Genomic DNA, 458,339 nt, shown 5'->3' on the forward strand with positions numbered 1-458,339 from the left:
AGGTCACCGCCGACACCGCCTTCAGCCGGGTGATGCGCGCCTGTGCGGCGGCACCTCGCCCCGGCCAGGACGGCACCTGGATCAGCCCCGACATGGTCGAGGCCTACAGCCAGTTGCACGACCTCGGTTTTGCCCACTCCTTCGAGGTCTGGGACCGGCAGACGCTGGTCGGCGGCATCTACGGGGTGGCGATCGGAACGATGTTCTTCGGCGAGAGCATGTTCAGTGGCGCCAGCGGCGGCTCCAAGATCGCCCTGGCCGCGCTGGCATCCACGCTTCACGGCTGGGGCTGGGCGCTGATCGATGCCCAGGTGGAGAATCCGCACCTGCTGCGGATGGGCGCCGAACACCTGCCGCGCGCGGCGTTTCTGGAGCACGTCCGCCACGCGGTGCGCCATGACGGCCGTGAAGGCCCGTGGACACAGGCGGTCGGACGCTTGCCGGCACGGCGTTTGGCCGGGGGTTAACACAAACTTTGCAAGCTGGGCCCGTCACGCGTAAAATACCGCGCCTTAGGCCCAGCGTGGCCGTTTTCTGAACCGCACAGGACTACATGTCGAAAGACGATTCCATCGAGTTCGAGGGCACCGTCAGCGAGACGCTGCCGAACACCACTTTCCGCGTTCGTCTGGAAAATGGGCACGAAATCATCGCCCACATCTCCGGCCGCATGCGCAAGAACTACATCCGCATCCTCACCGGTGACCGGGTCAAGGTTGAAATGACCCCGTACGACCTGACCAAGGGTCGTATCACCTACCGCATGAAGTAAGCGGTCGGCGCGCTGCGCCACTTCGACAAGGCCAGCCCTGGTTGCTGGCCTTTTGTCATGCCTGCAATCCGGCCCTGCCGGAGGTCATCGTGACCGAACTCACCGTGACGTCGGTCAGCCCTGCTTGCGGCAGATTCGCCCCTGCACGCATGGCGGCATCGTGAGACCCGATCCAGTCCGGATCGCCATCCCCCTGCCCCGCCATGAACATGCTCCCGCTGACTGCTCTGCTCGTCGCCGTTGCCGCGTCCGCCAGCGCACCGCCTGCGCGCGCCGCCGATACCCCCTCCACCACAAGCGACTGCGTCCAGCTGGGCAGCGACCAGCAGATCGTGCGCGCCGGCGTCTCGCGCAACATCCTGCTGCGCAATGGCCAGGACCACTATGTCGTGCACTTCCAGAACGACTGCTCCACTGCGGGCTATTCGCGGAAACTGAGCTTCTTTACGGAGGGCCAGCCGGGCCTGCTGTGCGACGCTGGCCGCAGCCAGCTGCGCACCGACTCCGACCATTGCAGGGTGGCGCAGATCGAGCCGATCGACGCGGCCACCTTCAACAAGAAGGCCCGCCAGCGCAGCCACTGACAGCGCATATGACAAGGGCGGCCGAAGCCGCCCTTGTCATGAAGGGTGTCACCGCTCAGGCGCAACCAGTGGCAGCACCCGTGGCTGCTTGTGTTGCCGCGCCAGCCAGAGATCGTAGTTGGATTGCAGTCCCATCCAGAAAGCCGCCGTACTGACCCCGGCCATTTCCAGGCGAATGGCCAGATCAGGACTGATGCCCGCCTTGCCGTTCAACACCCGCGACAATGCCACCCGCGACATTGCCAAGCGCTCGGCCGCTTCGGTCACCGAGAGATCCATCGGATCGAAGACCATTGCCTTGATCGTCTGCCCTGGATGTGGGTGGTGATGAATCATGCGCGGCCTCAGTGATAGTCCAGGTAGTCCAGCAGCTCCACGTCGCCACCGGTGAAACGGAAGGTGATCCGCCAATTCCCATTGACCCATACGGACCAATGCCCCTTCAGGTCGCCCCGCAGCTTGTGCAGGCGCAATCCAGGCATGGCGAGATCCCCGGGCGCCGAGGCCGCATCCAGGATCGACAGGATCATCAACACCCTGCTGGTGTGACTGTGCCGGATCCCACTGCCGATACCGGAACGGTAGAGCCGCTCGAGGCCCTTGTGGCGAAAGCCGATGATCATCACTGTATCCCGTATCGTTGCGCGATACAAATGAAGCAATGCCCCATCGCGCTCACGGAACAGCATCGATGCCCCCGCACCCATCCAGCAAGGCCGCAGGCGACAGGCCCAGAACAACAAGGGCGGCCGAAGCCGCCCTTGTCATTTCAGGTCCACCGGGCCAGGCCCGGCGTCAGCTCACTCCACGGTGACCGGCAGCAGGCGCTCCGGTTCGGCCTGGGTCTCGACCACCAGTTCGTCGTCGCGGACATCGATGTTCACCTTGCCGCCGTTGACCAGCTTGCCGAACAGCAGCTCGTCGGCCAGCGGACGCTTGATCTTGTCCTGGATCACGCGGGCCATCGGGCGCGCACCCATCAGCGGGTCGAAGCCGTGGTGGGCCAGCCAGTCACGCGCGGTCGGGGTGGCCGACAGGCTGACGTGCTTGTCCTGCAGCAGCATCTCCAGCTCGATCAGGAACTTGTCGACCACGCGCAGGATGTGCTCGAAGCCCAGCGCCTGGAACTGCACCACCGCGTCGAGGCGGTTGCGGAATTCCGGGGTGAAGCTGCGGCGGATGGTCTCCATCGCGTCGGTGGCGTGGTCCTGCTTGGTGAAGCCGATCGAGCGCCGCGAGGCCTGCGCCGCGCCGGCATTGGTGGTCATCACCAGCACCACGTTCTTGAAGTTGGCCTCACGACCGTTGGTATCGGTCAGCACGCCGCGGTCCATCACCTGCAACAGGATGTTGAAGATGTCCGGGTGCGCCTTCTCGATTTCGTCCAGCAGCAGCACGCAGTGCGGCGTCTTGACGATCTTCTCGGTCAGCAGGCCGCCCTGGTCGAAACCGACGTAGCCCGGAGGCGCACCGATCAGGCGGCTGATCGAATGCGGCTCCATGTACTCGGACATGTCGAAGCGGACCAGCTCGATGCCCAGCTGCAGCGCCAGCTGCTTGGTCACCTCGGTCTTGCCGACACCGGTCGGGCCGGCGAACAGGAAGTTGCCGATCGGCTTTTCCGGATTGCCCAGGCCGGAGCGTGCCAGCTTGATCGCCGAGGACAGTGTCTCGATGGCCGGGTCCTGGCCGAAGATCACCATCTTCAGGTTGCGCTCCAGGTGCTGCAGCACATCCTTGTCGGTGGCGCTGACCTGCTTGGCCGGGATGCGCGCCATTTTGGCGACGATCGCCTCCACTTCCTCGACGTCGATCAGCTCCTTGCGCTGGCCTTCCGGCAGCAGGCGCTGACGGGCACCCGCCTCGTCGATCACGTCGATGGCCTTGTCCGGCAGCAGGCGGTCGCCGATGTGCTTCACCGACAGGTCCACGGCCGCCTGCAGCGCTTCGTCGGAATAGGTCACGCCGTGGTGCAGTTCGTACTTGGACTTCAGCCCCTGCAGGATCTCGTAGGTCTCGCCAACGGTCGGCTCGACGATGTCGATCTTCTGGAAGCGGCGGGCCAGCGCCCGATCCTTCTCGAAGATTCCACGGTATTCCTGGAAGGTGGTCGAGCCGATGCAGCGCAGCTCACCGGAGGCCAGCTCCGGCTTGATCAGGTTGGAGGCATCCATGGTGCCGCCCGACGCCGAACCGGCACCGATGATGGTGTGGATCTCGTCGATGAACAGCACCGCATTGGGTACCTTCTTCAACGCGGTCAGCACGCTCTTCAGGCGCTTCTCGAAGTCGCCACGGTACTTGGTGCCAGCCACCAGCGCGCCCAGGTCGAGCGAATAGATCACCGCGTCGGCCAGCACGTCAGGCACCGAGCCCTCGACGATGCGGCGGGCCAGGCCCTCGGCAATCGCGGTCTTGCCCACGCCGGCCTCACCCACGTACAGCGGGTTGTTCTTGCGGCGGCGGCACAGGACCTGGATGGTGCGCTCGATCTCGTCGGCACGGCCGACCAGCGGGTCGATGCGACCGGCCCGGGCCTGTTCGTTGAGGTTGCTGGCGAACTCGGTCAGGGCATCGCCCTTCGGCTCACCCTCCCCACCCTCCATGCGGCTCTCGCCCTCGGAGGAAGAGGACGGCTGCTCGCCCTCCTCGCCCAGCTTGGCGATGCCGTGGGACAGGTAATTGACCACATCCAGACGGGTCACGTCCTGCTGGTTGAGGTAATAGACGGCGTGCGAGTCCTTTTCGCCGAAGATGGCGACCAGCACGTTGGCGCCGGTGACCTCCTTCTTGCCCGAGGACTGCACGTGGTACACGGCCCGCTGCAGCACGCGCTGGAAGCCCAGGGTCGGCTGGGTATCGCGGCCGTCATCTTCGGCCAGGCGGGACACGGAAGCCTCGATGGCCTGCTCCAGCTCCTGGCGCAGGCGTTCGGCGTCGGCACCACAGGCCTTCAGTACGGCCTGGGCGGACGGGTTGTCGAGCAGTGCCAACAGCAGGTGTTCGACCGTCATGAACTCATGCCGGGCCTCACGGGCGCGCTTGTAGCACTGGCCGATGGTGTGTTCGAGGTCTTTGCTGAACATGGATTACTCCGGCGGCAGATGGGGACAATATGCGGCCTGACTACGCGATTTCCATCACCCTAGCGGATTGCTGCGTTCAGATGGCGTTAGCAGTGCGAATCGCTTGATCTTCATTCACTCCAGGACAGCCCACCCAGCATGAGCGAACCCTACCTGAGCCGCTGGCGATTGCGGCGTGATGGCCCGGCCATCGAAACGCCCCGTGCCCAGCTCTGGCCGGTGCTGACCGCCGCCGGCGAACCGGCGATGCTGAAGGTCAGCAGCGAAACCGAAGAGCAGAACAGCCATCGCCTGCTGCGCTGGTGGGACGGTGACGGCGCCGCCCGCCTGATGGCCCACGAGGGACCGGCGATCCTGATCGAGCGTGCCGGCGGCGACTCGCTGCGGCAACGTTCGATCGACGGCGACGATGACGCCTGCACCACCCTCCTGTGCCAGGTCCTGCAGCGGCTGCACCGGCCACGGAGCGCGCCGCCAGACGACCTGGTCTGCCTGCGTAGATGGTTCGTCGACCTGCTGCAGCCAAGGGCGGCGCTGCCACCACTGCTGGAACAGTGCAGATCGCTGGCGGAAGGCCTGCTGCAGGACGAGCGCGAGATCCGGCCGCTGCACGGCGACCTGCATCACGACAACGTGCTGGATTTCGGCGCGCGTGGCTGGCTGGCGATCGACCCGAAGCGGCTGCTGGGCGACCGTGCGTTCGACTACACGACGATGTTCAGCAATCCGGACCTGTGCGGCCCCGGCATCCATGTGGCCACCCGGCCCGAGCGGTTTGCCGCCCGGCTGGAACAGGTGAGCACACTGGCCGGCCTGGAGCGCACGCGCCTGCTGCGCTGGATCGCGGCCAGCATGGCGCTGTCGGCAGTGTGGTTCAGGGATGACGGCGACCCGGCCGACGTGGACGAGGCGGTAGCGCGGATGGCGCTGGAGGCGCTGGCGGAGGCGTGAGCCAGCGTTCTGGTAGATGCCCACCTTGGTGGGCACGGCCGCCCGGGATCGATACAGGCCTCATGCCCTGGTAGGTGCCCACCTTGGTGGGCACACCCGGCCGGTGCCGATACGCCCGGGCAGAAAGCAGTCGAGCATGGCTCGACTCTACAGATTTCCGCTTGGAAGGTGCTCACCTTGGTGGGCACGCCCATCCGGGAACGATGCGCCCGGACGAAATTCGGCAGCCGCTCAGGCCTTTTCCATCGTGCACAGCAGCGGGTGCTGGTTCATCCGCGAGTACTCGTTGACCTGGGCGACCTTGGTCTCGGCCACTTCGCGGGTGAACACCCCGCAGACGCCGCGGCCGCGGGTATGGACGTGCAGCATCACCTGCGTGGCCTTGTCCAGGTCCATGCTGAAGAACTGCTGCAGCACATCCACCACGAAATCCATCGGGGTGTAGTCGTCGTTGAGCAGCATCACCTGGTAGAACGGCGGCGGCGCCACTTCCGGGCGCGCGGGCTCCACGGCAACGCCGTGCTCGTGCTGGGAATCGGGGGAGGACTCATGGGGCATCCACCCATTATAGAGGTAGCGCCGGGCCTGCGTCGGCCCGCCGCAGATTGGACGGCACGCACGCCCACCGTCACAATTGCACCTTCTTTCAACGTTGCTTCACAGGATCTTCATGAAAAGGACCCTTCTCCCCGCCCTGCTGATCGCCCTGACCGCTGCCGGCTCTGCCGCCGCCGCGACCAGCGCCGACAAGTCCGTGGCCCGCCACCTGGACAAGCTGGGCTACACCTACGAAGTCGACGAGGATGGCGACTACCGCATGGTCTTCGACGTCGAGGGTGACCGCACCCAGATGGTCTACGTGCGCTCGGCGGTGGAAGATTTCGGCAGCCACAACATCCGCGAGATCTGGTCGCCGGCCTACAGCGCCAAGACCAAGCAGTTCCCGGTGGCCGTAGCCAACCGCCTGCTCGAAGATTCGCAGGACGCCAAGATGGGCGGCTGGGTAAAGCAGGACACCACCGCCATGTTCGTGGTGAAGATCGACGCCGATGCCACTGCCGACCAGCTCAGCGACGCCATCGATGCGGCCATCCGCACCGCCGACGCGATGGAGCTGGAACTGACCAAGAAGGACGAGTTCTGAGTTGAACGCCACGCCGGACCCGCGCTGGGCACCGCACGCCACCGTCGCCACGGTGGTGGTCGACGGCGGCCGCGTGCTGCTGGTCGAGGAGACCATCGACGGCCGCCAGGTGCTGAACCAGCCGGCCGGCCACCTCGAGCCGGGCGAAAGCCTGGCCGAGGCGGCCCTGCGCGAGACCCGCGAGGAAACCGGCTGGACCGTGCAGCTGACCCATTTCATCGGCTGCTACCAGTGGACCGCCGGCGACGGCACTGCCTTCCTGCGCTTCTGCTACGCGGCGCGCCCGGTCTCGCATGACCCGGCGCAGCCGCTGGACACCGGCATCGACCGCGCGCTGTGGCTGACCCCGGCCGAGCTGCAGGCCGCCGGCGAGCGCCAGCGCAGCCCGCTGGTCTGGCAGGTGGTGGCTGATTACCTGGGTGGCCAGCGCCATCCGCTTTCGCTGGTCCGGGAGGTCGCATGAGCACTCCGCGTGTAATGGTGGGCGTCTCCGGTGGCGTCGATTCCTCGGTCGCCGCCTGGCGCCTGGTACAGCAGGGCGAGGCCGTGGCCGGCCTGTTCATGCAGAACTGGGCCGACGACGGCAGCGGTGACTGCCGCGCCGAGGATGATCGCCGCGATGCGGTGGCCGTCTGCGGCCTGCTGGGCATCCCGTTCCACTTCCGCGACTTCTCCAGCGAGTACTGGCAGGGCGTGTTCGAGCACTTCCTGGCCGAGTACGCGGCCGGCCGCACCCCGAACCCGGACGTGCTGTGCAACCGCGAAGTGAAGTTCAAGCACTTCCTGGATGCCGCCCGCGAGCTGGGCGCCGAGCGCATCGCCACCGGCCACTATGCGCGGGTTACCCAGCGCGGCCACCAGTGGCTGCTCTTGCGCGGCGCCGACCGCTCCAAGGACCAGAGCTACTTCCTGCACCAGCTGGGCCAGGAACAGCTGGCAGCCACCCTGTTCCCGATCGGCGACCTGGAAAAGAGCGACCTGCGCCGGATCGCGCGCGACGTCGGCCTGCCGACCCACGCCAAGAAGGATTCCACCGGCATCTGTTTCATCGGCGAGCGCGATTTCCGCGAGTTCCTCGGCCGCTACCTGCCGGCCAAGCCCGGCCAGATCCTCGACCCGGCCGACGGCAGCGTGATTGCCGAGCATCCGGGCGTGTTCTATTTCACTCTGGGCCAGCGCGAGGGCCTGAACATCGGCGGCGTGCGTGGCCGCCCGGCCGCGCCGTGGTACGTGGTCGGCAAGGACGTGGCCAGCAACGTGCTGTACGTGGACCAGGACCGCGACAGCCAATGGATGCTGTCCGAGCGCCTGCGTTCGGAAACCGCGCACTGGATCGCCGGCTCACCGCCGGCACGGCGCTTCGAATGCACCGCCCAGACCCGCTACCGCCAGCCCGACGAGCCGTGTACGGTCGAGGTGCTGGACGATGGCAGCGTGCTGGTCACCTTTGCGCGCCCGCAGCGCGCCGTTACCCCTGGTCAATCGCTGGTGCTGTATGACGGTGATGTGTGCCTGGGTGGCGCGGTGATCGCCGCCACCGATGCGCCGCTGGAACAGCGCCTGCGCACCACCCCTTCCCCTTTTGAGGTAATCGCTGCATGAGTTTCACTGTCGACGACCGCGTCCTGGCTTTGGCCGGCATTGCCCAGGCCCTGCAGCAAGTACGCCGCATCGCCGATACCGGCCATTCCGACGCCGCTGCCGTGCGCACCGCCGTGGACAGCGTGTTCCGCGTCGATGCGTCCTCGCCGCAGGAGGTGTTCGGTGACCGCCATGCACTGAAGGCTGGGCTGCGCCTGCTGCACAACTACTTCCGCAGCCAGGGCCAGGACCCGATCCTGCCCAAGCTGGCCCTGTCGGTGCTGCAGCTGGAGCGCCGCTTCGTGCAGGACGGGGCGACCGTGAACAAGGTCGCCTCGGGCATCGAGCGCGCCCAGCGCCAGGCCGTCGAGCTGGGCGACAGTGGCCACCCGGACGTACTGGCCAACCTGGGCGGCCTGTATGCCGACACCATCAGCCACCTGAAGCCGCGGGTGATGGTGCAGGGCAACCCGCACTACCTGGGCCAGGCCGGTGTGGTCGCCGAGATCCGCGCCCTACTGCTGGCCGCGGTGCGTTCGGCGGTGCTGTGGCGCCAGCTGGGCGGCAGCTACTGGGACTTCCTGTTCAGCCGCAAGGCGATGATCGAGGCCGTGGACCGCCAGCTGGCGTGAGGGCGTGGGGTCAGAGCCCTTTTCCGTGGAAAAGGGATCCGACCCCGTCGCTGCCTGCCCAAGGGGTCGAATCCCTTTCCGGCACGGGAAGGGCTCTGACCCCTAAGCCGCCAAGGCGCCGGAAAACCGGCGCATTCAGAATGCACTTCGAGGCACATCGACGTTAAAGAGAAAGGGGGTACGGCCGATACATCCTCCGTGCACCTCCCGAGAACGTCCATGTACTCACGCATTTTCATCCGTCTGGCCGCCCCCCTGGCTCTGACCCTGCTGCTCCCCTTCGCCATCGGTTTCGAATGGCCGGCCGCCCTGCGCTGGGCGATCCTGACCACGATGACGCTGAGCTGGCTCGGCTTTGCGTGGTGGACCACCCGCGCCCAGGCGCATCGCTCCCCGGAACATGCCCGTGTCCTGCGTGAGCAGGACCAGCTGCTGACCGAACTGCGCAGCTTCGTCGGCAACGAAATCGACGGCTCGCGCGGCGAAGTGGAACGCGCCCGTGACCTGATCCGCCAGGCAGTGTCCAGCCTGGGCGGCAGCTTCGATGCGATGAACCGCAAGTCGCGCCAGCAGAGCCAGGCCCTGTCGCGCATCGTCGACCGCGCCGGTGATGAGGGCAATGCCGGCCTCGACGTTGCCCGTTTCGCCCAGCACGCCAGCCACCGCATGGAGCAGCTGGTGGAAGCGCTGGAACAGGTCAGCGGCCAGAGCAGCACCACGGTGCAGCACATCGACCAGATGGCACAGCACCTGGATGGCATCTTCGCGCTGCTGGAAGACGTCAAGTCGATCGCCGACCAGACCAACCTGCTGGCACTGAACGCCGCCATCGAAGCCGCGCGTGCCGGTGAAGCCGGTCGTGGCTTCGCGGTGGTGGCCGACGAAGTGCGCAACCTGTCCGAGCGCTCGACCACCTTCAACGAGCAGATCCGCAAGCTGGCGCACAGCTCCAAGGACGCCATCGCCAAGGTGCGCGAGACGGTCTCGCACATGGCCTCGCGTGACATGGACCGCTCCCGCGAAGCGCGCCAGGAAGCAGCGGCGATGCTCGACAACGTGGCGCAGATCAACGCTTCGCTGGGCGACGGCATGCGTGAAGTGTCCGAGTGCGCCCGTTCGATCGATGGCAGCGTGGCCGAGGCCGTGCGCGCCCTGCAGTTCGAAGACATCGCCACCCAGGCGCTGGGTGGCGTGCACACCCACCTGGACCGCCTGACTGCGATCAACCGCGAAGCGGTGGCCCTGCAGGAACTGCTGCACCGCAATGGCGGCGTGTTCGACGAAGAGATCGCCACCGCCCTGCAGCGCACCGGCAGCCGCCTGCGCGAACTGCGCAGCGAATGGGAGCGCCCGCCGCACAAGCCGGTCGCCCAGCAGACCATGGGCGCTGGCACGGTCGAGCTGTTCTGATCCTGATGTCCGCTGCCGTTGCCGGCAGCCCACAAGGCCCCGGTTCGTCCGGGGCCTTTGCCTGTAGCCTGCCGTTGGATGCATCCTGTACGCGCACCATGACCCTGATCCGCGCCCTGCCCTCCCTCGCCGACACCGACCGCCCGCGCAACGCGAGCGTGCGTGAGCAGCTGCAGCAGCTGGAAGAGGTGGCACGCGAAGAGATCCGCGAGCTGCAGCAGCTGGCGGACGCGCGGCCTGGCCCGTTGCGGGCGGATGAGGCGCTGCTGGGATTGGCGTGGGACCTGGGGCTGGATGGCGAAGCCCTGAAGTAGATCCACGCCGCGCGTGGATGACGTTCACCGCCAGCCGTTCCACACCCATGGCATGATCCGCCCACGCCCCTTACGGCTGGACACGGAGTGTCATCGCATGAGCACCACGTTCATGACCTGGCTGGGATTTGCTGCGATGGTGCTCATCGCGGTCACCTTTACCTGGCGTCCCGCCTACGCCACCTTGCGGCCGCCCCGGCATCGACCTGTCGCGTTCCTGTTCGGCAGCCTGCTCTTCATGCTGATGGCCTTTCTGTGCGCCTGGATGGCAGCAGCTGCCATCAGCACCGGGCATGTCCATCTGAGCCATCACCGCGCCGGCACCATTGACGTATGGCGGGAGATCGAGCCGGCGACGTATTGGCTGATCATCGTGGCGGCGTATGTGTTCGGACTGCTGATCGCCAGCTATTCGATCGCAGGCATCGCATTGATGAACCGGTAGGTCCACGACTTGCGGGATGGCTTTATGGCTTTCATCTGCCGGCTCTCGCCGCAACATCCACGCATGGCGTGGATCTACTGGCCTGGCGTAATCGCTGTGGCATGATGCCCTGGACTCGCTCATGGAAGACCGATGGCCATCGCCCTGATCGCAGTGCTGTTGATCGAAACCGCCCTTCTGATGGCTTGGGTGGCCGGCTATTTCAGCTGGGGCATCACCCTGTTCAACGAACGCATCGCGGCATCACCGGCCATGCTGGCCCGGCTCTCGCTGGGCAGCCTGGAACGTGACCTGCCGCAGGACAAATGGCTGCGCCTGGCCTTCCATGCGCTGCCCGACGGCAGCATGGCATTCCGTGAGAGCTTTGCGCCGAGCTTCGGCCTGCGCTACTTCCCGGTGATGCGTGGACGCATCGTAATCAACGCGCGACGGCACGAGGTGCGGGTGATCGGCCTGTGCAGCTGGTTCGTGGCGATCTTGTCGCTGCTGCTGTTGCCGCTGGTGGCGATGCGCCCGATGGTGGCGCCCATGCTGCTCGTGCTGCCGTTGTTCCTGGCCAGCTATCTGGTCCAGAAGCGCCGCTATGCGGCCATCGTCGAGGCGCTGCGCATGCAGTTGAAGGCGGAGTTCCCGAGGTAGACCTACGCCATGCGGGGATGATCGCGCGTCCAGGCATCAGTGCCGACCAACGGTCGGCACCCACCAGAGTCGGCACGGTCAGTAGATCCACACCATGCGTGGATGATCGCGCGCGCAGGCATCAATGCCGACCAACGGTCGGCACCCACCAGAGTCGGCACGGTCAGTAGATCCACGCCATGCGTGGATGGTCGCGGGCGCAGGCATCAATGCCGACCAACGGTCGGCACTCACCAGAGCAGGTGTCTGCATCTGAAGTAGATCCACGCCATGCGTGGATGATCGCTGGGTGCCGGCACCCACCAGAGTCTGGTTGTCAGCGCACCAGCACCGCTTCGCCGCTGGCGTCGGTGTGCATCGGTGCCGGGCGCTGCTGACGCAACCATTGCGCCAGATCACGCGGGCTGAGCGGGCGCGAGTACAGGTAGCCCTGGATCTCGTCACAACCCTGGCGGCGCAGCATGTCTTCTTCCTGGTGCGTTTCCACGCCTTCGGCCACCACCTTCATGCCCAGCGCGTGGCCCAGATGCACGATGGCCTGGGTCACTTCGGCCGTGCCTGAGTCATGCAGCATGCCCTGCACGAAACTGCGGTCGATCTTCAGGCGCCCGACCGGGAAACGGTTGAGGTAATTGAGGTTGGAGAAGCCGGTACCGAAGTCATCCACCGCCAGCGGCACGCCGTGCCGCTCCAGCACGTCGAAGCAATGGCGCAGGATGTCGGTGTCACGGATCAGCGCCGACTCGGTCAGCTCCAGCTCCAGCCGCTGTGGCGGCCAGCCGTGGGCGTGGCAGATCTCGATCACGCGTTCGGCAAAGCCGCGATCGCGCAGCTGCACCGCCGACACATTCACCGCGATACGGTCGAAACGCAGTCCGGCGCGGTCCCACGCGGTCGCCTGGCGGCAGGCCTCGTTCAGTACCCAGTCGCCGACGCGGACGATCTCGCCGCACTTTTCGGCAATCGGTATGAACTCGGCCGGGCTGCAGTAGCCGATACCGGGCCGATGCCAGCGCAGCAGGGCTTCGATCGCCGGCGGTTCGCCCTGGTGCGCGTGCAGCAGCGGCTGGTAGGCCAGGCTGAACTCTTCACGCTCGATCGCACCGTGCAGCGCGTGCTCAAGCTCCAGCTTGCGCTGGATGCGGGCCAGTGCGTCCTGGCTGTAGTACTGGTAGGTGTTGCGCCCTGCTTCCTTGGCTGCGTACATCGCGGCGTCGGCGGCGCGCAGCAGTGAATCGAAATCGGTCTGCGCATCGCCCAGCATCGCGATGCCGACGCTGGCGCCGACCTTCAACGTAGTCTCGCCACGGCGCAGCGGCTCGGCCAGCGAGGCAATCAGCTTGCGGGCGACATGACCCGCATCTTCAGGCTCGGCCAGGTCGCGCAGCACGACGATGAACTCGTCGCCACTGAAGCGGCCGAACAGGTCGTTGTTGCGCAGGTTCTGGTGCAGGCGGGTGGCCGCGGCCTTCAGCAGCGCATCGCCGGTGGCGTGACCGAAGCTGTCGTTGATGGTCTTGAAGCCGTCCAGGTCGATGAACAGCATCGCCAGCGAGGTACCGCGGTCGCGCGCTTCCTCGATGGCTTCGGCGGTCTGTTCGCCGAGCAGCACACGATTGGGCAGGCCGGTCAGCAGGTCGTAGTGGGCCAGCAGCTCGATGCGCTCGTTGGCCTCGCGCTCGCGGGTGATGTCACGGAACAGCACCACGAAGCGCGGCGGCAGGCCATCACGACGATCCAGCTCGATCAGCACCTGCACCCAGACACGCAGGCCGGACTGGCGGTAGAAGCACAGGTCCAGCTGCTCGGGCAGGCCGCCGCCGGCGATGCGGACCAGCGCTGCTTCGAACGCATCGCGTGAGTCTTCGGTATACAGCGCCATCGCCTGATCGAGGGTGATCGGCTCCTTGCGCAGGCCGTGGATGCGATAGCACTCCTCGGTCCACTGCATGTGCCGGGTCTGTACCTCGATCTCGCAGCCGCCGATGCGGCCCAGCGCGGAAACGCGGTTGAGCAGCTCGGTGCGCCAGCGGATCAGCGCGTCGGTCTGGTGCTGCTCGGTGATGTTCTGCACCTGGCCGAGCAGGCGCTTGGGTTGCCCGTCCATGTCCAGCAGCGGCTGCATCCACAGGCGCAGATGCTGCGAAGGTTCATGGCCGCGGGTCAGCTCCAGCTCGAGATTGGCGGCCCGGCCGTCACGCCACAGACGCCGCCATGCCGCGCGCAGCGCACCTCGGGAACGCGGGTGCAGCTGCTTCAGCCAGCGTCGCTGGCCGGGCACGGCGCCCTGCTCCAGCGCCAGCAGCGAGCGCAGTTCCGGCGACCACCAGAAGTGGCCGCTGTTGGGGTCGAACGACCAGCTGCCCATGCTGGCGATGCGCTGGGCCTCGCTCAGGTGCAGCTGCTGTTCCTGCAGCAGCGATTCGAGCTGCTTCTGCTGCTCGATATCGGTATGTGTACCGACCATGCGCAATGGCTGGCCATCGGCGGTGCGCGCAACCACACGGCCGCGATCCAACACCCAACGCCACTGCCCGTCGGCCTGGCGGAAGCGGAACTGCGCGCTGTACTGATCGCTGCGCCCACGCAGGTGCTCGTCCAGGGCGGCACGCACCTGGGCGATGTCCTCGCTGTGCACCCGCGACAGCATTTCGGTGGCGGTCTCGTCGCCCAGCGCCGGCGTGCGCGCCACGCGGTCACTGGGGATGTCCCAGTCCCACAGGCTGTGGCCGGCGCTGTCCAGTGCCAGTTCCCAGCGCCCACCACCGTCGACCGGCACCGGCTCGGGAATGCTCAGGGTGAACGCCAGCAGATTGCCGGCGCCGTCGTGCACGGCGCGCAGGTGACCGTCGTAGTGTCCACGCGGGCCACCCGGCAGCGTGCAGGCCACGATGCCGCCATCGGCAGCCATCAGGCGCAGATCTTCCAGCATCGGCGCATAAGCGGCCACGGTGGCCGGCAGGCCATGCTCGCGCGCAGCCGGATTGGCCGCCAGCGGGCGCCCGGTACGGTCGACGATGACCAGCGCCGACGCAAGCGGGTGCTGCAGCAGGCTGGCGATGATCCCTTGGTCCACGCGATCTTGCTCCGGATGACACGCCCGTCAGCGGGGCACGCAGTGGTTAACGGCGCCTGCGGCGGATAATTGAGTGGTCACGGCACGCTGCGGGGTAAGATGACCGGCGCCCCTTTCACCCGCCCCGTCCATGCCCGCAGAACCGACCGGCAACGCCCCAGTTCCCGACCCGCGGATGGCGCAGGCGCTGAGCCGCGACCGGCGCCGGGTGGTGCTGAGCTACCTGGCAATGGCGCTGGCCTGGATGATCTCCACCGACAGCGTTGTGCAGGCGCTGGTGCCGGACCCGCAGCAGGCAGCCCTGTGGCAGGGCCTGAAGGGTTCGTTCTTCGCGCTGGCCAGCGCGGGCCTGCTCTATCTGCTGCTGCGCCCGCTGGCCGAACACGTGCTGCATACCCATGCGCGCCAGCAGGCCTCCGAGCTGCGCCTGCGGCAGATGTTCGAGGGCAACCCCGGCCCGATCCTGGTCTACGACCTGGACACGCTGGCGATCCTCGATGCCAACCCTGCCGCCTGCACCGCTTTTGGCTGGGACCGCGACGAGCTGCTGGAACAGACCATCGACGCCCTGTGGCCGCCGGGCCAGGACCAGGCACTGCAGACCAAGCTGGAGGCGATCCGCGAGGCGCCCGAGGAGCTGTGCATCCTCCGCGCGCAACTGCAGCTGCGTGATGGCTCGCTGCGGCAGATGGAACTGCGCTCCAACGCGATCAGCTACGACGGCCACAACGCCCGCCTGCTGATCGCCATCGACCGCACCGCCGAGGACCTGGCCCAGCTGCGCCGCGACCAGGCGCTGGCCCGGGTGGAGGAAGCCCATGAGCTGGCCCGCATCGGCGCCTGGGAGCTGGACCCGTCCACCGGGCTGGGCCGCTACTCCAACCAGGTCTATCGCCTGCTCGGCCGCCGCCCGCCCGAGGCCCGCCGTTGGCACCGCTTCGACGAGCTGCTGGTGCCGGCCGACCCGGCCACGGCCACCCAGACCGAACAGCTGCTGGCCGAACTGTGCTGCAGCGAGCCGGTACAGGTGGACGTGCTGCTGCCGCTGCTGTCGATGGACGGCCGGGCATTGATGGTGCACCTGCGGGCGGCCAGCGGTATCGATGAAGCCGGCCGCAGCCGCGTGCTGGGCACGCTGCAGGACGTGACCGAGCGCGAGCAGTCGCGGCGCCTGCTGCGCGAGCGCGAGGAACAGTTCCGCGAGCTGGTGCGGGTACTGCCCGACGGCGTGGTGATCCTCTCCGACGAACATGTGCTGTACGCCAACGCCTGGGCCGCCGGCCTGTTCGGCTACGGCAGCCACACCCTGCTGGGCGAGCCGCTGTCGGCACTGGTCGCTGCCGCCGACCTGCCACGGGTGCGCAGCCAGCTGCGCGCCGGCCAGCCCCACCTGGGGCCGGGCCACAGCAGCGTGGTGGCCATGCAGCGTGGCGACGGCCGCAGCTTCCATGCCGGCCTGGCGGTGGGCGAAGTGCGCTACGGCGGCCGCGACTGCAAGCTGCTGATCGTGCGCGACCTGAGCGATTCCGAACGCACCCGCAGCGCGCTGGAAACCAGCAACCGCGAACTGCAGGCGATGGCCGGACGGCTGTTCTCGCTGCAGGAGGACGAGCGTCGTGCGATCTCGCGCGACCTGCACGATGACATCGGCCAGGCCATCACCGCGATCAAGCTGTCGGCGCATGCGGCGCAGGATGAGGACGATCCGAAGCGCCGTGGCGAGGATCTGGCGCAGATCGTCAGCCTGGCCGACACCACCGTGGCCAAGCTGCGCGACATCTCCACCCTGCTGCGCCCCCCGCAGCTGGATGCACTGGGCCTGGAGGCGGCACTGAGCTGGCAGGCGCGGGTGCTGTTCCGCTCTTCGCCGGTGGAGCTGCTGGCCGAGATCGAGCCGCTGCCGCACCGCCCCGACAACAGCATCGAACAGGCCTGCTTCCGCATCGCGCAGGAAAGCCTGACCAACGCGCTGCGCCATGCGCGCGCCAGCCAGGTCCTGCTGCAGCTGCGCGACGTCGGCCAGCGCGGCCTGCACCTGCAGATCCGCGATGATGGCGAAGGCTTCGATCCCGATGGCCCGCGCGGCCTCGGCCTGATCGTGATGCGCGAGCGCGCGCAGAGCGTTGGTGGCCATGTGCGGATCGAGTCCGCGCACGGTGAAGGCACCCTGATCGACGTCCATCTCCCCTACCAGGCGGCCAGCATGGCCGCCGTCGATTCGCCGGAATACTGAGCCTATGTGGAATCCCAACCTGCCCCCGGTCAGCATCGATGATGCCCCCGACCGCCTTGGCGCCGGCAACCCCGAGCTGCAGGCGATGGTTGCCGAGGCAGCCTCCGGCGGCATCGCGCTGATGCTGATGCACGTGGACATCGACCACTTCGCATCGGTCAACGAGAACATGAGTGCCGAAGTGGGCGACCAGGCGCTGGTACTGGTGGCGCAGCGCCTGCAGTCCTACCTGCGCGGGCGCGGCAAGCTGTGGCGGCATGGCAGCGACGAATTCCTGATCGCGGTGCCGCGCACTGCCGATCTGCCGCTGCCGGAAGATTTCGCCGAAGAGATCCGCCAGCAGATGGAGCTGCCGCTGTCGGTGCTGCCGTACACGCTGTTCATGACCGGCAAGCTGGGCGTAAGCCTGTGCCCGGAGCATGCCAGCAGCACGTCGCGCCTGCTCGACCATGCCGAGGATGCGCTGTACCAGGCCGCCCGCGAAGGCGGCAATGCCGTGCGCATCCATGCGGTGGACACACCGCCGAGCGCACACAGCGAGAGCATCATCGCGCGCCAGATCGTCGATGCCATTCCCAATGGCGAGCTGAAGCTGCGCTACCAGCCGCTGGTGAGCGCCCGCGACGGCCACGTGGTCGGCATGGAAGCGCTGCTGCGCTGGCAGTCGCCGACCCTGGGCATGCTGGTACCGGAGCGCTTCATGCGTACTGCCGAGCGACTGGGCATCATCGTGCAGATCGGCACCTGGGTCCTGGAAGGCGCATTGAAGCAGGCGCGGTTGTGGCGCGACCAGGGCTTCGATGACTTCACCATCGCGGTGAACGTATCCACCCTGCAGTTGCTGCGGCCGAACTTCTTCGCCGAAGTGATGTCCCTGCTGCAGGCGGCGGGCGTACCTGCGCAGATGCTGACGCTGGAGATCAATGAGAGCGCGCTGACCAACAACGTCAATTTCGTCCATGAAACGCTGGCCAACCTGCGCAACGAAGGCATCAGCCTGAGCCTGGACAATTTCGGCACCGGCGATTCCAGCCTCAGCGCGCTGGTGCGCTACCCGGTGGACAAGCTGAAGATCGACCGCAGCTTCATCAAGAGCGCGCCGGCCGGCAATCGCGAGGCGGCCATCGCCCGCGCAATCATCGCCATGGGCCACCAGCTGGGCATGACTGTGATCGCCAACGGCGTGGAATCGCAGGCCCAGCTGGGCTTCCTGCGCCGCAACGACTGCGATGTGTTCCAGGGCTACCTGTTCGGCGAGCCGATGTCGGCCGATGCCGCCGGCATGACCCTGCGCCGCCGTTACCTGCGTCCGGAAGCCTTCGCCGAGACCCGCCCGGACCGTACGCTGCTGCTGCTGGACGATGAGGAAAACGTGCTGCGCTCGCTGGTGCGCCTGTTCCGCCGCGACGGCTACCGCATCCTGGCGGCCGGCAACGTACGCGATGCGTTCGATCTGCTGGCGATCAACGACGTGCAGGTGATCCTGTCCGACCAGCGCATGAGCGACATGAGCGGCACCGAGTTCCTGGGCCGGGTGAAGATGCTGTACCCGGATACGATCCGTCTGGTGCTGTCGGGCTATACCGATCTGAACACGGTGACCGACGCGATCAACCGCGGCGCGATCTATCGCTTCCTGACCAAGCCGTGGAACGACGACGAGCTGCGCAAGCACATCCACCAGGCGTTCCGCACCTACGAGGAACAGCGCCGCAGCAATGCCGGGCCGGCGCCGGTGGAAACCGGGGATGGTGGCGAGGATCGGCCGCTGCGGTGATGATCCCCTCCGGTAGAGCCGGCCGCTGGCCGGCTGCTCTGGGGCGTCGGGTTGGATGAGGTTGCCGGCCAGCGGCCGGCACTACCAGGTGCGGTCAGCGCGGCTGCTTCACCGGCAGCACCACGCGGAAGCGCGAGCCTACGCCGGGGGTGCTGTCCAGGTCGATGCGGCCGTGGTGCTTGTTGATGATGCTGTAGGAGATCGACAGGCCCAGGCCGGTGCCACTGCCCACCGGCTTGGTGGTGAAGAACGGGTCGAAGATGCGCTGGCGCAGTTCCGGCGAAATGCCGCCGCCGGTGTCTTCGAATTCAACCCACACGTGATCGCCATCGACGCCGGTGCGCACGGTGATCGTGCCGCGCTCGGCGATGGCATGGCCGGCGTTGAGCAGCAGATTCATGTAGACCTGGTTCAACTCCGACGGCAGGCACTCCACCAGCGGCAACTGGCCAAACTCGCGCACCAGGGTGACCTTGTACTTGAGCTCGTTCCAGATGATGTTGATGGTGGATTCCAGGCCCGCGTGCAGGTCGACCAGCTTCCACGATTCGTCGCGGCCGGAATACGAGAAGTCCTTCAGGTCACGCACGATGCGGGTGACACGCTCGATGCCTTCGCGCGATTCCGCCATCAGCTGCGGCAGGTCGCGGCTGATGAAATCGATGTCCAGGCGGTCACGGATGTCGTCGATTTCCGGAATCAGTGCCTTCGGGTCCGGCGCGCGCAGGGCGCGCTCATAGGCTTCGATCACGGTGAACAGGCTGCGCAGGTACTCCTGCAGGCTGCCCAGGTTGGAGTGCACGTAACCGATCGGGTTGTTGATCTCGTGCGCGACGCCGGCGGCCAGCTGGCCGATCGAGGCCATCTTCTCGGACTGCAGCAGCTTTTCCTGGGTGCCATTGAGGCGCAGGTAGGCCTGGCGCAGCTCGGCGTGGCGCTGCTGCAGTTCGCGCTCGTAGTCTTCCTGCCCTTCGATGTGGCGGAACAGCGCGAGAAAATGCCCTTCGCCGACCGGACCATGGTGGTACAGGTGGGCGATGACCACGCCCTCGCCCAGCGGCAGGCTGCCATTCCAGTGGCCGTGCTGGCGGGCCTGTTCCAGTGCATCGGGGGGCAGCAGTTCGCGCAGCCGCTGCGGCGGCGGCAATCCGCCGTCCTCGCCACTGGCCAGCAGATTCTGTGCGGCCGGATTGGCCAGGGCCACCTGCCCGTCATCGGTGAACAGCAGCAGGCCTTCGCGCAGGCGCTCAAGCAGGGCCTGCAGCACCGGCTGCGGCGGAAGGGGGGCGGTAACCAGGGCGTTGGCAGCGGACACGGCGACTCGGGGCGTTCGAACAGGCGCCCAATATACGCGGTCATGCAGCGGGCTTCAGCCCGCCGGGAGGTGTTGTGCGACCGCCGTCGCGTCAGGCGACGGCGAGTGGCCGGCCGATGCTGACCGTGTGCGACTGGCCCTTGGCATCGTAGGCCGAGGCGTCTTCGGTGCGGCCGAGCTGGCGCAGCGCCCAGTTCACCTCGCGGCGGCGGCGCGACAGCAGTACGCCGTTGGCGCGGTTGCGCTCGGCCAGTTCCTGCAGCTGTTCGCCCTCGCCCACCGGTGGCGCGCCTTCCAGCGCACGCAGCGCTTCCAGCTTGGCGCCTGTGGCCCGGATCAGGGCGTGCACGTCGTGCTCGACCAGGGCCTGGCGCTCAACGTCCAGGGCCTGGGCGAGACGCTGCAGCGGCTCGCTCATCGCCGCAGTCATCCGTGCAGCTGCTGGTCCAGATCGAGCATGCGCGATGCGATCGCGTCCGGATTGATCTTGTAGGTGCCGTTCTGCAGCGACTCGCGCACGGCCGCCACGCGCTGGGCGTCGATCGCCGGGGCGGTGGTCAGCTCACGCTCGATGGCCTGCAGATTGGTGGCCTCGCCGGTCAGGCGCAGGCTGTCGGCCGCCTCGACCGGGCGCGCCGCCGCATCGGTGCTGACACCGGGCTTGTTGGCCGGGGTCGTCACGCTGCGCAGTGCCTGGGGGACCTGCAGGTTGCCGTCGATTTTCTGGCTCATGGGGTGTCCTGGAGTTGCCGTTCACAAGGGATAACGGCCGCAGGGCCGTGATCTTTAGGGATATTTTGCGGTAATTCAACGCGCCACGATTACGTCACCTGCAGCGTCGACCGTGCCCTGCACGATCCGCCGCGAGGACAGGTTCTCGACCGAAACCCGTTCGTTCTCACCGGCATCACCCATCGCACGGCCGGCAATGCGGACCTCGACCGAGCCGCGACGCGACACCAGGGCCACATTGTCTCCTCGCTTGATGAGACGCTGAACCACCAGATCGTTGTTCGACAGCAGGGCTCCGGCCTGCAACGGACGGCGGGCGATGCGGCCGATCGCTGCATTGGGATCGGACAGCACCGCGCCGGCAATCCGGGCAGCGTCACGCTGGGCAGTGGTGATATCGGCGGCAGTGAGGGTTTCTCCAGTGCCGATTCCGCGGTTGAGCACCAGCACGGTCTGGTTGCGCCGCACCTTCACCGGCACGAACAGGCGCCAACCGCCCGCATCGGGGCAGCTGACCTCCACCGTGGTGGTGGCGGTGGGTTGCACCTGCAGCGCGCCGCCACATTTCGGCAGGCGCAGCGCATCGGCCACCTGCGCCTCGCCTTCACTGCCAGCCGGCAGTGTCGACAGCGCTGCTGTGCGGATGCTGGCGACCGGCTGCCAGTCCGCAGCGGTCGCCCACGGCGCGGCCACGGCGAGCACGATGGCGAGTAGGGATGTGACCCGGCGCATGGCGCCTCCTTCAATCGGCAAGACCTGGCCCTGGTGCGTGCAAGGGGTGTGCCAGATCGACGGGGTCGCCGTTTGTTGAGTCGAGCCATGCTCGACTGCTCTTGTCCGAACAGCCAGTCGAGCATGGCTCGACTCTACAAGAGCCTCGGTCAAGCATGGCTCGACGCTACAAAAGCGCTCAAGTTCCGCACCCACCACGCCGATACAGCAGCCATGTCCCATGACCTGCTCAACCGGATCGACCAGCGGACCCGACTGGCCGGCCACAATCGCCTGGCGCTGCTGCTGTTCCGTCTCGGCGGACGTCAGCTTTTTGGCGTCAATGTCTTCAAGGTGCAGGAAGTCCTGCGGCGCCCGGAGCTGTTCCAGGTGCCCGGCCTGCCCAGCCAGTTTTCCGGCGTGGCCGACGTGCGTGGCCGCTCGGTACCGGTGCTGGACCTCGGCCTGGCGATCGGTCACCCCGAGCGCGAGCCCGATGCGGATACCTCGCCGGGCTACCTGGTCGTCACCGAATTCAACCGCTCGATCCAGGGCTTCCTGGTCAGCGGCGTCGAACGCATCGTCAACATCGCGGTGGAAGACATCCACCCGCCGCCGGAACTGGGCGCCGAGTCGAGCTACCTGACCGCGGTGACCCGCTTCCAGGGTGAGCTGATCCAGGTGATCGACGTTGAGAGCGTGCTGGCCGATATCGCCCAGGTGCGCGGTGAAGCGGTACTCGACCCGGCGATGGCCATGCCCGCCGACGGCCCACAGCTGCAGGTGCTGGTGGTGGACGACTCGCGCGTGGCCCGCCAGCAGATCCGCAGCGTGCTGGACCAGCTGGGCGTGGGTGCCACCCTGCTTTCCGACGGCAAGCAGGCCCTGGACCACCTGCTGCAGGTCCACGCCTCGGGCGAGAACCCGGCCGAGCGCTATGCCATGGTCATCTCGGACATCGAGATGCCGGCCATGGATGGCTACACGCTGACGACGGAAATCCGGCGCCACCCGGGCCTGGCCGGCCTGTACGTGCTGCTGCACACCTCGCTGTCGGGCGTCTTCAACAACGCCATGGTCGAGCGCGTGGGTGCCAATGCCTTCGTCGCCAAGTACTCGCCGCACGAGCTGGCCGATTTCGTGCTGGACCGCCTGCGCAAGGTGGCGCTGGCGGCCTGACGGCCTCCTGATCCGGTAGTGCCGGCCGCTGGCCGGCAACCGCAGGCACAACGGGGAGCCGGCCAGCGGCCGGCACTACCCCCTCGGTTTTGGCACACCCCTTGCAGCTTCCCGGGCAACGTTCCCGTGGGAGTGCACCGTGCGCAACCTGATTACCGACTACCTGGGCGTCCACGCCCAGGCCATGCCGTTGCGCGAACAGCGGATGAAGCTGATCGCCAGCAACCTCGGCAATGCCGACACTCCCGGCTACAAGGCCCAGGACCTGGACTTCGATGCCGCCCTGCGCCACGCCCAGGGGCAGGATGCCAATGGCCTGATGGCCACCACCCATGAGCAGCACTACGAGATCAGTAGTGGCCTGAACCCGTTCCAGATCGCGCGCGAAGGCGTGCAGCCCAGCCTGGACGGCAACACCGTCGACCCCGATGCCGAGCGTGCCGCCTATGGCCGCGCCGCACTGGAATACCGCGCCTCGCTCAGCTTCGTCGAGAGCAAGGTGCGTTCCATGCTGACCGCGATCACGGGGCAATAAGCCATGAGCAACCTGCCGATCTTCGATATCGCCGGCTCCGCGCTGAAGGCGCAGTCGGTGCGCATGAGCACCATCGCCTCCAACCTCTCCAACGCCGACACCGTCGCCGGTTCCGCCGACGCCGTGTACAAGCCGCTGGAACCGATCTTCCAGGCGGTCACCAGCAAGAACGATCCGAACATCACCTCGGTGAAGGTGAAGGAGATCACCCAGAGCGAGGCTGCGCCGATCAAGCGCTACGAGCCGGGCCACCCGCTGGCCGACGCCGATGGCTACATCTACCAGCCCGACGTCGATCCGGTGGCGCAGATGGTCAACCTGATCTCGACCTCGCGCAATTACCAGGCCGGCGTGGAGATGTTGACCACCGCCAAGGAACTGGCCCTGGCCACCCTGACCATGGGCCGCTGAGGCCCGCAGCACCGGATACCGCCATGACCACCGCCGTCAACAACCAGACCAGCCAGGACGTCTATTCCGCGCTGGGCCTGAACGCCCCCAACAGCAACGCCACGAAAAAGAAGAACACGCTCGACCAGGCCGACTTCCTGCGCCTGATGACCGAGCAGCTGCAGCACCAGGATCCGCTGAAGCCGATGGACAACACGCAGATGGTCGCGCAGATGGCGCAGATGTCCACCGTGCAGGGCATCACCGATCTGAACAAGACGGTGAAGGGCTTCCAGGAATCGATGGCCAGCGACCAGGTGCTGCGTGGCGCGGCGCTGGTTGGCCACCAGGTGCTGGTGCCGTCGGAAAAGCTGGTGCTGGAGAAGGAAGGCAATGTCGAAGGCACGGTGGCCGCACCGTCGGCCGGCATCATCACTGTGGACATCACCGACGCCAACGGTGCCAAGGTCACCTCGCTGAGCGTGGAAGCCAAGGCCGCTGGCGAAACCGCCTTCCAGTGGGACGGCAAGGATGCCAACGGCAAGCGCATGGAGCCGGGCAAGTACTCCGTCGTCGCCAACCATGTCGACACCGCCGGCAAGAGCACCAAGCTGTCCACCTATGTACAGGCGCCGGTGGAGAGCGTGACCGTCGGTTCCGACGGCCTGTACCTGAACCTCAAGGGCCTGGGCACGGCCCCGATCGACTACGTGCTCCGCGTCAGCTGAGCCGCACATTCCGCATCAACCAGGAGCATCCCATGGGCTTCAATGTCTCGCTGTCCGGCATCAATGCCGCCAACACCGACCTGAGCGTCACCGCCAACAACGTCGCCAACGTCAACACCACCGGCTTCAAGCAGTCGCGCGCGGAGTTCGCCGACCTGTTCGCTTCGACCAGCTACGGCCTGTCGAAGAACCAGACCGGCTCGGGCGTGCGCGTTTCCAACGTCGCCCAGCAGTTCATCCAGGGCCACAACGAGCAGACCGGGCGCAGCCTGGACATGGCCATTTCCGGTGAAGGCTTCTTCACCATGAACATGAATGGTTCGCGCGTGTACTCGCGTGCCGGCAACTTCCAGACCGACTCGGCCGGTTACGTGGTCAATCCGCAGGGCGCACGCCTGCAGGTGTTCGCACCGAATGCCGATGGCACCAACTTCGATGCCGGCCGCCTGGTCGACCTGCAGCTGCTGACCACCGACAGCCCGCCGAAGCAGACCAGCGAAGTGAAGGTTGGCTTCACCCTGCCGGCCAACGCCAAGCAGCCGACGGTGGCGACCTTCGACCCGACCGATTCGAACAGCTACAACTACTCCAGCGGTGGCATCACCGTGTACGACTCGCTGGGCGTGAGCCACATCCAGGTCTCGTACTTCGTGAAGGGCGCCAACCCCAACGAATGGACCGTGCGCAACTATGTCGATGGCCAGCCGGCCGGCGCACCGACCCCGGTCACCTTCGACAACAGCGGCAAGCTGGTCGCACCCGCCAACGGCAAGGTCAGCCTCGGCACCTTCACCCCGACCACCGGTGCCGGCCAGTTGAACATGACGCTGGATATCAGCGGTTCGACCCAGTACGGCGAGAAGTTCGCGCTGCGCAACACCCAGCAGGACGGCTATGCCGCCGGCAAGCTCAATGAAGTGACCGTGTCCGAATCCGGCGTGGTCTACGCCCGCTATTCCAACGGCGACGACAAGCCGCTGGGCCAGGTCGCACTGACCACGTTCAACAACACGCAGGGCCTGGAATCGAAGGGCAACAACCTGTGGGTGGAGACCTTCGAATCGGGCACGCCGCGCACCGGCATGCCGGACACCTCCAACCTCGGCAAGATCCAGGCCGGCTCGCTGGAAGCGTCCACCGTCGATCTCACCGAGCAGCTGGTCAACATGATCACCGCGCAGCGCAACTTCCAGGCCAACGCGCAGATGATCACCACGCAGGACCAGATCACCCAGACCGTCATCAACATCCGTTGATGAGCTGCTGACCCTGTCACGGAACTCCCCGCATGGATAAAGCCCTTTACGTGGCGATGACCGGTGCCCGCGCCTCCCTGCAGGCGCAGGGAACGCTCAGCCACAACCTCGCCAACTCGGACACCCCTGGCTTCAAGGAAGCGCTGGCCAACACCGAAGCCTTCCCGATCAAGGGCCCGGGCTTTGCCTCGCGGGTGGATGCGCTGCACGTCGACGCCGGCTTCAACCGCCGGCCCGGCGCGCAGCACATCACCGGCAAGCCGCTGGATCTGGCGCTGCAGAGCGGCACCTGGCTGGCGGTGCAGTCCAGCGATGGCAGCGAAGCCTACACGCGCGGCGCGGCCTTGTCGGTGACCCCGAACGGTCAACTGGTGACTTCCGGCGGCCGCACGGTACTGGATGACAACAACAACCCGATCGCCATCCCGCCCTACCAGGCGATGGAGATCGGCGGCGACGGCACGATCTCGATCATCCCGCAGGGTGAAGGCCCGCAGACGATGGCGCAGATCGGCCGGATCAAGGTGGTGCAGGCGCCGGACGAGCGCCTCGAGCGCGGCCTGGATGGCCTGTTCCGCAACACCGACCCGCGCCAGCCGTTCGCCCCGGCGCAGGGCACCGCCGTGCACAGCGGCCAGCTGGAAGGCAGCAACGTCGATGCCGCCGGTGCACTGGTGCAGATGATCCAGCTGCAGCGCCAGTACGAAATGCAGGTGCAGGTGATCAAGCACGGCGACGACAACGCGCGCAGTGCCAACAGCCTGCTGCGCCTGGGCAGCTGACGGAATTCCGGCGCCGCCCTTGCATGGCGCTGGCACACCGCTTGCACACCCGATACCAAGGGCCGCATCGCGCGGCCGGCTTCACCCAGACAGGACACCGAAGATGAACCAGGCATTGTGGATCGCGAAAACCGGACTGGATGCGCAGCAGATGCGCATGTCGGTGGTTTCCAACAACCTCGCCAACACCAACACCACCGGCTTCAAGCAGGACCGTGCCAGCTTCGAGGACCTGCTGTACCAGCAGGTACGCCAGCCTGGCGGCTCTTCGTCGGCGCAGACCCAGCTGCCGACCGGCCTGCAGCTGGGTACCGGTGTGCGCGTGGTCGCCACCGCCAAGAATTTCGAACAGGGTGGCCAGCAGCAGACCGGCCGCGCGCTGGACGTGATGGTCAACGGCCGCGGCTTCTTCGAAGTGCAGATGCCGGATGGCAGCTCGGCCTATACCCGTGATGGCTCGTTCAAGATCAACCAGGACAGCGAGCTGGTCACCAATAGCGGCTACCCGGTGCAGCCGGGCATCCAGATTCCCGAGGGTGCGCAGTCGGTGACCATCGGCAGCGACGGCACCATCAGCGTAAAGATGGCCGACAACGCCGCCTCGGTGGAAGTGGGCGCGTTGACCCTGACCGACTTCGTCAATCCGGCCGGCCTGCAGGCACGCGGCGAGAACCTGTTCCTGGAAACCACGGCATCGGGCCCGGCGCAGAACGGCAACCCCGGCCTGAACGGTCTCGGCACCGTGGTGCAGGGCGCGCTGGAAGGCAGCAACGTCAATGTGGTCGAAGAGCTGGTGTCGATGATCGAAACCCAGCGCGCCTACGAAATGAATGCCAAGGCGATCTCCACCACCGACTCCATGCTCGGCTACCTCAACAACAAGATCTGACCGGCCCAACCGGAAACCCGCCATGTCGCCCCTTTCCAGATTCCTCCGCACTGCCCTCGCCTGCACCGTGGTCGCCCTGCTCGGTGGCTGCGTGATCGCCGGCGACGTGCGCCCCTACGCGGCGATGGCGCCGATCCAGCCGATCATGCCGCCGCAGGCCGCGCCGACCGCCGGTGCGATCTACGCCGCCGGCCCGACCCTGCAGCTGTACTCGGACCGCCGCGCACGCGATGTCGGCGACCTGCTGACCATCACCCTGCTGGAAAACACCACCGCGCAGACCAGTGCCAACACCGCCACCAACAAGGAATCCAACCTGAGCCTGGGCACCCCGTCCATTCTCGGCGCGCCGGTCACCTTGGGCGGCAAGGACATCCTCAGTGCCACGGCAGCGGGCAAGCGTGACTTCACTGGCAAGGGCAACAGCGCGCAGAGCAACCGCCTGCAGGGCAGCGTCACGGTCACGGTGATCCAGCGCCTGCCCAACGGCAACCTGGTGGTACAGGGGCAGAAGAACCTGCGGCTGAACCAGGGCGATGAACTGGTGCAGGTGCAGGGCATCGTGCGCCCCGGTGACATCAGCCAGGACAACACCATTCCTTCCAGCCGCGTGGCCGAAGCCCGCATCGTCTACGGCGGCCGCGGCCCGGTCGCGCAGTCCAACGCGATGGGCTGGCTGAGCCGCTTCTTCAACTCCGGCCTGACGCCGTTCTGAGTATGGCCATGAAAATCCTCCTTTCTTCTTCCTGGCAGCGCCGCGTGGCGTCGTTCCTCGCGCTGATGCTGCTGGCCGTGGCAGCACCGGCCAGCGCCGAGCGCATCAAGGACCTGGCCCAGGTCGGCGGCGTGCGTCGCAATGCCCTGGTGGGCTACGGCCTGGTGGTCGGCCTGGACGGCAGCGGCGACCGCACCAGCCAGGCACCCTTCACCGTGCAGAGCCTGAAGAACCTGCTCGGCGAGCTGGGCGTGAACGTGCCAGCGAACGTCAATCCGCAGCTGAAGAACGTGGCGGCCGTCGCGATCCATGCCGAACTGCCGCCGTTTGCCAAGCCGGGCCAGCCGATCGACATCACCGTGTCCTCGATCGGCAACGCGGTGTCGCTGCGTGGCGGTTCGCTGCTGATGGCCCCGCTGCGCGGCGCCGACGGCCAGATCTATGCCATCGCGCAGGGCAACCTGATCGTCGGTGGCTTTGGTGCGCAGGGCAAGGATGGCTCGCGCGTCTCGGTGAACGTGCCCAGCGTCGGCCGCATTCCCAATGGCGCCACGGTTGAACGTGCCCTGCCCGATCCGCTCGCCAATGGCGGCGACATCACCCTGAACCTGCACAACAACGATTTCACCACGGTTTCGCGCATGGTCGCCGCGCTCAACAACGCGTTCGGCGAAGGCGCTGCGCGTGCGGTTGACGGCGTGACCGTGGCGGTGACTGCGCCGACCGATCCGGGCGCACGCATCGGCCTGCTGGCGCGCATCGAGAACCTGGAGCTGACCCCGGGCAGCGCCCCGGCCAAGGTGGTGGTCAATTCGCGTACCGGCACCGTGGTCATCGGCCAGCAGGTGCGGGTCGGCCCGGCGGCGATCGCGCACGGCTCACTGACAGTGACGATCCAGGAAAACACCAATGTCAGCCAGCCCAATGCCCTGTCCGGCGGCCGCACCGTGGCCAGCCCGCAGTCGACCATCACCGCCACCAACGACGGCAGCCGCATGTTCAAGTTCAGCGGCGGCACCACCCTGGACGAGATCGTGCACGCGGTGAACGCCGTGGGCGCGGCACCGGGCGACCTGATCGCGATCCTGGAAGCCCTGAAGCAGGCCGGCGCATTGAGTGCCGAGCTCGAGGTGATCTGACATGCGCATCAACCCCGCATTCGACCTGCACCCGGCGCAACAGAACGACCCGGCCAAGATCGACAAGGTCGCGCGCCAGCTGGAAGGCCAGTTCGCACAGATGCTGGTCAAGAGCATGCGCGATGCCAGCTTCGGCGACTCGCTGTTTCCCGGCGAGAACAAGATGTTCCGCGACATGTACGACCAGAAGATTGCCGAGGCGATGACCCGCGGCAAGGGGCTGGGCCTGTCCGGCATGATCACCCGCCAGCTGTCCGGCCAGGCCGCGGAAGGCCCGGCGCTGGATACCCGCGTGGACCCGGCCAAGGCCAGCCGCGCCTACCAGCTCAACGCACCGGACAAGCCGGCGCCATCGCTGCCGCTGGAAGATGGCAGCCAGGCCGTGCGCATGCTGCAGCAGATGGCGGCCGGCGCACAGCACGGCGCACAGGCCGCGCTGGCACCGATGGAACAGGCACTGGACCTCATCGCCGGTCGCGAAAGCAGCAGCCTGCACCGCTCGCTGGGAACCGAAGATCCGTACATCGGCAACCTGCAGGGCGAGGACTGGTCCGCCAACAACGACCAGTGGTCGGCGACGGCCAGCAATCGCGGTACGGCCACGAGCCCGGCCGATGCGATGGCTACCCGCACCGCCGTGGCCCAGCTGGGCGCGCACACGCCGGAAGGTTTCGTCGCCAGCATCTGGCAGCACGCGCAGAGCGCGGCCAGGGAACTGGGCGTGGATGCCCGTGCGCTGGTCGCCCAGGCCGCATTGGAAACCGGTTGGGGCAAGCGCCACATCCGCCAGTCCGACGGCAGCACCTCGCACAACCTGTTCGGCATCAAGGCCACCGGCTGGAGCGGCCAGCGCGTTGAAGCCGGCACCCACGAATACGTGGATGGCGTGCGCCGCAACGAAACCGCCAGCTTCCGCGCCTACAGCTCGCCGGCCGAAAGCTTCGCCGACTACGTGCGCCTGCTGAAGACCAGCCCGCGCTACCAGCAGGCCCTGCAGGCCGGCACCGATGTGCAGGGCTTCGCCCGTGGCCTGCAGCGCGCCGGCTATGCCACCGACCCGCGCTATGCCGCCAAGATCGCCGCGATCGCCGGCGGCCCGACCATCGAGCGCGCCGTGGCCGCCGTGGCCGACGCCGGCTCGCGCCTTGGCCAGACCTTCGCCAGCACCGCAACCGCGGCGCTGGGTATCACTCGTCGTTGAGGAACACCATGTCCAGCGTACTTTCCACCGGTACCGGTGCCCTGCTCGCCTTCCAGCGTGCGTTGGCGACCACCAGCCACAACGTGGCCAACCTCAATACGCCCGGCTACAGCCGGCAGAAGGTCAACTTCGCCACCGCCGATCCACAGAACTACGGCTATGGCACGGTCGGCAACGGAACCCGCATCACCGACATCCGCCGCACGGCCGACCAGCTGGCGATCTCGCGCCTGCTCGACAGCAGCGGTGAACTGGCGCGCCTGAAGCAGCTTTCGGGCATGGCCGACCGCGTCAACGCGCTGGTTTCCGACCCGGCCACCAATGTGGCCGGCGTCTGGTCGAACTTCTTCGATTCGGTCAGCGGCCTGTCGTCCAACGCGGCCGGCACCGCCGATCGCCAGAACATGCTCGACGGCGGCAAGGCGTTGGCCAACCGCTTCGTGCAGCTCAATACGCACCTGAACAACCTCAACAGCGAGGTCAACAACGGCCTGCTGGCCGGTGCCACCGAGGTCAATCGCCTGGCGCAGGAAATCGCGCAGATCAACGGCGCCATCGGCACCAACATCGCCTCTGCCGCACCCGACCTGCTCGACCGCCGCGACCAGCTGATCACCCAGCTGATCGGCTACACCGGTGGCACGGCGGTGATCCAGGACGGCGGCATCATGAATGTCTACACCGCCGGCGGCAACGCGCTGGTGGTGGGTACCACGGCGACCAAGGTCACCACCGTGGCCGACCCGTACCAGCCCGAGCGCCTGCAGCTGGCGCTGGAGACCCAGGGCAACACCATCCGCTTGGACCCGAAGGCGGTCGGCGGCCAGATCGGTGGCCTGCTGGAGTTCCGCGACACCGTGCTGACCCCTGCCCAGGCCGAACTGGGCAAACTGGCGGTGGGCCTGGCCGAAACCTTCAACCAGGCGCACCACCAGGGCGTCGACCTGTATGGCCAGATGGGCGGGGACTTCTTCAACATCGGCAACCCGCGCGTCACCGGCAACAACAGCAATACCGGCACCGCCAGCCTCAGCGCGACCTACGGCGACCTGGGCAAGCTGGACGCGCAGAACGTGGTGCTGCAGTTCGATGGCACCAACTGGAAGGCCAGCCGCGCCGACACCGGCGCCAGCGTTCCGCTGACCGGAACTGGCACCGCCGCCGATCCGCTGGTGATCAACGGCGTCAAGCTGGTCGTGGGCGGTACGCCGGCTGCAAATGACCGCTTCCTGCTGCAGCCGACCGCCGGCGTGGCCGGCAGCATGGAAGTGGCGATCACCGATCCGTCGCGCATCGCCGCCGCTGCAGCGGTGAAGGGCGCCGCCGCCACCGCCAACACCGGTACTGGCAAGCTGAGCGGCGTCACCGTCACCGATTCGACCAACGCCAACCTGCGCAATCCGTCGGCGATCGTGTTCACCTCGGCCACCACCTACACCATCGACGGTGGCCCGCCGCAGACCTACACGCCCGGCCAGACCATCAGTGCCAACGGCTGGAGCTTCGTGCTGGACGGTGCACCGAAGGTGGGCGATACCTTCAACATCACCCCGACCCCGGCCGGTTCGTCGGACAACAGCAACGCCTCCAAGCTGGCCAAGGTGGAAAGCGCGAAGGCGTTCAACGCCGGAACGGTGACACTGAACGGTGCGCTGGGTGGCCTGACCACCCAGGTCGGCGCCGCCGCCCGCTCGGCCGAGTACTCGCTCGACGCGCAGCTGGTGATCAATGACAAGGCGCAGGAAGCGCGTGATGAAGTCTCCGGCGTCAACCTGGACGAGGAAGCCGCCGACATGCTGCGCCTGCAGCAGGCCTACCAGGCCGCCTCGCAGCTGATCTCCACCGCCGACAGCATGTTCCAGACCATCCTGGGAGCCGTCCGCCGATGAGCAGCCGCATCTCCACCAGCATGATGTTCAACCAGTCCGTGTCGCTGATGATGGCCAAGCAGGCCAAGCTCAGCCACCTGGAGCAGCAGATCGCCACCGGCAGCAAGATCGTCAGCGCCAAGGACGATCCGGTTGCCGCCGGCACTGCGGTCGGCCTTGACCGCAGCCTGGCCGCACTGGACCGCATGAAGCTCAACGCCGGCAACGTGCAGAACCGCCTGGGCGTGCAGGAAAACACCCTGGCGCAGGTCAACGACCTGATGGCACGCGTCAATGATCTGACCATCCAGGCCAGCAATCCAGCGCTGAGCGCGGCCGACAAGAAAACGCTGATCACCGAAGTCAACCAGATCCGCGATGGCCTGCTGTCGCTGGCCAACGCCGACGATGGCACCGGTCGCTACGTGTTCGGTGGTACCAACGACGGCGACCCGCCGTTTGCCAAGATCAACGGCAAGGTGGTCTACCGCGGCGACCAGACCCAGCGCCAGGTTGAAGTCGGCCCCGATACCTACGTGCGCGATGCCCTGCCCGGCAGCGAGATCTTCATGCGCATTCCCACCGGCGATGGCTTCGTTGACGGCAGCGCCGCGGCCGGCAACACCGGCAACGGTGTGCTGACCAACGTCACCCGCGACGGCAGCGACAGCTGGAACGGCCAGGGCTTCAGCGTCCGCTTCACCACCGGCAACCAGTACGAGGTGGTGGACGGTGCGGGCAACGTGACCGGCACCGGCACCTACAAGGCTGGCGACGATCTGGAAGTGAACGGTGTGCGCCTGCGCATCACGGGCGCACCGGCGGCGGGCGACAGCTTCAACGTACAGGCCGCCAGCAGCCGCGACATCTTCGCCACCATGGACAACCTGGTGGCAGCGCTGGGCGCCGACACCGGCACCACCGCGCAGATGACCGCGCAGCAGAACCAGCTGCAGAGTGCCTTGCGCGACGTGGCGCGTGCTTCCGAGCGGATGATCGATTCACGCGCTGCCGGTGGTGCGCAGTTGAAGGCATTGGACAACGCGGCCGACATGCGCGAGGCCAATGGCGTGACCCTGAAGACCACGTTGTCGCAGATGCGCGACCTGGATTATGCCGATGCGCTGAGCCAGTACCAGCTGCAGAGCACCGCGCTGCAGGCGGCACAGACGATCTTCTCGCAGATGCAGTCGATGTCGCTGTTCAACAAGCTGCGCTGACACCTCTCCCGCGTCACCCCTGAAAAGCCGCGATGCCCTGCATCGCGGCTTTTTCCGTTTGCGGGTTCTGCTACCGCTGCGCACGCCGTGCATGCCCCGGCGCTGGCGCCATCTGGCCGTCTCCGGCCGAATTTCCGTGATTGCCCATCAAGCCCGGCCGCACCCCGCCGATACCTTCATCAGCGCTGGTCAGGCCCCGCCCGACCGCCCCTTCCGGGGCCGCTTCCACCCTGGCAACCGGGCGGAAAACCCCGGAAAAACAGCTTCCAGCAACGAATTCTGGCTCCAGCGGAATTCACGGCTAAAGGTTGTTGACAAAGCGCCGTTATTCATTTGGCAACAGCGAAGCACACAGCCACACAAAAAAACAGGCGGCGCTTCGTTTCATTCACCAACGGGTTCCATATAAGAGGAGACGACCCCATGGCACAGGTAATCAACACCAATACGATGTCGCTCAACGCTCAGCGCAACCTGAGCACCAGCGGCAGCTCGCTCGCTACCACCATCCAGCGCCTCTCGTCCGGCCTGCGCATCAACAGCGCGAAGGACGACGCGGCCGGCCTGGCCATCAGCGAGCGCTTCACCACCCAGATCCGTGGTCTGGACGTGGCCATCCGCAACGCCAACGACGGCATCTCGCTGGCCCAGGTCGCCGAAGGTTCGCTGAACGAAGTCGGCAACAACCTGCAGCGTATCCGCGAACTGGGTGTGCAGGCGTCCAACGCCACCAACTCGGCCAGCGACCGCAAGGCCCTGCAGGCTGAAGTGACCCAGCTGGTCAGCGAGATCGACCGCGTCGCCAAGCAGGCCGACTTCAACGGCACCAAGCTGCTGGACGGCAGCTTCACCAGCCAGCTGTTCCAGGTGGGCGCCAACGCCGGCCAGGCCATTGCCATCAACAGCGTGGTCAACGCCAAGGCGGATTCGCTGGGCGCGGCCACCTTCGCCAACGGTTACACCGGCACCAGCCTGGCAGCGGCCGACAAGGCCACCGCCGACACCACCTACTCCGGCCTGCAGGTCTCGGTGACCCCGCCGGGCGGCACCGCCACCACGGTCACCATCAGCGACTTCACGGTGAAGGCCGGCGAGTCGATCACCTCGGCCACCGCGGCGGCGATCAACAACAAGCTGGGTGAAACCGGCGTGGTTGCCTCGGTCAATGCCGGCGTCATCAGCCTGGCCTCGGTCAAGGATGGCCAGACCTTCGCCCTGGGTGTCAGCGCGGCGACCCCGCCGGCCGGCGCCACCGCCGCGACCATCGCCGGCCTGGGCCTGACCGAGACCAGCACCAACGGCGGCACCCTGACCGGTGCAGCGGCCAGCTTCGTCAAAGACCTGAACGTCACCACCGCCGAAGGCGCACAGAAGGCGATGTCGATCGTCGACAAGGCCCTGGAATCGGTCAACAGCGTCCGCGCCGACCTCGGTGCGATCCAGAACCGCTTCACCTCGGTGGTGGCCAACCTGCAGACCTCCTCGGAGAACCTGTCCGCATCGCGCAGCCGCATCCGCGATACCGACTTCGCCAAGGAAACCGCCGAACTGACCCGCACCCAGATCCTGCAGCAGGCCGGTACGGCCATGCTGGCCCAGGCCAACCAGGTACCGCAGAACGTGCTCAGCCTGTTGCAGCGCTGACATGAGCCGCCCCCGGGGCACGTCGGGGGCGTCTAACCCAACTCACGTGCAACCGCTCAAGGACCTCTCCTCATGGCACAAGTCATCAACACCAATACGATGTCGTTGAATGCTCAGCGTAACCTGAGCACCAGCGGCAGCTCGCTGGCTACCACCATCCAGCGCCTGTCCTCCGGTTCGCGCATCAACAGCGCCAAGGACGACGCCGCCGGCCTGGCGATCTCCGAGCGTTTCGGCACGCAGATCCGCGGTACCGACGTCGCCATCCGCAATGCCAACGACGGTATCTCGCTGGCCCAGGTCGCCGAAGGTTCGCTGACCGAAATCGGCAACAACCTGCAGCGCGTCCGCGAGCTGTCGGTGCAGGCCTCCAACGCCACCAACTCGGCCAGCGACCGCAAGGCGCTGCAGGCCGAAGTGACCCAGCTGGTCTCGGAAATCGACCGCGTCGCCAAGCAGTCGGACTTCAACGGCACCAAGCTGCTGGACGGTTCGTTCTCCAGCCAGCTGTTCCAGGTCGGTGCCAACGCCGGCCAGGCCATCGCCATCGACAAGACCATCGATGCCAAGGCCAATGCCCTGGGCGGCGCCAAGTTCGACACCAACTCGCTGGCCCTGGCCGACCCGGGCACCAACGCTGACTTCAGCACCAGCGGCCTGCAGATCAATGGCGTTGCCATTGCCGATGTCTCGGTCAAGCAGGGCGCCGACGCCGCTGCCACCGGCAAGGCCTCGCGTGAAGCACTGGTGACCGCGATCAACGCCAAGATCGGCGAGACCGGCGTGTTCGCGGAAGTGAACGGCACCACCGGCGTGACCCTGACCTCGGTCAAGGACAGCGTCAACGCCGATGGCTCGTTCAAGGCCATCACCGCGACCCCGGGCACCTGGACCGGCGCCACCGCGCCGACCTTCACCGCCTCGACTGCCGCGCCGGCCGCCAAGTACGCCAGCGACCTGGACGTCAGCACCGTGAAGGGCGCCCAGCAGGCGATGGAAATCGTCGACAAGGCCCTGGGTGCGATCAACAGCACCCGCGCCGACCTCGGTGCGATCCAGAACCGCTTCACCTCGGTCGTGGCCAACCTGCAGACCTCGTCGGAAAACCTGTCGGCTTCGCGCAGCCGCATCAAGGACACCGACTTCGCCAAGGAAACCGCCGAACTGACCCGCACCCAGATCCTGCAGCAGGCCGGTACGGCCATGCTGGCCCAGGCCAACCAGGTGCCGCAGGGCGTGCTCAGCCTGCTGCGCTGATCCGCTCGCTGATCGACCTCCGGGCGCCGCATGACGCGGCGCCCGGATCCTGAAACACGTTCCACCTTCGCCAAAGGAAAAGCACCATGGCACAAGTCATCAACACCAATACGATGTCCCTGAATGCTCAGCGCAACCTGAGCACCAGCGGCAGCTCGCTGGCTACCACCATCCAGCGCCTGTCCTCCGGTTCGCGCATCAACAGCGCCAAGGACGACGCCGCCGGCCTGGCGATCTCCGAGCGTTTCGGCACGCAGATCCGCGGTACCGACGTCGCCATCCGCAATGCCAACGACGGTATCTCGCTGGCCCAGGTCGCCGAAGGTTCGCTGACCGAAATCGGCAACAACCTGCAGCGCGTCCGCGAGCTGTCGGTGCAGGCCTCCAACGCCACCAACTCGGCCAGCGACCGCAAGGCACTGCAGGCCGAAGTGACCCAGCTGGTCTCGGAAATCGACCGCGTCGCCAAGCAGTCGGACTTCAACGGCACCAAGCTGCTGGACGGCACCTTCTCCAGCCAGCTGTTCCAGGTCGGTGCCAACGCCGGCCAGGCCATCGCCATCGACAAGACCATCGATGCCAAGGCCGGCTCGCTGGGCACCTCGACCTTCGCCACTGGCGCAACTGCCGCCCTGGCTGCCAGCACCGACGGCGCCCGCTTCTCCGGCACCGTGATGGGCGTGGATATCGGCACGGTTGAAGTGAAGGCCGGCGCCACCACGGCCGATGCCTCCAAGGCCGTCGCCACCGCCATCAACGCCAAGATCGGCGAGGCCGGCATCTACGCCGAAGCCAATTCCGACGGCACCCTGAAGCTGAGCTCGGTGAAGGAAGGCAAGGCTGTCGCCGCTGCCGATATCGCCCTGATGCGCAGCGACTACGACGCGACCGCCAAGACCTGGGGCACCGCGGCGGCTGCGGGCGCCTACACCGCCGGCACCGATACCTCGGCCAACGTGCAGAAGCTGGACGTGAGCACCGTGCTCGGCGCCCAGCAGGCGCTGGAAGTGGTCGACAAGGCCCTGGGTGCGATCAACAGCACCCGCGCGGACCTCGGTGCGATCCAGAACCGCTTCACCTCGGTGGTGGCCAACCTGCAGACCTCGTCGGAAAACCTGTCGGCGTCGCGCAGCCGCATCAAGGACACCGACTTCGCCAAGGAAACCGCCGAACTGACCCGCACCCAGATCCTGCAGCAGGCCGGTACGGCCATGCTGGCCCAGGCCAACCAGGTGCCGCAGGGCGTGCTCAGCCTGCTGCGCTGATCCACGGCAAGAAGGCGCCGCTACCGTCGGGTCGAACCGACGGTAGCGGCAACCGGAAAGCCACGATGCACGAAGGCGCGGGCCATGCCCGGCCCGGGATCACTCCCGAACCGGCTTGGCATCGCCCGCTCCTGCGGACCTCTCTTTCAGCGCTGTACCTTTGACTGTACGTACCGGGCGGCTTCGTCTCCCCCCGATTGTCAGTAGCCTGATCCCTCCCCTGCATTGGGGGAGGGCTTTTTGCAGACTCCCGGCAGCCCGCGGTGAACCTACCCGCACCCTGCCCCAACCCTCCTGCAACCCGCGTGCCAGAAACCGCGCCAGGCCATTGGCACGGCACATGCATCAACGAAGTCCTCAAGACCCAGCGGCGCAGGCCGCTATTTTCGTTGACGACGGGCCACCGCACGGCGGCCAGGCCCGGATACCAGGAGAAACGACGTGGCAGACTTTGGATACGGTGGCATCGGCTCGGGACTGGATATTTCCAGCATCGTCAACCAGCTGGTCGCAGCTGACCGCAAGCCCGCCGACAATGCGCTGAACCTGCAGCAGTCCAAGGCCAAGATGCAGCTGTCGTCGATCGGCACCGTCACTGCGGCGTTCGACAAGCTCAAGACGGCATTGACCGCACTGAAGGCCACCACCGCCTTCGATACCCGTACCGTGACCGCCACCGGCAAGGCCGGCCCGACCAACGCCGACGACGTGCTGACCGCATCGGTGGCGCTGTACGACGTCGGCACGACCAAGGCAGCGGCCTCCAACGGCACCCACCTGGTGGAGGTGAAATCCCTCGCCACGGCGCACAAGCTGATTGCCGACACCTCGTTCCCCAAGACCGACACCTTCGGCGCCGGAACGTTGACGCTGACCGTTGGCGTTGGTGACAAGGCCAAGACCATGAACGTGGCGGTGGAGGACGGCGATACGCTGACCACCATCCGCAACAAGATCGACGCCGCCGGCCGCAAGGACGGCGTGCAGGCCACGCTGATCAGCTCCGGCGACAACCAGTACCTGTCGATCGCCCAGGAAAAGACCGGCGCCGCCAATGCGATCAAGCTGGAGTACAGCGGCAGCGACCCGAAGCTGGGTGCACTGGTCGGCAGTCTCAAGCAGAACACCCCGGCGGCCGATGCCGAGCTGACCATCGACGGCGTGACGGTTGTCAGTGCGAGCAACACCGTGGCGGACGCGGTGCCGGGCCTGACCCTGAACCTCAAGATTCCCGGCAAGAGCACGGTGGTGATCAGCACCGACACCGCCGCCGCGACCAAGGTCATGCAGGAGTTCGTGACCGCCTACAACGCGGCGATCGCAGCGATCAATACCGAAACCAAGTACGACGCCAAGACCAAGGAAGCCGCCACGCTGACCGGCGACGCGCAGATGCGTGGTGCCTCCAGCCAGTTGCGCTCGGTGATGTCGGGGGTGTTGAAGGCGCTTTCCGCCGATGGCCTGGACCCGAAGGTGCTGGGCCTGCAGACGCGCGGCTATCCCAACGCCGACGGCACCCTGGTGCTGGACACCACCAAGTTTGCCGCAGCACTGGCCAGCCAGCCCGAAAAGATCCGCTCGGCCATCACCGGCGATACCGGCGGTGCAGGCACGCTGTACACGATGGTCGACGGCTACGTCAGCACCACGGTCGGCAAGGAGGGCGCGTTCGTCGCCCGCACCAAGGGCCTGAACACCACGCTGGACAACATCGACAAGCGCCGCAAGGATCTCGACACGCGCATGAAGAGCGTGGAAGAGCGTTACAAGAAACAGTTCCTGGCGCTGGACAGCCTGATGGGCAAGTTGCAGCAGAGCAATACCGCGCTGCAGCAGCAGCTGGCACAGCTGAACCGCTGACGATGCGTGCGCGGCACTCAAGTTTGCCGTGCAACGCACCGATAACGGACGCAACAGCAATCATCGCCGCGCCGTCGGCACCGATCCCCACGATCACCCGACGGCACCCCGCGCAAGGAGAATCACGAATGTACGGTTCCAGCCGTCAATATGCCGAGCAGTACCGCCAGGTGGGAGTGACCAGTGCGGTCGCCGATGCCGATCCGCACAAGCTGGTGGCGATGCTGCTGGCCGGTGCGCTGGAGCGCGTGCGGCGCGCCCTGGCCAGCCTCGAGCGTGGCGACCAGGCCGGCAAGGGCAAGGCGATCGGCGAAGTCTGCGCGATCGTCGGCCACCTCAACGGCTCGCTGGACCATGAGGCTGGCGGCGAGATCGCCGGAAACCTGTCGGCGCTCTATGACTACGTGCTGCAGCGCCTGACCGAGGCCAACCTGCACAACGACCGTGCCGCGCTGGATGAATCGCTGCAGCTGCTGGGCGAGATCGACAGCGCCTGGAATGCGATCCCGCACGAACAGCGCCGCCCGGCCGCGGTGGCGCCATGAGCCTGCACGAACTGCATGCGCAGCTGGATGCCTTCGAGAAGGCCTTGGGCGAAGAATCCCTCGACCAGGCCGACAGCCTGCTCGACGGCCACGACAGCACCCTGCACGCCCTGCTCAGCCAGCCGCTGACCGCCGCCGACCACGCTCCGCTGACGGCCCTGTTTGAGCGCCAGCAGAATCTGCTCGGCCTGCTGCGCCAGCGCCGTGATGCCGTGGCCGCACTGATGAACGACGGCCAGCGCTCCCTTCGCGCGGCGCATGCCTACCTGCAGGCAGAATCGCTGGCATGACCTCGCTGCCGACCACCTCGCTGCACCACCCGGCCGAAAGCGAGCTGTTCGACGAGACGCTCAGCTGCGAACTGGCCCTGCCCGTCGAATTCCAGGCGGGCAGCGCGGCCGGCCGCACCAGCAGCGCCGAAGGCCTGCTGCGCAGCCTGGCGCTGGTCGAGGACAGCCGCGTCGACGAGCATGACGAACGCAACGAAGCCAGCCTGCAGCTGCAGCGCCTGGAAGCCAAGCTGGACCTGGCGATGGTGCTGCTCGGCCGGCTGGTGCGCCAGCAGGGCCAGGAGCTGACCCTGCGCCCGGTGCGCTGGTCGCGCCGTGGCATCCGCCTTCAGCTGGGCCCGCGCAGTGGTGCCACCCCCGGCCAGGCCGGCGTGGTGCGCCTGCAGCCCAGCGACTGGCTGCCCGACCACATCGACCTGCCGGTAGAAGTCATCGCCGAGGCGGCCGACGGCAGTGGCGGCCACTTCCTGTGGCTGCGCTTCCAGCGCCTGGGCGACGGCCTGGAGATGGCGATGGAGCGGCACCTGTTCCGCCTGCACCGCCGCCAGGTGGCCGAGGCGCGTCGCGCACGTTGAAACCCGCCACCCTGGCACTGCACGGCCGACCCTTGGCGCGCCCGTTCAGCTAAGTTAAGGTGGACTCCCCTACACGGATCCGTTGCGTGCCTGTGCGAGTTCTCATCGTCGACGATCACACCCTCGTCCGCGCCGGCCTGGCGCGGCTGCTGCAGGGGTTTGCCGACGTGCAGCTCGTCGCCGAGGCCAGCAACGCCGAGCAGGCCCTGCAGCTGGCCCTGCAGCACGCACCGGACGTGGTGCTGATGGACCTCTCGCTGCCCGGCCGCACCGGCCTGGAAGCACTCAGCGACATCCGCCTGCGCGCGCCCGGCACCCGGGTGGTGATGATGACCATGCACGACGACGCCGCGCACGTGCGCGACGCGCTGGATCGTGGCGCGGTCGGTTTCGTGGTGAAGGATGCGGCACCGCAGGAGCTGGAACTGGCGCTGCGCGCCGCGCACGCCGGCCAGGTGTTCCTGAGCCCACAGATCTCGGCCAAGATGCTGGCGCCCATGCTGGGCCGCGAAAAGCCCACCGGCATCGCCGCGCTGTCGCCGCGCCAGCGCGAGATCCTGCGCCGCATCGGCAAGGGCGAGAGCAACAAGGAAATCGCCGCCGATCTCGGCATCAGCGTCAAGACGGTGGAGACCCACCGCGCACGCATGATGGAGTCGCTGGGTTGCCGGCGCGCCAATGACCTGTTGCTGCTGGCCGCACGCCACCAGCACGAGCTGGAATGATTGTCTGCTGGTGGGGTCAGATCCCTTTCCTGCGGAAAGGGATCTGACCCTTGCCCAGCACTTCACGGGCGACGAAATCCCGTCACCCTGACAGGCCCTGACAGGAATCCGTACATGGCGCCCCGCGAACACGGTCGATTCGGCACCATGAATCAATGGCTTGGCGGCGACCTTCGTCAACATCCCGCGCCAATGTAGGGGAAACCCTTACATCCTGTAGGGATATCTACGAGAGCCCTCAGGAACCCCCTGATTCCGCGCCCGCCGGATCAAAAGCAAGATGCGTTCCACAAGGCGCCGGGGAGCGGTGCCGGGGAACCACGATGAAGGCTGCACTCTCGACCCAGCTGGGCCAACAACTTCACCTCACCCCGCAGTTGCTGCAGTCGATCCGGCTGCTGCAGCTCGATGGCCTGCACCTGGAACAGGAAATCCAGCGCCTGCTGGACTCCAACCCGCTGCTGGAGATCGAAGAGGCCGAAGCGCCCGCGGCCGAGGCCACCGAAGCGAGTGCCACCACCCTCGACACCGCCGCCTTCGACGAACTGCCCGAGTCGTCGATGTGGGACGTGGCGGGTGCCAACTGGCAGGACGGTGACGACGACCGCATGGCGCGCATCGCCGCCGGCGAGTCGACCGACCCGCAGCTGCGCGTGCTGCAGCGCCTGTCGCTGGACATGGACGACCGCCAGCTGGCGGTGGCCGCGTTCTGGCTGGACCACTGCGATGAAGCCGGCTACCTGCAGGCACCGCTGGACCAGCTGCAGCTTCTCGCCAGCGCCCAGTTCGACATTGCCGCCGACGGCGTGGAAGCCATCCGCCAGCAGCTGCTGCACGGCGAGCCTGCCGGCATGGCCGCGCAGGACCTGCGCGAAGGCCTGCAGGCCCAGCTGTGCAGCCTGCAGGGCGTGGTGCCGGCCCGCCACCTGGCGGCCCGCATTCTCGATGGTGCGCTCGACGCGCTGGCCGCCCACGACTATCCCGCCCTCGCCCGTCAGCACGACGCCGAGATCGACGACGTGCGCGAGGCGGTGCGCCTGATCCTCTCGCTGCAGCCGCGCCCCGGCGACAGCCTGCTGCCCGAACGCAACGCCGTGGTGGTGCCGGACGTGGTCGCCTGGCACGCCGATGGGCAATGGAAGGTCGCCCTGAACCCGGCCACCAGCCGCCGCGTCTCGATCAACAGCCAGTACGAACAGGCCCTGGCCGAAACCAGCGAAGCCGCCCCGGCGCTGCGCGAGATGCTGCAGGAAGCGCGCTGGTTCAGCCGCGGCCTGTCGATGCGCTACGACACCCTGCTGCGCACCGCACGGGTGATCGTCGAACGGCAGGCCGCCTTCCTGGTCCGTGGCGAAGAGGCCATGGCCCCGCTGACCCTGAAGGAAGTGGCCGAGGAAATCGGCATGCACGAGTCCACCGTCTCGCGCATCACCACCGGCAAGTTCCTGCAGACCCCGCGCGGCACATTCGAACTGAAGCACTTCTTCGCCGTGCGCCTCGAAGGCGCCAGCGTCTCCGGCCAGGCGGTGAAGGCCATGGTCCGCCGCCTGATCGACGCCGAACCGGCCGGCCGCCCGCTGGCCGACGAGGCCATTGCCGGCCTGCTGTCACGCCAAGGGGTGAACATTGCACGCCGAACCGTCGCAAAATACCGAGAACAACTGGATATCGCCCCGGCCCGCGAACGGCGCCGGCTCAGCGCCAGGCAACCCCAGCTGGCCCGGGTGGGCTGAAAAGGATGTTGGACATGAACAAGCTCACGGTCCTGCTGGTCGATGACCACGAGGGCTTCATCAACGCGGCGATGCGCCATTTCCGCAAGATCGACTGGCTGCAAATCGTCGGCAGTGCCGGCAACGGCCTGGAAGCGATCGAGCGCTCGGAAACGCTGCGCCCGCAGGTGGTGCTGATGGACCTGGCCATGCCGGAAATGGGTGGCCTGCAGGCCACCCGCCTGATCAAGTCGCAGGACGATGCACCGTACATCGTGATCGCCAGCCACTTCGACGACGCCGAGCACCGCGAACACGCGCTGCGTGCCGGCGCCGACAATTTTGTCAGCAAGCTGTCCTACATCCAGGAAGTCATGCCGATCCTGGAAGGCCTCAGGGAGGATCGATCGTGAGCGAATCGCGCATCCTTGTGCTGGACAACGACGCCGTGCGTGCAGAGCGCACCGTTGCCCTGCTGGAATTCATGGACTTCAACCCGCGCTGGGTTTCCGACGCGGCCGACTTCGACCTGGGCCGCCAGCGCCAGAATGACTGGATGGCGGTGATCGTCGGCAGCCTGGACGACACCGCTGCCAGCACGGCGCTGTACAACTGGCTGGGCGGCAGCAGCCTGCCGCCGCCGGTGCTGCTGGCCGATGGTGATGCCGCAGCGTTTGCCCAGCAGCACGGCCTGCACGAAGCCAACATCTGGCCGCTGGAAACGCCGCTGCGCCACGCGCAGATGGAGGCCCTGCTGCGCCGCGCCAGCCTCAAGCGCCTGGACGCCGAGCACCAGGCCGGCGCCGCGCAGGACCAGGGGCCAACCGGCAACGGCCCGGCGGTGACCGAGCTGCGCACCATGATCGAACAGGTGGCCGCGTTCGACACCACCGTGCTGGTGCTGGGCGAATCCGGTACCGGCAAGGAAGTGGTGTCGCGCGCCATCCACCAGCGCTCGCCGCGCCGCGATGGCCCGTTCGTGGCGATCAACTGCGGCGCCATTCCGGCCGACCTGCTGGAAAGCGAACTGTTCGGCCACGAGAAGGGTGCCTTCACTGGCGCACTGACCGCACGCAAGGGCCGGTTTGAAATGGCCGAGGGCGGCACCCTGCTGCTCGACGAAATCGGCGACATGAGCCTGCCGATGCAGGTGAAGCTGCTGCGCGTGCTGCAGGAACGCAGCTTCGAGCGCGTCGGTGGCAACCAGACCATCCGCTGCAATGTCCGCGTCGTGGCCGCGACCCATCGCGACCTGGAAACCCGCATCGCCGAGGGCAAGTTCCGCGAGGATCTGTTCTACCGCCTCAACGTGTTCCCGATCGACGTGCCCGCCCTGCGCGAGCGTCGCGAAGACCTGCCGGCGCTGGTGGAAACCATCGCCGCACAGCTAGCCCGCACCGGCCGTGGCGAAGTGCGCTTCACGCCCGAAGCGCTGCAGGCGCTGTCCAGCTACGAATGGCCGGGCAACGTGCGCGAGCTGACCAACCTGGTCGAGCGCCTGGCGGTGCTGCATCCGGGTGGCTCGGTGCGCGTACAGGACCTGCCGGCCCGCTATCGTGGCGATGCCGCGCTGGCCGTCCCGGCGCCGGCACCGGCGGCTCCGGTCGCCAGCGAAGAACGCCTGGACCTGCGCAGCTTCTCCTTCCATACCCCGGGCAGCGGCGGCCAGCCAGCGCTGGAGCACGGCATCGCGGTCAATCGCGCTGCAGCCCCGGCGGCACTGCCCGACGACGGCCTGGACCTGCGCAACCACATGGCCAACATCGAACTGGGCCTGATCAACGAAGCACTGGAGCGCACCCAGGGCGTGGTCGCCCACGCCGCCCAGCTGCTTGGCCTGCGCCGCACCACCCTGGTGGAAAAGCTGCGCAAGTACGGCATCGAACGCGAGCAGGCCGAACTGGCCGGCTGAAGCGTGCTACCAGCATGAAGGGGGCACGAACGCCTGGGCTTGCCCGGGCGTTGGTGTTTGTGGCACCCGGGGTCAGATCCTTTCCGCAGGAAAGGGATCTGACCCCCATTGCATTTGCAGGTTTTCCTAGAGACAACACGACCGCACTGCGGAGCATGGCAAGGACATCCCAACGAGGTCCCACCATGCATCACCTGATCCTGCTCGCCGCCCTGCTCTGCCCGGCCCTGGCCACCGCGGCCAACTGCACCCTGCCCGCCACGCTCGACCAACGCCAGTTCACCAACCTCAGCGACCCGCTGTACGCACCGGACAATCCCAACGCGGGCCGCATGGTGCAGCTCAGCTTTGCCGGCAACCAGTACGTGCTGGACATCCTCGGCACCAACCTGCGCATCGGCGGCAGCTACCGCTACCAGCGCCTGGCCCCGCATATCGGGGAAATCCAGATGACCGAAGCCCACCCGGCCGGCCCCGCCCGCTACACCCTGCTGCTGACCTGCCTGAGCGACCGCCAGGGCCACTTCATCTACACCCAGCACGACGGCCCCATCGCACCGCGCCAGCGCCAGAATTCCGGCCGCTGGACCCTGCAGCCGTAGGCCAGAAAACCGACGCCGGATAAATGGCGCCTTCAATGGGGTCAGAGCCCGTTGCACAGCAACGGGATCCGACCCCGTGCCGACCAACGGTCGGCACCCACCATCACCATCATCATCAGCAGCAGGTTCCAACAGATCGCGGCCAACTGTCGAAGGCGGGGTGGGTCCGGTTGCGGGGGCGTGAGCGCCATGGATGGCGCGACCGAGCCTACAGGGACGTATTCACGGCGCCCCCCGCAACCGGACCCACCCCGCCATCCCACGGATAGCCCGCCGTTGACGTTGACGTTGATTCGGCGGGTGCAGGGCGCAGCCCTGCCAGCACATCCACAACCCTCACTTCACTGAATCGAAAACCGGTTTCGGCACGGCACTTGCACCTGCTCCAGCAGACAACCCCATCCCCTGTTTCTGGAACCGTTGCAGATGTCCCACTCCGTCACTTCGATCCTTTCGCAGATCCGCTCCTATCAGACCCAGATGGGACAGCCGGCGCTCAACCCGCTGGGCGAAACGCCGCGCAGCAATGCCCTCCCGGGCACGGTGCTGGATGCGCCGCAGGTGCAGCCGGCCAGCTTCACCGAAACCCTGCGTGGTGCGATTGCCGGCGTCAACGATGCGCAACAGAAATCCGGCGCCCTCGCCAAGGCCTTCGAAATGGGCGACCCCAGCGCCGACCTGGCCAAGGTGATGGTCGCCTCGCAGCAGTCCCAGATCGCCTTCCGCGCCACCGTGGAAGTCCGCAACCGTCTCGTCCAGGCTTACCAGGACGTGATGAACATGCCGCTGTAAGGAACGTTGACGCATGGCACTGACGCTCTCCAAGGACAGCCTGAACGCCGAGAAGGCCGGGCAATGGTTCGACCGCCTGCAGAGTCTGCAGATCACCCGTCGGCTGGGCCTGATGGCGATGATCGCAGTGGCGGTGGCGGCAGGCCTGTCCGTGTTCTTCTGGTCGCAGAAGCCGGGCATGGTCCCGCTGTACACCGGCCTGGACCAGAAGGCGACCGCTGAAGCGACCGACCTGCTGCGCGCCGCGCAGATTCCGTTCGCGCTCGACCCCGCCACCGGTGGCATTACCGTGCCGGAAAAGAACCTGCACGATGCCCGCCTGAAGCTGGCCGGCTCCGGCCTGACCGACAGCGGCAAGCTCGGCTTCGAGCTGATGGAACGCGATCCGGGCTTCGGCGTCAGCCAGTTCGTGGAAAGCGCGCGCTACCAGCACGCGCTGGAAACCGAGCTGTCTCGCACCATCAACACGCTGCGCCCGGTGCGCGATTCGCGCGTGCACCTGGCCATTCCCAAGCCCAGCGCGTTCACCCGCCAGCGTGACGTGGCCAGCGCCTCGGTCACCCTGGAACTGCGTGGCGGCCAGCAGCTGGAACGCAGCCAGGTCGATGCCATCGTGCACATGGTCGCGGCCAGCATTCCGGACCTCGCCCCGGAACGGGTGACCGTGGTCGACCAGAGCGGGCGCATGCTCAGCATCACCGACCCGAACAGCGAGGCGGCGGTCAACGCGGCCCAGTTCGAGCAGGTGCGCCGCCAGGAAACCTCGTTCAACCAGCGCATCCGCGAACTGCTGGAACCGATGACCGGCCCCGGCCGCGTCAACCCGGAAGTGAGCGTGGACATGGATTTCTCGGTGACCGAGGAAGCCCGCGAGCTCTACAACGGTGAACCGCAGAAGCTGCGCAGCGAGCAGATGAGCGAGAACACCACCAGCACGCCGGGCCCGCAGGGCGTGCCGGGTGCGACCAGCAACAGCCCGCCGGGCCAGCAGGCCGCACCGGCCACCGCGCAGACCCCGACCGAAAGCAGCAAGAACGCGACCCGCAACTACGAGCTGGACCGCACCCTGCAGCACACCCGCCAGCCGGCCGGCCGCATCAAACGCGTGTCGGTGGCGGTGCTGGTGGACAACGTGCCGCGCGCCGGTGCCAACGGCAAGGTCGCACCGCAGCCGCTGTCGGCCGCCGAACTGACCCGCGTCGAGGCGCTGGTCAAGCAGGCCGTCGGCTTCAACGCCGAGCGTGGCGACACTGTGTCGGTGATGAATGCCCCGTTCGTGCGTGACACCACGCCGGTCGAAGGCCCGGCCTGGTGGGAACTGCCGTGGGTGCACGATGCCGGCCGCATGCTGCTTGGCGCGGTGGTGGTGCTGGCGCTGCTGTTCGGCGTGCTGCGCCCGGCGCTGCGCGCGATCACCGGCCAGGGCAAGAAGAGCGACGAACAGGCACTCGAGCCGCATACCGCGGACGTGCAGCTGGTCGATGACGATGGCATGCCGCTGCCGGCGCTGGGCGCCGACCGGGCCAGCCTGAGCGGGCCGGATGCGCTGGCCCTGCCGGTGGATTCATATGAGGAACGACTGCGGATGGCGCGTGAAGCCGTGAAGACCGACTCCAAGCGCGTGGCCCAGGTGGTCAAGGGTTGGGTGGCCAATGACTGAGGCACCACTGACCGGCGTGCAGCGCGCCGCCGTACTGCTGCTTTCGCTGGGTGAGCTGGATGCGGCCGAAGTGCTGCGCCATATGGAACCCAAGGAAGTGCAGAAAATCGGCATCGCCATGGCCACCATGACCGACATCACCCGCGAACAGGTGGAACGGGTGATGGACCAGTTCGGCCAGGAGCTGGGCTCGAAGACCTCGCTGGGCGTGGGCTCGGACGACTACATCCGCAACATGCTCGTGCAGGCGCTGGGCAGCGAGAAGGCCGGCAACCTGATCGACCGCATCCTGCTCGGCCGCAACACCACCGGCCTGGATGCACTGAAGTGGATGGACCCGCGCGCGGTGGCCGACCTGGTGCGCAACGAGCACCCGCAGATCATCGCCATCGTGATGGCACACCTGGAAACCGACCAGGCCGCCGACGCGCTGAAGCTGCTGCCGGACCGCACGCGCGTGGACGTGCTGCTGCGCATCGCCACCCTCGATGGCATTCCGCCGAACGCGCTCAATGAACTCAACGAGATCATGGAGCGCCAGTTCGCCGGCAACCAGAACCTGAAGTCGTCCAACATCGGCGGCGTGCAGTGCGCGGCCAACATCCTGAACTTCATGGACAGCGGCCAGGACCAGGCGATCCTGGGCGAGATCGCCCGTATCGATGCGCCGTTGAGCAACCGCATCCAGGACCTGATGTTCGTGTTCGACGACCTGGTCGACCTCGACGATCGCGAGATGCAGCTGGTGCTGCGCGAAGTGAGCGGCGAGCGCCTGGGCCTGGCCCTGCGCGGTGCCGACATCAAGGTGCGCGACAAGATCACCCGCAACATGTCGCAGCGCGCGGCCGAAATCCTGCTGGAAGACATGGAGGCCCGCGGCCCGGTGCGCCTGTCCGACGTGGAAGGCGCACAGCGCGAGATCCTGGCCATCGTCAAGCGCATGGCCGATGAAGGCACGGTCACCATCGGTGGCAGCGCGGAGGCCATGCTGTGAGCAACGTCGTGCGCTGGCTTGCCCCGGACCTGCTGGCCCAGCCCGAACCGGTGCTGGAGCAGGAGGATGCGTTCGAACTCACCGAGCCGGACCCGGAACACGAACCGGAGCCGCCGCTGCAGCTGCCCACCCTGGAAGAGATCCAGGCGATCCAGGACAGCGCCGAGAAGGAAGGGTTCGACCAGGGCCATGCCGACGGCTACGGCCAGGGCCAGGCCGAGGTGCGTCGCCTCGCCGCGCAGATCGAGGGCATCCTCGATAACTTCAGCCGGCCACTGGTGCGGCTGGAGAACGAAGTGGTCGGCGCACTCGGCGAACTCGCCGTGCGCATCGCCGGCGCGCTGGTCGGGCGCGCCTACGAAGCCGAGCCGGCATTGCTGGCACAGCTGGTCGGTGAAGCGATCGACGCGGTCGGCGGCAGCACCCGCGAGGTGGAAGTGCGGCTGCACCCGGATGACATCGCCGCCCTCGCCCCGCTGCTGAACCTGTCGCCGGCGCAGCGTCTGGTACCCGATACCAGCCTCAGCCGTGGCGACCTGCGCGTGCACGCTGAAGCGGTACGCATCGACGGCACCCTGGAAGCCCGCCTGCGCGGCGCGCTGGACGCGGTGATCCGCCAGACTGGAGCAGGCGCATGAGCCCGGAATCGCAAGCCGCGAAGCAACCGGCGCCAGCGGCCGACTGGGCCGTGGCCCGCAACCTGCGCCTCGCCAGCCGCCTGGACGGCCTGCGCGTGGACACCGCGCATGGTCGCGGCCTGATCCGCGAGGGCGTGCTGCGCCGCGCGGTCGGGCTCACCCTGGAAGCCGTCGGCTGCGAGGCGCCGCTGGGCGCCAGCTGCAAGGTGGAAGTGGTCGATGGTGGCTGGGTCGATGCCGAAGTGGTCGGCTTCGCCGGCGAGCGCACCTACCTGATGCCCAGCGCCGAACTGCACGGCCTGCTGCCCAACGCGCGGGTGGTACCGTCGGCGCGACGTGGTGGCGTCGAAGTGGGCGAAGGCCTGCTCGGCCGCGTCATCGACAGCGACGGCGTGCCGCTGGATGGCAAGGGCCCGATCCGCGCCGAAGGGCATGTCGGCATGGCCGGCGTCTCAATCAATCCGCTGGCGCGTGAACCGATCACCCAGCCACTGGACGTGGGCGTGCGCGCGATCAACGCGCTGCTGCCGATCGGCCGCGGCCAGCGTGTCGGCCTGTTCGCCGGTTCCGGCGTCGGCAAGTCGACGCTGCTGGGCATGATGACCCGCTACACCGCCGCCGACGTGATCGTGGTCGGCCTGATCGGTGAACGTGGCCGCGAAGTCCGCGATTTCGTCGAGACCACGCTGGGCGAGGAAGGCCTGCGCCGCGCCGTGGTGGTCGCCAGCCCCGCCGACCGGCCGCCGCTGGCGCGCCTGCACGGTGCCTACCGTGCCACCGCCATCGCCGAGTGGTTCCGCGACCAGGGCCTGAACGTGCTGCTGCTGATGGACTCGCTGACCCGCTTCGCCCAGGCGCAGCGCGAGATCGGCCTGTCGGTCGGCGAACCACCGACCACCCGCGGCTACCCGCCGTCGGTGTTCGCCAAGCTGCCGGCGCTGGTCGAACGCGCCGGCAACGGTGCCAAGGGCCGCGGCTCGATCACCGCGTTCTACACGGTGCTGACCGAAGGCGATGACCCGCAGGATCCGATCGCCGACGCTGCACGCGCGATCCTCGATGGCCACATCCTGCTCTCGCGCCGCGTGGCCGACAGCGGCCTGTACCCGGCCATCGATGTTGAATCGTCGGTCAGCCGCGTGGTCACGGAAATCGCCGACGAACCGTGGCGCCTGCGCATCCGCAAGTTGAAGCGACTGGTCTCGGCCTACTCGGCCAACCGTGACCTGATCGCGATCGGTGCCTACCAGCGTGGTAACGACGCGGCCACCGACGAAGCCCTGGAACGCTGGCCGGAAATCATGGAGTTCCTCGGCCAGGACGTTGCCAAGGCCGCAGATCTCCCGCACAGCCAGGCGGCGCTGCAGCGCCTGGTGGAACAAGAGAGTTAAGCCATGAACCAGTCCAAGCGCATCGATCCCCTGCTCAAGCGGGCCCAGGAACACGAGGACGCGGTCGCCCGCGACCTGGCCGAACGCCAGCGCGTGCTCGACACCCATCTATCGCGACTGGACGAACTGCGCCGCTATGCCGAGGAGTACGCCAACGCACAGATGGCGGCGACCAGCCCGGCGCAGCTGCTGAACCGCCGGGCCTTCCTTGATCGCCTGGACAGTGCGGTCGAACAGCAGCAGGCCACGGTCAACGGCAACCGCGAAAAGGTGGAGGCCGAGCGCGCCCGCCTGATCCTGGCCAGCCGTGACAAGGCGGTGCTGGAGCAGCTGGCCGCCAGCTACCGCGCGCAGGAAAAGGTGGTGACCGACCGCCGCGACCAGCGCGAGATGGACGACATTGGTGCGCGGCGCGCGCGCCTGGTGCAGGCCGAGGACCAGGACGGCGCCGAGCAGGGAGGCCGCTCGTGATGCCCGCCCCGCTCGCCAGCAGCGCCAACACGGCCACGCCCGCCACCAGCAACAGTGCCGCGCGCGCCTCGCGCAGCGAAGGCGGAAAGGACTTCAGCCAGCTGCTGCAGGGCGGTGCGCCCTCCGCGCCGGCGCCTTCCGGCAGCGCCACGACGCCGACGCAGACGCCCTCCACGCCTGGCCAGCCATCGACCGCCGACAGCAATGGCCAGGCACCGGGCGAACGCAGCGCGGACGCCGAAGCGGCAAGCGCTGAAACGCCGACGCTACCGCCTGTTGCCGTGATCCCGGCTGGACCCGGTACCGACAAGGACAAGCCCGCCGCGACCGAGGACGCCCCGTGGCCACCGCTCGGCCTGGCCGGCCTGGTGCTGGCGATGCCGACGCCTGCCGATCCGGCCGCCGCTCTGCCGGGCACCGCTGCACCATCACTGACCAGCGACGGTACGGCGCTGCCCACTACCGCCGCCGCGACTCCGACACTGCCTGCGGCCGCGCCGGCAGCGGCAACCGCAGCCCCGCTGGCGGCCGACAGCAAACCGACGGCGACCAGCGCTGACGACGCCACCGCACTGCCACTGCCGGAGACGATCCTGCCCGGCAAGCGCAGCGAGCGTGGCGAAGGCAGCGACGTGGCCGCCCTCGGCGACCGCGCCAGTGCGCCGCTGCTGCATGCACCGGCAGCCGCCGCCGTACAGGACCTGAAGGCCGCGCTGTCCACCGGCAATGCGATCTTCAATGGCGAACCCACGCCGAAGCCCGTGCTGGGTGACGATGGTTTCGATCAGGCCATCGGTGCGCGCCTGGGCTGGCTGGCCGACCAGAAGATCGGCCACGCCCACATCCGCCTGAGCCCGGACGACATGGGCCCGGTGGATGTCCGCCTGCAGTTGAACGGCGACAAGGTGCACGCCAGCTTCAGCAGCCCGCACGTGGACGTGCGCCAGGCACTGGAAAGCAGCCTGCCGCGCCTGCGCGAGCTGCTGGGCGAACAGGGCTTCCAGCTGGCTCATGCCGATGTTGGCCACCAGGCGCCCGGTGGTGACGGCAATGCGTCGGGCCAGGCCGGCGGCGGCAGCATGGCCGGTGACGGAGAACCGTCGCCGGGCGACGCCAGCGTGTCGTCCGCGCAGTTGATCCGCCAGCGCGGCTTGTTGGACGCGTACGCCTGACAGATGTGCCAACCAAGGTTGGCACCCACCAGAGCGGGACGCTCGGCACCCACCCGTAACACGTTGGTGGGTGCGGAGCTCGCTGCGCACGGCCCCACCGCCACCCCGACGGAATTCCGTCGCACCCCTCTGCCCCGCCTTCGGCACACCCCTTGCATATCCCGGTGAAGCAACCCTCAGGAGCTTCACCCCGTGGCCGCAGCCGCTGACAAAACCAAGAAGACCGCCGAGAAGGACAAGGCCGCCAAGCCGCGTAGTCCGATCCTGATCACCGCACTGGTGGCCGTACTGGCCGCCGCTGCCGCTGGTGGCGGCGTGTGGTTCTTCACCCAGTCCAAGCACGAAGAGAAGACCGCGCAGGCGCCCAAGAAGAGCGCCACCCCGGCCCCGGCACAGTACTTCGCGCTGGACCCGGCGTTCGTGGTCAACCTCAACGGCCCGGTGGACGGCCCGCGCTACCTGCAGCTGGAAGTGCAGCTGATGACCCGCGACCCGGCCGCGCTGGAAGCGATCAAGACCCATGCCCCGGCCATCCGCGCGCGCCTGCTGATGCTGTTCTCGCAGGTCAGCCCGGACCAGATCGCCGATGTCGCCGGCAAGCAGAAGCTGCAGGCCGATTCGCTGGCCGAGGTGCAGAAAGTGCTCAAGGCCGAGACCGGCAGCAACGGCGCCGACGACCTGCTGTTCACCAGCTTCGTGACCCAGTAAGGGCCCACCGATGAATGATCTGTTGTCCCAGGACGAGATCGATGCCCTGCTCCACGGCGTGGACAGTGGCGCGGTCGAGACCGATGCGGAACCCCCGTCAGGCGAAGCGCGTTCGTACGACTTCGCCAGCCAGGACCGCATCATCCGTGGTCGCATGCCGACCCTGGAAATGGTCCACGAGCGCTTCGCGCGCCTGTGGCGGATCGGCCTGTTCAACCTGATCCGCCGCTCGGCCGAGCTGTCGGTGCGCGGCATCGAGCTGATCAAGTTCAACGACTACATGCACTCGCTGTATGTACCGACCAACCTGAACCTGATCCGCTTCAAGCCACTGCGTGGCACCGGCCTGATCGTGTTCGAGCCGACCCTGGTGTTCGCCATCGTCGACAACTTCTTCGGCGGCGACGGGCGCTACCCCACCCGCATCGAAGGCCGCGAATTCACGGCCACCGAAATGCGGGTGATCCACCTGCTGCTGAAGCAGACCTTCGCCGACCTGCGCGAAGCGTGGGCACCGGTGATGGACGTCGACTTCGAGTACATCAACTCGGAGATCAACCCGCATTTCGCCAACATCGTGACGCCGCGCGAATACGTGGTGGTGTGCCGCCTGCACGTCGAGCTCGACGGTGGCGGCGGCGACATCCACGTCACCCTGCCGTACTCGATGCTGGAACCGATCCGCGAACTGCTCGACGCCGGCATCCAGAGCGACCGCAACGACCGCGACGAGAGCTGGGGCAAGACCCTGCGTGAACAGCTCAACATCGCCGAAGTCACCCTGTCCAGCGTACTGGCCAGCAAGCGCATGACCCTGCGCGACCTGACCCAGCTGAAGGTCGGCGACATCCTGCCGATCGACCTGAGCCCGCAGGTGCCGCTATGCGTGGAGAACATCCCGGTATTCACCGGCGAGTTCGGCATCGCCAACGGCATGAACGCCGTGAAGATCACCGCTACCCATCCGCCGGGCACCCGCCCGCGCGTACCCGTCATCCAGGAAGACCCGCAATGAACGAAATCGACGCCCTCGAACCGACCCCGGCCCAGTTCAGCAGCCTGCAGGCCGATGAGGCGAACGGTCCGGACCTGAACCTGGACGTGATCCTCGACGTGCCGGTGACCCTGTCGCTGGAAGTCGGTCGTGCCCGCCTGCCGATCCGCAACCTGCTGCAGCTCAACCAGGGTTCGGTGGTGGAACTGGAGCGCGGTGCCGGCGAATCGCTGGACGTGTTCGTCAACGGCACCCTGATCGCCCACGGCGAAGTGGTGGTGATCAATGACCGCTTCGGCGTGCGCCTGACCGACGTGGTCAGCCCGAGCGAGCGGATCCGGAGACTGCGTTGAGCCTGCTGGCCTCCACCCTGCTGGCGGTCGGCAAGACCGCCGCGCCGATCGGCCCGCATATCGGCCAGCACGCGGCCGCTGCACCCAGCCTGTTCGGTGCGGTGCTGGCGTTGCTGGCGGTGCTGGCGCTGGTGATCGGCCTGGGCTGGCTGCTCAAGCGCATGCCCGGCAGCGGCTTCCGCCCGGCCGAAGGCATGAAGCTGGTGGCCAGCCTCAGCGTCGGCGCCAAGGAGCGCGTGGTGGTGGTGGAGGTCAACGGCCAGCAACTGCTGCTGGGCGTCACCGCCGGCGGCATCAATACCCTGCATACCCTGCCCGAACCGCTGCCGCCGCCGGCACCGGTGCGCGTGCCGGACTTCAAGAACCTGCCGAATTTCGCCCAGCTGCTGCAGCAGCGGCTGCGCAAGGATCCCTGACATGCGTGTCACCCGTACCCGTCCTGCCACCCTGATGCCGTGGCTGCTGTTGCTTGCCCTGTGCCTGTTGCCGGCGCTGGCATTCGCCGCACCCGGCGCGCCGACCACCCCGCTGCCGGACATCAACGTCGGCAAGATCGGCGGTGCGCCGGTCAGCCTGCCGCTGCAGACCCTGCTGCTGATGACCGCGATCACCCTGATCCCGTCGATGCTGCTGGTGCTGACCTCGTTCACCCGCATCATCATCGTGCTGGGCCTGCTGCGCCAGGCACTGGGTACCGGCCAGACGCCGTCCAACCAGGTGCTGCTGGGCCTGGCCCTGTTCCTCACCGCGATGGTGATGATGCCGACCTGGGACAAGGCGTGGAGCACGGGCATGGCGCCCTATCTCAACGGTGACATCGACTTCCAGACCGCCTGGACATTGACCACGCAGCCGCTGCGCGGGTTCATGCTGGCGCAGATCCGCGAGACCGACCTGATGACCTTCGCCGGCATCGCCGGGCACGGCACCTACGCCAGCCCCGATGCGATCCCGTTCCCGGTGCTGGTTGCCTCGTTCGTCACCAGCGAACTGAAGACCGCTTTCGAGATCGGCTTCCTGATCTTCATCCCGTTCGTGATCATCGACCTGGTGGTGGCCAGCGTGCTGATGTCGATGGGCATGATGATGCTGTCGCCGATGCTGGTGTCGGCACCGTTCAAGATCCTGCTGTTCGTGCTGGTGGATGGCTGGGTGCTGACGGTCGGCACGTTGGCGGCCAGCTTCAACCCCGCCTGATATCCCCCGTAAAGCGCAGTCGAGCATGGCTCGACTCTACATACGCAGATGGAACCCGAATGTCTCCCGAACTTGCCTTGACCGAATTGCGTGGCGGCCTGATCACCGTGCTGTGGGTGGCTGGCCCGCTGCTGCTCACCGTGCTGGTGGTGGGCGTGGTGGTCGGTGTCGTGCAGGCCGCGACCCAGCTCAATGAACCGACCATCGCCTTCGTCGCCAAGGCGGCGGCGCTGACCGCGGTGCTGTTCGCGCTGGGCAGCCTGCTGATCGGCCACCTGGTTGAATTCACCACGCTGCTGTTCCAGCGCATTCCGCACCTGATCGGCTAGGACACGCGCTTCGATGGACGCCGCCACCCAGATGGCTGCCGACGGCCTTCAGGCCTTCGGCATGATCGGCACCGTGCTGTGGACCATGCTGCGCATCGGTGCGGTGGCCATGGCCATGCCCATGGTCGGTACCCGCGCGGTACCGTCGCGGGTGCGCGTAGTACTGGCCGGCACCCTGGCCATTGCACTGGCGCCGCTGCTGCCACCGGTACCGGACTGGACCGGCTTCGACGCTGCCACCGTACTGACCATCGCCCGCGAACTGGCCATCGGCGTATCCATCGGCTTCATGCTGCGGCTGGTGTTCGAAGCCGGCGCGATGGCCGGCGAACTGATCGCCCAGGGCACCGGCCTGGCCTTCGCGCAGATGAGCGATCCGCTGCGCGGTGGCACGTCGGGTGTGATCGGCCAGTGGTTCTACCTGCTGTTCGGCCTGCTGTTCTTCACCGCCAACGGCCACCTGGCATTGATCTCGCTGCTGGTGGACAGCTACCGCGCACTGCCGATCGGCGCCCCCTTGCCGGACCCGCACGCCTTCTTCAGCATCGCCCCGACCTTCCTGCTGACCGTGCTGCGTGGCGCACTGACGCTGGCCATTCCGCTGACCGTGGCGATGCTGGCAGTGAACCTGGCCTTCGGCGTGCTCGCCCGTGCCGCGCCGGCACTGAATCCGATCCAGCTGGGCCTGCCGGTCTCGCTGCTGCTGGGCCTGTTCCTGCTGGCCCTGCTGGCCGGGGAAATGGGGCCGCCGGTACAGCGCCTGTTCGACGCCGCCTTCCAGGCTGCGGACGCGGTCACACACTGACCCGATCATCACGTATTGCCGCTTGAAGTCCCCCCCGGTCTGCGCGTTAGAGTGAATGCGTGGCGTCCAGGGGGGACGCCGCACCTGGCCGGCGCGGTTCCGCGTCGGCCTGCCTCATGCATGCCCCACCGTGGTTTCCGTCGACAGGCAGGTCCGGGAGACTGACGAATGCTGGTAGGCACGTACAACCCGTGGCTGGTGGCGATCTCGCTGCTGGTCGCCGTGATGGCTTCATACACCGCGCTGGCGATGGCCGGGCGCACGGTGACCGCCCCGGGCAGGGGCGCGGCCTGGTGGTGGCGCCTGGGGGGCGGCTTCGCCATGGGCCTGGGCATCTGGTCGATGCACTTCATCGGCATGCTGGCCTTCGACCTGCCCATTCCATTGGGCTACGACCTTCCCATCACCCTGCTCTCGCTTGCGCTGGCCATCGCCTCATCGGTGTTCGCGCTGTGGCTGGTCTCGCTGCGCACCCTGCCCCACCCGCGGCTGGCCGGCGGCGCCCTGCTGATGGGCACCGGCATCGCCGGCATGCATTACGTCGGCATGGCGGCCATGCGCATGCAGCCGGGTATCGACTACGACCCGGGTTGGCTGCTGTTCTCGCTGATGGTGGCGGTGGCCGCCTCCTGGACTGCGCTGTACGTGGCGTTCCGCCTGCGCGCGCAGCGCACCCGCATCGGTGATCGCCTGGCGGCGGCGGGCCTGCTCGGCCTGGCCATCGTCGGCATGCACTACACCGGCATGGCCGCCGCGCGCTTCCCGGAAGGCAGCATCTGCGGTGCGGCGGTCGGCGATGGACTGCAGAACGAGTGGCTGGCAATGCTGGTGGTGGTGCTGACCGTGGCGATCCTGGCCGTGGTGCTGGTGGTCTCATGGCTGGACCAGCGCGTGGAGGCGCAACTGCTGCGGCTGCGCAATTCGATGCTGAGCACCTCGTTGACCGATGCCCAGCAGGAACTGACCCAGGCCGCGCTGCATGATCCGCTCACCCGCCTGCCCAACCGCCTGCTGCTGCAGCGGCGCATCGTGCAGGCGCTGGCCGAGGCCGAACAAGGCGGCAACCGCTTCGCGGTGATGTTCATGGACCTGGACGGCTTCAAGCAGGTCAATGATGCCTATGGCCATCAGGCCGGTGATGCGCTGCTGGTGGCGGTGGCCGAACGCACCCGCCAGCTGCTGCGCCCGCACGACCTGCTGGCACGGCTGGGCGGCGACGAGTTCGTGCTGGTGGTGCGCATCGAGCACGACGAGGACCTGCCGACCCTGGCCCGTCGCATCCTGCAGGCCGTGGGCAGCGGCCCATTGCTGCCGGACAACGAACTGCAGGTGACCGCCAGCATCGGCGTGGCGATCTGCCCGGACCACGCCGCCAGCGAGCGCCAGCTGATGGCCTTCGCCGATGCAGCGATGTACCAGGCCAAGGAATCCGGACGCAACGCCTTCGTGCTGTTCGCCGACTGGATGAACGACAGTGCCGAGCAGCAGTTCCGGCTGCTGGCCGACCTGCGCCGCGCCATCGGCAGCGAGCAGTTGTTCCTGCACTATCAACCGAAGATCCGCGTGGCCACGCAGAAGGTGGCCGGCGCCGAGGCGCTGATCCGCTGGCGCCATCCGGAACACGGCCTGATTCCCCCCGACCGCTTCATCCGCCTGGCCGAGCGCAGCGGTGCGATCAACGAGATCGGGCGCTGGGCGCTGGACCAGGCCTGCCAGCAGCTGCGGCGCTGGCACGACGCCGGGCACGACGGCTGGTCGATGTCGGTGAACCTGTCGCCGGTGCAGTTCAGCTCGCCGCACCTGCTGCACGATGTGCGCGAGGTGATCGAGCGCCATGGCATCCCCCCGCGCCACCTGGTGCTGGAGATCACCGAAAGCACGGTGATGCGCGACACCGACACCAGCCTTCGCCTGCTGCAGGCGCTGTCGGCGCTGGGCGTGGGCATCTCCATCGATGATTTCGGAACCGGCTATTCCAGCCTGCTGTACCTGAAGCGGCTGCCGGCCACCGAGATCAAGATCGACCATGCGTTCGTGCGCGACCTGGAACACAGCGCCGAGGACGTTGTGATCGTCTCGGCGATCGTGGCACTGGGCCATGCGCTCGACATGGACATCGTGGCCGAGGGCGTGGAGACCGCAGCCCAACGCGCCTACCTGGAGCGCCTGGGCTGCGACTTCCTGCAGGGCTACCTGCTCGGCCGCCCGGTCGACGCGGCGCGCTTCATGCAGCTGCACGACCTGCCCCGGCCGCGGGTGGAGCTGGCACAGAGCCCGCCGCCCAGCGACAACGCACCCCTGTAGCCGAGCCCGCGCCCGCCGGCCACGGCATAGCTACCGGTGCCTGCTCTGGTGGGTGCCAACCTTGGTTGGCACATGAATCCATCACGGAACACTTCTTGCACGCACCCCGGCATCCCCTGCCGCAGTGCCCGTGATGTCCGAGAACGAATCCGCCGGCGAAAAGACCGAACAACCTACCGAAAAACGCCTGCGCGATGCCCGTGAACAGGGCAACCTGCCGCGTTCGCGCGAACTTGGCACCGCCGCCGTGTTCGGCGCCGGCGTGCTGGCGGTGATGGCCATGAGCGGCTCGATCGGCCGTGGCGCCACGGCCTGGATGAAGCACGCGCTCAGCCCGGAACAGAGCCTGCGGCAGAACCCGAAGGAACTGTTCGGCCACTTCGGCGACCTGCTGCTGCAGTTCATGCTGGTGATCGCACCGCTGGTGCTGGTCTGCCTGCTGGCCAGCTTTGTCGCACCGCTGGTGATGGGTGGCCTGCGCTGGTCGCAGAAAGCCCTCCTGCCCGACATCAACCGCATGAACCCGATGAGCGGGCTCAAGCGCCTGTATGGCCCGGAAGCCATCGCCGAGTTCACCAAATCGCTGCTGCGCGTGGCCTTCGTCGGCGTGGCCGCTGGGCTTGTGGTGTGGACCGGCTTCGACACCCTGCGCGGGCTGATCCACCACCCGCTGGAGACCGCCATCACCGACGGCCTAGGCTTCACCCTGCGCCTGCTGCTGGCCACCGCCGGCGCGATGCTGGTGCTGGCTGCCATCGATGCCCCGTACCAGCGCTGGAACTGGATGCGCAAGCTGAAGATGACCCGTGAAGAGCTGCGCCGGGAGATGAAGGAAAGCGAGGGCAGCCCCGAGGTGAAGGGCCGCATCCGCCAGCTGCAGCAGCAGATGGCCAACCGCCGGATGATGGAAGCGGTGCCCACGGCCGACGTGGTGGTGGTCAACCCCACCCACTACGCGGTGGCCCTGAAGTACGAGGGCGGCGCCATGAACGCCCCCACCGTGGTCGCCCTGGGCGTGGACGAGACCGCCCTGCGCATCCGTGAAGTGGCCGACGGCAACAAGGTGGCGATCGTCTCCGCCCCGCCTTTGGCACGCGCCTTGTATCGGGAAGGCCAACTCGGAAAGGAAATCCCCGTGAGACTGTATTCGGCCGTCGCCCAGGTCCTGTCCTACGTCTACCAGCTGCGCGCCTGGCGCACTGGCCCGATGCCGGACGCCCCGCACATCCAGGTGGATGAATTCGGCAAGGGAGGCCGCCCGTGAGCGCCCAGCCCTCCGCCGGTTTCAACACCCGCCGCGCCCTGGAAATGATCCGCCAGGGCCTTGGCGCACCGCTGATCGTGCTGGCCCTGCTGGCCATGGTCGTAGTGCCGCTGGCCGCGCCGGTGCTCGATGCGCTGTTCACCTTCAACATCGCCATCTCGCTGATGGTGCTGCTGGCGGTGGTCTACGTGAAGCGCCCGCTGGACTTCACCATCTTCCCGATCGTGCTGCTGATCACCACCATGCTGCGGCTGGCGCTGAACGTGGCCTCCACCCGCGTGATCCTGCTGAACGGCCAGAACGGCCACGACGCCGCGGGCAAGGTCATCGCCGCCTTCGGCGAGTTCGTGATCGGCGGCAACTACGCGGTTGGCATCGTGGTGTTCGCCATCCTGACCATCATCAACTTCGTGGTCATCACCAAGGGCGCCGGCCGCGTCTCGGAAGTGACCGCACGCTTCATCCTCGACGCGATGCCCGGCAAGCAGATGGCGATCGACGCCGACCTCAACGCCGGTTTGCTGACGCGTGAAGAAGCCAAGCTGCGCCGCGAGGAGGTCCGCGAGGAAGCCGACTTCTACGGTGCGATGGACGGTGCCAGCAAGTTCATCCGCGGTGATGCAATCGCCGGCATCCTGATCCTGTTCATCAACATGCTCGGCGGCCTGGCCGTGGGCGTGCTGCAGCATGGCATGCCGTTCGGCGAAGCCGCTGCCACCTACACCCTGCTGTCGATCGGTGACGGCCTGGTGGCGCAGCTGCCGGCCCTGCTGGTCTCCAGTGCCGTGGCCATGCTGGTCACCCGCGCCTCGCGCTCGCAGGACATGGCCCAGGCCATGACCGGCCAGGTGTTCGGCCAGTACCGAGCGCTGGCGATCACCGCCGGCATCATCGGCGTGGTCGGCCTGGTGCCGGGCATGCCCAACGTCGCTTTCCTGACGCTGTCCGCGATCCTCGGCTTCATCGCCTGGAAGGTGTACCGCAAGGGCAAGGCCCCGGCTGCCGATGCGGCGGGCGCTGGCACCGATGCTGCCGCGCTCAACGCGCTCGGCCGCCCGGCCGCACCCGCACCGACCGCCGAACTGAGCTGGGACGAACTGCGCCCGGTCGATCCGCTGGGCCTGGAGGTCGGCTACCGGCTGATCCCACTGGTGGACAGCAACCAGGGCGGCGAACTGATGGCACGCATCAAGGGCGTGCGGCGCAAGCTGACCCAGGACGTCGGCTTCCTGATCCCGTCGGTGCACATCCGCGACAACCTGGAACTGCCGGCCAATGGCTACCGCGTGCTGGTGCACGGCGTGCCGGTGGCCACCGCCGAGATCCACCCCGACCGCGAGCTGGCGCTGGACCCGGGCAGCGCGCTCGGCGCGCTGGAAGGCATCGCCGGCAAGGACCCCGCGTTCGGCCTGGATGCCACCTGGATCCAGCCGCACCAGCGCGCCCAGGCCGAAACGCTGGGTTACACGGTGGTCGATCCGGCCACCGTGGTCGCCACCCATCTGTCGCACCTGATCCGCGAGCACGCGCCGGAACTGCTCGGCCACGAAGAAGTGCAGCACCTGCTGGCCAACCTGGCCAAGAGCGCGCCCAAGCTCGTCGAAGATCTGACGCCGAAGGCGCTGCCGCTGTCGGCGGTGGTGCGCGTGCTGCAGAACCTGCTGGTGGAGCGCATTCCGATCCGCCAGCTGCGCAAGATCGCCGAAGCGCTGGTCGAACATGCGCCCAGCAGCCAGGACCCGGCCGTGTTGACCGCCGCCGTGCGCACCGCGCTGGGCCGCTTCATCGTGCAGGAGATCGCCGGAATGTCGGCGGAGCTGCCGGTGTTCACCCTCAACCCGCAATTGGAACGTGTCTTGCAGGAGTCCACGCAGGGCAACGGCGCCGCGCTGGAACCCGGACTCGCTGAGCGACTGCACCAGAGCCTGGCCGAATGTGTCAGCAAGCAGGAAGCCCGCAACGAGCCCGCGGTCGTGCTGGTACCTGGCCCGGTGCGCGCCGCGCTGGCCCGCCTGGTCCGCCACAGCGTTCCGTCGCTGTCGGTCCTGGCCTACAGCGAGGTGCCGGAGGACAAGCGCCTGAAGCTGGTCGGAACGATCAGCTGACGCCGCCCTCCGATGCGCCAGAAAACAGACACCACTTTCGAACCAACGCAACAGACAGATACCAAGGGGAACCCGCACCGTGCAGACCACCGACCACCCGAGTTCTCCGACCGCCACCCCGCCGTCTTCGTCCCGTGACCACAGCATGAAAATCAAACGATTCGTCGCCGCCGACATGCGCTCGGCCATGAACCTGGTGCGCAAGGAACATGGTCCTGACGCCGTGATCCTGTCCAACCGCCGGATCGAGGAAGGCATCGAGATCGTCGCCGCCGCCAACTACGACGAGAGCGCCGTGCAGCGCGCACTGGAAGCCTCGCGCCGTGACGTCGCACCGCCGCCGGCCCCCAAGCCGCGCACCGCCGCCGACGCGGTGATCGCCGCCGTCACCCGCCGCCGCAGCAGCACCCCGGCGCCGGAACCGGTCGCCGCCACCACCTCGGCCGTCGCCGCCCTCGCCCGCGCCGCCGTCGGTGCCACCGGCCGCACCCTGGACAGCGCCGACGAGATCGTGCCGACCCGCGGCAGCACCGGCTTCGCCGCCACCCTGGCGCGTGCCGCCGTCAACGAACCGGCGCTGCCGGAACAGATCTTCGCCCCGTTCGCCGAAGCCATCGTCGCACCGACACCCGCCAGCGCCACGCCGGCCAACCGCGCCCGCTTCCAGATCGACCCGCCGCACGAGGCGCATCACGAAAGCGCGGCCCCGGCCGTGCAGCCGCCGCCGCTGCCGACCGCTGCCGTGACCGATGCACAGCCCGAGATCGCCGCCAGCGAACCGGCAGCAGTCGAAGCCGCTGTCGAGACCAGCCCGGCCCCCGTGCTGGCCCCGGCACCGACGCTGACCGTGGTCGCCCAGGACGACGCCGAGATCCGCCAGCTGCGCCAGGAAGTGGCCGGCATGCGCCAGGTGATCGAGCGCGAGATGAACCGCTTCACCGATGAGCGCCTGCGTGGCTGCCCGGTGCGCGCCACCGCGCTGGACCTGATGGACGAATACGGCTTCGACGCCGGCCTGGCCCGCGACGTGGCCATGCAGATCCCGCTGGAGACCGAGGCCCACCGCGGCCGCGGCCTGATGCTGGGGCTGATCTCGCGCAAGCTGCCGATCGCCCCGGTCGACCCGCTGGAAGAAGGTGGTGTGATCGCCCTGGTCGGCCCGACCGGCGCCGGCAAGACCACCACCATCGCCAAGCTGGCCTCGCGCTTCGCCGAGAAGCACGCACCGCGTGACGTCGCCCTGGTCACCACCGACACCACCCGCATCGGCGCCCGTGAGCAGCTGTATGGCTACGGCCGCCAGCTCGGCATCGCCGTGCACGAGGCCAACAGCGGCACCGACCTGGACCAGCTGCTGGAGCGCCTGAAGGACTACAAGCTGGTGCTGATCGACACCGCCGGCCTGGGCCCGCGCGACCGTGCCCTGGCCGCCCAGCTGCAGTGGCTGCGCGCTGCGCGCCAGGTCCGCACCCTGCTGGTGCTGCCGGCCAACACCAGCTTCGGCGACATGGACGAGGTGGTGCGCCGCTTCGGCGCGGCCAACCTGCAGGGCCTGGTGCTGAGCAAGCTGGACGAGACCGGCCGCTTCGGCAACGCCCTGTCGGTGGCCGTGGACCACGCCCTGCCGATCACCTGGGTGACCGATGGCCAGGACGTTCCGGAGGACCTGCACCGGGCCAGTGCAGCCAATCTTGTACTTCGCCTTGAAGATTTGCGCCGAGCGGCCGATATGCCCTGCAACCCGGAGTTGAACCATGCCGTCGCGTGAGTACGCCAAGCTGACCAAGACCTTCCCGCTGTCGGCCACCCGCAGCGAGCCGCTCGGCCCTGTGCGCACCATTGCCGTGACCGGCGGCAAGGGCGGCGTGGGCAAGACCAACGTGTCGGCCAACCTGGCCGTGGCGCTGGCCGGCATGGGCAAGCGCACGCTGCTGCTGGACGCCGACCTTGGCCTGGCCAACATCGACGTGATCCTGGGGCTGAACCCCACCTTTACGCTGGCCGACCTGGTTGCCGGCCGCTGTTCGCTGGACGACGTCATCGTCGAAGGCCCGAACGGCGTGCTGGTGGTCCCGGCCGCATCCGGCCGCCGGCACATGGCCGAGCTGGCCCCGGCCGAGCATGTCGGCCTGGTCAACGTGTTCTCCGAACTGGAACGCGAGCTGGACATCATGGTGGTCGATACCGCCGCCGGCATCACCGACGGCGTGCTGACCTTCTGCCAGGCCGCGCAGGACACCGTGGTGGTGGTCTGCGATGAGCCGGCTTCGATCACCGACGCCTACGCACTGATCAAGGTGCTGTCGCGCGAGCGCGGCGTGGACCGCATCCAGGTGGTGGCCAACATGGTGCGCGACCCGAACGAGGGCCGCGTGCTGTACGAGAAGCTGACCCGCGTCTGCGAAAAGTTCCTCGCCGATGTCTCGCTGAACTATCTGGGCTGCGTGCCGCAGGATGACTGGCTGCGCCTGTCGGTGCAGCGCCAGCAGCCGGTGGTGAAGGCCTATCCGTCCAGCCCTTCGGCGCTGGCGATCACCGAGATCGCGCGCCGCACCGCACGCTGGCAGGCACCGACCGAACCGCGTGGCGGTGTCGAGTTCTTCCTCGAACGCATTCTCAAGCAGCGCGGGGTGGCCGCATGAAAGGCGCAGCCCAGTACAGGGAAGTCCAGCGCTCGGCGGCCAACGAGGTCATCGCCCAGCACTCGGACCTGGTGCGGCGCATCGCCCACCACCTGGCCGCGCGCCTGCCGGCCAGCGTCGAAGTCGACGACCTGATCCAGGCCGGCATGATGGGCCTGATCGAAGCCTCGCGCAGCTACGACGCCGACCAGGGCGCGTCGTTCGAGACCTATGCCTCGATCCGCATCCGCGGCTCGATGATCGACGAGATCCGCCGTGGCGACTGGGTGCCGCGCTCGGTGCACCGCCGTGCACGTGATGCCGCCGCCACCATCCGCCGCCTGGAACAGAGCAGCGGTCGTGCTGCCAGCGCGACCGAAGTCGCCGCCGCGATGGAGATGCCGCTGCCCGAGTATCTGCGCTTGATGGAAGACGCCGCGCGTGGCCAGGTGCTGAGCCTGGAATCGCGCATCGAAGACCAGGGCGAGCTGGACACGGTCGCCCAGGGTGGCCCGACCCCGCAGCAGGTGCTGGAGCGCGGCGAATTCGGTCGCGAGCTGGGCAAGGCCATCGGCCACCTGCCCGAGCGCGAACAGCTGGTGCTCTCGCTCTACTACGAGCAGGAACTGAACCTGAAGGAGATCGGCGCGGTGCTCGGCGTGAGCGAGTCGCGGGTCTGCCAGATCCATGGTCAGGCCGTGCTGCGCCTGCGCGGCCGGCTGAAGATATTCGAGGCCGTCGACGCTGGCCTCGAAGAATGAACATCCCCGAGGCGGCTGCCCCCGGCCGCCCGGAATGAACAACAAAGGAACTCTGCTTTGAACAAGAACATGCGCATCCTGATCGTCGACGACTTCTCGACCATGCGTCGAATCGTCAAGAACCTGCTGGGCGATCTGGGCTTCACCAACACCGCCGAAGCCGAGGACGGGCATGCCGCACTGTCGCTGCTGCAGAGCCAGCCGTTCGACTTCGTGGTCACCGACTGGAACATGCCGGTGATGACCGGCATCGAGCTGCTCAAGGCGATCCGTGCCGACGCCAAGCTGAAGACCCTGCCGGTGCTGATGGTCACCGCCGAAGCCAAGCGCGAGCAGATCATCGAAGCGGCCCAGAACGGCGTGAACGGCTACATCATCAAGCCGTTCACCGCACAGACGCTGGAAGAGAAGCTGGGCAAGATCTTCGAACGCCTGGCGGCCAGCGCCTGATGGATACCACGGTCGACAAGAACGCCCTCGCCCTGCGCCTGCAGGAGGCCCTGGACGCACTGGAGTCCGGTGACGAAGCCGCGTGGCGGCAACGCATCGACGGACTGGTCGCGCTGCGCACGCAGCCGATGATGAGCGGCCTCTCGCGGCTGGCCCGCGAGCTGGGCCAGGCCCTGGGTGAACTGCCGACCGTGCCCAGCGAGGCCGGCGAACTGGACGATGCCTGCGCACGCCTGGACCACGTGGTGGCGATGACCGAACAGGCCACCCACCGTACCCTGGACCTGGCCGAGGAGTGCCGCAGCCTGACCGAACAGCTGCGCGCCGAAGGCCTGCAGCCGGGCCAGGACGCCCAGCTCGAGCGCATCCGCCACAACCTGACCGAGATCGCCCTGACCCAGAGCTACCAGGACCTGACCGGTCAGATCATCCGTCGCGTGGTCGGCATCGTCCGCCGCGTGCACGAAGGCTTCGGCGCACTCGGCCTGCCGCCGGAACAGCATCGCACCGACCCGGAACTGGCCGGGCCGGCACTGAAAGGACTGGACCGCCACGCGGTCTCGCAGAACGACGCCGACGACCTGTTGTCGGATCTGGGGCTGTAAGCATGAGCGCGGTATCCGACGACATCACTGCCGATTTCATCATCGAGGCACAGGAAATCCTGGATCGCCTCGGCGAACAGCTGGTGTCGCTGGAGCAGGCACCGCAGGACACCGAACAGCTCAACGCGGTGTTCCGGGGTTACCACACGCTCAAGGGCGGCGCCGGCTTCCTTGGCGTCACCGCCATGGTCGAGCTGTGCCACGCCGCTGAAGAAGCGTTGGGCGCCGCACGCGCCGGCCAGGCCGTGCTGCAGGCCCACCACTTCGACGCTGCCCAGCAATCGCTGGACTACCTGCAGTCAATGCTGGACGCCGTGTCTTCCGGCACCGAACCGGGTTATGCACCGCCGGACCTGATCGCCCAGTTCGATGTGCATGGCGGCGCCGCCGCGCCCGCCGCCGCTGCCGCCGCACCGGCGGCCGGTGCTGGCGACCTGATCACCGACGACGAATTCGAGGCCCTGCTCGACCAGCTGCACGGCGGCAACGCACCGACCGCGGTGGCGCCGGCAAAGAAGGCCGACGACGGACTGATCAGCGAAGACGAGTTCGAAGCCCTGCTCGACCAGCTGCACGGCGGCGCCGCACCCGGCGCCAAGGCCACAGCTGTGGTGGCACCGGCACCGATCGCTGCCCCGCGCCCGGCGGCCGCACCGGCACCGGCGGCCAAGCCGGCCGCCAAACCGCTGGCCGAAGCCGAACACACCGTGCGCGTGGACACCAAGCGCCTGGACGCGATCGTCAACCTGATCGGCGAACTGGTGCTGTCGCGCAATCGGCTCAAGACCCTGCGTGCGCGCCTGCGCGACGAGGAGCTGGACCGCGCCGTGTCCACCCTGGACATCGCCACCGCGCGCCTGCAGTCGGCGGTGATGCGCACCCGCATGCAGCCGGTGGGCAAGGTGTTCTCGCGCTTCCCCAAGGTCGCCCGCGACGTCGCCCGCTCGCTGAAGAAGGAAGTGGACCTGGAGCTGATCGGCGCCGAGACCGAGCTCGATCGCAACCTGGTCGAAGCGCTGGCCGACCCGCTGGTGCACCTGGTCCGCAACGCCATCGACCATGGCGTGGAAATGCCCGACCTGCGCGAAGCGCAGGGCAAGCCGCGGATCGGCCATGTGCGGCTGTCGGCACAGCAGGAAGGTGACTACGTCAGCATCGAGGTGCAGGACGATGGCGCCGGCATCGACCCGGAAAAGCTGCGCGCGAAGGCGCGCGAGAAGGGCTTGATCGATCCGGAGGCCGCCGCCCGCCTGAGCAGCGAGGAGTGCCTGCACCTGGTGTTCCTGCCCGGCTTCTCGACCAAGCAGCAGGTCACGGATATTTCCGGCCGGGGCGTTGGCATGGACGTGGTGCAGTCGCGCATCCGCGAACTGAGTGGCCAGATCCAGATCCAGTCGGAGCTGGGCCGCGGCAGCCGCTTCCTGATCCGCGTGCCGCTCACTCTGGCGATCCTGCCGACCCTGCTGGTGCAGGCCGGCGAGGACGTCTATGCGCTGCCGCTGGCGCGCGTGATGGAAGTGCTGCACGCACCGCGCACCTCGCTGGGCTGGTTCGATGGCCGCGCCGTGCTCGACCGCCGTTCGCACACGCTGCCACTGGTCGATCTGCGCCAGTGGCTGGATGTGACGCCCGCCGCGTCGACCCTGCTGACCATCGTGGTGCTGCAGGCCGGCGAAGCGCGCTTCGGCCTGGTCGTGGACCAGGTGCGCGGGCGCGAGGAAGTGGTCATCAAGCCACTGCCGAAAGCCCTGCGCGGCCTGCGCGGTTACGCCGGTGCAACCTTGATCGGCGATGGTCGCATGGCGCTGATCCTGGATGTGGACGGCCTGCGCAGCCCGCACGACTGACCCGCTTGCTGAACCCGTAAAACTGTGAAGTCGCACCAGTAGCCCGTACCGGTGTCTCAAGTCCCATTCATACAAGCCGATACCGGATCCATGGATAGACTCAGCCTCATTGGACTCTTTCTCGCCCTGGCCTCGCTGGTCGGCGGCAGCATCCTCAAGGGCGCCGGCCTGGCGTCCCTGTGGTCGCCTGCGGCGTTCGTGATCGTCATCGTCGGCACCGTGGCCGCGATCCTGCTGCATACGTCGCCGGCGGTGTTCAAGCATGCGTTCAAGATCGTGCGCTGGGTCGTGCGCCCGCCGCACAGCGACCGTCGCGAACTGATCCAGCAGATCGTCGAGTGGAGCAACATCGCCCGCCGCCAGGGCCTGCTGGGCCTGGAATCGCAGGTGGAAGCACAGCAGGACCCCTTCCTGCGCAAGGGCCTGCAGCTGCTGGTGGACGGTGTCGAGCCCGAATCGATGCGGCACATGCTGGAAATCGAACTGGGCAGCCAGGAACACCAGGACCAGGCCGGTGCCAAGGTGTTCGAGGCGATGGGCATCTATGCACCGACGCTCGGCATCATCGGTGCCGTGCTCGGCCTGATCGCGGTGATGAAGAATCTGGCCGACCCCAGCAAGCTCGGCCACGGCATCGCCGCTGCGTTCACCGCAACGATCTACGGCATCGCCTCGGCCAACCTGCTGTTCCTGCCGATCTCGGCCAAGCTCAAGAGTGTGATCTCGCACAACACGCGCGACCGCGAAATGGTCATCGAAGGCCTGATCTCGATCGCCCAGGGCGAGAACCCGCGCAACATCGAAACCAACCTCTCCGGCTTCCTGCACTGACATGGCCCGCCGCAAGCACCACGAAGAGCACGCCAACCACGAAGCATGGGCGATCCCCTATGCCGACCTGATGACGCTGCTGCTCGCCTTCTTCGTGGTGATGTACGCGATTTCCTCGGTCAACGAGGGCAAGTACCGGATCATGGCCGACGCCCTCACCGATGCCTTCGGTGGCGCACCGCGCACGATCAATCCGGTGCAGGTCGGCAACAAGCAGGTGCAGGGCGGCGGCTGGGACAGCCCGTCGGTGATCAAGTCCGGCACCAAGGTCGGCCCGTCCGCACCGGCGCCCTCGCACGACCCGACCCTGCTGCCGTCGATGGCCTCGCAGATGCGCATGCCGGTTTCGGTACACAACCAGGAACAGATCGCGCGCGCCGAGCGCCAGCTCAACACCATCGCCGACCGCCTCACCGCCGCGCTGGCGCCGCTGATCGACCGCGGCATGATCAGCGTGCGCCGCACCGAGCTGTGGATCGAAGTCGAGATCAACAGCGACATCCTGTTCCCGACCGGCTCGGCCGCGCTGGACGTGCACGCACGGCAGACCCTGGCCAGCCTGGCCGAGGTGCTGCGCGACGTACCCAACAGCGTGCGCGTGGAAGGCCACACCGACAACGTGCCGATCGCCACCGCCACCTTCCCGTCCAACTGGGAGCTGTCGGCCGGACGCGCCGCCAGCGTGGTGCACCTGTTCGCCGACCAGGGCGTGCAGCCGTCGCGCCTGGCGATGGTCGGCTACGGCCAGTTCCGCCCGCGCGAAGAGAATGACAGTGCGCAGGGCCGCAACCGCAACCGCCGGGTGATGGTCATCATCCTGGCCGACACATCGCACTCGGTGGATCCGCTGGGCCAGCGCCTGAACGCGGCCACCGGCGCCACCGACAGCACCGCCACCGAACAGGCCGCAGCAACGCCGGCCAGCGCCCCCACCTCCCCCATCGCACCGGTGACGTTGCCGCCGGTGCCGGCTGGCAGCCGCGTCGGCGCCGCCGTTCCCCCGGCAATGAAGGAGTAACCCGATGCGCATCTGGGCAGTCGCCAACCAGAAGGGCGGAGTCGGCAAGACCACCACCACCCTCGCCCTCGGCCGCGGGCTGGCCGCGCTCGGCCATCGCGTGCTGCTGATCGACCTTGATCCGCATGCCTCGCTCAGCCGCGCCTTCGGCGTGCCGGTGGATCCGCCGCCGGCCGGCGTGCTGGAACTGTTCGGCGCACCGCCCGCCGACCTTGCCAGCCTGTGCCATGCCAGCAACATCCACGGCCTGGACTACGTCTGCGCACAGTCGGCGCTGGCCACGCTGGAACGCCGCAGCGCCAACCAGCCCGGCCTCGGCCTGGCCCTGCAGAACGCGCTTGCGCGACACCAGGGCCAGCACGACTACATCCTGCTGGACTGCGCACCGACCCTCGGCCTGCTGATGATCAACGCCCTGGCTGCCGCCGATCGCCTGATCATTCCGACCCAGGCCGAGCCGCTGGCCCTGCACGGCCTGGATGGCATGGTCCGCACCGGTGAGATGGTCGAGCGTTCGCGTCGCCGGCCGCTGCCGATCTCGATCCTGCCGACCCTGTTCGACCGACGCACCCGCGCCGGCAACGAGTCGCTGCGCACCATGCAGGACCGCCATGGCAGCCGCGTGTGGGAAGACGCGATTCCGATCGACACCCGCATCAGCAACGCGGCGGGCCTGACCCTGCCGAGCGTCGGCGAGGACTACCCGGGCCGCGGCCTGGCCGCCTACCGGCGCGCCCTGAACTGGATCCTCGGCGAGGATGCCCGCGCCCTGGAGCAGGCCGCATGAACAGCACCGGCATCCTCGACGACTACCTGGACGAACTGCTGGGCGAGGCGATCGCGCCGGCCGCCGCTGCCGTGCCCGCGCCGATCAGCGCCGCCCCGGCCAAGGCGACCGAAGCCGCCGCCGAGCGCGAGCCGACCTGGGATGACCTGCCGGCCGAGGTGATCTACGAAACCGAACCCGAGACCGTTGCCGCTACCCCTGCCGTGGACAACGCCGCGCTGGAAGCCGCTTTCGATGCCGCCTCCGCGCCCGTCAGCGTGATCGATGCAGAACGCGAACCCACCTGGGACGATCTGCCGGCCGAAGTGATCTACGAAACGGACGCCGTCGTCGCGCCCCCGGCCGCGGATGAGGCTGCACTGGAGGCGGCCTTCGAGGCCGCCGCCGCACCGGCCAGCACCGCGACCACGGAACGCGAGCCGACCTGGGATGACCTGCCCGACGAAGTCATCCACGAAACCGCGCCGGCACCCGCTGCGGCTGCTGCGAACACCGGCCCGGAACCCACCTGGGACGATCTGCCGGACGAAGTGATCTACGAGACCGATCCGGCGGACAGCCATCGTCTCGCCCACACCGACAGCCCTGGCCTGCAGGCCGCCTTCGAGGCGGCCGCCGGTGGCGAAGACGTTCCCACGCCGCCGCCCGCCGTGGTCGCAGCGCCAGTGGCAGCACCGGCGGCACGTCCTGCACCGGCCCCGGCCGCACGCGCTGCCGCCACACCGCCGCCGCGCGTCGCCGTCGATGCACCCGCAGGCAACCGCCCCGGCACCTGGCAGGAGCTGCAGGCGCAGGCCCACCAACCGGCCCGCAGCCCGCACCCGCAGAACCGTCGTGCCGGCGAACGCACCTCGCGCTGGCTGCGCCTGCGCTGCGGCACCCAGGCCTATGCCCTGGAACTGCTGAAGGTCCAGGAGGTCGTGCTGCCGGTACCGCTGCTGCCGTTGCGCGGCACCGCTGCAGCCATGCTGGGCATCATGAACCTGCGCGGCCAGGTGGTCCCGGTGATGGACCTGGGCCTGCACCTGGGCGCGGCCGCCGCCGAGGACGACGCGCAGACCCGCATCGTGGTGCTGGAAGAAGACGGCGAGACCATCGGCCTGCGCGTGTCGGCAGTGGAAGATGTCGCCAACCTCACCGATTCGCAGATCGAGCCACCCGATACCGCGCGCATCTGCCAGATCTCCAACGACCTGTTCCGAGGCGTGGCCCGGGTCAGCCAGCGCCCGATGATCCTGCTCGACGCCACCCGGCTGTTGAGCTGAGCCGCAACGGAAAAAGGGGACGGAGGGGATTAAGTCGCAGCTGGCTCGGCGCTTAGCGTCGACGCGATGCCTGTCGGGGACGCAAGGAATTGATCCATTGGATCAACCCCTTACGTCCCCACTGCGCGGTCGCCGTTGCTACTGGCAATCGCAGAGCGGCGCGGCCGTTTGCGACCTAATCCCCTCCGTCCCCTTTTCAAGGGCGACCCGAAAAGCACCGCATCGACGCACCGCGTCGATTCTTCTAAAGAACCCCACCGGGGTGCCGTTATGGATCACGGAACCGTTTGTCCGGAGCAACGATGAGCACTGTCGAACTGGGTGGGGATCTCGGCATCGAGAGCACTACCGAGCTCAAGAACCGCCTCGCCCCCCTGGTGGAGCAGGCAGGCGAGCTGACCCTGGATGCCAGCCAGGTCGCCCGCATCCACACGGCCGCCGTACAGGTGCTGTGTGCGTTCGTGCAGGCCCGCCGCGAGGCAGGCCTGGGCACCGGCTTCCACGGTTGCACCGCAACCTTCCGTGACGCCGCGCGCCTGCTGGGCGTCACCCAGGCCCTGGGCCTGGACGTAACCCATGACAACCTGAAATCTGTGGAGAACGCTGCATGAGCGCACGTATCTTGGTGGTGGACGATTCGGCGTCGATGCGCCAGATGGTGTCCTTCGCCCTCACCTCGGCCGGTTTTGCCGTCGAAGAAGCTGAAGACGGCGCGGTCGCGCTCGGTCGCGCCAAGGGCCAGCGCTTCAATGCGGTGGTCACCGACGTCAACATGCCGAACATGGATGGCATCGCGCTGATCCGCGAGCTGCGCCAGCTGCCGGACTACAAGTTCACCCCGCTGCTGATGCTGACCACCGAATCGGCCGCCGACAAGAAGTCCGAAGGCAAGGCCGCCGGCGCTACCGGTTGGCTGGTCAAGCCGTTCAATCCCGAACAGCTGGTCGCCACCGTGCAGAAAGTGCTGGGCTGATCGCCCGGCACCGCTCCCCCTCTTCGCTTCCGGACCACCACTGCCATGAGCATGGACCTGCAACGCTTCCACGCCACCTTCTTCGAGGAGAGCCGCGAAGGCCTCGACGCGATGGAGGCTGGCCTGCTGGCCCTGGAATCGGGGCAGCAGGACGCGGAGATCATCAATTCGGTGTTCCGCGCTGCCCACTCGATCAAGGGCGGCGCCGGCACCTTCGGCTTCGACGCGATCGCCGGCCTGACCCACGTGCTGGAGACGCTGCTCGATGAGCTGCGCGCCGGCAAGCGGGCACTGGAAGGCCACGCCGTCGACGCCATGCTGTCCTCGGTGGACGTGCTGCGCGCCCTGCTGCGCGAAGCCGAACACGGTCAGGCCGCCGACCCCGCCGCAGTCGCTGCGGTAAAGGCGCGTCTGGAAGCGGTTCTTTCCGGCCAGGCCGCAGCGAATATCCCGGCGTCCGCCGCAGCCAAGGTGGACGATACGCCGGAAGCCTGGCAGATCGGCTTCACCCCGGCGCCGTCACTGTTCATGAGTGGCAACGACCCGCTGCGCATCATCCGCGAACTTGAACATCTGGGTTCGCTGCAGGTCGCCGCGCGCATGGACCGCCTGCCGGGCTTCGCCCAGCTTGATCCGCTCGAGGCCCACCTGGCGTGGGACCTGGGCCTGGTCGGCAAGGTGCCGCGCAGCAAGATCGAAGACACCTTCGCCTGGGTGCTGGACGACTGCGAACTGGACATCCGTCCGGCCGCGCCGCCGAGCCTGGCGACCCAGGCACCGGCCGCGGCCGCTCCCGCTCCGGCGGCAGCGGCGCCGTCGGCTCCCGCCGCGCCTGCCGCCAGCGGGGGTGCCAGCCAGGAAGCAGAAACCTCCATCCGCGTCAGCGTGGACAAGGTCGATGCGCTGATCAATCTGGTCGGCGAACTGGTCATCACCCAGGCCATGCTCAAGCAGGTCTCGCACGCGCTGGACCCGGTCCACGCCGAGAGCCTGTTCGCCGGCCTGGACCAGCTTGAACGCAACACCCGCGACCTGCAGGAAGCGGTGATCGGCGTGCGCATGCTGCCGGTCGATGCGGTGTTCCGCCGCTTCCCGCGCCTGGTCCGTGACCTGTCCAGCCGCCTCGGCAAGCAGGTGCGCCTGCGCACCGTCGGCGAAGGCACCGAACTGGACAAGGGCCTGATCGAAAAGATCGCCGATCCACTGGTGCACCTGGTGCGCAACTCGATCGACCACGGCCTGGAAATGCCCGACGTGCGTCGCGGTGCAGGCAAGGACGAAACCGGCACGATCACCCTGGCAGCCTCGCATCAGGGCGGCCACATCGTCATCGAAGTCAGCGACGACGGTCGCGGCCTGGACCGCACCAAGATCCTGGCGAAGGCCCACGAACGCGGCCTGGCCGTGCCGGACAACCCGACCGATTCGCAGGTCTGGGACCTGATCTTCCAGCCGGGCTTCTCCACTGCCGATGCGGTCACCGACCTGTCAGGACGTGGCGTCGGCATGGACGTGGTCCGCCGCAACATCCAGGCGCTGGGGGGCGAGGTGCAGATCGAAAGCAGCCTCGGCGCCGGTACCCGCACGCTGATCCGCCTGCCGCTGACCCTGGCCATCCTCGATGGCATGACCGTGGCGGTGGCCGGTGAAACCCTGATCCTGCCGCTGGCCTATGTGCTTGAGGCGTTGCAGCCGCAGGCCGAAGACATCCGCAGCATGGCCGGCGAAGGCCGCGTGCTGCGCGTGCGCGGCGAGTACCTGCCGATCCTGTCGCTGAGCGAGTACTACGGCTACGGCAACCGCGCACCCGGCAGCGAATCGCTGGTGGTGGTGGTCGAAGGCGATGGCCAGAAGATCGCACTGGAAGTGGACGAACTGGTCGGCCAGCAGCAGGTGGTGGTGAAGAACATCGAGAACAACTACCGCCGCATCGGCGGGGTGTCCGGTGCCACCATCCTCGGCGACGGCCGCGTCGCGCTGATCGTCGACATCGGCGGGCTGGTGCGTTCGCTGCGGATGCCGCAGGCCGCCTGATCCACGCAGCATGCGTGCACTGGACCGCCGCCCCTCGGGGCGGCGGTTTTTGTTTGCGTGCGCTCCAGCAATGTGTGGCTGGGGTCAGATCCGCGCCCGAACCCATTCCGTGATCTCCGTCGCCGCGCTGGTTTCGTTCGCAACCACGCCACGCAAGCGAAAGCCCCGCCACTGCAGCACTTTCGCGCCGTCCTCCCTACGCAGCCGAATGTGATCTGCGTCCATAAAGTCCGCCCGGAACGCGCCGTTATTCCGCAATGACGGCCGTCACCGAACCCCACCGGGCACCACCGTTCGCGATGCAACCACCCCAGCCGGCGCACCGCCGCCGGCACCCTGCCCACCTGGAGCACCCCGCATGAAGTGGTTCCAAGATCTGCCCATCGCCCGCAAGCTGGCCGTGGGGTTCACGCTCACCACGTTGATGACCCTGGTCCTCGGCGCCTTCGCCCTGCTGCGCCTGAGCGAAGCCAACAGCCAGCTCCGCGAAATGGCCGGCAACGATATTCCCTCGGTCCAGCACCTGGGCGAAGCGCGCTCGCAGCTGGGCGAGTTCCGTACCTACGAACTGGCCCTGCTGAGCATGCTCGACCAGCCGGAAAAGGTGGCCGACTACAACAAGCGCATGGACGACACCGCCAAGGCCGTGCATGACGAGCTGGCCGCGTACTCGGCGCTGCCGGCGCTGGACAAGGAGCGTGAACTCTATCGCGCCGCGAACGTGCAGCTGGAGCGCTACTTCGCCGCCAACAAAGCGATGCGCGAAGCCGTGGCCGCCGGTGATGGTGCCCTGGCGCAGCAGATCTCCGACGAACAGTCGCGCCCGGCGCGCCGGGATCTGTTCGCCGCGATGAAGACCCTCGGCACCCACATCGCCGGCCTCATGGACGGCAAGATCGCCGCCGCCAACGCCACCCACCGCACCAGCATGATCGCCATCGTCAGCTGCATCGTGCTGCTGTCGCTGGTGGCCGCCGCGCTGGCCACGGTCATCTCACGCGCCGTGACGGGTCCGCTGGGCAAGGCCGTGCACGCCATCCAGGCGGTGGCCCGTGGCGACCTGAGCGTCAGCACCCAGGCCACCAGCAAGGACGAAGCCGGAAGGATGCTGGCCGCCACCGCCGAGATGACCGCGATGCTGCGCCGCTTCAGCGAGCAGACCCAGCTGATGGCACAGATGCACGCGGGCCCGGACATCAGCCATCGCATTCCGGAGGATTTCCCGGGTGTCTATGGCCAGCTGGCCGGCGGCATCAACACGGTGATCTTCGAGCACCTGGACGCCATCCGCGATGCCATCGACGTGCTCAACCAGTACGCCATCGGCAACCTCGCCCCGGACGCCCGCCGCCTGCCGGGCAGCCGCGCGATCCTGCACGAATCGATGGATGCAGCCAAGGCCAGCCTGCTGGCGATCAACTCGCAGATCCAGCAGCTGGCCGCAGCGGCCGCAGCCGGCGACTTCAGCCAGCGCGGCGACGCACAGCGTTTCCAGCACGACTTCAAGCTGATGATCGAGCACCTCAACACCATGATGCAGGTGGCCGACGGCAACCTCGGCCAGCTCTCGCAGCTGCTGCAGTCGATCGCCGCCGGCGACCTGACTGCGCGCATGGAAGGCCAGTTCAACGGCGTGTTCGCACGCATGCGTGACGACGCCAACACCACCGTTGCACAGCTGACCCAGATCGTCGGCCAGATCCAGGCCAGCGCTTCCAGCATCACGCTGGCCGCCGGCGAGATCGCCTCCGGCAACAGCGACCTGTCGCGCCGTACCGAGCAGCAGGCCGCCAATCTGGAGGAAACCGCCGCTTCGATGGAGGAACTGACCTCCACCGTGCGCCAGAACGCCGAGCATGCCCGCCAGGCCAACCAGCTCGCCATCGGCGCGCATGGCGTCGCCTCGCAGGGCGGCGATGTGGTGGGCCAGGTGGTCACCACCATGTCGGCCATCGAAGCTTCGTCGAAGAAGATCGCCGAGATCATCTCGGTCATCGACGGCATCGCCTTCCAGACCAACATCCTGGCGCTGAACGCCGCGGTGGAAGCGGCGCGTGCCGGTGAACAGGGCCGCGGTTTCGCCGTGGTCGCCAGCGAAGTGCGCACCCTCGCCCAGCGTTCGGCCGCCGCCGCCAAGGAGATCAAGGGCCTGATCGACGACTCGGTCGGCAAGGTCGCCGAAGGCTCCAGCCTGGTCCACCAGGCCGGCAGTACCATGGGCGAGATCGTCGCCTCGGTGCAGCGCGTGACCGACATCATGGCCGAGATCTCTGCGGCCTCGCAGGAACAGTCGGCGGGCATCGAGCAGGTCAACCAGACCGTGGTGCAGATGGACGAAACCACCCAGCAGAACGCCGCGCTGGTGGAAGAAGCCACCGCTGCGGCACGTGCGATGGAAGACCAGGCGGTGCAGCTGGGTGAAGCCGTGGCCCGCTTCAGGCTGGCATCGCAGGGCACGACAGCCATTCCGGCACGCCCGCTGGCAGCACCGGTACCGCGCCAGGTCGCGGCCGCCGCACCTGCGGCAAAGCCGGCTCCCGCACGCCCGTTGCGCAGTTCGGCGGCGCAGCCGGCACTGGCCGCGGACGGCGACTGGCAGGAGTTCTGATGTATCCGGGGTCGGATCCCTTTTCTGCGGAAGAGGAATCCGACCCCACACGCATGGAAAGTGATGTAATTCTCACTTCATAATCCGGGGCAGAGGCCGATATCCCCATCGAGCCTCGCGCCAACGCGTGCTGGCGCCCGCCCCTGACCGTAGATTCCATGTCCGACGGCAACGACACTGCAGTGCATGATGTCCACGCGGCTGATGCCGCCGACGAACGTTTCCTGGTCCGCAACCCGCGCCAGCTGCGCCAGCTGCTGCGCTCGCTGATCGACCAGCGTTCGTTGATCAACGCCCATATCGACGGCCGCGACCGCTCGTTCCCGACCGCCCTGCTCGACCTCGACGAAGACGAGGACTTCCTGCTGCTCGATGGCAGCCCGCAGGAAGCCTCCAACCGTGCCGCCGAACAGGCCGACCACCTGCTGTGCTTTGCCCAGCTCGAACGCGTGCTGGTGCGCTTCCGCCTGCACGAACTGCAACGCGTGGACAACGACGGCCATGTGGCCTTCCGCGCCCCGTTGCCGGACGAACTGGTGCACCTGCAGCGCCGCGAACTGTACCGGCTGGAGACGCCGGTCACTGATTCGCCGCAGCTGCTGCTGCCGCCCGGCGAAGCGCGGGCAGAAGCGCTGTCGATGCGGGTGGTGGACATCAGCGGCGGCGGCCTGGCCGTGGTGGTGCCCAATGACTGCGCGGTGTTTGGCCTGCAGAAGCGCTATCCGGCGCAGTTGTCGCTGCCGGACGGCCCCGACCTGGATATCGAACTGGTGGTCTGCAACCTGCTGCCGCAGCGCCAGCCCAATGGCATCGAGGTCAAGCGCGTGGGCATGCGCTTTGAAAGCCTGCCACGCGGCGCCGACAGCGCCATCCAGCGCTACATCTTCCGCATCGACCGGCAGCGCAAGGCCCGCCGCAACGGCGAGCTCTGAGGCGGTCCGACCGGTAGTGCCGACCGCTGGCCGGCAACCCTGGAACGCATGCCGGGGTCAGATCCCTTTTCCCTGAAAAGGGATCTGACCCCATCCACGCACCCTCCCCGGTAGATCCACGCCATGCGTGGATGCCTTCCCCCGGCACCTAAAGTCCCCCCCGGCGGGGCCGATATCGAGCCTGACACCGGGACTTCCGGCAGAACCAGGACCCCTCGATGAACGACAAGACCAGCTCCGCCGCAAGCACCGGTGGCGAATTCCTCAGCTTCACCCTTGGTGACGAGCACTACGGCGTGGACATCCTCAAGGTGCAGGAAATCCGTGGCTACGACGCCGTCACCCGCGTGCCCGATGCCCCGGACTACATCAAGGGCGTCATCAACCTGCGCGGCACCATCGTCCCGGTCATCGACCTGCGCCTGAAGCTGCGCCTGGACAACGCCCGCTACGACGCCTTCACCGTGATGATCGTGCTGAACGTGGAAGACCGCGTGGTCGGCATCGTCGTCGACAGCGTCTCCGACGTGATCCCGCTGTCGGCCGAGCAGATCCGCCCGACCCCGGAATTCGGCGCCGCCGTCGATACCCGCTTCATCTCCGGCATCGGTACCCACGACGATCGCATGCTGATCCTGCTGGACATCGAGACCCTGCTCGACAGCGCCGACATGGGCCAGGCCAGCCTCGCCGAAGACGTCGCCGCCTGAGCAAACGGAACTGCTTCACGTTCCAGTCACAAAACCCTTCAGTTCCCTCCGGCGATGCCGATAGGGGGACAGAAGCCGGTCGCGCAGGAGCGCGCAGGACCGGCCCGACCGTTACCATCCCCGGAGATACCCCTCGATGAAGTCCCTGCTTGCGTTCGTTTCGGCCGCTGTCCTGGCCACCACCGCCGCCTCCGCTTTCGCCCAGTCGGCCGACATGATCCCGCCGGAAATGGCACCGCGTTCGGTCGGCAAGGACGGCATGGTCTGTGGCAAGGTCGAAAAGGCCCGCTACGCAGAAGGTTCCGAAGGTCAGCCGACCTTCCTGTACATGGGCGGCGCTTTCCCGCGCCACACCTTCTCGGCCCGCATCGCCGGTGAGAACCGCGGCAAGTTCTCCTTCCCGCTGGAAACCCTGGAAGGCAAGACCGTCTGCGTGATCGGCAAGATCCAGCGCGACGCTTCGCGTGCGGAAATCGAAGTCAGCTCGCCGTCGGCACTGAAGCTGGCCAACATCAAGTAATCCGCTGTTCGTCGAGCCACGCCGGACCTGGTGCCGGCGTGGTTCCTGCTGCAACCGGGCCCGATGCCCGGGCGCGTCTGCCTTAGGAGCCTGCAACGCCCATGCCGTGGATCAACAACCTGAAACTGATGCCGAAGCTGATGCTGACCTTCGGCGTCATCCTGCTGGTGATGCTGCTGCAGGGCATCGTCGCCTATCGTGGCCTGCATTCGCTGAACAACGTCACCACCGAGCTGGCCGGTTCGCGCATGGAGAGCATCCGCATGGCCGGCGAGATGCGCGGCATGCTGGGCGAATACCGCAATGCCGCCTACCAGCAGTTGATCCGCGCCAGCGACGACGTCAAGTCCGATGCGCGCAAGCAGGCTGTCGAGCTGCGCGAGAGCATGGACAAGTCGATCAAGGGCTATCCGGCACTGGTCGACAACCCGCAGCAGAAGAAGCTGTTCGACACCTTCGCCAAGGAATGGAAGGACGCCCTGGCCTCCTATGACAGCGTCACCGAGATGCTGGAACTGGACCTGCCGGACGACGCCATCGATACCTTCGTCGGCGAAACCCGCACCAAGCACCGCAAGGCCGCCTCGGCGCTGGAAGCGCTGATCGCCGAAGACAACCGCCTCGCCCGCGCCTCGCGCGAAGAGGCCGAATCCACCTACTCCGCCTCGGCCGTGCTGACCGTGATCGCCCTGCTGGGCGGCGCCGCACTCGGCCTGGTGCTGGTGTGGCTGTTTGCCCGCGCCCTGGTCGGCAGCGTGCGCGGCGCCGTCTCGGTTGCCAACGAAGTGGCCGGCGGCAAGCTCGATGGCCACATCGACGTCAGCCGCCAGGACGAAGTGGGCGAACTGATGCAGGCGATGCAGCGCATGCAGCGCGACCTGCGCGAGCGCACCGAAACCGACCAGGCCATCGCCCGCGAGAACCTGCGCATCCGTACCGCACTGGATTACAGCTCGACCGGCGTGTACCTGACCGACACCAGCAACACCATCGTCTACAGCAACCGCGCCCTGCAGCAGACCCTGAGCCAGTACCAGGACGACGTGCGACGCGACCTGCCGGACTTCGATGCGCAGGCCTCGCTGATCGGCAAGCCGGTCACCGTGCTTGAACACCGCGGCGAGATGGACCAGACCCTGCTGGGCAACCTGAAGGCACACGGCGTCGCCCGTCGCCCGATGCAGTACGGCGATGCCCAGTTCGCCCAGGTGGTCTCGACCATCCGCAATGAAGGCGGCGACACCGTCGGCTACGTGGTGGAATGGCGTGACCGCACCCAGGAAGCGCAGGTCGAAGCCGAAGTGGCCCGCGTGATCGCCCAGGCTGCGGCCGGCGACCTGTCCGGCCGCATCGACGCCAGCGACAAGGAAGGCTTCTTCCTGCAGTTGGCCCAGCAGATCAACGGCCTGCTGGACGCCAACGCCGGCAGCATCGAACAGATCTCCGGCCTGCTCGCCGCGCTGTCGCAGGGTGACCTGACCGTGCGCATGCACGGCGACTACCAGGGCGTGTTCGCCCGCATGCGCGACGATGCCAACGCCACCGCCGCGCAGCTGAGCGAGATCGTCACCCGCATCAAGCAGTCCAGCCGCGCGATCAGTTCGGCCGCCGGCGAGATCGCCTCCGGCAACAGCGACCTGTCGCGCCGCACCGAGCAGCAGGCCGCCAACCTGGAAGAAACCGCTGCCTCGATGGAGGAACTGACCTCCACCGTGCGCCAGAACGCCGAGCATGCCCGCCAGGCCAACCAGCTCGCCATCGGCGCGCATGGCGTCGCCTCGCAGGGCGGCGAGGTGGTCGGCCAGGTGGTCACCACCATGTCGGCCATCGAAGCCTCGTCGAAGAAGATCGCCGAGATCATCTCCGTCATCGACGGCATCGCCTTCCAGACCAACATCCTGGCGCTGAACGCCGCGGTGGAAGCCGCCCGTGCCGGTGAACAGGGCCGTGGCTTTGCCGTGGTCGCCAGTGAAGTGCGCACCCTCGCCCAGCGCTCGGCCGCCGCCGCCAAGGAGATCAAGGGCCTGATCGACGACTCCGTCGGCAAGGTCAACGACGGCTCGGCGCTGGTGCACAAGGCCGGCGCCACCATGGGCGAGATCGTGGCCTCGGTGCAGCGCGTGACCGACATCATGGCCGAGATTTCCGCCGCCTCGCAGGAACAGTCGGCCGGCATCGAGCAGGTCAACCAGACCGTGGTGCAGATGGACGAAACCACCCAGCAGAACGCCGCGCTGGTGGAAGAAGCCACCGCCGCCGCACGCGCAATGGAAGAACAGGCCGGTCACCTCAGCGAGGCCGTGTCGATCTTCGTGGTGGACGAAGCCGAGACCGTGGTTGCCCCGCGCATCGCCGCTGCCCCGGCCCCGCGTGCTGCCGCACCGGCCGCACCGGCCCCGGTCGCCCCGCCGGCCCGCCGCACCGCCGGTGGTCGCCCGATGGCCACCGAACTGGCCGACGGGGACTGGCAGGAGTTCTGATGCCTGCCTGACCTGACGTACGAGAACGCCCTGGCCCTGCGCCGGGGCGTTTTCGTTTACGGGGTATCTGGATATCCAGCCAACGGCGATGCCCCTCGGGGTGGGTCGGTTGAAAAGCTGGGCTGCTGAGGATTGGCCGGGAGGGTGGGCTGCGCAGGGGCCGCTGCAAGTACGTCCATGTAAGCTCGGTCGCCGCATCCATGCGGCTCACGCCCCTGCGCAATCCACCCTCCCGGCCACGGACACTTCCCGTGCGCACCCACCCCGGATTGAAGAAAGAAGAGCAAGAGCAACAGCCGCACCGCGTCCGGGGTCAGATCCGTTTTCCGCAGGAAAACGGATCTGACCCCTCTTTCCGCCTGGAAACACAACGCTCTTGCCGTCCGACACCGGAATATCGAATGGGCCGGGCCAGGGTGGGTTGGCGGGGGTGTCCGCGGCATGGATGCCGCGGCCAAGCCCCCAGGGACGGGTTTACGGCGTCCCCCGCCAACCCACCCTGGCCCGGCCCTCCTCGCAACCCGTGACCGCCGACCAAGCGCCGTTGCTGTTGCTGTTGCTCCAAAAGCCTGCCGCAGGCAGCGCCGCAGCCGCCGCTGCAAGGAAACCTGAATACGTTCGGACACCGCAGCTCAATCCCCCGCCCGCGCGGCCGATAACGGGGTTGTCACCGCTTGTCCCGCTGTGACCGGCACGGCGCCGCCCGCCCGCTTCGACCTGGTCCTGCTCGATGAATCTCCTGCATCGCTGGCAACACTACTTCAGCAATCTCTCCGTCCGGCGCAAGCTCAACCTGCTGACGCTGCTCATCGCGCTCGGCGTGATCGCGCTCTCGGTGATCGCCGCCCGCATGCAGTACCTGGACCTGACCGAGACCCGCAAGACCGCGCTGAAGACCCAGGTCGAACTGAGCTACGGCATCCTGCAGCACTACCACCGCCTGGCCGGTACCGGCGAGCTCAGCGAAGAGGCCGCCAAGAGCGCCGCGCTGCAGGCGCTGGAGGTCATGCGCGCCGAGAACGATACCTACTACTTCAACATCTACGACACCGGCTACCGCCTGCTGATGCACCCGTTCCGCAAGGACCTGGTCGGCAAGGACATGAAGGACTTCCGCACCGACGACGGCGTGCGGATCTACTACGACCAGGTCGAAGCGGCCCGCGCCGGCGGCGGCTTCGTCAACTACCGCTGGGCCAAGCCAGGCAGCAAGGGCGACGTCGAGAAGGTCGCCTATGCCGGCCTGTTCGCGCCCTGGAACTGGGTGGTCAGCAGCGGCGTCTACATGGACGACGTGCAGAAGCAGGCGCTGGTGTTCACTGCCATCATGGCCGTCTCCGGTGGCGTGCTGGTACTGATCGTGCTGGCCCTGAGCTGGATCATCGGCAACCGCATCGCCGTACCGCTGAAGCAGGCCACCGCCGTGGCCGAAGGCATCGCCGGCGGCAAGCTGGACAGCCACATCGGCCCGCAGCCGCATGACGAAACCGGCCGCCTGCTGGACGCCATGGCCGGCATGCAGCAGCAGCTGCATGCGGTCATCTCGGGCCAGCGCGAAATGGCGCGCCGCCACGACGGTGGCGAACTGAGCTACCGCATCGACGCCAGCGCCTTCCCCGGCGAGTACGGGTTGATGGTGCAGGAAACCAACGCCCTGGTCGGCGGCCACGTGCAGACCCTGCACGACGTGCTGGATGTCGTGCAGCAGTATGCCGTCGGCGATCTCAGCCGCGACATCGCGCGCTACCCGGGCGAGAAGGCCGCGATGACCACCACCGTCGACACGGTCAAGGCCAACCTCGGCCGCATCAACGCCGAGATCAAGCAGCTGGCCAGCGCCGCCGCGGCCGGCGACTTCAGCCGCCGTGGCGATGCGCAGCGCTTCGATCACGATTTCCGCCTGATGCTGGAAAACCTCAACGCGATGATGGCGGTCAGCGATGACAACCTCGGCAAGCTCTCGCAGCTGCTGTCGGCCATCGCCGAAGGTGACCTGACCGCACGCATGCACGGCGACTACCAGGGCGTATTCGCACGCATGCGCGACGATGCCAACACCACCGTCGCGCAGCTGACCCAGATCGTCGGCCAGATCCAGGCCAGCGCTTCCAGCATCACGCTGGCCGCCGGCGAGATCGCCTCCGGCAACAGCGACCTGTCGCGCCGTACCGAGCAGCAGGCCGCCAATCTGGAGGAAACCGCCGCTTCGATGGAGGAACTGACCTCCACCGTGCGCCAGAACGCCGAGCATGCCCGCCAGGCCAACCAGCTCGCCATCGGCGCGCATGGCGTCGCCTCGCAGGGCGGCGATGTGGTGGGCCAGGTGGTCACCACCATGTCGGCCATCGAAGCTTCGTCGAAGAAGATCGCCGAGATCATCTCGGTCATCGACGGCATCGCCTTCCAGACCAACATCCTGGCGCTGAACGCCGCGGTGGAAGCGGCGCGTGCCGGTGAACAGGGCCGCGGTTTCGCCGTGGTCGCCAGCGAAGTGCGCACCCTCGCCCAGCGTTCGGCCGCCGCCGCCAAGGAGATCAAGGGCCTGATCGACGACTCGGTCGGCAAGGTCGCCGAAGGCTCCAGCCTGGTCCACCAGGCCGGCAGTACCATGGGCGAGATCGTCGCCTCGGTGCAGCGCGTGACCGACATCATGGCCGAGATCTCTGCGGCCTCGCAGGAACAGTCGGCGGGCATCGAGCAGGTCAACCAGACCGTGGTGCAGATGGACGAAACCACCCAGCAGAACGCCGCGCTGGTGGAAGAAGCCACCGCTGCGGCACGTGCGATGGAAGAACAGGCCGGCCAGCTGGCCGACGCCGTGGCGATCTTCCGCCTCGACAACCAGGTGTCCGCCGCAGTGAAGGCCGTGGCCGCGCGTGTCGAGCCGGCCCGTGTCACCACCGTGGCACGCCCGCAGCCGACCAGCACGCCCGCTCCAGTCCGCCGCAGCAGCAACGCCAGCACCTTCGTCGCCAGCGACAGCGACTGGCAGGAATTCTGAGACCCACCCGCGGCGGCTGCGGCCGCCGCCTCTGCCGATGGACACGTCCCCCGTGCAAAGTCCTACTCCCATCGTTACCGGCCCGCGCGAATTCGAGTTCGCCGACCGTGATTTCCGCCGCGTCTGCGACCTGATCTACCAGCGCGTGGGCATTGCCCTCGCGCCAGCAAAGCGCGACATGGTCTATGGCCGCCTGTCGCGCCGCCTGCGCACGCTGGGCATGCGCAGCTTCCAGCAGTACCTGGACCATCTGGAGCAGGAAGACGGTGACGAGTGGCAGGCGTTCACCAACGCCCTGACCACCAACCTGACCTCCTTCTTCCGCGAACCGCACCACTTCGACAAGCTGCGCGAGGAGCTGCAGCAGCGCTCCAGCCGCACGCCGCTGCTGCTGTGGTCGTGCGCGGCATCCACCGGCGAAGAGCCCTACTCGATGGCGATCACTGCCTGCGAGGCCTTCGGCACGCTGAAGCCTCCGGTGCGCATCATCGCCACCGACGTCGACACCCAGGTGCTGGCCACCGCCGGCCGCGGCGTCTACAACATCGATCGCGTCACCAGCCTCGATCCAGACCTGCGCCGCCGCTACTTCCAGCGCGGCAGCGGCCCCAACGAAGGCCAGTGCCGCGTGTTGCCGGCGCTGCGCGAGCTGATCGAGTTCCGCCCGCTGAACCTGCTCGCCCCGCGCTACGACGTCGGCGGCCCGTTCGACGCGCTGTTCTGCCGCAACGTGATGATCTACTTCGACAAGCCGACCCAGCGCGCCATCCTCGGTCGCCTGGTGCAGCACCTGGCTGACGACGGCCTGCTGTATACCGGCCACTCGGAGAACTACCTGCACGCCGCCGACCTGATCCAGCCCTGCGGCCGCACCCTGTACCGCCGTGCGGCAAAGGCCGGCGCATGAATGCCTCGCTGCGTACCGACGATGTGATGCGCTACCAGGATGCGCGTTTCCAGACGATCGCCGCCAAGCTGCTGCCGACCCAGTACCTGGTGGTCGATGACACCACTGCGCTGACCACCACGCTGGGCTCCTGCGTGGCGGCCTGCCTGCGCGACCCGGTGCTGAAGATCGGCGGCATGAACCATTTCCTGCTGCCCGAGGGCAACGCCGGTGACGGCGCGCCTGCGCGCTATGGCAGCTATGCGATGGAACTGCTGATCAACGACATGCTCAAGCGCGGCGCACATCGCAAGCGCATCGAGGCCAAGGTGTTCGGTGGTGCCAACGTGCTGAAGGGCTTCACCAGCAATCCGGTCGGCACCCGCAACGCCGAATTCGTGCGCCAGTACCTGCAGGCCGAGCACATCCCGATCATTGCCGAGGACCTGTGCGGCATCCATCCGCGCAAGATCTGGTTCTTCGCCGATACCGGCCGCGTGGTGGTGCAGCGCCTACCGCATGCCCATGAGGCCGAAGTGGCCGCGACCGAATCGGCGGTGCGTGCGCGCCTGTCCAAGGCCCCGGTCACCGGCGGCGTGGAGCTGTTCGAATGACCCTGACCGGCAACGCCCCCTGCCGGGTCCTGATCGTCGACGACTCCGCCGTCGTGCGCCAGATGCTTACCGAGATCCTGTCCAGCGATCCGTCCATCGACGTGGTCGGCACCGCCGCCGACCCGCTGCTGGCGCGCGAGAAGATCAAGCGCCTGGCCCCGGACGTGATCACCCTGGACGTGGAAATGCCGCGCATGGACGGGCTGGCCTTCCTGGAAAACCTGATGCGCCTGCACCCGCTGCCGGTGGTGATGATCTCCTCGCTGACCGAACGCGGCGCCGACACCACGCTGCAGGCGCTGGCGTTGGGTGCGGTGGATTTCGTGTCCAAGCCAAAGCTGGACGTGGCGCGCGGCCTGCAGGCCTACGCCGACGAGATCATCGCCAAGGTCAAGATGGCGGCACGCTCGCGCGTCCGCCCGCTGGTGCGTGCCGCCGCACCGAAACTCCTGCTGGACGCCGCGCCTGCGATGCGCCCCGCCGCGCCGCAGTTCCGCACCACCGACCGCCTGATCGCGATCGGCTCGTCGGCCGGCGGCACCGAAGCGTTGCGCGTGGTGCTGGAAGGCATGCCGGCCGACGCGCCCGCCGTGGTGATGACCCAGCACCTGCCGGCCAGCTTCAGCAGTGCCTTCGCCGAGCGCCTGGACCGCCACTCGGCCATGGCCGTGCGCGAGGCCAGCGACGGCGAAGCCGTACTGCCCGGCCACGCCTACCTGCCGCCGGGCGGCAAGCACCTGCGGATCATCCGCGACGGTGCGCGCTGGCGCTGCCGTGTCGATGATGGTCCGGCAGTGAACCGGCACAAGCCAGCGGTCGACGTGCTGTTCCGCTCGGTCGCGCAGAACGCCGGCGGCAATGCCATCGGCGCCATCCTCACCGGCATGGGCGACGACGGCGCGCGTGGCCTGCTGGAGATGCGCCAAGCCGGCGCACCGACACTGGTGCAGGACGAGGCCACCAGCGTGGTCTGGGGCATGCCCGGTGCCGCGTTCAAGCTCGGCGCGGCCGAGGAACAGGTGCCGCTGGAACGGATTGCCGAGCGGCTGCTGGCATTGGCGCGCGGTTGATGGGACCTCTGTAGAGCCGAGCCCACGCTCGGCTCCGTATCCGGCTGGACACATCCAAGAGAAGTGAAATTCACTTGTTGGATCCGGCAGTACTATCGGCCATTCGTGCCTCAACGGGACTGCTTGCACACTCCCGTTCCCTCCCCTCCCCGCGTGTTGAAGCTCCCTCCCAGGAGCTTCCTCTTGCCCCTCCTCGCCCGTCACGATACGGGTGCCAGCTTTCCCGTAGTGCACGGGAGCAGTTACCTCTGCAACCGCGCCATGTGGGCAATGCAGATCCAGCCGCTATCACATCGAATGCTGAAAGCAGGCTTGATCCTGCCGCGGCCCAATCGCGCCAACCGAGATGCCCGCAAGGCCGAGGCCTTGGAGCACAGCTGCGGCCAGTCGTATAGTCAGACGTCGCAGCGCAATGGAACGCCGATGAACGATACGCCACAAAGCCTCGTGCCACCTGATCGCAAGGAAGGAGCATCGGGATGCAGCCAGCATGAAATGCGCAATCTGTCGCATTTGCCCCGAGATGCCCTTCATGGCACCGTCGTCTACGGCGTAATCCGCTATTCCGCTGTTCACCGAGCAAGGCGACCCCGTCGGCAGTTTCACGCGCAGAGAACCATGCTCCGTAGTAACGCTGTACCGACGCACACGCGTGTTACCTCCACCAGCGACATGGACCGCTCATGCTGAAACCCGTCCCCAGCCTTGCTCATGTTGCGTTGATCGCCTTGATCACACTGGCCGTTCCGGGCTGCAACAAGGAACGCTCGTTCCCGGTCTATCGCGAGAATCCTGCGCCCAAGGATGCGCTGCCGATTGTGATTCGGGTCCACGATGCACCCGTGGATGTCCCCGTTCCTTCGGTCTTCGTCACGTATGAGATAGACCCACTCTGTCTCCCTCCGGTCAACAATTGGGAGGGGGTGCAGTACGAGCCGAATCAGCATACGGTTGAGGTCCCAGCGCGACGCATCAGTTCTACAGAGTTCAGCAGCAACGTATTCAAGGACGGAATGGAAGTTGCTGACTACTACGACCGTGGGCCATGCACTTGGACGCCAGCCCTGATAAAGGCGTCTTTCACCTTCGTGGTAGGCGAACGCAGGATCAACGCGGCAACCTCGGCTCTGATCAAAGAGATCGAAGTTGAAGAAGGCTCAACTACGTATGTGGAAAAAGCCTTGACCCCCAGGATTTCTGAACAAACCCCAGAGTGGGCATGGACATTGTCCCGGACTTTGTTCGAAGGGCTCCCGCTGACCGATCGCCAAAACTACTTCCCAATAGAGATAGGACGAGGGATTGATGGAGAGGCCCCATGAACCCGATCGCAAGCGCCGCCATTTCGGACCACGTTTACAGGCCATTCCGCAAAGTCAATCCAAATGAGCCAGAGCGAGCCATCATCGCCGGGGTCGAGTACGAAATTCTCGCCCGCGGGGATTCCTCTACCGGATACCAAGGCGCCATCTACCTCAACCTGGAAACCAACGAAGTCATCGTCGCCCACCGCGGCACCGAATTTGATCGTCAGCCCATGCTGGATGGCGGCATCGATGCTGCGATGGTCACCGCCAGAGTCAACGCGCAACTCGGCGACGCCCTCGCGCTGACAAAGCAAGCCATCACATTGGCTGATGAAAGGGGATCCGGGTCTGTACACGTCACCGGCCACTCCCTCGGCGGCGCGCTCGCGCAGATCACTGCACACCACTACAACCTCCCCGGCGACGCATTCAATCCTTACGGTGCTGCCGGGCTGGCGTATCGCCTTCCTGAGGGCCAGCCGGCCAATGCGGCGCCCTTCACCAACCATGTGATGGCAGGCGACCTGGTCAGTGCGGGTGGCCCTCATTACGGCAAGGTCGAGATGTATGCGCTGCCCAGGGAACTGGAGGTTCTGCGCAACGCCGAGCAGGGCCAACGCATCGCCTCGCTCGGAACACTGGGGATGAAGAGTGGCCATGCCATGTCCGCCGCCGTGGCGGTCCAGCTGGGTGACTCCCACCGATTGGTTCATTTCCTTGATCGCATGACCGACAAGGGCCCGGTACAGTCTGTACTGGACAACCCCATGGCCCGGATCACAGACCCTGAAGACCTGCGTCGGATTGCCGACTACCGCAGTGATGTTCATCAGCTGCGCGCGGGAGCGACTGTGCTGGTCGGCGGTGGGCCTGGCCTGCTGCGCGACGGGGTCAATTACCTGCGCGGCATTGAGGAAGCCGGTGCATATGCCCGCCACGAAGCTGAAGCGGAGCACCGCACCCAGAATGCGCTCAAGCCTGGGGAGCAACTGATCCAGCATGCAACCGACAAGGGCTCGCCCTCTCTCCGCAATCCCGCTTTCTCTCCCAGGAATCCTTTGCAGGAGAGCATTGAATCAACCCTGGACAAGGCAGGCCTGGATCCCAGGAAGGAAGGCCATCCAGACCATGCGCTATACCAGCAGATTCGCGAGGGTGTATCCGCCATGGATGCCAGGCACGGGCGCAGCTTCGATGAAACCAGTGAGCGGATGACGGCCAGCCTGCTTGCGGCGGCCAGGAGCAGCGGCCTGGAACGCGTCGATCATGTGGTCCTGGGCAATCCACCCAGCGATGGCTCGGGCCCTCGCATGTTCGTTGTGCAGGGAGCGCTCGCCAATCCGGCACACCTGCGGTCGTCGGTCGCGATCAGCGAGGCAATCAGTACACCCGTAGAGCAGTCGCTCGCCAAGGCCGAACAGATATCGCAGGCACAGCAGGTTGCCCAGCAGGACCACACCCAGGAGCAGACCCGGACGGCGATGCGCATGGGCTAGGCCACCTGGCCCGGCGCACACAAAAAACCCCCGGCTTTCACCGGGGGTTCTTCGTTTCAACGGGATGCCGGCCAGCGGCCGGCACTACCCTCAGGCAGCGACCGTCTTGGCCACGTCCTGGTATTCCTCGATCTGGTCGAAGTTCATGTAGCGGTAGATCTCCGCGCCGCTGGCGGCGATCACGCCCACATCGGCCATGTACTCTTCCTTGGTCGGGATGCGGCCCAGACGCGAGCAGATCGCAGCCAGTTCGGCCGAACCCAGGTACACGTTGGTGTTGCGGCCCAGACGGTTCGGGAAGTTGCGGGTCGAGGTCGACATCGCGGTGGAGCCTTCGCGGATCTGCGCCTGGTTGCCCATGCACAGCGAGCAGCCCGGCATTTCCATGCGTGCACCGGTGGCGCCGAAGGTGCCGTACACGCCTTCCTTGGTCAGCTCCGAGGCATCCATCTTGGTCGGCGGGGCCACCCACAGGCGGGTCGGCAGGTCGCGCTTGCCTTCCAGCAGCTTCGCAGCGGCACGGAAGTGACCGATGTTGGTCATGCACGAACCGATGAACACTTCGTCGATCTTGGCGCCGGCGACTTCGGACAGGGTCTTCACGTCGTCCGGGTCGTTCGGGCAGGCCACGATCGGCTCGTGGATGTCGGCCAGGTCGATCTCGATGACGGCGGCGTACTCGGCGTCGGCATCCGGCTCCAGCAGCTCCGGGTTGGCCAGCCACGCTTCCATCTTCTCGATACGGCGCTGCAGCGAACGCGGATCCTGGTAACCCTCGGCAATCATCCACTTCAGCAGGGTGATGTTGCTGTTGAGGTACTCGATGATCGGCTCCTTGTTCAGGCGCACCGAGCAACCGGCCGCCGAACGCTCGGCCGAGGCGTCGGACAGTTCGAACGCCTGTTCGACCTTCAGTTCCGGCAGGCCTTCGATTTCCAGGATGCGGCCGGAGAAGATGTTCTTCTTGCCAGCCTTGGCCACGGTCAGCAGGCCCGACTTGATCGCGTACAGCGGGATCGCGTTGACCAGGTCACGCAGGGTCACGCCCGGCTGCATCTTGCCCTTGAAGCGCACCAGCACCGACTCCGGCATGTCCAGCGGCATCACGCCGGTGGCAGCGGCGAAGGCGACCAGGCCCGAACCGGCCGGGAACGAAATGCCCACCGGGAAACGGGTGTGCGAGTCACCGCCGGTACCGACGGTGTCCGGCAGCAGCATGCGGTTGAGCCAGCTGTGGATCACGCCGTCGCCCGGACGCAGCGAGACGCCGCCACGGGTGGAGATGAACTCCGGCAGGGTGTGGTGGGTCTTCACGTCCACCGGCTTCGGGTAGGCGGCGGTGTGGCAGAACGACTGCATCACCAGGTCGGCCGAGAAGCCCAGGCAGGCCAGGTCCTTCAGCTCGTCACGGGTCATCGGGCCGGTGGTGTCCTGCGAGCCGACCGAGGTCATCTTCGGTTCGCAGTAGGTGCCCGGGCGCATGCCCTGGCCTTCCGGCAGGCCACAGGCGCGGCCGACCATCTTCTGCGCCAGCGAGAAGCCCTTGCCGGTGTCGACCGGCTGCACCGGCAGGCGGAACAGGTCGGTCGGGGCCAGGCCCAGTGCTTCGCGCGCCTTGCCGGTCAGGCCACGGCCGATGATCAGCGGAATGCGGCCACCGGCACGCACTTCGTCGAACAGCACTTCGGACTTGACCTGGAACTCGGCGATCACTTCACCGTTCTTCAGTGCCTTGCCTTCGTACGGACGCAGCTCGACCACATCGCCGTGCTCCATCTTCGACACGTCCAGCTCGATCGGCAGTGCGCCGGCATCTTCCATGGTGTTGTAGAAGATCGGGGCGATCTTCGAACCCAGGCAGACGCCACCGGCGCGCTTGTTCGGGATGAACGGAATGTCATCACCGGTCCACCACAGCACGCTGTTGGTGGCCGACTTGCGCGAGGAACCGGTGCCGACCACGTCGCCGACGTAGGCAACCAGGTGACCCTTGTCCTTCAGCGAGAGGATCTGCTGGATCGGGCCGCGCTTGCCGTCTTCTTCCGGGGTGAACGGCGCGTCGTCGCGCTTGTTCTTCAGCATCGCCAGGGCGTGCATCGGGATGTCCGGGCGGGTGGTCGCGTCCGGCGCCGGCGACAGGTCGTCGGTGTTGGTTTCGCCCGGCACCTTGAACACGGTGACGGTCAGGCTCTGCGGCACTTCCGGGTTGCTGGTGAACCACTCGGCGTCGGCCCAGCTCTGCAGCACGGCCTGAGCGTTGGCGTTGCCCGCCTTGGCCTTTTCCTGCACATCGTGGAAGGCATCGAACACCAGCAGGGTCTTCTTCAGACCGTTGGCGGCAATGGTGCCAACGCTGGCGTCGTCCAGCAGCTGCACCAGCGGAGCGACGTTGTAGCCGCCGAGCATGGTGCCCAGCAGTTCGGTGGCGCGCTCACGGCTGATCAGCGGGTTCTGCTCGCTGCCCAGGGCGATCGCCGCCAGGTACGAGGCCTTGACCTTGGCTGCGTCATCGACGCCGGCCGGCACGCGGTGGGTCAGCAGGTCGAGCAGGAACTCGGCCTCGCCCTGCGGCGGGTTCTTCAGCAGTTCGATGACATCGGCCGTCTGCTGCGCGCTCAGCGGCAGCGGCGGGATGCCAAGCGCAGCGCGCTCGGCGACGTGGTGGCGGTAGGCTTCCAACATGACAACTCCCGGGTAATGCGTAGGTTGAAAAAAAGTGGGCTCAGGCTTGCGGCACGATCAGCTTCAGGCCCTTGAAGTAGTCGCGGTAAAACGTGTCGTTCCAGGTGATCAGGCCGTCGCACTGCAACAGTGCGTGGGCGCCGACCATGAATTCGTCCAGGCTGCGGCGACTGCCGCTGCGCTGGCGGTGGCGGCGGTGCATCTCGCCGGCGCGCAACGCCGACTTGGCTTCCATCGGGTTGAAGTGCACGCCCATTTCTTCCAGCGCTTCGAGCACCTCGGCGCCGCCGCGCAGCGATGCGCAGACCTCGGCCAGGGTCGCGCCGCAGACCACTACGCGGCCACCGACCAGGCTCTGCCGGAGGATGGCTTCCACGGCATCGGCCTGCGGACCATTGCTGAGCAGCTCGACCAGCACCGGTGAATCGACGGCGATCATCACGGCTTATTCCTCGTCACGCACCGCGCGTACCGCCGCGTCGGACGATTCGAAGCCGTCCAGCGCGAACTTGCCGCGCGCCCGTGAAATGGCATCGTCAACACTCTTGCGCAGGATGATGCGGCTGCCGTCCAGCTCGACCTTCAGCAGCGTGCCCTTGGTCAGGCCGAGGGCATCACGCACCGCCTTGGGCAGGGTGATCTGTCCGCGTTCTGCAACAGTGGCTTCCATCAGCAGGCCCTCCAGAGTATGCACAAATTATACATACTTCCCCGGGCATACTTCCACCCTGAACAGGACCGGAAACCCGCCAGCCCTTGCCTCGCAAAGGATCGGCCACAAACGTGACATACGCCATACACCTTCCCCTGTAGTCTGGAACCGATGCCGCAGGCCGGAACCCGGCCCGGATGAATCCATTCAGTCTGGGGTTCATACTGGGACCACCGGGGCCGCCAGGCCCGCGGCGACCGCAAGCAGGCCCGTCAACGCACGGGCCAGAGCAAGCCATCCGCAAGAAGGAGTTACCCCGCATGAGCGATTCGTTCTCCACCCGCAGCCAGCTGAACGTCGGCGGCAAGACCTACGACTACTTCAGCCTGCCCACGCTGGGCCAGCGCTTCGATATCTCCCACCTGCCCTACTCGATGAAGATCCTGCTGGAGAACCTGCTCCGGCACGAGGATGGCGGCATCACCGTCGGCAAGGACCACATCGAAGCCGTGGCCCGCTGGAACCCGGCAGCCGAGCCGGACACCGAGATCGCCTTCATGCCGGCGCGCGTGGTCCTGCAGGACTTCACCGGCGTGCCCTGCGTGGTCGACCTGGCCGCGATGCGCGACGCCGTGGTCAAGCTCGGCGGTTCGCCGGAGCAGATCAATCCGCAGATTCCCTCCGAACTGGTCATCGACCACTCGGTGCAGGTCGATGTGTTCGGCAAGCCGGACGCGCTGGACCTCAACGGCAAGATCGAATTCCAGCGCAACCAGGAACGTTACGGCTTCCTGCGCTGGGGCCAGAAGGCCTTCGACAACTTCAAGGTGGTGCCGCCGAACACCGGCATCGTCCACCAGGTGAACCTGGAGAACCTGGCCCGCGTGGTGATGACCGCGGACAAGGACGGCAAGGCCGTTGCCTACCCCGATACCGTGTTCGGTACCGACAGCCACACCACCATGATCAACGGCATCGGCGTGCTCGGCTGGGGCGTGGGTGGCATCGAAGCGGAGGCGGCCATGCTCGGCCAGCCGTCCTCGATGCTGATCCCGCAGGTGGTGGGCTTCAAGCTGACCGGCAAGCTGCCCGAGGGTGCCACCGCCACCGACCTGGTGCTGACCGTCACCCAGATGCTGCGCAAGCTGGGCGTGGTCGGCAAGTTCGTCGAGTTCTACGGTGACGGCCTGCAGCACCTGCCGCTGGCCGACCGTGCCACCATCGGCAACATGGCCCCGGAGTACGGCGCCACCTGCGGCATCTTCCCGATCGACGCCGAGTCGCTGAACTACCTGCGCCTGTCCGGCCGCAGCGAAGAGCAGATCGATCTGGTCGAAGCCTATGCCAAGGCACAGGGCCTGTGGCACGAACCGGGCAGCCCGCACGCCCAGTACAGCACCACGCTGGAACTGGACATGGGCACGGTGAAGCCGTCGCTGGCTGGCCCGAAGCGCCCGCAGGACCGCGTGCTGCTGGAAGACGTGCAGAAGAACTACCGCGAAGCGCTGGTCGGCATGACCGCCAACCGTGACAAGCGCAGCGACGACGTCTCCTCGTTCGTCAATGAAGGTGGCGGTGCCGCGGTCGGCAACGAGCAGCTGGCCAAGGGCTTTGCCGATATCGAGATCGAGAACCGCAAGGTGCGCCTGAAGGACGGCGCGGTGGTCATCGCTGCCATCACCTCGTGCACCAACACCTCCAACCCGGCGGTGATGATCGGCGCCGGCCTGCTGGCCCGCAACGCGGCCGCCAAGGGCCTGAACCGCCAGCCGTGGGTCAAGACCTCGCTCGGCCCGGGCTCGCGCGTGGTCACCGACTATCTGGAAAAGGCCGGCGTACTGAAGGAACTGGAGAAGATCGGCTTCTACGTTGTCGGCTACGGCTGCACCACCTGCATCGGCAACTCCGGCCCGCTGCCGACCGAAGTCAGCGCCGGCATCGCCACCGGCGACCTGGTCGTCACCTCGGTGCTGTCGGGCAACCGCAACTTCGAGGGCCGCGTGCACCCAGAAGTGAAGATGAACTACCTGGCCAGCCCGCCGCTGGTGGTGGCCTACGCCATCGCTGGCACCACCGACATCGACCTGACCACCCAGCCGCTGGGCACCGGCAGCGATGGCCAGCCGGTGTTCCTGCGCGACATCTGGCCGAGCAACAAGGAAATCGGCGATGTCATCGCGGCCACCATCGGCCCGGAGATGTTCAAGCAGAACTACGCCGACGTGTTCAAGGGTGATACCCGCTGGAACACCATCGCCTCGCCGGACGGCAACCTGTACGAGTGGAGCGATGCCTCCACCTACATCAAGAACCCGCCGTACTTCGATGGCATGACCATGCAGACCGGCAGCATCGACGACGTACACGGCGCACGCGTGATGGGCCTGTTCGGCGATTCGATCACCACCGACCACATCTCCCCGGCCGGCAACATCAAGAAGGACTCGCCGGCAGGCCGCTTCCTGCAGGAGCGCGGCGTGCAGCCGGCCGACTTCAACAGCTACGGCAGCCGCCGCGGCAACGATGACGTCATGGTCCGCGGCACCTTCGCCAACATCCGCATCAAGAACCTGATGTTCGGTGGCGAGGAAGGTGGCAACACCCTGTACTACCCGGCCGGCGGTGGCCAGCCGGAGAAACTGGCGATCTACGATGCGGCCATGAAGTACAAGGCCGACAAGGTGCCGCTGGTGGTGCTGGCTGGCAAGGAGTACGGCACCGGCTCGTCGCGTGACTGGGCGGCCAAGGGCACCCTGCTGCTGGGGGTGAAGGCCGTCATCGCCGAGAGCTTCGAGCGCATCCACCGCTCCAACCTGGTCGGCATGGGCGTGCTGCCGCTGCAGTTCCGCAACGGCGAGAACGCACAGAGCCTGGGCCTGGACGGTTCGGAAACGATCGACATCACCGGCCTGCAGGACGGTGCCAGCAAGCGTGCCACGGTCACCGCGACCAAAGCCGATGGCACGAAGAAGACCTTCGAGGTGTCGGTGATGCTGCTGACCCCGAAGGAAGTCGAGTACTTCCGCCACGGCGGCCTGCTGCAGTACGTGCTGCGCCAGCTGGCCAGCAAGTAACGCTTCACCTGTGGAGCCGGGCCTGCGCTCGGCACTGCGGGAAGAAGGGCCGGATCCTCGCGGATCCGGCCCTTCTCGTCTACACATGGGCCTGCTCGCATCAGGTCACACGTCGACCGTTCCGATCACGGTCGCACACCAAACAGGTGCCACGACGTCTTCACTGGAGGGCCACTGGCATCCAGCGACCAAAGACCTTCCTCCCACTCAAGATGCCCATCCGGCGCATCCTCGTTGAACACCGTCACCGACATCTCACCTGCAGGGTGCGGCGTTTCTTCTACGCGATAGCACACCGCACCGGTGTTTCCCTGGTAAACGTTTGAGAAGAATCCCGGCGGGCAGCGCACATCCAGTACCCGGTAACCGCTGTTCTCCTCACTGGCATAGACATTGGTGTGGATCGAATAGGTCACCAGCCCACCAGGATGTGATGCCAGTTGCAGGCTCAGTTCTGCCGTTTCACCCAGCGCGATCACTGGAAAGTTCGATTGCACCATCGCGTCCGGCACTGCATGGGCACTCATCGAAAGCGAGATCATCAACGCGCAGCTCAGGATTCGAGCCATTGTTCAACTCCGGAAAAGGATCGTTGAACGATGATTGCCGCGAACGGTGCTACGTGTCTTTCAGAGTGCTACGAAATTGAGTGTGGCCCGGCATCTCCAACTGGCCAGCAGGCAACGCTTCACCCTGGGTAGAGTCGACTACTGGTCGGCCACCCAACAAAAGGGCCGGATCCTCACGGATCCGGCCCTTCCTGTTTCTCCGCAGCCAGGCATGGCCTGGCTCTACTACGTCACCGACGGCATCGGGATAGATGCCAGGTGCCCGATCACCGGCGCGGCGCGTCCGGGTCGGTGCGCAGCGCCTTCAGCAGGCCCCACATGTAGAACGCCAGGGTGAAGGAGAACGGCAGGCCGCACAGCACCACCGCCGTCTGCATCGCGCTGAAGTTGCCGGCCAGCAGCAGGCCGACGCTGGCCACGGTGATGCCGGCCGCCCAGAACACGCGCAGCCAGATCGGCGCGTCATGGCCATCCTCCACGCCATCGTCAACGCGACGGGTGCACAGGTTGGCGATCATCAACGTGCCCGAGTCGACCGGGGTCAGGAACAACACGAAGCCGATCACCACTGCGGCGCCGGCCACGTAGGGCGCGGCGGGCAGGTACTCCAGCAGCTTGAACAGCGTCATCGCCGCATCGTGCTGGGCCACGTCACCCAGGATCGCCTGGCCGTGATTGAGCACCAGGTCGATGGCGGTGTTGCCGAAGATCGACAGCCACGCCAGGGTGAAGCCGAGCGGGATCAGCAGCACGCCCATGATCACTTCGCGGATGGTGCGGCCACGCGAGATGCGCGCCACGAAAAGACCGACGAACGGCGCCCAGGCGATCCACCAGGCCCAGTAGAACAGCGTCCACGAGCCCATCCACTCACGGCCCTTCGGGTCGTTGAGGTACATGTCGAAGCTCTTGCGCACGAACGCGCCGAGGTAATCGCCAGTGTTCTGGATCAGGCCGTCGAACAGGTGCAGGGTCGGGCCGGTGACCAGCACGAACAGCAGCAGGCCACACAACAGGCGCACATTGAGGTTGGACAGCCAGGCAATGCCCTTTTCCACACCGGCGACCACGCCGATGGTGGCCACCACCATCATCACCAGCACGATCGCCACCAGCACCTGCGGCGTATCCGGGATGTGGAACAGGTAGACCAGGCCGGACTGCACAACCAGCGCGCCGATGCCGAGGTTGGTCACCATCGAGATCAGCGTGGCCAGGATGCCGAAGCCATCCACCATGTCGCCGATGCGGCCGTGGATGCGCTCACCGAAGATCGGGTACAGCGCCGAGCGCAGCGCCAGCGGCAGGTCGCGGCGGTAGGCGAAGTAGCCCAGGGCCACGCCGACCAGCGCGTACAGCGCCCAGCCGTGCAGGCCCCAGTGCAGGAAGGTCAGCACCATCGCTTCGCGGCCGGCGGCCACGGTCCCGCCGGGCTGCCCGGGCGGATTGAGGAAGTGATCCAGCGGCTCGTAGGCGCCGTAGTACAGCAGCGCGATGCCGATGCCGGCCGAGAACAGCATCGAGACCCAGGCGACGTAGCCGAAGGCCGGTGATTCCTCGTTGTGGCCCAGGCGGATGCGGCCATACGGCGAGAACGCCAGCCACAGCACGAAGCCCAGGCACAGCACGATCAGCAGCATGTACCACCAGCCGAACGCGGCCGACACCTCGGCCTGCGCCCATTGCAGCCAGTGCTCGCTGCCTTCGGGATAGAGAACGGTGAGCAGCCCGAGGATGCCGATCGACACCGAGGAGCTGAAGAAGACAAAACGGTTCAAGCGCAGGGGCGAACGCTTGGGATGAGCCAGGGAAGACATGGGGTCGTCTCATCAAGTCCGAGGGAGCACATGGGCGGGGCCGGACCGGTAAACCGGGCCCATGGCGTGGGGCGCGAGCGCATCCTAGGGTTTATTGATTGAACGTTCAATCAATAAAAAGCATAATGGCCGGCAGCCCGATCCTTCGGGTCGCAATCCGTGGAGAGACAATGCCGAAGAAAGGCGTGGAACCGGTACGGCGCGAACAGCTGATCCGGGCCACTTTCCAGACCATCGACGAGATCGGCATGGCCGATGCGACCGTCGCCACCATCGCGAAGAAGGCAGGGCTGTCCAGCGGCATCGTCGCCCACTACTTCGGCGACAAGGACGGCCTGCTCAATGCTGCAATGCGGCAAATCCTGCGCGAGTTGAAGGACGCCGTTGCCCGCTACCGCGCCGAGGTCGGCGACGACCCGCGCGACCAATTGCGCGCCATCGTCGATGGCAACTTCGACGACAGCCAGATCAACGGCACCGCGATGCGCGTCTGGCTCACCTTCTGGGCCGCGAGCATGCACCAGCCGGAACTGGCCCGGCTGCAGCGCGCCAACGACCAGCGCCTGTTCTCCAACCTGTGCCACCAGTTCAACCGCCTGCTGCCCCACCCGCAGGCCCGCCTGGCCGCCCGCGGCCTGGCCGCGATGATCGACGGCCTGTGGCTGCGCGGCAGCCTCGTCGGCGGCCAGTTCAACGCCGAGAAGTCCCGGCGCATCGCTTACGGCTACATCGACTTCCAGTTGCAGGCTGTCGCGCTATAAGCGCTTCAGCACCCGCCCCCTTCCAAGGAGTACGCCCCATGACCACCCTGCCCGTCCAACAGCTCTACATCCATGGCCAGCGGGTCGATGCCACCAGCGGCAAGACCTTCAAATCCGTCAACCCGGCCACCGGTGAAGTGATCGCTGAAGTGCAGGTCGCCAGCCAGGCGGACGTCGAACGCGCCGTGCAGAGCGCGGCCGAAGGCCAGAAGGTGTGGGCTGCGATGACCGCCATGGAACGTTCGCGCATCCTGCGCCGCGCCGTCGAGATCCTGCGCGAGCGCAACGACGAACTGGCGCACCTGGAAACACTGGACACCGGCAAGGCACTGGCCGAAACCACCACCGTGGACATCGTCACCGGTGCCGACGTGGTCGAGTACTACGCCGGCCTGGCCACCGCCATCGAAGGCATCCAGCTGCCGCTGCGCGAATCGAGCTTCTTCTACACCCGCCGCGAGCCGCTGGGCGTGGTCGCCGGCATCGGCGCCTGGAACTACCCGATCCAGATCGCCATGTGGAAGTCGGCCCCGGCCCTCGCCGCCGGCAACGCGATGGTGTTCAAGCCGTCCGAAGTGACCCCGCTGACCGCGATCCGGCTGGCCGAGATCTACACCGAAGCCGGTGTGCCGGCCGGCGTGTTCAACGTCGTGCAGGGCCCGGGCCGCGAGATCGGCCAGTGGCTGACCGAGCACCCGGTGATCGAGAAGATCTCCTTCACCGGCGGCGTCGCCACCGGCAAGAAGGTGATGGCCAGCGCCGCGTCCTCGTCGCTGAAGGAAGTGACCATGGAGCTGGGCGGCAAGTCGCCGCTGGTGATCTGTGATGACGCCGACCTCGACCGCGCCGCCGACATCGCGGTGATGGCCAACTTCTTCAGCTCCGGCCAGGTCTGCACCAACGGCACCCGCGTGTTCGTGCCGCGCAGCATGCTGGCCGCGTTCGAAGCCGCCGTGGTCGAGCGCGTCAAGCGCATCCGCATCGGCGACCCGATGGCCGCCGAGACCAACTTCGGCCCGCTGACCAGCTTCCCGCACATGGAAAACGTGCTGCGCTACATCGAAAGCGGCAAGGCCGAAGGCGCCCGCCTGCTGACCGGCGGCGGCCGTGCCACCGAAGGCGCGCTGGCCAACGGCGCCTACGTGCTGCCGACCGTGTTCTCCGACTGCCGCGATGACATGACCATCGTCAAGGAAGAGATCTTCGGGCCGGTGATGAGCATCCTCGCCTACGACGACGAAGACGAAGTGGTGCGCCGCGCCAACGACACCACCTTCGGCCTCGCCGCCGGCGTGGTCAGCAAGGACGTCAGCCGCGCCCACCGCATCATCCACCGCCTGGAAGCCGGCATCTGCTGGATCAACACCTGGGGCGAATCGTCGGCCGAAATGCCGGTCGGCGGCTACAAGGAATCCGGCGTCGGCCGCGAGAACGGCATCTCCACCCTCGGCCACTACACCCGCATCAAGTCGGTGCAGGTCGAGCTGGGCGACTACGCCAGCGTGTTCTGACCGGCGCGCCGCGAGCACGCCCCATCGTCCGGCCACCGCGCCGATCCGACATCCCGCCGGGACGCCTGCATGCAGCGCGCCCCGGCCTGCAGGAGACACCCATGAGCACCCATAACGAGTACGACTACATCATCATCGGCGCCGGTTCGGCCGGCAACGTGCTGGCCACCCGCCTCACCGAAGATGCCGATGTCAGCGTGCTGCTGCTGGAAGCCGGTGGCCCGGACTACCGGCTCGACTTCCGTACCCAGATGCCGGCGGCACTGGCCTTCCCGCTGCAGGGCAAGCGCTACAACTGGGCGTACAAGACCGATCCCGAGCCCTTCATGAACAACCGCCGCATGGACTGCGGCCGCGGCAAGGGCCTGGGCGGCTCGTCGCTGATCAACGGCATGTGCTACATCCGCGGCAACGCGATGGACTATGACAACTGGGCCAGCATGCCCGGCCTGGAAGACTGGACCTACCTGGACTGCCTGCCGTACTTCCGCAAGGCGGAAACCCGCGACATCGGCCCCAATGACTACCACGGTGGCGAGGGCCCGCTGCGCGTGACCACGCCGAAGGCCGGCAACAACGAACTGTTCGCTGCGATGGTCGAAGCCGGCGTACAGGCCGGCTACCCGCGCACCGACGACCTCAACGGCTACCAGCAGGAAGGCTTCGGCCCGATGGACCGTACGGTGACCCCGAAGGGCCGTCGTTCCAGCACCGCCCGCGGCTACCTGGACCTGGCCAAGCCGCGCCCGAACCTGACCATCGTCACCCACGCGCTGACCGACCGCATCCTGTTCTCGGGCAAGCGTGCGGTGGGCGTGCAGTGGCTGCACAACGACCAGCCGCAGCGTGCCACTGCCCGCCGCGAAGTGCTGCTGTGCGGCGGCGCCATCGCCTCGCCGCAGATCCTGCAGCGCTCGGGCGTCGGCCCAGCCGACCTGCTGCGCAGCCTGGACATCGACCTGGTGCACCACCTGCCGGGCGTCGGCGCCAACCTGCAGGATCACCTCGAAATGTACCTGCAGTACGAGTGCAAGAAGCCGGTGTCGCTGGCACCGGCACTGAAGCTGTACAACCAGCCGGCCATCGGTGCCGAGTGGCTGTTCCTGGGCACCGGCATCGGCGCCAGCAACCAGTTCGAGGCCGGTGGCTTCATCCGCAGCGACGCCGAGTTCGACTGGCCGAACCTGCAGTACCACTTCCTGCCGGTGGCGATCAACTACAACGGCTCCAACCCGATCAAGGCGCACAGCTTCCAGATGCACGTCGGTTCCATGCGCTCGCCCAGCCGCGGCCGCATCCATGTGCGCTCGAAGGACCCGCGCGAACACCCGAGCATCCTGTTCAACTACATGTCGCACGACCAGGACTGGCGCGAGTTCCGTGCGGCGATCCGCATCACCCGCGAGATCTTCGCGCAGCCGGCACTGGCCCCGTACAGCGGCCGCGAGATCTCGCCGGGCAGCGCGCTGCAGACCGATGCGCAGATCGATGCGTTCGTGCGCGAGCACGCCGAGACCGCCTACCACCCGTCGTGCTCGAACAAGATGGGCCATGCCGATGACCCGATGGCCGTGGTCGACGGCCAGGGCCGCGTGCACGGGCTGGAAGGCCTGCGCATCGTCGATGCCTCGATCATGCCGCAGGTGGTGACCGGCAACCTCAACGCGCCGACCATCATGATGGCCGAGAAGCTGGCCGACGTGATCCGCGGCCGCACCCCGCTGGCCCGCAGCACCGCGCCGTACTACAAGGCCAACGGTGCACCGGTGCGCAAGCAGGGCTGACGCAGGTGGCCCGCTAGGCGCCACGGTAGTGCCGGCCACTGGCCGGCATCCACCGGAATCCCGATCGAGCGTAGATGCCGGCCAGCGGCCGGCACTACCAGGCAAAGAGGCCCTTCGGGGCCTCTTCGCGTTTTCCCTACGGCGGGGTATGCTGCAATGACCGGCCATTGTCGATACGCTCAGGGCCGGAACCTAATACATCACGATTCCTGGAGGGGGAATATGAGTCTGGATCGTCCCTGGCTGCAGAGCTATCCGAAAGGCGTTCCCGCCGAGATCGACGTCAACGAGTTCCATTCGGTAGCTTCGGTCTTCGACGCTTCCGTCGCGAAATTCCGCGACCGTCCCGCCTACTCCAGCTTCGGCAAGGTGCTCACCTATGGCGAGACCGACGCGCTGGTCGAACAGTTCGCGGCCTACCTGCTCGGTGAGCTCAAGCTCAAGAAGGGTGACCGCGTCGCCCTGATGATGCCCAACTGCCTGCAGTACCCGGTGGCCACCTTCGGCGTGCTGCGCGCCGGCCTGACCGTGGTCAACGTCAACCCGCTGTACACCGCCCGCGAGCTCAAGCACCAGCTGGTCGATGCCGGCGTGACCGCGCTGGTGGTGGTCGACAACTTCGGCGACACCGTCGAGCAGGTCATCGCCGATACACCGGTCAAGCATGTGATCACCACCGGGCTGGGCGACCTGCTCGGCGGCAAGGGCGTGATCGTCAACTTCGTGCTGAAGTACATCAAGAAGATGGTGCCCAACTACCATCTCAAGGGCGCGGTGCGCTTCCGCCAGGCGCTCAAGCTCGGCAGCCGCCACAGCCTGCCCAAGGTCGAGATCGACCACGACGACATTGCGTTCCTGCAGTACACCGGCGGCACCACCGGCGTGGCCAAGGGGGCGATGCTGACCAACCGCAACCTGATCGCCAACATGCAGCAGGCCTCGGCCTGGATCAGCGCGTCGGGCATCGAGATGGGCAAGGAGTGGATCATCACCGCCCTGCCGCTGTATCACATCTTCGCACTGACGGCGAACGGGCTGGTCTTCATGAAGTTCGGTGGCTGCAACCACCTGATCACCAACCCGCGCGACATGAAGGGCTTCGTCAAGGAGCTCAAGTCGGTGCGTTTCACCGCCATCACCGGCGTCAACACGCTGTTCAACGGCCTGCTCAACACCCCCGGTTTCGACACGGTCGACTTCTCCTCGCTGAAGGTCACCCTGGGCGGCGGCATGGCCGTGCAGCGCGCCGTGGCCGAGCGCTGGAAGAAGGTCACCGGCGTGACCCTGGTCGAGGCCTATGGCCTGACCGAGACCTCGCCGGCAGCCTGCATCAACCCGCTCACCCTGACCGAGTACAACGGCTCGATCGGCCTGCCGATCCCCTCCACCGATGCCTGCATCAAGGACGACAACAGCGCCATCCTGCCGCTGGGCGAGGTCGGCGAACTCTGCATCAAGGGCCCGCAGGTGATGAAGGGCTACTGGCAGCGCCCGGAGGAAACCGCCAAGACCATCGACGCCGACGGCTGGCTGCACACCGGCGACATGGCGAAGATGGACGAACAGGGCTTCTTCTACATCGTCGACCGCAAGAAGGACATGATCCTGGTGTCCGGCTTCAACGTGTACCCGAATGAAGTCGAGGACGTGATCGCGATGATGCCGGGCGTGCTGGAAGTGGCCGCGGTCGGCGTGCCGGATGAAAAGTCCGGCGAAGTGGTCAAGGTGGTCATCGTGAAGAAGGACCCGAACCTGACCGCCGAAATGGTCAAGGAGCATGCCCGGGCCAACCTGACCGGCTACAAGCACCCCAAAATCGTTGAATTCCGAAAGGAACTGCCGAAGACCAATGTCGGCAAGATCCTCCGTCGCGAACTCCGCGATACGCCCGCCCAGTAAGGGTTTTCGGCAATCTGGACAGTGCAGGGCCCGGGGCGGAAACGTCCCGGGCCCTTTCGCATGCGACGCCCCTGAGGCGGTGTAGCATCGCCGCGTGTGTGGACCGTTCGGCCCGCCGGCCACCCACCTGACACTGCGGGCCGCATGCCGAGGACCCTTCCATGAGTACCATCGAAAAGCTGCCCTCAAGCGGCTCGCCTTTTGCCACCATCCGTACCGAAGACAGTGCCGACGGCACTGCCCACTGGCTGTTCATGCATGCCGATGCCGCCACCGGCATCCGTCCCTGCTGCCGCAAGGACATGCTCGACGAGATGTGGAGCTACATGGCGGCCATCACCCGCAGCCCCGCCGAGCGCCACAGCGGCACCCTGCGGCATTTCGTGCTGGCCTCCGACGCCGTCGCCTACAACCTGGGCGGTGACCTGGACCTGTTCACCCGCCTGATCCGCGAAGGCAACCGCGACCTCCTGTTGAACTACGCCCAGCGCTGCGTGGAGGGCGTGCACCACCTGCATACCGGGTTCGGCGGCGATGTCCGTTCGATCGCCCTGATCCAGGGCGACGCCCTCGGCGGTGGCCTGGAAATGGCCCTCGCCTGCCACACCATCGTCGCCGAGGAAGGCAGCGGCCTCGGCCTGCCCGAAGTTCTGTTCGGCCTGTTCCCGGGCATGGGCGCCTACTCCTTCCTGTGCCGCCGGGTGTCACCGCACCTGGCCGAGAAGATCATTCTCGACGGCCGGGTCTACAGCGCCGAGGAGATGCATGCGATGGGCGTGGTCGACGTGCTGGTGAAGAAAGGCGATGGCCGGGCGGCCGTTGAAGAACTGATCCGCCAGCAGCAGCGCACCCCACAGTCCTACCTGGCAATGAACGCCGCACGCAGCATTGCCCAGCCTGTCAGCTATGACGAACTGCTGGAGATCACCAAGGTATGGGTCGATTCCGCCCTGGCCCTCGGCGACCGCTCGCTGCGCACCATGGATCGCTTGATCAAGGCCCAGACCCGTCGCGCCAGTCTCGACGCGGCCTGATTCATCCCTCCCCCAGGATGGGTTCAAGCCCGGTTGGCCACCGGGCTTTTTTTGGGGCCCCACCATCGATCAGCGCGCTTCACCATCATCAGCAGCACCGCGCAGGCGGCGTTCGGCCCGTGCCTCCAGCGCACGCCGGCCTTCCTTGATCGCGTCCTGCAGGATGTCCAGGCGCGGACGCCATTCGGTCTTGAGCTGCCAGTCGGCCATCCGCATCAGCTCGCCGGCACGGTTGGACGCGCGCATCAGGCCAAGGTTGCTGGCCACGCCCTTGATCGCGTGGGCCTGTTCGCGGAACACATCCCAGTGCGCAGCCTCGCCGGCCTGCTCGGCCTTGCCCATGCAGCTCGCCACATCCTCCAGGCACTGGCGGATGAACTCGCGCTCGAAGCCCTCGCCCATGCCCAGCGAGGCCAGTTCGTCCAGCACACTGCTGTCGAGCACCCCGTCCTGCAGCGCCGCCGGCCGTACCACCGGCGCGGCCATGGTCTTCAACTGGGCGTTGTTGGCGATCTCGGCCAGGGTATCGAGCAGGCGTACCGCCACCACGGGCTTGGCCAGGAAGGCATGCGCACCGGCCTGGGTACAGCGCTGGATCGCCTCGGGCGTGACATCGGCGCTGAGCACCAGCACCGGTGTGCGCGGACCGCCGCCGGCCTGCATGACCCGCAGCTCCTTGAGCATGTCCAGCCCGCTCATGCCTGGCATGTGCAGATCGACGATGACCGCGTCGAACTCGCTGTCGGCCAGCGCATCCAGCACCGCCTCACCGCCGTCCACGCACAGCACGCGGTGTCCGGCCTTCTGCAGCAGGCGCTGCAGGACCATGCGGTTGGCCTCATGGTCGTCGGCCACCAGGATCTGCATGCTGCGCACGCGGGCGCGATGGCGCAGGAACGGATCGGCAAAGGCGATCACGTTACCGCCCGGCCCGACGTCTTCGTCGCCGGTCAGGCTCGGCACCGCACCCGGCACCAGCGGCTGCGGCGGCGCGAACGGCAGCTCTACCCAGAAGTGGCTGCCGCGCGGCGGGTTTTCCAGATAGCCGATGTCACCGTCCATGGCTTCGACCAGGCCCTTGGCGATGGTCGTGCCCAGGCCGGTGCCCTCATGGCGGCGCGCCATGCTGACGTCAGCCTGCTCGAAGGCATCGAACAGCCGCGCGCGCATGGCCGGCGCCACGCCGATGCCGGTATCGAGGATGTCGAAGCGCAACCGCACTGCGCCATTGGTATCCGCATGGACGACGCCGACACGGATCTCGACCCGGCCGTGGTCGGTGAACTTGACTGCATTGCCGGCCAGGTTCAACAGGATCTGCCGCAGATGCCCGACATCGCCGCGCACCCGTGGCGGCACACCGTCGGCGACCTTCACCCGGTAGTCCAGTCGCTTGGCCTTGGCCTGCGGCAGCAGGATCAGCCCGATCGCCTGGATCACATCGGTCACGGCGAAGTCTTCGGCCACCACGCGCAGCTTGCCGGCTTCGATGGCCGAGATGTCCAGCACTTCCTCCACCAGCGCCAGCAGGCTGCGCGATGATGCCTGGATGGTGTTGAGGCACTCGCGCTGCTCGTCGTCCAGGCGCGTGGTCGCCAGCACTTCGGTCATGCCGTTGAGACCGTTCAACGGCGTTCGGAACTCGTGGCTCATGTTGGCCAGGAAACGACTCTTGGCCTCGCTGGCGCGGCGCGCCTCGGCCATCGCTTCGGTCAACTGCCGCAGCAGCGTCGAGAAGTACAGCGGCACCGCGGCCAGGCCGAGCCAGAGGCCGATGGCCAGGCGGAAATTCTGCTGCCAGTACGGGGTCAGCAGCACGGTGCAACCGAAGCTCACCATCGCCATGGCCACCGCCACGTACAGATAGTGGTTGCCAAAGCGCATGCCGTTGCCGACCGTCACCCACATCACCACGATGTAGACCCAGGACAGCGGCTCGCCCATCTGCACCATGCCGGCAGCGATCAGGCCGTAGTCGGCCAGCATGCCCAGCACGCGGCGTGGATCGGAACGCGCGGGCCGCCACAGCAGCCAACCGAACAGCAGCAGCGACAGGCTCAGGCCGGTCAGCACGATCGCCAGCACGCCCACGTACTGCGTGTGCGGCAGATCGTGGCGTGGCGCCGGCAACAGCACGTAGGCCAGGATCAGGCTGATCAGGACAATGCGGACGATCTGCTGGCCGTGCTCACTGTCCTGGCGCTGGGACAGGCGCAGCCGCAGCTGCGACAACAGCCGTTTCACGCGCCCAGCCCCGGGCGCGCGGACGCCATCGAATGCTCGGCGCAGATCTGGTCCAGCTGCTCGCGGCCGCGCAGCAGCGCGTCCACGCATCGGGGGTCGAACAGGCGGCCACGCTGGGCGTAGAGATAAGCCAGGGTGGCTTCCATGGTCCATGCTTCCTTGTACGGACGGGGTGATATCAGGGCGTCGAAGACATCGGCGACGGCCACGATGCGCGCTTCCAGCGGAATCGCATCGCCGACCAGCCCATCGGGATAGCCACTGCCGTCGTAGCGCTCATGATGACGCAGTGCGATCAACGCGCCAACCTGGATGAAGCGATTCTGGCTACCACTCAGCAGTTCATGGCCAATACGCGGGTGCCGGCGCATGATCGCCAGCTCCTCCTCGTTGAGCTTGCCCTGCTTGAGCAGCACCGCATCGGGGATGGCGATCTTGCCCATGTCGTGCAGCGGCGCGGCCATCTCGATCAGGCGCACTTCCTCTTCGGGCAGCCCGAGCTGGTCGGCGATCAGGCCGGCCACGCGCGCCATGCGTTCCAGGTAGGCGCTGGTACCGGCATCACGGAACTCGATCGCACGCGCCAGCCGCGACAGCGTTTCGCGCTCCCGCTCTTCGACTTCATGCATGCTGGCCAGCAGCCGCTGTTCCAGCGACAACGCCCGCTGCTTCACGTTCTCGGTCTGCTGCCTCAGCTGCAACAGGTTGTAGCAGCGCGCACGCAGTTCGCGCGGGCGGATCGGCTTGACCAGGAAGTCGATGACACCCGCTTCCAGCGCGGCCTGCCGGATCGGCTCGTCGCCGACCACGGTGATCAGGATGACCGGAATGTCGCGGTGCTTCGGCAGGCGACGGAAACGACGGGCGAATTCCAGCCCGTCCATCTCCGGCATGCGGTAATCGAGCAGCAGCAGGTCGACCGGATGCGCTTCGCACCACGCCAATGCGGTCAGCGGATCGCCGAAGTCATACACGCTCAGTTCCGGCGCGATGTCCTCGATGACGTGACGCAGCATCGTCCGGGCGGAAGTCTGGTCGTCAACAATGACGATGTTCAACGCGTACTCTGCCTGGTTTTTCGACCATGCTGGATCATCAGCAGGCGAGGATACTCTGCCGCTGCGAACGCTCGCACCCTGCATCGGCCTGACTCCCGTGTCATGCGTCCCGGTTCATGATCGTCATCACATTGTGAAGCGGGCTCTCCACACTGTGCACTCCCCTTGGCGCAGATCAAGCCACAACAGGCGTCAAGGTAGTGCAATAACGATACGCCGAGTGCGGGAGGCGTCAATCGCGCCGTCTCGTTTCGGGACGGCGCGCACAATCAGGAGTCAAAAAGACGACTTACTGCTCCGGACGCATGTAAGGGAACAGCAGCACGTCACGGATCGAGCTGCTGCCGGTCAGCAGCATCACCAGGCGATCGACGCCGATGCCCAGGCCGCCGGTCGGGGCCATGCCGTACTCCAGCGCACGGATGTAGTCGGCGTCGTAATGCATGGCCTCGTCGTCCCCCCCCTCCTTCGCGGCCACCTGGGCCTGGAAGCGCTGGGCCTGGTCTTCCGGATCGTTCAGCTCGGAGAAGCCATTGGCCAGCTCCTTGCCATTGACGAACAGCTCGAAACGGTCGGTGTAGCCCGGATCGTTGTCGTTGGCACGGGCCAGCGGCGAGACTTCCACCGGGTGGTCGGTGATGAAGGTCGGCTGGATCAGGGTGTGCTCGACGGTTGCTTCGAAGATCTCCAGCAGCAGCTTGCCCCAGCCGTAGGACGGCTTGACGCGGATCTTCAGGCGCTCGCAATGGCGCAGCAGGGCCTCGCGGTCGGTGCAGTCGGCGGCCGAGATTTCCGGGTTGTGGTGGCGGACCGCCTCGTCCATGCGCCAGCGGCGGAACGCCGGGCCCAGGTCGATCTTCGCGCCATCCCACTCCACCTCGGTGCCACCGTTGACGGTCGTGGCCACGTCACGGATCACGCCTTCGGTAAGGTCCATGATCTCGTTGTACGTGGCATAGGCCTCGTACAGCTCCATCATGGTGAATTCCGGGTTGTGACGGGTGCTGACGCCCTCATTGCGGAAGTTGCGGTTGATCTCGTAGACGCGCTCCAGGCCACCCACGGTCAGGCGCTTGAGGTACAGCTCCGGCGCCACGCGCAGGTACAGGTCCAGGTCCAGCGCATTGTGGTGGGTGGTGAACGGCTTGGCCGCCGCGCCGCCGGGGATGTAATGCATCATCGGCGTCTCGACTTCCAGGAAGTCGCGGTTGTCGAGCCACGCGCGCATGGCGCGGATGATCTTCGAGCGCTTGATGAACACCGCGCGCGACTCCGGGGTCACGATCAGGTCGACGTAACGCTGGCGGTAACGCTGCTCGACGTCGGCCAGGCCGTGCCACTTGTCCGGCAGCGGGCGCAGCGACTTGGTCAGCAGGCGGATCGATTCAGCCTTGACCGACAGCTCGCCGGTCTTGGTACGGGTCAGGCCGCCTTCGACGGCGATGATGTCGCCCACGTCCCAGCCCTTGAAGGCAGTGTAGGCATCGCCCAGCACCGCGCCCTGCAGGAACAGCTGGATGCGGCCGGACTCGTCCTGGATCTGCGCGAAGCTGGCCTTGCCCATGATGCGCTTGGCCATCAGGCGGCCCGCCATCTTCACCTGGCGGCCGTTGCCTTCCAGGGCCTCGGCGGTCCACTGTTCGGCATCGGCGAATTCTTCCTGCAGGCGGCCGGCGAAGTCCTCACGACGGAAGTCGTTCGGGTACGCGATGCCCTGCCCACGCAGCGCTTTGAGTTTCTCACGGCGCTCGGCGATCAACTTGTTTTCGTCGACGGGGGGGGTATCGGTAGCTTCGCTCATGGATCTGCGGGAATCGTGTAGTGAGGGGGGATGCTGCGCCCGGCACAGCCGGTTGCCCAGCATACCAAAACCGCCCTGCCCCGGCCCCGACCCGCCGCCCGGTAGCAGCCTGGGGTCAGATCCCTTTTGCGAGGCAAAAGGGATCTGACCCCATCCGGGACCCTGCCTGGACCCTGGATAGCTACCTGTTTCCAGGGAACGCCTGCCGCAACTCGTCCACCAGCACCCGCTGGTTCTCCGAGTAATCAATCGGCACCGACACCAGATGCACCCCGCCCTCGTTGAAGGCCGCTTCCAGGGTCGGGATGAACTGCTCGATGGCCGTCACCTCGTGGCCCTTGCAGCCATAGGCCTCGGCGTACTTAACGAAATCGGGGTTGCTGAAGGTCATGCCGTAGTCGGTGAAACCATCCACCGCCTGCTTCCAGCGGATCATGCCGTAGGCACCGTCGTTGAGGATCAGCACCACCAGGTTCAGGCCCAGCCGGCGGGCCGTCTCCAGCTCTTGGCTGTTCATCATGAAACCACCGTCTCCGCACACCGCCAGCACCCGCCGCTGCGGATACAGGATCGAGGCCATGATCGCCGACGGCAGGCCCGCGCCCATCGTCGCCAGCGCATTGTCCAGCAGCAGCGTGTTGGCCACCTGGGTGCGGTAGTTGCGCGCGAACCAGATCTTGTACATGCCGTTGTCCAGCGCCACGATGCCATCCGGCGGCATCACCTGGCGCACGTCGTGCACCAGCCGCTGCGGGGTGAATCCCGCCTCTTCGGCACGGTCGGCCAGGTGCTCGAGGATGGTCGCGCGCAGCGGCAGCAGCGCAGCGGCGTTCGGCACCGCACCCTCGATGCGGTCGGCCAGCTGGGTCAGCGAACGACCGATATCGCCGATCACCTCCACCTGCGGGAAATACACCTGCTCCACCGCCGCCTGCGAGTAGCCGATATGGATCACGGTCGGCCCACCCGGGCGCATCACGAACGGCGGCTTCTCGGTGACCTCGTGGCCGATGGTCACGATCACGTCGGCCTGGTCGATCGCCATGTGCACGTAGTCGCGCTCGGTCAGCGCCGCGGTGCCCATGTACAGGCCCGAACCACCAGCCACCGCACCCTTGCCCATCTGCGTGGTGAAGAACGGGATGCCGGCGCGCAGCACGAACGCGGACAGCGCGTCGCTGGACTGCGGCCGCGAGGCCGCCGACGCGATCATCAGCAACGGCCGCTTGGCATTGCGGATGATCTCAGCCGCCCGATCCAGCGCCTCCGGGCTGGCAATGGGACGGTCCACCGCGTGCGGCGGAATCAGCGCCACGCCCTCGACCTCATCGGCGGCGATGTCCTCGGGCAGCTCCAGCAGCACCGGGCCCGGGCGCTCTTCCTGGGCGACACGGAACGCCTCGCGGACGATGGTCGGAATCGTACGCGCCGAGACGATCTGCCGCGCCTGCTTGGTCAACGGCTTCATCGTGCCGACGATGTCGACGATCTGGAAACGCGCCTGCTTGCTGGCGACGATGCCCTTCTGGCCAGTGATCATGATCACCGGCCACGCACCCAGCAGCGCATACGCCGCGCCGGTGGTGAAGTTGAGCGCACCCGGGCCGAGCGTGGCCAGGCACACGCCCGGCTTGCCGGTCAGGCGGCCATAGGTGGCCGCCATGAACACCGCTGCCTGCTCGTGGCGGGTGATGACCAGCTCGATGCTGGAATGGCGCAGCGACTCGACCACGTCGAGGTTTTCTTCGCCGGGAATACCGAAAATGCGCTCGACGCCTTCGTTCTCAAGCGCGGCGACGAGCAGGTCTGAACCCTTGGACATTGGAATGCCGTCCTTTTCGCTGGACTGATGGTGGATCGTTGCAGGAAGGATGAGAGCCGCGCGTCAACGCTTGTCGAACCACACGGTCTGCGCGTTGACGAATTCACGGATGCCGAAGTGCGAGAGCTCGCGACCGAAGCCGCTCTTCTTCACGCCGCCGATCGGCACGCGTGGGTCCGAGGCGGAGAAGCCGTTGACGAACACGCCGCCGGTCTGCAACCGGCGCGCCAGCTGCATGGCCCGCGCGCGGTCGCCGGTCCACAGGTTGCCGCTGAGGCCGAATTCGCTCTGGTTGGCCAGCTCCACCGCATGGTCGGCGTCGCGGGCCCGGCTGATCGAGGCCACCGGCCCGAAGGTCTCGGTATCGAAGGCCTGCATGCCCGGCTCCACGCCGGCCAGCACGGTGGGTGCATAGAACGCACCCGGGCGATCCAACTGGTGGCCACCGACCAGCAGCTGCGCACCGGCCTCCACCGAAGCGCGTACCTGCGCGTCGAGCTGTTCCAGCAGGTCCTGGCGCGCCATCGGGCCGATACGGTTGTCCGCTTCACGACCATCGCCGATGGTCAGCGCCTGCACCTTCTGGCAGAACTGTGCCACGAAGCGGTCGTACACCGCGTCTTCAACGATGATGCGCTTGCCCGCGATGCAGACCTGCCCGGTGTTCTGGAAGCGCGAGGCCACCGCCGCATCGACGGCCGCATCAAGGTCGGCGTCGGCCAGCACGATGAACGGATCCGAGCCGCCCAGTTCCAGCACCACCTTCTTCAGCGCCTGCCCGGCCTGGGCGGCAATGCTGCGGCCGGCGGCCACGCTGCCGGTCAGGGTGACGGCGGCGATGCGGTCATCGGCGATCGCGCGACTGGTGCCCTCGCGGCTGATGTTGGCGGCGATGAAGGTGCCTTCCGGCAGGCCTGCGTCGCGCCAGGCGGTATCAAGCAGCTGCGCGGTACCGACGATGTTCTCGGCCGGCTTCAGCAGGAAGCCGTTGCCGCCCATCAGGATCGGTACCGCCGCGCGCATCACCTGCCAGTACGGGAAGTTCCACGGCATGATGCCCAGCACCACGCCCAGCGGCAGGTAGGACACGTAAGCCTTGTCGTCGGGCACCTGGGTCGGTTCGTCGCGCAGGAACTGCGCGCCGTGGTCGGCGTACCAGTCGCACAGCACGGCGCACTTCTCGATCTCGGCCAGCGATTCGGCCTGCACCTTGCCCATCTCGGCGGTGGCCAGTGCAGCCAGCTTCTCGCGGTCACGGCGCAGTACGCCCGCCATCGCCCGCAATACCTGCGCTCGTTGTTCGAGGCTGCTGGCACTCCAGGCAGCGAAGCCAGCCTGGCCGCGATCGAGGATTGCATCCAGCTCGGCATCGGTGGCGAAGGGATGGCTGGCGATCTGCAGGCCGGTGGCCGGATCGCGGGAAATGGCGGTGGTGGGGGCAGCGGACATGCAGGTCTCCTGGTGTCTCGACAACGGGCGGCGGCCCGTCTCCTGCACAGGAATGTGGACCCGATGGGCGGGCACAACAAGGCGTCTGCTTATCCTGTGACCTGCACTTACCTGCCTGAATGGGGGCTCTTGGCAGGGCTGCGCCCTGCACCCGCAGAGGCAACGGCAACAGCCGAAGCAACAGCAACAGCCGGCTATCCGTGGGATGGCGGGGTGGGTCCGGTTGCGGGAGACGCCGTAAACCCATCCATGGGGGCTTGGCCGCGGCATCCATGCCGCGGACACTCCCGCAACCGGACCCACCCCGCCTTCGACAGTTTTCCGCGATCTGTCGGAAATGCTCTTGGGGTCAGATCCGTTTTCCATAGGAAAACGGATCTGACCCCGGAATTTCTTTCGATATCGGACAGATGTGTCGACCAAGGTCGACACCTACCAACAACCGCGCGAAATCTGTCAGAGGCGGGGCGGTGTGGGTTGGCAGGACCGTTGGCGCCATGGATGGCGCCATCGAGCCCCCATGGGTGAGGGCGGTTTGTTTGCGAAGCACTGCTTCGCAAGCGCCCGAACGCACAGCCGCCAGCGACTGGGCCGGTCTGGGGGTTTACGGCGTGTCCTGCCAACCCACACCGCCCCGCCATCCCGCAGGAAGCCAGCATTTGGAGTTGCCGTTGCCGGCCAGCGGCCGGCACTACCGCAGGTGCAGGGCTGCAAGCCCTGCCGAACAACCCCCTACCTACGCGGCAGGTAGGTCACCAGGGAAAGGTCGTGCCGGCTCTCCGGCACCAGCGCCACGTACTGCAGGTCCAGCAACCCGCGCGTGGGATGGTTCAGCTTCTTCGCACCTTCATCGAACCGACGCACGTCGTGCTCCGGCCACCACTGGCGGAACTCCTCGCTGTGCGTCGCGATGTCCTCGACCAGTGCCAGGAACGGGGCCTTGTCCGGCGCCTGCGCCATCGCCGCACGGAAGCCCGCCAGCAGGCCGCGGGTCATTTCTTCCCAGTTGAGGATCAGCGTGCGGTACGGCGGGTACAGGAACATCAGCCGCAGCGTGTTGCGCTCATGCGGCGCCAGCTGGCTGTAGTCCACGAACAGATCGGCAATGGCCGGGTTCCAGGCCAGGATGTCGAAGCGGGTGTTGCGCACGTAGGCCGGGATCGGCTGCATCGCGTCCACCAGCTGGCGCAGGCCGTCGGTCACGCTCTCGTCCGGTGATTCCAGTGGCACACCGTAGCCGGACAACGCGAACGCGTAGGCGCGTTCGTCGTCGCTCATGCGCAGCACCTGTGCCAGCCGCTCCAGCACCTCGGGCGAGGCGCGCACTTCGCGACCCTGCTCGATCCAGGTGTACCAGCTGACGCTGACGCCGATCGCCAGCGCGACTTCCTCGCGCTTCAGGCCCGGGGTGCGCCGGCGCCCGGCCGGGAGGCCGAGCGTGGCGGGGTCGACACGGGCGCGGCAGGCCTTGAGGAAGCCGCCGAGTTCCTTGCGTTCACTTTCGCTGCGCATCATCGCCACCGCCGTATCCGTTGTAGCGTCGAGCCATGCTCGACGCATCTGCCACCGCGCGAACAGCAGCCGAGCATGGCTATGCCCGGTCGTCCTGACCGGCACCCTGCGGGCCGTCGCGAGCGACGTTGGCAGCGGCTCCTGCCGCTGCCTTCGGCTCTACAAAAACCGGTTCAACCACCCTCGGCGTTACGCACGAGGGCGATGCTATCCGCGCAGGCGCGTCGATCAGGCATCGACGCGCTTGGAGCCCACGGCCAGGCCGGCCTTCAGGCTGGCCTCGACGAACTCGTCCAGGTCGCCGTCGAGCACCTTCTGCGTGTCCGAACGTTCGATGCCGGTGCGCAGGTCCTTGATACGGCTCTGGTCCAGCACGTAATTGCGGATCTGGCTGCCCCAGCCGATGTCGGACTTGGTGGCTTCCACCGCGTCCTTTTCGGCGTTGCGCTTCTGGATCTCCAGCTCGTACAGCTTGGCGGCCAGCATCTTCATCGCGTTGTCGCGGTTCTGGTGCTGGCTGCGGCCGGTCTGGCAGGCCACGACGATGTTGGTCGGGATGTGGGTGATACGCACCGCCGACTCGGTCTTGTTGACGTGCTGGCCACCGGCACCGGACGAACGGTACACGTCGGTACGCAGGTCGGCCGGGTTGATGGTGATGTCGATGTTGTCATCGATTTCCGGCGACACGAACACCGAGGTGAAGCTGGTGTGGCGGCGGTTGTCCGAGTCGAACGGCGACTTGCGCACCAGGCGGTGCACGCCGGTCTCGGTCTTCAGCCAGCCATAGGCATAGTCGCCTTCCACGCGCAGCGTGGCCGACTTGATGCCGGCGACGTCGCCACCGGACACTTCCATCAGCTCGGTCTTCCAACCGCGCGATTCGCACCAGCGCAGGTACATGCGCAGCAGGATCTCGGCCCAGTCCTGGGCTTCGGTGCCGCCGGCACCGGCCTGGATGTCGACGAACGCGGCCGCATTGTCCATCTCGCCGGAGAACATGCGCTGGAACTCCAGCTTCTCCACGTGGGCCTGGTGCTTGTCGAGGTCGGCGACCACCGCCAGGGCGGTGTCCTCGTCCTGCTCGGACTCGGCCAGCTCCAGCAGTTCGGTGGCGTCGTTCAGGCCATCGAGCACCGAGGCGATGCCGCCCACGGTCTTTTCCAGGCTGGAACGCTCGCGGCCCAGGTTCTGGGCGTATTCGGCATTGTTCCAGACGTCGGGGCTTTCCAGCTCCCGCGTTACTTCTTCAAGACGCTCTTTCTTGGCGTCGTAGTCAAAGATACCCCCGAAGCGACAGCACGCGATCGGTCAGATCGGTGATGCGCTGGCGGACAGGATTCAGTTCGATCATGTCGGCGGTTATGCATTCAAAAGATGACTGGTAATGATACCGCAGGCCGCGGGTGCCCGGAATGAGGGCTTCACCCTGCCCCCAGCGCCTGCCGCAGCAGCGGCAGCTGGCGCCGGCTGCAGGGAACTTTGGCCCCGTCGGCCATGTGCAGCAGGGCCTCGCCGCCGTCCAGCGGCTCGATCGAGCGCAACTGGCCCCGATGGATCAGCCAGCTGCGGTGCGGGCGCAGGAACACCCCCGGGTCCAGCCGCTGCTCCAGTACCGCCATGGTGATCCGCAGCGGGTAGTCGTGGCCGCGTACCCGCAGGTTCACGTAGTTCCCCGCGGCCTGGGCGTACTCCACGTCCGCAGTGGCGACCAGGAACTCCTTGCCCAGCTTGCGCACCAGGAAGTGCTGGGGGCGCTCGACCGGCTCCACCGGCGGGCCGACGTCGGGCTCGGCCAGCAGGCTCGCCTCACCCTGCCGGCGCCGGCCGAACCAGCTGGCAAAGTGCTCCAGTGCCACGAACATCGCAAACGTGCGTACATCCTTCAGGTATTCGTACGCAAAACGCTCCAGCCAGCCGGCATCGTCCTGGTACCGATAGCCAAGCGCTCCATAGGCCAGGTGCCGCAGCAGCATCATCCCCACCACGTGCAGCAGCGACCAGCCGACGCTGGCCAGCAGATACAGCGGCAACCGCTGCTTCCAGGTATCGGCATGCAGCGGCCAGCGCTCGCAGCCCCACCAGAGCAGCGGCAGGGTCAACAGGATCAGGCCGAGGCTGCTGAACTCCCAGATCATCGGTTCCCACAGGCCGAGATCGGCGCCGCGGCGTCCGGCATCCATCACTTCGACCAGCGCATTGGTCACCGCTGAAGCGGACAGGATGGCCGCCCATACCAGCAGGCGGGCTGACGTGCGCCAGCGCGGTGGTCGGCCCTGGGTCATTGCTGCATCCATGTCGTTGCGGTGCTCCAGCCTGCCTCAAGGGACCGAGGGTAGCGGCTCCATTGGTCCCATCACCCCCGCCATTGGTCACTGCGCGGGTTCCGGCGGCCCCTTGGCGGTCGCTGCACGGACCGGGCGGCGTCACCTTGGCTCGACTCTCCGGCACACCATCCCATGACCCGACGCCACGACATCGACGCCCTGCGCGTGTTCGCCTTCGCCCTGCTGATCCTCTACCACACCGCCATGGCCTATGTGGACGATTGGGGCTTCCACCTCAAGAGCGTGCACACGGCCGAATGGCTGCAGTGGCCGATGGTGTTCGTCAATCGCTGGCGGATGTCACTGCTGTTCCTGATCTCGGGCATCGCCATCGCACTGATGCGACCCGAAGGCAGGTTGCTGCGCTTCGCCGGCCTGCGTACCTGGAAGCTGCTGTTGCCCCTGCTGTTCGGCATGTTCGTGATCGTACCCATCCAGCCGTACTGCGAAGGCGTGGCCAATGGCCATGTGGCGCCCGGATTCGGCCACTTCCTGCTGCGCTACTGGCAGGTGCGGCCGTGGCCGGAAGGCAGCTTCGCCGGCTGGCAGTACGGCATCACCTGGAACCACCTGTGGTACCTGGCCTATCTGTGGAACTACACCCTGGCGCTGGCCCTGCTGATGCCATTGCTGGGAACAACAGGGGTGCGCAGCGCGATGGCACGCGTTGCAGCCTCACCCACGCTGCTGATCGGCATTCCGTTCGCCCTGCTGCTGGCCTGGGTGGTCTGGCTGGAACCGATCTATCCGTCCACCAATGCCCTGCTCGGCGACTGGTACCAGCACGCGAAGTACGCCACGGTATTCCTGGCCGGCTACCTGCTGGGTCGCGAGCCACTGTTCTGGGAACGGGTGGTTGCTCTGCGCCGCACCACGCTGTGGCTGGCGTTGGCCGCGGTCGGCTGGTATCTGGGGTTGCGCATCCTCGGCCAGGTCCTGCCGGCTGACTCCTCGTTGCGGCAATGGCCCGACCCGTTCTGGGACCTGCAGGTCCGGACCAGCCAGTCGCTGTACGTGTGGACCGCGCTGCTGACCATCCTGGGCTGGGGCAAGGTCTTCCTCGACCGCCCGTTCGGCTGGCTGCCGTACTGCACCGAGGCGATCTATCCCTGGTACATGCTGCACCAGAGCTTGATCATCGTGCTGCTGTTCTGGCTCAAGCCGCTGCAACTGGGGACGTGGGCCGAGCCGGCCCTGCTGCTCGGCGGCACCGTCGCCGGCTGCCTGCTGATCCACGAGCTGCTGATCCGTCGCGTGCGCTGGCTGCGGCCCCTGTTCGGCCTGCGTGCCAATCCACCTGCGGCGCCGATCGCACGCGCCGCGACAGCACAGTTGTAGAGCCGAGCATGGGCTCGGCTCTACATCAACGCAGTCGAGCAAGCTCGACCCTGCACCGGCGTCCGCCCGGTCATTTCACCTCGAACTCGCCCACCAGCACGGTTTCGGCGCGATCCTTCAGCCGCATCGTCACCATCTGGTCCTTCTGCTTGGCCGTGCCCCAATGGGTGGTCAGGCGCAGCATCAAGGTCGTCGCACCGGTCACCAGCTGCTGGCGGCTGCCGAAATAGTTCGCCTCCACCTTGTACTTGCCCGGCTTGGCATTGCGCAGCGAGAACTGCTCGGGACCATAGCCGCCGGTGAAGTCCTGCGACATCCGCCCGCCCTGGTAGGTCTGGCGGTTGCCGTAGTAGGCGCGCTCGCCGTTCGGGTCGGTCACCCACAGGTCCATGTCGCTGTTGTCGGCATCCCACGACAACACCACGCGCAGGTCCAGCGGCATCGCCTGCAGCAGGCGCGGGTCGATGCTGCGGGTGTCCAGGCGCGGCGTACTGCGCGCCACCAGGTTGGTCAGCTCATCCAATGCGATCAGGGCGATACCATCGAAACGACTGTCCCACGGCCGCACCACCACCTGGTACAGCGGCGCCAGTGCCTGCTGCGGCTTGCCCGCCGCTGCCAGTGCCAGGCCCAGGTCGCGGAAGCTCTGCGGCTCTTCCTGGCCCATCGCCAGCACCTGCTCGAATACCGGCACCGCCATTGCCGGTGCATCGGCCTGCATCAGCCGGTAGCCGAGCACGCGCAGCAGGTGGCGGTTGTCCAGGTCCATCTCGGCCAGGTTCGACAGCACACGCAGTGCCAGGTCGCGCTGCCCCTGCTCCAGCAGCAGGTCGGCCACGTCGAGGAAGAACGCACTGCTGTCGGCGTGGGCATCGCGCTCGGCCAGGTAGCGGTCATACAGTTGCGACGACGGGCCCAGGCGCAGGCGCCGGGCGATGGCCGAGTCCGGCTGCCAGGCCGCCAGCTGGATGCCAAGCTGGCCGTCGTTGGCGGCAGCAGATGCGTCGGCGAACCCACCGGTGACCGCGATCGCATCCAGCGCCTTGTTCGATGCCGGTGCTGAGCGGCGCGCGCGTGCGCTGCTGGCGTCCATGCGCTGCTCGGACGCCGCCGCCATCGGTGACGGCGCAGACGGCGGAGCGGGCGCAGGGGCTGCCAGCATCGCCACGGGTGCGGATTCGGCTGCGGAGTCTGCGGATGCAACTTCCAGCGCCATTTCCTTGGCCTGCGGCGGCGCACCCTTCGGCCAGCTGCGGGTCCACCACTGCTGGCGCTCCTTCCAGCGTGCGGCCACTTCATCCAGGCGCTGGCGATCAGCAGCGGCGCGATCACTGACCTGCACTGCAAACCTGGCGTCGTACTCGGCGCGCAGCGTGCCGGACGGACGGATCGCATAGCGCAGGTAGTCCTCCAACGTCTCCAGCACGATCAGCGAGGTATCCGGCCCGACCAGGCCGAACTGCTGCGACAGGCGCTGCATCGCCTCGCGGTTGCCACGGCGGTCGGCGGCCAGCTGCTGCAGGCGCGCCTGTGCCCACAAACCGGCCAGCAGTTCTCCGTCGTCGCTCTTCTGCGTGGAGGGCAACGCCTGCCATTCGCCGCCAGCCACGCGTACCCGCATCGGCACACCGTCGGCCGCCAGTCGTGCATGCAGCCACAGCCAGCCTTGGGCTTCACTGCGACGATCGATCACCACGTCCTGCACGCCGCGCCCCGCATCGACCTGCACATCCAACGGCGACGACAGCAGCTCGCGCGCGGCCGAATCGATATCCTTGCCCAGCGCGACGAAGCGGCCGCCATGCGCTTCACTCCAGCCACGCAGTCGCACGGCATCGGTGCGCGCACCGGCGCTGCTGACCGCAAACAGGCGTTGATCCGGTGCCATCGCCGGCAGCTGTTCCGACCCATAGGTCAGCAGGCCATCGCTGACCAGCAGGTACTCCTTCACGCCTGACTGCGGCTGCCACTGCGCCAGCGCGCTGGCACCGTCCGGGCGCACCGCCTGCAGTGCTGCGCGCAGCTCACTCCAGTTACCGGCGCGGATGCGGAATCGGCGCACCGGTTCGGCGCGATCACGCAGCACGGTCAAGGCCACGGTGCCGTCACCCATCGCAGCGAAGTAGCGATCCAGCAGCGCGAACTCGCGCGTGCGATCGCGCTGCCCCGCCGAACCAGAGCCATCCCACAGCAGGCCGATCTCGCTGGGCAACGTGCGGGGCGTGCTGCTGGCCGCCACCGGCAGCTGCGCCAGCAGGTAGTGCCCATCCTGCCAGGGCGCCACCTGGACCTGCGCCTGACGTGCTGCGGGCAGGCGCCACTGCAGCTGCGTCGGCAGCTGCGCGCCCTTGCCCTGCCAGTGCAGCTGGCCCGCAGTGATGCGGAACGGCGCCATGCCCGCGGTGGACGCGCCCGGCGCCTGCAGCTTCAATTCAACCGAAGCCGCACCGGCGGCAAACTGCAGCGGAAGCGTCCACTGCCAGCCTTGGCCGGCGAAGGCCAACGGCTCACGAATCACCAGCTGCACGCGCCGACTGCCACCGGCCGGCAGCGGGTAGATGCGCAGCCGGAACTGGTTGCCGGCGGTCTGTTCCAGCAGGCCCGGGTCGACGCCGCGGCGAGCGATCTCCTCGAACACCTGGCGGCCGCGGTCCTTGGGCACCGGCACGGCGTCACGCAGTTCACCGTTGATGTCCAGCGCGAAGCCCGTGATCTGCTGGCCATCGGCCAGCGGGAACTGCAGCTCGCCCTCCAGCACGCGCCGGTTCGGGTTGTGGAATTCGAGGGTGATCCGGGTCTGGGCGATGCCGGCCTGGACCTCGCCTTCGATGCGGGCCCGCTGCAACTGCACCCGCTGTTCGGCGGCGGGTGCGATCAGCAACGGGGTGGCGGCTTGCGGCCGGGCAATGCGTGGCGACTGGGCGCCGGCGGGCCAGATTGCGAGGGCAAGCATCAACACGCTGCAGCAACGGGCGAAGACCATGACAGGGCTCCAGTGGGATCGTGGACCTTTGAACGCACGAGCAGCCGGAATGGGGTTGAACACCGCGCAGCTTTTCATCGCCCCCACCAGCAGGCACCATGCCCCACTTTCCCCCCGTGCAAGGATGCCGATGCGATCCCTCCTCCCCGCCGCCCTGCTGGCCCTGGCCTGCCCATTGAGCGCCAGTGCCGCTACCCCGGCCAAGAGCCTGTATTTCCAGCACCACGACTGGATCGTAGCCTGCGACAACACCCTGACCTGCCGCGCCGCTGGTTATGCCCCCGATGATGGCAGCACCCTGAGTGTGCTGCTCACCCGCAAGGGCGGCCCGGGCCAGGCCATCCAGGGGCGCCTGTCGCTGCAGCCGGAAGAAGGCCAGCCCCAGCCCAGGGGCGCACTGCATCTGCGCATCCAGCAGCAGGATCTGGGCGTTCTGGCACCTGCAAAGGGCGAAGGCACGCACAGCCTGAATGCCGCGCAGACCAGCGCACTGCTGTCCGCGCTGGTGCGCGACGGTGGAGTCAGCGTGACCGATGGCGCCGGCCATCGCTGGCAGTTGTCGGACAAGGGGGCGGCAGCGGTGCTGCTGAAGATCGACGAGTACCAGGGCCGCCTCGGCACACCCGGCGCCGTGATGCGCAAGGGCAGCACGCCTGAATCCAGCGTCCCTGCCGCACTGCCGGTGCCGGTGGTGCGCAAGGCCGCTACCGTGGACTCGCACCCGGACGACCCGGCGTTTGCGCAATTGGCCGCCTCACCGGCCCTGCGTGCGGCGCTGCGTGCCACGCTGAAGGACGACAGCTGCGAAGGGCTGCTGGAGACCGACGCCGACGTTCCGCTCAGCAACTCCCCGCTCCAGATCCAACGCCTGGACGCACAGCATGTGCTGGTCAATGTGCAGTGCTGGCGCGCGGCCTACAACACCGGCGATGGCTACTGGGCCGCCCGCCCGCAGGCGCCGTACCAGGCGCAATGGGTAACCAGCGATGCGATCGATTACGCCGACGGCCAGATCATTGCCGCGCAGAAGGGCCGCGGCCTGGGTGACTGCATCACGCAGAACACCTGGACGTGGGACGGCACGCGCTTCGTCGCGACGTCGGAGGTAGCGGCCGGCCTGTGCCGAGGCGTGCCCGGTGGCACCTGGGAATTGCCGACGCTGGTAACCGAGATCCGCTGATCCCCGAAAAAGGGGACGGAGGGGATTAAGTCGTTTGTGCCTTGTTTGCCATTTGCGACTTAATCCCCTCCGTCCCCTTTCTTCATGCGGGGAGGCTGTGCTCGACGATCAGCTGGATGGCGCTGCCGCCGCGATAGTCGTCGCAGGCGAGCCGGTAGGCGAGATGCACGTGGCGACCGGGCGCGTTGCCGTGCCAGCCGCCGAAGTGGATCGCGTTGATCGTGCCGGGTACGCCGGGCAGGCGCAGCTCCAGCTTCAGGTGGCGCTCTTTCAACACACGCCAGTTGGCCACTTCGAAGTGGCCGTCGAACAGCGGCTCGGGGAAACCCTGGCCCCACGGCCCGGCCAAACGCAACGCATCGGCGTGGCGATGGTCGAGCTCGTCGGCGGCCAGTTCGCCGTCGCTGAGGACCTGCTGCTGCAGTGCCGCCGGGTCGAGCATTTCCAGCACCACGGCAACGAAGGCGGCCCTGAAGTCATCGACGTGATCGAGGCGCAGGCTGAGGCCGGCCGCCATGGCGTGGCCACCGAAGCGTTCGATCAGCCCCGGATGGCGCGCGTCGACCAGTGCCAGGGCGTCACGGATGTGCAGGCCGGGAATCGAGCGCGCCGAGCCACGCAACGTGTCGGCACCCGGTTCAGCCGGGGCGAAGGCGATCACCGGGCGATGCAGGCGATCCTTCATTTTCGACGCGACCAGGCCGACCACACCCGGGTGCCAGTCGGCATCGAACAGGCAGGCCGCCACCGGGCGCTGGCCGGCCATGTCCAGTACCACGCGGGTCAACGCCTGCTCGGCGTCGTCGGTCATCGATTGCTGCACGGCGCGCCGTTCCGAATTGATCTGCTCCAGCGTCTGCGCGATCTCGCGCGCCTGGCGCGGGTCTTCGGTCAGCAGCAGGGCAATGCCCAGCGCCATGTCTTCCAGCCGGCCCGCCGCGTTCAGGCGTGGACCGAGTGCGAAGCCGATATCGGTGGCGGTCAGTCGCGCGGCGTCACGGCCGCTGGCTTCGATCAGCGCACGCAGGCCGACACAGCCCTGCCCTGCGCGCAGACGGCGCAGGCCTGCGCTGACCAGCGCACGGTTGTTCGGGTCCAGCGCCACCAGGTCGGCAACGGTACCGACCGCCACCAGGTCCAGCAGCGCGGTCAGGTCCGGACCCTTGCCGTCGGCAAAGACGCCGGCTTCGCGCATCTGCCGGCGCAGCGCCATCAGCACGTAGAAGATCACGCCGACGCCGGCCAGCGACTTGCTGGGGAAAGCATCGCCGTCCAGATTGGGATCGACGATGACATCGGCCGGCGGCAATTGCGGACCGGGAAGATGATGATCGGTGACCAGCACCTGCCAGCCACGCGCCTTGGCCGCAGTCACGCCGGCATGGCAGGCAATACCGTGGTCGACCGTGACCAGCAGGTCCGGCTTCAACGCGGTCAGCTCTTCCACCAGCGACGGCGACAGGCCGTAGCCGTGCACCATGCGGTTCGGCACCGCGTGGAAGACATGCTGCGCCCCGAGCATGCGCAGGCCGCGCACGCCGACCGCGCAGGCGGTGGCACCATCGCAATCGAAATCGCCAACCACCAGGATGCGCTTGTCGTTGGCGATGGCCTCGACCAGCAGGCCCGCCGCATCGTCGATGCCAGTCAGCAGCTCGGGAGCGTGCAGATTGCCCAGTTTCGGCTGCGCCAGCTCCGGCGTGCCCGCACCCCGGCTGGCATAGAGACGCGCCAGCAGCGGCAGCGTGCCCTCCGGCCAGCTGCCGGGCGCGACCGCATCGCGGCGGCGGATCGTCGGCGTATCAGGGGACGGCTGCACAGCATCGGCGGCAAGGGACATCGGCATCGCCGGTTACGAAAGACAGAGGGATGATACCGCGCGCGGGAGAGGCTGTCGGGATTGCGGCCGGCACCTGCGGTAGTGCCGGCCGCTGGCCGGCAACCCCGGCAAACATCGAGGTCAGAGCCGTTCTCCGATGGAAAACGGATCCGCCCCCGCTCGGCCGAGGCCCCGCTCAGTCGTGAAGCTGGCGCGGCTTCTTCCAGAACTGCCAGCGCTGGCCACGGTCCAGCTGGAACTGCAGGCCATCCTCGAAATCCAGCACCAGCCGCTGCAGCTCGCCGCGCTTCAACGCGGCCAGCAGCGGGCGGATCGCATCATTGCCGAGCTGCTGCAAAGAGCGCAGCTGGCGCAGGTCGACCAGCGCATCCACCGCCTGCTCGCCATCCACGGCTACGCCAGCCGCCAGAGCCAGGCCCTGCAGCAGCGCGTCGCGGCTGCGCACCTGTGCGTGCGGCGTGCTGACCGACACCGGCATCACGCCACCGCCCCAGAACCACAGCGAATTGATCGGCTGCTGTCCCTGCGCGGCGCGCTGCTGGTTCCAGGAATGGTTGTGCAGCAGCACCTGCGCTTCGGTCATCAGCGCCCGCCAGCGACGGCCGCCCTCGCCTTCCGGCAGATGCGAGAACAGGTCATCGCCCAGCACCTCGTCCGGACTGTCGAAATCCGGCAGGGCCAGGTCGATCGGAAGCCGCAGGTACCAGCGCGAAGGGTCCGGTGCGTCGAGCACGAATCCGGCATCGGCGAACAACGGCTGCAGCACCGGCAGCAACGCCAGGCTGTCGGCCAGGGTCGGCCGCAGCGTTTCGCCGTAGGCCATCATCCGCGCGCCGTGCATGTCCGGCACCATGCAGGCCGGATCGGCGCGCAGCCAGCTGGCGCCGGCGGCATCGCCGACGTCGCGCTGGCGGGTCAACGCGGCCACCGGCCAGTGCGGCGCGGCGACCGTGAAATGGCGCGTCAGCTGCGCGCGCTCGCCCGGCGCGACCTGCACCGTCGTGGCGCGGCCGAGCGCACGCGCCACATCGTCCGGCAGCGCAGCCGCGGCAAAGCGGCTGCGCGCCGGCAACAGCAGGGTCGCCGTTGCCACTGGGTCAGTCCACGTAGCTGACGCTGACGATCTCGTACTCGCGCTGGCCGGCCGGGGCGTCGATCACGATCGAATCGCCTTCCAGCTTGCCGATCATCGCGCGCGCCACTGGCGAGGAGATGGCGATCAGGCCCAGCTTGATGTCCGCTTCCAGGTCACCGACGATCTGGTACTTCTTCTCTTCGTCGGTTTCCACGTCGGCCAGCGTCACGCTGGCGCCGAACACCACCTTGGAGCCGGCGTTGAGCTTGCTCACATCGATGATCTCGGCGTGCGACAGCTCACCTTCCAGCTGCTTGATACGGCCTTCGATGAAGCCCTGTTCCTCGCGCGCGGCGTGGTACTCGGCGTTCTCCTTCAGGTCGCCATGCTCACGCGCCTCGGCGATCGCGGCGATCACCTTCGGGCGCTTGACCGACTTCAGGTGATCCAGTTCGTCGCGCAGCTTCTGCGCGCCCTTCATCGTGATGGGGGCTCTCATGCATTCAACTCCTTGTGCAGCTCCTGCAGCGACCAGACGGGGCCGGTGCCGCGGAATTCCAGTGAATCCACCAGCGCCTTGGCGCCGGCAATGGTGGTCGAGTAGGTGACGCGATGCTGCAGCGCCTCGCGACGGATCGAGAACGAGTCGTTGATCGCCGAACGACCTTCGGTCGTGTTGACGATGTAGACGATCTCGCCGTTCTTGATCGAGTCGACGATGTGCGGACGGCCTTCGACCACCTTGTTGATGATCTCGCAGTCCATGCCGTGCTGCTGCAGCCATGCGGCGGTGCCACGGGTGGCGACCAGGCTGTAGCCACGCGCCAGCAGTGCCTTGGCCACCGGCAGCACGCGCTTCTTGTCCGGATCGCGGACCGAGACGAAGGCCTTGCCGACCGGCGGCGCCTTGATGCCACCGGCTTCCTGGGCACGCGCGAAGGCGGCGTTGAAGGTGCGGCCGACGCCCATCACCTCACCGGTGGAGCGCATCTCCGGCCCGAGGATCGGGTCGACGCCCTGGAACTTGGCGAACGGGAAGATCGCTTCCTTCACCGAGTAGTAGTCCGGCACGATTTCCTTGGTCGCGCCCTGCTCGGCCAGCGTCTTGCCGGCCATGCAGCGGGCGGCGATCTTGGCCAGCGGCATGCCGGTGGCCTTGGACACGAACGGCACGGTGCGCGAGGCACGCGGGTTCACTTCCAGCAGGTAGATGGTGTCTGCACCTTCATCGCTGGTCTGGATCGCGAACTGGGTGTTCATCAGGCCGACCACGTTCAGGGCCTTGGCCAGTTCCACCACCTGGCGGCGCAGCTCGGCCTGGGTTTCAGCCGACAGCGAGTACGGCGGCAGCGAGCAGGAGGAATCGCCCGAGTGCACGCCGGCTTCTTCGATGTGCTCCATCACGCCACCAATCAGGACGTTGCCATCCTTGTCGGCGATGATGTCGACGTCGCACTCCACGGCGTTATCGAGGAAGCGGTCCAGCAGCACCGGCGAATCGTTGGACACCTTCACCGCGTCGCGCACGTAGCGGGCCAGGTCGGCTTCGCCGTAGACGATCTCCATCGCACGGCCGCCCAACACGTAGCTCGGGCGCACCACCAGCGGGTAGCCGATCTCGCGGGCCAGCAGCAGGGCTTCCTGGTCGTTGCGGGCGATGCGGTTCGGCGGCTGCTTCAGGCCCAGCTTGTCGACCAGCTGCTGGAAGCGCTCGCGGTCTTCGGCCAGGTCGATGGAGTCCGGGCTGGTGCCGATCACCGGCACGCCGTTGGCTTCCAGCGCGCGCGCCAGCTTCAGCGGGGTCTGGCCGCCGTACTGCACGATCACGCCCTTCGGCTGTTCCAGTTCGACGATTTCCAGCACGTCTTCCAGGGTCAGCGGCTCGAAGTACAGGCGGTCGGAGGTGTCGTAGTCGGTCGACACGGTTTCCGGGTTGCAGTTGACCATGATGGTTTCATAGCCATCCTCGCGCAGCGCCAGCGCCGCGTGCACGCAGCAGTAGTCGAACTCGATGCCCTGGCCGATGCGGTTCGGGCCACCGCCCAGGATCATGATCTTGTCGCGGTTGCTCGGCGCGGCCTCGCACTCGTCCTCGTAGGTCGAGTACAGGTAGGCGGTACCGGTGGAGAATTCACCGGCACAGGAGTCCACGCGCTTGTAGACCGGGCGCACCTTGTGCGCACGACGCAGCGCGCGGATGGCGGCTTCGTTGGTGCCGGTCAGCTGCGCCAGGCGGGCGTCGGAGAAGCCAGCGCGCTTCAGCTTGCGCAGGCGGGCGGCGTCCAGTGCGTCGATGCCACCGGCAGCGACGTCAGCTTCGGCAGCGATGATTTCCTCGATCTGGTCCAGGAACCAGTGATCGATGAACGACAGCGCGTAGATCTCTTCCACGCTCATGCCGGCGCGGAACGCATCGGCGACGAAGAACAGGCGCTCCGGGCCTGGCGCCTTCAGCTCGCGACGCAGGGTCTGCAGGTCTTCTTCGTTGCTCAGGTCCAGGCCGGTCGGGTCGAAGCCGACCTTGCCGGTTTCCAGGCCACGCAGCGCCTTCTGCACCGACTCCTGGAAGGTACGGCCCATCGCCATCACCTCGCCCACCGACTTCATCTGGGTGGTCAGGCGGGCATCGGCGGCCGGGAACTTCTCGAAGGCGAAGCGCGGGATCTTGGTGACGACGTAGTCGATCGACGGCTCGAACGAGGCCGGGGTCAGGCCACCGGTGATTTCGTTCTTCAGTTCGTCCAGGGTGTAACCCACGGCCAGCTTGGCGGCGACCTTGGCGATCGGGAAGCCGGTGGCCTTGGAGGCCAGCGCCGACGAACGCGACACGCGCGGGTTCATCTCGATGACGACGACGCGGCCGGTCTTCGGGTTGATGCCGAACTGCACGTTCGAGCCACCGGTATCGACGCCGATCTTGCGCAGCACGGCGATGGAGGCGTCGCGCAGGCGCTGGTATTCCTTGTCGGTCAGGGTCTGCGCCGGCGCCACGGTGATCGAGTCACCGGTGTGCACGCCCATCGGGTCCAGGTTTTCGATCGAGCAGACGATGATGCAGTTGTCCGCGGTATCGCGGACCACTTCCATCTCGAACTCCTTCCAGCCCAGCACCGACTCTTCCACCAGCACTTCAGTGGTCGGCGACAGTTCCAGGCCGCGGCTGACGATCTCGACCAGCTCTTCGCGGTTGTAGGCGATGCCGCCACCGCTGCCGCCCAGGGTGAAGCTGGGGCGGATGATGGTCGGGTAGCCGACGCGGGTCTGGATTTCCAGCGCTTCGTCCAGGGTGTGGGCGACGGCGGCGGTCGGGCATTCCAGGCCGATCTCACCCATGGCGACGCGGAACAGCTCGCGATCTTCGGCCATGCGGATCGCTTCGCGCTTGGCGCCGATCAGTTCGACGTTGTACTTCTCCAGCACGCCGTGGTCGGCCAGGTCCAGCGCGCAGTTCAGCGCGGTCTGGCCACCCATGGTCGGCAGCAGCGCGTCGGGCTTTTCCTTGGCGATGATCTTCTCGACCGTCTGCCAGTTGATCGGCTCGATGTAGACGGCGTCGGCCATCTCCGGGTCGGTCATGATGGTGGCCGGGTTGCTGTTGACCAGCACCACGCGGTAACCCTCGTCACGCAGGGCCTTGCAAGCCTGGGCGCCAGAGTAGTCGAACTCGCAGGCCTGGCCGATGACGATCGGGCCAGCACCGATGATGAGGATGGTCTTGAGGTCAGTGCGCTTGGGCATTTTCTTCTCTAAGTCAGTACAGCGTGACAAGGGGGGTGATCGCACGCTGTCGATCAGGAATCTTGATCCGCAGCGCCGCGCCAGCGGCAGCAGCGATGCGGGGTTTACGGTCCATCGCGACGCCACCGGCGGGCCGGCGGCGTACTGATCACGCCTTGGCCTGCTCCATCAGCACCACGAAGCGGTCGAACAGCGGACCGACATCGGTCGGGCCGGGCGACGCTTCCGGGTGGCCCTGGAACGAGAACGCCGGCACGTCGGTGCGGGCCACGCCCTGGTTGGTGCCGTCGAACAGCGAGCGGTGGGTCACGCGCAGGGTCGCCGGCAGGGTCGCTTCATCGATCGCGAAGCCGTGGTTCTGCGAGGTGATCATCACCCGGCCGCTGTCCAGGTCCTGCACCGGGTGGTTGGCACCGTGGTGGCCGTGGCCCATCTTCATGGTCTGTGCGCCCGAGGCCAGGCCCAGCAGCTGGTGGCCCAGGCAGATGCCGAAGGTCGGGATCTTCACGTCGATGAAGGTCTTGATCGCGTCGATGGCGTAGTCGCACGGTTCCGGGTCACCCGGGCCGTTGGACAGGAACACGCCGTCCGGCTTCAGCGCCAGCACTTCGGCGGCCGGGGTCTGCGCCGGCACCACGGTCACTTCGCAGCCGCGCTCGGCCAGCATGCGCAGGATGTTGGTCTTCACGCCGAAATCGTAGGCCACGACCTTGAACTTCGCCGGCACGCTGACGAAGGCATTGGCATCCAGGTCCAGCTGGCCCTCGGTCCAGGTGTAGGTCTTCTCGATAGTGACGACCTTGGCCAGATCCATGCCCTTCAGCCCCGGGAACTTGCGGGCGGCTTCCAGTGCCTTTTCCACGTCGATGACACCGGCCATCAGCGCACCGTTCTGCGCGCCCTTCTCGCGCAGGATGCGGGTCAGCTTGCGGGTGTCGATGCCGGCGATGGCGACCACGCCACGCTGGATCAGCCAGTCCTGCAGCGACACCTGGCTGCGCCAGTTGCTGGGACGGCGCGGAACGTCGCGCACGATCAGGCCGGCCGACCACACCTTGGACGCTTCATTGTCCTGGTCGGTCATGCCGGTGTTACCGATATGCGGATAGGTCAGCGTGACCATCTGCCGGGCGTAGGACGGGTCGGTCAGCACTTCCTGGTAGCCGGTCATGGCGGTGTTGAACACCACCTCACCGACGGACAGGCCGGGCGCGCCTACGGATTCGCCCTCGAATACGGTGCCGTCTTCGAGGACGAGGATTGCGGCTTGGGTCACGGGAATCTCACTTTGGCTACCGAGGGGGCTGCCGAAGTCACGCCTGCGCTTCACGGAAATCCGGTTGCAAAAAAGCGCGGACGTACGGTCTGGGACCGGTCCGGCTTTCGTGATTCGGCGAGTGCGAATTGTAGCGCTGCCGGGGCGCTCGCGCCAGCGGTTATCGCGCATTGTGAACAGGCGATTGCGCATTCATTTCAATCCGGCGGCGTATGCGGGCCGGAGGCGGGGTCGGATCCTTTCCCGGATGTGAAAGGCTCTGACCCCAGGCGCCCTCGGACGGGGCCAGAGCCCTTTCCGCTGGAAAGGGATCCGACCCCAGGAATCAGCCCGCCTTACTGCAGCAGGTCCCGCACCCGATAGCTGCCCGGGGCTCGGCCCTGCAGCTGGCGGGCGGCGAACAGGGCGCCGCGGGCGAAGATGTCGCGGTTGGTGGCCCGGTGCACCAGCTCGATGCGCTCGCCCGGGCCGGTGAACTGCACCAGATGCTCGCCGACGATGTCGCCGGCACGCAGGCTGGCGTAATGCGGATCCGCCCCACCCCGCTGCGCGGCCGCACCCAGGGTCAGCGCGGTGCCCGACGGCGCGTCCTTCTTCTGCGTGTGGTGCGATTCGACGATGTCGCAGTCCCAGCCGGCCAGCGCCTGCGCCGCGCGCTCGACCAGCTCGTCCAGTACCGCCACCCCCAGGCTGAAGTTCGACGCCCAGACCAGCGGAATGGACGCCGCAGCGGCCTCCAACGCCTGCCGCTGCGCGCTGGAGATGCCGGTGGTGCCCGAGACCAGGCCCGCGCCGCGCTCCACGCACAGCGCCAGCATCGGGTCGAAGCCCTCCGGCAGGCTGAAGTCGATCGCCACGTCGAACACCGGCGCACCGGGCAGTTCGCTGGCCGCGAAGAACGGCACGCCGTCGACCACGCGCTGGGCCGGCGCACGGCCGGTAACCGCAGCCACGATCTGCAGGGTATCGGGATGTTCGGCGGCCAGCCGCAGCAGGGCCTGGCCCATGCGCCCGGAGGCACCGTGAATGAGCAATCGCAGGGGAGTCTGGTTCATGCCTGCAGGCTAGCGGCAGCACGCCTGCTCCGGCAAGCGCCATCACTGCTACGCTGCATGCCCTTTCATGCAATGGATGGCAGCCCCCTCATGCAGATCAGCGAACAGCTGGTGCTGGTCACCGGTGCCGGCCGCGGCCTTGGCCAGCACATCGCCCGCGCGTTCGCGGCGCAGGGCGCGCGCGTCATCGTCAATTATCACCGCAGCGAAGGCGCCGCACGTGCGCTGGCCGCCGAGCTGGGCGGCCAGGCGATCGCGCTGCCGGCCGACGTCACCGACCGCGGCCAGGTCGATGCGATGCTGCAGCAGGCGCTGGGGCACTTCGGCCAGGGCGTCACCACGGTGGTCAACAACGCGCTGGCCGCCTTCTCGTTCAATGGTGATGCCCGCGACGGCGCCGCCGATATCGGCTGGCCGGCGTTCCAGGCGCAGTTCGAGGGCAGCGTGCGTGGCGCGCTGAACACCGTACAGGCCGCCCTGCCCGGCATGCAGGCCCGTCGCTTCGGCCGGGTCATCAACATCGGCACCAACCTGTTCCAGAACCCGGTCGTGCCCTACCACGACTACACCGCCGCCAAGGCCGCGCTGCTGTCGCTGACCCGCACCCTGGCCGGCGACCTCGGCCCGCATGGCATCACCGTGAACATGCTGTCCGGTGGCCTGCTGCGCACTACCGATGCCAGCGCCGCCACGCCCGAAGCGGTGTTCGACTACATCGCCGCAAACACGCCACTGCGCAGCGTCACCACCCCGGCCGAGTTCGCCGACGCCGCGCTGTTCTTCGCCAGCCCGTGGTCACGCGCGGTGACCGGGCAGAACCTGGTGGTCGATGGCGGTCTGGTGCGGGACTGAGGCAATGCGCATTTCCGAGGTCAGCCGCCTGACCGGTGCCAGCGCCAAGGCCATCCGCCTGTACGAGGCGCGCGGACTGCTGCCACCGGTGCCACGACTGAACCGCTATCGCGACTACAGCGAACAGGATGTGGCCTGGGTGCAGTTGATCCGCCAGGCGTTGGCGCTGGGCATCACGCTGGCCGCAGTATCCCGCCTGCAGGGCCGCGACGGACGGCTCGACTGGCCTGCGGTGCTGGCCTTGCTGGGACAGCAACGCACGCGCATTGCCAGCGAACGCGCGCGGTTGGCGCAGGTCGAGCGCGCCCTGCAGCAGGTCAGCGACGAACTGCAGCAGTGGCTGCTCTCCGGCAGCCGTGACTGCGTGCTGGAACCCAGCGGCTGCACGACCCAGGCTTGACTCTGCCCCTGGGGCAGACCGCAGCCTCGCGCACTTTCCATTGCCCGAGGTTGCCGTGTCCCGTTCCATCCTGATCCTGCTCGGCCATCCCGACCGCGACAGCCTGTGCGGCGCGCTCGCCCAGCGCTATGCCACCGCCGCCGAGAACGCCGGCCACCGGGTACGCCTGATCGCTCTGGGCAACCTTGAATTCGACCCGGTGCTGCGCCACGGGTACCGCCAGATCCAGCCGCTGGAAGCGGATCTGCAGGACGCCGCCGACGCGATTGAAGCCTGCGATCACCTGGTCCTGGTCTACCCCACCTGGTGGGGTGCGATGCCGGCGCTGCTGAAGGGCTTCTTCGATCGCGTGCTGCTGCCGGGGTACGCCTTCCGCTACCGGCGCGATTCGGTGTGGTGGGACCGGTTGCTGGCTGGCCGCAGCGCGCGGGTGATCACCACGCTGGATACGCCGCCCTGGTATTACCGCTGGATCTACCGCGACCCGGGCATCACCCAGATCCGCGCCACCATCCTGGAATTCTGCGGCATCCGCCCGGTGCGGGTCAGCCGACTCGGTGCGGTACGCAGCAGTACCCCAGCACAACGCAGCAAGTGGCTGGCGTTGGCAGCAGAGCTGGGTTCACGCGCCAGGTAGATCCACGCCATGCGTGGATGAAATACGGGCCACGTTCCAGTGTCGCGTTTGCCAATTGACCGCCAGGCACTGCGCCTCAAGGCTGTGGGCCCCGCTTCCGGCCCAGGCAAAGCCCATGAAATCCTCGACCGTCTTCAGCAAGTGCGCCCGGAAGACCGGCTTTGCCGGCACGTCGACGACCCGCTACCGCTTGCTGGATGCCGCCCTGCTTGTCGTGAATCACCAACGCGCCAGCGAAAGCCGGGGCTTCTATGTGAATGCCGGGCTCTACTTTCCAGAGCTGCTCGAGTATCCCCTCGCGCCTGACGATCTTGAAACGGCTTTCAGGTACCGCTCCAGCATCCCCACGCCCCATGTCGACTGGCGGATCGAAGAAACGCCGGGCCTGCGCCGGGCGTTCATCCAGCAGGACCTTGACGACCTGTTGGAGGCCGGAAACCGTGACGGACTGAAAGGCCTGCTGCTTGATGCCCTGGCCGACGTGGCGGGCTTCGCGGCAGCCCATGGAAACCGCGAATCGGTGCGGCGACTGAATCAGGACGGAAACTTCCGCGCGCTCATCCGTAGAGAGGTCTGAACCCTGGAAAGCGTGCGAACCAAGGTTCGCACCCACCGGGCGAGAGTTCGTCCCCACAGGGCAAAGGCCCGCACCCACCGGGCGAAAGTTCGCACCCACCGGGCGGCTGCAGTCGAGCTTGGCTCGACGCTACTTCTTGGTCGGCCCGCAGCTGTCGCAACCGCCACAGGCACCACCACCGCCCGTTGCCGGCGGCGCGATCTTCCGCCCCAGCGCCTGCAGCCAGGCAGCGCGGCCCGGCTTCAGCAGGGCCAGCGCCAGTGCCCCGCGCAGCGTGCGCACGGTGCCCGGGAACTGCTTCTTCAGCACCACCCAGGCACTGACCAGCACGGCCACCGCGATGATCAGGTACTGCAGCAGCAGTCCACGGTCCATCAGCCGCCTCCCAGCGCCTTGGTCACCTGGTAGGTGATCAGCGCAGCCACGTAAGCCGCAGCAAACAGGTAGAACGCCGAGAAGGCCATCGTCTTCCACGAATTGGTCTCGCGCTTGATGGTGGCCAGCGTCGAGATGCACATCGGGGCGTAGATGTACCAGACCAGCAGCGACAGCGCGGTGGCCAGCGACCAGCCGTCGCTGATCAGCGGAGTCAGCGCCTGGCTGGCAGCATCGTCATCGGCCGCCGACAGCGCGTACACGGTCGCCAGCGAGGACACCGCCACTTCGCGCGCAGCCAGGCCCGGAATCAGTGCAATGCAGATCTGCCAGTTGAAGCCCAGCGGCGCGAAGAACACCGCCATCGCATGACCGATCTGGCCGGCGAAGCTGTAGTCGATCGCCGGCATCGTGGCGCCAGCCGGTGCCGCCGGGAACGACAGCAGTACCCACAACAGGATGGTCAGCGCCAGGATGATGCCGCCAACGCGCTTGAGGAAGATCATGCCGCGCTCGTACAGGCCGACCGCCAGGTCGCGCACATGTGGCAGGCGGTACGACGGCAGCTCCAGCATCAGCGGGTGCTCGCTCTTGTCGCGACGCCACTTCTTCATGATCCACGACATCGCCAGCGCACTGAGAATGCCCGCCGCGTACAGGCCGAACAGCACCAGTCCCTGCTGATTGAACACGCCCCACACCGTCTTCTGCGGAATGAACGCGCCGATCAGCAGCGCATACACCGGCAGCCGCGCCGAACAGGTCATCAGCGGCGCCACCAGGATCGTGGCCAGGCGGTCACGCGGGTCCTGGATGCTGCGCGTGGACATGATGCCCGGCACCGCGCAGGCGAAGCTGGACAGCAGCGGGATGAACGAGCGACCGGACAGGCCGGCGGCGGCCATCATGCGGTCGAGCAGGAACGCCGCACGCGGCAGGTAGCCGGATTCCTCCAGCACCAGGATGAAGAAGAACAGGATCAGGATCTGCGGCAGGAACACCACCACGCCACCGACGCCGGCGATGATGCCGTCGGTCAGCAGGCTGGCCAGCGGGCCCTCCGGCAGCACGCTGCCGACGAAGGCGCCGAGCCAGGCGAAACCGGCCTCGATGGCGTCCATCAGCGGCGTCGCCCAGGCGTACACCGCTTGGAAGATCAGGAACATCACCACGGCCAGGCTGACCAGGCCGAACACCGGGTGCAGCAGCCAGCGGTCCAGCGCGTCGTCGATCTTCGCGGTCCGCGCCGGCATCCGCACGGCGACCGACAGGATCTGGCGCACCTTGGCATGGTAATCGATGCCACCCTCCGGGCCCGGTACCGGCGCATCCAGGTGCGGCACCATGGCGTCGAGGCGCTCGACCAGGGCCTTGGCGCCCTGCTTGCGCACCGCCACGGTTTCAACCACCGGCACGCCCAGCTCCCGCTCCAGCGCGGCCACGTCCACCTGGATGCCGCGGCGCTGGGCCGCATCGACCATGTTCAGGGCCACCACCATCGGCTTGCCCAGTTCGCGCAGTTCCAGCGCGAAACGCAGGTGCAGGCGCAGGTTGGTGGCATCGATCACGCACAGCAGCACGTCCGGCGCGGCTTCGCCCGGGTAGAAGCCCCGGCACAGGTCACGGGTGATCGCCTCGTCCAGGCTGGCAGGCTGCAGGCTGTAGGCGCCCGGCAGGTCAAGCACGGCGAATTCACGGCCGGACGGCGCGCGCAGGCGGCCTTCCTTGCGCTCGACGGTGACGCCGGTGTAATTGGCGACCTTCTGGCGGCTGCCGGTCAGCTGGTTGAACAGCGCGGTCTTGCCACTGTTGGGGTTACCGACCAGCGCGATGCGCAGGGGGGCGGTGGCGGTGGTAGCGGTCATGCACGTCGTTCCTGGCTGGCGGCGTCGACCACGACGCGCTTGGCTTCACTGATCCGCAGCGCGAACCGGGTGAACCCGACCTGCACCAGCAGCGGCTCGCCGCCCACCGGGCCCTTGGCCACCAGGCGCACTTCCTCGCCCTTCACGAAACCCAGCTCGCGCAGGCGACGGGCAATGGCATCGTTGGCATGCAGGTCCTGCACGGACTCGACCACGGCCGAGGTGTGCAGCGGCAGTTCGGACAGCGTCATCTAGCGTGTTCTCTGCTGGATGTAAATGGTTCTCGATTCTAACATTCCCGCGTCGCGTCATGGCCCATGACCAATGGCCCGCTATGATCCATACAGGTATGGAGTGACCCTGGAATCCCATGAACGATGCTTTGCAGATCGAGCGCCGTGGCGCCGTCCTCACCCTCTGGCTGAACCGGCCGGAGCTGCACAACGCCTTTGACGCCAGCCTGATCGCCCGGCTGACCGCCGCACTGGAAGCCGCCGGCCGCGATGATTCGGTCCGGGCCGTGGTGGTCGCCGGCCACGGCGCCTCCTTCTCGGCCGGTGCCGACATGCAGTGGATGCGCGGCATGGCCGCCGCCAGCGAGGCCGACAACCGCGAGGACTCGCTGGCCCTGGCGCGGCTGATGCGCACCCTGGACGAGCTGCCCAAGCCGACCCTGGCCCGGGTCCACGGCGCGGCCTTCGGTGGCGGCGTCGGCCTGGTTGCCTGCTGCGACATCGCCATCGCCAGCACCTCGGCCCGCTTCGGCCTGACCGAAAGCCGCCTCGGCCTGCTGCCGGCGGTAATCTCGCCCTACGTGATCGAGGCCATCGGCCCGCGCCAGGCGCGGCGCTGGTTCGCCACCGGTGAGCACTTCGACGCCGATACCGCACTGCGCATCGGCCTGGTCCACCAGCTGGTCGAGCCCGAGCGCCTGGACGAGGCGCTGGAGCGGCAGCTGGCCCTGCTCGACAAGGCCGGCCCGATCGCCTCGTCCACCGCCAAGCAGCTGGTCCGGCAGGTCCGCGACAGCCATGACCGCGACGCGCTGGATCGGGATAATGCCGCCCTGATCGCGCGCCTGCGGGTGTCCGCCGAGGGCCAGGAAGGCCTGGGCGCCTTCCTCGACAAGCGCGCGCCCCACTGGGTCACGGAAGCCTGAACATGCTCGATCATCTTGGTTTGACCAGCGCCGACCTGGCGCGCAGCAAGACCTTCTTCCTGCAGGCACTGGCGCCGCTGCAGATCGGCGTGGTGATGGAAGTGACCGCCGAACAGACCGGCGCGCACGACCACATCGGCTTCGGCAGCGACGGCAAGCCGTTCTTCTGGCTCGGTAATGGCGGCACCGCCAGCCACGGCGTGCACGTGGCCTTCGCCTGCGCCAGCCGCGACCAGGTGGACGCCTTCCATGCTGCCGCCCTCGCCGCCGGCGGCCGCGACAACGGCGCGCCGGGCCTGCGCCCGTGGTACCACCCCGACTACTACGGCGCCTTCGTGCTCGACCCGGACGGCAACAACATCGAGGCGGTCTGCCATCGCCCGGTCAGCGAGGTGGCCGCATGAGCGACTACGTCCGCATCGTCGAGGTCGGCCCGCGTGACGGCCTGCAGAACGAAAAGCAGTCGGTGTCCACCGCCGACAAGATCGAACTGATCAACCGCCTGTCGGCCACCGGCCTGCGCAGCATCGAGGCGACCAGCTTCGTCAGCCCGAAGTGGATCCCGCAGTTGGCCGACGCCGCCGAGGTCTACGCCAGCATCCAGCGCCGGCCCGGCATCCACTACCCGGTGCTGGTGCCGAACGAACAGGGCTACGACCGCGCCCGTGCGGTGGGCGTGGAAGAAGTGGCGGTGTTCACTGCAGCCTCCGAGGCGTTCAACCGTACCAACACCAATGCCGGCATCGACGAATCGCTGGCCCGGTTCGAGCCGATCCTGCGCCGCGCCGCCGCCGATGGCGTGCGCGTGCGCGGATATGTCTCCACCGTGCTCGGCTGCCCCTACCAGGGCGAGGTGCCACTGGCCGACGTGGTGCGGGTGGCGCGTGCCCTGCACCAGATGGGCTGTTACGAAATCTCGCTGGGCGACACCATCGGCGTCGGCACCCCGCGCAAGGCACGGGCGATGCTGCAGGCGGTTGCCGCCGAGATTCCAATGGCGGCACTGGCCGTGCACTTCCACGACACCTACGGCCAGGCCATCGCCAACATCGCCACCTGCCTGGAAGAAGGCGTGCGCGTGGTCGACAGCGCGGTGTCCGGTGCCGGTGGCTGCCCCTACGCCAAGGGCGCCAGCGGCAACGTCGCCAGCGAGGATGTGGTCTACCTGCTGCAGGGCCTGGGCCTGGACAGCGGCGTGGACCTGCCGGCACTGGCCGAGACCGGCCGCTGGCTGGCCGGCCTGCTCGGCCGCGCCACCGCCAGCCGCACCGGGCAGGCGCTGGCCGCCGCCGGCTGACCGTTGCACTGCGCCGCCCTGCAAAGGCGGCGCAGTGCACAACAGCGGCGGTCGCGGCTTCCGTTAGAATCGGCGGTTCTCGAACCTGCAGGACCGTTCAATGCAGCTGTCTTCCGTACGTGCCGTGATCACTGGCGGCGTTTCCGGCCTCGGCCTGGCCGTGGCCCAGCACCTCGTCGCCCAGGGCGGCAAGGTGGCCCTGTTCGACCTCAACGACGACAAGGGCGCCTCCGCCGTTGCCGATCTGGGTACCGACAAGGCCCGCTATTTCAACGTCAACGTCAGCGATGAAGCGGCCGTCTCGGCAGCCATCGACCAGGCCCACGATTTCCTCGGCGGCCTGAACGTGGCGATGAACTGCGCCGGCATCCTCGGCGCCGGCCGCGTGCTGGGCAAGGAAGGCCCGATGCCGCTGGCCGGCTTCCAGGGCACGGTGATGGTCAACCTGGTCGGCAGCTTCAACGTGGCCAAGGCCGCGGCCAACCGCATGCAGCACAACGAAGCCGGCACCGACGGCGAGCGCGGCGTGATCATCAACACCGCCAGCATCGCAGCCTATGAAGGCCAGATCGGCCAGGCCGCCTATGCAGCCAGCAAGGGCGGCGTGGTGTCGATGACGCTGCCGATGGCGCGCGAACTGTCGCGCTTCGGCATCCGCGTCAACACCATCGCCCCGGGCGTGTTCTGGACGCCGATGGTGGATGGCATGCCCGAGGCGGTGCAGCAGTCGCTGGCCGCGTCGATCCCGTTCCCGTCGCGCCTGGGCAAGCCGGAAGACTTCGCCAGCCTGGTCGGCTTCATCCTCGGCAACACCTACCTCAACGGCGAGACCATCCGCCTGGACGGCGCTACCCGCCTCGCTCCGAAGTGATTCCCCCCGGGCGCCGGGACGGCGCCCTCCCCCAACGACCTAGATCACCATGAAAGCCAACGACATCAAGAAGGGCAACGTCGTCGAGTACAACAACGGCGTGTACCAGATCCGCGACATCGAGCGCAGCTCGCCGCAGGGTCGCGGCGGCAACGTCCGCTTCCGCTTCATCATGTACAGCGTGCCGGGCGGCAACAAGCTCGATGCCAGCTTCGATGCCGACGACAACCTGGTCGAGGTCGAACTGCTGCGCCGCCAGTCCACCTATTCGTACAAGGATGGCGATGCGTTCGTGTTCCTCGATGACGAGGACTACACCCCGTACACCCTGGACGCGGACGTGATCGGCGACGACGCCGGCTACATCACCGACGGCCTGACCGGCATCTACGTGCAGGTGATCGACGAGCAGCCGGTGGCGATCCAGCTGCCGGCCTCGGTGGTGCTGGAAGTGATCGAGACGCCGCCGGAACTGAAAGGCGGCACCGCCACCAAGCGCCCGAAGCCGGCCAAGCTCAACACCGGCATCGAGATCATGGTGCCGGAGTACATCGTCAACGGCGAACGCGTGTTGGTGAACACCGCCACCGGCGAATTCGCTGGCCGTGCCGACTAAGCGCCTTGCGCTGATCGGCTGCCTGTCCCTGCTTGCGGCGTGCTCGCCGCAGGCAGCGGACAACGCTGCCGACGCCACGCCGGCCGAACCGGCCGTGACGGCCCCACCTGCGGTGGAGGCACCGGCCGCCGTCGAGGCCACCGCCGAAGCGGAGCCCGCTACCGACCTGACCTCGGGCGATGAGGACCTGGACAAGGCACGTGCAGCCGCAGGCTGTCCGGTCCCAGGCGATGTGTACGACGTCGACGACGTGCGCATCTACTGCGCGATGCCGGCCGACGTGCAGGCCTTCCTCGCGCGCGAGAACACCTGCCAGCATTTCGCCGGCGAAGAGCCGTACGACGACGAGCGTCGCCGCGAACTGGAAGAGGCCAGCGCGAAGTACTGCGAGGGCCGCGAGAAGATCTTCACCGATCTGGTCGCGCGTCATCGCGGTGACTGCGCTGTCCGCGCAGCGCTGATCGGAATCAACACACGCTATGACCTGGACTTCGATCTCAACCTGAAGCCCTGCGGGGGCTGACCCCTCGATGATGTAGAGCCGAGCATGGGCTCGGCTCTACAGAACAGATGCCTTACGGCTGCTTCGCGCCGAAGTTGCCGCAGCCGTGATACTGGCGGGTGCCGATGGTCAGGTTCACCTTGGCATCGAATGCCTCGCCACTCATGTCGTCCTGGCACGTGGTGCGCTGGAAGCTGAGCTTCACGTCGGTACCGTCGGACGCCTTGCCACTCCAACCGTCAGCACCTTCGGTGGGCTTGGCCACATCGAAGCGGCGCTCGCCATAATCGACTTCCACCTGCAGGCCCGGCGTGTCGCCATCTACGACCGCGAGCCACCCCGGTTCGTTGCCGGTGGCGCGGAACGCGGCATTGCCAGCACTGCCATCGCCTTCAGTGGCTTCGACCGCATGGCACTCACGATCGGCTTCGCCCTTCAGGCTCAACAGGCCGTCATCGCTGCCCTTGGTCCAGAAGCTGTTGCCCTTGCCATCGCCGTATTTGGCGCCTGACGCCGCACGCTCGGAGCTCATGGCGAAAGTGCGTTCGCCGATCACCACCGTGGCCGCATCCTCGCCATTGAAGGTCGCGCGCACGCTCAGATCACCACACTGGTACGTGGTCTCGCTGCCGGCACCGGTGCCGGCGGCCGGTTCGGGCGCGGCCGGCGGCGCGGCATCATTGCCGCTCGCGGCGGGCGGCTGTGCCGGCTGGCACGCGGCCAGGACCAACCCGAGGGAGGCTGCCAACAGACTGGGAACTACACGCATGGCTCGACTCCTTGTCGACACTACAGAGATCTTCGACCCTATCACCTGCCGGTGAGCGGGGCCTGAAAGCGGCCTGACCGCGCTCACGCGGCCAGCACCGCCATCGACAACAACTGCGCACCGCTGCCGCCGGAACTACAGGTCCAGACCCGCAGCAGGCGCAGCTTCAGTTCATGCTCCCGGCCCTGCTGCCCCACGGACAATCGCACGTCGCTGGACAGCAACGCCAGACGGCCACACAGAAGCGTTTCCACCGCGTACGACTGCAGGCTGCGCACCTGCAGTCTCCCGGCCAGCCAGTCACCCAGCCATGGCAGATCGAGCATGCGCCCGCCCTGCCCGTCCATCATGAACAAGGCTGGCGATACCAGCGCGGTCAGCGCATCGTGATCATTCTCCAGCAGCGCCGCGCACAGGCGCTGCTCCAGCGCCAGCAATTGTCGCTCGTGCAGATCTTCAACGATGTCCCGTTCCATCCACGGATCCTTCCGGCATCGGCCGGCGCCTGCGCAGGCGCTGCGCGATCCACTGCCGCGCGCCCTGCACCACTACATAGAAGACCGGCACGAAGAACACCGCCAGCACGGTCGCACTGACCATGCCGCCAAACACGCCGGTTCCGATCGCCTGTTGTGTTTCCTTCGACGCACCCTGCGCCAGCATCAGCGGCACCACCCCCAGTGCGAACGCCAGCGAGGTCATCACGATCGGCCGCAGGCGCAGGCGCGCCGCCTCCAGTGCCGCCTCGACCAGTCCGCGCCCCTGCTGCTGCAGCTGCCGCGCGAACTCGACGATGAGGATCGCGTTCTTCGCCGACAGCCCGATCACGGTGATCATGCCGACCTTGAAGAACACGTCGTTGGGCATGCCGCGCAACAACACGGCGGCGACCGCGCCGAGCAGGCCCAACGGCACCACCAGCATCACCGCCAGCGGAATCGACCAGCTCTCGTACAGTGCCGCCAGCACCAGGAACACCACCAGCATCGACAGCAGCAGCAGCCACGGCGCCTGCGCCCCCGACTCACGCTCCTGCAGCGACTGGCTGGTCCACTGCAGGGCGAAGCCGGACGGCAGCTTTTCGGCCAACCGCTCCATCTCCGCCATGGCCTGGCCGGTCGACACGCCGGAGGCCGGGGCGCCGGACAGGTTCAGCGCCGGGAAGCCGAGATAGCGTTGCAGCTGCAACGGCGCCTCGGTCCAGTGCGGGGTCACCAGTTCGGAGAGCGCCACCATGCCACCCTCGCTGTTACGCACGTAAAGCTTCAGCACATCCTCCAGTTCCATGCGATGCGGCGCATCGGCCTGCAGGATCACCTGCTGCAACCGGCCCTTGTTGGGGAAATCATTGACGTACTGCGAGCCCATTGCCGCCGACAGCGTGCTGCTGATGTGTTCGAAGCCCACGCCCATCGCCTCGGCCTTGGCCCGGTCGATGTCCAGCCGCACGCTGGTGCCTGCAGGCAGGCCATCGGCATGCACCTCCGACAGCAGCGGGCTGGCCTCGGCCAGCTTCAGCAGCTGCTGCAGGGCCGCGCGCAGTTCGGCCTGGCTCTGCCCGGTACGCGCCTGCAGGGCGAGCGAGAACCCGGACGAACGGCCCAGGCTGTCGATCGCCGGGGGCATCACACTCATCACCTCGCCCTCGGCAATCGCGGCCATCGCCTTCTGCGCGGCCGCCACCTCGCCGGCCGCGGTGGCGCCTGCGCGCTCGCCCCAGTCCTTGAGCATGGTGTAGGTCAGCGCCGCGCTGGGGCCGGAACCGGAGAAGCTGTAGCCGAGGATCGACTGGTTGGAGCCGATGCCCGGGCGCGATGCCACATGCCGTTCGTAGGCTTCGACCACCGCCAGCGTGCGTTCGGCGGTGGCTTCTGCCGGCAGCTGGATCGAGGTCATGAAATAGCCCTGGTCCTCTTCCGGCAGGAATGCGCCCGGCAACCAGTGCAGGCCCAGCAGCAGCGCCGCCACCAGTGCGGCGAACACACCCATCACCCGCCCGCTCCGTTGCAGCACCGAGGCCACGCCACGCTGGTAGCGCCCGGTCATCTTCTCGAAGCTACGATTGAAGGCACCGAACAGCCCACCACGACCATGGTGGCCATGGGTGTTCGGGCGCAGCAGGGTCGCGCACAGCGCCGGCGTCAGGCTCAACGCCAGCAGCGCCGAGAACAGGATCGACACCGCCATCGCCACGGTGAACTGGCGGTAGATCGCGCCCACCGAGCCGCTGGCCAAGGCCATCGGAATGAACACCGCGGTCAGCACCAGGGTGATGCCAATCACCGCACCGGTCAGCTCGCGCATCGCCTTGATGGTGGCCTCGCGCGGCGGCAGGCCCTCCTCGGCCATGATCCGTTCCACGCCCTCGACCACCACGATCGCGTCGTCGACGATGATGCCGATTGCCAGCACCATGCCGAACATGGTCAGCACGTTGATCGAGAAGCCCAGCGCCAGCATTACCGCGAAGGTGCCGAGCAGCGCGATCGGTGCGACCAGCGCTGGAATCAGCGTGTAGCGCCAGTTCTGCAGGAACAGGTACATCACCGCGAACACCAGCAGCATCGCCTCCAGCAACGTCTGCACCACCTTCTGGATCGAGATCTTCACGAACGGTGCGGTGTCGAACGGGATGCTCGCCTCCACGCCGCGCGGCAACAGCGGCGCCAGTTCGGCCATGCGCTCACGGACCGCTGACGCCGTGCGCACCGCATTCGCGCCCGGGCGCAGCTGCACGCCGGCGGCGGTGGCCGGGTGGCCGTCCTCGCGGGTGCCCCAGGCATAGCTCTGCGCGCCCAGTTCAACGCGGGCGACATCACCCAGCACCACCCGCGAACCGTCGGCCCCGGCACGCAGTACGATCGCCGCGAACTGTTCCGGCGTGGACAACTGGCCGTCGGCGCTGAGCGGCACGGTGATGCGCTGGCCTGGAACACCCGGCGAATCACCGATGCGTCCGGGCGAGATCTCCAGGTTCTGCTGCTCGATGGCGGTCGCCACATCGCCCATGGTCAGGCCGTAGCCGGTCAACCGGGTCGGGTCCAGCCACACGCGCATCGCCTGCTCGGCACCGAACAACTGCACGCGGCCGACGCCATCGATGCGGCGCAGCTCTTCGATGATGTTGCGCGCCATGAAATCGCCCAGCGCCGCCTCGCTGACGCTGGCATCCGGCGAACGCAGGCCGACCAGCATCAGGAAGCCGGAATCGGCGGCCTCCACGAACAGGCCGTTCTGGCGCACGCTGCGCGGCAGGCGCGGCTCGATCGCCTTGATCCGGTTCTGCACGTCCACCTGCGCCAGCTCCGGATTGGTGCCGGGCTTGAAGGTGGCGGTGATCGAGGCTTCGCCGGAGGTGTCCACCGACGACTCGAAATACAGCAGATGCTTGACGCTGGACAGCTCGCGCTCGATCAGGCCGACCACCGCATCATTCAACGTCTGTGGGCTCGCACCCGGGTAGCTGGCATAGATGCTGACGCTGGGCGGCGCGACCGCCGGATAGCGCTCCACGGCCAAGCGCGGAATCGCCAGCACGCCGGCCAGGATGATGAAGATCGCCAGCACCCAGGCGAACACCGGGCGATCGATGAAGAAACGTGCCATGTTGGATTTTCCTGGAGGGGCTGGCCCGGGAAAGGCTCAGCCCTTGCTGCCGGCCTGCACCGCACCGGCGCTGGCGACCGGCTTCTGCCAGTCGCGCGCATCGACCACCACGCCTTCCTGCAGGCGCTCCTGGCCCTCGACCACCACCTTCTCGCCGGCCTTCAGGCCGGTGCGCACCAGCCACTGGCGATCGACACTGCCGTCCACCTCCAGCGTGCGGATCACCGCCTTGCCGTCGGCACCGATCACCCAGGCATAGGCCTGGCCACCGGCGCTGCGCAGCACCGCCTGCTGCGGCACGGTCAACGCACTGGCCGGGGCACCCCGCGGTACCCTCGCGCGCACATACATGCCAGGCAGCAGCTGGCGCTGCGGGTTGTCGACCAGGATGCGCAGGATCACATCACCGGTACGTGCATCGACGTTGATGCCGGAGAACAGCAGCTGGCCACGCTCGGGCAGCGGCTTGCCGGCGGCACCGATGATCGTCACCGGCAGTTCGCCACCACCGGCGGCACTGCGTTGCAGCGACTCCAGTTGCGCCGCCGGCTGGCGCACATCCACGTAGACCTGGTCGATCTGCTGCACTACGGCCATCGGCTCGGCATCGGCCACGCCGACCAGCGCACCTTCGGTCACCAATGCCTGATCGATACGGCCGGCAATCGGTGCGCTGACCGTCGCATAGCGCAGGTCGAGCTGGCGACGGGACAGGATCGCGCGCGCTTCATTCACCGCCGCACGGGCTTGTTCGTACTCGGCACTCGCGTCGTCGCGATGCTGCTGGCTGACCGCCTGCGCGGCGGCCAGGGCGTGCAGGCGCTGCGATTGCACGCGGCTGCGGCCCAACGCCGCCTCGCTGCGCTGCAGTGCGGCCAGCGCCGAATCGACGTCGGCCCGGAACGCTGCCGGGTCAATCTGGAACAGGGCCTGGCCGGCACTGACTTCCGCCCCCTGGTCGAACAGGCGTCGCTGCACGATGCCGCCCACCTGTGCGCGGATCTGCGCGGTGCGCACCGCAGCGACGCGGCCGGGCAGTTCGTCGTCACGCTGCACCACCTGCGGACCGACGCTGATCACGCTGACGCGCGGCGCCGCTTCGGGGGTGGCTTCGGGGGTGGAGCAGGCCGTCATGGCCAAGGCGAGGGCCGCGATCAACGCGACCGGAGTCCTGAAGGTTCTCATTGCTGTGCACAATGCCGCGCAGGCGGCGGATAGGTTCTGAAGCGCGCAGTCTGCGTGGTGATGATGGGGTTTCGATGGAGGAACTGTGGAGATACGATGGAGGCAAGCACCTTATGGCCCCGCCCCTGCATGCATGCCTCCCCTGCCCTCGCCGCCCTCGTCCTGATCGTCGAGGATGAGGCCGAGATCGCCGACATTCTCTGCGCCTACCTGGAACGCGAAGGACTGCGCACGCTGCGCGCCGCCGATGGCCATAGCGCATTGGACCTGCACCGCAGCGCCCGCCCCGACCTGGTCCTGCTCGATGTGCAGCTGCCGCGCCTGGACGGCTGGAGCGTGCTGACCCAGCTGCGCCAGCGCGGCGAGACACCGGTGATCATGCTGACCGCACTGGACCAGGACCTGGACAAGCTGACCGCGCTGCGGATGGGCGCTGATGACTACGTGGTCAAGCCGTTCAACCCGGCCGAGGTCGCTGCGCGCGTGCGCGCCGTGCTGCGGCGTACGCTGCGCGCCTCACGCGTGGACGCACCCACCGCGCTGCGCGTCGGCCCGCTGCTGATTGACTCGGCCACCCACGCCGTGCATGTAGAGGGCGAAGGCTACAGCCACGAAGTGCTGCTCACCCTCACCGAGTTCAAGCTGCTGCACTGCATGGCACTGGCGCCGACCCGCATCTTCAGCCGCAGCGAACTGATGCACGAATGTCTGCCGGAAAGCGAAGCACTGGAGCGCACCGTCGACAGCCATGTCAGCAAGCTGCGCCGCAAGCTGGATGAGGTGGGCATGGTCAACGTCCCAGCCAGCGTGCGTGGCGTCGGCTACCGGTTGATGGCCGACCGCTGATGGCCCCCCTGCGCCGCTCCGGGCTGAGCCGCCACATCATCGTTTCGATGTCGCTGATGGTGATCGGCGTCATCGTGATGATGATCCTGTCGTCGTGGCTGCTGTACGCGGTGCTGGTCGAGTTCTTCCCCGGCAGTGCCGAGGAGCCGGAAAGCTGGCTGCCGACCGGGCCGGAACTGGCATGGATGGTGGGCGTGATCCTGACCGGGCTGGCGCTGGCCATCGCCGCCTCGTTCCGCCTCGCCCACCGGATCCTGTCGCCGTTGAATTCGCTGGTGGACAGCGTGCGTGCGCTCGCGGGCGGCGACCTGGGTGCACGCGCCAGCGTCGAGGAAAATTCGCCGGGCGAAGTGGCGACCCTGGTCGAGGACTTCAATGCGATGGCGCGCCGCCTGCAGCACATGGAGAGCGAGCGCGCGATGTGGCACGCCGCCATCGCCCATGAGCTGCGCACGCCGGTGACGATCCTGCGCGGCCGCCTGCAGGGGCTGGCCGAGGGCGTGTTCCAGCCCGACGAATCCCAGTTCCGCAGCCTGCTGGCCCAGGTCGAAGGGCTGTCACGGCTGATCGAGGATCTGCGCGTCCTGAGCCTGTCCGACAATGCGCGGCTGGATGTACGCCGCGCGCGCACCGACGTGGTGGCCGAGGTGCACTCGGTGATGACCCTGGTCGACCCGCAGTTCCGCGCCGCCGGCTTCGTGCTGGAGCTGGAAACCAGCCGCGAGGAACACAACGCGCACTGCGACCCGACCCGCCTGCGCCAGGCGTTGCTGGCGCTGCTGGAAAACGCGCGTCGCTACGCCAGCCCGGGCAAGGTACGGATCGCCGTGCACGACACGCCCGGCCACGTGCAGGTCTCGATCGAAGACGAGGGCCCGGGCATCGACCCGGAACTGCACACGGATATCTTCACCCCGTTCATGCGTGCCGATGGCTCGCGTTCGCGCCAGGGCGGCGGCAGCGGGCTCGGCCTGGCGGTGGTCAAGGCCATTGCCGATGCACACGGTGGCCGCGTCTACTGCATCCCGGGCAGCGCCGGCGGCAGCCGCTTCGTCATCGAACTGCCGCGCCAGTAGTCGTACCGGCAGCCTGCGTACGCAGGTGTGCACCGAGTGCGGCCAGATTGGCGTCGATCGCATCCATTTCCTCGCGCTGGCGGATCGGCAGCTGCTGGCGCAGCTGCACGCGCAAAGCCTGCCACGCCGGGACCGCCTGCGCACTGGCAGTGGCCACGGCCTCGGACAACAGCGCCTGCTCGTCGCCCAGCGGCAATCCATAGCCGCCGTCCTGCAGCAGCGTCCCCGGGCGCAGCCACTGCCCGCTCTGCTCCAGCAAGCCCCGCAGGCTGCGCGTTTCAGCGCTGTCCGGCGCGGCCAGCAGCTGCCGCTTGAGCACATCGCGTGCGCGCAGCTCGGCGCGCCGCTGCGCGGCCTGTTCCAGCAGCAACAGGCCGGCACTGGCACGCAGGTCACCCTGCAGCAGCCACGGTGCCCGCCGCTGTGCAGGCAGCTTCAACCAGCCGCGCACATTACGAGCGGGCAAGGCCAGCTGGGCCGCGGCCACTGCGAACAACTGCTGGTAGTGGTCGCGCGCCGAAGCGAAGTAGTAGCCCTGCGCCTGCGCCGCATTGCGGTCCGCCAGCACCCCCTCGTCGAGCACGCCCAGCCGCACCAGTCGCCGCTTCAAGCCACGCGGGCTCAGCTGGGCCAATCCGGCCTCGCCCAGGCGCGGCACCCCGGCCTGCAGCAGCTTCGCGGTTTCCACCGCGCAGTTGTTGCTGACGAAGTAATAGCGCCCGTCATAGCTCCAGTGCACCTGTGCGGTACGCTCGAGCAGGCTGGCGATTTCGCCGCGGTCCAGCTGCAGCGGCAGCGACTGCAGCCCGCGCAGCTCGACCTTGGTGTACTCGTCCACCACCTGCTGCAGCGGCAGAACAAACAGCCGTGAGGGATAGCCGCCAGTCAGCCCGCGCCAGTTGGAAATCTGCACGTCACCTACGAAGGCGCGGAACGACAGTACGCGGTGGTACTCCAGGTCCAGGCGGCAATCCGGCCCAGGTGCACGCCCCGGTTTGCAGATCACCAGCCGCAACATGCTGTGGCCCCAGCGACTCATCGGCTGCGCACTGCCTTCGGCGAACAGGTAGTCCACCGCGTAGACGCGCGCCGGGTCGAGCTGCAGCAGCGATGCCGCGCCCTCCTCCGATTCGGCCTGCAGCAAGGGCAGCGTCGTGGAGCACTGCGGCTGTGGCAGCGACGGCGGTGTTCCGAAATGCGTCTGGTACCACTGCGCCAACGCCGGACGCCGGCACGCGAACTCGCCGTCGAGCACGAAATGCTCGGCGTTCACGGCCAGGTACTCGGCCGCGTTCGTCAGCTCATAGACATCCGGGCTGCGGTCATGGAAATCGTTGCCGCCACGGCCGAGGTGCCAGGGCTTGCGCTGCCAGCCCGCGAGATCAAGCCAACGCATGCTCTGCGACCAGCTCGCACCGCCACGGTCTGCAACGTGGGTCAGCTCGTGCACCAGCGCGCTGCGGCGCGCACGGCGGCTGCCGGGCATGCCGTCATCCAGCAGGTCGCGGCGCAACGTGATGCGGCCGCCGAACGCGCGGCCGTGCACCTTGGCGGGAAGGTCATCACTCCAGCGCACCTGCACCTGAGCCGGCAAAGCGCGCAGCAGGCCCTCCGGCAGCAGTGACTGCACGTCGGCGAGGGTCTGGCTGGCGAGCTGCTGCTGTGCAGGGTCGAGACCAGACGGGTCGAGCTGCAGGCGATCAGCTGCGTGCGCGACGTGGGCGATCAGCAGTAGAGCCACGCCATGCGTGGCTGCGTTCCACCGCCCAAACCACTGTAGAGCCGAGCCATGCTCGGCTGCTGTTGCGATCCGCGTGCGCTGGGCGTTCAGCCGAGCATGGCTCGGCTCTACAGAAAGCGATGACGCCGAAGTCATGCAGCCCGGATCAACGCGCCAGCAGCGCGCGGGCCAGTTCCAGGTCGCTCTTCTGCTGTGCGGCGGTGCTCTGCTCGCGCAGGTGGACCAGCGCCGCCTGCAGGCGGGCGCCACGGATCTGGCCGTCGCTGGCGACGAACGCAGCGGCATCGTCGCGCGCGGCCTGCACCACCTTGTCATCGCCCGAGCTGCTGCCCGAGGAACCGGAGGAGGCACCGGTCGCCGAACCGGCCGAGGTGCCAGCGAAGCTGGAAGCTAAGCCGGCCAGCGGCAGGGACAGCAGGGCAAGCAGCAGAAGCGGACGGGTCATCGGTTCGAAGCCGGTTGTGAGAATGCGTGGAGCGTAACGGGTACGTGAAGGATTTGCCCGGCTCAGGCGTCGAACAGCTTGCCGGGATTCAGCCGGGCTTGGGGATCGAACGCGCGTTTGACCGCCTTCATCAGCGCGATCTCAGCCGGGCTGCGGGTGCTGTCCAGGTAGCCCTTCTTGACCAGTCCGATGCCGTGCTCGGCCGAGATGCTGCCATCGAAGCGGGCCAGCACCTGCGCCAGCAGCTTGGTCACGTGCTCGCACTGCGCCAGGAAATCGGCGTCGCTGGTGTCGTCCGGCTTGAGCACGTTGATGTGCAGGTTGCCGTCGCCGATATGGCCGAACCAGACCACGTCGAAGTGCGGGTAGGCCTGCCCGATCAGTGCCTGGGTCTCGGCCAGGAACGCCGGCATCGCCGAGATCCGCACCGAGACGTCATTCTTGTAGGGCGTGTAGCGCGCCAGCGATTCGGTGATGCCTTCGCGCAGGCGCCACAGCTGCGCGGCCTGGGCATCGCTGGCGCTGATCACACCGTCGCTGACCCAGCCGTTGCCCATGCAGTCCTCGAAGGCCGCCATCGCCGCGGCTTCCTGTGCCTCGTCGTTGGCCGCGAACTCGGTGACCACGTAGTACGGATGCACCTCGTCGAACGGCGCCTGCGCGCCATGCGCCAGCACGTGCTCCAGCGCCCGGTCGGTGAAGAATTCGAAGGCCTGCAGCTGCAGGCGCGCGCGGAACGCGGCGAACACCTGCATCAGCACCTCGAAGCTGGGCACGGCCAGCAGCATCACATTGCTGGCCGGCGGCGGATCGGTCAGCTTCACCGTCGCCTCGACGATCACGCCCAGCGTGCCTTCCGAGCCGATCAGCAGCTGGCGGAAGTCATAGCCGCTGGAGTTCTTGATAAGGCCCTTGTTGAGTTCCAGCAGCTGGCCATCGGCCGTGACCACCTTCAGCCCGGCGATCCACTCGCGGGTGTTGCCGTAGCGGATCACGCGGATGCCACCGGCATTGGTAGCGATGTTGCCGCCGATCGTGCAGGACCCGCGCGCGGCGAAATCCACCGGGTAGATCAGGCCGTGGTCCAGCGCGGCGTTGTGCACGGCTTCCAGCGGCATGCCGGCCTGCACCACCAGGGTGCGATCGACCGCGTCGTAGGCCAGCGCCTTGTTCATCCGTTCCAGGCTGAGCACCAGCTCGCCGTTGGCGGCCACCGCGCCACCCGAGAGGCCGGTGCGGCCACCGGACGGCACCACGGCCACGCCCTCGCCTGCGCTCCAGCGCATCGCCGCCTGTACTTCCTCGACCGTGGCCGGCAGTGCGATCACCAGCGGCGCTGGCGTCCAGCGCCGGGTCCAGTCGCGCCCGTAATGCTCCAGGTCGGCCGGGTCGGTCTTCAGCTTCAGGCCGGGACAGGCCTGCTGCAGCGAGGCAATGCGGGAATCGGTCATGACGGTCCAGCGCGGTGCGTGAAGAACGGGCAAGCGTGCCAGCGGCACGCGCCAGCGTCCAGCCCCGCAGGCAGGCAGATAGCTACCGATGCAACCAATTGCGCACTGCACCATGGGCGTCGCGATCTGGCATAGTGATTGGCCCCTGTCCCACTGGCCGTGCTGCCCCATGTCGCCGAAGAAGACCTCGTTCCCGAAGCAGGATATCCGCGTGCTGTTGCTGGAGGGGGTCAGCCAGACCGCCGTGGAGGTGTTCAGCGCCGCCGGCTACAGCCAGATCGAAGCGCACACCAAGGCGCTGCCCGAGGACGAACTGAAGGCGCGCATCGCCGAGGCGCACATCGTCGGCATCCGTTCGCGCACCCAGCTCAGCGCCGAAGTGCTGGCCGAGGCCAAGCGCCTGATCGCGGTCGGCTGCTTCTGCATCGGCACCAACCAGGTCGACCTGGACGCGGCCGAACTGGCCGGCATCCCGGTGTTCAACGCGCCCTACTCCAATACCCGCAGCGTGGCCGAACTGGTGATCGCCGAGGCGATCATGCTGACCCGCGGCATCCCGCAGAAGAACGCCGAATGCCATCGCGGCGGCTGGTCGAAGTCGGCCAGCGGCAGCCATGAAGTGCGCGGCAAGACGCTGGGCATCATCGGTTACGGCCACATCGGCACCCAGGTCGGCGTACTGGCCGAATCGCTGGGCATGCAGGTGATCTTCCACGACGTGGAAACCAAGCTGGCACTGGGCAATGCCCGTGCAGCGGCCAGCCTGGACGACCTGCTGGCACGCGCCGACATCGTCACCCTGCACGTGCCGGAGACCCCGTCCACGCAATGGATGATCGGCAGCACCGAGCTGGCGAAGATGCGCAAGGGCGCGCACCTGATCAACGCCGCGCGCGGCACCGTGGTCGACATCGCCGCGCTGGATGCCGCGCTTGCCAGCGAGCACCTGGGTGGCGCCGCGCTGGACGTGTTCCCGGTCGAGCCGAAGGGCAACGGCGATATCTTCGAATCGCCACTGACCCGCCACGACAACGTGATCCTGACCCCGCACGTCGGCGGCAGCACGCTGGAAGCGCAGGACAACATCGGCGTTGAAGTGGCCGCCAAGCTGGTGCGCTACAGCGACAACGGCAGCACCCTGTCGGCGGTCAACTTCCCGGAAGTGACCCTGCCCGAGCATGCCGACAGCCTGCGCCTGCTGCACATCCACCAGAACGTGCCGGGCGTGCTGTCCAAGGTCAACGAGATCTTCTCGCGCCACAACGTCAACATCGACGGCCAGTTCCTGCGCACCGACCCGAAGGTGGGCTACGTGGTGATCGACATCACCGCCAGCGAGGAACAGGCCGCCGCCGTGCGCGACGAGCTGGCCGCGATTCCGGGCACGCTGCGCACGCGCATTCTGTACTGAAAAAAGGGGACGGAGGGGATTAAGTCGTTTGCGGCACATGCGCCATGAACGACTTAATCCCCTCCGTCCCCTTTTACCTCAACGTGCCAGCCAGCGGCGCGCCATGCGCTGCATGGATTCGTCAGATTCCGGATCGGCCGCGACTTCGGTCACCGGCCGCCAGGCCAGGTCGAGTGACTCCTCGCTGAGCACGAAGGCTTCGCCGCCCAGCGCGCGGATCACGAAACGCACGTCGTAGTGCCAGTGCCCCGGTACGTCCTTGCGCTCCGGAATCCAGTGTTTGTCCAGATCGAAGATGGCCGGGTCTTCCAGCACCAGGCCGCTCAGTCCCGATTCTTCTTCGGCCTCCTTCAGCGCGACCTGGGCCAGGTCGCGGTCGCCGTCGGCGTGGCCGCCCAGCTGCAGCCAGCGCTGCAGCTTGCGGTGGTGGGTCAGCAGCAGGCGCTGGCCATCGGCACTGACCAGCCAGCAGCTGGCGGTGAAGTGGCCAGCCAGGCGCTCGCGGCGGAACGGATCTTCCGGATCGTCCAACAATGTGCCGAATTCGGCAGCCAGTGCGTCGTGGGCGGGCTCGCGGCGGGCATAGTCCCGCAGCAGGCCACGCAGGCGATCGTCAAGCACGGCAAGGGTTTCGGCGGTCTGGCTCATGAATGGGCGGCGTTTGGAAAAATACTGCTCATTATCGCCGTTCATTGTTGCGATTGCGCTTGTGCGTTGGCTTCAGCTTTGGCTAAGGTACAGCGGGCCGTTCGCGCGGCCTTCACCATTCCAGGGTTGCCGGCAACGTATCGGCGGCCCACCCAATCCGATCACTAGGAAGTACTGCATGCTGAAAGCTCTGTTGAGGGTCAAGCCGGTTGAACCGGCCGGGCACGTCGATGCTGGCGAACCCATCGAAGGCAGCCTGGACGGCGAAGCCACGTTGAAACGGACCCTCACGGCTAAACACCTCATCCTGCTTGGCGTGGGTGCGGTGATCGGCGCAGGCATCTTCGTGCTGACCGGCCAGGCCGCGGCCAACCACGCCGGCCCGGCAGTAATGCTGTCGTTCGTGATCGCCGGCTTCGCCTGCGCCCTGGCGGGCCTGTGCTACGCCGAGTTCGCGGCGATGATGCCGGTCTCCGGCAGCGCCTACTCCTACTCCTACGCCACCCTGGGCGAGGGCATGGCCTGGTTCATCGGCTGGTGCCTGGTGCTGGAATACCTGTTCGCCTCGGCCTCGGTCGCGGTGGGCTGGTCGGCGTACCTGATCAGCTTCATCACCACCACCCTGCACATGCCGTTCCCGGATGCCCTCAGCGCGGCCCCGATTGCCTGGACCGGCAGCGAGTTCGTCTCCTCCGGCAAGCTGTTCAACCTGCCGGCGGTGCTGATCGTGGCGGCGGTGTCCGGCCTGCTGTACGTGGGCGTGACCCAGTCGGCCTTCGTCAACGCGATCATCGTGGCGATCAAGGTCACCGTCATCTGCCTGTTCATCGGTATCGGCGCGGCCCACATCGACCCGGCCAACTGGCAGCCGTTCATCCCGGAAAATACCGGCGTGCCGGGTGAGTTCGGCTGGAGCGGCGTGTTCCGCGCGGCCACCATCGTGTTCTTCGCCTACATCGGCTTCGATGCGGTCTCCACCGCCGCCGGCGAGACCAAGGATCCGCAGCGCAACATGCCGATCGGCCTGCTCGGCTCGCTGGCCGTGTGCACCATTGTCTACATCATCGTCTGTGCCGTGCTGACCGGCATGATGCCGTACCACCTGCTGGGCACCGACAAGCCGGTGGCCACCGCGCTGGAACCCTACCCGACCCTGTCGTGGCTGAAGACCCTGGTCGAGATCGGCGCCATCGCCGGCCTGTCCTCGGTGGTGCTGGTGATGATGATGGGCCAGACCCGCATCGCCTACACCATCTCCCGCGACGGCCTGCTGCCGAAATTCTTCGGCAAGGTCCACGCCCGCTTCCGCACCCCGTACGTCGCCACCATCGTGGTCGGCGTGATCGCCGCCGCACTGGCCGGCCTGGTGCCGCTGAACGTGCTGGGCGAACTGGTCTCGATGGGCACCCTGCTGGCCTTCGCCACGGTCTGCATCGGCGTGCTGGTGCTGCGCTATACCAAGCCGGACATCCACCGCCCGTTCCGCGTGCCGGCGGTGTGGATCATCTGCCCGCTCGGCGCAGCCACCTGCCTGTTCCTGTTCTGGCAGGCGTTCGTGGTGCACTGGCACCTGTTCGTCGGCTGGACGCTGCTTGGCCTGCTGATCTACCTGGGCTACGGCATCCGCAACAGCAAGCTGGCCAAGTCGCCCTGATCCGCCTACGGGCCGGCCTCGCGCCGGCCCGTCCGTTTTCCCCGCGCGCCGGTCATGGCGCGCTTCGACAAGACCACCACACATGTTCAAGCAACTGTGGGCCACCAAGCACCCGCATGCCGCCCATGAAGACGCCAACGGCCTGAGCCTGCGCCGCCACCTCGGCCCCTGGGGGCTGACCGCCCTCGGCATCGGCGCGGTGATCGGCGGCGGCATCTTCGTCATCACCGGCCAGGCCGCCGCCAACCACGCCGGCCCGGCGATCATGCTGTCCTTCGTGCTGGCCGCCATCTGCTGCGCCTTCTGCGCGCTGGCCTACGCCGAATTCGCCTCGATGGTGCCGGTTTCCGGCAGTGCCTACACCTATACCTACGCCACCTTCGGCGAGCTCTCCGCCTGGTTCATCGGCTGGATGCTGGTGCTCGAGTACGGCGTCTCCGCCTCGGCGGTCGCGGTCAGCTGGACCGGCTATTTCCTCAGCCTGCTCAGCCAGTTCGACATCCATCTACCGGCGGCGCTGGTCAGCGCGCCACTCGACGCGCAGCTGCGCCCGACCGGCGCGATCGCCAACCTGCCGGCCGCCGCGCTGGTACTGCTGCTGACCTGGCTGTGCTACGTCGGCATCAGCAAGTCCTCGGCGATGAACATGGCGATGGTGGTGCTGAAGACCGGCCTGATCGTGCTCGTCATCGTGGTCGGCTGGAAGTACGTGGACACCAGCAACTGGACTCCGTTCATTCCGGCCAATGAAGGCCCGGGCAAGTACGGCATGGAAGGCGTGCTGCGTGGCGCGGCGATGGTGTTCTTCGCCTACATCGGCTTCGAGGCGGTGTCGGTGGCGGCGCAGGAGTCGAAGAACCCGCAGCGCGACATGCCGTTCGGCATGATGCTGTCGCTGGTGATCTGCACCGTGCTGTACATCGCGATGGCCGCAGTGATGACCGGCCTGGTGCCGTTCCAGCTGCTGGGCACCGATGAGCCGGTGGTGACTGCCGTGGCGGCGCATCCGCAGCTGGGCTGGCTGCGCTGGGTGGTCGAGGTCGGCGCGCTGGTCGGCCTGTCTTCGGTGGTGCTGGTGATGATCATCGGCCAGCCGCGCATCTTCATGATCATGGGGCGCGACGGCCTGCTGCCGCCGGTGTTCACCAAGATCCACCCGAAGTACCGCACCCCGCACATCAACACGGTGATCACCGGCATCGGCATCGCGCTGCTGGCGGCGCTGTTCCCGCTGGACATCCTCGGCGAGCTGACCTCGATGGGCACGCTGATCGCATTCGCAGCGGTGTGCGCGGGCGTGCTGATCCTGCGCCGCACCCAACCGGACCTGCCGCGTCCGTTCCGCATGCCGATGGCATGGCTGATCTGCAGCCTGGGCGTACTGAGTTGCCTTGCCCTGCTGTCGGCGATGACGATGCACAACTGGATGCTGATGGGCGTGTGGACCTTCGTCGGCTTCGTGATCTATTTCTGCTACGGGTTCCGGCACAGCCGTCTGCGGGGTCAGTAGGTTTTTTTTGTATTGCAGGGCCTGCGACCCTGCACCCGCTGGAGCCGGAGCAACGGCAACAGCTGGGTTGAGGGTTTGGCGGGGAGGCATGGGTTCGCGGGGGACGCCGTGAATCCATCCCTGGAGGCTTGGCCGCGGCTTGCTCGCGTGCGCTGTCCTGCGCACACGGCAAGACCGGGGTTGGGCCTCCTGCCCAACCCGCCCGAGGCATGCCTCGGGCCCATGCCGCGGACACCCCCGCGAACCCATGCCTCCCCACCCCTGACACTCTCCCGGCGCGTCCGGTAAATCCACGCCATGCGCGGATGAATTGCGTCTGGGAGATGAATTCCCTGTTGAGCCGAGCCATGCTCGGCTCCGAGCAAGCGCAGCGCCGCGACCCGCTTTTCGCGTTTCCTTCTTCACTCCGTGGCTGGCGCGCACGGAACCTGTCCGTGGCCGGTTGGGTGGGCTGCGCAGGGGTGTCCGCGGCATGGATGCCGCGGCCAAGCCCCCAGGGACGGGTTCACGGCGTCCCCTGCGCAGCCCACCCAACCGGCCAACCCACGGAATCTGCTTCTGACGCCAGCCACGAGGGGCTCAGCCGTTGGCCGAATCCAGTAAAATCCCCGGCATGACCACCCCCACCTTCCCCTACGACACCGCGCGCCTGAGCGAACTGGCCCAGCTGCTGATCGACAACGTCCGCGAACTGGCCCATGCCGGCTGGACCCCGGCCACCAGCAGCAACTTCTCCCACCGCCTGGACGACCGCCACGCCGCGATCACCGTCTCCGGCAAGGACAAGGGCCGCCTGATCGAGGATGACATCATGGTGGTGGACTTCGAGGGCCTGGCCGTCGGCCGCCCGCTGCGCCCGTCCGCCGAGACACTGCTGCACACCCAGCTGTATCGCCGCTTCCCGGAGATCGGCTGCGTGCTGCACACCCATTCGCCGGTGCAGACCGTCGCCTCGCGCCTGTACGCGCCGCAGGGCCACATCCGCCTGGAAGGCTACGAGCTGCTGAAGGCCTTCGCCGGCAACAGCACCCACGAGATGGCCATCGACGTGCCGGTGTTCGCCAACACCCAGGACATGAACGTGCTTTCGAAGCAGGTCGATGACCTGCTCGACCGGCAGAACCTGTGGGGCTACCTGATCGACGGCCACGGCCTGTATGCCTGGGGCCGCGACATGGCCGAGGCACGCCGCCACCTGGAAGCGTTCGAGTTCCTGTTCCACTGCGAGCTGGAACTGCGCAAGCTGCGCGGCTGACCCCCCACGCAGGTGCAGATGCCGATCCGGAATCTGCACCTCGTGCCCACCCTGCTACCCTGTCTTCCCCCCGAGACGTTCAAGCTGCCGCCATGAGCCGACTGCGCATCTACGACGACACCCGCCCCGAATCGCCGCTGCTGGACACCCAGGACGGCGCGGTCATCGCTGCCGAGCTGCAGAAGATCGGCGTCACCTTCGAGCGTTGGCAGGCCACCGCACCGGTCGCACCGGGCGCCAGCCAGGATGAAGTGTTCGCCGCTTACCGCGCCGACATCGACCGCCTGGTTGCCGAGCGCGGCTTCAAGAGCGTGGACGTGGCCTCGATCGCCCCGGACAACCCGAACCGCGCCGAGCTGCGCAGGAAGTTTCTCGACGAACACTTCCACAAGGAAGACGAGGTGCGCTTCTTCGTCGCAGGTTCCGGCCTGTTCACCCTGCACGTGGGTGACAAGGTCTATGAGATCGAGTGCGTGAAGGACGACCTGATCGCCGTGCCCGATGGCACCACCCATTGGTTCGACATGGGCGACGAGCCCAGCTTCGTGGCGATCCGCTTCTTCGCCGAACCGGATGGCTGGGTCGGTCACTTCACCGGCACCGACATCGCGCAGAAGTTCCCCCGTTACGTACCCACCCAGGCGTCCTGATCCATGCAGCCCCGCGTCATCCTGACCGACATCGAAGGCACCACCAGCAGCATCTCGTTCGTCAAGAACGTGCTGTTCCCTTATGCGCGCAAGGCGTTGCCCGCGTTCGTCGCCGAGCATGGCCAGCAGCCGGAGGTCCGCCGCTGGCTGGATGCGGTGGCCACCGAGATCGGTGGCGCCTGCCAGGACAGCCTGGTGGCCGAGACGCTGCAGGGCTGGATCGACCAGGACCGCAAGCACACCGCACTGAAGGCGCTGCAGGGGCTGATCTGGGACGAAGGCTACCGCCGTGGCGACTACACCGCGCACTTCTACCCGGAAGTGGCGCCGGTACTGAGCGGCTGGCACGCCTCCGGCCTGCCGCTGTACGTGTACTCCTCCGGCTCGGTGCCGGCGCAGAAGCTGTTCTTCGGCTTCAGCGATGCCGGTGACCTCAGCCCGCTGGTGTCCGGCTGGTTCGATACCGAGATCGGTGGCAAGCGTGAGGCCGACAGCTACCGCCGCATCGTACAGGCCATCGGCGTACCGGCCGGCGAGATCCTGTTCCTGTCGGATGTGGTGGAAGAACTGGATGCTGCCCGCGAAGCCGGCCTGCAGACCCGGCTGATTGATCGCCTGGATGACTACCCGCTGCCGCGCACCGGCCACGCCGCCAACGGCCACGAACGGGTCGAGAATTTCCAGCAGATCCAGCTGTAAGCAAGAAAAAGGGGACGGAGGGGATTAAGTCGTTTGTGGCACACATGGGCCACAAACGACTTAATCCCCTCCGTCTCCTTTTTTGCTCAACGGTCGTTGAGAGTCTTCATCTTCAGCGCTTCGCGCAGGGTAACCAGATCCACCGGGCCGCGTACCGCGATATCGCGCGTTTCACCCGGTAGCAGGTCCAGCAGGTTGTCTTCGACCTGCACATCCAGCGCGCCGAAATCGATCCACGTCGCGCGCACATACGCCGCGCTTTCCAGCCGCAGGCGATAGTGGTCACCTTCGATGGACAGCGTGGCCTTCAGCGTCTGTCGCGGCAATACCTGGTCCTTGGCCTCGACGAAGTCAATCACCTGGCGCGCACTGACCTTGCCATCCTGCAGCAGTTCGAACACCGCCACGGTGCGCTTCGGGTCGGCACCGGCCAACAAGTCGGCATCGCGGAAATCACCGATCGAGGTCACACCCGACGCCGCCAGCGTCACCGCTTCCTCACGACGGCGCAGCACCTTCCCTTCCACGTCCATCACCCGCAGCCGCCAGCGTGCATCCAGTGCGGCACCGTCGTTGATCAGGCGCACCCGCGTGCTCCCCTCGTCGCGCAGCGCGGCCACAGTCAGTGGCGCGAAGAAGCGCCGCGCGGCGAAGTGCAGCGCCTTCCAGCGGCCGAAGTAGTCCACGCTGGACCACGAGGCGCCCGGCCAGACATCGTTGAGCTGCCAGTACAGCGAGCCCATCGTGTACGGCCGCGAGGCGCGATGATGCAGCGCCGCCAGCGCGATGCCATCGGCCTGCATCACCTGGCTGAGGTAGACGAAGTCCTCGAAGTCCTTCGGCGTGCCGTAGCCCAGTTCGATGTAGTGCAGCAGCCGGCTGTTGCCCTCGCCGGCCATGAACTTCTGGTGCGCGCGGATCACCGGGCTGTCGATGCGCTGCTCGGCGCGGGTGGCGATCTGGTCCACCGTCGCCACCGACGGCCACGCCTGCAGCCCATACTCGGACATGAAGCGCGGGGTCTCGCGCAGGTAGGCCTGCACCGGCAACGCCGGATTGCCCCAGACCTGCCAGTAGTGCTTGTCGCCACGCGTTGAATCGTTGGCGTTCTCGTCAAGGTCGTTGCTGGGCGAGCTGGACCAGTACGGTACGCCCAGCCCTTCCTCGCCCACCACCTGGCGCAGGTCGTTGCCGAACAGGTCGACGTAGCCCTCCCAGACCTTCGCCGCAAATGCCGGGTCGGCCGCCTTCAGGTCGCGGCCGTGGCCCCAGTCCTTCCAGGCGGTTTCTTCCTCGTTGTTGCCACACCACAGCACGATGCTGGGGTGATGGCGCAGCCGGCGCACGTTGTCGCGTGCTTCGGCCACCACGCTTGCCCGGAAGGCCGGATCGTAGCCCGGCTGCATGCCGCCGCCGAACATGAAGTCCTGCCAGACCAGCAGGCCCAGCTCATCGGCGATGTCGAAGAACGCATCGTCCTCGTAGTAGCCGCCGCCCCAGTTGCGCAGCATGTTCATGTTGGCGTCGCGCGCGGCGGTCAGCACCTGGCGCAGGCGTGCGGCATCGACGCGTGCGGGGAAGGCATCGAACGGAATGACGTTGGCGCCCTTGGCGAAGATCTCCACGCCGTTGATGACGAAGGCAAAGCCCTGCCCGCCCTTGCGGTCTTCCTCGCGGCGCAGTTCGACCGTGCGCAGGCCAATGCGCTGCTCGCGCGCCAGTGCTGCATCGGCGCCATCATCCAGGCGAGCCCGCACGGTATAGCGATCCTGCGTACCATGGCCCACCGGCCACCAGCGCCGCGGCGTGGCCAGCTCAACCGGCAACTCAATCGTGTTCTGGCCGGGCTTCAGCAACACCGTGCGTTGCACCTGGGCCACGTTGCGGCCTTCCGGATCACGTACATCCACATTCACCAAGGCCGAACCCGCAGCAGCACCCTGCTCGACCTGCAGCAGCACCGCCAGCTTCGCCTGCTCTGCACTCAATGCATCGGTTCGCACGGCAAGATCGGTCAAACGGTGCGCGTCCCAGGCCTGCAGGTCGACCCCGCGCCAGACCCCGGCGGTGACATAACGCGGGCCCCAGTCCCAGCCGAAGTGGTAGGCCGGCTTGCGCGCGAAGTTGCCGACCATCGCGTCCTTCGGCTCATCGCCATACGGCGACGGGTAATTGCCAGCGATCTTGTGCGGCATTGCCTGCACACCCGGCAGCAGGGTGCGGATCGGCGAACGGAACACGATCTGCAGTTCATTGCCCCTGGCACGCAACCGCCCGTCCACGCGTGCACGCCAGGTACGGTGTGCATTGTCCGCACGCAGCAGCGGCTTGCCGTTGAGGCTGACCTCGGCATAGGTATCCAGCCCGTCGAAGCGCAGCTCGGCATTCGGCTTGGCCAGCGTCGTGGCGTCCACGTCGAAGCGGGCGCGGTATTCCCAGTCAGCCAGGCCGATCCACTGCAGCTCGGCCTCGGGTGCACCGACATACGGATCACGAATCAATTCGTGAGCGAGCAGGTCGGTGTGCACGCTGCCCGGCACCTTCGCCGCACGCCATTGCTGAAGACCCGGATGCGCAGCGCCCTGCGCGTCACCCGGCAGCATGCGGAACTCCCACTGTGCCTGCAGAGGCGCTGCAGTTGCCGGGAAGGCGGAGGCTGCGACCAGCAGCAGGAACAGACGGACAACGAGGAAAAGGCGATGCACGTGATGCTCCTGTTTTTCCGCCGGGCTCGGCCCGGCGCTACCGATTCCGATTCATCATGCGTACGGCGACACGCGCCTCAACGCACCACGTTCAACACTTCGTAGCACGCGCCCATGGTGTGATAATCCACCTTGCCGGCCGGGCTCTTCTCGTCGCTGTACTTGCGGTTGTCGGCATCGAGGATGCGGAACCAGGCGCCGTACTGGTGGTCGACGAAGTGCTCCCACGAATACGCCCAGATGCGCTCGTACCACTGCCAGTAGCGGTCGTCGCCGGTGCGCTTGGCCATCAGCGCGGCGGTCGCCAGCGTTTCGGCCTGCACCCAGAAGTACTTGTCGTCGTCGCAGACGAAGCTGTCGCCGCCGATCGGGGCGCCGTCCATGCCGGGCTGCCGGCGCGATTCCGGTGCGAAGCCGTAGTACAGGCCGCCCCGGGCGTCGTCCCAGCTGCGCGCCACGGCCACGTCGAACAGGTGCTGCGCGGTCGGCACCAGCCAGTCGGCCTGCACGTGGCGATCAAGGATCAGCAGCAGCTTGGCCCACTCGGTCTGGTGGCCAGGCTGGAAACCCCACGGGCGGAACAGATGCTTGGGATCGTCCAGGTTGTAGTCCCAGTCGATCTCCCAGTTGGAATCGTAATGTTCCCAGACCAGGCCACCGGCCTTGGCGGCCTGGCGGCGCGTCATGTTGTCGGCCAGCTGCAGCGCGCGCTCGACATAGCGCTGCTCGCCACTGGCCTCAAACGCGGCCAGCATCGCCTCGCACATGTGCATATTGGCGTTCTGGCCGCGGTAGCCGGTGAAGTTCCACTGGCCGTCGGCTTCGTCCTTGTACAGGCCATGCTGCGGCTCCCAGAAGCGCGCTTCCAGCAGCTGCCAGGTCTCGTCCATCCAGTCGCGCGCCTGCTCGACACCGGCCTTCAATGCGCAGCTGTAGGCCAGCAGCACGAAGGCCACGCCGTAGCAGTGGTTCATGTCGTCCTCGACCTTGCCGTCGCGCAGGGTCCAGGCGTAGCCGCCGGTGGCCGGGTTGCGGTGCACCTCGCGCAGGTAGCGCACGCCGTGCTCGACGGCCTCGCGGTACTCGGCGTTGCCGAATTCGCGGTAGGCCATCGCATAGTTGAAGACGAAGCGGGTGCTGCTCACCAGGTGGCGGTGGCCGGCATCGTAGATGCTGCCGTCATCGCGGAAGTAGTGGAAAAAGCCGCCGTCCGGATCGATGCAGCGCGGGTGGTAGAACGCCATCGTATCGGCGATATGCGCGCGCAGGAACGCGGGCGAACGGAAATCGGGCGAGGTGCTCATGCGGTAATGTCCTGTGCCTGCAGCAGCTGCTGCACTTCATCAAGCGAGGGCATCGCGGCGAACGCGCCCTTGCGGGTAACGGCCAGCGCACCCACGGCGGCACCGAAGCGCAGCGTGGCGGTGATCGCCTCCGGGTCCTGGCAGAACGCAGCGAAACCAGCGCCCGCCCCACCCCGCTCCAGCAGGCCGACCAGCACGCCACCGACGAAGGCATCGCCGGCGGCCGTGGTATCGACCGTGGCCACGCGGAAACTGGTCACCGTGCCGTGGTTGTCGCGGGTGTACCAGTGCAGCGTGGCCGCGCCATCGGTGACGATCACCCAGCGCGCCTGCGCGGCCAGCAGGCGCCGCAGCACCGCCGCCTCGCCATCGGCGCCCATCGGCGCGGCCAGGTAATCCAGTTCCTCGCGCGACAGCTTGACCAGGTCGGCGCGCTCCAGCGCCTGCCACAGGCGCGGCGTCGGATCGACGTCGGCGGGCCACAGTGCCGGGCGCAGATTCAGATCGAGGCTGACCACCGCACCGGCCGCGCGCGCACGATCCATGCCGGCGAAGGTCGCCTCGGCGATGGCCGGCTCGGTCAGGCTGTTGGAACAGACGTGGAAGCACTGCGCGCTGTCGAGGCACTCCGCCTGGAAGTCACTGTCACGGAACAGCAGGTCAGCCGCCGGCGGGCGGTAGAAACTGAAGCTGCGCTCGCCACTGGCATCCAGCGCGACGAAGGCCAGCGCAGTCTTGGCCGCGTCGGTGCGCACGATGTAATCCGTGCCCACGCCGTGCTCGACCAGACTGTCGGCCAGGAAGTCACCGAACATGTCGCGGCCAAGCATGCCGACGAACTGGGTCTTCGCACCCAGCCGCGCAGCCGCCACCGCGACGTTGGCCGGCGCACCGCCGGCGTACTGCAGGAACGCGCGCGGGGTGTCGGCCGAGGCCGGCGGCTGCGCTAGTAGATCGATCAAAATTTCGCCGAAGCAAACGATGGCACCCATTCCGGACTCAGCCTCCCTGCGTTGCGGAGGCCGGCGTACGCGCGCCGACCAGTCCGTAGAAAATGATGTAGCCGTAGCACAGCAACGGCAGGATGAAGCTGGCCTGCACACCGATGTGGTCGGCCAGCACGCCCTGCAGGTACGGCACCACGGCACCGCCGACGATGGCCATGATCAGCAGGCTGGAGCCCTTGTTGGTCAGCGGGCCCAGGCGCTCGATGCTCAGCGCGAAGATGGTCGGGAACATGATCGAGTTGAACAGGCCGATGGCCACCACCGAGTACAGCGCGACGTTGCCGGAGCTCAGCATGGTCGTGACCAGCAGCCCCACGTTGACCAGCGCGAAGATCGCCAGCAGGCGGCTGGGCGAGAAGCGCGCCAGCAGCGCCGAGCCGGCGAAGCGGCCGATCATCGCCATCGTCCAGTAGGCCGACACGTAATGCGTGGCCTGCTGTTCGCTGAAGCCGCCGATGTTCGGCATCGACAGGTAGTTGACCAGGAAGCTGCCGATCGACACTTCGGCGCCGACATAGAAGAAGATGCCCAGCACGCCCAGCAGCAGGTGGCGCTTGCGCAGCGCATCCAGGTAGCTGTGGTGGTGGCCCTGGTCGGCCTGCTCGGTGGCATCACTCAGCGCCGGCAGGCGGAACAGGAACACGAACAGCGCCAGCAGCACCAGCGCCACCGCCAGGCCCACGTACGGGCCCTGCACGGCCTGCGCCTCGGCGGCGCGGTAGGCCAGCTGCTCGGCGGCCGGCAGCGCCGCGATGTCATCGGCACTCTTGACCGTGTTGGACAGGATCAGCATGCCGCCGAAGATCGGCGCGATGGCCGTGCCCAGCGAGTTCAGCGCCTGCGCCAGGGTCAGGCGGCTGGAACTGGTCTGCTCCGGGCCCAGCAGCGCGACGTAGGGGTTCGCAGCGACCTGCAGCACGGTAATGCCCGTGGCCAGCACGAACAATGCGCCGAGGAAGGCGCCATACACGCGCAGCTCGGCCGCCGGCCAGAAGCCCAGCGCACCGATGCCGGCGATCACCAGGCCGGCCACGATGCCCTTCTTGTAGCCCAGCGCCGCCACCAGCCGACCCGCCGGCAGCGACATCAGGAAATAGGTGCCGAAGAAGGTGAACTGCACCAGCATCGCCTTGGCGTAGTTCAGCTCGAACACCGCCTTCAGGTGCGGGATCAGGATGTCATTGAGGCAGGTCAGGAAGCCCCACATGAAGAAGATCGTGGTGACGACAGCCAGCGCCTTGCCGTTGGTGACGGCGGGTGCGTTGCCCGAAGAACCCGATGGACGGGGCGTTGCGGAGATCGGCATGCGGAACGCGCCTCGATGCGCGGAAGGTCGTTGTTGCGTGGAAGGGGTGTATGGAAGGAATCAGTTCGGTCGTGCGGCACTGCTTTCGCGGATGCGCAGCTGCACCGGCGCGACCGTGCGCCGTGGCGGCGCGTCCGGTTCATCCAGTCGTTGCAGCAGCAGCGCGGCAGCTTGCCGGCCCCGCTCGCGCGGGTCGGCAGTGAGCGTGGTCAACGGCGGCACCGCGACCGACGCCTCGGAAATGTCATCGAAACCGGTAACGGCGAAGTCGCCACCCGGGCGGATGCCACGCGAGTTCAAGCCCAGCATCAGGCCCAGCGCGACGGTGTCGTTGTAGCAGACCGCCGCACTCGGACGATGGCCATCGGCAAACAGCTCATCGGTGCGCGCCGCGGCTTCCAGGCGGTTCGGTGCCGACTCGATCATCCAGCCCGGCGGCAGCGACAGACCCGCCTCGGCCAGCGCCTGCTGGAACCCGGCACGGCGTTGGTGGCACGAACTGGACGCGGCGTGGCCACCGAAGAAGGCGATCTGGCGATGACCACGCTCGATCAGGTGACGCGTGGCCAGATAGGCGCCGTGCTGATTGTCCAGGGTCAGGAAGTCCCAGTCGGCCCCTTCCAGTTCACGGTTGAACAGCAGCACGTTGGCATTGGCGCCCAGCGCCTGCCGCAGCAGCGCGGTGTCACTGCCCTCGGCCGGCGACAGGATCAGGCCGGCGGGCGTGTGCTCCATCAACGTGGACAGCACCGCCTGCTGTCGCTCCGGCGATTCGCCGGTGCTGCCGAGCAGGGTCACGTAACCGCGTCCGCCCAGCGCCTCGTCCACGCCGGACGCGAATTCGGCGAAGAACGGGTTGGACAGATCGTTGATCACCAGCGCGATGCTCGACGAGGTCCGCCGGCGCAGGTTGGCCGCCGCGCGGTTGTAGACATAGCGCTGGCGACGCAGCTCGGCCTCGACCTTGGCGCGGGTATCGACGTTGACCAGCGGGCTGCCGCGCAGCACCAGCGACACGGTTGCCCGTGACACGCCGATCGCTCGCGCGATGTCGGTCACCGTCACCGCCTTGCCGGCGCGCTTGCTGGGACTGCTGCCGTTGTCGTTCATCGTCTTCCCGGACTCCGCTGGATGCTCAAGCCTAATGGATCAGGGCCCCGTCGTGCCGTGCCGTTCGCTGGGTCACCGCGAACGGCACAGTCCGGCTCAGCGCAGCTGGCTGCCCGGTGCCGCGCACCAGGACACCGGCAGGTCCTTCACCGCCGTACCCCAGCCCTGCTCCGGCGCCTTCGCGTCGAGCGCGAACTGCAGGCGCGGGCCCTGCTGCAGCTGGTTCCAGTCCAGCCACACCGGCGCATGCGCCTGGCCATCGACCTTCACGCCCTGCACGTACTGCAGGCGGCGGCCATCGGCGCCCGGCGCGTCGATGCGCAGCGTGCGGCCATTGCCCAGGTCCACTTCCACCTTGCTGAAGCGCGGCGTATGCAGCAGGAACTGGCCGCTGCCCGGCACCGCCGGATACACGCCGATGGCGCTGAACAGGTACCAGGCCGACATCGTGCCGAGGTCATCATTGCCGGTCACGCCGTTCGGCGCATTGGTGAACAACTGCTGCGCGGCACGCACCACCGCTGCGGTCTTCCACGGCTGGCCGATCAGCGTGTACAGCCACGGCGAGTGCAGGTCCGGCTCGTTGTTCGGGTTGTAGCGGAACTGGTTGTAGTAGCTGTACGGCCCGACCACCCACTCCTTGCGGGCGGCATTGAGCGGATCGGCCTGCAGCGCGTCCATCGCGAAGAACGCATCGAGGCGGCGACCGGCCTGCTCGCGGCCATCCATCGCTTCGATCAGGCCCGGCACGTCCTGCTGCGCCAGCCACTGGTACTGCCACGCCGTACCCTCATGGAAACCATGGTGCGAGCGTGGGCTGTAGTGGCCATCGGCCGGCGTGTACCACTGGCCGTCCTCGGTACGCGGGCGCGGGAAACCGGTGAAGCCAGTCTCTGCGTCGCGCACCTGCGGGTCCCACACCTTGCGCCAGTTGCGGCCGCGCTCACGCAGCGTCGCCGCGTCCTGCGCGTGGCCCAGGCCGTCGGCCATCTGCGAAAGCGCACAGTCGGCCAGCGCATACTCCAGCGTCGCCGAACCACCGTGATGCGGATCAACGTCCATGCCCTTGGAGGGGAACGCACGGTCGTAGACCACGTAGCCCTTGTCCAGGTAGGTCGGGTTGCCGGAACGGCCGGCCATCCGCGAGTTCAGCGGCGGCGTGCCGAACGCATTGCGGCGCAGCGCATCCCACGCCTGCGATTCACGGCCCTTGAGCGCACCGAAGCGCCACAGGTCGACCATGAACGGCGTGACCGGATCGCCGGTCATGATGTTGGTCTCGAAGTTGGCATAGCCCCAGCGCGGCAGCCAACCGCCCTGCTCGTCGATTGCCAACAGCGTGCGGCCGATGTCACGCGCCACGTCCGGGCGGGTCAGCGCCAGCCACTGGTTCTGCGCGCGATAGGTATCCCACAGCGAGAAGTACTCGTAATAGGTCCAGCCATCGGCGCGGTGGATGCCATCGTCGTAGCCACGGTAGCGGCCATCGGCGTCGTTACCGGTCATCGGCTGCAGCAGCGCGTGGTAGACCGCGCTGTAGAACACGGTGCGGTCATCAGCACTGCCACCCTGCACGCGCACCCGGCCCAGCTGCTCGCGCCAGGACTGCTGCGACAACGCGCGCATGCGGTCGAAACCGAGCAGCGCCCCACCCTGCATGCCGTCAGAGCGCAGGTTGGTGCGCGCACCTTCGGCATCCACATGCGAGATCGCGCTGACCGCCGTCACCGACTGGCCCTTGGCCAGGTCGAAGCTGAGCCAGGCACCGTTCGGCTTCTGCTCGCCTTCCATGCTGTGGCGCGCCCCCGGCAGGCCACCGCCCTCGCCCCAGGTGCCATGCGCCTTGAACGGACGGTCGAACTCGATGCGGAACCAGGTGGTGTACTGATGGCCGCCACAGAAGCTCTTGGTAACCAGCTTGCCTTCGACCACGCGGTCGCCGACCACATCAACCACGCTGCCGATCACCGAGTGGCGCTCGTTGGCCTGGCCGACATTGACCAGCACGTGGCCATCGCCACTGCGCTGGCTGAAGGTATAGCGCTCGGCCGCGGCACGGGTGCGCGCGGTGGCCTCGGCATCGATCCCGCCGTAGCTGGTCAGCCGCACCTTGTAATAGCCGGCCTGGCCGACCTCGCCGTCGTGGGTGTAGGCCGCGGCGTAGGCCTTGTGGTCGAACTGCTTGGCGTTGCCGGTATCGAAATCGCCGCCCGGACCGATCGAGCCCGTGACCGGCAGCACCGACACCTGGCCGCCCTGTTCCCAGCAGCCGGCACCGGAGATGAAGGAGTGGCCGAAGCCGCGGATCTTGTCGTCGTCGTAGCGCCAGCCCGAATAGTGGCTGCCGATCGGGCTGACCTGGATCAGGCCGAACGGCGCCGACGCGCCCGGGAACGTATTGCCGTCGTCCTTGCTGCCGATGAAGGTATTGACCTCACGCTCCAGCGCAGCCGGTGCGGCCTGCAGCAGCATCGGCATCGCCGACAGCGCGAGCAGGCAGGCCAGGCGCGCGAGCGGGCGCGAAGACAATGGGACGGCGGGAGCGAACGGCACTGGACGCATGTCGGGTTCCTGTAGTCGATGACGCGGAGGCAGGCGGCCGGGGCCATCCGGCACCGTTCCGCTGAGCCCCGCCTCGACTGGCAGAGAGCTCCCCCTGGAATGACGCCCGACCCACCAGACCGTGAATTTAGATCGATTCAAGTAGAGCATGCAGGTTCAGCCGAATGCATTCTGCGGCGCAGCATGAGGGGGGGTGTTCGGCAGGGCGGCGCCCTGCACCTGCTTCGAGCTGGAGCAACAGCAACAGCAAAAACCGGCTATCCGTGGGATGGCGGGGCGGGTCCGGTTGCGGGGGACGCCGTAAATACGTCCATGTAGGCTCGGTCGCCGCATCCATGCGGCTCACGCCCCCGCAACCGGACCCACCCCGCCTTCGACAGTTTCTCGCGATCTGCAGTTAGATCCACGCCATGCGTGGATGAATCTCTGTCGGATAACGAAATCAATCGGGGTCAGATCCGTTTTCCAACGGAAAACGGATCTGACCCCACGACCTCATGTCGTTCCAGGATCAATCCAACCGTCACCGGGAAACTGTCAAAGGTGGGGCGGTGTGGGCTGGCAGGACCGTTGGCGCCATGGATGGCGCCATCGAGCCCCCATGGAAGGGTTTACGGCGTGTCCTGCCAGCCCACACCGCCCCGCCAAACCAGCAGAAATCCAGAGCCGCTTTGGCTTTGGCTTTGGCTTTGGCTTTGGCTCTTGCCGGCCAGCGGCCGGCACTACCGCAGGTGCAGGGCGCAGCCCTGCCGACCCACCCTCCCCTGCGCACGAAAACGATTTCACTGATTTCAGCAAACCGTCATCCCTTCGCCACGCCAGTACCATATTGCGGAGCAGCATGCGCCCACGGGCGACCCATGCTAAAAATCGCCCGCCCATCGCTTAGATCGATCCAAGACGACGCTGCGATGGCCGGGAGTTGGGGGAGCAGCAACAGGACGTACCAGGCCACGTGCGCGGTGCTACTGCCACTGCATGGCGACAGCGACAAAGTCACTTCAAATTAGATCGATTCAAGTTGTCCGTGCCACGTCACCGGATCAATCCAGGAGAGAGGGAGAGATGGGAATGAAGCATTCAACACGTACGCACGGCCAGGACGCATTGTCACTGGCCATCGCGCTGGCCCTGGTCGCCGCCGTCATTCCGGCAGGCGCCGCCGCGCAGCAGGCCACCTCGACCGGCTCGCAGGAGGCCACCAACCTGGACAGCGTCCAGGTCACCGGCTACCGCTACGCCATCGAGAAGAGCCTGTCACAGAAGCGCGATGCCAACGCGGTGGTCGAAGTGATCACCGCCGAGGACGTCGGCAAATTCCCCGACAAGAACGTCGCCGACGCGCTGCAGCGCGTGCCCGGCGTGGTCATCACCCGCAGCGGTGGCGAAGGCAAGAGTGTCAGCGTGCGCGGCCTTGCGCCGGACCTGACCCTGACCCAGTTGAATGGCAACTACGTGGCCACGTCGGAAACCAACGACGAAGCCACCCGTTCGTTCAACTACACCCTGCTGCCGTCGAACATGCTGTCCAGCGCCGAGCTGTTCAAGTCGCCGGAAGCACGCATCGACGAAGGCGGTATCGGCGGCACGGTCATCCTGCACACCCGCCGTCCGCTGGACATGGAGGCCAATTCGGGCTTCGTCACGCTCGAGGGCACCTCCTCCGATACCCATCACGATATCGACCCGCAGGCGTCGGCGCTGTATTCGTGGCACAGCAAGGATGAGCGTTTCGGCGTACTGGTCGGCGTGACCCAGCAGAAGCGCACCACCCGCACCATGGAAGCCAGCACCGAGGACTACCAGTGGTACGGCGCCGGCAAGGCCCGCGATGCCTATGGCAACGTCCAGGCGCAGGATGGCATCCACTACTGGTGGGGCAAGTCCGGTTTCAACAACCAGACCGGCGGCAACTACAGCGATTTCTTCATGCCGACCTCGGTCAACTTCGCGGTCAAGGAAGAAAAGCGCGAGCGCAAGGGCGGCCAGCTGACCTTCCAGTTCAAGCCGGTCGACAACGTCACGATGACGGCCAACTACTTCCGCTTCGAGCTGCAGGGTGACTACACCCAGAACATGCTGAAGATTCCGGAATGGAGCATGGCGCGCTTCAACGGCGACGGAAACTGGGCGGGCGGCCGCCTGCTCAATGGCCTGGATTTCGACCCCAGCGGCAACACCGTCACCGGCGCCCAGTTCGAAAAGCTGGCTGGAAAGACCTACTACTGCAGCGAAGACCAGGCCAAGGCTGCCGGCCTCCAGCCCGGCGGCTGGGGCCCGGACGACTGCACCGTTCCGACGCCGCAGCTGACCGGTGGCTACAGCAAGGAAAAGGCGCTGTCGCAGACCGCTGACCTGACCATCGACTGGGACATCAGCCCGCTGTGGAAGGCCTCGTTCACCGGCGGCCGCACCTGGTCCGAAGGTGGTCCGTCGATGAACTTCCGGATGTCGGCCAAGCCGCGCCGCAAGGTCGGCAACGATTACCTGCCGGGCAATCTCTACAGCGCCTGGGACCTGACCGGCACGCCCTCGGCCACCTTCTCGCCCGACCTGCAGCAGCAGCTGATGAACGGCATCGCCGAAGTCGACACCGGCTCGACCGATTCGTCGTGGAAGCGCACCGAAGTCAAGCAGAACTACTTCCAGGCTGACGTCACCAAGCTGTTCGAATCGGGCTGGCTGGACTCGATCCAGTTCGGCGCCAAGTACCGCGATGGCAAGGTCCACCGCAATACCGGCAATACCTACTGGGTGTGCCCGGGCCGCGACCCGGCCGACTATGACAACAGCCGCTACCAGAGTGGCTGCGATCCGACTGCGGGCGACGCGCAGCCGGGCTTCTTCCTGTCCAATCCGATCAGCAACATCGCGGGCGGCTTCAACGCCAACGTGTTCCCGGGCATCAACTACCCGGCCTACATCGATTACCTGAACAAGACCTACGGCGGTTCGCACAACCGTACCGAGGAAGACTTCGTCTACAACGTCAACGAGAAGATCTACTCGGGCTACTTCCAGGCCAACTTCCGCACCGAGCGGGTGCGCGGCAACGTCGGCGTGCGCGTGGTGCGCACCAAGCAGTTCGCGCAGTCCTCCGACTCGATCGAGAAGTTCAACGACTACTTCCTGGACAACGCGTCCGGCGCGCCGATGGCGTGCACCGACCCCGCCGCTGCGGCCTACCCGACCTACAGCTGCGAGAGCGGCTTCGTGCGCCTGCCGCACGACCTGGCGCAGAGCAAGACGTACGACCTGATCGGCGTGAACCGTACCTACACCGACGTGCTGCCGAGCTTCAACATCGCCTGGGACATCACCGATACGCTGGTGCTGCGTGGTGCCGCATCGAAGGTGATCGCCCGCCCCGGTTACACCGACATCGCAGCGCCGGGCGCACTGAGCTACTACAGCGAAGAGTATGTCAATGATCGCCGCGTTGCCGGTGGCGCATCGACGGCAGGCTGGGTCGGCCAGGGCAGCAACAAGCAGCTGGAACCGTTCAAGGCCACCCAGTTCGACCTGGGCCTGGAATGGTACTTCCAGCCGGGCGCGGTCGCCGGTGTCAGCCTGTTCCGCAAGAACGTGGACAACTTCACCCTGCCGGTGGTGCGCGACACGCCGATGGTCATCGGTGGTGAAGCCGTGAACGTGCAGCGCTACGAAACCCAGGCCAACGGCCGCGATGGCGTGTCGCAGGGCGTCGAGCTGTATGGCCAGTACACCTTCGGTTTCGGCTTCGGTGTGCAGGCCAACTACACCTACAACGACACCAACCTGGCTTCCATTGTTCTGGACGGCCAGGAGATCGGCTCCTCGCCGCTGGTCGGCAGCGCCAAGAACCAGGCCAATGTCACGGTGTTCTACGAGAACGACAAGTTCCTCGCGCGCGCCTCGTTCAACCGTCGCGGCCAGGTGGTCGGTGGGCTCAACAATGGCCTCACCGTCTACACCGAGCCGTATGACCAGCTGGACCTGAACGTGGCCTACAACCTGACCCCGGACTGGACGCTGACCGCCTCGGTGATCAACGCCACCAAGTCCGAGCAGCGCGTGCACCTGGGCAATGACACCAAGGCTCGTCTCGTTTCCAACACCTACGCAGGCCGCCAGCTGTACTTCGGCGCGACCTGGAAGTTCTAAGCCCGTACCGGGTTGCCCGGGCCCGCCCCCGGCGCAACCCACGCCCCGCCCCGGCGGGGACGTTCCTCCACGGCAGCCGCGCTGGTACAGGTGGCTGCCGTTTTCATTGGTGCGTGTTCATTGATGCGCGCTCATTGGTGCATGTTCATTGGTGCGTTGTCATTCAGTCCAGCGCTTGACCCTGCCATCGTTGGAAGGTGCACACTGGTCCCATCCCAAGAGCATCGAAGGAGCTACAGATGGAATTCCATGTCGACGGCATGACCTGCGGCGGCTGCGCACGCAGCGTGACCCGCGCGATCCAGCAGATCGATCCGAACGCCAGCGTGGTGGCCGATCCGCCGACCGGCCTGGTCAAGGTGCAGACCACCGCCTCGCAGGAACAGGTGCTCGCCGCGGTGAACGATGCCGGTTTCCCGCCGCGCACGGGCTGATTCCCTGCCCTGCGTCCACAACCAAGCCCTCCCCGTGCGCTGTCACATGGCGGGCTTTTCAGTGCGTGCGATATCGATTCAATGCTTCTGCGCGCGCCGCCGCACCGCGCCGGTCTTCGCGGCAACGACCGGCACCGGAGCCTCATCGTCTTCGCCCAACCGCTCCAGGATCGGGCATTCCGGGCGCTCATCGCCCGCGCAGCAGCTGATCAGTGACTTCAACGTGTCGGCCATCTGCCGCATCTGTTCGATGCGCTGTTCCAGATCGGCGATGTGCTGTTCGGCCAGGTGCTTGACGTCGGCGCTGTGGCGCGAGGTGTCGTTCCACAGGCCCAGCAGATCGGTGATCTCGGCGACCTGGAAGCCGAGATCGCGCGCGCGACGGATGAAGCGCAGGCGGTGGATGTCCGCCTGCGAGTACGCCCGGTAGCCCGACTCGGTGCGATCGGCCGCGGGAATCAGGCCGATCTGTTCGTAGTAGCGGATCATCTTCGCCGACACGCTGGAGGCCTTGGCGGCTTCACCGATGTTCATGCGGTTCTCCTTCAATGGGTCGCGGCGGGGGCTTCCGCCATCGGCGGCTGGAAGCGGCGCAGGCGCAGCGCGTTGCCCAGCACGAACACGCTGGACAGCGCCATCGCACCGGCAGCGAATACCGGCGACAGCAGCACGCCCCAGGCCGGGTACAGCACGCCGGCCGCTACCGGAATCAACGCGGTGTTGTAGGCGAAGGCCCAGAACAGGTTCTGCCGGATGTTGCCCAGCGTTGCCTTCGACAGCGCGATGGCATTCGGCACGCCCTGCAGGTTGCCCGACATCAGCACCACATCGGCCGACTCCACCGCGATATCGGTGCCGGTACCAATGGCCAGGCCGACATCGGCCTCGGCCAGCGCCGGCGCATCGTTGATGCCATCGCCGACGAAGGCAACGTGGCCATGCGTGGCCTTCAGCCGGCGCACCGCTTCGACCTTGCCTTCCGGCAGCACCTCGGCCACGACTTCATCGATGCCGAGCTGGCGTGCGATCGCCTGCGCGGTGCCGGCATTGTCACCGGTGATCATCGCCACCTTCAGGCCCAGCTGATGCAGTGCGGCGATCGCCGCCGGCGTGCTCGGCTTGATCGGATCGGACACCGCGATGATCGCGGCCAGGCGTCCATCGATGGCCGCGTACATCGGCGATTTGCCCTGCGTGCCAAGTTCCGCCGCCAATGCTGCGAATGCAGTGATGTCCACGCCCAGATCGCGCATGAAGCGATCGGCACCGACCTCCACGCGTGCACCCTCGACACCGGCGCGCACGCCCATGCCGGTGACCGATTCGAAGTCGACCATGGCCGGCAACGCGATGCCCTGCCCGGTCGCCGCATCAACAATCGCGCGGGCGATGGGATGCTCCGAGCGCGACTCCACCGCGGCAACTGCCGCCAGCACCGCGTTGCGATCGAAGCCGGCAGCAATCTCCAGATCGGTCAGGCGCGGGCGCCCTTCGGTCAGCGTGCCGGTCTTGTCCACCGCCACCACCTGCGCGTCCTTCAACAACTGGAGCGCCTCGCCCTTGCGGAACAGCACACCCATCTCCGCGCCGCGACCGGTACCGACCATGATCGACGTCGGCGTGGCCAGGCCCATCGCGCATGGGCAGGCAATGATCAGCACCGCCACCGCATTGACCAGCGCAAAGCTCAGCGCCGGCGAAGGCCCGAAGATCAACCAGACGGCGAAGTTCGCCAATGCAGCAAGCATCACCGCCGGCACGAACCACAGGGTGACCTTGTCGACCACCGCCTGGATCGGCAGTTTCGAGCCCTGCGCCTGTTCGACCATGCGGATGATCTGCGCCAGCATGGTCTGCGCCCCCACCGCCGTCGCGCGCACCGTCAACGCGCCCTTCTGGTTGACCGTCCCGCCGACCACGCTGCTGCCCGGCTGCTTCTCCACCGGAATCGGCTCGCCGCTGATCATCGACTCATCGATGTAGCTGCGGCCTTCGACCACCTCGCCATCGACCGGCACGCGCTCGCCCGGGCGCACTTCCACCACGTCGCCGCTCAGCACGTCATTGACCGGAACATCAATGCTGCGGCCGTCACGGACCACGTGGGCAACCTTGGCCTGCAGGTTGACCAGGCGCTTGATCGCCTCGGAGGTGCGGCCCTTGGCCCGGGCTTCAAGGAAGCGGCCGAGCAGGATCAGCGCGACGATCACCGCCGCTGCTTCGTAGTAGACGTTCACCGTGCCCGCCGGCAACAGCCTCGGCAGGAAGGTCGCCACCACCGAGTAGCCAAATGCTGCAGCGGTACCCACTGCCACCAGCGAGTTCATGTCCGGTGCCAGCCGCAGCAGCGCCGGGAACCCCTTCTGGTAGAAACGGCGGCCGGGAATGGCCAGCACCAGCGCGGTCAGCACGAACTGCAGGTACCAGCTGGCCTGCATGCCGAGGGTGGACATCACCCATTCGTGCATGCCGGGAATCAGGTGCGAGCCCATCTCCAGCACGAACACCGGCAGTGCCAGCGCGGTAGCCACGATCAGGTCGCGCTTCAGCTCGGCGCGCTCGGCATCCTTTTTTTCCGCGGCCTCGTCATCGGACTGCACACCCGCCTCGATCACGCGCGCGTCATAGCCGACCTTGTCGATGGCGGCGACCAGCGCTGCAGCATCGGCCACGCCACGCACCGTGGCGCGCTCAGTGGCCAGGTTGACGCTGGCCTGGCTGACGCCTGGCACGGCCAACAGTGCACGTTCGACGCGGCCGACGCAGGAGGCGCAGGTCATGCCTTCCACCGCCAGCTCGATGGTGGCGGCGGGTACGTCGTAGCCCACCCGCTCCACCGCCTGGATCAGCGCGGCGCGATCGACCGGACCCGACGCACGGATGTCCGCCCGTTCGGTGGCCAGGTTGACCGAAACACTGCCCACGCCCTCGACCTTGGACAACGCCGCCTCGACACGGCCGACGCAGCTGGCGCAGGTCATGCCCTCGATGGGCAGGCTGATGGCGGAGGGAGTGGCGGGGATTGCAGCGGCGCGGGGCGTGTTCATGATCGGATTCCCGGGGATTCCTTCTGGATGCGGACAGGCTAAACCTTGCCATCGTGGGAAGGTCAAATCCAGCCTGTCCGCATTTCCTGAATGGGAACCCGGGTGCCCATGTCCACGCATGGCGTGGATCTACTGACGATGGGCAGTCTCGTTAGAAGGTGAACACGTACTCCAACGCGAACTCGCGGCCAACCGCGCCGAGCAGGCGGGTCGGGGCGAAGTCGTAGTCCAGCTTGTACGGGTCCTTGTGGTTCCAGCTGGCCGAATTGAACACGTTGTTGACGTAGACATTGACCTTGGCGTGCTCGGTCACCTGGTAGCCCACGTTGAAGTTCCAGGTGATGAACGGCCCGACGCGGCCGAAGTAACGCGAGGTCTGCTGGCCGGCGTTGGGGTTCGGGTTCACCGAACCATCCGGCAGCCGTGCCGGCTCCAGGCAATTCAGTGATGGGCTGTCACTGGGCACGTAGCCATCGGCGAACGGCAGGCAGCCACCGGGGTTGTCCAGGCGGTCGGTACCCCAGTGGTAGCGCACGCCCGGCACCGAACCAATGCGGTCGGCATAGACGTTGGCATTCCAGTTGCCGCGTTGCCAGGCCAGGCTTGCGCGCAGCTTGCTGCGCAGGTCGCGGTCGCGTCGTTCCGGGTTCGGGTCGGCGGCGTAGCGCTGTTCCTTGGTCGAGATCTGGTTGGTGTAGTTCACCCCCAGCTGGAAGCTGCCCCACTGCGCGGTCTCCAGCCGGTAGCGTGCGGTCAGGTCGATACCGCGCACTTCGCGGCTGGCCAGGTTGAACGGGCCGCGCTCGATCGACACCAGTCGACCGTTGCTGTCACGGTTCACGCGGGCCAGGATGCCGGCGCAGTACTCGCCGCCAGCCGGATTGGCCCACGGCGTGCCGTCCATGTTCTTGCCGGTCAGGCAGCCCGCTTCGCTGGCCAGCACCTCGTCGGCGCCGACGTCGACGATCATGTCTTCCAGCTTGATCGCCCAGTAGTCCGCGCTGACCGACAGGTTCGGCATCACGTCCCAGACGAAACCCACCGTCCACGAATCGCCGGTCTCCGAACGCAGCAACGGCGTGCCACGCCGGTTCACGTCGAACGTGTACCAGACATCGGTGTTGCCCACGCCACAGTTGTTGACCAGGTAGGCACCACTCTGGATGCAGCGCAGGCGGTCATAGGTCTGTACTTCCGAACTGCTCGGCTGGCCCAGCAGGTAGTGCATGTCCGGTGCATGGAAGCTGGTGGCATAGGAGCCACGCACCAGCAGCGACTCCACCGGGCGCCATTCCAGGCCGACGTTCCAGGTGGTTTCCTTCTGGCTGCCGATGTCCAGCGCTTCGCTGCTGTCGTCGGCCTTGTAATTGCCATAGCGGTCATAGCGCGCGGCCGCGGTGGCGATCACGCTCTCCAGCAGCGGGATCTTGAACTCGACGCCGGCCGAATAGCGGGTGCGCTCGCCGCCGCCACGATCGACGTTCTGCAGATCGAAGTCGATGCCGGCGCGCGGGTCGGGGCTGAGGTGATAGCCCTGCTGCGCGATCTCGGCCACGGCGGCGAACGAGATCGGGCCGGCCCAGCCCTGGAACAGCTCGCCGGTGACATCCGCCGACGCCTGGTTGACCCACGACGCCGCGCGGTTCTTCGCGACGGTGCCCATCTGCCAGTACTGGTCCGGCGTCAGCGGGTTCCACCAGCGCGATTCGTTCAACGCGTAGATCGCCTCGCCGTCGGCGGTCGTACCCAGGCGCGGACCGAGGAAGTAGTCGTACGACTTCTGCTTGTCGACCACGTTCTGCCGCTCTTCCACGCGGTAGTAGGAGCGCCCCACCGTGGCGCTCCAGTCAAAGCGGTCGGCCAGGCGCCCGCGTAGGCCGGCGCTCCAGTCCCAGGACAGTTCACGGTTGGTGTTGCGCAGCGTATCCAGGCCACCCACCTCGTTCGGGGTGAACTGGCGCACGCCCAGGATCGGCCGGTTGCGGTTGGCATCCCAGTAGTAGCCGTTGTCATCGTCGATCAGCGACACGCTGGGCGGATTGGTGCCCCAGATCGCTTCGGAGCGGTACACCGCCAGGTTGGTCCAGGCCTGCAGGTCGTTGCTGAAATCGAAGGTGGCATACAGGTTGCCGGATACGTTCTCGGCACCGCCGGTGAGCAGCCAGTTGGTGTAGTCGGCGCTCATGCCACACAGGCGGCCGGTGTTGGTGATGGTGTTGGCGGCGTAGTTGTAGACCAGTCGATCGGCGGTGTAGTACTCGCCGTTGAACTTCTCGCAGGTGCCGGCGGGCGGCGCCAGGCGCTGGCCGGTGGTCGGATCGATCAGTGCCAGGCCCGCGGTGGGACGGAAGCAGACCTTGCGCTGCTCCATGTTCCACGACGCGTACGGTGCATCATCGGCGTCGTCCATCTGCGGGCGGTCGCGACCGAACAACGGATCGCGCTTGGTGTACTGCAGCGCGTAGGTCACGCTCCAGTTGTCACCAGTCTTGCCGCCGGCCCAGGACAGGTCCCAGGTATCGCGCCCACCCTCGGTGGAGGTACCGCCACGCACGCGTACTTCATCACCGTCGTAGTTGGTTTTCAGGATGACGTTGACCACGCCAGCAATCGCATCGGAGCCATAGATGGCCGAGGCGCCACCGGTCAGCACCTCGATGCGCTCCACCGCCGCGGCCGGAATGTTGCCGTAGTTGGAGAAGTTGGTTTCGCCGCCATACGGCAGCGGGTAATCAGCCACACGACGGCCGTTGACCAGCAGCAGCGAACGGTTCGGGCCCATCCCGCGCAGGTTCAGGCCGCTGGCATTGGGCGTGTGCGAGCCCCACTGCGAGGCAGCTTCAACGGTGCCGGTGGCTTCGGTGAGGGTCTTCAGCGCGTCGTACACGCTGACAAAGCCTTCCTTCTGGATCTGCGCGGCGGTGATCACGTTGACCGGCGCCGGGCCTTCGACGCTGGCGCGCTTGATGCGCGAGCCGGTGACGGTGACCGCGTCGAGATCCTTGGTGGACGAACTGGTGGCTTCCTGCGCACTGGCCGCCAGCGGCAACAGGGCCAGGACCAGGGCCTGGGACAGCAGGTGACGACGCTTGCGGACGATCTGAGCCATGGGTGGTTGCTCTTCGAAAGTGTGGACGCACGGACGGGTGGTGGCGCGGCACTACGGCTGATCCGGGCACCTGGATCGGTTCAAGACCGTCCCAGCGCCCTCCCCTGTGGATCGATCCAAACTAAAGCACAGCTGAACCACGCCCGGCATGCGGCGGCGCAGCAACACCCGGCGGAATGCCGTTAACGGCCTTCGCCAGCCATGACAATCAAAGAGTTGCGTGATATCGCTGAGAGAACAGCGCACGAAGTGGTGACACGATTGCGACAAACGCGCGCGGAACGGTTTTGTCCGTGGCGGGCCGGCGTGCAGGGTCGGATCCCCTCGCAGAGGGGCTCTGACCCGGCTGCATCCAGATGGGGTCAGAGCCCTTCTGCGAAGGGATCCGACCCCGGGCTTGTGATCAGGCGTCCAGCGCCTGCCGCAGCGCGGCCACAGTGGCGGTGGCGGTCTGGCTCCAGTCCGGGTCCAACCCTCGCAAAGCCGGGTTCTGGAACTGCATGGCCGAGCGCCGCAGGCCCTTGGCCGACGCGTGCAGTTCGGTACAGCCGGTCTGCCGTGCGACGGTTGCGATGTTGCCCGGGGCCAGTCCGGCGCCCGCCATCACCGCGATACGCCCCGCCGCCTGGCTGACCAGGCCTGCCAGCACATCGGCACCGGCCTCGGCGCTGACCTGGCCACCCGAGGTCAGCACGCGCTGGCAACCCAGCCCGATCACCTGCTCCAGCGCCGCCGGCAGATCGCGGGCAGCGTCGAAGGCGCGATGGAAGGTCACCTGCAGCGGCCCGGCAGCCTGCACCAGTTCACGGCACAACGGCACGTCGATGCCGCCCTGCACATCCAGCGCACCGATCACCACGCCATCGCAGCCCAGCGCGCGGCACTGCGCGATGTCGCGCAGCATCAGTTCGGCTTCCAGCGCGTCGTAGTGGAAGTCGCCCGGGCGTGGCCGCACCAGCACGAACAGCGGAATCGACAGGCGTTCGCGGGCCATCGCGATGCTGGCGAAGGACGGCGTGGTGCCACCCTCGGCCAGGTTGTCGAACAGCTCGATGCGATCGGCGCCGCCAGCCTGTGCGGCCAGCGCCGAGGCCAGCGAGTTGCTGGCGATCTCCAGGGTCAGCCGCGTGCTCACGCCTGGGTGCTCGTGTAGATCGACGGCGAATCACGCAGGTCATCCTGGCGCTGCGCATCGCACACGGCGTAGACGAAGCCGCGATGCAGCGCGTAGGCGCCCACCTCGCCCTGCTTGTTCATGGCCAGGAAGCACACCTGCAGTGTCTTGCTCGCTTCGGGGCGCGTGCGCACCACGCGATCGATCGCTTCGCGGCAGGCCTGCGCCGGCGAGCGCCCCTGGCGCATCAGCTCGACCACCAGGAACGAGGCGGCGTTGCGGATCATCTCCTCGCCCACGCCCGAGGCAGTGGCCGCGCCGACGTCGTTGTCGACGTACAGGCCGGCACCGATGATCGGACTGTCGCCAACGCGACCGTGCAGTTTCCACGCCATGCCGCTGGTGGTGCAGGCACCGGCCAGATGGCCCTTGGCATCCAGTGCCAGCATGCCGATGGTGTCGTGGTTGTCGCTGTTGCCGGGAATACCGCGGCGCTCGGCGTTGATCTGCGGCTGGTACTTCTCGGTCTTCAGCCACTCGCGCCAGGCCGCTTCGGCCTGCGGCGTCAGCAGGTGCTTGCGCTCGAAGCCCTGCTGCACGGCGAACTGCTGCGCACCCTCGCCCACCAGCAGCACGTGCGGGCTGTTCTCCATCACTTTGCGGGCCACCGACACCGGATGCAGGATGTCGACCAGCGCGGCCACTGCACCACAACGGCCATCGCCGTCCATGATGCTCGCGTCCAGGCTCAGCACGCCGTCGCGATCCGGGTTGCCGCAATGGCCGACGGTGGGGTTGCACAGCTCGCTCTCGGCCCAGCGTGCACCCGCCTCCACCGCATCCAGCGCGCTGCCACCCTGTGCCAGCACCTTCCATGCGGCCTGGTTGGCCGGTACGCCGAAGTCCCAGGTGGAGACCACCCTGGCCCCACCCTGCGTGCGCGCCTGCACGCCCGGTAATGCCGCCATGCCTGCGGCCAGTGCACCGGCCTGCAGGAACTGCCTGCGATCCACCATCTTCCCCTCCCAGTCTGCAATGCACGGCCGGCCCGATGCCGGTCGAGCCGATCAGTCGTGCGTGGGCTGCCGTGCGGCGTGCCAGACCGCTGCACCGAGCACGCCCAGCTGGCCATGCTCGACGCGCCACACCGGCACCTGGCGCAGCACCTCGGTCAGCACGCCCTTGTTGAGGAAGCGCTCACGGAAGCGGCCATCGGCCAGGAAATCCTGCACATGCGCGGAAATGCCCCCGGCCAGGTACACCGAGCGAGCGCCGACGGCGATCGCTGCGTCGCCGGCCAGACTGCCCAGCCAGGCACAGAACACCTGCAGCGTTTCCACCGCCAGCGCGTCTTCGCCGCTACGTGCGGCACCGATCAGCGCCTCGGTGCTGGTCCACACCGGGGTGGCAGCGCGCAGCTCGCAGAGGCACGGGTACAGGTTCATCAGGCCACTACCGGACAGCACGCGCTCGTTGTCCACGTGCGCCCAGCGCTGCAGCAGCTTGCCCAGCACCTGCAGTTCCAGCGCGTTGCCGGCGCCGAGCGCGGCATGGCCGATCTCGCTGGCCAACACCGGACGCTCGCCATCGGCGAAGCGCAGCGCTGCGCCCAGGCCGGTACCGGCGCCCAACACCAGTGCCGGGAACGCCTGCGCCGGATCGGCGTCGCCGTTCAGTGGCACCAGGGTTTCCGGCTGCAGGTACGGGATGGCCAGCGCCACCGCTTCGAAATCGTTGATCAGCTGCAGCTCGTGCAGCCCGGACTGCGCGCGGGTGGCCGACAGCGAAACCGTCCACGGCAGGTTCGAGTTGATCAGCACATCGCCATCGAGCAGACCGGCGATGGCGACCACCGCGGTCTGCACCGGTTGGCCGAGGCCGGCGGTGAAATCGGCCAGGATCGCGGCCAGGCTGGGGTGCTCTGCGCAGGCATAGGTGCGATGGCTGCCCAGCAGCGGCGCCTGGCCGGGTTGGGTTTCTGCCAACGCGAGGCGGGCAAAGGTGCCGCCGACATCGGCGACGACCAGACGGCGCGGAAGACCGCCGCGGGCGGAGTCGGAGGAAACCGGGGACGCTGCTGCGATGGTCACGCTGGCCTGCTTGGATCGATTGAATCGCCCCGATTCTCAGGCATCGGGGCGGCTTTGCCTAGCGCGCCGATGGTTCAGGTTGGCCTACATGCCTTCCTGTTCGGCCACCTGCACCCCATCCACCAGCACGCGCAGGCGCTGCGGGCGGAAGCCGGCGAACAGCAGCGGCCGGGTGCGCTCGACCAGCACTTCGTGGCCGGCGATGTGGCGCAACCACGACTGTACCAGCGAGAACGAGAAGTGGGTGCCCGGATGCAACGGGTGCTGCACCCAGACCTTCTCGGTGGCGCTCTGCAGCAGCATCGCACCGGTGAACCAGTGGCGGCTGAGGGTCACCGGCGTGGTGCCGGCCATGAAGCGGATATCCATGCGGGGTCCTTTCGCTGGAGCGCTGGTGCGCGGGGTCAGGGCTGGGCAGTCTGCAGGCTGTAGCTGGTGGTGGCGGTGAACACTGCACCATCAGGCTGGGTGGAGCGTACTTCGACCTTGTGGCTGCCTGTTGCCAGGTCGGTCGGCAGCGCGCCCCGCCACAGGTGCGGCGACGCGGTGGCCTCCGGCGAACGGTCGTAGCCGCGCAGGCTGTTGGCCAGATCATCGGCCACGTTCTCCACCATCAGGCGCGGATCGGGCTGGCTGACCTGCTTCATCGGCTGCCAGGCGCCGCCATCGACGCGGTACTCGACTACGCTGGCGTCCTCACCCATGTAGACGTTGGCATAGACACCCCACGCCGGATAGGCCCCCTGCCGCAGTACCTTCGGCGCGTGCAGGCCGATCTGCTCGCTGGCCGGCTTGCCGGCCACGCGGTACTGCAGGCGATAGCTGCCGTTGCCGGCCACGTCGAGCAATGCATAGCCCTTCGGCGTGCCGTCGCTCATGGTGCTGTCCGGCACGCCAGCGGCGTTCTTGACGCCCGACCAGAACGCACCGCAGTTGGCACCGACGTTGTATTCGTGCAGCGGCTTGTCGCCGTTCCAACCCTCGGCCTTGCCGTGGTAGACGTGTTGCTGGGTGTGGCTGTGGCCGCTGAGCACCAGCACGTTGCGGAAGTCCTTCAGCAGATCGAACAGGCGCTGGCGATCGGCGTGGCGGAAAGTCTCGCGCCCCGGCGCGGCGTCGAACAGCGGGATGTGCATGCCCAGCACCAGCAGGCGGTCCTTGTGCAGGCCCTTCAAATAGCTGGCGAGGAAAGCGAACTGGTCTTCGCGCAGGCCACCAACGTACTTCGGCTTGGCCTTGGGGTCATACACCACGTCGTCCAGGAACACGAAACTGGCGCCACCCTCCTCCACCGCGTAGGTGTCCGGGCCGTAGATGTTGCGCCAGCTGTCCAGCGAATGCTCATCGCTGGCGGCATCGAAGTCGAGGTCGTGGTTGCCCGGCACGTGGAACCACGGCACGCCAAGCTGGGTAGTGACCTTGTTGATCTCCGGGTACAGGGCCAGGTCGTCGTTGACGATGTCGCCCAGGGTAGTGCCCATGCGCGCCTTGGTCTGGCCGACCAGCGGCGCCACGATCGACTGCTGGTAGTAGCCGATGTCCTTCAGGCTGGCGGTCTGCGAATCGGTGAACACCAGCATCTGGAAACCACGGCGGCTGTCATGGCGGTCCGCCTGCAGCGCGAAATCCCAGTTGCGGGTGATATCGCTGGTGGCGGCGATGCCACCGTACTTCAGCGCCGGCGAGCCGTTCGGGCGGTAGTGGCGCCAGAACGACGGAAGGCCGTCGGTCGCCTTCGGGAAGGCGTAGGCATCGGGCTTGATCACGAACACGGTCTGGCCGTCGCGCACCGGCAGACTGTAGCTGCCGTCGGCGGCGGTCTTGACGATGGTCTCGCCGTTGGAAACCTGCACCCCGGCCAGCCCCGGATCGGTCGCGCCGCGACCCGGCCTGCCGTCGCGCTCCAGATAGACCTTGCCGCTGACCACGGTGTCCGCGGCCCAGGCCGGCGAGGTCAGCAACAGGCAGCACAGCCAGGCGGCAGGCAGTTTCATGGGCGGTCCGGGAAAGAAGAAGACCCCCTATTGTAGAGCCGAGCCATGCTCGGCTGCATTGCAGAGGTGGGTGCGGACCGTTGGTCCGCACGCCTTCCTCAACGATGACGCTTTTCCAGCACCGCCCGCGCATCATCCAGCGACAGCCCGCGCGCGCGCAGCAGCACCAGCAGGTGGTACAGCAGGTCCGAAGCCTCGCCGAGCAGCGCCTCATCATCCTGCGCCACGGCGGCCAATGCGGTCTCCACGCCCTCCTCGCCCACCTTCTGCGCGATGCGGCGGATGCCGCCCTCGAACAGGCTGGTGGTGTAGCTGCCCGGCGGGCGCTGCGCCTCGCGCATCGCCACCAGCTGGCCCAGCCCGCCCAGGAAGTCCTTCGGCGCCTGGTCGAAACAGCTCTCGGCCCCGGTGTGGCAGGTTGGCCCTGCCGGGCGTGCCATCACCAGCAGCGTATCGGCATCGCAGTCGACACGGATCGACTGCACCACCAGCACGTTGCCGGACTGCTCGCCCTTGGTCCACAACCGCTGCTTGCTGCGGCTGAAGAAGGTCATGTGGCCGATGGCCAGCGTGGCGGCCAGCGATTCGGCGCTGACATAGCCCAGCATCAGCACCTGCAGGGTGTCGGCATCCTGCACCACCGCCGGCAGCAGGCCGTCGCCCTTGCCCCAGTCCAGCGCCTGCAGCGCATCCAGCGACGGCCTCACTTCAATAGACATCCCGCACCTCGATCTGCTGTCCGCGCAGGTAGCGCTTCAATTCCGGAATGGCGATCGCGCCGCTGTGGAACACGCTGGCCGCCAACGCGCCGTCGACGTCGGCCTGGTCGAAGGCCTCGGCGAAGTGTTCCATTGCACCGGCACCGCCCGAGGCGATCAGCGGCACCTGGCACAGGGCCCGCGCCTGCTGCAGCTGCACGACATCGTAGCCACGGCGCACGCCGTCGCTGTCCATGCAGTTCAGCACGATCTCGCCAGCGCCACGCCGTTGTGCTTCGACGATCCAGTCCAGGGTCCGCAGCGGTACCGCCTGGGTCTTGTCCGGGTCGCCACTGAAACGGCGCACGCGCCACTGCCCATCGGCCTCGCGCACCGAATCGACACCGACCACCACGCACTGCACGCCGAACTCATCTGCCAGCTCGGTGATCAGCTCCGGGCGGCCCAGCGCGGGCGAGTTGATCGACACCTTGTCGGCACCGGCGAACAGCACGCGGCGCGCGGTTTCCACGCTGTCGATGCCACCTGCCACGCAGAACGGAATATCGATCAGGCGTGCGATGCGCTCGATCCAGGCCACGTCCACCGAACGTGCCTCAGGGCTGGCGCCGATGTCATAGAACACCAGCTCGTCGGCACCCTGGTCGCGGTAGCGCTGCGCCAGCTCCGCGATGTCGCCCATATCGACGTGATCGCGGAAGCGCACGCCCTTGACCACGCGGCCATCGCGCACGTCCAGGCACGGAATGATGCGGCGGCTCAACATGCCAGCGCCTCGCTCAAGTCCATGCGCTGCTCCAGCAGGGCCTTGCCGAGGATGGCACCGCCGCAGCCGGCAGCACGCGCCTCGGCCACATCAGCCACGTCACGGATGCCACCGGAGGCCTGCACCGCCACGCCCGGCAGCAGCGCCGACAGGTGCTGGTAGAGGCTGATGTTCGGCCCGGCCAGCATGCCGTCGCGAGCGATGTCGGTGCACAACAGGTGGCGCATGCCGGCACGCGCATAACGCTGGGCCAGGTCATCCAGGGTCACGCCGGCATTCTCGGTCCAGCCGTGCACCGGCAGCTGCCATTGGCCCCGGGCATCCTGGCGGGCATCCAGCGCGATCGTGATGCGCTCGGCGCCGAACTCTTCCAGCCAGCCGACCACTTCGTCAGGGCGGCGTACTGCCAGCGAACCCACCACCACGCGGCCGGCGCCGGCATCGAGAATGCGCGCCACGTCGTCGCGGCCACGCACGCCACCGCCGGTCTGCACCTGCAGCGGGGACTGCGCACGAATGGATGCCAACAGCGGCGCCAGCGTGTAGCCACCGGCACGTGCGGCATCCAGGTCGACCAGATGCATCCACTGCGCACCCTGCGCGGCGAAGGCCTGTGCGCGCGGCAGCGGATCGTCGCCATACGAGGTTTCCTGCGCGTAGTCGCCCTGGCGCAGCCGCACCACGCGGCCGTCGCGGATATCCAGCGCGGGATAGACCATGAAACTCATGCAGCAGTGCCCTCGAGGAAGTTGCGCAGCATCAGCGAGCCGGTCTCGCCGGAGCGCTCGGGATGGAACTGTGCGCCGTAGTAGCGCCCCTGCTCCACCACGGCGGTGAACAGGCCACCGTGGTCGCAGGCAGCGACGGTGTGGGTATTGAGCGGCGCCGCATAGCTGTGCACGAAGTAGGCGCTGGCGCGCTCCGGCACGCCGCGCAGCAGCAGCGATTCGCGCAGCGGGAGCAGGCGGTTCCAGCCCATGTGCGGCACGCGGATGCCACAGGCCGGCACCAGCTTGCGCACGACGCCGGGAATCAAGCCCAGTGTCTCGACGCCGGCCTCCTCGGAGCGCTCGAACAGCAGCTGCATGCCCAGGCAGATGCCCATCAGCGGCACTTGCAGTCGTTGCAGCGGCTCCACCAGGCCCTGCGCGTGCAGGCGCTGCATGCCGGGACCGGCGGCGCCGACGCCAGGCAGGATCACCCGCTGCGCACCGACCAGACCGTCCGCTTCGCGCACCAGCCGCACCGTCGCACCCAGGCGCTCCAATGCGTAGCGCACCGAGCCCAGGTTGGCACCACCGGCATCGATCAGCGCGACGTCACTCACAACGCCCCCTTGGTACTCGGCAGTGCCGTGCCCTGCCGGGCCAATGCCGGGCGCAGCGCGCGTGCCAGAGCCTTGAAGCAGGCCTCGACCTTGTGGTGATCGTTGTCGCCCCGTACCTGCAGGTTGAGGTTCAAACCGCTGGCATCGCACAGCGAACGGAAGAAGTGCGGCACCAGCTCGGTCGGCATGTCACCCACGCGCTCGCGCTTGAACTCGCCCTCGAAGACGAAATAGGGGCGGCCGCTGAAGTCCAGCGCAGCGCTGGCCAGGGTCTCATCCATCGGCAGGGTGAAGCCGTAGCGGCCGATGCCGCGCTTGTCGCCCAGCGCCTCGCGCAGGGCCTGACCCAGCGCCAGCCCGGTGTCCTCGATGGTGTGGTGCTCGTCGATGTGCAGGTCGCCCTCGGCCTGGATGTCCAGCGCGAAGCCACCGTGCTTGCCGATCTGCTCCAGCATGTGGTCGAAGAACGGAAGGCCGGTGGAGATGCGTGCATCGCCCGCGCGATCCAGGTCCAGTTTGACGCGGATCTTCGTTTCCTTGGTGTTGCGCTGGACCACGGCAGTACGCGGCGCATCGGCCAGCGCATGGGCGATGCCCGGCCAGTCCCACTCGCCACCGAACTGTTCGGTGCGCAGCTGGAAGCCACGGATGTTGAGGTTGTCGGCGAACTGCAGGTCGGTGATGCGGTCGCCGACCATGCCCGAGCGCGCCCAGTCGATGCTGCGGTCCTGCAGGTAGGCAGTCATCAGGCCGATGCCCGGCTTGCGGGTGGGCGCGTTGTCCTGCGGCCAGCTGCAGTCGATCAGCACGTCACGGAAGGTGATGCCCTGGCTCTCGAAGATCTGCAGCATCAGGTCGTTGGGGCCATCGAAGCTGGCGCGCGGGTAGCTGTCGCTGCCGAGGCCATCCTGGTTGCTGACGATCACGAACTGGTAGCCGGCATCACGCAGCTTCAGCAGCGCCGGGATCACCTGCGGCACGAAGCGCAGCTTCTCGTAGGCGTCGATCTGGAAATCGGACGGCTCCTCGATGAGGGTGCCGTCGCGGTCGATGAACAGGATCGGGGTCATGCTGCGGCCCTCCGCGCCGACAGGGCCGCAAGCACGCGGTCATTCTCTTCGGGGCTGCCGATGCTGATTCGCAGCGCATCACCCAGCTGCGGCGCGGCGCGCTGGTCGCGCACCACCACGCCCGCAGCCAGCAGCGTATCGAACGCGGCCTGGGCATCGGCGAAGCGGACCAGCAGGTAGTTGCCGGACGAGCGGTACACGCGACGAACGCCAGGCAGGCCCGGCAGTGCCGCGAACAGGCGTTCGCGCTCGGCGATGACCGTGGCCACGCGCTCGGTGGTGCGTGCCAACGCGGCCGGCTGCAGTGCCTGCACAGCCAGTTCCGCGCACGGCGTCGGCACCGGGTACGGCGCCTGGCAGCGACGCAGCACGGCAATCAGCTCCGGGGCAGCGATCAGGGTGCCAACGCGGGCGGCCGCGAGCGCGTGCGCCTTCGACAGCGTGCGCAGCACCGCCAGGTTGGCGTGCGCGGCCAGCAGCGTGGTCGCCGACGGGCGCTGCGCGTACTCGACATAGGCCTCGTCCACCACCACCAGCGCTTGCCCGCGCAACGCAACCGCCACGCGTTCGATCTCGCCGAGGGCGATGTCACTGCCAGCCGGGTTTGACGGTGCGCACAGGAACACCAGCGTGACATTGCGTGCCTTGGCGGTGTCGATCACCGCATCCAGATCGGCGCGCAGGCCATCTTCGCTGTCCACCAGGGGCACCTCAATCAGTGCAGCCCCCTGCAGGCGCGCGCAGACCGCGTACATGCCGAACACCGGCGGCGTGACCAGCACGCCATCGCGACCCGGCACGCACAGCGCGCGCACCAGCAGATCGATGGCTTCGTCGCTGCCACGACCGATCAGCAGCTGCGACGGCGTCACGCCGTATAGCGCCGCCAGGCCCTCACGCAACGCCAACGGCTGCGGTTCCGGATAGCGCCGGCTGTTGCCCGCCACGTCAGCCGGATTGGCCCAGGCCGACTCGTTGGCGTTCAGCCAGACCTCGCCCTGCACCGCCGCGCTGCGCGCCGAACTGTAGCCGGCGAAGGCCTGCAGGTCCGGGCGCACCAGTGCGAGCACCTCATCGATAGCCGCGTTCATGCCGCCGCCTCCATCCGCAGGGCCACTGCACGCTCGTGCGCATCCAGGCCTTCGGCGCTGGCGATGATGCGCGCGCAGCCGCCGATTGCCGCCAATCCTGCAGCGCTGGCGCTCTGCACGCTGATCAGGTTCTGGAAGCTGGCCACGCTGACACCGCTGTAGGCACGCGCGGCACCGGCGGTGGGCAGTACGTGGTTGGTGCCGCTGCAATAGTCACCCAGTGCCTCGGGCGTGTAGTCGCCGAGGAACACCGAGCCGGCTGCCTGCACCTCGCCCAGCCACGCGCGCGGATCGCGCAGGGCCAGGATCAGGTGCTCGGGCGCGTAACGGTTGCTGATCGCGAACGCCTCGGCCAGCGAATCGACCTGGATCAGGCGCGACGCCGACAGCGCCTGGCGCGCGATCTGCTGGCGCGGCAGCAGGGCCACCTGGCGCTCCACCTCGGCTTCGACCGCCGCCAGCATCACGGCATCGTCGGTCAGCAGCAGCACCTGCGAATCCGGACCATGCTCGGCCTGCGACAGCAGGTCGGCGGCAACGAATGCCGGATTGGCGCCGGCATCGGCGATCACCAGTACTTCGGAGGGACCAGCCGGCATGTCGATGGCGGCGGCGCCATCCTGTGCGACCTGCTGCTTGGCTTCGGTGACGAAGCTGTTGCCGGGCCCGAACAGCTTGTCGCAGGCCGGAATGCTGGCCGTGCCATAGGCCATCGCGGCGATCGCCTGCGCGCCGCCCAGCTTGAACACGCGCTGCACACCGGTCAGGCGCGCGGCCACCAACACTGCCGGATCGGCGCTGCCGTCGGCGCGCGGCGGCGTGCACAGCACCACCTGCGGGCAACCGGCCAACTGCGCCGGAACGCCCAGCATCAATGCGGTGGACGGCAGCGGCGCGCTGCCGGCCGGCACGTACAGACCCACCCGGCCGATCGGGCGCAGCATGCGTTCGCAGACCACGCCCGGCGCGGTTTCAACTGCATAGCCTTTGCCCATGCCGGCGGCGTGGAAGCGCGCGATGCGCTCGGCGGCGTCCACCATCGCCAGGCGCAGTTCGGCAGGCACGGCCGCTTCAGCAGCGGCGAATTCGGCTTCGGAAACCTCAAACGAGGCCAGCTCGACACCATCGAAGCGCGCGGTGATCGCACGCAGCGCATCATCGCCCTGTGCACGCACCTGCGCGATCAGGGCGGCCACGGCATCGCGGGTCTGCTGCGCCACGGTCTGCACCGGGCGGGTCAATGCCGCGCTGCGCGCAGCCTCATCAAGTCGGGACCAGATCAGACGGTTCATGCCAGCGACCGCTCCACGCTCAGTACCACCAGGCCCTGCGCACCCGCGCGCTCGAGTTCCTCCATGCGCTGCCAGCTCAGCGGCCCAGGGCACATGGTCTGCAGGCGCAGCGCGCCGCCATCGGCCGGCAAGCGCACCAGCGGCTCGGCATCGGCCAGCAGCTGCGCCAGCGCATCGACGCGATCTTCGCTGGCACGGAACATCAGCAGCTTGCGGTCCTGGCGCTGCACCACGCCGTCGAGGCGGCGCAGCAGCATCGCGCGCAGCGATGCACGTGCGTCATCCGGCACGCGCACCGCGCCGGCCAGCACCGCCTCGCTGTCGAGCAGGTTGTGCACCGGGGTCAGCTGATTGGCACGCAGGGTGGCGCCGCTGGACACCAGATCGCAGATCAGGTCGGCGGTGCCCAGGCGCGGGGCGATTTCCACCGAACCGGACAGTTCGACCACCTGTGCGTCCACGCCCTGCTCGGCCAGCCACTGCTTGAGGATGGCCGGGTAGCTGGTGGCGATGCGGGTGCCGGCCAGCTGCGCCGGACCCTGCCACTGCCATTCCTCGGGCACCGCCAGCATCAGCCGGCACTGGCCGAAGCCCAGCCCGCGCAGCGCCTGGTAGGCGTCAGGCAGGCCGATCTGACGGCGTGCCGCAGCCTGTTCGTCCAGCTCGTTGCGGCCGACGATGCCGAGGTCGCAGACGCCGTCGGCGATCAGGCCGGGGATGTCGTCGTCGCGCACCAGCAGCAGGTCCACCGGCAGCGATTCGCCGTAGCAGAACAGCTTGTCGCGGCTCTCGCGCCAGCTCAGGCCGCAGGCGCTGAGCAGGTTGCGGGCGGGTTCGGCCAGCCGGCCACTCTTCTGGATGGCGATACGCAGCCGGTCTCGTGCCGGCGCTGCCTGGGTTGCACTCATGGGGGAAGTCTCGAGGTTCGGAACGGGGCGCGGATCAGCGCGAAGCAAGGCGGTCGATGGCGGCGGCATAGCCTCGATGGCCATGCTCGAGCGTGCGTGCCACCCGTCCGGTGGTGGTCACGCTGACGCCCGTGCGCTCGTGGATCTCGCGGTACGGCACGCCCTGCTGCAGCAGCGGCACCACCTTCCAGCGGTCAGCCATGGCTTCCAGCTCGGCCGGGGTGCACAGGTCACGCAGGAAGGCCTCGACCTGTTCCGGCTCGCGCAGGGCGGCAAAGGCTTGGGCCAGGGCTTCCAGGTCGGCCTTCGGGTCTTTGGCGGCAATCTCGGGGCGGGCTTTCACGGGGTCGTATCCATGCATCAATGTAATAGCGCGTTAGTACATTAGCGCATTCTTGCGCAGTGCGTCAAATCGAGGATTGAGGGGGCGGCAGGGCTGCTGACCTGCACCCGCCAAGAGCCAGAGCAAAAGCAAATGCTGATTTCCTGAGCGTTGGCGGGGAGGGTCCGGTGGCAGGGGACGCCGTAAACCCATCCGTGGGGGCTTGGTCGCGGCATCCATGCCGCTCACACCCCTGCCACCGAACCCTCCCCGCCTTCGACAGTTGGCCGCGATCTGCTGGATCTCGCTGGGAAAGTGATCGAGAACGGCTTTTGTAGAGTCGAGCCATGCTCGACTGCGCTTCGTCCGGAAACGCAAAAACGCCCACCAAAGGGCGGGCGTTCTGCTTTCAAATCAACGACCTGGCCCGTTTCAGGGCAGGCAACGCACCTCGGCCTGCAGCGCCCCGCGCCGCAGGCATTCGCCGAACAGGCTGCCCTGCCGGCTCGGCAGGGACTGGATGTTCTGCAACACCCCTCCGCCCGCCGGGCACTTCCGCAAAGCCAAGGCCTGCAGGTCAGCCTCAAGCTGCGCACGGTCGATCACGTGGCAGCGGTCAACCTGCAGCCGGTACCGTGCCGGGCCCATCCGGGCACTGCGCAGCACCGGGTCACTCTGGCAGCCCGCCAGCAGGAGCACGCCAAGCACCCCTGCGGCGGCCGGCTTCACACCATCGCCTTGGACTGCTCCAGCTCCACCAGCAGGGTGCTGGCCAGCTCGTCGCGCGACACTTCGAACTGCTGCTCGCGCAGCAGATCCTTCACCGCCACCACGCCGCGCGCCAGCTCGTCTTCACCGGCCAGCACCACGAAGCGGATGCCAGCCTTGGCCGCGTACTGGAACTGCTTGCCGATCTTCTTCGGCTCCATCTGCACTTCGGTGTTGATGCCACCGGCGCGCAGGCGGCGCGCGATGTCCAGCGACTGCGGCATGCCCTGCTCGTCCATCAGCGCCACCAGCGCCTGCACGCTGCTGGCTTCGATCCCGTCGATCAGGCCGGCTTCGCGCAGCTGCCAGAACAGGCGCGACAGGCCGATGGAGATACCCACACCCGGCAGCTTCGACTTGCTGTAGTGGCTGGCCAGGTCTTCGTAACGGCCGCCCGAGCAGATCGAGCCGATCTGCGGGTGGTCGGTCAGCGTGGTCTCGTAGACGGTGCCGGTGTAGTAGTCCAGGCCGCGGGCAATGGAGAAGTTCAGGCAGTACGCGGTTTCCGGCACACCCAGCGCCTGCACCAGCTGCAGCACTTCGCGCAGTTCGGCGACACCGGTACGCAGGATCTCCGAAGAACCGGCGTCGGCTTCCAGCGTGGCCAGCTGCGCCAGCGCATCGGCATGGCCCTGCGAACGCACGGCGACGAACGCCAGGATCTTCTCGACCTGTTCTGCCGGGATGTTGAAGCCCTCGCCCACCAGCGTCTCGCGCACATAATCGGCGCCGCGCTTGTCCAGCTTGTCCACTTCGCGCAGCACCGCCAGCTGGCGCTCGCCTTCGGCCACGCCCAGGCTCTCGAAGAAGCCGCGCATCAGCTTGCGGTTGTTCAGCTGGATGCTGAAGTCACCGATGCGCAGTTCCGAGAACACCGCATGGATGACCGCCAGCACTTCGGCGTCGTAACGCACGCTCAGGCTGTCCTTGCCGATCACGTCGATGTCGCACTGGTAGAACTCGCGGAAACGGCCGCGCTGGGCACGCTCGCCACGGTAGACGCGCTGCATCTGGTAACGGCGGAACGGGAAGGTCAGTTCGTGTTCGTGCTCGGCCACGTAGCGTGCCAGCGGCACGGTCAGGTCAAAGCGCAGCGCCATTTCCGGCAGCGAACGGTCGCCCGATTCGGCCGCGTTCGCCAGCGCGCCGGTGGACTGCACGAAGTACACCTGGCGCTCGGTCTCGCCGCCGGACTTGGTCAGCAGCACGTCGGACAGCTCGAACACCGGCGTCTCCACCGGCAGGAACCCGAAGCGCTCGTAGTTGCGGCGGATGACGTCCAGCATGCGCTGGAACGCAATCTGCTCGCGCGGCAGCAGTTCAAGGGTGCCGGGCGGGGTACGGGGCTTGATCACGGGCGGAACTCCTGCTGGAACGGGACGTGGGAGGGGGCGACATTCTAGCGCCCCCGCCTCGGGCAGGGTCGAACGGCCGCTTGAAGTATCATAAGGCCCTCCCCGCCCGCGATACGCCCCCCCCCGCAACATGTCACGGCCTTCCGGCGCTCCGCCCGCCACCAACGATCCCGCCTCGCCGTCCTGCACCACGCTGGACTGCCTGCACTGCTCGGTTCGCCACCTTGCGGTGTGCTCGGCGCTGTCGCCCGATGAAGTGCAGGCGCTGGAACAGGTCACCGTCTCGCAGCAGGTCGGCATGGGCAGCACGCTGGCCCGCACCGGCGAAGAGCGCGACCATGTCTATACATTGACTGCCGGCGCACTGCGCCTGGTGCGCACCCTGGCTGACGGCCGCCGCCAGATCAACGGCTTCGTGCTGCCCGGCGACTACCTGGGCCTGAGCGGCAGCGACCACCACCGCTACGACATCGAGGCCATCGCCGACAGCCGTGTATGCCGCGTCGCGCTGCCACAGATGAAGGCCCTGCGCAGTCGTTTCCCGCACCTGGAGCGCAAGCTGCTGCAGCGCGCCTGCCAGGAACTGGATGCCGCGCAGGACGCCGCGCTGGCGCTGGCACGCCTGCAGCCGGCCGAGAAGCTGGCTGATTTCCTGCTGCGCCTGGCCGCACGCGAGGCCAAGCTGGGCGGCGACGGCCTGCGCGTATCGCTGCCGATGGGCCGCGGCGATATCGCCGACCATCTGGGCCTGACCATGGAAACGGTCAGCCGCACCTTCACCAAGCTGCGCCAGCAAGGGCTGATCGCCCTGCCCCACCTGAACGTGGTGGAGATCCTCGACGAGGATGGGCTGCGCACGCTGGCCGGTGAAGGGTTGATCTGACCGCATCGCGGTCCGTGGGGTTGCCGGCCAGCGGCCGGCACTACCCGAATGCATTTCCCTGGTAGTGCCGGCCGCTGGCCGGCAACCGCGTCCCTCTCCGATCAGCGCAGCAGTACCTCACGCAGCGCCGCATAGTCAGCCGCCATCGGTTCGGCGTGCGCCGGCCGCTGCAGCAACGCATCCAGCGCAGGCGGCACCGCCACCGCTTCGCCGATCAGCGGCTCGACCACGGCCTCGAACTTGGCCGGATGCGCCGTGGCCACCACTGCCCAGTCGCCCTTGGCACCGCGCGCACGCAGGTCCTGCAGCACCTTCATCGCCGTCGCCGTATGCGGGCAGAACAGCTCGTCGCGGCTGGCATGCGCTGCCGCAATCGTCGCGCGGATGGTCACGTCATCCACCGCGAACGCACGGAACGCAGCACGCAGTTCCGCGTCGTCGCCGTGGTAGAGCCAGCGCAGTCGCTCGAAGTTGCTCGGCGCACCCACGTCCATTGCATTGGCCACCGTCGCCACACTGGCCTGCGGCTGGTAGTCGCCACCATTGAAGTACGCCGGCAGCACCGCATTGGCATTGGTGGCCAGCACGATCTGACCGATCGGCACACCCAGCGCGCGCGCCAGCACCGCTGCCATCGCATTGCCCAGGTTGCCGGTCGGCACCACCAGATTGAGCCGGCGACGATGCGCGGCGTAGTGGGTCAACGCTGCATGCGCGTAGTAGCTCATCTGCGGCAGCAGTCGGCCCAGGCTGATGCTGTTGGCCGAGCTCAACGGCACCTGCGCCTGCAGTTCGCGGTCAGCCAGCGCCTGCTTGACCATCGCCTGGCAATCGTCGAATGCGCCCGCCACACGCAGAGCCTGGATGTTGTCGCCGAAACAACCGAGCTGATGCGCTTGGCGCGGAGATACGCGGCCATCCGGATACAGCACCACCACGCGCACGCCCGGCTGGCGATGGAAGGCCGCCGCAACGGCGGCACCGGTATCGCCGGACGTGGCGACGACGATCGTCAGATCGCGGTCCTTGCCGGCCTGCAGCCGCGACAGCGTACCGGCCAGGAAGCGCGCGCCGATATCCTTGAACGCTGCGGTCGGCCCATGGAACAGCTCCAGCACGTGGTCACCGTCGCCGAGCGCACGCAGCGGCACCGGGAAGTCGAACGCTTCGCGGCAGATCGCCGGAAGCGCGGTCTCAAGTGCGTCGCCAGCAAAGAACGGTGCCAGCAGATCGGCGGCAGTATCGGCCAGGGTCGGCCCGGCCTGCAGTTCGCGGGCGGCCGGCAGAAGCGCGGGGACATACAGCCCGCCATCGGGTGCCAATCCGGCGGCGATTGCCGCGCTGAGGCCAACGGCTGGAGACTGGCCGCGGGTCGAAACAAATTGCATGGGTTCGGTATCCAGTAATGGGGAAGGATTCAGCACAGCCGGGCTCCCGGTGCATCCAGCGGCGATACCCAGGCGTCACTGTCGAAGCCGGCCGCAGCGAACGCTGCCTGCACCGGCGCCGCAGCGGCACGCGCCTGGTCGGCATCCTCGAACCAGGCGAACACGCTGGGTCCGGCACCTGAGATGCCCGCGCCCATTGCATGGGACGACAGCGCCGCATCACGGGCGGCTTCGAAGCCGGAAATCAATCCGGCCCGTCGCGGTTCGACCAGCACATCGCGCAGGCCCGCGCGTACCAGCGCCGCGTCACTGCGATGGCAGCCACTGAGCACCAGCGCGAGGTTCGCGCTCTGTGCCACGAACTCGCCCAGCGCATAGCTGCCCTGCAGGGCCTGGCGGGCACGGCGCGTTTCCAGCACCGCGTGCGGATGCACCAGCAGGCTGTGCCAGCTGGCAGGCACCGGGATCGGCAACAGGCGATCGGCCGTACACAACGCCAGGCCACCCAACAGCAGCGGGCCGACGTTGTCACCGTGGCGGCCGCCACTGGCCACCGCCTCGCCGTCCAGCGCATACGGGTACAGCGCCTCCCGCGGCAGCGGGACCTGCAGCAGCGCATTGGCGGCGACCAGCGCCGCGACACTCGACGCGGCCGATCCGCCCATGCCGGAACCGAACGGAATGCCCTTGTCGATCTCGACCGCGAAACCGAAATCCAGGCCCAGGCCTTCGCGCAGCGACATCAGCGCAGCCCCCGCGGTGTTGCCGGCGGCGTCCAGCGGCAGCGCGACGGCACTGCCACGGATCGCATCGATCCGCACCACCGGCTCATCGATGCGGCGCACGCTCACGGTATCGCCGATACCGGCAATGGCATGGCCGAGAATGTCGAAGCCCACTGCCACGTTGGCCACCGAGGCGGGCGCGAACGCACGTGCGATCACAGCCGCGCCCCTTCACCGGCGGCGACCCGCAGCAGGTCCGCGAACACACCCGCTGCCGTCACTTCCGGACCCGCACCCGGCCCCTGCACCACCAACGGGTTGTCGCAGTAGCGACGGGTGCGGAACTGCACCACGTTGTCGGTCAGCCGCAGGTTGGCGAAGGCATGATCGGCCGGCAGTTCCTGCAGGCCGACCGAGGCGCCATCGGCACCCAGCTGTGCCACATAGCGCAGCACCGCCCCCCGCGCCCGCGCGTCCTGCAGGCGTTGCAGCAGGCTGGCGTCGGACTCACCCAGCCGCGCCATGAAGTCATCCACGCCGCCCTCGCGCAGCAGCGCCGGCACCAGGCTTTCCACGTCCACCTGCTCAAGGCTGAGCACGTGGCCGGCTTCGCGGGCCAGGATCACCAGCTTGCGCGCCACGTCCACGCCCGAAAGATCATCGCGCGGGTCCGGCTCGGTGTAGCCCATCGACCGCGCCTGCGCGACCAGCTGCGAGAACGGCTGGCTGCCATCGAAGCGGTTGAACAGCCAGGCCAGCGTGCCCGAGAAGATGCCTTCGATGGCCAGCACCTCGTCACCGGTGTCGACCAGGTCACGCAGCGTGGTGATCACCGGCAGGCCCGCGCCAACGGTGGCCTCGTAGCGGAAACGCGCACCACTGGCCGCCGCAGCCGCGCGGATGCGCTGGTAGCGTGGCAGCGGCCCGGCGCCGGCCTGTTTGTTCGGGGTGACCACGTGGATGCCGGCTGCCAGCCAACCCTCATAGCGCTCGGCCACCTCGGCACTGCCACTGCAGTCGATCACCACCGCATGCGGCAGGTGCGCGGCCAGCAGGTGCTCGGTGAAGCGATCCAGATCGCTGGACTCGCCCGCTTGCTGAAGGGCATCGCGCCAGTCGGCATGCAGCCCATCCGCATCCAGGCGCATGCGCGAACGCGAGGCCAGTGCGCGCAGGCGCAGGTCGACATTGGCCTTGGCCAGCAGCTGCGGGCGCGCAGCCAGCAGCTGGTCCAGCAGCGCGGCACCGACGTTGCCCGGCCCGATCACACCCACCGCGAAGGTCTGCGGCGACAGCCAGAACCCAGCATGTGCAGCGCGCAGCGCGCGGGTGGCATCGGCACTGTCCACCGCCACCGAGATGTTGCGTTCGGACGAACCCTGCGCGATCGCCAGGATATTCACCTGAGCACGCCCCAGTGCCTCGAACAGGCGCGCCGCCACACCCGGTTGACCGGCCATGCCGTCACCCACCGCCGCCAGTACGCTGACGCCCTCGCTGACCTGCACGCGCTGCACCTGGCCCACCGACAACTCATGCGCGAACGCATGCAGCAGCGCCTCGCGGCCGCGCGCAGCTTCGGCGGCGCGTACCACGCAGCAGATCGAATGCTCCGACGAACCCTGCGAGATCATCACCACCGACACCTGCGCCTGGCGCAGGGCGGCGAATACGCGCTCTGCAGTGCCCGGCACGCCGATCAGACCGGTGCCTTCCAGGTTCAACAGGGCCAAGCCGGGGCTCAGGGTCAGGCCCTTCACCGGCCCTCGCGGCGAGCGCTCGGCACTGATGCGCGTACCCGGATGCGCCGGCTGGAACGTATTGCGGATGAAGATCGGCAGGCCGAGGCGGATCGCCGGCGACATCGTCTGCGGGTGCACCACCTTGGCGCCGAAGTAGGCCAGTTCACAGGCCTCGTCGTAGCTGAGCGATTCGAGCTGCACGGCTTCGGGCACCAGCCGCGGGTCGGCTGACAGCACGCCGTCGACGTCGGTCCAGATGTGCAGTTCATCGGCGTTGAACAGCGCGGCGAAGATCGCACCGGAGTAGTCGCTGCCGTTGCGGCCAAGCGTGGTGATGCGGTCATCGCGATCACGCGCGACGAAACCGGTGGCGACCAGGCGCGTCTGCGGATGCTGCAGCCGCCACTTGGCGAGGCGGTCGGCGCTGGCTTCCCAGTCGACATCGACGCCCAGTTCGCCATGCCCGACCACCAGCACCTCGCGCGCATCGAGCACCGCACAGTCTTCGCCCAGGGCCCGCAGGTGGGTACCGAGCAGTTGCGCGGAGAACACTTCGCCCAGGCCCTGCACGCGGTCCAGCACCTCGCGCGGCAGCTCGCCGATCACCGCCAGCGCCGCCAATACTTCAGCCAGCTGATCGAAGCGGGCGTCGATCCACTCGACGGTCTCGCCCACCTGTTCGCCCAGCAACGCCACGGCGGCGCCGCGATGGCGCGCGCGCAGCGCATGCCAGGCCTCGCGCCAGCCTTCATCGCCCTTGGCCGCCAGCTGCGCCAGTTCGATCAACGCGTCGGTGACCCCCTTCATCGCGGAGACAACAGTGACCTGCAGCGATTCGGGGCGGGCCAGCAGCAGGCCGGCAACATGGCGATAGCGTTCGGCATCGGCCACCGAGGTGCCGCCGAACTTGTGCACGACAGTGGACGGCGCAGCCAGATCGGCCGGGGCAACGGGATGGGCGGGGGCGTGGGAAGACATGCAGACCTCGGTAGGAGGCCCCGTCGCATGCAGGTGTCGAGTTTCCCCGCCACCTGGATGGTGCGGGGCCGTGGTTTTCGGGAGTTACACGAAGATGACGGGCCGCACCAGGGCAGTGGTGACGGTGGTGGTGGTAATGGTGGTGGTGGCGACCGGCGCAGTCGAACGGCCCGCGGTGGCGGGGGCGATCAGGCTGGCGTGGGCGGCATCAAGAACCATGACGCACAGAAAACACCGTGCGCCGGGCCGCTGTCAAGTGCTGCGATGCAAAAAATCGTTGCCGCGATCATCGGCCAACGTGCCGGCATTTGGTTGCATCTGAGACCAAGCGGCCATCAGTACGCTTGACGGCCGCATTCAGCCAGCATGTTCGGCGATCGCCCGTGGCGTGCGATGCGCATGCGCGCACAGCATCACGCCGGCCACCAGGAACACGATCGCCAGCGCTTCCAGCAGCGAGGGCCAGCGCTGCTGCCAGGCAAAGGCATACAGCAGCGCGAACAGCGTTTCGAACACGATCATCTGCCCGGTCAGGGTCAACGGCAGCAGGCGGCTGGCACGGTTCCAGAACGCGTTGCCGAGGATCGACGCCACCACAGCCACGCCCGCGCTGATCGCCCAGAAGCCCCCCCACTGTGCCGCCGTGTGGGCACCGCTGTGGCCGATGAAGGCCATCGGTACCAGCAGCAGGGCCAGGCCGCCGGTGGTGACGCCGGTCAGCAACGACCAGTCGTGGCTGGACAGGTCCGGCCGGCGAGCCAGCCAACGACTGTTGCCGATCGAGTACAGCGCCCACGAGAACAGCGCACCGAATGCACAGAGCAGGCCGATCAGGCGCTGCCGCCACGGTGTTGCGAGATGTTCGGACATCAGGGCTTCCCAGCCCACCAGCGCCACGCCGAGCACGCATAGGCCCAGCGCCGGCAGCAGCTGCTTCAGCGGCACCGCGCCCTGCTCGCGCACGCCGACCAGGGTGACCACCACCGGAATCAGGCCGACGATCAGCGATGCGGCCGCGCCACCGGCCCACTGCACGGCCGTGGCCAGCAGCAGGAAATACACCAGGTTGCCGGCCAGGCTCAGCCACAGCAGCCCGAACCATTCGGCACGGCCCAGCCGCGGCGCCAACCGCTTCCAGCGCGGCAGCAACAGAACGACAGCAATCAGGCCATAGACCAGGTAGCGACCGGCCGACAGTTGCAACGCATTGAACGACTGCAGCACGGCGGGCGCGAGAAAGACCACGCCCCACAGCGCGCCAGCGGCAACGCCATTGGCGATGCCCAGGGCCATCGGGTTGTTGCGCATTCGGGTTCTTCGGGAGGAGAGAACAGGCCGCGCAGTGTAAGCGCAGGACGCTGGACGCTCTTGACCGAGGCTACTGCCCTCCTGCCCATGTAGCGTCGAGCCATGCTCGACTGCATCTGCACCGGCCATCCCGCGAACGGCAGTCGAGCGTGGCTCGACGCTACAGTCCGGCGCTCCTGCGCCAGGCGGCCGGCGTCTGCCCGCACTCGCGACGCAGCGCGCGGGTCAGTGCACTCTGCTCGGAATAGCCTGCGGCCAGCGCGATATCGCTGATCGGCGCCGCACTGGTACGCAGCTGGTGCTTGGCCCAACGCAACCGGCTCGCACTGAGCCAGGCCTGCGGGCTCAGCCCGAACTCCCGCTGGAACAGCGCATGCAACCGGCTCTCGCTGACACCGACAAAGGCGGCCATGCGTGCTACCGGCCACGCCTGGCCCGGATCGACCTGCACCGCCGCGCACAGGCCCTGCATGCGCGCACCACTGCCCGCCGGTGCGAACACCTGGAGCAGCTGCGGCAGCAGGGGCGGCAACGGTTGGCCCTCACGCACCTGCGCCAGGCGCTGTCGCAGCGCCAGTGGCAGATGCAGCCAGCGCTGGCGGCACAGGTGCTGCTGGGTATCGTCATCGAGCACACCGGGCGCGCAATCGACAATCACGAAACCATTGGGACCATCGGCCATCTGGTCATGCGCTTCGCCGGCTGCAACGAACGCCCCCTGCAGCAGGTCCAGGCGCCCGCCGCGCCCCTCCAGCTCGAACTGCAATTCGCCCTGCAGCGGCAGCACCCACTGCGCATAGTCGTGGCGGTCCAGGCCGGTGGCCTGGCCGTAGTGCCGCAGGTGGAAGATCGCGCCCATGTGACGAGTGTGCGCGTGCTGACATTTCCCTGCAACGCAGCCCCGGCACCGGCCATGCTATGTTCCAGACGGTTCCAGACGCAGGGATGGCAGGATGAACAGCATGATCCGATTGCTTCCGCTGGCACTGGCCAGCGTCTCCCCCCTGGCCGCCCAGGCCCAGTCCACGCCACCGGCCGCCGAGCGCATTGCACCTGCACCGCACTGCCTGGATGCACGTGACATACGCCAGGTCGAGCAGGAGACGCCGACCGCCATCGCGGTCCGTGACGGCAAGGGCCAGGCCTACCGCATCGACTTCAGCGCAGCCTGCCCGGGCGTCAACGAAGCCAGCGCACTGCGGCTGGAGGCACCTTCAGGCTGGGCCTGCGGCCGCCCCAGCGAACAGGTGATGGTGGATGGCCGCCGCTGCGGCGTCGGCAGTGTCACCCCCATCGACAACCGGGAGTTCGCCAGCACCGCACGCCAGAGCAGCCGCCTGTACGCGGCCACCCTGCCGCGGGTGAACGTGACCGCCACGGGCAAGTCCAGCCGTGGCGGCAGCAGCCCGCGCCATACCTTCCAGGCCTCGCCTGCATTCTGCTTCGCCACCCGCCATGTGCGCAGCTGGAACGAGGATCCCCAGGGCGTAGTGGTGGAGACCAATCCGCGCCGCAATGGCGGCAACCGCTACTACCGCGTCGAACTTGCCGGCAGCTGCTCGATCCTGGCCGGGGCCACCTCGGTGGAATTCCAGTCCGGGTTCCAGAACGGCCTGATCTGTGGCAACCCGGGCGATCGCATCGTGGAGACGCCGTCCGGGATTCCCGGCGACATGCGCGCCAGCACGCCGCGCTTCGCCCGCCCGGGCTGCAGCGTGCTGGCGGTCTATCCGAAGGACGCGCCGGACCAGGCCTCGCGCTAGCCGTCGACGCCGAGGAACGCGAACGGTGCACTGGGTACGAAGTGGCCCAGTGCATCGCCCGCGAACGTGTTGCGCTGGTCCTTGCCAAGGTCGAGCTTGAGCACCTGGCCGCCGAAATCGACCTTGTTCAGATCGACCCAGAAGGTGTTGGGGGTCAGCGCCGATTCGAAGAAGTACAACCGTCGCTTGTGGTCGGCCACCGTGCGCCAGCGCGTCGATGAGATGTTCGGCTCGCCCGGCGTGGTGATGCCGTACGGCACCGACGCATTGCGGATCACGCTGAACACGCTGGCCAGCGCTTCCACCGGATCCTCGGCCTTGGGAATGGCGTTGATGTAGAACGACGCACGCGCGAAGCGGTCGGACGAGCGGTTGGTACCCGGCAGCATCACCGTGCCACCGATCTGCTGCCAGTAGCTGTTGAGTGCCAGCTGCTGCTCGAAGATCGGCGAGTTGGTCATCACCTGGTAGCGGCGGTCATGGTGGATCACCTGGCGACCGCCGATGTACTCGACGATGGCGCTGTCGCCGGTTGCGTCGGACAGCGACAGGTGCAGCGTTGCCTGGCGGTCCTCGCCCGGCACCTTGTCGGTGACGATCGAGTACGGCTCACGCTTCAGCGCCGCCACCGCCTCGTCCACGGTCGCGAAATTGTCCAGCACATACTGCGCCCACAGCGAGATCGCCAGGCCCGGCTTGTTGCCACGCTGCTGCGGATACTCCGATTCGACCAGCCACAGCAGGTTGGCCACCAGGCCTTTCTCGTTCATGCCATCGGTGGTCGATACGTCGTAGCCGGTGGCCACCACCGAACCATAGCGCGCCGTCCAGGCCAGCGACTTCGGCCCGGCCTGGCCGGTGCGCGCGATGCCGCGCGGCAGTACATAGAGGTTGGTCGCCACGTCGACCTTCCAGTCCATCGAGCGCGCGGTGATCACATCGCCGTTGTCGCCCAGGTACACCGCGCGCGTGCAGGCCAGCGCCGGTGCCACCGCAGCGGCCAGTGCGACCGCCAGCATTGCCCTGCCCGTCCACTTCATCCGTACCATGTCGTTGTGCTCCTTTCCCCGTGAACCCTGGATCTGACCGCACGCAGGGTGACACAGGGGTGAAGCCTCAGCGGACGACGCGATCGTGCAGCCAGAACCCCGCAAGCATCGCAGGCACGAACCACAGTGCTTCACGCGATGCGACTGCCAGCCCGGCGATGGCCGGTCCCGGGCAATAGCCCGCCCATCCCCAGCCGATACCGAACAGTGCGGCACCCAGCAGCAGGCGAACATCGACATCACGCACACTGGGCAGCTGGAAGCGCAGTGCGAACCACGGCTGCGCGCGGCGCAGCACCCAGCGCTGCCCGACCGCACTGACCAGCAGCGCCGAGCCCAGCACCCACATCAGGGTGGGATCGAAATCACCCGCGATGTCGAGGAAGCCGAGTACACGGCGCGCGTCGGTCATCCCCGAAAGCGCCAGCCCCGCGCCGAACAGCGCACCTGCCGCTGCCGCGGCCCCTGTCACGCGACTCATGCCAGGCCTCCGCCGTGGCGGATGAGGAAGGTGGTCAGCATCGCGCAGGCCATGAACACCAGCACCGCCAGCAGCGAGCGCTTCGAGCCGCGCGCCAGGCCACAGACGCCGTGGCCACTGGTACAGCCACTGCCCAAGCGGGTGCCGAAGCCCACCAGCAGGCCGGCGCCGATCAACTGCCAGGCAGGCAAGGCGTCGCGCAGCAGTACCCGCGGCGACGCGTCGGGCAGCGACTGCCACCACAGCACCAGGCCGGCCGCTGCAAGCAGGCCAGACAGGAAGGCCCAGCGCCATCCACGCTCGCCTTTCGCTGCGCGCAGGCTGCCTGCGGCGATCCCGCTGATACCGGCCACGCGGCCGAGGGTGGCGAGCAACAGCACCGCGGCGGCGCCGATCAGCGCCCCGCCAGCCACCGCAGTCCAAGGCAGGTTCATGCCCTGCCCTCATTCACGCCATTCATGGGATTGCCCTTTTATTTAGCTTTATCTAAATTAGACACTTCTAAACAAAAAGGTCAACCATGCCCAGCGCCCCGCTCGACAGCGCCGCGATGGCCGAGCACGCCGCACAGGCCGCTGCGCTGCTCAAGCGCCTGGCCCATCCTGCCCGCCTGCGCGTGCTGTGCCGCCTGGTCGAAGGCGAAGCACCGGTACCGGAACTGCAGGCGCTGACCGGATTGAGCGCATCCGCGCTGTCACAGCACCTGGCCGTGCTGCGCGAACTGGACATCGTGGCCACCCGGCGCGAAGCGCAGGCCATCCACTACCGCATGCAGGAAGGGCCCGCATTGGGCGTGCTGCAGGCGCTGCATGCCGCCTATTGCGGCGGCGGTATCTCGCGCTGACGCTCAGCCGGCGTGCAGCGCTGGCTGCACAACGTTGTCGAGCAGATCCACCGGCGTCGGCGCGGAGCGATCGCCCTGCAGGGCACGGGTAAAACCCGACCAGTCACTGGATGACAGCTGGCGCAACAGCGCCTCCTCCACCGGCAGCGCGCGCATCGACCAGTACGGAAACTGGCGCTGGCCCAGGCGGCCGCGCGCCAGTTCAATGATGTCGATATGGCTGCCGGCCTGCAGGATGCGTTCGTAGACCGAGTCGATGCCATCCGGCGGCCCTTCGATGTACTGCAGGAAACGCCCGCCATCGTGCAGCAGCACGCCGGTCACCCCGGCCATCTTGTTGAAGCGGGCCGCATCGTCGACCAGCGCCTGCAGCCGTTCAGCGGGAAGATCCGGCAGCGCCCGGCTGACATAGGCGATCGCACGCAGTGGCATGGTGCTTCCTTGGCAATATGTACCGCCACGGTAGCAGTTGCGGACGAGCCCGTCTCAGATCCACGCCACGCTTGCTGAAGAATTCAGCTTGCTGCGGTTCCCGGGCTTTCAGAGCGCCGTGGCAGCGTCGCCTCGAACACCACCTGCCCCGCCTCGTTGCGCGCGCCGATGCGGCCACCGTGGGCGCGGACGAACTGATCAACGATGTACAGGCCCAGCCCCAGGCCATTGCTGGGGTGGAAACTGGCCTTGAACGGCTCGAACAATCGCGGCAGCAGCGCGTCGTCGATCCGTCCGGCGTTGCTCACCCGCAGCAGCACGCTGCGCGGATCGCGCCCGTCCACCTCCACCCTCGCCTCGCTGCCGTGGGTGAGCGCATTGCCGACCAGGTTCGCGGCGACCTGGCCCAGCCGATCCAGATCACCCTGCAGGCGGGTATCGCCCTGCATGTCGAGATGGACCCGCGCGTGGCCGTGGGCGCTGCCCGCTTCGGCCACCACTGCACGCGTCACCTCCGCAAGATCGCAGGCACTGGCCTGCAGGCGCAGGCCGCCGCTGCGGATCCGCGAAAAGTCCAGCAGCTGCTCGACCATCCGCGCCATGCGCAGGGTGCTGGCTTCCAGGTACTTCAGGGTCTGCTGCGCACCGGCATTGTCCCCGGGAAGCTCCAGCGCCAGCTTGTCGGCACACAGCAGGATCGCCGACAGCGGCGTGCGCAGGTCGTGGGTAAGCACGGCCGCCATCGTCTCGTTGAGCTTGAGCGAACGCTCCAGCGCCTCGTTGCGTGCCTTCAGCAGCTGGCGCTGCTGGTAGAGCTCGATGAAGACGTTGACCTTGCTCAGGATCACCTGCGGGGCGACCGGCTTGTGCAGGAAATCGACCGCGCCGGTTTCGTAGCCCTTGAAGGCACGCACCGGGTCATCCGGCGAGGCGGTCAGGAAGATGATCGGCACATCGCGGCTGCGGTGCGAACCGCGCATCAGTTCGGCCAGGGTGAAGCCGTCGATCTCCGGCATGTGCACGTCCAGCAGTGCCAGCGCCACCTCGTGCTCCAGCAGCAGCTCCAGCGCCTGCGCGCCCGAGCCCGCCAGCAGCAGGTTCACGCCCTCGCGCTGCAGCAGCGCCTGCATGGCTACCAGGTTCTGCGGCACGTCATCGACGATCAGCAGGTTGACCGGGGTCTGCGACTGCGCAGGGTCCGGTGGCAGCAGGTTCATGCAAACAACTCCTTCAGGCGACGGCACATCAGTTCAAGGGGCAGCACGGCATCAGCGCCAGCGTGCTGCAGGGCGGAGGCCGGCATCATCGATGCCTCGGCCTCCTCGGGACATTGCAGCCAGGCGCGGCCGCCAGCGGCGCGCACGGCGGCCACCCCTTCGCTGCCGTCACTGCTGGCACCGGTCAGCAGCAGGGCCAGCACCTGCGCACCGAACACCGCCGCTGCCGACTCGAACAGCGGATCAATGGCCGGGCGCGAAAACAGCACCGGGGCGTCGACCGACAACGCCAGCGAACCGGCGTCTTCCACCAGCAGGTGATAGTCCGGTGGCGCGAAGGTCACCGTGCCACGCTGCAGCGGCTGCTTGTCCTCGGCCTCGCGCACCGGCAGCGCGCAGTACGGTGCCAGCACTTCGGCGATGCGACTGCTGCGGTCGCGTGGCAGGTGCAGCACGGCCAGCACCGGCGCGGGCAGCGCCGCCGGCAGCGCGCCGAGCACCGCCTGCAGGGCCGCGACCCCACCGGCAGAGGCGCCGATCACCAGCATGGCCGGGCGTGTCGGCAACGCCATCAGGCGACCTTCCGGTACAGGCGATGCTCGCGCGAGCAGACCTCGAACGCACCATGGTGGCGACCGAACTGCAGCGATTCCTTGCTGCCCAGGCCAAGGAAGCCGCGATGCACCAGTGCTTCGCGGAACAGGCCCACCGCGCGATCCTGCAGGTCGCGGTTGAAATAGATCAGCACGTTGCGGCACGACACCAGGTGCACTTCGGAGAACACGGTGTCGGTGGCCAGGCTGTGGTCGGCGAACACCACGTTGCGGCGCAGCTGGCGGTCGAACACCGCGCCATCGTAGGCCGTGGCGTAGTAGTCGGAGAGCGAAGCAGTGCCGCCCGCCGCCAGGTAGTTGCGGCTGAACTGGGCCATGCGGTCGATGCCATAGGCACCGGCTTCGGCGGTGGCCAGCGCTGCCGGATTGATGTCGGTGGCATAGACGATGCTGCGCTCGAGCAGGCCTTCCTCGTGCAGCAGGATCGCCAGCGACCACACTTCCTCGCCCGTACTGCAACCGGCTACCCACAGCTTCACCGAGGGATAGGTGCGCAGCACCGGCACCACCTGCTCGCGCAGCTCGCGGAAATAGGCCGGGTCACGGAACATCTCCGACACCTGCACGGTGAAGAACTGCATCGCCTGCGCGAACAGGTCCGGCTCGTGCAGCAGGCGGTGCTGCAGGTCGGCCAGCCGTTCGCACTCGTAGCGCTGCATGGCCTGGCGGATGCGCCGCCGCAGCGACGACACCGCGTAGCTGCGGAAGTCGTAGTGGTAGCGCTGGTACAGCGCTTCCAGCAGCACTTTCAACTCCAGGTCGAACAGGGCCTGCTCGTTCATTGCCGCGAGCACCAGACCCGGCACAGCGAGACCAGCTTGTCGACATCGATGGGCTTGGCGATGTAATCGTTGGCACCGGCCTGCAGGCAACGCTCACGGTCGTCCGGCATGGCCTTGGCGGTCAGCGCGATGATCGGCAGGTCCTGCAGGTGGCGCTGTGCGCGGATCTCGCGCATCGCGGCCAGCCCATCCTTCTCCGGCATCATGATGTCCATCAGCACCAGGTCGACCTCGCGTTCGGCCAGGCGATCCACCGCTTCCTGGCCATTGCGCGCGATCTCCAGCGTGACTCCCAGGGGTTCGAGCACGCTGGACAGTGCGAAGATGTTGCGTACATCGTCTTCGGCCAGCAGCACGGTGCGGCCATCGAGCACGGTGTCGCGGCGGCGAGCCTCGCGCAGCAGGCGCTGCTGGTCGCTCGGCAGGTTGGCCTCGACGCTGTGCAGGAACAGGGTCACTTCGTCCAGCAGGCGTTCGGGCGAACGCGCGCCCTTGATGATGATGCTCTTGGAATAGCGGCGCAGGCGCTGCTCTTCCTCGCGACCGAGCGCGCGACCGGTGTAGACGATCACCGGCGGGAAGCCGACGTCATCGTTGCTGGCCATGTGCTCGAGCAGGTCGTAGCCACTGCCATCGGGCAGCGACAGGTCCATCACCATGCAGTCGAAGGTAACCGTGCTGAGCTGTTCCAGCGCGCCGGCCAGGGTACCCACGGCGACGATCTGCAGCTGCTCGCGGCCCAGCAGCAGTTCCAGGTTGTGGCGCAACTCGCTGTCGTCCTCGACGATCAGCAGGCGCCGCATGTCGCGCTGGCTGGTCTGTTCCAGCTGCTCGATGGCCGTCACCAGGCGCTCGCGCGTGGTCGGCTTGATCGCGAAGCCGATCGCGCCCAGCTCGCGTGCGACCTGGCCGCGCTCCATCGCCGAAACCACGTGCACGGGGATGTGGCGGGTGTCCGGATTGCGCTTCAGGCGCTCCAGCACGCTCAGGCCGGACACATCGGGCAGGCCGATATCGAGCAGGATGCCGTTCGGGCGCAGCTCGCTGGCCAGTGCCAGCGCTTCTTCCGCCGTGCTGGCGACCACGCAGTCGAAGTCCAGCTCGTGGGCCAGCACCACCAGCGCTTCGGCGAAGGTAGCATCGTCTTCCACGGCCAGGATCAGCCGGCCTGCGCGCTGGCGCCGGCCACGGTCGTCGGCCACGCTGGCCGCAGCCGTGACCGCGCCGGACGCAATCACCGGCGCCGCGGGTGCGGGTACATGCACAGGCGCAACCGCTGGCGCCGCGACGGCAGCAGCGGGCGCCGCATCCGCTTCAAGCGCAGGTGCCCCCTGCAGCGGCAGCTCCAGGATGAAGCAGCTGCCACGGCCCGGCTCACTGTCGACCTGGATGGTGCCACCCATGCGCTCGGCCAGATCGCGCGAGATCGACAGGCCGAGGCCGGTGCCGCCGTAGCGACGGCGGGTGCTGCCGTCGGCCTGGCGGAAGGCCTCGAAGATCACCTGCAGCTGCTCGCGGGCAATGCCGATGCCGCTGTCGCAGACCTCGAAGCGGACACGGCCATTGCCCCCTGCACGGACCTGCAGGCTGACCTTGCCGTGTTCGGTGAACTTCAGTGCATTGGCCAGCAGGTTCTTCAGGATCTGCTGCAGGCGCTGGTTGTCGGCCACCAGCTGGCTTGGCGCCAGCGCATCGGCCTCGATCTGCAGGGCCAGGCCCTTCTGCCGCGCCATCGGCTCGAACGTCTCGCGCAGGCGCTGCAGCACGCTGTCCACCACCACGACTTCGTCGGCCAGCTCGACATGGCCGGCCTCGATGCGCGACAGGTCCAGGATGTCGTTGATCAACGCCAGCAGGTCGTTGTTGGACGACAGGATCGCGCGTGCGTACTTCACCTGTTCCGCAGTGAGCGTGCCGTCCTTGTTGTCGGCCAGCAGCTTGGCCAGGATCAACGAGCTGTTCAGCGGCGTGCGCAGCTCGTGCGACATGTTGGCCAGGAATTCGGACTTGTAGCGCGAGGTGGCCGCCAGCTCGTTGCTGTTGCGCACCAGCTGGCCCTGTGCCACCAGCAACGCCTGCTTCTGCGCTTCCAGTTCGTGGGTGCGCTCTTCCAGCTGCACGTTGCTCTGTTCCAGTTCGGCCTGCTGCTCCTCCAGGTGTCCCTGCGACTGCATCAGGCTGCGGCTCTGCTCCTCCAGCTCTTCATTGGCCACTCGCAGCTCTTCCTGCTGGGCCTGCAGTTCCTCACCCTGCCGCTGCGATTCCTCCAGCAGCACCACCAGTTGCGCACGCAGCAGCGAGGCGCGCAGCGCCATGCCGATGGTTTCAGCGCAGCGCTCCAGCAGCTCGTCATCGAGACTGCGCTGCTCGCCGATGCGCGCCCGGCCCAGTTCGATCACACCGACCACGGCGCCATCGCTGCTGATCGGTGCCAGGATGCGCTCGCGCACCGGCAGGCGCCCAAGGCTGGTCTGCAATTCAAGTACCGCGGCGTCATCGCCATACAGGTGGCGGATCCGCTCGTCGCGCGCCACCTGCCCGGCCAGTCCCTCCTGCAGGGCCAGCGACGCCGGAGTGCCAGAGGGCAGCGCCATGCCGCCGGTCAACTGCAGTCGCCCGCCCTCCAGGCGATAGACCGCCCCGACGTCGGCATCCAGCTGGCCGGCCAGACTTGCTGCCGACGCTTCGGCAATCTGCTCCGGCCCGAGGTCACCGCGCAGGCTCATCGCCACCGCGTTCTCGGCCTCCTGCAGCCAGAGCGCGCGCATCGCCTGGCGCCGGGCATGGATCGCGCGCGAGACGATCAGCGCGATCATCAGAAAGGCGCAGCCACCGATGGTGCGGTTGACGAACGAGAACGACGAATTGTTGCTGGCTGGCGCCACGTTGAAACCGATCACCAGCAGGATGCAGGCGATCAACGCGACCACGAACGGCGCGCGCGCACTGCGCTGGAACACCGTGACGCCCACGGCCAGGAAATAGGCCAGCCAGACCGCGTATCCCAGCGGTACCACCAGTTCCAGCGCGATGGTGAAAGCCAGCAGTACGGCAGAGGTCATCCAGATCCAGCGGTCACGCGTAGTCGCACCAGGACGCATGCAGGTCGGTTCCAGAAGACAAAGGGTGGGTGATGGTACTCCCTGTCGTATTCAGCCGCACAGGACAAATGGCACGTGCCGCGCCTGCACGCGCCCTTCACACTTCAATGCCTAGCTTCTCGTCCCTTCCTGGGGTAACGCTCATTTCAACGTGGACGCAGCCGCTTCTACGACGTCCGTGCTGACGGACCCTTCCCGGCAGCTGCGGCTGCTGATCGACAGCGTGCGCGACCATGCGCTGTACCTGCTCGATCCCGAAGGCGTAGTGTGCAGCTGGAACCCCGGCGCGCAGCGGATCAAGGGCTACGCCGCCGGCGAGGTCATCGGCACCCATTTTGGCCGTTTCTACCTGCCTGCCGAGCGCGAGTCGGGCGAACCGCAGCGCCTGCTGCGGCTGGCTGCACAACAGGGCCAGTACGCCAGTGAAGGCTGGCGGCTCCGTCGCGGCGGCTCGACATTCCGCGCCAGCATCGTCATCGAACCGGTGGTCGAGGACGGCGAGCTGCTCGGCTTCGTCAAGATCACCCGCGACATCACCGAACAGTGGCAGGCCCAGCGGCTGCTGCGCGATGCGCAGCGCGCCCTGCGCCACACCCAGCAGTTCGAGACCGTCGGCCGCCTCAGCCGCGGCCTGTCGCACGAGTTCAACAATCTGCTGACCACCATCGGCAATGCGCTGGACCTGCTGTCACTGCGTGTCGCCGGCGATGTACGCGCCTCTGAACTGCTGGAGGCTGCACAGACCGCCACCGAGCGAGGTGCGCTGCTGACCCGGCAGCTGCTGGCATTCAGTACCGGCCAGACCCTGATCCGCGAACCGGTGGACATCAACGCACTGCTGCAGCAATGGCTGCCGGACCTGCAGCGCGGCTGCCCCGCACATGTCGTGCTCGAGGCCAGCCTGGCACCCGGGCTGCCCCGGGTGAGCACCGATGCGATGCAGCTGCAGACCGCGCTGGCCAACCTGGTCGCCAATGCGGCGGAGGCCACGCTTGAAGGGGGCCGCATCCTGATCGGTACGGCCCTGGAGCATCGCCTCGACCCGGACGCGGACACCGCATTGCAACGCGGCTATGTCACCCTCAGCGTCTGCGACGAAGGCCATGGCATGGCGGCCGACATCGCCGAGCGCGCGACCGAACCCTTTTTCACCACCAAGGACGTCGGCAAGGGCAGCGGCCTGGGCCTGAGCCAGGTGTTCGGATTCACTACCCAGAGCGGCGGCTTCGTCGATGTGTCCACCACGCCCGGTGTCGGCACCACGGTCAGCCTGCTGCTACCCGCAACGGAGGACCCAGCCCATGACCGATGAACCGATCCGCGTATTGATGGTGGAGGACCAGAACGATCTGCGCGAGATGATCGGCCTGGCCCTCCGCGATTTCGGCATCGAGGTGGCCACCACCGCCGATGGCCACGAGGCGGCGGAACTGCTCAAGGGCGAAGCGCGCTTCGATGTGGTGTTCAGCGATATCAGCATGCCCAACGGCATGTCCGGCATCGAACTGAGCGAGCACGTCGCGCGCGAACAGCCGCAGGCACGCATGATCCTGTCCTCCGGCTATGCGCGCTCGCAGCTGCCGCCACTGCCGGAGCAGGTGGAGTTCCTGCCCAAGCCCTATCGCCTGCGCCAGCTGGTCGAGCTGTTGAAGCAGGACTGACGGCTCGCCGGGCATGGCCCCCCGCGCTGCCGTTCCTGTAGAGCCGAGCCTGCGCTCGGCTGCTCTCGTCAATAGCGCCCCACCAGGTTCAGGTACCAGCCGCGGTGGGTGTAGTCGAACTTCGTCAGGTCATCGCTGAAGTCGGTGAAGTTGTAGCCCACGCCGACGCGGAAATTGCGCCCGATATCGCGGTCGACACCGGCCAGCCACCCTTGCCTGCGACCGCCATCGCGCACATCCAGCAGGCGGTACTCCAGCAGGCCATGCCACTGGTAGTACAGGTCGTAGCGCAGCTGCCCCGCAGCAAAGTTCGTGGCCGAATCAAACCACGGTCCGCTGCCGCGCCCGTAGCGCACCTCGCCTTCGCGGCGTGCCAGCTTGCCGGCCACTTCCCAGCGCGGGTCGATGCGGTAGACGCCTTCCAGCGAAAGCACCTGGGTGCGCTGGTCGTAGTCCATGCCGTTGACCTGGCCCATGCTCGACAGGTCATACAGATAGCTGTAGCGGCCGAACAGCGCCCAGCGATCGTTGTCCCACGGACGGTAGGCGAAGCCCAGGTTGCCCTCGATGAAACGCGCGCCCGCCACCGGATTGATCGCATCATCGGTGTCGGCATAGTTGAAGCGCGCAGCAATACGCCAGCTGTCGTTGAGCCGATGGCTCAAGCGATTGGTACTTACCCACTGCGTGCGCCGCTCTGCGCCGGTATCGCGACGCCACTCCAGCTTGCTCTGCCACTCGGTGCCGGGCGAGGTGCGACCACCGGAAAGACTGACGGCCTTGCGGTCGACCTGGCCACTGCTGGCGTCGAGCTTGCCGTTGCTCAGCGTGAAGCCGGCATTCCAGCCCACCGCCGGATAGAAGTCCATGCCGAAGGTGTGCGCCAGCCCGGAGTCCTGCCCGGACTTGAGGAACTGACTTTCATTGAACACGTTGACCTGGTCGGACAGGCGCCAGCGTTGGCCCAGCGTCCACCCATCCTGCGCATTGGGGCTGAACAGCGGGTCGTACTCGCTGCGGTCGGTGGACTGGGTGAACGCACCATAGAAGCTGTGTTGCGGGGTCAGCCGGTACTCGGCGTTGACCTGTGCGGCACTGCCGCGATCGCCGTCACTGACTTCGGCGCCGATCGTGGACAGATTGGCGAAGGTCCAGGTGCCACCTGCCACCACCGCGTCATTGTCGGCATAGCGGCCATGGTCGTCATCCACCGTCAGCTGGCCTCCACCGTATACATCCAGCGAGGTTCCGATGCGATGGGTATAGCGTGCAGCAGCCAGTACACCTGCGACGTTGCTACCGCTGCCCCGGTCCTCCTGCACCCGACGCAGTTCAGCTGACAGGCGATCGTTCTCGCCGATCCGCCATTCGGCGGTGGCCTGCGCCTGGATCAGCGACTCCGCGCCCCGCCGTGCCTCACTGTAGCGGGCGTACACACTGAAATCGTCGGTCACATAACCGAGCAGATCGGCACCCTGCTCGCGCACGCGTTGGCCGGTGTCGAAACGCCCGACCGAATAGCCGCCATCCACCTGGCGCCACCAGGCACCGGCACTCCAGTCACGCCGGGTCCAGCCCAGCTCGCGCAGATTGACGCGGGCCTCGACGGCGGTCGCCTCGCCTTCGCGCGGGCCTTCAGGATTGAGGCGACTGAAACTGAGGCCGCCGTTGTCGGAGAAGAACACCGGAGCACTGGTGGCCTCGCTGCGGCTGTGTTCGACCTTCAGGTAGGTGCCTCGGCCGGCCTGCAGGGTCAGGTCCGCCCCCTTCAGCGAGTAGTCCTGGCCGGCGCGCTGCTCGTCCACATAGGTCGCACCCACCGCCACGTGATCACCGAACCAGTGCTTGCCACGCACGCCAGCGGTGATGTCGTCGCTGTCGAACCCGGTCGGCACCCATTCGTAGTCGACGATCAGGCGCTGCTCGTAACCGTCCAGTGGCACGTCGCGACTGATCCGGCGCAGGTTCTCGCGACTGAGCTGGGCCAGCGGCCGGGTCAACAGGATGCGCCCCTGCAATGCATCGATCTCATAGTCGGCGCCGCGCACCATCGGCACGCGCTGCTCGACGCGGCCGGTGGTACGGTCACGGATCTCCAGCACCACCTGGTCCGAGCCACTGAGGATGCTGGCATGGCGCAGGTAGTACAGGCTGCCGCCGGTACCGATGAACTCGCTGTGGCCGGGCGCGGTTTCGGCCTGCGAACCGAACAGGCGCAGCTCGCTGCGCGCATCGCCCCAGGCATTGGCACCACGGGATCGCCACGACAACGCCGCACCGTACAGCGAACGCACGTACTGTGCGTATTCGGTGCCGGTCAGGCCGGTGTTGTAGTTGCCCCACAGCGCCTGGTTCTTGTCCCAGTCCATGCGCAGGTAGAAGCGCCCCATGCTGTCGACATCACGCTGGGTCAGCGAGTCATCGCCATAGGTCGGGTAATACAGATCCGGGTCAAGACTGCGGAACAGGTCGCGCGGATCGGCGGTGGTGAAACCAGTAAACAGTTCGTCCAGCGGACGGTTCTGGGTGTCGGCCTGTGCGGTCAGCAGGTAGCGGCCACGGGTCTTGGCCTTCAGGTAGAAAGCCAGGCGGCCGTCACTGAGCACATCATCGTTGCGCCCCCCCCGGGCCAGGTCCTGCCCTGCCCCACTGGCCTTGTTCTGGTACACGGTGATATCGGCCAGGCCGACACCGAACAGGTACTGGCCACTGACATTCACCTCCAGCGTGCGCGCGATGGCCGGCGCATCCGGCCGTTCAACGCGCACGTCGAAGGCGTGGTGGCCGATCGGCATCAGGTACTCGGCGGCGAACTTGCGGTCCTGGTCCAGCGGATAGCTGTCGCCGTTGATCTTCAGCGCCGCGCCCAGCGGCAGATCGCGGCCACGCAGGCGCACGCGCGAACCGTACACCGGGATGTTCTGCTGGCGCAGGCCGTTGCTGTCGAACACCTGCTGCAGCAGCGACAACGACGCTGCCTGGTTGGCATCCACCGCGGTCCCGCGGCGGTCCTCCAGCGCGTCACGCAACTGCTGGTTGCCGCGCTCGAACTCCGCCGGGGTCACCAGCTGCATGGACTGCGCGGTGGTTTCATCGACATTGCCCTCCGCATCGAAAGCGCGCAGCACGTAGACCAGGCGGTCGCCGCGACGCAGCGGCGTCGACGCCGGCAGCGTGCCATCCCAGCTGCCCTGCGCGACCGCAGCCACCGGCAGCTCGAACTGCGCCAGTGGCGCAACCCGGTCGGTATCGCTGCCACGGTAGAGGCTCACCTCCAGGCGCTTGATGAAGGCGGTGTAGTTGCCACGCACGTAGAACTCGACCGGCCGCACGATCCGGCCTTCGTCGAAGGCGACCATGCCCGGCGCCGACACCGACAGCTCGGGCTGGCCCATCGCCGGGTCTTCGGTGGCCCAGATCGCGCCCCCTTCCGGCAGGCGGATCATGAACTCACCGCGGACCGTCGCCTTGCCGGGTTCATCGATCGCCAGACTGACCCGGCGATCCGGCTGCAGCACCTGCGACGACGACCGCGTCGAGGTGCCTTCGGTCACCGGCTCGTCGTAGCTGCGCGAACGCAGGCGGAACAGCAGTTCGCCTTCGGCGTTGCACTGGCTGCCATCGCAGCGGATCGGTGCCGGCTCGGCGACAGGCGGTGCGGCCTGGACGGCGCCGGCAAGCCCGAGCAGCATTGCCTGGTACAGGGCCGCACGCGGCAGGCAGGCCGCACGGCGGGCAGCGGTGTGATGCGCGCTCATCGGCGGGCCTCCTGTTGGCGGGCCGCCGCACGGGTGGCGGCGCTCTCCTCGTTGCGGACGCGCAGGCGCTGCTGCACGGCGGGGCTGAGCTGGCTGCGCAATGCCTCGAACACGGCATCGGCACGACGCAGGCCCAGCGCCTGGTTGTAGGCATGGCTGCCGCGCACATCGGTGTGCCCGACCAGGCTGACCTGGCCACCGCCCATCTTCTCCAGGCGCGCAGCGATCGCCGCCAGCAGCGGCTTGAATTCCTCGCGCACGACCGCCTTGTCGGTATCGAACAACACGTTGCCCAGCAGCGCGCCACCGGCATCAATACCGGCCAGCAGCGAATGCGGGTCCTGCACATCGGTACGCAGCTGCACGGTCAGGCCAGCGCGTGCACGCTCGGTCACCTCGGCCTGCAGGGCATCACGCACCACTGCGGCGCGGGCAAAGGCCAGCACCTCGCTTTCGCCATTGGCGGCGATCACCACGTCACCGCCCTGGTAGCGGTCCACCACTTCGGCCATCTTCACCAGCACCGGGCGATAGCTGGCGCGCAGCTCGCTGCTGCCCGGGGCAAACAGCACCTCGCCCAATGCCAGCTCCATGCGTTCGGCCGCTGCCTGCGGCGACGGCGGCAGGCGCACGCCGAAGCTGAAGCGCGTCGGCACACCCTGGGTCACCCGCCGCAACAGCGGATTTTCGGTGGTCAGCTCGGCACCGGCCGGTATCGTGGCCGGGTCCAGCTTGATGATGAAGTTGCGGCCCAGCCGCGCATCACCTCCGTGCACGTCGGCCAGGTGGTAGCGACCGAACGGATCGGTCTCCACCAGCAGGCCTTCCACCGTGGCCAGGCGTACCCCGGGAATGCCCTGCTCCTGGATGCCCTCGTTGCCGATCACATAGGCCACCTCGTAGCCGTCGGCCACGCGTGCGACCTCACGGCGCACGGTCGGCGTGGCGGCGGTCAGGCCCTTGCCGGCATCGCCACTGCGCTGCACCCGCGTGGCCCCCTGCGCATCCATCCGCAGGCGATGCCCCTGCGCGCTTTCCAGCACGAAGTCATCGCTGAAGGCCAGCTCGCGCAGGCGCTGGCGCAACACCACCTGGTGCGCTTCAGCGGAATCGGAGGTCGACGCACGTCCATGCACCACGCCGATCTGCACGCCGTGCAGCAGGGGCGCACTGGCATCGGCCAGCGGTTGCGGGCCATCGCCCCGATCCAGCGTGGTCGAGCCCGCCACATATGCAGAGGCCGCGAAACCGCCCTGCACGCGTACACCGGTCAGCTCGGCGCTGTCCTGCCAACCGTCACCATCGCGGTCATCGAACACGGTGCCGAACACCAGGCTGTCTTCCAGCAGCGGGTCGGCATCCATCGCCACTTCGGCAGTCGCCACGTTCGACAACGGGCTGCCGTCATCGGCCGTCGCCACCGCCTGGTTCACATGGTTGCCGGCGCGCACGCCGGCGCCCACCCGCAGCAGGTAGGTGATGGTGGCACTGCGGCCAACCGCGATATCCACCGCACCGATGCGCAGCGGCGACTCGCTGCTGGCCAGCGCGAACGCACCGTCATCGTCGGCCACGCGCATCGAGCCATCCACGTAACTGAAGCCCGGCGGCGGCGTATCGACCACCACGCCATCGCGCCAGTGACTGCCCCCCACGTTCTCCACCACCAGCTGGTAGCGCACCAGGTCGCCCACCTTCACCCGGCGCGGGCTGGCGGTCTTGGTGATGCGCAGCGAGAAGTCAGAGATCACCTTGTGGTGCGTTTCGCAGGTCGTGCACTCCGGTGGCGGCGAACCGTCCGGATACTGACCGCGCAGGCGGTTCAGCACCTGGGTACGCGCCTCCTGGTTGACGATCGCCTGGTAGACATACTCATGGCGGCCCACTGCGGTACCTGCCGGCACCGTGCATACGATGTCAGTGCCCTGCTGCATGCACCCGGCAGGCAGGCTTTCGATGCTCAGCCCTGCATCCGGTGTATCGACCAGCTGCAGCGGCTGCCGCAGGGCGGCGCGTTCAACGGTCGCCACCAGGGTGTAGCGCAGGCGGTCGCCCGGGCGCACGTCGGTGCCGCTGGCCGGGCCGGACTGCTTCTCCAGCACCACGCGCGGGTCGGCCAACGCATGTTCGGTGCTGCAGTCGCCGCTGCAGGTGGGCGTATCACCGCCTCTGCCGAGCACCGCATTGCGCACGCTGCCGGTGGCCTGTGCATTGACCCGCGCGCGATAGCCCAGCGTATAGGTGCCCGGCACGGTACCGGCCGGCAGCGTGCACACCAGCGGATTACTGCTGTTGCAGGTGAACGGACCGGGCTGGGTGATCGACTGCAGGTCCAGGCCGCGGCCCAGGGTGTCGGTCAGGGTCACCACATCCAGCGTCTGCGAATTGGCGACCGTCACCTCGACGGTGTAGTCCACCGCATCACCGATATCGATCGGCGCCGCCGTGCTGGATTGCTTGTGGTAGGTCACCACCGCCGACAGCACCGGCGTGGTGGTGCCGCAGTTGCTGGTACAGGTATTGGTGCCGGTGCCACTGCCCAGCACCGCGTTGCTGACACTGCCCTTGGCCTGTGCGTTCACCTTCGCGGTGTAATCCACCGTATAGGTGCCCGGCGCGGTACCGGCCGGCAAAGTACACACCAGCGGGTTGGCCGCATTGCAGCTGAAACCCTGGCTGGCAGTCACCGCGCCGAGGTCCAGGCCCGGGCCCATGGTATCGGTCAGCGTGAACACCGCGGTGGTGCGCGACCGACTGACCACGGCAGTCAGCGTGTAGGCGATGCTGTCACCCACTTTCACCGCACCGGCCGCGGCCGAGGTCTTCCGGTAGTCGATCTCGCTGCCGGCTACCGGCGTGGTGGTATCGCAGTTGGCCGTGCACGACGGATTGTCACCGCCACTGCCCAGCACCGCGTTGGTGACCTGGCCACTGGCCTGCGCGTTCACCACGGCGGTGTAGGACAGGCTGTAGCTGCCCGGCACGGTGCCGGCAGGCAAGGTGCACACCAGCGGGTTGGCGGCATTGCAGCTGTAGGCACCGGCGCTGGTCACCGCGCCGAAGTCCAGTCCGGCACCCAGGGTGTCGGTCAACGTCATCACGGCGGTGGTGCGCGAATTGGCCACCACCGTAGTCAGGGTATAGGTCAGTCGATCGCCCACGGAAACCGGACCGGTGCTGCTCACCGATTTGGCATAGCTCACCCCTGGCGTTGCGACCGGCGTGGTGGTATCGCAGTTCACGCTGCACGACGGGGTGTCGGTGCCGCTGCCGAGCACCGCATTGCGCACGCTGCCACTGGCCTGTGCGTTGACGGTGGCGCCATAGGTGAGGCTGTAGGTACCGGGCACGGTGCCCGCTGGCAGCGTGCAGACCAGCGGATTGGCGGCATTGCAGGTGAAGGCTCCCGCGCTGCTCACGCCCGCGAAGTCGAGGCCGTTGCCGAGGGTATCGGTGAGGGTGACCACGCCGGTGGTACGCGCACGGCTCACGGTTACGCTCAGTGTGTAGTCGATGCGGTCGCCGACCCGCACCGGGCCGCCGGTGGATGCCTGCTTGGCATACACCACCTGCGGCGCCGCCATCGGCGTCGTGGTATCGCAGCTGCCCACGCAGGACGGGTTGTCGGTGCCACTCGGCACCACCGCATTGCGCACCTGGCCGCTGGCCTGCGCATTGACGATGCCGGTATAGGAAAACGCATAGCTGCCCGGCACGGTGCCCGCCGGCAGCGTGCACACCAGCGGATTGCCCGGCGTGCAGGTGAAGCCACCCGCGTTGGTCACGCTGCCGAAATCCAGGCCGGTGCCCAGCGTATCGGTCAGCGTGGTCACCGCCCGGGTACGCGCATCGGCCACCACCACGGTAACGGTATAGGCGACGCTGTCGCCCACCGCGACCGGACCGGTCGTACTGCTTGCCTTGGATACCGAGATCTTCGGCGCCGCCACCGGCGTGGTGGTGGTGCAGGTGCTGCTGCAGGTCGGCGTATCGGTGCCGGTGCCAACCACGGTGTTGACCACCTGGCCGCTGGCCTGGGCGTTGACGGTAGCCGCATAGCTCAGGCTGTAGGTGCCCGGCACGGTGCCGGCCGGCAGCGTGCACACCAGCGGATTGGCGGCGTTGCAGGTGAACGAACCGGCGTTGCTGACACTGGCGAAATCCAGGCCGGTACCCAGCGTATCGGTCAGGGTCAGCACAGCGCGGGTATTGCCATCGGCCACGGTGACGTCGACGGTGTAGCTCACCGTGGCACCCACCGCGACCGGGCCAGCCGTATTGGAACGTTTGGCATAGCTGACGCGCGTCACCGGCACGGTCACGTCACTGCGCGTGCAGTGGTCGGCGTCGGTGCAGCTGCTGCCCGGCGTCGGCGGCGTGCCGTTGTTGAACGGATCGTGGCCGCCGCCCACGCTGGCGTGGTTGGTCAGCACGCCCGACGCCGAGGCGGTCACGGTGACCGGCAGCGTGAACACCGAGCTCGCGCCGGCACTGCCCGCCGCGGCCAGCACCTGGTTGCTGGTGCAGGTGATGTCCTGGCCGCTTGCCGTGCAGCTCCAGTTGCCGCTCACATGCGCGCCCGTCCAGTTCGGCACGATACCGGCCGGCAGCTGGTCGCGCACGATGATCGGGCCGGCGGGCACATTCGGTGGATTGCCGGTCGGCACATCGCTGGTGTTGCTCACCGTCAGCGTGTACTCGGTGCCGGCCTGGCCGTAGTTCCAGACACCCCCGGTGGCGTTGTTGCTCTTCACCACCTTCAGTGCGGGCGCGGTGATGGTGATGCGGTGATCTTCCACTTCGCCGTCGTCGGCCACGCCGGTCGGGTTCTGGATCTGCGTCGCGTTGGTGGCGTAGCGCAGCCGCACATAGCTGGTACCTGCGCTGACCGAAGTGGGCACGGTCCAAGCCAGATTGGCCTGGCCACCACTGCAGGCAGCGGTCGTGCTGCGTTCGCTGGCGTCGAACGTGCCATTGCGGTTGAAGTCGATCCAGCCCGCCACGCTGCCGTTGCCCACGCAGGCTACCGGCTGGTTGATCTGGGTACCGGCCTGCATCACCGTCAACCGGTAGCTGGTCGGCCACGCATCTTCTTCGCGGCTTCCCGCTTGCGGGAAGTTGTCATCGCCCAGTGCATCAGCGCTGTAGCTGCTTTTCTGCTCGGTATCCGGGCCCAGGCTGCCGAGGAAATCGGTCAGCGGCGGCGCCAGGCCACCCGGCGTATAGGCGGCGGTGTTGATGTTGAAGTTGCTGCTGCCCTGCGGAATACCGTCAGAGCGGAACTGCAGATCGTCCACCACGTGCATGGCGTCGCCGTAGCTCTGCGGTGCATCGCCGAAGTCGGCATACGGCACCAGCAGGCCGATGGCGATGGCGGTGGTGCCGCCGCCGCGCATCGAAAAGCCCATGTTCACTGCCAGGTTGCCTGGCGCATGCGCGGCGTTGTCAAAACTGAGGAAGGTAACCGCGGCCGTGTTGTCGTCGTTGCCCGGACCGAAGCGGATGACCTGGTTGCCGCCGCTGGTCGACTTGTTCACCAGGTAGGGAGTGCTGTTGGCCAGGTTCTTGCGGACCTCCACCACGTTCCACGTGCCCTGCGCGCTGGCTTCGACGAACTCGCCGCTGTTGTTGATCGACTCGGCGTCGGCCATCACCACGCCACGCAGGCGGTACGGCGCACCGCCCATGGTCGAGGTGCAGGTGATGCTGAAGCTGGACGTGCCGGCCGTGCGCGCGATGCCGGCGATCAGCTGGTTGGCGGTGCCGGTGCCACCGATGTTGTACAGGTCATCGAGGCTGTCGCCACGCCAGTTGCCCGGGCGATAGCTGCGCAGCACGTTGGTCTCGGCGGTATTCAACCGGCAGTCCACGCGCAGGTTCACCCCGGCAGCGATCGGCATGTCGATGGACGAGGTGGCACCGTCGTTGAGCACGATGTTGTCGACGCCATTCGCGCCGCCGCCCCAGGTCAGCCACAGCACCGTATTGCGGTAAGGGCTGCTGCCGCCGGTTGCATAGGCCGCCGCCGACGCCAGCGATGGCAGTGCCATCGCCAGCAGCATCAGCACGACGATCGCCATCCAGCGGCGAGGGTGCAGGTGCTGCAGGTTTTTTTCAGGATGAACGCATCCACCGCCCGCGCGAATGCGCGACGTCGTCGACTGCCACATGGTGATTTCCCCGGTCGGCCCGCACGGGGCCGCAGTTCGGTGGGTAACCTGGGACGAACTCATGCGCCTGGCGACACGCGCGAACGCGCGTTCTGCCGGCTCCATGGCCACTACAACCGTCCCTGTACCCCGTTGGTCAGGTGTAAAGTTCTACGATTACGATACCGCACTGCAACAATAGTGTGATGAACGTCTCATTTAATTTTGCAAAATCGAGCACGCTTTCACGACCACAGTTGTAGCAACCCGATGGCGGCACGCAGTGCACCATTCCGGCAGTACGAATGCCCTTTCCGGCAAGACGCCACGCAAATTCGGCGCACGTTGCAGTGCCCATCCATCACGACGCGATACGCGCCGCAGGCATCGCACTCAGGCCTTCATCGCCCCATGACGGAACGACGCCAGCAACGTTGATGCCGCCATCGCCGGTGCCAGCCGACCGCGCGCAAGTGACCAGGTAATGCCGTAGAAACAGGTCCAGTAGAAGTCCGCCAACCACACTGCACTGAATTCGACGTTGAACACGCCGGCGTGCTGGCCGCGCAGGAAAAACGCCTCGAAACGCTCGCCGATCGGCGCCCAGCGCTCGGGCAGCAGGTGCAGGTCGCCCTGCCGCTGCTGCTCTTCCATCATGCGCGCGAACAGCAGCGTCACCAGTTCCCAGTCCGCCAGCAGGGCGTGGGTCACCTGCTCCAGCACCTGCATCGCATCGGCATCCCCGTCGAACCACGTGGCTGCAGCTTCCAGGCGCTCGAAGCCTGCAGCAAACAACGCCTCGTCGATCGCTTCGCGGGTGGGTGCGAAGCGGTACAACGTGGCCCGGCTGATACCGGCGCCACTGGCCAGCTCGCTGAGTGTGCAGCGCGGATGGCTGACCAGGGTGGCAGCAAGGGCGTGGTGCAGGTCGCGGCGTGTACGTGCTGCGGCAGGTCGCATGGAGGGGCCTGGAGGCGGGGTCCACTCACGCTAGCATGAATCATCAATTAATAAACTGAATCACAAATGATTCATCCGAATCATGGATGCGCTACAACGAAGGCGCGTCCGGTGCACCCGGGTCGGTGCATGGCAGGAACGCGTCACAGGCATCGAAGGAGACAACGCCATGCTGCATCCGCTACGCGACATCGCTGTGCTGTTCGATGCCAGCGACACCGGGGACCGCGTACTGAACATCGCCGCCCATCTGGCGCAGGCCCAGCAGGCGCACCTGGTTGCGGTATCCACCGCCCAGCACCCCACCGACATCGCCAACGGTTTCGCCCGTGGCGCAGGCATCGCCGCCGCGCTCGACCACGAAGCACGCACCGACGCCGCCTGCACCGCGCAGCTCATGCAGAACCTGCGCGCAGCCTGCGAGCCACTGCAGATCAGCACCGAACTGCGCATCGTTTCGGACTATCTCGGTGGCGCCGATCTGGCCCTGCAATCGCTGTACTGCGACCTGATCATCGCCGGCTATCCGCACACGCCCGGCGCGCCCTCCGGCTGGCGTCCGCTGGGCACGCTGCGCCAGACCGGCGTGCCGATGCTGCTGGTGCCGCCGCACTGGCAAGGCGAACAGGTCGGCAGGCGCATCGTGGTGGCCTGGAATGCCAGCAAACAGGCCCGTCGCGCCGTAGCCGATGCCCTGCCGTTGCTGGCCCGCGCGCAGGCGGTGCACCTGCTGATGGTCGACACGCCCAAGGCCGAGGCCACGCCCGGTGCCGAGATGGCCCAGCACCTGGCCCGGCACGGTGTCGAGGTCGAGATCCAGGCGATCAGTTCCACACAGGGCGGTATTGCCGCAACCATCCGCCAGCATGTCCTCGATGCCGAGGCCGACCTGCTGGTGCTGGGCCCCTACAGTCGCAGCCGGGTGGTCGAGCGCGTGCTCGGCGGGGTTACCGAGGATCTGCTGTCCGAAGTTCCGGCACCGCTGTTCGTATCCCACTAGCACCGCCCTGCCCCGCACGGCGGTAGCCGGTCAGCGACTGCCCGGTGTGCCGCCGGAAGTAGCGGCACAGGTAGGACGCATCCTCGAAGCACAACCGCTCGGCGATGCGCCCGATCGGCAGCTCGCTGTAGCTCAGCAGCGCCTTGATCTCCAATACCACCTGGCGGTCGATCAACGCCTTGGGCGTTTCATCGAAGCACTCGCGGGTGAGCTGGGAAAGATAGAACGGCGTGATGCACAACGCGTCGGCGTAGGACTGCACGTCGCGCTGGCGGGTGCTGCGCTGGCCGACCAGCTCCCAGAAACTCCAGGCCAGGCGCTCGCGCCGGCTGACCGGCGCTGCCGCCACTTTCTGCACTGGCAGCAGCGTGGCGAACTTCAGGAAAAACGTCTGCAACAGGTTGCGCAGCATCACGTGCCGATAGCGGCCACCCGTGTGCTGCGCGTCCATCAGTTGCTGCAGCCAGCCCTGCAGCAGCGGCACCTCCAGCGGCGACGGCACGCAATGCGGATGCTCGTGCAGGAACTTGAACAGTGCGTTGGGCAGCACGTAGGCCACCTCCGACGCCAGCGCCTTCGGCATCAGGCAGACCACCGCCAGGAAGCCGCGCGATCGCTGCCGCAGCAGCGCCAGCGTGTCCTCGGCCAGCACCAGCACGTCGTGCCGCTGCACTGCCACCTCACGGAAGTTCAACGCGAAACGCGCACGCCCGGACACGCACACCAGAACCGCCAGATACGCGTGCCCGAATGACAGCGGAACGCCCTGCCCCTCGGCCAGCGTACTGACCTCCAGGCGCATCGATTCGTCCTGATCCAGAAGCTGGGGTATGCGGTCCATGGGCCGATCCGGCTGGATTCCGGGGCACAGCATACCCGCGCCAACGAGGCAGTTGTGAAAAGTACCGAAACCATCAAGGTCCCGCCCTGTGCCCTTCGCCCGGCGCGGCCTAGCCTGTGCGCTCTCTTCCTGCCCCTGAACGGCCATGCCCCTGCACACCGAACGCCTGATCCTGCGCCCCTGGCGCGACACCGACGCCGCCGACCTGTACGAATATGCCCGCGACCCACGCGTGGGCCCCATCGCCGGCTGGCCGGTACACACCAGCGTGGAGGAAAGTACCGACATCATCCGCACCGTCTTCAACCGGCCCGAAGTCTACGCACTGCAGAGCCGCGAGGACGGCCACGCCATCGGCTGTGTCGGCATCCTCATCGGTGCCGACAGCAACTTCGAGATCGGCGAGCGCGAAGGCGAGATCGCCTACTGGATCGGCGTGCCGTACTGGGGCCGCGGCCTGGTACCCGAAGCGGTGCGCGAAGTGATGCGGCATGCCTTCCTCGACCTGCACCTGGACGCACTGTGGTGCGGCTACTTCGCCGACAACCTGCAATCACTGAGCGCACAGAGCAAATGCGGTTTCCAGCATCACCATACCGAAGTGAACAAGTTCAACAGCTTCCTCGGCGACTACCGCACCGAGCACATCAGCCGCATCACCCTCGAGCAATGGCAGGCGCAACAGGCTGCCTCGCTGCGCGCGTGATCACGACTCAGCCGGCACGGTGCTGCATGAACAGCAGTTCCGGCGTCGAAGCGTCTTCCATCGGCTGGAAGCCAAGGTCGCGGTACAGGGTCACCGCCGTGACGTTGTCACGATAGACACGCAGGGTCAGCCGCTCCACCCCGGCCGACTGCAACGCCTGCGCCATCAGCGCCTGCATCAGGACACGTCCCAGTCCACGCCCGCGTGCCTGCGGCGAAACGATGATGCGGCCCAGGTGCAGCGTGCCGGAGGTCGTTGGCCAGTACTGGCCGAAACCAAGGCAGTGGCCATGCGCATCCAGCAGCACCCACCCCGGGCGCTGCTGCAGCTGCAGTGCCTGCGCGAATGCGTCCGGCGCGAGCGGATACGCCACGCCGGGACCGGCCCAGCGCTGGGTTGCGCTGGCCGAATCCAGCCACGCGCCGATGGCGGCGTAGTGCGGAGGCTGCACGGGGCGAAGGCACTCAGTCATGGCGTGCGCGCAAGGAAGGATGGCCGCCATGGTGCGCGATCTTCGCGGCCGAATCACGTTGCAGGGCAGCGCTTGAATTTTGTCCTAGGACAATAAACAATGCCGATCGTCCACGGTCGCCACACCTGGCGACCTCTCCTTTCCTTCTGCCCCCGGGGTTCGCCATGATCCACGGCCTCAGCGCCTTTCCTCTTACGCCGATGACCGAATCGAGCATCGACCTGCGCGCCTTCGCCGGGCTGGTCGAGCGCCTCGCAGCGGCCGGCGTGGACTCCATGGGCGTGCTCGGCTCCACCGGCAGCTACGCCTATCTGGAGAAGGCCGAGCGCATGCGCGTGCTGCGCGAAGCCCTGTCCCATTCGGGCGCCGTCCCGGTCATCGTTGGCATCGGTGCGCTACGCACCCGCGATGTGCTGGCTCTGGCAAAGGATGCCGAGGATGCCGGTGCGGCCGGGCTGCTGCTGGCACCCGTGTCCTACCAGCCATTGAAGGACCATGAGGTCTACACGCTCTTCGAATCGGTGTGCACGGCAGTGCGCACCCCGATCTGCGTCTACGACAATCCCGGCACCACCCACTTCCGATTCAGCGACGAACTGCATGGGCGGATCGCCGTCCTCCCCAACATCGCCTCGATCAAGCTTCCACGCCTGTCCGACGATCCTGCAGAAGCCGCAGCGCGCGTCGCCGCATTACGCGCCCTTCTTCCGGCGCACGTCACGCTGGGCATCAGCGGCGACGCTGCCGCCATACACGGGCTGACCGCCGGCTGCGATGGCTGGTATTCGGTGACCGGCGGGCTGTTCCCGGAGGCGGTGCAGCAGATCACCCGCGCGGCCGGCAACGGCGACATGGCGACGGCCCAGGCCATGTCGGCGAGGCTGGCGCCACTCTGGGCGCTGTACGACCGCTTCGGCGGCATCCGCGTCATGGCCTGCGCTGCGGCGCTGATGGGCCTGTGTGCCGAGGATTGCCTGCCACGGCCCTTGCTTGGGCTGCACGGTGAAGAGCGGGCGCGTGTGGCGGAGGTGCTGCGCGGCCTGGAGCTGCTGTAGCCGTCCTGGAGCGGGCAGCCTTTCACGTGGGAAACCCGCGAATGTCCCGGTGTCTTCTGAAACCCACCGGGTCTGAACTCTTCTGGTTCTACCTCGCTCTCCAGTTCAGTAGAGTGGACCCCGGCCAACCGGGCCCAGGTCTGGATGAGCGCAAGATTGCCAAGCAAAGTGTGGCCTGGAATGTCCCCACTTTGCGGCGCATTTGAACACGGCCCTTGATCACTGGTCCAAAGGAGGACGCATGGTGTCAATCCTGGGTGTTCTTGCACTTGGCGTGATGGTGCTATGCATCTGCCTCCCCTTCGCCGCGACGGCGATACAGCTGTTCCGCCTCGTCTGGTTCCTGACGGGCGAGAAGAAAGAACGCGGCAAGCGGCCGCGCTTTACCGGCCTGGTCCTGGCGATGCTTTTCAGCTCACTCGCTGCGACTGAAATCCTGCACATCGAGCCATTCCTGTCGTTGCGCTACCTCAATCCAGTGCCGCCCGAGCACAGGGATGCGTTCGTGATCGGCATGCTTGTGCTTGCGCTGGTGGCTTGGATATCGGGCGGATTGCTATGGAAGATTGCGCGCCGGCGGCCCGGAGACTGAGCTGATCTGCCTCCAGGCGCAGGCCATCTCCAGCTGTGCAGGCGCTTGTGCGCGAAAGATGGAGACTGTGCTGGCCTGTACGGCGCCCTCAATGTGTGCGCGGCGCCATGGCCAGGGGCGCATTCGGACGATGATTCGCGAGCCGGTTCACCCTCCAGCGCCCCAAGAGTTTGCAGGTTTGCGCGGCCGGGCAGAGTCATATCCGCCGACTACCGCCGGAGTTACCCAAGAAGAGATTGCCGTCGCCGCTGCCGAGGCAGCTGAATCAGCCAATATCTTTGCTAACTGTGCTGGTTGGTGGGACTTCATGGCCACCCACGAGCGAGAAGCCGGTCGACCAGCTTCTGCCGAGCAGTTCAAGAACCTGGGAAATGGCGCACAGACTGCAGCATTGTGGCTGCATGGTCAGGCATACGCGTTGACCGCGACCAAACCTGCTCGCTACAAGACTTGGTTACCCATGGTCGCGCCCCTACGGGAGGGTGCAGCTATCAGAGCCGCTGCCATGGCGGAGCATGGAAAAATCGACTTGGTGCGATCTGAATTGCAGCGCTGCGAAGCCTTGCTGGAGAGCCAGCAGCAGGCCATCGACAGTATCAGGAAGGATATTGTTCAACGAGAGCTGGATGCCTCGACCTCGGGTCACTAATCCCGGGCGACGACGACATAGATCGATGTGAGCAAAGTTGATTGTTTGGCGACTTGGAAGTCTGGCTGACTCAGTAGCCACATCAGCCACTTGCTGCATTGAATTCATTTCTGGAGCCACCACTCTGGAGCCCTTGAGGCACAACGGGGCTCGACGCAGTTTTCTGGAGGCACCGGAGTCGGATCGTATGGCGCAACTGCCGGCGTCCAGCCCTCATCCATGCCTTCATCGGGTCATCTCCTCAGGCTTGGTCTCGGCCGACGGGTTGCTCAGCTCAAGCGCCTCCTTGACCCAAGCCGTGGCGATGGCTGTTGCCTCGGCCAGGCGCCGGGCCTGTTGCTGCTGCTCAGGTGTCGGCAGCAGGCCTGGTGCCGGATCGAACGGTTCGCTCAGGGCGGTGTCGAGCAGCGGCGCTACAGCCACGCGCAGGCGCATCTCGGGGTAGAGCCTGGCCGCGAACCGGCGCTCGGCGTAGCACTTGCCCTGGGCGATGCTGGCCGCCCGAACGTCCTTGGTTTCCCACATCTTCCGAGCATTGAGGCGGACGCGTACGCCGCCATCTTTGGCAGCCGAGACGTTGACTATCTGCCGGCCGTTCCACCACAGCACCCACGTTTTGCCCAACTGGACCCAGCCAGCGGAAATCGGGGCAGTGCGGAAGCCTTGGTAGGTGGCGGAAATCATGCCCGGAAGGACACGACCGCCCGTTGCAGATCCTGCGAAGCGGCGGGCACATGCCTGAATCGGTCACATTTGGGAGCCTGTCACATCTCTCGCCTCGGTGGGACTTTACCTACACCGAACTGGCGGATTTTCCGATTGCATCTCTGGTGAGGGGTTGCCACCGTGCGCGGGCAGTGCAGCACTACCCTACTCATGGAGAGACGGAAGTGAACTCAATGCAAAACGATTGCAGGACTGCCCGCTCAACCCCTCGCCGCCTGATGTTGGGCATGTCATTTGCTCTGTTGTCAGCCGGCTTCGCCCAAAGCACGTTCGCCGGCCAATGGGTGCCGACGGGCCGCGTGCTTTGGGTGGATTCGGAAACCATCCAGCCTTACCCAGTGGCCTATACCAACTTCTGCCAGGGCGGCGTGGATGGACCAAGCGGTGTCTACCTGTACGGCGACTGGGGCTCGGAAGGGCTGGGCTCGTGCCCCACCGACGCATACACCGGTTTTCAAGAGATGAAGGGCTCTGGCGGCAACTGCAGGCCGGATCCCCAAGGCGTTGGTGGCGGCTATTCCTGCGAGGAGAACCACCACACTTTCAGCGGTCAGACCTACCAGGGCCCAATGCCGGCGACCTGCAGCTCGCCTGGTGTGTATGGCGTCAGCCACCTCTACCGTAGAGAGCTGGTGTACTTCGGCTCCGGTCATATGCCCGATGACTTCTACGACCGATTCTACGAAAGCTCCGCTGAGTACGTTTGCCAGTAATCGGCAACCGAATACCAAGTTCTCATGCGTTGGACTTGAAGCGCTTCTGATCCGCGCCTCATGACGAGCACGAACGTCCCCGCGCGAGCGGGGACACTACTTCATGTCGCCCCCGGGTTCTTTCTGCCCATTGCGGTAGCGGGCCTGGAGCCGTAGCCATGGTGGCGGCGATCTCTTCGCCGCTGCCTTCCAGCAATCTCCAACAGTTCTGACCGAGCAGATCGGCGAAGTCCAGGCCGGCGGCCCTGCCCGACCTGCTGGTGCAGGCGACGGGGTCAAGGACGATGCAACGTCGGCAGGGCTGGGTGGAAGTCTTGACCGCCTGAGGCGCACGTTCTGCGCCCATCCATGTGGTCATGGCCGAAGTGCCGTTGCGTCAAGTACAGATCCTGGCCGGGCACGCCGATTACGCCACAACCGAGAAATACTATGCCCACCTGACGCCAGAAGGCGACGACGGCGCAGTGGCGAAGCTGCGGTACTGATCCGCGCCGCTGGGACCACTGGGACCAAATCCTGTGGATATGCGGGAAACAGTGGGAAATGATCACCACTGAGTCTGCCTAAGTTGTTGATTCTGGTGACCCCGGCCCGATTCGAACGGGCGACCTTCCCCTTAGGAGGGGGACGCTCTATCCAGCTGAGCTACGGGGCCATGCAGCCGGGAAGTTTACAGGCAACGCGCCCTGCCCTCCAAGCATTCATGTCCGGCCCGGCTCCGCTGGCGCGTTGCACCATGGCCGGACAGGGCGCTCTGCTACCATCGGCGATTCAGTTCATCGCGTCCCCCACCTGCCCGCGATGGCGCCAAACAACGTAACGAAACACAGGAGTCTGCATGTCTTCCGAGCTGCTCAAGTCCCTTGGCCTGGACGCGATCAACGCTGGCACGTACCTGGGCAACGGGGAGTGGTCGAGCGCGACCAGCGGTGAGCTGATCACCCCGGTCAACCCGACCACCGGCGAGCCGATCGCGCAGGTCCGCGCGACCACCGAGGCCGAGTACGAGACCGTCGTCGCCCGCGCCCAGGAAGCCTTCAAGGCCTGGCGTACCACGCCGGCCCCGCGCCGCGGTGAAGCCGTGCGCCTGTGCGGCGAAGCACTGCGCAAGCACAAGGACGCCCTGGGTTCGCTGGTTGCCCTGGAAATGGGCAAGAGCAAGCCGGAAGGCGACGGCGAAGTGCAGGAGATGATCGACATCGCCGATTTCGCCGTTGGCCAGAGCCGCATGCTGTACGGCTACACCATGCATTCCGAGCGCCCCGGCCACCGCATGTACGAGCAGTACCACCCGCTGGGCCTGGTCGGCATCATCTCGGCCTTCAACTTCCCGGTCGCGGTGTGGAGCTGGAACTCGTTCCTGGCCGCCATCTGTGGCGACGTGTGCATCTGGAAGCCGTCCAACAAGACGCCGCTGACCGCCATCGCCTCGCTGAAGATCTGCAACGACGCCCTGCGCGAAGCCGGCTTCCCGGACATCTTCTTTCTGATCAACGATGCCGGCACCGCGCTGTCGGAAAAGATGGTCGATGATCGTCGCGTGCCGCTGATCAGCTTCACCGGCTCGACCCAGGTCGGCCGCACCGTCAACGAGAAGGTCGCCCGCCGTCTCGGCCGCTGCCTGCTGGAACTCGGCGGCAACAACGCCATCATCCTGGACGAAACCGCCGACCTGAAGCTGGCCGTGCCGGGTATCGTGTTCGGTGCCGTCGGCACCGCCGGCCAGCGCTGCACCACCACCCGCCGCCTGATCGTGCACCGCTCGATCTACGCCGACGTGCTGGCCACCCTGGTCAAGGCCTACAAGCAGGTGGAAGGCAAGATCGGCGACCCGACCGATGCCGCCAACCTGATGGGCCCGCTCAACAGCGACGGCGCCGTGCAGCAGTTCCTCGATGCGATCGCCCAGGCCAAGGCCGCCGGCGGCACCATCGAAACCGGTGGCACCCGCATCGACCGCGCCGGCAACTTCGTGCTGCCGGCGATCGTCTCCGGCCTGAAGAACAGCGACGCCGTGGTCCAGCACGAAACCTTCGCGCCGATCCTGTACGTGATGCCGTACGACAGCATCGACGAAGCCATCGACATGCAGAACGGCGTGCCGCAGGGCCTGTCGTCCTCGATCTTCACCCAGAACCTGAAGACCGCCGAGAAGTTCCTGTCGGCCGCCGGCAGCGACTGCGGCATCGCCAACATCAACATCGGCACGTCCGGTGCGGAGATCGGTGGTGCCTTCGGTGGCGAGAAGGACACCGGCGGTGGCCGCGAGTCCGGCTCGGATGCATGGAAGGTCTACATGCGCCGCCAGACCAACACCATCAACTATTCGGATTCGCTGCCGCTGGCCCAGGGCATCAAGTTCGACCTGTGATGGCAAGCGACGCGGACACGTCCATGGGTCAGAGCCCCGCAGGGGCTCCGACCCTCGATTTCACCGGCCGCCGCGTGCTGATCGCCGGCGGCAGCAAGGGCATTGGCCGTGAAATGGCGCTGGCGTTTGCCGGCGCCGGTGCGCAGGTCTCGGTCTGCGCGCGCGGCCACGCCGGTCTGGATGCCCTGCGCGCCGATGCACGGGCGCAGGGCTTCGAACTGCACGCGTTTTCCGCCGATCTGGCCGACCCCGGCCAGATCCAGGCCTGGCTGCAGGCCGCTGCCGACGCGCTCGGTGGCATCGACGTGCTGGTCAACAACGCCACCGGCTACGGCATGGCCGACGACGAGGACGGCTGGGCCGCCAGCCTGCAGGTCGACTTGATGGCCGCCGTACGCGCCTCGCGCCTGGCACTGCCGTGGCTGCGTGCCTCCAGCGACGCCTGCATCCTCAACCTGTCTTCGATTGCCGCGCAGCAGCCGCGTCCCGGTGGCGCGCCCTATGCCGCCGCCAAGGCCGCGCTTTCGCACTACACCACCTCGCAGGCGCTGGCGCTGGCCAAGGATCGGATCCGGGTCAATGCGATCGCGCCGGGCTCGATCGAGTTCGATGACGGCCTCTGGGACCGCCGCCGCACCGACGACCCCACGCTGTACCACGGCACCCTGGCGAAGATTCCGTTCGGCCGCTTCGGGCACCCGCGCGAGATCGCCGACGCCGCCCTGTTCCTGTGCTCGCCGCTGGCGCGCTGGGTCACCGGCAGCGTGCTCAACGTGGATGGCGGCCAGGTGTTGATGGGCTGACACCGGCACCCGGTAGCTGCCAACCTTGGTTGGCATGCCTTTCGTCGACCAAGGGCGACGCCTACCATCGTATCCGCCGGGCATGGGATTGCCGGGGCAGACGCACTATCATGTGCACACTGCCAAGGAGGACCCCGATGAGCGTGGCACCCCGACAGACAAGCGCCCTGGCCGTGGTCAGCCTGGTCATGGGCATCGCCAGCTGGACCGTCCTGCCCTTCGTGGCCAGCATCGTCGCCATCATCACCGGCCACATGGCCCGCGCCGAAATCCGCCGCCGCCCGCACGAACTGGAAGGCGATGGCCTGGCCGTCACCGGCCTGGTACTCGGCTGGGTGATGGTCGGCGCCGTGATCGCCGCCATCCTGGTCTTCATCCTGTTCTTCGGCGGCCTGGCCTGGCTGGCGGCGGTGTCGAACTGACGCCATGACCACTTCCGACAGCACCGAACGCTTCAGCAGCCGCGTCGCCGACTACGTCCGCTACCGCCCCGACTACCCACCCGCGCTGCTGGAATGGCTGCATGGCCCGATGGGTGTCAGCCAGCAGGCGCGTGTCGCCGACATCGGCGCCGGTACCGGTATTTCCAGCCGCCTGTTCCTGGCCAGCGGCCATCCCGTTGTCGCGGTTGAGCCCAATGCGGCCATGCGCGGCGCGGCCGAACAATGGCTGGCACCGCAGTACCCGCAGTTCCGTGCGGTGGACGGCCGCGCCGAGGCCACCACACTGGACGATGCCAGTGTCGATCTGGTCAGCGTCGCGCAGGCCTTCCACTGGTTCGACACCGTGGCGGTGCGCGCCGAGTGGCAGCGCATCCTGCGTCCCGGCGGCCAGGCCCTGATCTACTGGAATTCGCGCCTGCTCGATGCCAGCCCGTTCCTGATCGGCTACGAACAGCTGCTGCTGGACTACGGCACCGACTACTCCGCCGTGGCCGAGCGCTACCAGGACGACGCCACCATGCAGGCCTGGTTCGGCCCCGGCCTGCGCGGCATGGTGGAGTTGCCCAACGTGCAGCACCTGGACTTCGATGCCCTGCGCGGGCGCCTGCTGTCCTCCTCCTATGCCCCTCAATCCGGTCATCCGCGCCACGCGCCGATGATCGACGCTCTGCAGCACCTGTTCGCCGCCCACGCGGTCGACGGCCAGGTTGCGTTTGAATATCGAACCCGAGCCTTCCTCGGCACGCTGGACTGAACCGACGCATGTATTCGCTTGCCCGCCCCTTCCTGTTCTCGCTCGACGCCGAGCGCGCCCACGGCCTCGGCCTGTCCGCACTGGACCTGGCCTATCGCACCGGTACCACGCCGCTGCTGGCCGCACGCATCGCGCCGATGCCCAGCACGGTGTTCGGGCTGACGTTCCCCAACCCGGTCGGCCTGGCCGCCGGCCTGGACAAGAACGGCGAGCATATCGATGCATTGTTCGCGCTGGGCTTCGGCTTCGTTGAAATCGGCACCATCACCCCGCGCCCGCAGGCCGGCAATCCGCAGCCGCGCCTGTTCCGCCTGCCGGAACACAACGCGATCATCAACCGCATGGGCTTCAACAATGCGGGCGTGGACGCACTGGTGCGCAACGTCGAGCGCGCGCGCAACCGCCGCGGCCTGCTCGGCATCAACATCGGCAAGAACAAGGACACCCCGAACGAACAGGCCGTGGACGATTACATCGCCTGCCTGGACAAGGTGTACCCGCTGGCCGACTACATCACTGTCAACATCTCCTCGCCCAACACCGCCGGCCTGCGTGAACTGCAGGAAGAAACCGCGCTGCGCCAGCTGGTCAGCCAGCTGCGCGACCGCCAGGAAGATCTCGCGGCCCAGCACGGCCGCCGCGTGCCGATGCTGGTGAAGGTGGCGCCGGACCTCAGCGAACGCGACATCGATGCCGCCGCCCGCGTGCTGGGCGAACTGCAGGTGGACGGCGTGATCGCCACCAACACCACCATCGACCACAGCAAGGTGGCCGGCGACCCGCTGGCCAACGAGGCCGGTGGCCTGTCCGGTGCGCCGGTGCTGGAGCAGTCCACGCTGGTGCTGCGCCGCCTGCGTTCGCGCCTGCCCGAATCGGTGCCGCTGATCGGCGTCGGTGGCATCCTGTCCGGCGCCGATGCCGTGGCCAAGATGGCCGCAGGCGCGGCACTGGTGCAGTGCTACAGCGGCCTGATCTTCCGTGGCCCGGCGCTGGTTTCCGAATGCGTGGAGGCGATCCGTCGCCGCCGCGAAGCGCCCAGCCGCGGCGCGGTGGCGCCGCTGTGAGCGCGCCCATGGACACCATCGACGGCAACGCCCCGCTGCGCTGGACGCTTACCCGCAATGCGCCGCTGCAGGCACTGAACACCTTCCATGTGCAGGCCAGCGCCGCTCAGCTGCTGGAACTGCACGATCCCGCGCTGCTACCAGAGGTGCTCGCGCTGCCCGACGTTGCCAACGGCCCGCTGCTGGTGCTGGGTGCCGGCAGCAACGTGCTGATCGCCGAGGACCTGCCGGGCACCGTGCTGGTGTTCGGCAACCGTGACATCAGTTTCCTTGAACACCGCGCCGACCACGCGGTGGTCCGCGCCGGTGCGGGCGTGCCGTGGCACGGCCTGGTGATGTGGTCGCTGCAGGAAGGCCTGTCCGGCCTGGAAAACCTGGCCCTGATTCCCGGTACGGCCGGTGCCGCGCCGATCCAGAACATCGGCGCCTATGGCGCGCAGGTCGGCGAGTTCATCCAGGCGGTCGAAGCCTGGGACTGCCAGGAACAGGCCTGGGTGCGGCTGGACAACGAACAATGTGGTTTCGCCTACCGCGACAGCGTGTTCAAGCAGCAGCCCGATCGCTACCTGATCACCGCCATCGAACTGAAGCTGCCGCTGCTGCATGACCTGCGCATGGACTACGCCGGCATCCGCGAGGAACTTCAGGCGCAGGGCGTGGAGCTGCCCGGTGCGGTGGACGTGGCCAATGCGGTGATCGCAATCCGCCGCCGCAAGCTGCCCGACCCGGATGTACTGGGCAACGCCGGCAGTTTCTTCAAGAATCCGGTGCTGCCGCTGGAACAGGTCGACGTGCTGCTGCAGCACTTCCCCGACCTGCCCGTGTTCCCGGCCGAGCAGGACGACAAGCGCAAGGTCTCGGCAGCCTGGATGATCGAATCCTGCGGCTGGAAGGGCTTCCGCGACGGCGATGCCGGCGTGGCCCCCAGCCATGCACTGGTACTGGTCAACCACGGCAACGCCACCGGCGCTGAACTGCTGGCACTGGCGCGCCGCATCTCGGCCTCGGTGCTGGAAAAATTCGGCGTGCCGATCGAACCGGAGCCCCGCCTGCTCGGCGCACAGTGGTGAACAGCCCCGCCCTTTCCCCCAGCGCCACCCCGATGCGGGCGGCGCTGCTGATGCTCGGCAGCACGATGGCGTTCGGCCTGATGGCGGTGGCGATCCGCTATGCCACGCGCTACGTGCCAACCCAGGAAGTGGCGTTCTTCCGCAATGCCTTCGGCCTGCTGGCACTGCTGCCGATGCTGCTGCGGCCCGGCCGTGCGCCCTTGAAGACGCAGCAGCTGCCACGCTATCTCGTGCGCAGTGCGATCGGCCTGGGCTCGATGCTGTGCGCGTTCTGGGCGCTGGGCCATCTACCGTTGGCGCAGGCGGTTTCGCTCTCGTACTCCACGCCGCTGTTCGTCACCATTGCCGCCGTGCTGTGGCTGGGCGAAACCGTGCGCGTGCGCCGCTGGGCCGCGGTCGTGGTCGGCTTCATCGGCGTGCTGGTGATCGTGCGCCCCGGCACCGCCGGCTTCACCGCCGGCAGTCTGGTGGCCGTGGGTGCGGCCGTGCTCAGCTCGTTGGTGGCGATCCAGATCAAGCAGCTCACCCGCGTCGACAGTGCCGATACCGTGGTGCTCTATACCTACGTGTTCTGGGTGCCGCTGTCGCTGGTCCCGGCGTTGTTCGTCTGGGTCTGGCCGACCGGGTCGGCCTGGCTGTGGCTGCTGGCCACCGGCGTGCTCGGCACCATCGGCCAGCTGTTGTGGACCCGCGCGCTACGGCTGGGCGAAGTCTCCGCCCTGACTCCGATCAGCTTCCTGCAGCTGCCGCTGGTGACGCTGTTCGGCTGGCTGCTGTTCAACGAGAGCGTGGACCGCTGGACGATCATGGGTGCCGGCATCATCCTCGCCGCCAACGCCTACATCGCCCACCGCGAAGCCGTGCTGTCGCGCCGCGCCGCGAGCGCAGCCGCCTCGGCAGCGGCCAAGCCCGCCGAGTAGAGCCACGCCACGCGTGGATGATCCCTGCACCTGATCAACGATGGCGGCCCGAAGAGCCGCCGAGCGCAACTGTAGAGTCGAGCCATGCTCGACTCATCGCGCGCAGCGCGACGCTTCATCGATGGCAGGTGACGAGCATTTACAGCGCGCGATACACCCGCTCTGCCGCGTCGAACACATTGCCCGGTGCGAACTGTTCGCTGAGGAAATGCAGCGACTGCCGGCGCAGCTGCGGCGAACGATCCTCGCCATCGCTGCCCAGCAGGACCTGCTGGAACTCGATCAGGTCCTGCAGGATGCGCCAGTGCCGGTACCAGGCGATCCAGCGCGGGTCGCCATGGTCGCTGCCATAGCCCTCCTCGAAACCCAGCGGATTCTCGCGCCCCCAGCGCCCGCCCACCGCGGCACCGATGAACATCAGGTCGCGCTCGCGCGGTGCCAGCGACAGGCCATCCCAGTCGATCAGGTGCAGGCCGCCGTCGTTGCCCATCAGCAGATTGCCGGCATGCAGGTCGGTATGGCACAGGCGCAACGCCACCGGGACATCCTGCAACGCCGCGTGCAGCTGCACTGCCTGCGCATGCAGCGCCGCGATGCGCGCGTGCTGTTGGTCCCAGACGGAAACGAAGGCACGGCCCAGCCCATCCCTGGCGGCGGCCAGGCCCTCACCGGCCAACCATTGCCCGACCGTATCAAGCGCTGAGGTTTCCAACCGCAGGCTCGGCAGTGCCTCCTGCAGCGCCGGTGGCGGGCGCGCCTCGTGCAGGCGCCGCAGCACCTCGCCCATCCGTTGCCACTGCGTGCGACTCAGTGCGGCCTCAAAGCCGGACTGGCCTTCCACGTACGGGAACAGGGTGAACTGCAGGCCCCAGCGCTGCACCGACGCTCCACCGGTCAGGGCCGGCCAGGGCGCGACGATTTCCTCGATGCCCAGCGTGCCGCGCAGCCAATGCAGGGTGTCCCAGACGGCAGGGGCAACCTGGTAACTGCGGCATTTCAACCACCATTGCCCGCGCTGTGCATCGATGCGATACACGCTGGCGTTGGCATCGGCGCCAACCGGGCGTGGCACCACGGCGTTGGCGGTGATGCCATAGGACTGCTGAAGGACTTCGCCGAGATGCTGCGCCGAAGCGGATGACATGGATGCAAGCGGAAAGTATTACCTGCCACCACTATCGCAGATGCGCGGGCCGCGACACAGACATGTCCGTCACAACATCGTGCCTGCGCGACCAATGTGCTAGCCGGCAATGCGCCGCATCACCGCTTCCAGCGGCCCCCGCGCGAACCGCCAGGACCACAGCCACGCTGCGCCCGTGGCCAGCATCAGGAACAACAACGCCCACAACAGCACGGCCGGCAGCGAAGCACTGCCATCGAGCAGGCCCAGCCATTCCAGCGTCCCCATGCCCAGCAGGATGTGGCCGACGTACAGGGTCAGGGTCATGCGCCCTGCCGCAGTGAGCGGCTGCAGCCAGTCCCCCGGATACCGGCGGCTGACCCACAAGCACATGGCAATCGCGCTGCAGGCCGCGCCTGCGCCGGTCAGTACGTAGGCCGGTCCCGGCGGCATCGGCTGCGTTCCCAGCCACCCCTGCCAGGGTGTTCCCTGCGCAACGTGCTGCACACCCTGGCCCGCGCCGAGCAGCAGCACGCCCAGCAGCAACAACGCATGCTGCACCCGCGGCTGCGACAGCTGCAGGCGTGCCAGCAGCATGCCCAGCAGGAAGAAGCACATCCAGGGCAGCAGGGGATGGAAGCCGTTGAACAGCAGGTTGCGCACGGCACCCGGCCAGTGCCAGAGACCGGCGTATTCCAGCGTCTGCCAGTTCCAGCCCTGGCTGTAGTCCCACTGCAGCAGTGCCCAGAACGAACCGGCCGCGAGGCCGGCGATGCTGGCCAGCAACACCTGTGGCGACGCGCGCAACCACAGCACCGCCAGCGCGAAATACACCGCGTAGTAATGCAGGATGTCGGCCGGGAACAGGGTCAGATTGAGCAGGCCCAGCACAAGCAGGAACAGCGCGCGCCGCCAGGTCTGCAGGCTGGCCTGCATCCAGCCCGAGCGCTGCGTCGCCAGTACCAGGCCAAGTCCGGCCAGGGTGACGAAGGTCGCCGAGGCCTTGCCTTCCAGAAGATGGAAGAAGCCTGCCAACCCACCCGGGCGCTCGGCAGGCACGGCCATCGCCAGGCGGAAATTGACCAGCACCATGCCGGCCAGTGCCAGATACCGCGCCAGATCCAGGCCGTGCAGCCGCCGGTCATCGGCGCTCATGCACGTGATCCCAGCAGCCGTGCCAGCAGCTCGAGGTCCAGTGCGGCGTCCTCTACGCTGCCACCTTCACCCAGGCCCTGGCGCAGCGCATCGCTTTCGATGGCATCCAGCAACACCTGCGCCTGCAGTGCCGGGGCCAGCGCAGGGCGCCGCCGCTCGCGCCGCGCAATGCCCTGCAGCGCATCGCCCAGCACCTGTTGAAGCTGCCTGCGGTTGGCCGCGAAGGCCTCGGCCACGGCGCGGTTGCGTGCACTCTCGGCCAGCACCTCGACCGCGAGCGTTGCCCACTCCGGTTGCCGGCACAACGCGTGGAAGTCCTGCAGGAATGCCAGCACCTGCGCGCGCTCGCCGTCGGCCGCCGCCAGCCGCTGCAGCATCGGGGCCAGTTCCTCGCTTTCGGCCACGGCCACCGCAAGGATGATCGCCTCCTTGCCCGGGAAGTGGTTGTAGAGATTGCCCAGGCTGACACCGGCCGCCTGCGCGATGTCGCGCATGCTGGTCTGGTGGAACCCCTTGGCGAGGAAGCACTGCAGGGCCGCCTGCAGGATCAGGGTCACGCGCTGCTCATTGCGGTCGATTCGGCTCATGGCGCAGATAGTGAACGAACGTTCGTCCATTTTAAAGAATGAAGAGGTCCGCCGGCAGGGCAGCGTTCAGCCCCGCCCTACGCCGCCCTGCGCGGCTTCAGAAGAACTCGTCGAGCAGACGGTAGAACGCCAGCCGTCGTTCGTCGGCCACAACGCCATAGCGGCGGAACAGCGGTGCAACCCAGCGGGTGTCGCCGAAGTTGTCGACCAGGCTGCGCGCGGCCAACGCCAGATCCTGGTAGCGATCGGCCACGCCCAGCCGGCCACAATCGATGAAACCGCTGAAGCGGCCCTCGGCTGCGAGCAGGTTCGGCAGGCAGGCGTCGCCATGGCTGACCACCAGATCCTCGTGATCGGGCCGGGTGGCGCGCAGTTCGGCGAACACCTGCTGCGCGCTCTGCCCCAGGCGTTCGTCATCGAAGTCATCGGCGTCGACCAGGTCCGCCTCGACACGTGCCTGTGCGGCCTTCAGGCGCGAGGCCAGCCGCTGGTCGAACGGACAGCTCGCCACTGGCAGGGCATGCAGGCCCCGCAGCGCGTCGGCCAGCAGTTCCACCAGGTGGTGGGGCGCGGGCGTCGGCGACGAGGCCAGGTCGTGGCCGGGCAACGCACTCATCAGCAGCCAGCGGCGCCCCGCCTCCTCGGCGCTAGCGATCACCATCGGCGCCGGCTGGCCCTGCGCCTGCAGCCAGCGCAGGCGCGCTATCTCGTCGCCCAGCTCACTGAAGGCGTCGATCACTTCCGACTTCAGGAAGGCATCGGCCTGCCCAGGACGATGCACGCGGGCAACGTCCGCACGCGATACACCGATCGACTGCCGTTCAATGCGCGCGTCGGCCAGCGCTTCCTGCCAGGCGTGAGGCAGGGGCATGCCATCCATGCGCGCGTGGGTTGCTTCCATGCCGGGGAACGCCTGTTGCCGATGACTGCACGGATTCTCGCTCATCCGGCATGCCCCCCGTCAACAGCACCAATGATGGAGCTGTGCCTGGCGCGCTGAACATTCCCGTTACGGAACGGCATGCATGGATGGACGAACGGCCACGCGCCGTCCACATTGTCGCCGACTGCCACGGGCCCTGCTGCGTGCTGTCCAACGATGCGCTGGCGATGCTGGACGAGGCCGGACTGGCGGCGCAGCAGCTCCCCGCCGGCTACCCCGAATCGAAGGCGTCCGGCCTGCAGGTGGATCTGCCCCGGCACTGAGCGAGACCACTGTCATGGATGATGCGTTTGCCCCGATGATTGATGCCAGCTGGCGGCGCATCTGCGCGGGTGAGCGCATGCTGCAGGACAATCCCCTGTTGTACCTGGCCTGCAGCGATGATTTCGACGAGGGTGAGGACGGCATGCTGCTGCAACCGCTTGCTGGTCCTGCGCGCGCGGTGCTGCGCCCAGTCCTGGTCGAACGCCTGCAACTGCGCGCACGCGCGCATTGGACACTCGCACAGCTGCGGCAGCGGCTGATCGACGTCGGCCAGCGCACGCATGGCGCCGACCGCCTCTTCTATTTCCCTGCTGCAGAACTTGCGGCACTGGCCGAGCACCCTTCACCGCCCCACATCCGCCACCTCGCTCCAGCCGATGCTGCTGTGTTCAGTGCGTTCCAGGCCAGCGCCAGCAAGGAGGATCTCGATGCCGCCTGGGTCGAGCTCGACCACTGGCAGGTGTTCGGTGTCTTCGACGGCGAGCAGCTGGTCGCGGCCGGCAGCCTGTATCCGTGGAGCCTGGATCCGGCACTCGCCGACATGGGCGTGCTGACACTGCCCGAAGCCCGTGGCCGTGGTCATGCACGCCGGCTCGTGCAGACGATGGCCATATCCGCCCAGGCCTCCGGGTTGCAGCCGCAGTACCGATGCCAGCTCGACAACACGGCCTCCATCACCACTGCCGAACGCAGCGGCCTGCGCGCGTTCGGCGACTGGGACCTCATCCTGGCGGCCCACTGATGCCGCCACTGCACAACCAAGGAAGCAACATGAAATTGATGATCATCGGCGCCAGCAGGGGCCTGGGACGCGCGTTCGTGGAAGGCCTCTGTGCCTCGGGTGACACTGTGATTGGTGTCTCGCGCACCCGCCCGCGCGGCATCGCTTGCCCTGACGGCGTCACCCTGCAATGGATCGAAGCAGACCTGTCCCAGCCCACTGCGGCGGCCGACCACATCGCAACGCAGGCACCGGCCGATATCGATGTGCTGATCCACAACCTGGGTATCTGGGAAGACAAGGCCTTCAGCGACGAGTACGCCTTCCTCGATGAAAGCGATGCAGCACTCACGCAACTGGTCGACGTCAACATCACCGCGACCCTGGTCCTGCTGCAACGCCTGCTGCCCCGCGTACTGGGCGCAGCGCGCCCGCAGCTGGTGCTGACCGGTTCGACCTCGGCCCTGCCGCGCAGCGGCCGCCCGGAAGTGGCGTTCGGCGCCTCGAAGTTCGCCCTCAACGGCATCGCCGATGCGCTGCGCGAGGGCTTCCGCGATCGCCGGCTGGCGGTGACCAGCCTGCAGCTGGGCTACCTCAACACCGACGACGCCTTGTCGGTGCCGGTGGCCGAGGCCGCAGCGCGCGGCGACGGTGAGCTGGTGCCGGTCCATGATGTCGTGGCGATGGTGCGCGCACTGCTGCAGCTGTCGCCGTCCGGCTTCGTGCGCGAACTGGTACTGTCGGCCATTGCCGACCCGCGCTACTGACCCAGGTGGGCGACGCCGGGTAGCATCAGTGGCCGCGCGCGCGGCCGTGGTTTACCCTGCTCGTCACTGGCCGTCGGTCACAGGCGGGAACCTGCTATGGATGCGCTTTCACGGGTTTCGGCCCAGGTCCTGGACAGCGCCCTGCCCAGCCTGCCGCTGTATCTGCTGCAGGCCACGGCAGTGATCGGCATGATCGGCGTGCTGCTGATCGCCACCCGTCGCGCCGGGCACGCCATTGAAGGCCGTCGCCTGTATGTCGGCGTGGCGCTGGGCCTGATCTACCTGTTCAATTCCTGGTTCGTGGCCCGTTACACCCAGGGCGTGGTCAAGCTGCACCTCGGCTTCGACATCCTGCTGGTCAGTGGCCTGCTCGGCGGATGGCGTGGCGGCCTGGCCTGCCTGGCCGCCGCCCTGCTGGCCCGCTACCAGTTCGTCGGCACCCAGTTCTTCCTGCCTGCCAGCCTTGAGGCCGCGTTGCAGATGATGGCCGGCGTCTGGCTGCGCAGGCGCCTGCACCCACGCATGCTCAACGAGCTCTCGCCGCGCATGATCCTGCAGGCGTGGTCCGTGCGCATCGGGATGACCGCTCTGGGCCTGGCACTAGGTGTGGCGATCATTGGCGCCGACCAGCTGCCGGTGGCCGAACTGGCGATCCAGCGCCTGTTGGCACTGCCGGTCTCACTGCTGATGCTCGGCGCAGTGTTCGCGCTGGTCTACAACGATGCCCAGATCGATGCGCAGCGCCAGCGCGAACAGGCTTGGCTGCGCGTCGACCCGATCAGCGGCCTGCCCAACATGCGGGCGCTGGGCGAACGGCTGCAGCATTTCTGGCGCGACAACGACGGCCTCGGCAAGGCCTGCCTGGTGGTGGTCGAAATGGGCAACCAGCGCGACCTGCGCCTGCGCTACGGCCCGCTGCAGGACAACGGACTATGGCACCGCGATACGCCGGCGGAGGTCCACCGGTTGCTGCCATCGCTTCCAGTGGACGATGTGGAGGTCTACCAGTTCGGCGACGCCGCGCTGGCGATCCTGGTACGCGGCATGTCCTTGACCGAGCTGCGCATCCAGGCCCATATCACCGAACTGGCCTGCAATCTTGCCGACCGCGTCGGCCGCGACTGGCCGGGCTTCCGACCACTGTTCCGCTGCGCGGTGGTCGAGCTGAAACCACCGACCGCCACCGATGAAGGTCACCTGCCGTTCCGGGCGATCACGCTCGCACTGAGCGCGATCGAGTCGGGCGTGGTGTTCTTCGATGACCCGATCCAGCGCGACAGCGAGATCGATGCGCTGATCGAGGTCGCGCTCGAGCGCTGGCTGCAGCAGGGTGACGCCCCGCTGTGCTACCAGCCCAAGCATCGCCTGCACGATCGCCAGCTGGTTGGCGCCGAAGCACTGCTGCGCATGCGCGATGGCGAAGGCCGGCCGATTGCACCCATGCGGGTGATCTCACTGCTGCGCCGGCAGGGCCGGCTGGCAGACCTGGAATGGGCCACGCTGCAGTCGGCGGTGCACTTCCTGCAGCACTGCCGGCAGGACGGCGCGGCGCTGACCATCGCAGTCAATGTGTCAGCCGAATCCCTGCGCCTGCCCGACTTCGGCCTGCGCCTGCAGGAGCTGCTGCAGCTGCACGACATCCCCGGTGCGATGCTGCGGCTGGAAATCGTCGAGTGGACCGAGATCGTCGAGCGCGACGTGGTCGATGCCAACATCGCACAGCTGCTGGCAGCCGGGATCACCCTGTCGCTGGATGATTTCGGCGCGGGCTATTCGACCCTGATCCTGCTTTCGCAGCTGGCCATCGCCGAGGTCAAGATCGAGCAGGCGTTGATCGCCACACTGTCCGATGCCAAGTCGCAGTCGATCGTGCGCTTCATCGTCGAAGTCGCGCACCGCTGCGGTGCGATCGTGGTGGCCGAAGGCACTGAAACCCTGGCGCAGGAGCAGCAATTGCGCGCACTCGGGGTGGATGTCGGCCAGGGCTACCTGTACTCGGCAGCGCTACCGGCCGACGAGTTCCGTCGCTTCGCTGCCAGCTAGACGGCGTAGAACCCCAGGAACATCGCCACCGCCGATTCGGCCACGCGCGCGCGCTCCTGTTCGTTCAACGGTGGCTGCCCCATCGTCACCTGTGGCCAGAACGCGAAGCTCTTCACCAGCCCATGCAGCTGGTGGCCGGCGAATTCCGGATCGACCTTGCGCAGCCGGCCGTCGGCAATCGCGGCGCGGATCCAGGCGCTCTCGCCACTTTCCTTCTCGCCCATGCGGCAGACGATGGCCTGCGCCCGTTCCGGTGAGTGGATGATCTCGGCCATCGCGACCCGCGCCAGGTCGATGAAATTCCCGTCGCTGAGCAGGTCCAGCTTCTGGCCCAGCAACTGCAGCAGCTGCGCCTGCAACGGCTGGTCCGCGCGGTACGGCAGTGCGTCGCTGGCCACGCTGCGTTCCCACAGCTCCTCCAGGATCATCGAGAACAACGCTTCCTTGCTCGGGAAGTGGTTGTAGACGGTGCGTTTGGAGACCCCGGCCACCTCGGCGATGCGGTCCATGCTGGTCGCCTCGTAGCCCGATGCACGGAACTCCGCCACCGCTGCGCGCACGATGGCTTCGCGTTTGCGGTCGGTCAGGCGTTGCGGGGCACGGGACATGGCGGAAACCGGATAGCTGAACGGATGCCTCAATTTTACACCCAGCAGTGTACTTTTGAAAAACACGAAACTACACTGTGCAGTGTACCCAGCGGACGTCACCCATGAAGCGCCTGCTCCTTGTCCTTTTGCTTGGAATCCTCGCCGTGACCGCCTACACCTTCTGCAAGTCCTGGTCCCTCCCCGACTTCCCCGATTCGCCGCAGTACCGCGACGGCAAGTTCCGCAATGCCCTGCCCCGTCCGGCGATGGGCCTGCGCGACGGCGCGGAGATCTGGTGGACGTTCCTGTTCAACAAGCCCAAGGGCACCGTGCCCGCGCACCCGATTCCGGTGAAGCCGCTGGACCGCGCCACCCTGGATGCTGCGCCGGATCGCAGCCTGTTCCGGCTTGGGCACTCCACGATCCTGCTGAAGCTGCGCGGCCAGTACTGGCTGACCGACCCGGTGTTCTCCGAACGCGCCTCGCCGGTGCAATGGATGGGGCCGGCGCGCTTCCACGCACCGCCGATCAGCATCGACGACCTGCCGCCGATCGCCGGCGTGATCCTCTCGCACAACCACTACGATCATCTCGACCATGCCGCGGTGATGCAGCTGGCCGGCAAGACCGCGCGCTTCATCGCACCGCTGGGTGTGGGCGATCAGTTGATTGCGTGGGGCGTGGACGCCACCAAGGTGGAACAGCTGGACTGGTGGCAGTCCACCGAAGCCAGCGGCCTGCGCCTGACCGCCACCCCGGGGCAGCATTTCTCCGGCCGCGGGCTGGGCGACAGTGACCGCAGCCTGTGGGCGTCATGGGTGATCCAGGACGGCGACTTCCGCATCTTCTTCAGTGGCGACACCGGCTACTTCGATGGCTTCAAGGCCATCGGCGAGAAGTACGGCCCGTTCGACCTGACCATGATCGAAACCGGTGCCTACGATCCACGCTGGGCATTCGTGCACATGCAGCCCGAGCAGACCCTGCAGGCGCATCTGGACCTGCGCGGCAGGTGGCTGCTGCCGATCCACAACGGCACCTTCGACCTGGCCCTGCACGAATGGCAGCAGCCGTTCGAGCGCATCACCGCCCTGGCGGCCGCGAAGAATGTTCCGGTGGCCACGCCGATGATGGGCGAAGCGCTGGACATGCAGGCGCCGCAGGCGGGCACGCGCTGGTGGGAGACGGTGGAGCTTTAGTGGGGTGGTCGCCGATTCTTGCCGCCACTACGTCTTTGAGTGAAGCCTGCGCCCTTCCCGGTCCAGATTGAGCTGCAACGCGGCAGCGGCGAGTTCCGTCATTTCCACCGTGACTTTGTCGCTGCCACGCGCTCGCAGCCAACCGAGAATGTCGACGAGGTGCCAGATCGAGGTCGAGCCGTCATGCACTGGGGACGGAAACGACTGCGGGTTGGCCAGCATGAGCTTCCGCATGTTCTGACGCGACATTCCGACCAGGTCTGCTACGTCAGTGAGCCCCACCAGATCGGGGCTCACTTCAACCAGCTCGGCACCGGGCACGGCCCGCTGCACATCGTCCAACGCCGAACGCAGGGCAGCCGCTGCGTTTTCCGCTTCGCGGCAGAAAGCCAGGGCCAGCCTTCCCGGTAGCCCAAGGCCCACAAGCGCGTCGTCGCTGCCGCCTTCGGCCAGGCGCTGCTCGAGGACGCCGATTTCAATACCTGTGTCCGGCAAGCGGTACTTCAGGGTGAAGTTGAATTCCATGATTGACCCCTTCGCTTCTGACGACGCCTGATCTCATTGCTCACGACTGCAGTTCTCGACCACACGCCGCAAGGCCCTTGCATGATGGCTGCCGCTACGCGGTGTGCTCCAGATGCTCACGATGCAGAACTCCCCGCATCGGCAATCGGCGTCGTTGTAAGGGCAATACATCCGGCCCCACGCATGGCCGCCCGCCATACGGAGCCTCCACCCACGATCCTCCGCGAACTGCAACGCCGCTTCGATGTCCTTGTCTGGATGACGCGCTCGAGACATTCCTTGTTCTCCATATTCTGCACACGGCACACGCAGGTTGTCAAATGACAACCACCTAAAAAAACCAACCCCGATGTGACCCTAGCCGAACCGCGCTACACGTCCAGAGCCACATCCGTCAGCGCTTCCGCAACGGCAGCGCCAGCGTCCAGCGGCGCTGCAGTGCGTCATGTAACCGATTACATCCCTTGCTAGCGTAGCGCTCGCCCGATTCCGGTCGAACCTGCGAGGCTGTCCGTAATGACGTTGCGCGCCGAACGCTCCAAGGTCTCCCGCCCACCAGCCCCATGGCAAACTGCCGCCACCCTGGTGTTCGCCGTCCTGGCCTTCAGCGCACAGGCACAGACGCTCCCCCCACGCAGCCAATGGCAGGCCAGCGCCTCCTCGCAGCAGGTACCGGCGATGGCGATCAGCCACCTGATCGACGGCGACCCCAGGACCGTCACCGGCGGTGCCTTCAGTCCGGGCCACTGGTTCCAGATCGATCTGGGCGCACCGACGATGCTGGCGGGCGCACGGCTCACCTGGGATGTCTCCAATCCAGAGGGCTATTCACTGCAGACCTCGCTGGACGGCACGCAGTGGCAGACCGCGTACACCATGGCCGATTCGCTGGGCGACGTGGAAACGCTGTACTTCGCGCCACGCCAGGCGCGCTACCTGCGGCTGGCCAGCCCGCAGCGCACGTCCGACTGGGGCGTGTCGATCTTCGAGATGGAGCCGCTGGACAGCACGCTCAGCGCACGCATCAGCGGTGTCGATGCAACGCAGGCAGCGGCGCTCTGGCAAGGCGGTGGCACCGTCGCGGTTCCAGCCGGAAAAGGTGGATCCCATACGCTCGAGATCATGCTGCCTCGCGCCCAGTCCACAGCCGGTCTCGCGGTCGACTGGGCCGACGGCGGGCGCGGCGCCGCCCGCTTGCAGGCGCAGGACGCACAGGGCCGCTGGCAGGATCTCGCACACGATGCACAGGCGGCCAGCCATCGGCAGAGTTGGCTGGCCGCTGACACGGCAAAACCTCTACGTGCATTCCGCCTGAGCGTGGACGGCGCAGCCCCGCAGATCGCGCGCCTGCGCCTGCTTGGCCCGAAAGCCGTGATGACACCGATGAAGCGCTACCAGATCGCCGCCAGCGGCGCGCAGCGTGCGCTGTTTCCGGCGTCGCTGCAGATGCAGCAGACCTACTGGACCGCCGTTGGCGTGCACGCAGGGCGGCAGAAATCCATCTTCGACGAATACGGCAACCTGGAAGCGTTCAAGGGTGCGCCGCTGGTACAGCCGCTCTGGCGAAGCGCCGACGGGCGTGCTGCAGGTGCCGCCGGTCAGCCCGTACAGCACGCCCTGCGCGATGGCTGGAAGCCTATGCCTTCGGCCACCTGGTCGCCGCAGCCCGGGCTGGAGCTGCGCAGTGAGGTGTTCGCCATCGAGCGCGATGGCCAGCCGGTGACCTTCCTCCGCCATCGACTGCACAACACCGGCAGCACCCGGATCGACGGCACGCTCAGTCTGGTCGTGCGTCCGATGGAGATGAATCCGCCGTGGCAGAACGGCGGGCTGTCGCCGATCCGCGAGGTGCGCATCGACGGACAGGCCGTGCGCATCAATGGCCGCACGCTGCTGCACTCGCTCACGCCTGTGGCTGCGTCCGGCGTGGCGCCGTTCGGCAAGGATGGCACCACGGAAATCACCGCGAACATCGCTGCCGGCGAACTGCCTTCCTCGCAGCAGGCACGTGATGACCAAGGTCTTGCCGCCGCCGCGCTCAACTACCGCGTGTCGCTGGCGCCGGGAGCCCGCGATGCCATCGTGGTCGCGTTCCCGCTGGGCACCGCCGCCGCCGATGCCAATGGCCTGCTGCCCGAAGCGCCTGCGCTGGATCTGGCCACGCTGCCCCGTGATGCCAATGCGGCGTTCGAGACGCTGGCCACGCAAGCGTCCGCAGATTGGCAGGCGCGGCTGGGCCAGGTCGGCCTGCGCCTGCCCGATCCCTCGCTGGTCGACATGCTGCGCGCGCAGGCTGCCTACATGCTGATCAACCAGACCGGCTCCGCGATGCAGCCCGGCCCACGCAACTACAACCGCTCCTTCATCCGCGATGGCATGGCCACGTCGGCGGTGCTGCTGCGCATGGGTGAAGCGCACGTCGCGCGTGACTACCTGGCCTGGTACAGCGCGCACGGCGTGCATGCCAATGGCCTGGTTTCGCCGATCCTCAACGACGATGGCAGCGTCAACACCGGCTTCGGTTCGGACATCGAGTACGACAGCCAGGGCCAGTACGTGGCGCTGGTGGCCGATGTCGCCCGCCTCGATGGCGGGCCCGAGTCGGTGCGTGACTACCTGCCGAAAGTGAAAGCCGCACTGCGCTTCCTGCAGGAACTGCGCGAGCGCACGCTGGTGCCCGGTTACAAGGCCGACCAGCCGGCGCCGGAGCGATTCGCGGGCATTCTTGCGCCGTCGATCAGCCATGAAGGCTATCCGTCGCCCACCCACAGCTACTGGGATGACTACTGGGGCCTGAAGGGATGGCACGACGGAGCGTGGCTGGCCGAGTCGCTGGGTGACCACGAGACCGCCGCCTGGGCACGTCAGCAGTACAAAGCGCTGTACGACGCATTGCACGCCTCGATCCGCGCCACGATGGCGTGGAAGGGCATCGACTTCATCCCGTCCTCGGCGGATCTGGGCGATGGCGATCCCACGGGCGTGTCGATCGCACTGGACCCGACCGGCGCGCAGAGCGTGTTGCCGGCAGATGCGTTGCGGATCACCTTCGCCCGCTATCTGGAAGACGTGCGCAAGCGCAGCCAGCCCGGTGCGCTGTACGCCTACACGCCGTACGAGATCCGCAACGTGCTGAGCTATGTGCATCTTGGTCAGCCGGACGTGGCTGACGAGCTGTTGCAGGGCCTGCTTCACGACCGGCGCCCGCTTGAATGGCAGGTGCTGGCCGAAGTAGTGCATTCACGGCTGCGCTTCCCGCGCTACCTCGGCGACATGCCGCATACCTGGATCGGTGCCGAATACGGCCGCACGCTGTTCGGCATGCTGATGCGCGAGGACGATGACGCGCTGTCGCTGCTGCCGGGCACACCGCCCTCGTGGGTGGCGGGGGATGGCTTGGCGGTGGAGCGCCTGCCGACCGCGTATGGCACGTTGCAGATGCAGGCACGACAGCGCGACGGGCTGCTGACGGTGGCGCTTGGCGAGGGGCTGCACAGTGGAACGGCGGTGAAGGTCTGGTGGCCGGCGCGCACGATGCCGAAGACGGTGCGTGTGGATGGACGCAGCGTCTCCGACTTCGGTGCCGACGGCGTGCGCGTTGCGAAACCGTTCCGGACGTTGGAAGCCGTCTGGTAATGCAGCCGAGCATGGCTCGGCTCTACAGAAATCAGACTCTGCGAGTAGATCCACGCCATGCGTGGATGCTCTTGTAGAGTCGAGCCATGCTCGACGCATCGCACACCGTGCGAACTGCAGCCGAGCATGGCTCGGCCCTACAAAAGCGGCGGTAGCGCCGGGCCATGCCCGGCGTCAGAGCGTCGGTAAACCTGGCGGGTTGGTCTGCGATTGCGGCACGGCTTCCTCGGCCACGTTCCAGCGCGCCAATGCCTGCGCATAGGTGCCGCTGCCGATCTGGGTGTTCAGCGCCTGCGTCACCGCATCAGCCAGGCCGCTGCCCTTGCGCGTGGTCACCGAGATCGCTGCGGCGTTCGGCCAGCCTCCGGGGAACAGGCCCACACGCCGCACCTTGCCATCCCGCGCCGAATAGGCACCAGTAGCATTGGGCTCGAACGAGACATCGGCGCGGCCGGTGATCACCGCCAGCCGCCCAACCACGGCGTCATCAAAGTACTGATACTCCACCGGCTTCAATCCCGCCGCAATATTCTGCTGGTCCCACTGCCGCAGGATCTGGTCCTGGTTGGTGCTGGCACCGACCACCACCTTCAGTCCGGCCACGTCGGCCGGCGTTTCGATCTTCTGGATCGGCCCATCAGTGCGCGTGTAGATTCCCAGCAGATCGTAACGGTAGCTGGAGAAATCGAACTTCTTCTTGCGCTCCTCGGTAACCGTCACGTTCGACAGCACGGCATCGTACTTGCCTGATTCCAACCCCAACGGCCAGTCCGCCCACGCCACCGGCACGATCACCAGCTTCAGGCCCAACCCATCGGCAATCAGTCGCGCGATGTCCGGCTCGATGCCGACCACGTCCTTGCTGTCGGCGCCGTAGTCGGCCAACGGCAGCTGCCCCGGATGGGTGGCTACGGTGAACGTGCCGGGCGTGACGAAGCTGTAGCCGGCGGGAATCAATGCCTGCGCCTTCGGATCGAAGGTACCCTTCAGCACGGCGGTGTTCGCACCGGCCAGGCTGGTCGCGGCCACGGTGCTCGCGTCCGGTGCCTGACGCACGCGCGAATAGACGATGCCGGCGATACCGATGACCAGCACGCCCACGATCAAGAGGGTGCTGCGCGAGGGGCGACGCGGTGCTGCAGGGCTCATGGTGTTCCTTTCGCAGTTACAGGGTCTTGGCCAGGAAATCGGCGGTGCGTTGCTGGCGCGGACGTTCGAACAGCGCCTCGGGCGTGCCCTGCTCGATCACCCGCCCCTGGTCCATCATCACCACGTGGTCGGCCACGCGACGAGCGAAGCTCAGCTCATGGGTGACGATCACCAGCGTGGTGCCGGAGCTTGCCAGCTCCTCGATCACGCTGAGCACTTCGGCCACCAGCTCCGGATCCAGCGCCGAGGTCGGTTCATCGAACAACAGCACCTTTGGTTGCAGCGCCAGCGCGCGGGCAATCGCGATGCGCTGCTGCTGGCCGCCGGAAAGCTGGCGCGGGAAGGCATCGGCCTTGTCAGCCAGGCCGACCCGTTCCAGCAGTGTGCGCGCCTGCTGCTCGGCCTGCGCACGCGGCACGCCGCGCACTGCGATCGGCGCCTCGATGATGTTCTCCAGCGCGGTCAGGTGCGGGAACAGGTTGAAGCCTTGGAACACCATGCCCACCTCGGAACGACGGCGGCGGATCTCACGCTCGGGCAGCTCGTACAGGGTGTCACCGTCGCGGCGGTAGCCGATCAGCTGGCCGCCCACGGTCACGTAGCCGCTGTCGGCACGTTCCAGGTGGTTGACCAGCCGCAGCAGCGTGGACTTGCCGGCACCGGACGGGCCGATCAGCACCGTCACGCTGCCAGCGCGCAGGTCCAGGTTCACGTCTTCCAGTACAGGCTGGTCGCCGAACACCTTGCCTACGCCATGCAGCGACACCGATGCTCCCTCGCCCGCTTCAACCTGCGCGGCGATGCGCGGGCGATTGACCACGCGCGGTGCGGAATCACCGGTGGCGCGCGTCGGTGACGAGACACGCGATACCGAGCGCTCCCGCTGCAACTGCCCGCGCGCGAAGCGCTGCTCCACGCGTCGCAGCAGCAGCGACAGCACGGTCAGGATCACCAGGTACCAGACCGTGGCCACCATCAGCAGCGGCACCACTTCCAGGTTGCGCCGGTAGATCACCTGCACGGTGTAGAACAGCTCAGGCAGCGCCAGCACGTAGACCACCGAGGTGCTCTTGGCCAGGCCGATCACATCGTTGAACGCGGCCGGCAGGATCGAGCGCATCGCCTGCGGCAGGATGATGCGGCGCACCTGGCGGCCACGTGGCAGGCCAAGCGCCGCTGCGGCTTCGTACTGGCCATGGTCCACCGAGAGAATGCCACCGCGGATCACCTCGGCCGAGAACGCGGCCTGGTTCAAGGTGAGGCCCAGCACTGCGGCGGTGAACACGCCGATCAGCTGCGTGGTCGGGTACGAGAACAGGCTGATGCCGGTGAACGGCACGCCCAGCTCGATGGTGCTGTACAGGTAGCCCAGGTTGTTCAGCAGCAGCAACAACACCAACAGCGGGATCGAACGGAACAGCCACACATAGCCCCACGACACCGCCGACAGCAGTGGCGAGCCGGAGACGCGGGCCAACGCCAGCAGGGTACCCAGCGCGAAACCGAGGCCGGTACCGAGTGCGGTCAGCAGCAGCGTACGGCCCAGGCCTTCCAGCACCGGGCGTGCGAAGAACCACTCGGCGAACGTGCCCCAACCCCAGCGCGGGTTGCCCAGCACCGATTGCAGCCCGATCAGGATCAGCGCCAACGCCAGAAGGGTTCCGACCACCTGCAGTGGATGCCGGGCCGGCACGATCTTCAACGCCGGAGCTGGCGCCGGGCGTGCGGCAATGCCATCCAGCGCGGTCGAAGGCGTGCTCATGCGTGGGCTCCGTGCAGCACGGCCTGCGATGGCACAACGACCGGCGCCGATACGCTCAGGTGCTTCTCGAACGGCAGATGCGCGATGGTTTCCGGGTCGGCCTGCAGGTCGAACAGCGCGGTGTAGCCGTGGCTGAGGTACAGGCCGACCGCTTCAGGCTGGCGGAAGCCGGTCGTCAGGAACACCCGTCGATACCCCTGCCGCACCGCCTGGTCTTCCAGCTCCTGCAGCACGCGCCGCGCGATGCCCTGGCGGCGCAGCCCCGGCAGCGTCCAGATGCGCTTGAATTCGGCGGTATCCGGATCGCGGTGCGGCATGAAGGCACCGCCGGAGATCGCCACACCATCGCGCAGCAGCAGTACGAACGCCCCTACCGGGGCAGCAAAGGCCTGCGCCGGGTAGCGCTGCAGTTCCTCGCGGGCGCTGCCGCCGATGCGTCGGCGCACGTCGGCGTAGCGGCTGTCGTACTCCTGTTCCAGGCCGTCGAACAGAGGCCGCGCCAGCGGATCATCCACCGAGGTATAGAGGAAGCGTTCGTTGCTGCTCATGTCGCGTCCTTCACCAGATAGTCTTCGGCCAGCCGCGCCCACAGGCTGGCGGCGGGTGCGATGGCGGCGTCGTTGAACACATAGCGCGGGCTGTGCAACGGTGCGCTGTCGCCGTTGCCGACGAACACGAAACTGCCCGGCCGCGCCTGCAGCAGGAAGGCGAAGTCTTCGCTGGCCGTGCGTGGCGCGAACTCCGGTACCACCTGTTCACTGCCGAAGCCCTGTACGGCTACGTCGCGGATATAGGCAGTCTGCTGAGGATGGTTGATGACGCTGGGGAAGCCACGCGGAAACTCGATTTCGGCGCGTGCGCCGAACGCCGCAGCCGTCTGTTCGGCGATTTCAGTGACCCGGCGCCGCAGCGTGTCGCGCACTTCCGGCAGGTAGGCGCGCACGGTCAGCTTCAGCTCGACGACGTCCGGGATCACATTGGCGGCCTGCCCGCCGTGGATCGAACCGACGGTGACCACGCCCATCTGCCGCGGATCGACATTGCGCGACACCACGCTCTGCAGCGCGGTGACGATGTGCGCTGCCGCCAGGATCGGGTCGACGCTGCCCTGCGGCTCGGCACCGTGGCCGCCCTTGCCGATCACCTTCAGCCGCGCCCAGTCCACCGACGCCATCGCCGGGCCATCGACGAAGCCGAAGTGTCCCACTGGCACGCCCGGCCAGTTGTGCAGGCCATAGATCGCATCCACCGGGAAGCGCTCGAACAGGCCATCGGCGAGCATCTTCGAAGCGCCCGAACCGGTTTCCTCAGCGGGCTGGAACACCAGCTGCAGGGTGCCGTTGATGCGACCGTGATGGGCGAGGTAGTGCGCCGCAGACAGGAGGATGGCGGTGTGCCCATCGTGGCCGCAGGCATGCATCAACCCCTCGGTCTGGCTGGCGTACGCCAATCCGGAATCCTCGTGGATCGGCAGTGCATCGATGTCGGCGCGCAGGCCGAGGCGACGGCTGCCCTGCCCGCGCTGCAGCGTGCCGACCACGCCGGTGCCGCCGAGGCCGGTGGTCACCTCGTAGCCCCACTGCTGCAACAGCTCGGCCACGCGCGCGCTGGTGCGGTGTTCCTCGAAGGCCAGCTCCGGGTGCCGGTGCAGGTCATGGCGGATCGCGATGGCCGCCTCTGCGCGCGCCGCGATGTCGGGCAATATGCCCGTCGTCTGGGAATTCCGCTGGGCATGGCCCGGTGCTGTCGCGCTTTCTCCGCTCATCGCCTTACCCTGCCTTCCGCGCCGGCTCGGCGTCGGTCGAGTGGCGGCTGGCCTTGTACGGCAGGCCCAGATGCGCGCGCAGAGTCTGCCCTTCCAGCTCACGCTGGTGGTAGCCGCGCGCCTGCAGGATCGGCAGCACCTGGGTCACGAAATCGTCCAGGCCTTCGCGCTGTGCCGCGAAACCGAGGATGAAGCCGTCGCTGGCACCGGCATCGAACCACCGGATCAACTCGTCGGCCACATGCTCCGGCGTGCCGATGAAATTCGGTCGCGGGCTCACCGCTTCCAGTGCCACCTGGCGCAGGCTCAGGCCCTTCTCGCGTGCGTCCTGCTTGATGCGGTCGGTGGTGGAACGGAACGAGTTGCTGCCGATTCCGCCAAGCTCCGGGAAGGGCGCGTCCGGGTCGTACTGGCTGAAATCATGGTGGTCGAAGAAGCGGCCGAGATAGGCCAGCGCATCCTCCAGCGTGGCCAGCGCGGCGATTGCCTGGTACTTGGCTTCGGCCTCCTCGGCGGTACGGCCGACGATGGGGCCGATGCCCGGGAAGATCTTCACGTCGTTGCCGCTGCGGCCGTGCGCGATCGCCGAGTTCTTCACCTTCTGGGTGAACGCGCGGGTTTCTTCCAGCGACGGCGAATGGGTAAACACCGCATCGGCATACTTGCCGGCCAGCGCGATGCCATCGTCGGACGAACCGGCCTGGAAGATCACCGGCTGGCCCTGCGGCGAACGCTGGATGTTGAGCGGCCCTTCCACCTGGAAGAAGCGTCCCCTGTGGTCGAGGCGACGGAATTTTTCCGGCGCGAAGAACGTGCCACTGTCGCGCTCGCGCACGAACGCATCGTCATCCCAGGAATCCCACAGCCCCTGCACCACCTCCAGGTATTCGTCGGCGATCTGGTAGCGCAGCGCATGCTCGGGGTGGGGCCGGCCGTAATTGCGCCCCGACCCCTCCAGCGGCGACGTCACCACGTTCCAGCCGGCACGACCTCCGCTGAGCAGGTCCAGCGAAGCGAACTGGCGGGCCACGGTGAACGGGTCGCTGTAGGAGGTCGACAGCGTGCCAGCCAGGCCGATCTTCTTCGTCGCCGTGGCCAGCGCCGACAGCAGCGAGATCGGCTCGAAGCGATTGAGGAAGTGCGGGATCGACTTCTCGTTGATGTACAGGCCGTCGGCCACGAACCCAAAGGCGATGCCGTTGTCCTCGGCGGTACGCGCGATGTCGATGTAGAACTGCAGGTTGACGCTGGCGTCAGCCGGGTTGGACGGATGCTTCCAGGAATGCATGTGGCTGCCAGGGCCCTGCAGCATGATGCCGAACGGAATGTGGCGCGGGGTCGTGCTCATGGGAATCGCTCCTGCAGGTCAGGCCACCGCCGCGCGTGGCGCGGGCGACAGCAGTTCGAGGGATGTCAGGCGTGCGTCCAGGTCGGCCACCGGCGCGTCGAGAATGAACTCGCCCACGCCGAAGCGCCGATGCAGCGCATCCAGTTCGTCACGCACGAGTTGCGCATCACCGGACAACACGCTGGGGCGCGTTTCCTCGATGCGGAAGTCGGCCACGCCCACCTGGCGCGCGTACTCGGCAGCCGCCTCGGGGCTGGGCAGGTTCACCGTCTGCCCGGGGCCGAGGTGCAGCTTGTAGACGCGCAGCGCACCGATATGGCGCGCCGCGGCTTCGGCAGTCGGCGCGGCGAAGGCCACCGTGGCCAGCAGCGGCGGCTGCGTAGAAACGCTGCGGTAGGCATCGAACGCGGCCTCGATATGTTTCGGGTCACCATCGAAGTGCGCGGCGTAGACGAATCGCCAGCCGAGCCCGGCCGCCTGCTTTGCGCTCTGCGGGCTGGCACCGAGCAGGAAGCGCTCCGGTGCCTGCTGCGGAACCGGCCGTGCCAGCGCCTCGGTGTCCGCCCCGGACAGATAGCCTTCCAGGTCGCGCAGTTGCTGGTCGAAATCGGCGAACGCCGGGCGCCCGGCTGCCAGCGCCGCGGTCGAGGCCGGCAGGCCACCGGGGGCCTTGCCCACGCCCAGATCGACACGCCCCGGCGCCAGCGCCGACAGCAGGTTGAAGTTCTCCGCCACCTTGTACGGCGCGTAGTGGCGCAGCATCACCCCGCCACTGCCGATGCGGATGCGCCGGGTCTGCGCCAGTACCCACGCAGCCAGTACTTCCGGCGCCGGGCTGGCCAGCGTTGGTGCAGCGTGGTGCTCGGCAAACCAGTAGCGGTGGTAGCCCAGCTGCTCGGCGCGCTGCGCCAGCTGCAGGCTGTTGCGCAGCGCCTGCTCTGGCGAGGCACCCTCGGCCACTGGGCTCTTGTCCAGCACGCTGATCTGATAGCTCATGGTCACGTCCTCGCTCAGGGGTGGGCCACGGGAATGCCGAGCAAGCCATTCAACGCGGCCAGGATCGGCTCGGCACCGGAGATGTACTGGCGATCCTGGTGCGCGCCACTGGCCAGTTCGCTGCGCACGCCCTGCGGCAGCACCAGCTTCGGCAGCGACTGGTCCTGCTCGCCGATCTCGGCGATCACCTCCCGTCGCGGCCGTGCGAAGCCGATGCGGCGCACGTCCAGCTGCGCGTCCAGGCCATCGATGCTCGACAGCGCGCCCTCCAGCAGCAGGCTGTGCCGGCAGAAGAAGCGCTGACCGGGAATCTGGCCGTCCTCGAACTCACGGTCGAGCAGGAACAGGATGGGTTTGCTTGCTGCGTCGAAAGTCACTGGAGTCGTCCTCATCGGGGCCGGCAATGCGATGCCGCTTCGATATCGATGCTAGAGATGTCGGCGGCCGCGGCAGCGATGCCTGGCGACAATCGGCGGTCAGATCCGGCCATGCAGATGCGGCGTGGCCATAAGCAAAGCGCTGCCGGTTATGGCGTCAGGCGATGCGTCGCAGCGGCGCCGCCACGGCCAGCGCCTGCGTAGCCAGATGGCCGGCTGCGCGCTCGGTCGCCAGCGCGATGCGTGCCTGCAAGGCTGCACTGTTGATGTGCTCGCCCTCGAAGTCGGCGGGCGTGGCATACACCCCGATCGGCAGCGTGTGCGCCTGCAGGAAACTGAACAACGGTCGCAGCTGGTGGTCGATCACCAGCGCATGACGCTCGCTGCCACCGGTCGCTGCCAGCAGCACCGGCGTATCCACCAGCGCCTCCAGCCCGATGAAGTCGACCAAGTGCTTGAACAACCCAGGATACGAGCCACGATAGACCGGCGCGGCCACCACCAGCAGCTTCGCCGCCTCGATGGCCTGCAGTGCCTGCTCCACTGCCGGCCCCGCTTCGTCACGCGACAACGACTGGCCCAGTGAACGCGCGATCGGCGCCAGCTCCACCAGCTCCACGCTGGCGTGCACCCGCTGCTGCAGCGACGCCAGCAGATGCCGCACCAGCAACAACGTGCGCGACGTCGCCGAGCTGGTCGGTGACCCCACCAACGCAACCACCTTCAATGCAGAACACATGAACTGCTCCTCAATGATGCCGAACTACGTCCGGCCGCCTTTCGCTTCTGTAGAGTCGAGCCATGCTCGACTGCCTTTCGCTTCTGTAGAGTCGAGCCATGCTCGACTGCTCCAGATCAGAACCGGTAACTGACCCGACCAAACCAGTACGCACCCACATTGCTCAGCACATCGCCGCTGTCCCAGGTGGTCTCGATACTCGCCACATCGGTCGCACTGCGCGCGTACTCCGGCACCTTGCGCGTGCGCTTGTCGAACACGTTGTTGATGCCCAGCGCCGCGCTCCAGCCCGCACCCAGCTCCACGCCACCGGACAGGTTGGTCACCAGCACCGGCGGCTGCTTGTATTCCACGCCGTTGTTCAGCCGCTTGATCGGGCCGTAGTAGGTGAAGTCCAGGTTCGAGCGCCAGCGCCCGTTCTGCCAGCCCAATCCCGCCACCTGCGTATAGCTGGGCGTGCGGAAGCGCAGCGCGTACTCGCTGGATTTGGTCAGCAGGTTGATGTTCGGCAGGCCCTGCAGTGCCACCGGAATGTCGGCGACCTTCTGGATCGTGGTGCGGCCGACGTTGGCCGCGTAGCTCCAGCGCAGCTTGCCCCACGCGGTTTCCTGGTTCGCTTCCAGGGTCAGCTCCACACCGCGTGTACGGGTATTGCCCACGTTGGTGAAATAGCTGGCGTAGAACGCATCGCCCGGCAGGATGCTGATGCCCGCCGAACCCAGCAGCGCGTCGATCGTATTCTTCTGCGCCGCACTCAGCACCGTCCCGCTGTTGTCGGTGATGCGAGCCGGATCCTGCGCGTTGTAGCCGATCTGGCTGGACTGCCCCAGCTGGCCGCGAATGTCGATCTGGTACGCATCCACTGCCAGATGGAACGCCGGGCTCGGGTCCCAGGTCACGCCCAGGCTGTAGTTGGTGGCCTTCTCTGGCTTCAGCGGCGTTGCCCCCAGCGCGAGAGCCGCCGGCGAAGACACCTGCGCCACCAGCGTGGTCCCGCACGGGCAGCTGCCGGTGGCCTGGTAATACTGCGCGCCCAGGCTGGGCGCATGGAAGCCGTTGCTCACCGTGGCGCGCACACCCAGTGCGTCGGTGAAATCGAAGCGCGTGGTCAGGCGGCCGGTGGAAACGCTGCCGAAATCGGAATGGTCTTCCCAGCGCGCGGCAGCATCCAGGTACCAGCGCGAGGTGATGTTGGTGGCGGCACCCACGTACACCGCCTTGCTGTTGCGGGTCGCCTTCACCGCATCGGCGGTGGAATAGCCGACGAAGGCTGCAGCGCCGAAGCCGGTATACGACTCCCACTGCCCTGCACCGCGCTCGTACTGCTCGTGCTGATACTCGGCGCCCGCGCTCACCTCCAGCGGCGAGGCGAACGCCGCCACCTCGAAGCCACGCCGCAGGTCGAGGTTGGCGATGCCCTGCTGGTAGTCCAGCTTGCCGTCGTAGAAATCAGTGGGCGACCCGGGATACGGCAGCGAGTAGTTCACCGAGTTGCGGGTATAGGTGCGCACCGTGCTGCGGTTGCCGGTCAGGCTGGCGTCGTAGTCCCAACCCGCGATCTGGCCTTTTACCCCGGCCGTACCGGTGTACTGCTTCTCCTTGGTTTCCAGCACCGGCAGGAAGCCATCGGGAAACACGCTCAGTACGCCGGGGGCCCGGTAAGTGGTAAAGATCGTCGCGGGCAGGCGGAAATTCTGGATCGCCTGCGCGGTGCGGTCACTGGCCGTGGCGTTGGCGTAGAACTGCGCGCTCTCGCCCAGGCCATGGCCCACGTTCACCGCGAAGGCCTTCAACGCATACGACGGCGAGCTGAGGATGGTGTTGGCCTCGGCATTGCGGTTGGCCTCGGCCGGGTTCGGCGTGGCACCTGCAGGCAGTCGATTGTTCGGCCGCAGCGCCACCAGATTGCCGTTGCCGTCCACGGCCGGGTAGCTCAGGTAGCCATCGATGTAGCGGCGGGTGCGGATCGCATGGTGCTGGCGGGTGGTCTCACCGGACAGGTTGACGAAGCCATCCTCGCCCCACGGCAGGCCGACGTTGGCGCGCACGCTGGTACGCGAACCATCACCATCGATGCTCTGCCCGCTCTCCACCGACACATCACCACCGTGTGCCTGCGATTTCAGGATCACGTTGACCACGCCGGTGATCGCATCCGAACCGTAGATGGCCGAAGCGCCATCGCGCAGCACTTCCACATGGTCGATGGCCGAGACCGGAATCAACGCGAGGTCAGCCCAGGCATGGCCGGGGAAGCCGCCCCCATTGGCACCGCTCACATAGGCGCTGGCATTGCGGCGCTTGCCGTTGACCAGCACCAGCGTGTAGCCCGGCGACAGATTGCGCAGCTGGTAGCCGCGGATCAGGCTCTCCTGGTCGCTCTGGTAACCGCCGATCTGGCTCAGCGACGGCAGGCTGCGCTGCAGCGCTTCCAGCAGGTTGCCCTGCCCGGTAGCAGCGAGGTCCTCGGCGGAGATCACATCGATCGGCGTGGAACTGTTCTTCACCGTGCGCGTGCTGGTGCGTGAACCGGTCACCACCACCGCATCCAGCGTAGATGCAGCAACGTTGGCCGTCGCCGCGGTGGTGGCAGGATCCGCATCGGCTTCCGCGGCATGGCTGGGCGTCGCAGCGAGGGCGGCGGTGATCAGGACAGCGAGAGTACTCAGGGCTGGGGCGTAGGCGGCAGGCATGGGGGCTCGTGGGGGGGCCGGAAACACGCTTCCATTCAAGGGCCTGTTCACCCGCGACGACAGGCGCGATCGCGTCACCCAGCCGTAACATCCGGCCACCCACATGACCGCTGGTAATGACGTTAGGCGGCCTGCACCGGCGCACTGCTCTCTGTAGAGCCGAGCCATGCTCGGCTCAATGCCAGACGAAGCCCATTCAACTGAGCCACAAAGAGCAGCCGAGCATGGCTCGGCTCTACATGCTCCGCAGGCATCACCTCATGCCCGCGCACCACTCTGCGCCGCGCACCTCCACCCGTAGCATCAGGCCATGCCCAGCCCTCCCGCCGATCCCGCCGCGCCGCTCGTCGCCATCGTTGCCTGCCACGGCCAGGGGCTGTTCGAGTTCGGCTGTGCGGTGGGCCTGTTCGCGCCGATAAGGCCCGAGCTGGGCGTGGCCTGGTACCGCACCCAGCTGTGCGCAGGCGAGCCCGGCGCACTGCGTATGCTCGGCAACACCCAGGTGCAGCTGCCCTACGATCTCGGCACCGTTGATGACGCCGACGTCATCGTCATCCCCGGTTGGCGCGAACCCAGCGAACGTCCTCCGCAGGCCCTGCTCGATGCACTCATCCGTGCCCACGCACGTGGCGCACGCATCGCCTCGATCTGCTCCGGTGCCTTCGTGCTGGCCTGGGCCGGGCTGCTCGATGGCCGCCAGGCCACCACCCACTGGCGCCTCACCGAAGCGCTCGCGCGCGAGTTCCCGCGCATCGACGTGCGCGAGGATGTGCTGTATGTGGACACCGGCAGCATCATCACTTCGGCCGGCTCGGCCACCGGCATGGACATGATGCTGCACATGGTGCGCAAGGATTACGGTGCCCGCGTGGCCAACCTGGTGGCCGAGCGGCTGGTGCTGGCTCCGTGGCGTGATGCCGGGCGCAGCCAGCGTGTCAGCCGGGCCATTCCCCATGGCGAGCCCACGCGCCTGGCAAAGCTGATGGAATGGATGCGCCGCAACCTGCGCGAGCCACATTCGCTAGGCAGCCTCGCCGAGCAGGCCGCACTCAGCCAACGCACCCTGCAGCGGCAGTTCCTGGAAGCGACGGGCCTGTCACCGATCGACTGGCTGATCCGCGAGCGCGTAGCCCTCGCCCGTGAGCTGCTGGAAACCACCGACCGGCCGCTGCAATGGATCGCCGAGCAGGCCGGCTTTGGTTCGCAGGAGTCATTCCGTCGGCACTTCCGGGGTCAGGTCGATGCGAGCCCTACCGAGTACCGGAGCCAGCATCGCGGCGGTATTGGCGCGGATCGGCTGGTCGGCTGCTGATTCTGCGGTACGTCGTCCTGCGGGCCTGCATCGCTCACAACGGGGTGGTGCGCCGACGGATCCGCCAGCACTGCCCGGCAAACCCGATCACGAACACTGCCAGGCAGCCGAGCAAGGTCTGCAACACCACCGGCGCCATCGGCGCCGCCGCCAGCGGGTGTGCCACCGGCAACCGCGTCAGCGTTTCATTCATGCCGGGCACCAACGACAGCAGGAAGCTGAAGGACAGCGCAAAGGTCGACAGGTAAGCCGCCAGCCGTCCAAGGAAACGCAGCCGCGAAGCCAGAACACCGCCGAACGCGACCAGCAGCACGATCACGCCGAAGGCATGGCCTGGATTGAGCCCGCCTGTGCTGGAGACGGTGAACGAGGTCGCCACCGACAGCACCAGGCCAATCAGATAAACCTTGCCCGAGCGCGTGCCGGGATCGATTGCCCGGTGGCGGATGAAGCCGTACAGGCCCGCCAGGATCGGCACCAGGCTGATGGCGGTATGGATCGCTCCGAGAAGGGAAAGGGGATGTGCCATGGGAATCTCCACTGGTGAAATGAACCTACTAGTAGGTAGGCCTCAAGAACAAAAAGAAGGCCCGCAATGCCGCAGGCCAGTACACATCACCTCAGGCGGTCGCACTCACCCGCGCGATGGCCAGCCGGGCCAGCGTCGCGAACGTGGTCGCATCACCGAATCCGCGCGCAGCCAGCATGGCGCCGTGCACCGATGACATGAACGCCTTGGCCTCATCGGCCGCCGAACCCTGCAACTGCAGCTGGCCCGTGGCAGCACCCTTCTCCAGGGTCACCGCCAGCCAGCCGCTCAGGTCCTCGAAATGCCCGCGGACTTCATCGGCAATCTCCGCAGGAATCATCGGCGCCTCTGCCGCCAACATCGCGCAGATGCAGAACGAGGACGTGCCACCTGCGATGCAGCTGGACCAGTAATCCACATAGGCGTTGAGCTCCTGCAGCGGGTCATCCAGCTGCCGGTCCAGCAGCGCCAGGCCTTCGCGCGCCTCGGCTCGGTAAATTTCCACTACCGTGCGCACCAGGTCCGCCTTGCTGGGGAAATGATGGTGGATGCTGGCCTTGCTGATGTTCACCCGTGCCGACACGTCGGCATAGCTGAAACCGTTGTAACCACCGGCTTCCAGCAGCGAACGGGCGTGGGCCAGGATTTCCTGGGCCTTGGGCGAGAGCGACTCTTTCATGAGTCTTAACCTACTAGTAGGTAGACCTCCTGTCAACCACTCAGATTCCCTGGTAGTGCCGGCCGCTGGCCGGCATGTCGAGAACGCCGGGGAAACCCCGGCGGCCACTCAATGCGAAGACACGTACAGCGCATCCGCTGGCGGCGGTGGCAGCGCGAAACTGCGCCGCATCCGCGCCACCTCGGCCGCCGGCGGCAGGGCGAACAGGCGCTTGAACTCGCGGTTGAACTGGGACGGGCTGGCATACCCCACCGCCAGCGATGCAGCCTCTGCGGTCATCGCCTCCCGCAGCATCAGCAGCCGTGCCTGGTGCAGGCGAGTGGACTTCACGTACTGCATCGGCGACGTACCGGTAATCGCGCGGAAGTGGTCGTGGAAGGTCGCCACGCTCATGCCCGCCTCGGCCGCCAGCCGGCCCACGTCCAACGCAGTGGCAAACGAGGCGTGGATCGTACGCAGCACCCTGCCGATGCTGCCGAAGCGGCCGCGCATGGCCAGCGCCTCGCGCATCGCGCCACCCTGTGCCCCGGTCAGCACGCGGAAGTACACCTCACGCACCAGCGCCGGCCCGAGCACGGCAGCCTCCAACGGGTCAGCCAGTGCCTCCAGCAGGCGTAGCACCGTGGCCTGCATCGGCGCCTGCATCGGGCTGGACATCATGCTCTGTGCCGGGGCCTCCGATGTGCCCACCTGTTCCCCCAGTTCAATCAGCAGGTCTGCCGCCAACTGCAGATCCAGATGCAGGTAGATCGCCAGCAGCGGCGCCTCTGCAGAAGCATCGGTTTCCATCGTGAACGGCACCGGCACCGAAACTGCCAGATAGTGCTGCGCATCGTACTGGTAGACCTGCCCGCCCAGGTAGCCGCGCTTCACGCCCTGGCAGACGATCACGATGCCGGGGTCATACAGCACCGGCGTGCGTGCCAGAGGCCGGTCGGAGCGCAACAGCCGCACCCCCGGCAGCGGCGTGAGCGTATAGCCCTCCTCCACCGCCAAGGTCTGCAGCAGGCCGACCATGCGCGCCTGCATCTGCCGTTGCAGGGAATCGACCACTGGCACTCCAGAGGAATAGGCAAGAATGGTCGAATCCTAGGCCTGGGGTGATCGCCGTTCAAGCACTAACGTGCAAGCCCTGTCCACCATGAGCGCCTCCCCATGCCCCCGTCCCGCCTTCTCCTCATCACCGGCGTCAGCAGCGGCTTCGGCCGTGCCCTCGCCCAGCAGGCACTGCTGGCCGGCCATCGCGTAGTCGGCACCGTGCGCAACGAATCCGCCCGCCAGGCGTTCGAAACGCTGGCGCCCGGCCGCGCATTCGGCCGCCTGCTGGACGTCACCGATGCCGATGCCATCAATGCGCTCGTCACCGATATCGAAACCAACGTTGGCAGCATCGACGTGCTCGTCAACAACGCCGGCTACGGACACGAAGGCATCCTCGAAGAATCCACGCTCGCCGAGCTGCGGCACCAGTTCGAAGTGAACGTGTTCGGCCCGGCCGCGCTGATCAAGGCCGTGCTGCCGCACATGCGCGCGCGCCGCCGTGGCCACATCCTCAACATCACCTCCATGGGCGGTTTCATCACGATGCCCGGCATCGCCTGGTACTGCGGCAGCAAGTTCGCACTGGAAGGCATCAGCGAAGTGCTTGGCAAGGAAGTCGCGTCGTTTGGTATCCACGTCACCGCCGTCGCGCCGGGCTCCTTCCGCACCGACTGGGCGGGCCGCTCGATGGCGCGGGCACCGCGCAGCATTGAAGACTACGACGCGCTGTTCGATCCCATCCGCAGCGCGCGTGAGGCGAAGAGTGGCCACCAGCTCGGTGATCCGATGAAGGCTGCGCAGGCCATGCTGCAGGTCATCGACAGCGACGCGCCGCCCAGCCACCTGCTGCTGGGCAGTGATGCACTGCAGCTGGTACGGGCGAAGCTGGCGTCGATGGCCGGCAGCATCGATACCTGGGAACATCTGAGCCGTTCGACCGACGGCGCGGTTTGAGGCCCGGAGGCAGCCGATGCTTTCATCGGCTGCCTCCATTCCACCCGCTCAGTCCTCCTGCACCAGCTTGAACTCGCGCAGCAGGCCACCGATCTGGGTCTTGTCCAGCTTGTTCATCAGCAGGTTGCGCAGGAACGCTGGCCCAGGAATATCCAGCTCCTTGCCATCGCGCAGGCGACCGGTGGCGGCCAGCAGCGAGCGCACGTCGTAGGTGGAATTGAACACCTCCGGCACGCCGCGTTCGATCCCCAGCAGGGTGTACACCGCTTCCATCGGCGTGCGCACCGAATACTCGGTGGTGAAGATGCAGTCGCGCTGCTTCGATTCGGCAAACTGGCCGATGAAGGCGAAGTTCACCGCCCCCTCCGGCACCACGTCCGGGCGGTCACCGGCCTGGCGCGGCATGAAGAACGCGGTGATGTACGGCATCATCACCGGCACCGTCTTCGCACCGGTAGCAGCCAGTTCGTCGATTTCTTCCACCGGCACGCCCAGGTGATACAGCCACTCGCGGGTGATCTCCTCGCCGGTGCAGTCCTGCATCGGCTTCTTTACGTAATCGCCAGGCGTATCGACGAACAGCGAGTACACCCAGACCACGATCTGCTCCTTGGGCTGGTTCTTGAAATGAGGTTGGCGGTTCACGGTCCAGCTCATCAACCAGCGCGAATCGCGCACGCTGACGATGCCGCCGGTCACCACCTTGCCACTGAACGGGTCACGCTTGGCGATCTTCTGGATGTAGGCCGGGATGCGCGCATCCAGCGTGGTCACCGTCGCCGACTCCCACTTGGTCTGCGGAATGTGCGCACCGAACACATCCGGGCGCCCGAACGCGGGATCCCTGGCGGCGATGCGTCGCCACAGGTCCCAGGCAGGCGCCGGCCCCACATTCAATCGCGCAGCCGTGTGGTGATCGCCATTGTCCGAGTTCTCGGTCAACGAACCGATCGTCATGAACACAAGGTCATCCGCGCCCAGATCCACGCCACCGGCTACACCGTCACGCATCCAGTGGATGCGCGTGGCCTGCTTGCGGCCGGCCGCCAGATCGAAGTCGACGTCGGTCACCTCGGTGGCGTACTGGAACACCACGCCCTGGTCCTGCAACCACTTCACCAGCGGCAGCACCAGTGATTCGTACTGGTTGTACTTGGTGAACTTCAACGCCGAGAAATCCGGCAGGCCACCGATGTGGTGGATGAAGCGATGCAGGTACAGCTTCATCTCCAACGCCGAATGCCACTCCTCGAACGCGAACATGGTGCGCCAGTACAGCCAGAAGTTGCTGTCCAGGAAATCACGGCCCAGCACCTCGTCGATGCGCTTGTTCTCCATCTCCCGCCGGGTGGCCAGGAACAGCGCGATGATGTCCTTCTGCGCCTGCTCGGTCAGGGTGAACAGGCCGTCGGTGTGCGCATCCTCGCCGCGATTGATCGTGGCGCGCTGCAGGGAGTAGTTCGGGTCGTCCTTGTTCAACCAGTAGAACTCGTCCAGAACGCTGGCATCTTCAATCTCCAGCGACGGAATCGAGCGGAACAGATCCCACAGGCACTCGAAATGGTCTTCCATCTCGCGGCCACCGCGGATCACGAAGCCCTTTTCCGGCACCCTCAGGCCATCCAGCGCACCGCCGGGAATCTGCTGCTGCTCAAGGAGGGTGATGCGCTCACCGGCCATGCGGCCATCGCGCACCAGGAACGCGGCACCGGCCAGCGAGGCCAGGCCCGAACCGACAAACCATGCCCGCTTGCCATCGACACCGGCGGGCTTGCGCGGGCGCGCGAAGGCTTCGTAGTTACCACTGCTGTAGTACATGCGCTGCTCCTTCCTGGAGGGGGTCATCAGGAACCCGCAGTGGAATGACACAGCCATTCCATGCAGGTCATGGCCCTACTCTAGCGCCGAACCGATGTACCGTTTCCTGCACGCACGCTGCGACCGAATGACGCAGCCACTTCAGAGCTGTCGCCCCAGCAGCATGCCCGGCCAGCCATCCACGTTGAAAGGCGCGATGCGCGTATAGCCGCAGGACTCATAGAAGCGCACCAGATCACCGTTACCACCGCCGTAGCAGTCCACGCGCAGATGGTCGAGCCCGGCAGCGCGCGCCTGCTCATCGGCAAAGGCCATCAGGCGCCGGCCGATGCCACGCACGCGCACGTCACGCGATGCCACCAGTACCCGCACATATAGTTCCGGGCCGGTGGGCGCAGGCACATAGGGCATCGACTCGCCCAGCGCCAGGAATGCGCGCACCACGCCGTGCTCGTTCCGGGCAACCCATGCACCGGGCAGCGCGCAGGCTTCGGTCACCAGGGTGATCCGTCGCGGCGTCATCGACCACGGCTCACTGCCCCATTGCTGCAGGTTGCCGATCGACACGAACCATTCGATCACCTCATCGAACAGCGCCAGCACCGCGGGGGCATCGGCCTCGCTGGCACGGTGGATGTTCAAGATGTCCTTTCCTGTTCCCGTCATACGTTCCACGCCTGTCATGCCATGAACCCCAGTGGAGGATAGCCGCGATCGTCGGTCAACTCGATCAGTCCGGCGCCCCGCCGCAGCCACCTGTACCGGACTGAAGCAGTCGGAAGTCCACATGACTTCCAGCGCTGTTCACCCCAGAGGCCGCCACCGAATCTGCGGCGAACCACCCGCCAAGGATGCCCCATGAACCGCCGCCTGCCTTTCGTGATCGCGTTCACCCTCTCGGCATCGTGCGCGCTCGCCGCCACGCCACTCCGAGCGGCCGGGGTGCATCCAGACCGCACGTCATCGGCTGCCTGGGTCGCCCGCAGCAACCAGTACGCACAGATCCTGTTGGATGCGCAGGCGCCGTTCGGCCCCGAGGACATGTCGTTCATGGGCATCCCCGGCTACGACCGCCTCATCACCGACCTGCAACCGGGCTTCCCCGCGCGCTTCCGCGCCGCCAGCGCGAAGGCCCGCGACCAGCTGAAGGCACAGCGGGCCAACGAACAGGACCCGAACATCCGTCAGGACCTGGACATCATGATCCGCGCCGCCGACGAAGCCATCGCCAGCAGCCAGCTCAACGAGCAGCTGTCACTGCCGTGGCGCGATGCGCCGCAGATCATGTTCAACGGTCTCCGCACCCTGCTCTCCGATCAGGCCACGCCCGAGCGCCGCGCATTCGCGGTGCAACGCCTGCAGCGGTACCTGGGGCAGGACGGCACATCGCCGCCGTTCACCGAACTGGCCAAGGCCCGCTACACCGAACACGCGACTGATCGCCGCCTGCTTCGGCCCTCCAAGGCAGAGGTCGAACAGGCCCTGGGCAACATCAACACCTACATCACCGGCATCCGGGCCCTGTTCACCCGTTACCCGCAGCCTGGTGCCGAGGCCAGCCTGGCATTGATGGAAGCGCAGTTGAAGGACTACGCGCAATGGGTGCGTACGACGGTGCTGCCCGATGCGCGCGTGGACACCCGGCTGCCGCCCGCGCTGTATGCCAACCAGCTCCGGCAGATCGGCATCGACGTCGATCCGCAGCTGCTGGTGCAGCGCGCGCAGGTGGAGTTCATGGAAACACGCGCGGCCATGCAGCAGCTGGCGCCCAGTGTGGTCAAGGAACATGGATTGCAGGTCACCGATCCGCACGATCACGTCGCAGTGGTCCGCGCCCTGAAGAAGAATGCCATCCCCAACGAGCAGCTGGTCGCACGCTATCAGCAGGCCAGCGAAGTCATCGAACCCATCATCCGCACCCAGCGCATCGTCGACCTGCCACGCCGGCCGATGATCATCCGCCTTGGCACTCCGGCCGAATCAGCCGTGGTGCAGGCCCCGCATCTGCTGCCGGCCCCTCTGGTCGGCAACACCGGGCAGCAGGGGCAGTTTGTCCTGCCCCTCGCACTGGCCACCGCCGACGGCAACACGCTGCACTACGACGACTTCAACTTCGATGCTGCCCGCTGGACGATGTCCGCCCACGAGGGACGGCCAGGCCACGAGCTGCAGTTCACCGCGATGATCGAACGTGGTGTCTCGCTGGCGCGCACCCTGTTCGCGTTCAACTCCGTCAACATCGAAGGCTGGGCGTTGTACACCGAAGCAGAAATGGTTCCGCACGAACCGCTCGACGGCCAGTTCATCGCCCTGCAGTTCCGCCTGATGCGTGCAGCACGGGCCATGCTCGATCCGATGATCAACCTGGGCCAGATCGACCGTGCCGCCGCAGCACGTATCCTGCGCGACGACGTCGGCCTGTCCGAAGCGATGATCCAGCAGGAGCTGGATCGCTACACCTTCAATGCACCGGGCCAGGCTGGCGCGTACTTCTACGGCTACAGCCGCATCCTCGAACTGCGCATGGAAACCGAGATCGCACTGGGCCACCGGTTCGACCGCCTTGCATTCAACAACTTCCTCATCGACCAGGGCCTGCTGCCGCCGGACCTGCTGGCCAAGGCAGTACGCGAGCAGTTCGTGCCCAGGCAGAAGTAGCCCGCCCAGCCCGACTCCGGCTCTCCATGGCCGGATTTGACATGCAGGTATTTACCTGCATATAGTTCACTCAAGGGCGGCGCCTGCCTGCCCATCGCGAGGAACCTGCAATGGTGGATATCGCACACAGGGTCGGCATCAAGGCCCCCGCAAGCCAGGTGTACCAGGCCCTGGCCACCCCCGAAGGCGTGGCCTCCTGGTGGGCCGAAGACACCCATGGCGACCGCGAGGTCGGCGGCACGGTCAAGGCGCGTTTCACGAACAACGGCCAGGAGATCGGCGCCATGGAAATGAAGCTCGAACAGCTCATTCCTGGCCAGCTCGTGCTCTGGCAGTTCCTGGCCGGACCTGCCGAATGGATCGGCACCCACGTGCGCTTCGTGCTGAAGCAGGAAGGCGACTACTGCATCGTCCTGTTCACCCACGAGGGCTGGAAAGAGCGCGTCGAGTTCACCTCCCACTGCAGCACCAAATGGGCGGTATTCCTGATGAGCCTGAAGGCCCTGCTGGAGACCGGCAAGGGCCAGCCCAACCCACATGACGTCAGGATCGACAACTGGAATTGAAGACATCCCCATGGCGGTAGACCACGTGCGCGACGCAGACAAGGTGTTCAAGGCGCTGGCCGATCCCACGCGCCGGACGCTGCTGGACCTGCTCTGCGAGCACAACGGCCAGACCCTGGGCCAGCTGTGCGACCACCTGGACATGGCCCGGCAATCGGTCACCCAGCACCTGGGCCTGCTGGAAGACGCCAACCTGATCAGCACCGTGCGCCGTGGCCGCGAGAAGCTGCACTTCATCAACCCGGTGCCGCTGCATGAAGTCTACGAACGCTGGGTACGCAAGTTCGAGCAGCAGCGCCTGAGCCTGCTGCATGACCTGAAACGAGAACTGGAAGGAGAATGACGATGTCCGCAGAGTCCACCCGCTTCATCCACGTGATCTACATCGCTTCCACCCCGCAGAAGGTGTTCGAGGCCATCACCCGCCCCGAGATCGCCAGCCGTTACTGGGGCCACGAAAACGTCTCGGACTGGAAACCCGGCTCGCGCTGGCAGCATGTACGTGCCAACGAAACACGCTCGGTCGAACTGGTGGGAGAAGTGGTGGAAAGCACTCCACCCTCGCGGCTGGTCATCACCTGGGCCGCCGCCTCGCAGGCCGAGAACCCGGATGCCTACAGCCGCGTCACCTTCGACATCGTGCCCTACCAGGACATGGTGCGGCTGACGGTCACCCACGACGAACTGGAACCCGGCAGCGGCATGGATACCGGCATCCGCCAGGGTTGGCCGATCGTGCTGTCGAGCCTGAAGTCGCTGCTGGAGACGGGCAAGGGCTTGGATGTGTTTGCGAAGCCGAAGTGAGCCCCGGTGCAACTGGCGGCGGAGAGCAGCCCGCCGCCAGCACCCCCTGTCCGCTCAGTCACTCAGCCTGCGCGAACGCCCATAGCGCCCATCCACTTCCTGCTTGATCCAATCGGCCAACAGGCGCAGGTACCCGTCGGTGATCCGCGTCGATACCCGGTTGCCTTCGGCATCGGTGCGGAACTCCACCATGCCGTGGTCGGTGTCCGGGAACAGGTAGGTATCAATCGGCTGTCCCGACGCGCGCAGGCGTTCCAGGATGGTACGCGTGGCCGCAATCGGCGCGGCCCGGTCCTGCTCGGCCAGCACCCACAGCAACGGCACCTTCAGGCGGCGCAGCGCGGCCTCGGCGTCGTAGTCCCAGATCAGCTCCAGGTTGTCGAAGCGCGCGCGACCGATCCGGCGCAGGTCGGCGTCGCTCATGCGCAGCATGTCACCGCTGTATTCGCCGTTGATCGTCTTCGCCCACGGCGTGGCACCGATCTGCGTACGCACCCTGGCCAGCGCCTCGAAGCCTTCATTGAAATGCGTGCGCATCAACTGTGCGGTCGCATCTGAAAGCTGCCCGACCTGCGCCAACGCCGCCGCATCCAGCTGCATGCGCCGTGCCTCATCGAACAACTGCTCGCGGTCCTCCTCGATGGGCGACACCACCAGCCCGAAACCGATCGCCACGAAATCCGCCTGCGAGCGCGTCGCCGCCAGCGGCGCGATCCACCCGCCCTGGCTGCCACCGAAGTACCCGGCCCGGCCGAAACGCCCCGCTGCCAGTGCGCGTGCCTTCGTCAATGCCGCCGCCGCGTCATCAGCCAGCAGCTCGAAGTTCTGCGTGTACTCGCCTTCCGAATCACCGGTGCCACGCTTCTGGTAGGCGAACACCGAAATGCCCTGCGCCACCAGCATCCGCTGGTAGATCGCCGCCACCGCCATCGTGCGTTCCGAGCCGTGCACCAGCACCACCAGCGGCCGCGTCGGGTCGGGCGGGCCGGCCGGTTCGATCAACTGCCCCACCAGCGTGGTTCCGGCACTACTGAAGGTTGCATCGGTATCGCGGGTCTGCAGGCGCTGCCAGCGCTGCGTGGTTCCGGCGGGTGTCCTGAAGCTGACCACATCGCCGCTGCAGCTTACCGATGCGTTGGCATCGCCAGTGGCACCGCGTCGCCCGTCCAGCATCAGATAGCGCTGGCCCGTGGCCGGTGCCGCAGCGGGCGCGCCCAGCACCACGAGGTTGCCCTGCCCGTCACCGTAGGCACTGGCCGTGCACAGCTCCGCTGCCGTTGCCGGCAGGCCGCAGGACAACAGCACCGTCCACAACAACGAACGCCCCTTCCACCCTGCCATGTCCTTCCCCGCCACCATAGACCCGCGCAGTGCGGGGATCGCCGCAGCGTAGCGCGTTCATTCTCCAAGAGCATGCTGCAACTGCTCGCCGTCATAGCGCAGAGCGCGTCGCTGGACGCATGGATCACCGAGTGCAACCGCGGGCACAACGGCTGCTTCGTGGCCGACTGGGACGCCCTGCTGACACACCTGCCAGCGTCCGCCAGCGCCGGCTGAACGCCGCCCGCACGCTCACCCTCGCCAAACCCGGTTCCGACCCCGCTCCGACGCCCGCCACCACAGCATCGCCCACAGGCATCCCTGGCGACGTTCGATGAGTGCTTCAGACGCAGAGTCCCTGCACAGCAAAGTGGCGGCGGTCACCCTGGGTTTCTGGGTGATGAAGATCGCCGCCACCACCCTCGGCGAGACTGCGGGCGACCTGCTGTCGATGACGCTCAACCTGGGCTACGTGGCCAGCTCAGCCATCCTGCTGGCGATCTTCGCCGGCCTGTTGGCCCTGCAACTGTCGGCGCGGCGCTTCCACCCGGTGCTGTTCTGGTCGGTGGTGCTGGCCACCAGCACCGCCGGCACCACCATGTCGGACCTGATCGACCGCACGCTCGGCCTGGGCTACGCCACCGGCGCCAGCCTGCTGGCCGGCTGCCTGGCGCTGGTGCTGCTGGCTTGGCGGGTGTCGGAAAAGTCGATCTCGGTCAGCAACATCGCATCACGCCGCGCCGAAGGCTTCTACTGGACCGCCGTGCTGTTCTCCAACACGCTCGGCACCGCGCTGGGTGATTTCCTCGCGGACGATTCCGGGCTGGGCTTCACCGGCGGCGCACTGCTGATCGGCAGCCTCATCGCGCTCACCGCACTGGCCAGCCGCATCAAGGGCATCAACCGGGTCATCCTGTTCTGGATCGCCTTCGTGCTCACCCGCCCGTTCGGAGCCACCTTCGGCGACCTGCTCACCAAGCCGCTGGAAAAGGGCGGGCTGGGCTTCGGCACAGTCGGCTCGTCGCTGGTGCTTTTCACCATCCTGGCCACGCTGGTGGCGCTGCCGATGCTGCAGCGTAAGGCACAGCCAGCCAGCTAGCGCGCCGTCCAGCCCCCATCCACCGGCAGCGCCGTGCCGGTAATCTGTGCCGCTGCGTCCGACGCCAGGAACACCACCATCCCGCCCAGCTGATCGGGTGTCACAAACTGCAACGACGGCTGCTTCTCAGCCAGCAGCGCACGCGCGGCGGACTCCTGATCCGTGCCCTCGCGCTCGGCCAATGCGGTGATCTGCTGCTCGACCAGCGCCGTCCGCACCCAGCCCGGACAGATCGCATTGGCAGTGATGCCGCTGCCCGCATTCTCCAGCGCGGTCACCTTGGTGAACCCCACCACGCCATGTTTGGCCGCCACATAGGCCGACTTGTTCACCGAGCCCACCAACCCGTGCACCGACGCAATGTTGATGATGCGGCCGGCGCCCTGCTGCTTCATGTGGGGCAAGGCCGCCGCCGTTGCGTGGAACACCGCCGACAGATTCAGCGCCAGGATCGCATCCCACTTGTCGACCGGGAATTCCTCGATCGACGCGGTGTGCTGGATGCCCGCGTTGTTCACCAGGATGTCGATGCGGCCCATCGTCGCGACGGCATGCTCAATCATCCAGCGCACTGCCTCGCCACGGGAAAGATCGGCGCCGTCATGCGCCACGCGCACGCCGAACTCGGTTTCCAGTTTGGAACGGGTGCGTTCGATCTCCGCCGCATCGCCGAAGCCATTCAGCACGATGTCCGCGCCCTGCCGCGCCAGCGCGGTGGCGATGCCAAGGCCTATACCGCTGGTGGATCCGGTAACCACCGCGACCTTTCCACTGAACATGGGTGAGCTTCCATCGGGGTAGGCAGTGAGTGTAGCCGCTGTCGTGGCCCCGACTAATGGCCTTCGAATGCATGCTTCGCCGACAAGGGCTCTTCTACGCCCTTGCTATTCGCCAGATATCACGGGGCGAAATGTCGCTTACGCCCCACCGGCATGGGTAGAATTGGCCCAATTCTGTCGTATAAGGCCATGCCATGGAACACCCTCTTGTCGAGGTTCGGGGCGCTGCCCAGGCGCTCAGGGAATTTGCCGAAGCGCGTGATTGGGCACAGTTCCACTCCCCCAAGAACCTTGTCATGGCCCTCTCTGGCGAAGTTGGAGAGCTGAACGAGATATTCCAGTGGATGACCGAGGTCGACTCCTTCGAGGCAGCGTCCTCTGAAGCCACCGCCAAGGCCGTGCGTGATGAGATCGCCGATGTGGCTCTGTACCTCATCCGGTTGTCGGACGTGCTCGGCATCGATCTGAATGAAGCCGTCAGCAGCAAGCTGGCTATGAATGCCGTCAAGTACCCGGTCGACCTCTCACGGGGCGTCAGCACCAAGTACAACAAGCTGGCGCAGCCATGATCGTCTATCAGGCAGACAAGGACGCCTTCCTTCGCGACTGCAATAATGAGGAGATCGAGGAAGTCATCCTCGCCAGCTACAAGGCAGCGACGAGCACCCAGGTCAGCGATTCGGAGGTCAATTCCTGGCGTTCCTCACTGGGATACGTCGCTCGTGCGCTGAACCACCCCTCCATTCCTGGGGACATCGGCGTGGCTGTGGAGTTCATTCTTCCGCAATCGCGAAAGCGCATCGATGTTGTCCTGACCGGTCACGCCGCAGATGGGTCGCCTCACGTCATCATCGTAGAACTCAAGCAATGGTCGGCGATCAAGCCTTCCGCACGCGACGCCATGATCGAGCTACGCCCGGGAGACCTGCGCGTCCACCCCAGTTATCAGGCGTGGTCCTATGCTGCCTTCCTGGAAGGCTTCAACGAAGCCGTCTATGAAGGCAAGCTCCAGCTTCACCCCTGTGCCTATCTGCACAACTATATGCGGGACGGTGTGATCGACTCGCCGCACTACCAGCCTTACATCCAGCGTGCACCGCTCTTTCTGAAGGGCTCGTCCGACCTTGAGGGTCTACGCACGTTCATTAGTCAGTACACCAGCAAGGGTAACGGCCTGCCTGTGTTGGCCGATCTGGACAGCGGGCGCATTCGACCCTCCAAGGCACTCGCCGACGAAGTGTATCGGCTGCTGTCAGGAAATAGCGCGTTCACCTTGCTGGACGAGCAGAAGCATGTATTCGAAGCAGCCAAGGCGGCATGTGCTCAGGCCTGCGCAGACAGGAAACCCCGTGTCGTTATCGTTGAAGGCGGCCCAGGTACGGGCAAGTCTGTCGTCGCTGTGAATCTTCTGGCCACGCTACGCGATGGCCTGAACGTAAAGTACATCTCGAAGAATGCTGCACCGCGCGCGGTCTACAGCAATGCGCTTGGAAAATCGAAGGACAACGCGCGCCTGCACCATTTCTTTGGCGGTTCCGGGGCGTTCATTGATTCTCCTGAAAACGAATTCGACGCGCTGATTGTCAACGAAGCGCACCGGCTTACCGAGCAAGGCGGATTCTACGGGAACGAGGGCAAGAACCAGATCATGGAGCTGATCAACGCTGCCCTGTGCAGCGTATTCTTCATTGATGAAGACCAACGGGTGACGCTCAAGGATATCGGCACCAAGGAAGCCATCCGGGAATTTGCGATTGCCCGTGGCGCTACCGTAGAAGAATACGTTCTGTCGTCGCAGTTCCGCTGCGCAGGCTCGGACGGCTACCTGGCATGGCTGGATGACGTGCTGCAGATCCGCCCAACCGCAAACACCACACTGGACGGAATCAGTTACGACTTCCAGATATTCGACGACCCGTCCACGCTGCATGCCGCCATCGAATCAAAGAACGCCGACAACCGCGCGCGCGTCGTAGCCGGTTACTGCTGGCCTTGGAACAGTAAGAAGAACACCAAGGAGATGGACATTGTCATCGGCAGCTATCGGCGGCAATGGAACCTGGACAAGGACGGAAGCCTCTGGATCGTCTCCGCCGGCTCGATTGACCAGGTGGGATGCATTCACACCTGCCAAGGCCTGGAAGTCGACTACATTGGCGTCATCATCGGGCCGGACCTCATCATGGAGAACGGCGCCCTCAAAACCGTGCCGCGCGCGCGTGATCGGCACGACAAGACCATGAAGGGCTTCGTGAAGCTCTCAAAGTCCCATCCCGCCCATGCCGCCGAACTTGCAGACACCATCATCAAGAACACCTACCGCACCTTGATGACCCGAGGGATGAAGGGCTGCTACGTCTACGCGACCGATCCGCAGGTTGCCGCCTACTTCAGAGCCCGGCTGCGGTGACAGGCAGCCTTCGAGCACGCAGTTGAAGTGGAGGCCTAAGCGCCTCCACCTGACAGCTGACCATAGGTAGATCCACGCCACGCGTGGATCTACCTCAACGCCCATCACTTCCAATGATCCGGCCCCAGGAACGGCAGGCTCAACACAAACACCGGAACCGCCACCGGCACCAACGCTGCACCCAGCACCCTTCCGGCCGCCGTCCCAACCCCCGGCTTGTCCGTATCGTCCGGCCGGATCCGCTCAGCCCGCGCGGTAATCGACTGCGGCAGCTTCGCCTTCGCCGCCAGCGCCGCAGCGTCCGGTAACGTCACCCGCTCGCCATCACTCTCGAACAGCGCGCTGTAATAGCTGCCGCCCTGCCTGGAAAGGTTGCAGTCCGGGTTGGCCGCCAGCTCGTAACGGCTCCGGGCTTCAAGGATGTACGGCCGGCGGGTCAGCTCATCGATGGCCTTGGCTACCCGCGGGCTGATCTCCAGCCGCTCCAGCTTGAACTGCGCCGCTTGTTCCGGCGTCACCTGCTCCGGCCGCAGCAGCAGCGCGTAGCTGCCATGCACCTTGGTCCTGTCGGCCGGTACGCGCCAGTCCTCGCGGAAGTACAGCTGTGCGCAGACCACGGCTTCGCGCAGCGGGCTGTCCATCAGGGCGCGGTAATCACGGAACGGCGCCGCATCAAAGCGCATCGGTTCGTCATAGACCGGCAGCAGGTACAGCTTGCCGTCGTCGGCCACGAATGCGCTGGTGATCTCGCGATTGGAATGGTGGTAGTCCGGCCCACTGGCGCAGCCAGACAACAGGGCCAGGCACAGGATGGAGAGAATGAAGAGGATGGACGTTCGCATGTCGTATTGAAGGGCTTCCCTGGAAAACCGGCCGCGCCGGGAAGGACGAGGCCAGTCCGCCATGGTGCCACGGCGCGGCACGCGATGCCGTCCCGCCCTACTTCAACCGCTCCAGCAACCGCTGCCCCACCTCCAGTGCCGAAGCCGGGTTCTGCCCGGTAATCAGCTCGCGGTCCACCACCACATGCCCGGTCCACGGCGTGGTGTTGCTGCTGAACTTCGCCCCCGCCCGCTGCAGCGCGGTCTGCGGGTAGAACTTCATCTCACCGCCGCCCAGCAACGGCTTGGCCTGCTCTTCTTCCTGGTTGCTGATCACCGTCATCTGGTAGCCGCTGTAGATCCACTTCGGCGTGGCCGGCATTGCACCGGCTTCCAACTTCGCCACGAAACCACCCGCACCCGGCAGCGTGGACAGCAGCGCGATCGGCCCGTGGCAGACCAGCGCGGTGGTCTTGTTGCGCTGATGGAAGTCGGCCAGCAAGCGGCCCAGCGCCGGGCTCTTCAGCAGGTCCTGCATCGGCGCGTGGCCACCGGGGATATAGACCGCATCGAAACGCGCGTAGCCCTGCTGCTCGATGCGCGCCAGGCTGACCACCGGCGAGGCAGTCGGCGAAGTCAGCGCCAGTTTCTCCAGCAGGTCCTTGTGCAGTTTCAGCTGCGCCGCATCGTTGCCGAAGTACGCCGCCGTCACCGAGGACGCATCCACCGTCGGCGCCCGCCCCTGCGGCGTGGCGAAGGTCACCTCGTGGCCCGCGTCCAGCAGCAGCTTGACCGGCTGCATCAGCTCATTGAGATAGAAGCCGGTGGACAGCACCTTGCCGTCCTTCAGGTCCAGGTAGCTTTCGTCGGACAGCACCACCAGCACGTTGGCGGCATGCGCGCCGGTCGCGGCCAGGGTCAGGGCCAGCGCTGCGGCCAGCCGGGTCATCAGGTTCATGGGGAGCTCCTATCGGGGAATGGCGGCCACTTTATTCATCGCCCCAGCGGCGATAAATTGGCCCCATCGCAAAACATCTGTTCCCCGGAGAGCCAAATGAGCCGCAAGTTCGACTACCTGGGCGATGTGGAGGTGTTCCTGGCGGTGGTCGAGCACGGCTCGTTCACGGCCGGCGCGGTGGCGCTGTCCACCACGCCCTCGGTGCTGAGCCGCGCGGTTACCCGCCTGGAAGCGCGGCTGGGCCGACCGCTGCTGCAGCGGACCACGCGCCGCGTGGGCCTGACCGACGCCGGGCGGCTCTATCTGGAACAGGTGCGCACGGCCTTCGGCCTGCTGGACGACGCCGAGCGCGACGTACTGGCCCAGGACGGCGCGCTGGCCGGCCGCGTGCGCCTGAGCGTGCCCACCACCTATGGCCACTACCGGCTGCCGCCCGTGCTGGCGCGCTTTGCGCAGCAGTACCCGCAGGTGCAGGTGGAACTGAACATCACCAACCGCAACGTGGACCTGGTGGCCGAAGGCTTCGACCTGGCCATCCGGCTGGGCCAGCTGCCGGACAGCGGGCTGGTAGGGCGCAAGCTGGAAGATGCGCCTTTGGTGCTGGTGGCTTCGCCGGAGTACCTGCAGCGCCGGGGTACGCCGCAGACGCTGGACGACCTGCAGCAGCACCTGTGCCTGCCCTTCGTGATGCCGCGTACTGGGCGGTTGGCGCCGTGGATCTTCAGCGACGGCGGACGCGACGTCGACTGGCTGCCGCGCTCGTCCATCGAGACTTCCGACGATGTGCTGGGCGTGGTGTCGCTGGCCGAACAGGGCATCGGCATCTGCCAGAGCTATGAGTTCATCGTGCGCGAGCGGTTGCAGCGTGGGCAGCTTGTGGAAGTCCTGCCGCAGCTGCGGGGACGGTCGCGGCCGTTCTCGGTGATCTATGCGCCGCATCGGCGGCAGTCGGCGGCGGCGCGGGCGATGATTGAGTTGCTGGTGGGGAATGCGAGCACGGCTGAGGACGGCGCTGGTTGAGGCTGCGAGGTTCGCTGGCGTTGTCGGGATTGAACCTATTTTCGGGGTGTGCGGTCGGTCGGGCGCCGCGATCTGCCGAAGCGGACTAAGAACTGTTGCAAAGAAGGCCGTCGCGCTATTCGCTTGTGGCGTGGGCGATTGCGCCACTTCTATTCGCCATCAGCAGAGCAGCGGCGCGAATGCGTCTGCTGGCGTCGCGTGCTGCACGAATGGTGCGTGCAACAATAGTTCTTCGCTCTCGGATTACGCGATTCCTTCGCGAATTTCTATTGGCATTCGGAGCCGCTGCGTAAACACCATGGCACGCCACCGAAAACGGGTGGCTCGGGTCTGCAAACCCGAAGAAAGCGATGTCTGTAGTTTGCGCTTGCCCGTCGGCACCGTCCTTAACCGGTGCCGGCGGGCAAACCGTCGGCCTTTCTGGCGGGCGGTGCGTGGGGGCTTTCGGGCCCACCGGTTTATGACATCGCTTCTTCCGGTTTGCAGCCACGCATCGTCCGCCACCTCTTCACGGTGGCGCTGTTAAGCACAGCCACGGAAGCCGACGCCATGAACGAATCCGACACCTTCTCTTCGTACACCGTTGTTGAACCCATCAACGACGACACTCCCCTGCCCGATCTGAACTCCCTGCTAGGCATCCTCAAGCGCATGCGCGGCTGCGAGGGTGCAGACGGTCACCCTTGGCCGGAAACCGATGTGTCACCCGGCCGCCGAGTGAGCCTTGCCAGGACCGAGCGCGCATTGGTGGGGCTGCTAACGGTGCTGGAGGTGCTGCATTCGGCGGACCGCTGCCGGGTGGCAGCGGAGCCGGAGCGGCATCTGGATGAGGGGGTGGTGGATGGGTTGTTTCTGGCTTGCAGGGGGTTGGTTGAGCGGGCTTGTCAGGAGGTCAGGCCTGAGCAACTTTCATTGAATTAATTACTGCCCCTCATTTGAAGGTCCGTTTTGCGTGCTCAGGAAGAATGTAGACCCCTAGCAGAAGATGGTCTACGACGTCAAAAGCGAGGCCCAGTTCTTCAAGGGAGTGAGGCTTTGCCTCGTGTGCGGCTTCATTGCCAAGCGTGCGAACCTTATGAAGAATGTCCGCGCCATCCTGTGTCAAGACACCAAGGCTAACGAGCCCATTTACCTTGTGAAAGAGGTCTCCGCCCGGAGCCTCTTTATTCTTACAGATAGTTTCAACAATTGCCCGAACACCAATTCCACACAATACCGGCTGCTTGTCATTTAAAGCCTTAAGTGTTTCTTGGTATATTCGCTGAATTTTCTCAGGAAGAAGCTCGGAGTCCGAGAGAGGTTGGCGACCATCTGTTGGGCTTGGATATATATCTACGCGAGGCTGATACTCCCACTCATCCTCGCCGATTTGGACGAAATCTTGATCAGAACCTTCGGCTCTACGGAACGACAGCGTCTCGCAGCCAAGGCACCTGACGATTTGGTACTCAATTACCCAATCGATGCCAAAACCTACCGGCCCATAGGTTCCCTTCAGCGTCGCCTCTGTGACGACCTCGTGCTTTGTAATGCGGCGGCACTCTCGACACTGAGAATCAACCTTAACCCCTTGATGCTTATTGACCGTGAAATTGTTTGCCATAACGGCTGCGTCCTACATTGAACAATCCGGCGACGCGGACTTGGCTTGAATCAACATAAAAATACTATCAACTCCCTTAATCTGCTAAATCAGTCAGTTTTCAGAATGACTTCTTCCAAACCAACTCACAATGCGGGAGGGGAGCGAAAGCTGCCGACAAGACGTGATGAGTTGCCCAGGCCCACCCTTCACTAGCGCATCGATTCTAATACGAAGGTTTTTACGACGATTGAGTCCCAGCAAGCGCCCTAACAACATAGAAATAACCTTGTTAGCAAGGCAATCACATCCCAGCAGTAACACTAATCCCAAAGACTTCAGAGCGCACTAAATCTAACCTCCGTCTCACGAATTATCTCATTAAGCTCTCGCTCAATCATGGATTCGTCAATACCCAGTACTTTCCACAACGATCGGTAGACTGGCGTAACCAGAGCATCAGCATGGTCAAACAACTCAATCATTGAGATCAGGTCGACCAACATTGTCTTCCGTCCCGCCGGATGTGTAGCGTTCGCAGCATGTTCTCGGAAGAAGTGATGAATTAGTCGGTTGCGCTCTGATAGCGCCCTTTTCAGAACGAGGTCCATGCCATCTGGGATCGCTGTGAGCAAGTGAGTGGCCTTGAGAAGCTGGCCGAGCGTTCTGCTCTCAAAGTGACCGAACGCGGAATCAAAGTCGTGACAGGTTGCTCCCTCGATAGTTCTCAGTTGAAGCGCGACAGTCCAGTTGATGAAGCTAGATTCCAAGAGGTTGGCAGCAAATGCAGCGAGCCCAAAAAAAGCATATACCTCTTTCGGATCGTCGAAGTCTGGGATTGGGATCGTAGGCACAGCTTACTGCCTCCAAAGTCTTAGAATCCGGAGCGCGCGAAATAGCCAGATAGCCGATGACTCCAATCTGAGGCATCGACCACCTCAGTCGGCCATCTAACACCCGCAATATTTCGCGCTACATCAGGTGACCTTAGGCTACCATTTCCATGCCAGAGTTAAGTCGCGCCGTGCCACGGCCGCATAAGTGAATTGCTAAGGAACCGCGCTATCATTCAACCCTAGAAGGGCGCGGATCTCCTCATTATCCGGACGGTCTCGATGCAATAGCCAACGCACACCAAGATGCCCAAGCAAGACCGAGAATGCGCCTACGCAATTCAAAGCCAGGGAACTGGCCTGGAGCCTGGAGCCAGCAACATCATTGCCGTGAGCGTGCATAGACTGAAATCGATAGAAAACGTTGTACAAATCAAGTAATCCTGCTTGTCGTGCCATGGCCTCTACTGAAACTTGCTTTTGTCCACGCGCAGCACCACCATTAGTCAGGAATTCCGCAGTACAGTCATTTCCTTCCCTATCAACAATCTTTGCGATCCCAGTTCGCGCATTGGCCATGAAAATGGCCTTGATTTGCTCCGAAGAAAGCGCCAGAAGATGTCTAGCATTCTCAGATGATAGAGTCGCCCAATGCGTTTTGATCGATAGCTCAATTATGGATCGCCCCAGAATGTTCACCGCAAGATCGTTTGAACCCGTTGCTAGGCAAGCACATGACGACATTAGCTCACCCCCTCCCGTCAAGGCTTGACGGACAAAAGAATCCACATCAGGGAAAAGTGAATCATTCGCCTTCAATGATGCCGCCGCTGCCATCGCACCGGACCTTTGCATCAGATCACTGGCAATGCTATTGAGATCAGTCTCCATGCATCCCTGCCGTCAAAATAAACTGAGGCCGCAAATCGTTTTCATCTCCAATGACCACTACGCTCCTTGAGCAAGAGAACGCGGGAACTTCGGTTTCCCATGTCGGCGTAGACAAGAATAGCTTCGGAGACTTGGGCACGATTGTTTAAGATCAACTCGGCGATTTCAAAGGCACTTCTATTTACCACAACTTCGGTAGAGGCAAATGAGGTAAGAATTCTTCAAGAGGGATCCCGGAACCATCTTTACCGGAAAAGGATCACACCGACGCCCCCTCATAGTTCACGGCTATGGCAGAGCAAGAAAGCTTGAGAAGGTTGCGTCCAGATCACACCCGAGCCCGCCTTCATCAAAGAGGTGACTAAAGTTACATGTGGCTTCAAGCGCTTCTTTACTACATCGCAAGGTCTAGTCGGCGACTTCTTCCACCTGTATTCCATACCTTATATGACCCGCGACCCTTAGCAGATCGTCCTGGCGAATGCGCCCGCGCTTGGAGAGATGCGCATAAGCTCGCAACTTATTTCGGTATCCCTTGGTGAGTCGAATCTGCGGACCGTGAACAAGAACGCCATGGACCTTCAATCGACCTGGAAGCTGATTGAACTCAGTCTTTTCGGCCGACAATTCCCAGGGCGTGTCGGTCATTAGATCAGCCACTTCGGCACGCAGCCCCTCAGGAAACTCCTCGACGCCAGAGAACACAATGTCATCTGCGTATCGACTAAGGCGTGCGCCGAATCGTCGAGAAATATCAGAAAGTTTTTCGTCCACAGCTCTAAGTGCGATATTAGACATCACAGGACTGGTCGGAGCACCCTGGGCAAGAAAGCCTCGGTAGCAAGTGAGCCGAGCTAGCATTTCAGCGGACTCTGCGCCGAAACCGATTGATTCAAACGCCTCCGCCACCACATACGCAGGCGTCGACGGGAAGAAATTTGCAATGTCTACAGAGAAGGTCCAATGCGCCATTCTGTGAACCTTCGCCGCCTCCAGATGCGACCGTCCCGAGACGAACCCGAAAACGTGATCTGGTGCGGCATAGTGTCGCTGCATCAACACCGACAGCCATTTCTGAAGAATCTTAAGTGCGACTCTAGGAGCAACAATCTCCCTTTCTCCTCGCGCGCCTTTGGGAATTCGGAATATGCGATAGTGCTTATCTGGCCGATATTCAAATGACCAAAGCAATCCCGGATTAATTCCCAGCATCGTGGCCAAGACCTCCCGCGTACACACCGGAGGAAGGCCCAGTTCGGCAAGCCGCTTGACTTCTTCCTTGTCTACAACTGCGACCGAATCACCAAGCGCGGCAACAAGCTCCTCAACGCTAGAGAAGAGAAAGAACTGCGAGTCTTGAAGGAAGAGCGGGAGCCTCATATAGCAAAGCAATGCTTTCGTTGAGCGCCGTCGAATCGGACGGCGATTCGAAGGAGCGCCGGCTGATTCGACGGCACCCTTCTAACTACCGGGCCTGGGCAATTGGGCATGATACACACCCGCGCCTGAGGCTCCCGCCTGTATAGACTATCCATGCCGCTTGGCCAATGCAAGAAGGCGAGACAGGTCCGGGCTTTCGCGCCCCTTGACCGTGCCCAACCCTCTTAGCGTCAGAAGGGTTACCGCGTACAACCCAGATTTAAGGCGCACTACCTGCCCCGCCTTACGAAGCGCATCAAGTCGTCGCATCATCCAGTCATCTGATGGAACTACGAATCCAGCCACACGCAGTTTTGCAGCCAAGACTCCAGGACTCACTGGTGCCAATAGTCTCAACATCGTTAGACAGCGGGTCTTGCTCGGAAGATTCTCACCGGTGGTGGGCGTTATGTGCGCGAGCTCAAGCCCCAGCTCCCTGAGCAGGATACGCGCCTTCACCGAGACCTCGCCCAGCTCATCTTCGGTAAGCTGCCGCTTAGGAACGACCCAAACAAAGGCCTCTCGACCTTGCCTAGTCAAGAAGGAATTGCGAATAACAGTTCCGAATGAATGCAGCAGAGTGGCTCGCAAGCCCGCCTCCGCATCACGCATCATGGCGTCAGTGAGGACAAAGTCTATCTGCACCCCTACAGCGCGCAATTCTTCTTTAGCCACCTCGAGCTGAACATTGGATGGCTCCTGCCTTCCCCTTGAATCTCGCCGAATTTCCACGAAAACATGGAAAGAACTTCCATCCTCCGAATCGCGGATAGCAGATCCAGAGACGGGGATTCCAGCAGCAATTAGACGCCTCTCCAATTCTGCCTCGTTAAACATCAAGCTGTCTCCAAGCACCATGGATCTCGCCAAGCCATGCTTTCGCCTTCTCTGGCCATTGATGTGCCTCCGTAATTCCCACCTCGTTCAGCGTAAATCGCTCCCCATGAACAAAGCTAACCAGAATTTCAGGATGATAGTCCGCTACAACACGCGTGGCCGAACTCGCCCTCATTAGACATGCCAGCTCCTTAGCGGCCTTAACTGCTCGACGGCACTGCCTAGACAACTCCATATCACCAACCTTGTCAGCCTTTCTGCGACCTTTATCCAGAATCCTGCACACTTCCGACGTCAGCACCTGCGGCATTGATGCATGGGCCATTTTTCCCCATTCATCGCGCATCTCTGCTAGAACGGATCGGACTAGAAGGAAAGTCGCATAGTAGTAGCGATTGTAAGACGAGCGCCCAAACAGATCCCGCTCTGCAGGGTCCCGTCGCGCATTCGCTGTTACTTGGAGATGATGAGCGACTTGTTGCAACGTGCCGTCTCTAATAGGTCCTGCGATAGCAGAAGTAGAGACCAGCTTGAGTCGGGTTGCAATAGTGAAGTGAATCCCCCTACACACAATCATCACCAAACCTCACTCCACAACCCGCCTTGGCGCCGCCACGATTCGGCTGCTGACCCGCTGAATGTGCAACACCGTGTCGTTCCAAGCCGCCCTCTCCCCGCACGATCCGAATGGAAGGAATCTCAGCTGATTGCCCTGAAACACCATACAAGGAATGAGGCCTGCGCCGCACCCGAGCACCAAGCGCCTAAGCTAATGCGAGACGAAAGGAGTCGAGTGCCCTAACGAAAAAGGGCGCCTCTCGGCGCCCTCGTTCTTTCAACTCATTCCCACTCAATAGTCGCCGGCGGCTTCCCCGAGATGTCATAAACAACCCGCGACACCCCCCGCAACTCATTGATGATCCGGTTGCTCACCGTCCCCAGGAACTCATACGGCAGATGCGCCCAATGCGCGGTCATGAAGTCGATCGTCTCCACGGCACGCAGCGCAATCACCCACTCATAAGCGCGCGCATCACCCACCACGCCCACCGACTTCACCGGCAGGAACACGGCAAACGCCTGGCTGGTCTTGTCGTACAGGTCCGCCTTGCGCAGCTCATCAATGAAGATGGCATCGGCCTTGGCCAGCAGTTCGGCGTACTCGCGCTTAACTTCGCCCAGGATACGCACGCCCAGGCCCGGGCCCGGGAACGGATGGCGGTAGACCATGGTGCGCGGCAGGCCCAGCTCGACGCCCAGGCGGCGCACTTCGTCCTTGAACAGCTCGCGCAGCGGCTCCACCAGGCCCAGCTTCATGTGCTCCGGCAGGCCGCCCACGTTGTGGTGGCTCTTGATCACATGCGCCTTGCCGGTCTTGCTGCCGGCCGACTCGATCACGTCCGGGTAGATGGTGCCCTGCGCCAGCCACTTGGCGTTCTTCAGCTTGTTCGACTCTTCGTCGAAGATCTCAACGAACAGGTTGCCGATGATCTTGCGCTTGGCTTCCGGGTCGCTCACGCCATCCAGCGCAGCGAAGTAACGGTCGGCGGCGTTCACGCGCACCACCTTCACGCCCATGTGCTCGGCGAACATCGCCATCACCTGGTCGCCTTCCTGCCAGCGCAGCAGGCCGGTATCCACGAACACGCAGGTCAGCTTCTCACCGATGGCCTTGTGCAACAGCGCAGCCACCACGGACGAATCGACGCCGCCGGACAGGCCCAGGATCACTTCGTCATCGCCCACCTGCTCGCGCACGCGGGCGATCTGGTCGTCGATGATGTTGGCGGCGGTCCACAGGGTCTGGCAGCCGCACACGTCCACCACGAAGCGGCGCAGCAGCGCCTGGCCCTGCAGGGTGTGGGTCACTTCCGGGTGGAACTGCACGCCGTACCAGCGCTTTTCTTCGTTGGCCATGGCGGCCACCGGAATGCGGTCGGTGGTGGCGGTGATGGTGAAGCCCGGCGGCGCCACGGAGACGTGGTCGCCGTGGCTCATCCAGACATTCAGCTTCGGCTCGCCGCCGTGGTCGCTCAGGCCCTTGAACAGCGCATCCGGGTTGATCACGTTCACTTCGGCGTGGCCGAACTCGCGCTGGTCAGCGGCTTCGGTGGCACCACCCAGCTGCGCGGCCAGGGTCTGCATGCCGTAGCAGATGCCGAAGATCGGCAGGCCGCTGTCGAACACTTCCTGCGGCGCGGCCGGCGCACCCGGCAGCGTGGTCGATTCCGGGCCACCGGACAGGATGATGCCCTTGGCGCCGAACGCCGCGATCTCGGCCGGGTTGTGGTCCCACGCCCAGATTTCGCAGTAGACGCCCAGCTCGCGGATGCGGCGGGCGATCAGCTGCGTGTACTGCGCGCCGAAATCGAGGATGAGGATCTTGTCGTTATGGATGTTGGTCATGGTGCCGTTCCAGTGGTGTTTTTCGCAGCGCCCGGCGCTTCAAGGCTCTGCGTCAGCGTGGCGATGAACGCCTCGCGTTGTTGAATATGTGAGGGATCTTCCTCGTCCCAGCGCAGCATCAGCAGGCCATGCGGTGCGTTGGGGTTGGCGCGGTCAGCGCGCGGCAGTTCGGCGATTTCCTGCACTTCGGTGCCGGGCACGACGCGCCGTTGCAGCGCCGCCATCGAGAAGCCCGCATCCGCAGCGCCCCAGGACGCCCAGCGCACACTCATCCGTGCGGGCTCCAGCGCGCCAAGTACCGGCGTCAGCACCGGATCATCCGGCCCGTGCAGCAGCTCGGTAATGCATTGCAGGGTGACCTGCAGCGGGCGCTCGCCGGTGCCTTTCAGCAGCCAGCACTGCTCGCCTGCGGCCTGCACCTGCCAGCCCTTCGGCAGCGAGAACGCGTTCTGGCACGCCTGCACGTCCTGCAATTGCGAAACCGCCGCGCCCGGAGACCCGGAGCGCGGCGGCGGTTCGGACAACGAACAGCCTGCCATCAGCAGGCTGCCCGTAATCGCAAGAGCAGTTCGCAAGCGCATCAGGCGCGGTAGTTCGGCGGCTCTTTGGTGATGGTCACGTCGTGGACGTGGCTCTCACGCTGGCCGGCGCCGCTGATCTTCACGAACTTGGGCTTGCTGCGCATGTCTTCGATGGTGGCGCAGCCCACGTAGCCCATGGTGGCGCGCAGGCCGCCCATCAGCTGGTGGATGATGCCGCCCACCGGGCCGCGGTACGGCACGCGGCCTTCGATGCCTTCCGGCACCAGCTTGTCGGCGGTGGCGGCGTCCTGGAAGTAGCGGTCCTTCGACCCCTTCTCCATGGCAGCCAGCGAACCCATGCCGCGGTAGCTCTTGTACGAACGGCCCTGGTACAGCTCGGTCTCGCCCGGCGATTCCTCGGTACCGGCCAGCAGGCCGCCGACCATGATGGTCGAGGCACCGGCGGCCAGCGCCTTGCCGATGTCGCCCGAGTAGCGGATGCCACCGTCGGCGATCAGCGGGATGCGGTCCTGCAGGGCTTCCGCCACCAGATCGATCGCGGTGACCTGCGGCACGCCGACGCCGGCGACGACGCGGGTGGTGCAGATCGAGCCCGGGCCGATGCCGACCTTGACCGCGTCCGCGCCGCTGTCCAGCAGCGCCAGTGCGGCTTCGCCGGTGCAGATGTTGCCACCGATGACCTGCACGTGCGGGAAGTTCTTCTTGACCCAGCTGACGCGGTCCAGCACGCCCTGCGAGTGGCCGTGCGCGGTATCCACCACGATCACGTCCACGCCGGCGGCGACCAGCGCTTCCACGCGGCGATCGGTATCGCCACCCACGCCGACGGCCGCGCCGACCAGCAGGCGGGTCGACAGATCCTTGGCAGCGTTCGGGAAGTCGGTGTTCTTCTGGATGTCCTTGACGGTGATCAGGCCACGCAGTTCGAACGAATCATTGACCACCAGCACCTTCTCGATGCGGTTGCGGTGCAGCAGCTGCAGCACTTCGTCGGACGCGGCGCCTTCCTTGACCGTGATCAGGCGATCCTTCTTGGTCATGATGTGGCGGACCGGGTCGTCCAGCTCGGTCTCGAAGCGCATGTCGCGGTGGGTCACGATGCCGGCCAGCAGGCCGTCGCTGCCCACCACCGGCACGCCGGAGATGTTGTGCGCCTGGGTCAGGGCCAGCACGTCACGGATGGTGGTTTCCGGGCCTACGGTGATCGGGTCGCGGATGACACCGGCCTCGAACTTCTTGACCTTGGCCACTTCCGCGGCCTGCTGTTCCAGGCTGAGATTCTTGTGGATGATGCCCATGCCGCCGAGCTGGGCCATGGCGATGGCCAGGCGGGCTTCGGTGACGGTATCCATGGCTGCGGACAGGATCGGAAGCTTCAGCTTCAGGTCGCGAGTCAACCGCGTTTCGAGGTTGACGTCCTTGGGCAGGATGGTCGAATGGGCGGGGACGAGCGAGACGTCGTCGTAAGTGAGTGCTTCAGCCTGGATGCGCAGCATCGGCATACCCGAGATGTGGGGAAGCGCGACATTTTACCCCTTTTTCGCGCCGTGTGGCAGGGGGTAGATGCGACGCAGTGTCGCGCGGGCAGTGGTTGGTTCAGGGGAGCCTGCAACCTGCTCTCAGGGCCTGGAACCTGCCCTTGGTGGGTGCGGACCGTTGGTCCGCATTACCTTCATACACCTGCGCACCGGCATTGTGCCGACCAACGGTCGGCACCCACCAGCAGCACATCTCGCTGACCCAAGGGCCAGATCCAGCCGCTTTAGGTGGGTGCGGACCGTTGGTCCGCACTACCCTTCAGACACCTGTGCCCCAGCATTGTGCCGACCAACGGTCGGCACCCACCAGCAGCACATCTCGCGAGCAGACCCAAGGGCCAGATCCAGCCTCTTTAGGTGGGTGCGGACCGTTGGTCCGCACTCTCTCAGACACCAGTGCCCCAGCAGGAGCCCCACCCCTCTGGCATTGTGCCGACCAACGGTCGGCACCCACCAGCAGCACATCTCGCGAGCAGACCCAAGGGCCAGATCCAGCCGCTTTAGGTGGGTGCGGACCGTTGGTCCGCACTCTCTCAGACACCAGTGCCCCAGCAGGAGCCCCACCCCTCTGGCATTGTGCCGACCAACGGTCGGCACCCACCAGCAGCACATCTCGCGAGCAGACCCAAGGGCCAGATCCAGCCGCTTTAGGTGGGTGCGGACCGTTGGTCCGCACTAACCCTCAGACACCTGAGACCAGCCCCAGGTGAGGTCAGCTCAGCGCTTCCGCCGCTTCCAGGGTGTTCTGCATCAACGTGGCCACGGTCATCGGTCCCACGCCACCCGGCACCGGGGTGATCCAGCTGGCCCGCTGGGCAGCGGCCTCAAACCCAACATCGCCCACCAGGCGGCCGTCGTCCAACCGGTTGATACCCACGTCGATCACCACCGCGCCCGGCTTCACCCACTCGCCCGGCACGATGCCCGGGCGGCCCACCGCCACCACCAGGATGTCGGCGTTGCGCACGGCCTGTTCCAGCACGTCCTTGGGGGTGAATTTGTGGCAGCTGGTCACGGTGCAGCCGGCAATCAGCAGCTCCAGGCCCATCGGGCGACCGACGTGGTTGCTCACGCCCACGATGGTGGCGTTGCGGCCGCGCACCGGCTGGTCGGTGTGGCCCAGCAGCGTGGTGATGCCGCGCGGGGTGCACGGGCGCAGGCCGAACTCGCGCAGGGCCAGGTGGCCGACGTTTTCCGGGTGGAAGCCGTCCACATCCTTGCGCGGGTCGATGCGCTGGATCAGCCGGCGCGCGTCGGGGATGCCCGGCAGCGGCAGCTGGATCAGGATGCCGTTGATCTTCGGATCGGCGTTGAGCTGGTCGATCAGGTCGAGCAGCTCGGCTTCGGTGGTACCGGCCGGCAGATCGTAGTCATGCGCTTCGATGCCGACCTTCTCGGCGGCACGGCGCTTGTTGCGCACGTACACGGTCGAGGCCGGGTCGCCACCGACCAGCACCACGGCCAGGCCCGGGCGGCTGCCGCCGGCGGCCACGCGCGCGTCGACGCGCACCTTCAGGCTGTCGAGCAGGTCCTCGGCGATGCGGCGGCCATCAAGGATGCGGGCAGGAAGCTGGGGGGCGGAATCGGTCATCGGGAGCAGGCGTGGGGCGGCGGGGACGCTATTGTCCCTGATTCAGGCCCCCCTCGCCCACCGCTACGCGTCGACACCGCGCACCGGTAGTGCCGGCCGCTGGCCGACAACCTCGTGACGTCGGAACGTTTCCGTATCTGCCGGCCAGCGGCCGGCACTACCGGGGCTACTCTTCCTCCTCCGGCACATCCTGCGGGTTCAGCGTCTTGCTTGCCCGCTTCGGCGCGGTGAACGGCGTCGGCGTCGGTACGCCCTGCGGGCTGTTGCCGTAGATCATCCGCGCGCCCGCATTCAAGCCACCACCGGCAATCTCCAGCTCGAAGCGCTCGGCGTCGCGGCGGCGGATCTGCTCGGCAATCTCCACCGCGTCGTCCTCATCCGCACCCAGCTCCACCAGCGCGGCCTGACCAAACAACACCGCCGATTCAAACGTCTCGCGGATCTGGAAATCGACACCGGCATGGATCAGCCGCAGCGAATGCTCGCGATCGAACGAACGCACCATCAGCTTGGCCTGCGGGAACTCGTGCGCCACCAGCTCAACAATGCGGTCGGCGGCCTCGGCCTTGTCCACGCACACCGCAATCGCGCGCGCAGTGGCGGCACCCGAGGCATGCAGCACATCCAGGCGCGTGCCATCGCCGTAATAGATCTTGAAACCGAAGCGCGCGGCGCTCTGGATCATCTCCACATCGTTGTCGATGATGGTCACGTCCACGTCGCGCGCCAGCAGCGACTGGCTGGCGACCTGGCCGAAGCGGCCGAAGCCGATCAGCAGCACGCTGCCGGACAGGCCCTCGGCTTCGTCCACGCCGTCCATGTTCACCGTCGGCTTCGGCGCGATGCGCTTGTAGACCAGCACCACCAGCGGCGTCAGCGCCATCGACAGCACCACCACGGCGGTGAAGTTGGCATTGATCTCCAGGTTGATCACGCCGGCCGATGCGGCGGCGGAGAACAACACGAAGGCGAACTCGCCGCCCTGCGCCATCAGCACGCCACGGTCCAGCGCCTGCGCGTGGTCGCTGCCCATCACGCGCGCCACCACGTAGATGCACAGCGCCTTGGCCGCCATCAACGCCAGCACCAGGCCGAGGATCAGCTGCCAGTGCGCGGCCACCACGCTCAGGTCCAGCGCCATGCCCACGCTGAGGAAGAACAGGCCGAGCAGGATGCCGCGGAACGGTTCAATGTCCGCCTCGATCTGGTGGCGGAAGGTCGACTCGCTCAGCAGCACGCCGGCCAGGAACGCGCCCATCGCCATCGACAGGCCGGACAGCTGCATCAGCAGCGCCGCACCCAGCACCACCAGCAACGCGGCGGCGGTCATCACCTCACGTGCCTTCGATTCGGCCAGCAGGCGGAACAGCGGGTTGAGCAGGAAGCGGCCGACCAGTACCAGGCCGACGATGGCACCGACGCCGATCGCCACCGACAGCCAGCGCGAGCCTTCGCCATCGGCACTGCCCGCACTCGGCCCCATCCAGGCCACCAGCGCCAGCAACGGCACGATCAGCAGGTCTTCGAACAGCAGGATGGAGACGATCTTCTGCCCCGACGGCAGCGCGATGTCACCGCGCTCGGCCAGCAGCTGCATCACCACTGCGGTGGAGGTGAGCACGAAGCCGGTGGCGCCGATGAAGGCCACCTGCCACGGCAAGCCGAACAGCTTGGCGATGCTGGTCAGCACCAGCGCACAGGTGACGATCTGCAGGGTGCCCAGCCCGAAGATTTCCTTGCGCAGGCTCCACAGGTGCGACGGCCGCATTTCCAGGCCGATCACGAACAGGAACATCACCACGCCGAGCTCGGCGGTATGCAGGATCGCCTGCGGGTCGGAGAACCAGCCCAGCCCGAACGGTCCGATCGCCAGGCCAGCAGCGAAGTAGCCCAGCACCGAGCCCAGGCCGGCCCGGCGGAACAGGGGCACCATCACCACCGCCGCGCCCAGCAGGGCGACGACCTTGACCAGCTCGCTGGTCGCTGCTTCTACCGCCATGCGGTGTTTTCCCCAAGATCCAGAATCGGGTTCAACAATAGAGCAATGCCGATGACGGCAATAGCACGCATGTTGCGTCGGATTGTCTTGGATGTGGAACGATGCCGGGAGCGACCCCCAAGATCATCCTGAAACCATGCCTTGTAGAGTCGAGCCATGCTCGACTCCTTTTTGGCCTCATCGCGCAGAGCAGTCGAGCATGGCTCGACTCTACAGAGAGCCGCCCCGGCAAAACGCGGCGTAATCGATATACCCCGGGAACGGCACTCCCGGCGCGCACACCAGGCACTGCGGGTCCGGCCGGATGCCGGTCTCGCGGAAGCGCATGCCCAGCGCATCGAAGCGCAGCAGCCGCCCCACCAGCGGCTCACCAATACCCAGCAGCAGCTTCAGCACCTCGGTGGCCTGCAGCACACCGGCCAGGCCGGGCAGCACGCCCAGCACACCCGCCTCGGAGCAGTTCGGCGCGAATTCCGGCGGCGGCGGCTCGGGGAACAGGCAGCGGTAGCACGGCGCCACGCCGCGCTGGCGGCCGGCGTCAAACACGCTTACCTGGCCGTCAAAGCGCTCGATGGCGGCATACACCAGTGGCGTGGCGTGCTTGATGCAGGCGTCGTTGAGCAGGTAGCGCAGCGGGAAGTTGTCCGACCCATCCAGCACCACATCCACGCCCTCCAGCAACGCATCCACGTTCTCGGAGGTGACCCGCTCGGGCACGGCCTCAACCTCGATCGACGGGTTCAGCGCCAGCAGCCGCTCGCGCGCGGAATCAACCTTGAGCTGGCCGACGCTGGCTTCGGTATGCACGATCTGCCGGTGCAGGTTGCTACGCTCCACGCGGTCATGGTCGGCGAAGCGCAGATGCCCTACCCCAGCGGCGGCCAGATAGAAGCCGGCCGGTGCGCCCAGGCCACCTGCACCCAGCACCAGCACGCGTGATTGCTGCAGACGCCGCTGGCCGGCCTCGCCCACCTGCGGCAGCAGCAGATGGCGCGAATAGCGGTCGTAGAAGTCGCGGTCGGCAGCACTGGCCAGCGGCTGCACCAGCGGCAGCGACTGCTCGCGCCACGCCACGGTGCCGCCCGTCACGGAAGCGATGTGGGTGTAGCCGACCTCCAGCAGGAACTGCGCGGCGTCGGCCGAGCGCTTGCCGCTCTGGCAGATCAGCAGGATTTCCTGGTCGTGCCGCGGCAGATGCGCGGCCGGGTCGGCCTGCAGCTCGCCCTTGGCCACGCCGCGCGCGCCCTCGGCCATGCCGCCGGCCCGTTCATGCGCCTCGCGTACATCGATCAGCACGGCGCCATGGGCCTGGCGCTCGCGCGCCTGCGCAGGGGAAATCTCTTGGATGCTCATGGCCGCATTATCGCGCACGTGGCGTCGGCCCGCCTTGACCGATATCTGCAAACATGGGGTAGTGCCGGCCGCTGACCGGCATGGCCAAGAACGCGTCAGACGACGGGAGGTTGCCGGCCAGCGGCCGGCACTACCGGTGGGAGCGCGAACGAAAAAGGCGGCCCTGCGGCCGCCTTTTTCTGCATCACTTGCCCTTGACGTGCTTCATCAAGCGCCGCTTGGCCTTGACCTGCCGCTCGGTGAGGACGTTCTTCTTGCCCTCGTACGGGTTGGTACCCTCGCGGAAGATGAAGCTCACCGGCGTGCCGATCAGCTTGAAGCGCTTGCGGAAGAAGTTCTCCAGGTAGCGCTTGTACGATTCCTGCAGCTCCTTCAGGCGCGTGCCGTGCACGATGAAGGTCGGCGGGTTTGCCCCGGCCGGGTGCACGTAACGCAACTTGGAGACATGGCCGCGGATGGTCGGCGGCGGATTGGTCTCGTAAGCCACTTCCAGCGCCTTGTTCACTTCACTGGTTGTGAAGGTCTTGTTCGCCGATTCGTGCGCACGGTGCACCGCACGGAACAGCTCACGCAGGCCCGAGCCATGCTTGGCCGAGATGCGCACGGACTCGGCCCACGGCACGAAGCCCAGCTTCAGCGACAGCATGGTTTCGGCCTGCTCACGCTGGTACTCGGTCAGGCCATCCCACTTGTTGATGGCGATCACCAACGCGCGGCCGGCGTCGAGCACGGCACCGAGCACAGTGGCGTCCTGGTCGGTCACGCCTTCGGTGGCGTCGAGCATCAGCACGGCCACCTGGCACTGCTCGATCGACTGCATGGTCTTGACCACCGAGAACTTCTCGACGACCTCGTCCACGCGCGAACGACGACGCAGGCCGGCGGTATCGATCAGGCGGTATTCGCGGCCGTCACGCTCCAGGTCCACCGCGATCGAGTCGCGGGTGGTGCCCGGCACATCGGAGGCGATCATGCGCTCCTCGCCGAGGATGCGATTGACCAGGGTCGACTTGCCCACGTTCGGGCGGCCGACGAAGGCGATGCGGATGCGGTTCGGATCGTTGTCCAGCTCTTCGCCGCTGCCTTCTTCCGGCAGGCGCTGGATCACTTCGTCCAGCAGGTCGTCCAGGCCCTGGCGATGCGCGGCCGACACGGTCAGCATCTCGCCGAATCCGTAACGGGCGAACTCCGAACGCACGGTGTCCTCGTCGGTGCCGTCGATCTTGTTGATCAGCAGCAGCGTCGGGCGCGACAGCTTGCGCAGCCAGGCCAGGATCTCGTCGTCCATCGCCGAGGTACCCTCACGGGCATCGACCACGAACAGGATCAGGTCGGCTTCCGCCGCAGCGGCGCGGGCCTGGCGGGTGGTAGCCCCTGCCAGTCCCTCTTCCTCTTCCGCGATACCGCCGGTGTCGACGACGAGGAAATGATTGTCCTCGTCCAGGCGACAGACACCGTAGTTGCGGTCGCGGGTGACGCCGGGCTGGTCATGGACCAGCGCGTCACGGGTGCGCGTCAGCGCATTGAAAATAGTCGACTTGCCGACATTCGGCCGTCCAACCAGGGCGACCAAAGGCAGCATCGCGATTACTCCAATTTTTAATTTGCCAACCGGAAGGCGGTCAGCTTGCCATCAACGTTCTGCACCAGCAGCACCCCGTCTGCGACGATCGGCTGGGCCAACAGGGCGTCGCCGCCACTTTTTGCCCGTGCCGCCATTGCACCATCGGACGCCTGCAGCCAGTGCACGTATCCCTTGTAGTCGCCGACCACCACGTAGTCGCCGTGCAGCGCCGGGCCGGTCAGCGAACGACGGGCCAGCGCGGTCTGCGACCACATGGCAGCGCCGCTGGCCTTGTCCAGGCCGAACACGCCGCCCTTGTTGTCGGTGACGAACACATTGCCCGACGACACCGCCACGCCACCCGCACCGCCATGGTCGCGCGCCCACAGCGGGCGACCGGTCGGGCCTTCGATGGCCATGGTCTGGTTCTTGAAGCTGCTCACGTAGAGGGTGTTGCCCTCCAGCACCGGAGCGCCGTCAACGTCCGCCATGCGCTCCAGCTCGGTGCGGCCTTCGCCGTTGCCGAGGTTCTGTTCCCACAGGGTGCGGCCATCCTGCTGGGCCAGGGCTGCAACCGCGCCCTCGTCCTTGCCGATGAACAGCACGCCCGGGCCGGTCACCACCGGCGCGTTGCCGCGCACGGTCAGCGCCGGCAGTTCGCTCGGGTTGAACCACTTCTGGGTGCCATTGCCGGCATCGAAGCCGGTGACGCGGCCATCGTTGCTGCGCACGTAGACCATGCCCTGGGCAACGGCCGGCGCGGCGATGACTTCACCCGGAACACGGGCCCGCCACTTTTCGCTGCCATCGTTGATGTCCAGCGCGATGACCTGGCCGTCCAGCGTGCCGATCACGACCAGGTTCTCACCGACCCCCGGGCCACCGGACAGGCGCAGCTTGGCCTTCTTCTTTTCCTTCTTCGGCTCCCAGGTCCAGACCTTCTTGCCGGTCTGCAGGTCGATGGCGTGCACGCCACCGGTGATCGCCGCAGCGAACACGTGGCCGTTGGCCACCGCCGGGCCCTGGCGCACGCCAATGCGGCGCTCGCCCTTGCCGAGGTTGACCGACCAGGCCTTGCTGACCTTCAGGGTCGGCTCGAACTTGACCAGCTCAGCCGGTTCCTGTGCCTTCTTCGCGGCCGCGTCCTTGCCGGCGAACCAGCCCTTCATGGTGCTGCAGCCGGTCAGGGCCATGCCCATCAGGAGCACGGTGGCGACGCGGGTGATCATGACCTTCTGACTCATCAAACCGACTCCGCAGGGGCGGCGACGGTGCCGCCGGCGTCCATAACCTTGGTTTCCAGCAGGCGCCGCTGCGGCGCTGCCACGTCCAGCGTCTTCAGCGCCTTCTCGTACTGTGCACGGGCGTCATCGCGCTTGCCCTGCGCCATCAGCGCATCGCCATGGATTTCCAGGCTGCTGCTGTCGGTGGCGCTGCCCAGCAGCTTGATCGCCTCGTCGCTCTTGCCGGTGGCCACCAGCAGGCGGGCCACACGCTGGTCGACCACGCGCTGCAGGTCACCCTCGACCTTCACATTGCGCAGGGTGGCCAGTGCCTCTTCATTCTTGCCGGCGTCGACCTGGGCCTTGGCCAGCTGCAGCGCCGCGAGGTCGCCGTAGATGCTGGACGGGCCGGCTTCGAGCGCCTTGACCGCCTTGGCGGCGTCGTCAAGCTTGTTCTGCTGCAGGCCCTGCAGGGCCTTCTGGTACTCGACATTGGCCGAGGCCAGCTTGCCGCCCTGATCCTTCTGGTACCACTGCCAGCCGGCAATGGCACCGATGGCGATGACTACGCCACCGAGGATGCTGGCGCCATTCTTCCGCAGCCAGCTGCGGACGCGTTCACTTTGTTCGTGCTCGTCGAGCAGATCGTCGATCGCCATGCGTACTCTCGCCCCGCCCGTCGGGAGGGACCATTGGGATTAATCGAAGGTGGTGAAACCGCGCCTCAGTGCGAAACCGGGACTACGGAGCCTTCAGAGGATACCTGAAAGCGTGCCACGTTGGCTCGCTGGTAGGGGGTCAGATCGACGATAGCGCCGTTCTGCTGAACCTGGACCGCCGAGGCGTTGCCCAGGGTCACCCGGGTCACCTGGCCCGGCGTGAAGCTGCGGGTCTCGCCGGACTTGATCAGCGCCTTCTCGACGGTGCTGCCGTCCGGACCGCCGATGTCGACCCAGCTGTCGCCGCTGAACTGCATTTCCAGCGCGTTGCCGGCAGCCGCCGGGGCCGGCGCCGGGCGCGGCACCGGGGCCAGCGAGGCCACGTACGGGGTCGCCGCCGGCTTGCTGGCCGGGGCAGTGGTCGCTTCGGCCGGCGCGGCAGCCTCGGCCCCGGCCGCGGACGGGGTGACCGGCACGGCGGCCGGGATCACGTCCAGCGAGGCGGTGCTCGGCGACGGGGTCGCGCTGCCGTCGAAGTGGCCACGGGTGGCGAACCACACCGGCACCGCCAGCACGGCGGTGATGCCGACGTACAGCACGCGCCGGCCGAGGTTCTCGGCGATGCGGCGCGCACGCGGGGTATGGGTATGGCTGACCAGGGTGGGCGGAACCACCGGGCCGACCTGGGCCTGTTCCAGCAGCTGGCCCACGTCCACGTCGAGCAGGCGCGCGTAGCTGCGCAGCTGGCCGCGCACGAACACCGGCGCCCCCAGCTTCTGCCATTGTTCTTCTTCCAGCGACTTGACCACCTGGACCGGCATGCGCAGGCGCGAGCCGACATCTTCGAGGGTCAGTCCGGCCGCTTCGCGGGCCTGGCGCAGGCGGGTGCCGCAGCCGGCCGCAGTCTCGAGAGCGCTCACAGTCTGGTCATCAATCACAATGCATCAACCCTGGAGTTAGGAGCCCGCTTCCTGCGGAAATTCCTGTCGAATCCGCTGCAGATAACGATCAGATGCCGCCCGATCGCCCAGCCTCGCTTCGATTTGAGACGCAAGTTGTAACACGGAACGCGTTGCGGGTGCAGCCGCAATCCTACGTTCGGCGAAGGCCCGAGCCTCCATGTAGCGGCCCTGGCGGAAGCTCAGCTGGGCCATCGACTCCAGCGCGACCGGGTTGGCCGGCGCCGCGACGAGGGCCGCACGCAGGTCGCGTTCGGCCCGATCGAGCTGGCCCGCGTCCAGGGCGCAGCTGCCGGCATTGGCCTGCGCCTCGCCCGGAGTGGCATAGCCCGGCGCCTGCAGCGCCCGGTCGAACCAGGCCAGCGATTCGGCCGGCTGGCCCTGCTGGCACAGCCAGGCACCGTAGTTGTTGAGCACGTCTCCGCGCTGCGGCGCCAGCTCGGCGGCCTTGCGGAAATTCTCGCCCGCCTGGCGGGTGCGGCCACGACGGTCATCGATGCCGGCCTGCAGCACCAGCGCATCGGGAGCCTCGGGCGCCAGCTTCAGTGCTTCGCGCACCTTGCGCTCGGCGGCGTCGAGATTGCCGACCTGCATGTCGCGGGTCGCCAGGGTCAACAGGTCGCGCCAGCGCACTTCGCGCCGCACGCTTTCCGGGTCACCCACCGAATAGACCGGCGCCTGGCTCGGCCCGAGCTTGGCCTTGGGATGGGATTTGCAGCCGCCGACCGCAACGGCCAGCACGCCTGCGAGAAGCGCCAGCCAGAGGCGGTCAGGCCGCGGCATCGCTCCCCTTCCCCGCCTGCAGCGTCTTGTTGAACTCCGCCTGGCGGCGGGTGCGGTCCATCACCTGGCCCTTGAGCTGGCCACAGGCGGCGTCGATGTCGTCGCCACGGGTGCGACGGACCATGGTCAGCACGTTGCTGTCGAGCAGGATCTTCTGGAAGGCGCGGATGTGCGCTTCTTCCGAACGCTCGTAGCGGGTACCCGGGAACGGGTTGAACGGGATCAGGTTGACCTTGCCCGAATCCTTGGCCTGCACCGCGTTGTCGAACTGGCGCATCAGGCGGGCCAATTCGCGGGCATGCTCGGGCTTGTCGTTGATGCCCTTCATCAGGGTGTATTCGAAGGTGACCGATTCGCGGCGCTTGTTGGCGCGCAGGTAGCGTGCGCACGAGGCCATCAGCTCGGCGATCGGGTACTTCTTGTTGAGCGGCACCAGGGTCTCGCGCAGCGCATCGTTGGGCGCGTGCAGCGACACCGCCAGCGACACGTCGCTTTCGGCGGACAGGCGGTCGATCTGCGGCACCAGGCCGGAGGTCGACAGGGTCACGCGCTTGTTGGCCAGGCCGTAGCCCAGGTCGTCGCGCATCACGCTCATGGCGCGCACGACATTGTCGAAATTCATCAGCGGCTCGCCCATGCCCATCATCACCACGTTGGTGAGGCGGCGCATCTGGTGCGGCACGTTGCCCAAGTGGCGTGCGGCAACCCACACCTGGCCGATGATCTCGGCGGTGGTCAGGTTGCGGTTGAAGCCCTGGGTGGCGGTGGAGCAGAACGTGCAGTTCAGCCCGCAACCGACCTGCGAGGACACGCACAGCGTGCCGCGGGTCTTGTCCGGGATGTACACGGTCTCGATGGCGTTCTTGCCATCCACGCCCATCGCCAGCAGCCACTTGTGGGTGCCGTCGGCGGAGGGCTTGTCGAACACGATGTTGGGAACCAGCACCTCGGCATGGGCCTGCAGCTTGGCGCGCAGGACCTTGCCGAGGTCGGTCATTTCATCGAAGTCGGTGACGTAGCGATGGTGGATCCACTTCATCACCTGATGGGCACGGAACTTCTTCTCGCCGAGAACCTCGACGAAGAACTTCTCCAGGCCCGCGCGATCGAGGTCGAGCAGGTTCTGCTTGCCAGCCGTGGGTGCCGACTTCGGCAGCGGCTGGATGGCGGGGGACTGTACGACCTCGTTCACGGCATTACTCTCAGCGCGAAACGACTTCGGTGGCGGCGAAGAAGTAGGCGATTTCAATCGCGGCATTCTCGACCGAGTCCGAGCCGTGGGCGGCGTTGGCATCAATGGATTCGGCGAAGTCGGCGCGGATGGTGCCCGCAGCGGCTTCCTTCGGGTTGGTGGCGCCCAGCAGGTCGCGGTGGGCCAGGACGGCGTTCTCGCCTTCCAGGGCCTGGATCATCACCGGGCCGGAGATCATGAACTCGACCAGCGCGTTGAAGAACGGACGCTCGCGGTGCACGGCGTAGAAGCCTTCGGCTTCACGGCGCGACAGCTGCTTGTACTTGGCGGCCACGACCTTCAGGCCGGCCTTCTCGAAGCGGGCGTAGATTTCGCCGATGACGTTCTTGGCAACGGCGTCCGGCTTGATGATCGAAAGGGTGCGCTCCAGCGCCATGGGATGTCTCCAATGGAATCGGGCCGCTGATGGCCCGAAGGGTAACATGAAAAAAACCCGCGTCGGGACGCGGGCTTAGCCTGATAAACGTAGGCGAATTGTAAAAGATAAAGCGGCAGGGTGGTAGTGCCGGCCGCTGGCCGGCAACGCCGTTGCGGCCGGTGGTCAGATCCCCGCAGGGGCTCTGCCCCCTATTCCGGGCCCACCGTTGGGGTCGGAGCCCCGTTCGGGGATCCGACCCCGCCCCGCCCATTCACCCACCTGAGCGGATTCTGACCGCCGCAGGCATTTTTGCTGCACTGCAAAATGCCATACGCTACCGTCTGGTCCTAGTATCAAACAATCGTTTGATTAAGGCCCGCCCGCCGATGGCCAAACCCGCCCACTTCTCGACCAAGGACCGCATTCTCGGCGCGGCCGAGGAGCTGTTCGCACAGCACGGCTTCGCCGGCACGTCGCTGCGCCAGGTGACCAGCCAGGCCGACGTCAACATCGCTGCGGTCAACTACCACTTCGGCTCCAAGGAAAACCTGGTCAACGAGGTGTTCCGCCGCCGCATGGACGAGATGACCGGCGCCCGCCTGTCACAGCTCGAGCGCGCCCGCGCCGAACACCCCGGGCAGCTGCGCCCGGTGCTGGCCGCCTTCGTCGAGCCGGCCCTGGCGCTGGCCCAGGACCGCCAGAACGGCGGCGCCTTCGTGCGCGTGATCGCCCGCGCCTACGCCGAGAAGAACGACAACCTGCGCAAGTTCCTGTCCGATCACTACGGCCACGTGCTGCGCGCGTTCGGCAAGGCCATCGGCGAGTGCGTGCCCGACCTGAGCAAGGAAGAGCTGTACTGGCGCCTGGACTTCCTGGCCGGCTCGCTCACCTATGCCATGGCCGACTTCGGGCTGATCAAGCGTCCCGCCGGTGTCACCGAAGCGGCGCATCGTGCCCATGCCGCCCACGAACTGATCCATTTCGCCGAAGCCGGGTTCCGCGCCGCCGCTCGCGCCAGCGCCCTGCCCGCTTCCCTTTGATTCCACCCAGTAACTGCTGACCAACAAAGGCCCTACACCATGTCCAATTCCCTGCTAGTCCGCCGCGCCGCCGTGCTGGGTGCCGGCGTCATGGGTGCCCAGATCGCCGCCCACCTCACCAACGCTGGCGTCGACACCGTGCTGTTCGACCTGCCTGCGAAGGAAGGTCCGGCCGACGGCATCGTGCTGAAGGCGATCGCCAACCTGGGCAAGCTGAGCCCGGCACCGCTGGCCAGCAAGTCGCTGGCCGAAGCCATCACCCCGGCCAACTACGAGTCCGGCCTGGAGCAGCTGAGGGACTGCGACCTGATCATCGAGGCCATTGCCGAGCGCATGGACTGGAAGCAGGACCTGTACAAGAAGATCGCGCCGTTCGTGGCCGACCACGCCGTGCTGGCCTCCAACACCTCGGGCCTGGGCATCAACAAGCTGGCCGACGTGCTGCCCGAGCAGTTGCGCCATCGCTTCTGCGGCGTGCACTTCTTCAACCCGCCGCGCTACATGCACCTGGCCGAGCTGATCCCGGCCACCACCACCGACGCTGCGGTGCTGGAAGGCCTGGAAGAATTCCTGGTCACCACCCTGGGCAAGGGCGTGGTGTACGCCAAGGACACCCCGAACTTCATCGGCAACCGCATCGGCGTGTTCTCGATCCTGTCGACCATCCACCACACCCAGCAGTTCGGCCTGGGCTTCGATGAAGTGGACGGCCTGACCGGCCCGCTGGTCGGCCGCCCGAAGTCGGCCACCTACCGCACCTCCGACGTGGTCGGCCTGGACACCATGGCGCACGTCATCAAGACCATGGGCGACACCTTGCCGAATGATCCGTGGCATGAGTTCTTCAAGTCGCCGAAGTGGCTGGATGCGCTGATTTCCAAGGGCGCACTGGGCCAGAAGACCGGTGCCGGCATCTTCCGCAAGGTCGGCAAGGACATCGTGGTGCTGGACCTGGAGAAGCAGGACTACCGTCCGGCTGATCGCGCAGCCGCACCGGAAGTGGTCGAGATCCTGAAGATCAGGAACCCGGCCGAGAAGTTCGCCAAGCTGCGCGAGAGCCAGCACCCGCAGGCACAGTTCCTGTGGGCGACCTTCCGCGACCTGTTCCACTACAGCGCCTACCACCTGGCCGACATCGCCGAGACCGCGCGCGACGTCGACCTGGCCATCCGCTGGGGCTACGGCTGGTCGCTGGGCCCGTTCGAAACCTGGCAGGCCGCCGGCTGGAAGCAGGTCGCGCAGTGGATCGCCGATGACATCGTTGCCGGCAAGAGCATGAGCAACGCCCCGCTGCCGGACTGGGTGTTCGATGGCCGCGACGGCGTGCATGCCGCCGAAGGCAGCTACAGCCCGTCGCGCAACGCCAAGCTGCCGCGCTCGTCGCTGCCGGTGTACCAGCGCCAGCGTTTCCCGGATCCGCTGCTGGGCGAAAAGTTCGCACCGGGCGAGACCGTGTTCGAGAACGACGGCCTGCGCATGTGGCACGACGGTGATGGCATCGCCGTGGTCAGCTTCAAGACCAAGATGAACACCGTTTCCGACCAGGTGCTGGACGGCCTGCAGGAATGCGTCAGCCGCGCCGAGAAGGACTTCCAGGGCCTGGTGATCTGGCAGCAGAAGGAACCCTTCTCCGCCGGCGCCGACCTGGCCGGCGCGCTGGGCCTGCTGCAGGCCGGCAAGGTCGACCAGTTCGAAGAAATGGTTGCCAACTTCCAGCGCACCAGCCAGCGCATCAAATACTCGCTGGTGCCGGTGGTGGCTGCCGTGCGCGGCCTGGCCCTGGGTGGCGGCTGTGAGTTCCAGATGCACAGCGCCAAGACCGTGGCCTTCCTGGAAAGCTACATCGGCCTGGTCGAGGCTGGCGTCGGCCTGCTGCCGGCCGGTGGTGGCCTGAAGGAACTGGCCGTGCGCGCCTCGCAGGCCGCGGGCCCGGGCGGCGACGTGTTCGCCGAGCTGAAGAAGACCTTCGAGACCGTGGCGATGGCCAAGGTGTCCAACTCGGCGGTCAACGCCAAGGAACTGGGCCTGCTGCGCAGCACCGACAAGGTGGTGTTCAACAGCTACGAGGCGCTGCACATCGCCAAGGCCGAAGCGCGTGCGCTGGCCGAAGCGGGCTATCGTCCGCCGCTGCCGGCACGCCGCATCCAGGTCGCCGGTGACGTGGGTATCGCCACCTTCAAGATGATGCTGGTCAACATGCTGGAAGGCCGTTTCATCAGCCCGTACGACTACGAGATCGCCGAGCGCATCGCCACCGTGCTGTGCGGCGGCAAGGTCGACCGCGGCACCCTGGTCGACGAAGAGTGGCTGCTGACCCTGGAGCGCAAGCACTTCGTCGAACTGGCCCAGCAGGAAAAGACCCAGGCCCGCATCGCGCACATGCTGAAGACCGGCAAGCCGCTGCGTAACTGATTGATGGCGGGTGCCGGCCGTTGGTCGGCACTCCTCTGCCTCTGGTGGGTGCCGACCGTTGGTCGGCACTCCGGCTAAAAAATTCGAGAGATCACTGCAATGACCAAGCAAATCCAGGACGCCTACATCGTCGCCGCCACCCGTACCCCGGTCGGCAAGGCGCCCAAGGGCATGTTCCGCAACACCCGTCCCGATGACATGCTTGCGCACGTGCTGCGCAGCGTCGTCGCCCAGGCCCCGGGCGTGGACGTCAACCGCATCGATGACGCGATCATCGGCTGCGCCATGCCGGAAGCCGAGCAGGGCATGAACGTGGCACGCATCGGCGTGCTGTTGGCTGGCCTGCCGAACACCATCGCGGCGCAGACCGTGAACCGCTTCTGTTCCTCCGGCCTGCAGGCCGTGGCGCAGGCCGCCGACGCGATCCGCCTGGGCAACGCCGACCTGATGCTGGCCGGTGGCACCGAGTCGATGTCGATGGTGCCGATGATGGGCAACAAGATCGCCATGGCGCCGAGCGTGTTCGACAACGACCACGTCGCCATCGCCTACGGCATGGGCATCACCGCCGAGAAGGTGGCTGAAGAGTGGAAGGTCTCGCGCGAAGACCAGGACGCCTTCGCCCTGGCCTCGCACCAGAAGGCCATGGCCGCGATCCAGAACGGCGAGTTCAAGGACGAGATCAGCCCGTACGAGATCGTCTCGCACCTGCCGGACCTGGCCGACGGCCAGCGCATCATCACCCGCAACAAGATCGCCGACACCGACGAAGGCCCGCGCCCGGACTCCTCGGCCGAAGGCCTGGCCAAGCTGCGCCCGGTGTTCCGCAACGGCCAGTTCGGCGGCACCGTCACCGCCGGTAACTCGTCGCAGATGAGCGATGGCGCTGGCGCGGTGTTGCTGGCCTCGGAACAGGCGATCAAGGACTACGGCCTGACCCCGCTGGCCCGTTTCGTCAGCTTCTCGGTGGCCGGCGTGCGCCCGGAAGTGATGGGCATCGGCCCGATCGCCGCGATCCCGAAGGCACTGAAGCAGGCCGGCCTGACCCAGGACCAGCTGGACTGGATTGAACTGAACGAAGCGTTCGCCGCGCAGTCGCTGGCAGTGATCCGCGATTGCGGCCTGGACCCGAGCAAGGTCAACCCGCTGGGCGGCGCCATTGCCCTGGGCCACCCGTTGGGTGCCACCGGCGCGATCCGTACCGCGACCCTGCTGCACGGCCTGCGTCGTCGCCAGCAGAAGTACGGCATGGTGACGATGTGCATCGGCACCGGCATGGGCGCAGCGGGTATTTTCGAGGCGCTGTAAGGTTCAGAGCGTTGCCGGCTGGATGTCGGTCTGCTTGCAGGGCCCGGGTGGGTGAAACTGCCCGGGACACGCCGTGAACCCGTCCCTGGGGGCTTGGCAGCGGCATCCATGCCGCTGACAGTCCCGGGCAGCCTCACCCACCCGCGCCACCCGGCATTCCGCGCGGCGGAGGGATGAGCAAAGGCAGGGTCAAAAGCTGGGGTCAGAGCCCCTTGCTGCGCAAAGGGATCCGACCCCAACAAGCAAAAAAGGCAGCCATTGGCTGCCTTTTTTGCTTTTGCCTTTGCCCTTGATTCCGCCCTTCCCGTCCGCGCCCGCAGGAAACCTGGCAGGCGGGACGGGTAGGCCTTTGCAGGACCGTTGGCGCCATGGATGGCGCCATCGAGCCCCCAGGGATGGGTTTACGGCGTGTCCTGCAAAGGCCCGCCCGTCCCGCCCATCACGTACCAATCAAGGCGCAGCACGGAGCGCTTGATAAAACCCTTATTCCGCCAGCATCGCCGCCAGCTTCTCCCGCGCCGGACCGGCCAGCTTCGGGTTGTCCAGCGCGAAGCGGATCGTCGCCTCCACCAGACCCAGGTGCGTACCGCAGTCGAAGCGGGTGCCCTCGAAACGATAGGCATCGACTTCTTCAGTCTTCAGCAGCTCGGCAATCGCATCCGTCAGCTGGATCTCGCCACCGGCACCGGTCTGGGTCTGTTCCAGCAGCTCGAAGATCTTCGGGCTCAGCACGTAGCGGCCCACCACGGCCAGGTCGCTCGGCGCGTCCTCCGGCTTCGGCTTCTCGACGATCTGCGAAATGCGGCCCTTGCGGCCATCGAATGCCTCGGTGGCGACGATGCCGTAGCTGGCGGTCTTTTCGTGCGGCACGTCTTCGACCGCGATCACGCTGGCGCCACTGGCCTCGTTGAGATCGGCCATCTGCTTCAGCGCACCGGCACCACGGTTCCAGATCAGGTCGTCGGGAAGCAGCACGGCAAACGGCTCGTCGCCGATCACCGCCTTGGCACACAGCACCGCGTGCCCAAGGCCCAGCGCCTCGGCCTGGGTCACGAAGATCGCGCGCACGCCATTGGGCAGCACGTGGCGGATCAGCTCCAGCTGCTCCTGCTTACCGGCGCGCTCGAGCTTCTGCTCCAGCTCGTAGGCCTTGTCGAAATAGTCGGCGACGGCGTGCTTGTAGCGGTTGGTGATGAACACCAGCGTGTCGCAGCCGGCTTCGATGGCTTCATCCACTGCGTACTGGATCAGCGGCCGATCAATGATCGGCAGCATCTCCTTCGGCACAGTCTTGGTTGCTGGCAAAAAACGCGTCCCCAGCCCTGCCACCGGGAAAACTGCTTTGCGAATTCGCTTGCTCATTGGTGCCTGTTGGCCTCACGTGCCGGAAAAGGCACGACTTTAGCGGATGAAATGTAAGCATCCTGTTCGATTGGCGAGAATTCCGGCATCGTCGCAAACAGAATTTCCTGGATGCTGGCGGTGTCGTAGCTGGCAATCGCCTCGCGCAGGCGCGGAACGTTGCCCAGCACCATGTCGCGCGAGAACGTACGCACGCCGGCCTCGAGAATCTTCGGGTGCGCGGTCGAGCGGTAGTCTTCGTCCGAATAGAACAGCGTCTCGTGCAGCTTCTCGCCCGGACGCAGGCCGGTATAGATGATCTGGATGTCCTTGTACGGCTGCTTGCCGGTCAGGCGGATCATCTGTTCGGCCAGCACGCGGATCGGCACCGGCTCACCCATGTCCAGGGTGTAGATCGCACCATGCGACGCCGACGCGGCCGCCTGCAGGATCAGCTGGCAGGCCTCGGGAATGGTCATGAAGTAGCGGCTGACTTCCGGGTCGGTGACAGTGACCGGCCCGCCACGCAGGATCTGCTCGCGGAACAGCGGCACCACGCTGCCGGCCGACGCCAGCACATTACCGAAGCGCACCGTGACGAAACGGGTATGCGTGGACTTCTGGTCCAGGCTCTGGCAGATCATCTCGGCGTAGCGCTTGCTCGCACCCAGCGCATTGACCGGGTCGACCGCCTTGTCGGTGGAGATGAACACGAAATGCTCCACGCGCGCTTCCAGACAGGCGCGGGCGACATTCTCGGTCGCCAGGATGTTGTTGCGCACCGCTTCACGCAGCTGGCGTTCCAGCACCGGCACATGCTTGTAGGCGGCCGCATGGAAAGCGGTATCGACCGGGTGCAGTGACAGTGCGTGGCGAATTACCGCCGGGTCGCCACAGTCGCCCAGCACCGCCTCAATCTCGACATCTGGGAAGCTGCGACGCAGCTCGCCTTCGATGGTCAGCAACAGCAGTTCACTGATCTCCAGCAGGATGATGCGCCCCGCACCGTGCCGCGCGCACTGACGACACAGCTCCGAGCCGATCGAACCACCGGCGCCGGTGACCATCACGGTCCGCCCACCCAACCAGCCTCGGATCAGGTTCCAGTCCGGCATGATCGGCTTGCGGCCCAGCAGGTCTTCGATCGCAACTTCCTTCAGCTGACCCGGCAGCGACTGACCCTGCAGGATGTCACTGAGCTTGGGCACGGTACGGAACTGCACGCCGGTGCTTTCGCAGATCGCGACCACACGCTGCATACCTGCGGCATCCAGCGACGGCATGGCGATGACCAGCAGCTTGGCAGCGGTCTCGCGGACCACCGTCGGCGCGTCATCCAGGGTGCCGAGGATCGGCAGGCCCTGCAGCTTGGCACCACGCAGGTGCGGTGCATCGTCGAGCAGGCCGACCGGCTCGAAGTTGCCGGAACGGCGCAGGTCACGCACCAGGGTTTCGGCAGCCTGGCCGGCGCCGAGGATCAACACGCGGCGGGCGCTGGAATCGGACTGCAGCGCCTGGTAGTCCTTCCAGGCCCGGTACAGCAGGCGCGGCGCGCCCAGCAGTGCCGACAGCGCGAATGGATAGATCACCAGCACCGACATCGGTACGCCGTCGAAGCGCTTCCACATCAGCACCAGGACGATGGCCACCATGCCGATGAAGCTGGCCTTGAAGATGTTCAGCAGGTCGCTGACGCTGGCGAACCGCCACAGGCCGCGGTACAGGCCCACGCGCCAGAACACCAGGCCCTGCAGCAGCAGGACCAGGGTGGTATCGACGTTCCACAGGGGCAGCGCCGGGGCGTTGGGCAGGATCGAGTAGCGCCCTGCATGGAGCAACTGCCAGCATGCCCAGACCATGAAGAGGTCGTGGCAGACGATGGCCGAACGCGGCATCAGGCCGAGGATTCTGTCCCGCCAGGGTGAAGCCATAAGTCAGGTATTTCCTTGTCGGTGGCGCATTCCATTGCGCAGGAGGAGCCAGAGGACGCTCAACGCGATGAACCACGTGATCGCCACGGCAGCCTCCCACCTCGGCTGCAAATTGGAGCAGACATTGAACACTGTAATACTGAACAGGCCCAAAGCAAAGTACATCCCTGTCACCTGGGGGTGACTGGCTCCTGCCTGCACCGCGCGCTGGTAGACGTGCTGGGTATGGGGTTCCATCCAGCGTTGTCCGGAAATGATGCGCGCCAGCAGTGTGAAGCCGGCGTCCACGAGGAACGGCGAAACCGGTACCAGCAGCAGGATCCAGTTGATATCGGTGCGCACGCTGGCGAGCGCCAGCACGGCGGCGACCGCATACCCCAGCGCGCCACTTCCGACATCACCCATGAAGATCCGGGCCCGAGGGAAGTTGAACGGCAGGAATCCAAGGCAGGCCAGGCCCAGGGCCACGGCAGCCAGCGAGTACGGCCACGGCAGCACCGGTGCCAGCCCCAGCATCGCCACGACGGCCTGGCTGGCGGCAATGCCATTGATGCCGTCCATGAAATTCCAGATGTTGATCAGCGAGGCGGTGAACAGCAGCACCAGCGCCGCCAGCAGCCAGCTGCCACCATTCACCTTGACCAGGCCAGCCAGCAGCGCTGCGGCGATGAAATGCACCAGCAGGCGACGCATCGCCGGCAGGGGCTTGTGGTCGTCCCACCAGCCAATGCCGGCCACCAGCACCAGCCCAAGGCTGGCCACCAGCACCGTCGGCGTGCTTTCGGGCCATGCCCAGATGGCCACGCCGGCCGTCACCAGCAGGCTGATGACGATGGCGATGCCACCACCGCGCGGGGTGGCGACGCTATGGCTGCGGCGTTCGCCGGGCTGGTCCATCAACTGCTGGCGCAGCGCATAGCCGCGTGCAGCCCAGGTCAGCAGCGCACTCAGCAGGGCGAGCCCCAGCAGCGCGCCCATCACAAGCCAGGGCATGGATCACAGCACCGCGTAGTTCAGCAGCGGCTTGACCGTCCCCCACTCCTTGCAGCTCGGGCACTGCCAGTGGTGGGTACGCGCACCGAAGCCGCAGCGGGTGCAGCGATAGGCCGGGTTGCGCACCAGCAACTGGTCGGTGATGTGCTTGAGGTCATGCAGGGTGGCGGTGGAATCGGCTCCCTCGGCGAGGGTCAGGTCGATCAGCGCGGATTCGCCACGTACCGACGGGCGATCCTTGAGCTGGCGACCGAGGTAGGCACGGGCCGGCGCCACGCCTTCCTGCTCTTCCATCAGCCGGGTCAGCGCCAGTACCGGGGCGATGCCGCGGTAGTGCTCGGTCATCTCCGACAGGAACGCGCGTGCGCCCGCCAGATCGCCGACCTTGCGATAGTTCTGCATCAGCGCCGGCAGCAGTTCCGGCAGGTATTCGGGGTCGTTGCGCGCGGCACGCTCGAAGGCACGCACGGCGGCCTCCGGATTGCCCGCGTCGGTTTCCAGCCGGCCCTCGATGATGCCGGCGCGCACCGACATCGCGTCGGCCTGGTAGGCCCGGGCGATCGCCGCCCTCGCCTCTTCCAGCTTGCCGGCGCCACGGAAACGTTCGGCCAGTTCGCATTCGAACTGCCCGATCAGCTTGCCCATCGGCTCGCCGGTGACGTCCTCGAAACGGGTCGCGTTGTCGATCGCCTTTTCCCAGTCGCGCTCGGCCTGGTAGATGCCGATCAGGTGCTTGAGCGCCTGCGGTGCGCGCTGATCCAGCTGCGCCAGCTCGGTGAACACGGTCTCGGCGCGATCCAGCAGGCCGGACTTCATGTAGTCCTCGCCCAGGGCCAGCAGGGCCTGCACGCGCTGCGCGTCACTCAGGTCATGGCGATTGACCAGCCCCTGGTGCAAGCGGATGGCGCGGTCGACTTCACCACGGCGGCGGAACAGATGGCCCAGCGCGACCTGGGTCTCGAAGGTTTCCTTGTCCAGCTCGGCGATGTGCAGGAACAGCTCGATGGCCTTGTCCGGCTGCTCATTGAGCAGGTAGTTCAGGCCACGGAAATAGGTGCTCGACAGGCGGCTGACCTGGCTGTCACCGTGGCGTTGACCACCACGCCGTCCGATCACCCACCCGGCCAGGGCGGCCAGCGGAACGAACAGGAAGAACCAGAACCACTCGGTGACGAAATCCATCTTCGATCAACGTCCATCAAAAGATTGGGGGGAAGCAACCGGTGCCGGCGAGGCGACAGCGGACTTGTTGGCGCGGCGCAGCTGGCCATAGAGCGGAATGACCACGCTCACCAGCACCAGCCCGGCACCGACCACGACACCGACCAGCAGCGCGGCGATCAGGGCCACGCCCACCGAGGTGTGCAGTTGGGTAAACAGCAGGTTGATCGACATCGCGGTCATGTTGACCGCACCGATGATCAATCCAAGGATCAGCACCGCCAGCAGGACCAGCAGACGAAAAACCTTCATGCGACAGCTCCAGTGGCAGGAGTCCGTAGCTTATCCGACTCGCGGCTGGATTCGCACGCGGTGGCGCGACGGAAGGCTCAGGCCGGATCGGCGTCCAGCGGCAGCACACTGCTGACCCGCTCGCGCAGTTCCTTGCCCGGCTTGAAATGGGGGACATGCTTGCCCGGCAGGGCAACCGATTCGCCGGTCTTCGGGTTGCGACCCAGGCGCGGCGGACGATAGTGCAGCGAGAAGCTGCCAAAACCACGGATTTCGATGCGATCCCCGGCGGACAGCGATCCGCCCATCATTTCCAGCAACGACTTCACCGCCAGATCGACATCATCGGCCTTCAGGTGCGCCTGGCGGCGCGCAAGGATTTCGATCAGTTCGGATTTGGTCATTACCGGCTCACATCAGGGGCATCTCAGCCTGAAACGGCCCGGGCAATGCCCGGGCCGTCCAGGAAACAACGAACAGCGTAAGGCCGATTACTCGGACTTGTTGCCGTTCAGCTGTGCACGCAGCAGCGCGCCCAGCTGGGTGGTGCCGCTGGAAGCCGAAGAGGACTGGTATTCCTCCAGCACTTCGCGCATTTCCGCGTCGTCCTTGGCCTTGATCGACAGCTGCAGGGTACGGCCCTTGCGGTCCATGCCCACGAACTTGGCTTCGACCTTGTCGCCGACCTTCAGGTGCTGGGTGGCGTCGTCAACGCGCTCGTTGGCGATGTCGCGGGCCGAGACGTAACCTTCGATGCCGTCAGCCAGCTCGATGATCGCGCCCTTGGCGTCGACTTCCTTCACCACGCCTTCGACCTTGGAGCCCTTCGGATTGGCAGCCATGTACTGGCCGAACGGATCCTGCTCCAGCTGCTTCACGCCCAGGGAGATGCGCTCGCGCTCCGGATCGACAGCCAGGACGACGGCGTCCAGGGTATCGCCCTTCTTGAAGTTGCGAACGACGTCTTCGCCGGTGGTGTTCCAGCTGATGTCGGACAGGTGGACCAGGCCGTCGATGCCGCCGTCCAGGCCGATGAAGATGCCGAAGTCGGTGATCGACTTGATCTGGCCCGACACCTTGTCACCCTTCTTGTGGGTGGCAGCAAAGGTTTCCCACGGATTGGCGGCAACCTGCTTCATGCCCAGCGAGATACGGCGACGCTCTTCATCGACGTCCAGCACCATCACTTCGACTTCATCACCAACCTGGACAACCTTGGACGGGTTGACGTTCTTGTTGGTCCAATCCATCTCGGAGACGTGCACCAGGCCTTCGACGCCCGGCTCGATCTCAACGAACGCACCGTAATCGGTGACGTTGGAGACCTTGCCGAAGACGCGGCTGTTGGCCGGGTAACGACGGCCGATGTTGTCCCACGGATCCTCGCCCAGCTGCTTCAGGCCCAGCGAAACGCGGTTGCGCTCGCGGTCGAACTTCAGCACGCGGACGTCCAGCTCGTCGCCGACGTTCACGACTTCCGACGGGTGACGCACGCGCTTCCACGCCATGTCGGTGATGTGCAGCAGGCCGTCGATACCGCCCAGGTCCACGAACGCGCCGTAATCGGTCAGGTTCTTGACGACACCCTTCAGGATCGCGCCTTCCTGCAGCTTGTCCATCAGCTGCTCGCGCTCTTCCGAGTGCTCGCTTTCGACGACAGCGCGGCGCGAGACCACGACGTTGTTACGCTTGCGGTCCAGCTTGATGAGCTTGAACTCGAGTTCCTTGCCTTCCAGGTAGGCCGGATCGCGCACCGGGCGCACATCGACCAGGGAACCCGGCAGGAAGGCGCGGACATCCTTGATGTCCACGGTGAAACCACCCTTGACCTTGCCGCTGATGCGGCCGGTGATGGTTTCGTTCTTTTCCAACGCTTCTTCCAGCTCGTCCCACACCATCGCGCGCTTGGCCTTCTCGCGCGACAGGACGGTTTCGCCGAAGCCGTTCTCGATCGAGTCGAGGGCGACCTTGACGATGTCGCCTTCGGCGACGTCGATTTCGCCAGCGTCGTTACGGAACTGTTCGATCGGCACGATGCCTTCGGACTTCAGGCCAGCGTTGATCACCACGACGTCGCCGCGGACTTCAACAACGGTACCGCTGACGATGGCGCCCGGCTTCAGCTTGGCCAGGTTGGCCTGGCTGGCTTCAAACAGTTCGGCAAATGATTCGGTCATTAGATTTACTCTGTTGGACACATGGGTCGGTGGCGTCCCCTTCAGGGGAATGGCGACCGCCCGCCTGTTGGTCGACCCCGGAAACGCAGGTCGTGTGTAGTAGGAAAACCGCCACGCATCATTGCGCGACGGAGCTGGTACAGCACTGCTATGCGCGACCACCACCGATGCTGCTGGCAGTGCTCCCGCGCGAACGGATCAGGCAGCCGGAACCGGAAGCAGATCCATCACTCGGGCAACGACATCATCGATGCCGATGCCTGTGGTGTCGATGAGGACAGCATCGTCTGCCGGCTTCAGGGGCGCCACGGTACGCTGAGCATCACGGGCGTCGCGGGCCATGATCTCGCGCAGGAGTTCATCAAAGTTAACAGAAACCCCCTTGTCTTTCAACTGCTTATGCCGGCGCTCGGCGCGCTCCTCGGCACTGGCGGTCAGGAAGACCTTGTAGGAGGCGTCCGGGAAGATCACCGTACCCATGTCGCGGCCATCGGCAACCAGCCCCGGCAGCTCCCTGAATGCGCGCTGGCGCTCCTTCAGGGCAGCCCGGACCTCCGGAATGGCGGCAATGGCCGAGGCCAGCGCACCGGTGGTCTCCAGTCGCAGCTCGTCGGTGGCATCGGTGCCGTTGACCATGACCCGCATGGCATCGCCCTGCTCGACAAACTGAACGTGGGTGTCGAAGGTGCAGCGGACCAGCGCCGAGGCGTCGGAGGTATCGATGTCGGCCCAGCTTGCGGCCACGCCCACCGCCCGGTACAGCGCGCCCGAATCCAGGTAATGCCAGCCCATCCTGCGCGCGATGATGCGGCTGATGGTACCCTTGCCGGCCCCGGATGGGCCGTCGATGGTCAGGACGGGAGCGAGTGGATTCATGGGGGTCCCAGAGCGTGTGAAGAGGCCATTCTAGCCCCTGCCAGACGCCCCCGGCGGGATCTTTTGTGCAACCACTTGAAACCATGAGGAAAAGCCCGGTAGAATGGCGGGCTTGAACGAGCGTCAACTGCCGATTGTCTTTCGCATATCGCGGCCACGCTCCACCCGAACAACTACTGTTTACGCCGAGGTATGCCATGAAAGTCCTGTCCTCCCTGAAGTCGGCGAAGGCCCGTCACCGTGACTGCAAGGTCGTGCGTCGTCGTGGCAAGATCTTCGTCATCTGCAAGTCGAACCCGCGTTTCAAGGCGCGTCAGCGCTAAGCCTCACAGCCTTCCGGCTGCGGCTGGCCCTACGCGGGGCCGACCCGATGCAAGAAACCGCCTTCGGGCGGTTTTTTGTTTATGCGGCTTTTTCTTGCCGTTTTTGCTGTAATCGCCTTTCTTGACCACTGGGGAGTAGATCGAGATGAAGCGTTACCTGTCCGCCCTGGCCGTGATGGCCACCCTGGCCGCCGCCACACCGGCACTGGCCGATACCCTGCTCGTCGACCGTGCCCGCGAGAAGCCGGCCGGTGCCGTGCCCGTGCGCGGCCAGAGCATGCAGCAGGTGCAGGCGCAGTTCGGCGCGCCCAACGAGCAGCTGCAGCCGCGTGGCGGGCAGAAGCGGCAGTGGCCGACCATCAACCGCTGGGTGTACCCGCAGTTCACCGTCTACTTCGAGAAGCAGAAGGTGATCAACGTGGTGGCCAACCAGGCGGACCCGAACGAAATCGGCCCGAAACCGCCGATCCGTTGATCCCATTACCCGCCGTGGGCGGGCCTGTGTAGCGAGACCATGAACCAGACCCTTCGTTTTCCTGCCGAGTGGGAAGCCCAGAGCGGCGTCCTGATTGCCTGGCCCACCGCCGACACCGACTGGGCCGACCGCCTGGGCCAGGTGGAAGAGACCTACATCGCCCTGGTCGCGGCCATCACCCGCTTCCAGCCGGTGCTGATCTGCGTGGCCGACGACGACGTGGAGACCTATGCCGAGATGCGGCTGCGCTCCAACCGCATCGACATGGACAAGGTCCACTTCACCACGGCGGCCTACGACGATACCTGGCTGCGCGACTCCGGCCCGATCACCCTGCGCCGTGCCGACGGCGGTTTCCAGCTGCTGGATTTCCGCTTCACCGGCTGGGGCGGCAAGTTCGACGCCACGTTGGATGACCAGCTGGTGGGCGTGTTCGACCAGGCCGGCGTGTTCAACGACGCGCCGGTGCGCAGCATTCCGTTCGCGCTGGAAGGCGGCGGTATCGAAACCGATGGCGAAGGCACCCTGCTGACCACCTGGAAGTGCCTGCACGAGCGCCACCCGGACCGCGACCGTGCCAGCCTGAGCGCCGACCTGGCCGACTGGCTGCAGCAGGACCGCGTGCTGTGGCTGGACCATGGCTACCTGGAAGGCGACGACACCGACGCCCATATCGATACCCTCGCCCGCTTCGCCTCGGCTGACAGCATCGTCTACCAGGCCTGCGACGACGAGAGCGACTCGCACTACGCCGAACTGCAGGCGATGGGCAATGAGCTGGCCGCGCTGCGCACCAAGGACGGCCAGCCGTACCGCCTGTTCCCCCTGCCGTGGGCACAGCCGGTGATCGACGAAGGCCGTCGTCTGGCTGCCTCGTACGCCAACTACCTGATCGTCAACGGCGCGGTGCTGATGCCGGCCTATGGCGATCCGGCCGATGACCTGGCCCGCGACGTGCTGGCCCAGGCGCACCCGGGTCGCGAGATCGTGCAGGTGCCCTGCCGCTCGCTGATCTGGCAGAACGGCAGCCTGCACTGCATCACCATGCAGCTGCCGGCCGGGCTGTTGAAGGCCTGATGGATGCCGCCGGGCCCCGCCCGGCGCTCCCCCTGTAGAGTCGAGCCATGCTCGACTGGCTTTATGAGCCATGCTCGACTGGCTTTCCACGCGGCCTGACCGGAGAGCAGTCGAGCATGGCTCGACTCTACAAGGAGCGGGCCCATTCAGCGGCTGACACGCCGCAGCATCCCATCCGCGCTAACATGCAGGTTTTCCCCCGCAGGAACGCCCCGCATGAACTCGCGCAGCCCCCTTACCGTCGCCCTGATCCAGGAGCGCAACCACGGTGATGCCGCCGCCAACCTGGCGGTGATCGAAGCACGCGTGGCCGAGGCGGCTGCCCAGGGTGCCAAGCTGGTGCTGCTGCAGGAACTGCACAACGGCCCGTATTTCTGCCAGCACGAGTCGGTCGATGAGTTCGACCTGGCCGAGCCGATTCCGGGCCCGAGCACCGAGCGCCTGGGCGCGCTGGCGAAGAAGCATGGCGTGGTGCTGGTCGGCTCGCTGTTCGAGCGCCGCGCTGCCGGCCTGTACCACAACACCGCCGTGGTGTTCGAGAAGGACGGTACCCTGCTCGGCAAGTACCGCAAGATGCACATCCCGGATGATCCGGGCTTCTACGAGAAGTTCTACTTCACCCCGGGCGACATCGGCTTCAAGCCGATCGATACCTCGGTGGGCCGCCTTGGCGTGTTGGTGTGCTGGGACCAGTGGTACCCGGAAGCGGCACGCCTGATGGCGCTGGCCGGCGCCGAACTGCTGCTGTACCCGACCGCGATCGGCTGGGACCCGGACGATGTGCAGGACGAGAAGACCCGCCAGCGCGACGCCTGGGTGCTGAGCCACCGTGGCCACGCCGTGGCCAACGGCCTGCCGGTGCTGAGCTGCAACCGCGTCGGCCACGAGGCCTCGCCGCTGGGCGCGTCGGGCATCCAGTTCTGGGGCAACAGCCATGTGCTGGGCCCACAGGGCGAATTCCTGGCCGAGGCCGGCACTGACGCCACCGTGCTGCTGTGCGACGTCGACCTGCAGCGCAGCGAGCATGTGCGCCGCATCTGGCCGTTCCTGCGTGATCGCCGCATCGATGCATACGGCGACCTGCTCAAGCGCTACATCGACTGAGCCGGAGCCCGCGCATGGCCGTCCTCATCCGTGATGCCGGCCCTGCCGACATCAATGCGATCACCGCGATCTACGCGGTGGAAGTGACCGACTTCGTCAACACCTACGAGTACGACATCCCGGACGCGACCGAGATGCTGCGCCGCATGCGCGACATCGTCGATCGCGGCTTCCCCTACCTGGTCGCCGAGATCGACGGGCAGGTCGCCGGCTATGCCTACGCCAATACCTACCGCACCCGCGTCGCCTACCAATGGACCGTTGAGAACTCGGTCTACGTCGATGCCCGCTTCCAAGGCCAGGGCGTCGGCACTGGCCTGCTGCAGGCCTTGATCGATGCCTGCGTAGCACGTGGCTACCGGCAGATGGTGGCGGTGATCGGCGAACCGACCAACACCGCGTCGATCAAGCTGCACGAACGCTTCGGCTTCGAGCTGGTGGGCGTGTTCCGTGGCCTTGGCCGCAAGCACGGCCGCTGGCTGGATACCGTGCAGATGCAGCGCGCGCTCGGCGATGGCGCCGATACCGCACCTTCCAATGAATGAACCCATGACTGAAACCCTTCCCGAAACCGGCGACGACCTGTTCGCCGGCCAGCCGGTGCGCGTCGTCGAACGCGACGGCGTGCGTTACACCCTGCTGGGCACCGCCCACGTCTCACGCGCCAGCGTCGAGGCCGTTGAAAAGGCCATCGACAGCGGCCGCTTCGATGCGGTGGCCGTCGAGCTGGACCCGCAGCGACTGCAGGCGCTGAGCGACCCGGACACGCTGGCCAAGCTCGACCTGGTCGAGGTGATCCGCAAGGGACGCGTCGCCCTGTTCGCCGCCAACCTGGCCCTGTCCGCCTACCAGCGCCGCCTGGCCGAGCAGCTCGACATCGAGCCGGGTGCCGAACTGAAGCGTGCGGTAGAACTGGCGCGCGAGCGCAACCTGCCCGTGCACCTGATCGACCGCGAGGTCGGCCTGACCTTCCGCCGTGCCTCGCAGCGGCTGGGCTTCTTCGGCAAGTTGAAGCTGGTCGCCGGGCTTGGCGCCGGCCTGTTCTCGTCCGAGGAAGTGGGCGAGAACGAGATCGAGAAGCTCAAGCAGGGCGACATGCTGGAATCGAGCTTCGGCGAGTTCGCCAGCGAGAGCCCGGCACTGTACGAGACCATCATCGGCGAGCGTGACCGCTACATGGCCACGCGCCTGCGCGAAGAACACGATCCGCAGCAGCGTGAGGTGCTGGCGGTGGTCGGTGCCGGTCACCTGGCCGGGCTGGCCCGCTACCTGGAAACCGACACCGAGGCACCGGCGCCGCTGCGTGCCGAGCTGGAGGCGGTGCCGAAGAAGCGCAACATTCCGTGGTTCACGCTCGGCATCCTGGCGATCGTGGCGACCGGCATCGGCGTGGGCTTCTACCGCGGCGGCCTGGGCGTGGGCACCGAGCTGCTGGCGACCTGGGCGATGTACACCGGCGGCCTGGCGGGCCTGGGCTGCCTGCTGGCCGGCGGCCACCCGCTGAGCATCCTCACCGCGATCGCGGTAGCCCCGTTCAAGCCGTTCCGCCTGAGCATCCCGACCGGCGCGTTCTCGGCGCTGGTGGAAGCGCGGCTGCGCAAGCCAGCGTACGAGGACTTCCTGAAGCTGCGCGATGATGCGCAGAGCCTGAAAGGCTGGTATCGCAACCGTGTCACCCGCGTGGTGCTGACCTTCATGCTGACCAACCTGGGCAGCATGCTGGGCCTGTGGCTGACCACCTTCAAGGTCTGGGGCAAGGTCGCCGGGTAAGCCTTTCAACCGGCCACAGAATCTGTAGCGCCCGAGCCCATGCTCGGGCGATGCCGCGACGCGGCGACGCGGCGACGCGGCGAACAGCAGCCGAGCATGGCTCGGCTCTACAGAGGAAAACAGACGCGGCGATAAAAAAATGGGGGAGGCCGCCCCACTACGACCGGCCTCCCCCACACCACAACACGTTGTCGCGCATTACAGCCGGGCAGCGCCCGGCTCTACCATTTCCAGGCCGCGCGCACGGCGGATCAGCCGCGTCACGGCAGTGCGCAGGTCGTCAAGCACCGCGTAGATCGTCGGCAGGAACAGCAGGCTGACCACCGTCGAGAACGCCAGGCCGCCGGCGATCGCACGCGCCATCGGCGAATACTCCGGGCCATTGCCGAACATCTGCGTATCGGTCAGCGAGATCGGGATCATTGCCAGGATCGCTGTGCCCATGGTCATCATGATCGGCCGCAGGCGTTCGCGTGAGCCTTCCACCAGTGCCTGGGTGCGGCCCATGCCGCTGCGCCGCAGGTTGTTGATGTGCTCGATCATCACGATGCCGTTGTTCACCACCACGCCCATCAGCACGAGGATGCCGATGAAGGACATGATCCCGAACGACGTGCCGGTGATCCAGAACAGCCAGAACACGCCGAAGATCGAGAACAGCACGCCGCTCATGATCGCCGCCGGGAACAGCAGCGACTCGAACACCGCCGCCATCACCACGTAGATCATCACCAGCGCGATCAGCAGGTTGAACACCATCTGCTGCATGGCTTCGTCATCGTTGCCGTAGTCACCGCCGTCGAAGGTGAAACCATAGCCGGCCGGGAAATTCATCGGCTTGAGCACGGCTTCAATCGCCTTGCGCCCGTCCGGTGCGGTGATCTTCTCGGCCAGGTTGGCCTTGATGGTCAAGGTGGTCTGGCGGTTGGTGCGTCCGATCTGGGTGGCCGACGAACCGACGTCCACGGTGACCAGGCTCAGCAGCGGCACGCTGCGGCCATCGCCGGTGCGCACGCTGAAACCGGCCAGGTCTTCCGGGCTGCTCTGCTCGGCGCCAGCGAAGCGCACCCACACCGGCACTTCATTGTCACCGCGGCGGAACTCACGCATCGGTGCGCCGCGCAGCGCCAACCCGACGAAGCTGGCCACCTGCTCGGCGTTGAAGCCGAACGCTGCGGCACGCTCACGGTCTACGCGCACCTTCAGCTCGCCGCCCTTCTCGCCGTTGTCGATGCGCACATCGCGCAGTTCGGCACGCTGCGCCAGCAACGGCACCACTTCCTGGCCGATCTCCTGCAGCATCGAGCTGGAATCGCCCACCAGCTGCACCTGCACGCCCTGGTTGCTGCCGCCACCACCATCGCCGCCCTGGTTGCCGACGAAGTAATCGGTGCGGGCCGACTTCGGCAGGCCCTTGCGCAGTTCCTCCTGCAGCGACTTGATGTCCTTGGCGTACTTTTCGTCCAGGGTGACGACCGTGGAGCTGCCTTCCTGCTCGCTGTACCAGGAGTACACCTGCTTCACGTGCAGGCGTTCGCGGTTCTGGTCGATCCAGTTCTCCACCCGCGCTACTTCCTCGGACATCTGGCGGTAGGTGTAGGCACCCTTCCACATGTAGCCGATGAAGATGTCCTTGCCACCCTCGCCACCGAACATGTCGACCTTGGTCAGCTTCATCGGCACCAGGCTGACCAGCACCACCAGCAGGATGCCGAGCAGGCTCCAACCGCGGTGATGCAGCGACCAGTCCAGCAGCTGTGCGTAGCGCCGCTGCAGGCGCGCGATCAGGCCAGTCTGCGAGTGCACCAGCTTGGGCGTGGCCATGCGTGCGGACAGCATCGGGATCAGGCTGACCGCCACCAGCCACGAGGCCAGCAGCGAGACCGAGATGGTGATCGCGATCTGCGCCATGAAGATGCTGATGTTGTTGGTCTCGCCGAACAGGTTCGGCACGAACACGATGCAGTGGCACAGCGTACCGGCGCTGAGCGCGATGGCCACGTTGCGGGTGCCGATGATCGAGGCCAGCCGTGGTTGCCCCGGCATGCGCTCGCGCTCCTGGTAGATGCTCTCCACCACCACCACCGCATTGTCGACCAGCATGCCCACGGCGAGCAGCAGGCCCATCATGGTCAGGATGTTCAGTGTCACCCCGACGAAGTACATGAAGCCGAGGGTGATGGTGAAGCAGATCGGAATGGCCAGGGTCACCATCAGCGTCGACGGCCAATGGCGCAGGAAGAAGAACAGCACCGTGATCGACAGGATCAGGCCAACCGCACCGGCCTCGGCCAGCTCCAGCAGCGAGGACGTCACCGCCTTGCCCTGGTTGTCGATCACCTTGATCTGCACGTCGCGCATCGACGGCTGCGCGCGGATCGCCTCGACTTCGGCCAGCGCCGCACGCGAGACGTCCACCAGGTTGGCACTGCGCTCCTTGAAGATATCCAGGCCCACCGCCGGGTTGCCGTCCAGGCGGCGCCCGTAGTTCATCCGCGCCGGCTTCAGGCGGACATCGGCGATATCGCCCAGGCGCAGGCCCTTGGCGTTGATCACCAGGTCGCGCATCTCCTGCAGGTCGGTGATCTCGCCCACTGGCTGCACGCGGACGCGCTGGCCGTTGTCGTCGATCTGCCCGGCCGAGATCGAGAAGTTCAGCGTGCGCAGGCGCTCGCTCAGCTCGTTGATGCTCAACCCATGCGCGTTGAGCCGGTTCGGATCGATCGCGATCTCCACCTCGTTCGGCGGCGCGCCGGTGATATCGACACGGGCCACGCCGGGAATACGCTCGATGCGCCGCTTGAACTCACGGTCGAGCATGTCATAGGCGGTGGTCAGATCGGTGGTGCTGGCCAGGCGCACCTTCAGCACGGGCTGGTCACTGCTGGACCACTTGAACACGTTGTAGCGCTGCAGGTCGTCGGGCAGGTCGCTGCGGATCGCATCGATACGCTCGCGCGCGTCGGACGCGGCAATCGCAATGTCGCGGTCCCAGTCGCTGAACTCGATGTAGATCAGCGCCGCCTCGGAGGTGGCCGACGAGCGCATGCGCTTGATGCCGGTCATCGTCGCCAGCGATTCCTCGACCGGGCGGATGATGGTCCGTTCCACTTCTTCCGGGGTTGAGCCGGTGTACGGAATCTGCACGAACAGGAACGGCGCGGAGATGTCCGGCAGCGCCTCCAGCGGCAGCCGGAACGAAGCGATCAGGCCGATCACCACCAGCGACACGAAGCACATGATGGTGGTGACCGGGCGGCGGATGGAGAACTCGGCAACACTCATGCCGGTTCCTCCACACCTGCCGTGCCGCCCTCGTCGCCGTGCAGGCCCTCGCCGGCATGCTTGCGGCCACGTTCGCGGTAATACGCATCGCCACGACGGTCCATCAGGTCGTACACCACCGGGATCACCAGCAGCGTCAGCAGCGTCGACACCAGCAGGCCACCGATCACGGTGATCGCCATCGGCGCACGCACTTCGGCGCCCTCGCCCATCGCCACCGCCAGCGGCAGGAAGCCGAACAGCGTGCACAGGGTGGTCATGATGATCGGGCGCAGGCGCGAGCGCGCACCTTCCACCAGTGCCTCGTGCTTGGCCACGCCGGCTTCGCGCAGCTGGTTGACCTTGTCGATCAGAATGATCGCGTTCTTTGTCACCAGGCCGACCAGCAGGATCAGGCCGATGAACACCACCACCGAGATGGGCTTGCCGGTCAGCATCAGCGCCAGGATCGCGCCGACCAGCGCCAGCGGGATGGTGAACAGGATCACGAACGGGTGCAGCAGCGATTCGAACTGCGACGCCATCACCAGGTAGACCAGGAAGATCGCCAGGCCGAAGGCGAAGATCAGCGACTTCGCCGCCTGCGCCAGCTCCTCGCCCTGGCCGCCGATGTGCAGGCCGACGCCCGCGCCCAGCGGCTGCTCGGCCACCATCTGCTGCACTTCGCGCATGGCCGCGCCGAGGTCGATGTCGCGCAGGTTGGCCGACACCACCGCCACCCGGGTCTGGTCGGCGCGGTGGATCTCGCTGGGGCCAGTGGTGGCGACCACGTCGGCTACCGCGTCCAACGTGACCGGGCGGGTGCTGCCCGGGTTGACGATCAGCCGGCGGATGCTCTCCACGCTGGCGCGGTCGCCTTCCTGCGCACGCACCAGCACGTCGATCTTGCGGTCGCGGAAGCTGTAGCGGGTGGCGACGTCGCCGCGCACCTTCTTCACCACCACGTCGGCGATCTGGCGGGTGGTCAGGCCCAGCGCACCGGCACGCTCCTGGTCGAAGCGGATCTGGATTTCCGGGAAGCCCCCTTCCACCGTCGACTTCACGTCGGCGTAGTGGGCATTGCCGCGCAGCATCGCTGCCAGGCGCTGGCCGGCCACTTCCAGGGTGGCCATGTCCTGCCCGCGCAGCTCGATTTCCAGCGGCGTGGAGAAACTGAACAATGCCGGCCGCGCGAAGTCGACCTGGGCACCCGGGTGCTGGCTCATGGTACCGCGCAGGCGCTCGGTGATCGCCGCTTCCGTGTGCGCATTGCCGCCGCCTTCCATCACCACGGTCAGCTTGCCGATGTTCTCACCGCTTTCGGTCGGGCTGGCATCCAGCCGGGTGCCGCTGCCGCTTACGCCATACAGCGAGGCCACGCCTTCGCCCTTGCCGTGCGCCAACTGCAGCTCGCGTACCAGCGCATCGGTCTGCTTGAGCGGCGTGCCGGCCGGCAGCTTGACCGTCATTTCGAAACGGTCCTGCGCCAGCTGCGGGATCAGGTCCGCGCCAAGCATCGGCACCAGCGCCATCGTCGCCACGAAAATGATGGCGGCCACGCCCAGCACCTTGCCGGGATGCGCGAGCGCACTCGGCAGCAGGCGCAGGTAGCCTCGCTCGGCGCCGGCATAGGGCTTCATCGCCAGGTCGCTGGCCTTGCGCATCACCGAGCCGACCACCGCGACCACGCCGCGCCACAGGCGCACCACCAGCCAGGCCAGCGCATAGAAGCTCCAGCGCACGCTGGCGACTACGCCACGGCGGCCCAGCGCCACCGGCTTCTGCCAGCGCTTCTGCGGCTGCCACGCTGCGTTCGGCGCCTCTTCCGGGAACGCCAGCGGCGGCCGTCCCTTCAGCGAGCTCAGCATCGGGATCAGGGTCATCGACACCAGCAGCGAGATCGCAATGGCGATCGCCACGGTCAGCGCCTGGTCGCGGAACAACTGCCCGGCGATGCCGTCGACGAACACCAGCGGCAGGAATACCGCGATGGTGGTCAGCGTCGAGGCGACCACCGCCATGCTCACTTCACGAGTGCCGGCAATCGCCGCCTGCAGGATGCCCAGGCCACGCTCGCGGGCCTTGGCGATGCTCTCCAGCACCACGATCGAGTCATCCACCACCAGGCCGGTGGCCAATGCCAGCCCCCCCAGCGACATCACGTTCAAGCTCAGGCCGAGCTGGCCCATGAAGAAGAACGTGGCGATGATCGAGACCGGCAGCGACAGGCTGATCACGAACGTGCTCCAACCATCGCGCAGGAACAGGAAGATGATCAGGATCGCCAGCAGGCCGCCGATCACGGCATCCTTCTTGACGTCGGCGATGGCGTGCTCGATGAAGCGCGACTGGTCCTCGATGGTGGTCAGCTCGACGTCCGACGGGAACGTGCCCTTGATCTGCTCCAGGCGCTTGCGCAGCGCTTCGGCGGTGGACACGGTGTTGGCGTCGCCTTCCTTGTAGATGGCCAGCTCGACCGATTCCTTGCCGCCCAGGCGGATGATCGCTTCACGCTCCTTGTAGCCCTGGCGCACCGTGGCCACGTCCTTCAGGCGCACCGGCACGCCGTTGGCAACCACGCTGGAGCCACCACCGGACGATGCGCTCTGTGCCGCCGACGCCGCCGCGATGGCGGCCGCCGAACCGGTCGACGCGGCGATGTTGAACATCTGCTGCAGCGCCGAGTCCGCCGCGCTGCCATTGGCGGCCTGGGTGGTGACCAGCAGGTTGCGGATTTCCTCCAGGTCGGCGAACTGGTTGACGGTACGCACCAGGAAGCGCTGCGAGCCCTCCTCCAGGCGGCCGCCGGAGATATTGATGTTCTCGTCCTTCAGGCGCTTGATGACGGTGTCGATTGGCAGGTTCAGCTGGGCCAGCTTCTGCTGGTCGATGTCGACCTGGATCTCGTCCTCCAGGCCACCGCCCACCTTGACAGCTGCCACGCCGGTGACCGGCTCCAGCTTCTTCTTCAGGTCTTCATCGGCATAGCGGCGCAGGCCGGTCAGCTCGCGCACCGCATCGGCATCGCTGGTCGGCGCCGCCTTGTTCGACAGCACCAGGCGCATGATCGGCTCGGTGGACGGATTGAAGCGCAGCAGCACCGGGGCCTTGGCCTCCAGCGGCAGGTTCAGCGCTTCCATCTTGTCGCGCACCTCCAGGCTGGCCTGGTCCATGTTGGTGCCCCAGGCGAATTCCAGCACCACGTCGCTCTGGCCGGTGCGCGAAACCGACTTCAGCTTGCGCAGGTTCTTGACCACGCCAACCGCTTCTTCGACCGGCTGGGTGATCAGGGTTTCGATTTCAGTCGGCGCTGCACCGGTGTATTCGGTGCGCACGGTCAGCGTCGGATAGCTCAGGTCGGGCAGCAGGTTGACCTTGAGGTTGCCCAGCGCGATCAGGCCGAACAGCAGCAGTGTGACCGTGCACATGGCGATGGTCACGCGGCGGCGGGTGGCGAATTCCACCAGGCCGCCGCGCATGCCGGCGGCGGCGCCGTCGCTCGCCGGCGAGGCACCGTGGTCGTGGCCCGGGGCGGTCATTGCTTGCTCCCGGCCTTGTCTGCCGGCTTGGCGGCCGCAGCGACCGTCTTCGCCTTCGGGTCGGCAATCACCTGCACCGTGGTGCCGTCGCGCAGGGCGACCTTGCCGGCGGTGACCACCTGATCACCGGCCGCCAGGCCATCACGGATCTCCACCCACGGGCCCTCGGCGTAACCCAGCTTGACCGGAACGCGTGCGACCTTGCCTTCGCGCACGCGGAACACCGCCGGCTCACCGTCGTCGAGCAACGCCAGGCGCGGTACGACCAGCGCATCGGCACGCTGGTCGTAGTCGATGCGGATGCGACCGAACATGCCGGGCTGCAGCGCGTGTGCGGCGCCGTCGAAGGCGCTGACCACGCGAAACGTGCCGCTGCCCGAATCCACCACCGGCGCGATGCGATCAACGGTGCCGGTGAAGCTCTGACCCGGCAGTGCATCGGCCGCCAGCGTCACCGGCTGGCCGGCGCGCAGGGTGGCCAGCTCGCGCTCGGGCACGTTGAGGGTGGCTTCCAGCCGCGAGTTGTCGACGATGCGGAAGATCGGCGTGTTGATCTGCACGAAGTTGCCGGTCTTGATCGAGCGCGAAGCGATCACGCCGGAGATCGGCGCCACCACCGTGGTGTAGGACAGCTCCAGCGTGGCCAGGCGGTACTGCGCGCGGACGTTTTCCAAGTCGTAGCGCAGCTGGTCGACATCGGCGGCGCTGACCATCTGCTGGCCAACCAGCTTCTGTGCGCGCTGGTAGTTGTTTTCCAGCTTGCGCATCTGCGCTTCGCTCTGCGCAACGGCCAGGCGTGCGCGATCCGGGTCCAGCCGCACCAGCGGTTGGCCGGCGGTGACCCGCTGCCCTTCCTCGACCAGCACCGCCAGGGCTACGCCGGAAGTCTTGGCGACCACCTGCGACTCGGCGCGTGGCTCCAGCGCGGCGGTACCGGTGTAGCTGGCCGCGACGGCACGATGGCTGGCTACCGCCACTTCGACCGGGACGGCGTCGACCTTCTTCTCCTCCTTGGTCTCGGCAGCCTTCGCTTCGGAATTGGGCCCTGCGGCGCAACCGCCCAGCAGCAGGGAGGTGGAGATCAGCAGTGCGGCAGCGCAGATTCCGCTGCGACGGCCGGACAGGAAGGTTGGGTGCGACATCGTCAGGTCCCTGGAGGATGCGTGGACAGGTGTGGTAGCAAAGTAATGCACCACTTCACGGCAACACCATATCCCAAAGGTCATGGTGTCTTCACGCCGCTGGTCGGCCCACCCCCATTTCAGCTAGATGAAACCTGAGGCTATACTCGGGTCGTTCCGTACCCCACGCCGGAACGACCAGACCCGAATCCCCGGAAACGACACCATGCGCCCGCAGCCGCTCGCCGCTTGTCTCGCTCTGGCCGTCCTCCTGCCCCTTGGGGCCGCCGCACAGCCCGCTCCTGCTCCTGCCACACCCGCCCCGGCCCCGGCTCCCGCCGCTGCGCCGGCGCCCGTCGCACCCACCGGCAACTTCGACAATGGCCGCGTGCTGGCCTACACCTGCCAGGGCTGCCACGGCATCACCGGCTACAAGAACGCCTACCCCAGTTACCGGGTGCCGAAGATCGGCGGCCAGACCCAGCAGTACCTGGCCCAGGCCCTGACCGAGTACCGCCAGGGCAAGCGCCGGCATCCGACGATGCAGGCGCAGTCGATGAGTTTCAGCGAACAGGAGATCGCCGATCTCTCTGTTTACCTGTCCACCGTCAAGTAAGGCCCGCCCATGTCGAAAGCCGCGCATCCGATGCGTCACGCCATCGCCCTGTCCGTTGCCCTGCTGCTGGCGGCCTGTTCACAGTCGCAGGTGGAAAACAGCGAGAAGTCCGCCGCCGACCCGGGCCATGCCAGCGGCGAACACGGTTCTTCGTCCTCCGCCGGCCTGCCGGCAGGCCGCGAGGCCGCCGGTGAAGCCCGCGCCAAGGTGAAGGGCAAGGCCACCAACCAGAGCTGCATCGACTGCCATGGGGCCGACGGCAATGCGCCGATCGATCCGACCTATCCGAAACTGGGTGGCCAGTACGGTGACTACCTGGCGCATGCGCTGCAGGCCTACCGCGCCGGTGACCGCCAGCATGCGCTGATGACGCCGCAGGCAAAGGACCTGAGTGATCAGGACATTGCCGATCTGGCGGCGTATTTCGGCAGTCGGCCGAGCCAGCTGCGGGATCTGCACGGGGTCAAATGACCGCCGGCCCGGTGGGGGCGGACCGTTGGTTGGTGGGGGCGGACCGTTGGTCCGTACGGAGGCGTAACCGGCTTCGGTAGGTGCGGACCGTTGGTCCGCACAGATCCGGATATCCACGCACGGCGTGGTTCTACTGATTCTCCACCCGATCAATCGGCGCAACCACTGGCGCCGGTCAACGCTCAGCCTTCCAGCTCTTCCCAGCGCGCGTAAGCGGCATCCAGCTCGGCCTGCACCTTGGCCAGCTGCTGCGTGTGCGCCGTCACTTCGGCGCTGCTGCGGGTGTAGAACGACGGGTCGTTCATTGCCGAGGTCAGCCCTTCGACGTCGCCTTCCAGCTTCTCGATGGTCTTCGGCAGCTGCTCCAGCTCCCGCGCTTCCTTGTAGGCCAGCTTGCGCTTGGGCGCAGCAGGTGCCGCAGCAGCAGCCGGTGCGGCGGCGGCCGGCTTGGCTACCGGAGCCGCAGCAGGCGTCGCCACACTGGCCGCATAGCGCTGCCAGTCGCTGTAGCCACCGACGTACTCACCGATCACGCCGTCGCCTTCCATCACCAGCGTGGAGGTCACCACGTTGTCGATGAAGTCACGGTCGTGGCTGACCAGCAGCAGCGTGCCGGTGTACTCGCCCAGCAGCTCTTCCAGCAGCTCCAGGGTTTCCACGTCGAGGTCGTTGGTCGGTTCGTCCATCACCAGCAGGTTGGACGGCTGCGCGAACAGCTTGGCCAGCAGCAGGCGGTTGCGCTCGCCACCGGACAGGCGGGTGATCGGCGCACGCGCGCGCTCGGGGGTGAACATGAAGTCCTGCAGGTAGGCATGCACGTGCTTGCGCTTGCCGTTGAACTCGAGGAAATCACGGCCTTCGGCCACGTTCTCGATCGCGCTCCAGTCTTCACGCAGCACCGCGCGGTACTGGTCGAAATAGGCGATCTGCAGGTTGGTACCCGCATTGACCTCACCCTTGGCTGGCCGCAGTTCACCCAGCAACAGCTTCAGCAGCGTGGTCTTGCCGCTGCCGTTGGGGCCGATCAGGCCGATGCGGTCGCCACGCAGGATGGTGGTGGTGAAATCGCGGACCATGGTGCGCTCGCCGAAGGCGAACGAAATGTCCTTGACGTCGATGACCTTCTTGCCGGAGCTGACGCCCTGCGCGGCTTCCATCTTGACGTTGCCGCTGAGGTCGCGGCGCTGCGAACGTTCGGTGCGCATCGCCTTCAGGCGACGCACGCGGCCCTCGTCGCGGGTACGGCGGGCCTTGATGCCCTGGCGGATCCAGACTTCTTCCTGCGCCAGCAGCTTGTCGAAGCGGGCATTTTCCTGCGCCTGCGCGTTGAGGCGTTCCTCGCGGCGGCGCTCGTAGTTGGCCCAGTCGCCCGGCCAGCTGGTGACCTGGCCGCGGTCGATCTCGACGATGCGGGTGGCCAGTGCACGCAGGAAGCGGCGGTCATGGGTGACGAACACCACGCTGCCGCTCCAGCCCTTCAGGAACGCTTCGAGCCAGTCGATGGCCTCGATATCCAGGTGGTTGGTCGGTTCGTCCAGCAGCAGCACATCGGGGCTGGAGACCAGCGCACGGGCCAGCAGCACGCGGCGCTTCATGCCGCCGGACAAGCGGCCGAATTCGGCCTCGCCGTCCAGGTCGAGCTTGGTCAGGGTTTCGCTGACGCGCTGGTCCAGGCCCCAGCCGTTGGCGGCGTCGATCTTGGCCTGCACGTTGCCGAGGGCTTCGCCATCGAATACCTCGGCATGGCTGAGGTGATGGAATTCGGCCAGCCACTGGCCCAGCTCGCCAAGGCCATCGGCGACGACGTCGAACACCGAGCCGGCCGCGCCGTGCGGCACTTCCTGCTCCAGGCGGGTGACGCGCACGCCCTGCTGCACGCGGACTTCGCCGTCATCGGGCTTGTGGTCGCCGGACAGCAGCTTGAGCAGGGTGGATTTGCCGGCGCCGTTGCGGCCGATCAGGGCGATGCGTTCGCCCGGCTCGATCGACAGTTCGGCCTTTTCCAGCAACAACGGGCCGCCGACGCTGAAGTCGACGTTCTGTAGGGTAATCAGAGGCATCCGGATATTGTACGGGTTGGGGGCGTCGGCCGGGTTGCACCCGGCACCCGCGGTAGTGCCGGCCGCTGGCCGGCAACCTCAACGGCAACGTCAAAAGCTGGTTTCCTGTGGGATGGCGGGGTGGGTCCGGTTGCGGGGGCCGCTGCAAGTACGTCCATGTAAGCTCGGTCGCCGCATCCATGCGGCTCACGCTCCCGCAACCGGACCCATCCCGCCTTCGACAGATTTCTGCGATCTGTCGGAACGGCATTCTGCTCTGGTGGATGGCGACCTTGGTCGGCACGGTAGATCCACGCCATGCGTGGATGAGCGCTGCAAGACCTGTCGATCTGTCGGGGTCGGATCCCGTTGCTGCGCAACGGGCTCTGACCCCTTCGTGGAATTCGCGCAGTGTAAGACCGATCCCTGCTACTGCACCTCCCCCAACAACGCCTGCAACCCCGGCAGCCATTGCTTGCCGGGGTGGCGTACCAGCCACAGGGTGCGCTGCAGGTGCGGCAGCGGGGTCTCCAGCACGCGCAGGCGGCCGAGAGCCAGCGGCTCTTCCAGCGCATGACGCGAAAGGCAGGCCAGGCCGAGACCGGCGATGGCGGCCTGCTTGATCGCTTCGGTATTGCCCAGCTGCAGGGTCTGGGCAAAGCCGCGCAGGTGCGGCAGCAGCGCCTGCTCCACGGCTTCGCGGGTGCCTGAGCCGGGCTCGCGCAGCAGCCAGCGCGCGCGGCGCAGTTCGTCCAGCGACCAGCGCGCGGGGGCGTCGGCGGCGCCGACGATCACCAGCGGATCCTGCTGCCAGGCGGTCACCTGCAGCCCGCGCTCGTGGCACGGGCCTTCGATCAGGCCGGCGTCGACGTCCAGGCGCTGCACGGCGGCAACCACGCCGGCACTGTTGTCGATGCGCAGGTCGACTTCGGCCTGCGGCGCCTGCCGCAGCAGTTCGGCGATGCGCGGCGGCAACAGGTAGTTGCCGATGGTGGTACTGGCGGCCAGCACCAGCCGCAGCGGTGCACCCTGCGACGGGTCGCCGCCAGCGGCCAGCTGCCGCTCCAGGTCGGCGGCGTTGACCAGCAACGTGCGCGCCGGCTCCAGCAGCGCGCGGCCGTGCCCGTTCAGGGCCAGGCGACGGCCTATGCGGTCGAACAGCGGGGTGCCGAAGTGCGCCTCCAGCTCCTGCAGGGCGGCGCTGCTGGCCGACTGCGAGAGGGCGATGGCCTGGCCGGCGGCAGTAGTGCTGCCATGATCGGCGATGGCGACGAAGACCTGCAGCTGGCGCAAGGTCAGGCGCATGGCATTTACCCGCTTGATAGGTAGGTTTCACCCATATTATTCGTTTTACAGGTCAGCGACAGAAGCGCACGCTTGCCACATCACTCCAGCCCTGCCCTGCCATGAACGCCCCCGCTCTCTCCCCCTGGTCCCTGCCCGCCCTGCGCCAACGCTGGCAGCCGCGCCTGCCCGGCCTGCTGCTTGTGGGCCTGATCGCGGCGGCGTCGCTGTATCTGGCCGAGCTTCCCTGGCTTCAGGCGCACGGCCTGAGCGCGCTGACCGTGGCCATCGTCGCCGGCATCGTGGTCGGCAACACCCTCTACCCGCGGCTGGCGCCGAGCAGCGCGGCCGGCGTCGGCTTCTCCAAGCACTGGCTGCTGCGCGCCGGCATCGTGCTGTACGGCCTGCGCCTGACCTTCCAGGACATCGGCCATGTTGGCGTCACTGGCGTGCTGATGGACGTGCTGGTGGTCGCCAGCACCTTCGGGCTGGCCTGCTGGCTGGGCATGCGCGTGTTCAAGATGGAACGCGAGGCGGCGATGCTGATCGGTGCCGGCAGCGCGATCTGCGGTGCGGCAGCGGTGATGGCCGCCGAGCCGGTGGTGCGCGGCCGTGCTGCGCAGGTCACCGTCGCGGTCTCTACGGTAGTGGTGTTCGGCACGCTGGCGATGTTCCTGTACCCCGCCCTGTATGCGCTGGTGCAGTCGCACGGCTGGCTGGCGATGGACGCGCAGCAGTACGGCCTGTTCACCGGTGCGACGGTGCATGAAGTGGCACAGGTGGTGGCGGCCGGCCGCGCGGTCAACGAGGCGGCGGCCGATACCGCGGTGATCACCAAGATGGTGCGGGTGATGCTGCTGGCACCGTTCCTGGTCGCACTGTCGCTGTGGCTGGCGCGTGGCGGCAAGGCCAGCGCCGACGGCAGCAAGGCGCGCATCGTGGTGCCGTGGTTCGCGTTCGGTTTCGTGGCGGTGGCCGGGTTCAACTCGCTGCACCTGCTGCCGGCTGGCCTGCAGGCGGGGCTGGTGCAGCTGGATACCGTGCTGCTGGCGATGGCGATGGCCGCGCTGGGCCTGACCACCCACGTCTCGGCGCTGCGCCAGGCCGGGCTGAAGCCGCTGCTGCTGGCGCTGATCCTGTTCGCCTGGCTGCTGTTCGGTGGCCTGGCGATCCATCAGGGTGTGTTGGCCGTACTGGGCTGAGCAGGAGCGTGCCGACCAGGGTCGGCACCCACCAGTAGATCCACGCCATGCGTGGATGGCGGCTCCAATTGGTGGGGTCGGATCCCTTTCCTGCGGAAAGGGATCCGACCCCACCCCACTAGACGGGGGCGGCCGCGCGGACGGGTACAATGCGCCATGACTGACTTCTCGACCCTGCCGCTGAGCCCGGCCCTGCAGCCCGGCCTGGATGCCCTCGGCTACACCACCCTCACCCCCGTGCAGGCGCAGAGCCTGCCGGCCATCCTCGATGGCCGCGATGTGATCGCACAGGCGCCGACCGGCAGCGGCAAGACCGCCGCCTTCGGCCTGGGCCTGCTGCAGGCCATCGACCCCAGCCTGATCCGCGTGCAGGCGCTGGTGCTGTGCCCGACCCGCGAACTGGCCGACCAGGTCGGCAAGCAGATCCGCAAGCTGGCCACCGGCATTCCCAACCTGAAGTTGCTGCTGCTGGTTGGCGGCGTACCGCTGGGACCGCAACTGGCATCGCTGGAAGGCCACGATCCGCATGTGGTGGTCGGCACGCCCGGCCGCGTGCAGGAACTGGCACGCAAGCGTGCGCTGAACCTGGGCGCGGTGCGCACGCTGGTGCTGGATGAGGCCGACCGCATGCTCGACATGGGCTTCGAAGAGCCGATCCGCGAGATCGCCGGCCGCACCCACAAGGATCGCCAGAGCCTGCTGTTCTCCGCCACCTTCCCCGACAGCATCCGCGCCATGGCGCGTGACCTGCTGCGCGACGCAGTGGAAGTGACCGTGGAAGGCGCCGACCAGGCCCCGGCCATCCGCCACATGTTCTGCGAGGTGGAGCCGGCGCATCGCCAGAAGGCGCTTGCCGGCCTGCTGCTGAAGTACACGCCGGAATCGGCGGTGGTCTTCTGCAACACCCGCAAGGACGTGGACGAAGTGGCCAACTCGCTGCAGCAGTTCGGCTTCTCCGCACTGGCCCTGCATGGCGACATGGAACAGCGCGACCGCGAGGAAGTGCTGTTGTTGCTGGCCAACCGCAGCTGCAACGTGCTGGTGGCCAGCGACGTGGCCGCACGCGGCCTGGACGTGGAAGAGCTGGCAGCGGTAATCAACTACGAACTGCCGACCGACGTGGAGAGCTACCAGCACCGCGTGGGCCGTACCGGCCGTGCCGGTGCCAGCGGCCTGGCGATCAGCCTGGTGGCCGGCCGCGAGAAGACCCGCGCCGAAGCCATCGAAGCGCAGATGGGGCAGCCGCTGGACTGGCAGAAGACGCCGCTGGCGACCTCGCGCCCGGCCGAGCTGCCGCAGGCGGCGATGCGCACCCTGCGGATCGACGGCGGCAAGACCGACAAGCTGCGCCCGGGCGACATCCTCGGCGCACTGACCGGCGACGCTGGGCTGTCGAGCAAGTTCATCGGCAAGATCGCGATCTTCCCGACCCGCTCCTATGTGGCGATCGCGCGTGAGCAGGCCAACAAGGCCGTGGCCAAGCTGGAAGCCGGCAAGATCAAGGGCCGTCGTTTTCGCGTGCGGATGATGTGATTGAAGCAGCGTTGCCAACCACGGTTGGCAACGACCTGACCTGGTAGCGGCCAACCTTGGTTGGCCCGTCCATGGCGTCAGTCGCGAAAGGGCGATGCCAACCAAGGTTGGCAACTACCGGTTCGCAGATAACCGCCTGATCAGAACACCAGTTCGGTATGCAGCGGCAGCTCCGCTTCCCAGCGGGCGCGGCCGCCGAGGCCATCGAGCTCGACCAGCACGCCGGCACCGACCACCTCAACACCCAGGCGGCGCACCAGCGACAGCGCAGCGACCAGCGTGCCGCCGGTGGCCAGCACGTCATCGATGATCGCAACGCGGGCACCGGCCGGCAGCGCATCGGCGTGCACTTCGATGCAGTCGCTGCGGTATTCCAGCGTGTATTCCTCGCGCAGCACCTGGCCCGGCAGCTTGCCCGGCTTGCGCACCGGCACGAAGCCCACGCCCAGCTCCAGCGCCATCGCGGCACCGAGGATGAACCCACGCGATTCGATGCCGACCACTGCGTCCAGCTTCTGGTCGCGCCAACGGTCGGCCATCGCGGTGATCGCGCCGCGGAAGTCCTCGCCGTGGGCGAGCAGCGGCATGATGTCCTTGAACAGGATGCCGGGCTTGGGGAAGTCGGCGATGTCGCGCAGGCGGGAGGCCCACTGCGGAGCGACGATGGCGTCGGTCATGTCACATTGGCTATCTGATGGCGGCATAGGGTACCTGTTCCGGGCGCCGCCTGCCTGATGGGGGTGTTCGGCCGGGCTGCGCCCGGCGCCTGCAGAGGCTTCAAGCCAAGGCAACGGCAAGAGCAGGTTTCCTGAGGGATGGCGGGGTGGGTCCGGTTGCGGGGGACGCCGTAAATACATCCATGTAGGCTCGGTCGCCGCATCCATGCGGCTCACGCCCCCGCAACCGGACCCACCCCGCCTTCGACAGATTTCTGCGATCTGTCGCGAATCCACGCCATGCGTGGATGAATCTCAATCGAAATCGAATATTTCGAGAATTGAACGAAAAGCATCCACGCATGGCGTGGATCTACCATGTCGACCAAGGTCGACACCCACCCACAGCAGCGGGAATCTGTCGGAGGTGGGGCGGTGTCGGAGTGCGGGGTGTCAGCCGCATGGATGCGGCTGCCAAGCCTACAGGGACGTACTTGCGGCGTCCCCGCACTCCGACACCGCCCCGCCAAGCCAGGGAATCCAGCTTTTTGCTCTGGCCGTTGACCTGGCCTCTGCGGGTGCAGGGCGCAGCCCTGCCGAAACCCTCCCTCAGGAACTGCAGGACAGCATCGAGCAGCCGGCGCGGTTGTCGGCCCAGGCCGGGCGTTTGCCGGCGAAGTGCTCAAGCCCCGGGCGTTCGGTGTACGGGTCGCGCAGCACGTCCTGCAGCGCATGCACACCGCCAAGGTCACCCTGCTCGGCGCGGTCGATCGCCTCCTGGGCCAGCCAGTTGCGCAGCACGTACAGCGGATTGGCCGCTGCCATCTTCGCCAGGCGTTCGCTGACCGACAGCGGATCGCGGCGCAGGCGCGCCGCGTAATCCTGCAGCCAGTGCTGCAACGGTGCCTGCACTGCCTGTCGCCGCACCTCGTCGTAGTACACCGCGTCCAGTACGGTTGCGTCCGCTGCCGCCGGGTCGATGCGCATCAGTGCGCGCCAGGCCAGGGTCATGTCCATGGCGCCCTCCTGCATCAGCTGCTGCCAGCGCTGGTAGAGCTGCAGGTCGTCATCGTCGGCCGCGGCCAGGCCCAGCTTGGCTGCGGCATCGCGGCGCGTGCAGGCCACGAAGGTGGACTGGTACGCCGCCAGGCCCGCCTGCAGCGGTGCGACATCGGCAAACAATGGCGACAACGCCTGCGCCAATCGGCCCAGGTTCCAGTACGCCACCTGCGGCTGGGTGCCGAAGCGGTAGCGACGGCCCTGTGCGTCGGTGGTGTTCGGTGTCCAGTCCGGATCGAAGTCCTCGACCCAGCCATAGGGGCCGTAATCCAGTGTCAGGCCGAGCACGGACAGGTTGTCGGTGTTCATCACGCCATGCACGAAGCCGACGCGCATCCAGTGCGCGATCATCTCGGCGGTGCGCACCGCGACCTGCGCAAACCAGTCGCCGTACAGCGCCTCGCCCTGCCCCTCCAACCCGGGGAAGTCACGGGCGATGCAGGTGTCCACCAGCTGTTGCAGCAGAGCGGTCTCGCCACGCGAGGCCGGCAGCTCGAACGAACCGAAACGCAGGAACGACGGCGAGACCCGGCACACGATGGCACCGGGCTCGGCACGCGGGTGGCCGTCATAGAACATGTCGCGCACGACGTCCTCGCCGGTACCGACCAGCGACAACGCGCGGGTTGTTGGCACGCCCAGGTGGTGCATCGCTTCGCTGCACAGGAACTCGCGGATCGACGAGCGCAGCACCGCCCGCCCATCGGCGCCCCGCGAATATGGCGTGGGCCCGGCCCCCTTCAGCTGCAGCTCCCAGTGGCGGCCATCCGGCGCAACCAACTCGCCCAGCGAAATCGCACGCCCGTCGCCGAGCTGGCCGGCCCAGTGACCAAACTGATGGCCACCGTAGTTGGCTGCCCACGGCTGCATGCCGGCGTACAGCGCATTGCCACCGAATACCTGCGCGAAACCTTCGCTCTCGACGTCAGCGGCACCGAAACCCAGCAGCGTGGCCACCTCCGGTGCCCAGGCCAGCAGCGTGGGCGCCGTTACCGGGGTCGGCATCACCGGTGACCAGGCTGCGCCCAGCACGTCGCGCCGGCGCGGGCCGGATTCGGGGTCGCCCGGCAGGGTATGCAGCAGGCGGTTGTCGAAACGGGGGCTGTCGGTATCCATGGTGCTGAAGATGGGGGCGCCGGCCGCCCGCCTCAATTGCCGCTCAGTGCCTGCAGGTGACCGCCGTGGGCCTCGGCACGCTGGTAGGCCGGGCGCTCACCGATACGCTTGAGGAAGCCGCGCAGCGCCGGCTTGTCGTCGAGGCCACCGCCACGCGCGGCAGCGGCCTGGATCGGGAAGCTCATCTGGATGTCGGCCGCACTGAAACGCTCGCCGGCGAACCACGGGCTTTCGGCCAGACGGCGCTCCATCCACTCCAGGTGCAGCCGCCGCTGTGGACCGATGAAGCCGCGCTCGGCCTTGTCGGCGATGCTCCGCGCGATCGGGCGGGCAAAGAACGGCATCGGCGCGTTGCGGATGCGGCCCATCACCAGGGTCAGCAGCAACGGCGGCATGGCCGAGCCTTCGGCGTAGTGCAGCCAGTAACGGTAAGCGATGCGTTCGGCCCCGTCGGCCGGCATCGGTGACGGCGACAGCTGGCGTTGCGTGTCGTAACGGTCAGCGAGGTAGTCGAGGATCGCGCCGGACTCGGCCAGTACCAGCTCACCATCCTGCAGTACCGGCGACTTGCCGAGCGGATGCACGTTGCGCAGTTCCGGCGGCGCCAGCAGCGTCTTCGGATCGCGCGGATATCGGCGCAGTTCGTAATCCAACCCCAGCTCCTCCAGCATCCACAGCACGCGCAGCGAACGGGAGTTTTCCAGGTGGTGGACGATGCGCATGGGGGGTGATCCTTGGGGAGGCCCACATCGTACCGCGCGCAGTGCATGCCCTTTGTAGAGTCGAGCCATGCTCGACTGGCTTTGAGAACAGTCGAGCGTGGCTCGACTCTACAAAAAACGGCGGGCAATAAAAAACGCCGGAAGCTTTCGCTTCCGGCGTTCTGGCTACCCAACGGTAGCAGACGGATTAGACCGCCTGCACCTGGTCAGCCTGCATACCCTTCTGACCCTGGACGGCGATGAAGGTAACCTTCTGGCCTTCCTGCAGGGTCTTGAAGCCGGTGCCCTGGATCGCGCGGAAGTGCACGAACAGGTCCGGGCCGCTTTCCGGGGTGATGAAGCCGAAGCCCTTGGCGTCGTTGAACCACTTGACGGTGCCGGTCTGACGTTCAGACATTTTACTAACTCCTGAAACACATGTTGAAAAAAATCGCAGCCACCGGGTATCGGGGCCGAGACTGAGTTGCAGGCGTTGGTAAAGCGGATCGATGAGCGGATCGTGAGATCAACTGCACCAGGCCACGATTCACGGTGACCCTAGCAAACACAGTGGGTCGCACGATACGCGTGTTTTCTGCAAAAAGCGATAGTCCCGACGTTCATGGGAATACGTCACCCGCTAGGCGTGACAAGGGTTGGCAGCCTTTCGCGGCTAACTCCGAGTCCCCATTCAGGTTTTTCCTACCCTACACTGGGTAAATGACTGAAGCTGAAACCCCCGCTGAACACGCCTCCCCCCGTATCTGGGTGGATGCCGACGCCTGTCCCACCGTCATTCGCGACATCCTGTTCCGTGCAGCTGAACGGGTCGGGATCGAACTGACGCTGGTCGCCAACCAGTGGATCCGTACCCCGCCCTCGCGCTGGCTGCGCTCGATCCAGGTGCCGCAGGGGCTGGACGTGGCCGACAGCGCCATCGTCGAGCGGGTCGCCGCGGGCGACCTGGTGGTCACCCAGGACATCCCGCTGGCCGCGCTGGTGCTGGAGAAGGAGGCTGTCGCACTGAACCCGCGCGGCCAGTTGTACACACCGAACAACATGGCCGAGCGGCTGTCGATGCGCAATTTCATGGAGGAACTGCGCGGCGCCGGGGTCCAGACCGGCGGACCGCCGCCGCTGGGACCCCGCGACCGGCAGCTGTTCGCCGCCGAGCTGGACCGCTGGCTGGCGCGACGCCCGGCCCGCTGAACGCCTAGCCGCCCCCCGCCGGCAGGCTCAGGCTGCGGCTGCTGCTGAACACCCGTCGTTCGCCATTCAACGGGTCATCGAAGGCCAGGGCCCGCGCCAGCAGCTGCAGCGGCGCCTCGGCGACGTTCGGCGGACGTTGCCGAAGCTGCGGGTACAGGTCGTCACCGACGATCGGCGCCCCCAGCATGGCCATGTGCACGCGCAACTGATGCTTGCGGCCGGTCTCCGGCAGCAGCCGGTAGCGCCAGATCGGTCCTTCGGCCTCGATCAGCTCGATCCGGCTGCGCGCATTGGGCTCGCCATGCACTTCGGCCATGCGGAAGAACGGCTCGCCCGGCACCAGACGGCTGTCCCGCTGCAAGGGGAACTCCCGCCCGGGCAGCGCCGGTGCGAGGGCTTCATAGGTCTTTTCGATGCGCCGCTCACGGAACAGGCGCTGGTAGGCATCGCGCGACGCACGCTGGGTCGAGAACAGCACCAACCCGGCCGTCAGCCGATCCAGCCGGTGCAGCGGCACCAGATCGGCATTGCCGGTGCGGGCGACCAACCGTGCCAGCAGCGTCTCGCGCACATGCCCACCCGCGGGTGTCACCGGCAGGAAATGCGGCTTGTCGGCCACCAGCAGGTGCGCATCCAGATGGACGAGGGTTTCGGTGAAGGGGATCACCGGCTCGTCGGCCACCTCGCGGAAGTACTGGATGTCCAACCCGACCTGCCAGGGCATGCCCGGCGCGAGCGCCCTGCCCTGTGCGTCCAGCACACGACCGCGCGCGAAGCGATCCTGCCATTGCGCGCGCGCGATGCGCGGGAAACGTGCACACAGGCCATCCAGCAGGGTGGCCCAGGTGCCGGGCGGCAGCTGCAACCGGCTGGGCAAGCTCATGGCGTCCACTCCGGCCACGGAAAGACCACAAGAGTGCCACCGTTGACGGCATGCAGACAGCCCAGCCACGGACACCCCCGAAGCAAACCTCTATCATTGTCGTCTTTAGTCCACGGATCCCCCATGGCTCTTACCGCCACCATCCGCAAGGCCGAACTACAGATCAGCGACATGGATCGCGGCTACTACGCGACCCACAACCTGACCCTGGCCCAGCATCCGTCCGAGACCGACGAGCGCCTGATGGTGCGCCTGCTCGCCTTCGCGCTGAACGCCGGCGACCGCCTGGAGTTCGGCCGCGGCCTGAGCACCGATGACGAACCCGATCTGTGGGAACACGATTACACCGGCGACATCCTGCAGTGGATCGACCTGGGCCACCCGGACGAATCGCGCATCCGCAAGGCCAGCAACCGCAGCCGCCAGGTGCAGGTGGTCAACTATGGCGGCAACGCCTCTGAGATCTGGTGGGGCAAGCAGGGCAAGGGCCTGGCGCGCTTCGACAACCTCTCGGTGGTCGATCTGGACGGCGAATTCGTCGAGCGCTGGGGCCAGCAGATCCAGCGTGCCATGCGCTGGAGCGTGCTGATCCAGGACGACGAGGTGCAGCTGCTCAACGACCAGATCCAGCTCGACGTGATCCCGAACTGGCGCAAGCGCGCCAAGGCATGAGCACCATCCGTTGCGATGTGGTGGTCATTGGTGCCGGCGCGGCCGGGCTGATGACCGCGATCACCGCCGGCCAGCGTGGCCGCCAGGTGCAGGTGATCGACCATGCCAACAGGGTCGGCAAGAAGATCCTGATGTCCGGCGGTGGCCGCTGCAACTTCACCAACACCGGCACCACCCCGGCCAACTTCCTGTCGGCCAACCCGCACTTCTGCAAGTCGGCGCTGGCCCGCTACACGCCCTGGCACTTCATCGAGCTGGTGCACAAGCACGGCATCGCCTATCACGAAAAGGAACTGGGGCAGCTGTTCTGCGATGTCTCGTCCAAGCAGATCGTGAAGATGCTGGTGGACGAATGCCAGGCGGCGGGGGTGCAGATCCGTACCGACTGCAGCGTGCAGCGCATCGAGCACGGCAGCGATGGCTTCCGCGTGCACACTACGCAGGGCCTGTTCCATTGCGCCTCGCTGGTGGTTGCCACCGGCGGCCTGTCGATTCCCAGCATGGGTGCTACCGGCTTTGGTTATGAAGTGGCCCGCCAGTTCGGCCACGAGGTGTTGCCGACCCGCGCCGGGCTGGTGCCGCTGACCCTCAGCGGCAAGCACCAGGAACGGTTGGCCGACCTCAGCGGCGTCGCGCTGCCGATCGAGGCGCGCTGCAACGGCAGGAGCTTCCAGAACTTCATGCTGCTGACCCATCGTGGCGTAAGCGGCCCGGCCATCCTGCAGATTTCTTCGTTCTGGCAGCCCGGCGATGCGCTGGAGCTGGACCTGCTGCCCGGCCAGGATGCCGGCGAGTGGCTGCGCCAGATGAAGCGCGACCGCCCCGCCGCCGAGCTGCGCACCGTGTTGGGCGAGGTACTGCCGAAGCGGCTGGCGCAGCGCCTGTGCGAGCACTGGCTGCCCGACCGCCCCGTGCGCCAGCTGGACGAGCCGGTGCTGCGCCAGGCTGCGCAGCTGCTGGGCGCGTTCCCGCTGGTGGCCAGCGGCACCGAAGGCTACCGCACCGCCGAGGTCACCCTGGGCGGCGTGGACACCGCCGAAGTGTCATCCTCGACGATGGAATCCAAGCGCGTGCCCGGCCTGCACTTCGTTGGCGAGGTGCTGGACGTGACCGGCTGGCTGGGCGGCTACAACTTCCAATGGGCCTGGGCCAGCGGCCACGCAGCGGGCGGCGTGGTGTGAACCACTTCGCCGTTCGACGCGCGCAAGGGGTGCGCGCATGGACGGTTCGCCGCGCATCGTGTATCTAGATTCGCAGATTGGGGAGCAGTGCATGCAGAACGCGAACGACATCACCATCCGCCTGCTGATCGTCGATGACAGCGGCGAGAATGCCGAAGCCATCGTCAGCACCCTGCGCAACAGCGGCATCGCGGTACGCCCGTGGCGCCCACAGGATGCGGCCGAGCTGGCCCAGGTGCTGACCAGCCAGGCCATCGACCTGGTACTGGCCTCGCCTTCGCAGGGCATTCCACTGCAGCTGGCAGCCCAGCACATCGCCGCCAGCGGCAAGGACATCCCGCTGGTGCTGCTGGCCGAGCGCATCGACGAGGACGAGCTGGTGCAGGCCAGCAGCCATGGCATCCGCGCCCTCGCCCTGCGCCAGCGCCCCGAGCACCTGCTCGCCGTGGTCCGCGACCAGTGGGTGGACCTGCAGGCACGTCGCGGCCTGCGCCGGATCGAGGCGCAGATGCGCGAGACCGAGCGCCGCTGCGACGCGCTGATCGCCTCCTCGCGCGACCCCATCGCCTACGTGCATGAAGGCATGCACATCCGCGCCAACGACGCCTACCTGGAGATGTTCGGCTACGAGCATTTCGACGACATCGAAGGCATTTCGCTGCTGGACATGGTCGCCGCCCAGCACGTGGAGGGCTTCAAGCAGCTGCTGAAGGGCCTCAGCCGTGGCGAGGCGCCGCCGCCGCAGTACCAGCTCGACGCGCGCCACGAGGACGGCAGTGCCTTCCCGGCGACGATGGAGTTTGCCGCTGCCACCTACGAAGGCGAGTCCTGCCTGCAGGTGGTGCTCCGTCGCCGCATGGAATTCGATCCGGAGTTGGCACGCGAGGTCGAGGACCTGCGCCAGCGCGACCAGGTCACCGGCCTGCTCAATCGCCCGACCTTCATGCTGCAGCTGGAAAGCGCGGTGGCCCAGGCCGGGCGCAGCGAGGGCCAGTTCGGCCTGCTGCTGATCGAGCCGGACCACTACGCGCGCCTGCTGCCGGACATCGGCCTGGCGTCGGCCGACACCCTGATCGGCGCGCTCGCTGGCCTGCTGGCCGAGGTGGTCGGCGAGGACGCACAGCTGGCCCGCTTCGGCGAGCACAATTTCGCCGTGCTGCAGGCCGGGCCCTACGCACAGACCGTGACGCTGGCCGAGCGCATCCGCGAAGCCTACGCCGCGCACGTCTTCAGCATCGGCGCACGCTCGGCCACGGTGACGGTCAGCATCGGTGGCGTGCAGGTGGGCGAGAAGATCGCCAGCATCGGCCAGGTGCTGGCGCGCGCCAGCGAGTGCACCCAGGCCGCCGCGGAGCTGGGCAACACCTGCCGCATCTTCGACCCGGCTGCCGCCGACCGCGTCGAGGAAGAACGTGTGCAGCGCTGGGTTGCGCGCATCCGCGAGGCACTGGCCGGCGACGGCTTCCAGCTGCACTACCAGCCGGTGCTGAACCTGCAGGGCGAGCCGCTGGAGCTGTACGAGGCCTACCTGCGCCTGGAGAACAATGGCGAGCTGCTGAGCCCGACCGCGTTCCTGGGCATCGCCGAGGAATACGGCCTGCTGGCCGACATCAACCGCTGGGTGGTCTCGCAGGCCATCGCGGTGCTTGGCCAGCGCGCACGCGAAGGCAATGCCACCCAGGTGCTGGTGAAGGTGACGCCGGAGTCGTTCGACGATCCGCAGATGATCGCCACCCTGCGCCGCGAACTGCAGGCACAGGGCGTGCCCGGCGAACGGCTGTGGCTGCATGCGCCGGAGGCGAAGGTATTCACCCATCTGCGCAGTGCGCAGCAGTTCCTTGCCGAAGTCGCGCCGCTGGGCTGCCGCATCGGCCTGGAGCAGTTCGGTTCGGGGCTGGATTCGTTCCAGTTGCTGGCCCACTTCCAGCCGCAGTTCCTCAAGCTGGACCGAGGCTTCACCAGCGACCTGGCGGCCACCCGCGAGAACATCGACCGCATCAGCCAGATCACCGCGCGCGCACAGGAAGCGGGCATCCGCACCATTGCCGAGTTCGTCAGCGATGCCAACTCGATGACGCTGCTGTTCAGTGCCGGCGTGGATTACGTGCAGGGGGACTTCGTCGGCCCCGCGCTGCCGGAGATGGGCTTCGAGTTCGGGTGACCGAGGGTAGTGCCGGCCGCTGGCCGGCAGCCACTGGTACCCGGGGTTGCCGGCCAACGGCCAGCATTACCCAGCAAGCAAAAGGCCGGCATTCGCCGGCCTTTTCGTTGATCAGGTCATGTCAACCAGATGGTCGATCTTCACATCAGAATTGACGTCGGCCTCGTAGTCAACACCGTCCACGCCGAACCCGAACAGGCGCAGGAAGTCGGCCTTGTAGCCGGCCAGGTCGCTGATCTCGTACAGGTTCTCGTTGGTGACCTGCGGCCACAGCGCGACCACCTTGCCCTGCACGTCCGCAGCCATTTCCTTGTAATCGGCTCGCAGGCGGCCTTCGTCATCGACCAGCGCGACGGTATGGCCATCGCCATCGACCAGGTCGTGGCGCAGGCGATCGATCGCGACGCCGTCGGCCTTGCCGCCGTAGAGGATGTCGTACAGCACGTCGAGCTGTTCGATGCAGCCTTCGTGGGTGCCCTTTTCCTTCATCACCTTGAACAGCAGCGACAGGTACAGCGGCATGGTCGGAATGGCCGAGCTGGCCTGGGTGACCACCGCCTTCAGCACCGATACGCGCGCATCACCACCGATCTTGGCCAGTTTCTCGCGCAGGCCCAGCACCTTGGTATCCAGGTCCTTCTTGGCCGCACCGATCGAGCCATTCCAGTAGATCGCCTGGGTGATCTCTTCGCCCACGTAGGTGAAGGCAGTGGTGGTGCAGCCGTTGGCCAGCACGCCGGCATCGGCCAACGCATCGATCCACATCTGCCAGTCCTCGCCGCCCATCACCGCGACGGTGCCGGCGATTTCTTCCGGGGTCGCCGGCTGCAGATGGGTCTCGGTCAGCACTTCCTTGTCGGTATCCAGGCCACGCAGCGTGATCGGCTCGCCGATCGGCTTCAGCGTGGAGCTGATGATCTCGCCGGTCTTCGGGTGCTTGCGGCGGGGCGCTGCCAGACTGTAGACGACCTGGTCGACCTGGCCGAGATCGGCCTTGATCATTTCGATGGTCTTCGCCTTCACTTCATCGGAGAAGGCATCGCCGTTGATGCTCTTGGCGTACAGGCCGGCCTCGTCGGCGTACTTGTGGAACGCGGCCGAGTTGTACCAGCCCGCGGTACCCGGCTTGGTCTCGCTGCCCGGGCGTTCGAAGAAGATGCCGAGGGTGGCGGCGCCACTGCCAAAGGCAGCAGTGATGCGTGCGGCCAGGCCGTAGCCGGTAGAGGCACCGATCACCAGCACGCGCTTGGGACCGTTCTGGATCGGCGGGCGCGCGCGGATGTAGTCGATCTGCTGTTTGACCGCGGCCTCGCAGCCGGTCGGGTGGGTGGTGACGCAGATGAAGCCGCGGACGCGCGGTTTGATGACCATGGATACCTCGGGTTGGCAGATGCGGCGCACGGGGCGCTCAGCAGGAATACGGGCGCGCGCCTGCGCGCGCGAACCGCAGGATCGTAGTGCGCGGGGGAAGATTGCACAACCGACGCTGGCGTAGGGTGGTGTTTGTTTTGCAGGGTTGCACCCTGCACCTGCAGAGGCAACGTCAACGGCGGAAGCTGGGTTCCTGTGGGGTGGCGGGGTGGGTCCGGTTGCGGGGGACGCCGTGAATACGTCCCTGTAGGCTCGGTCGCGCCATCCATGGCGCTCACGCCCCCGCAACCGGACCCACCCCGCCTTCGACAGTTTTCCGCGATCTGGCGGAACGGCATTCTGCTCTGGTGGGTGCCGACCGTTGGTCGGCACGGGCTTGGATATCGATAACTGACAGAAAGATCGTGTCGACCAAGGTCGACACCTACCAACAGCCGCGTGAACCTGTCGAAGGTGGGGCGGTGTCGGAGTGCGGGGTGTCAGCCGCATGGATGCGGCTGCCAAGCCTACACGGACGTACTTGCGGCGTCCCCGCACTCCGACACCGCCCCGCCCCGCCCACCCACGGAATACACGCTGTTGCTGTTGCTGTTGCTGTTGCCGGCCAGCGGCCGGCGGCCGGCGGCCGGCGGCCGGCACTACCGCGGGTGCAGGGCTGCAAGCCCTGCCAACAAAAAAGTTCCGGTGTCAAGCGTTTTGTGAAAACAGCCTGATGGCCGGAAGTCTATATGGGGCGCGGGTTTAGCTCTACTTCGGGCCGCTTTGCGGGGCTGCGGCGTTGTGGGCTAGGAGCCACATAAGAGCGTCGCGGTAGAAAGCCGGAGCGTGCTGCATCGGGAACGATTGTCAGCAGACGGCGGCCGCGTTTCATCATAGCCCACAACGCCGCAGCCCTCCAGAACGAAGAACGCGCAGCCTTGGGCTGCGCATTCGAGGGATGGCCGCCTGCGGAAGTCGGCATCATCAGCTTGGCTTCTGCGGTGTGGCCTTGTTCGCATCCCCCTTCCTGAATCCCCGATCACCCGCCATGAAGGCTTCCAGCATGTGCGGAATCAGCACTGTGGCATCGACCGCTTCGCCGTAGGTCTGCGCGTGCAGCGCGGCGTAGCGGTCGAGATCGGTTTTCAGTCCGGCCGGGCAGGCAAAGGTCAGCTTCGTGGATTCCGTTTTCGGCAGCGGCCCGAGCCGCAGCTTGCGCGTCGTCATCGTGAAGTCCCCCTGTTGAAGAAAAGCGGCTGGTACGGCCGCAGCACCAGATCGCGGTTGACGATGATGCGAACCGGCAGGCCAGGCCGCTCGGTCAGCGTCGGCTGGATGTTCATGTTGCGCCGGGTCATCTCCTGGCCGACCTGATTGATGCTGTCTTGGGCGCTGTCGCGCCCGGCGATGACGACGCGGTTTCCGTCCTGCCGGTTCTCCGGTGCGGCCAGCTCGGCACCGATGCCCAGCAGCGTGGTCAGCGCCGCGCCGGCAAAGATGCGATCCCAATGCCAATCCACATCATCTTCCAGACCGGCATAGCCGGCCGGGTCGGTGCCGACCAGGTTGTCGAGCGTGAGCGAAGACGTGTCAGGCAGAATGATCCGGTTCCACACCACCTGCACGCGGCTCTGCCCGTAGCTGACCTGACTGTTGTATTTTCCCAGGATGCGCGAACCCTGCGGGATCAGCAGAAACTTGCCGGTGGCCGTGTCATAGACCGGCTCCGTCACCGTGGCGATCACGTCGCCCGGCAAGTCCGATTTGATGCCCGTCACCAAAGCGCCTGCGACCACCGTTCCGGCCATGACCTGATACGGCGACGCAGGAAGTTGCAGATTGCCGGAATTACGGGTTTCCGTGGTTCCGGCTTTCTGGAACGCCTCTTTCTGGTCTTGCCGGTTCTGCACGGCGGTCGGGTCGGCAGGCTGGGCCGCCGTCGAGGCAGGCCCGGCCGCCAGCGGGTCGAAGGCCGCATTGGCGGCGAATCCCGGCGCGGCGGCCACCTGCGTCTGCGCCACCGGCGCGGCCTGCGACCCTGAGCGGAAGAACACCGACGATGCCGCCGCCGCTTCGGCTTCCTTGCGCAGCGCATCGTTGGGGTCGTGGCCTGGGGCCGCGTAGGCGGCCGTCACCGGCTGCTGCGACTTCACGATGGCCGGGCCAAGATCGCCCGGCAGCGGCGGCCCCAGCTCTGGCACCGATGCTGGCAATGGCGGCGGCAGCTTCGAGTAGTCGGCCGGCAGCGCATCCAGCCCTTCGGACTTCGACACACGATCGACGTTGTAAAGCTCGGTCTGCTCGCCCGCCCCGCGCCGCTGCGGTTGCAGCGACCACATCAGCGCGCCGAGCACGGCGACCGACAGGCCACCGGCGAGGATGGCCAGCGTGCGCCGGTTCAGACGCGTGACCGGGCGCGGCTGGGCGCGCAGCGCCACCGCTTCCGGGGCTACCTTGCCCGCCTGTGGCGTGGCGAGGTCGGGGGTGTCGTCCTGGCTCATGGTCAGTTCCTCCGCGCCACGCCATCCGTGCGTTCGATACGCACCACGTCGCCGCCATCACCGCCGAGGCGCAGTTCGGCAGCGCCGAACAGCCGATCCACGATGTAGTACGGCGGACGGAAACGGTAGTTAACCAGTTGCCCGTCGCCCTGTGCGCCGATGACGAACAGCGGCGGTAGCTCGCCTTGCGCGATGCCGGGCGGGAACTGGATATAGACCTTCTCGCCGTCATCGAAGGCGCGCAGCGGCTTCCACGACGGATTGCTGCCTGACACGGAATAGCGGAAGCGGATCTTCTCCAGCGACAAGCCGGTATCGACCGGCGCGGCGGCGCTGGCCGCCTGCGCCTGGCGCTGCAAGGCCAGCATCCGGTCGCGCGGGTACTCCCAGGACACCGACGCCATCCAGGTCTTTTCCGTCGAGGTCAGCTCCAGCAGATAAGTACGGCGGCTGGTGGTGATGACCAGATTCGTCTTGAGGCCCGAGCGGATCGGTTTGACCAGCACGTTCACTCGCAGCTCGGCCCCGCTGCCGCTGGACGTGTCGCCCACGATCCAGCGCACGGTATCGCCGGCGGCCACCGTCACCAGTTCCTCGCCCGGCTGGAGCGCGATCACGGTCACGCGGCCCACGGCCGCATAGACCTGATACAGCGCGCCATCGGTGAAGGGCCACACCTGAATCGCGTTGACGTAGCCCTCGCGCGTGGGCGCGATACGCGCCTCGGCGTTTGCACGCGAGACGCGCACGGTTTCGTCGGCCGGTTCCGGCGTGGGCTTGGCGTCCTCGGCTTCGGGCAATGGCTTCAACTGCGCCGGCATCGGCAGCACCTCGGGCACGGCCACCACCTCCACCGGCGCAAGCGGCTCCGGCAGCGGCTGGGCCTGCACCGGCTCATCGAGCGAGATGGTCGGCGGCGGTTTGCCCTGCGTGGCGCAGCCCGTGAACAGAGCAGTAGATGCAAGCAGGATCACCGGCAAAGCGGATTTACGGAAAAGATCATTCATGGCTTGGCTCCTTCGGAAGAATCCAGTTCGCGGCTCCACGACAGGCCGTTGACGTAGATGCCCAGGGGGTTCTTGCGCAGGCGTTCTTCGGTGCGCGGCGGCTGAAGCACGATGGACACCACGGCCGTCCACCGCTCCAAGCCCGCCGCGGCACCGTTGACGTAGCGGCGTTCCGTCCAGCGCACGTTGAAAGACGTGTCGCTGGCGCGCACGACGCTGGTGATCTGCACCGTCACCGACTCCTTGCCGATGCGCGCGAACGGGTCGTTGACCCGTGCGTAGTCGTTGAGCACGGCTGCGCCCTTGTCGGTCGTGTAGTCGTAGGCGTCGAGCCAGTTCTGGCGGACGACGATGGGGTCGATGGACAACGAGCGCACCAGCGTCACGAAGCGCGCGATGTGGTGCGCGGTCTGCGCATCGTTGGGCCGGTACGGCGTGGCGGCTTCGCCCACGGCGCGTACCTGGCCCGCGTTGTCCACCTCCACGACGTAGGGCGTCACGATGGATTGCGCCGAGCGCCACACCAGGCCGCCGGCCATCAGCAGCGCAAGCGTCAGGCACCCGAACGCCATCAGGCGCCAGTTCTTGGCCTGCACACGCGGCGAGCCGATGCGCTCGTCCCACACCTGGCCGGCAGCTTGGTACGGCGTGGCAGGCTGCGGCGTGTCGGCATAGCGCACCTGCGGTTTCTTGAATCGCATGGTCAGTTCTCCTTATGAATCGGAATCGCGCAGGCTCGGCCCCTGGCCGGAGCCGCCGCCATCGCCACCACGCAGCGTGTGGGCGGTGGTGGTCGCGGCATGGGTGAGCTGCTGGCGGCGTTGCAGCCGCTTGGCCCAAGCGGGCTGCTCGGGGGGCTGTGCAGCGGCAGCGCCTGCGGGGGCTTCGGTGGTGGCAGCCTGGCCGGCTGACGCGCCAGCGTCGCCGTTCCAGCCCGCGCGGAACGGCGCAGCCATGCGCTGCCCGGCAGCGGAAGCGCGGGACGCGGCAGCGCGTCCGGCGGACTGCGCGCCAGTCTTGGCGACGTTGCCCAAGCCGGCCATCGCACCCTTGGCACCGCCGCCTGCTGCGGCGGAACCCGCCTGGAACGCCGACTTCGCGCTGCCAGCCGCCGACGTGGCGGCACGCGCGCCGCTGCCGGCCAGCTTGGCGGCGGCCGGGGCCATGCGGGCACCAGCGGCCACCGCACCGCCCACGCCCGTCGCGGCGGCACCGACAGCCACCGCCGTTCCGGCTGCGCCGATGGCCGCGCCTGCCATCGCGCCCGCGCCGAGCTGCGGCGCACCGGACACAAGGCCCGTGGCGATACCAGGGCCGAAGATCCCCAGCGCCAGCAAGGTGAGCGAGGCCAGCATGATGACCAGTGCGTGGTCGATCGATGGCTCATCGGGATGGATTTGGAACTGAGTGAACAGGCCCGAGCCGATACCGACGATCACGGCCAGCACCAACACCTTGACGCCGGAGGCCACCACGTTGCCCAAGACCTTTTCGGCCAGAAACGAGGTCTTGTTCCAAAGCGCGAACGGCACCAGCACGAAGCCCGCGAGCGTAGTCAACTTGAACTCGATGAGCGTGATGAAAAGCTGGATCGCCAGCACGAAGAAGCACAGCACCACGACCAGCCAGGCGAGGAACAGCACCAAGATGGCATCGAGGTTCAAGAACACCTCGGGAAATCCCATCATGTCGTCGAGCTGAAGGAAGATTGGCCCGCCCGCGTCAAGGCCGGTTTTCGCCAACCGGCCCGGCTGCAAGAAGTTCTCCATCGTGATGGCCGAGCCGGTGGCGGTGATGCCCAATCCCGCGAACGAGCGGAAGACGATGCTCGCCAGCCAGTTGAAGTTGTTGATGATGTAGGCGAAGGCGCCGACGTACAGCACCTTGCGCAGCAGCTTGGCAATCACGTCCTCGCCCTGGCCGGAGGCGTGGCTCATGGCCCAATACAGTCCGGCGATCGTCATGTCGATGACGATCAGCGTGGCCGTGAGGAACGCCACTTCGCCGCGCAGCAGCCCGAAACCCGAGTCGATGTAGGCGGCGAAGATGTTGAGGAACTGGTCAATGATGGTCACGTCATTCATGGCATGTCCTCCTCCGGTTCGGGTGGCATTGCGGGCGCCACGCCATCGGCCGGCTCCTCGAAGCTCGGCGGGATCGGCGGAAGGTCGGCCAAGGTTTGGTATTCATCCGGCCCAGCCTGGCCGGAGAAGAAGCGCCGCTGGAAGGCTTCGGCGGCGGCGCGGCAAGCGTCCTCGCCCGTGGCCTGTCGGTCGGCCGCGCATTGCGCGCGCAATGCCTTGAGCCGCACGGGATCGGCGGCCAGGGCATCGGCGAGGTCGTCGGCTGGCTGCTGGCCGCAGGCGGCCAGCAGCACGGCACCAAGGACGAGGACGCATCGCATGTCGGCCCCCGTCAGTCGCGGTAGAAATTGACGGACTGCGGCGTGTACGGCGTGCCATCGCCCATGAAACGTCGCCGCACCTCGCGGGCGCGCTCGGCGGCCGCCGCCTGCCGCGCCAGTTCCAGCGAGGCCGCACGATCCTGCGTGACCTGGAGCCGTTGAGACTGGATCGACTGCTTGGCCTGCAAGGCCAGCAACTGGTTCATGGCCTGCATTGCCTGCAACGCACCTTCGGCCGACTGGCTCTTGCCCACGAGGTCGGCCAGCACGCTTTCGTCTTCGCCCAGGTTCTGCGACACCTGAGCTTGCATCTGCATCGTGGTCTGCAAGCCGTTGAGCGTGTTTCGCCAACGCTCCTGCGCGTCGCGGTACATCTGGTCGCCGCTCACGGTGGCGGCGTATTGCTCGGGATACAGGCGCGCGAACTCCCGATCCAGATTCGTCACGTCGTAGGCCAAGCCTCGGGCCTGGGCGATCAGCCGCTCGGTCGTCGCCAGGTTGGCGCGCAACTGGTTCACCACACTGGACGGCAGGTTGGCCAGGTTGCGCGCCTGGTTCATCAACATCTGCGCTTCGTTCTGGAGCTGCTGGATCTGGTTGTTGATCTGCTCCAGCGTGCGGATCGCGGTTAACGTGTTCTGCACGAGGTTCGTGGGGTCGATCACGACCCATTGCGCATGGGCAGTGGCGGTGCAAAGAACGGCCGCAATGGCGGCGGCGACAAGTCGCTTCTTCATGACAGGCTCTCCTGTGGGTGGTCGGTGGTACGGAGGGAACCCGGCGCGAGACCGGGGAACGAGGGCAGCAGGTCGGCCGCCCAATCGAGGCCGCGATGGCGCAGCCAGGCGCCCGCGAAGCCGGGTATGCCGACGTCCAGCAGCACGCGGTCTATGTCGCGCTGGTCTTGCGGCGTGGAAGCGCCGGCGAAGGCCAGCGCCGCCGCCCCCAGGTCGAGGTCGAACAGGCGGTTGCCGAGGCGGGATTGGTAGTAGTAGTCGCGCTTGGGTTGCGCGGTGGCGACGATTTCGATCTGCCGCCTGTTGAGGCCGAAGCCCTCGTAGATCGTGCGAATCTGCGGCTCGGTGGCCTGCGGGTTGGGCAAGAAAATCCGACTCGCGCAACTCTCGATGATCGCGGGCGCGATGCTCGAATCCTTGATGTCCGCGAGCGACTGCGTGGCGAATATGACGCTGACGTTCTTCTTGCGCAGCGTCTTGAGCCACTGGCGGATGCGCGCGGCAAACACCGGGTCATCGAGGAACAGCCACGCTTCATCGAGGATCAGCAGCGTGGGAGCGCCATCAAAGCGTTCGTCGAAGCGCGCAAAGAGGTAATGCAGCACGGCCATGACGGCGGCCTTGCTGTGCATCAGCTCCTCCATCTCGAAGCACTGCACGTCGGCCATGCCCAGTCGGTCATGGTCGGCGTCCAGCAGCTTGCCGTGCGCGCCGCCCAGCACATAAGGCGCGAGCGCTTGGCGCAGCGCATTCGATTGCAGCAGCACGGACAGGCCGGTCATCGTGCGCTGTTCTACGGGCGCACCGGCCAGACTTCCCAGCGCCGACCAAATAGCGGCCTTTTCGTCGGGGCCGACTGCGACGCCTTCGTGCAGCAAGCGGCCCTCGATCCATTCGGCCGCCCAGGTGCGGTAGCTCTCGCGGTCGATGCGGGCGAGTGGCTGGAAGGCGATTTCGCCATCCGTGCCCAGGTCGTAGTGTTCGCCGCCCAGCCCGAGGATCGTGGCGCGCATTGAACGCCCCATGTCGAAGGCAAAGATGCGCGAGCCGCGATAGCGGCGGAATTGCATCGCCAGCGTGGCGAGCAAGACCGACTTGCCCATGCCGGTCGGCCCCGCGACCAACGTGTGGCCCACGTCGCCGATGTGCGTCACTAGCCGGAACGGCGTCGCGCCATCCGTGCGCGTGACGATCAGCGGAGGGCCGTCGAGGTGGTCGTTCTTCTCCGGCCCGGCCCATACCGCCGACACCGGCATCATGTGCGCCAGGTTCAGCGTCGAGACGATGGGCTGGCGCACGTTGGCGTAAGCATTGCCGGGGAGCGAGGACAGCCAGGCATCCACGGCATTGAGCGTTTCGGGGATGGTGACGAAGCCCCGCCCCTGGATGACGCGCTCCACCATGCGCAGCTTCTCGTCCGCCACAGCGGCGTCCTCGTCCATGACGGTGACGGTCGCCGTCAGGTAGCCGAACGCGACTTGATCGCTGCCCAGTTCCTGCAAGGCCGCATCCGCGTCCGCCGCCTTGTTGTTCGCGTCGGTATCGACCAGTGGGCTTTCCTGCTGGAAGATCGTTTCGCGCAGCAGCGCGATGACGTTCTTGCGCTTGGCGAACCACTGGCGGCGCAGGCGGGCGAGTTCCTTTTCTGCCTCGGCTTTGTCCAGGCAGAGAAAGCGCGTGCTCCAGCGGTACGCAAAACCGAGGCGGTTGAGGTCGTCCAGAATCCCCGGCCAGGTCGAGGTCGGAAAGCCCCGCACCGACACCACCCGCAGGTGCTGATCGCCCAGCATGGGCGCCAGGCCGCCGACCAGCGCGGAATCGGTCAGCAGCGCGTCGATGTGGAACGGCACTTCGGGCACGCCCACGCGATAGCGCCGCGTCGAGATGGTCGCGTGCAGGTAGGTCAGCGTCTGCGCGTCATCGAGCCAGTCAATTTCCGGCATCACGCCGTCGAGCAGGTCAAAGACGCGATCCGTTTCCGCAACGAAGGCTTGCAGCCGTTCGCGCCAGTCCACGCCATTCGTCGGCGTGTTCTCGTAAAGCATCTTGGCGGCGCGGGCGCGCGATTCCTCGGGCGGCAGGTACACCAGCGTCAGGTGATAGCCGCTCTCGAAGTGGTTGCCCGATTCCTCGAAGGTGGCCCGGCGTTCTTCCTCCACCAGCCACGAAAGCGGCTCGGGAAACTCCGAGTGTGGGTAGTCGGCCGCAGGTCGGCGCTCGGCCTCCACGAACAGCGCCCAGCCCGAACCCAGCCGGCGCAGCGCGTTGTTCAAGCGCGCCGACGTGGCGATCAGTTCGCCTTGCGTCGCGCTGTCGAGGTCAGGCCCGCGAAACCGGGCCGTGCGCTGGAAACTGCCGTCCTTGTTCAAGACGACACCTGGCGCAACCAGTCCGGCCCAGGGCAGCCAGTCGGCAAGCAAGGCCGGGCGCTGGCGGTATTCGGCGAGGTTCAGCATGGCGGCGTTCCCTCACACGTCCAGCAGCGGGCGGTGCTTGATGTGCCGGGCAAACACGGCCATGAACTGCGGATCGACGCGCGCACCCCATACCGCCAGCGAATGGCCGACGATCCAGAGCACGACGCCGGGAATCCACAGTTGCAGGCCCAGCCCGACAGCGGCAGCCAGCGTGCCGTTGGCGATCGCCACAGTGCGCGGTGCGCCTCCCAGCAAGATCGGCTCGGTCAGCGAGCGGTGCAACGGCACCTCGAACCCGGCTGCGAAGGTATCCGGGGCGCTCATACGACAGCCCCGCCCGAGAAGCTGAAGAACGACAGGAAGAACGAGGACGCGGCGAACGCGATGGACAGGCCGAACACGATCTGGATCAGCTTGCGAAAGCCGCCCGACGTATCGCCGAAGGCGAGCGCGAGGCCCGTGGCGATGATGATGATCACGGCGACGATGCGCGCCACCGGCCCTTGAATCGACTCCAAGATCGACTGCAAGGGGCCTTCCCAGGGCATCGAGGAACCGGCCGCCTGCGCGGTTCCGGCCAGGAACAGCAGCAGCGCGGCCAGCAGCAGCCCTTGTCCCGCAGGGCGGGCCAGGCTGCGCAGCCGTGCAAGGCGCAAAGCCGGATTTGCAGAAAAGCGGAAAGCAGGAATGGTCATCTGCGTCATGGCAGTTCTCCAGGTTGGTCAGGGGACGGGAAAGTCGCCGCAGCAGGTGCGGCATCGGGGATCGGCGGCAGCGCGGGAAACGGTGTCTCCATCGCGTCCGCCAGTTGGTAGCCCACGCCGTCAAAGCCGACGACGCGAGCGATGCTCTCAATGCGGCGCTTGCGCCCGCGCCCGGCGATGTGGATGACGACGTTGACCGCCTCGGCGATCAGCGCACGCGGCGGGTTCACCGCCACTTCGAGAATCAGTTGCTCCAGGCGCAGCAGCGCGCCGAGCGCGGAGCCGGCATGGATCGTGGCGATGCCGCCGGGGTGGCCCGTGCCCCACACCTTGACGAGATCCAGCGCCTCGGCGCCGCGCACCTCGCCGACGACGACGCGATCAGGCCGCAGGCGCATGGACGAGCGCACCAGCTCGGTCATGGACACCACGCCGGCGCGCGTGCGCAGCGGAACGTGGTCGCGAGCCGCGCATTGCAGCTCCACCGTGTCTTCGAGCACCAGCACGCGGTCGCCGGTGGCGGCAATTTCAGCGAGCAAGGCATTGGCGAGCGTGGTCTTGCCGCTGCTGGTGGCGCCGGCGATCAGCACGTTCTGGCGCTCGCGCACGGCCTGCACCAGAAAGCCCGCCTGCTCGGCGGTCATCATTCCGTCTTCGATGTAGCGCGACAGCGGAATCACGCCCACGGCGCGCTTGCGCAACGCGAAGGCCGGCCCCGGAGCGGCGGGCGGCAAGATGCCCTCGAAGCGTTCGCCCGTCTCGGGTAGTTCCGCCGACAAAAGCGGCTGGCCGCGATGGACTTCCGCGCCGACGTGGGCCGCGACCAGGCGGATGATTCGCTCGCCATCGGCCTCGGGCATCTCAACGCCCATCGGCGCACGACCCGAGGACAGGCGATCCACCCAAAGGGTGCGATCGGGGTTGAGCATGATTTCCACCACGTCCGGGTCTTCGAGCGCGGCGGCGATCAGCGGCCCCATCGCCGTGCGCAGCATCTGGATGCGGCGGTCGAGCGAGGCCGCAGCGGAAGAACGCGGCGCGGGCGGAAATTGCGGAGCGGCGCTCATGACGCACGCTCCCGAGCCTGAGCGGCTGCCGCTGCATCCTCCATCCGCATCGGGTCGGGATGCAGTTCCTCTACCACGTCGCGCACCAGGCTGCGCCCGCGCAGCAGGTGGCGGCCCAACTGTTCAACGAACTGCTCGAAGCGCGCTTTGCCCTGAGCGCGGGCAGCCTCTTGGTGCGCCTCGGGGACTGGCGTGCTGACCGTGAGGTAGTAGCGAATGAACAGCGCCAACGTCTCGATCTGGATGTTCTGGTCGCGCTCCAGCCGTTCGGACTGGCGCGACAGCCGATCCAGGCGCTTGGCGATGGCCGCCTCGCGCTGGTCGGCGGCATCGGGCGACAGCCACGATGCGAGCGCCGCCGCGACGATGGACGACTTGGAAACGCCCTTCTTGGCGGCCAGCTCGTCCAGGCGCTTGGCGTGCTCGGGCTGGATAAAGAGATTCAGGCGGTAATGGCTCATAGCTCGATTCCGTCGTTGGGGTCGAGGGAAGCCAGCCGGGCCGTGCGCTGCATGGCCGGATCGAACTGGCGAGGGAGAGGAAGCGGCAGGTCGTCGTCATCGAGTAGCCCTAGGTCGGCCGCGGGCGCGGCCAGCTCGGGGTCATAGGCGACGGTTTCAGAAAGCTCGGGCTGACGGCGTGGGCCGCCGTCATCAGCAGAGGCAGCGAAGCCTTCGGCGGCATCGGCTGCACGCACGGCGGGCACGGCAGGAATCGCCAGATCGCTCCAGTCGTCGGGCCGCGAGGGCGGCACGTCAGCACAGCCGGTATCCGCCAGGGCGGGCGGCGGCAGTACGCGCCGCTTGAAATTGGCGTCCGCGTAGTAGCGCAGCTTCTTCGCCTTGATCGGCGCCACGCTGGACACCATCACCACCGCCTCGTCGGGAGGTAGCTGCATCACCTCGCCGGGCGTCAGCAGCGGGCGTGCGGTTTCCTGGCGCGACACCATCAGGTGGCCCAGCCACGGCGCAAGCCGATGGCCGGCATAGTTGCGCTGCGCGCGCAGCTCGGTGGCCGTGCCCAGCGTCTCGGAGATGCGCTTGGCGGTACGCTCGTCGTTCGTGGCGAACGTCACCCGGACATGGCAGTTATCGAGGATGGAGTGGTTCTGCCCATACGCTTTGTCGATCTGGTTGAGCGACTGCGCGATGAGGAAGCTGCGGATGCCATAGCCCGCCATGAAGGCCAAGGCCGTCTCGAAGAAATCGAGCCTGCCGAGCGCAGGGAACTCGTCGAGCATCAGCAGCAGCTTGTGGCGGCGCTCGATGCCATCGGAGCCATCGAGCGATTCCGTGAGGCGTCGTCCAATCTGGTTGAGGATCAGGCGAATGAGCGGCTTCGTCCGCGAAATGTCCGAAGGAGGAACCACCAGATACAGGGACACCGGATGCTCGGCGGCGATCAGGTCAGCGATGCGCCAGTCGCAGCGCGAAGTGACTTCGGCCACCGTGGGATCGCGGTACAGGCCGAGGAACGACATGGCGGTGCTCAACACGCCGGAACGCTCGTTGTCCGACTTGTTAAGCACTTCGCGCGCAGCGGAAGCCACCACCGGATGCGGGCCATCGCCCAGGTGCGGCGTGGTCATCATCCGGTGCAAGGTCAGCTCGAACGGGCTGGCCGGGTCGGAGAGGAAATTGGCAACGCCACGCAGTGTCTTATCCTCGCCCGCGTAGAGCACATGCAGGATGGCCCCGACCAGCAGTGCGTGCGAGGTCTTCTCCCAATGGTTGCGTTTCTCCAGCGCGCCTTCGGGATCGACCAGAATGTCCGCTATGTTCTGCACGTCGCGCACTTCGTGCGCGCCGCGCCGTACCTCCAACAGCGGGTTGTAGGCCGCCGACTTCGCATCCGTGGGGTTGAACAGCAGGCAGTGCGAGAAGCGCGAGCGCCAGCCTGCGGTGATCTGCCAGTTCTCGCCCTTGATGTCGTGGATGACGGCGGACGCGGGCCAGGAAAGCAGCGTCGGCACCACCAGGCCGACACCTTTACCGCTGCGCGTGGGCGCAAAGGTCAAGACGTGTTCCGGGCCTTCATGCCGCAGGTACTGGCGATCATGCTGGCCGAGGAATACGCCGGCCGGCTGCGTGAGGCCCGCCTTGCGAATGTCTTCAGCGTTCGCCCAGCGTGCAGAGCCGTAGGTCGTGACTAGGCGCGATTGCCGCGAGCGCCATATCGACATGCCGATGGCAACGAGCACGGCCACAAGGCCGCTGCCGCCCGCGATGGCGCCGCCGGTATCAAAGATGCGGGGCGCGTAGGCGTCGAAGAAGAACCACCACTCGAACAGCTTCCACGGGTGGTAGATCGGCGTGCCAAGAAAATCGAACCAGGGCGAGCCAAGGCGTACTTGATAGCCAAGGGCGGCTGCTGTCCATTGTGTGGCGCCCCACACGCCGGCGATCACGATGCCGAATACCACGGCGATCTGACCGAACAGCACGTTCGTCCCTTGCATCTCCTAGCCTCCGATTTCTCCTGTGCGCGCTACGCTCAAAGACGGCACAACAACGTGCCGCTGGCGTCAGGATCGGTGGCGGGTCAATGCCGGTCAAAGACCGTTATCGGAACGGACGTGATGCAAAAGGCAATGTTTCAGGAATGGAAGGACACAGTAAAAACGCCGCAAGCGAGGGCGCATTGCGGCGTATCGAACAGATAATCGGATGATTCGTGGCTGGCAACCGACGATCAGAACTTGGGTGGGTTCTCCGGCGGTGTGTATGGCACCTTGCCGTCGCCATAGAACCGCTTTCGCGTGGCTTCTGCGACTCGGTTGCACAGTTCATCGCCCAGCTTTTCGCGCTCCAGCTTGCACTGTTGGCGGAGTGCCTTCAGCCGTTCGGGATTGGCAGCCAATGATTCCACTGTTTCAGTAGGAGAGGAAGACTGACCGCAAGCGGTCAGCAGCAGCATCAATGACGACGAAATGATGATTTTGATCGGCCTCATGATTGATTCCTCCAATGCGTGACACTTGAGAGTGGATGGCTAGGCATCGTCTATCCCTAGGGATGCCAGCCGCTCGATGAAGCGAGCCAACGCCTGCGACGGTTCCGCATCCCGACGCAGCAAATAAGTGGTCAACATGGGTGGACGCCCCGCTAGTGAACGGCCTACGACGCCTGGTTCACGACTGGAGGCGATGTGTGCAGACCCGGCAAGTCCCAAGGCTAGGCCTGCCGACACCAACGTCATCATCACGTCGAACGTGGCTACACGCTGCACGATTAATGGCTCTCTGTCCTGCCTACGCAGTACGCGGTCCACTTGTCGCGCATGGCCTTCACAGATTGCCGGATCGCCCAGGACAAGGGGATAGCGCAGAACTTCTTCCAGTGGAATTCTCTTATGGGCCAGCGCGGGATGGCGAGCGGGCACCGCCACCATCAGCTCATCTTCCCAGGACGGTTCAACAATAATACCGTCGCCCACTTCGTCGGCCATTGAGAAGCCCGCGTCATACAGGTCATCGTGCAAGCCCTTGAGCTGCTGGGCCAGAGACACCTCAAACAGTCGGATTTCTATCTCTGGATCTTCTTCGCGACAGCGTGCCAATAGGGCCGGCAAGCGGGACGGTGTAATGCCGTCGGACAAAGCAATACGCAACTGCCCGTGAAACCCGTTGGCCGCCGATTTCATGCTTTCTCGGGCTTGCTCCAAAGCGGCGAAGATACGCAATACATGCTCTTGGAATAACTTTCCCGCGCGGGTCAGCCGCGTGCTGCGACTGGTGCGAACGAACAATTGCACACCAAGATCCTCTTCCAGTTCCTTGATGGCACGCGAAAGCGGCGACTGTTCGATGTGTAGTTTCTCGGCAGCACGGGCAAAGTGAAGCTCCTCAGAAACGGCTAGGAAGCAACGTAGGTGACGCAATTCCATGAGAAATTTCCCTATATAGACTTGGAGTTGCCTTCTTCATGCGCATGTGACTAAAACCCCGTTGCTCATGAACAGCCAATGGACCAGCAGAAGGTCAGGGTGGATCGAGCAACTGATTCTTTTGCGCCGTACGATGTAGATTGACGCCCCCACCTGGCGCCAATGGGAGCATCGATCCGAAGCAGGCGCCCGCCTTGCAACCGCCTCCGACTACCGCAATAAGAGCGTTGGAATACTCGACGATCGCAGCAAATCGGTCGTCTTACTTCCAAACAACAGGCTGCGCAGCGGAGAGTGGCCGAACGCGCCCATGATGAGCATGTCGATGGCCTGTTCCTTTACTTCCGTGGCAATCACTGTTTCCGCGTCACCAGGTGCCAGTAATGACGTGACTTCAAAGCCGGCGGCCTCCAAGGTGGTCTTTGCCCAATCAAGCTGCTTTGGTGCATCCTGGCTTTCCTTGCCTGCCATCAGGAGGGTGATTGGCAGGCCACGAAACAACGGACTGCCGGCGACCATCTCCACTCCGCGCCGGGTGACGGTTCCACCATCGAAGGCGATCATCACGCGCTGCGGTTCGTGAAAGTCTTCGGTGACGGTCAGAATCGGTCTGTTCAAGGCACGCACGACACGTTCCACCTTGCGCCCTAGATCCCGTTGGGTTGTGTCTGCGGACTCTCCACGGCGACCCAACACCAACAGACGCACGCCTTCGGCCTGCTCGACCAAGGTTTCTTCCAATTCGCCGTGACGCTGGCGAACATCGACCAATGCGGCACCGGCAGCGACAGCACGCTCGCGCAGCCGGTTCAAAAAGATGCGGCCGTGCTCGCGGGCATTCCTCGACCGAGCCTCGTCTTCTTCCGATAGCTTGGTCAGCAGGTTTTCTTGAGCGTCGATGCCGATGGCTCCACTGCGATCTTCGCCTGAACCCTGTTCGGGATGGCGGTCGATGACATGCAGGAATTCCAGCGGCGCGTCCATGCGCCGTGCCGCCCATGCAGCGTAGTCGGCCACGTAGTCGGCAAAACGAGATTGATCCACGCAGGCCAAGACTTTGTTTTCGTTCTTCATGATCGTGTCTCCTGTCAGTGGCCCATCAGCATGTCGTCGGCACCGTCTTTGTCATGCACGGCGAACTTGTCCACCATCGTGGTGCTGGCCTCGTTCAGACCGATGACTTCCACCTCGGTGGCTTCGCGCCGGAACTTGATGACCACTTTGTCCAAGGCGCTGACGGCGGTGATGTCCCAGAAGTGGGCGCGGCTCACATCAATGCGCACCTTCTCGATGACTTCCTTGTAATCGAAGGCATTGACGAAGCGTTCTGCCGAAGCAAAGAACACCTGTCCTGTAACGGTGTAAGTGCGGGTTCGCCCCTCGTCCTCGGTGCGCGAGGTCACGCGGAGAATCTGGCCGACCTTGTGGGCGAAGAAGAAGCCCGAGAGCAACACGCCGACCAGCACGCCTTGCGCCAGGTCATGTGTGCCGACCGTCACGGCGACCGTCGCCAGCATGACGACGCTGGAGCTTTTGGGGTTCTTCCGCAGGTCGCGGATCGAGGCCCAATTGAAGGTGCCGATGGATACCATGATCATCACGGCGACCAATGCAGCCATTGGGATGCGGGAAACCCAATCGCCGATGAACACGACCATCAACAAGAGGAATACGCCAGCGGCCAGCGTGGAGAGGCGGCCTCGGCCCCCGGACTTCACGTTGATGACCGACTGGCCGATCATGGCGCAACCCGCCATGCCGCCCAGGAAGCCCGAGGCGATGTTGGCCACACCTTGGCCCACGCACTCGCGGTTCTTGTTGCTGTTGGAGTCGGTCAGGTCATCGACGATGGAAGCCGTCATCATGGATTCGAGCAGGCCGACGACCGCAAGGGTCGCCGACACCGGGAAGATGATCCCGAGGGTTTCCAGGTTCAGCGGCACATCGGGCAGCAGGAAGATCGGTAGGCTATCGGGCAACTGGCCCATGTCACCGACAGTCCGAATGTCGATGCCCAGGACAATGGCAACAATCGTCAGCACTACGATGGCAACCAAAGGCGAAGGCACCGCTTTGGTAACGTAGGGGAAAAGGTAGATGATCCCAAGGCCAGCCGCCGTCATGGCATAGACGTGCCAAGTGACGTTGGTCAACTCGGGCAGTTGCGCCATGAAGATCAGGATCGCCAGCGCGTTGACGAAGCCGGTGATGACCGAGCGCGAGACAAAGCGCATCAACGCGCCGAGCTTGAGCCAGCCGGCAATGATCTGAAGCACGCCAGTCAGCACCGTGGCAGCCAGCAGGTATTGCAGGCCGTGTTCCTTGACCAGCACTACCATAAGCAGCGCCATCGCGCCGGTGGCGGCCGAGATCATGCCGGGCCGCCCGCCTGTGAAGGCGATCACGGTGGCGATACAGAAAGAGGCATACAGGCCGACCTTGGGGTCAACGCCTGCAATGATCGAGAAGGCAATCGCTTCGGGGATTAGGGCCAGCGCGACGACGATGCCCGCTAGTAAGTCGTGCCGGACATTGGATAGCCAGTCCTGGCGCAAGGATTTCATCATTAGTCTATTCCGGGGCGTGCTCAAGCACAGGCTGGAACGGACGTAGGCGCGAATGCCTCTTTCCGATCCCGGAATAGAGAACAGCCCTAAGAATAAGGGCTGGCGAACCACGGCCAGTCGAACGTATAGCCTCGTGCGAGCGAAGATTGATTAAGAAAACGGCTCGCTGCGAGACTGATAGTTACACTGGTAATACTCCGAATTGACTGGTCGTAGGTTTAAGGGTTGCCTTGGGATTTTAACCGTTTTTTTGCGCAGCAGCAAGCTGCATCTGCACGGGCCTTCGACGCTTTCCTACGTCACCGGACCAGCAGAGTTGAGATTGTGGGCTGCTGAAGATTCAGTGGCCGATCAATCTGGCATTTTTCTCGGCCATCCGGCTATGCATGCTCAATCAGTGGTGAATCCTCGTTGCCTACCAAGGCTCCAAGATACGCTGCCGCCGTGCACCGTTGCGGCGAGCTGCTGTCCCAGCCGTTGCTCGATCACCGGCTTCCACGGCACCAGGCTGAAGCCCATGCCGTCATCGAGCATGGCGTAGCGCCCGCTGGCAAGCATGACGGAGCGCCTGTAGATGCCAGCCACGCGCTGCCCGTCGTTCACTGCGCGGTGCTCCAGTCCGGTTTCGGTGGCAATGTCCTTTGCGGCCTGCGCCAGTTCCCGGTTGCGCAGCGTGCCCAGCAGGTTGCGGGCCAGGATCACCCGCTGCCCGCGCCGCTCGGCCAGCCCCTGTTCTGCCAGGAAGTCGGCACGCTGCTGCATCGCCTGCTTGGCTTCGCTTCCAAAACCCAAGTCGCCCAGCCCCTTGCCGCCGCCGATCAACTGCTGGTCGAGCCAGGTGGCGCCGATCACGCGGGCCTGCCGCTCGATGGGCAGGTGCGATTTCAACTCTACGGCCACGCCGCCCAAACGCTGCGCGTCGTAGCGGCGGCCCTGCTCGGGCAGATCGCCTGGCACCTTCCATAGACCTTCGGTGACACGTTCCACGATGCCGGCTCGGCGCAGGGCTTCCAGACGGCGAACGTGGGCTGCCACGACCTCCCGCGCGTCACGGCCGGGCACGGCCTGACCCTGCGCGATGGCGAGGTGATGGTCGGTGCGGTACAAACCATCGTTCGCCAGCGCGGCAATGTTCTTGTCGGCCGCGCGCACGTCGGCCGATCCCTTCACTTCCACCACGGCGCCGGCCGAATAGTTCGCCAGTTCGTCGTGGGCGTTGAGCGCGACGTAGTGGGCCTTGCCGTCCACCCCGTCGATGACCAGATAACCTCGGTCGCGCAGCTCGTCGGCCAGCCCCTTCGCGGCTACGCGGCCGAGGATGGTTCGGCCATCGTCGCCCGGCTCGAAAACCGCCAGCTCGCGCGGCTGGCCGCTCATGGCCCGCTGCATGGTTCGGATAATGTCGCCACGCTCGCCCAGGGCGCGCAAGGTCTTCTCCGCGTCCGCATGGACGGCCCAGGTGCCGGGCTGTGTCTCGTCGGCCAAACCCAGGCGCTGCAAGCGTTGCAGGCGGCCGATCAGCAGCAGGCGCTGGCGTTGCAGCCGGGGTTCATTGAAGCGTTCGATCTGCACCCGGCCATCGTCGTCGGCCTCACGTTGCAGCGTGCGATCCAGGCTCGTCCACCGCTCCTGTTCCACCTCGCGCTGCAAGGTCTGCTGGATCTCCAGCTCGGTGCGCGGCCCCAGCCATTCGGTCGCCAGTTCGGCGGCACGATGGCGGAAGCCATCGGCGATGTAGTCGCCCGCGATGATGAGGTCTTTGCCTGTGTCGTCGCACCCGCGCACGACGATGTGCGTGTGCGGGTTGTCGGTGTTCCAGTGGTTGACGGCCACCCATTCCAGCCGCGTGCCTAGGTCGGCCTCCATGCGGCCCATCAGATGCCGCGTGTAGGTGCGCAGGTCTTCCAGCTCCGCGCCGTCCTCAGGCGAGAGGATGAAGCGGAAATGGTGCCGGTCGTCGGCGCAGCGTTCCTTGAAGGCGTCAAGGTCTGCGGCATCGGTGTGCGGCCCGTAGGCTTGGCCCGGCTCGCCGTCGCGGCCCACGCCGTCGCGCTCGATGTAGCGCAGGTGCTTGGCGAGCGACTGCGGGCTGGCCCGCTGGTGATTCACCAGCAGCGTTTTGATGGTCACGCGCCGGGACATGGGCGTCAGCTTCGCCCCGGCGAAGCGCGCTGCCGTGTGGCCGCGCCCGAGGCGCGAGCCGGGGCGTTGGCCGGTGCCACGCGCCGACGCCGGACGGCGCACCGTGGACTTGCCGCTGCTGGCCTTGCCCGCCTGCTTGAGCACCTTGGAAACGAAACTCTGCCCCTGGCCCTTGCCCCGGTTCTTCGGGGCGCTGGGACGCACCCGGAAATCGTCGTCGCTGCGGTCGCTCATGGCTTCGCTCCTTGAAAGCTGCGGCGTGCCCCGGCGTGCGAAGCACGCGGACATGCCTGCATTGGCGCGGGCCTCGCGCCACACGCGGCACGGCAGCGAAGCCGCTGCGTGCCGCGCCACCCCCACGTGCAGACTGGCTTTCGACGCGGCCCGGTGCCGCGTCCTTTTGTCTTGCCTTCCGCCTTTGCCCCTCGCTGTCGCTCCGGGCAGCGGCGGCCCGGCGGCGCTGCTGCGTGAGCAGCCAGCGCGCCGGCGAACGCGGCGACGGCCATAGGCCGGGCGCGTTCGAGGCAAGACGCCTGCACGGTGGACGGCTGCGCCGGAGGCAGCGCGAAGTGCGGTGCGACTGCACCCGCACTGCACGCGCGACGACACGGCGACGGCCAGCAGAACGACACGCCCGATGGCACGATGAGATGCACGGCGACGTGCAGCGAATCGGCGGCCATCATGGGCGGAACTCCAGCCAGACCGGATGCGCGACCCCGATCACGGCGGATGTGCTGACCGGCCCGAAATACCGGCTGTCGAACGACGCCGGGTTGGTCACACTCAAGAGGAACAGTTCGCCGGGTTCGAGACGGCGGCATTGCTGCCAGGATGGCAGCGACCGGCCCCAGCGGTCAGCAGGCAGCACGGCGGCCGAAGGCACGCCGTCGATGCGGACAATGCCGCCAGCGATGCACACTTCCTGCGGCGCGACGGCGCCCACGCGCTTCAGCAGCGGCACGCGCGCCGGCAGATAGCCGCGCTGCGCGGCCAGCGCAGCGGCATCTGGCGGCAGCGTGGTCAGGACGATGCTGTCCACGGACAAAGGACGTGGCAGCGAGTCGGTGCCGTGGCCCTGCGGATCGACGCGATACCAGCCGACCGCCACGCTGTCGGACGGGTTGTAGATCAGGCGCGGCAGCGGATGCACAAAGGACGCCCAGGCCAACGCAGCGAGGCCGCAGGCGGACAGGCCCGCCAGCACGATGCGAGCGCGCAGGCGCGAGCGAGGACGTGGGGCGGTGCCGGTAGTCGAAACGGCGTTCATGGCAGCGCGCTCCCGATGAGCCATGCGGCGTGCCGCTCGGCGGTGTATTCGGGCAGCGGCAGGCGCGCAGCGAGCCGGTTGGCGAGCGTGTGCCAGTACACGGGAGAGGCGCCAACAGGCGCGATGCCCAGCGCCTCGATGGCGTCGATGCGCTCCAGCACGGCGCGCACCTGATTTTCGCCCTCAGCGTGCAGCAGCAGGCGCGCGCCCGGCTGCACGCCGGTAATGCGCTGCGCCGCATCGAGCGGCGTGCAAGCCTGCATCACCATGAGCTGCCAGCGAATCGTGCCGTAGTCGTTGGCCTGCCAGCGGATGCGGCACAACATGGCGCCCGGCAGGAACACCGCGCAGCGCCGCCAGCGGTCGAGCTGGTGCGTGCGCGCAGGTTCGCCGAAGCGCAGGTAGAGTTTGAAGCGCGGTTCGATGTAGGCCAGTGCCACGCGCGTCAACGGCGCGCTGGCAGGCTGGCCGGAAGGTACTGCGAGCGCAGCCGTAGCCGCGCCAGCGGCAGGCGAAGCGGATGCGGTCATGGGGTGTTCTCCCTGCGATGCTCTGGAAACTCCCGCTCCAACAGGCCGCGCAGCAGGTCGGCCACGGTCACGCCTTGCGTGAAGGCAGACACCTTGATGCGCGCGCGCATGGCGGGCGTGATGTCGAGGGTCAGGCGGGCGGTGTAGAGGTCGCCCTTGCCCAGCGCATCGGCGTCGCCTTGGCGAATCCACGCCTCGGCGTGCGGATTCGCGGGCGGACGCGCGCCGATGCCGACGCGCTTTACCGTGCGTTTGCTGTTTGGTGGCGGCTTCGCTGTCATGTCGGCCACCGCAGCAGTTCGTCCACCAGGGCGGTGATTTCACGCGTGGCGGCGCTGTCCGGCGCCGTCTCGCGTGCCAGCCGGCCAGCGGCCACGCTGTCGGCGAACACGATGCGTTGATGCACTTCCGAGCGCAGCGCAGGAAGCGGTTGGTCGGCCAGCGCCTGGCGCGCTTCGCGCCCGATGACGGTGGTACTGATGCGCCGATTGATGACGAAGGCCGCACGCAACGCAGGCCGAAACACCTGCGCCTCGCGGATCAGCGCCACCATCTCGGCGCTGGCCCACAGGTCGTAGGGGCTGGGCTGCACGGGGATCAGCACGCGCTCGGCCGCCAGCAGCGCGGAGCGCGCCAGTGCCGCGATGCGTGGCGGGCCGTCGATGATGACGTGATCGGCTCGCCTGGCGAGTTCTGGCGCCTCTTGGTGCAGCGTTTCGCGTGCGAGGCCCACGGCGCTGAACAGCCTTGGCAAGCCTTGCTGGCTTCTGCGCTGTGTCCAGTCCAGCGATGAACCCTGCGGGTCGGCATCGAGCAGAACGACATGCTGGCCGCGCAACGCCAGCTCGCCGGCGATGTGCGTGGCGAGCGTGGTCTTGCCCACGCCGCCTTTCTGGTTGAGCAGAGCGACGATCATGACGCGGCCCTCCATGCTGGAAAGCCTTGCTTTGATCGGTCTGCAAAACCTGTCGGCTGCTGGCTGGTATTGCCTGCCGTTTGTGGCCGCGTGGTGGTTGTCCACCGCAGCGGCGTTTCCCTACTAAAAGTTAGAGAAATTAAGTTAGGGAAGTTAGAGGGCGCACAAACCCAATGCTGGCGTGGGTTTGCGGTCGATCGGCACGCCTGATAGCACGATAGTCCCACGCCTGATAGCACGATACCCCGCACGCCTGATAGCACGACACCATTCACAGGCTTTCCCGAAGTTATCCCCGTGCCGTCTGCGGCACGGGTCGGAACGTCAGCAACTCCATGCCGTTGTCGGGCATCCGCTCGATGCCCAGGACGTAGCCGGGCAGCGACTGTCGCGCGACCAGCGCGCGCAGGTCGCAGGCGAAGTCGTAGGGCTTGGCGGTGCTGCCGGATTTCTGGTGCAGGTAGCGGAAGTCGAACTGCCAGCCGTATGCCTGCTTGCCGCCGTGCTTGCGCACCAGCCGGTACAACCACCGCTCGATGCCGCCGGTCAGTCGGAAATACGCCGGGTCGATGGTCAGGACCAGGGCAGCGTCGAGCACGCCCGCATAGAACCAGTCCGGCAGGATCAGCTCGATGCCCAGCGGCGTGCCGCTGGCATCGGCCAGTTCCTTCCATTCGTTGATCCATGAGAAGCGATGCAGGCGCCGGCCTGTCGTCTCGCGGATGGACGTGGCCACCGTGGTCGATTGCAGGCGATCCAGCGCAGCCTTGAGGCGCTGGTAGTCGCGCAGCGACTTGCCGCGCCCGATGAAGCGCAGGATCTCGTAGGGCGTGGCGTGCATCAGCCGCGACGGCCGCAGGCCCGCGTCCTTCGCTTCCACGATCTGCGAGGCCGCCCAGATCAGCACGTCCGCATCCCAGATCGTGGCGATGCCGTGCTCCTGCGTGCCTTCCACGCGGATCGTCACGTTGCCCGCGCGGAAGTCGATGGGTTTGACCCGCTTGGACTTGCCGAGCGAGAAGAACGGATAGGCCATCAAATCCTGGCTGTCGCGCGGCGCCACGTCGCCGGGCAAGGCGCGGAACAGGTCGAGCTGTTCGCGCTCCTGCAACGGCCGCTGCCGGGACGGCAGCGCGGTGCTGGACATGGCGATGGCCTGCCGCGCGCCGCCGATCAGCGCGCACGGCTGTCGGCCGAGTGGTGCTCGGCGTATTCGGGGTCGGAAGTCGTCTCGAAACTGCGGTCGGTGGCCCAGGCATCGAGGTCGGCCACGGCGTACATGACGCGGCGGCCGAACTTGCGAAAGCGCGGGCCGCCGCCGATCACGCGCTGCTTTTCCAGCGTGCGCGGCGACAAGCGCAGGTACTCGGCGGCTTCGTCGTTGGTGAGATAGCGTTGGGGCTGCGCGGCAGCGGTCGAGACAGTGGCGGCAGGCCGCAAGGGAGCGGGACGCATGGTGTGAACCTCCATCGGTTGAAAGCGCCCGGCCACACAGCGCGACCGGATGGAGGCAGTCTCAAGAAGCGAGGGGTTTTAGATCAGGGCCGTTCTGCATCCACATCAAAACGACCCTTCTCAAGCGGCGGAAGCTGTGCTAATCGGCGGTAGCCACCACGCATCAGCGCATCGCTGCGATGCACCAGGCGGCGCACCTTGGAGCGCAGCCCGCCATCGCTGTACCAATCGGCTGCGGCATCTACGCCGAACAGTCCTTCCGCGACTTCACGCAAGGACGCGCCCGCGAGGGTCGCGTCGAGCGCCTGCAAGCTGTGCAGTTCCAGCAGCGCGGTAGGTGTCGGCCGGGGCTTGGCGGCCGCCAGTGCCGCTTGGAGCGAATGACCGCGCGCGGGTGCGGCAGCCTCGCCGCGGTGGGCATAGGCCACGGCCATGCCGTCTTCCAGGCCGGGGGCGAGCGCGAAGCGCAGGCAATGACCTGGGCTGCGCGCGATCAGCGCCAGCCCTTTGCCGTCATGCAACAGTTGCTTGTGGCCGGGGATGCGCCAGAACGCGAAGGTCGCCGCATCCTGTGGCGGATCGGCATCAGGGTAGAGCTGCACCAAGGCGGCATGGCCGGGCAGCCAAGCCGGATGCGCGTCGCGCGCATCGAGCGCCGGGTCTTCCAGCAGGCGCAAGCCCCAGCGATGCGCCATGTCTGGCCGGCGATGACGGCGAAGCCAGTCGAGCCGGTAGTCGGGATGCCTGCGCAAATACTCCCAAGCGAGCGCGAGCGCATCCAGCCAAAAGACATACAGGTATGCGGCAGTCGGATACCAATGCGCGAGGTGATGAGGATTGACCATGACGCCTCCTCCTGCGAACAGGACTCGCCGCCACGGAAGAACTACGCGCTACATCGCCATCGTCAGAGCGTCATGGGTTAAAAAGGCGGATGAGGTTGTCAAGACCGATTGGCTCCGATGCGTTGCGATATTCGTCTCAATGATGCGGCGGCAGCGCCCCGAACTTGGAGTGCTGCACAGGCCAGCCTGCCGCAGCCCGCGCTGGGCATCATGTCTATTTGGATCAGACTGGTGGGGCTACGCCGCAAGAATGCTGATTAAGACCTGCCCGGTATGACGTCAGACTGAAAAAGTCACAGTCGGCCGTATTCAGTCCGGGATCGCGCCGTCGCGCTCGGCCAGCCGGGTGTACTCCGACAGCGTGCGCGTGGGGTGGAAATAGCGGTCGCGCAGCACGGGCTGCTGGCGCGGCCCGACGATGCCGGCCAGCTCGGACAGCTTGACGGTTCCCTGCGCCGGCATCCCGATTCCCAGGTCGATGAGTCCCCAGGCGGTGTCACCATCGACCGGATCGAGTGCGGCCAGCAGCCAGGTCACATGCGCGTCCGGCGTGAACAGCCGCACCACGGGTACCGGGTCGATGGCCCGGCCAGCGGCGCGGGCCTCGCCGTTGGCGAGCAGTTGCGCGCGCTCCGGGACGGTGGCGAGTGGCTGGGGCATGGTCGGCAATCCCACAAATCCAATGATGCACGAACGCGGTTCCACGTCGAAGCGCAGAACCGCGAAACCGGATTTACGCCTTCGTGCGCAAGCACGGATGCGCTTGCGTGGCTTTGCTGGAACCCGCCGATGCGGATTTCCGTAAAGGCACAAAAACGTAGAACACCAAATGAACACTATAGATTGTAGCTCTATAGGGCGCAATAGGCTGTCATCTTGGTTTTTCGAGGGAAACCATAGGTGGCGGCTGGGAACTCATTGGCGAAGGCGTTGAAGACAGTCAGGAAGGCGCGTGGCTTGAGCCAGGAAGCCTTCTCTGACGTGTCCAGCCGTACCTATATGAGTACCCTGGAGCGCGACCTGAAAAGTCCGACCCTGCACAAGTTGACCGAGCTGTGCGAGGTGATGGAGATCCACCCGCTCACGCTGCTGACGCTTGCCTTTGCGGGCGACAGCCCACGCAAGGCCGACGAGCTGCTGGCGCAGGTGCGCCAGGAACTGGACCTCATTGCGCAGATTGACGTAGAAACCCATCAGAAGAAACGTTGAACAGGGTATTTGTTGGTGAACCTCCCGCTTGTAGATACGTTTTCCCCTCCCTATGAGGCTTGGGAAACGAGAAATGCCACGCTCGAAGAAATGCTGGCAGCAGGAAATCCCCATCTGCCTGTCAAAGTCAGACTGAAAGCAACTATCTCCAACGCCAATGAAGCGGCCAACTACATGGCGGCAGTCAGTGCTGACAATGGTCTTGGAAACTTCATCGACGATGCTTTGGATCGCAGCGCTGCATACAAGTCTTGGAGACAGGCGATGCCGTCCAAGACGCCAGACGAACTCTCACGGTATCAGAAACTCTACCCGCACTGCGATTTCAAGCAGGTTTCCGCAGAGATAGAAGCGGTCGGCGGCGTGCTCAGTGAAGGTCAATGCCTTTTCCACGCAGGACTATGGCCCGGCGGCAATGGCTTTGTTGCAGATCGTCCACTGTCCACTTCATTCTGCCCCCAGGTCGCCTTGCGCAACGCAGACCATAAGGGTAAAGGCTATGACGCAAATAGGATTGACCTGTTTGTTTTAAGAGCGATCAGCCCGAAGACCAAGGTCTTTGCTTACAGGCGGAAAGGGACCAATCTTGGCCACGAAAGCGAAGTCCTGTTCGCCGCAGGTGCGGAACTGTCGTTGAGATCGGAACTTCAGGTGAATACAAACTATCCGGCTGGGAAGTGGGGATTCCCCGACAAGCGAATATCGGTTTACGTTCTGACCGTCGATATTTCGTAGTCGGCGCTGGCCGACGAATTCTTGCGAGGCAAGCAAAGGCGACAGTGCTGCCAGGACAGCGCCCCGCCGCGATGGGCGGGGCGCTGCGGCGGTCACGCCGCCTTGGGCTTGCTGCGCGACCAGATCAGGTCGTGCGTGCCGTCCTCGTTCTCGATCAGGCGGGCATAGATCGTCGCCGGGAACGAAGGATCATCGAGGGATACGGACACGTAGGACCGCCCGGCCTCGCTGGTCTTCTTCCACGCCGCGCCGATGTCGTGGCCGGCCGCCTGCAGGCGGAAGTCGGGGGCGTTCTCGGTGTCGCCCTTGTCGTTGGGAACCAGCTTGACCTTGACGTTGAGCGTCAGGGTGCGAAGTGTGCCGGTGAAGCCGTCTTTGTCTGCGGTGAAGGTGCCGATGTTGGCCATGATGTTTCTCCTTTCGGTTGAACAAGGTTCGCGCCCATCGCGTCCTTGTTGTGATCCGGCCGGCGGGGGACGGGCTGGCTGCACCGCTTGCGGTCGCAACGCAGTGGAGAGCCGGGAGGCGAAAAGAATTTGCTGCGCGAGGAAGCCGCGTAGCGGCGGGGAAATTGTTTTCGCCGGACGGTTGCAGCCATAAGCCCGAGGCGCAGCCGCGCCCCCACCAGGATTCACAACGAGACAAGGACGCCTTGGGCCGAACCGCTCCGAAAGGAGATGGGGCCGACTCGGCATCCCTGCCCGAAGGCTTCTCCGGCTTGCCCACTGACGCGGGCCAGGTCAACCATCCGACGACAAGCGAGAACGCCCCCGCCGCACCTGGCGGCGCCGCTCTTGAGGCGTGGCGTGCAAGCTCCATAGCGATGCCGGGCGGGTTGTCCGTGAACCGTCCTTCGTGACGTGATGGGCAGGAACCACCAGCGTTGAGGACGGCACGCACCTGCACAACCTGCCGCAGCGAGCGCCAGCGTGTTCGCCGGCGCCCCGCCCATCGCGGCGGGGCGCTGGCCGGGCCGATCCGGCGCAGCCGGTTCGGCGGCATCGAGGGGCGCCAAGCATCGCGCGGCGGGGATAGCCCGCAGGGCTTTCCCCTGGAGGCAAGCGAAGCGCGCAGCGCCGCAGGCGCGAAGGCGTGAGGGATTGAAGCCGAATGGCCGTGACAGCGAAGTCGGCACGGGGCGCAGCCCGAAAGCCCGGCGGCGCTGTGCGCCGACACGCCTAGGCCGGTCATCCCGAAATCAACGACAAGCTACAGATGCGACTGGAGCCAGAACCACAGCCCCGCACCCACCACCAGCCACACAGCCACAATCAGCACTGCACCGAATCGGCTTCGGGGCTTGGCCCCTTCCACCCGCATCCATTCATCGGCTTGGATACGGCATTCCGCCAGCACCTCGGCCGGCAGCAGCTTCACGGTCAGCCAGATCAGGACAGGCAGCAGGATCATGTCATCCAGATAACCCAGCACGGGGATGAAATCGGGAATCAGGTCGATGGGACTCAAAGCATAGGCCACCACGAACAGCCCCAGGGCCTTGGCATACCACGGTGTCAGAGGATGCTTGCCCGCAAACCACAGCGTCACGCCATCGCGCTTGATACGCTTGGCCCAGGTCTTCAAGGTGATGCTGATGGTCATGGTGCAAAAGGATGCCATGCGCAGTAATGGCACTGCGCCCATCGCGGCCGCGATGCCGTCAACTCCGCCGCCTGAGCCACTGCGAAGGCGGCGGCGTTCTGACTCGGCTGCCCGCTTTGAACACCGGGCGCGGCCACTGCCGCGCCCGGATTTTTTCGTCCACCGCGCCCAGGGCGGAACGGCTTGGGTGCGGTGCTGGTCGGGTTATTTCTTCGTTTCGATGAGCCGCCATACAACGCAAAGCGCCCCGGTCATCGAGGCCGAGGCGCTTGCTGTCGGCGCGGGTCAAGCGGCCAGCGCCACAGTGGCTTCATCCGCCATTGCCTCGGCACCCTCCGGTGCGTCGTCCTGCTCCTGCGGTTCTGCCTGCGAGGCTTGCGGCGCTTCGGCCTTGAAGATGGCAGGCATCCAGCCCGTGCCATCGGCCAGCCGCTCGGCTTCGCTGGCAATGTCGGCCTTCTTCAACTTCGCCAGCCGGGCAACCTGCTCCGGTGCGTACTCGCCCACGGCTTGCAGGATCGCGGCCTTGGAAACGTGTTTGAAGTAGCCTGCTGCGGTCGGCTTCCACCATGCGGCCATGTCGAGGCGCACGGCCTGCGCCAGTTCCTCGCCGGGCCGGTGCACCGTGGCGCGAGGCGTCATCACGTCCACCGTGAAAGCCACGCACACGGCCAGCAACCGCACCAGCTCGTCTTGCGGCTTCGCCAGCAGCGCGGCGAACAGTTCGGCGCCGTCCTCCGGCAAGGCAACACCTGCCACCTGCTGCAGTTCGCACAGCGCCACGGCGGCAGGCGATTCCGGCCAGTCCGGGGCCATGCCCTCCAGCCGGTCTTGCACTTTAAGGCTCACGCCCAGCGGCAGGTCATGCCCATAGTGGCGCTCCTGCAAGACGGTCTGCACCATGCCATGCACCAGCGCGGCCAGCGCGACGTGCGGATGCCGCGCGACTTCGATTTGCAGCGCCGCCGTGCGGTGGGCGCTCAACCGCTGCGCCAGCCGGTCGGACAGGCTCGCGGCCTTGGGTGCGTCGTCGGCGTCCTCGTGCTCGTCGTTGGCGGCTTCGCCTTCGGTGCTGCCGAAACCGCGCCGCAGCTTGTCGAGCGTGCGCAGCGCCTTCGCCTCGGCTTCGCGCAGCAGGCCGCGATGAATGACGGCCTCGCCGTTGCGGTCGATGGTGATGATGGCACCTGCCACCTCGCGCACCTCGGGGGCGTAGCCTTGTAAGGCGTCCTCCGCGTCTTGCAGTTCCCCGACCGCCTGATCGCGCCGCTGTTCCAGCTTCTCGGCCTTGGCCTCGTCCTCGGCGCCGCAGGCTTCTTCCAGTTCGGCGTCGATCTTTTCGAGGCGGGATTCCAGCGAGGCGATGCGGCGGGCCTCGCGGGTGGTCGGCTCGCGGCGATGGCGCGGGGCGTTCTGGAAAGCCTGCCGTTCCTCGTAGGCCAGATGCGGCACGGCCTCCACCCATGCCCAGCCCTCGGCGCGCACATCCTCGGCCAGCGTTGCCAGCCGGTCGCGCACCAGCGTTTCCAGCACTGCGGTATCGGTGACGTAGGTTCCGGCATCGCCTTCGGCGAACAGGTCACGGCGGATGCCGCCGCCTGCCTGCCGGTAGGCGTCCAGCCCGACGAAGCGCACCAGCGCGTGCGCGGCGTCGATTTCGCGCTCGGTCAGGCGCTCGCGCAGCTTGGACGGGCTGCGCTGCCATTCCGGCGCACCATAGAACGCGGCTTCCTGCGCGGCGTGGTCGTCGGTGATGGTCAAGGCCATCAACTGTTCCAGCGTCACGCCACCGGCCCGGTAGTCGGCCATCAGGCGCGGCGAGACGTTCGCCAGCTTCAAGCGCCGCTGCACCACCAGCGGGGACACGCCGAAGTCGGCGGCAATGTCTTCGATGGGCCGGCCTTCCTTGACTAGCGCGGCGAAGGCCGCGAACTGGTCGGCGGGGTGCATGTTCTCGCGCTGCACGTTCTCCGCGAGGCTGACGGTGCGGGCGCTGGCATCGGCCACCAGCAGGCACGGCACTTCGTAGTCGGTGGGGATGCGCTTCTTCTTCGCCAGCAGCTTCAAGGCGGTCAGGCGGCGATCACCGGCCACCACCTCGTAAGCCTCGCCATCGGCGGAAAGGATGACGATCAGGTTTTGCAGCAGGCCGATGCGGGCAATGCTCGCGGCCAGTTCGGGGATGGACTGGCGCGGGGTCGTGCGGACGTTGCGCTTGGAGCGGCGCGGCAACAGTTGCGAAAGGGGAACCAAGATCAAGTTCTTGGTCGGGTCGGCCACTTCCAGCGGTGCAGCGGCTTCGATGGCGACGGCTTCGGTTTTGAGTACGGCGTTCATGGTGATTTCTCCTAGCGGTTGGGATGCAGCAGCGAGAGAAGCGGCAAGGGCTGCTGCCTGCCCCTGCAGCGTGGGGATTCAGGCTTTCAACTGGCGCAGGCCATCGGCCAGCAGCCACAGGGCGCGGTTCAGGCGCACGTTCTGGTCGATGCTCTGCACGGGCCGGGTGGTCTGGCGGCGGCCATTCGCGGCGCGGGCGGAAAGGCCGCCTTTGGTCAAGTTCTCCTGCGTGCGGTTGAACACGCTCCACAGGTCGCGGCGGTCGTCGTCATGGCGGCGTGGCATCAGGATTTGCGATTCCGTGATGGGCGCGGGCTTGTCCTCGTCGTACTTCAACGCCAGCGCAGCCCGGGCGAACACTTCCGATTCCCCGGCGTCCAGCGTGATCGCGCGCATCGCATCGCGCGATTCCTGCGCCCGGTCGAAGCCATGCAGGACTTCGTAAGCGCCTTCGATGACGTGCCCGGCCACGTCGCCCTTGTGCGGCACGCGCACGTCGGCCACGGTGTCGCCGCAGACAAGGCCATTGCTGCAAACGAAGCGGAACATCCCGGCCAGCATCTGATAGCTGCTGGTGCCGTCATGGGAGTTCAGCAGGATGATTTCGTTGGCCTCGCGGCCGTTGATCTGGCTGGCGTGGCGCAGCCGGATCATGTGCTTGGTGTAGTCGCGGCGGTCGTCGTGGCGCACGCGGGTCTGCGTCACCATGAAAGGCTCGAAGCCTTCCCCGCGCAGTTCTTGCAGCACGGTTGCGGTGGGGATGTAGCTGTACCGCTCGGAGCGGCTTTCGTGCGGGGCTTCCGCGAAGATGGAAGGCGCTACGGCGCGAATCTGGTCATCCGACAAGGGACGTTCCGAACGCAGCACCGGCGAACGGGAAGCGAAACGGGATGCGAGTTGCATGGTCTTTCTCCTGACAAAGAAGGGTTTGCTGTTCACACCGCACACCGGATTCCTAGATTCGGAAGCCCAGCCTTTCGGCTGTTCGGTGCGGTCGGCACGAGGAACCCGGTTGGCCCTGTTGCCACCGTCTTTCCTGAGTTCATCGCCCGCGACGGTCAGGAGCGCGCGAACGGGTGCCGTCAAGGAGGCAAGCGCAGGGTTGGTGCGGCCCGCAGGCGCAGCCGAGGACACGGCCCTGCGCGCCTTGACGGCACACGGGCGCGGGCTACAGTCGCGGACAAGGTGATGAAGTCAGGGGAGACGGCTGGACACGGCAACGGCCTTCCCCTTGCGCTGACTGCATGGCAAGCGAAGCGCGCAGGCCCGGATCTGGAAGCCGGGCCGGAGGCGTCAGGGATACGCAAGGCTGGCGAATGCCAGTCCCGTCAGGGATGAGCGGCCAGCGAACCTGGAGTAGCCCGGTCCGCAAAGCGGAGACGCGCAGCTTGGTTGAGCAGCTTGTTATGCTGATCCGAAGCAGCGAGCAGACACCTGTCTCACCAACCTGCAGGAAACTACTGGCATCACCATGTCGTCATCCCTCGATTCGGCCATCAGGACATCGGCCACCCGTATCAGCCACTACATCGAGGTGCACCGCGGCCATCCCGAGGTCAGCTTTCAGGAGCATGTCCGGCGGCGGTGCAAAGAAAGGGCTGCCCGTGTCAGCTCCCGCAAACTTGTCTACCTGGACACGCTTGCCTGGAAGTGCTTGGCGGACTACCGGCAGGGCAAGACCAACCTGACGCCAGCAATGAAGGAGTTCGGAGCGGCCATGGAGCGCACCGCACAAACGGGACGTTTCGCATTTCCGATCAGTGTTCCCACGTACTTCGAACTGGATTCGATGGTCCACCCGGCGACGCGGGAGTCACTGGAAAGCCTGGGCGTGTCCGAATTTTTGTGTAAACGGTTCGGACTTCAGTTGATAGAGATGCGGTCTCCGAATTCAATGGTAAAGCGGGTCAGCGCAGCTTTCCAATCCCGGATGGGCATGCTCCACTTCTGGCTGATGTTGCGCAGAGCCAGGTAAAACAGCTTGACCAGTGCCTCATCGCTGGGGAATGAGCCTCGGTTCTTGCTCAGCTTCCTCAGGCCCATGTTGACTGACTCAATGGCGTTGGTGGTGTAGATGACCTTGCGGATTTCTGCTGGGTAGTCAAAGAACGGTGTCAGCCGGCTCCAGTTTCTGCGCCAGGACTGACTAATGGGTGGGTACTCGGTATCCCAGCGCTGCTCAAACTCACAGAGCATTAGCTCAGCTTCCTGTACGGTAGCTGCTGTGTAGATGCGACGCAGGTCAGCCGCCACTTCTTTGCGGCGTTTCCATGAGACGTAGTTCAGGCTGTGGCGCACCATGTGCACGATGCACAACTGAACCACTGTCTTGGGAAACACAGCTTCAATAGCCTCAGGGAAGCCCTTGAGGCCATCGACGCAGGCAATGAAGATGTCCTGCACGCCCCGGTTGCGTAGCTCGGTAACCACCTGCAGCCAGAACTTGGCGCCCTCAGTCTGGGCCAGCCATAGGCCCAACACTTCCTTCTCCCCGCTCATGTTGATGCCAATGGCCAGATACACCGCCTTGACCCGCACTGCGCCCTCACGCACCTTCACATGGATGCAGTCCAGATAGACGATAGGGTAAATCGGCTCCAGCGGTCGAGCCTGCCAGGCTTTGACTTCATCAGCCACAGCATCGGTGACCGAAGAAATCAGGCTGGGCGAGACCTCGGTGCCGTACATCTCTTCAAGGTGTGCCTGTATCTCTCGTACCGTCATGCCACGGGCGTACAGCGAGATGATTTTGTCGTCAAACCCTGCCCAGCGGGTCTGGTGCTTGGGAATGAGCTGCGGCTCAAAGCTGCCGTGGCGGTCGCGGGGTACCTCGATGGGCAGTTCGCCGAAATCACCTTTGAGAGTCTTCTTGCTCTTGCCGTTGCGGGTATTGCCAACGGGGTTGGAAACTGCTTCGTTGCGTTCGTGGCCCAAGTGTTCGGTCAGCTCAGCCTCCAGAGCTCGCTCTACCAGTAGCTTGGTCAACTGCTTGAGCAGACCGTTCTCACCAAACAGGTCTTCGGGCTTCTTATAGTTGGCCAGCAGGCCAGACAGCAGTTCTTCGGGTACGTCGTGTTTCTTGGTGTTCATAGTGTTTACGGACAGGCCAGCTTGCGCCGGCTGTTGATTGGCCGTTTACACAAAATTCTGCACACCCTCGAAAGCCTGGTCGACGAGTTCTCCCAAGGGCTTTGCATCACCTCATTCCATGACCGCCTCGGCTCGGAACTGCAGCAGTTGCGGATGAACCGGCTGGATCAGGCCGAAGGCCTGGAGGGCTTCGTGTGCAGCCCCATCGAAATGATGGGGATACCGACGATTTCACTGCCTGATTTCGTCAAGTCGCATGTGGACCAGTCCACGTTCAACAAGGCGTTCTTCGACGCCTTGTCCGAACTCCCGTTCTCGGTCCAGATGCAAGTGGCCGCCAACGCGCCGGGCAAGAAGTGGGACAACTCACGAGGCATTGCCGACCTCAACGACGGCAAGGCCCAGCACCAGTCCGAGATCGTCAATCTCAATACCGGCATCTTCGTCGAGTTGAAGGGCGGCATTGAGGCGTGGTTCGTCAATGAAGGCGTGGCACCCGACTTCCAGCAGATCACTTTGTATGCGGCAAGCGCGATGTACCACTGGCAGCAAGAACCGTCATCGCGCGCCTTGCCGACCATGCGTATCCTCAGTGCGCTGTATGGCCTTATGCGATTCGACCCGAACCGCAAGTACAAGGATGGCGACCCCAACGACTTCCTTGTCGCCGCGTCCTCTCTCCCTGTTGCCCATGCGCTGTTCACGGACAGGAAGTTCGCAAACCTGCTGGCCGACAAGCGGATCGGACTGGACACGTTCCTGGACTGCACGGTGATCGCCGGCTTCGATGACATGGCGCGGTATCTCGAAGCGCAAACATAATGAGACAGGGGACCGAAGCCCCCGACGTCAGATCAGCCCGCGCTCGGCAAAGGATGCCGTACTCGCTCCCGCAACGATGACGTGATCCAGGGTGCGCACGTCCACCAGCGCCAGCGCATCCTTGAGCCGCTGGGTCAGCGCCCGATCGGCCGCACTGGGCTCTGGATCTCCGCTGGGATGGTTGTGCGACAGGATGACCGCCGCCGCATTGAACCGGAGCGCTTCCTTGACCACCTCGCGCGGATAGACCGATGCGCTGTCGATGGTGCCGCGAAACATCTCCGTGTACTCGACCAGCCGATGCCGGGTGTCCAGGAACAGCACCGCGAACACCTCGCACTCCAGCCCCGCCAGCTTGGGCTGCAGGTACGCCTTGACCGCAGCAGGCGAGGAGAAGGAAGCGCCCCGCTGCATCTTCTGGTCGATGACCTGGCGCGCGGCCTCCAGAATCTGATCGGCCGTCGCCGGCGCATAGTGTCCGTGGGTGTCACGCACCAGCACAGCGGTATCGATCGAGGAAAAAGATAGTTGCAACATGATCGTGCTCCGGTTGCTCGGGCGGAATTGCCCGGAACCGTCGGGAGCACGGAGGAGCGCAAGCAGTCAGGGGTCGAAGACGGCCGCAGGACGCCAGCGTGCAAGGCACGCGCCGCCCTTGACGGCGAGCACGCCGTGGTACGGTGAAGGAAACAGCAAGACCGCCCCCCACACTGCACACACCCGTCTTTGGGCAAGCGGAGCGCGCAGGCCCTCAAGGGTCGAAGGCGTTAGGGATCAAAGCCGAATGGCCACGACTCGCAGAGGCGTGGGGCGCAGCCCGCGAGCCCGACGGCGGAACGCTCCCGCGTATCGGTTACATGATGGCACAAATGGGCTACGATGTGGCTACACTTTTCTAGAGTCTGTGTCCATGGCAAGCAGTGATGTCGTTCGCGCCCGGATTGATAAAGAAATCAAGGAGGAAGCCAGCCATGTCTTATCCGGAATGGGGCTGTCGATTTCGGATGCGATTCGCATGCTGCTAACACGCATCGCGACCGATAAGGCCTTGCCTTTCGATCTGAATCGTGTCGCTTCTCCGCTGAAGCGCAAGACTCCATGAGTATGCGAAATATCTTTCAGGACTCGCAATGACAGAGCCAACGATCATTTGCCCAAACTGCAAGACCGAGATTCGGTTAACAGAGTCTCTTGCAGCTCCGCTTATCGCTGCGACGCGTCAGCAGTACGAACAGAAAATCGCACAAAAAGACTTGGATTTCGCCAAGCGCGAACAAAGCCTGCGGGAAAAGGAAAAACAGGTCGCCGAAGAAAAACGCGCTCTCGATGACCAAGTTGCAGATCAGGTTGCAGCACAACTAAAGACCGAGCGCGCACGAGTCATAGCCGATGAAGCCAAGAAAGCCAAGCTCGCGAGTGCGGCAGAGTTCGACGCGAAAGCACGTGAGCTAGTTGAGCTTCAGGAAGTATTGAAGTCACGTGATGAGAAGTTGGCCGAAGCCCAGAAGGCGCAGGCTGACCTGATCAAGAAGCAGCGTGAACTCGACGATGCTAAGCGCGAACTGGAATTGACTGTTGAGAAACGTGTTCAAGAGGGTTTAACAGAAGTGCGGGCCATGGCAGGGCGAGAGGCTGAAGATGGTTTGAAGCTCAAGGTGATGGAGAAAGATCAAACCATCGCGTCGATGCAGCAGAAGATCGAGGAATTGAAGCAAAAGGCAGAACAAGGCTCTCAGCAACTTCAGGGCGAAGTCCAGGAAATGGATCTTGAAAACCTGCTGCGCGCAAAATTTCCATTTGACTCTATCGAGCCTGTTGCAAAGGGAGAGTTCGGTGGTGACGTGCTGCAACGTGTGATCAGCCAAGCTGGACAACCAAGCGGCGAAATACTCTGGGAGTCAAAGCGAACCAAGAATTGGAGCGACGGCTGGCTCTCCAAGTTGCGCGATGATCAGCGAACTGCCAAAGCGGAGGTGTCGGTTCTCGTTAGTCAGGTATTGCCAAAAGGCATTGAAACTTTTGATGTTATTGATGGTGTTTGGGTAACCAGCCCGCGGGCGGTTCTGCCAGTAGCAACGATACTCCGCCACACTCTGCTTCAGGTGAGCATGGCTAGGCAGGTCAGCGAGGGGCAGCAAACCAAGACCGAAATGGTTTATCAGTACCTGACCGGACCGCGATTCCGTCATCGCGTGGAAGCGATCGTTGAAGCATTCTCCTCGATGCAGCAAGACTTGGATAAAGAACGAAAAGCCATCATGAAGCAATGGGCGAAGCGTGAAGAGCAGATCGAGCGTGTGATGGGCGCCACTGTTGGCATGTATGGGGATCTGCAAGGCATAGCAGGTAAGTCACTGCAGGAAATCGAAGGCCTGAGCCTGGTGGCTCTGCCCGGCCCAAATGATGAAGAACAGGGAAGCTGAAAACCGTGACTCAAAATTCAAATACGAATGATGCGCCAGTCCCATCACCTGCTGATGTTGTGCCTGCAAAAACACCGCCTTTGCCCGCCATACACGACGCAGCGCAGCAGGCCCGAAATCTTCGGCTGGTACTTCAAGACGACAAGCAGCGCATAGGTTGCTTCCTTGGGGCTGGCTGCCCTCTTGGCGTCTACGATGCCGAAGGAAAAAATAGCATCGTGCTGATTCCAGCGGTCGTGGAATTGACAAAACGTATTGCTGCTGGGCTGTTGTCGGCAGATGAAGCACCTGAAGCTACGTCGAAGTTCAAGAAGCATTGGGACGCATTGTGTGAAGAATGCAAACCAGCAGATGGCAAAGACCCTACCGTGGAAGACGTGCTGACGGAATTGCGTACTTTGGCGAATCGTCGAGGAAGTGCGGAAATTCTGGGGATGACGAAAAATGACTTGAGCGACCTTGACGAGAAAGTTTGCGCGTTAATCGCAACGGAAATACGGAAGCCATTGCCTGTGTATCGCAACGCGTACAACCGTTTTGCGTCTTGGATCGGTGGGGTATATCGAAGCTCACCTGCTGAAATATTTACTCCAAACTACGATGTTCTCTTTGAGCAGGCATTTGAGCAGCACCCGCTCCCGCACTTCGACGGATTTGTTGGTTCGCACAAGCCTTGGTTTGATTTGGCCTCGATCGAGCACGACGTTATCCCCTCCAGATGGACGAGGCTGTGGAAGCTTCACGGATCAATCAATTGGGAGAAAAGCGAAGAGATCGTAAATGGGGCGAAGGTAACCCGCGTCGTTCGCGTGACCCGTGAGGCAGAGGCGGGCAAGGTCATGATCTTTCCATCTCATCTCAAGTATGACCAAAGCCGTCGCATGCCGTACCTTGCGATGCTTGATCGACTAAGAGCCTTCTTTCATGGGAAGGATGCTCCTAGATTGGTGGTGTGTGGATATTCTTTTCTTGACGATCATTTGAATGAAGTCTTGCTTGATGGGTTGAGAGGGAATCGCAATGCCCAGTGCTTTGCGCTGATGTATTCCGGGCTTGGACAGCACTCTAGAGCTGTGGACTATGCAGTAAAGCAAAGCAATCTCACCGTTCTTGCTTGGGACGGAGCGGTCGTAGGAACACGAGTAGGCCGATATCGACCCGGAACCATTGGCGGAAATGAGCACACCCCTTGGCTCGTTGAAGAAGAGACCGAGGTTGGGGATGGTTCCAAAGAGCAACAACCGCGCAGCCGTTTGGGCGATTTCCACTACTTTGGCCTTTTTCTTGAACAGCTTTGTGGCGGGGGCACTCACGATGCACAACCAGCCGGGTAACCCAGACCCATCACGGCTCGGAACCGTTGAAGATGTCAACGGTTCGAGTGTGAGCGTAAAGCTCTCAGAGAGCACGCCTGGCGGCCTTCTTTTTGTTAACGGGGAGGCATACCGTGTCGGACAAGTTGGAGGATTCGTTCGTATTCCATCAGGATATGTCGATCTGTATGGAGTGATATCTCAGGTCGGAGCCGGAGCTGCACCCGGGCCGCCCGAGCTTGCACCTCAGCTCGGCAATCGGTGGCTCAGAGTTGAACTCGTTGGTCAGGGACGACGGGGAACAAAGTTCGAGCGGGGCATAGCGCAGTACCCCTCTATCGGCGACTCGGTTCACGTAGTCACTGAGTCAGATTTGAAGACGGTGTACGCACCGGGGGACGATGATGGATACGTCGCCGTAGGACGCGTAGCCAGCGCCGAATCGATCCGAGCATACTTGGATGTGAATCGACTTGTTACTCGTCACTCGGCTGTCGTTGGGAGCACTGGATCCGGAAAGTCCAATGCCGTTGCAAACCTATTGGGAGCAGTTTCTGACCAAGCACGATTCAAGTCTGCGCGCGTCGTACTGTTTGACCTTCACGGAGAGTACGCAAAGGCCTTTGGCGATCAAGCTAGGGTATTTAGAGTTGGAGCCGATGCGACCGCAGGTGAGCATGAGCTGCATGTTCCATTTTGGGCACTGACGGCCGAAGAATTCATTTCAATAACGATGGGATCGGTCTCAGGGACGCCTCTTACCTTGTTGCAAGAGAGACTCCTATCAAGCAAACGCGCGTCAAAGGCGGCGGGCGTTGCACATGGCCTGCCAGACACCACGGTCACGATCGACACCCCGCTGCCGTTTTCCGTTTACCAACTCTGGCACGACTTGTATTCGCTGCATTGCGCAACTCATAGTGTAAGCAAAAACCAGAATCAGACCGAGGCCACGCGATCATATATGGAAGATGGCGCACCGCCCGCCAAAGCTCTTGGCGACGGAGATCAACTTATTCGCCCGCGATTCCGCCCCATTACTACCGAAGCAGGCGCGGAAAAGGTATACGGAGGTTTGTATGGCGACATGCCTCGCGCGCACCTGGATGGATTGGAGAGCAAGCTTCGTGATCCTCGCATGCAATTTCTTTTCCGCCCCGGCCAGTGGGCGCCTGACAAGGACGGAACAACGGCCGCTGATCTTGACGCTTTGCTTGAGGCATGGATAGGCGCAGAAAAGCCTATCTCTGTTTTCGATTTATCAGGTATTCCTACCGCTGTTGTGGATGATTTGGTAGGGGCCGTGTTGCGTATTCTGTATGACGCAATCTTTTGGGGTAGAAATAAGCAAGAAGGCGGTAGAGAGCGGCCTCTTCTCGTCGTCCTTGAAGAGGCACATGTATACCTTGGCCCTCAGTCAAAGAATAGAGCTGCGATTGCAGCACGGCGCATAGCCAAAGAGGGCCGGAAATACGGCGTTGGCTTGATGCTAGTCAGTCAACGACCATCCGAAGTGGACACCACAATTCTTTCCCAATGCGGTACGGTTGTCGCCTTACGTTTAACCAACGATTCTGATCGATCCCAGGTAACTTCCTGCGCATCGGACAATCTCAAAGGGCTCTTTTCAATGCTTCCAGTTCTCCGAACTGGTGAAGCATTGATCGTGGGCGAAGCCGTCAATATGCCAATACGGGCAATCATTGACCGTCCACCTGAGGGCCGACGCCCGGAAAGTGACGATCCTATGGTCGTTGTGCCCAAGGGGGAAGGCGGCAAGCGTATAAGGTCTGGCGGATGGACAGAACCTGTCAAAGATGAAAATTACAAGCCTCTAGTCGAGGCGTGGCGCAAGCAAGATCCTAATGCTGGCAAAACACAGGCAGCGGATTCAGAAACCTGATTTTTAACCGAAGGAGACGACACTATGGAACGCACCTCAGTCACTTCAAGCAACATCAACTCCATTGGCTATGATGCCGACAGCCAGATACTGGAGATAGAGTTCAATAATGGAGCTGTTTACGAATACTCAGGGGTTCCTGAGGGCGAGCATACTGGGCTTATGAACGCGGACTCCAAAGGGACGTACTTCAATGCCAACATTAAGAATCGGTATCCCTTTTCGAAACACTGATGGCGGCCGCGGTTAGTAGATACCAATAGGCCTCAGACAATGGCCCGCAAGCCCTTGTCTGCAATGACGTTGAGCAGCTTGAGGGCAGGGCCGGCCGGGCGAGTCTCGCCTTGCTCCCATTTGCGCACCGTCGAGGCTGTGGTGTGCAGGTGAAGCGCGAACACCGGTTGGCTGAACTTCAAGGCTTCGCGCAGGCGTTTGATGTCTGCAGCACCGAACTCCCGCACCGGTGGCGGGCAGACCGCGTCGAACTTGCGCATCGTCACCTTGCTGATCGCGCCCACTTCGTGGAGCGCAGCTAGGTCGCCACGCAGCGATTCAATGATCTTGCTCACAATGCACCTCCACTAAAACACCCGACTGCAACGCCTTCGACAAGACTTCAGCAGACAGTTCCAAGAACACCTTGCCGGCGAATTGCAGCGCCTTCTTTTCGTCCTGCGTGATGTTCGCCTTGTCGTTCTTCGGGAAACCATGCAGGAACACATAGCGGCTGCCAATCCTGGCCGATACCAGCGTGCGATAGCCGCCACTCTTGCCACCGCCGACACGGGCTACCCGCTTCTTGTAGAGGGAGCCGCCCAAGTCCGCGTCGATCAGACCACTCTCCATCTCCTGAACCGCCTTGCACAAGGCGGCATCGGGCAGCTTCTCGCCCGACTGCCAGCGTGCAAAGTCCTTTCGCTTGAGGATGTCCGTCATTTCGACCTCCAAACTATACCCGAAACGGGCATACTTTTCCAGTCTCCGGTGTAGCACCTAGACGGAAGGGATGGTCCGCCCGATTGTCGTGACGCCAGCACGACAATCGGAGCCGACAGGGCGGGATGCCGGCCGCCCCGGTCACGCGGGCATCCTTGACCGAAATCAGCAGCGCATAGGCCGATCACGGCAGCGTGAAGACCTTGGCCAGCTCGGCGAGGCCGAATTTCCCAGACACTGTCTCGGAAATTGCGGAACGGGGATAGTCGGCCGGCAAGGCGGTGGGGGGGCGCCACCGAAAGCGTCTTCTTGCTCATGCCGTGGCCTCCGCAGGGCGCCGCGCGCCCGTGATGGCCTGGCGCCGGCTCGCCACCAGCTCGGCCGCATCGCGCACCGGCTTGTCCTCGGTGTGGACGTAGTGCATGAACATCGCCACGGTCTTGTGGCCCGTCAGCTTCATGCCCACTTTGGTCGGCACGCCCGAATTGGCAATGTCGGTCGTGGAGCGGTGGCGGATGCCGTGCGTGCCGACGTGCGGGACGCCGGCGGCCTTGAGCACCCGGCACCATCCGCCATAGTGCTCGCCAAAGGTCAGGTGCTTGGTCGGGTCGTTGGGCGACGGCAGGACATAGGGGCAGCCTTCACGGCGCGGTGCCGTCGAGAACAGCCGATAGGCTTCCGCGCTCATGGGCTTGGAGAGGCCGCCGGTCTTGCTGTCGGGCCAGACCACGCGCCGGTTCTCCAGATCGACCCAATCCCATTCGAGCATGCAGATTTCGGAGCGGCGGCCGGCGAACTCGAATTGCAGGCGAATCGCCAGCGGAATGACGTAGTTTTCCAGTCCTTCCGCCTCCAGCTTCTCCAACTGGCGGAAGATCAGCGCCAGCTCGTCGTCCACGATGAGCCGGGTTTCCTCGCCGGGCGGGTACATCGGGACGTGGCGGCACGGGTTCGTGCCGTCCGGGCGGTAGCCCCACACTTCGGCCAGGTTGAACATCTTGCGCAGCACGCCGAAGGCGTTGTTCGCCTCGGCCGGCTTGTAGGCCAGCTTCTCCATCAGCCCGGCAATGTCGGGCCGCTTCACGTCCTGCACCTTCTTGCGGCCGATCAGCGGGACGATGCAGCGGTCGATGACCGCCTGATAGCCGCGCTGCGTGCTGGGCTTGTTGCGCTTCTTGGAGTAGTCCTCCATGAACTTCTTGCACAGCGCTTCGACCGTGGGCGCCTTGCGCGCCTCGGCCTTGGCGCCGCCGGGGTCGCCGCCCCGGCGAACCTCCGCCAGCCAGTCCTGCGCCATGACGCGGGCCTGCTCCACGGTCAGTTCCCCGAACAGGCCCAGCGAAGGCTTGCGGGGCTGCCCGGAGTTCGTGCGGTACTGGAGCATGAACACCCGGCGGCCCTTCGGGGTAATCTTGCAGAGGAAACCCGGCACCACGGTATCCCGTAGTTCGATGTCCTTGGCCTGGGGTTGCGCCGACTCTACGGCGGTCTTGGTGAGCTTGATCTTCGCCATGATGACTCCTTGGAACGACCCGAATTCCAAGAGCCAGATAGGAGCGGCGCGAGGGAAAACCGGGTCAAGTTTCAGAAAGCACCGGCATATGATGGACGCGCGTAAGTTCTTGATAAACCTGCTGTATCGAGCTACGGCGCAGTCCAGCGAAGTACCGGGCTGGAGTCATCGTCAAACAAAAAACCCCGCTTGCGCGGGGTTTTCTGTGTGTTGCGTGCAGCGCGAACGCTTACGGGCGACGGGCCAAGGCCTCGACGTCCTTCGCCTTCGGCAGCAGGTCCTGCTTGCTTACGCGCAGGAAGCCGATCGTCAGCATCGGCACCGCCACCAGGATCGAGGACAGCACCACGATCACCGCACCGATCATGTGCGTCTCGGCCAGGCCTTCCATCGAGCTGCCACCGTACATGTACAGGGCAAGTGCCGACAGGAAGAACATCACCGCGGTAATCACCGTACGCGACAGCGTCTGGTTGATCGAACGGTTCAGCACTTCCATCGAGTCCACGCGCAGGCTGCGGAAGTTCTCGCGGACGCGGTCGAAGACCACGATCAGATCGTTGATCGCAAAGCCCATCACCGACAGCAGGCCGGCCAGCACGGTCAGGTCGAACTCACGGCCCAGCAGGGACACGTAAGCCACCGTCACGATCAGGTCGAACATCGCCACGATGCTGGCGGTGACCGCGAACTTCCATTCGAAGCGCACCGCGATGTAGATCAGGAAGCCGGCCAGCATGAAGATGGTGGCGTACAGGCCATTCATCGCCAGGTCCTTGCCGATCTGCGGACCCACGAACTCGTTGCGGAGCACGGTGGCCTGGTTATCGGCGGTGGACAGTGCTTTCACCACGGCGGCGGCGGTGGCCTTGTCCTCATGCGCGGCGTCGCCGGTACCGGCAGCGTGCTCACCATGCGGGGCCAGGCGGATCAGCAGGTCGGTGTTGCCACCGACGCTCTGCACCTGCGCGCCCTCAAAGCCGTTCTGCTCGAGCTTGGTGCGGACCTGCTCGACGTCCACGGCCTTGTCGAAGCGGGCCTCGATCAGGGTGCCGCCGGTGAAGTCCAGGGCGTAGTTGAAACCCTTGACGCCGATGATGGCGACCGAGGCCAGGAACACGATGACCGTGACGACCATCGCGACATGGCGCCAGCGCATGAAGTCGATCTTGGTGTCGTTCGGGAGGATGTGCAGCGGAAACAGTTTCATGTGCGTGTCGTCCCGTCAGATGGCCACGTTCTGGAGCTTCTTGCGGCGGCCGTAGATCAGCGTCGCCAGCGCACGCGACACGGTGATCGCGGTGAACATGGAGGCGAAAATACCGATGATCATGGTCAGCGCGAAGCCCTTCAGCGGACCGGTACCGAATGCGAACAGCGCCACACCGACGATCAGGCCGGTCAGGTTGGCGTCGAGGATGGTGCCCGAGGCACGCTCGTAACCGGTCACGATCGCGGTCTTGCCCGGCACGCCGGCACGCAGCTCTTCACGGATACGCTCGTTGATCAGCACGTTGGCGTCCACCGACAGGCCGACCGACAACGCCAGGCCGGCGAAGCCCGGCAGGGTCATGGTCGCGCCGAACAGCGACATCACCGCCACCACGATCAGCAGGTTGAACAGCATCGCGATCGAGGTGATCACACCGAACATGCGGTAGTAGACGCTGAAGAACACCAGGGTGAACAGGAACGCGAACACCACCGCGCGCATGCCGTTCTTGACGTTCTCGGCGCCCAGGCTCGGGCCGACCACGCGCTCTTCAACGAAGTCCATCGGCGCGGCCAGCGAGCCCGACTTCAGCAGCTTGGCCAGGTCTTCGGCTTCCTTCTTCTGCAGACCGGTGGTCTGGAAGTTCTTGCCGAACACGCCGTTGATGTTGGCCACCGAGATCACTTCCTCGTTGACCTTGAAGCCACGCACTTCCTGGCCGTCGACGACGGTCACGGTCGGCACACGCTCGGTGTAGACCACCGCCATCGGCTTGTTCACGTTGGCGCTGGTGAAGTCGAACATGCGCTGGCCACCGACGTTGTTCAGCGTCACGCTGACGGCCGGGGAGCCACTGTTCGAATCGGTCACCGCCTGCGCGCCGACCATCTGGTCACCGGTGACGATCACGCGCTTGTTCAGCAGGATCGGACCACCGCCGTCACGACGCTGATAGACCTTCGCTTCCGGCGGGATGCGGCCGGCGGTGATGGCGTCCTGTGCATTGCCTTCAACCACCGCACGGTATTCCAGGGTGGCGGTGGCGCCGATCATGCGCTTGGCTTCGGCAGTGTCCTGCACGCCCGGCAGCTGCACGACCACGCGGTCGGCACCCTGGCGCTGGATGATCGGCTCGGCCACGCCGAGCTGGTTCACGCGGTTGCGCAGGGTATTGATGTTCTGCTCGATGGCGCCATTGGAGATCTGCGCGATCTCGGTATCCGGCACGGTCACCGTGATGCGGTTGCCGCTGACGTCGTAGCCGAGGGTCGGCTGCGCCTTGACCAGGGCGGTACGCGCACGCTGCGCGGCGTCATCGCCGGCGGACGGGCTCAGGTTGGCCACGATGCTGTTGTCAGCGCGGCGTTCCACCGACTGGTAGGCGATGCGCGCGTCACGCAGGGTACTGCGCACGTCTTCGGTGTAGGCGTCCAGGCGCTTGTCGAGAGCGGCCTTCTGGTCGACCTGCAGCACGAAGTGCACGCCGCCCTGCAGGTCCAGGCCCAGCACCATCGGGCGACCGCCCAACTTGGCCAGCCAGTCCGGTACGGTCGAGGCCAGGTTCAGGGCCACGGTGTACTTCTCGCCGACGGTGTCACGCAGGGCGTCGCTGGCAGCGGACTGCGCCTTCAGGTCCGGCAGGCGGACGATCAGGCTCTCCCCTTCCTTCTCGACACCGATGGTGGTGATACCGGCCGTCTTCAGGTCGGCCAGCACACGGTCGCGCAGCGCATCGTCGATCTGGCCGCCACGGTTGGCGGTGATCTGGAGGGCCGGGTCCTTCTGGTAGATGTTGGGCAGCGCGTACAGCGCACTGAGCGCCAGTACGATCAGGATGACGACGTACTTCCAGCGTGGAAATTCGAGCATTGCTTGGGTCCCGCGCGGCGCCATCCCCGGCGCCGCGGTTGTGCTTCGGAAAGGGAGTGGCTTACTTGGCCGAATCCAGGGTGCCGGTCGGCAGCACGCTGCCGACAGCGCCCTTCTGCACGCGGATGCGCACGTTCTCGGCCACTTCGATGGTGATGAAGTTGTCGCCGATGTCGGTGACCTTGCCGGCGATGCCACCGTTGGTCAGCACTTCGTCGCCACGCTTGATCTTCTCCAGCATGGACTTGTGCTCCTTCTGCCGCTTCATCTGCGGGCGGATCATCAGGAAGTACATGATGGCGATCAGGATGATCGGGAACAGAAGCGTGGTCAGGCCCATGCCCTGCGGTTGGCCGCCGGCGGCCTGGGCGTGGGCGGCGGGAATCAGGAAGGCAAGCAGGTTCATCGTTGGTCCTTTGGTTGGGCGGCGCTCCGGCCCTTTCACGGGCACGGGGTGTCGACCGCGGATCTGGGTCAGCCTTGAAGTATGCCACGGCCCCGGGCGTTCGTCCTTGGGCCGTTTGGCAGGGGGCACTCGGGTTACAGGGGGGGGGCTACCGCCCCGCGTGCCGCGTAGAAAGACTCACGGAAGGCCAGGAAGGTTCCCGCCTCGATCGCCGCACGAATGTCGGCCATGAGCTTTTCGTAATAGAACAGGTTGTGCAGGGTGCCCAGCATCGGCGCCAGCATCTCGTTGCAGCGGTCCAGATGGCGCAGGTAGGAACGGGTATAACCGCCGGTGCAGGCCACGCAGCCGCAGCCCGGCTCGATCGGGTCCATGTCGCGCGCGTACTGGGAATTGCGGATGCGGACGGTGCCGAACGAGGTGAAATAGTGGCCGTTGCGGGCGTTGCGGGTGGGCATCACGCAGTCGAACATGTCCACGCCACGTGCGACACCCTCGACCAGATCTTCCGGCCGGCCCACACCCATCAGGTAGCGCGGACGGTCGCCCGGCAGTTCCGGGTCCAGGTGGTCGAGCATGGCGTTGCGCTCGTGCTCCGGCTCGCCCACGGCCAGGCCGCCGATGGCGTAGCCGTCAAAGCCGATCGCCTGCAGGGCCTCGGCCGAGCGGCTGCGCAGGTCGGTATGCACGCCGCCCTGGACGATGCCGAACAGGGCCGCGTCGTTGCCCAGCTCGTCATGCGCGTTGCGGCTGCGCTGGGCCCAGCGCAGGCTCAGCTCCATCGAACGGCGGGCGACATCCTCGGTGGCCGGGTACGGGGTGCACTCGTCGAAGATCATCACCACGTCCGAATCGAGCACCTTCTGGATCTTCATGCTCTCTTCCGGGCCCAGGAACACACGGGCGCCGTCGGTCGGCGAGGCGAAGGTCACGCCCTGCTCGGTGATCTTGCGGCGGTGGGCCAGCGAGAACACCTGGAAACCACCCGAATCGGTCAGGATCGGGCCATCCCAACGGCAGAAGCCGTGCAGGCCGCCGTGGTCGGCGATGATGTCCAGGCCCGGGCGCAGGTACAGGTGGAAGGTGTTGCCGAGGATGATCTCGGCGCCCAGCGCACGCACCTGGTCCGGCAGGATGCCCTTGACCGAGCCATAGGTTCCCACCGGCATGAAGGCCGGCGTTTCCACCGTGCCACGCGGGAAGGTCAGGCGGCCACGGCGGGCACGGCCGTCGCGGGTCTTGAGCTGGAACTGCAATCGGGACATGGAGCGGTCGTTCAGGCAAATAGTTGCCTATTGTCTCCCAAAACCGGGTCGGCCGCCCATTCAGGCCTGAACGAACCGGCAGTAGAGCCATGCCATGCGTGGCTTTCCTCCGATCCAGGTTCCGGCAAGTGCGCACCAACGGTGCGCACCCACCAGGCTGGCGGTGCGCACCCACCACAAGAAGAGGTCAGCGCCCTACCCCGCCTGCGGGAACAGCAGCATCGCGTCGCCGTAGCTGAAGAAGCGGTAGCGCTGTTCGATCGCGTGCTGGTAAGCCTCGAACACGCGCTCCTTGCCGGCAAACGCGGAGATCATCATCAGCAGCGTGCTTTCCGGCAGGTGGAAGTTGGTCACCATCGCGTCGACGCTGCGGATGCGGTAGCCGGGGGTGATGAAGATCTGCGTTTCACCCGCGAACGGCAGCAGTTCACCATCGCGCATCGCGCTTTCCAGCGCGCGCACCACGGTGGTGCCGACGCCGATCACCCGGCCGCCAGCGGCGCGCGTGCGCCGCACCTGCTGCACCAGTTCGGCACCGACGTTCAGCCACTCGCGGTGCATCACGTGGTCCTTCAGGTCATCGGCACGCACCGGCTGGAAGGTGCCCGCACCCACGTGCAGGGTGACGTGGCCGAAGTCCACGCCCTTCTCCTTCAGCGCGGCCAGCAACGGTTCGTCGAAATGCAGGCCGGCGGTCGGTGCCGCCACGGCGCCCACTTCGCGCGCGAACACGGTCTGGTACCGCTCGCGATCGTCCACGCCCGGCTCACGCTGGATGTACGGCGGCAGCGGCAGGCGGCCGGCGTGCAGCAGCCACTGCTCCAGCGACTCAGGCACGTGGAACTGCAGCACGTAGAACTCGCCGTCGCGACCCAGCACCTCGGCTTCACCACCGGCATCGAGCGCAATGCGGCTGCCGGCCTTCGGCGACTTGCTGGCGCCGACCTGGGCACGCGCCTGCTGGCCGCCGAGCAGGCGCTCGATCAGGATTTCCACACGGCCGCCGCTGGCCTTCTGCCCGAACAGGCGCGCCGGGATCACCCGGGTGTCGTTGAACACCAGCAGGTCGCCCGGCTGCAGCAGGGACGGCAGGTCGCGCACCTGCAGATCGGTGAAGGCTGCGGGTGCCGGCGGCACCAGCATCAAGCGGCTGGCGGAACGTTCGGCCAGGGGCGCCTGCGCGATCAATTCAGCCGGCAGGTCGTAATGGAAATCGGACTTCTTCAAGGCAGTGGGCGGCAACAGGTCGACAATGGCGCGCATTGTACGTCCAGCGTCTGCGAGCCGGCGCGCTTCGCGGCGAACGTCGCGCAAAATGCTGCTATGCAGCAGGTTTCTGCGGGGTTATCGCGCAAAAAAACAAGTGCTAGCATCGAGTCGGAAGTCCGCTGCACGAGCCTGCCCCCAAGCGCGCGTGATGACGCGCGTTTTGCTTTTGAAGGCCCGTGCGACCCATCGTTTCAGGAGATCTGCAATGAGCTTCATCGAACGCCTCGCCCCCCTGCGCAACCAGCCCGGCACCCGCCTCACCACCGGCCTGGACGACGCCACCCTGACCGCCCTGTCCGGCCACCACCCGCAGCTGATCGCCGCAGTGGATGCCGCCGCCGAGGAATTCGCGCGCGTACAGGCCGACCTGGGGCCGCTGCTGGCGCAGGACGAACAGGCGCAGATCGACGCGATGCAGGACGGCTTCGTCAATTTCTATGCCGATGATGCAGTGACCCCGTACGTGGCGCTGGCCGCGCGCGGCCCGTGGGTGGTCACCCTGAAGGGTGCGGTGCTGTACGACGCCGGCGGCTACGGCATGCTCGGCTTCGGGCACACCCCGGATGCCGTGCTGGAGGCAATGGCGCGCCCGCAGGTGATGGCCAACATCATGACCCCCAGCCTGTCGCAGCAGCGCTTCGTCACCGCCCTGCGCGCCGAGATCGGCCACCGCCGTGGCGGCTGCCCGTTCGCGCGCTTCATGTGCCTGAATTCCGGCTCCGAGGCGGTTGGCCTGGCCGCCCGCATCGCCGACGTCAACGCCAAGCTGCAGACCGACCCGGGCGCCCGCCACGCCGGCGCCACGATCAAGCGCGTGGTGGTCAAGGGCAGCTTCCATGGCCGTACCGACCGCCCTGCCCTGTATTCCGATTCCAGCCGCAAGAGCTACATGCAGCACCTGGCCAGCTACCGTGGCGAGGATTCGGTGATCACCGTGGCGCCGTACGATGAGGCCGGCCTGCGCAAGGTGTTCGAGGACGCCGCACGCAACCAGTGGTTCATCGAGGCGGTGTTCCTGGAACCGGTAATGGGCGAAGGCGACCCGGGCCGCTCGGTGCCGCCGGCGTTCTATGCCGTGGCCCGTGAGCTGACCCGTGCGCACGGCAGCCTGCTGCTGCTGGACTCGATCCAGGCTGGCCTGCGCGCGCATGGCGTGCTGTCGGTGGTCGATTACCCGGGCTTCGAAGGCCTGGACCCGCCGGACATGGAGACCTACTCCAAGGCGCTCAACGCCGCGCAGTACCCGCTGTCGGTGCTGGCGGTGACCGAGCATGCCGCGCAGCTGTACCGCAAGGGCATCTACGGCAACACCATGACCAGCAACCCGCGTGCGCTGGACGTGGCCTGCGCCACCCTGGCGCAGCTGACCCCGCAGGTGCGCGCCAACATCGCCGAACGCGGCGCCGAGGCGGTGCGCAAGCTGGAACAGCTCAAGAGCGAGCTGGGCGGCCTGATCACCAAGGTGCAGGGTACCGGCCTGCTGTTCTCGTGCGAGCTGGCCCCGCAGTTCAAGTGCTACGGCGCCAACTCCACCGAGGAATGGCTGCGCCAGCACGGCATCAACGTGATCCATGGCGGCGAGAACTCGCTGCGCTTCACCCCGCACTTCGGCATGGACAGCGACGAGCTGGACCTGCTGGTGGGCATGGTCGGCCGCGCCCTGCGTGAAGGCCCGCGCCGCGAGCAGGCTGCGGCGGCGTAAGCGCCCGCTTCGCTTCGGCGCTACAGAAGGGGCGATAATCCACCCGCACCCCGCCCGCAACCGCTGACCCGGTTGCCGGCGGGGCGTTTTCGTTTCCGCACCAAGAGACAAGCCCCCCATGAAGTCGATCTGCGTCTACTGTGGTTCCAACGCTGGCAGCAAGCCGGCCTACACTGAACGCGCCATTGCCCTGGGCGACCGCATCGCCCGCGACGGCCTGCGCCTGGTGTATGGCGGCGGCAACGTCGGCCTGATGGGAACCGTGGCCAATGCCGTGCTCGCCGCCGGCGGCGAGGTGACCGGCGTGATCCCGCGCCAGCTGGCCGACTGGGAAGTGGCCCACCGCGGTCTGACCGAACTGGAGATCGTCGGTTCGATGCATGAGCGCAAGTCGCGCATGTTCGACCTCGCCGATGGCTTCGTCGCCCTGCCCGGCGGCTTCGGCACCATGGAAGAGATCTTCGAGATGCTGACCTGGCGCCAGCTGGGCATCGGCAACAAGCCGTGCGCCTTCCTTGATGTGGAAGGCTTCTACGCCCCGCTGATCGGCATGATCGATCGGATGGTGGAAGAGCGCTTCCTGCATCCGGACCAGCGCCAGGACCTGTGGTACGGCTCGGACATCGAGGAAATGCTGGAGTGGATGCAGAACTACCAGCCGGCCCAGGCCTCGAAGTGGATCGACGAGAAGCGTCGCTCCGCCCTGCGCTGAGGCGACCCGGCGTGGTGGCTCAGGCCACCGCGCGCTCCCACGGTGCCGGGCGGCCCAGCAGGTAGCCCTGGCCGTAGTCGCAACCGAGTTCGCGCAGCGTCTGCCGCTGCGCCTCGGTCTCGATGCCTTCGCCGATTGTTTCAATGCCCAGGGTGCGTGCCAGTGACAGCACGCCTTCGACCAGCGCGCGCGTACTCTGCACTTCCGGCCCATGCAGGCCGGCGATGAAACTCTGGTCGATCTTCAACGTGCTGATCGGGAAACGGTGCAGGTAGGACAGCGCCGAGAAGCCGGTACCGAAATCGTCCAGCTGTACCTGGATGCCACGTTCGCGCAGGCCCTGCAGGATGCGCAGCGTGTGCGGGCCATCGTCCAGCAGCGCCACCTCGGTAATCTCCAGGCGCAGCCGGCGCGGATCGGCGCCGCATGCATCGAGCAGACCGAACAGGCGGCCACTGAACTCGGCCGAACGGAAATGGCGTGGCGATACGTTCACCGAGACATAACTGTGGCCGCCTTCGGCCAGTCCCGCGATGACCTGTTCGTAGATCAGCCAGTCGACCTGTTCGATCAGGCCGCTTTCCTCGCCCAGCTCCAGGAACGCCCCGGGCAGCAGCAGGCCACGGCGCTCGTGCTGCCAGCGCAGCAAGGCCTCATGCCCCACCACCTCGCCATCGGACAGGCGCACGATCGGCTGGTAGAACGGGACGAAGTCGCGGTTGTTGATCGCACGGCGCAGGTCGGCTTCCAGATCGAGGCTGCGCATGGCCTGCTCGCGCATGTCCTCGTCGAAGATCGCGCAGCGGTCATGGCCCTGCGCCTTGGCCCGGTACATCGCCGCGTCGGCGTCACGCAGCAGCTCCTCGCCGGTGCGGTAGCGCGGGTTCCACAAGGCGATGCCCAGGCTGCCGGAAGGGAACAGCTCGCGCCCGGCGATCCACATCGATTCCTGCAATGCCAGCAACAGCCGCTGGCCGAAATCCAGCGCCTGTGCCAGCCCCTGCGGACACTGCAGCAGCACCGCGAACTCATCGCCGCCCAGCCGCGCCACCACGTCCTCGGTGCCCGCCATCGATACGATGCGCTTGGCCACCTCCACCAGCATGCGGTCACCGGCGGCGTGGCCGATGCTGTCGTTGACCAGCTTGAAGCGGTCCAGATCGAGGAACAGCACGGCGAATACCGGCCCACCCTCGCGTTTGGCCAATGCCAGCGCATCCTGCAGGCGATCGAGCAGGTGCAGGCGGTTGGGCAGTCCGGTCAGCGCATCGTGCATGGCCTGATGGGTCAGGCGCTGCTCGGCACGCAGGCGCTCGCCGATCTGCCCGAGCAGCTTTTCATTGACCTCGGCCAGCTCGCGGGTGCGTTCCTCCACGCGCTTTTCCAGCTCTGCATGCGCCGAACGCAGCTGCGTCTGGTCGCGCTGGCGCGCCAGCCCGGTTCCGATGTTCTGTGCAACGAAGGTCAGCAGGCGCTGATCGTGCACGCTGAACGTGCTGTTCTCGCTGTAGCTCTGCACCACGATCGCGCCGACCACCTCGTCGTCGCGCAGCAGCGGCACGCCCAGCCAGCAATGCGAACGTGCGCCCGATTCGCGCACCTCGCCGCTGGCCAGCAGTGCGTCGATCTGTTGCCGCGAAGCCAGCAACGGGCGCCGGTTGCGCACGACATACTCGGTCAGGCCGCGGCTGAACGGGCGTGGCGCGCGGCTGGCGTTGTGTTCGTCCACCGAATAGACGAAGTCCAGGCCGTTGCCGGCCCCGTTCACCAGCGCGATATAGAAATTGCGCGCGTCAAGCAGGCGCCCGACCACGCCATGCACCTGCCCGTAGAACTGGGCCAGGCTGTCGGCCGACATCGCCATCTCGGCGATGTTGTACAGCGCGGTCTGCAGCTGCTCGGCGCGGCGGCGCTCGGCCACTTCATCCTGCAGGCTGCGATTGGCGCGCTGCAGCTCCAGCGTGCGCCGCTCCACCTGTTGTTCCAGCCGGACCTGCGCCTGGCGCCGGTCCATCGCGGTCTGCACATGCTGCGCGACAAAGCCCAGCAGCGCCCGCTCGGCCTCGCCATAGCGGGCCGCCAGCTCATAGCTCTGCACCACGATGGCGCCGCAGACCCGGCCATCGCGCAGCATCGGCACGCCGAGCCAGTCCAGGCTCTCCGGGCCACGCTGCGGGTCGTGCTCCTGCTCGACCACGCGCGCCAGCAGCTCGCGCGAGGGGCCACTGAGCGGCTTGCCGTGGCGCAGCAACGCCACGGTCAGGCTGCGCGGCATCTCGCCGGCATCATGGCTCTGCGACGGATCGGCGACGAAGTCGTCGACCTGGTCGGCGAAATACAGGAAGCGGATCTGGTCGCGGGCATCGTCGTATTCGACGATGTAGCAGTTTTCCGCGTACATCAGCGTGCCAAGCACGCCGTGCACGTGGCGCAGCATCTCCGACATTTCCAGGTCGGCGCCGGCCAGATCGGCGATCTGGAACAGCGCCTGCTGCAGCCGTTCAGCCTCTTCCAGCGCCTTGATCTGCCCGGCCTGGCGACCGCGCTGCAGCGCCAGCTCCATGGCCTGCCGGGCCAGCCCCCACCACGCCGCGGAAGGCACGGCACCTTCCACCGACAACTGCAGGCGGGCACCGTCGTATTCCCAGCCATGGCAACCGTCGCCGGCGCCCGGCGCAGCGACCGCCCCAGCCATCACGACAGCCGGCCAGCCGCCCTGGCCGCGGCCCAGCTGCGGGTCGTCCCAGCCAACGCGGACCACGGCGGATTCCGGCAGCAGCGCATGCAATGCGCGCACCAGCGCCGTGCTCAGCACGGCCTCGTGTGGTGGCTCTTCCGCCGGTTCAACGTGCGTGGACAAATGACAATCTCTTGGCGCCGTCTGTGCGTCGCCTCCCCTGAGCCGCCGAGCATAGCGCGCCACCCGGGGGGCAATGGAAGCCCGTAAACCCCGAATCGTGCGCCCGTACGTTTTTCCTGCTGTCCGTAGCCGCTTCAACGCCATGAACCTCGCCCTGCCCGCCCCCGTCACCGGCTATGCGCCACCGCCTGCAGGCCTTACCCTGTACGCCGTGGAAGCCAGCGCACTGCCAACCGATGAAGCCTTGATGCTGGCCTGGGCCGGTGGCGACCTGCGCGCGTTCGAAAGCCTGTATGCGCGCCATCGCAAGCGCCTGTTCGGCTTCCTGCTGCGGCAACTGCGCGACAACGCGCTGGCCGAGGAGATCTTCCAGGATGTCTGGCAGCGGGTGATCAGCGCCCGTGCCGGCTGGCAACCTGAAGCCGCATTCAGCACCTGGCTGTTCCGCATCGCCCACAACCGCCTGAACGACCATTGGCGCGCCGCCCGCCATCGCCCTGCCGCGCCGGCCGACGCTGACCTGCGCCTGGCCGCGATCGAGGACGGGCAGACCCCGGAAGCCGAGCTTTCCGAATTCGAACAACGTCGCCGCATCCAGCTGGCGATGGAGCAACTGCCGCCCGAGCAGCGCGAAGTGCTGCAGTTGCGGCTGGATCAGGAACTGAGCCTGGAGGAGATCGGCCAGATCACCGGCGTAGGCCGGGAAACCGTGAAGTCGCGGCTGCGCTATGCGATGGACAAGCTGCGTGCGGGATTGAACGCATGAACCGAGACGAACCGCTGACGCCGGAAGAACGCGAGCTGGCGCGCCTGCTCGGCCGCCGCGCCGAACAGGCCCCATCGGCCGCACTGGACGCGACCATCCTGGCCGCGGCGCGCGCAGCCGTGGACGCACCGGCTGCCGAGGCTGTCGCCTCGCCGGACGCGCCACGCACGCAGCGCACGCGCCCACGCTGGCCGGCGGTATTCGGCATCGCCGCCTCGATGGTGTTCGCCATAGGCATCGCCTGGCAGCTGCGCCCGGAACCGCCGCCGGTTCCGGCAGGCGAGGCCCAGGTGGCGGCAGCTCCAGTCGTGGCCGATGACACGGCCACGGCGCAGATGGCGGAACGCAGTGCCGCCAATGACAGCAATGCTGCAGACAGCGCCGCTGCGGCCGCAGAACCGGCTCCTGCCCCGGCAGCGCCTCCGGCCGCCCCGGTTGCTGCGCCGGCACCCGCCGCTGCCGCCCCGGCCGTCGCGCGCGCGCCGGTACCGGCGCCGGCCGAGGCTGCTGATGCGCCAGCGGCGACGGCACCATCGGCAGCTCGATCGAGGGTTGCAGAAGTGGCCGCCGACAGCTCCTTTGCCGCGCTGCCTCCCGCACCGGCACCGGCAGCGGCACCGCCCGCACCTCCCGCACCGGCTGCCTACTCGGCACCTGCACCGGCATTGGCGCCAGCCCCGGCAGGGGCGCTGAAAGCACGCACCGCCGAGGCGCCACTGGCCAACGCTGCCGATGCCGAACGGGCGCAGGTACTGGACCGGGTAGAGATCACCTCGATGAAGCGCCAGGCCCCGAGCCGCTCCGCACCCGGCGTCATGCGGCGCGGCGCCGACGCGGGGCTCAGTGCGGATGCCGTGCAGGCCGAAGTGGAGGCCGATGCACAGCTGCCGCGACGGCAGTGGCTGCAGAAGATCCGTGCGCGGCGCGACGACGGCCAGCGCGACCTGGCCCGCGCCAGCCTGGAGCGCTATGTACAGCAGTATCCGGAAGCGCGCCTGCCGCGCGACCTGCGCCCGCTGCTGGACGACTGAAGCGGACAGCGACCTCCGGCAACCCCGTAGAATGGCGGGGATGCCCGATACCCTCGCCCAGCCGGTCAGCCACACGCTGGAAGTCAAACACAGCCGTTTCATTGCCCATGCCGCGCCGATCGATGGCGCCGCGGCAGCATTGGCGTTCCTGCAGCAGGTGGCCGTAGCCGATGCGACCCACAACTGCTGGGCCTACCGGCACGGCCAGGACTACCGCTCCAGCGATGATGGCGAGCCCGCCGGCACCGCTGGGCGGCCGATCCTGGCCGCGATCGACGGCCAGGGCTTCGACCGGGTGATGGTGGTGGTCACGCGCTGGTTCGGCGGTATCAAGCTGGGCGCCGGCGGGCTGGTGCGCGCCTATGGCGGCGCTGCCGCCGAGTGCCTGCGCACCGCCCCGCGCTTGCCGCTGGTGGCGATGGCCCGGCTGCAGCTGCTGGCCGGCTTCGAGGATCTGGGCACCCTGCACGCCACCCTGCCCACCTTCAGCGCCGAAAAGCGCGATGAACAGTTCGATGCCAACGGGGTGTGCCTGCGGGTCGAATTGCCGGCCGATCAGGTCGATGCATTGAAAATCCGCCTGCGCGACGCCACCCGTGACCGTATCCGCATACAAGACGACGACCAGGATGACTGACAAGGACGACGCCCCCGCCTCGACCCCACCGCTGCGCCGCCTCGGCAGCCTGCGGACGTTGTGGCCGTTCGTGCGCCGCCACAGCGGGCTGTTCACCGCCTGGCTGCTGGCGCTGGCGGTGTCTTCGGCCGCCACGCTGAGCCTGCCCCCCGCCGTGAAGCAGATGATCGACCACGGCTTCACCAGCGGTGGCCAGATCAACCGTGCCTTCGCCCTGCTGATGCTGGTGGCGGTGGTGCTGGCACTGGCCACGGCCGCACGGTTCTTCTTCGTCTCTCTGCTGGGCGAAAAGGTCGTCGCCGACCTGCGCAGCCGCCTGTATGCACACCTGATCCAGCTCGGTGCCGGATTCCATGACCGCAGCCGCAGCGGCGAACTGGTCTCGCGCCTGACCGCTGACAGCGAACTGCTGCGCAGCGTGGTCGGCTCGACCATGTCGGTCGCCCTGCGCAGCAGCGTCACCGTGGTCGGCAGCCTGGCCATGCTGTTCGTCACCAGCCCGCGGCTGGCCGCATGGTCACTGCTCGGCATCCCGCTGGCGGTGCTGCCGATCATCATCGGTGCACGCAAGCTGCGCACGGTTGCACGCAGCAGCCAGGACCGCATCGCCGATGCCAACAGCCTGGCCAGCGAGACGCTGGGCGCCGTGCGCACGGTGCAGGCGCATGCACGCGAGCCCTATGAACGCGGGCGCTTCGACAAGGCACTGGGCGATGCGATCAGTGCCGCGCGCCGCCGCATCGGCGCGCAGTCACTGGTCACCGCCAGCGCTATCCTGCTGGTGTTTGGCGCCATCGTTGGCGTGCTGTGGCTGGGCGCGCACGATGTCATCGACGGACGCCTCAGTGCTGGCACGCTGGGCCAGTTCGTGCTGTACGCGCTGATCGGCGGCGGCTCGGTGGGCGCGCTGGCCGAAGTGTGGAACGAACTGCAGCGTGCAGCCGGTGGGATGGGCCGCATTGGCGAGCTGCTGCAGGAAGACATCGAGATCCGCGCGCCGGCGCAGCCGCACGCACTGCCGCAACCATTGCGCGGCGAAATCCAGTTCGACGACGTGGTGTTCCACTATCCGCAACGTCCGGGCCAGGCCGCGCTGGACCACTTCAACCTGCATGTGCGCCCGGGCGAGACCGTGGCCCTGGTGGGCGCGTCGGGCGCGGGCAAGAGCACGGTGCTGTCGATGCTGCTGCGATTCCACGATCCGGCCAGCGGCCGCATCTGCGTGGATGGCATCGACGTGCGCCAGGTCGATCCGGCCGAGCTGCGCGCGCAGCTGGCGCTGGTGCCGCAACAGCCGACGCTGTTCGCGGCCAGTGCGCGCGACAACATCCGCTACGGCCGCCTGCAGGCCAGTGACGCCGAGGTCGAAGCTGCCGCGCGTGCGGCCGAGGCCGATGGCTTCCTGCGTGCGTTGCCGCAGGGCTACGACAGTGAGCTGGGCGAACGCGGTGCGCGCCTGTCCGGTGGCCAGCAGCAGCGCGTGGCGATTGCCCGCGCGCTGCTGAAGGATGCGCCGATCCTGCTGCTGGACGAAGCCACCAGCGCGCTGGATGCGCAGAGCGAGCATGGCGTGCAGCAGGCGCTTGAGCGGCTGATGGCCGGCCGCACCACGCTGGTCATTGCCCACCGCTTGGCCACCGTGCTCAAGGCCGACCGCATCGTGGTGATGGACCAGGGCCGTATCGTCGCCGAAGGCACCCATGCCCAGCTTTTGGCCGAAGGCGGACTGTACGCTGAACTGGCACGACTGCAGTTCATCGATTGATGACGGCCGGCTAACATCGGCCGGACCAAGCTGGCCTCGCATCAGCCGCATCCGCTGAAGGAGGTACGTGATGTCGTTCCGTCAGTTCCCCGCAGTCGACAGCAATGGCGAAAGCCACATCATCATCGAGTTCAAGCCCGAGGCGAATGGCAGCGGGCATCACTCCGAAGCCACGCCGCGTTACGAGCTGGATGACGGGCGTCATCTGGTTCGCAACGGACGCGAGTTCACCACCAGTGGTGGTGAGCTGCGGTTGATGATCTAGCGCTGCCCCCCTGCCTGGTGGGGGCCCACCTTGGTGGGCACTGGCCGTATCGCCCCGCTCTGGTAGGTGTCGCCCTTGGTCGACACGCTTTTTGCCAAGGGCAGTCGAGCATGACTCGGCCCTACAAAAAGCGTGGTCAATTTTTGACCAACCATCTTGACAGCGTTGGCTGCCAAGGGCTGCGCGCGGTTATCCACATGTTTGCTCAGAATCCATCCACACCGCCTGTGGATGAATCTGGTCAGCCGAGCACCCGCCCGATGCCGCTGGCGTCCACCTCAGCGGCCGCCCGGGTGATCGCCGCCGGATCACTGCCGGCGATGAACCCGATTCGGAAATGCACTTCGCCGCCGGGCGTGCGCGAGGAATGGATTGATGCCAGGCTGATGCGATGCTGCTCGAACACGTTCAGCAGCTCACGCAGCGAGCCGGGCCGGTCTTCCGGCAGGTGCACCGACAGCGCGTTACGCTCGGTCAGGTCCGCCAGCAGATAACCCACGCGTTCGAACGTGTAGTTGCCGTCCGCCAGCGCCTGCTCGCCGAAGGCAATGCGATTGGCCGACAGCAGCTGCTCACGGAATGCACCACGTGCACCGTCGTCACCCTGCCCGACCTGCGCCTGCAGGGCCTGCAGCTGGCCCACCAGCCGCTCCAGCATCGGCGCCACGTAGGGGTTGCCGAACTGGATGTCTTCGTAGATCGCAGGATTGAGCGACAGGATGCGCGAGATGATCGCCGTATCCAGCTCGAACGACGCCGAACGGTACGGCATCATCGCGGCCAGATCGCCCAGCTGCGGCTGGTACTGGCGCAGCACGCCGGCCTGGGCCAGGTGGGTGGCATGCACCATCGCCTGCACCAGCGCCATCATCTGGTCGTGGTGCTGCGGGGTGGCCCGCACGCACTCGGCCTGCAGCGCCGTGCACAGCGTATCGACCCACGCCTGCCAGTGCTGCAGGCGCGCTTCGCAGACCACCATCACCCGGCCCTTCAGGGTCGGCGCCTTCGGCGGCGCCGTCATCGGGTGCAGGCCGACCACTTCCGCCTGCGACGCCAGCATGGCCTGCACCGGCGCCTCCTTTACCGAAGTCACATCCAGCCACAGCCGGCCCTGCTCGCGGCCGGCCGATTGCCGCACGTACTCGGCGATCAGCGCAGGCGTATGCCGGATCGGTGCCGAGAACACCAGTACATCGGCCTGCGCCAGCAGCTGTTCCGGCGTATGCGAGTCCGGATCGGCCGGATCGTGGCCGATCACCTGCAGCTGCATGTGCTGCTGGAAGAAGCGGGTCAGCCAGCGCCCGTAGGCGCCGGCACTGCCGATGATGCCGACCGTGCGCGGCGTGCGTGGGTCCAGGCCGCTCATGCCACGCGTTCGGCGCGGAAGCGCGTTCCTTCGGCCAGCGCCGCCGGCGCGGCGGCGATCACGTCGAACTCCTCGAAGCCGTTGTCCAGGGTCGCCTCCAGCGCCGCATGGGTGCCGGCAATCGCGCGCGAAATCGCCTGCTGCATCGATTCGCCGCGCAGCAGGAACGACACCACCAGCGACATCAGCACATCACCCGTACCGGCCACGTCCACCGGCAGCAGTGGCGAGGTCCAGCGCCAGGTCTCCTCGCGGCCGACCGCCAGGGTCACCAGTTCACCCGGGTTGCCGCCCACGCTATGTGCGATCACCCAGTGCGGGCCGCGGTCCAACAGCGTGCGCGCGGCGGCGATGGCATCGGCCTCGGCCAGCGCCGGCATGCCGGTCAGGCGGTTCAGTTCGAAAGCGTTCGGTGTCACCAGCCAGGCATGCGGCAGCAGGCGCTCGGCGAAGATCGCTTCCAGGCCCGGTTCGACGTAGGGGCCAGTGTGGGTGTCACCGATCACCGGGTCCAGGCAGTAGCGCAGCTGCGGGCAGGCCGGCAGGATGTCATCCAGCCAGTCGGCGAAGGCGGCGCCGTTGGCGGTGCTGCCGAAGTAACCGGACACCAGCATCTTCGCCCGCTGCGGCAGGCCGCGCTCGTGGGTGCCGAGCAGCAGGTCGGCGAACCAGTCGGCAGGCAGCACGCGGCCGCGGGTGGTGTCGTAGAACGGCGCGTTGCTGAGCAGCACGGTCGGGATTTCGGCGACGCGCACGCCGAGTGCACGCATCGGCGGCACGGCGGCGCTGTTGCCGGCATGGCCGTAGACGAGTTGCGACTGGACCGAGATGACATCGATCGGCGACGGGCCGTCGGGCCGCTGGCGGCGGCCGTGGACCAGGTGGTTATCAAGGGATTCGCTCATGACCGCATTCTACGCCCAAGGGGGTTTTCGGCAGGGCTCGCAGCCCTGCACCTGCAGAATCAACGTCAACGTCAAAAGCCAAAGCGGCCTTCCGTGAGTTGGCGGGACGGTGTGGGTGGGCAGGACACGCCGTAAACCCATCCATGGGGGCTCGATGGCGCCATCCATGGCGCCAACGGTCCTGCCCACCCACACCGCCCCACCTCTGACAGACTCCGGATGTCTGTTGGTAGGTGTCGACCTTGGTCGACACATCTTTCAGATATCGATATACAAAAATGGGGTCAGATCCGTTTTCCTTCGGAAAACGTATCTGACCCCCAAGAGCCGTTCCGACAGATCACGGAAAACTGTCGAAGGCGGGGTGGGTCCGGTTGAGGGGGCGTGAGCCGCATGGATGCGGCGACCGAGCTTACATGGACGTACTTGCAGCGCCCCCCTCAACCGGACCCACCCCGCCACTCCACAGATAGCCAGCTTTTGCCGTTGCCTTGGCTTCGGCAGGTGCAGGGCTGCAAGCCCTGCAAACCCAAACCCCTCAGTGAGCAGCAGGCCGCGACGGTGGCAGCCACGCCGCCACGATGCCGAGCAGCGGCAGGAACGCTGTCAGCTGGTAGACGTACTCGATGCTGGTCTTGTCCGCCAGCAGGCCCAGCACGGCCGCACCCAGCCCGCCCATGCCGAACGCGAAGCCGAAGAACAGGCCGGACACCATGCCGATGCGGTGCGGCATCATTTCCTGTGCATACACCACGATCGCCGAGAACGCCGAGGACAGCACGAAGCCGATCAGCACCGCCAGCACCGTGGTCCATAGCAGATCGGCGTGCGGCAGCATCAGCGCGAACGGGGCCACGCCGAGGATCGAGGTCCAGATGATCGGCTTGCGGCCGATGCGGTCACCCAGCGGGCCGCCGAGGAAGCCGCCAGCGGCAGACGCCACCAGGAACGCGAACAGGTGCAGCTGGGCCTGTGCCACCGGAATGCCGAAATGGTGGATCAGGTAGAAGGTGAAGTAGCTGCCGATGCTGGCCATGTAGAAGTACTTGCTGAAGATCAACACCAGCAGGATCGCCAGCACCTTGGCCACGGTGCGCGGCGGATGCCGCGGCACCCTTGCAGCGGTGCTGGCCGTGCGCGGCGTGCCCAGATGCAGCGCGTACCAGCGGCCGACATAGGTCAGCAGGCCGATGCCGATCAGCGCGGCGCCGGCAAACCACGATGCGGCGTGCTGGCCATACGGCACGATCACGGCGGCGGCAATCAGCGGGCCAAGCGCGGTGCCGAAATTGCCGCCGACCTGGAACACCGACTGCGCGAAGCCGTGACGGCCCCCCGAAGCCAGCCGCGCAATGCGCGAGGCCTCGGGATGGAAGATGGCCGAACCGATGCCGACCATTGCCGCCGCCATCAGCACCACCGCGTAGTTCGGCGCGAAGCCGAGCAGCAGCATGCCGCACAGGGTCGAGGCCATGCCGATCGGCAGCGAATACGGTGCCGGGCGACGGTCGGTGGCCATGCCGATCAACGGCTGGAAGATGGACGCGGTGAGCTGGTAGGTCAGCGTGATCAGGCCGATCTGGGTGAAGCTGAGGTTGAAGCCGCCCTTGATCACCGGATAGATGGCCAGGATCAGCGACTGCATCATGTCGTTGACGACATGCGAGGTGGAGATGGCGGCCAGCACGCCGGGAGCCACCGGGCGTGAGGTCGTTGCGGGAGAAGCCAGGGTCGACATGGACACAGTCAGGTTGGGGGCGAGCCACGCATGCTACGGTGGCCCCCCACTCCCTTCTGCCGCGTTCGGGTCATGGCATATCGCAAAAAGGACACACCCTGCCCGATCCGCGAGACCGCGCCGTGGAACGAAGTGCCGGTACATCGCCCGGTGACCAGCCGCGCCCGCCACTACCCGCCCGGCACCCACATCGCGCCACACCGGCATCGCCGTCACCAACTGGTCTTCGCCATGTCCGGTCTGATGGTGGTGCGCGCGGACGGCGGCCGCTGGGTCGTGCCCTCCACCCGCGCGATCTGGGTTCCGGCCGGCATGGCGCATGCGGTGGACTGCATCGCCGAAGTGCACATGCGCAGCCTGTACGTGGAACCGGACTTTGCACCGCAACTGCCGGATGGGGCGTTCGCAGTGCAGGTGGCGCCACTGCTGCGCGAACTGCTGCTGGCCGCCAGCCTGATCGAGTCCGCGCACGTGGACGACAGCCGCGACGGCCGCGTGGTGCGCCTGCTGCTGGACGAACTGCACCGCATGGACGTGCTGCCGCTGCACCTGCCCTCGCCCACCGACCCGCGCCTGCAGCGGATCTGCCAGCACATCCAGAAGCATCCCGGCGACGACGCCACGCTGCAGGACTGGGCGCAGGCGCTGCAGGTGGACGTGAAGACCATCCAGCGCCATTTCGCCAGCGAACTGGGCATGACCTTCGGGCAGTGGCGGCAGCAGGCGCGGCTTCTGGCCGCCCTGGAGCGACTGGCGGTCGGCGACAAGGTCATCGATGTGGCGCTGGCGATGGGCTACGACAGCCCGAGCGCGTTCACCAGCATGTTCAAGCGTCAGCTGGGGCAGACGCCGGCGGCATTCTTCCGCTGATTCCTTGAACGACATCCACGCATGGCGTGGATCTACTGCCGTATCCGGGTAGGACTTTTGCCATTCGGCCGGAAACCGCGCACGTCGTCGCGGTTCTGTCGGGCAGGTGCATGCTCCGATGGTCTCCCCGGAAAGGAGACCGCCATGAACAAGGCATGGATCGTCGCATCAGGATTCGCTGTTGCCGTAGTACTGGCGCTGGGCGCCGTCAGTCTGCCCACGCAGGCATCCGGCACACAGTTCAGCTTCTACTCGGACGAACAGAAGGACGGGTTCTACTTCATTCTTCAGATCCACGGTCGCAGCGATGACGGCTACGTTCATGCCACCTGGACGGGAAAGGCGGACAAGGCGCCGCCACGTAATCCCTACTACGTCGAAATGAACCGGGACCAGAAACGTTTCTACGTCCGTCCACGCAAGCGCGATGGCCAGCCCTGGTTCGAGCTGGACGTCGTAGGTGATCGCGGGACGTTGCTGTTCCAGGGCCGCCGCATTCACGGCACTGCCGACTGGGAAGTCTGGTAGCCGCCCGCAAGCGAAAACGCCGGGCAGAGCCCGGCGTCGTCGTTCAACACATGCGTCGATGGATCAGGACGTCATCCGATCCCAGAAGCCCTTCACGCCATCCATGAAGGTGGCCGACTTCGGCGAATGCTTGCGCGCTTCCTCACCGACGAAGGTGGCTTCGAACTGCTCCAGCAGCTTGCGCTGCTCGTTGGTGAGGTTGACCGGGGTCTCCACCACCACGCGGCAGTACAGGTCGCCCTCGCTGCGGCTGCGCACCGAGCGCACGCCCTTGCCACGCAGGCGGAACAGCTTGCCGGTCTGGGTCTCGGCCGGGATGCGGATTTCCGCTTCGCCGCCGAGGGTCGCCACGCGCACGGTGTCGCCCAGCGCCGCCTGCGAGATGCGGATCGGCACTTCGCAGTGCAGGTCGTCGCCATCGCGCTGGAAGATCGCATGCTCGCGCACGCGCACTTCCACGTACAGGTCACCCGGCGGCGTACCGGCCGGGCCGGCCTCGCCTTCGCCCTGCAGGCGGATGCGGTCGCCGGTATCAACACCCGCCGGCACCTTCACCGACAGCACCTTGTCTTCCTCGACACGGCCGTTGCCGTGGCAGGTCTTGCAGGGCTTGGCGATGATCTGGCCACGGCCGCCGCAGTTGTGGCAGGCCTGCTGCATGGCGAAGATGCCGCGCTGGATGCGCACCTGGCCACGGCCATGGCACACGTTGCAGGTCTCGACCTTGCCGTCTTCGGAGCCACTGCCATCGCAGTCGCCGCACTCGGCCAGGGTCGGGATCTCGATCCGGCGCTCGACGCCACGCACGGCCTCTTCCAGGTCCAGTTCCATCACGTAGCCGATGTCGGCGCCGCGACGGGCCTGGCGCGGACCACCGCCGCCACCGCCAAAGATGTTGCCGAAGATATCGCCGAAGATATCGTTCATGTCCGGGCCGCCCGGACCACCACCACCCATGCCGTGCTCGAACGCGGCGTGGCCGTGGCTGTCGTACATGCGGCGCTTGTTGCCGTCGGACAGCACTTCGTAGGCTTCCTTGCACTCCTTGAAGGAGGCTTCGGCCGCCGCATCACCCGGGTTGCGGTCCGGGTGGAACTTCATCGCGCAGCGACGGTAGGCCTTCTTCAGCTCGTCGTCGGTGGCGGTGCGGGCAACGCCCAGCACTTCGTAGTAATCGCGCTTGCTCATATCGTGAATCGGGTTCCGGAAAGTCGGGATTCGTCAAAGCGGAAGAGCGGAACCAGGTCCGCTCTTGCGTCGGGCGCCCCGACACGCCGGTGGGCGGTCAGGACCCTGATGCGACAACGGGACGCTGATGGCCAGCGTCCCGTGTCGGTCCGGATCAGGACTTCTTGTCGTCCTTGACTTCGGTGAACTCGGCGTCGACCACGTCGTCCTGCGCCTTGCCGGCGTTGCCGGCGTCGGCACCCGGGGCACCGCCCTGGTCGGCCGAAGCGGCGGCGAACAGCGACTGGCCGGCTTCTTCCAGTGCCTTCGACTTGGCTTCGATCTGTGCCTTGTCGTCACCCTTCATCGCGGTTTCCAGGTCGGCCAGCGCCGCCTCGACCTTGCCGATGACATCGCCGCCGACCTTGCTGCCGTGCTCGGTGATGGCGCTGCGGGTGCCGTGGATCAGGGCGTCGGCCTGGTTGCGGGCCTGCACCAGCTCCTGGAACTTCTTGTCTTCTTCGCGGTTGGCTTCCGCGTCGGCGACCATGCGCGCGATCTCTTCCTCGGACAGGCCCGAACCGGCCTTGATCTCGACCTTCTGTTCCTTGTTGGTCTTCTTGTCTTTGGCCGACACGTGCAGGATGCCGTTGGCGTCGATGTCGAAGGACACTTCCACCTGCGGCAGGCCACGCGGGGCCGGCTCGATGCCGGACAGGTCGAACTTGGCCAGCGACTTGTTGAAGCGGGCCTGTTCGCGCTCACCCTGCAGCACGTGCACGGTCACGGCCGACTGGTTGTCCTCGGCGGTGGAGAACACCTGCGAGGCCTTGGTCGGGATGGTGGTGTTCTTCTCAATGATCTTGGTGAACACGCCGCCCATGGTCTCGATGCCCAGCGACAGCGGGGTCACGTCCAGCAGCAGCACGTCCTTGACGTCGCCGCCCAGCACGCCGCCCTGGATCGCAGCACCCAGTGCCACGGCTTCGTCCGGGTTGACGTCCTTGCGCGGTTCCTTGCCGAAGAACTCGGTCACCGCCTGCTGCACCTTCGGCATGCGGGTCTGGCCACCGACCAGGATCACTTCGCTGATGTCGCTCGAACGCAGGCCGGCGTCGTTCAGCGCGACACGGCACGGCTCGATCGACTTCTTGATCAGGTCTTCCACCAGCGCTTCCAGCTTGGCACGGGTCAGCTTGATGTTCAGGTGCTTCGGACCCGAGGCGTCAGCGGTGACGTACGGCAGGTTCACTTCGGTCTGCTGGGCGCTGGACAGCTCGATCTTGGCGCGCTCGGCAGCATCCTTCAGGCGCTGCAGGGCCAGCGGATCCTTGCGCAGGTCGATGCCCTGGTCCTTGTTGAACTCTTCAACCAGGTACTCGATGACGCGGTTGTCGAAGTCTTCGCCGCCCAGGAAGGTGTCACCGTTGGTCGCCAGCACTTCGAACTGCTTCTCGCCGTCGACGTTGGCGATCTCGATCACCGAGACGTCGAAGGTGCCGCCGCCCAGGTCGTACACCACGATCTTGCGATCCTTGTTGTCGCCCTTGTCCAGGCCATAGGCCAGCGCGGCCGCGGTCGGCTCGTTGATGATGCGCTTGACGTCCAGGCCGGCAATGCGGCCGGCGTCCTTGGTCGCCTGGCGCTGGCTGTCGTTGAAGTAGGCCGGCACGGTGATGACCGCTTCGGTGACCTTCTCACCGAGGAAGTCCTCGGCGGTCTTCTTCATCTTCTCCAGCACCTTGGCCGAGATTTCCTGCGGGGCCATCTTCTTGCCATCGCTGGTCGACACCCAGGCATCGCCGTTGTCATGGGCCAGGATGCCGTACGGGACGTGGGCGATGTCCTTCTGCACTTCGGCGTCGGTGAACTTGCGGCCGATCAGGCGCTTCACCGCGTAGAAGGTGTTCTTCGGGTTGGTGACGGCCTGGCGCTTGGCCGAGGCGCCCACCAGGACTTCGCCGTCCTTGGTGTAGGCGACGATCGACGGGGTGGTGCGATCGCCTTCCGAATTCTCGATGACGCGGGCCTTGCCGCCGTCCATGATCGCCACGCACGAGTTGGTGGTGCCGAGGTCGATACCAATGATCTTGCCCATGGGGGAGACTCCTGAGGATGCTTGTTGGGGTCAGTCCGGCCGTTCGGCCGGTGGATGAATACGATGTGGGGGAGGCTCGTGGAACATTCAAGCCATCTCCCGAACGCTGTGTTCAGCGCCTGGAAAACCTTGCCGGGCATGGCCCGGCACGACCGGGACCGGGCATCGCCCGGCCCGATCGATCAGTCGGCGGCCACCACCACCAGCGCCGGCCGCAGCAGGCGCTCGTTGAGCAGGTAGCCCTTCTGGAACACGGTCACCACGGTGCCGGGAGCGGCGCCCGGGGCCGGCACCTGGCTGATCGCCTGGTGGTGCTCCGGGTTGAACGGCTGGCCGGTCGGGTCCAGCAGGACCAGGCCATTGTCGGCGGCAACCTTCAGCAGCTGCTTGTAGGTCAGCTCCAGGCCCTCGCGCAGCGGATGCGGGTCATCGCCGGCAGCCTTCAGGCCGGCATCCAGGCTGTCGAATACCGGCAGCAGCTCGCCCAGCAGCTTCTCGTTGGCGAACTTGCGGGCCTGCTCGATGTCACGGGCAACGCGCTTGCGCTGGTTCTCGAGGTCGGCGCGCTCACGCAGCGCATCGGCCTTGATCTGCTCGACTTCGGCGCGCAGGCGCTCCACTTCGTCGTTGACGCCGGCGGCGGCGGCCGCATCGGCGGCAGTCTGCTGGGATTCGATATCTGGATGTTCGTGGTTCATGTCTGGGTCCCTGGCGGTCAATCTCCGCCTCCACCCACCCTAGTGTGGGCGGGATGCTGCGTTTCAAGCGTCGGATGTTCCGGGAGTGCGCCCGGCCGGCGAAAAGGCCGCGCCAAGCACATCGGCAGTGGCCTGGACCAGCGGGATCATGCGGTCGTAGGCCATCCGCTTGGGGCCGATCACGCCCAGCACGCCCAGCACCTGGCCATTGGCGGTATAGGGGGCGGTGACCAGCGAGACCCCCTGTAACGGCATCATCCCGGTCTCTTCGCCAATGAAGATACGCACCCCCGGGGCCTGGATGGTGCGCTCCAGCAGCTGCAGGATCTCGCGCTTGCTGGAGAACAGCTCGAACAGCTCGCGCAGGCGCTCCAGGTCGGACAGGTCCTGCACCCCCATCAGGCGGGTCTGGCCGGCCACCAGCATGTCATCGGCCGCCGGCTGCAGGGCCTGCTCGGCCAGTTCGATGCTGTGCGCCAGCAGCTGCTCCAGCTCCGAGCGGGCATCGCGCAGCTCCAGCAGCAGGCGGGTGCGGATCTCGGCCATCGGCAGGCCGGCGAAATGCGCATTGAGGTAGTTGGCGACCTGTTCCAGCTGGCCCGGCGCGAACTCCTGGCGGGTCTCGATGACGCGGTTCTGCACCTCGTTGTCGGCGAACACCAGGATCGCCAGCACCCGGCGCCCGTCCAGCGCCACGAAATCGATCTGGCGGAAGGCGAACTGCTCGCGCCGCGGCGCGCTGACCACGCCGACGAAGTGGCTCATCGCCGACAGCAGCTCCGAGGCGCTGCCGAGCAGGGCCTGGGTGCTGCCGCCGCCGGCCAGCTCCTGGCGCAGGCGGGCCAGTTCGCCCTCGCCCGGCGGCTGCATCTGCAGCAGGCTGTCGACAAACACCCGGTAGCCATGCGCGGTCGGGATGCGCCCGGCCGAGGTGTGTGGCGAGGCCAGCAGCCCCAGGTCTTCCAGGTCACCCAGGATGTTGCGGATGGTGGCCGGGCTGACCTCCAGGCCAGCCACGCGCGCCAGCGTCTGCGAGCCGACCGGCTCACCGTCCTGGATGTAACGCGCGATCAGCGTGCGCAGCAGATGGCGCGCACGCGGGGCAAGCTGGTCGGGAGAACCGTGCATGGAATCAACCTGTGAGACACGGACACTAGATAATGGCGGCGGATCACCTTGGCAAGTCATTGGACCTCCCTCGCGCGCGTGCTAGCGTTGCGCGGCTGCTGACACCCCCTTACCCATGCTCAGACATCTTTCGATCAAGGATTTCGCCGTCGTCCGCGCCACCGAACTGGAGTTCGGGCCAGGCATGACCGTGGTTTCAGGCGAGACCGGCGCCGGCAAGTCGCTGATGGTCGACGCGCTGGGCTTCCTGTCCGGCCTGCGCGCCGATAGCGGCGTGGTCCGCCATGGCGCTGCGCGCGCCGAGCTTTCGGCCGAGTTCGCGCTGGACCAGCTGCAGGCCGCGCGCCAGTGGCTGGCCGACAACGAGCTGGACGACGAGGAACAGTGCCAGCTGCGCCGCGTGATCCGCGCCGATGGCGGCTCGCGGGCCTGGATCAATGGCCGGCCGGTGACCCTGGCACAGCTGGGCGACCTGGCCTCGCTGCTGGTGGAGATCCATGGCCAGCACGAGCAGCAGGCCCTGCTGGCACGCCCATCACAGCTGGCCCTGCTGGATGCCTATGCCGGCAACGAGGACGAGCGCCGCCAGGTGCGCCGCGCCGCTGCGGCCTGGCAGACCCTGGTCGATGAATCGCTGGCGCTGTCGCAACAGGGCGACGTCAGTGACCGGATCGGCTTCCTGGAACACCAGCTGCGCGAACTGGACCGCGAAGACCTGGAACCAGAGTCGATCGTCGCACTCGGTGCCAGCCACCGCCGCCAGGCCCATGCCAGCGCCCTGCTGAGCGCCTGCCAGGCGGCCAGCAACCAGCTCAATGGCGACGACGGCAGTTCCGCGCTGGACCTGCTGCAGCAGGTGCGCCACGAACTGTCGCGCCTGATCGAACACGACCCGCGCCTGGGCGAGGTGGACGGCCTGATCGAGAACGCCTCGATCCAGCTGCACGAAGCCCTTTCGCTGCTGGACCGTGTGCATGACGACCTCGACGCCGACCCGGAACAGTTCGAGGAGAACGAGCGCCGCCTCGGCCGCCTGCACGACCTGGCCCGCAAGCACCGCGTGCCGATGGACGAACTGGGCGCGCAGCGCGAGCGCATGCATGCCGAAGTGGAACAGCTGCGTGGTGCTGACGAACGCCTGCAGCGCCTGGCCGGCGAGATCGACAAGGCCGCTGCGGCCTGGCGCGTGCAGGCCGAGGTGCTGACCGCCAGCCGCCGCAGCGCCGCTGCCGAGCTGTCGGCCACCACCACCGGCATCATCGCCGAGCTGGGCATGGGTGGCGGCCAGTTCCTGATCGAGCTGGAACCGCAGGACGCCGGCAAGCCCGACCCGCAGGGTGCTGAGCGCGTGGAATTCCTGGTGGCGGCCAACGCCGGCCAGCCGCCACGCGCCCTGCGCAAGGTGGCCTCGGGCGGCGAACTGTCGCGCATCTCGCTGGCCATCGAAGTGGCCGCGCTGGACCTGGATGCAGTGCCGACCATGGTGTTCGACGAAGTCGACTCCGGCATCGGTGGCGCGGTGGCGGACATCGTCGGCCAGAAGCTGCGCGCCCTTGGCGAGAAGCGCCAGGTGCTGTGCGTGACCCACCTACCGCAGGTCGCCTCCAAGGGCCATGCCCATTACCGGGTCAGCAAGGCCCCGGTGGAAGGCATGACCCAGAGCGCAGTGGAAAAGCTGGACAGCAAGGCGCGCGAGGAAGAACTGGCGCGCATGCTCGGTGGCGTGGAAGTGAGCAAGGAAGCGCGCGCCGCCGCCCGCAAGCTGCTGCAGGTGTAACGCCTGTTCGCGGTTATCCACGCATGGCCTGGATCTACAACGCGCCCGGTAGTGCCGGCCGCTGGCCGGCAACCCGATGCGGGTCGGCGAAGATCGTGAGGTTGCCGGCCGCTGGCCGGCACTACCCCCGTGGCCGCGTCAGATCGACGTTCTCCACCAGGAAATCGAGGAAGGCGCGCACCCGCAGCGGCAGGTAGCCGCCCTGCCCCAGGAACACCGCGTGCACCTCTTCAAGGTCACCGGGATTGGCTTCCTCCAGCACCGGCAACAAGCGCCCGGCGGCAATATCCTGCTGCACCTGGAACGCGGCCAGCCGCGCCATGCCCAGCCCACCCAGCACCAGCTGGCGCAGCGCGTCGCCGTTGCTGGCGCGCGCATTGCCACTGGGCAGCAGCATGCGTTCGCGACCGTCCTGCAACAGCGGCCAGCCCTGCATCGCGCGCGCATGGCCGATATCCAGCCGGTTGTGCGACTGCAGCTCCTCGGCAGAGCGTGGCAGCCCGTGCCGTTGCGCGTAGGCCGGTGCAGCCACGATCATCATCCGCGTCGCACCCAGCCGCCGCGCCACCAGGCTCGAGCTCTTCAGCGGACCGGCCCGCACCGCCACGTCGGTGCGCTGCTCAAGCAGGTCGATCACCTCGTCGTTGAGGGTCAGGTCCACGCCCACCTGCGGGTTGCGTTCGAGGAACGCCGGCAGCAGCGGCAACAGGAAATGCTGGCCGAATGGCACGTTGGCGTTGACCCGCAACCGTCCGCGCGGCTCGGCATGGGCGCTGGCACAGCGCTCGGCCTCCTCCAGGTCGGCCAGCACGCGCAGGCCGCGCTCGTAGAACGCGCAGCCTTCCGGGGTCAGCTGCAGCTGGCGGGTGGACCGCTGCAGCAGGCGGGTGCCCAGCCGCTGTTCCAGCCGCGCCACCAGCTTGCTGACCGCCGAGGGCGTCATGTCCAGGGTGCGGGCCGCGGCGGAGAAGCCACCGGTCTCGATCACCCGCACGAACACTTCCAGTTCGCCGGATCGGTTGATGTCGGGTCGCGCCATGGTGATGAATCCAGTTCACAGATGATTATCCATGCGCAGTCTAGTTCACAGATCGACGGAGAATCACCATGGCCCTCCCTCCTCCCGGGATTGCCCGATGAACCGCTTCAGCCAGCTCACCGCGACCGCCTTGATCGCCCTGTCCAGCGCAGCCAGCGCCGCATCCGCCCCGCACTGGGTCGCCAGCTGGCAGGCCAGCCCGCAACCGGTCTGGGGCGCGGATTTCCTGTTCCCGACCCTGGTTCCGGCCACGCTGCAGGACCAGACCTTGCGCCAGACCGCGCGCATCAGCCTGGGCGGGCCTCGGCTGCGGGTGCGACTGAGCAATGCCTATGGCACCCAACCGCTGCGGATCGGGGCGGCGAGCGTGGCCGCCCAGGCGGGGGCCACACCTCAGGCGCTCAGTTTCGACGGCCAGCCCGGGGTGCTGATCGGCCCCGGCCAGGAACGGCTGAGCGATCCGCTGCCACTGGCCACGGAAAACCGCCAGGCGCTGCAGGTCAGCGTCTTTGTGCCGGGGCCGACGCCGGTGCAGACGTTCCATTGGGAAGGCCGCCAGACCAGCTGGATCGCCCCTGGCGACCAGAGCCGGGCCCAGTCCCTGAGCGCAGCCAGCAGCACCACCGCCCGCCTGTTCCTGACCGGTATCGAGGTCGAGGCCGGCGCCAGCGCGCGCAGCGTGGTGGTAATCGGCGATTCGATCACCGACGGCGCCACCGCCAGTCTCGACCAGGACCAGCGCTGGACCGACCATCTGGCCGCACGCCTGGCACCGCGGGGCGTGGCGGTGGTCAACGCCGGCATCTCCGGCGGCCGGCTGCTGCGCGACGGCATGGGCGAGTCGGTTCTGGCCCGCCTGCAGCGCGACGCACTGGATCAGCCCGGCGTGGACAGTGTGATCGTGCTGATCGGCATCAACGACATCAGCTGGCCCGGCACCGCGTTCGCCCGCAACCAGCCCCGGCCCACGCTGAACGAGCTGCAGGCGGGGTATCGCGCGTTGGCAGAACAGGCCCACCACCGAGGTGTGCGGATCGTGGGCGCTACCCTGCCACCGTTCGCTGGTGCCCTGCCCGGCACGCCGCTGGACGACTACTACCACCCGGACAAGGACGCCCTGCGACGGCAGCTCAATGCCTGGCTGCGCACGGACAGCCCGTTCGACGCGATGATCGACCTGGACGCCGCACTGCGCGACCCGGCCGATCCGTCACGGATGGCCGCCGCCTACGATTCCGGTGACCACCTGCACCCGGGCGATGCGGGTAACCGGGCCATGGCCGAGGCGGTGGATCTGGAGGTGTTGCTGAGGCCATCCACGCATGGCGTGGATCTACTGTGAACAACGAAAAACCCCGGGCAAGCCCGGGGTTTCGTCGCATCCAGCTGGCCGGAACGGCCTACTTGCGCTTCTTGCGCACGTACAGCACCAGCGAATGCTCTTCCAGCTCGTAGCCGTGGTCGGCCGCGATCTTGCGCTGCAGCTCCTCGATCTCGTGGCTTTCGAACTCGATGATCTTGCCGCTGTCCACGTCGACCATGTGGTCGTGGTGGCCGCCACGGTCCAGCTCGTAGACAGCCTGGCCGCCTTCGAAATTGTGCTTGAGCACGAGGCCGGCGGCCTCGAACTGGGTCAGCACCCGGTACACCGTGGCCAGGCCGATCTCGTCGCCGTGCTCCAGCAGCTGGCGGTAGATGTCTTCGGCGGTCATGTGGTGCTGGGCATTGCGCTGCTCGAGCAGCGCCAGGATCCGCATCCGCGGATGGGTCACCTTCAGGCCGACTTTACGCAGGTCGTGGGTTTCCATAGGTCTCCGTTCATTGGCGATTTAGCGCCAGCTGCCTCGGATTGGGTCGCGGTGGCACGCCGGGAGTGTATCATCGGTTTGATTTCCCCAACCGCCAGTCCCGATGCGCAATCTCCTGTTGGTCGCCGCCGTCGCCCTGTCCACCACCGGGTGCGGCATCATCTACAAGCAACCCATCTATCAGGGCAACCTGATCCGGGAAGATGCCGTGGCCAAGCTGCAGGTCGGGCAGAGCAAGCAGCAGGTCACCGCGCTGCTGGGCACCCCGTCCATTCCCGACCCGTTCCACGCCCAGCGCTGGGACTACACCTCCAGCCAGCGCGTGAACCGCCTCGGCCGTACCGAAGTGAAGAACTTCGTGGTGTTCTTCGAGAATGACGCCGTGACCCGTTGGGAAGGCGACTACTTCCCGGGCAACGACAAGGCCCTGGCCCAGCAGACCGTGCGCCAGTTCGGCCGCAACCTGCCGAAGGACAAGAAGAAGAAGGGCCGCTGAGGCCCCTGCCCGTCCGCAAGGACGGGTTGCCGGGATCAACCGCCGAGCGCGCGACGCCGGCGGTTGTCCTTGGGGTCGGCCAGCAGCGGGCGCAGCAGCTCGATGCGGTCCCCGTCCAGCAGCGCCTGCTGTGGACGTGCCAGCACGCCATGCACGGCGGCGGCCGGACAGTCGGCACTGCCTTCCAGCGCGGCGGCGGCAATGGCGTCGGCCACGGTTGCACCCTCTTCCAGCTGCAACCGGCGCGACAACACCCGCTGCGGCCAGGCCAGCACCACCTCGACCTCGATCATCGCTCAGCCCTCGTCGGCGACGCGGACGAAATCGTTGACCATGCGATCGGCCAGCCCCTGGAAGCCGATCGCCAGAGCCGGACCGAGCAGGCGTGAGCTGGGCTCGAACTCCAGGGTCAGGGTGACCTTGCAGGCATCCTCGGCCAGTGCATGGAATTCCCAGCGGCCGTGCAGCTGCTTGAACGGGCCATCGCGCAGCTGCATGTCGATGCTGTGCGGGCGCTGCAGGGTGTTCTCGGTCTGGAACCAGGTACTGAACGAGCCCAGGCCCAGGTCCAGGCGCGCCACCAGGCGGTCCTCGCCCTGCTCCAGGATCTGGGCAGCCGAGCACCAGCGGAAACGGCGCGGATAGGCCTGGACGTCATTGACCAGGTCGAACATGCGCGCGGCCGAATGTTCGACCAGGGCGCTGCGGCGGATAGTAGGCATGAATACAGGACGTTTCGGCAATCGACCGGGCGGGCCCGAATCGGAGACAATACGGAAATGAGCAAGAACAGCGGCAAGGATAAAGCAAAGAGCGCGACGGCCAACAAAACCATCGCGTTGAACAAGCGTGCCCGCCACGAGTACCACATCGAAGAGCGCTTCGAGGCCGGCCTGGCCCTGCAGGGCTGGGAGGTGAAGTCGATCCGCGCGGGCCGCGGCAACATCATCGACGCCTACGCCTATGTGAAGCACGGCGAGATCTTCCTGATCGGTGCGCAGATCACCCCGTTGATCCAGGCCTCCACCCACGTGGTGGCCAACGACCGGCGCGAGCGCAAGCTGCTGCTGCACCGGAGCGAGATCGACAAGCTGGTCGGCAAGGTCGAGCGCGATGGCTACACGATCGTGCCCACCGCGATGTACTGGAGCAAGAACAAGATCAAGCTCGAAGTCGCGCTAGCCAAGGGCAAGCAGACCCACGACAAGCGTGACGCTGCCAAGGACCGCGACTGGGCGATCGAGAAGCAGCGTGTGATGCGTCGCGGCAACCGCGACGCATGACCGCCCCCATCGGCGCCATGGTGACTGCCAGCGCCGATGAAACGCGCACGTTGTGTGCGCGCCTGTTGGCCTTCAACCGGGCCCACGGCGGCGATGCGTTCGATGAGATTCCAGTCCGGCTGGCCTGGCATGACCAGCACGGCGCGCTGCGCGGTGGCGTGCTGGCCGACGTCTGTGCCGGCTGGCTGCAGGTGCACGTGCTGTGGGTGGATCCAGAGCTGCGCGGGCAAGGCATCGGCCAGCGCCTGCTGGCGGAGGCAGAAACCGCCGCGCGCCACCATGGCGCCCGCAACGTGATGCTGGATACCTTCGACTGGCAGGCCGAAGCCTTCTACCTGCGGCAGGGCTACACCGTCTATGGGCGGCTGCCCGACTGTCCGCCCGGGCACGAGCGGATCTACCTGCGCAAGTCGTTGTCGGGCTCGTAGTCGCGTCGGCGCTGCAGCCGCCTGCCGGTCAGCCTGCCAACAGGCCCCGCCCGCGCATGCGTGGTGCCAGCGCCGCGTGCATCACGGCCAGGTGCATCACCACCGCCAGTTCCGGCGCATGACGGTCATCGCCCGCGCGCCACTGCTGCGCCATCCGGGCCGCGTCGGCCGGCAACAGGGCCAGCAGCTGGGCGTCATCCAGCGAATCGGCCGCGCCCTGCAACTGGCGCGCCAGCTGCCGTGACTGCCAGACATGCACACCGATGCTGAGACTGGCCAGCGACATCAGGACCACGGCCAGGCCATGTTCGAACCACTGCGACAGCACCTCCGGCCCCCACAGCAGGGCCGCCATCACCGCCAGCGCCGGCAGGCGCCAGCCCAGCCAGTGGGTGCGGTCGCGCTGCGGCCAATGCACCACCACCGCGCTGGCCACCAGGGCCGCCGCCGCCGTGGCCGGCAGCTCGGTCAACCAGGTGGCCGCCAGCAGCACGCCCAGCACGGCCCAGACCCAGCCGGGGGGCAACGCTCGCCGCTGGTAGTCGGCCCCGACGGGTCCGACCAGCTGTCGCAGGCTGCGTTGTTGGCTTGCCTCGGTCACCCACAGTCTCCGTGTCTGTCCTGGCTCGGATGGTGGTCTTCAGTGTGTCGCAAATTCGTGCCAATGAAGTTACCAATCCGCTATGACCGGCGCACTGCAACAGGTTGCACATTGACGGCCCGCGCGCAGGTCACGCCGAAGTCCCGATGCCATCGATCCTGCCTGGGCCCGTCACAGCACCCAACGCTATTCAACCTTGGCGTAAGCACACACCGATGCCGCCGCATCCAGCAGCGGGCCGACCTCCAGGCGTGGCGCGGGCCGTCCCGCCGGAAACGCAATGGCAAGTGCCTTCGCCGCACGATCCGCACGCGGCTGGATGTACCACGAGGACGCCGCCGACAGCGTCTCGCCACGCACCTGATGCTGGAACCGATACTGGCCCCAGTAGATGGCCAGCGGCTCCTCCAGGGCATTCAACGGATTGGGCAACGTCAATGCTTCCGGACATAGCGCAGCAAACGCCCCAGCCAACAGCTGCCGCTGCTTCAATGGTTGTCCCGCGGAAAGAAAATGGCTGTATTCATGCATCACGATCGGTGCCCAGTCTTCTTTGGCATCGAACGTCGAGAACAGGAAAATGTAACCGCCACGGAGCTTTGCCTGCGTCTGCGTGGCCTCCGGCCACCAGAGGAAACGAACCTGGAAGGTCGGGGGAGCATCCACCTTGAAGAAGGCTTTCATTTCATCCGCAAGCCTGCCCACTGGAGGCGACGTGAGCTGACGGGCAAGCGCGTCCTGCTGCTCGTGGAACGGTTGCGACGCCGTCAACAGGCGCCGTGCACGCGGCGCGAAGCGCGCGTAATACTGCCTCAGCAGCGCCTGATCGTCGGGAGTCTGGGCGGCGATCGCACTCTCAGTGGCGGCATCGAAAGAGGCGGTGCCGAGGAAATGCTGCGTGTACGGATCACCATTGCGGGTATCGGAGCCCGCGAACAGGCGATCAGCCGGCGTGCCCTTGGCCTCATCGTCCCGTGCCAATGGTGACGTACGCCGGCGGAATGCCGCGTAGCCGGCGAGCAGGACACGATCACGCTGATCCAGGCCAAAGCGCCGCTGCCATTCCTGCCGGTAGGCCGCAGAGGTATAGCCCGGCAGCCAATCCGGAAGGTTGTCGAGCAGGTTGAACAGGTCCAGCGAGGAGCTGTACGCCACCTCCACCGACGCACGCGAGGATTCTGCAGCCGCGACAGTCCCGGCCTGCAGGACCAGGGCCCCCAGGGCCACAACCCCCATCCATCGCAACCGCATCCTGCCGGAACTGATGAAAACGGCCATCGCGCAATCCTGGAGAGGCACCCGCGGATTCGAACATGTCGACCCAGGTACGGCAATGTGCCAGGTGGCCCGCCGCGCGGCCGGGAATGTACTGCTGCCTCTACGTGAAGCCCGAACGCGTGACTGTTCAGGAAGATTGCCGTACCATTCGCATCGTTGGGCAGGCCCTGCCCGTGGCGACACGGAATCGGCCCTGTACCTTGCAGCACTGTAGAAACCGGGGGTGCATTGGTTTCGACGGGGGTTGTGAAGTCGCCTGGCGCATGCCGAGGGGGTAGCTTTCCTCGTAAATCCAGCTGCAAAACTCTAGTTGCCAACGACGACAACTACGCTCTGGCCGCTTAAGGCCTAAGCCTCGAAACCGCTTGTGTCCATGCTCGCGGTGTAGAGTCACTATCATGGAATCGCGCTGGGTGGCTGCCTGTCAGTCCGGCACTAGAACACAACAGGCTGGTTCCCGGATGCGCTTTGCGCACCGTGCTGTTCGGGGACGAGATCCAACGGTGAGCTAAGCATGTAGTGCTGGGGATGGAGTGCCTTCGGACGGCGGTTCAATTCCGCCCACCTCCACCAACGAACGGTTCGTCAAGGACCGGAGAAGCCCGGAAACCCCCGCATCACAAGGGTTTCCGGGCTTTTTTATTGTCCGCAACAGACCGGGGCAATCCGTTTCAATCCATGAGACGGTGGGGGTATATCAAGGGGTATCCGACCGCACCCACTGAAGCGATACCCCTAATGCCTCTGACCGAGCAGGAGGCAATTGAACCCGCCGAGACTGCATAGACAGGGGTACTGCTGGGAGTATCGATCCCGGCCACCAGCATCAACCGCCAGGCCCATCAACAACTTACGCTCACATTGCGGTATGGCCCACCTCCACCATCTGTATGGCCTGTCGAGGCCGCAAGAAGCCGGATCTCCCGTCGACGGGGTTCCGGCATTTTTGTGCCTGCTCCTCGTGCAGGAAGCGTGGCGCATAATCAGGATGAAGCTCCCCCTCCATCGCTGCATTCCCCCGCCCTGCTACCGCCAGAAGGATCTGCAATGAAAACCGCCACAACCACGCTCGCCCTGTTCCTCGCTGTTTTCACCGCAGCCCCAATCGCACACGCTGCCACACCCGCCATCGCCCCACCCGGCACCGCCACGCTGGAAGCGCTGCTGGCCTGCAAGGCCGGCTCGAACTTCAGTGCCGCCGAGGCCATCGATGCACTTCAGGCCGCCGGCCTGGCCAAGAAACCGGGCGGCACCTTCGAGCCGGAGGACAAGCCGGTCGCGCTGTTTGGCGGCACGGTCACCAGTGCCGATGTAAACGTGGCCGAGGGCGAGAAGAGCCTCTTCGTGTACTTGAACGGCGTCGATTCCAAGCGCCTGGCCAAGGCCTGGTCGGTGACCGAGGTCAACGAGCATGCCAATACCGAAGAGCCGTCGTACGTGAAGCGCATCGACAAGCGCCACACCCTGCACGTGATCGCGGGCGACGACTACGAGGGCTATTCGGCAGCGGTGAAGTGCCAGATCAGCCGCTGATGGCGTAGCCGACGCTACAGCCAGCGCGGCACGCGATGACGGTACTGCGCGTACGCCTCGGGAAAGCGGGCCATCAGTGCCCGCTCTTCCGGCAGGATCTGCAGCCGGGTGATGTACACCAGGAACAGCGGCACCACCAGCAGCGCGATCAGGTTCTGCAGGTACACCATGGCACCAAACAGGACCAGCGCCTGCCCGAGATACATCGGGTTTCGCGTGCGGCGGTAGATTCCGCTGGTAACCAGCGCGCTCGACGCCGAAGGTCGCAGAGGATTGACGGTGGTACCGGCGCGCTGGAACGACAGCTTGGGCAGCAGATTGAGCACGATACCCAGCGTCATCATCACGCCTGCCAGCAGAACCGGCACCGGCACCCGAAGGTGGAAACCCGGCAGCAGCCAGCGTGCTGCAAAGCCCGCAGCGGCGCACAGCAGCATTAGCGCAGGCGGGGGAATGCGGGTTTCCAGCCAGGCCATCGCGATCACCGTGTCCCTTCCATTCACCGCAGTGTCACACGGGAATGGCTGAATCGCCCACGGCGGCCTGGCCCAAACCGACCGCCCGGTCTATTCCGCTTTGACAGGCCGGCCGCTAGAGTGGCGCCACCGCGCAGGAGGATCGTATGGCTACCACGGGCTTGGGCTTCATCGGCCGCACGACCCTCATCATCACCGTGCTGCTCACCCTGGGCGGCTGCGCGACGCTGCGCCAGTTCGGGCCGTCGGTGCAGGTTGCCTCGGTCACGCCCGGCCAGTACATCGCGCTCAAGCGCGGTGACATCCTCACCTCCGGCAAGCTCAGCGCGGCGACCACCGAGACCCTGCGGGTGGCCGGCCTCGACGAAGGCGTCTGTGCCAAGCCCGGCCTGCCCTGCATCGAGGCGATGGAAGGCAGCATCGTGGTGCGCGAGGAAGACAAGCGCTCCAGCCTGGCCGAGCTGTGGCTGCAGTATGCGATGACCCTGCCGGCGCCGAAGCGCGAGTACTCGGCATCCGGCCGCGCCAAGACCGCGATCACCGAGCTGGATGCCGACTTCCAGCCGCGGCTGGACGCCTGGATGCAGGTCGCGCGCCAGGCCTATGCCTATCTGTTCTTCACCGAACGCACCGCCAACCAGCGTGGTTTCGAAGACCGCCAGACCCAGGTGCGCGACTACTACAACCTGGCTGTGCAGGAAGCCTCGGTGCAGCTGTACAACGCGTATGCCACCGGCCGCGTGCACAGCCAGGCCAGCCATTTCCAGCTGGGCCGCTGGACCTTCGTGCTGGCCCCTTCAGGCGAAGCATCGCCGCTGGATACGCGTACCCCTACCGAGCTGGTACCGGCGGCCTCGCTGTCCTTCACCGGCACGCTGCGCAGCGTGCATCGCCGCGATGGCTTCGGTGCCGAGCTGGTGGCGGTGATGGACGACCCGGCCGGCAGCACGGCCACCCCGTCTGCGGCAACGACGCCCGCCACGCAGGCAGGCACCCCGCCCCCACAGAGCTGGAGCGAGATGCCCTCGCCTTCGATGACGGTGCTGCTGCGCTTCTCGGGCAAGAACCTGTGGGAAGTGCTGCATGACGACGAGCCGGAACTGGAGATCCACGATCCCTACCAGGTCTCGGAAGTGACCCTGCATGGCCAGCAGGTGCCGCTGGCGGCCAACTTCACTGCGGGCTATGCACTGTGGCTGGCACGCTCCAACTTCAGTCACCAGTCGCTGCGCTCGTTGTTTGGTGGCAAGGGCGGCATCGACACGCCGCATCTTTACATGATGCAGCCCTACGACCCGAACCGTCGCGTGCTGTTGATGATCCATGGCCTGGCCAGCAGTCCGGAGGCCTGGGTCAACGTGGCCAATGAACTGATGCGCGACGATGAGATCCGCCAGGACTTCCAGGTCTGGCAGTTCTATTACCCGACCAACATGCCCATCGCGATGAGCCACGATGCGATGCGCCACACGCTGGCCGAAGTGTTCAAGCACTTCGACCCCAGCGGCAAGGCGCAGGCCTCGCATGACATGGTGCTGGTCGGGCACAGCATGGGCGGGGTGATCGCGCGCTTGATGGTGTCCTCTTCCGGCGACCACCTGGTCGACACCCTGCTGGCCACCGCGCAGATGACGCCCGCCCAGCGCGAGCTGCTGCGCACCAAGGGCGCGCCGGTGCTGACCTTCCTGCCGGAACCGGAAGTATCGCGGGTGGTGTTCATCGCCACGCCGCATCGCGGCACCGACGTGGCCGGCACCCGCCTCGGCCGTTGGATTGGCCGCCTGGTACGGCTGCCGCTGACCGTGCTGGAAGACGTGACGACGCTGGCCAACGATGGCCAGATCGATCGCAACGATGGCAAGCACGGCTACCAGATGAACAGCATCCAGAATCTGGACAAGGACGATCCATTCGTCCGCGCCGTCGCCGACCTGCCGATGTCACCGAAGGTGCACTACCACTCGATCATCGCCCGCGCCAAGGCCGATGGCCCGCTGGAAAAGACCGACGACGGGCTGGTGCCCTACTGGAGCTCGCACCTGCCGCACGCGGATTCGGAGAAAGTGATCGTGTCCGGGCACAGCGTGCAGGAAGCTACGCCAGCCATCGTCGAGCTGCGGCGGATCCTGCATGAGGACATGCAGGAACACGGGCGAACGGGAAAGTAAGCCGCCGGCCCGGACAGATCAGGCACCTGCCGTGCGCCGCGAGAACGTACCGTGCAGCGCTGCGGGAATCGCGAAGCCCTCCATGCGCACCTCCGGCCGGTAGCCGGCGCTGGGGGTGAAACGGAATTCGCGCGCCAGCAGCCCGCACAGCAGTACCAGCTGCGCGTTGCCGACCGCCGATCCCACGCAGGAACGCGTGGGGAAGCCATAAGGCACATAGATACCAGCGGTGCGCTTGCGCCGCTCCGGCAGCCAGCGATCGGGATCGAACTGCAGCGGGTCATCCCAGTACTTCGCCGAGCGATGCTGGATGAACGAGCTCAGCTCGAACACCGTGCCCTCGGCGATGGCCTGCCCTTCCACCTGCAGATCGCAGGCGGCCACGCGACGGTTGTTGAAGGGCGTGGAATACAACCGCATCACTTCCTTCAGGAAGCGCATGGTGCAGGGAATCCTGGCCATCGGCAGCGCATGGATCTCCGCATCCGAGAGCGGTGCGAATTCCTCCTCGATGCGCTGGCGCCAGTGCGGATGCATCTGCATCGCCAGCAGCAGGCAGGCGGCCATCATGCCGGGCACGCCGGAAATGGCGATCAGCTGCACGGTGACCAGGTAGGTAACCTTGTCCAGGCCGATGCGCTCGCGCAGGCTCAGCAATGACTGCGCGTAGTCCAGCGGCACGCGCCCGTCGCGCACGCGTCGCTTCAGTTCGGCGGCGATCGCCCGCGATTCGCCGCGACCGATGAGGAAGTTGCGCAGCAGATGACGCCGATGGATGACCTGCTCGACCTGGGTGGTGTAGCGCAGATGCAGGGCGCGTTCGATGGCTGCGGTGCCGCGTGCGTCGAGCCCGTCGATCACCAGTGGCACCAGCGGATGCGCCATCACCTTCCACACGGCTGGCGTGGCATCCAGCTCGCGCCCGCACAGTGCGTCCAACGCCTGCCGCATGCGCGACTGCAGCGCCTCCAGGGTCTGCGCTCCGGTAAGCTCAGCACTGCAGGTGGCGATCAGGCTGCGTACTTCGGTCCAGCGAACGCGTTCGTGCCGGCGGAACAGGTCGGCCAGCGATTCGACCACGAACAGGTGCTCGGAATTCTCCTTGTCGACCTTGCCGGCCAGCTCCGGGCAGAACACCCCGATACCGCCGGTTTCCAGTTTCAGCACCGGTCCTTCGCGCTCCACGCGCGCAGCCAGGCGCTCGGCAGCAATGGCGCTGCCTTCATTCGACATCCCTTGCATGCAGTGCGTCTCCGGCAGGAAGGGACTCGAAAGACGAGTCCCTTCGTCTTGCTACCGCTCAATCGCGGGGTTGCCCCGCAGGATCAGAACTCGACCCAGAGCGGCCAGGTATTCCACACACTGCTCTTCTCGTTCGGATGGATATTCAGAGTGACGCGCAATGCTCGGGCGAATCTTTTCATTTTCATTCCTTTGCTTGCTGTGTGGTTATGCCGGGATTATCCCAGCACCGGCTAGATAACACGACATAATCCCGCTGTCCAACCGGGCCGGTGGCGCGATGCAACATCCGGGTGGTGGTCCATTGAGGGGAATCCCTCATCGCGCCTGCGCACGCGGCCTCCTATGCTGGGCTCACTTTCCCCCAACGGAGGTCCGCATGAACACGCAAGAGCCCAGCCGCCAGCCCAGCCCCGATCCGGCCGAGCGCGATGCCTTCTTCCCGTCGCCGTATTCGCTGTCGCAGTTCACCTCGCCCAAGAGCGACCTGTCCGGTGCCGACTATCCGGATGCACGCCGCGATGGCCGCTGGAAGGTGCTGATGATCGCCGCCGACGAGCGCTATCTGCCGACCGCCAATGGCCACCTGTTCTCCACCGGCAACCACCCGGTGGAAACCCTGCTGCCGATGTACCACCTGGACAAGGCCGGCTTCGATATCGACGTCGCGACGCTGTCCGGCAACGCCGTCAAGTTCGAATGGTGGGCCTTCCCGCGCGAGGACCACGAGATCGGCGCACTGTACGAACGCTACGAGGCGCGCTTCCGCCAGCCGTTGCAGCTGGACGAGGTGGTGGCTGGCCTGGGCACCGACTCGGACTATGCCGCCATCTTCATTCCGGGTGGCCATGGCGCGCTGATCGGCCTGCCCGAAAGCACGGCAGTGAAGGCCGCACTGCAATGGGCCATGGCCGGGCAGCGCCACATCATCACGCTCTGCCATGGCCCGGCGGCACTGCTGGCGGCGGGCGTCGATGAAGCCGAAGGTGGCTCGCTGTTCCGCGGCTACCGCATCTGTGCGTTCCCCGACGCGATGGACCGGCAGACACCTGAGATAGGCTACATGCCGGGGCAGTTGCGTTGGTTCTTCGGTGAACGCCTGGCCCAGCAGGGCGTGCAGATCGTCAACGAGGGCATTGATGGCAGCGTGCTGCAGGATCGCCTGCTGCTGACCGGCGACAGTCCGCTGGCCGGCAATGCGCTGGGCAAGCTGGCCGCGCGCACGCTGCTCGACGCGCTGGCCGGGCGCTGAGCCTATGCCTGCGCTGGTGCCCGCGCTGCTGGAACTGGAACAGGCGCGGTCGCTGGCCGCGGTGGGCGGCGTGCTGCGCGCCGCCGCCTCGCCACTGGGCTACGACCGGCTGCTGGTGTTCGCCACCGGAACCGGGCTGGAACGCGACGCGCAGCGCGTGTACTGGATCGAGGGTGACTGGTTCGGCGACGGCAGCGATACCGATCTCACCCGCTACCTGCACGCCTGCCCGGTCAACCGCCATGTGCTGGACAGCAATGCGCCGTTCTTCTGGAGCAAGCGCCAGGGCGTGCGCGGCGAACGCTACCTGGTGGTGACGCAGCCGCGCGGCGATGGCCTGCATGGGTTGCAGGTACCGGTGTTCGGCCCGACCGGCCTGGAAGGTGCGGTCAGCTTCGCCGGCACCTCGATTGATGCGTCGGCCAGCGCGCGCCTGCAGCTGGAAATGGTCGGCGCGTCAGCCTTCCGTGCGGCGCGGCGGTTTGCCGAAGCGCCGGCGGATGTTCCCGCAGGCGCGTTGAGCGCACGCGAACGCGAGGTGCTGCGCTGGGTCGCCGCTGGCCGGCGCCAGGCCGAAATCGCGGCCACGCTGGGGCTGTCTGCACGCACGGTGGAGAACCATCTGCGGCGAGCGCGGCAACGGCTCGGCGTGGCTACCACCGCGCAGGCGGTGCGCGCGGCAGCCCGCCGTGGCGAGATTGAAGACTGATCCAGGCACTGCAGTTGCCGTCACGCGCAGCGCGGCGTCAACGTACCGATGAAGTCGACCGGAATGGCAAAGCCTTCCAGCTGCATCCACGGTGTTGGCTCATCCTGTACCGTCAACTCGAAATCGCGGGTCACCAGCGCGCAGAACAGCAACAGCTGCGCATGGCCGACCGCACTGCCGATGCAGGCCCGCGAGGAAAAACCGAAGGGTACGTAGGCGCCCTTGTTGGCCTGGCGTCGCTCCGGCAACCAGCGATCAGGATCGAAGCTGTCCGGGTTCTGCCAGTACTCCGGCGAGTGATGCTGGAAGTAGGACGACAGCTCGTAGGCCCCACCCTTGCGGATGCACACGCCCTCGATATCGATATCGTGCGAAGCCGGACGGTGCAGGGCGAACAACCCCGGCCACAGCCGCAGGGTTTCCTTGACGAAACGCGACGTGCACGGCAGCGCCTTGATCGGCAGCGCATACAGCTGTTCCAGGCTCAGCGCCAAGGTTTCCTCGCGGATGCGCGCCTGCCAGTGCGGAAAACGGTGCATTGCATACAGCAGGCTGGCCGCAGTGATGCCCGGTAGGCCCGACATGCCGGCCAGCACCATCGATACCAGATAGGCCACGCGATCCACCCCGACCCGCTGCACCAGCGGCAGCAGGGATTGCAGGAAGTCCTCGCGCGGCACGGTCCCGCGTGCCCGACGGCGGATGTGCCGCGACACCGTGCGGGCCGCACGGCGGGAAAGATGGAAGTCGATGATCCGCCGCCAGAACGAGAAGTTCTGCAGCACGATGGCGTTGTATCGGGTCTTCTGCTCACCGATGAGCGCATCGACATCGGAACGGCTGAGGCCATCGATCAGCAGCGGCAACAGTGACTGCGAGATCGTCCACCAGCTCAGTTCGCTGAGGTCGTGCGGCCTGTCCGCGCGCTGGGCAAGGAAGCCGTGCATGCGCGTGTAGAGGTCGCGCATGTGGCCAGGACTGGCCAGCCGCCCGGCCTGCTCGCTCAGCAATGCCCGCACCTCGCGCCACGCAACCGGGTCCCTGCCGCTGCGTAGTCCGAGAAAATCAATCAGTGAATCCGGTACGGTGTGCTGGTCGGTATTGGCCTTGTCGATCCTGACCGCCAGGGCCGGATCAAAGATACCGACAACATCATTGTTGAAGCGCAGCACCGGCCCTTCACGACGCACGCGTTCGAGCAGGTCGTCGATGGAAACCACTTCCGCATCCGCTGCCCGCTCATCCATGCCCTGCCTCCAATGCCAGGGAAGATCATCGACCTTCCCTGGCGATGTCATCGAATGCGTGGAGTCCTTCCGGTCAGAAGATATTCCAGTAGCGATACTTGGAACGGATGCACTGCGTGGAATTGTCCGAACGCAGGTTCAGCGACACCTGCAGGGCGCGAATCAATCGTGTCATGGCACAGCTCCTTGTGGTTCCGTTGATGGTTGCTGCGGTGCCGGGTTCAATGGCCGGCAGCGCCGTTCTAGCACGCAGGCGCGCGCGGGCGGGTCAATGCGCCGTCAAGGCCCTGCTGAATACGCCGCGCCGACCGGCGGATACCGCCAGCGCACGCACAGCCATGAACAGGCAATCCGTGCGATGCTCCGTGAAACCGTTTTCATGGAATGGAGGAATTCCACGATGTTGTCGCGTCTCCGTCGCCCCGTACTGTGTGCCCTGCTGGCGCTTGCCCTGCCTGCGACCGGCGCCTGGGCCGCAGCCCCCGCGCCGTTGAAGGTAATGTCGTTCAATGTGCGCACCCCGGCCGATACCGAGCCCGGCAAGCGCTGGCCCGACCGTCGCGACGCGATGGTGAAGGTCATCCTCGATGCGCACCCGGCGGTGATCGGCACCCAGGAGCTGGTGCAGGAGCAGGCTGAGTACCTGTCCGCACACCTTCCCGGCTACCGCTGGTTCGGCGAGGGCCGCCGCGGCGGCAGCGGCGACGAACACATGGGCGTGTTCTACGACAGCACGGTGCTGGCGGTCGAGGAATCAGGCAACTTCTGGCTGTCCGATACACCCGATGTGCCCGGCAGCATCACCTGGGGCAACCTGTACCCGCGCATGGTCACCTGGGCGCTGTTCCGCCGCATCGACGACGGCCGCCGCTTCTATTTCATGGATACCCACCTGCCCTACCGCGACGAGGACGAACCACGTCGGGTGAAGGGTGCCGAGCTGATCGGCAAGCGCCTGGCCAGCCTGCCGGCCGACCTGCCGGTGGTGCTGACCGGTGACTTCAACAGCGAGCCCGGCGGTGACACCTACAAGGCATTCACCCGCGTCCTTCAGGACACCCGTACCCAGGTGAAAGCCCCGCAGGGCCCGCGACTGACCTTCCACGATTTCACCGGCAAGGCCAGCGTGCAGCTGGACTGGGTGCTGGTGCGCGGCTTCCGTGCGCGCAGCTTCCTGACCGATGACCGCCGCATCGACGGCGTGCTGCCATCGGACCACTTCCCGCTGGTGGTCGAACTGGACTGGCCGAAGCACTGACCCCGCACGGCAGCCGCAGCTACAGCGGCGGCTGCCGCGACAGCAGGCGATACAGCGCCTGGTGCTGATCGCGCGCCTGGCAGATGCGGGCGCCGATCGCCAGGAACACGGCGACGCCGATCAGGCCCAGCCCCAGCATCGAATCCTGCAGGCGCAGGAAGCCGACCGCAGCGGCCATCGTCGCCAGCACCAGCAGCACCACGACCGCCACCGACAACCCCGCGCCCGGTGGGCCCGGATCGCCGAACAACATCCGTTGGGTATCCCGCCTTCCGTCCGCCATCGCCTGTCCTCCCGTGTGTCTGACCCACTAGTTACACGGCGGGCCGGCATTTCGGCAGAGTCAGAAGCGTCACGACGAGGGCAATGTGCACGGCATGCACCGCCCTTCCCGCACCTCCCGCCCAGGCAGGGAGCAGGACACACCGCTGCCGCGGACCGTGAAAGCAGAAGGGGACGGAAGCCACTGCCTCCGTCCCCTGCGGTTACTGCACCTGCGCCACGCTCGGTTGCTGCGGGGATTGCCCCCAGCCGCCCAGCGCCTTATACACGCCGACCACGCTGACATTGACTTCGGACTCGGCCGCCGCCAACGCGTCATCGGCCGCCAGCTGCGTGCGCTGCGCATCCAGCAGGGTCAGGAAGTCTTCCGAGCCCTCGCGATAGCGGATCTGTGCCAGCGATTCGGCACGCCGTGCCGCCTGCGCCTGCTCGACCACGATCGCCAGCCGCGCCTGCTGCTTGGAATAGCGGGTCAGCGCGTTCTCGGTGTCTTCCAGGGCCAGCAGTACCGCCTGCTCGTACTGCGCGGCCACGCCTTCGGCTTCGGCCTTGCTGGCACGCAGGCGCGCGCGCACGGTGCCGAAGTCGAATGCGGCCCAGCTCAGCGACGGGGTCAGCGACCAGGCCTTGTTGTTGCCATTGACCAGGCCGCTGGCATCGCCACCCAGGAAACCAACGAAGCCGGACAGCGACAGCCGCGGGAACAGGTCCGCAGTGGCCACGCCCACGCGTGCGGTCGCGGCCGCCAGGCGACGCTCGGCCACGCGCACGTCGGCGCGCTGACGCAGCAGTTCGCGGGTATCGCCCAGCGGCAGTGCCTTGGCGAAGGCCGGCACGTCATGCGGCGCGAGCATGTCGGTCAGCACTTCCGGGCGCTGGCCGAGCAGCACGGCCAGTCGGTTGCGCGACTGCGCCTCGGCCACTTCCAGCAGCGGGATGTCGGCCTCGATCGCCTTCAGGCGGGCGCGGCTGCTCTGCACATCCAGCTCGCTGCCGGCGCCCAGCTCCCAGCGCGCCTCGGTCAGCTTCTGCGTATCGCGCAGGTTTTCCAGCGTGTGCTGGGCCACCGCGATGCGCTTCTGCGTGCCGCGCAGCTCGAAGTAGTTGCGTGCCACTTCGGCGGCGACCAGTACCTGCGCATCGGCCAGGTTGGCCTGCTCGGCACCGAGGTCGGCACGCGCGGCTTCAGCAGCACGGCGCTTGCGGCCGAACAGATCCAGCTCCCAGCCGGCGTCGAAGCCGAGCTGGTAGCTTTCACTGAACACCCGCTGCCCACCCAGCTGCGGATCGGGTTGCTTGCGGCGGTCGTAGCTGCCGCCGGCGGTGATGTGCGGTGCCTGGTCGAAGCGGCTTTCGACGAACACCGCGCGGGCCTGGCTGACGCGGGCCACGGCCACGCGCAGGTCCAGGTTGTCCGAGAGTGCGCCATGCACCAGCTGTTCCAGCACCGGATCATCGAACTGCGCCCACCAGCTGGCCACCGGCGAGACGGTGCTGAAGACCGGCTGCTGTGCGCTCTGCAGGACCACCGGTTCCTGCACCGGGGCCTTGTAGTTCGGGCCGACGCTGACACAGCCTGCCAGCACCAGGCTGGAGACGGCCATCGCCAACGTGCGGATCACCATGGCAGCACCTCGCCCAGGTAGGTGAAGCTGCCGTTCGGGCCTTCATGTCCGATCAGTGCCATCTGCACGCTGGAACGCGCGCCCTCGGCGATTTCGATTTCGCCGTGGCCGCCGTTCATGTCGGTTTTCACGTAGCCGGGATGCACGGTGTTGACCTTGATCTGCGAACTGCGCAGTTCGTGTGCCAGGGCCAGCGTCCAGCTGTTCACCGCTGCCTTGGAGGCGTTGTAGGCCGGGATCTTGAAATCGTAGATGCCCGATGCCGGATCGGCGTGCAGGGTCTGCGAACCGAGGATGCTGGAGACGTTGACGATGCGTCCGGCCTTGGCCTGCTGCAGCAGCGGCAGGAAAGCCTGGGTCACCGCGACCAGTGCATAGACGTTGGTGTCGAAGGTCCGGCGCCAGGTATCCAGCGACTGCTCCGACGGCAGCTGCGCCGGGTTTTCCAGCAGCACGCCGGCGTTGTTGACCAGGATGTCGAGACGGCCGTGGCGTTCGCGCACCTGCTGCACGGCGTCGGCGATGCTGGCGCCGTCGGTGACGTCCAGCTGCAGCGCTTCCACCGGCAGGCCCTCGGCCTGCAGTTTCAGCGCCTGCTCCACGGCGGTCTCGCGCTTGCGACCGGCCAGCAGCGTGTGCACGCCGGCCTGTGCCAGCTGACGCACGGTCTCGGCGCCGATACCGCGGGTGGCACCAGTGACCAGTGCGATCTTGTTCTGATGGGTGTTCATGGAGTCATGCCTTTGGAGGGGGAAATCCGACACCGGTTGGGGGACCGGTGCCGGTGGAGTTCCATGTCAGTGATGGATGGTCGGCTCGCCGTGCTGCACCAGCTGGCCGCCACCGTTGCGGGTGACGAACTTGCGCAGGGCCACGTAGAACACCGGGGTGAGGAACAGGCCGAACAGGGTCACGCCCAGCATGCCGGCGAACACGGTGATACCGGTCACCGAGCGCACCTCAGCGCCTGCACCGTGCGACAGCACCAGCGGCACGGTGCCGGCGATGAACGCGATGGAGGTCATCACGATCGGGCGCAGACGCAGGCGGCAGGCTTCCAGCGCGGCTTCAACGATGCCCTTGCCGCCCATCTCCAGCTCTCTGGCGAATTCGACGATCAGGATCGCGTTCTTGCACGCCAGGCCCATCAGCACCACCAGGCCGACCTGCACGAACACGTTGTTGTCGCCACCGGTCAGCCACACGCCGAACAGTGCGGACAGCAGGGTCATCGGCACGATCAGGATCACCGCCAGCGGCAGCGACCAGCTCTCGTACAGCGCAGCCAGCACCAGGAAGGCCAGCATGATCGCCACCGGGAACACGATGAAGGCCGCCTTGCCCTGGGTCGCCTGCTGGTAGCTCAGGTCGGTCCATTCGGTGGTCATGCCCACCGGCAGCACCTTGCCGGCGATCTCGGTCAGCTTGTTCATCGCCTCGGCCGACGACAGCACGCGCGGGTCGGCTTCACCGGCCAGGTCCGCTGCCGGATAGCCATTGAAGCGCAGCACCGGGTCCGGGCCGAAGGTCTGCTTGATGGTGACCATCGAGCCAATCGGCACCATCTCGCCGCGGTCGTTGCGGGTACGCAGCTTGCCGATGTCCTCGACCGTCTCGCGGAACGGACCATCGGCCTGGGCGATCACCTGCCAGGTACGGCCGAACTGGTTGAAGTCGTTGACGTAGGCCGAACCGAGGTAGGTCTGCAGGGTGTCGAACAGTTCGGTGAGCTGCACGCCCTGTGCCTTGGCCTTGACGCGGTCGACCTCGGCATCCAGCTGCGGCACGTTGGCCTGGTAGCTGGAAATCGGGAAGGCCATGCCCGGCGTCTGCGCAACGGTGCCCTGCATTGCCTGCACGGCATTCTGCAGCGCGCCATAGCCCAGGTTGCCGCGGTCCTCGATGAACATCTGGTAGCCGTTGCCGTTGCCCAGGCCGAGGATCGGCGGCGGCATCATCGCGAACGCGAAGCCCTCCTGCAGACCGGCGATCTTCTGGTTGATCTCGGCATTGATCTGCGCGGCGGTGCGGCCATGGCGCTCGGCGAACGGCTTGAGCGGAATGAACGCCACACCGGTGTTCGGCGTATTGGTGAACTGCAGCGCGTTCAAACCCGGGAACGAGATGGTGTGGGCCACACCGTCGGTTTCCTGGGCGATCTTGGCGACCTTGCGCAGCATTTCATCGGTACGCGCGATCGACGAACCTTCCGGCAGCTTCACACCGGCGATCAGGTACAGCTTGTCCTGGGTCGGGATGAAGCCCGGCGGCACCAGCTTGAAGATCACACCGGTACCGACCAGCAGGATCGCGTAGACCACGAACACCGCACCGCGACGGCCAAGGATGCGGGCCACGCCACGCTCGTACTTCTCCGAGCTGGACTTGAAGAAGCGGTTGAACGGACGGAACACCCAGCCGAACAGGCGGTCGATCAGACGGCTCGGGCCATCCTTCGGCGCACCGTGGGCCTTCAGCAGGCGCGCGGCCAGGGCCGGCGACAGGGTCAGCGAGTTGATCGCCGAGATCACCGTGGAGATGGCGATGGTGACCGCGAACTGCTTGTAGAACTGGCCGGTGACACCGGACAGGAAGGCCATCGGCACGAACACGGCACACAGCACCAGCGCGATCGCCACGATCGGGCCGGACACCTCACGCATGGCCTGGTGTGCCGCCGCGGTGGGCGACAGGCCTTCCTCGATGTTGCGCTCGACGTTCTCCACCACCACGATCGCGTCGTCGACCACGATGCCGATCGCCAGCACCAGGCCGAACAGGCTCAGCGTGTTGATCGAGAAGCCCAGCAGGTACAGCGCGGCGAAGGTACCCACCACCGACACCGGCACCGCGATCAGCGGAATGATCGAGGCACGCCAGGTCTGCAGGAACAGGATCACCACCAGCACCACCAGCGCGATGGCTTCCAGCAGCGTGGAGACCACGGCCTTGATCGAGTCGCGCACGAAGATGGTGGTGTCATACACCGCTTCGTACTTCACGTCGGCCGGCATGGTCTTCTGCATCTCGTCCATCGTCGAGATGACCTGGTCACGGATCTCCAGTGCATTGGCACCCGGCGACTGGAAGATACCGATACCAACCGCGTTCTTGCCGTCCAGCTGCGAGCGCAGGGTGTAGTCGCCGGCACCCAGTTCCAGGCGGGCCACGTCGGCCAGGCGCACGATCTCGCCATCGGTGCCGCTCTTGAGCACGATGTCGCCGAATTCCTTTTCGGTCTTCAGGCGGCCCTGGGCATTGATCAGGGTCAGGAACTGGCTGTTCGGCAACGGTTCGGCACCGAGCTGGCCGGCCGAAACCTGCACGTTCTGCTCACGCATCGCGCGCACCACGTCGCTGGCGGTCAGGCCGCGCGAAGCCACCTTGTCCGGGTCCAGCCAGGCGCGCATGGCGTAGTCGCCGCCACCGAAGATCTGCGCGTCACCCACGCCCGGAATGCGCGCCAGCGCATCCTTGACGTGCAGGCGCGCGTAGTTGCGCAGGTACAGGGTGTCGTACTTGCCTTGTGGCGAGGTCAGGTGCACCACCATCAGGAAGGTCGGTGACTGCTTCTGCGTGGTCACGCCCTGCCGGCGCACGTCCTCGGGCAGGCGCGCCTGCGCCTGCGCCACGCGGTTCTGCACCTTCACCGCCGCCGCGTCCGGGTCGGTGCCCGGGCGGAAGGTGACGGTCATCTGCAGCACGCCGTCCGAGCCGGCCACCGACTTCAGGTACATCATGCCTTCGACGCCGTTGATGGCCTCTTCAAGCGGGGTGGCGACGGTCTCGGCGATGACCTTGGGGTTGGCGCCCGGATACACCGTGCGCACGACCACCGACGGCGGCACCACTTCGGGGTACTCGCTGATCGGCAGGATCGGAATCGTGATCAGGCCTGCGGCGAAGATCACGATCGACAGCACCGCCGCGAAGATCGGCCTGTCGATGAAGAAACGGGAAAAGTCCATGGAGGAATTCCTGGGAAAGGCATTCGGCGGGCAACAGCCACCCTGCCCCTCGCCGAGATGACGAAGGCAGGGAAGGCTGCCGCTGGCGCCGGCAGCTAAGCGGGGACGCGGATCAGGAGACGGCGGATCAGTGGTTCAGTGCGGCGGTGGCATCGCGGCCCGGTGCCGGCGCAGCCTGCGGCTGCATTGCCACGGCCTTGGCCTGCACCGGCATGCCCGGCATGAAGACCTTCTGCACGCCGTCGATGATCACCTTGTCACCGGCGGCCAGGCCGTGCTCGACGATGCGCAGGCCTTCAGCGGTGCGGCCAAGCTGGATGTCGCGGCGCTGGGCCTTGCCATCCTTGTCGACCACGTACACGTACTTGCGGTCCTGGTCGGTCAACACGGCCTTGTCGTCGATCAGCAGGGCCTGGAACTGGCCGCTGCCGAGCAGCTGCACGCGGGCGAACAGGCCCGGGGTGAACTGGCGATCGGCGTTGTCCAGCAGCGCGCGGACGCGGATGGTGCCGGTGCTGCGCGCCACCTGGTTGTCGAGGAAGTCGACCTTGCCCGCATGCGGGTAGCCCTCTTCGCCCGACAGGCCGACCTTCACCGGCAGTTCGCTGTCACGCTCGCTCGGGCGCTCGCCCTTGCGTGCCATCTGTGCGTAGCGCAGGAAGGTGCTTTCGTCGGCATCGAAGTAGACGAACACGGTATCCAGCGAGACCAGCGTGGTCAGTACGCTGGCACTGTCGCCGGCGGTGACCAGGTTGCCAGCGGTGACCATCGCGCGGCCGGCGCGGCCGTCGATCGGTGCGCGCACCTTGGTGAACTCCAGGTTGAGGCGGGCCGCATCCAGCGCAGCCTGCGCCGCCTGCACGGCGGCACCGGACTGGTCGGCGGCAGCGCGACGCTGCTCGGCGGTCTCGGTGGAGATCGCCTGCTGCTCGGACAGCCGCTTGGCACGCTCGGACTCGCTGCGGGCCAGGGTGGCCTGGGTGCGGGCGCGCGCCAGCTCGGCGGCGGCACGATCGTATTCGGCCTGGTAGCTGCGCGCGTCGATGGTGAAGAGCACTTCGCCCTTCTTCACTTCCTGGCCTTCGACGTAGTTGACCTTGTCGATGTAGCCGGACACGCGCGGGCGCAGTTCAACGCTCTGTACCGCTTCGACGCGGCCGCTGAACTCGTCCCACTGGCTGACCTGCTTGACCAGCACCGGCGCGGCGCTGACCTGCGGCGGCGGCGGTGCACCGGCTTCTTCGGCATGGCCGCCGCTGCAGGCTGCAAGCACGGCCGCGGCGAGGATCGACACGCCGACCATCGCGATGCGATGGCCGAAACGATGTGGGGTGGTGTTGGGGGAAGTCATGGCATGCATCCGTACGGAGGGGTGGTACAGCTATATGAAAATGTGTTGCGAAAATCGGCGGCGCATACTGCGACCTCAACCATGGTCGAGGTCAAGCGACGCCTGCGGTGTCGCGCCAAAGCGGAGGAACTTCCAGGTGCAGCAGGCCGCGCGGCAGTTCGGCATCACTGCTGTCGCAACGGACGATGGCGCGGTTGTCGCGGCACCCATCGAGCAGGGAGACCACGCGCCGGCCGACCAGCAGCGAGCTGGGCCACTCGATGCAGGCGTTGGCCGCGTTGGCCGGGGTACACACCGGGCTGCAGACTTCCAGCATCTGCGCGCGCACGCCGATCGCCTGCGCTTCCTGGTGCACCACCTGCGCGTACATGCGCATCGCCGCGGCGGTGATCGAGCTTTCGCCGTAACCGGCCCATGGCTTGACCGCGGCCGGGCTGCCGATCATCACGTAGCGGCGCGCATGCACGTTGTCCTGCAGCAGCGGCAGCAGGTGGCGCACCGCGTGCACGTGCGGCATCAGGTCGGCCTGCAGCGCGCCGAGCAGCTCGTCGCCGTTGCGGTCGACCACGCGGCCGCGACGGTAGGGGCCGCCCATCGCGGCGATCACTGCAGCCAACGGACGCGGCCGCTGCGCGATGCGTTCGGCCAACGCCCGTGCCGAGCCGTCATCGCTGAGCGAACCCAGCACGGTTTCCAGGCCCGGCTCATCGGCGAACTGCTCATGCAGTGCCGCCAGCCGGCCCGGATCGCGCCCGACCACCAGCACCGGGCTGCCGGCCTCCAGCAGGGCGCCGACCACGCCCTGGCCCACGGCACCGGTGCCACCGAGGACCAGAACTTCGGGCGTCAGTATCCCATTCACGGGACATTTCCTCCCAAATCCGGGATAGTCCCAATTCGACGCAGTCGGTCGCCCTTGTGCGGGACCAAGCGGATGACGCCGCCACGCTGCTGACGCATGGGCGCGGTAAACTCACGAAAGTCCTTGTGTACCAAGGAACTCGGACGAGCTTCGACGGTCATCGCCAGGTCCAGGGCGTTCTGGCCGGCATGCCGGAAGCGGGCAAGAATGTTGCGCAGGCTCATGGCGAGGGGGCTCCATTTCACGAATGGCGCCACGATAGACCTCAAACCTTTACTTGATTAGTCCTGATTAAGGGGAATAATCATCCCGCTCCCGGTCCAATCGTTCTGTCACGATTGTCCCATCCCCGACGTCCAGGATCCCCGACCATGTCCCACGATCTCAACGAGACGCTGATCTTCGTCAAAGTGGTCGAGCAAGGCAGTTTCATTGCCGCTGCCAAATCGCTCGGCCTGCCCAAGACCACGGTCAGCCGCAAAGTGCAGGAGCTGGAAACGCGCCTGGGCGCGCGACTGCTGCACCGGACCACCCGCCGCCTCGGCCTGACCGAAGCCGGCTCGATCTACCACGAACATTGCCAGCGCATCGCGCGCGAGCTGGAAGAAGCCGAGAGCGCGGTGAGCCAGTTGCAGTCCGGCCCGCGCGGCTGGCTGCGCTTCACCGTGCCCTACTCGATCGGCATCACCTGGATCGCCCCGCTGCTGGGCCAGTTCCATGCGCAGTATCCAGAGATCCGCCTGGACATGCACATGGGCAACGAGAAGCTGGACCTGATCGCCGGTGAGGCGGATCTGGCGCTGCGTGTCGGTGCCCTGCCCGATTCCAACCTGGTCGCGCGCAAGCTCGGCAGCCTGCGCACGCAGGTGTTCGCCAGCCCGGCCTACATCGAGCGCTATGGCGAGCCGCTGCATCCGGAAGAGCTGCAGTTCCATCGCATCCTGGCGATGCGCAAGCCGTACCACACCGGTAATTCGCCACGCTTCACCTGGCAGCTGGGCGAGAACGGCGGCGAGCTGCGCGACTTCCCGGTCACCCCGCTGATGACGGCCAACGACATGTCCGCGTTGAATGGTGCACTGGTATGTGGCGAAGGCCTGCTGCTGACCGGTGATGTGATGGCCAAGCCGTTCGTCGAGTCGGGCATGGTACGCCGCGTGCTGGCCGGCTGGACCGGCCCGGAAGTGGACTTCAACGCCGTGTTCGCCGGTGGCCGCCTGGTCTCGCCGAAGGTGCGTGCGTTCGTCGATTTCCTGGTGGAAAAGCTCAACTTCGACGCCAACTACATGCTGGCGCAGTGCCCGGGTGCGAAGCTGGCGCAGCAGCAGAAGGAAAAGGAAGACGCCGCGCTGGAGAGCAGCGGCAAGCGCATCCTGGAGAAGGTCGCCGCTTCGGCGGCGTAACCGGATTTTGTAGAGTCGAGCCATGCTCGACTGCTGTTGGCGGAGTCGAGCATGGCTCGACTCTACAGGGGCTATCGGCGTGCCGAGCAACGCTCGGCACCTACAGAAAATGCCGCCTGCATGGGCGGCATTTTGGTTCCGGCTGCCTGGCTTCCGGTAGATGCCGACCTTCGTCGGCGCCGTTCGAAAAAGCCGCAACCGGAAGCGCTGTCGGCGTGCCGAGCAACGCTCGGCACCCACAAAAATGCCGCCTGCAAGGGCGGCATTTTCGTTCCGGCCGATGGCCGGACCGGCTCAAGCAGGAACGCGTAGCGTTACTGCTTGAGCGGAATCACGCGGATTTCGACGCGACGGTTCTTGGCACGGCCGGCATCGGTGCTGTTGTCGGCAATCGGATACGACTTGCCGGCGCCCAGCGTTTCGATGCGCACGCTCTGCACGCCCTGGCCGATCAGGTACTGCGCCACCGAGTCGGCACGTTCCTTCGACAGGCGGTTGTTGACCGCGTCGCTGCCGATGCTGTCGGTGTGGCCGACCACTTCGATCATGGTCTGGTTGTAGTCACGCAGGGTGCCTGCCACGCCGTTGAGCGAGCCGTAGAACTGCGGCTTCAGGGTCGACTTGCCGAAATCGAAGGTGATGCCATCCGGCAGGTTCAACATGATGTTGTCGCCCTGGCGCTGCACATCGATGCCGGTGTTGGCGGTGCGCTCGCGCAGTGCGCGTTCCTGGCGATCCTGGTACTGGCCGACGGCAGCGCCGCTGAGCGCGCCGATACCGGCACCGATCAGCGCGTGCTGACGACGCTCGGTAGCGCTGTCGCCGGTCAGCAGGCCGGCGGCCACACCAATCGCGGTGCCGATCAGCGCATTGCGGCCGGTGCGGTTCTGCTGCTCGGTCGGGTTGCCGTACTGGTCACTCTGCACGTAGGAGCCGCCGGTGGCGCAGGCCGACAGGACGGCCGCACTCATCAGGGCCAGTGCGACGTTGCGGGTGGTGTTGCGGATCATGTGGTTCTCCTTGGTTTCCGGTCGGGCCGGCGGCTTGCGGGCGCAGAGAGAATAAACAGCCCAATGCGATGTCGGGATGATGATGCGGCGCGGCGACAGGGCCGCGTTCAGCTAACTGACTGGATCGCTCAGCCCGCGCTTTACCCTGCCCCCGTCTGCCGGTAGGCGGCCAGCGCGGCGTCCCGACCGGCCGCCAGGTCCACCAACGGGGTGCGCGGATAGCCGGGGGCATGCACAGCCAGCAGCAGTGGATGCTGCCACGGCGCGAAGCGCGCCTTCACCGGCAGCGTGGCCAGTTCGGGCACCCAACGGCTGATGTAGCGGGCCTGCGGATCGAACTTTTCGGCCTGGGTCACCGGGTTGAACACGCGGAAATACGGCGCGGCATCGGCGCCGGTCCCGGCCACCCATTGCCAGCCCATCGTGTTGTTGGCCAGGTCGGCATCGACCAGGGTGTCCCAGAACCAGCGCGCGCCATGCAGCCAATGCGCGCGCAGGTGCTTGCACAGGTAGCTGGCCACGATCATCCGCACCCGGTTGTGCATGTAGCCGGTGTGCCACAGCTCGCGCAGGCCGGCATCGACGATCGGCACGCCGGTGTTGCCGCGTTGCCAGCCGTGCAGCTGAGCGTCACTGGGCGTTGCCCATGGGAAGCGATCGAAGCGCGGGTTGAGGTTGTCGGTCGGCGTCTTCGGGAAGTGATGCAGCAGGTGATAGGCGAAGTCGCGCCAGCCCAGTTGCCGCAGGTAACCGTCGATGTCGGCATCGGTGCCTGCATTGCGCAGCCCCTCCAGCGTATGGGCGATGCGCCACGGCGCGATCTCGCCGAAATGCAGGTGCGGCGACAGCCGCGAGGTCCCCACGCGATCCGGCAGGTCGCGCTGTTCGCGGTAGCCGCGCAATGCACCGTCCTCGAACACGGACAGTGCCTCCAGCGCACCGGCCTCGCCCGGCTGCCAGTGCTCCCAGAAGCCGGTATCCCAGCCCAGCGTAGGCGCTAGCCGCAGCTCATCCAGTGCGAGGCTGTCGACCGTGTGCGGCGTCAGTGCCTGCGGCGCGGCCTGCAGCGCCGGCAGGCGCCAATGACTGAGTACGTTGCGCCAGTACGGCGTGAACACCTTGTACGGCTGACCCTGCTGGTTCGCGATGCCCCAGGGCTCGAACAGCAGGCTGCCATTGCAGCTCTGCGCGTCGATGCCCTGCTCGCGCAGCGTGCGCTTGATGGTCGCGTCGCGTGGCTGGGTGGCCGGTTCGTACTTGCGGTTCCAGTACACCGCCTCGGCGCCGGACTGCTCGATCAGCAACTGCAGGATCGACAGGCTGTCACCGCTGCGCAGCACCAGCGACGAACCACGCGCGCGCAGGTCCGCATCCAATGCGCCCAGTGAACGGTGGCGCCACGCATCGGAGGCCGCACCGGGCACCCACTCGCCTTCCTCGTGCGGCGCATGGATGTAGACCGGCACCACGTCGTGGCCCGCATCCAGCGCGGCCTGCAGGGCCGGATTGTCCTGCAGCCGCAGATCACGGCGGAACCATACCAACGCTACCGACACATGCACCGCCTTCGTTGTGGAAGGCGCACATCATAGCCAGCGGCGGTGAAGGAGATGCGCGTGCCAGGCCATCCACGCATGGCGTGGATCTACTTTTCGAAGCGCTTCATCGCTTCACTGATCAGCGCACGCGCCTCAGCGGCGTTGCCCCAACCGTTGAGCTGCACCGGGTTGCGACCGGCCGGCAGGTCCTTGTAGACCCGGAAGAACGCCTCGATGCGCTGGCGCTCGACCTCCGGCAGATCCGCCAGGTCGCGGATGCGGGCGTAGGTCGGGTCGACCTTGTCGGTCGGCACGCCGATGATCTTCTCGTCGTGCTCGCCACCATCGATCATCTTCAGGTAACCGATCGGCCGGAAGCGCACGATCACGCCGGGATGCAGCGGCTCGCGGGTCAGCACCAGCGCATCCAGCGGATCGTTGTCACCGGCCAGGGTGCGCGGCATCGAGCCGTAGTTGGCCGGATAGGCCACCGGCATCGACTGGAAGCGATCCACGTGGACCAGGCCGTCTTCCTTGATCTCGTACTTGGTGAAGCTGCCGGCCGGAATCTCCACCGCCAGATTCACCTCCTGCGGGGCCTGCTTCGGCTGGGCGACCAGGAATGGATGCAGCACGGTATCGGCGGCCGTCACCGCACTGGCCAGCAACAGCAGCGCGGCACCGATGGCAGCGAGAGGAAGGATGCGTCGGAGCGTGGTCATTGGCATCTCGTCATTCCCAGCAGCGGTCGGCGCGACCCTTGGCGGTCTGCGCACGCGGGCAGCCGCGCGGTGCGATGCGGCCTTCGGTCAACTCCGTGCGTTGCTTTGCGCCCTTGGCATCGCGGCGCAGTTCGAAGGCGTCGTACAGACGCCCGGTCACGGTGCGCGCTTCGTAGCGCAGGTGCTGCGGATCGATGTTCAGCACCTGGAACAGCTGGGTGTCCTCGGCTACTGGATCCATCGTCTTCCGTGCCTCGTCGGAAAGGCGGTACTGCTTCGGCCCGGCCACGGTCACCACGTACTGCGGCGTAGCAGCCTGCCCTTCGCCACGACGGCCATAGGTGTGATCGTGGCCCTGCAGCACCAGATCGACGTTGTGGCGGCGCACCACCGGCAGCAGCACGTCACGCAGCGCGGCGTTCTCGCGCCCTTCGCGGGGCGAGTAGAACGGCTGGTGCAGCAGCACGATGGTCCATGGTTGCGGGTTGCCGGTCAGGACCTTATCCAGCCACTGTGCCTGCGCCTTGGCCGTGCCGAGGTCGAGTGCCGAGGTGCCATCGACCACGGCCACGCGCACGCCCTGTGCATCGAACCAGTAGCTGGTCTGCTGCGCGGCGGTGGCGCCATTGCCCGGCAGCGCGAAGGTCACTGGCCAGTGCCGGCCCAGCACGCGACGCTCCTGCGGGGTGTCCTCGAATTCCTCGAAGTACTCATGGTTGCCGATCGCCGGGGCCACCAGCGTTTCCTGCGCCAACCAGCCGGTGGCGGCAAACCACTCGCCCCATTCGCTGTCGTCCATGTTGTCGCCGCCGCTGACCAGATCACCGGCGAACAGGCTCATGCGCGCCTGCGGCGCAGCCTTCTGCGCGGCACGCACCACGCGGCTGACATGGCTGACGTTCTTGTTCTGGGTATCACCGAAGTACAGCAGGGTCAGCGGCTGGTCGGCCGCGGCCAGCGTCCGCAGCTGGTTCCAGGCGCTCCAGCTGCCATTGCCCTGCACGCGGTAGACGTACTGGGTGTCCGGCTGCAGGCCGCCAATGTCGGCACGATGGTGGTGCGACAGCCCGTTCTCGGTCTGCAGCGCACGCGTCGTCGCACGCACCTGGCGGATGCTCTCGATGGCCGGCGAATCTGCGGCCAGCGCGATCTCCAGCAGCGGTGCCTGCGCGCTGCCATCGGTACGCCAGGCCACGGCGAAACCGTGGCTGGGATCGGCCGCCGGCGAGGCGACGATGCGGTCCGGCACCGCCGTCGCTGCGTAATGCCGGCTGCCCGCCGGCACCTGGGTATTCGGTTCGGCCGCTGCGAACGACAGCGACGGCATTGCCAGCAGCAGGCCAAGCACCAGCGAACGCATCACGCACTGGCCGCTCATGCGCCACACTCCAGCGGCAGCGCGAGCTGCTTGGCGATGCTCTCCCAGTCGAACGCCACCACGCCCTGGTCGTCATGCACTGCATACAGCGCACCGTGCGGGAAGCGCGCGCTGGGCTGCTGCATCATCCAGATGCCATCGGTGTTGGCCACGGTGTTGCTCTGGAACGCGCCGACCGGCTTCAGCGTGTGCCGGTCGAACAGATGGAACACGCTGCGCTGCTTGCCCTGCTCGGTGGTGATCCACCAGCCATCCTTGCCACAGGTGCGCAGGGTCACGCCTTCGGCCTGTGCTTTGAACACGTCGCGGCCGAAGGTGGTGCCGGTGAAGCGGCCCGCCAGGGTGTAGACCTTGAACTCGCTGGCGTAGCTCTCGTCCTCTTCGGCAATCAACAGCCGGTCGTTCTCGGGGTCGCCCCAGATCGACTCGACCACGCGCAGCGCACCGGCTTCGGTGGTATCGCCGATGCTGGCCACCAGCTTCGCCTCGACCTTCGTGCCGTCGCGGGTCACGTGGTATTGGCGCACGCGCTTGTCCAGCTCGGCCAGCGGCGGCAGGATGTCACGCCCCTGCGCATCCTCGCCGTTGTCCCAGGAGTCGGTGACGTAGACGCTGTAGCCATCGGCACGGCGGTCGACCCACAGCCCGTACGGCTTGCGCAGGTCGTCCGCAGCGAACGTCGCCAGCGGCGCGAAGTCCGGCAGGCTCAGCACCTGCACGCGGTGATTGTCGCGCTCCACGATCCACAGCAGGTCGTCGGTCACCGCGATGCCGTTTGGGCGGTCGAACTGCCCCGGTGCGGTGCCGCTGCTGCCGACGTCACGCAGATGCTGCCCAGTGCTGCCGTCGTAGACCACCAGCTTGTCGGTGGCCTTGGCGGTAGCGATCAGCCACAGCGCGCCGTCCGGCGCGCGCCAGGCCGCCGGCGAGTCGATGTTGTCGGCCGGGGTCATCGGGGAAAGGAAGGCCTCGGCGATGGTGGTCACCACGCGCTCACCGCTGGCGGCCGGCGAGACCGCTCCCGCGACCGGATCGTTGCCGGTGGCCGGCGTGCAGCCGGCGACCAGCGTGGCCGCCAGCGCAGCGGCCAGGACAGTGACGCTACGCCCCATCACAGCGCCACCTTCAGGCCCAGCGCATAGGTGCGGCCGTACTCTTCCATCTGCAGGGTGCGCGAACGGGTGCCCTGGTACAGCTCCAGCGGCTTGTCCAGCAGGTTCTGCGCTTCGAAATACACGCTCACGCGCGGGGTGAACTTGTAGTCCAGCGAGAAATCGAGCTGGGTGTTGGGTGCCACATAGATGTCGAATGCGCGCCCCTTGCCGATGCTGTCCAGGTACTCGCTGCGGTACACCGCCGCCAGGCGCGTGCTTACACCGTATTTTTCATAGCCGATGTGCGCGCTGTAGACATGCTTGGAGGCACGCGGCAGGGTGAAGTCCTCGCCCTCCCGATCCTTGATGCCGGCGTCGAATTTGGTATCCAGCCAGGTGCCACTGGCACCGACCAGCAGGCCATCCAGGCCGTCCGGCAGGAAGGCCAGCTGCTGCTGCCAGTTGAATTCCGCGCCACGCACGGTGGCCTTGCGGCCATTGACCGGCTGGGTCACGTCGAAACCACCGTAGGCCGGATCATTGGTGCGCACGGTTTCCACGATGTAGCCATCGATCGACTTGTGGAACAGGCCCAGCGAAACGATGCCGCTGCTGCCGATGTACTTCTCCACCGACAGGTCGATGTTCTTCGACTCGTACGGATCGAGTTCCGGATTGCCCAGGCGCACTTCCTCGTCACCCCGGCTGTAACCCACGCGCGGCGAGACGTCGCCGAAGGACGGGCGCGATACGGTCTTGTTGGCCGAGGCGCGCAGCACCCAGTCGTCGGCCGCGTCGTAGCGCAGGTGCAGGCCCGGCAGCACGTTGGTGTAGCTGCTGTTGGCCACGCGCGGGGTGACGGTGAAACTGCGGCCGTTGGCGGCCACGTCCACCTGGTTGCCGACCGCCTTGAAGCGGGTGTTCTCCACGCGCACGCCGCCGATGATGCGCAGCGCGCCCACGTCCCAGGTACCCATGGCATAGCTGGCGAAGATGTCCTCGCTGGCCACGTAATCCTCTTCCAGCGACGTCATCGCATTGCCGCCGACGTCCTGCGGGCGGGCACTGTACTGGCTGCCGCTGGCGGCCCAGAACGCGCGCATCGCGGCCGAGTCCATGCCATCGCCCAGGTTGCCGTGGCGATGCTCCGGCGAGGAAGTGGTCCAGCTCGACAGCGCCACCTTCGGGCCGACACGCAGTTCGCGCTCATCCACATTCACGTCGCGGTCGCGCCAGCGGCCCAGCAGGCCGAACTTGATGCTGCTGCTGCCGCCGTCAAAGCGCACGTTGACCTGTGCGCTGTGTTCCTTGTCGTTCACCTGCTTGGGCGAGAGCACGAAGCGGTCGAACGCGTAGTTGCTGTTGTCCAGCCACTGCGGGTTGTCGAAACTGTAGCTGGGCAGGCGGCTGCTCTGGTCCAGGGTGCCATTGAAGGCCTTGCCGTTGAGCTTGAAGCGCGCCTCCATCTCGTCGTTCACGCGCTCTTCGGTACGGGTGTAGCCGATCCGATAATCGACCACGGCGTTGGTCAGCTTGTTCTCGCCACCGAGGCTGGCCGCGAAGGTGTTTTCCTTCTTGGTGCGGTAGCGCATGCGCTTGTCGATCGAATCCTTCGGCATGCCGTCCAGGCGGTACTGGTCGGTGCCGGTCTTGACCATCTTCGCGTCGTCGAAGTTGAAGATCACGCGCTGGCGGGTCTCCGCATCGTCGAACTGGCTGTACAGCGTGCGCAGGTAGTACTTGCTGTCTTCGTTGGGACGCCAGTCGAGGTTGAGGTTGGCACCGATGCGCTTGCGCTCGATCTCGTACTTGCGGTGCTGCAGGTTGATCGCAGTCACGTCACCGGGGGTGGCATCGTCCTCGCCGTCGTACTCCACTTCGGTGTTGTCCGACTCGAACTTCCGCTTCTGGTAGTTCACGCCCAGCGCCACGCCGAAGGTATCGTTGAACACCTCGCTGTAGTTGAAGGCGGCCTTGGGACTGGTCTCGCCGGACAGCTGCTGGTGGCTGCCCTCGATCTTGCCGCGCAGGCTGCGACCGTCACGGTCGAAGGCCGACGCCGATTCCACCAGCACGGCGCCACCGATGGCATCACCCGGCATGTCCGGGGTCGGTGACTTGACCACGCGCAGGCGCTCGGTGGAGTCGGATGGGATCACGTCCAACGGCGCGGCACGGCTGGAATCTTCCGGCGTGCCGATGGCGATGCCATCCACGCTGACGCTGTTGAGATTGGCATCCAGGCCACGAATGACCACGAAGCGGCCTTCGCCCTGGTCGCGGGTCACGCTGACACCCGGCAGGCGCTGCAGTGATTCGGCCACGTTCTTGTCCGGGTACTGGCCCAGGGCATCGGAGGACACCGCATCCTCGATGGCGTCGCTGCTGCGCTTGAGGTCGACTGCACGGATCTGCGATTCGAGCTGGGCACGCACTTCAATGCGATCCAGGTCGACCGCGTCGGCCGCCACGGCGCCGGTGGCGGCTACCGCCTGTTGCCCGGCTGCCTGCAGCGGTGCCGCGGCCCCCATCGCCAGGGTCAGGGTGATGGCAACGGCCAACGGAGTCTTGATATGCACTGGGAATCCCCATTCCTGTTAAGAATGGGTCTGCACGGTATGTCCGCAAGGTTGCATGGCCGTGACATGCATCTGCACATTTCATGTACGGCGGCTCGGGGCCCGGTTTGGGGTTCGACACGCCAATCCGGCAAAATGGCGTCCTCTCTCCTTTTCCCCTTCCCGACCATGAAGATCGTCGAAGTGCGCCACCCGCTGGTGCAGCACAAGATCGGCCTGATGCGCAATGCCGCGCTCAGCACCAAGGATTTCCGCGAACTGGCCAACGAGCTGGGTACGTTGCTGGCCTACGAGGCCACCGCCGACCTGGACACCGAGCCGCACACCCTGCCCGGCTGGGCCGGCCCGGTCACGGTGCAGCGCATTGCCGGCGCCAAGATCACCGTGGTGCCGATCCTGCGTGCCGGCCTGGGCATGCTCAGCGGCGTGCTGTCGCTGATCCCGGCAGCCCGCGTCAGCGTGGTCGGCCTGCAGCGCGATGAGGAAACCCTGCAGCCGGTGCCCTACTTCGAGCGCCTGACCGGCCGCCTGGAAGAGCGCGACGCGCTGATCCTGGACCCGATGCTGGCCACCGGCGGCACCCTGATCGCCACCATCGACATGCTCAAGCGTGCCGGCGCACGCCGCATCAAGGGCATCTTCCTGGTGGCCGCGCCGGAAGGCATCGAAGCGGTCAAGGCCGTGCACCCGGACGTGGAGATCTACACCGCGGCCATCGATGCCCAGCTCAACGACAAGGGTTACATCCTGCCGGGCCTGGGCGACGCCGGTGACCGCATCTTCGGTACCCGCGTCGGTTGAACCGGCGAGCCGGGGTCAGAGCCCTTTCACAGAAAGGGCTCTGACCCCATCCCGCATTCCGGCCTACAGCCCGGCTGCGAAGGTTTCCAGCTGGCCGATGACGGTGTTCCAGCCATCGAAGAAGCCCAGCTGCTCATGCTGGTCACGCAGGGCCTTGTCCGGGTGCATCACCCGCGCCGTGTAGCGGCAGCCCTGCCCCTCGTCCTCCATGGTGATGATGGCGGTGAAGCCCAGCCAGGGTGACTGCGGTCGCCAGCCTGCGCCCAGCATCGAGGTGAACACCAGGCGCTGCTGCGGCACGATCTCCAGGAAGCTGCCCGGATTGTCACTGCTGCCGCCATCCGGGCCCTGCATGAAGGTGTGGAAGGCCCCGCCGGGGCGCAGGTCGAATGCGCGCACCTCGGTGGTCCACGGCTTCGGGCACCACCATTGGCGCAGCAGTTCCGGATCGGTCCACGCCCGCCACAAGGCCGCACGCGGTGCGTTCAACACACGGCTGATGACCAGATCGGTATCGGGGTTGTTACCTGCGTCTACGGCCATGGGCCTGCTCCTGTCGGTGAAGGGTTTCGACGAAATCGACCATGCGGTCGGTGCGCGCTTCCCACACGGCACGCTGTTCGGCCAGCCACTGCTCGGCCTGGCCCAGCCGCGCCGGCACCAGTTCGCAGGTACGTATGCGCCCCTGCTTGTGGCTGCGCACCACGCCGCTGCGTTCCAGCACGGCCAGATGTTTCATCAGCGAGGGCAAGGCCATCTGGAAAGGCTCGGCCAGCACCGACACGGCACGCGGCCCCTGCCCCAGCGCGGCCACGATCGCGCAACGGGTCGGGTCGGCCAGTGCGTGGAAGACGTCCTGGATGGCGGGATCATACTTTCCCATATGGCTAAGTAATACGCCGATCTGAATGCCGACGCAAGCGGACGCGACCGAAGCGCGATTCTTCACGTGGCCTTGCGGGCCGGAAGCGAATGCTCCGCGCACCCGCCACCGCTTGGAGCACCCTGATGAAAGCCTCTTTCCTGCTGGCCGCCGCCCTGCTGGTCGGCCTGCCCCTGGCTGCCAACGCCACCACCCCGCAGCAGCAGCGCATGGCCGAATGCTCGGCCAAGAACAAGGGCTTGAAGGGTGATGCCTACAAGACTGCGCAGAGTTCCTGCCTCAGCGGCCACGCTGCCGACTCCAAGCCGGCCAATGCGCAGCAGGAACGCATGCGCAAGTGCAATGCCGACGCGGGCGCCAAGAAGCTGGCCGGTGATGCGCGCAAGACCTTCATGAGCAGCTGCCTGAAGGCGTCGTAGCGATCACATCCGGGTAGAACGCCATCCGCGCATGGCGTGGATCTACCCGCACACGAAGGCCGGGCATTGCCCGGCCTTTTCATTACCCCAGGGCGCGCGCCTTCAGCTCCCCCTGCTCGTGCAGGGTCACGAAACGCCCCTTGTCAT

At 66.5% G+C, this 458,339-nt stretch carries 413 protein-coding genes, 1 tRNA gene, 1 other RNA gene and 2 pseudogenes (2 of these 417 cut by a window edge); 194 read left to right on the top strand and 223 right to left on the bottom strand.

Annotation, left to right across the window (positions count from 1 at the left end):
- From aat to BKE09_RS00245, 3 genes are all read left to right on the top strand, one after another.
- On the top strand, positions 1–467 hold the 3' portion of the coding sequence (aat, locus tag BKE09_RS00235; protein ID WP_075676519.1) for a leucyl/phenylalanyl-tRNA--protein transferase. 274 nt of this gene lie to the left of the window's left edge; 467 of the gene's 741 nt are visible here — the last part of the coding sequence; its start codon lies beyond the left edge, outside the window; its stop codon occupies positions 465–467.
- Positions 468–553: 86 nt separating this feature from the next.
- A complete protein-coding gene (gene infA / locus BKE09_RS00240) occupies positions 554–772 on the top strand; it encodes a translation initiation factor IF-1 (protein WP_005409596.1) in 219 nt (72 codons plus the stop codon).
- Positions 773–975: 203 nt separating this feature from the next.
- Positions 976–1,356, top strand: a complete 381-nt coding sequence (locus tag BKE09_RS00245) for a hypothetical protein (protein WP_075674512.1) — start codon at positions 976–978, stop codon at positions 1,354–1,356.
- 48 nt (positions 1,357–1,404) lie between these two features.
- On the opposite strand, the gene BKE09_RS00250 is transcribed toward BKE09_RS00245, so the two are convergent.
- From BKE09_RS00250 to clpA, 3 genes are all read right to left on the bottom strand, one after another.
- A complete protein-coding gene (locus tag BKE09_RS00250) occupies positions 1,405–1,692 on the bottom strand; it encodes a HigA family addiction module antitoxin (RefSeq protein ID WP_014037147.1) in 288 nt (95 codons plus the stop codon).
- 8 nt (positions 1,693–1,700) lie between these two features.
- Positions 1,701–2,045, bottom strand: a complete 345-nt coding sequence (locus BKE09_RS00255; protein ID WP_240502858.1) for a type II toxin-antitoxin system RelE/ParE family toxin — start codon at positions 2,043–2,045, stop codon at positions 1,701–1,703.
- Between the two features lie 111 nt (positions 2,046–2,156).
- On the bottom strand, positions 2,157–4,442 hold the full coding sequence (gene clpA / locus BKE09_RS00260; protein WP_075674513.1) for an ATP-dependent Clp protease ATP-binding subunit ClpA: 2,286 nt from the start codon (positions 4,440–4,442) through the stop codon (positions 2,157–2,159).
- Positions 4,443–4,580: 138 nt separating this feature from the next.
- Here clpA and BKE09_RS00265 point away from each other — a divergent pair, with 138 nt between their 5' ends.
- A complete protein-coding gene (locus BKE09_RS00265; protein ID WP_075674514.1) occupies positions 4,581–5,393 on the top strand; it encodes an APH(6) family putative aminoglycoside O-phosphotransferase in 813 nt (270 codons plus the stop codon).
- A 231-nt stretch (positions 5,394–5,624) separates the two neighbouring features.
- On the opposite strand, the gene clpS is transcribed toward BKE09_RS00265, so the two are convergent.
- Positions 5,625–5,951, bottom strand: a complete 327-nt coding sequence (clpS, locus tag BKE09_RS00270) for an ATP-dependent Clp protease adapter ClpS (protein ID WP_005416477.1) — start codon at positions 5,949–5,951, stop codon at positions 5,625–5,627.
- Positions 5,952–6,063: 112 nt separating this feature from the next.
- Between clpS and BKE09_RS00275 the strand changes: the two genes are divergently transcribed.
- From BKE09_RS00275 to BKE09_RS00310, 8 genes are all read left to right on the top strand, one after another.
- Positions 6,064–6,537 carry a hypothetical protein gene (locus BKE09_RS00275; RefSeq protein ID WP_075674515.1) on the top strand — a complete coding sequence of 158 codons (474 nt, stop codon included), beginning with the start codon at positions 6,064–6,066 and terminating at the stop codon, positions 6,535–6,537.
- A 1-nt stretch (position 6,538) separates the two neighbouring features.
- Positions 6,539–7,000 carry an NUDIX hydrolase gene (locus BKE09_RS00280; protein WP_005409590.1) on the top strand — a complete coding sequence of 154 codons (462 nt, stop codon included), beginning with the start codon at positions 6,539–6,541 and terminating at the stop codon, positions 6,998–7,000.
- Complete coding sequence (gene mnmA / locus BKE09_RS00285) at positions 6,997–8,139, top strand: tRNA 2-thiouridine(34) synthase MnmA (RefSeq protein WP_014037142.1); 1,143 nt, start codon at positions 6,997–6,999, stop codon at positions 8,137–8,139. The genes BKE09_RS00280 and mnmA overlap by 4 nt, the downstream gene beginning before the upstream one ends.
- On the top strand, positions 8,136–8,750 hold the full coding sequence (gene hflD, locus BKE09_RS00290) for a high frequency lysogenization protein HflD (protein WP_032127363.1): 615 nt from the start codon (positions 8,136–8,138) through the stop codon (positions 8,748–8,750). The genes mnmA and hflD overlap by 4 nt, the downstream gene beginning before the upstream one ends.
- 219 nt (positions 8,751–8,969) lie before the next feature.
- The gene (locus BKE09_RS00295; RefSeq protein WP_049445390.1) at positions 8,970–10,160 is read left to right on the top strand and encodes a methyl-accepting chemotaxis protein; all 1,191 of its coding nucleotides are present in this window, start codon (positions 8,970–8,972) and stop codon (positions 10,158–10,160) included.
- Between the two features lie 98 nt (positions 10,161–10,258).
- On the top strand, positions 10,259–10,474 hold the full coding sequence (locus tag BKE09_RS00300) for a hypothetical protein (RefSeq protein ID WP_075674516.1): 216 nt from the start codon (positions 10,259–10,261) through the stop codon (positions 10,472–10,474).
- Positions 10,475–10,571: 97 nt separating this feature from the next.
- Complete coding sequence (locus BKE09_RS00305) at positions 10,572–10,919, top strand: hypothetical protein (RefSeq protein WP_075674517.1); 348 nt, start codon at positions 10,572–10,574, stop codon at positions 10,917–10,919.
- Between the two features lie 132 nt (positions 10,920–11,051).
- Positions 11,052–11,558 carry a hypothetical protein gene (locus BKE09_RS00310; protein WP_075674518.1) on the top strand — a complete coding sequence of 169 codons (507 nt, stop codon included), beginning with the start codon at positions 11,052–11,054 and terminating at the stop codon, positions 11,556–11,558.
- A 316-nt stretch (positions 11,559–11,874) separates the two neighbouring features.
- Here BKE09_RS00310 and BKE09_RS00315 read toward each other — a convergent pair whose 3' ends face one another.
- The gene (locus BKE09_RS00315; RefSeq protein ID WP_075674519.1) at positions 11,875–14,634 is read right to left on the bottom strand and encodes an EAL domain-containing protein; all 2,760 of its coding nucleotides are present in this window, start codon (positions 14,632–14,634) and stop codon (positions 11,875–11,877) included.
- 130 nt (positions 14,635–14,764) lie between these two features.
- On the opposite strand from BKE09_RS00315, the gene BKE09_RS00320 reads away from it, so the two are divergent.
- Together BKE09_RS00320 and BKE09_RS00325 are read left to right on the top strand one after the other, a co-directional pair.
- Positions 14,765–16,867, top strand: a complete 2,103-nt coding sequence (locus tag BKE09_RS00320; protein ID WP_075674520.1) for a PAS domain-containing sensor histidine kinase — start codon at positions 14,765–14,767, stop codon at positions 16,865–16,867.
- Between the two features lie 4 nt (positions 16,868–16,871).
- Positions 16,872–18,644 carry an EAL domain-containing protein gene (locus BKE09_RS00325; protein WP_049445408.1) on the top strand — a complete coding sequence of 591 codons (1,773 nt, stop codon included), beginning with the start codon at positions 16,872–16,874 and terminating at the stop codon, positions 18,642–18,644.
- 94 nt (positions 18,645–18,738) lie between these two features.
- Here the strand turns inward: BKE09_RS00325 and BKE09_RS00330 are convergent, their stop codons facing one another.
- From BKE09_RS00330 to flgA, 4 genes are all read right to left on the bottom strand, one after another.
- Positions 18,739–19,959, bottom strand: a complete 1,221-nt coding sequence (locus BKE09_RS00330; protein ID WP_014037133.1) for an ATP-binding protein — start codon at positions 19,957–19,959, stop codon at positions 18,739–18,741.
- Between the two features lie 91 nt (positions 19,960–20,050).
- Complete coding sequence (locus tag BKE09_RS00335; RefSeq protein WP_014037132.1) at positions 20,051–20,389, bottom strand: FlgN family protein; 339 nt, start codon at positions 20,387–20,389, stop codon at positions 20,051–20,053.
- On the bottom strand, positions 20,386–20,691 hold the full coding sequence (gene flgM, locus BKE09_RS00340) for a flagellar biosynthesis anti-sigma factor FlgM (protein WP_005409579.1): 306 nt from the start codon (positions 20,689–20,691) through the stop codon (positions 20,386–20,388). Before flgM ends, BKE09_RS00335 begins: the two co-directional genes overlap by 4 nt.
- A gap of 75 nt (positions 20,692–20,766) precedes the next feature.
- Positions 20,767–21,423 carry a flagellar basal body P-ring formation chaperone FlgA gene (flgA, locus tag BKE09_RS00345; RefSeq protein WP_075674521.1) on the bottom strand — a complete coding sequence of 219 codons (657 nt, stop codon included), beginning with the start codon at positions 21,421–21,423 and terminating at the stop codon, positions 20,767–20,769.
- A gap of 213 nt (positions 21,424–21,636) precedes the next feature.
- Between flgA and BKE09_RS00350 the strand changes: the two genes are divergently transcribed.
- From BKE09_RS00350 to BKE09_RS00670, 65 genes and pseudogenes are all read left to right on the top strand, one after another.
- The gene (locus BKE09_RS00350) at positions 21,637–22,581 is read left to right on the top strand and encodes a chemotaxis protein (RefSeq protein WP_014037130.1); all 945 of its coding nucleotides are present in this window, start codon (positions 21,637–21,639) and stop codon (positions 22,579–22,581) included.
- A gap of 139 nt (positions 22,582–22,720) precedes the next feature.
- A complete protein-coding gene (flgB, locus tag BKE09_RS00355; RefSeq protein ID WP_005409576.1) occupies positions 22,721–23,116 on the top strand; it encodes a flagellar basal body rod protein FlgB in 396 nt (131 codons plus the stop codon).
- Between the two features lie 3 nt (positions 23,117–23,119).
- Complete coding sequence (gene flgC / locus BKE09_RS00360) at positions 23,120–23,527, top strand: flagellar basal body rod protein FlgC (protein WP_075674522.1); 408 nt, start codon at positions 23,120–23,122, stop codon at positions 23,525–23,527.
- A gap of 23 nt (positions 23,528–23,550) precedes the next feature.
- Complete coding sequence (locus tag BKE09_RS00365) at positions 23,551–24,234, top strand: flagellar hook capping FlgD N-terminal domain-containing protein (protein ID WP_014037129.1); 684 nt, start codon at positions 23,551–23,553, stop codon at positions 24,232–24,234.
- Positions 24,235–24,266: 32 nt separating this feature from the next.
- Positions 24,267–25,490, top strand: coding sequence for a flagellar hook protein FlgE (gene flgE, locus BKE09_RS00370; protein ID WP_075674523.1), 1,224 nt, complete (start codon positions 24,267–24,269; stop codon positions 25,488–25,490).
- Positions 25,491–25,522: 32 nt separating this feature from the next.
- Positions 25,523–26,272: a flagellar basal body rod protein FlgF gene (locus BKE09_RS00375; protein WP_014037127.1), complete on the top strand. Its 750-nt coding sequence runs from the start codon at positions 25,523–25,525 to the stop codon at positions 26,270–26,272.
- A gap of 103 nt (positions 26,273–26,375) precedes the next feature.
- Positions 26,376–27,161: a flagellar basal-body rod protein FlgG gene (flgG, locus tag BKE09_RS00380; protein ID WP_005416457.1), complete on the top strand. Its 786-nt coding sequence runs from the start codon at positions 26,376–26,378 to the stop codon at positions 27,159–27,161.
- A gap of 22 nt (positions 27,162–27,183) precedes the next feature.
- Positions 27,184–27,876: a flagellar basal body L-ring protein FlgH gene (flgH, locus tag BKE09_RS00385; protein WP_075674524.1), complete on the top strand. Its 693-nt coding sequence runs from the start codon at positions 27,184–27,186 to the stop codon at positions 27,874–27,876.
- A gap of 2 nt (positions 27,877–27,878) precedes the next feature.
- Positions 27,879–29,015, top strand: coding sequence for a flagellar basal body P-ring protein FlgI (locus BKE09_RS00390; RefSeq protein ID WP_075674525.1), 1,137 nt, complete (start codon positions 27,879–27,881; stop codon positions 29,013–29,015).
- Position 29,016: 1 nt separating this feature from the next.
- On the top strand, positions 29,017–30,216 hold the full coding sequence (flgJ, locus tag BKE09_RS00395; RefSeq protein ID WP_075674526.1) for a flagellar assembly peptidoglycan hydrolase FlgJ: 1,200 nt from the start codon (positions 29,017–29,019) through the stop codon (positions 30,214–30,216).
- An 8-nt stretch (positions 30,217–30,224) separates the two neighbouring features.
- Positions 30,225–32,105, top strand: coding sequence for a flagellar hook-associated protein FlgK (gene flgK, locus BKE09_RS00400; protein WP_075674527.1), 1,881 nt, complete (start codon positions 30,225–30,227; stop codon positions 32,103–32,105).
- Positions 32,102–33,304 carry a flagellar hook-associated protein FlgL gene (gene flgL / locus BKE09_RS00405; RefSeq protein ID WP_075674528.1) on the top strand — a complete coding sequence of 401 codons (1,203 nt, stop codon included), beginning with the start codon at positions 32,102–32,104 and terminating at the stop codon, positions 33,302–33,304. Before flgK ends, flgL begins: the two co-directional genes overlap by 4 nt.
- 423 nt (positions 33,305–33,727) lie before the next feature.
- Positions 33,728–34,948, top strand: a complete 1,221-nt coding sequence (locus BKE09_RS00410; protein WP_049442737.1) for a flagellin — start codon at positions 33,728–33,730, stop codon at positions 34,946–34,948.
- 72 nt (positions 34,949–35,020) lie between these two features.
- Positions 35,021–36,205 carry a flagellin gene (locus tag BKE09_RS00415; RefSeq protein WP_014037120.1) on the top strand — a complete coding sequence of 395 codons (1,185 nt, stop codon included), beginning with the start codon at positions 35,021–35,023 and terminating at the stop codon, positions 36,203–36,205.
- An 86-nt stretch (positions 36,206–36,291) separates the two neighbouring features.
- On the top strand, positions 36,292–37,470 hold the full coding sequence (locus tag BKE09_RS00420) for a flagellin (RefSeq protein ID WP_075674529.1): 1,179 nt from the start codon (positions 36,292–36,294) through the stop codon (positions 37,468–37,470).
- Between the two features lie 441 nt (positions 37,471–37,911).
- Positions 37,912–39,330, top strand: a complete 1,419-nt coding sequence (gene fliD, locus BKE09_RS00425; protein ID WP_075674530.1) for a flagellar filament capping protein FliD — start codon at positions 37,912–37,914, stop codon at positions 39,328–39,330.
- Positions 39,331–39,458: 128 nt separating this feature from the next.
- A complete protein-coding gene (fliS, locus tag BKE09_RS00430) occupies positions 39,459–39,875 on the top strand; it encodes a flagellar export chaperone FliS (RefSeq protein ID WP_005416447.1) in 417 nt (138 codons plus the stop codon).
- Entirely contained in the window at positions 39,872–40,165 is a 294-nt protein-coding gene (locus tag BKE09_RS00435) for a hypothetical protein (RefSeq protein WP_010485909.1), read from the top strand. The genes fliS and BKE09_RS00435 overlap by 4 nt, the downstream gene beginning before the upstream one ends.
- Positions 40,162–40,740 carry a PilZ domain-containing protein gene (locus BKE09_RS00440; protein ID WP_075674531.1) on the top strand — a complete coding sequence of 193 codons (579 nt, stop codon included), beginning with the start codon at positions 40,162–40,164 and terminating at the stop codon, positions 40,738–40,740. Before BKE09_RS00435 ends, BKE09_RS00440 begins: the two co-directional genes overlap by 4 nt.
- Before the next feature lie 92 nt (positions 40,741–40,832).
- Complete coding sequence (locus BKE09_RS00445) at positions 40,833–41,465, top strand: response regulator transcription factor (RefSeq protein WP_005413261.1); 633 nt, start codon at positions 40,833–40,835, stop codon at positions 41,463–41,465.
- 323 nt (positions 41,466–41,788) lie between these two features.
- Positions 41,789–43,198 (top strand): RNA polymerase factor sigma-54, encoded by a 1,410-nt coding sequence (gene rpoN, locus BKE09_RS00450; RefSeq protein ID WP_075674532.1) that lies wholly within the window; start codon positions 41,789–41,791, stop codon positions 43,196–43,198.
- A 14-nt stretch (positions 43,199–43,212) separates the two neighbouring features.
- Positions 43,213–43,590 (top strand): response regulator transcription factor, encoded by a 378-nt coding sequence (locus BKE09_RS00455; RefSeq protein WP_010485922.1) that lies wholly within the window; start codon positions 43,213–43,215, stop codon positions 43,588–43,590.
- Entirely contained in the window at positions 43,587–45,089 is a 1,503-nt protein-coding gene (locus tag BKE09_RS00460) for a sigma-54 dependent transcriptional regulator (protein ID WP_075674533.1), read from the top strand. The genes BKE09_RS00455 and BKE09_RS00460 overlap by 4 nt, the downstream gene beginning before the upstream one ends.
- Before the next feature lie 185 nt (positions 45,090–45,274).
- Complete coding sequence (locus BKE09_RS00465) at positions 45,275–45,691, top strand: hypothetical protein (RefSeq protein ID WP_075674534.1); 417 nt, start codon at positions 45,275–45,277, stop codon at positions 45,689–45,691.
- A gap of 426 nt (positions 45,692–46,117) precedes the next feature.
- Complete coding sequence (gene fliE / locus BKE09_RS00470) at positions 46,118–46,483, top strand: flagellar hook-basal body complex protein FliE (protein WP_014037113.1); 366 nt, start codon at positions 46,118–46,120, stop codon at positions 46,481–46,483.
- Positions 46,484–46,496: 13 nt separating this feature from the next.
- On the top strand, positions 46,497–48,143 hold the full coding sequence (fliF, locus tag BKE09_RS00475) for a flagellar basal-body MS-ring/collar protein FliF (protein ID WP_075674535.1): 1,647 nt from the start codon (positions 46,497–46,499) through the stop codon (positions 48,141–48,143).
- A gap of 7 nt (positions 48,144–48,150) precedes the next feature.
- On the top strand, positions 48,151–49,137 hold the full coding sequence (fliG, locus tag BKE09_RS00480) for a flagellar motor switch protein FliG (protein WP_024958226.1): 987 nt from the start codon (positions 48,151–48,153) through the stop codon (positions 49,135–49,137).
- A 29-nt stretch (positions 49,138–49,166) separates the two neighbouring features.
- Positions 49,167–49,775, top strand: a complete 609-nt coding sequence (locus BKE09_RS00485) for a FliH/SctL family protein (protein ID WP_170871757.1) — start codon at positions 49,167–49,169, stop codon at positions 49,773–49,775.
- A complete protein-coding gene (locus tag BKE09_RS00490) occupies positions 49,772–51,166 on the top strand; it encodes a FliI/YscN family ATPase (RefSeq protein WP_075674537.1) in 1,395 nt (464 codons plus the stop codon). Before BKE09_RS00485 ends, BKE09_RS00490 begins: the two co-directional genes overlap by 4 nt.
- Before the next feature lie 3 nt (positions 51,167–51,169).
- On the top strand, positions 51,170–51,637 hold the full coding sequence (fliJ, locus tag BKE09_RS00495) for a flagellar export protein FliJ (protein ID WP_005416437.1): 468 nt from the start codon (positions 51,170–51,172) through the stop codon (positions 51,635–51,637).
- Positions 51,637–52,809: a flagellar hook-length control protein FliK gene (locus BKE09_RS00500; RefSeq protein ID WP_075674538.1), complete on the top strand. Its 1,173-nt coding sequence runs from the start codon at positions 51,637–51,639 to the stop codon at positions 52,807–52,809. The genes fliJ and BKE09_RS00500 overlap by 1 nt, the downstream gene beginning before the upstream one ends.
- Positions 52,810–53,001: 192 nt before the next feature.
- Positions 53,002–53,517, top strand: coding sequence for a flagellar basal body-associated FliL family protein (locus BKE09_RS00505; RefSeq protein WP_014037107.1), 516 nt, complete (start codon positions 53,002–53,004; stop codon positions 53,515–53,517).
- 10 nt (positions 53,518–53,527) lie between these two features.
- Complete coding sequence (gene fliM, locus BKE09_RS00510) at positions 53,528–54,532, top strand: flagellar motor switch protein FliM (protein ID WP_014037106.1); 1,005 nt, start codon at positions 53,528–53,530, stop codon at positions 54,530–54,532.
- Positions 54,529–54,864: a flagellar motor switch protein FliN gene (fliN, locus tag BKE09_RS00515; RefSeq protein ID WP_075674539.1), complete on the top strand. Its 336-nt coding sequence runs from the start codon at positions 54,529–54,531 to the stop codon at positions 54,862–54,864. The genes fliM and fliN overlap by 4 nt, the downstream gene beginning before the upstream one ends.
- A 20-nt stretch (positions 54,865–54,884) precedes the next feature.
- Positions 54,885–55,280: a flagellar biosynthetic protein FliO gene (fliO, locus tag BKE09_RS00520; protein ID WP_240502923.1), complete on the top strand. Its 396-nt coding sequence runs from the start codon at positions 54,885–54,887 to the stop codon at positions 55,278–55,280.
- Position 55,281: 1 nt separating this feature from the next.
- Positions 55,282–56,061, top strand: a complete 780-nt coding sequence (fliP, locus tag BKE09_RS00525; RefSeq protein ID WP_014037104.1) for a flagellar type III secretion system pore protein FliP — start codon at positions 55,282–55,284, stop codon at positions 56,059–56,061.
- Between the two features lie 59 nt (positions 56,062–56,120).
- Positions 56,121–56,390: a flagellar biosynthetic protein FliQ gene (locus BKE09_RS00530; protein ID WP_005413254.1), complete on the top strand. Its 270-nt coding sequence runs from the start codon at positions 56,121–56,123 to the stop codon at positions 56,388–56,390.
- Positions 56,391–56,403: 13 nt separating this feature from the next.
- Positions 56,404–57,195 (top strand): flagellar biosynthetic protein FliR, encoded by a 792-nt coding sequence (gene fliR / locus BKE09_RS00535; RefSeq protein ID WP_014037103.1) that lies wholly within the window; start codon positions 56,404–56,406, stop codon positions 57,193–57,195.
- Positions 57,196–57,363: 168 nt separating this feature from the next.
- Positions 57,364–59,499 carry a bifunctional diguanylate cyclase/phosphodiesterase gene (locus tag BKE09_RS00540; protein ID WP_075674540.1) on the top strand — a complete coding sequence of 712 codons (2,136 nt, stop codon included), beginning with the start codon at positions 57,364–57,366 and terminating at the stop codon, positions 59,497–59,499.
- Positions 59,500–59,632: 133 nt separating this feature from the next.
- Positions 59,633–60,763 carry a flagellar biosynthesis protein FlhB gene (flhB, locus tag BKE09_RS00545; RefSeq protein ID WP_014037101.1) on the top strand — a complete coding sequence of 377 codons (1,131 nt, stop codon included), beginning with the start codon at positions 59,633–59,635 and terminating at the stop codon, positions 60,761–60,763.
- 44 nt (positions 60,764–60,807) lie between these two features.
- The gene (flhA, locus tag BKE09_RS00550) at positions 60,808–62,868 is read left to right on the top strand and encodes a flagellar biosynthesis protein FlhA (RefSeq protein ID WP_170871758.1); all 2,061 of its coding nucleotides are present in this window, start codon (positions 60,808–60,810) and stop codon (positions 62,866–62,868) included.
- A 145-nt stretch (positions 62,869–63,013) separates the two neighbouring features.
- Entirely contained in the window at positions 63,014–64,636 is a 1,623-nt protein-coding gene (gene flhF / locus BKE09_RS00555; protein ID WP_075674542.1) for a flagellar biosynthesis protein FlhF, read from the top strand.
- Complete coding sequence (locus tag BKE09_RS00560) at positions 64,623–65,510, top strand: P-loop NTPase (RefSeq protein ID WP_005416424.1); 888 nt, start codon at positions 64,623–64,625, stop codon at positions 65,508–65,510. The genes flhF and BKE09_RS00560 overlap by 14 nt, the downstream gene beginning before the upstream one ends.
- Positions 65,507–66,250: an RNA polymerase sigma factor FliA gene (locus BKE09_RS00565; protein ID WP_075674543.1), complete on the top strand. Its 744-nt coding sequence runs from the start codon at positions 65,507–65,509 to the stop codon at positions 66,248–66,250. The genes BKE09_RS00560 and BKE09_RS00565 overlap by 4 nt, the downstream gene beginning before the upstream one ends.
- A 57-nt stretch (positions 66,251–66,307) precedes the next feature.
- Entirely contained in the window at positions 66,308–66,700 is a 393-nt protein-coding gene (cheY, locus tag BKE09_RS00570) for a chemotaxis response regulator CheY (RefSeq protein WP_005413247.1), read from the top strand.
- Positions 66,700–67,305, top strand: a complete 606-nt coding sequence (locus BKE09_RS00575; RefSeq protein WP_006442968.1) for a protein phosphatase CheZ — start codon at positions 66,700–66,702, stop codon at positions 67,303–67,305. Before cheY ends, BKE09_RS00575 begins: the two co-directional genes overlap by 1 nt.
- Before the next feature lie 2 nt (positions 67,306–67,307).
- On the top strand, positions 67,308–69,152 hold the full coding sequence (locus BKE09_RS00580; RefSeq protein ID WP_075674544.1) for a chemotaxis protein CheA: 1,845 nt from the start codon (positions 67,308–67,310) through the stop codon (positions 69,150–69,152).
- A 90-nt stretch (positions 69,153–69,242) separates the two neighbouring features.
- The gene (locus BKE09_RS00585) at positions 69,243–69,983 is read left to right on the top strand and encodes a flagellar motor protein (protein WP_014037096.1); all 741 of its coding nucleotides are present in this window, start codon (positions 69,243–69,245) and stop codon (positions 69,981–69,983) included.
- 1 nt (position 69,984) lies between these two features.
- Positions 69,985–70,830, top strand: a pseudogene (gene motD / locus BKE09_RS00590) (flagellar motor protein MotD); the annotation flags it as partial.
- A 175-nt stretch (positions 70,831–71,005) separates the two neighbouring features.
- Entirely contained in the window at positions 71,006–71,788 is a 783-nt protein-coding gene (locus BKE09_RS00595) for a ParA family protein (protein WP_014037094.1), read from the top strand.
- A complete protein-coding gene (locus BKE09_RS00600) occupies positions 71,785–73,053 on the top strand; it encodes a chemotaxis protein CheW (RefSeq protein WP_075674545.1) in 1,269 nt (422 codons plus the stop codon). Before BKE09_RS00595 ends, BKE09_RS00600 begins: the two co-directional genes overlap by 4 nt.
- Before the next feature lie 302 nt (positions 73,054–73,355).
- A complete protein-coding gene (locus BKE09_RS00605) occupies positions 73,356–73,664 on the top strand; it encodes an STAS domain-containing protein (protein ID WP_014647026.1) in 309 nt (102 codons plus the stop codon).
- A complete protein-coding gene (locus tag BKE09_RS00610) occupies positions 73,661–74,026 on the top strand; it encodes a response regulator (protein WP_005409521.1) in 366 nt (121 codons plus the stop codon). The genes BKE09_RS00605 and BKE09_RS00610 overlap by 4 nt, the downstream gene beginning before the upstream one ends.
- 45 nt (positions 74,027–74,071) lie before the next feature.
- Positions 74,072–76,060 (top strand): chemotaxis protein CheA, encoded by a 1,989-nt coding sequence (locus BKE09_RS00615; RefSeq protein ID WP_075674546.1) that lies wholly within the window; start codon positions 74,072–74,074, stop codon positions 76,058–76,060.
- A 358-nt stretch (positions 76,061–76,418) separates the two neighbouring features.
- A complete protein-coding gene (locus BKE09_RS00620; RefSeq protein ID WP_075674547.1) occupies positions 76,419–78,668 on the top strand; it encodes a methyl-accepting chemotaxis protein in 2,250 nt (749 codons plus the stop codon).
- Between the two features lie 158 nt (positions 78,669–78,826).
- Complete coding sequence (locus BKE09_RS00625; protein WP_014037089.1) at positions 78,827–79,600, top strand: flagellar brake protein; 774 nt, start codon at positions 78,827–78,829, stop codon at positions 79,598–79,600.
- A gap of 218 nt (positions 79,601–79,818) precedes the next feature.
- A complete protein-coding gene (locus BKE09_RS00630; RefSeq protein ID WP_075674548.1) occupies positions 79,819–80,310 on the top strand; it encodes a chemotaxis protein CheW in 492 nt (163 codons plus the stop codon).
- Positions 80,311–80,446: 136 nt separating this feature from the next.
- On the top strand, positions 80,447–80,830 hold the full coding sequence (locus BKE09_RS00635) for a hypothetical protein (protein WP_075674549.1): 384 nt from the start codon (positions 80,447–80,449) through the stop codon (positions 80,828–80,830).
- A 101-nt stretch (positions 80,831–80,931) separates the two neighbouring features.
- The gene (locus BKE09_RS00640; RefSeq protein ID WP_075674550.1) at positions 80,932–83,310 is read left to right on the top strand and encodes a methyl-accepting chemotaxis protein; all 2,379 of its coding nucleotides are present in this window, start codon (positions 80,932–80,934) and stop codon (positions 83,308–83,310) included.
- Between the two features lie 730 nt (positions 83,311–84,040).
- Positions 84,041–86,311 (top strand): methyl-accepting chemotaxis protein, encoded by a 2,271-nt coding sequence (locus tag BKE09_RS00645; RefSeq protein ID WP_075674551.1) that lies wholly within the window; start codon positions 84,041–84,043, stop codon positions 86,309–86,311.
- A gap of 37 nt (positions 86,312–86,348) precedes the next feature.
- The gene (locus BKE09_RS00650; RefSeq protein ID WP_014037084.1) at positions 86,349–87,218 is read left to right on the top strand and encodes a CheR family methyltransferase; all 870 of its coding nucleotides are present in this window, start codon (positions 86,349–86,351) and stop codon (positions 87,216–87,218) included.
- A complete protein-coding gene (gene cheD / locus BKE09_RS00655; RefSeq protein ID WP_014037083.1) occupies positions 87,215–87,811 on the top strand; it encodes a chemoreceptor glutamine deamidase CheD in 597 nt (198 codons plus the stop codon). The genes BKE09_RS00650 and cheD overlap by 4 nt, the downstream gene beginning before the upstream one ends.
- Positions 87,808–88,881 (top strand): chemotaxis response regulator protein-glutamate methylesterase, encoded by a 1,074-nt coding sequence (locus BKE09_RS00660; RefSeq protein ID WP_101765397.1) that lies wholly within the window; start codon positions 87,808–87,810, stop codon positions 88,879–88,881. The genes cheD and BKE09_RS00660 overlap by 4 nt, the downstream gene beginning before the upstream one ends.
- A 683-nt stretch (positions 88,882–89,564) precedes the next feature.
- Positions 89,565–90,203: a hypothetical protein gene (locus tag BKE09_RS00665; RefSeq protein WP_075674552.1), complete on the top strand. Its 639-nt coding sequence runs from the start codon at positions 89,565–89,567 to the stop codon at positions 90,201–90,203.
- Positions 90,200–91,684, top strand: coding sequence for an XVIPCD domain-containing protein (locus BKE09_RS00670; RefSeq protein ID WP_075674553.1), 1,485 nt, complete (start codon positions 90,200–90,202; stop codon positions 91,682–91,684). Before BKE09_RS00665 ends, BKE09_RS00670 begins: the two co-directional genes overlap by 4 nt.
- A 90-nt stretch (positions 91,685–91,774) precedes the next feature.
- Here the strand turns inward: BKE09_RS00670 and acnB are convergent, their stop codons facing one another.
- From acnB to BKE09_RS00685, 3 genes are read right to left on the bottom strand one after another with little or no spacing between them, the layout of a single operon-like run.
- A complete protein-coding gene (acnB, locus tag BKE09_RS00675; RefSeq protein WP_075674554.1) occupies positions 91,775–94,366 on the bottom strand; it encodes a bifunctional aconitate hydratase 2/2-methylisocitrate dehydratase in 2,592 nt (863 codons plus the stop codon).
- Between the two features lie 40 nt (positions 94,367–94,406).
- Positions 94,407–94,805: a type II toxin-antitoxin system VapC family toxin gene (locus BKE09_RS00680; RefSeq protein ID WP_008267153.1), complete on the bottom strand. Its 399-nt coding sequence runs from the start codon at positions 94,803–94,805 to the stop codon at positions 94,407–94,409.
- Positions 94,806–94,811: 6 nt separating this feature from the next.
- Positions 94,812–95,036 (bottom strand): AbrB/MazE/SpoVT family DNA-binding domain-containing protein, encoded by a 225-nt coding sequence (locus tag BKE09_RS00685; RefSeq protein ID WP_005409505.1) that lies wholly within the window; start codon positions 95,034–95,036, stop codon positions 94,812–94,814.
- 302 nt (positions 95,037–95,338) lie between these two features.
- Between BKE09_RS00685 and acnA the strand changes: the two genes are divergently transcribed.
- Positions 95,339–98,092 carry an aconitate hydratase AcnA gene (gene acnA, locus BKE09_RS00690; RefSeq protein ID WP_075674555.1) on the top strand — a complete coding sequence of 918 codons (2,754 nt, stop codon included), beginning with the start codon at positions 95,339–95,341 and terminating at the stop codon, positions 98,090–98,092.
- A 125-nt stretch (positions 98,093–98,217) separates the two neighbouring features.
- Here the strand turns inward: acnA and BKE09_RS00695 are convergent, their stop codons facing one another.
- Complete coding sequence (locus BKE09_RS00695; RefSeq protein ID WP_075674556.1) at positions 98,218–98,661, bottom strand: hypothetical protein; 444 nt, start codon at positions 98,659–98,661, stop codon at positions 98,218–98,220.
- A gap of 266 nt (positions 98,662–98,927) precedes the next feature.
- Entirely contained in the window at positions 98,928–100,478 is a 1,551-nt protein-coding gene (locus BKE09_RS00700) for a BCCT family transporter (RefSeq protein WP_014037077.1), read from the bottom strand.
- A gap of 170 nt (positions 100,479–100,648) precedes the next feature.
- On the opposite strand from BKE09_RS00700, the gene betI reads away from it, so the two are divergent.
- The 5 genes from betI (at position 100,649) to BKE09_RS00725 (ending at position 107,467) form a co-directional block, all read left to right on the top strand.
- Positions 100,649–101,239 (top strand): transcriptional regulator BetI, encoded by a 591-nt coding sequence (gene betI / locus BKE09_RS00705; RefSeq protein WP_014037076.1) that lies wholly within the window; start codon positions 100,649–100,651, stop codon positions 101,237–101,239.
- A 38-nt stretch (positions 101,240–101,277) separates the two neighbouring features.
- Positions 101,278–102,750, top strand: a complete 1,473-nt coding sequence (gene betB / locus BKE09_RS00710) for a betaine-aldehyde dehydrogenase (protein ID WP_075674557.1) — start codon at positions 101,278–101,280, stop codon at positions 102,748–102,750.
- A 101-nt stretch (positions 102,751–102,851) separates the two neighbouring features.
- The gene (betA, locus tag BKE09_RS00715; RefSeq protein WP_014037074.1) at positions 102,852–104,534 is read left to right on the top strand and encodes a choline dehydrogenase; all 1,683 of its coding nucleotides are present in this window, start codon (positions 102,852–102,854) and stop codon (positions 104,532–104,534) included.
- A 222-nt stretch (positions 104,535–104,756) separates the two neighbouring features.
- A complete protein-coding gene (locus tag BKE09_RS00720; protein ID WP_075674558.1) occupies positions 104,757–106,433 on the top strand; it encodes a long-chain fatty acid--CoA ligase in 1,677 nt (558 codons plus the stop codon).
- Between the two features lie 161 nt (positions 106,434–106,594).
- A complete protein-coding gene (locus tag BKE09_RS00725) occupies positions 106,595–107,467 on the top strand; it encodes a crotonase/enoyl-CoA hydratase family protein (RefSeq protein WP_075674559.1) in 873 nt (290 codons plus the stop codon).
- A 69-nt stretch (positions 107,468–107,536) separates the two neighbouring features.
- Here the strand turns inward: BKE09_RS00725 and BKE09_RS00730 are convergent, their stop codons facing one another.
- The 8 genes from BKE09_RS00730 to BKE09_RS00775 all read right to left on the bottom strand — a co-directional run bounded on the left by BKE09_RS00730 (position 107,537) and on the right by BKE09_RS00775 (position 119,638).
- Positions 107,537–109,711, bottom strand: coding sequence for a response regulator (locus BKE09_RS00730; RefSeq protein ID WP_075674560.1), 2,175 nt, complete (start codon positions 109,709–109,711; stop codon positions 107,537–107,539).
- Complete coding sequence (locus tag BKE09_RS00735) at positions 109,708–110,853, bottom strand: two-component system response regulator (protein WP_014037069.1); 1,146 nt, start codon at positions 110,851–110,853, stop codon at positions 109,708–109,710. The genes BKE09_RS00730 and BKE09_RS00735 overlap by 4 nt, the downstream gene beginning before the upstream one ends.
- A gap of 205 nt (positions 110,854–111,058) precedes the next feature.
- Complete coding sequence (lysS, locus tag BKE09_RS00740) at positions 111,059–112,570, bottom strand: lysine--tRNA ligase (protein ID WP_075674561.1); 1,512 nt, start codon at positions 112,568–112,570, stop codon at positions 111,059–111,061.
- A gap of 181 nt (positions 112,571–112,751) precedes the next feature.
- Positions 112,752–114,392 (bottom strand): acetolactate synthase large subunit, encoded by a 1,641-nt coding sequence (locus BKE09_RS00745; protein ID WP_075674562.1) that lies wholly within the window; start codon positions 114,390–114,392, stop codon positions 112,752–112,754.
- 63 nt (positions 114,393–114,455) lie between these two features.
- The gene (locus BKE09_RS00750; protein WP_075674563.1) at positions 114,456–115,841 is read right to left on the bottom strand and encodes an NAD-dependent succinate-semialdehyde dehydrogenase; all 1,386 of its coding nucleotides are present in this window, start codon (positions 115,839–115,841) and stop codon (positions 114,456–114,458) included.
- Positions 115,842–116,573: 732 nt separating this feature from the next.
- A complete protein-coding gene (locus BKE09_RS00760; protein WP_075674565.1) occupies positions 116,574–117,356 on the bottom strand; it encodes a helix-turn-helix transcriptional regulator in 783 nt (260 codons plus the stop codon).
- A 225-nt stretch (positions 117,357–117,581) separates the two neighbouring features.
- Positions 117,582–118,707, bottom strand: a protein-coding gene (prfB, locus tag BKE09_RS00765) for a peptide chain release factor 2 (RefSeq protein WP_014037064.1) whose coding sequence is annotated in 2 segments (ribosomal slippage) — positions 117,582–118,631 and positions 118,633–118,707 — 1,125 coding nt in all. Because the reading frame shifts where the segments join, the coding sequence is not laid out codon by codon here.
- Positions 118,708–118,777: 70 nt separating this feature from the next.
- Complete coding sequence (locus BKE09_RS00775; protein ID WP_075674566.1) at positions 118,778–119,638, bottom strand: LytTR family DNA-binding domain-containing protein; 861 nt, start codon at positions 119,636–119,638, stop codon at positions 118,778–118,780.
- Between the two features lie 174 nt (positions 119,639–119,812).
- Here BKE09_RS00775 and BKE09_RS00780 point away from each other — a divergent pair, with 174 nt between their 5' ends.
- Complete coding sequence (locus BKE09_RS00780) at positions 119,813–121,018, top strand: acyltransferase family protein (protein WP_075674567.1); 1,206 nt, start codon at positions 119,813–119,815, stop codon at positions 121,016–121,018.
- Between the two features lie 70 nt (positions 121,019–121,088).
- Here BKE09_RS00780 and BKE09_RS00785 read toward each other — a convergent pair whose 3' ends face one another.
- Positions 121,089–124,001: a VIT domain-containing protein gene (locus BKE09_RS00785; protein ID WP_075674568.1), complete on the bottom strand. Its 2,913-nt coding sequence runs from the start codon at positions 123,999–124,001 to the stop codon at positions 121,089–121,091.
- Between the two features lie 130 nt (positions 124,002–124,131).
- Here BKE09_RS00785 and BKE09_RS00790 point away from each other — a divergent pair, with 130 nt between their 5' ends.
- Positions 124,132–125,181 (top strand): DUF1176 domain-containing protein, encoded by a 1,050-nt coding sequence (locus BKE09_RS00790; protein WP_075674569.1) that lies wholly within the window; start codon positions 124,132–124,134, stop codon positions 125,179–125,181.
- 82 nt (positions 125,182–125,263) lie between these two features.
- Here BKE09_RS00790 and recJ read toward each other — a convergent pair whose 3' ends face one another.
- The 6 genes from recJ to dapB form a co-directional block, all read right to left on the bottom strand.
- Positions 125,264–127,021, bottom strand: coding sequence for a single-stranded-DNA-specific exonuclease RecJ (gene recJ / locus BKE09_RS00795; RefSeq protein ID WP_075674570.1), 1,758 nt, complete (start codon positions 127,019–127,021; stop codon positions 125,264–125,266).
- Between the two features lie 175 nt (positions 127,022–127,196).
- Positions 127,197–128,114 (bottom strand): hypothetical protein, encoded by a 918-nt coding sequence (locus BKE09_RS00800; RefSeq protein WP_021204549.1) that lies wholly within the window; start codon positions 128,112–128,114, stop codon positions 127,197–127,199.
- A gap of 4 nt (positions 128,115–128,118) precedes the next feature.
- Positions 128,119–128,583 carry a transcription elongation factor GreA gene (gene greA / locus BKE09_RS00805; protein ID WP_026347191.1) on the bottom strand — a complete coding sequence of 155 codons (465 nt, stop codon included), beginning with the start codon at positions 128,581–128,583 and terminating at the stop codon, positions 128,119–128,121.
- 8 nt (positions 128,584–128,591) lie between these two features.
- On the bottom strand, positions 128,592–131,834 hold the full coding sequence (carB, locus tag BKE09_RS00810) for a carbamoyl-phosphate synthase large subunit (RefSeq protein ID WP_075674571.1): 3,243 nt from the start codon (positions 131,832–131,834) through the stop codon (positions 128,592–128,594).
- A gap of 148 nt (positions 131,835–131,982) precedes the next feature.
- On the bottom strand, positions 131,983–133,110 hold the full coding sequence (gene carA, locus BKE09_RS00815; RefSeq protein ID WP_075674572.1) for a glutamine-hydrolyzing carbamoyl-phosphate synthase small subunit: 1,128 nt from the start codon (positions 133,108–133,110) through the stop codon (positions 131,983–131,985).
- Between the two features lie 335 nt (positions 133,111–133,445).
- Positions 133,446–134,165 carry a 4-hydroxy-tetrahydrodipicolinate reductase gene (gene dapB, locus BKE09_RS00820; protein ID WP_075674573.1) on the bottom strand — a complete coding sequence of 240 codons (720 nt, stop codon included), beginning with the start codon at positions 134,163–134,165 and terminating at the stop codon, positions 133,446–133,448.
- 72 nt (positions 134,166–134,237) lie between these two features.
- Between dapB and BKE09_RS00825 the strand changes: the two genes are divergently transcribed.
- From BKE09_RS00825 to BKE09_RS00840, 4 genes are all read left to right on the top strand, one after another.
- The gene (locus BKE09_RS00825) at positions 134,238–135,017 is read left to right on the top strand and encodes a 3-oxoacyl-ACP reductase (RefSeq protein ID WP_075674574.1); all 780 of its coding nucleotides are present in this window, start codon (positions 134,238–134,240) and stop codon (positions 135,015–135,017) included.
- Positions 135,018–135,021: 4 nt separating this feature from the next.
- Positions 135,022–135,417: a MerR family transcriptional regulator gene (locus BKE09_RS00830; protein WP_075674575.1), complete on the top strand. Its 396-nt coding sequence runs from the start codon at positions 135,022–135,024 to the stop codon at positions 135,415–135,417.
- A 55-nt stretch (positions 135,418–135,472) separates the two neighbouring features.
- Complete coding sequence (locus BKE09_RS00835) at positions 135,473–136,054, top strand: NAD(P)H-dependent oxidoreductase (RefSeq protein ID WP_075676527.1); 582 nt, start codon at positions 135,473–135,475, stop codon at positions 136,052–136,054.
- A gap of 115 nt (positions 136,055–136,169) precedes the next feature.
- Positions 136,170–136,631 (top strand): DUF4304 domain-containing protein, encoded by a 462-nt coding sequence (locus tag BKE09_RS00840; protein ID WP_049444848.1) that lies wholly within the window; start codon positions 136,170–136,172, stop codon positions 136,629–136,631.
- Between the two features lie 129 nt (positions 136,632–136,760).
- Here BKE09_RS00840 and BKE09_RS00845 read toward each other — a convergent pair whose 3' ends face one another.
- Genes BKE09_RS00845 through BKE09_RS00855 form a run of 3 tightly spaced genes read right to left on the bottom strand, consistent with a single transcriptional unit; the run spans position 136,761 to position 139,122 of the window.
- The gene (locus BKE09_RS00845) at positions 136,761–137,006 is read right to left on the bottom strand and encodes a DUF6587 family protein (protein WP_075674576.1); all 246 of its coding nucleotides are present in this window, start codon (positions 137,004–137,006) and stop codon (positions 136,761–136,763) included.
- A complete protein-coding gene (locus tag BKE09_RS00850; protein WP_075674577.1) occupies positions 137,006–138,871 on the bottom strand; it encodes a ferrous iron transporter B in 1,866 nt (621 codons plus the stop codon). The genes BKE09_RS00845 and BKE09_RS00850 overlap by 1 nt, the downstream gene beginning before the upstream one ends.
- Positions 138,868–139,122, bottom strand: coding sequence for a FeoA family protein (locus BKE09_RS00855; protein ID WP_005409473.1), 255 nt, complete (start codon positions 139,120–139,122; stop codon positions 138,868–138,870). Before BKE09_RS00855 ends, BKE09_RS00850 begins: the two co-directional genes overlap by 4 nt.
- Before the next feature lie 119 nt (positions 139,123–139,241).
- On the opposite strand from BKE09_RS00855, the gene BKE09_RS00860 reads away from it, so the two are divergent.
- From BKE09_RS00860 to BKE09_RS00885, 6 genes are all read left to right on the top strand, one after another.
- Positions 139,242–140,030, top strand: coding sequence for an enoyl-CoA hydratase/isomerase family protein (locus BKE09_RS00860; protein ID WP_014037048.1), 789 nt, complete (start codon positions 139,242–139,244; stop codon positions 140,028–140,030).
- 2 nt (positions 140,031–140,032) lie between these two features.
- The gene (locus BKE09_RS00865; RefSeq protein ID WP_075674578.1) at positions 140,033–140,434 is read left to right on the top strand and encodes a VOC family protein; all 402 of its coding nucleotides are present in this window, start codon (positions 140,033–140,035) and stop codon (positions 140,432–140,434) included.
- On the top strand, positions 140,431–141,327 hold the full coding sequence (locus BKE09_RS00870; protein WP_075674579.1) for a hydroxymethylglutaryl-CoA lyase: 897 nt from the start codon (positions 140,431–140,433) through the stop codon (positions 141,325–141,327). Before BKE09_RS00865 ends, BKE09_RS00870 begins: the two co-directional genes overlap by 4 nt.
- A 100-nt stretch (positions 141,328–141,427) precedes the next feature.
- Positions 141,428–142,198, top strand: coding sequence for an SDR family oxidoreductase (locus BKE09_RS00875; protein WP_075674580.1), 771 nt, complete (start codon positions 141,428–141,430; stop codon positions 142,196–142,198).
- Positions 142,199–142,247: 49 nt separating this feature from the next.
- On the top strand, positions 142,248–142,814 hold the full coding sequence (yeiP, locus tag BKE09_RS00880; RefSeq protein WP_005409468.1) for an elongation factor P-like protein YeiP: 567 nt from the start codon (positions 142,248–142,250) through the stop codon (positions 142,812–142,814).
- Positions 142,804–143,337 (top strand): hypothetical protein, encoded by a 534-nt coding sequence (locus BKE09_RS00885; RefSeq protein WP_075674581.1) that lies wholly within the window; start codon positions 142,804–142,806, stop codon positions 143,335–143,337. The genes yeiP and BKE09_RS00885 overlap by 11 nt, the downstream gene beginning before the upstream one ends.
- 52 nt (positions 143,338–143,389) lie before the next feature.
- Here the strand turns inward: BKE09_RS00885 and BKE09_RS00890 are convergent, their stop codons facing one another.
- From BKE09_RS00890 to BKE09_RS00905, 4 genes are all read right to left on the bottom strand, one after another.
- Positions 143,390–144,085: an MliC family protein gene (locus tag BKE09_RS00890; protein WP_075674582.1), complete on the bottom strand. Its 696-nt coding sequence runs from the start codon at positions 144,083–144,085 to the stop codon at positions 143,390–143,392.
- Positions 144,086–144,168: 83 nt separating this feature from the next.
- Complete coding sequence (locus BKE09_RS00895; RefSeq protein WP_075674583.1) at positions 144,169–144,561, bottom strand: nuclear transport factor 2 family protein; 393 nt, start codon at positions 144,559–144,561, stop codon at positions 144,169–144,171.
- Positions 144,542–147,691: a multidrug efflux RND transporter permease subunit gene (locus BKE09_RS00900; RefSeq protein WP_075674584.1), complete on the bottom strand. Its 3,150-nt coding sequence runs from the start codon at positions 147,689–147,691 to the stop codon at positions 144,542–144,544. The genes BKE09_RS00895 and BKE09_RS00900 overlap by 20 nt, the downstream gene beginning before the upstream one ends.
- 36 nt (positions 147,692–147,727) lie before the next feature.
- Positions 147,728–148,876 carry an efflux RND transporter periplasmic adaptor subunit gene (locus BKE09_RS00905; RefSeq protein ID WP_075674585.1) on the bottom strand — a complete coding sequence of 383 codons (1,149 nt, stop codon included), beginning with the start codon at positions 148,874–148,876 and terminating at the stop codon, positions 147,728–147,730.
- A 129-nt stretch (positions 148,877–149,005) separates the two neighbouring features.
- Between BKE09_RS00905 and BKE09_RS00910 the strand changes: the two genes are divergently transcribed.
- Together BKE09_RS00910 and BKE09_RS00915 are read left to right on the top strand one after the other, a co-directional pair.
- Entirely contained in the window at positions 149,006–149,722 is a 717-nt protein-coding gene (locus BKE09_RS00910) for a response regulator (RefSeq protein ID WP_170871718.1), read from the top strand.
- The gene (locus BKE09_RS00915) at positions 149,722–150,798 is read left to right on the top strand and encodes an ATP-binding protein (protein ID WP_075674586.1); all 1,077 of its coding nucleotides are present in this window, start codon (positions 149,722–149,724) and stop codon (positions 150,796–150,798) included. Before BKE09_RS00910 ends, BKE09_RS00915 begins: the two co-directional genes overlap by 1 nt.
- Here the strand turns inward: BKE09_RS00915 and BKE09_RS00920 are convergent.
- The 3 genes from BKE09_RS00920 to BKE09_RS00930 all read right to left on the bottom strand — a co-directional run bounded on the left by BKE09_RS00920 (position 150,776) and on the right by BKE09_RS00930 (position 154,435).
- Positions 150,776–152,539, bottom strand: a complete 1,764-nt coding sequence (locus tag BKE09_RS00920; RefSeq protein ID WP_075674587.1) for a DUF4105 domain-containing protein — start codon at positions 152,537–152,539, stop codon at positions 150,776–150,778. The genes BKE09_RS00915 and BKE09_RS00920 overlap by 23 nt on opposite strands.
- A 145-nt stretch (positions 152,540–152,684) precedes the next feature.
- Entirely contained in the window at positions 152,685–152,984 is a 300-nt protein-coding gene (locus tag BKE09_RS00925; RefSeq protein WP_075674588.1) for a DUF2388 domain-containing protein, read from the bottom strand.
- A gap of 62 nt (positions 152,985–153,046) precedes the next feature.
- A complete protein-coding gene (locus BKE09_RS00930) occupies positions 153,047–154,435 on the bottom strand; it encodes an FAD-binding oxidoreductase (RefSeq protein ID WP_075674589.1) in 1,389 nt (462 codons plus the stop codon).
- Positions 154,436–154,604: 169 nt separating this feature from the next.
- Between BKE09_RS00930 and serA the strand changes: the two genes are divergently transcribed.
- Complete coding sequence (gene serA, locus BKE09_RS00935) at positions 154,605–155,846, top strand: phosphoglycerate dehydrogenase (protein ID WP_049444818.1); 1,242 nt, start codon at positions 154,605–154,607, stop codon at positions 155,844–155,846.
- A 78-nt stretch (positions 155,847–155,924) separates the two neighbouring features.
- Here serA and BKE09_RS00940 read toward each other — a convergent pair whose 3' ends face one another.
- On the bottom strand, positions 155,925–156,539 hold the full coding sequence (locus tag BKE09_RS00940; protein WP_083663045.1) for an NUDIX hydrolase: 615 nt from the start codon (positions 156,537–156,539) through the stop codon (positions 155,925–155,927).
- Positions 156,540–156,672: 133 nt separating this feature from the next.
- Here BKE09_RS00940 and BKE09_RS00945 point away from each other — a divergent pair, with 133 nt between their 5' ends.
- From BKE09_RS00945 to mtnC, 5 genes are all read left to right on the top strand, one after another.
- The gene (locus tag BKE09_RS00945) at positions 156,673–158,148 is read left to right on the top strand and encodes an amino acid permease (protein WP_014037031.1); all 1,476 of its coding nucleotides are present in this window, start codon (positions 156,673–156,675) and stop codon (positions 158,146–158,148) included.
- Positions 158,149–158,230: 82 nt separating this feature from the next.
- A complete protein-coding gene (locus BKE09_RS00950) occupies positions 158,231–159,658 on the top strand; it encodes an amino acid permease (protein WP_075674591.1) in 1,428 nt (475 codons plus the stop codon).
- A 613-nt stretch (positions 159,659–160,271) separates the two neighbouring features.
- The gene (locus BKE09_RS00955) at positions 160,272–160,913 is read left to right on the top strand and encodes a methylthioribulose 1-phosphate dehydratase (RefSeq protein WP_075674592.1); all 642 of its coding nucleotides are present in this window, start codon (positions 160,272–160,274) and stop codon (positions 160,911–160,913) included.
- A 92-nt stretch (positions 160,914–161,005) separates the two neighbouring features.
- Positions 161,006–161,563 carry an acireductone dioxygenase gene (locus tag BKE09_RS00960; protein ID WP_075674593.1) on the top strand — a complete coding sequence of 186 codons (558 nt, stop codon included), beginning with the start codon at positions 161,006–161,008 and terminating at the stop codon, positions 161,561–161,563.
- A gap of 3 nt (positions 161,564–161,566) precedes the next feature.
- On the top strand, positions 161,567–162,262 hold the full coding sequence (mtnC, locus tag BKE09_RS00965; RefSeq protein WP_075674594.1) for an acireductone synthase: 696 nt from the start codon (positions 161,567–161,569) through the stop codon (positions 162,260–162,262).
- A gap of 86 nt (positions 162,263–162,348) precedes the next feature.
- Here the strand turns inward: mtnC and BKE09_RS00970 are convergent, their stop codons facing one another.
- The 6 genes from BKE09_RS00970 to BKE09_RS00995 form a co-directional block, all read right to left on the bottom strand.
- Positions 162,349–164,967 (bottom strand): glycoside hydrolase family 2 protein, encoded by a 2,619-nt coding sequence (locus BKE09_RS00970; protein WP_075674595.1) that lies wholly within the window; start codon positions 164,965–164,967, stop codon positions 162,349–162,351.
- A gap of 77 nt (positions 164,968–165,044) precedes the next feature.
- Entirely contained in the window at positions 165,045–166,271 is a 1,227-nt protein-coding gene (locus BKE09_RS00975; protein WP_075674596.1) for an AGE family epimerase/isomerase, read from the bottom strand.
- Positions 166,268–167,263 (bottom strand): carbohydrate kinase, encoded by a 996-nt coding sequence (locus BKE09_RS00980; protein ID WP_049444921.1) that lies wholly within the window; start codon positions 167,261–167,263, stop codon positions 166,268–166,270. The genes BKE09_RS00975 and BKE09_RS00980 overlap by 4 nt, the downstream gene beginning before the upstream one ends.
- 7 nt (positions 167,264–167,270) lie before the next feature.
- Positions 167,271–168,584, bottom strand: a complete 1,314-nt coding sequence (fucP, locus tag BKE09_RS00985; RefSeq protein ID WP_071228226.1) for an L-fucose:H+ symporter permease — start codon at positions 168,582–168,584, stop codon at positions 167,271–167,273.
- Positions 168,585–168,644: 60 nt separating this feature from the next.
- Positions 168,645–169,694, bottom strand: a complete 1,050-nt coding sequence (locus BKE09_RS00990; RefSeq protein ID WP_014037023.1) for a LacI family DNA-binding transcriptional regulator — start codon at positions 169,692–169,694, stop codon at positions 168,645–168,647.
- 96 nt (positions 169,695–169,790) lie between these two features.
- Positions 169,791–172,256, bottom strand: coding sequence for a GH92 family glycosyl hydrolase (locus BKE09_RS00995; protein WP_075674597.1), 2,466 nt, complete (start codon positions 172,254–172,256; stop codon positions 169,791–169,793).
- A 1,065-nt stretch (positions 172,257–173,321) separates the two neighbouring features.
- Between BKE09_RS00995 and BKE09_RS01000 the strand changes: the two genes are divergently transcribed.
- Both BKE09_RS01000 and BKE09_RS01005 read left to right on the top strand, forming a co-directional pair.
- Entirely contained in the window at positions 173,322–176,399 is a 3,078-nt protein-coding gene (locus BKE09_RS01000) for a TonB-dependent receptor (RefSeq protein ID WP_075674598.1), read from the top strand.
- Positions 176,400–176,638: 239 nt separating this feature from the next.
- Complete coding sequence (locus BKE09_RS01005; RefSeq protein ID WP_075674599.1) at positions 176,639–176,833, top strand: heavy-metal-associated domain-containing protein; 195 nt, start codon at positions 176,639–176,641, stop codon at positions 176,831–176,833.
- 78 nt (positions 176,834–176,911) lie between these two features.
- Here the strand turns inward: BKE09_RS01005 and cueR are convergent, their stop codons facing one another.
- From cueR to hisS, 19 genes are all read right to left on the bottom strand, one after another.
- A complete protein-coding gene (gene cueR, locus BKE09_RS01010; protein ID WP_014037019.1) occupies positions 176,912–177,367 on the bottom strand; it encodes a Cu(I)-responsive transcriptional regulator in 456 nt (151 codons plus the stop codon).
- A gap of 11 nt (positions 177,368–177,378) precedes the next feature.
- Positions 177,379–179,880, bottom strand: coding sequence for a heavy metal translocating P-type ATPase (locus BKE09_RS01015; protein WP_075674600.1), 2,502 nt, complete (start codon positions 179,878–179,880; stop codon positions 177,379–177,381).
- Positions 179,881–180,031: 151 nt separating this feature from the next.
- Positions 180,032–182,989 (bottom strand): TonB-dependent receptor, encoded by a 2,958-nt coding sequence (locus BKE09_RS01020; RefSeq protein ID WP_075674601.1) that lies wholly within the window; start codon positions 182,987–182,989, stop codon positions 180,032–180,034.
- A 403-nt stretch (positions 182,990–183,392) separates the two neighbouring features.
- Positions 183,393–184,124 (bottom strand): copper homeostasis protein CutC, encoded by a 732-nt coding sequence (locus BKE09_RS01025; protein WP_075674602.1) that lies wholly within the window; start codon positions 184,122–184,124, stop codon positions 183,393–183,395.
- The gene (locus BKE09_RS01030) at positions 184,121–185,119 is read right to left on the bottom strand and encodes a N(4)-(beta-N-acetylglucosaminyl)-L-asparaginase (RefSeq protein WP_075674603.1); all 999 of its coding nucleotides are present in this window, start codon (positions 185,117–185,119) and stop codon (positions 184,121–184,123) included. The genes BKE09_RS01025 and BKE09_RS01030 overlap by 4 nt, the downstream gene beginning before the upstream one ends.
- 51 nt (positions 185,120–185,170) lie before the next feature.
- Positions 185,171–186,193 (bottom strand): glucokinase, encoded by a 1,023-nt coding sequence (locus tag BKE09_RS01035; protein WP_075674604.1) that lies wholly within the window; start codon positions 186,191–186,193, stop codon positions 185,171–185,173.
- Between the two features lie 84 nt (positions 186,194–186,277).
- The gene (locus BKE09_RS01040) at positions 186,278–186,562 is read right to left on the bottom strand and encodes a hypothetical protein (protein WP_005409434.1); all 285 of its coding nucleotides are present in this window, start codon (positions 186,560–186,562) and stop codon (positions 186,278–186,280) included.
- 35 nt (positions 186,563–186,597) lie between these two features.
- Positions 186,598–188,187, bottom strand: a complete 1,590-nt coding sequence (locus BKE09_RS01045; protein ID WP_075674605.1) for a calcineurin-like phosphoesterase family protein — start codon at positions 188,185–188,187, stop codon at positions 186,598–186,600.
- Between the two features lie 98 nt (positions 188,188–188,285).
- A complete protein-coding gene (hisIE, locus tag BKE09_RS01050; RefSeq protein WP_075674606.1) occupies positions 188,286–188,906 on the bottom strand; it encodes a bifunctional phosphoribosyl-AMP cyclohydrolase/phosphoribosyl-ATP diphosphatase HisIE in 621 nt (206 codons plus the stop codon).
- Positions 188,896–189,672: an imidazole glycerol phosphate synthase subunit HisF gene (gene hisF, locus BKE09_RS01055; RefSeq protein WP_005409431.1), complete on the bottom strand. Its 777-nt coding sequence runs from the start codon at positions 189,670–189,672 to the stop codon at positions 188,896–188,898. The genes hisIE and hisF overlap by 11 nt, the downstream gene beginning before the upstream one ends.
- Entirely contained in the window at positions 189,666–190,400 is a 735-nt protein-coding gene (hisA, locus tag BKE09_RS01060; RefSeq protein WP_075674607.1) for a 1-(5-phosphoribosyl)-5-[(5-phosphoribosylamino)methylideneamino]imidazole-4-carboxamide isomerase, read from the bottom strand. Before hisA ends, hisF begins: the two co-directional genes overlap by 7 nt.
- Positions 190,397–190,999 (bottom strand): imidazole glycerol phosphate synthase subunit HisH, encoded by a 603-nt coding sequence (hisH, locus tag BKE09_RS01065; RefSeq protein ID WP_075674608.1) that lies wholly within the window; start codon positions 190,997–190,999, stop codon positions 190,397–190,399. The genes hisA and hisH overlap by 4 nt, the downstream gene beginning before the upstream one ends.
- On the bottom strand, positions 190,996–192,069 hold the full coding sequence (gene hisB, locus BKE09_RS01070) for a bifunctional histidinol-phosphatase/imidazoleglycerol-phosphate dehydratase HisB (RefSeq protein ID WP_075674609.1): 1,074 nt from the start codon (positions 192,067–192,069) through the stop codon (positions 190,996–190,998). Before hisB ends, hisH begins: the two co-directional genes overlap by 4 nt.
- Positions 192,066–193,160: a histidinol-phosphate transaminase gene (gene hisC / locus BKE09_RS01075; protein WP_075674610.1), complete on the bottom strand. Its 1,095-nt coding sequence runs from the start codon at positions 193,158–193,160 to the stop codon at positions 192,066–192,068. Before hisC ends, hisB begins: the two co-directional genes overlap by 4 nt.
- Positions 193,157–194,452, bottom strand: coding sequence for a histidinol dehydrogenase (gene hisD / locus BKE09_RS01080; protein ID WP_075674611.1), 1,296 nt, complete (start codon positions 194,450–194,452; stop codon positions 193,157–193,159). Before hisD ends, hisC begins: the two co-directional genes overlap by 4 nt.
- Positions 194,449–195,360, bottom strand: a complete 912-nt coding sequence (hisG, locus tag BKE09_RS01085) for an ATP phosphoribosyltransferase (RefSeq protein ID WP_075674612.1) — start codon at positions 195,358–195,360, stop codon at positions 194,449–194,451. Before hisG ends, hisD begins: the two co-directional genes overlap by 4 nt.
- Positions 195,361–195,394: 34 nt before the next feature.
- Positions 195,395–195,703, bottom strand: coding sequence for a YerC/YecD family TrpR-related protein (locus tag BKE09_RS01090; protein WP_088025802.1), 309 nt, complete (start codon positions 195,701–195,703; stop codon positions 195,395–195,397).
- 411 nt (positions 195,704–196,114) lie between these two features.
- Complete coding sequence (locus tag BKE09_RS01095; protein WP_075674613.1) at positions 196,115–196,411, bottom strand: hypothetical protein; 297 nt, start codon at positions 196,409–196,411, stop codon at positions 196,115–196,117.
- Positions 196,408–197,805, bottom strand: a complete 1,398-nt coding sequence (gene hisS, locus BKE09_RS01100) for a histidine--tRNA ligase (protein ID WP_014037003.1) — start codon at positions 197,803–197,805, stop codon at positions 196,408–196,410. The genes BKE09_RS01095 and hisS overlap by 4 nt, the downstream gene beginning before the upstream one ends.
- Before the next feature lie 130 nt (positions 197,806–197,935).
- On the opposite strand from hisS, the gene BKE09_RS01105 reads away from it, so the two are divergent.
- Positions 197,936–198,688, top strand: a complete 753-nt coding sequence (locus tag BKE09_RS01105) for a helix-turn-helix domain-containing protein (RefSeq protein WP_075674614.1) — start codon at positions 197,936–197,938, stop codon at positions 198,686–198,688.
- 101 nt (positions 198,689–198,789) lie between these two features.
- Here the strand turns inward: BKE09_RS01105 and thrC are convergent, their stop codons facing one another.
- The 6 genes from thrC to BKE09_RS01130 form a co-directional block, all read right to left on the bottom strand.
- The gene (gene thrC / locus BKE09_RS01110; RefSeq protein ID WP_075674615.1) at positions 198,790–200,076 is read right to left on the bottom strand and encodes a threonine synthase; all 1,287 of its coding nucleotides are present in this window, start codon (positions 200,074–200,076) and stop codon (positions 198,790–198,792) included.
- A gap of 29 nt (positions 200,077–200,105) precedes the next feature.
- Positions 200,106–201,020 (bottom strand): homoserine kinase, encoded by a 915-nt coding sequence (locus BKE09_RS01115; protein ID WP_075674616.1) that lies wholly within the window; start codon positions 201,018–201,020, stop codon positions 200,106–200,108.
- Positions 201,017–203,521, bottom strand: a complete 2,505-nt coding sequence (gene thrA / locus BKE09_RS01120) for a bifunctional aspartate kinase/homoserine dehydrogenase I (protein WP_075674617.1) — start codon at positions 203,519–203,521, stop codon at positions 201,017–201,019. The genes BKE09_RS01115 and thrA overlap by 4 nt, the downstream gene beginning before the upstream one ends.
- A gap of 84 nt (positions 203,522–203,605) precedes the next feature.
- Complete coding sequence (locus BKE09_RS23805; protein WP_276204714.1) at positions 203,606–203,740, bottom strand: hypothetical protein; 135 nt, start codon at positions 203,738–203,740, stop codon at positions 203,606–203,608.
- A 138-nt stretch (positions 203,741–203,878) separates the two neighbouring features.
- On the bottom strand, positions 203,879–204,829 hold the full coding sequence (locus tag BKE09_RS01125; protein WP_075674618.1) for a DMT family transporter: 951 nt from the start codon (positions 204,827–204,829) through the stop codon (positions 203,879–203,881).
- Between the two features lie 160 nt (positions 204,830–204,989).
- A complete protein-coding gene (locus tag BKE09_RS01130) occupies positions 204,990–205,688 on the bottom strand; it encodes an AraC family transcriptional regulator (protein ID WP_075674619.1) in 699 nt (232 codons plus the stop codon).
- Positions 205,689–205,791: 103 nt separating this feature from the next.
- Between BKE09_RS01130 and BKE09_RS01135 the strand changes: the two genes are divergently transcribed.
- Positions 205,792–206,592, top strand: coding sequence for a DUF6491 family protein (locus BKE09_RS01135; RefSeq protein WP_075674620.1), 801 nt, complete (start codon positions 205,792–205,794; stop codon positions 206,590–206,592).
- On the opposite strand, the gene BKE09_RS01140 is transcribed toward BKE09_RS01135, so the two are convergent.
- From BKE09_RS01140 to BKE09_RS01150, 3 genes are all read right to left on the bottom strand, one after another.
- On the bottom strand, positions 206,589–207,641 hold the full coding sequence (locus BKE09_RS01140; protein ID WP_014036995.1) for a linear amide C-N hydrolase: 1,053 nt from the start codon (positions 207,639–207,641) through the stop codon (positions 206,589–206,591). The two genes, BKE09_RS01135 and BKE09_RS01140, sit on opposite strands and share 4 nt — an antisense overlap.
- 67 nt (positions 207,642–207,708) lie before the next feature.
- On the bottom strand, positions 207,709–208,122 hold the full coding sequence (locus BKE09_RS01145; RefSeq protein ID WP_075674621.1) for a DUF6691 family protein: 414 nt from the start codon (positions 208,120–208,122) through the stop codon (positions 207,709–207,711).
- Positions 208,119–208,556, bottom strand: a complete 438-nt coding sequence (locus BKE09_RS01150; RefSeq protein WP_075674622.1) for a YeeE/YedE family protein — start codon at positions 208,554–208,556, stop codon at positions 208,119–208,121. Before BKE09_RS01150 ends, BKE09_RS01145 begins: the two co-directional genes overlap by 4 nt.
- 86 nt (positions 208,557–208,642) lie before the next feature.
- Here BKE09_RS01150 and BKE09_RS01155 point away from each other — a divergent pair, with 86 nt between their 5' ends.
- A complete protein-coding gene (locus BKE09_RS01155; RefSeq protein ID WP_075674623.1) occupies positions 208,643–208,966 on the top strand; it encodes a metalloregulator ArsR/SmtB family transcription factor in 324 nt (107 codons plus the stop codon).
- A 3-nt stretch (positions 208,967–208,969) separates the two neighbouring features.
- Here BKE09_RS01155 and BKE09_RS01160 read toward each other — a convergent pair whose 3' ends face one another.
- The 5 genes from BKE09_RS01160 to BKE09_RS01180 form a co-directional block, all read right to left on the bottom strand.
- On the bottom strand, positions 208,970–209,398 hold the full coding sequence (locus BKE09_RS01160; protein WP_075674624.1) for a BLUF domain-containing protein: 429 nt from the start codon (positions 209,396–209,398) through the stop codon (positions 208,970–208,972).
- Between the two features lie 83 nt (positions 209,399–209,481).
- A complete protein-coding gene (locus BKE09_RS01165; RefSeq protein WP_049445868.1) occupies positions 209,482–210,615 on the bottom strand; it encodes a hybrid sensor histidine kinase/response regulator in 1,134 nt (377 codons plus the stop codon).
- Positions 210,612–211,187: a chemotaxis protein CheB gene (locus BKE09_RS01170; protein WP_075674625.1), complete on the bottom strand. Its 576-nt coding sequence runs from the start codon at positions 211,185–211,187 to the stop codon at positions 210,612–210,614. Before BKE09_RS01170 ends, BKE09_RS01165 begins: the two co-directional genes overlap by 4 nt.
- Entirely contained in the window at positions 211,187–212,011 is an 825-nt protein-coding gene (locus BKE09_RS01175) for a CheR family methyltransferase (RefSeq protein WP_014036988.1), read from the bottom strand. The genes BKE09_RS01170 and BKE09_RS01175 overlap by 1 nt, the downstream gene beginning before the upstream one ends.
- Positions 212,008–215,112, bottom strand: coding sequence for a response regulator (locus tag BKE09_RS01180; protein WP_075674626.1), 3,105 nt, complete (start codon positions 215,110–215,112; stop codon positions 212,008–212,010). Before BKE09_RS01180 ends, BKE09_RS01175 begins: the two co-directional genes overlap by 4 nt.
- A 178-nt stretch (positions 215,113–215,290) precedes the next feature.
- Here BKE09_RS01180 and BKE09_RS01185 point away from each other — a divergent pair, with 178 nt between their 5' ends.
- Both BKE09_RS01185 and BKE09_RS01190 read left to right on the top strand, forming a co-directional pair.
- On the top strand, positions 215,291–216,424 hold the full coding sequence (locus tag BKE09_RS01185; protein WP_075674627.1) for a PAS domain-containing sensor histidine kinase: 1,134 nt from the start codon (positions 215,291–215,293) through the stop codon (positions 216,422–216,424).
- The gene (locus BKE09_RS01190) at positions 216,414–216,773 is read left to right on the top strand and encodes a response regulator (RefSeq protein ID WP_014036985.1); all 360 of its coding nucleotides are present in this window, start codon (positions 216,414–216,416) and stop codon (positions 216,771–216,773) included. Before BKE09_RS01185 ends, BKE09_RS01190 begins: the two co-directional genes overlap by 11 nt.
- Before the next feature lie 68 nt (positions 216,774–216,841).
- On the opposite strand, the gene BKE09_RS01195 is transcribed toward BKE09_RS01190, so the two are convergent.
- The 3 genes from BKE09_RS01195 to BKE09_RS01205 form a co-directional block, all read right to left on the bottom strand.
- The gene (locus BKE09_RS01195; RefSeq protein ID WP_075674628.1) at positions 216,842–220,531 is read right to left on the bottom strand and encodes a TonB-dependent receptor; all 3,690 of its coding nucleotides are present in this window, start codon (positions 220,529–220,531) and stop codon (positions 216,842–216,844) included.
- Positions 220,528–226,611, bottom strand: coding sequence for a CshA/CshB family fibrillar adhesin-related protein (locus tag BKE09_RS01200; RefSeq protein WP_075674629.1), 6,084 nt, complete (start codon positions 226,609–226,611; stop codon positions 220,528–220,530). The genes BKE09_RS01195 and BKE09_RS01200 overlap by 4 nt, the downstream gene beginning before the upstream one ends.
- Before the next feature lie 462 nt (positions 226,612–227,073).
- The gene (locus BKE09_RS01205) at positions 227,074–227,640 is read right to left on the bottom strand and encodes a transcriptional regulator (protein ID WP_075674630.1); all 567 of its coding nucleotides are present in this window, start codon (positions 227,638–227,640) and stop codon (positions 227,074–227,076) included.
- A 169-nt stretch (positions 227,641–227,809) separates the two neighbouring features.
- Here BKE09_RS01205 and BKE09_RS01210 point away from each other — a divergent pair, with 169 nt between their 5' ends.
- A complete protein-coding gene (locus tag BKE09_RS01210; RefSeq protein WP_075674631.1) occupies positions 227,810–228,640 on the top strand; it encodes a universal stress protein in 831 nt (276 codons plus the stop codon).
- Here the strand turns inward: BKE09_RS01210 and BKE09_RS01215 are convergent.
- On the bottom strand, positions 228,588–229,481 hold the full coding sequence (locus BKE09_RS01215; protein ID WP_075674632.1) for a helix-turn-helix domain-containing protein: 894 nt from the start codon (positions 229,479–229,481) through the stop codon (positions 228,588–228,590). The genes BKE09_RS01210 and BKE09_RS01215 overlap by 53 nt on opposite strands.
- A gap of 145 nt (positions 229,482–229,626) precedes the next feature.
- Between BKE09_RS01215 and BKE09_RS01220 the strand changes: the two genes are divergently transcribed.
- The gene (locus tag BKE09_RS01220; protein ID WP_075674633.1) at positions 229,627–230,187 is read left to right on the top strand and encodes a GNAT family N-acetyltransferase; all 561 of its coding nucleotides are present in this window, start codon (positions 229,627–229,629) and stop codon (positions 230,185–230,187) included.
- A 7-nt stretch (positions 230,188–230,194) separates the two neighbouring features.
- Here BKE09_RS01220 and BKE09_RS01225 read toward each other — a convergent pair whose 3' ends face one another.
- Complete coding sequence (locus tag BKE09_RS01225; protein WP_075674634.1) at positions 230,195–230,659, bottom strand: GNAT family N-acetyltransferase; 465 nt, start codon at positions 230,657–230,659, stop codon at positions 230,195–230,197.
- 164 nt (positions 230,660–230,823) lie between these two features.
- On the opposite strand from BKE09_RS01225, the gene BKE09_RS01230 reads away from it, so the two are divergent.
- The 3 genes from BKE09_RS01230 (at position 230,824) to BKE09_RS01240 (ending at position 232,955) form a co-directional block, all read left to right on the top strand.
- Positions 230,824–231,714, top strand: coding sequence for a dihydrodipicolinate synthase family protein (locus BKE09_RS01230; RefSeq protein WP_075674635.1), 891 nt, complete (start codon positions 230,824–230,826; stop codon positions 231,712–231,714).
- Positions 231,715–231,955: 241 nt separating this feature from the next.
- A complete protein-coding gene (locus BKE09_RS01235) occupies positions 231,956–232,306 on the top strand; it encodes a hypothetical protein (RefSeq protein ID WP_075674636.1) in 351 nt (116 codons plus the stop codon).
- 130 nt (positions 232,307–232,436) lie between these two features.
- Positions 232,437–232,955 (top strand): hypothetical protein, encoded by a 519-nt coding sequence (locus tag BKE09_RS01240; RefSeq protein ID WP_139319601.1) that lies wholly within the window; start codon positions 232,437–232,439, stop codon positions 232,953–232,955.
- Between the two features lie 225 nt (positions 232,956–233,180).
- Here BKE09_RS01240 and BKE09_RS01245 read toward each other — a convergent pair whose 3' ends face one another.
- A complete protein-coding gene (locus BKE09_RS01245) occupies positions 233,181–233,639 on the bottom strand; it encodes a hypothetical protein (RefSeq protein WP_075674638.1) in 459 nt (152 codons plus the stop codon).
- Positions 233,640–233,908: 269 nt separating this feature from the next.
- Here BKE09_RS01245 and BKE09_RS01250 point away from each other — a divergent pair, with 269 nt between their 5' ends.
- Both BKE09_RS01250 and BKE09_RS23810 read left to right on the top strand, forming a co-directional pair.
- Positions 233,909–234,394 (top strand): hypothetical protein, encoded by a 486-nt coding sequence (locus BKE09_RS01250; protein ID WP_240502862.1) that lies wholly within the window; start codon positions 233,909–233,911, stop codon positions 234,392–234,394.
- Between the two features lie 356 nt (positions 234,395–234,750).
- Complete coding sequence (locus BKE09_RS23810) at positions 234,751–234,879, top strand: hypothetical protein (protein WP_276204715.1); 129 nt, start codon at positions 234,751–234,753, stop codon at positions 234,877–234,879.
- 93 nt (positions 234,880–234,972) lie between these two features.
- On the opposite strand, the gene BKE09_RS01260 is transcribed toward BKE09_RS23810, so the two are convergent.
- Positions 234,973–235,049: transfer RNA gene (locus tag BKE09_RS01260), tRNA-Arg, on the bottom strand.
- 183 nt (positions 235,050–235,232) lie between these two features.
- Between BKE09_RS01260 and BKE09_RS01265 the strand changes: the two genes are divergently transcribed.
- The 7 genes from BKE09_RS01265 to BKE09_RS01295 all read left to right on the top strand — a co-directional run bounded on the left by BKE09_RS01265 (position 235,233) and on the right by BKE09_RS01295 (position 241,819).
- The gene (locus tag BKE09_RS01265; protein ID WP_075674640.1) at positions 235,233–236,765 is read left to right on the top strand and encodes an aldehyde dehydrogenase family protein; all 1,533 of its coding nucleotides are present in this window, start codon (positions 235,233–235,235) and stop codon (positions 236,763–236,765) included.
- Positions 236,765–237,568 carry an SDR family NAD(P)-dependent oxidoreductase gene (locus BKE09_RS01270; RefSeq protein WP_170871719.1) on the top strand — a complete coding sequence of 268 codons (804 nt, stop codon included), beginning with the start codon at positions 236,765–236,767 and terminating at the stop codon, positions 237,566–237,568. The genes BKE09_RS01265 and BKE09_RS01270 overlap by 1 nt, the downstream gene beginning before the upstream one ends.
- Positions 237,569–237,705: 137 nt before the next feature.
- The gene (locus BKE09_RS01275; protein WP_049445846.1) at positions 237,706–237,990 is read left to right on the top strand and encodes a DUF4190 domain-containing protein; all 285 of its coding nucleotides are present in this window, start codon (positions 237,706–237,708) and stop codon (positions 237,988–237,990) included.
- 4 nt (positions 237,991–237,994) lie between these two features.
- The gene (locus tag BKE09_RS01280) at positions 237,995–238,765 is read left to right on the top strand and encodes a class I SAM-dependent methyltransferase (protein WP_075674641.1); all 771 of its coding nucleotides are present in this window, start codon (positions 237,995–237,997) and stop codon (positions 238,763–238,765) included.
- Positions 238,766–238,773: 8 nt separating this feature from the next.
- Positions 238,774–239,829, top strand: coding sequence for a quinone-dependent dihydroorotate dehydrogenase (locus BKE09_RS01285; RefSeq protein ID WP_014036956.1), 1,056 nt, complete (start codon positions 238,774–238,776; stop codon positions 239,827–239,829).
- 8 nt (positions 239,830–239,837) lie between these two features.
- A complete protein-coding gene (murB, locus tag BKE09_RS01290) occupies positions 239,838–240,899 on the top strand; it encodes a UDP-N-acetylmuramate dehydrogenase (protein ID WP_075676531.1) in 1,062 nt (353 codons plus the stop codon).
- Positions 240,900–240,931: 32 nt separating this feature from the next.
- Positions 240,932–241,819 carry a DMT family transporter gene (locus BKE09_RS01295; protein ID WP_014036954.1) on the top strand — a complete coding sequence of 296 codons (888 nt, stop codon included), beginning with the start codon at positions 240,932–240,934 and terminating at the stop codon, positions 241,817–241,819.
- Positions 241,820–241,958: 139 nt separating this feature from the next.
- Here the strand turns inward: BKE09_RS01295 and BKE09_RS01300 are convergent, their stop codons facing one another.
- The 4 genes from BKE09_RS01300 to BKE09_RS01315 all read right to left on the bottom strand — a co-directional run bounded on the left by BKE09_RS01300 (position 241,959) and on the right by BKE09_RS01315 (position 245,585).
- Entirely contained in the window at positions 241,959–242,963 is a 1,005-nt protein-coding gene (locus BKE09_RS01300) for an aminoglycoside phosphotransferase family protein (RefSeq protein ID WP_075674642.1), read from the bottom strand.
- Positions 242,964–243,062: 99 nt separating this feature from the next.
- Positions 243,063–244,097, bottom strand: a complete 1,035-nt coding sequence (locus tag BKE09_RS01305; protein WP_075674643.1) for a heparan-alpha-glucosaminide N-acetyltransferase domain-containing protein — start codon at positions 244,095–244,097, stop codon at positions 243,063–243,065.
- Complete coding sequence (locus BKE09_RS01310; RefSeq protein WP_075676533.1) at positions 244,094–244,684, bottom strand: TetR/AcrR family transcriptional regulator; 591 nt, start codon at positions 244,682–244,684, stop codon at positions 244,094–244,096. The genes BKE09_RS01305 and BKE09_RS01310 overlap by 4 nt, the downstream gene beginning before the upstream one ends.
- 97 nt (positions 244,685–244,781) lie before the next feature.
- Positions 244,782–245,585, bottom strand: coding sequence for an APH(3')-II family aminoglycoside O-phosphotransferase (locus tag BKE09_RS01315; protein ID WP_075674644.1), 804 nt, complete (start codon positions 245,583–245,585; stop codon positions 244,782–244,784).
- A gap of 128 nt (positions 245,586–245,713) precedes the next feature.
- Between BKE09_RS01315 and BKE09_RS01320 the strand changes: the two genes are divergently transcribed.
- The 4 genes from BKE09_RS01320 to BKE09_RS01335 all read left to right on the top strand — a co-directional run bounded on the left by BKE09_RS01320 (position 245,714) and on the right by BKE09_RS01335 (position 249,422).
- Entirely contained in the window at positions 245,714–245,890 is a 177-nt protein-coding gene (locus tag BKE09_RS01320; protein WP_240502864.1) for a hypothetical protein, read from the top strand.
- Between the two features lie 14 nt (positions 245,891–245,904).
- Entirely contained in the window at positions 245,905–246,633 is a 729-nt protein-coding gene (locus BKE09_RS01325; RefSeq protein WP_075674645.1) for a GNAT family N-acetyltransferase, read from the top strand.
- A gap of 29 nt (positions 246,634–246,662) precedes the next feature.
- Positions 246,663–247,379 (top strand): SDR family NAD(P)-dependent oxidoreductase, encoded by a 717-nt coding sequence (locus tag BKE09_RS01330; protein WP_075674646.1) that lies wholly within the window; start codon positions 246,663–246,665, stop codon positions 247,377–247,379.
- Positions 247,380–247,475: 96 nt separating this feature from the next.
- The gene (locus tag BKE09_RS01335) at positions 247,476–249,422 is read left to right on the top strand and encodes an EAL domain-containing protein (protein ID WP_075674647.1); all 1,947 of its coding nucleotides are present in this window, start codon (positions 247,476–247,478) and stop codon (positions 249,420–249,422) included.
- On the opposite strand, the gene BKE09_RS01340 is transcribed toward BKE09_RS01335, so the two are convergent.
- Positions 249,419–250,030, bottom strand: a complete 612-nt coding sequence (locus BKE09_RS01340; RefSeq protein ID WP_075674648.1) for a TetR/AcrR family transcriptional regulator — start codon at positions 250,028–250,030, stop codon at positions 249,419–249,421. The genes BKE09_RS01335 and BKE09_RS01340 overlap by 4 nt on opposite strands.
- A gap of 104 nt (positions 250,031–250,134) precedes the next feature.
- Here BKE09_RS01340 and BKE09_RS01345 point away from each other — a divergent pair, with 104 nt between their 5' ends.
- On the top strand, positions 250,135–251,211 hold the full coding sequence (locus BKE09_RS01345) for an MBL fold metallo-hydrolase (RefSeq protein WP_075674649.1): 1,077 nt from the start codon (positions 250,135–250,137) through the stop codon (positions 251,209–251,211).
- 27 nt (positions 251,212–251,238) lie between these two features.
- Here BKE09_RS01345 and BKE09_RS01350 read toward each other — a convergent pair whose 3' ends face one another.
- Positions 251,239–251,736 (bottom strand): DNA-binding protein, encoded by a 498-nt coding sequence (locus tag BKE09_RS01350; RefSeq protein ID WP_075674650.1) that lies wholly within the window; start codon positions 251,734–251,736, stop codon positions 251,239–251,241.
- A 33-nt stretch (positions 251,737–251,769) separates the two neighbouring features.
- A complete protein-coding gene (locus BKE09_RS23815) occupies positions 251,770–252,012 on the bottom strand; it encodes a hypothetical protein (protein ID WP_075674651.1) in 243 nt (80 codons plus the stop codon).
- 240 nt (positions 252,013–252,252) lie between these two features.
- Here BKE09_RS23815 and BKE09_RS01360 point away from each other — a divergent pair, with 240 nt between their 5' ends.
- Positions 252,253–255,372 carry a discoidin domain-containing protein gene (locus tag BKE09_RS01360; RefSeq protein WP_075674652.1) on the top strand — a complete coding sequence of 1,040 codons (3,120 nt, stop codon included), beginning with the start codon at positions 252,253–252,255 and terminating at the stop codon, positions 255,370–255,372.
- Positions 255,373–255,546: 174 nt separating this feature from the next.
- Here BKE09_RS01360 and BKE09_RS01365 read toward each other — a convergent pair whose 3' ends face one another.
- From BKE09_RS01365 to BKE09_RS01405, 9 genes are all read right to left on the bottom strand, one after another.
- On the bottom strand, positions 255,547–256,521 hold the full coding sequence (locus tag BKE09_RS01365) for an ABC transporter substrate-binding protein (RefSeq protein ID WP_075674653.1): 975 nt from the start codon (positions 256,519–256,521) through the stop codon (positions 255,547–255,549).
- 16 nt (positions 256,522–256,537) lie between these two features.
- Entirely contained in the window at positions 256,538–258,283 is a 1,746-nt protein-coding gene (locus BKE09_RS23820) for an amino acid ABC transporter permease/ATP-binding protein (RefSeq protein WP_075674654.1), read from the bottom strand.
- Positions 258,280–258,831 (bottom strand): GNAT family N-acetyltransferase, encoded by a 552-nt coding sequence (locus BKE09_RS01375; RefSeq protein ID WP_075674655.1) that lies wholly within the window; start codon positions 258,829–258,831, stop codon positions 258,280–258,282. Before BKE09_RS01375 ends, BKE09_RS23820 begins: the two co-directional genes overlap by 4 nt.
- Positions 258,828–260,048: a M20 aminoacylase family protein gene (locus BKE09_RS01380; protein ID WP_083663046.1), complete on the bottom strand. Its 1,221-nt coding sequence runs from the start codon at positions 260,046–260,048 to the stop codon at positions 258,828–258,830. The genes BKE09_RS01375 and BKE09_RS01380 overlap by 4 nt, the downstream gene beginning before the upstream one ends.
- A gap of 4 nt (positions 260,049–260,052) precedes the next feature.
- The gene (locus tag BKE09_RS01385) at positions 260,053–261,396 is read right to left on the bottom strand and encodes an LLM class flavin-dependent oxidoreductase (protein ID WP_075674656.1); all 1,344 of its coding nucleotides are present in this window, start codon (positions 261,394–261,396) and stop codon (positions 260,053–260,055) included.
- 18 nt (positions 261,397–261,414) lie between these two features.
- Positions 261,415–262,392 (bottom strand): MsnO8 family LLM class oxidoreductase, encoded by a 978-nt coding sequence (locus BKE09_RS01390; RefSeq protein ID WP_075674657.1) that lies wholly within the window; start codon positions 262,390–262,392, stop codon positions 261,415–261,417.
- A gap of 14 nt (positions 262,393–262,406) precedes the next feature.
- A complete protein-coding gene (locus BKE09_RS01395) occupies positions 262,407–262,769 on the bottom strand; it encodes a DUF3088 family protein (protein ID WP_012510830.1) in 363 nt (120 codons plus the stop codon).
- Positions 262,770–262,926: 157 nt separating this feature from the next.
- Positions 262,927–263,508 carry an FMN reductase gene (msuE, locus tag BKE09_RS01400; RefSeq protein ID WP_075674658.1) on the bottom strand — a complete coding sequence of 194 codons (582 nt, stop codon included), beginning with the start codon at positions 263,506–263,508 and terminating at the stop codon, positions 262,927–262,929.
- Positions 263,509–263,624: 116 nt separating this feature from the next.
- Positions 263,625–266,201, bottom strand: a complete 2,577-nt coding sequence (locus BKE09_RS01405) for a TonB-dependent receptor (RefSeq protein ID WP_075674659.1) — start codon at positions 266,199–266,201, stop codon at positions 263,625–263,627.
- 310 nt (positions 266,202–266,511) lie between these two features.
- Between BKE09_RS01405 and ftrA the strand changes: the two genes are divergently transcribed.
- On the top strand, positions 266,512–267,513 hold the full coding sequence (gene ftrA, locus BKE09_RS01410) for a transcriptional regulator FtrA (protein WP_075674660.1): 1,002 nt from the start codon (positions 266,512–266,514) through the stop codon (positions 267,511–267,513).
- A gap of 34 nt (positions 267,514–267,547) precedes the next feature.
- Here the strand turns inward: ftrA and BKE09_RS01415 are convergent, their stop codons facing one another.
- The 3 genes from BKE09_RS01415 to BKE09_RS01425 form a co-directional block, all read right to left on the bottom strand.
- Positions 267,548–268,042 carry a hypothetical protein gene (locus BKE09_RS01415; RefSeq protein ID WP_075674661.1) on the bottom strand — a complete coding sequence of 165 codons (495 nt, stop codon included), beginning with the start codon at positions 268,040–268,042 and terminating at the stop codon, positions 267,548–267,550.
- 91 nt (positions 268,043–268,133) lie between these two features.
- Complete coding sequence (locus BKE09_RS01420; RefSeq protein WP_075674662.1) at positions 268,134–268,721, bottom strand: TetR/AcrR family transcriptional regulator; 588 nt, start codon at positions 268,719–268,721, stop codon at positions 268,134–268,136.
- A gap of 108 nt (positions 268,722–268,829) precedes the next feature.
- Positions 268,830–269,774: an AraC family transcriptional regulator gene (locus BKE09_RS01425; RefSeq protein ID WP_075674663.1), complete on the bottom strand. Its 945-nt coding sequence runs from the start codon at positions 269,772–269,774 to the stop codon at positions 268,830–268,832.
- A 102-nt stretch (positions 269,775–269,876) separates the two neighbouring features.
- Between BKE09_RS01425 and BKE09_RS01430 the strand changes: the two genes are divergently transcribed.
- Positions 269,877–270,716, top strand: coding sequence for an oxidoreductase (locus BKE09_RS01430; RefSeq protein WP_075674664.1), 840 nt, complete (start codon positions 269,877–269,879; stop codon positions 270,714–270,716).
- Between the two features lie 48 nt (positions 270,717–270,764).
- Here the strand turns inward: BKE09_RS01430 and BKE09_RS01435 are convergent, their stop codons facing one another.
- Together BKE09_RS01435 and BKE09_RS01440 are read right to left on the bottom strand one after the other, a co-directional pair.
- A complete protein-coding gene (locus BKE09_RS01435) occupies positions 270,765–272,534 on the bottom strand; it encodes an oleate hydratase (RefSeq protein WP_075674665.1) in 1,770 nt (589 codons plus the stop codon).
- Between the two features lie 141 nt (positions 272,535–272,675).
- Entirely contained in the window at positions 272,676–273,200 is a 525-nt protein-coding gene (locus BKE09_RS01440) for a GNAT family N-acetyltransferase (protein WP_075674666.1), read from the bottom strand.
- A 192-nt stretch (positions 273,201–273,392) separates the two neighbouring features.
- Between BKE09_RS01440 and BKE09_RS01445 the strand changes: the two genes are divergently transcribed.
- The 4 genes from BKE09_RS01445 (at position 273,393) to BKE09_RS01460 (ending at position 276,562) form a co-directional block, all read left to right on the top strand.
- Positions 273,393–275,192: a DUF885 domain-containing protein gene (locus BKE09_RS01445; protein WP_075674667.1), complete on the top strand. Its 1,800-nt coding sequence runs from the start codon at positions 273,393–273,395 to the stop codon at positions 275,190–275,192.
- 110 nt (positions 275,193–275,302) lie between these two features.
- The gene (locus BKE09_RS01450) at positions 275,303–275,758 is read left to right on the top strand and encodes an SRPBCC domain-containing protein (RefSeq protein ID WP_075674668.1); all 456 of its coding nucleotides are present in this window, start codon (positions 275,303–275,305) and stop codon (positions 275,756–275,758) included.
- A 10-nt stretch (positions 275,759–275,768) separates the two neighbouring features.
- Positions 275,769–276,101 carry a metalloregulator ArsR/SmtB family transcription factor gene (locus tag BKE09_RS01455; RefSeq protein ID WP_075674669.1) on the top strand — a complete coding sequence of 111 codons (333 nt, stop codon included), beginning with the start codon at positions 275,769–275,771 and terminating at the stop codon, positions 276,099–276,101.
- Between the two features lie 2 nt (positions 276,102–276,103).
- On the top strand, positions 276,104–276,562 hold the full coding sequence (locus BKE09_RS01460; RefSeq protein WP_075674670.1) for an SRPBCC family protein: 459 nt from the start codon (positions 276,104–276,106) through the stop codon (positions 276,560–276,562).
- A 54-nt stretch (positions 276,563–276,616) separates the two neighbouring features.
- Here the strand turns inward: BKE09_RS01460 and BKE09_RS01465 are convergent, their stop codons facing one another.
- The gene (locus BKE09_RS01465; RefSeq protein ID WP_075676537.1) at positions 276,617–277,903 is read right to left on the bottom strand and encodes an alpha/beta hydrolase; all 1,287 of its coding nucleotides are present in this window, start codon (positions 277,901–277,903) and stop codon (positions 276,617–276,619) included.
- Between the two features lie 72 nt (positions 277,904–277,975).
- Here BKE09_RS01465 and BKE09_RS23045 point away from each other — a divergent pair, with 72 nt between their 5' ends.
- Complete coding sequence (locus BKE09_RS23045; RefSeq protein WP_240502868.1) at positions 277,976–278,119, top strand: hypothetical protein; 144 nt, start codon at positions 277,976–277,978, stop codon at positions 278,117–278,119.
- 97 nt (positions 278,120–278,216) lie between these two features.
- Positions 278,217–278,981, top strand: coding sequence for a hypothetical protein (locus BKE09_RS01470; RefSeq protein WP_075674671.1), 765 nt, complete (start codon positions 278,217–278,219; stop codon positions 278,979–278,981).
- On the opposite strand, the gene BKE09_RS01475 is transcribed toward BKE09_RS01470, so the two are convergent.
- Positions 278,978–279,760, bottom strand: coding sequence for a 3-hydroxybutyrate dehydrogenase (locus tag BKE09_RS01475; RefSeq protein ID WP_075674672.1), 783 nt, complete (start codon positions 279,758–279,760; stop codon positions 278,978–278,980). The genes BKE09_RS01470 and BKE09_RS01475 overlap by 4 nt on opposite strands.
- Positions 279,761–279,954: 194 nt before the next feature.
- On the opposite strand from BKE09_RS01475, the gene BKE09_RS01480 reads away from it, so the two are divergent.
- The gene (locus BKE09_RS01480; RefSeq protein WP_075674673.1) at positions 279,955–280,329 is read left to right on the top strand and encodes a nucleotide pyrophosphohydrolase; all 375 of its coding nucleotides are present in this window, start codon (positions 279,955–279,957) and stop codon (positions 280,327–280,329) included.
- Positions 280,326–282,170 (top strand): DUF2075 domain-containing protein, encoded by a 1,845-nt coding sequence (locus BKE09_RS01485; protein WP_075674674.1) that lies wholly within the window; start codon positions 280,326–280,328, stop codon positions 282,168–282,170. Before BKE09_RS01480 ends, BKE09_RS01485 begins: the two co-directional genes overlap by 4 nt.
- 104 nt (positions 282,171–282,274) lie before the next feature.
- Here BKE09_RS01485 and BKE09_RS01490 read toward each other — a convergent pair whose 3' ends face one another.
- Both BKE09_RS01490 and BKE09_RS01495 read right to left on the bottom strand, forming a co-directional pair.
- Positions 282,275–283,012 carry a hypothetical protein gene (locus BKE09_RS01490; RefSeq protein ID WP_075674675.1) on the bottom strand — a complete coding sequence of 246 codons (738 nt, stop codon included), beginning with the start codon at positions 283,010–283,012 and terminating at the stop codon, positions 282,275–282,277.
- Between the two features lie 97 nt (positions 283,013–283,109).
- Entirely contained in the window at positions 283,110–283,949 is an 840-nt protein-coding gene (locus BKE09_RS01495; RefSeq protein ID WP_075674676.1) for a type 1 glutamine amidotransferase domain-containing protein, read from the bottom strand.
- Positions 283,950–284,045: 96 nt separating this feature from the next.
- On the opposite strand from BKE09_RS01495, the gene BKE09_RS01500 reads away from it, so the two are divergent.
- Entirely contained in the window at positions 284,046–284,969 is a 924-nt protein-coding gene (locus BKE09_RS01500; protein WP_075674677.1) for a LysR family transcriptional regulator, read from the top strand.
- Between the two features lie 549 nt (positions 284,970–285,518).
- Complete coding sequence (locus BKE09_RS01505; protein WP_075674678.1) at positions 285,519–285,890, top strand: hypothetical protein; 372 nt, start codon at positions 285,519–285,521, stop codon at positions 285,888–285,890.
- A gap of 10 nt (positions 285,891–285,900) precedes the next feature.
- Here the strand turns inward: BKE09_RS01505 and BKE09_RS01510 are convergent, their stop codons facing one another.
- The 20 genes from BKE09_RS01510 to ndk form a co-directional block, all read right to left on the bottom strand.
- On the bottom strand, positions 285,901–286,572 hold the full coding sequence (locus BKE09_RS01510) for a DUF4145 domain-containing protein (protein ID WP_075674679.1): 672 nt from the start codon (positions 286,570–286,572) through the stop codon (positions 285,901–285,903).
- A 317-nt stretch (positions 286,573–286,889) separates the two neighbouring features.
- A complete protein-coding gene (locus BKE09_RS01515) occupies positions 286,890–287,405 on the bottom strand; it encodes a hypothetical protein (protein WP_075674680.1) in 516 nt (171 codons plus the stop codon).
- 195 nt (positions 287,406–287,600) lie between these two features.
- Positions 287,601–288,275: a DUF5677 domain-containing protein gene (locus BKE09_RS23105; RefSeq protein WP_139319602.1), complete on the bottom strand. Its 675-nt coding sequence runs from the start codon at positions 288,273–288,275 to the stop codon at positions 287,601–287,603.
- A gap of 408 nt (positions 288,276–288,683) precedes the next feature.
- Positions 288,684–289,655, bottom strand: a complete 972-nt coding sequence (locus BKE09_RS01520) for a reverse transcriptase family protein (protein ID WP_075674681.1) — start codon at positions 289,653–289,655, stop codon at positions 288,684–288,686.
- Positions 289,656–289,802: 147 nt separating this feature from the next.
- Entirely contained in the window at positions 289,803–290,531 is a 729-nt protein-coding gene (locus BKE09_RS23110; protein ID WP_139319603.1) for a hypothetical protein, read from the bottom strand.
- Positions 290,524–290,877, bottom strand: coding sequence for a hypothetical protein (locus tag BKE09_RS23590; RefSeq protein WP_139319604.1), 354 nt, complete (start codon positions 290,875–290,877; stop codon positions 290,524–290,526). Before BKE09_RS23590 ends, BKE09_RS23110 begins: the two co-directional genes overlap by 8 nt.
- Before the next feature lie 494 nt (positions 290,878–291,371).
- Positions 291,372–292,937, bottom strand: coding sequence for a glutamine-hydrolyzing GMP synthase (guaA, locus tag BKE09_RS01525; protein ID WP_075674682.1), 1,566 nt, complete (start codon positions 292,935–292,937; stop codon positions 291,372–291,374).
- On the bottom strand, positions 292,934–293,410 hold the full coding sequence (locus BKE09_RS01530) for a hypothetical protein (RefSeq protein ID WP_075674683.1): 477 nt from the start codon (positions 293,408–293,410) through the stop codon (positions 292,934–292,936). The genes guaA and BKE09_RS01530 overlap by 4 nt, the downstream gene beginning before the upstream one ends.
- A gap of 107 nt (positions 293,411–293,517) precedes the next feature.
- On the bottom strand, positions 293,518–294,975 hold the full coding sequence (gene guaB, locus BKE09_RS01535; protein WP_075676539.1) for an IMP dehydrogenase: 1,458 nt from the start codon (positions 294,973–294,975) through the stop codon (positions 293,518–293,520).
- A gap of 754 nt (positions 294,976–295,729) precedes the next feature.
- The gene (gene folD, locus BKE09_RS01540; RefSeq protein ID WP_014036908.1) at positions 295,730–296,608 is read right to left on the bottom strand and encodes a bifunctional methylenetetrahydrofolate dehydrogenase/methenyltetrahydrofolate cyclohydrolase FolD; all 879 of its coding nucleotides are present in this window, start codon (positions 296,606–296,608) and stop codon (positions 295,730–295,732) included.
- Between the two features lie 166 nt (positions 296,609–296,774).
- A complete protein-coding gene (locus BKE09_RS01545) occupies positions 296,775–298,607 on the bottom strand; it encodes a monovalent cation:proton antiporter-2 (CPA2) family protein (protein ID WP_075674684.1) in 1,833 nt (610 codons plus the stop codon).
- On the bottom strand, positions 298,598–298,765 hold the full coding sequence (locus BKE09_RS23475) for a hypothetical protein (protein ID WP_170871720.1): 168 nt from the start codon (positions 298,763–298,765) through the stop codon (positions 298,598–298,600). The genes BKE09_RS01545 and BKE09_RS23475 overlap by 10 nt, the downstream gene beginning before the upstream one ends.
- Before the next feature lie 52 nt (positions 298,766–298,817).
- A complete protein-coding gene (moeB, locus tag BKE09_RS01550) occupies positions 298,818–299,960 on the bottom strand; it encodes a molybdopterin-synthase adenylyltransferase MoeB (protein WP_075674685.1) in 1,143 nt (380 codons plus the stop codon).
- 184 nt (positions 299,961–300,144) lie between these two features.
- Complete coding sequence (gene der, locus BKE09_RS01555) at positions 300,145–301,542, bottom strand: ribosome biogenesis GTPase Der (protein ID WP_014036905.1); 1,398 nt, start codon at positions 301,540–301,542, stop codon at positions 300,145–300,147.
- Positions 301,543–301,559: 17 nt separating this feature from the next.
- Positions 301,560–302,768, bottom strand: a complete 1,209-nt coding sequence (gene bamB / locus BKE09_RS01560) for an outer membrane protein assembly factor BamB (RefSeq protein ID WP_075674686.1) — start codon at positions 302,766–302,768, stop codon at positions 301,560–301,562.
- Entirely contained in the window at positions 302,768–303,406 is a 639-nt protein-coding gene (locus BKE09_RS01565) for a tetratricopeptide repeat protein (protein WP_032960761.1), read from the bottom strand. Before BKE09_RS01565 ends, bamB begins: the two co-directional genes overlap by 1 nt.
- A gap of 65 nt (positions 303,407–303,471) precedes the next feature.
- Complete coding sequence (locus BKE09_RS01570; RefSeq protein ID WP_014036902.1) at positions 303,472–304,344, bottom strand: RodZ domain-containing protein; 873 nt, start codon at positions 304,342–304,344, stop codon at positions 303,472–303,474.
- A gap of 18 nt (positions 304,345–304,362) precedes the next feature.
- On the bottom strand, positions 304,363–305,148 hold the full coding sequence (gene pilW / locus BKE09_RS01575; protein WP_075674687.1) for a type IV pilus biogenesis/stability protein PilW: 786 nt from the start codon (positions 305,146–305,148) through the stop codon (positions 304,363–304,365).
- Positions 305,135–306,340 (bottom strand): 23S rRNA (adenine(2503)-C(2))-methyltransferase RlmN, encoded by a 1,206-nt coding sequence (gene rlmN, locus BKE09_RS01580; RefSeq protein WP_005409296.1) that lies wholly within the window; start codon positions 306,338–306,340, stop codon positions 305,135–305,137. The genes pilW and rlmN overlap by 14 nt, the downstream gene beginning before the upstream one ends.
- A gap of 10 nt (positions 306,341–306,350) precedes the next feature.
- The gene (gene ndk, locus BKE09_RS01585; protein WP_008265389.1) at positions 306,351–306,776 is read right to left on the bottom strand and encodes a nucleoside-diphosphate kinase; all 426 of its coding nucleotides are present in this window, start codon (positions 306,774–306,776) and stop codon (positions 306,351–306,353) included.
- Between the two features lie 368 nt (positions 306,777–307,144).
- On the opposite strand from ndk, the gene BKE09_RS01590 reads away from it, so the two are divergent.
- The 3 genes from BKE09_RS01590 (at position 307,145) to BKE09_RS01600 (ending at position 311,518) form a co-directional block, all read left to right on the top strand.
- Positions 307,145–307,798: a TetR family transcriptional regulator gene (locus tag BKE09_RS01590; RefSeq protein WP_075674688.1), complete on the top strand. Its 654-nt coding sequence runs from the start codon at positions 307,145–307,147 to the stop codon at positions 307,796–307,798.
- Positions 307,799–307,837: 39 nt separating this feature from the next.
- A complete protein-coding gene (locus tag BKE09_RS01595; RefSeq protein ID WP_075674689.1) occupies positions 307,838–310,210 on the top strand; it encodes a 3-hydroxyacyl-CoA dehydrogenase/enoyl-CoA hydratase family protein in 2,373 nt (790 codons plus the stop codon).
- Positions 310,211–310,309: 99 nt separating this feature from the next.
- Positions 310,310–311,518: an acetyl-CoA C-acyltransferase gene (locus BKE09_RS01600; RefSeq protein WP_005409292.1), complete on the top strand. Its 1,209-nt coding sequence runs from the start codon at positions 310,310–310,312 to the stop codon at positions 311,516–311,518.
- Between the two features lie 483 nt (positions 311,519–312,001).
- Here the strand turns inward: BKE09_RS01600 and galU are convergent, their stop codons facing one another.
- From galU to cmk, 8 genes are all read right to left on the bottom strand, one after another.
- Complete coding sequence (galU, locus tag BKE09_RS01605; protein WP_032954121.1) at positions 312,002–312,880, bottom strand: UTP--glucose-1-phosphate uridylyltransferase GalU; 879 nt, start codon at positions 312,878–312,880, stop codon at positions 312,002–312,004.
- Positions 312,877–314,790 (bottom strand): nucleoside-diphosphate sugar epimerase/dehydratase, encoded by a 1,914-nt coding sequence (locus BKE09_RS01610; protein WP_075674690.1) that lies wholly within the window; start codon positions 314,788–314,790, stop codon positions 312,877–312,879. Before BKE09_RS01610 ends, galU begins: the two co-directional genes overlap by 4 nt.
- A 3-nt stretch (positions 314,791–314,793) precedes the next feature.
- Positions 314,794–315,783: a glycosyltransferase family 4 protein gene (locus BKE09_RS01615; protein WP_075674691.1), complete on the bottom strand. Its 990-nt coding sequence runs from the start codon at positions 315,781–315,783 to the stop codon at positions 314,794–314,796.
- A gap of 3 nt (positions 315,784–315,786) precedes the next feature.
- Complete coding sequence (lapB, locus tag BKE09_RS01620) at positions 315,787–316,965, bottom strand: lipopolysaccharide assembly protein LapB (RefSeq protein ID WP_005416232.1); 1,179 nt, start codon at positions 316,963–316,965, stop codon at positions 315,787–315,789.
- Positions 316,966–316,971: 6 nt separating this feature from the next.
- Entirely contained in the window at positions 316,972–317,256 is a 285-nt protein-coding gene (locus tag BKE09_RS01625; RefSeq protein ID WP_014036895.1) for a lipopolysaccharide assembly protein LapA domain-containing protein, read from the bottom strand.
- Between the two features lie 77 nt (positions 317,257–317,333).
- Complete coding sequence (locus BKE09_RS01630) at positions 317,334–317,639, bottom strand: integration host factor subunit beta (protein ID WP_005409286.1); 306 nt, start codon at positions 317,637–317,639, stop codon at positions 317,334–317,336.
- A gap of 87 nt (positions 317,640–317,726) precedes the next feature.
- Positions 317,727–319,412, bottom strand: coding sequence for a 30S ribosomal protein S1 (gene rpsA, locus BKE09_RS01635; protein WP_005416230.1), 1,686 nt, complete (start codon positions 319,410–319,412; stop codon positions 317,727–317,729).
- A gap of 198 nt (positions 319,413–319,610) precedes the next feature.
- Complete coding sequence (gene cmk, locus BKE09_RS01640; protein WP_075674692.1) at positions 319,611–320,288, bottom strand: (d)CMP kinase; 678 nt, start codon at positions 320,286–320,288, stop codon at positions 319,611–319,613.
- Between the two features lie 197 nt (positions 320,289–320,485).
- On the opposite strand from cmk, the gene ykgO reads away from it, so the two are divergent.
- The 6 genes from ykgO to BKE09_RS01670 all read left to right on the top strand — a co-directional run bounded on the left by ykgO (position 320,486) and on the right by BKE09_RS01670 (position 325,037).
- Positions 320,486–320,611, top strand: a complete 126-nt coding sequence (ykgO, locus tag BKE09_RS01645) for a type B 50S ribosomal protein L36 (RefSeq protein ID WP_005409283.1) — start codon at positions 320,486–320,488, stop codon at positions 320,609–320,611.
- 145 nt (positions 320,612–320,756) lie between these two features.
- Positions 320,757–321,086, top strand: coding sequence for a hypothetical protein (locus BKE09_RS01650; RefSeq protein ID WP_075674693.1), 330 nt, complete (start codon positions 320,757–320,759; stop codon positions 321,084–321,086).
- Between the two features lie 39 nt (positions 321,087–321,125).
- A complete protein-coding gene (locus tag BKE09_RS01655; protein ID WP_075674694.1) occupies positions 321,126–322,163 on the top strand; it encodes an agmatine deiminase family protein in 1,038 nt (345 codons plus the stop codon).
- Between the two features lie 216 nt (positions 322,164–322,379).
- Positions 322,380–323,267, top strand: a complete 888-nt coding sequence (locus BKE09_RS01660) for a carbon-nitrogen hydrolase (protein WP_005409280.1) — start codon at positions 322,380–322,382, stop codon at positions 323,265–323,267.
- A gap of 14 nt (positions 323,268–323,281) precedes the next feature.
- A complete protein-coding gene (locus BKE09_RS01665; RefSeq protein WP_075674695.1) occupies positions 323,282–323,812 on the top strand; it encodes a GNAT family N-acetyltransferase in 531 nt (176 codons plus the stop codon).
- A complete protein-coding gene (locus BKE09_RS01670) occupies positions 323,805–325,037 on the top strand; it encodes a TraB/GumN family protein (protein WP_049442794.1) in 1,233 nt (410 codons plus the stop codon). The genes BKE09_RS01665 and BKE09_RS01670 overlap by 8 nt, the downstream gene beginning before the upstream one ends.
- A gap of 198 nt (positions 325,038–325,235) precedes the next feature.
- Here the strand turns inward: BKE09_RS01670 and BKE09_RS01675 are convergent, their stop codons facing one another.
- The 3 genes and pseudogenes from BKE09_RS01675 to BKE09_RS01685 form a co-directional block, all read right to left on the bottom strand.
- A complete protein-coding gene (locus BKE09_RS01675; RefSeq protein WP_075674696.1) occupies positions 325,236–328,322 on the bottom strand; it encodes an efflux RND transporter permease subunit in 3,087 nt (1,028 codons plus the stop codon).
- A pseudogene (locus BKE09_RS01680) lies at positions 328,319–331,774 on the bottom strand (efflux RND transporter permease subunit); the annotation flags it as partial. The gene BKE09_RS01675 and the pseudogene BKE09_RS01680, both read right to left, overlap by 4 nt.
- Positions 331,775–331,836: 62 nt before the next feature.
- Entirely contained in the window at positions 331,837–332,982 is a 1,146-nt protein-coding gene (locus BKE09_RS01685; protein ID WP_014036886.1) for a MexH family multidrug efflux RND transporter periplasmic adaptor subunit, read from the bottom strand.
- Positions 332,983–333,187: 205 nt separating this feature from the next.
- Here BKE09_RS01685 and BKE09_RS01690 point away from each other — a divergent pair, with 205 nt between their 5' ends.
- Complete coding sequence (locus BKE09_RS01690; RefSeq protein WP_075674698.1) at positions 333,188–333,577, top strand: c-type cytochrome; 390 nt, start codon at positions 333,188–333,190, stop codon at positions 333,575–333,577.
- A 9-nt stretch (positions 333,578–333,586) separates the two neighbouring features.
- Positions 333,587–334,048, top strand: coding sequence for a cytochrome c (locus BKE09_RS01695; protein ID WP_005416218.1), 462 nt, complete (start codon positions 333,587–333,589; stop codon positions 334,046–334,048).
- A 182-nt stretch (positions 334,049–334,230) separates the two neighbouring features.
- Here the strand turns inward: BKE09_RS01695 and BKE09_RS01700 are convergent, their stop codons facing one another.
- Positions 334,231–336,108, bottom strand: a complete 1,878-nt coding sequence (locus BKE09_RS01700; protein ID WP_075674699.1) for an ATP-binding cassette domain-containing protein — start codon at positions 336,106–336,108, stop codon at positions 334,231–334,233.
- Between the two features lie 408 nt (positions 336,109–336,516).
- A complete protein-coding gene (locus tag BKE09_RS01705; protein WP_075674700.1) occupies positions 336,517–337,392 on the bottom strand; it encodes a LysR substrate-binding domain-containing protein in 876 nt (291 codons plus the stop codon).
- A 101-nt stretch (positions 337,393–337,493) separates the two neighbouring features.
- On the opposite strand from BKE09_RS01705, the gene BKE09_RS01710 reads away from it, so the two are divergent.
- The gene (locus BKE09_RS01710; protein WP_075674701.1) at positions 337,494–338,573 is read left to right on the top strand and encodes a YeiH family protein; all 1,080 of its coding nucleotides are present in this window, start codon (positions 337,494–337,496) and stop codon (positions 338,571–338,573) included.
- A 156-nt stretch (positions 338,574–338,729) separates the two neighbouring features.
- On the top strand, positions 338,730–340,106 hold the full coding sequence (gene dbpA, locus BKE09_RS01715) for an ATP-dependent RNA helicase DbpA (RefSeq protein WP_075674702.1): 1,377 nt from the start codon (positions 338,730–338,732) through the stop codon (positions 340,104–340,106).
- 140 nt (positions 340,107–340,246) lie between these two features.
- Here the strand turns inward: dbpA and BKE09_RS01720 are convergent, their stop codons facing one another.
- The 4 genes from BKE09_RS01720 to BKE09_RS01735 all read right to left on the bottom strand — a co-directional run bounded on the left by BKE09_RS01720 (position 340,247) and on the right by BKE09_RS01735 (position 344,056).
- Positions 340,247–340,783, bottom strand: a complete 537-nt coding sequence (locus BKE09_RS01720; RefSeq protein WP_014036878.1) for an adenine phosphoribosyltransferase — start codon at positions 340,781–340,783, stop codon at positions 340,247–340,249.
- A gap of 588 nt (positions 340,784–341,371) precedes the next feature.
- Positions 341,372–342,937, bottom strand: coding sequence for a YdiU family protein (locus BKE09_RS01725; RefSeq protein WP_075674703.1), 1,566 nt, complete (start codon positions 342,935–342,937; stop codon positions 341,372–341,374).
- Positions 342,938–342,969: 32 nt separating this feature from the next.
- A complete protein-coding gene (locus BKE09_RS01730) occupies positions 342,970–343,659 on the bottom strand; it encodes a glutathione S-transferase (RefSeq protein WP_049442804.1) in 690 nt (229 codons plus the stop codon).
- A gap of 187 nt (positions 343,660–343,846) precedes the next feature.
- The gene (locus tag BKE09_RS01735) at positions 343,847–344,056 is read right to left on the bottom strand and encodes a cold-shock protein (RefSeq protein ID WP_005416210.1); all 210 of its coding nucleotides are present in this window, start codon (positions 344,054–344,056) and stop codon (positions 343,847–343,849) included.
- A 302-nt stretch (positions 344,057–344,358) separates the two neighbouring features.
- Between BKE09_RS01735 and BKE09_RS01740 the strand changes: the two genes are divergently transcribed.
- On the top strand, positions 344,359–344,847 hold the full coding sequence (locus BKE09_RS01740; protein ID WP_075674704.1) for a YaiI/YqxD family protein: 489 nt from the start codon (positions 344,359–344,361) through the stop codon (positions 344,845–344,847).
- Positions 344,848–344,851: 4 nt separating this feature from the next.
- Here BKE09_RS01740 and BKE09_RS01745 read toward each other — a convergent pair whose 3' ends face one another.
- Positions 344,852–345,730, bottom strand: coding sequence for a pseudouridine synthase (locus BKE09_RS01745; RefSeq protein ID WP_075674705.1), 879 nt, complete (start codon positions 345,728–345,730; stop codon positions 344,852–344,854).
- A 123-nt stretch (positions 345,731–345,853) separates the two neighbouring features.
- On the opposite strand from BKE09_RS01745, the gene BKE09_RS01750 reads away from it, so the two are divergent.
- The 3 genes from BKE09_RS01750 (at position 345,854) to BKE09_RS01760 (ending at position 349,744) form a co-directional block, all read left to right on the top strand.
- On the top strand, positions 345,854–346,402 hold the full coding sequence (locus BKE09_RS01750) for a YaeQ family protein (protein WP_075674706.1): 549 nt from the start codon (positions 345,854–345,856) through the stop codon (positions 346,400–346,402).
- Positions 346,399–347,583: an NAD(P)/FAD-dependent oxidoreductase gene (locus BKE09_RS01755; RefSeq protein WP_075674707.1), complete on the top strand. Its 1,185-nt coding sequence runs from the start codon at positions 346,399–346,401 to the stop codon at positions 347,581–347,583. Before BKE09_RS01750 ends, BKE09_RS01755 begins: the two co-directional genes overlap by 4 nt.
- 91 nt (positions 347,584–347,674) lie before the next feature.
- Positions 347,675–349,744 carry an EAL domain-containing protein gene (locus BKE09_RS01760; protein ID WP_075676541.1) on the top strand — a complete coding sequence of 690 codons (2,070 nt, stop codon included), beginning with the start codon at positions 347,675–347,677 and terminating at the stop codon, positions 349,742–349,744.
- 111 nt (positions 349,745–349,855) lie between these two features.
- On the opposite strand, the gene fabV is transcribed toward BKE09_RS01760, so the two are convergent.
- The 23 genes from fabV to parA form a co-directional block, all read right to left on the bottom strand.
- Positions 349,856–351,115 carry an enoyl-ACP reductase FabV gene (gene fabV, locus BKE09_RS01765; RefSeq protein ID WP_075674708.1) on the bottom strand — a complete coding sequence of 420 codons (1,260 nt, stop codon included), beginning with the start codon at positions 351,113–351,115 and terminating at the stop codon, positions 349,856–349,858.
- Positions 351,116–352,078: 963 nt separating this feature from the next.
- Positions 352,079–352,321 carry a DUF2274 domain-containing protein gene (locus BKE09_RS01770; protein WP_033453480.1) on the bottom strand — a complete coding sequence of 81 codons (243 nt, stop codon included), beginning with the start codon at positions 352,319–352,321 and terminating at the stop codon, positions 352,079–352,081.
- Positions 352,318–353,595, bottom strand: coding sequence for a TrbI/VirB10 family protein (locus BKE09_RS01775; protein ID WP_033453483.1), 1,278 nt, complete (start codon positions 353,593–353,595; stop codon positions 352,318–352,320). The genes BKE09_RS01770 and BKE09_RS01775 overlap by 4 nt, the downstream gene beginning before the upstream one ends.
- A gap of 2 nt (positions 353,596–353,597) precedes the next feature.
- On the bottom strand, positions 353,598–354,602 hold the full coding sequence (gene trbG, locus BKE09_RS01780; protein WP_033453486.1) for a P-type conjugative transfer protein TrbG: 1,005 nt from the start codon (positions 354,600–354,602) through the stop codon (positions 353,598–353,600).
- Complete coding sequence (gene trbF / locus BKE09_RS01785; RefSeq protein WP_005304512.1) at positions 354,599–355,303, bottom strand: conjugal transfer protein TrbF; 705 nt, start codon at positions 355,301–355,303, stop codon at positions 354,599–354,601. Before trbF ends, trbG begins: the two co-directional genes overlap by 4 nt.
- 12 nt (positions 355,304–355,315) lie before the next feature.
- Positions 355,316–356,686, bottom strand: coding sequence for a P-type conjugative transfer protein TrbL (gene trbL, locus BKE09_RS01790; protein ID WP_033453491.1), 1,371 nt, complete (start codon positions 356,684–356,686; stop codon positions 355,316–355,318).
- Positions 356,683–357,006 carry a hypothetical protein gene (locus tag BKE09_RS01795; RefSeq protein WP_033453493.1) on the bottom strand — a complete coding sequence of 108 codons (324 nt, stop codon included), beginning with the start codon at positions 357,004–357,006 and terminating at the stop codon, positions 356,683–356,685. Before BKE09_RS01795 ends, trbL begins: the two co-directional genes overlap by 4 nt.
- Before the next feature lie 11 nt (positions 357,007–357,017).
- Positions 357,018–357,743 carry a P-type conjugative transfer protein TrbJ gene (gene trbJ / locus BKE09_RS01800; RefSeq protein ID WP_033453495.1) on the bottom strand — a complete coding sequence of 242 codons (726 nt, stop codon included), beginning with the start codon at positions 357,741–357,743 and terminating at the stop codon, positions 357,018–357,020.
- Entirely contained in the window at positions 357,740–360,199 is a 2,460-nt protein-coding gene (trbE, locus tag BKE09_RS01805; RefSeq protein ID WP_033453497.1) for a conjugal transfer protein TrbE, read from the bottom strand. Before trbE ends, trbJ begins: the two co-directional genes overlap by 4 nt.
- 12 nt (positions 360,200–360,211) lie before the next feature.
- Positions 360,212–360,484, bottom strand: coding sequence for a VirB3 family type IV secretion system protein (locus BKE09_RS01810; protein WP_033453500.1), 273 nt, complete (start codon positions 360,482–360,484; stop codon positions 360,212–360,214).
- Positions 360,481–360,864: a TrbC/VirB2 family protein gene (locus BKE09_RS01815; protein WP_033453502.1), complete on the bottom strand. Its 384-nt coding sequence runs from the start codon at positions 360,862–360,864 to the stop codon at positions 360,481–360,483. Before BKE09_RS01815 ends, BKE09_RS01810 begins: the two co-directional genes overlap by 4 nt.
- Positions 360,861–361,931: a P-type conjugative transfer ATPase TrbB gene (gene trbB / locus BKE09_RS01820; protein ID WP_033453504.1), complete on the bottom strand. Its 1,071-nt coding sequence runs from the start codon at positions 361,929–361,931 to the stop codon at positions 360,861–360,863. Before trbB ends, BKE09_RS01815 begins: the two co-directional genes overlap by 4 nt.
- The gene (locus BKE09_RS01825; protein WP_016448820.1) at positions 361,928–362,392 is read right to left on the bottom strand and encodes a ribbon-helix-helix protein, CopG family; all 465 of its coding nucleotides are present in this window, start codon (positions 362,390–362,392) and stop codon (positions 361,928–361,930) included. Before BKE09_RS01825 ends, trbB begins: the two co-directional genes overlap by 4 nt.
- Complete coding sequence (locus tag BKE09_RS01830) at positions 362,389–364,389, bottom strand: conjugal transfer protein TraG (RefSeq protein ID WP_033453506.1); 2,001 nt, start codon at positions 364,387–364,389, stop codon at positions 362,389–362,391. Before BKE09_RS01830 ends, BKE09_RS01825 begins: the two co-directional genes overlap by 4 nt.
- A 233-nt stretch (positions 364,390–364,622) precedes the next feature.
- The gene (locus BKE09_RS01835) at positions 364,623–364,874 is read right to left on the bottom strand and encodes an EexN family lipoprotein (protein WP_043550094.1); all 252 of its coding nucleotides are present in this window, start codon (positions 364,872–364,874) and stop codon (positions 364,623–364,625) included.
- Positions 364,875–364,922: 48 nt separating this feature from the next.
- Positions 364,923–365,816, bottom strand: coding sequence for a LysR substrate-binding domain-containing protein (locus BKE09_RS01840; protein ID WP_033453508.1), 894 nt, complete (start codon positions 365,814–365,816; stop codon positions 364,923–364,925).
- 210 nt (positions 365,817–366,026) lie between these two features.
- Positions 366,027–366,890, bottom strand: coding sequence for a universal stress protein (locus tag BKE09_RS01845; RefSeq protein WP_079390316.1), 864 nt, complete (start codon positions 366,888–366,890; stop codon positions 366,027–366,029).
- A 14-nt stretch (positions 366,891–366,904) separates the two neighbouring features.
- Positions 366,905–368,383: a SulP family inorganic anion transporter gene (locus tag BKE09_RS01850; protein WP_033453512.1), complete on the bottom strand. Its 1,479-nt coding sequence runs from the start codon at positions 368,381–368,383 to the stop codon at positions 366,905–366,907.
- Positions 368,384–368,773: 390 nt separating this feature from the next.
- On the bottom strand, positions 368,774–370,759 hold the full coding sequence (locus BKE09_RS01855) for a relaxase/mobilization nuclease and DUF3363 domain-containing protein (RefSeq protein WP_033453514.1): 1,986 nt from the start codon (positions 370,757–370,759) through the stop codon (positions 368,774–368,776).
- Between the two features lie 448 nt (positions 370,760–371,207).
- On the bottom strand, positions 371,208–371,795 hold the full coding sequence (locus BKE09_RS01865) for a S26 family signal peptidase (protein ID WP_043549468.1): 588 nt from the start codon (positions 371,793–371,795) through the stop codon (positions 371,208–371,210).
- Positions 371,792–372,325, bottom strand: coding sequence for a DUF2840 domain-containing protein (locus tag BKE09_RS01870; RefSeq protein WP_043549469.1), 534 nt, complete (start codon positions 372,323–372,325; stop codon positions 371,792–371,794). The genes BKE09_RS01865 and BKE09_RS01870 overlap by 4 nt, the downstream gene beginning before the upstream one ends.
- Positions 372,322–372,606 carry a hypothetical protein gene (locus BKE09_RS01875; RefSeq protein ID WP_009523273.1) on the bottom strand — a complete coding sequence of 95 codons (285 nt, stop codon included), beginning with the start codon at positions 372,604–372,606 and terminating at the stop codon, positions 372,322–372,324. Before BKE09_RS01875 ends, BKE09_RS01870 begins: the two co-directional genes overlap by 4 nt.
- Entirely contained in the window at positions 372,603–373,241 is a 639-nt protein-coding gene (parA, locus tag BKE09_RS01880) for a ParA family partition ATPase (protein WP_043549470.1), read from the bottom strand. The genes BKE09_RS01875 and parA overlap by 4 nt, the downstream gene beginning before the upstream one ends.
- Between parA and BKE09_RS23825 the strand changes: the two genes are divergently transcribed.
- Positions 373,240–373,368 carry a hypothetical protein gene (locus BKE09_RS23825; RefSeq protein ID WP_254916311.1) on the top strand — a complete coding sequence of 43 codons (129 nt, stop codon included), beginning with the start codon at positions 373,240–373,242 and terminating at the stop codon, positions 373,366–373,368. The genes parA and BKE09_RS23825 overlap by 2 nt on opposite strands.
- Before the next feature lie 162 nt (positions 373,369–373,530).
- On the opposite strand, the gene BKE09_RS01890 is transcribed toward BKE09_RS23825, so the two are convergent.
- The 4 genes from BKE09_RS01890 to BKE09_RS01905 all read right to left on the bottom strand — a co-directional run bounded on the left by BKE09_RS01890 (position 373,531) and on the right by BKE09_RS01905 (position 376,201).
- Positions 373,531–374,388, bottom strand: a complete 858-nt coding sequence (locus BKE09_RS01890) for a replication initiator protein A (RefSeq protein ID WP_043549471.1) — start codon at positions 374,386–374,388, stop codon at positions 373,531–373,533.
- A gap of 26 nt (positions 374,389–374,414) precedes the next feature.
- Positions 374,415–374,696, bottom strand: coding sequence for a helix-turn-helix domain-containing protein (locus BKE09_RS01895; RefSeq protein ID WP_043549472.1), 282 nt, complete (start codon positions 374,694–374,696; stop codon positions 374,415–374,417).
- 83 nt (positions 374,697–374,779) lie between these two features.
- A complete protein-coding gene (locus tag BKE09_RS01900; RefSeq protein WP_043549474.1) occupies positions 374,780–375,541 on the bottom strand; it encodes a DUF2285 domain-containing protein in 762 nt (253 codons plus the stop codon).
- Between the two features lie 309 nt (positions 375,542–375,850).
- On the bottom strand, positions 375,851–376,201 hold the full coding sequence (locus tag BKE09_RS01905) for a DUF2958 domain-containing protein (RefSeq protein WP_043549475.1): 351 nt from the start codon (positions 376,199–376,201) through the stop codon (positions 375,851–375,853).
- Between the two features lie 240 nt (positions 376,202–376,441).
- On the opposite strand from BKE09_RS01905, the gene BKE09_RS01910 reads away from it, so the two are divergent.
- Together BKE09_RS01910 and BKE09_RS23125 are read left to right on the top strand one after the other, a co-directional pair.
- Positions 376,442–376,750, top strand: coding sequence for a helix-turn-helix transcriptional regulator (locus BKE09_RS01910; protein WP_043549476.1), 309 nt, complete (start codon positions 376,442–376,444; stop codon positions 376,748–376,750).
- Positions 376,751–376,765: 15 nt separating this feature from the next.
- Positions 376,766–377,485, top strand: a complete 720-nt coding sequence (locus BKE09_RS23125; RefSeq protein WP_075676544.1) for a hypothetical protein — start codon at positions 376,766–376,768, stop codon at positions 377,483–377,485.
- A 92-nt stretch (positions 377,486–377,577) separates the two neighbouring features.
- On the opposite strand, the gene BKE09_RS01920 is transcribed toward BKE09_RS23125, so the two are convergent.
- From BKE09_RS01920 to BKE09_RS01950, 5 genes are all read right to left on the bottom strand, one after another.
- The gene (locus tag BKE09_RS01920; protein ID WP_043549477.1) at positions 377,578–377,892 is read right to left on the bottom strand and encodes a DUF736 domain-containing protein; all 315 of its coding nucleotides are present in this window, start codon (positions 377,890–377,892) and stop codon (positions 377,578–377,580) included.
- Positions 377,893–378,694: 802 nt separating this feature from the next.
- Positions 378,695–379,087 carry a YkvA family protein gene (locus tag BKE09_RS01930; RefSeq protein ID WP_043549479.1) on the bottom strand — a complete coding sequence of 131 codons (393 nt, stop codon included), beginning with the start codon at positions 379,085–379,087 and terminating at the stop codon, positions 378,695–378,697.
- Positions 379,088–379,372: 285 nt separating this feature from the next.
- The gene (locus BKE09_RS01935; RefSeq protein WP_075674711.1) at positions 379,373–381,424 is read right to left on the bottom strand and encodes a ParB/RepB/Spo0J family partition protein; all 2,052 of its coding nucleotides are present in this window, start codon (positions 381,422–381,424) and stop codon (positions 379,373–379,375) included.
- Between the two features lie 78 nt (positions 381,425–381,502).
- Positions 381,503–382,327: a DUF932 domain-containing protein gene (locus BKE09_RS01940; RefSeq protein WP_043549481.1), complete on the bottom strand. Its 825-nt coding sequence runs from the start codon at positions 382,325–382,327 to the stop codon at positions 381,503–381,505.
- Between the two features lie 960 nt (positions 382,328–383,287).
- Positions 383,288–384,514: an IS256 family transposase gene (locus BKE09_RS01950; protein ID WP_016452448.1), complete on the bottom strand. Its 1,227-nt coding sequence runs from the start codon at positions 384,512–384,514 to the stop codon at positions 383,288–383,290.
- Between the two features lie 21 nt (positions 384,515–384,535).
- Here BKE09_RS01950 and BKE09_RS01955 point away from each other — a divergent pair, with 21 nt between their 5' ends.
- On the top strand, positions 384,536–385,336 hold the full coding sequence (locus tag BKE09_RS01955; RefSeq protein WP_139319605.1) for a hypothetical protein: 801 nt from the start codon (positions 384,536–384,538) through the stop codon (positions 385,334–385,336).
- A gap of 27 nt (positions 385,337–385,363) precedes the next feature.
- Here the strand turns inward: BKE09_RS01955 and radC are convergent, their stop codons facing one another.
- Entirely contained in the window at positions 385,364–385,873 is a 510-nt protein-coding gene (gene radC, locus BKE09_RS01960) for a DNA repair protein RadC (RefSeq protein WP_043549483.1), read from the bottom strand.
- 373 nt (positions 385,874–386,246) lie between these two features.
- Here radC and BKE09_RS01965 point away from each other — a divergent pair, with 373 nt between their 5' ends.
- Genes BKE09_RS01965 through BKE09_RS01985 form a run of 5 tightly spaced genes read left to right on the top strand, consistent with a single transcriptional unit; the run spans position 386,247 to position 391,209 of the window.
- A complete protein-coding gene (locus tag BKE09_RS01965) occupies positions 386,247–386,438 on the top strand; it encodes a type II toxin-antitoxin system RelB/DinJ family antitoxin (protein ID WP_015476707.1) in 192 nt (63 codons plus the stop codon).
- Positions 386,439–386,466: 28 nt separating this feature from the next.
- Positions 386,467–387,759, top strand: a complete 1,293-nt coding sequence (locus tag BKE09_RS01970; RefSeq protein WP_075674712.1) for a DUF2130 domain-containing protein — start codon at positions 386,467–386,469, stop codon at positions 387,757–387,759.
- Positions 387,760–387,764: 5 nt separating this feature from the next.
- Positions 387,765–389,093: an SIR2 family protein gene (locus tag BKE09_RS01975; RefSeq protein WP_197565158.1), complete on the top strand. Its 1,329-nt coding sequence runs from the start codon at positions 387,765–387,767 to the stop codon at positions 389,091–389,093.
- The gene (locus BKE09_RS01980; RefSeq protein WP_075676548.1) at positions 389,074–390,975 is read left to right on the top strand and encodes an ATP-binding protein; all 1,902 of its coding nucleotides are present in this window, start codon (positions 389,074–389,076) and stop codon (positions 390,973–390,975) included. Before BKE09_RS01975 ends, BKE09_RS01980 begins: the two co-directional genes overlap by 20 nt.
- A gap of 24 nt (positions 390,976–390,999) precedes the next feature.
- Positions 391,000–391,209 carry a KTSC domain-containing protein gene (locus tag BKE09_RS01985; protein WP_043549493.1) on the top strand — a complete coding sequence of 70 codons (210 nt, stop codon included), beginning with the start codon at positions 391,000–391,002 and terminating at the stop codon, positions 391,207–391,209.
- A gap of 32 nt (positions 391,210–391,241) precedes the next feature.
- On the opposite strand, the gene BKE09_RS01990 is transcribed toward BKE09_RS01985, so the two are convergent.
- The 8 genes from BKE09_RS01990 to queA form a co-directional block, all read right to left on the bottom strand.
- A complete protein-coding gene (locus BKE09_RS01990; protein ID WP_043549496.1) occupies positions 391,242–391,544 on the bottom strand; it encodes a DNA-binding transcriptional regulator in 303 nt (100 codons plus the stop codon).
- On the bottom strand, positions 391,528–391,911 hold the full coding sequence (locus tag BKE09_RS01995) for a type II toxin-antitoxin system RelE/ParE family toxin (protein ID WP_043549497.1): 384 nt from the start codon (positions 391,909–391,911) through the stop codon (positions 391,528–391,530). The genes BKE09_RS01990 and BKE09_RS01995 overlap by 17 nt, the downstream gene beginning before the upstream one ends.
- A 313-nt stretch (positions 391,912–392,224) precedes the next feature.
- Entirely contained in the window at positions 392,225–393,424 is a 1,200-nt protein-coding gene (locus tag BKE09_RS02000; protein ID WP_028240170.1) for a site-specific integrase, read from the bottom strand.
- A 229-nt stretch (positions 393,425–393,653) separates the two neighbouring features.
- Entirely contained in the window at positions 393,654–394,634 is a 981-nt protein-coding gene (gene secF / locus BKE09_RS02005; RefSeq protein ID WP_014036869.1) for a protein translocase subunit SecF, read from the bottom strand.
- 15 nt (positions 394,635–394,649) lie between these two features.
- Positions 394,650–396,506, bottom strand: coding sequence for a protein translocase subunit SecD (gene secD, locus BKE09_RS02010; RefSeq protein WP_049442810.1), 1,857 nt, complete (start codon positions 396,504–396,506; stop codon positions 394,650–394,652).
- Positions 396,507–396,567: 61 nt separating this feature from the next.
- On the bottom strand, positions 396,568–396,912 hold the full coding sequence (gene yajC / locus BKE09_RS02015) for a preprotein translocase subunit YajC (RefSeq protein WP_014036867.1): 345 nt from the start codon (positions 396,910–396,912) through the stop codon (positions 396,568–396,570).
- A 134-nt stretch (positions 396,913–397,046) separates the two neighbouring features.
- Positions 397,047–398,177 carry a tRNA guanosine(34) transglycosylase Tgt gene (gene tgt / locus BKE09_RS02020; RefSeq protein ID WP_006434331.1) on the bottom strand — a complete coding sequence of 377 codons (1,131 nt, stop codon included), beginning with the start codon at positions 398,175–398,177 and terminating at the stop codon, positions 397,047–397,049.
- 195 nt (positions 398,178–398,372) lie between these two features.
- Complete coding sequence (queA, locus tag BKE09_RS02025) at positions 398,373–399,440, bottom strand: tRNA preQ1(34) S-adenosylmethionine ribosyltransferase-isomerase QueA (RefSeq protein ID WP_075674713.1); 1,068 nt, start codon at positions 399,438–399,440, stop codon at positions 398,373–398,375.
- 211 nt (positions 399,441–399,651) lie between these two features.
- Here queA and BKE09_RS02030 point away from each other — a divergent pair, with 211 nt between their 5' ends.
- Together BKE09_RS02030 and BKE09_RS02035 are read left to right on the top strand one after the other, a co-directional pair.
- Positions 399,652–401,148 (top strand): aminotransferase class III-fold pyridoxal phosphate-dependent enzyme, encoded by a 1,497-nt coding sequence (locus tag BKE09_RS02030; RefSeq protein WP_075674714.1) that lies wholly within the window; start codon positions 399,652–399,654, stop codon positions 401,146–401,148.
- A 118-nt stretch (positions 401,149–401,266) separates the two neighbouring features.
- Positions 401,267–401,860 (top strand): TIGR00730 family Rossman fold protein, encoded by a 594-nt coding sequence (locus BKE09_RS02035; RefSeq protein ID WP_014036864.1) that lies wholly within the window; start codon positions 401,267–401,269, stop codon positions 401,858–401,860.
- A 19-nt stretch (positions 401,861–401,879) separates the two neighbouring features.
- Here the strand turns inward: BKE09_RS02035 and BKE09_RS02040 are convergent, their stop codons facing one another.
- Entirely contained in the window at positions 401,880–404,720 is a 2,841-nt protein-coding gene (locus BKE09_RS02040; protein ID WP_075674715.1) for an EAL domain-containing protein, read from the bottom strand.
- A 247-nt stretch (positions 404,721–404,967) separates the two neighbouring features.
- Between BKE09_RS02040 and BKE09_RS02045 the strand changes: the two genes are divergently transcribed.
- The 5 genes from BKE09_RS02045 to BKE09_RS02065 all read left to right on the top strand — a co-directional run bounded on the left by BKE09_RS02045 (position 404,968) and on the right by BKE09_RS02065 (position 409,184).
- Complete coding sequence (locus BKE09_RS02045) at positions 404,968–405,486, top strand: RNA polymerase sigma factor (RefSeq protein ID WP_229298213.1); 519 nt, start codon at positions 404,968–404,970, stop codon at positions 405,484–405,486.
- Positions 405,483–406,517: a hypothetical protein gene (locus tag BKE09_RS02050; RefSeq protein WP_075674716.1), complete on the top strand. Its 1,035-nt coding sequence runs from the start codon at positions 405,483–405,485 to the stop codon at positions 406,515–406,517. The genes BKE09_RS02045 and BKE09_RS02050 overlap by 4 nt, the downstream gene beginning before the upstream one ends.
- A gap of 40 nt (positions 406,518–406,557) precedes the next feature.
- Positions 406,558–407,154: a YigZ family protein gene (locus tag BKE09_RS02055; RefSeq protein WP_075676550.1), complete on the top strand. Its 597-nt coding sequence runs from the start codon at positions 406,558–406,560 to the stop codon at positions 407,152–407,154.
- Positions 407,147–408,919 carry an ABC transporter transmembrane domain-containing protein gene (locus BKE09_RS02060; RefSeq protein ID WP_075674717.1) on the top strand — a complete coding sequence of 591 codons (1,773 nt, stop codon included), beginning with the start codon at positions 407,147–407,149 and terminating at the stop codon, positions 408,917–408,919. Before BKE09_RS02055 ends, BKE09_RS02060 begins: the two co-directional genes overlap by 8 nt.
- Positions 408,920–408,989: 70 nt before the next feature.
- Complete coding sequence (locus BKE09_RS02065) at positions 408,990–409,184, top strand: hypothetical protein (protein ID WP_049442817.1); 195 nt, start codon at positions 408,990–408,992, stop codon at positions 409,182–409,184.
- A gap of 241 nt (positions 409,185–409,425) precedes the next feature.
- On the opposite strand, the gene BKE09_RS02070 is transcribed toward BKE09_RS02065, so the two are convergent.
- The 3 genes from BKE09_RS02070 to BKE09_RS02080 all read right to left on the bottom strand — a co-directional run bounded on the left by BKE09_RS02070 (position 409,426) and on the right by BKE09_RS02080 (position 413,193).
- On the bottom strand, positions 409,426–410,550 hold the full coding sequence (locus tag BKE09_RS02070) for a prephenate dehydrogenase (RefSeq protein ID WP_075674718.1): 1,125 nt from the start codon (positions 410,548–410,550) through the stop codon (positions 409,426–409,428).
- Entirely contained in the window at positions 410,547–411,455 is a 909-nt protein-coding gene (gene pdxY / locus BKE09_RS02075) for a pyridoxal kinase (protein WP_075674719.1), read from the bottom strand. Before pdxY ends, BKE09_RS02070 begins: the two co-directional genes overlap by 4 nt.
- Positions 411,456–411,993: 538 nt before the next feature.
- A complete protein-coding gene (locus BKE09_RS02080) occupies positions 411,994–413,193 on the bottom strand; it encodes an MFS transporter (RefSeq protein WP_075674720.1) in 1,200 nt (399 codons plus the stop codon).
- 72 nt (positions 413,194–413,265) lie between these two features.
- Between BKE09_RS02080 and BKE09_RS02085 the strand changes: the two genes are divergently transcribed.
- Both BKE09_RS02085 and BKE09_RS02090 read left to right on the top strand, forming a co-directional pair.
- On the top strand, positions 413,266–414,063 hold the full coding sequence (locus BKE09_RS02085; RefSeq protein ID WP_075674721.1) for a helix-turn-helix transcriptional regulator: 798 nt from the start codon (positions 413,266–413,268) through the stop codon (positions 414,061–414,063).
- A 144-nt stretch (positions 414,064–414,207) separates the two neighbouring features.
- The gene (locus BKE09_RS02090) at positions 414,208–414,591 is read left to right on the top strand and encodes a hypothetical protein (protein ID WP_075674722.1); all 384 of its coding nucleotides are present in this window, start codon (positions 414,208–414,210) and stop codon (positions 414,589–414,591) included.
- A gap of 63 nt (positions 414,592–414,654) precedes the next feature.
- Here the strand turns inward: BKE09_RS02090 and dnaJ are convergent, their stop codons facing one another.
- From dnaJ to hrcA, 4 genes are all read right to left on the bottom strand, one after another.
- Entirely contained in the window at positions 414,655–415,779 is a 1,125-nt protein-coding gene (dnaJ, locus tag BKE09_RS02095) for a molecular chaperone DnaJ (protein WP_014036853.1), read from the bottom strand.
- 154 nt (positions 415,780–415,933) lie between these two features.
- Positions 415,934–417,856 (bottom strand): molecular chaperone DnaK, encoded by a 1,923-nt coding sequence (dnaK, locus tag BKE09_RS02100; RefSeq protein ID WP_057500812.1) that lies wholly within the window; start codon positions 417,854–417,856, stop codon positions 415,934–415,936.
- A 182-nt stretch (positions 417,857–418,038) separates the two neighbouring features.
- Entirely contained in the window at positions 418,039–418,554 is a 516-nt protein-coding gene (gene grpE, locus BKE09_RS02105) for a nucleotide exchange factor GrpE (protein WP_014036851.1), read from the bottom strand.
- 63 nt (positions 418,555–418,617) lie between these two features.
- Complete coding sequence (gene hrcA / locus BKE09_RS02110) at positions 418,618–419,682, bottom strand: heat-inducible transcriptional repressor HrcA (protein WP_008266321.1); 1,065 nt, start codon at positions 419,680–419,682, stop codon at positions 418,618–418,620.
- Positions 419,683–419,797: 115 nt separating this feature from the next.
- Between hrcA and recN the strand changes: the two genes are divergently transcribed.
- The gene (recN, locus tag BKE09_RS02115) at positions 419,798–421,459 is read left to right on the top strand and encodes a DNA repair protein RecN (RefSeq protein WP_075674723.1); all 1,662 of its coding nucleotides are present in this window, start codon (positions 419,798–419,800) and stop codon (positions 421,457–421,459) included.
- A gap of 121 nt (positions 421,460–421,580) precedes the next feature.
- On the opposite strand, the gene BKE09_RS02120 is transcribed toward recN, so the two are convergent.
- Positions 421,581–422,498, bottom strand: a complete 918-nt coding sequence (locus BKE09_RS02120; RefSeq protein ID WP_075674724.1) for a LysR family transcriptional regulator — start codon at positions 422,496–422,498, stop codon at positions 421,581–421,583.
- A 97-nt stretch (positions 422,499–422,595) separates the two neighbouring features.
- Between BKE09_RS02120 and BKE09_RS02125 the strand changes: the two genes are divergently transcribed.
- Positions 422,596–423,840 carry an SGNH/GDSL hydrolase family protein gene (locus BKE09_RS02125; protein WP_075674725.1) on the top strand — a complete coding sequence of 415 codons (1,245 nt, stop codon included), beginning with the start codon at positions 422,596–422,598 and terminating at the stop codon, positions 423,838–423,840.
- A gap of 58 nt (positions 423,841–423,898) precedes the next feature.
- Here BKE09_RS02125 and fur read toward each other — a convergent pair whose 3' ends face one another.
- Complete coding sequence (gene fur, locus BKE09_RS02130) at positions 423,899–424,306, bottom strand: ferric iron uptake transcriptional regulator (protein ID WP_005409235.1); 408 nt, start codon at positions 424,304–424,306, stop codon at positions 423,899–423,901.
- A gap of 103 nt (positions 424,307–424,409) precedes the next feature.
- Between fur and bamE the strand changes: the two genes are divergently transcribed.
- The gene (gene bamE / locus BKE09_RS02135; RefSeq protein WP_014036847.1) at positions 424,410–424,802 is read left to right on the top strand and encodes an outer membrane protein assembly factor BamE; all 393 of its coding nucleotides are present in this window, start codon (positions 424,410–424,412) and stop codon (positions 424,800–424,802) included.
- Positions 424,803–424,837: 35 nt separating this feature from the next.
- Here bamE and BKE09_RS02140 read toward each other — a convergent pair whose 3' ends face one another.
- Both BKE09_RS02140 and BKE09_RS02145 read right to left on the bottom strand, forming a co-directional pair.
- The gene (locus BKE09_RS02140; RefSeq protein ID WP_075674726.1) at positions 424,838–425,095 is read right to left on the bottom strand and encodes an RnfH family protein; all 258 of its coding nucleotides are present in this window, start codon (positions 425,093–425,095) and stop codon (positions 424,838–424,840) included.
- A gap of 3 nt (positions 425,096–425,098) precedes the next feature.
- Positions 425,099–425,524, bottom strand: a complete 426-nt coding sequence (locus BKE09_RS02145; protein ID WP_032959119.1) for a type II toxin-antitoxin system RatA family toxin — start codon at positions 425,522–425,524, stop codon at positions 425,099–425,101.
- A gap of 57 nt (positions 425,525–425,581) precedes the next feature.
- On the opposite strand from BKE09_RS02145, the gene smpB reads away from it, so the two are divergent.
- Positions 425,582–426,085, top strand: a complete 504-nt coding sequence (gene smpB, locus BKE09_RS02150) for an SsrA-binding protein SmpB (protein ID WP_005409231.1) — start codon at positions 425,582–425,584, stop codon at positions 426,083–426,085.
- Complete coding sequence (locus tag BKE09_RS02155) at positions 426,082–426,513, top strand: GNAT family N-acetyltransferase (RefSeq protein ID WP_075674727.1); 432 nt, start codon at positions 426,082–426,084, stop codon at positions 426,511–426,513. The genes smpB and BKE09_RS02155 overlap by 4 nt, the downstream gene beginning before the upstream one ends.
- Positions 426,514–426,541: 28 nt before the next feature.
- On the opposite strand, the gene BKE09_RS02160 is transcribed toward BKE09_RS02155, so the two are convergent.
- On the bottom strand, positions 426,542–427,114 hold the full coding sequence (locus BKE09_RS02160) for a hypothetical protein (protein WP_014036843.1): 573 nt from the start codon (positions 427,112–427,114) through the stop codon (positions 426,542–426,544).
- A 186-nt stretch (positions 427,115–427,300) separates the two neighbouring features.
- The gene (locus BKE09_RS02165; RefSeq protein WP_075674728.1) at positions 427,301–428,392 is read right to left on the bottom strand and encodes a hypothetical protein; all 1,092 of its coding nucleotides are present in this window, start codon (positions 428,390–428,392) and stop codon (positions 427,301–427,303) included.
- 219 nt (positions 428,393–428,611) lie between these two features.
- Between BKE09_RS02165 and ssrA the strand changes: the two genes are divergently transcribed.
- Together ssrA and BKE09_RS02180 are read left to right on the top strand one after the other, a co-directional pair.
- Positions 428,612–428,965, top strand: a transfer-messenger RNA (tmRNA) gene (ssrA, locus tag BKE09_RS02170).
- A gap of 474 nt (positions 428,966–429,439) precedes the next feature.
- A complete protein-coding gene (locus BKE09_RS02180) occupies positions 429,440–429,925 on the top strand; it encodes a hypothetical protein (protein ID WP_075674730.1) in 486 nt (161 codons plus the stop codon).
- Between the two features lie 14 nt (positions 429,926–429,939).
- On the opposite strand, the gene BKE09_RS02185 is transcribed toward BKE09_RS02180, so the two are convergent.
- Positions 429,940–430,401 carry an isoprenylcysteine carboxylmethyltransferase family protein gene (locus BKE09_RS02185; RefSeq protein WP_075676552.1) on the bottom strand — a complete coding sequence of 154 codons (462 nt, stop codon included), beginning with the start codon at positions 430,399–430,401 and terminating at the stop codon, positions 429,940–429,942.
- A gap of 146 nt (positions 430,402–430,547) precedes the next feature.
- On the opposite strand from BKE09_RS02185, the gene BKE09_RS02190 reads away from it, so the two are divergent.
- Complete coding sequence (locus tag BKE09_RS02190) at positions 430,548–432,569, top strand: alpha/beta fold hydrolase (RefSeq protein WP_075674731.1); 2,022 nt, start codon at positions 430,548–430,550, stop codon at positions 432,567–432,569.
- A gap of 18 nt (positions 432,570–432,587) precedes the next feature.
- Here the strand turns inward: BKE09_RS02190 and BKE09_RS02195 are convergent, their stop codons facing one another.
- On the bottom strand, positions 432,588–433,811 hold the full coding sequence (locus tag BKE09_RS02195; RefSeq protein WP_235434919.1) for a cytochrome P450: 1,224 nt from the start codon (positions 433,809–433,811) through the stop codon (positions 432,588–432,590).
- Between the two features lie 379 nt (positions 433,812–434,190).
- Between BKE09_RS02195 and hchA the strand changes: the two genes are divergently transcribed.
- On the top strand, positions 434,191–435,063 hold the full coding sequence (gene hchA / locus BKE09_RS02200; RefSeq protein WP_075674732.1) for a glyoxalase III HchA: 873 nt from the start codon (positions 434,191–434,193) through the stop codon (positions 435,061–435,063).
- 4 nt (positions 435,064–435,067) lie between these two features.
- Complete coding sequence (locus BKE09_RS02205) at positions 435,068–435,772, top strand: PA1136 family autoinducer-binding transcriptional regulator (RefSeq protein WP_075674733.1); 705 nt, start codon at positions 435,068–435,070, stop codon at positions 435,770–435,772.
- Positions 435,773–435,792: 20 nt separating this feature from the next.
- Here the strand turns inward: BKE09_RS02205 and BKE09_RS02210 are convergent, their stop codons facing one another.
- Positions 435,793–437,019 carry a cytochrome P450 gene (locus BKE09_RS02210; protein ID WP_075674734.1) on the bottom strand — a complete coding sequence of 409 codons (1,227 nt, stop codon included), beginning with the start codon at positions 437,017–437,019 and terminating at the stop codon, positions 435,793–435,795.
- A 400-nt stretch (positions 437,020–437,419) separates the two neighbouring features.
- Here BKE09_RS02210 and BKE09_RS02215 point away from each other — a divergent pair, with 400 nt between their 5' ends.
- Positions 437,420–438,277 carry an endonuclease/exonuclease/phosphatase family protein gene (locus BKE09_RS02215; protein WP_075674735.1) on the top strand — a complete coding sequence of 286 codons (858 nt, stop codon included), beginning with the start codon at positions 437,420–437,422 and terminating at the stop codon, positions 438,275–438,277.
- Between the two features lie 19 nt (positions 438,278–438,296).
- Here BKE09_RS02215 and BKE09_RS02220 read toward each other — a convergent pair whose 3' ends face one another.
- The 7 genes from BKE09_RS02220 to BKE09_RS02250 all read right to left on the bottom strand — a co-directional run bounded on the left by BKE09_RS02220 (position 438,297) and on the right by BKE09_RS02250 (position 446,589).
- Positions 438,297–438,560 (bottom strand): hypothetical protein, encoded by a 264-nt coding sequence (locus BKE09_RS02220; RefSeq protein ID WP_049414598.1) that lies wholly within the window; start codon positions 438,558–438,560, stop codon positions 438,297–438,299.
- Positions 438,561–438,762: 202 nt separating this feature from the next.
- Entirely contained in the window at positions 438,763–440,184 is a 1,422-nt protein-coding gene (locus BKE09_RS02225) for an efflux transporter outer membrane subunit (protein ID WP_014646790.1), read from the bottom strand.
- Positions 440,178–440,915 carry an SDR family oxidoreductase gene (locus BKE09_RS02230; protein ID WP_075674736.1) on the bottom strand — a complete coding sequence of 246 codons (738 nt, stop codon included), beginning with the start codon at positions 440,913–440,915 and terminating at the stop codon, positions 440,178–440,180. The genes BKE09_RS02225 and BKE09_RS02230 overlap by 7 nt, the downstream gene beginning before the upstream one ends.
- A gap of 66 nt (positions 440,916–440,981) precedes the next feature.
- Positions 440,982–444,152, bottom strand: coding sequence for a multidrug efflux RND transporter permease subunit (locus BKE09_RS02235; protein WP_014036828.1), 3,171 nt, complete (start codon positions 444,150–444,152; stop codon positions 440,982–440,984).
- A 127-nt stretch (positions 444,153–444,279) separates the two neighbouring features.
- Positions 444,280–445,503 carry an efflux RND transporter periplasmic adaptor subunit gene (locus BKE09_RS02240; RefSeq protein ID WP_014036827.1) on the bottom strand — a complete coding sequence of 408 codons (1,224 nt, stop codon included), beginning with the start codon at positions 445,501–445,503 and terminating at the stop codon, positions 444,280–444,282.
- 91 nt (positions 445,504–445,594) lie between these two features.
- Positions 445,595–446,365 carry an SDR family oxidoreductase gene (locus tag BKE09_RS02245; protein WP_014036826.1) on the bottom strand — a complete coding sequence of 257 codons (771 nt, stop codon included), beginning with the start codon at positions 446,363–446,365 and terminating at the stop codon, positions 445,595–445,597.
- Positions 446,362–446,589: a hypothetical protein gene (locus BKE09_RS02250; RefSeq protein ID WP_014036825.1), complete on the bottom strand. Its 228-nt coding sequence runs from the start codon at positions 446,587–446,589 to the stop codon at positions 446,362–446,364. The genes BKE09_RS02245 and BKE09_RS02250 overlap by 4 nt, the downstream gene beginning before the upstream one ends.
- A 147-nt stretch (positions 446,590–446,736) precedes the next feature.
- Here BKE09_RS02250 and BKE09_RS02255 point away from each other — a divergent pair, with 147 nt between their 5' ends.
- Positions 446,737–447,768 (top strand): LysR family transcriptional regulator, encoded by a 1,032-nt coding sequence (locus BKE09_RS02255; protein WP_005409107.1) that lies wholly within the window; start codon positions 446,737–446,739, stop codon positions 447,766–447,768.
- Between the two features lie 51 nt (positions 447,769–447,819).
- Positions 447,820–448,080, top strand: coding sequence for a hypothetical protein (locus BKE09_RS23135; protein WP_139319606.1), 261 nt, complete (start codon positions 447,820–447,822; stop codon positions 448,078–448,080).
- A gap of 2 nt (positions 448,081–448,082) precedes the next feature.
- On the opposite strand, the gene BKE09_RS02260 is transcribed toward BKE09_RS23135, so the two are convergent.
- From BKE09_RS02260 to BKE09_RS02285, 6 genes are all read right to left on the bottom strand, one after another.
- Positions 448,083–448,778 (bottom strand): OmpA family lipoprotein, encoded by a 696-nt coding sequence (locus tag BKE09_RS02260; RefSeq protein ID WP_010484399.1) that lies wholly within the window; start codon positions 448,776–448,778, stop codon positions 448,083–448,085.
- Between the two features lie 140 nt (positions 448,779–448,918).
- Entirely contained in the window at positions 448,919–450,334 is a 1,416-nt protein-coding gene (locus BKE09_RS02265) for a deoxyribodipyrimidine photo-lyase (RefSeq protein WP_075674737.1), read from the bottom strand.
- Positions 450,335–450,423: 89 nt separating this feature from the next.
- Positions 450,424–451,038: an inorganic diphosphatase gene (locus BKE09_RS02270; RefSeq protein ID WP_075674738.1), complete on the bottom strand. Its 615-nt coding sequence runs from the start codon at positions 451,036–451,038 to the stop codon at positions 450,424–450,426.
- Between the two features lie 10 nt (positions 451,039–451,048).
- Positions 451,049–452,398, bottom strand: coding sequence for a metallophosphoesterase family protein (locus BKE09_RS02275; RefSeq protein WP_240502927.1), 1,350 nt, complete (start codon positions 452,396–452,398; stop codon positions 451,049–451,051).
- Between the two features lie 14 nt (positions 452,399–452,412).
- A complete protein-coding gene (locus BKE09_RS02280) occupies positions 452,413–453,528 on the bottom strand; it encodes a phytase (protein WP_075674740.1) in 1,116 nt (371 codons plus the stop codon).
- Positions 453,528–456,089 carry a TonB-dependent receptor gene (locus BKE09_RS02285; protein ID WP_075674741.1) on the bottom strand — a complete coding sequence of 854 codons (2,562 nt, stop codon included), beginning with the start codon at positions 456,087–456,089 and terminating at the stop codon, positions 453,528–453,530. Before BKE09_RS02285 ends, BKE09_RS02280 begins: the two co-directional genes overlap by 1 nt.
- Before the next feature lie 168 nt (positions 456,090–456,257).
- On the opposite strand from BKE09_RS02285, the gene upp reads away from it, so the two are divergent.
- Positions 456,258–456,890, top strand: a complete 633-nt coding sequence (gene upp / locus BKE09_RS02290; protein WP_005409099.1) for a uracil phosphoribosyltransferase — start codon at positions 456,258–456,260, stop codon at positions 456,888–456,890.
- Positions 456,891–456,953: 63 nt separating this feature from the next.
- Here the strand turns inward: upp and BKE09_RS02295 are convergent, their stop codons facing one another.
- Both BKE09_RS02295 and BKE09_RS02300 read right to left on the bottom strand, forming a co-directional pair.
- The gene (locus tag BKE09_RS02295) at positions 456,954–457,433 is read right to left on the bottom strand and encodes an SRPBCC family protein (protein WP_014036819.1); all 480 of its coding nucleotides are present in this window, start codon (positions 457,431–457,433) and stop codon (positions 456,954–456,956) included.
- The gene (locus BKE09_RS02300) at positions 457,414–457,773 is read right to left on the bottom strand and encodes a metalloregulator ArsR/SmtB family transcription factor (protein ID WP_075674742.1); all 360 of its coding nucleotides are present in this window, start codon (positions 457,771–457,773) and stop codon (positions 457,414–457,416) included. Before BKE09_RS02300 ends, BKE09_RS02295 begins: the two co-directional genes overlap by 20 nt.
- Positions 457,774–457,898: 125 nt before the next feature.
- On the opposite strand from BKE09_RS02300, the gene BKE09_RS02305 reads away from it, so the two are divergent.
- Positions 457,899–458,192 carry a PsiF family protein gene (locus BKE09_RS02305; protein ID WP_049445544.1) on the top strand — a complete coding sequence of 98 codons (294 nt, stop codon included), beginning with the start codon at positions 457,899–457,901 and terminating at the stop codon, positions 458,190–458,192.
- An 82-nt stretch (positions 458,193–458,274) separates the two neighbouring features.
- On the opposite strand, the gene BKE09_RS02310 is transcribed toward BKE09_RS02305, so the two are convergent.
- On the bottom strand, positions 458,275–458,339 hold the 3' portion of the coding sequence (locus BKE09_RS02310) for an MBL fold metallo-hydrolase (RefSeq protein ID WP_075674743.1). It continues 823 nt past the right edge of the window; the window shows 65 of its 888 coding nt (coding positions 824–888); its start codon lies off the right edge, out of view; its stop codon occupies positions 458,275–458,277.

Source organism: Stenotrophomonas sp. TD3 (assembly GCF_001939825.1).
Lineage (GTDB): Bacteria > Pseudomonadota > Gammaproteobacteria > Xanthomonadales > Xanthomonadaceae > Stenotrophomonas.

Bases quoted from the DNA above. Each gene is read 5' to 3' on its own strand.
- BKE09_RS01005 (WP_075674599.1), top strand. From the start codon at position 176,639: ATGGAATTCCATGTCGACGGCATGACCTGCGGCGGCTGCGCACGCAGC.
- BKE09_RS00305 (WP_075674517.1), top strand. From the start codon at position 10,572: ATGAGCACCACGTTCATGACCTGGCTGGGATTTGCTGCGATGGTGCTC.
- BKE09_RS01735 (WP_005416210.1), bottom strand. From the start codon at position 344,056: ATGTCTGAACGTCAGACCGGCACCGTCAAGTGGTTCAACGACGCCAAG.
- BKE09_RS01275 (WP_049445846.1), top strand. From the start codon at position 237,706: ATGAGCGTGGCACCCCGACAGACAAGCGCCCTGGCCGTGGTCAGCCTG.
- BKE09_RS00455 (WP_010485922.1), top strand. From the start codon at position 43,213: ATGAACAAGCTCACGGTCCTGCTGGTCGATGACCACGAGGGCTTCATC.
- BKE09_RS00420 (WP_075674529.1), top strand. From the start codon at position 36,292: ATGGCACAAGTCATCAACACCAATACGATGTCCCTGAATGCTCAGCGC.
- BKE09_RS01390 (WP_075674657.1), bottom strand. From the start codon at position 262,392: ATGAGCTATCAGATCAGCGTGCTGGACAAGAGCCCAGTGGCCGAGGGT.
- BKE09_RS00670 (WP_075674553.1), top strand. From the start codon at position 90,200: ATGAACCCGATCGCAAGCGCCGCCATTTCGGACCACGTTTACAGGCCA.
- BKE09_RS01500 (WP_075674677.1), top strand. From the start codon at position 284,046: ATGAGCCGCAAGTTCGACTACCTGGGCGATGTGGAGGTGTTCCTGGCG.
- BKE09_RS01710 (WP_075674701.1), top strand. From the start codon at position 337,494: ATGAACGCCCCCGCTCTCTCCCCCTGGTCCCTGCCCGCCCTGCGCCAA.
- BKE09_RS01935 (WP_075674711.1), bottom strand. From the start codon at position 381,424: ATGAACGCCGTACTCAAAACCGAAGCCGTCGCCATCGAAGCCGCTGCA.
- BKE09_RS01445 (WP_075674667.1), top strand. From the start codon at position 273,393: ATGAACCGCCGCCTGCCTTTCGTGATCGCGTTCACCCTCTCGGCATCG.
- BKE09_RS00745 (WP_075674562.1), bottom strand. From the start codon at position 114,392: ATGTCCAAGGGTTCAGACCTGCTCGTCGCCGCGCTTGAGAACGAAGGC.
- BKE09_RS02205 (WP_075674733.1), top strand. From the start codon at position 435,068: ATGCCTGCGCTGGTGCCCGCGCTGCTGGAACTGGAACAGGCGCGGTCG.
- BKE09_RS00845 (WP_075674576.1), bottom strand. From the start codon at position 137,006: ATGGACCGTGGACTGCTGCTGCAGTACCTGATCATCGCGGTGGCCGTG.
- BKE09_RS01655 (WP_075674694.1), top strand. From the start codon at position 321,126: ATGAACCAGACCCTTCGTTTTCCTGCCGAGTGGGAAGCCCAGAGCGGC.
- BKE09_RS01895 (WP_043549472.1), bottom strand. From the start codon at position 374,696: ATGCGTCCCGCTCCCTTGCGGCCTGCCGCCACTGTCTCGACCGCTGCC.
- BKE09_RS01490 (WP_075674675.1), bottom strand. From the start codon at position 283,012: ATGCGAACGTCCATCCTCTTCATTCTCTCCATCCTGTGCCTGGCCCTG.
- BKE09_RS01630 (WP_005409286.1), bottom strand. From the start codon at position 317,639: ATGACCAAATCCGAACTGATCGAAATCCTTGCGCGCCGCCAGGCGCAC.
- BKE09_RS02090 (WP_075674722.1), top strand. From the start codon at position 414,208: ATGAACAAGGCATGGATCGTCGCATCAGGATTCGCTGTTGCCGTAGTA.
- BKE09_RS00780 (WP_075674567.1), top strand. From the start codon at position 119,813: ATGACCCGACGCCACGACATCGACGCCCTGCGCGTGTTCGCCTTCGCC.
- BKE09_RS01210 (WP_075674631.1), top strand. From the start codon at position 227,810: ATGCTGCATCCGCTACGCGACATCGCTGTGCTGTTCGATGCCAGCGAC.
- clpS (WP_005416477.1), bottom strand. From the start codon at position 5,951: ATGCCCCATGAGTCCTCCCCCGATTCCCAGCACGAGCACGGCGTTGCC.
- BKE09_RS01405 (WP_075674659.1), bottom strand. From the start codon at position 266,201: ATGCCTGCCGCCTACGCCCCAGCCCTGAGTACTCTCGCTGTCCTGATC.
- BKE09_RS01675 (WP_075674696.1), bottom strand. From the start codon at position 328,322: ATGAGTGTTGCCGAGTTCTCCATCCGCCGCCCGGTCACCACCATCATG.
- upp (WP_005409099.1), top strand. From the start codon at position 456,258: ATGAAGATCGTCGAAGTGCGCCACCCGCTGGTGCAGCACAAGATCGGC.
- BKE09_RS01130 (WP_075674619.1), bottom strand. From the start codon at position 205,688: ATGGGCGCGATCTTCCACCTGCGGCACTACGGCCAGGCCACCGGCCTG.
- BKE09_RS23045 (WP_240502868.1), top strand. From the start codon at position 277,976: ATGCTGCAACTGCTCGCCGTCATAGCGCAGAGCGCGTCGCTGGACGCA.
- BKE09_RS00245 (WP_075674512.1), top strand. From the start codon at position 976: ATGAACATGCTCCCGCTGACTGCTCTGCTCGTCGCCGTTGCCGCGTCC.
- BKE09_RS00275 (WP_075674515.1), top strand. From the start codon at position 6,064: ATGAAAAGGACCCTTCTCCCCGCCCTGCTGATCGCCCTGACCGCTGCC.
- BKE09_RS01750 (WP_075674706.1), top strand. From the start codon at position 345,854: ATGGCTCTTACCGCCACCATCCGCAAGGCCGAACTACAGATCAGCGAC.
- pilW (WP_075674687.1), bottom strand. From the start codon at position 305,148: ATGCCGCGGCCTGACCGCCTCTGGCTGGCGCTTCTCGCAGGCGTGCTG.
- BKE09_RS23810 (WP_276204715.1), top strand. From the start codon at position 234,751: ATGGCCGAAGTGCCGTTGCGTCAAGTACAGATCCTGGCCGGGCACGCC.
- BKE09_RS01865 (WP_043549468.1), bottom strand. From the start codon at position 371,795: ATGAACGCCGTTTCGACTACCGGCACCGCCCCACGTCCTCGCTCGCGC.
- BKE09_RS01295 (WP_014036954.1), top strand. From the start codon at position 240,932: ATGCGGGCGGCGCTGCTGATGCTCGGCAGCACGATGGCGTTCGGCCTG.
- BKE09_RS01565 (WP_032960761.1), bottom strand. From the start codon at position 303,406: ATGGCGATCGACGATCTGCTCGACGAGCACGAACAAAGTGAACGCGTC.
- flgC (WP_075674522.1), top strand. From the start codon at position 23,120: ATGAGCAACCTGCCGATCTTCGATATCGCCGGCTCCGCGCTGAAGGCG.
- BKE09_RS00390 (WP_075674525.1), top strand. From the start codon at position 27,879: ATGGCCATGAAAATCCTCCTTTCTTCTTCCTGGCAGCGCCGCGTGGCG.
- BKE09_RS00255 (WP_240502858.1), bottom strand. From the start codon at position 2,045: ATGCTGTTCCGTGAGCGCGATGGGGCATTGCTTCATTTGTATCGCGCA.
- infA (WP_005409596.1), top strand. From the start codon at position 554: ATGTCGAAAGACGATTCCATCGAGTTCGAGGGCACCGTCAGCGAGACG.
- BKE09_RS01165 (WP_049445868.1), bottom strand. From the start codon at position 210,615: ATGAACCTGCTGCCACCGGACCCTGCGCAGTCGCAGACCCCGGTCAAC.
- recJ (WP_075674570.1), bottom strand. From the start codon at position 127,021: ATGTCCCTTGCCGCCGATGCTGTGCAGCCGTCCCCTGATACGCCGACG.
- BKE09_RS01280 (WP_075674641.1), top strand. From the start codon at position 237,995: ATGACCACTTCCGACAGCACCGAACGCTTCAGCAGCCGCGTCGCCGAC.
- trbJ (WP_033453495.1), bottom strand. From the start codon at position 357,743: ATGAAGAAGCGACTTGTCGCCGCCGCCATTGCGGCCGTTCTTTGCACC.
- folD (WP_014036908.1), bottom strand. From the start codon at position 296,608: ATGACCGATTCCGCCCCCCAGCTTCCTGCCCGCATCCTTGATGGCCGC.
- BKE09_RS01155 (WP_075674623.1), top strand. From the start codon at position 208,643: ATGCCCAGCGCCCCGCTCGACAGCGCCGCGATGGCCGAGCACGCCGCA.
- BKE09_RS01795 (WP_033453493.1), bottom strand. From the start codon at position 357,006: ATGCGATGCGTCCTCGTCCTTGGTGCCGTGCTGCTGGCCGCCTGCGGC.
- yeiP (WP_005409468.1), top strand. From the start codon at position 142,248: ATGAAAGCCAACGACATCAAGAAGGGCAACGTCGTCGAGTACAACAAC.
- BKE09_RS01720 (WP_014036878.1), bottom strand. From the start codon at position 340,783: ATGACCGACGCCATCGTCGCTCCGCAGTGGGCCTCCCGCCTGCGCGAC.
- carB (WP_075674571.1), bottom strand. From the start codon at position 131,834: ATGCCCAAGCGCACTGACCTCAAGACCATCCTCATCATCGGTGCTGGC.
- murB (WP_075676531.1), top strand. From the start codon at position 239,838: ATGGACACCATCGACGGCAACGCCCCGCTGCGCTGGACGCTTACCCGC.
- BKE09_RS00640 (WP_075674550.1), top strand. From the start codon at position 80,932: ATGCCGTGGATCAACAACCTGAAACTGATGCCGAAGCTGATGCTGACC.
- BKE09_RS01685 (WP_014036886.1), bottom strand. From the start codon at position 332,982: ATGTCGCACCCAACCTTCCTGTCCGGCCGTCGCAGCGGAATCTGCGCT.
- BKE09_RS00615 (WP_075674546.1), top strand. From the start codon at position 74,072: ATGAGCATGGACCTGCAACGCTTCCACGCCACCTTCTTCGAGGAGAGC.
- bamE (WP_014036847.1), top strand. From the start codon at position 424,410: ATGCGCAATCTCCTGTTGGTCGCCGCCGTCGCCCTGTCCACCACCGGG.
- BKE09_RS01590 (WP_075674688.1), top strand. From the start codon at position 307,145: ATGGCCAAACCCGCCCACTTCTCGACCAAGGACCGCATTCTCGGCGCG.
- BKE09_RS02295 (WP_014036819.1), bottom strand. From the start codon at position 457,433: ATGGCCGTAGACGCAGGTAACAACCCCGATACCGATCTGGTCATCAGC.
- radC (WP_043549483.1), bottom strand. From the start codon at position 385,873: ATGTTGCAACTATCTTTTTCCTCGATCGATACCGCTGTGCTGGTGCGT.
- BKE09_RS01265 (WP_075674640.1), top strand. From the start codon at position 235,233: ATGTCTTCCGAGCTGCTCAAGTCCCTTGGCCTGGACGCGATCAACGCT.
- yajC (WP_014036867.1), bottom strand. From the start codon at position 396,912: ATGAACCTGCTTGCCTTCCTGATTCCCGCCGCCCACGCCCAGGCCGCC.
- BKE09_RS00410 (WP_049442737.1), top strand. From the start codon at position 33,728: ATGGCACAGGTAATCAACACCAATACGATGTCGCTCAACGCTCAGCGC.
- BKE09_RS00915 (WP_075674586.1), top strand. From the start codon at position 149,722: ATGGCCCCCCTGCGCCGCTCCGGGCTGAGCCGCCACATCATCGTTTCG.
- BKE09_RS00625 (WP_014037089.1), top strand. From the start codon at position 78,827: ATGTCCGACGGCAACGACACTGCAGTGCATGATGTCCACGCGGCTGAT.
- BKE09_RS00635 (WP_075674549.1), top strand. From the start codon at position 80,447: ATGAAGTCCCTGCTTGCGTTCGTTTCGGCCGCTGTCCTGGCCACCACC.
- BKE09_RS01460 (WP_075674670.1), top strand. From the start codon at position 276,104: ATGTCCGCAGAGTCCACCCGCTTCATCCACGTGATCTACATCGCTTCC.
- BKE09_RS02060 (WP_075674717.1), top strand. From the start codon at position 407,147: ATGACTGACAAGGACGACGCCCCCGCCTCGACCCCACCGCTGCGCCGC.
- lysS (WP_075674561.1), bottom strand. From the start codon at position 112,570: ATGAGCGAAGCTACCGATACCCCCCCCGTCGACGAAAACAAGTTGATC.
- BKE09_RS02035 (WP_014036864.1), top strand. From the start codon at position 401,267: ATGAAGTCGATCTGCGTCTACTGTGGTTCCAACGCTGGCAGCAAGCCG.
- BKE09_RS00760 (WP_075674565.1), bottom strand. From the start codon at position 117,356: ATGATGCGCAGCGAAAGTGAACGCAAGGAACTCGGCGGCTTCCTCAAG.
- BKE09_RS02000 (WP_028240170.1), bottom strand. From the start codon at position 393,424: ATGGCGAAGATCAAGCTCACCAAGACCGCCGTAGAGTCGGCGCAACCC.
- BKE09_RS01660 (WP_005409280.1), top strand. From the start codon at position 322,380: ATGAACTCGCGCAGCCCCCTTACCGTCGCCCTGATCCAGGAGCGCAAC.
- BKE09_RS02085 (WP_075674721.1), top strand. From the start codon at position 413,266: ATGGCATATCGCAAAAAGGACACACCCTGCCCGATCCGCGAGACCGCG.
- BKE09_RS01695 (WP_005416218.1), top strand. From the start codon at position 333,587: ATGTCGAAAGCCGCGCATCCGATGCGTCACGCCATCGCCCTGTCCGTT.
- der (WP_014036905.1), bottom strand. From the start codon at position 301,542: ATGCTGCCTTTGGTCGCCCTGGTTGGACGGCCGAATGTCGGCAAGTCG.
- BKE09_RS02185 (WP_075676552.1), bottom strand. From the start codon at position 430,401: ATGGCCTGGCTGGAAACCCGCATTCCCCCGCCTGCGCTAATGCTGCTG.
- hisD (WP_075674611.1), bottom strand. From the start codon at position 194,452: ATGAACCGTCTGATCTGGTCCCGACTTGATGAGGCTGCGCGCAGCGCG.
- BKE09_RS00265 (WP_075674514.1), top strand. From the start codon at position 4,581: ATGAGCGAACCCTACCTGAGCCGCTGGCGATTGCGGCGTGATGGCCCG.
- fliN (WP_075674539.1), top strand. From the start codon at position 54,529: ATGAACGAAATCGACGCCCTCGAACCGACCCCGGCCCAGTTCAGCAGC.
- trbL (WP_033453491.1), bottom strand. From the start codon at position 356,686: ATGAATGACGTGACCATCATTGACCAGTTCCTCAACATCTTCGCCGCC.
- BKE09_RS00250 (WP_014037147.1), bottom strand. From the start codon at position 1,692: ATGATTCATCACCACCCACATCCAGGGCAGACGATCAAGGCAATGGTC.
- BKE09_RS01240 (WP_139319601.1), top strand. From the start codon at position 232,437: ATGATTCGCGAGCCGGTTCACCCTCCAGCGCCCCAAGAGTTTGCAGGT.
- BKE09_RS01325 (WP_075674645.1), top strand. From the start codon at position 245,905: ATGGATGATGCGTTTGCCCCGATGATTGATGCCAGCTGGCGGCGCATC.
- BKE09_RS01380 (WP_083663046.1), bottom strand. From the start codon at position 260,048: ATGAGCGGAGAAAGCGCGACAGCACCGGGCCATGCCCAGCGGAATTCC.
- BKE09_RS01690 (WP_075674698.1), top strand. From the start codon at position 333,188: ATGCGCCCGCAGCCGCTCGCCGCTTGTCTCGCTCTGGCCGTCCTCCTG.
- BKE09_RS01030 (WP_075674603.1), bottom strand. From the start codon at position 185,119: ATGGTGGATCGCAGGCAGTTCCTGCAGGCCGGTGCACTGGCCGCAGGC.
- BKE09_RS01190 (WP_014036985.1), top strand. From the start codon at position 216,414: ATGACCGATGAACCGATCCGCGTATTGATGGTGGAGGACCAGAACGAT.
- fliE (WP_014037113.1), top strand. From the start codon at position 46,118: ATGTCCCACTCCGTCACTTCGATCCTTTCGCAGATCCGCTCCTATCAG.
- BKE09_RS01105 (WP_075674614.1), top strand. From the start codon at position 197,936: ATGTCACGGCCTTCCGGCGCTCCGCCCGCCACCAACGATCCCGCCTCG.
- BKE09_RS02255 (WP_005409107.1), top strand. From the start codon at position 446,737: ATGTCCCACGATCTCAACGAGACGCTGATCTTCGTCAAAGTGGTCGAG.
- rpoN (WP_075674532.1), top strand. From the start codon at position 41,789: ATGAAGGCTGCACTCTCGACCCAGCTGGGCCAACAACTTCACCTCACC.
- BKE09_RS01520 (WP_075674681.1), bottom strand. From the start codon at position 289,655: ATGAGGCTCCCGCTCTTCCTTCAAGACTCGCAGTTCTTTCTCTTCTCT.
- dapB (WP_075674573.1), bottom strand. From the start codon at position 134,165: ATGAACCAGACTCCCCTGCGATTGCTCATTCACGGTGCCTCCGGGCGC.
- BKE09_RS00465 (WP_075674534.1), top strand. From the start codon at position 45,275: ATGCATCACCTGATCCTGCTCGCCGCCCTGCTCTGCCCGGCCCTGGCC.
- BKE09_RS00875 (WP_075674580.1), top strand. From the start codon at position 141,428: ATGCAGCTGTCTTCCGTACGTGCCGTGATCACTGGCGGCGTTTCCGGC.
- BKE09_RS01950 (WP_016452448.1), bottom strand. From the start codon at position 384,514: ATGAACACCAAGAAACACGACGTACCCGAAGAACTGCTGTCTGGCCTG.
- BKE09_RS02195 (WP_235434919.1), bottom strand. From the start codon at position 433,811: ATGCAAGGGATGTCGAATGAAGGCAGCGCCATTGCTGCCGAGCGCCTG.
- BKE09_RS01920 (WP_043549477.1), bottom strand. From the start codon at position 377,892: ATGGCCAACATCGGCACCTTCACCGCAGACAAAGACGGCTTCACCGGC.
- BKE09_RS02125 (WP_075674725.1), top strand. From the start codon at position 422,596: ATGAACCGCTTCAGCCAGCTCACCGCGACCGCCTTGATCGCCCTGTCC.
- BKE09_RS00335 (WP_014037132.1), bottom strand. From the start codon at position 20,389: ATGACTGCGGCGATGAGCGAGCCGCTGCAGCGTCTCGCCCAGGCCCTG.
- BKE09_RS00950 (WP_075674591.1), top strand. From the start codon at position 158,231: ATGTTCAAGCAACTGTGGGCCACCAAGCACCCGCATGCCGCCCATGAA.
- BKE09_RS00585 (WP_014037096.1), top strand. From the start codon at position 69,243: ATGGATAGACTCAGCCTCATTGGACTCTTTCTCGCCCTGGCCTCGCTG.
- trbG (WP_033453486.1), bottom strand. From the start codon at position 354,602: ATGAATGATCTTTTCCGTAAATCCGCTTTGCCGGTGATCCTGCTTGCA.
- hrcA (WP_008266321.1), bottom strand. From the start codon at position 419,682: ATGCACGGTTCTCCCGACCAGCTTGCCCCGCGTGCGCGCCATCTGCTG.
- BKE09_RS01455 (WP_075674669.1), top strand. From the start codon at position 275,769: ATGGCGGTAGACCACGTGCGCGACGCAGACAAGGTGTTCAAGGCGCTG.
- BKE09_RS00695 (WP_075674556.1), bottom strand. From the start codon at position 98,661: ATGGCTCGAATCCTGAGCTGCGCGTTGATGATCTCGCTTTCGATGAGT.
- fliJ (WP_005416437.1), top strand. From the start codon at position 51,170: ATGAACCAGTCCAAGCGCATCGATCCCCTGCTCAAGCGGGCCCAGGAA.
- flgK (WP_075674527.1), top strand. From the start codon at position 30,225: ATGTCCAGCGTACTTTCCACCGGTACCGGTGCCCTGCTCGCCTTCCAG.
- BKE09_RS01000 (WP_075674598.1), top strand. From the start codon at position 173,322: ATGGGAATGAAGCATTCAACACGTACGCACGGCCAGGACGCATTGTCA.
- BKE09_RS23475 (WP_170871720.1), bottom strand. From the start codon at position 298,765: ATGGCTCGACTCTACAAGGCATGGTTTCAGGATGATCTTGGGGGTCGC.
- acnA (WP_075674555.1), top strand. From the start codon at position 95,339: ATGAGCGATTCGTTCTCCACCCGCAGCCAGCTGAACGTCGGCGGCAAG.
- flgM (WP_005409579.1), bottom strand. From the start codon at position 20,691: ATGAGCCAGAAAATCGACGGCAACCTGCAGGTCCCCCAGGCACTGCGC.
- hisC (WP_075674610.1), bottom strand. From the start codon at position 193,160: ATGAACGCGGCTATCGATGAGGTGCTCGCACTGGTGCGCCCGGACCTG.
- BKE09_RS01940 (WP_043549481.1), bottom strand. From the start codon at position 382,327: ATGCAACTCGCATCCCGTTTCGCTTCCCGTTCGCCGGTGCTGCGTTCG.
- BKE09_RS00530 (WP_005413254.1), top strand. From the start codon at position 56,121: ATGTCTCCCGAACTTGCCTTGACCGAATTGCGTGGCGGCCTGATCACC.
- BKE09_RS01890 (WP_043549471.1), bottom strand. From the start codon at position 374,388: ATGTCCAGCACCGCGCTGCCGTCCCGGCAGCGGCCGTTGCAGGAGCGC.
- BKE09_RS01170 (WP_075674625.1), bottom strand. From the start codon at position 211,187: ATGGCGTTGCCGACACGCCCGGCCATGCTGGTGATCGGCGCCTCTGCC.
- BKE09_RS01740 (WP_075674704.1), top strand. From the start codon at position 344,359: ATGACTGAAGCTGAAACCCCCGCTGAACACGCCTCCCCCCGTATCTGG.
- BKE09_RS01440 (WP_075674666.1), bottom strand. From the start codon at position 273,200: ATGACGGGAACAGGAAAGGACATCTTGAACATCCACCGTGCCAGCGAG.
- BKE09_RS01335 (WP_075674647.1), top strand. From the start codon at position 247,476: ATGGATGCGCTTTCACGGGTTTCGGCCCAGGTCCTGGACAGCGCCCTG.
- BKE09_RS00975 (WP_075674596.1), bottom strand. From the start codon at position 166,271: ATGAGCACCTCGCCCGATTTCCGTTCGCCCGCGTTCCTGCGCGCGCAT.
- recN (WP_075674723.1), top strand. From the start codon at position 419,798: ATGCTCAGACATCTTTCGATCAAGGATTTCGCCGTCGTCCGCGCCACC.
- BKE09_RS00680 (WP_008267153.1), bottom strand. From the start codon at position 94,805: ATGATCGCCGTCGATTCACCGGTGCTGGTCGAGCTGCTCAGCAATGGT.
- BKE09_RS01215 (WP_075674632.1), bottom strand. From the start codon at position 229,481: ATGGACCGCATACCCCAGCTTCTGGATCAGGACGAATCGATGCGCCTG.
- BKE09_RS01135 (WP_075674620.1), top strand. From the start codon at position 205,792: ATGATCCGATTGCTTCCGCTGGCACTGGCCAGCGTCTCCCCCCTGGCC.
- BKE09_RS00870 (WP_075674579.1), top strand. From the start codon at position 140,431: ATGAGCGACTACGTCCGCATCGTCGAGGTCGGCCCGCGTGACGGCCTG.
- BKE09_RS00790 (WP_075674569.1), top strand. From the start codon at position 124,132: ATGCGATCCCTCCTCCCCGCCGCCCTGCTGGCCCTGGCCTGCCCATTG.
- BKE09_RS01760 (WP_075676541.1), top strand. From the start codon at position 347,675: ATGCAGAACGCGAACGACATCACCATCCGCCTGCTGATCGTCGATGAC.
- BKE09_RS00840 (WP_049444848.1), top strand. From the start codon at position 136,170: ATGAAATCCTCGACCGTCTTCAGCAAGTGCGCCCGGAAGACCGGCTTT.
- dnaK (WP_057500812.1), bottom strand. From the start codon at position 417,856: ATGGGCAAGATCATTGGTATCGACCTCGGCACCACCAACTCGTGCGTG.
- BKE09_RS01315 (WP_075674644.1), bottom strand. From the start codon at position 245,585: ATGGAAGCAACCCACGCGCGCATGGATGGCATGCCCCTGCCTCACGCC.
- flgG (WP_005416457.1), top strand. From the start codon at position 26,376: ATGAACCAGGCATTGTGGATCGCGAAAACCGGACTGGATGCGCAGCAG.
- BKE09_RS00580 (WP_075674544.1), top strand. From the start codon at position 67,308: ATGAGCGCGGTATCCGACGACATCACTGCCGATTTCATCATCGAGGCA.
- BKE09_RS01485 (WP_075674674.1), top strand. From the start codon at position 280,326: ATGATCGTCTATCAGGCAGACAAGGACGCCTTCCTTCGCGACTGCAAT.
- BKE09_RS00955 (WP_075674592.1), top strand. From the start codon at position 160,272: ATGACCACCCCCACCTTCCCCTACGACACCGCGCGCCTGAGCGAACTG.
- BKE09_RS01840 (WP_033453508.1), bottom strand. From the start codon at position 365,816: ATGGAATTGCGTCACCTACGTTGCTTCCTAGCCGTTTCTGAGGAGCTT.
- BKE09_RS00415 (WP_014037120.1), top strand. From the start codon at position 35,021: ATGGCACAAGTCATCAACACCAATACGATGTCGTTGAATGCTCAGCGT.
- cheD (WP_014037083.1), top strand. From the start codon at position 87,215: ATGAATGCCTCGCTGCGTACCGACGATGTGATGCGCTACCAGGATGCG.
- BKE09_RS00540 (WP_075674540.1), top strand. From the start codon at position 57,364: ATGCTGGTAGGCACGTACAACCCGTGGCTGGTGGCGATCTCGCTGCTG.
- ykgO (WP_005409283.1), top strand. From the start codon at position 320,486: ATGAAAGTCCTGTCCTCCCTGAAGTCGGCGAAGGCCCGTCACCGTGAC.
- BKE09_RS01180 (WP_075674626.1), bottom strand. From the start codon at position 215,112: ATGCGTCCTGGTGCGACTACGCGTGACCGCTGGATCTGGATGACCTCT.
- BKE09_RS23105 (WP_139319602.1), bottom strand. From the start codon at position 288,275: ATGGAGACTGATCTCAATAGCATTGCCAGTGATCTGATGCAAAGGTCC.
- BKE09_RS01430 (WP_075674664.1), top strand. From the start codon at position 269,877: ATGCCCCCGTCCCGCCTTCTCCTCATCACCGGCGTCAGCAGCGGCTTC.
- BKE09_RS00855 (WP_005409473.1), bottom strand. From the start codon at position 139,122: ATGACGCTGTCCGAACTGCCGCTGCACACCTCGGCCGTGGTCGAGTCC.
- BKE09_RS01205 (WP_075674630.1), bottom strand. From the start codon at position 227,640: ATGCGACCTGCCGCAGCACGTACACGCCGCGACCTGCACCACGCCCTT.
- BKE09_RS23805 (WP_276204714.1), bottom strand. From the start codon at position 203,740: ATGGTTCTTGATGCCGCCCACGCCAGCCTGATCGCCCCCGCCACCGCG.
- BKE09_RS01230 (WP_075674635.1), top strand. From the start codon at position 230,824: ATGATCCACGGCCTCAGCGCCTTTCCTCTTACGCCGATGACCGAATCG.
- cmk (WP_075674692.1), bottom strand. From the start codon at position 320,288: ATGAATCCACTCGCTCCCGTCCTGACCATCGACGGCCCATCCGGGGCC.
- BKE09_RS00860 (WP_014037048.1), top strand. From the start codon at position 139,242: ATGAACGATGCTTTGCAGATCGAGCGCCGTGGCGCCGTCCTCACCCTC.
- BKE09_RS00930 (WP_075674589.1), bottom strand. From the start codon at position 154,435: ATGACCGATTCCCGCATTGCCTCGCTGCAGCAGGCCTGTCCCGGCCTG.
- BKE09_RS02080 (WP_075674720.1), bottom strand. From the start codon at position 413,193: ATGTCGACCCTGGCTTCTCCCGCAACGACCTCACGCCCGGTGGCTCCC.
- hisB (WP_075674609.1), bottom strand. From the start codon at position 192,069: ATGACCCCGATCCTGTTCATCGACCGCGACGGCACCCTCATCGAGGAG.
- BKE09_RS02270 (WP_075674738.1), bottom strand. From the start codon at position 451,038: ATGACCACGCTCCGACGCATCCTTCCTCTCGCTGCCATCGGTGCCGCG.
- BKE09_RS01245 (WP_075674638.1), bottom strand. From the start codon at position 233,639: ATGATTTCCGCCACCTACCAAGGCTTCCGCACTGCCCCGATTTCCGCT.
- BKE09_RS01420 (WP_075674662.1), bottom strand. From the start codon at position 268,721: ATGAAAGAGTCGCTCTCGCCCAAGGCCCAGGAAATCCTGGCCCACGCC.
- BKE09_RS00945 (WP_014037031.1), top strand. From the start codon at position 156,673: ATGCTGAAAGCTCTGTTGAGGGTCAAGCCGGTTGAACCGGCCGGGCAC.
- BKE09_RS01225 (WP_075674634.1), bottom strand. From the start codon at position 230,659: ATGACTGAGTGCCTTCGCCCCGTGCAGCCTCCGCACTACGCCGCCATC.
- BKE09_RS02190 (WP_075674731.1), top strand. From the start codon at position 430,548: ATGGCTACCACGGGCTTGGGCTTCATCGGCCGCACGACCCTCATCATC.
- hflD (WP_032127363.1), top strand. From the start codon at position 8,136: ATGAGTTTCACTGTCGACGACCGCGTCCTGGCTTTGGCCGGCATTGCC.
- BKE09_RS00575 (WP_006442968.1), top strand. From the start codon at position 66,700: ATGGATACCACGGTCGACAAGAACGCCCTCGCCCTGCGCCTGCAGGAG.
- BKE09_RS01385 (WP_075674656.1), bottom strand. From the start codon at position 261,396: ATGAGCACGACCCCGCGCCACATTCCGTTCGGCATCATGCTGCAGGGC.
- BKE09_RS01045 (WP_075674605.1), bottom strand. From the start codon at position 188,187: ATGAAACTGCCTGCCGCCTGGCTGTGCTGCCTGTTGCTGACCTCGCCG.
- BKE09_RS01595 (WP_075674689.1), top strand. From the start codon at position 307,838: ATGTCCAATTCCCTGCTAGTCCGCCGCGCCGCCGTGCTGGGTGCCGGC.
- BKE09_RS01755 (WP_075674707.1), top strand. From the start codon at position 346,399: ATGAGCACCATCCGTTGCGATGTGGTGGTCATTGGTGCCGGCGCGGCC.
- BKE09_RS01195 (WP_075674628.1), bottom strand. From the start codon at position 220,531: ATGAGCGCGCATCACACCGCTGCCCGCCGTGCGGCCTGCCTGCCGCGT.
- BKE09_RS00300 (WP_075674516.1), top strand. From the start codon at position 10,259: ATGACCCTGATCCGCGCCCTGCCCTCCCTCGCCGACACCGACCGCCCG.
- BKE09_RS01375 (WP_075674655.1), bottom strand. From the start codon at position 258,831: ATGAGCAGCAACGAACGCTTCCTCTATACCTCGGTGGATGATCCGCTG.
- flgL (WP_075674528.1), top strand. From the start codon at position 32,102: ATGAGCAGCCGCATCTCCACCAGCATGATGTTCAACCAGTCCGTGTCG.
- BKE09_RS02140 (WP_075674726.1), bottom strand. From the start codon at position 425,095: ATGATCGAGGTCGAGGTGGTGCTGGCCTGGCCGCAGCGGGTGTTGTCG.
- fliS (WP_005416447.1), top strand. From the start codon at position 39,459: ATGTACGGTTCCAGCCGTCAATATGCCGAGCAGTACCGCCAGGTGGGA.
- BKE09_RS02050 (WP_075674716.1), top strand. From the start codon at position 405,483: ATGAACCGAGACGAACCGCTGACGCCGGAAGAACGCGAGCTGGCGCGC.
- secD (WP_049442810.1), bottom strand. From the start codon at position 396,506: ATGCTCGAATTTCCACGCTGGAAGTACGTCGTCATCCTGATCGTACTG.
- BKE09_RS23820 (WP_075674654.1), bottom strand. From the start codon at position 258,283: ATGAGCACGCCTTCGACCGCGCTGGATGGCATTGCCGCACGCCCGGCG.
- BKE09_RS00365 (WP_014037129.1), top strand. From the start codon at position 23,551: ATGACCACCGCCGTCAACAACCAGACCAGCCAGGACGTCTATTCCGCG.
- BKE09_RS00665 (WP_075674552.1), top strand. From the start codon at position 89,565: ATGCTGAAACCCGTCCCCAGCCTTGCTCATGTTGCGTTGATCGCCTTG.
- trbB (WP_033453504.1), bottom strand. From the start codon at position 361,931: ATGAGCGCCGCTCCGCAATTTCCGCCCGCGCCGCGTTCTTCCGCTGCG.
- BKE09_RS00610 (WP_005409521.1), top strand. From the start codon at position 73,661: ATGAGCGCACGTATCTTGGTGGTGGACGATTCGGCGTCGATGCGCCAG.
- BKE09_RS00605 (WP_014647026.1), top strand. From the start codon at position 73,356: ATGAGCACTGTCGAACTGGGTGGGGATCTCGGCATCGAGAGCACTACC.
- BKE09_RS00940 (WP_083663045.1), bottom strand. From the start codon at position 156,539: ATGAACGGCGATAATGAGCAGTATTTTTCCAAACGCCGCCCATTCATG.
- BKE09_RS01745 (WP_075674705.1), bottom strand. From the start codon at position 345,730: ATGAGCTTGCCCAGCCGGTTGCAGCTGCCGCCCGGCACCTGGGCCACC.
- BKE09_RS01815 (WP_033453502.1), bottom strand. From the start codon at position 360,864: ATGACGCAGATGACCATTCCTGCTTTCCGCTTTTCTGCAAATCCGGCT.
- BKE09_RS00630 (WP_075674548.1), top strand. From the start codon at position 79,819: ATGAACGACAAGACCAGCTCCGCCGCAAGCACCGGTGGCGAATTCCTC.
- flgE (WP_075674523.1), top strand. From the start codon at position 24,267: ATGGGCTTCAATGTCTCGCTGTCCGGCATCAATGCCGCCAACACCGAC.
- BKE09_RS01125 (WP_075674618.1), bottom strand. From the start codon at position 204,829: ATGCGCAACAACCCGATGGCCCTGGGCATCGCCAATGGCGTTGCCGCT.
- BKE09_RS02300 (WP_075674742.1), bottom strand. From the start codon at position 457,773: ATGGGAAAGTATGATCCCGCCATCCAGGACGTCTTCCACGCACTGGCC.
- hisG (WP_075674612.1), bottom strand. From the start codon at position 195,360: ATGAGTGCAACCCAGGCAGCGCCGGCACGAGACCGGCTGCGTATCGCC.
- BKE09_RS01320 (WP_240502864.1), top strand. From the start codon at position 245,714: ATGGACGAACGGCCACGCGCCGTCCACATTGTCGCCGACTGCCACGGG.
- BKE09_RS01845 (WP_079390316.1), bottom strand. From the start codon at position 366,890: ATGAAGAACGAAAACAAAGTCTTGGCCTGCGTGGATCAATCTCGTTTT.
- BKE09_RS01875 (WP_009523273.1), bottom strand. From the start codon at position 372,606: ATGACAGCGAAGCCGCCACCAAACAGCAAACGCACGGTAAAGCGCGTC.
- BKE09_RS00960 (WP_075674593.1), top strand. From the start codon at position 161,006: ATGAGCCGACTGCGCATCTACGACGACACCCGCCCCGAATCGCCGCTG.
- BKE09_RS00990 (WP_014037023.1), bottom strand. From the start codon at position 169,694: ATGAACGACAACGGCAGCAGTCCCAGCAAGCGCGCCGGCAAGGCGGTG.
- BKE09_RS00720 (WP_075674558.1), top strand. From the start codon at position 104,757: ATGAGTCTGGATCGTCCCTGGCTGCAGAGCTATCCGAAAGGCGTTCCC.
- cueR (WP_014037019.1), bottom strand. From the start codon at position 177,367: ATGAACATCGGTGAAGCCGCCAAGGCCTCCAGCGTGTCGGCGAAGATG.
- BKE09_RS00910 (WP_170871718.1), top strand. From the start codon at position 149,006: ATGCATGCCTCCCCTGCCCTCGCCGCCCTCGTCCTGATCGTCGAGGAT.
- BKE09_RS02145 (WP_032959119.1), bottom strand. From the start codon at position 425,524: ATGCCTACTATCCGCCGCAGCGCCCTGGTCGAACATTCGGCCGCGCGC.
- betA (WP_014037074.1), top strand. From the start codon at position 102,852: ATGAGCACCCATAACGAGTACGACTACATCATCATCGGCGCCGGTTCG.
- BKE09_RS01610 (WP_075674690.1), bottom strand. From the start codon at position 314,790: ATGGCTTCACCCTGGCGGGACAGAATCCTCGGCCTGATGCCGCGTTCG.
- BKE09_RS01200 (WP_075674629.1), bottom strand. From the start codon at position 226,611: ATGGCGATCGTCGTGCTGATGCTGCTGGCGATGGCACTGCCATCGCTG.
- BKE09_RS01015 (WP_075674600.1), bottom strand. From the start codon at position 179,880: ATGAACACGCCCCGCGCCGCTGCAATCCCCGCCACTCCCTCCGCCATC.
- fliF (WP_075674535.1), top strand. From the start codon at position 46,497: ATGGCACTGACGCTCTCCAAGGACAGCCTGAACGCCGAGAAGGCCGGG.
- BKE09_RS01965 (WP_015476707.1), top strand. From the start codon at position 386,247: ATGGCAAGCAGTGATGTCGTTCGCGCCCGGATTGATAAAGAAATCAAG.
- bamB (WP_075674686.1), bottom strand. From the start codon at position 302,768: ATGAGTCAGAAGGTCATGATCACCCGCGTCGCCACCGTGCTCCTGATG.
- BKE09_RS01855 (WP_033453514.1), bottom strand. From the start codon at position 370,759: ATGAGCGACCGCAGCGACGACGATTTCCGGGTGCGTCCCAGCGCCCCG.
- mtnC (WP_075674594.1), top strand. From the start codon at position 161,567: ATGCAGCCCCGCGTCATCCTGACCGACATCGAAGGCACCACCAGCAGC.
- BKE09_RS02250 (WP_014036825.1), bottom strand. From the start codon at position 446,589: ATGAGCCTGCGCAACATTCTTGCCCGCTTCCGGCATGCCGGCCAGAAC.
- BKE09_RS00775 (WP_075674566.1), bottom strand. From the start codon at position 119,638: ATGACCCAGGGCCGACCACCGCGCTGGCGCACGTCAGCCCGCCTGCTG.
- fliM (WP_014037106.1), top strand. From the start codon at position 53,528: ATGAATGATCTGTTGTCCCAGGACGAGATCGATGCCCTGCTCCACGGC.
- BKE09_RS00660 (WP_101765397.1), top strand. From the start codon at position 87,808: ATGACCCTGACCGGCAACGCCCCCTGCCGGGTCCTGATCGTCGACGAC.
- BKE09_RS02230 (WP_075674736.1), bottom strand. From the start codon at position 440,915: ATGAACACCCATCAGAACAAGATCGCACTGGTCACTGGTGCCACCCGC.
- BKE09_RS01145 (WP_075674621.1), bottom strand. From the start codon at position 208,122: ATGAGTCGCGTGACAGGGGCCGCGGCAGCGGCAGGTGCGCTGTTCGGC.
- BKE09_RS01770 (WP_033453480.1), bottom strand. From the start codon at position 352,321: ATGACGACGCGCAAGCTGCGGCTCGGGCCGCTGCCGAAAACGGAATCC.
- rpsA (WP_005416230.1), bottom strand. From the start codon at position 319,412: ATGACCGAATCATTTGCCGAACTGTTTGAAGCCAGCCAGGCCAACCTG.
- dbpA (WP_075674702.1), top strand. From the start codon at position 338,730: ATGACTGACTTCTCGACCCTGCCGCTGAGCCCGGCCCTGCAGCCCGGC.
- BKE09_RS01775 (WP_033453483.1), bottom strand. From the start codon at position 353,595: ATGAGCCAGGACGACACCCCCGACCTCGCCACGCCACAGGCGGGCAAG.
- BKE09_RS00490 (WP_075674537.1), top strand. From the start codon at position 49,772: ATGAGCCCGGAATCGCAAGCCGCGAAGCAACCGGCGCCAGCGGCCGAC.
- flgJ (WP_075674526.1), top strand. From the start codon at position 29,017: ATGCGCATCAACCCCGCATTCGACCTGCACCCGGCGCAACAGAACGAC.
- BKE09_RS00320 (WP_075674520.1), top strand. From the start codon at position 14,765: ATGCCCGCAGAACCGACCGGCAACGCCCCAGTTCCCGACCCGCGGATG.
- BKE09_RS01435 (WP_075674665.1), bottom strand. From the start codon at position 272,534: ATGTACTACAGCAGTGGTAACTACGAAGCCTTCGCGCGCCCGCGCAAG.
- BKE09_RS01985 (WP_043549493.1), top strand. From the start codon at position 391,000: ATGGAACGCACCTCAGTCACTTCAAGCAACATCAACTCCATTGGCTAT.
- BKE09_RS01175 (WP_014036988.1), bottom strand. From the start codon at position 212,011: ATGAACGAGCAGGCCCTGTTCGACCTGGAGTTGAAAGTGCTGCTGGAA.
- BKE09_RS01495 (WP_075674676.1), bottom strand. From the start codon at position 283,949: ATGAACCTGATGACCCGGCTGGCCGCAGCGCTGGCCCTGACCCTGGCC.
- BKE09_RS01310 (WP_075676533.1), bottom strand. From the start codon at position 244,684: ATGAGCCGAATCGACCGCAATGAGCAGCGCGTGACCCTGATCCTGCAG.
- BKE09_RS01505 (WP_075674678.1), top strand. From the start codon at position 285,519: ATGAACGAATCCGACACCTTCTCTTCGTACACCGTTGTTGAACCCATC.
- BKE09_RS01615 (WP_075674691.1), bottom strand. From the start codon at position 315,783: ATGCCCTGGCTTGTGATGGGCGCGCTGCTGGGGCTCGCCCTGCTGAGT.
- BKE09_RS00700 (WP_014037077.1), bottom strand. From the start codon at position 100,478: ATGTCTTCCCTGGCTCATCCCAAGCGTTCGCCCCTGCGCTTGAACCGT.
- BKE09_RS01345 (WP_075674649.1), top strand. From the start codon at position 250,135: ATGAAGCGCCTGCTCCTTGTCCTTTTGCTTGGAATCCTCGCCGTGACC.
- BKE09_RS02165 (WP_075674728.1), bottom strand. From the start codon at position 428,392: ATGGCCGTTTTCATCAGTTCCGGCAGGATGCGGTTGCGATGGATGGGG.
- secF (WP_014036869.1), bottom strand. From the start codon at position 394,634: ATGAAACTGTTTCCGCTGCACATCCTCCCGAACGACACCAAGATCGAC.
- galU (WP_032954121.1), bottom strand. From the start codon at position 312,880: ATGAGCAAGCGAATTCGCAAAGCAGTTTTCCCGGTGGCAGGGCTGGGG.
- BKE09_RS02070 (WP_075674718.1), bottom strand. From the start codon at position 410,550: ATGAGCGGCCTGGACCCACGCACGCCGCGCACGGTCGGCATCATCGGC.
- BKE09_RS02065 (WP_049442817.1), top strand. From the start codon at position 408,990: ATGTCGTTCCGTCAGTTCCCCGCAGTCGACAGCAATGGCGAAAGCCAC.
- BKE09_RS01830 (WP_033453506.1), bottom strand. From the start codon at position 364,389: ATGCAAGGGACGAACGTGCTGTTCGGTCAGATCGCCGTGGTATTCGGC.
- BKE09_RS00905 (WP_075674585.1), bottom strand. From the start codon at position 148,876: ATGAGAACCTTCAGGACTCCGGTCGCGTTGATCGCGGCCCTCGCCTTG.
- BKE09_RS02280 (WP_075674740.1), bottom strand. From the start codon at position 453,528: ATGGGGCGTAGCGTCACTGTCCTGGCCGCTGCGCTGGCGGCCACGCTG.
- BKE09_RS01700 (WP_075674699.1), bottom strand. From the start codon at position 336,108: ATGCCTCTGATTACCCTACAGAACGTCGACTTCAGCGTCGGCGGCCCG.
- BKE09_RS00560 (WP_005416424.1), top strand. From the start codon at position 64,623: ATGCCGTCGCGTGAGTACGCCAAGCTGACCAAGACCTTCCCGCTGTCG.
- BKE09_RS02120 (WP_075674724.1), bottom strand. From the start codon at position 422,498: ATGGCGCGACCCGACATCAACCGATCCGGCGAACTGGAAGTGTTCGTG.
- BKE09_RS01360 (WP_075674652.1), top strand. From the start codon at position 252,253: ATGACGTTGCGCGCCGAACGCTCCAAGGTCTCCCGCCCACCAGCCCCA.
- BKE09_RS01995 (WP_043549497.1), bottom strand. From the start codon at position 391,911: ATGACGGACATCCTCAAGCGAAAGGACTTTGCACGCTGGCAGTCGGGC.
- BKE09_RS01365 (WP_075674653.1), bottom strand. From the start codon at position 256,521: ATGAGCCCTGCAGCACCGCGTCGCCCCTCGCGCAGCACCCTCTTGATC.
- BKE09_RS02055 (WP_075676550.1), top strand. From the start codon at position 406,558: ATGCCCGATACCCTCGCCCAGCCGGTCAGCCACACGCTGGAAGTCAAA.
- flhA (WP_170871758.1), top strand. From the start codon at position 60,808: ATGATCCGCCAGGGCCTTGGCGCACCGCTGATCGTGCTGGCCCTGCTG.
- pdxY (WP_075674719.1), bottom strand. From the start codon at position 411,455: ATGAGCGAATCCCTTGATAACCACCTGGTCCACGGCCGCCGCCAGCGG.
- BKE09_RS01350 (WP_075674650.1), bottom strand. From the start codon at position 251,736: ATGGAATTCAACTTCACCCTGAAGTACCGCTTGCCGGACACAGGTATT.
- fliP (WP_014037104.1), top strand. From the start codon at position 55,282: ATGCGTGTCACCCGTACCCGTCCTGCCACCCTGATGCCGTGGCTGCTG.
- BKE09_RS01465 (WP_075676537.1), bottom strand. From the start codon at position 277,903: ATGGCAGGGTGGAAGGGGCGTTCGTTGTTGTGGACGGTGCTGTTGTCC.
- BKE09_RS02030 (WP_075674714.1), top strand. From the start codon at position 399,652: ATGAGCTTCATCGAACGCCTCGCCCCCCTGCGCAACCAGCCCGGCACC.
- BKE09_RS23825 (WP_254916311.1), top strand. From the start codon at position 373,240: ATGACGCGGCCCTCCATGCTGGAAAGCCTTGCTTTGATCGGTCTGCAA.
- BKE09_RS01300 (WP_075674642.1), bottom strand. From the start codon at position 242,963: ATGTCATCCGCTTCGGCGCAGCATCTCGGCGAAGTCCTTCAGCAGTCC.
- BKE09_RS00890 (WP_075674582.1), bottom strand. From the start codon at position 144,085: ATGCGTGTAGTTCCCAGTCTGTTGGCAGCCTCCCTCGGGTTGGTCCTG.
- moeB (WP_075674685.1), bottom strand. From the start codon at position 299,960: ATGAGCATCCAAGAGATTTCCCCTGCGCAGGCGCGCGAGCGCCAGGCC.
- acnB (WP_075674554.1), bottom strand. From the start codon at position 94,366: ATGTTGGAAGCCTACCGCCACCACGTCGCCGAGCGCGCTGCGCTTGGC.
- BKE09_RS02215 (WP_075674735.1), top strand. From the start codon at position 437,420: ATGTTGTCGCGTCTCCGTCGCCCCGTACTGTGTGCCCTGCTGGCGCTT.
- BKE09_RS00900 (WP_075674584.1), bottom strand. From the start codon at position 147,691: ATGGCACGTTTCTTCATCGATCGCCCGGTGTTCGCCTGGGTGCTGGCG.
- BKE09_RS02275 (WP_240502927.1), bottom strand. From the start codon at position 452,398: ATGCGTTCGCTGGTGCTTGGCCTGCTGCTGGCAATGCCGTCGCTGTCG.
- flgA (WP_075674521.1), bottom strand. From the start codon at position 21,423: ATGCGCCGGGTCACATCCCTACTCGCCATCGTGCTCGCCGTGGCCGCG.
- BKE09_RS00375 (WP_014037127.1), top strand. From the start codon at position 25,523: ATGGATAAAGCCCTTTACGTGGCGATGACCGGTGCCCGCGCCTCCCTG.
- BKE09_RS01250 (WP_240502862.1), top strand. From the start codon at position 233,909: ATGTCATTTGCTCTGTTGTCAGCCGGCTTCGCCCAAAGCACGTTCGCC.
- BKE09_RS01625 (WP_014036895.1), bottom strand. From the start codon at position 317,256: ATGAAGGTTTTTCGTCTGCTGGTCCTGCTGGCGGTGCTGATCCTTGGA.
- mnmA (WP_014037142.1), top strand. From the start codon at position 6,997: ATGAGCACTCCGCGTGTAATGGTGGGCGTCTCCGGTGGCGTCGATTCC.
- BKE09_RS01600 (WP_005409292.1), top strand. From the start codon at position 310,310: ATGACCAAGCAAATCCAGGACGCCTACATCGTCGCCGCCACCCGTACC.
- flhB (WP_014037101.1), top strand. From the start codon at position 59,633: ATGTCCGAGAACGAATCCGCCGGCGAAAAGACCGAACAACCTACCGAA.
- BKE09_RS02045 (WP_229298213.1), top strand. From the start codon at position 404,968: ATGCTGGCCTGGGCCGGTGGCGACCTGCGCGCGTTCGAAAGCCTGTAT.
- trbF (WP_005304512.1), bottom strand. From the start codon at position 355,303: ATGCGATTCAAGAAACCGCAGGTGCGCTATGCCGACACGCCGCAGCCT.
- tgt (WP_006434331.1), bottom strand. From the start codon at position 398,177: ATGTCCCGATTGCAGTTCCAGCTCAAGACCCGCGACGGCCGTGCCCGC.
- dnaJ (WP_014036853.1), bottom strand. From the start codon at position 415,779: ATGAGCAAGCGCGATTACTACGAAGTGCTGGGCGTTGCCCGCACCGCC.
- BKE09_RS00895 (WP_075674583.1), bottom strand. From the start codon at position 144,561: ATGGAACGGGACATCGTTGAAGATCTGCACGAGCGACAATTGCTGGCG.
- BKE09_RS00500 (WP_075674538.1), top strand. From the start codon at position 51,637: ATGCCCGCCCCGCTCGCCAGCAGCGCCAACACGGCCACGCCCGCCACC.
- BKE09_RS23590 (WP_139319604.1), bottom strand. From the start codon at position 290,877: ATGCGCGATGAATGGGGAAAAATGGCCCATGCATCAATGCCGCAGGTG.
- BKE09_RS23815 (WP_075674651.1), bottom strand. From the start codon at position 252,012: ATGTCTCGAGCGCGTCATCCAGACAAGGACATCGAAGCGGCGTTGCAG.
- betB (WP_075674557.1), top strand. From the start codon at position 101,278: ATGACCACCCTGCCCGTCCAACAGCTCTACATCCATGGCCAGCGGGTC.
- BKE09_RS01340 (WP_075674648.1), bottom strand. From the start codon at position 250,030: ATGTCCCGTGCCCCGCAACGCCTGACCGACCGCAAACGCGAAGCCATC.
- BKE09_RS01825 (WP_016448820.1), bottom strand. From the start codon at position 362,392: ATGAGCCATTACCGCCTGAATCTCTTTATCCAGCCCGAGCACGCCAAG.
- BKE09_RS01980 (WP_075676548.1), top strand. From the start codon at position 389,074: ATGCACAACCAGCCGGGTAACCCAGACCCATCACGGCTCGGAACCGTT.
- BKE09_RS01330 (WP_075674646.1), top strand. From the start codon at position 246,663: ATGAAATTGATGATCATCGGCGCCAGCAGGGGCCTGGGACGCGCGTTC.
- clpA (WP_075674513.1), bottom strand. From the start codon at position 4,442: ATGTTCAGCAAAGACCTCGAACACACCATCGGCCAGTGCTACAAGCGC.
- BKE09_RS01810 (WP_033453500.1), bottom strand. From the start codon at position 360,484: ATGAGCGCCCCGGATACCTTCGCAGCCGGGTTCGAGGTGCCGTTGCAC.
- fur (WP_005409235.1), bottom strand. From the start codon at position 424,306: ATGGAAACCCACGACCTGCGTAAAGTCGGCCTGAAGGTGACCCATCCG.
- betI (WP_014037076.1), top strand. From the start codon at position 100,649: ATGCCGAAGAAAGGCGTGGAACCGGTACGGCGCGAACAGCTGATCCGG.
- BKE09_RS02260 (WP_010484399.1), bottom strand. From the start codon at position 448,778: ATGATCCGCAACACCACCCGCAACGTCGCACTGGCCCTGATGAGTGCG.
- BKE09_RS00825 (WP_075674574.1), top strand. From the start codon at position 134,238: ATGGATGGCAGCCCCCTCATGCAGATCAGCGAACAGCTGGTGCTGGTC.
- BKE09_RS01020 (WP_075674601.1), bottom strand. From the start codon at position 182,989: ATGGCTCAGATCGTCCGCAAGCGTCGTCACCTGCTGTCCCAGGCCCTG.
- BKE09_RS00645 (WP_075674551.1), top strand. From the start codon at position 84,041: ATGAATCTCCTGCATCGCTGGCAACACTACTTCAGCAATCTCTCCGTC.
- BKE09_RS01305 (WP_075674643.1), bottom strand. From the start codon at position 244,097: ATGAGCGCCGATGACCGGCGGCTGCACGGCCTGGATCTGGCGCGGTAT.
- BKE09_RS01510 (WP_075674679.1), bottom strand. From the start codon at position 286,572: ATGGCAAACAATTTCACGGTCAATAAGCATCAAGGGGTTAAGGTTGAT.
- BKE09_RS01970 (WP_075674712.1), top strand. From the start codon at position 386,467: ATGACAGAGCCAACGATCATTTGCCCAAACTGCAAGACCGAGATTCGG.
- BKE09_RS01665 (WP_075674695.1), top strand. From the start codon at position 323,282: ATGGCCGTCCTCATCCGTGATGCCGGCCCTGCCGACATCAATGCGATC.
- BKE09_RS02180 (WP_075674730.1), top strand. From the start codon at position 429,440: ATGAAAACCGCCACAACCACGCTCGCCCTGTTCCTCGCTGTTTTCACC.
- BKE09_RS00735 (WP_014037069.1), bottom strand. From the start codon at position 110,853: ATGCAGGGTGCGAGCGTTCGCAGCGGCAGAGTATCCTCGCCTGCTGAT.
- BKE09_RS01470 (WP_075674671.1), top strand. From the start codon at position 278,217: ATGAGTGCTTCAGACGCAGAGTCCCTGCACAGCAAAGTGGCGGCGGTC.
- BKE09_RS01160 (WP_075674624.1), bottom strand. From the start codon at position 209,398: ATGCCACTGCGTGCGATCGCCTATGTCAGCCGGGCGCTGCCGGATCTT.
- BKE09_RS01220 (WP_075674633.1), top strand. From the start codon at position 229,627: ATGCCCCTGCACACCGAACGCCTGATCCTGCGCCCCTGGCGCGACACC.
- BKE09_RS23135 (WP_139319606.1), top strand. From the start codon at position 447,820: ATGGCTCGACTCTACAGGGGCTATCGGCGTGCCGAGCAACGCTCGGCA.
- hisF (WP_005409431.1), bottom strand. From the start codon at position 189,672: ATGTTGAGCCGCCGCATCATTCCGTGCCTGGACGTGCGCGATGGCCGC.
- BKE09_RS01140 (WP_014036995.1), bottom strand. From the start codon at position 207,641: ATGGTACGGATGAAGTGGACGGGCAGGGCAATGCTGGCGGTCGCACTG.
- BKE09_RS01040 (WP_005409434.1), bottom strand. From the start codon at position 186,562: ATGGATATCCGCTTCATGGCCGGCACCACGCCGGTGACCCTCAGCCGC.
- BKE09_RS01480 (WP_075674673.1), top strand. From the start codon at position 279,955: ATGGAACACCCTCTTGTCGAGGTTCGGGGCGCTGCCCAGGCGCTCAGG.
- thrC (WP_075674615.1), bottom strand. From the start codon at position 200,076: ATGCAATTTGTTTCGACCCGCGGCCAGTCTCCAGCCGTTGGCCTCAGC.
- BKE09_RS00310 (WP_075674518.1), top strand. From the start codon at position 11,052: ATGGCCATCGCCCTGATCGCAGTGCTGTTGATCGAAACCGCCCTTCTG.
- BKE09_RS01730 (WP_049442804.1), bottom strand. From the start codon at position 343,659: ATGCGCATCGTCCACCACCTGGAAAACTCCCGTTCGCTGCGCGTGCTG.
- BKE09_RS00325 (WP_049445408.1), top strand. From the start codon at position 16,872: ATGTGGAATCCCAACCTGCCCCCGGTCAGCATCGATGATGCCCCCGAC.
- BKE09_RS00925 (WP_075674588.1), bottom strand. From the start codon at position 152,984: ATGACCCGTCCGCTTCTGCTGCTTGCCCTGCTGTCCCTGCCGCTGGCC.
- BKE09_RS01270 (WP_170871719.1), top strand. From the start codon at position 236,765: ATGGCAAGCGACGCGGACACGTCCATGGGTCAGAGCCCCGCAGGGGCT.
- fabV (WP_075674708.1), bottom strand. From the start codon at position 351,115: ATGGTCATCAAACCGCGCGTCCGCGGCTTCATCTGCGTCACCACCCAC.
- BKE09_RS00785 (WP_075674568.1), bottom strand. From the start codon at position 124,001: ATGGTCTTCGCCCGTTGCTGCAGCGTGTTGATGCTTGCCCTCGCAATC.
- grpE (WP_014036851.1), bottom strand. From the start codon at position 418,554: ATGAACCACGAACATCCAGATATCGAATCCCAGCAGACTGCCGCCGAT.
- msuE (WP_075674658.1), bottom strand. From the start codon at position 263,508: ATGTGTTCTGCATTGAAGGTGGTTGCGTTGGTGGGGTCACCGACCAGC.
- fucP (WP_071228226.1), bottom strand. From the start codon at position 168,584: ATGCCGATCTCCGCAACGCCCCGTCCATCGGGTTCTTCGGGCAACGCA.
- flhF (WP_075674542.1), top strand. From the start codon at position 63,014: ATGAAAATCAAACGATTCGTCGCCGCCGACATGCGCTCGGCCATGAAC.
- fliR (WP_014037103.1), top strand. From the start codon at position 56,404: ATGGACGCCGCCACCCAGATGGCTGCCGACGGCCTTCAGGCCTTCGGC.
- serA (WP_049444818.1), top strand. From the start codon at position 154,605: ATGTCGCCGAAGAAGACCTCGTTCCCGAAGCAGGATATCCGCGTGCTG.
- BKE09_RS00830 (WP_075674575.1), top strand. From the start codon at position 135,022: ATGCGCATTTCCGAGGTCAGCCGCCTGACCGGTGCCAGCGCCAAGGCC.
- BKE09_RS01415 (WP_075674661.1), bottom strand. From the start codon at position 268,042: ATGGCACATCCCCTTTCCCTTCTCGGAGCGATCCATACCGCCATCAGC.
- thrA (WP_075674617.1), bottom strand. From the start codon at position 203,521: ATGTCTTCCCACGCCCCCGCCCATCCCGTTGCCCCGGCCGATCTGGCT.
- BKE09_RS00650 (WP_014037084.1), top strand. From the start codon at position 86,349: ATGGACACGTCCCCCGTGCAAAGTCCTACTCCCATCGTTACCGGCCCG.
- ftrA (WP_075674660.1), top strand. From the start codon at position 266,512: ATGCCCAGCCCTCCCGCCGATCCCGCCGCGCCGCTCGTCGCCATCGTT.
- hisIE (WP_075674606.1), bottom strand. From the start codon at position 188,906: ATGTCTATTGAAGTGAGGCCGTCGCTGGATGCGCTGCAGGCGCTGGAC.
- BKE09_RS02235 (WP_014036828.1), bottom strand. From the start codon at position 444,152: ATGGACTTTTCCCGTTTCTTCATCGACAGGCCGATCTTCGCGGCGGTG.
- BKE09_RS00350 (WP_014037130.1), top strand. From the start codon at position 21,637: ATGTCCCATGACCTGCTCAACCGGATCGACCAGCGGACCCGACTGGCC.
- BKE09_RS01150 (WP_075674622.1), bottom strand. From the start codon at position 208,556: ATGAACCTGCCTTGGACTGCGGTGGCTGGCGGGGCGCTGATCGGCGCC.
- BKE09_RS00295 (WP_049445390.1), top strand. From the start codon at position 8,970: ATGTACTCACGCATTTTCATCCGTCTGGCCGCCCCCCTGGCTCTGACC.
- BKE09_RS00750 (WP_075674563.1), bottom strand. From the start codon at position 115,841: ATGTCCGCTGCCCCCACCACCGCCATTTCCCGCGATCCGGCCACCGGC.
- BKE09_RS02225 (WP_014646790.1), bottom strand. From the start codon at position 440,184: ATGGTGATCCGCACGTTGGCGATGGCCGTCTCCAGCCTGGTGCTGGCA.
- BKE09_RS00980 (WP_049444921.1), bottom strand. From the start codon at position 167,263: ATGGGTGCCATCGTTTGCTTCGGCGAAATTTTGATCGATCTACTAGCG.
- lapB (WP_005416232.1), bottom strand. From the start codon at position 316,965: ATGGATTTCGTCACCGAGTGGTTCTGGTTCTTCCTGTTCGTTCCGCTG.
- BKE09_RS01285 (WP_014036956.1), top strand. From the start codon at position 238,774: ATGTATTCGCTTGCCCGCCCCTTCCTGTTCTCGCTCGACGCCGAGCGC.
- parA (WP_043549470.1), bottom strand. From the start codon at position 373,241: ATGATCGTCGCTCTGCTCAACCAGAAAGGCGGCGTGGGCAAGACCACG.
- guaB (WP_075676539.1), bottom strand. From the start codon at position 294,975: ATGCTGCGCATCCAGGCTGAAGCACTCACTTACGACGACGTCTCGCTC.
- BKE09_RS01870 (WP_043549469.1), bottom strand. From the start codon at position 372,325: ATGACCGCATCCGCTTCGCCTGCCGCTGGCGCGGCTACGGCTGCGCTC.
- BKE09_RS00600 (WP_075674545.1), top strand. From the start codon at position 71,785: ATGAACAGCACCGGCATCCTCGACGACTACCTGGACGAACTGCTGGGC.
- BKE09_RS23110 (WP_139319603.1), bottom strand. From the start codon at position 290,531: ATGTTTAACGAGGCAGAATTGGAGAGGCGTCTAATTGCTGCTGGAATC.
- BKE09_RS01650 (WP_075674693.1), top strand. From the start codon at position 320,757: ATGAAGCGTTACCTGTCCGCCCTGGCCGTGATGGCCACCCTGGCCGCC.
- BKE09_RS00725 (WP_075674559.1), top strand. From the start codon at position 106,595: ATGAGTACCATCGAAAAGCTGCCCTCAAGCGGCTCGCCTTTTGCCACC.
- hchA (WP_075674732.1), top strand. From the start codon at position 434,191: ATGAACACGCAAGAGCCCAGCCGCCAGCCCAGCCCCGATCCGGCCGAG.
- BKE09_RS01905 (WP_043549475.1), bottom strand. From the start codon at position 376,201: ATGCCCCAGCCACTCGCCACCGTCCCGGAGCGCGCGCAACTGCTCGCC.
- flgH (WP_075674524.1), top strand. From the start codon at position 27,184: ATGTCGCCCCTTTCCAGATTCCTCCGCACTGCCCTCGCCTGCACCGTG.
- queA (WP_075674713.1), bottom strand. From the start codon at position 399,440: ATGCGCGCCATTGTCGACCTGTTGCCGCCCACTGCCTTGAAGAAGTCC.
- BKE09_RS01930 (WP_043549479.1), bottom strand. From the start codon at position 379,087: ATGACCATCAGCATCACCTTGAAGACCTGGGCCAAGCGTATCAAGCGC.
- BKE09_RS02210 (WP_075674734.1), bottom strand. From the start codon at position 437,019: ATGGATGAGCGGGCAGCGGATGCGGAAGTGGTTTCCATCGACGACCTG.
- BKE09_RS01235 (WP_075674636.1), top strand. From the start codon at position 231,956: ATGGTGTCAATCCTGGGTGTTCTTGCACTTGGCGTGATGGTGCTATGC.
- smpB (WP_005409231.1), top strand. From the start codon at position 425,582: ATGAGCAAGAACAGCGGCAAGGATAAAGCAAAGAGCGCGACGGCCAAC.
- BKE09_RS01900 (WP_043549474.1), bottom strand. From the start codon at position 375,541: ATGGTCAATCCTCATCACCTCGCGCATTGGTATCCGACTGCCGCATAC.
- BKE09_RS01450 (WP_075674668.1), top strand. From the start codon at position 275,303: ATGGTGGATATCGCACACAGGGTCGGCATCAAGGCCCCCGCAAGCCAG.
- BKE09_RS00565 (WP_075674543.1), top strand. From the start codon at position 65,507: ATGAAAGGCGCAGCCCAGTACAGGGAAGTCCAGCGCTCGGCGGCCAAC.
- BKE09_RS00620 (WP_075674547.1), top strand. From the start codon at position 76,419: ATGAAGTGGTTCCAAGATCTGCCCATCGCCCGCAAGCTGGCCGTGGGG.
- BKE09_RS00995 (WP_075674597.1), bottom strand. From the start codon at position 172,256: ATGCGTCCAGTGCCGTTCGCTCCCGCCGTCCCATTGTCTTCGCGCCCG.
- hisA (WP_075674607.1), bottom strand. From the start codon at position 190,400: ATGAGTTTCATGGTCTATCCCGCGCTGGATATCCGCGACGGCCGCGTG.
- BKE09_RS01705 (WP_075674700.1), bottom strand. From the start codon at position 337,392: ATGCGCCTGACCTTGCGCCAGCTGCAGGTCTTCGTCGCCATCGCCGAT.
- BKE09_RS00685 (WP_005409505.1), bottom strand. From the start codon at position 95,036: ATGGAAGCCACTGTTGCAGAACGCGGACAGATCACCCTGCCCAAGGCG.
- BKE09_RS00865 (WP_075674578.1), top strand. From the start codon at position 140,033: ATGCTCGATCATCTTGGTTTGACCAGCGCCGACCTGGCGCGCAGCAAG.
- BKE09_RS01670 (WP_049442794.1), top strand. From the start codon at position 323,805: ATGAATGAACCCATGACTGAAACCCTTCCCGAAACCGGCGACGACCTG.
- BKE09_RS02305 (WP_049445544.1), top strand. From the start codon at position 457,899: ATGAAAGCCTCTTTCCTGCTGGCCGCCGCCCTGCTGGTCGGCCTGCCC.
- BKE09_RS00440 (WP_075674531.1), top strand. From the start codon at position 40,162: ATGACCTCGCTGCCGACCACCTCGCTGCACCACCCGGCCGAAAGCGAG.
- BKE09_RS01725 (WP_075674703.1), bottom strand. From the start codon at position 342,937: ATGGATACCGACAGCCCCCGTTTCGACAACCGCCTGCTGCATACCCTG.
- ndk (WP_008265389.1), bottom strand. From the start codon at position 306,776: ATGGCGCTGGAGCGCACCCTTTCGATCATCAAGCCGGACGCCGTTGCC.
- BKE09_RS01475 (WP_075674672.1), bottom strand. From the start codon at position 279,760: ATGTTCAGTGGAAAGGTCGCGGTGGTTACCGGATCCACCAGCGGTATA.
- BKE09_RS01545 (WP_075674684.1), bottom strand. From the start codon at position 298,607: ATGGCGGTAGAAGCAGCGACCAGCGAGCTGGTCAAGGTCGTCGCCCTG.
- BKE09_RS02240 (WP_014036827.1), bottom strand. From the start codon at position 445,503: ATGACTTCCCCCAACACCACCCCACATCGTTTCGGCCATCGCATCGCG.
- trbE (WP_033453497.1), bottom strand. From the start codon at position 360,199: ATGCTGAACCTCGCCGAATACCGCCAGCGCCCGGCCTTGCTTGCCGAC.
- guaA (WP_075674682.1), bottom strand. From the start codon at position 292,937: ATGACCAACATCCATAACGACAAGATCCTCATCCTCGATTTCGGCGCG.
- BKE09_RS00850 (WP_075674577.1), bottom strand. From the start codon at position 138,871: ATGACCGCTACCACCGCCACCGCCCCCCTGCGCATCGCGCTGGTCGGT.
- BKE09_RS02220 (WP_049414598.1), bottom strand. From the start codon at position 438,560: ATGGCGGACGGAAGGCGGGATACCCAACGGATGTTGTTCGGCGATCCG.
- BKE09_RS00435 (WP_010485909.1), top strand. From the start codon at position 39,872: ATGAGCCTGCACGAACTGCATGCGCAGCTGGATGCCTTCGAGAAGGCC.
- BKE09_RS02155 (WP_075674727.1), top strand. From the start codon at position 426,082: ATGACCGCCCCCATCGGCGCCATGGTGACTGCCAGCGCCGATGAAACG.
- BKE09_RS01850 (WP_033453512.1), bottom strand. From the start codon at position 368,383: ATGATGAAATCCTTGCGCCAGGACTGGCTATCCAATGTCCGGCACGAC.
- BKE09_RS00595 (WP_014037094.1), top strand. From the start codon at position 71,006: ATGCGCATCTGGGCAGTCGCCAACCAGAAGGGCGGAGTCGGCAAGACC.